This window comes from Streptomyces sp. NPDC050658, assembly GCF_044457025.1.
Classification (GTDB): Bacteria; Actinomycetota; Actinomycetes; order Streptomycetales; family Streptomycetaceae; genus Streptomyces.
In genome coordinates this window covers 115,344-476,139 of record NZ_JBITGM010000007.1, presented here as the reverse complement: position 1 = coordinate 476,139, position 360,796 = coordinate 115,344, and the positions used below count along the sequence as shown (strand labels likewise).

Sequence of the window (360,796 nt, the reverse complement as noted above, 5' to 3'; positions counted from 1 at the left end):
ACCGACACCACCGCCGGCAGCGACGCCTCCAACTGCTCCGAGGCCGAGTCACCGTCCCGACGGCCCGTCACCACACCGTCCGCCACCGCCACCTCCGACAGCAGCGTCACCTGCGGCACACCCAGACGCTCCGCCAGCAGCGCCGGCACCACACCCGCCGTGCCGTCCGTCGACGCCATACCCGAGATCACCAGGTCATAGCCGGCCTTCTCGATCGCCTTCGCCAACACCAGCGACGTACCGATGATGTCCGAACCATGCAGATCGTCGTCCTCGACATGGACCGCCTTGTCCGCACCCATCGACAACGCCTTGCGCAGCGCGTCCTTCGCGTCCTCCGGACCCACCGTCAACACGGTGATCTCCGCATCATCCGCCTCGTCCGCGATCTGCAACGCCTGCTCGACCGCGTACTCATCCAGCTCCGACAGCAGGCCATCGACGTCATCACGGTCGACGGTCAGGTCATCGGCGAAGTGCCGGTCGCCCGTGGCGTCGGGCACGTACTTCACGGTGACAACGATCCTCAAGCTCACGGCGGCTCTCCTACCTCGGTGCGGTCCGTGATGCGAGCATATGGCACTCAGTACCCTGCGTAAAGGTACGTAGTGCCAAGAGGGGCTCTCCGGTGCTACGTTTCCGGCATGACTGAGGTGCGCGGACCAGCCAAGAAGGCCCCCATGCGACAGGTGCTCGCCGAGACGGCCTTCGAGCTCTTCCTCGAGCGGGGCTTCGAGCGGACCACGGTCGACGACATCGTCGCCCGCGCGGGTGTGGGGCGGCGGTCGTTCTTCCGGTACTTCCCGTCGAAGGACGACGTGGTCTTCCCGGATCACGAGCGCTGCCTCGCGGACATGAAGGCGTTCCTGGAGGCGCACGAGGGCAGCGACGACCCGGTGGGCGCGGTGTGCGACGCGGCGCGCCTGGTGCTGGGGATGTACGCGGCGAACCCCGAGTTCTCGGTGCAGCGGTACCGCCTGACGCGGGAGGTGCCGGGACTGCGTACGTACGAACTGTCCGTGGTGCGGCGCTACGAGCGGACGATGGCCGGGTATCTGGAGCGGCGCGGCGCCGAGACCCCGGACGGCGCGCTGCGCGCCGAGGTGATCGCCGCTTCCGTGGTCGCCGCGCATAACAACGCCCTGCGTTCCTGGCTGCGGTCGGGGGGCGTCGGTGACGCGGAGGCCTCGGTGGACCACGCGCTGGGACTCGTACGCGAGATGTGGGGGAGTGGGGCGGCGGAGCGTTCCGCCGGGACTGATCCCGACGACGAGGTGATCGTGATGGTCGCTCCGAAGGGCGCCCCGATGTGGCGTGTGGTGCAGCGCATCGAGTCGGCCTTCGGCGACGGCAAGGCAGGTGTCGAGCGGGTCTGAGCGCGGTCAGGACCAGGGATTCGACACTCAGTACCTTTACTGCGCGGCACTCAGTGCCATATGGTGCGGGCGTCGCCGTGACGACGCGGCGAATTCGGGCCGAGCGCAGGGGGTCGAGACATGTCCATGGTGGGAACCGGCATGGCGCCGACAGTGCACGAGGAGGCCGGACCGCGGCATGACGCGGCGTCCGGCCTGGTCTATCAGCGCTGCCGCTGGTGCCAGACGGCCTCCTTCCGGAAGCTGCTGTGCCCGGTGTGCGCGTCGAGCGACCTGGAGTCGGAGCACAGCGAGGGTTACGGCGTCGTGGTGCGCTCCAGTGTGGTGAACCGCTACACGGGCGTGGCCCGGAACGAGTCCCTCGTCCGCTTCCCCGAGGGCTTCGTCTTCCGCTGCCGGGTCGTGGGCGCCGCCCCGAACCTGATCTGGGTCGGAGCCCGCGTCCGCCCGGTGCCGGGCACGGACCCCGAAGCCGGCGAAGTGGTCTTCGAACTCTGCGACACGGACAGCCGCACGGAGTGGTTCTGAGAACGGCGAGTGGTTCTCAGGACGCGGAGTGGTTCTGAGAACAGAAAGAGGCGGAGGTCCCGCCCGGGCAGTCCTGGGCGTTGCTCCGCCTCGACCGGATCAGGAACCGACTCCGGCATGATTGAACAGCTTCACGGCCAGCGCCCACAGGGCCCTGGCGCCGAGCGCGACGGCAAGTCGTGAAGCCGCCTCACGAAACCAGCCAGCACGCTTCTCCTGGTCAGGTCGCGTTGTGACCATCCTCGTACCTCATCTCTCAGACAGTGCTGCTCTCGGGACGTCCCGTGCCCCCCGTGCGTGGTGGCGGCTCGAAAGCGGTCGTGCTGTCTGAGATGACCTTCCAAAGGTAGGGCAGCGAGCCCGGGATCGCCACCAACTCGCGGATAGTGCGGAGGTGTTGGGGAGGTGGCCGCCGATCCGCGCCGGGCGGCGTCATCCTGATCGTTCCGGGTGGATCGCCGAGCTCCGCTAGAGTTTTCGTGCTCCCTCCCCACGCACTGCCCCTGTACGTCCGCGCCTTCTCAGGGCTGCCCGCACCCGCCCCCAGGAGTCCCCCCATGAGCACGCCCGCTCCCACGACCCCGGTGTTCGTCGGGCCGGAGGAGACCGCCGCCGCCGGTGCGGGGCAGATCACCGTCGTCTGGTCGCTCGGCGGTCATACGCGGGATCTGGACGCCAACGTCATCCGGCTGGCCCCCGGCGCGAGCATCGGGGAGCACACCGAGACGCAGCTCGGCGTGCTCGTCACCGTGCTGAACGGCGCGGGTGAAGTCCGTACGCCGGACGGGACGTGGCCGCTCGCGGGCGGCGCCCTCGTGTGGCTGCCCGCCGGGACCACCCGCTCCGTGTACGCGGGGGACGCGGGGCTCGTCTACACGACCGCCCACCGCCGCCGCCCGCCCCTCGGCATCAGCCCCGCCCCCGGCTCCGACGCGGGCGAACCGGCCTGCCTGCTCGACCGCGTCTGCCCCGACTGCGGCCGCCTCGCCACGGAACGCGACGCCCGCTTCTGCGCTCGCTGCGGAACCCCGCTGGCCGAGTAGCCGCCGGCTCACCCGCCGGGCTCACGCTGCTCGATCGCGCTGGCCTCCGGCGTTGCCCGGCCCGTCACGGTGTCAGCGGCCCCGCCAGCCGGGACCGTACGTCCACCGGACCCCGTATCCGTCGCCGGAGGCACAGGGCCGGTCAGTCCACCGGCGTCGGAAACGCGAACCGGACCTCCGTCAGCTCCTCCGACAGCTCCCACAGCCGCCGGCCGGTCCCCGGGTCGGTGGCCGCGGGCGCCGCCTCCACCAGCTTGGGCCTGCCCCGCAGCTCACCCATCCCGTCCGGACCGATGAACTGGCCGCCCGCCACCGCCGGTTCGGTCGCCGCGTACAGCTGTGACCACGCGCCGCGCGCCGGGGGCTGGGCGAACAGCGGGCCAAGGACGTGGCCGAACACCACGCGCACCAGGCCGACGGGACCGTTCAACTGCAGGTTGGTGGCGGTGTATCCGGGGTGCGCGAGCACGCTGCGGACCGGGCTGCCGGCCTCCGTCAGACGGCGGTGGAGCTCAAGTCCGAAGACGGTGTTGGCGAGCTTCGACTGGTTGTAGAAGGCCATGGGCTTGTAGGCGAACTCGCCCGCGATGTCGTCGAAGTGGATGCGCCCCTGCCGGTGGTTGACCGAACTCACCGTCACCACACGGGGATCGCGCCCCGCGGTCAGCGGGTCGAGCAGCAGCCCGGTGAGCGCGAAGTGCCCGAGGTGATTGCTCGCGAACTGCAGTTCGTGGCCCTGCTCGCTCACCGACCGGGGCGGCGCCATCACCCCGGCGTTGTTGATGAGCACGTCGATGTGCCGATGGTCGGCCCGCACATGACCGGCGAAGGCCCGGACCGAGTCGAGATCGGCCAGGTCGACGCGGTGTATCTCCAGGCTGGCGTCCGGCTGTTCGGCGGTGATTTCCGCGACGGCCCGTTCGCCCTTCGCCAGGTCGCGCACCGCGAGGATCACATGCGCCCCGTGGCGGGCCAGTTCACGGGTGGTCGCAAGCCCGAGACCGCTGTTGGCCCCGGTGACGACGAACACCCGGCCGGTCTGGTCCGGAATCCGCCCGGTGGTCCAGCGCTGCTTCGTCTGCTCGTCCGTCTGCTGCCGCTGTTCCGTCTGCCGCTTCGTCATGCGGCACATGCTGCCGCTGTTGGCACTCAGTGTCAATACGATCCTGGGTGCCACGCGAGGCATGCCGTGTACGATGGTCCGGTGAGTTCCCGCCCCGCAGTGACCATGGCCGAGCGCAAGCGCCGGCTCGTCTCGAACGAACTGACCGAAGCGGCGCTGCAGTTGCTGGCCCAGAAGGGCTTCGACGCGGTGACGATCGACGAGATCGTCACGGCCGCCGGGGTCTCCCGACGCACGTTCTTCCGGTACTTCGCGTCCAAGGAGGACGTGGTCGTGCAGTTCCTGGCCGACATGGGGACCGACATCCGCGCGGAGCTGGCGGCCCGCCCCGCCGGAGAGCGCCCCTCCGAGGCGCTGCTGCGCGCGGTCCGGGTCCCCGTCGACGCCTGCGGCGACCACGCCGACCGGGCGCTGAGCGTCGTCCAGCTGATCCTCGGCACGCCCGCCCTGCGCGCCCGTTTCCTGGAGCGCCAGGCGCAGTGGCGCGAGGACCTGACGGCCGAACTCGCGCTCCGCCTGGGGCTCGACGCCGAGGTCGAGCTCTATCCCCGGCTGGCGGCCGGAATGGCGCTGAGCGCCTTCGACGCCGTGCTGCAGCGGTGGAGCGACAGCGACGGCGCCGAGGACGCGACCGAGCTGACCGACCGTGCCTTCGCCGTGATCGCACCGGCGTTGGACGCCGTCTGATCCCGGCCCGGCGCCGCAGCGGCGAGCAGGTCCAGGCGTACGGAGTCGTCGTACGGCACCACCAGAGTGCGGCTGCTTCCGGGCACCCACTGGGCCGGGACCAGGAAGAGCCGGGACTGCGACTCGACCAGGAGGCGGAGCCCCTGGTAGCGGAAGCGGTAGGGATCCTTGCCCGCTGCGGGCAGTTTCGTCTGCTCGACGCCCGCGGGCAGATCGCGGATCGGCTGTCTGGCGTACAGGACGACCTCCGGGCGGCGGGCGAGCGCGTCCGCGTCGTCGAGGGCCCGGCCCCGGCCGTACGCGGCGGCGAAACTGTTGGCCGCCCAGAACGCTCCCGCCACGACGACGACGGCGATCCAGGCCAGGGCGTGCCGGCTGAGCTGCCGCATCGTGCGCGACTCCAGCCAGGCGGCGAGCCGACCGGGATCCGGGAGCCGCGCGGGGGAGCCGCCTGCGCCGTCGCCCGTACCGTTGGTCTCGTCGTCGCTGCCGCCGTCGGCCTCCCGCCGCCGGTCCCAGCGGATCGCGACCGTGCGCAGCAGCCAGATCCCGTACGCCAGTGCCGACGCCCCGCAGCCGAGGGACGCCGGTGTCGTCGCGATGGCTTCCGTGCGCGCGACGTGCGGGACGAGAAGACCGACGACCCCCCTGGCGAATGCGAGCAGCCCGGCGACCGCGACGAGCAGCCCCGTCCAGCCGGTGACCGCGTCCCGCTCGGGCGACGAGAGCAGCCAGCGCACCACGGTGTGTCCCGCGATGACGAGCAGACTGACGATCGCGAGCAGGATGAGCGGCGGATAGACCACCTCCACGCCCTTCAGGAGCATCTCCTGCAAGGAGAGGTCGACCATGTCGAGGTAGACCCCGAAGTAGCGGAAGCGCGCCGTCGTCGCGACGTACCCGAAGTAGAACAGCAGCGTGGTCAGCACGGTGGTCGGTGCGACGACATTGGCCGCCGCCCACAGGCGCTCCCGGACCTGGACCCCCAACTGCCCCGGTTCCGGGGTGGGTTCGGGTCCGGTGGTCACGCGCCGCTCTCGCTGGGCGTGGTCTGCACGGGGCCGGTCGGCGGTTCGGTGGTCACCGGGGGACTGGAGCTTTTGCCGGTCTCGGGGGAACTGGAGCTTCCGCCGGTCTCGGGGGAACTGGAGCCGCCGCTCGGCGGAGACACCGGCCCGCCGAACTCGAAGGTCCGGCTCGAGGTGACGCGCACCGTGACGGGATGCCCGGCGGACGGGCTGTACCGCGCGTCGAGCCGCGAGCAGGGGCGGGGCGAGCGGGAGACGCATTCGGCGGTGACGTCGACGTAGAGGGTCGCCGTCGCGGCGGCGAGATCCGGGTCCCGCTGGAAGCGGACACTGCAACCGTGGCGCGGCGACCGGGACTTGGGTTCGAGCACCGTTCCGGATCCGCAGCGGTTCACCGGGTCCGTCACGCCCTCACCGATGTTCCAGCTGGCCTCGGGGGACGCGGGGATTTTGCAGGGCGCGTCGGAGAGGCTGGCCTGCGCTCCCTGCACCGAGAGCGAGGAAACCGTCACCGATATGTCGGCGTAATTGTTGACCAGGACGAAACAGGCGTCCGCGCGATAACGACCTTCGGTGTCCGTCTGATCCAGCGGATATATGTTGTCCACGGTCGGCCCCGAGATACGCGCACTTCCCGATCCTCCGCCGCCGGTCCCGCCACCGGAGGAATTCCCGGAGGAACCGCCGGAACCCGAGGAACCGTCCGAACCGGAAGACCCCCCGGATCCACCGGACCCCCCGGATCCACCGGACCCGCCTGACCCGGAGGAACCGCTGGAGCCGTTGGAACCACCGGAATTCGAGGCCCCTTCGGTACCGCCGCCCCCACTGCCCCCATCGCCGCTCCCCACGGACCCCTGCGCCCCGGAACCCGAAGAGGAACCGGTCCCCACCGCCCTGAAGATCCCGAAGAGGCCGACGATGAGCAAGAGCGCGGCCAAGGCTGCGAATATGGCATGGGTCGATCGGTTTGCGGCCATGTAAATCCCCCTTGTTTTGCAGGGATGATACGAGTCAACCCATGCCTGGAGAAGCGGCGGGGAAAGGTCACCGGAAAGCTGATGAGGTAATTCCGCTAAGCAATCCGCCACCCCACTCATTCGCCCCGCCCATTGGCCCGTCCATTCACTCCGCCGAACCGCTCCCGGCATTCCGCCAGGCCGAATCCCGCAGCAGCCGCAGCCCGTTGAGCCCCACCAGCACTGTGGACCCCTCGTGCCCCAGTACGCCCAGCGGGAGCGGCAGCGTGCCGATGAGGTCCCAGGCGACCAGGACGGCGATGAACGCCCCGGCGATCACCAGGTTCTGCAGCACGAGACCGCGGGCGCGCCGGGAGAGTGCGATTACTTTCGGCACCGTGGCCAGCTCGTCGCGCACGATGACGGCGTCGGCGGTCTCCAGGGCGAGGTCGGATCCGGCGCGGCCCATCGCGATGCCGGTGTGGGCCGCCGCGAGGGCGGGCGCGTCATTGACGCCGTCGCCGATCACCATGACCCTGCGCCCGGCTTCCGCCGCCGCGCGGACCGCCGCGACCTTGTCCTGGGGGAGGAGTCCGGCGCGTACGTCGTCGATGCCGGCCTCGGAGGCGAGCCGCCCCGCCGCGAGGGCGTTGTCGCCGGTGAGCAGCATCGGGGGCGTACCCGTCAGGGTGCCCAACGCGGCAACGGTGGCGGCGGCGTCCGGGCGGAGCCGGTCGGCGATGCCGAGGACGCCGACGGGCGTACCGTCACGCAGTACGAGGACCGCGGTCTGCCCGTCCTCGCCCGCCTGCCGCGCCCAGATCTCCGCCTTGTCCCGGAGGTCCGCGAGGACTTCACCGGAGGCGGGAGTGCCGAGCAGCCGTGCCGGGGCCCCGACCTCGACGGCCGAACCGTCGACCGTGCCGCTCACGCCGACGCCGGGCACCGAGGCGAAGTCAGCGACTGGCGGCACGTCCAGGCCGCGGGCATGCGCCGCCGCCACCACCGCGCGGGCCAGCGGGTGTTCGCTGCGGTGCTCGGCGGCGGCCGCGAGCGCGAGGAGGGCGTCGTCGGTCAGATCACTGCCGGGCAGCGGGCGCACCGACGCCACCCGAGGTGTGCCCTCGGTCAGGGTGCCCGTCTTGTCCAGGGCGACCGCGTCGACCTCGCCGAGCCGCTCCATCACGACGGCGGACTTGACCAGGACGCCGTGCCGACCGGCGTTGGCGATGGCCGAGAGCAGCGGCGGCATCGTGGCGAGCACCACCGCGCACGGCGAAGCCACGATCATGAACGTCATGGCCCGCAGCAGCGCCCCGGTCAGATCGTCGCCGAGGGCCAGCGGCACCGCGAACACGGCGAGCGTGGCGACGACCATGCCGAGCGAGTACCGCTGCTCGACCTTCTCGATGAACAGCTGCGTCGGGGCCTTCGTCTCCGAGGCCTCCTCGACCATCGCGACGATCCGCGCGATCACCGAGTCGGACGCGTCGCGCCCCACCCGCACCCGCAGCGCACCGGCCCCGTTCAGCGTCCCCGCGAACACCTCGTCACCGGCCTGCTTGGTGACCGGCAGCGGCTCGCCGGTGATCGTGGCCTGATCGACGTCACTCACACCGTCGAGCACCTCGCCGTCCGCGCCGACCCGCTCACCGGGACGTACGAGAATCACGTCGCCGACCCTCAACTCCGCGCTGCCGACGGTCTCTTCGCCGCCGCCGTCGGTGAGCCGGGTCGCCGTGGCGGGCGCCAGGTCGAGCAGGCTGCGGACCGAGTCGGCGGTCCGCGCGGTGGCGAGCGCCTCCAGGGCGCCCGACGTGGCGAAGATGACGATCAGCAGCGCGCCGTCCATGACCTGCCCGATCGAGGCCGCGCCGAGCGCCGCGACGATCATCAGCAGGTCCACGTCCAGGGCCTTCTCGCGCAGTGCCCGCAGCCCTTCGAGCGCGGGCTCCCAGCCTCCCGTCACATACGCGACGGCGTACAGCGAACCCCAGAGCCAGGAGGGCGCCCCCGTCAGCTGGAGCGGCAGCGCCACCAGGAACGCGGCGGTGGCGGCCGCGGCCCAGCGGGCCTCGGCGAGCGCGAGGACACGGGTGCGGCGGCGCGGGGCCGCCGCAGGACCGGCGGGGGATGCCTGACCGGAGGGTGCGGTGAGGGTGCTGGGCATGACGAAGGAACCCTTCACGGGGCTGGGGAACGGCGACTCCATCACCGTACAGGAATGAATGAACACTTTTTCATGTGTCCATGTGTCATCGATAGGATGACGTCATGGGCCACGGAGTCGACGACAAGAGCAGTGCCACCACACGCGATCGCCTGGACACCGTGGGGGCCGCCGACGTCGCCGCCACCCTCCAGGCCCTGGCGACGCCCTCCCGGCTGCGGATCCTCGCCCGACTGCAGGAAGGCCCTTGCGCGGCCGGCGACCTGGCCGAAGCGGTCGGCATGGAACAGTCCGCCTGCTCCCACCAGTTGCGGCTGCTGCGCAACCTCGGCCTGATCACCGGGGAGCGGCAGGGCCGATCGGTCATCTACGCCCTCTACGACCACCACGTCGCCGAACTCCTCGACCAGGCCCTCTTCCACGTCGAGCACCTGCGCCTCGGCCTGCGGGACACTCCGCCCGGCGGTTAGCCTGAGCGCGGAAGTGATCTTCGATTGAGGGAGCGCGGTGTGTGGCCCGTGGTGGCGGCAGTGGCCGTCGGCGGCGCGATCGGCGCGTCGGCGCGCTACGGCGCGGGCCTGCTCTGGCCCACCGCCCCCGACGCCTTCCCCTGGACGACGCTCCTGGTGAACGTCGTCGGCTGCGCCGTCATGGGCGTCTTCATGGTGATACTGACCGAGGTACGGACCGCCCACCGCCTGCTCCGGCCCTTCTTCGGGACCGGAGTGCTCGGCGGCTTCACCACCTTCTCGACGTACGCCGTGGACATCGAGCGCCTGGTGAGCGGCGGCCACGCCCGCACGGGCCTCGCCTATCTCGCGCTGACGGTGTGCACTGCCCTCGCGGCGGTGTGGGTCGCGGCATCGGCGACGCGCCGCCTGACCCTGCGGAGGCGACCATGACCAGGCTGACAGGACGTGCCCTGCGCGTGACGGTCTTCATCGGCGAGACCGACCTGTGGAACCGCAGGCCGCTCTACGCGGAGATCGTCCACCGGGCCCGCGCGGCGGGACTCGCCGGCGCCAGCGTCTTCCGGGGCATCGAGGGATTCGGCGCCTCGTCGCTCATCCATACGCAGCGGCTGCTCTCGCTGAGCGAGGACCTGCCGGTCGCGGTGGTGATCGTGGACGACGAGGAGAAGATCCGCGCCTTCCTGCCCCAGCTCGACGAACTGGTCACCGAGGGCCTGGTGATCCTCGACGACTGCGAGGTCATCCGGTACGTCGGCCGGGGCGAGGCGGACGGGTGAACTGGCTCTGCGTGGTGGCGGGGGCGATGATCGGCGCGCCCCTGCGGTTCCTCACCGACCGTGCCGTGCAGGCCAGGCACGACACGGTCTTCCCGTGGGGAACGTTCGCGGTCAATGTGCTGGGCAGCCTCGTCCTCGGCGTGCTCACCGGAGCCGTCGTCGCGGGCGCGGCCTCCTCGCACCTCCAGCTGTTGCTCGGCACCGGCCTGTGCGGCGCCCTGACGACGTACTCGACCTTCTCGTACGAGACGCTGCGGCTGGCCGAGGGCGGTGCCCGCTTCTACGCGGCGGCGAATACGGTGGCCAGTGTCGTGGCCGCGCTCGGCGCGGTGTTCGTGGGGGTCGCGTTCGCCGAGGCGGTGTGGGGCTGAGGCCGCTCAGCCCGTCCGCCGGGCGGCCTTCAGCGCGGACGACACCTCGGCCGCCCACCGCCAGGGCTCCGCGACACCGCCCGGCTGCGAGTTGAAGTACTCCCAGCCCATGACGCCACCGAACCCGGAATGCTTCGAACGCAGCGCGCCGATCGTCGACTTGAGGGTCGACAGGTCGACATAGCCGCTGCCGCCGTTGGACGGATCGGTGAGCGTGCCGGCCACCACTTTCTCGGCCGGGATCAGACCGCGCGCGATGACCGCGTCGTAGCTCGACGTCGACCCCATGCCGCCCCAGCCGTTGTAGAACTGGGCGTTGAACCAGGCGATGTCGGCACCCCGGCTGCGGTAGAGGTCCTCGTAGTCGAACCCGGAGAGATTCCCGCCGCCGCTCAGCGCGCTGCCCACCGGCGCGAGGGTGATCAGGAAGCCCGCGCCGAAGTCCGCGCGCAGGCTGCTGATCACCCGCTCGATCCCGGCCAGGGACATGTCCTCCTCGACGTCGAGGTCGACGCCGTCGAGCCCGTACTGCCGGATGAAGTCCCGCAACAGCGGGTAGTACGTGTCGAATTCCGTGTCCAGCCGCGTGAAGCTGCCCGGCGCCGCACCCCCGACCATGGCCAGCACATGCACGCCCTGCCCTTGCAGCGTCTTGAGGTCGCGCCACATCTGCTCGAACTTGGCGGCGTTCGGCGGGTCGTCGTTCAAGTGCACCGGGGCGTAGGGCCCGTTGACGTCATTCAGGTGTACGGCGGCGACGAGGACGTCGGTCACGCCCGTGCCGTGCTCGGTGAGGGGGAGCGGCGAGACGTACGTACCGCCCGTGTACTGCGTCTGGTAGTAGACGACGACGCGCCCGGCAGCCTTCTTCCGCCCCGCCGCCATGGCCGAACCGCCCGCCGCTGTCGCCGAACCACCTGAAACGGCGGTAGCCGCCAGGGCCCCGAGCAGAACGGTGCGCCTCTTGATACTCATGCGTCTCCCCTGTTTCCCCTGTTTCTTCTGTACCGCGGTCGCGGTCATTCTGGCGGGGGTCGGGGCACACGGCTAGGGCGCCTGCGGCCATGGCCACAGGCGCCCGAAAACCGCCTCAGGTGCGGCGCAGTCGCGTCAGAGTTCGGCGAAGTCGCCCGCGAGCGCGGCGGCCATCCGCAGATGCGGGGCGGCGTCCGCGTCCCTGCCCTGCCGCTCGAGGGTGCGGCCGAGCAGCAGCCGGGCGTACTGCTCGACCGGGTCGAGTTCGACGATCGTGCGCAGCTCGGTCTCCGCGCGCCGCAGCTGCGCCGAGTGGTAGTAGGCGCGGGCAAGCAGCAGACGCGGGGCTACCTGCTCCGGCACCTCGTCGGCCAGGTCGGCCAGGATCCGCGCCGCCGTGGCGTACTCCTTGGCGTCGAAGAACTGCTGCGCGCGCTCCCAGCGCTCGGCGGCGGTTCCGTGGCCGTAATAGGTCATCTCCACTGTTGCCTCCTTCTGAGGCGCACAACTCGTTCGGCCGCCCGGAAATTCCACGGGGCGGCGGACACGGCGCGTGCCTGACGTCCGACGCCTCGCGGGACTAGGTTGTGCGGCATGAGCAATCTTGATCGCGAGGCGGTCCCGTCCCTGTGCGGCGGTCGCGGGTTCGTCGTCGCCGAACCGGTCCGGGAACTCCTCAGCCCCCGCAAGGTCAAGCTCGGCGAGTCCACGGAGGTCCGCCGCCTGCTGCCCAACCTGGGCCGCCGGATGGTCGGCGCCTGGTGCTTCGTCGACCACTACGGCCCGGACGACATCGCCGACGAGCCCGGCATGCAGGTGGGACCCCATCCGCACATGGGCCTGCAGACGGTCAGCTGGCTGCACGACGGCGAGGTCCTGCACCGCGACTCCACCGGCAGCCTCCAGACGATCCGCCCGCGCGAGCTGGGCCTGATGACCTCGGGCCGGGCGATCTCGCACTCCGAGGAGAGCCCCAGGTCGCACGCCCGCCTCCTGCACGGCGCCCAGCTGTGGGTGGCGCTGCCCGACACCCACCGGCACACCGACCCGAGCTTCGAGCACCACGCCGAGCTCCCGCTGGTCACGGCACCCGGCATCACGGCGACCCTCATCCTCGGCTCGCTCGACGGCTCGACCTCGCCGGGCACGACGTACACCCCGATCGTCGGCGCAGACCTCGCGCTGACCGGCGGCACGGAGACCCGGCTCCCGCTGAACCCCGACTTCGAGTACGCCGTACTCGCCATGTCCGGCGAGGCGCGGGTGGACGGCGTCCCCGTACTGCCCGGCTCGATGCTCTACCTGGGCTGCGGCCGCACCGAACTGCCGCTGCACGCCGTGTCGGGCGCGGGCCTGATGCTGCTCGGGGGTGAGCCGTTCGAGGAGGAGCTGATCATGTGGTGGAACTTCGTCGGCCGTACCCAGACGGACATCGAACAGGCCCGCGCGGACTGGATGGCCAGCTCACGCTTCGGCGAGGTGAAGGGCTATGACGGCGACCGCATCCCCGCCCCGGACTTGCCGCCTGTCCCGCTGAAGCCGCGGGGACGGGTGCGCTGACCAGGGCGGTTGCCGGCTTCGGCGGGCGTGCTCAGCGCGCCGGGCGGTAGGTCGCGATGATCACCCCGCTGCTGGTCGGCCGGGCGCTGACCAGCTGGAGCTTCTTCAACGCGGCGTCGTCGGCGAACAGCTTCTTGCGTCCCTCGCCCGCCACGACCGGGTGGATCAGCAGCACCAGTTCGTCCAGCAGGTCCAGTTCCAGCAGTGAGCGCACCAGCGTCGGGCTGCCCGCGACGGTGATGTCCTTGCCCTCGCCCGCCCTGAGTTCGTTGACCGCGGTCACGAGATCGCCCTTGATCAGCGTGCTGTTCGCCCAGTCCTCGACGCCGTCCAGCGTCGAGGAGACCACGTACTTGGGCGATTCGTTGATCCACTTGGCGAAACCGGCGTCCTCACCGCTGGTCACCGTCGGCCAGTAGCCGGCCCACTCGGTGAACGTCACCCGGCCCAGCAAAATTGTGTCGGCCGTCTCCAGGGTGTCGGCCAGCGCCGCACCCATCTCCTCGTCGAACGCGAACTGCCACTGGTCCGGCGACTGGACGACACCGTCGAGCGAGACGAACAGACCCGAGACGACCTTGCGCATGATTCCTCCATGACGACTACCGGGGGTTCTCCGTCCGCCCCGGCCGGGGCGAACCGACCCCGTCGGCTACGTCATGAACACTAGGCAGGCGCCAGGATCACGTCTTGTACAGAAGCGACAGCGGCTCCGCCGTGTCCGATGCGCTCAGCTGAGTGGCGGTCCGTCCGACGTACCGCTTCAAGGACCGCGCCAGATGCGGCTGGTCGAAGTACCCGAGCCGGTGCACGACCTCCTGAGCCGACACCCCCTCCTGGACCAGCACCGCGGCCTGCCGGGCGCGGTGGATCTGGCGGATGGCGCCCTGGGTCAGGCCGGTCGCCGCGACGAAACGCCGCTGCAGGGTGCGGTCGGAGACGTCCGGGCAGGCGCCGCCGAGCACAGCAGGCACGACCGGGTCCAGGTCCACGATGTCCTCGCGCACCATCCGCCGCACGAACGCCTCGGCGTTGTCGTAGTCCGGCACATGCCAGACGGACCCCTTCAGCCACAGCGAACGCCGCGTCACGTCCGGAATCGCCGCACTGCCGCCCACCAGCCGGCTGATCGGGATATGCGGCATCGACGTCCCCAGCGCGAAACTGATCCCGAAGAAGACGGCGTCCCCGGGGACCGGAGCCCGGGATGCCTTCGCCTCCGGGCCCAGCACAGCCGCCTCCACCTGGCCCTGGTGCTCCCAGAACACCAACTCCCAGTGCGACGTCGCGACCGACATCATCTGGCCGACGTCCTCGCTGCGACTGCGCCACACCCGCTCGACGTACGGCAGCTCCGACGGCCTGCTCTCGATCATCAAGCCCACCCCGGTCCCCCTCCCGGCCCGGCACCCTGCCTCGGACCGACAGTCTGACACCCCACCGGACGCCCTCGAAGAGATCCGCCGCTGCCGTCTCACCGCGTCCTTCGCGGCTCGGTCCTCGTGGCCCGGTGCGACCAGGAGAAGACCAGTGCCATGCAGAGACCGAAGACCGCCAGCGACAGCAGCGCGTTGTCCGCACCGGACGGCAGCTGCCAGCCGGCCCAGCGCGGCACCGCCGCCGAGAGCCCGACCAGGGATTCCCCGGTGATGATCCCCGAACTGAGCAGCAGGGCACGGTCGCGCGACGCCTCCTTCGCGCCGTCGGGACGGCCGCGGGCCGCGCGCTTGAGGAGATGCCCGAGCAGCCCGCCGAGGAACAGCGGGACCGAGAGGCTGAAGGGGAGGTACATCCCGATGGCGACCGGCATCACGAAGAGCCGGAACGAGCTGCCGTACCGCTTGAGCAGCGAGTCCACGACCACCAGAGCGATCCCGATGGCGACTCCCGTCCACAGCATGCGCTCCGGGAACCGCCCGGAGCCGTACAGCCCGTCCGCCAGGTTGGCGAAGATCGCCGCCTGCGGGGCCTTGAGCGCGTCGGGGTCCGCCGTGCCGATGCCGTAACCCCGCTGGAGCAGCACCACGATCGGGGCGACGACGAACGCGAAGGCGACGACGCCGAGGAGTTGGGCGATCTGCTGCCGTCTCGGGGTCGCGCCGAGCATCGTCCCGGTGGCCAGGTGCTGCGCGGTGTCGCCCGCCGTCGCCGTCGCCGTACAGATGAACACCGAGGCCAGCAGCGCGCACAGGGCGGGCTGTGCGCCGAGGTCGAGCCTGGTGGCCGCGAAGACCAGCGAGAAGAGGAAGAAGCCGCAGATGGCCATGCCCGAGATCGGGTTGTTGGAGCTGCCGAGGAGGCCGACGACGTAACCGGAGACCGCGGCGAAGGCGATGATCAGCGTCACCGTGATGAGGGTCGCGACCAGGGCGAGCAGCACGGAGCCCACCGCCCACCACAGGAACAGGAACGTGCCGGCCGTGGCGAGCGCGAGCCACCCGAGGACCGCGCCCGTCGACAGATCGGTGTCCTCGCGCTCAGCGGTGTCGAAGGTCCCCTGCGCCCGCCGCAGCCCCGCCGCGCTGGCCCTGACCCCGCGTACGATCGCCGACCTGGCCTGCACGATCGACCAGCACCCGCCGACGATCATCGCGCCGATGCCGACGAACCGGATGTCGGAGCTCCAGGTCTGCTTGGCGAGACCGACCAGCTCATGGCTCGGCAGCCCACCCGCGTCTGCCACCAGGGGTATCGCGACCAGCCAGGAGAGGGCGCCGCCGATGAGCATGAGCGAGGCGAACCGCAGCTTCACGATCAGGCCGACCCCGACCAGGGCAAGGGAGATGTCGACGCCGCCGTAGAACACCCGGCCGCCGATGCGGGTCGCCCCCTCCACCGTTCCGGAGATGACGCCCGCGAAGCTCTGCAGCGCCTTGAACAGCGCGGCGCCGATGACGGCCAGGAAGGCGGGGCGCAGGCTGTTCCTGCCCTCGTCACCGGCGCGGGTTACCTTGGCGCACGCCACGCTCTCCGGGAAGTCCAGCTCGGGCGAGTGCCGGGTGAGTGAGCGCCGCAGCGGAATCACGCACAGCACGCCGAACGCCCCGCCGAGGGCTGCCGCGAAACTCACTTCCCAGTAGTCGAGTTGCTGACGCGCGCCGCTGAGGACCAGCGCGGGAACGGTGAAGACCACCCCGACCGCGAGGGCTTCCCCCGACGAGGCGATGGTCTGCGCGAGGTTGTTCTCGAGGAGCGTCGTGCGCCGCCGCCGGGCGGCCCGCGCGCGGATGACACCGGTGCAGATCAGGGCGGCGGGGATCGCGGCGGAGACGGCGAGCCCCGAGTAGAGGGCGAGGTAGGTGATGGCCCCCGTCAGCGCCAGGCCGATGGCGAACCCGAGCGCGACGGCCCGGCCCGTCAGCTCCGCGGGGCCGCTTCCGCCACCTGTGATCACCCGACGCCTGGCCACTCGACGTTTGCTCACCCGACGCCCGCTCACTCGACCAGTAACCGCAGCAGACCGTGCACGGCCTCCGCGTCCCGGTCGAGTTGGCGGCGGTCCTCGTGGACGAGGCGGACAAGACCCCAGGTGGTGGTCAGGTCCCGGGTCTCGGGCCAGTCCATGCCCACCTTGGCGACAAGGCGGGTCCCGTCGTACGAGGGCAGTTCACGGACCTTGTCCGCGCCCGCGTAGCCGATCACGCGCCCCGGCCGGTCGTTGATGAGGCAGCAGACGCAGTAGTGCCGGTCGAATCGGTACTCGGGCGCTCTGACGTACGTCCCGAGGAAGATGCGGATGTTCTCCTGGAAGGTGTTCAGCCCCGAGCAGCGCTGGATCATCAGCGGCGTACTGGCCCCGGGGAGCCGGTTGTTGATCTCGATGACCCTGGGGCCGCGCGAGGTCATCTTGAACTCGGTGTCGTTGATCCCGTACCCCACCTCGATCACCTCGTTCGCGGACCGGATGTACGGCAGGACGTCCAGGGCCAGCGGATCGTCGAGCGGCATCGACTTGAAGTTCCGGTAGATGCTGGGGTGTCCGTCGCGCTGGATCTTCTCGTACCTGGCGACCGACACCAGGGCCGCGGGTCCGGTGCCGTCGTGCAGGAGGTTCATGAAGTACTCGTCGCCGTCGAGGTACTCCTCGGCCAGGACCGTGTTCGCCCTGTGGCCGTACAGGTCGGGTGAGTCGAGGATCGTACGGAAGGCGTCGGCCGCCTCCCGTTCGTCCGCACAGACATAGACGTGCGAAGCCCCCGACGAGGCACTGGGTTTGAGGACGACCGGATAGCCGGTCGACTTCGCCCAGGCCAGGATGGCCATGAGGTCGTCGGACTCCTTGAAGTCGGCGCAGGCCACGCCGCCCGCCGTCCAGTACTCCTTCATGACGCGTTTGTCGGAGCGTGCCCGGATACTGCGTGTGCGGTTGCCGAGGACGCCGAGCCCGTCGGCCACCAGGTCGGTGGCGTCGAGCGCCGACTGCGTCCCCGGCACGACGGCCGCCGCGCCGTGGTCCCGGAGGAAGGCGACGGTGTCGTCGAGCGACGTGTGGCGGTAGACCTCGCGGTAGTCGCCCGGGACGAACGTGTCGATGACGTACGGAGTGTGGAACTCCTGGGTCATGACGGCGATGGGCCGGTGTCCCATCGCCGCGGCCTCGGTGCCGTAGGGCGCGGCCACCCCCACCGGATCCACGATCGCGATGGTCTTTTCCTCTTCCGGCATCGCCGGATACCCCCTCGGTCGGGAAGTCGGTCGGGAAGTCGGTCGGGAGTCGGTCGTGAAGCCGTCAGGAGACGAACTCGAAGTAGCCGTTCGCCGAGTAGTCGAATCCCGGCCGCTTGAACCGCTCGTCAGGAGGCGGGAAGCCGGCGGCGAGGTACTGCTCAAGGAAGAAGGCACCCTCAGGTGTCAGCATGTCCGGGCCCGTACCGGAAGGCTTGCCGCCCACCCTGCGCGCGTACTCCACGAGGATGTTCTGCATCCCGCTGCCGTCCGGCATCCGCACCTTCGGGCGCTGCGCGACATACGCGGGCAGGCTGCCGGCGAACGCCTCCCGCAGCAGCCACTTCTCCCTGCCGTCCCGCAGCTTCAGGCTCATCGGCACGGAGTAGGCGAACTTGAGCAGTTCACGGTCCATGAACGGGACGCGGGTCTCGATCGAGCTCAGCATGCTGGAGCGGTCCACCCGCTGGAGATCCGTGCGATGCAGATTGCCGACGCGGTAGCGCATCAGCTCCCGGGGGTCCGGGTGCGTCCTGAACAGGTCGTACCCGGCCATCACCTCGTCGCTGCCCTCCCCGCACAGCGCCAGCTTGAAGCCGTGCTTCCTGGCGAGTACGTAGGCGAAGTGGCCGACACAGGTGTCCATCGCGTCGATCGGCTCGAAGAACTCCGCCCCGTACACGATGTCCGGAATGGAGTCGATCAGCGCATCGCGGTCCAACTCCTCGACGACATGCGGGACGTCGAACTCCTTGCAGTACCGCCGGGCGACCTCCACGTCGGCGGCTCCCGGGAAGCCGATGGTGACGGCGGTGACGTCCGGGTGGTACTTCATCGCCGTACGCAGCACGGCCGCACTGTCGATTCCCCCGCTGAACGTCACGGCCACCGGGAGATCCGTGTCGACCTGCTTGCGTACCGCCGCGTCGAACAACTCCCGGTAGCGGGCCACCGCTTCACGCGGGTCCATCGGTCCGTCGGCCGGCTCCCCGAGGTCGAAGTAGCGGGTGGTGCCGGTCGGTGTCAGATACGTGCCCGGCAGCAGGGTGCGGATGTCGGAGCCGTACCCGATCAGGCACTTCTGCTCGGAGGCGAAGTGGTACACGCCGCCTCGCACCACGTAGTAGAGCGGCTTGATGCCGACGTGGTCCCGCGCGGCGAGAAACCGGCGGTGGCGGCCGTCGTAGACGACGAAGGCGAACATCCCGTCCAGCCTGTCGACGCAGGCGTCGCCCCACTCCAGATAGGCACGCAGGACCACTTCGGTGTCCGATTCCGTCCTGAACTCATGCCCGAGAGCAGTCAGTTCATCGCGCAACGCGTGGAATCCGTACAACTCGCCGTTGTAGACGAGCTGTACCTGTCCTGTGGCATCGCTCTGCGGCTGGCCGGCGTGGGCGCGGTCCACGATCGCGAGCCGGTTGGTGCCCAGGGCGACGCCCGATGCGCTCCAGCGTTCCCCGAAGTTCTCGGGATCGCCGCGGTGCCTGATGCGGTCGAGCATCGACACCAGCGCGCTCTCGCGGGCGGCGACGCGCTCGGAACTCTCGTCTTCACAGCCGAGATCGATGATGGCCGCGATTCCGCACATGCTGTGTTCCCCCGTCCCTTCTCGTCGGCTGCTAGGCGGTGACCGTGGCGCCCAGACGCCGCAGGTCGTCGAAGAAATCGGGGTACGTCTGCGCGACGTACTGCGGATCCTTGATCGTCAGTCCCGACCTGCCGCGCAGTGCGATCACGCTCATCGCCATGATGACGGCGTGGTCGTAATGGCTCTCCACCACGACATCGCCCGGTGATCCCGCGGGTGACCCGTGCACGATGAGCGCGTCGCGCTCCTCGTCGACACGGACTCCCGCGCGCAGCAGCTCACGCCGGAAGTCGCTGATGCGGTCGCACTCCTTGTAGCGGAGGTGCTCTATGTTGGAGAAGCGGCTGGTGCCTTCGGCGTGCGCGACGAGGGCGGCCAGCGGCAGCACCGCGTCGGGAGCCAGCGAGCCGTCGAAGTCGGCGGCCCTGAGATCGCCGCCGCCGCGCACCCGCAGCGTGGTCGCCTCGGCGGTGACCGAGACGCCGATCCGCTCCAAGTACTCCAGTACGCCGCCGAGTTCGTGCAGGCCGTTGTGGCGCAGTTCGACGCTGGACTCGACGGCGGAGGCCACGGCGAGCAGCGCCGCGGTGCTCGCGGGGTCGCTGCCGACCGTGTAGTGCGCAGGCCGGTAGCGGGGCTCGGGGTAGGTGGTGTAGCGCATGAGGTCGGCGTCGGCCTCGACCCGTACGCCCGCCGTCTCCAGGACGCGCAGGGTCGTCAACACCATGGGACGGGCCTTGAGTTCGTCCGGGACCCGAACGGTGAGGGGCTCGTCGAGGAGCGGGCCGAGGAAGAGCAGTCCGCTGAGGAACTGCGAGCTGCGCCGCCCGGACACGCTCACCGGGCCACCGTGCGCGCCCGTGCCGTCCAGGGTGATGGGGAGCCTGCCGTCCTCGCCGTCCACGGTGCAGTGCACGCCGAGCGCGCGCAGCGCTTCGACCATCTCGCTGTTGGAGCGCCGCCCGAGCGACTCCACGTACGGGGTCATGAAGGTGGTCTTGCGCAGCCGTGCGGTCGCTCCCATGAGCAGCCGCAGGACGATGCCGGAGTTCCCCGGGCAGAGGGTGGCACCCTCGGTCAGCCGCTCGGGCCCGGTGAGGTCGATGCCGTCGACGCCGTCGGCGGAGGTCGCGACGGCCTCGGCGCCCAGGGCCTGGCAGCAGTCGATCATCGCCCGTACGTTGTGGCTGTTGGCGACGTTGTCGATACGACTGGTGCCGGGGGCCAGGGTCGCCGCGAGTACGGCCCTGGCCGAGTAGCTCTTGGACGCCGGCGGGATGAGGACACCGCTCAGCTTGTCCACGGGATCGATGTGCACGTTCTTGTACTGCAGGAAATCCACGGTCTTGCCCCCGTATACCTTTCGTTTCGTACGTGGTTGGAGTGGCCGTGCGTGGTCGGTGCGGCCGGTCACACACCGGCACGGCTGCTGCGGCTGTCGAGCCCCGGGTCGTCCCACTCCCAGCGGACACCGAGGTCTTCGAGCGACTGGAGATAGCCGGGATAACTCGCGTGGAGATATTCGGCTCCCTCGACGAGCGTCGCCCGCCTGGCACCGAGCGCCGCGGTGGCCAGGCTCATGAAGATGCGGTGATCGCCATGCCCGCTGAGGACGACGCCACCCCTCGGGGCCTGCCGCCCCGACGTACGGAATCCGTCGATCCGGCCCGCACGGTCGTACGTCGGGGAGATCGCGCACCCCATGCGGCGCAGCTCGTCGATCATCACCTCGACCCGGCGGCTCTTGTGGTTGTTCACATGCGCCGCGTTCCGCAGGGTCACCTCGGCGTCGACGAACGGCGCGACCGCGGCGAGGGTCGGCACGACCGTGGGGATGTCGCGGCCGTCGATCTCGACGTGGGCCCCCTCCGGACCGGTCCGCTCGATGCGCAGGGTCCGCTCGACCGGGTCGTGGTGAGTGGCGATGCCCAACCTGCGCAGCACCGTCAGGAATTCCGCCTCGGGCCCGAGGGCCGAGGGGTAGTAGTCGGCGAGCGTGACGGGGCCTTTGCCCGCGGTCAGCACGGAGCATGCCGGGTAGGACAGCGCGGTGAAGTCGGAGGCCATGTGGTAGATACGCGACTGGTAGGCGCCGGGACCGACGGTGTACGCCCCGTCGTCGTACCGGATGTCCGTCCCGTGCTCCCGCATCATCTCCACGGTGAGGTCCACATACCCGGCCCCCACGGTCTGCGCCGCGTCGCACCGGATGCGGACCTCGCGCTCGGCGAGCGGCGAGACGAGCAGGACCGAGGTCAGTACCTGGGAGCTGTGCCGGGTGTCGACGGTCGTCTCACCGCCGAGGTGCCGGCTGCCGGTCACCCGCACCCGTAGATGTGTGGCATCGCTGAGGTCGTCGAGCCGTCCGCCGAGGTCCCGGACGAAGCGCAGATGCTCCAGGACGGGCCGGTTGACCATGGACGCGTTGGCCTCGATCACCGTCTCGCCGGGGTGCAGGCAGGCGAGCGCCGCGATGGTGCGGAAGTTGAACGCCGAGCCGTCCACGGGGACGGGCTGCTTGGCCCCCTGTGAGGCGAGGGACTTCCCGACTCCCGACAGGACGAGCCGGTTGTCGTCGCGCTGGACGACGCCGAGGCCGAACCCCTGCGCCGCCTGGAGCATGCCCTCCGTCTCGGACGACCATGCGGGGTGCACCACGATGCTGGGCGCGTTCGCCAGGAGGCTGAACAGGATCGCGCGCTGCATATGGGGCTTGGAGTACGGCACGCGTGTCGTGCCCTGCACACCGCCGCGGGGCGGGTGGACGAGAAGAGTCGTCGTCACGGCCGGTCCGATACAACGGCCGTCGCCGTGATCTCGACGACGAGCTCCGGGCGGACCAGGGCGACCTGGACCGTTGTATTGACCGGAGTGATTTCGCCGAAGAACTCCTTGAACGCCCGGGAGTAGTCGTCGAAGTGCCGGAAATCGGAGAGGTGGGTTGCCGTGCTCACTACATCCGTCAGCTCCGCGCCCAACTCCCGCAGCGAGCGCTGGATCTTGCGAATGATGAATACGGTCTGGTCGTAGGCGTCGTCACCCTGGGCTTCTCCCTTGCCGTCCGCGGCGACGGTGCCGGCAATGAAGATCTGGTTTCCGCGGCGCACTCCCCGCGCATAGCCCATCTGTGTCTCCCAGATCGACTCACTGAAGACAATTTTCGTGCCAACAGGATCCGGTGAGACATCGGACGCCATTTCGTACAGGGTCACAGGTAACTCCTTGGCTCATCGCCAGTAATGTGCCACGGCCAATAGGGCAGCAAGGCAGGGATGACCGGCAGGAGGAATACACACTCCAGGCCAGAAAACGCCCCCGTGCCCACACAGTTGCCATTAATGTAAAGATCAAGAATTGATGATCGTGGCAGATCTGATGTGAGTGCGGCCATCCGCTTTTCATTAGCGGCCGCTTTAGCACGCACTACTGAAGCAAACTAGCAACATCGAGTCAATGCTTACCTGTTGACACTTCAACACGTGGATCTACTCAGGAAAACTGTCCGGCCAACGCCCTGCCGAGCGCCGTCGCGGCCACCGCGCAGACCACCACGACGACCAGCGGAGCGCGCAGCAGCAGAGCCACCGTCGCCGCGCCGAGGCCGATCAGCCGTGCGTCGAACCGGAGTTGGCGATCGACGCCGAACACCTGGACCGCGACCAGCGCGGCAATCACCGTGGGGGCCACAAGGGCCAGGACGCGCTGCGCGCGCTCGGCCGGAGCCCACCGCCCGAGCAGTGCCGGACCTGCGCCTTTGAGTAAAATGGTGATCACCCCGAGGGCGCTCACTACCACCCATTCCCAGCTCACTTGAACCACCCCATCAGGCAGACGCAGCTGGCGACCGCGATGGGCACCCCCGCGGGCGTGAACGGCGTGAGCCCGAGCGCCACGACCACCGCGCAGACCGCGGCCAGGCGGGTCCGGGGGGTGGTCAGTTGCTTCCACAGCAACCCGAAGAAGATCGCGGGACTCACCATGTCAAGCCCCCACCGCGAAAAGTCGCCAACGAATTGGAGGCTGCTCGCCCCGAGTGCGGTGCCGGAAAACCACACGACATAGACCGAGGCGCCGGAGAGAATCAACAGGCGTGCATCATGCTCCCCGTCGGGCTTCCGGGACAGGGCCCAGGTTTCGTCACCGAGAAGCTGGGCCAGCGCACCCCGTTGCCACCACGGCCCCGGATAGGACCCCGCCGCGGAGATCCCCATCGGCAGATACCTCAAATTGAGCAACGCCCCCGCCAATATCGCGCCGGCCACACCACCCCCGGTCCCGATCACACTGGCGGCACCGACCTGCGCGGCCCCGCCGAATGTCGTCGCAGACATGACCAAAGCGGCGGGTACGGAGAATCCGGCTGTGACGGCAACGACTCCGAACGTGACCCCGAATGCGAACACCGATGCCACCACCGAGACAATGGCCCCTGCCCCGACGTGAGCGGGGACTTGCGATGTCCCCTTCAAGGTTCCCTCGATGCGTCCCACAATGCATCCGAACGATAGACGTCCCCCCTCTGTCCAACAAGCGTTTTCCGCGTTCATCCCTGCTATATACAGCCATCGCGGCCGAAACTTTTCGTCTGCGGGGTTCGCTGAATGGCCGTAAAGCGACGCTGATGGAAAGCGGGGATTTACCGCGCTCCGCATCCCGCCGGCATCCGACGAGGCGCGCAGTCTGAGCCGGTCTCCGCCAACTCCTTCCAGGCCTACCGGGAGGACACGTCGATCTCGTGGGCCACGGCCCAGGTCCAGTACTCGGCGACTGTCCGCCCCGCGCTCGGCCCGCTGTGGGGTTCGGCAGGTGCGGTGAGGCGGGTGAAGCGGGCCGGGCTGGTCTCCAGGAGGACCGCGTGGCCTGCCTCTTGGGGGACCTGTCCGGTCGTGAAGACGTAGGAGGCACCTGGAGACAGTGGGTCTGCTCCCTGCTCGTGGCTGACGGTGACGGTGCCGTGGAGGTGTCCCTTGAAGGGCTGGGTGACGCGCACTTCGTACAGGTCGGAGAAGACGCCCGAGATGTCGCGCTGTCCGGTCTGGTCCACGACGGTGCCTGCGAACACGTCGTCGGCGGTCCCTGCGACCTGTCTGGCGTCCCGTGTGTCGTACAGGGTGACGGCCTCGCCGGGGCCTGCGGACTGAGCGGCGTCGGTGAGGCGGTACATGCCCCAGGCGGCACCGGCCAGGACCGCCATCCCCGCTGCCGCGAGCGCCAGTTGGCGGTGAGGTTCGCTCATTGGTCAGCCTTTCAGCCCCACAGCGCGTGGTAGTTCTTGCGGTCGCGTGGCGTCGGAGCGCCGTTGGACGGCATGTCGAAGGTGTTCGGGGCCATCAACGAGCGGTAGGCCGAAGGGTTTTTGTGGCAGAACCCCAGGGCGTGGCCGAGTTCGTGTGCGGCGATCATGTGCCGGGACCGCGTGTTCCCATATGGCTTTCCGGCACCCAGATAGCCCTTGTTCAGCTGGAGGTTGTCGGTGCCTTGCACCCCCCTCCAGCGTCCGAGGACGTTCTTCCACGGCGGCCGGGTCGTGTTGACGTCCGACCATTCCAGGTCGGCGATCCGCCCGGCGTCATCGGCGGGGAACTTCACCCGATTGAGGCCGCTGCGGGACCACACCCGGTGGGCGTGGCGACGGGCGTCGTCGAACTGCGATTCGTCCTCCCAGGCGATCTCGCCGCCGTCGACGGACGAACGCCCCCGCGAGTCCTGCTGTCCGTTCATGCACTTGGCCGGCGCGGCGACCTGGGCGACTGAGGTAGGGGCGCTGACCAAGGACCAGGCGAGCAGAGTGCACATCAGCAACGTCCTGCCGGGGCCGGGGCCGGGGCCGGGGCCGGGGCCGGGCCCGGGGTGCAGGTGCAGGGCCTGTGCATTGCCTGTCCATCGCTCGGTCCGGGATCGGCGGGGCGGGAGACTGTTGCCGGCAGGGAGCGGCCAAGTGCGCAAGGGGTTCCGTTCCAGATGGTTTGGGGGAATTCCCGTAGCGTGCCCGTCCCAGCTCATTGCCTCGCTGCACCAGGTGATCTCTCACCCGAATGGCAATCAGCCCCGGACGTACGTCGGCTGACGAGGTTGCGGTGTACCGGCGGGAGCCCCTCGAGGAGTCCGGGCCACGTGGTCTCCAGTACGTGAGCGGACGGCGTGAACAGTCGGCCGGGCAGGGCGGGGAGGTCGGACGGCCGGTGCCATTCCCATCGGTGGAACAGCTCGGGTTCGGTCACGGTGGGTGTGCCGTGGTGAGCCGTTACGCGGACGGCGGCGGTGAGGCGCGGGATGTCGTACGCGGTGTCCAACAGGAAGGCCAGCACCTGTGCGTCATCCGGTGAGGCTTCCAGGCCGGTCTCCTCCGCCAGCTCCCGTACGGCTGCCTGCTCGAAGGACTCACCAGGGGCGGGCTTGCCTCCGGGAAGTTCCCAGACCCCGCGGACCGATCGGCCGAGCAGCACACGGCCCTGCTCGTCGGTGACCACCACGCCGGCGCCGATGAGCCCATGCGGGGACGGGCGTTGCTTGTCGGCGAAGGACACCGGAGTTGTTGAAGGATCCCGGAGCAGCAGCATGGTCATGTCGTCGGCGTCGCACCGCTTCGTCTTCCACCCGGCTGTGGCCAGCGCGATTTCCTCCTCGTCGAGGGCGATGTCACGCCGCTCTTCGGGGACGGCGTCCGCAAGCGGGGTGATGACGCAGATCGTGCCGCCGGTGCGCAGACAGTCGCGCAGGCGGTTGAGGAGCCAGGTCCGGTTGCCCAGGAAGGCGTAGCTCAGACGGAAGGTGATCAGGTCGTACGAGGCATGGGGCAGCCCGGAGAGGTCGTCGTGTTCGATGTCGTGGCGCAGGAAGCGTACGTCCGAGCCGTCCGGAACCTGCGCGGCGGCGGACTCCACGGCTGACTCCGCGTAGTCCACGGCGTCGACCGTGTACCCCATCTCCGCCAAGTGGATGGCGAGTTCCCCCAGGCCGCAGCCGATGTCCAGGGCGACGGAGGGGCCCTTCGGGCGGAGGGCGGTATCCAGTACGGCGCGTTCGGAGTCGGTCAGGGCCCGGAACTTCTTGCCGCGGGCGTAGTGGTCGTGCCATTCGCTCTGCTGCGTGTATCCCATCGAGGCTCCCCTTGAGGCCGGGTGGTGATGACCTGCGGTCGTTGAGGGCGGATCGGCCTCCGTGGAACGGAGGCCGAGGATGCATCAGGCGCTTTCCGTGGTGGGGGAAGCAGAAGCAGGTGTGGCGGCCAAGGCGGCCAGGCCGGTCTCTCGCATGATGAGGTCGATGGTTTCGGTGAGGGTGCTGGCGGACCCGATCATCGTCTCGATGCCGTCAGGCAGGACGTCGCGTTCGCGGTACCAGTCACGCAGCTCCCGCTCCGTGTCCTGTGCCAGGTACTCGGCATCGCCTTTCGAGGCGTGCCGGGCGAGTGTTTCGGCGTAGGGGATGTCGAGGTAGTAGCAGCGGGTGACGCCGCGGTGGTCGTTGACCAGGCCGGCGAGCATGTCGCCGTAGCGGTCGGCCGGCAGGATTCCCTCGACGACGACGTGGTGGCCGGCGTCGAGCGCGTACCGGGCCACCATGTCGATCAGGCCGATGTTCGCGCCACCTGGGCGGTCCCGCTCGCGCAGCACGATCCGGCGGAGATCGTCCTGCCCGACGAGAGCCAGACTCCGGCCGAACCGGTCCCGGATTCCGGCTGCCACCGACGACTTCCCGGATGCCGGGTTTCCGCGAACGACGATGAGGCGGGTCTTCTCGCTTCCCACGGGCTTGCGGCCGGTCTGCTCGGCCTCGTGCGGAGTCCCGAGCGGGTGGATTCGCGATGCCGGTGTCCCCAGGGCTGGTTCGGAGAGCCCACGGAGTTCGGTGGGCGGATCGGCCGGCGTCTGGCTACTGCTCTGGGGCGGCAGGCGCAGCCGGTCCGGACCCTCTGGCGCGTGGGCGATCTCGTCGCCGTGCTGCTGGAAGTGGACGGCGAAGTGCCGTCCGGAGCGCAGCGCGTCCAGGCCGGCCCGGGGATAGGCGACCATGTCGGGCGGGAGACGGTCCAGGGCGTACCAGGCCATCTCGCTGCACAGGTGGGGCTCCCGGATGTACGGCTCGCCCACCCAGGAGTGGACGACGCCGAAGGCTCCGATACGGACGTTGCCGTTCGGGCTGCGGTGGTGGACGACGGACGCGATCTGGACGTCGCCAGGGGCGATCGCGACGCCGGTTTCCTCGGCGGCCTCGCGGATGAGGGCCTCGACGACGTCCTCGTGGCCGCCGTCGACGTGGCCGGAAGGCATGTGCCACAGCCCCGCGGCGTACACGTTCCCCGCACGGCGGGTGAGCAGGACCTCCCACCCGGTCGTGCCGGGGCGCACGAGGACGGCGTGCACGTCGATGGGCGCGGCGAAGCGCTCAGGAGGCTTGGGCGACACGGTGGCCGACGGGATGGCGTCGGGGGCGGACATGTCGTGGTGCTTGTTGATGACGGCGGCCGCGCCTGGGTCCAGCACGAGCCGTCGGGTCATCTCGGCCGTGAACCAGTGGCACATGACGCCCTCGGTGAGCGGCAGGGCGGCAGCGTCGCCGTCCCAGTGGCCGAGGAACACCTGGACCGCTTCCTGGGCCGTGCCGTCGGGCGCGGTGCGCGCGGAGACGGTGAACGGCGCCAGGTCCGGGACGGCCAGTCCGATCTCCTCGTCGAGCTCTCGGGTGATGGTCTCGTGCAGGGACTCGTCGCCTTCGCGTCGGCCACCGAACAGGGACCACATACCGGGGCAGGCGATGAGGCCGGGTTTGTTGTCGCGCAGCTGCAGCAGGTACTGGCCGGCGGAGTCGACGATCAACGCTGCCGCTTGGATGGGCTCGGGAAGGTGCGGGGTCATGACAGGTACCGCCTATACGGGGGAGAGGAGGAGAAGGATCGGAGGTGCGATCAGGAAGAGGGCGCCGACGAGGAGGGCCCACCACACGCCCCACAGGGAGCCGATCGCCCCGGCCGCGACGGCGGCGAGCGGCCGGGGCGGGGGCGGGGGCGTCACGTGCCGCCCCCGGATCCGGCACCGTCTCGCACATCCGGCTCGGGGGCGTCCGCAAGGTAGCCCGCGGCCTGGAGGGCGAACATGGAGGCGTACTCCCCGCCCAGCTCGACGAGTTCGCGGTGTGTGCCGGATTCGATGATCCGGCCTTGGTCGAAGACGTAGATCATGTGGCAGTCGACGACGGACGCCAGGCGGTGGGAGATGAGCACCGTGATGCGGTCGGTGCGGTGCTCGCCCCGCAGCACCGCCTGGTAGACCGCGTGCTCGGCCCGCGGGTCCATGCTGGCCGTCGGCTCGTCCAGGAGAAGTACGGGTGCCTCCTTGTACAGGCCGCGGCCGACCGCGACCTTCGCCCACTGGCCGGCCGACAGCTCCTGCCCGTCACGGAACCTCTTCGAGAGCACGGCCCGCCAGGTGCCCGGCAACGAGGCGATGACGGGCTCGGCGCCGGAGGCCCGTGCGGCGGCCAGGGCCCGCCGCGGGTCCGCCTCGGTCAGTGTCCCGCGGGAGATCGTGATGTTCGCCAGCGCGGGGAAGGGGAAGTGGACCGGATCCTGCAGCACGGTCGCGACGCGGGACTGCACGGACTCCTTGTCCATGTCCGTCAGGTCGAGGCCGTCCCAGGAGATGGACCCCTGGCTGGGGTCGTGCAGGCCCGCGATCAGGCGGGAGGCGGTGCTCTTGCCGGAGCCGTTGACGCCGACGAAGGCGACCGTGGTCCCCGTCCGCAGCGTCATCGACACCCCGTCCAGCGCGGGGGTGTCCGATCCCGGGTATGTGTAGGAGACGTCACGGAGTCGGATCTCCTTGACGGACGCCGGCGCGGTCACGCCCGTACGCCGGGGCAGCAGCTTGCGGCACTTGTCCTGGAAGCGCAGCAGGTCGTCGACCCACATGGCGTGCTCGTAGACGAGGTGGGCGACCTCCACGGCCTGGGTCATCGACGAGCGGCTGTTCTGGATGGCCAGCACCGCCCCGGCCCCGGCGGCGAGCGGCAGCCATTCGTTGAGGAGCATCGCGAACAGCGTGACGTAGGTGATGCCGGTGCCGATCCCGCCGACCGCCCGACCGATCAAGGACAGCCGGGCGGAGCCGAGACCGAGCCGGGTGTCCTCCGCCGCGATGTGCTCGGAAAGCCGGTGGTGCTCGGCAAGGAGCGCGCGCTGCGCGGTGTCCGAGCGCAGTTCCGCGGCCGAGTCCCGGTCCAGCAGCAGCCAGGAGAAGACGTTCACGCGGCGTTGCAGGGCGTTCCACCGTTTGAAGCTGTGGAAGCGGGCGCGGGCAGCGGAGACGGCGGCGGCACCCACCGGGAGTACGGACAGCGGCAGCAGCGCGATCAGCAGGGGGTGGAGGACGGTGAGCACGCCTGCCGTGCCCACCAGGCCCAGCAGCGAGGACGCCAGGGTGACGATCTGGCCGACGATCTGCCGGGCGTAGAACAGACCCCGGTCCCGGGCCCGGTACGCCTCGTCGTGCCAGTCGGCGTTGTCCACGACTTCCAGGCGGACGTGGGCGGTCAGCTCCAGGAACTCACGCTCCAGCGCGGTACGGATCTTGGGGGTGAGCCGGGATTGGGCCACCGAGACGCCGTACTCCAGGAGCGCCCGCATCGACAGCATCACGACCACGACCACGAGCTGTGGGGCGGCGGCCCAGAGCCGGTCCGGGGTGGGGCCGTCGGCCACGACATGGCGGACCACCCCCACCGTGGCCATCAGGCCGAAGGCCAGCATGGCCGCCGAGCCCAGCTGCATCACGATCAGCCGCACGGTCGCCCACCGGTCGGTCACCCAGGCGAGACGGCCGACTTGGCCCACGATCCGCGGCAGGCGGCCCAGGATCTGCCCGACGCCGGCGCTGGCCGCCGCACCGTCGTACACCGACCAGTACGCCTCCTTCAGCTCGTCCGTGATGTCGCCGTCGACGTCCGTCGTCAGGGCGGCGGGCGGCAGGCCGAGGGTGTGTTCGCGGGGGCGCGGTACTGCGGCGGGTGCCTCGCCGGCGGGGCTTGAGCCGAGCGGATCGCTCATGCGGGCTCCCCGGTCGCTGAGGGAGCGCTCGGGGTGACCATCCTCCGGCGGGCAGCGGCGACCTGGGCCTCCTTCGCGGGCGCAGGAAGGGGATGAGGCGTCCCGTCGTGGTGGTCGGCAGGTGCGGGCTGGTGCATGGCGGGCCTCCAAGAGGGCGGTCGGGCACGGCGGATGGGCGTAACGAGGGATGGAAGCAGTCGGTGGTCAGCGCTCCTTCGCGGTCCAAGGCGCAGTGCGGAACGCCGCGGACCGCACACGTGGCCGGCCGAGTTCGGTGTAGGCGTGGCCGGCGGAGACTCAGTCAAGCGCGGCTCTGGTGTACGGGACGATCGGGCCGGGCAGCGCGCTCTTCGGCCGTCAGGCCCAGGCGCTGTGCTTGTCCGGCTCCATGAGCTGCGGCTCGCCCGCCCAGTGCCTTGCCCGGAGGACCAGTCGGGCACCGACCAAGTTCGGGGTGACAGCCACCGATTCTCCTCCGCGGGCGAGGCCGGGCACGGGGATTCGCCGATGGATCACGTACCGCCCGGCTCAGTGGCGGCGGTCATGTGGATGTTGGCGCGCGGGTCGCCGGCGACGAAGTGCGTCAGCAGGGCGCGGGTGAAGGGGTGGGCGTCGAGCGGGGGTTCACCCGGTTCGGCCCAAACCAGCTCCGTGTGCCGGTCCGGCTCGGCGTTGAAGGGCTCGCCGCTCCAGGACTGCGTGGTGAACAACAAGGTGATGCGGCGCTCACCATCAGGGGAGAGCAAGTGCGCGGTACAGCAGAGCCACAGATCGTCCGGCTCGACACCCACCCCGACTTCCTCGCGTACCTCGCGGCACGCACCGTCCTCGAACCACTCGCCGCGGTCGAGATGTCCGCCCACAATGGTGAGTTGCTTCGCGTACGACGGCTCGGCCCGGCGGAGCAGGAGGACTCGGCCGTCCGGCCGGTGCAGCAGGACGAGAACGTCGACCGTGCTCTTGTAGCGCACCGGCACGGTGGGTCCGGGAGGGCGGAGGCGTTCGCTCTGTTCGAAGTTCCGCTGAGCGTCGGTGCGTTGCATGCCGTGGTGCACTGCGCCTCCTCGTTGACGTGAAGCTCGGACAGGTGCTCGGACTAACGGCCCCGGATGGAACACGTACGGGGGCGGTAAGAGCGAATTCTTCGAGCGGATGTGCGGATGTGGCGCCTCGGGCTTGCGCCGACTGGAGGCGGCAACTGTTCGATCACGCAGATGGGTGTCCGAGCGCCGACCGCACACGATTCGGTGATTGCGCGACCCACTGTGCGGTGCGCCGGGCAGCGGCCCAGGGTGCCGATGGGGACGGTGCGTGAACCGGGCCGGACCCGCCGTCAGTACCCCTGAGACCGCCGGGCCCGGTGTGATGAGGCACCCTGTCCCTCATGAGTCGTTGGGAAGAGCTGACCGGCGGGACGGCCGGGGAAGACTACGCGGCCCGCTTCGCCGACCTGGCCGAAACCGGCAAGGACATGCACGGCGAGGCGCGACTGTGTGCCGCGCTGGTGCCCGTGGGCGCGCGCGTGCTGGACGCCGGGTGCGGGACCGGCCGGGTCATGATCCGGCTGGCGGAACTCGGGTACGACTGTGTCGGCGTCGACCTTGACGCCTCCATGCTGGCCGTGGCGCGGCGGCAGGCGCCCGAACTGCCCTGGATCCAGGCGGACTTGGCTGCGCTCGATCCCGCCGAACCGCAGCTTGCCGAGGGCTTCGATCTCGTGGTCGCCGCCGGGAACATCTTCCCGCTCCTCGCCGCGGGCACCGAGGCAGCGGTGGTCGGCCGTCTGGCCTCGGTGCTGCGTCCGGGCGGCCTCCTGGTCGCGGGCTTCGGCCTGGACGAGGCGCACCTTCCGGTGCCGCCCACCATCACCCTGGCCGAGTACGACGCCTGCTGCGACGCGGCGGGCCTCGCCCTCGTCGACCGATTCGCCACGTGGGACGCCCATCCCTACGAGGGCGGCGGGTACGCCGTCAGCGTCCACCGGGAGCAGCGTGGCTGATCCGCCCCCGGCGACCCGCTACAGCCCGTACGTCTTGCCGATGATGTCGCGCTGGATCTCGCTCGTGCCGCCGTACACGGTGGATACGACGGTCTGGCGCAGCAGCGCCTCCATGCCGTACTCCGTGGCATAGCCGTAGCCGCCCAGCATCTGCATGCCCTCCAGGGTCACGTGCTTGGCGAGTTCCGTGCACTTGAGCTTCGCCATCGACGCCTCGCGGGCGAAGACGCGGTCCGGCTCGGCGTCGATCGCGGCGGCGACGTCGTCGAGCAGCAGCCGGGCGCACTCCAACTCGGTGGCCATGTCCGCGATGCGGTGCCTGAGCGCCTGGAAGGAGCCGATCGGCCGGCCGAATTGTTCGCGCTGCCTCACATACGTCACGGTGTCGTCGAACGCCCGCCGGGCCACCCCCAGCATCAGCGCGGCCAGGATCATCCGCTCCAGGTTCAGGCCCGCCATCAGCTGGGTCCACGCCTGGCCGGGCGTGCCGACGACCGCCGAGTCCGGCACGAAGCAGTCCGTGAAGTAGAGGTCGTTGACCTCCTTGCCGCCCATCGTGTCGATGCCCCGGATCCGCAGCCCCGCGGCGTCCGTCGGCACCATGAACTGGGTGAGCCCCTCGTGCTTGGAGGCACCGGATGAGCCGGACGTGCTGGACGTGCCGGCCGCACCAGACGTGCCGGCCGCACCAGACGTGCCCCGCCCCGTTCGCGCGATCAGCAGCACATGGTCCGCGAAATGCGCATTCGAGCACCACGTCTTCTGCCCGTTGACCACATAGCCGCCCGAGGTCCGCTCGGCCCGGCAGGCCAGCGCGCCCACGTCCGAGCCCGCGCCCGGCTCGGACATCGAGATGGCCTCGACCCGCCCCCTGGTCACGCCTTCGAGGACGGTGCGCCGCTGCTCCTCGGTGCCGAACCTCTCGTACGCCGCCGCGGCGATGATCGTGGTGCTGAAACCGCTGATGGGCGCCCGCCCGTAGGACGTCTCCTGGAGGAACAGGCAGAGGTCCACCATGCCGAGCCCCGCGCCGCCGTACTCCTCCGGGACGGCGATGCCCAGCCAGCCGAGCGCCGCCATCTTCTCGTACAGCCGCTGATTGTGGTGCTCCCGGCCGTCGGCCGTCAGCTTGTCCCGCTGTTCCTTGGTGCCGCACTCGCGGCGGCAGAAGCCGGCTATCGCCTTGACCAGGTCGCGGCGCTCGTCGGACAGGACTCGGGGCATGACGTTCCTCTTTCCTCGGGCGGGAGTCGGGACGTTCGGCTACACGGGTGTGGAGCGCGGCGGTTCGAGCATCGGGACCAGGAACTGGCGGGCCACCGCCCGTACTTGCTCGTCGTCGTCGAGGTCGATGACATGACTGGGGACGACCAGGAACGAGGCGGAGACACGGGCCATCATCTCCGCCACGACCGCCACGTCCACCTCGGCCGAGACATGGCCGGACTGCTGCTCACGGCGGAGCCGGTCCGCGACGAACTGCTGGACCACCGAGAGGGTGCGGCCCCCGTCGACGGTCATCGACGGCACGACGGCGTCCGGCTCCACCGCCAGCAGGCCGCCGATGAGCCGGTTGTGGCGGATGGCGCGCAGTGAGCCGACGAAGCCGAGGACGACCCGGTCGGCAACGGTCTCGGCCTCCTGGATCTCGACGACGAACCGGTCGAAGTACCGCCGGAACTCACGGCGTACGACCTGTTCGACGAGCGCCTCCTTCGTGGCGAACCGGCGGTAGACGGTGATCCGGGAGACCCCCGCGATCCGCGCCACGTCGGCCATGGTGGAGCGCTTGATCCCCATGCGGCAGAACTGCTCGTACGCGGCGTCGAGCAGCCGCACCGACACGTCGTCCTCGGGGTCGGCGCCTTCGACGGCGTCGCTGAAAGCGAGTTCAAGGACGGAGGGGGAGCCGGAGGGTCCCGTGAGGTCCGACAGGCCAGGTTCCACAACTGCCTCCCTGATTGCGTGAAGCCTCTGGCGTTCACGCCGGGTCTGTGCTCCCCTGGTGATACAGGGATGCTCAACGTGTTTCATCGTATCAAAGAGGCTGCAGGACCACAGGGCTACAGGACTCGAGGAGGAGTTCAGGGCAATGGACGGACTCAGCAGGCGCAAGATGTTGATGGCGGGTGGCGCCCTGGGGGCCTTCGGGGCGCTCGGTGCGGCGAGTCCGGCCGGCGCGCGGTCTCCGTGGACCTGGGCGCCCAGCGGATCGGTCGCCGGCAAGGGAGCCGGAGCCGACCCGGAATGGGTGTGGGACGAGGAGGCCGACCGGCTGATGGCCGCCGTCATCGACCGCGGCGACGTGCCCAAGGTCAACGAAGAGCTGCGCACCTGGACCCGCAACGACCAGGCACCGCCGGCCGGACTCCCGCGAGACGTACGCGAGTTCATGGAGCAGGCGCTGCAACTGCCGTCCTGGGCGGAGCGCGACAAGCTGGAGACCGCCGCGAAGTTCAACGAGTCCCGGGGCTTCTACCTCAATCTCCTCAACGGCGTCGGCGGCGGCATGCTGAGCACCGCCATCCCCAGGGAGGCACGGGCCGTCTACTACTCCAAGGGCGGCGCCGACATGGAGGACCGCGTCGCCAAGACGAGCCTGCTCGGCTTCGCCGTCGGCGACCTGAACGCGTACCGGCCCGACGGCGACGTCATCGTGCAGGCCGTCAAGACCCGGATGGTGCACGCGGCGGTGCGGCATCTGCTGCCCAAGTCCCCGGCCTGGTCCCAGACCAGCGGCGGCCAGAAGATCCCGATCAGCCAGGCCGACATCCTGGTCACCTGGCACAGCCTGCCCACCTACACCATGCAGAAGCTCCTGGAGTGGAAGGTCCCGATGCCGGCCGCCGACTCGGCGGCCTATCTGCATCTGTGGCAGGTCACCGCCCACATGCTCGGCGTCCGCGACGAGTACATCCCCGCGAGCTGGGAAGCGGCCAACTCCCAGTCCGAGCAGGTCCTCGACCCGATCCTCGCCTCCACCAGGGAAGGCGTGGAGCTGACGGACATCCTGCTCGGCCAGCTCGCCGAGCAGACCAGCCCCGGAGGCATCGGCCGCCCGCTGTGCAACGCGCTCGCCCGGTTCCTGGTCGGCGACCGCATCGCCGACATGGACGGCATCCCCGCCGAGCCGTTCTGGGAGCAGACGCTGGAGACGGTCTGGCCGAAACTCGTGGCCTTCCGCGAGAAGTTGATCCCGCTGCCGATGGTGCCGCCGCTCGCCTGGACGATCGACGAGGCGGCCCGCCAGTACATCCTCTTCTACCTCACCAAGGGCCGGGGCACCTGGATCGAGATTCCCGACACCAACAGGCCCGCATCCAACTGACGTTCCGCAGAAGGAGGCAGAGCAATGAACGGTTACGGCACGGACGGCTTCAGCAGGCGCAAGATGTTGTTGACGGGTGGCGCCCTGGGGGCCTTCGGGGCGCTCGGCGCGGCGAGTCCGGCCGGTGCGCGCGCCTTGTGGACCTGGGCACCCAGCGGATCGGTCGCGGGCAAGGGAGCCGGGGTCGACCCCGAATGGGTGTGGGACGAGGACGCCGACCCGGTCCTCGCCGCCGTCCTCGACCGGGGCGACGTACCCAAGGTGAACGAACTCCTCAAGCAGTGGACCCGCAACGACCAGCCCCTGCCCGACGGACTCCCGCGCGATCTGAGGGAGTTGATGGAGCACGCCCGCAGGCTGCCCACCTGGGCGGACAAGGCGAAGCTCGACCGGGGCGCACAGTTCAGCAAGACCAAAGGGCTCTACGTGGGAACCCTGTACGGCCTCGGCAGCGGTCTGATGAGCACCGCCATCCCCCGGGAGGCGCGCGCCGTCTACTACTCCAAGGGCGGCGCGGACATGAAGGACCGCATCGCCAAGACCGCGAGACTCGGTTACGACATCGGGGACCTGGACGCCTACCGGCCGCAGGGCTCGATGATCGTGACGGCGGTCAAGACGCGCCTCGTGCACGCGGCGGTACGCCACCTGCTGCCGCAGTCCCCGGCCTGGTCCCAGACCAGCGGCGGCCAGAAGATCCCGATCAGCCAGGCCGACATCCTGGTCACCTGGCACAGCCTGGCCACGTTCGTCATGCGCAAGCTCAAGGAGTGGGGCGTCGTCGTCAACTCCGCCGACTCGGCCGCGTATCTGCACGTCTGGCAGGTCAGCGCCGCCATGCTCGGAGTCAAGGACGAATACATCCCCGCCAGTTGGGAGGCGGCGAACGCCCAGTCGAAACAGGTCCTCGACCCGATCCTGGCCAGTACGCCGGAAGGCGAGGCGCTCACCGAGGTGCTGCTCGACATCGTGGCCGAACTCGACGGCGGTCTCACGAGCCCCCTGGTCAGCGCCTTCTCCCGGTACACGCTCGGCGACCGGGTCGGCGACATGATCGGCCTGTCCAAGGAGCCGATCCTGAAACCGCTGGTCGCGACCGCCTGGCCGCTCCTCGTGGCCTTCCGCGAGAAACTGATCCCGGTGCCCGCCGTTCCCGAGGTCGCCTGGACGCTGGAGGAGGGGCTGCGCAAGTTCGTCCTGGCCTTCCTCTCCGAGGGGCGGCCGATCGCCATCGACATCCCGGACATGAACCGTCCGTCGCGCGGTGCGCCCGATGAACGACGCTGAACCCCGGCCGCCTTCCGCCGAGGGCCGCCCGGGCCCGGGCAGGCGCCGCTTCCTCGGATACGTACTGGCGGCGCCGACCCTCGTGACCGCGGCGGAACTCGGATCCGCCCCACACGCCGGAGCCCACGTCCCCTCGGCCGACATCACGGAACTGGTCGACCTCAACGACGTGATGACCGCCGCCGCCCTGCCGACCTCCGCCCTGATCACCGTCCGGGTCGACCAGGACGGCACGGTGTCCTTCGCGCTGCCACGGGCCGAGGTGGGACAGGGCATCACCACCTCCACGGCGATGCTGATCGCCGAGGAGATGGACGTACCGCTCGACCGGGTGCGCGTCACCCTGGCCGACGCACGGCCGGAACTGGTCTTCAACCAGCTCACCGGCGGGTCCAACACGACCGTCGCGACCTACACCCCGGTACGGGTCGCCGCCGCCGTCGCACGCGGACGACTGCTCCGGGCGGCGTCGGCCGAACTCGGCGCGGCCGTCGCCGAACTCACCCTCAAGGACGGCGTCGTCACCGGCCCCTCAGGCAAGACCGTCGGCATCGGAGCGCTCGCCGAGAAGGCCGCGGCCGGCCACACCCGGCAGGTCGCCGCGGAACTCAAGCCCGCAGGACAGTTCACCGTCATCGGCACACCACGGGGCCGCGTCGACGCGCTCGACGCGGTCACCGGACGCAAGAAGTACGCGATGGACCTCGCCGTGCCGGACGCCGCGCCCACCATGGTGTGCCGGCCGCCGACAATCAACGGCAAGGTCGGATCGGTCGCCAACGCCGATGAGGTGCGCGCCATGCCGGGCGTCACCGACGTCGCCGTGATCTCGACGGGAGTGGCAGTCCGCGCGCGGACCTTCGGCCAGTGCATCGACGGCGTACGCGCACTGCGCGTGTCATGGCGGGCGGGCAGCGCGGAAAACAAGTCCGACGAGACCGTTCTGAAGCAGCTGGCGGACGCCGAACTGCCGCTCGGAATCCCGCCGTTGACGCCAAGCGTGGAGGGCGGATTCACCTTCCACTTCCGCAGCAACAGCGCGCTGGAGCCCAACTGCGCCATCGCCGACGTGCGGCCCGACCGCGCCGAGATCTGGTCCAGCCTGAAGGCGCCGATCGTCGCCCAGGAGACGATCGCCGCCAAACTGGGACTGCCGCTCGGCGCGGTCACCGTCCATGTCACCGAAGGCGGCGGCTCCTTCGGACGCAGGCTGTTCTTCGACGCCGCGCTGGAAGCCGTCGAGATCTCCCGGAAGATCGGCAAACCGGTCAAGCTGATGTGGCACCGGGCCGACGACTCCCGCCAGGGCCGCACCCATCCCATGGCCACGTCCCGAGTACGCATCACCTACCTCGGCAACACTGTCCTCAGCTACAAGCAGCGGCACACCAGCGTGGCCACCGACCTCAGCCACGGCTTCGGGGAGATCTTCACCGCCCTGGCCGCGAAGCTGCCGGTGGCCGGCCTCGGATTCTCCGAGACGTTCTTCCAGCTGTCCCAGTCGATGCCGTACGACTTCGGAGCCACCAGCAGACTCCTGAACGAGACCGACAAGAGCTTCAACACCGGCAGCATGCGGGGCGTCTACTCTCCCGACGCCACCTGCGCCAGAGAGCTGCTCATCGACCGACTGGCGTCGAAGATGGGCAAGGACCCCTACCGCTTCCGACGCGACTTCCTCAAGGACGAGCGAGCGACGGCGGTCCTGGAGAAGGTCGCGGAGGCCGGGCGCTGGGGCCGCGCCATGCCGGAGGGCATGGCGCAGGGCATCGCCTTCCACTCCGAATACCACTCGGTCAGCGCGGTCCTCGCGGAGATCGACTGCCGCCCCGAGACCGTCGACCGGCCGATCCGCGACGGGGTCGCCGGGCCGCGGGTCACCCGGATCGTGTGCGCCGTGGACGCCGGGTTCACCGTCAACCCCCGCGGCCTGGAGGCCCAGATGACGGGCTGCGCCATGGACGGCATCGCGCTCGCCCTGACCTCCAGCCTGCATCTGCGCGACGGGCACTTCCTGGAGGCCAGCTGGGACAACTACTTCTACACCCGGCAGTGGAACACACCGCCCGAGCTGGACGTCATCGTCATGCCGAATACCGGCGAAAAGCCGGGCGGGGCGGGGGAGTTGGGCGTCGCCGCGTCGATGGCGGCGGTCGCCTGCGCGTACGGTCGCGCGACGGGAACGATGCCCACCACCTTCCCGATCAACCACGGCACGCTCTCCTTCGAACCCAAGCCGACGGTCCCGCCGATCCCGCCGTCCCCGACGGACGGCCTGGACCACGCCCGCTGAGGCACCCCCGCCCGCTGAGGCACCCCCTGACCCGAGGAGCCCCCGTGCCCGAGCACACGTTCCGCCTCAACGGCGAGCAAATCACCGTCGAAGTCGCCAACGACGTACGGCTGTTGTGGGTCCTGCGCGACATCCTGGGCGTCACCGGACCCAAGTACGGCTGCGGCATCAACGTCTGCAAGGCGTGCACCAGCCACCTGAACGGCAAGGCGGTCAACCCCTGCGCGATCCCGGTGGGAGAGCTGAGGCCGTCCGACGAGGTCACCACGATCGAAGGACTCCCGGCGACGGTGCGCGCGGACCTGCACCCCATGCAGCGGGCATGGCTCGCCCACGACGTGGCCCAGTGCGGCTACTGCCAGCCGGGCCAGATCATGGCGGCCGTCGCCCTCGTGCGCCGGGCGGCGGAGGAGGGGCGAGAGATCGACGACACCGACCTCGACGGCATCCGCAACATCTGCCGCTGCGGCACGTACGCCCGCATCCGCGAGGCGATCAAGGCGGGCGCCGCGGAAATGTGACGCCGGTCCGTGGTCCGCGCCGGTCCGTGGTCCGCGCCCGGAGAGGGCGCGGGCCCGGCGCCTAAACTCACTGGCGGGCGCGCGCCCGCACCGACCACCATGGGGCGTATGAGTGATCACCCCGAGCGATGGACCAAGGCGACCGTCTACCCCGACATGTGGATGGACCCGGACGACGACCCCCGCGACAGCGACAGCACCAGTCCGGACGGTGAGCTCGCCACGCTGCAGGACTTCCTGGTGAACTACCGCCTGACCCTGCGGATGAAGTGCGAAGGACTGGACGCGGAGCAGCTGGCGCGCCGCTCGGTGCCGCCGTCGACCATGTCGCTGCTCGGCCTGGTGCGGCACCTCGCCGAGGTGGAGCGGGACTGGCGCAACTGGATCACCGACGCCGATCCGCTGCCCAAGCTGTACGGCAAGCGGGACGCGGACTTCGACGGGGCGGTCGCCGACCAGGCCGTGGTCGACGCCGCGTACGCGGACCTGGAGCGGGAACAGGCGGCGACGGACGCGGCCCTCGCCGAGCACCCGGACCTGGGCGTGCGGTTGGGCAAGGACGCGATCGCCGTACGAGAGCTGATGGTGCACCGGATCGACGAGTACGCCCGGCACTGCGGGCACGCGGATCTGTTGCGGGAGTGTGTGGACGGACGGGTCGGGCAGTAGAAACCGTGCCAGACGACAGACTTCAAGATCTGTCATCTGTCATCTGGCATCCGTCACCTGATCCGTCCATGGTCGGGCAACCGTCAAAGGACCGGCCCCTGCGCCCGACGGAAGACGTGGGCCAGTTTCGGGGCCACGATCGAGTCCGGCATCTCGGGGTCGAACCAGCGGTCGACGTGCGTCCAGTGATAGGGGTGGCGCAGATACGCGCCGTTCAGGCCCTCCACGTCCGCGTACTCCTGCTCCCACGCATGCGTCCAGGACGACGGGGACACCGTCTGGTCCACCTTGCTCAGCGCCCAGGAGCGGATCGTCGTGATGTGCTCGGGCATCGCGGCGAGGTCCGCCTCGAAGCGGGCGACGACCTCGGCCGGCGTACCCGGCCGGACGGTGAGCAGCAAGGTGCGTTTGACGCGTGGGCCGTCGAACAGGACGCGGCGGCAGGCGACGGGGAGCAGGGCCACGGCGTCGACGGCCGGAGCTGGGGGACCGGCCGTCGACGCGGTGAGTACGTCAGCGGGGGTGCGGTCGGACGTCAGGTCCCAGCTGAGGCCGAGCCCGCCGAACGAGCCCTCCAGGTCGGGCCCCGCGGAGGAGGCCCGGACGCCGGGCCGGGCGGCGGCATCCGTCAGGGTGTTTGCACCTCCGGCCGCGACCAAGGAGGTCCAGCGCGTCATACGATCCGCTCCCATGTCTCCGATTTCTCCGATGTCTCTGATAGTTCTGTTGCCTCCCACGTCTCCAACGGCTCCAGGACGCGGCGTTCGCGGGTGACGGCGAGGTCGTCGGTCCACGACCAGAAGGCGGCGGGCCGCGGATCCCGCGCCGTCATGCCGCGCATCGCGTAGAACGAGGGCACTCCCGGCAGCGACCACAGGATCTGGACGGCGACCGTGTCGCGACCGGTGTGCGAGCGCCACAGCCGGCTCACCGTCATGCCGCGCTCGCGGGCTCCGGGGAGGTAGCGGGCGCGGAACTCCGCCAGCCAGGGCTCGACCCGGTCTCCCGCCAGGACGACGCGGTCGAGGATGTGCACCTCGGTGCCCCGGCCGCTCACAGCTTCTCCAGTACGTCGGCGCGGAACCGGCCGATCTCGTCGCGCAGGGCGTCGAGACCGCGCGGGCCGAGCAGTCCGCCGGGCCCGTGCGTACGGGGGTGGAGGACGATCCGGGACGCTCCCGCGGCGACGTAGCCGCGCACCCAGTCGGGGTCCCACTGCCGCTCTGGATCGCAGGAGCCGGGCCACGCCGTGAACTCCACGGCGTCATCGCCCCGTCCTTCCCCGCGCGCGGACTCCCACAACAGCTCGGCGCTCCGGGCGAATTCCTCCGGACCGAGCGTGTACGGGAACCAGCCGTCGGCGATCCGGCCCGCGCGCCGCACCGCCGGCTCGCTGTTGCCGCCGAGCACCACGGGTACGGCACCGGACTCCGGCCGCGGCAGGCAGTGCAGCCGCTCGAAGGAGACGTACGAGCCGCGGTAGCTCGCGGGAGACTGCGACCACAGGGCGCGCATCGCGCCGACGCACTCCTCGAGGCGGGCGCCGCGCGCGCTGTACGGGGCGCCGACGGCCGCGTACTCCTCCTTCTGCCAGCCGATGCCGAGTCCCAGCATCAGCCGTCCGGCCGAGTGCCGGTCGATGGTCGCCGCGCGTTTGGCGAGGACCACGGGGCTGTGCAGCGGGGCGACGACCATCGCGGTGCCGAAGCGCAGGGTGCGGGATGCGCCGGCGAGGAACGCGATGGTCTCCAGCGGGTCGGGCATGGGGACCGTGCCGCTGGGGCCCGGCATCCGGCCGTTGTCCGAGTACGGGTACAGCGGTTCGTAGTCTTCCGCGACGGCCACGTGCTCGACGGTCCACACCGATTCGACCCCGCATTCCTCCAGGGTCCCGGCGAAGTCCCGGAGGAATCCGCCGTCGGTGACGAGCCCGTCGGCCATCGGGGCCATCAGTCCAAGTCGCACCATCACGCTGCCTCTCGACGCTAATGGAGTCGATTAATGAAGTGGATTAATGAGGTGGATTACTATCGCCCTGTGCGTGAGATGACAAGAGCGGCGACGGAACCGGACGCGACCGGGACACGCGAACTGCTGCTGCGCGCGGCGGAGCGGCTGTTCGCCGAGCGTGGCGTCGACGGGACCCGCATCAGGGAGATCACCGAAGGCGCGGGCCAGGCCAATTCCTCTGCCCTGCATTACCACTTCGGGTCGCGCGAAGGGCTGCTGCGTACGATCGTCACGCGGCACCGGCAGCGGGTCGACGCCGTCCTCGCGCCGGCCCTGGCGGCGCGGCAGCGCGACGGCCGCGACGATCTGCCGGCCCTGGTCGCCGCGTACGTCGAGGCCGAGGCGTCCGAACTCGCCCACGAGAGCGGCCTGTACTGCCTGCGTATCGTGTCCCAGCTCGCTCACGAGACGGGTTTCCGCGACGGTGTACCGCACGCGGCCCTGCAAGGCAGCACCCTGTGGCGGCTGTTCGGCCTCGTCGAGGACCAGATCGCCGACGCAACGGGACTGCCGGAGGCGCTGGCCAGGGAGCGGGTGGAGCTGATGGTGATGACGGTGGGCGCGGCGTTCGCCGACCGGGCCAGACAGGTGCAGTCCGGCCGCCCGCACCCTGTCGAAGTCCGCGCCCACCAGGCGGACTTGACCCTGATGGTCGCCGCGATGTTGAGCGCCGAGCGCGCCTAGCACGGGCTACCTGGGCGCCACCTGCTGGGGCTGGCCACAGGGCGGAAACGGGGGCTGGCCGGAGCGAGACGGAGGCTGCTCGCGGCCTACCGTGCGCGGTATGCGGATGAATTCATGCAGACGGGCAGCAGTGGTCGGTGCCGCGTTGGCGGCCGTGGGCGCGGCGACGCTGCCCTCGGCGACAGCTGACGACGATACGGCGCCTTCGGGGCTCGGCCGGTACTACGGGCAGAGCATCGACTGGCACGACTGCGCACGCGGACCCGACGACACCACCGGACGCAAGCTCGACGACGCCGGCGCGCGGTGCGCCGACCTGACCGTGCCCCTCGACTACACCGACCCCGGCGGCCGCACCCTCACCGTCGCCGTCTCCCGCCTCCGCGCCACCGACCGCGCCCACCGCGTCGGCCCCCTGCTCCTCAACAACGGCGGACCCGGCGGCCCCAGCCTCGACATGCCGCTCACCGTCGGCGAGACCATGGGAAAGGTCGCCGGGAAGTACGACCTGATCGGCATGGACCCGCGATTCGTGGGCCGATCCACGCCGCTGGACTGCGGCTGGGACGTCGGCTCGATGATCGTCTCCGCCGGTGACGACAAGGCCTCGTACCGGCGCACCGTCGCCCGGCAGCGCGACCTCGCCGAGCGGTGCCGCCGCACGAACGGCGACGTACTGCCCCACGTCTCCACCCGCAACACGGCCCGTGACATGGACGTCGTCCGGGCCGCGCTCGGCGCCGAGCGGATCTCCTACTTGGGCTATTCGTACGGCAGTTACCTCGGCGAGGTCTACACGAAGCTGTTCCCCGGGCGCACCGACCGCATGGTGCTCGACGGCGTCATCGACCCCGCCCGGTACAAGCAGACGCTGCTCGCCGACGCCACGGGTGCCAACGAGCGGGCGCTGCACGCCTGGGCGGCCTGGACGGCCGCCCGCGACAAGACCTACGGCCTCGGTGACACCACCAAGGAAGTGCTGGCCAGCGTGCGCCGTACTCAGTCGGCCGCCGCCGAAAAGCCCCTGAGCGTAGGGAAGTTCAGCGTCGACGAACACGTCGTGCCGCTCGTCTACTTCGCGGGCCTCGGCGGCGACCGCGACGACCGCCGCGCGGAGCTGGCCGCCGAGGCGCGGACGCTCGCCCGCGCCGCCGACCGCGAACCCGTGGAGCCGGGCGAGGTGCTCGCCGGGTTCCTGGAGGCCATGACGACCGGCGCCGGTTCGCAGCAGGGCAGCGTGCAGGCCGCCATCCTGTGCGGGGACGTCGCGACCCGCCGGGGCACCGACAGCTACTGGCGCGACATCGAAGCCGCCCGCGACACCGCACCCTTCGCGGCCCCGTTGACGCACGACATCAACGCCTGCGAGTTCTGGGACCGTCCGGCCGAGGCGCCGACCGTCATCGACAACGACGTACCGGCCCTGCTGGTCAACGCCACCGGCGACACCCGCACCACCTACGCCGGGGCCCGCCGGATGCGCGCCCAGTGGTCCAAGTCCCGCCTGATCACCCTGCCGGGCGCCCTGCAGCACGGCGTCTACTCCGACTACGGCAACGCCTGCACGGACCGCCGGGTCAACACCTACCTGGACACCGGCAAGCTGCCGGAACGCGATCTGACCTGCCGGCCGTAGCGGACGGCGGCGGCGTCAGACCGCAGGCGGCTCCATAATGTTCGAATGACTGTCGTCGTCGTGGGCGCGGGGCCCGCCGGGCTCACCGTCGCCAACATCCTGCGTGCCGCTTCCGTGGACTGCGTGGTGCTGGAGACGGAGAGCAGGGAGTTCATCGAACAGCGGCCCCGCGCGGGCTTCTTGGAGGAGTGGGCGGTGCGGGCCCTCGCCGAGCGCGGGCTCGCCGACCGGCTCCTGGAGCACGCGCAGGCGCACAGCGAGTGCGAGTTCCGCAGCGCGGGCGAACGTCATCGCTTCCGGTACGCCGAACTGTCGGGGCACCGCCATTTCGTCTATCCGCAGCCGCTGTTGGTGACCGACCTGGTGCGGGCGTACGCCGACCGCGCGGGCGGCGACATTCGTTTCGGCGTACGCGACGTCGTGCTCGACGGCATCGCGTCGGAGCGGCCCTCGGTGTCGTACACGGACCCGGAGACGGGCGCGCGGGTGCGGATCGAGTGCGCTGCCGTCGCGGGCTGCGACGGCGCGCGCGGCGTCACGCGCGCAAGCGTTCCCGCGGGGAGCGTGAGCGTCGCGCGGCACGACTACGGGATCGGCTGGCTCGCCCTGCTGGCCGAGGCGCCGCCGTCTTCGGACTGCGTCGTCTTCGGCCTGCACGCGCGCGGGTTCGCCGCCCATATGGCGCGCAGCCCCGAGATCACCCGCTACTACCTGGAGTGCCCGCCGGGCGACGACCCGGCGAACTGGCCCGACGAACGGGTCTGGGACGAGCTGCACGCCCGGCTCGCCGCCGCGGGCGCCCCGCCGCTCACCGAGGGGCGGCTCATCGAGAAGCGGGTCCTCGACATGCACAACTACGTGGTGGAGCCCATGGCGTACGGGCGGCTGTACCTGGCGGGCGACGCCGCCCACCTCGCGGCGCCGATCGCCGCCAAGGGCATGAACCTCGCGCTGCACGACGCCCTGCTCTTGGGCGACGCCCTCGTGGCGTACACCAGGGACGGCGACGACAGCGGGCTTCGCGGCTACTCGGCGGCGGCGCTGCCACGGGTGTGGCAGTACCAGGAGTTCTCCCAGTGGTTCGCCGACGTCCTGCACGGCGCCTCGTCCGGCGATCCCTTCAAGGCGGGCACCGCGGGCGCCCGCCTGCGCAGAACGCTCGGCTCACCGACCGCGGCGACCGCCTTCGCCGAGCTGTACATCGGGAAGGGCGCCGACGACTGACGTACAGGACAGGTCTGACCGGGGCGTGTCGTGCCGAGCTGACCGGTCAAGTGAAAACCAGGTGCGGCCGGTTGAGGCGATGGTGTGGGATGCGGGGCATGACGATCGTTTTGGACGAGCCCGGTGTCGACGGGCTGACCGGGGTTGTGGACGCGCTCCGCACATGGCAGGACGACCGGACGCCGCTGCAACTGCATCCGGGAGACCTCGGCTGGGCCTGGGCGCTGGGCGCGGAGAGGCTGGCCGCTGCCGTCCGTACCTGGAGTGTGGACGGGCGGATCATCGCCGTCGGTTACCTGGACGGTCCTGATGTGCTGCGGCTGACGACGGCGCCGGACCTGCGACAGGACGAGGCTCTGGCGCGTCAGATGCTGATGGACCTGGAGGATCCGGAGCGCGGGGTCCTGCCGCCCGGGAAGGTCGGTCTTGAGATCCCCGACGGTGCCCTGCTGCGCGAGACCCTCGTGGCGGCCGGCTGGCATCTGGACGAGCCGTGGACGCCGCTGCGCCGCGACCTGTCCGAGCCGGTGCAGGACTGCGGCCTGCGGATCGAGGTGGCCGGTCCACAGACGGCGGGGACGCGGACCGCGGTGCACCGCTCGGCGTTCGGCAGCCCGATGTTCACCGAGGAGGTCTGGCACGTCCTGGCGGCCGGGCCGCTCTACGCCGACGCCCGCTGCCTGATCGGCTACGACGACCAGGACAACGCGGTGGCCGCGGCGACGGTCTGGTCGGCCGGGCCCGGCAAGCCAGGCCTGCTGGAGCCGATGGGTGTGCACGCCGACCATCGCGGTCGCGGCCACGGCACGGCGATCAGCGTCGCCGCCGCGGCGGCGCTGCGCGAGATGGGCGCGTCCAGCGCACTCGTCGCCACCCCGAGCTCGAACGCCGCCGCCGTCGCCACCTACACGGCCGCTGGATACGACCCGGCGCCCGAACGGCTGGACGTCGTCCGACCCGCCTGAGAAGGTCCGGGCGCTGATGCCGGACACGGACCGGCTGCTGGACCGTCAGTCCTTGGCGGGGCCGTACCAGACCGTCGTCGGATTGCAGAACTCCCTGATGCCGTGGCCCGACAACTCCCGTCCGTACCCTGAGCGTTTGGCGCCGCCGAAGGGCAGGCCGGGGTGGGACGCCGTCATGCCGTTGAAGAAGACGCCGCCCGCCTGGATGTCCCGGGCGCACCGGGCCACCTCGTCCTCGTCCCGCGTCCACACATTGGAACTGAGGCCGAACGGTGTCGCGTTGGCGAGGAGTACCGCCTCGTCGAGGTTGGCCACGCGGTAGAGGGTGGCCACCGGGCCGAACGCCTCCTCCAGGTGGATGCGCATCTGCGGGGTGATGTCCGCGAGGACGGTGGGGGAGTAGTACCAGCCCCGCTCCTGCTCCTTGGGGCGCTGCCCGCCGCACAGGGCCGTGGCACCGTGGCCCAGCGCGTCGTCCACGAGTTCCTCCAAATCGGCGCGGCCCTTCTCGGTGGAGAGCGGGCCGACGTCGGTGTCCTCGTCCATCGGGTCGCCGACCGTCAACTCCCGCATACCGGCGACGAATCGCTCACGGAACGCGTCGTACACGTCGGCGTGCACGATGAAGCGCTTGGCCGCGATGCAGGACTGCCCGTTGTTCTGCACGCGGGCGGTCACCGCGACCTTGGCCGCGGCGTCGATGTCCGCGCTCGGCAGCACCAAGTAGGGGTCGCTGCCGCCCAGTTCGAGGACCGTCTTCTTGATCTCGTCGCCCGCGACGGAAGCCACCGAACGGCCCGCGGGCTCGCTTCCGGTGAGGGTCGCCGCCGCCACCCGAGAATCGCGCAGGATGCCCTCCACGGCGTCCGCGCCGACGAGCAGCGTCTGGAAGCAGCCCTCGGGGAAGCCGGCGCGCAGGAAGAGGTCCTCCAGGTAGAGGGCCGTGCGGGGCACGTTCGACGCATGCTTGAGCAGGCCGACGTTGCCCGCCATCAGCGCGGGTGCCGCGAACCGTACGACCTGCCAGAGCGGGAAGTTCCACGGCATGACCGCGAGCACGGGGCCGATCGGGCGGTAGCGGACGACCGCGCGGGCGGCGCCGGAGTCCGCGACGTCGGCCTGCGCGGGGTGCTCGTCGGCGAGCTGCTCCTGCGCGTGCTCCGCGTACCAGCGCATGGCCTTGACGCACTTGGCCGCCTCGGCCCGCGCCGCCTTGACCGGCTTGCCCATCTCCGTCGTCATGGTGCGGGCGATCGACGGGATGTCCTCCTCCAGGAGGTCCGCGGCCCGGTTCAGGAGCCGGGCGCGCTCCGCGAAGTCGGTCAGACGATGACGGGCGTACGCTGCGTCGGCCGCCGCGAGGCGGTGCTCGATCTCCGCCGGTGTGAGCGGCTCGAAGGTCTCGAGCGTCTCACCGGTGGCGGGGCTGACCGTGGCGATGGGCATGCCGTTCCTCCTCGGTGCCGTGCGTGGCGTCCGGTCGGTGCTCCCCCGCGTGTTTCAGCCTAGGGGGACGGGCGCGAGCGGGCACGTGCGCGGGACCGAATCGGGGAGAGGGACCAATCCCGGAGCCGAGCCTCATCGGGGAGGCGGGGCTTAGAGGCGGGGCCTAGGGAAGCGGCTCTCCGCGGGCCGTCACCCACAGGTCGTACCACTCCTCGTGTGTGAGGTCCGGCTCCCGGTGCATCGCGTCGCGGCAGGCGAGGATGCGTTCGGGGCGGCTGGTGCCGACGACGGGCGCGATCCGCGCGGGATGGCGCTGGAGCCACCACAGGAGGATCGTCTCCGGAGTCGTCTCCTTCCGCTCGGCGAGGTCGGCGACGAGGCGTGCTGCCGGTGAGTCGGCGCCGCCGCTGTAGCGGCCGCGCGCGAGCGCTCCCCAGGCCTGGAGCCGGAGCTTGTTGGCCGTGCAGTATTCGATCGTGCCGTGGGGGAAGCCGTTGCCCGCGGCGGCCGGGGTGTTCAGGAGCACGCCCGACTCCACCCAGTCCCGGCTCGCCAGGCTCATCTCCAGCTGGTCGACGACCAGCGGTACGTCGAGCCGCGTCTGGAGGGCGCCGATCTGCGCGGCGCTCATGTTGGACACGCCGAACTGCCGGACCAGGCCCTGCCCGTGCAGCGAGGCGAGCGCCTTCGCGATCTCTTCGGGGCCGGTCAGCGGGTCGGGGCGGTGCAGGAGGAGTACGTCGATGACGTCGGTGCGGAGCCGGGTGAGGCTCTGCTCGACGCGCTCGACGATGGTCGCCGCCCGCAGGTCGTACCGGCCGGGGCGGTCGGCGTCGGCGAGCCGGATGCCGCACTTGGTCTGCAGGACGATCCGCTCGCGCAGCCCCGGCGCCCTGGCGAGCACCTCGCCGAAGACGGCCTCGGACTTGCCGTGCCGGTAGATGTCGGCGTGGTCGAACGCCGTGATGCCGGCGGCGAGCGCGGCCTCGACCGCCGCCTCGGCGTGCGCGATGTCCTCGGTGGTGTGCGCCGTGGTGTCCCAGGAGCCGCCGAGGCCCATGCAGCCGTACAGGACTCTGCTCGTGCGGATGTCGGTCGTCACCGATGGCATGGCGTCTGCTCCTCCGTGTGGGCCCGGCCGTGGTCGTGCGGGTGCCGCCCCGCTCGGGGCGGCACCCGCACGACGCGCGCGGTCAGTCTGTCCGAGCCCCGGCGTGCAGGGCGAGGGCGCCGCGGGCGGGCAGCTTGGCCTCGACCTTGCCGTCGTCGCCGACGTTGACGGTGTTGCCGTCACAGCTGTCCGGGGATGCCTTGGCGACGTTGCAGTACGTGCCGCCGGGCAGGGACGTCGCGAAGGTCTGCGTCAGCTCGCCGTCGCCGTTGTTGAGGGCGACGAACCCCTTGTCGCCCCGGCCGAAGGCGATCGCGCTGCCTCCGTTGTCCCACCAGTCGGTCAGTTCGGCGGAGCCCACCGCGTTGCGGAAGCCGACCATGCCGGTGATCGCCTGCTGGGCGTGGGTGCCGGTCCAGCCGTCGGCGCCGCTCGGCGGGCCCGCGTCCTTGTCGGACCACTCGTAGCCGGAGTACACGTTGGGCGAGCCGTAGGGCGAGGCGAGCATGAAGACGTTGGCCAGGGTGTAGCTCGCGCCGTCCTTGTAGGTGAGCGTCGAGCCGTTGCGCTCGGTGTCCCAGTTGTCGACGAACGTACGGGCCGAGCCGCTGCCCAGCTTGCCGTCCGCGACGGACTTCAGCTGGGCGATGGAGCCGCCCTGGAAGGCGCTCTTGAGGTGACCGCCGTAGCGGAACTCGTCGACGTCCCCGATGCCGGTGTACTCGTCGGGCTGGACCGCCTCCCCGTTGCCGTGGATGACCTCCGTCACCCAGTAGCCGGGGTCGCTCATCTTGCCCTTGATGGCGGCGATGTCGTCGGCGGCCATGTGCTTGGCGGCGTCGATGCGGAAGCCGTCCACGCCCAGCGAGCGCAGATCGCTGAGGTAGTCGGCGATCTTGGTGCGGACCGTGTCGCTGCCGGTGTCGAGGTCGGCGAGGCCGACGAGTTCGCAGTTCTGTACGTTGTCGCGGTTGGTGTAGTCGTTGATGTTCGTCCGGCAGGTGTGGAAGTCCCCGTCCTGGAAGAGGCCGGGGTAGCCGTACTTCGTGTACGCCGTGCCGCCCGTGCCGGTGCCCGAACCGGCCGCCATGTGGTTGATGACGGCGTCCGCGATGACCTTGACGCCCGCCTTGTGGCAGGCCTCGACCATGCCGGCGAACGCGTCGCGGTCACCGAGCCGGCCGGCGATCTTGTAACTGACGGGCTGGTACGAGGTCCACCACTGGCCGCCCTGGATGTGCTCGGTGGCGGGTGACACCTCGACATAGCCGTAACCGGCCGGGCCGAGCTGGTCGGTGCAGGCCGTGGCCACGTCCTTGAACGGGCGCTCGAACATGGTGGCCGTGACGGTCTTCTCGCCGGGGGGTGTCGCCTGCGACTGCCAGGGCGCGAACGTGGCGAGGCCGGCCGCGGCGAGTATTCCGGCCGACGCCCCGCCCAACAGGCGGAATCGGTGGTGCATGGATGCGGCTCCTTCGGAGAACGGGCACGCCAGGTGCCCACGAAGACAGCCACGCGCCAGGCTGTCGTGGGGGGATTTCGCGGCAGAGCCTGCCTCCTGCGCAGGAACACGTCAAGATTTTCTGCAAGAGCCGTCATCGGCTTGCAGGGATGTGCCGGGCCGCAGACGGAGAGTGACGGTCCGTCACCGGCCGCCTCAGGAAGGGCGGTTGTCCTGCCGCCCCGACGCCGTGGAATCCCGCACGACCAGTTCCGGCATGAAGACGAACTCGCTGTGCGGGGCCGGTGTACCGCCGATCTCCTCCAGGAGCGTACGGACCGCGGCCTGGCCCATGGCCTGGACGGGCTGGCGGATCGTGGTCAGCGGGGGGTCCGTGAACGCTATGAGCGGCGAATCGTCGTACCCCACCACCGAGATGTCCCGTGGCACCGCCAAGTCCCGCTCTCTGGCGGCCCGGACGGCGCCGAGGGCCATCATGTCGCTGGCGCACACGATCGCCGTACACCCACGGCCGATCAAGGTGCCCGCCGCCGCCTGGCCGCCCTCCAGCGTGTAGAGGGAGTGCTCGATCAGCCGCTCCGAGTCCGCGGGCGACATCCCGAGGCGTTCGCGCATGCCGATCTGGAAGCCCTCGATCTTGCGCAGGACCGGCACGAAGCGCTTCGGGCCGACGGCAAGGCCGATGCGGGTGTGGCCGAGCGAGGCGAGGTGCGTGACGGCGAGCTTGGCCGCGGCGCGGTCGTCCGTGGAGATGAAGGGGGCCTGCACCTTGGGCGAGAAGCCGTTGACGAGGACGAATGGCACGCCCTTGCCCCGCAGCACCTCGTAGCGCTCCATGTCGGCGGTGGTGTCGGCGTGCAGCCCCGAGACGAAGATGATCCCGCAGACGCCCCGGTCCACCAGCATGTCGGTGAGCTCGTCCTCGGTGGAGCCGCCGGGCGTCTGGGTGGCGAGGACCGGGGTGTAGCCCTGGCGGGTCAGGGCCTGCGCGATGACCTGGGCGAGCGCGGGGAAGATCGGGTTGTCCAGCTCGGGTGTGATCAGGCCGATCAGGCCCGCGCTGCTGCGGTGGCGCAGTCGCGTGGGGCGCTCGAAGCCGAGTACGTCGAGCGCGGCCAGGACGGATTCACGGGTGGCCGCGGCGACTCCGGGCTTGCCGTTCAGTACCCGGCTCACGGTCGCTTCGCTGACCCCTGCCTGCGCTGCGATGTCGACGAGCCGTGCGGTCATGGACGGGACTGTACCGGTCGGCTGCCCGATTGCCCACAGCCTGCCGAATCTTGCAGAAAGTGCCGCTTCTGCAAGCCGCTTGCAGGGCCCTGTCCGCGGCCGGTGCGCGCCAAAGGGCCTGTCAAGCGGCGTGTCGGCAACCTTCAGGACACGCGGCGGTAACGATCACCAGGCCTTGCAGAAATTTCCCGCAAGGTCTTTCGGCGGCTTTTCAATCCTGTTACGTTCCGTGGCAACCCGGCGCCGCGTCCAGTGCGGCTCGTAGGAGACACCTCTCGTCGGGGTCCCGTCTCCCCTTGTCCTCGGGTTCAGTTGAAGGAGTTCACATGCGGCGTGGCATAGGAGCCACCGCGCTGGTCGCGGCCCTGACCTTGACGGCGGCGGCGTGCGGTGGCGACGACGGTGACAGCGGGAACAAGGGGTCGGGCAAGCTGTCCGGCACCGTCACCTTCTGGGACACCTCGAACGACGCGGAGAAGGGGACCTACGAGAAGCTCGCCAAGGGCTTCGAGGACCTGCACCCCGGCGTCAAGGTCAACTATGTGAGCGTCGCGTTCGGCGAGGCCAACGCCAAGTTCAAGAACGCCGCGGGCGGCAACTCCGGGGCCCCGGACGTGATGCGCACCGAGGTCGCCTGGGTCGCGGACTTCGCCAACCTCGGCTACCTCGCCCCGCTGGAGGGCACCCCCGCGCTGGACAACGCGGGCGACTACCTCCCGCAGGCCGCCGCGAGCACCAAGTTCAAGGGCAAGACGTACGCGGCCCCGCAGACCATCGACACCCTGGCGCTCTTCTACAACAAGAAGATGCTCAAGGAGGCCGGCGTCGAGGCGCCCAAGACCTTCGACGAGGTGAAGAGCGCCGCCAAGAAGATCAAGTCGAAGTCCGGCAAGACCGGTCTCTACCTGCGCGGCGACGACCCGTACTACTACCTCCCGTACCTCTACGGAGAGGGCGGCGACCTCCTCGACACCAAGAACAAGAAGGTCACCGTCGACGACCCGCAGGGCGCCGCGGCCTTCGAGGTCATGAAGGACCTGGTCGACTCCAAGGCGGCGACCACCGACGCGAGCGACGGCTACAACAACCAGCTCAACGCCTTCAAGGACGGCGACGTCGCGATGGCGCTCGACGGCCCCTGGTCCATCGAGGGCGCCCTGCAGGGCAAGGAGTTCAAGGGCGACAAGGACAACCTCGGCGTCGCGCCCGTCCCCGGCGGCAGCGACCGGCAGGCGGCCCCGCAGGGCGGCTGGAACCTCGCGGCCTACGCGGGCTCCAAGAACCTCGACGCGAGCTACGAGTTCATCAAGTACATGAGCTCCGCCAAGGTCCAGCAGCAGACGACCGAGAAGCTCAGCCTGCTGCCGACCCGCACCTCCGTCTACGACGTGAAGTCCGTCAAGGACAACCAGATGGTGCAGTTCTTCAAGCCGGCCGTGGACAAGTCGGTGGAGCGGCCGTGGATCCCCGAGGCCAACGCCCTCTTCGAGCCGATCCGGCTCCAGATGGGCAAGGTGCTCAGCGGCAAGACCTCGCCCGAGGACGGCGCCAAGGGCGTCGGTGACGCCTACCGCAAGCTCCTGAAGGACTACAAGTAAATGGCTGTTGGCAGCAGCCAGCCGGTGACCAAGGCCGCGGACGCCCGGAGCGTCCGCGGCCGCGGCCCCCGGACCGGCAAGAACGACCCGGCCGGCAAGAATCCCGGACGCCTGCGCAGGGCACTGTCCACGCACTGGTACGCGTGGGCCATGGTCGCCCCCGTGGTCGCCGTCATCGGCGTGATCATCGGCTATCCGCTGGTGCGCGGCCTGTATCTGTCCACGACCGACGCCAACGAGGCGAACGTCGAGCGCACCATCGGCGTCAACCACATCCCGGCGACGTACGAGTCGGTCGGCCTGGACAACTACACCGCCGTCCTCCAGGACGGCGTCTTCTGGGACCGGCTGACCTGGACCGTCGTCTGGACGGTCTCCTGCGTCGCGCTGTCCTTCGGGATCGGCCTGATCCTGGCGAACATGCTCAACCGCAAGCTCGCGGGGCGCTCCTTCTACCGGATGGCGCTGATCCTGCCGTGGGCGGTGCCGGCCTTCGTCTCCGTCTTCACCTGGCGGCTGATCTTCAACGAGAAGAGCGGCATCCTCAACAAGATCCTGGCCGGCGGCGGCATCGACGCGATCCCGTGGCTCAACGACCCCACCTGGGCCAAGATCTCGGTGATCACCGTCAACGTCTGGCTCGGCGTCCCGTTCATGCTGGTCGCCATGCTCGGCGGGCTGCAGTCCATTCCCGGCGAGCTGTACGAGGCCGCGGAGATGGACGGCGCGAACGCCTGGCAGCGCTTCCGGCACATCACGCTGCCCGGTCTGCGCTCCGTCAGCAGCACGGTCATCCTGATCAGCGGCATCTGGACCTTCAACATGTTCCCGGTGATCTTCCTGCTCACCCGGGGCGGTCCCGGCGACGCCACCGAGATCCTGGTGACGTACGCCTATCGGCTCTCGTTCGTCGTGAGCCCCCGTGACTTCGCGGGATCCGCGGCCTGGGGCGTGATCATCCTCGTGCTGCTCTCACTCTTCGCGGTGGTCTACCGCCGTGCGCTCCGCAAGCAGGGAGAGGTGTGGTGACCTCCATGTCCACTTCACGTACCACGAAAGTGAAGGTCAGGCCGCGCGGCGAGCGCGGGCCGCTGGCCTCCGTGGGCCTGCACGTGACCCTGCTGATCGCCTCCGCGGTGGCGATCCTGCCCCCGCTGTGGCTGCTCATCACCTCGTTCAAGCCGCAGAGCGAGGCCTTCTCCACCGACCTGGTGAAGGACTTCACGCTCGGCAACTACGACCACGTCGTCAACGACACCGAGTTCCTGAGCTGGGTCGGCAACTCCCTGCTCGTCGTCGGACTCACCACGGTGATCGGCGTCTTCATCTCCGCGACCACCGGATACGCGGTCAGCCGCTTCAAGTTCCCGGGCATGCGCCCGCTGATGTGGCTGCTCCTGATCACCCAGATGTTCCCCGTCGCGGTGCTCATCGTGCCGCTCTACAACCTCCTCGCCAACCTGGGCCTGCTCAATCAGCCGATGGGCCTGGTCGTCACGTATCTGACGATCGCCGTGCCGTTCTGCGCCTGGATGATGAAGGGGTACTTCGACACCATCCCGGTGGAGATCGACGAGGCGGGGCGCGTCGACGGGCTCAACCCGTTCGGCACGTTCTGGCGGCTCATCATGCCGCTGGCCAAGCCCGGTCTCGCCGTCACCGGCTTCTACAGCTTCATCACCGGCTGGGCCGAAGTCGCGTACGCCTCCGCCTTCATGACGGGCGAGGAGAACCTCACCCTCGCGGGCGGTCTGCAGACCTTCGTCAACCAGTACACCAGCGACTGGGGCTCGCTGACGGCATCGGCCGTGATCGTCGCGGTCCCCGCGGCGGTGATCTTCGGCTTCGTCCAGCGGCACCTCGTGTCCGGGCTGACGGCCGGCGCGACGAAGTCCTGAAGGCGACCCCCTCGCACTCTCTACGCCATCTCTCCCGAACTCTCGATCTCAGGGAAGACATGACCCAGCATCTCGCTGCCCCCGCAGCACCCGCCTCCGGCACCCACGCGGACTGGTGGCGCGGCGCGGTGATCTACCAGGTCTATCCGCGCAGTTTCGCCGACGGCAACGGCGACGGAATGGGCGACCTGGCAGGCATCCGGGCCCGCCTTCCCCACCTCAGGGACCTCGGCGTCGACGCCGTCTGGCTCAGCCCCTTCTACTCGTCGCCGCAGGCCGACGCCGGCTACGACGTCGCCGACTACCGCGCGATCGACCCGATGTTCGGCAGCCTCCTCGACGCCGACGGACTCGTGCGCGACGCCCATGACCTGGGCCTGCGCATCATCGTCGACCTGGTGCCCAACCACTCCTCCGACCAGCACGACTGGTTCCAGCGGGCCCTGCGCGAAGGCCCCGGCTCGCCGCTGCGGGAGCGCTATCACTTCCGGCCCGGAAAGGGCGCCGACGGCTCCGAGCCGCCCAACGACTGGGAGTCCATCTTCGGCGGCCCCGCGTGGACGCGGGTCCCGGACGGCGAGTGGTACCTCCATCTCTTCGCGCCCGAGCAGCCCGACTTCAACTGGGAACACCCCGCCGTCCACGACGAGTTCCGCTCGATCCTGCGCTTCTGGCTCGACATGGGCGTCGACGGATTCCGTGTCGACGTCGCCCACGGCCTGGTCAAGGCCGAGGGGCTGCCGGACATCGGCACGGGCGACCAGCTCAAGCTGCTGGGCAACGACGTCATGCCGTTCTTCGACCAGGACGGCGTGCACGAGATCTACCGCAGCTGGCGCAAGGTGCTCGGCGAGTACGCCGGTGAGCGGATCCTGGTGGCGGAGGCGTGGACACCCACCGTCGAGCGCGCCGCCGCCTACGTCCGCCCGGACGAGATGCACCAGGCCTTCAACTTCCAGTATCTGGGCACCCATTGGGACGCCGCCGAACTGCGCGAGGTCATCGACGCCTCGCTCGCCGCCGTACGACCCGTCGGCGCCCCGGCCACCTGGGTGCTCTCCAACCACGACGTGACCCGGCACGCGACGCGGTTCGCCAATCCGCCGGGGCTCGGCACCCAGCTCCGTACCGCCGGCGACCGCGAGCTCGGCCTGCGGCGCGCCCGCGCGGCGACACTCCTGATGCTGGCCCTTCCCGGTTCCGCGTACGTTTATCAGGGCGAGGAACTGGGACTGCCCGACGTCACGGATCTCCCGGACGAGGTGCGCCAGGACCCCTCCTTCGTGCGGGCCAGCGGGCAGGACGGGTTCCGTGACGGGTGCCGGGTGCCGATCCCGTGGACCGTCGAGGGTTCCAGCCACGGCTTCGGCACGGGCGGCAGCTGGCTTCCGCAGCCCGCGGGCTGGGGCGAGCTGAGCGTCGAGGCGCAGACCGGCGACCCCACGTCGACCCTGGAGCTGTACCGCCGCGCCCTCGACGTGCGGCGTACGGAGCCGGGGCTCGGCGCGGGCGACTCGCTGGAGTGGCTCGACGCCCCCGAGGGAGTGCTCGCCTTCGCCCGCGAGGGCTTCGTGTGCACCGCGAACACCACGGGCGCGGCGGTGCGGATCCCGGCTCCGGGCCGGCCGCTGCTCGCCAACGCCGAGGTGGAGCTTGCGGACGGCAAGGTGGAACTGCCCGCCGACACCACCGTCTGGTGGGCGGTGTGACGTTCTCCCCGCCGCGGGGCGCCGATCGTGGCGTCCCGCGGCTCGCGGACATCGCGGCCCAGGCCGGGGTCAGCGAGGCCACCGCGAGCCGGGTGCTCAACGGGAAACCGGGCGTGGCGACCGCCACCCGGCGCCGGGTCCTCGCCGCGCTCGACGTCCTCGGATACGAGCGTCCGGTGCGTCTGAAACGGCACAGCGCGGGCCTGGTCGGCCTCGTCGTCCCGGAGTTGAGCAACCCGATCTTCCCCGCGTTCGCCCAGGTCATCGAGCAGGTCCTGTCCGGGCACGGCTATACGCCGATGCTGTGCACCCAGATGCCGGACGGCGCCAGCGAGGACGAGCTGGTCGAGCAGCTGGTGGAGCGCAGGGTCAGCGGCATCGTCTTCCTCTCGGGGCTGCACGCGGACCTCACGGCCGATCCGTCCCGGTATCTCGAACTGGCGGGCCGCGGCGTGCCGTTCGTGCTGATCAACGGCTTCAACGAGCACATCCCGGTGTCCTTCGTCTCGCCCGACGACCGGGCGGCGGCGCGGATGGCGGTGCGGCACCTGGTCGACCTGGGCCATGAGCGGATCGGTCTCGCGATCGGCCCCACCCGGTACGTCCCCTCGCTGCGGAAGTCGGAGGGGTTCACGGCCGCGCTGCACGAGTTGCTCGGCCTGGCACAGGGGGAGGCCGAGCAGCTCGTGCAGCGCACGCTGTTCACCGTCGAGGGCGGTCACGCGGCGGCCAGCGCCCTGCTCGACCAGGGCTGTACGGCGATGGTGTGCGGCAGCGACATGATGGCGCTCGGTGCCGTCCGTGCCGCACGGCAGCGTGGCCTCTCGGTGCCGGGGGACATCTCGGTGGTCGGCTTCGACGACTCGCCGCTGATCGCGTTCACGGACCCGCCGCTGACGACCGTGCGGCAGCCGGTCCAGGCGATGGCGAGCGCCGCGGTGGGCGCGCTGTTGGAGGAGATGCACGGAAACCCCGTGCAGCAGACGGAGTTCGTCTTCCAGCCCGAGCTGGTGGTGCGCGGCTCGACCGCGCAGTCGCGCCGCTGAACGGCAGCGTCCCGGTCCGAACAGGCGGGCGCGTGGGGCCCGTTGTCCGGGTCCCCCGACTGCTCGGACCGGAGACGTGGTTGAACGTAACATCGCCGCAATGACTTGCGTAAGGTCTTGCGGTCCATGAACCCCAGATATGCCGGGCCTGTGGCGAGTGTGTGCCCAGAGGGTTGACCGGGGTCGATGGGGGTCGTACGGTCTCGACCGAAAACGGCGTTGAAATATTTCTGCAACATCCTTCAACGGCCTTATGGGCACGGCGCGTTGCCGGACAAGGTCACCCCCACTCCCGCAGGAGGCCCTTCATGGCTGTCCGGAAGACCCGAATACGCAGACCGGTCGTGGGCACGGCGCTCGCCCTGGTGGCCGGTGTCGTCGCCGGCCCCACCCCGGCGCAGGCCGCCCCGCCCGGCGACAAGGACGTCACCGCCGTCCTCTTCGAGTGGAAGTACACCTCGGTGGCCGAGGAGTGCACAGACCGGCTCGGCCCCGACGGCTACGGCTACGTGCAGGTGTCCCCGCCCCAGGAACGTATCCAGGGCGACGCCTGGTGGGCCGCGTACCAGCCCGTCAGCTACAAGATCGGCAGCCGGCTCGGGGACCGTGCCGCGTTCAAGAACATGGTCGACACCTGCCACAAGGCGGGCGTCAAGGTCGTCGCCGATGCCGTGATCAACCACATGACCAACGCCTCCGGCACCGGCTCGGCGGGATCCGCCTTCACCAAGTACGACTACCCCGGCACGTACTCGGTCTTCGACATGGACAACTGCCAGGCGGACATCAGCAATTACCAGGACCGGTGGAACGTCCAGAACTGCGAACTGGGCGGGCTCGCCGACCTCGACACCGGCGAGGAGTACGTCCGGGGACGGATCGCGACGTACCTGAACGACCTTCTCTCCCTCGGCGTCGACGGCTTCCGCGTCGACGCCGCCAAGCACATCCCCGTGGACGACCTGAAGAACATCAAGTCCCGGCTGACGAACCCCGGCGTCCACTGGAAGCAGGAGACGATCTACGGGGCGGGCGAGGCGGTCTCGCCGAGCGAGTACACCGCGACCGGCGACGCGCAGGAGTTCCGCTACGGCTGGGACCTCAAGCGCGTCTTCAACAGCGAGAAGCTCGCCTACCTGAAGAACTTCGGCGAGGGCTGGGGCTATCTGCCGAGCGGTTCGTCCTCGGTCTTCGTCGCCAACCACGACACCGAACGGCACGGCCAGACCCTCAGCTACAAGGACGGCGCGGACTACACCCTCGCCCACGTCTTCATGCTCGCCCTGCCCTACGGCGCTCCGGACGTGCACTCCGGTTACGAGTTCAGCAGCAATGACGCCGGATCGCCGGGCGGCGGCCAGGTGAACGCCTGTTACACCGACGGCTGGAAGTGCCAGCACGCCTGGCCGGAGATCCGCAGCATGGTCGGATTCCGCAACACCGCGCGCGGCACCGCGATGACCGACTGGTGGGACAACGGCAACAACGCCATCGCGTTCGGCCGCGGCGGCAAGGCCTACGTGGTCATCAACCACGAGGGCGCCCCGGTCAGCCGGACCTTCCAGACCGCCCTCGCCGCAGGCAGCTACTGCGACGTCCAGAGCGGCAGGAGCGTCACCGTCGACGGCTCGGGCCGCTTCACCGCCACCGTCGCGTCGAACACGGCACTCGCCCTGCACACCGGCGCCAAGAGCTGCTGAGTGCCGTACCCCCCATACCGGCCGCCCGGCTCCTCCCCGCCGCCGGGCGGCCATGCTCCACATCACCCCGCACCACCTTCGTACCCCGTCAACTCCCGTCGTCCGCAAGGAGAACCTCCCTTGACCGGCTCCCCGCGCCGCACCGTCGTCACCACGGCCCTCGCCCTGCTCGCCGCGGTCGCGCCCCTCACCGTCTCGGCCGCCGCGGTGCCCCGCGCCCCGGCCGCCGCAGCAGACGCCGCCGCCGATCTCGACCTGACCAAGTCGAAGGCGCAGTGGATCGACCGCACCACCCTCGCCTGGGACGTCCAAGGGGACGCGGCGGAGCAGCAGTTGGTGTACTCGGCCGACGGGTGGCTCGCCGTGGCGGACGGGAAGCTCACCGGTGAGGCGCGGCGCATCCGTCTGACCCCGGCCGAAGGCGGCCTCACCGACGCCCAGAAGAAGAAGTACCCGCACCTGAAGAGCTACGCCGCCTTCACCGTCGACCCGCGTGACCGCGACCGGATCCGGCGCGCGCTCACCGGCCAGCTCGTGGCCACCCGCGGCGCCGCCGACGGCACCCTGCTCGGCGCCACCGGCGTACAGACGCAGGGCATCCTCGACGACCTGTACGGGGCTGCCGCCACCAAGGCGACCCTCGGCCCGCAGTTCCGCGACGGCCGTACGAAGCTCGCCGTCTGGGCGCCCACCGCGCAGTCCGTCGCGCTGGAACTCGACGGCAGGACGGTGCCGATGCGGCGTGACGACGCGAGCGGAGTCTGGTCCGTCACGGGCGCCAAGGGCTGGGCGGGCAAGCCTTATCGGTACGTCGTGAAGGTGTGGGCGCCCAGCGTCCAGAAGATCGTCACCAACAAGGTCACCGACCCCTACTCCACCGCGCTCACCGCCGACTCCCAGCGCAGCCTCGCCGTCGACCTGGATGACCCGAAGCTCGCCCCCGAGGGCTGGGAGCGGCTGAGGAAGCCGAAGGCGACGCCGCTGCGGGACGCCCAGATCCAGGAGCTGCACATCCGTGACTTCTCCGTCGAGGACCGCACGGCGAAGCATCCGGGCCAGTACCTGGCCTTCACGGACACGCGGTCCGACGGCATGAAGCACCTGCGGAAACTGGCGGACGCGGGCACGTCGTACGTCCATCTGCTGCCCGCCTTCGACATCGGCACCATCCCGGAGCGCACTGCCGAACAGGCCGCGCCCGACTGTGACTTGACGTCCTACGCCCCCGACTCCGAAGAGCAGCAGGCCTGCGTCGCGAAGACGGCCGGCGAGGACGCGTACAACTGGGGCTACGACCCGCTGCACTACACCGTGCCCGAGGGCAGCTACGCGAGCGACCCGGACGGCACCCGGCGCACGGTCGAGTTCCGGCGGATGGTCCAGGGACTCAACGGCTCGGGCCTTCGCACCGTGATGGACGTCGTCTACAACCACACCGTCGCCGCCGGTCAGGACGGCAAGTCTGTACTCGACAAGATCGTGCCCGGCTACTACCAGCGGCTCCTCGCCGACGGCACCGTCGCCGACTCCACGTGCTGCGCCAACACGGCGCCCGAGAACGCCATGATGGGCAAGCTCGTGGTCGACTCGCTGGTCACCTGGGCCAGGGAGTACAAGGTCGACGGCTTCCGCTTCGACCTCATGGGACACCACCCCAAGGCGAACATCCTGGCCGTGCGCAAGGCCCTCGACGCGCTGACCCCGAAGAAGGACGGCGTCGACGGGAAGGAGATCGTCCTCTACGGGGAGGGCTGGAACTTCGGCGAGATCGCCGACGGCGCCCGCTTCGAGCAGGCCACCCAGAAGAACATGGCGGGCACGGGCATCGCGACCTTCTCCGACCGGGGCCGCGACGCGGTGCGCGGCGGCGGCCCCTTCGACGAGGACCCGGGCGTCCAGGGCTTCGCCAGCGGTCTCTACACCGACCCCAACTCCTCGAAGGCGAACGGTACTCCGGCCGAGCAGAAGGCCCGTCTGCTGCACTACCAGGACCTGATCAAGGTGGCCCTGAGCGGCAATCTCGCCGGATACACCTTCACGGACTCGTCAGGGCGCCGCGTCAAGGGCTCGGACGTCGACTACAACGGCGCTCCGGCCGGTTACGCGGCGGCTCCCGGCGACGCCCTGTCCTACGCCGACGCGCACGACAACGAGACGCTGTACGACGCCCTCGCCTTCAAGCTCCCCACGGACACCACGCCCGCCGAGCGCTCCCGCATGCAGGTCCTCGCCATGGCCACCGCGACCCTCGCCCAGGGCCCCTCGCTCTCCCAGGCCGGCAGCGACCTGCTGCGCTCCAAGTCCCTGGACCGCAACTCCTACGACAGCGGCGACTGGTTCAACGCCCTGCACTGGGACTGCCGGGACGGCAACGGCTTCGGGCGCGGCCTGCCCCCTGCCGCCGACAACAAGGACAAGTGGCCAGACGGAAAGCCCCTGTTGACCTCCCCGTCGCTGACTCCCGGCTGCGCGGAGATCAACGGCGCCTCGGCCGCGTACCAGGACCTGGTGAAGCTGCGCGCGACCGAGCCCGCCTTCTCCCTGGCCACCGAGGGCGAGGTCCAGTCCCGGCTCGCCTTCCCGCTCTCGGGGACCTCCGCCGAGACACCCGGCGTGATCACGATGGAGCTGGGTGACCTCGTCGTCGTCTTCAACGCGACCCCGGAGGCACAGACACAGCGCGTCGCGGCGCACGAGGACACCGCGTACGCACTGCACCCCGTACAGGCGAAGGGTGCCGACCCCGTGGTCAAGTCGGCGTCGTACGAGCGGAGTTCGGGCACCTTCAGCGTCCCCGCACGGACGGTCGCCGTCTTCGGGCGCGGCTGAACGAGAGCGGACGCCTACGCCCGGCCACAAGGTTGATGCGGTGTCAGCCGCTCCAGGACCAGTCGGCGACCTCCGGAAGATCGGTGCCGTGCGCGCGGATCCAGGCGTGGTGCCGGGTGCGCGCGTCGGCCATCGACTGGCGGAACGGTGCCGCGCGTACGGCGAGGCCCGGTACGCGGTCGACGACGTCCATGACGAGCCGGTAGCGGTCGAGGTCGTTGCGGACGACCATGTCGAAGGGCGTGGTCGTCGTACCCGCCTCCTTGTAGCCGCGTACGTGCACATTGCCGTGTCCGGCGCGGCGGTACGCGAGACGGTGGATCAGCCAGGGGTAGCCGTGATAGGCGAAGATCACCGGCTTGTCCCGGGTGAACAGCGCGTCGTACTCGAAGTCGGCCATCCCGTGCGGGTGTTCCTCGCGGGGGAGCAGCCGGGCGATGTCCACGACGTTGACGACGCGTACGGCGATGTCGGGCAGCTGCTCGCGCAACAGGCCTGCCGCCGCGAGGACTTCCTGGGTGGGGACGTCACCGGCGCAGGCAAGCACCACGTCCGGCTCGCGACCGTCGCTCTCCGACCCGGCCCACTCCCAGACGCCGGCCCCGCGTGCACAGTGCGCACGGGCCTGGTCGAGGGAGAGCCAGTCGAAGCAGGGCTGTTTGCCCGCCACGACGACGTTGACGTAGTCGCGGCTGTGCATGACGTGTTCGGCGACGGAGAGCAGGGTGTTGGCGTCCGGCGGGAGGTAGACGCGGACGACTTCGGGGCTCTTGTTGAGTACGTGGTCGACGAAGCCGGGGTCCTGGTGCGAGAAGCCGTTGTGGTCCTGGCGCCAGACGTGCGAGGTGAGCAGGTAGTTGAGGGACGGGACGGGCGTCCGCCAGGTGAGCGAGCGCGCGGTCTTGAGCCATTTGATGTGCTGGTTGACCATCGAGTCGACGATGTGGACGAACGCCTCGTAGCAGGAGAAGAGACCGTGCCGGCCGGTGAGGGTGTAGCCCTCCAGCCAGCCCTGGCAGGTGTGTTCGGAGAGGATCTCCATGACGCGTCCGTGGCCGGAGAGATGCTCGTCGGTGTCGAGGACTCCCGCCTGCCAGGCCTTGCCGGTGACGTCGAAGAGCGCGCCGAGCCGGTTGGACTCGGTCTCGTCGGGGCCCACGACGCGGAAGTCCCGCCGCTCGGCCGTCTCCGCCATGATCCGGGCGAGCAGACCGCCGAGGACCCGCGTCGGTTCGTGCAGGGTGGCGCCGGGTTTGTCGACGGGGACGGCGAAGTGTTCCAGGGGGACGGTCGGCAGCTTGCGGGTGAGCAGGCCGCCGTTGGTGTGCGGGTTCGCCCCGAGCCGGCGGCGGCCCGCGGGGACACAGTCCAGGACCTGCGGGGTGGGACGGCCGTGCTCGTCGAAGAGTTCGTGCGGGCGGTACGAGCGCAGCCAGGCCTCCAACTGGGCCAGGTGGTCCGGGTCTTCGCGTACGGCGGCGAGCGGCACCTGATGGGAACGCCAGGTCCCCTCCACCGGCTGCCCGTCCACGGCCGCGGGGCCGGTCCAGCCCTTCGGGGTGCGCAGCACGATGACCGGCCAGCGCGCCCGGCCGCGCGCGCCGCCGCCGCGGGCGGTGCGCTGGATGGCAGAGATGCGGTCGAGTGCCTGGTCCATGGCCTTGGCCATCGCCTGGTGCACCTTGCGGGGGTCGTCGCCGCTCACGTGCAGCGGTTCGTGGCCGTATCCCTGGAGCAGGGAGTCCAGTTCGGCCTCGGGCAGCCGGGCGAGGACGGTCGGGTTGGCGATCTTGTAGCCGTTGAGATGGAGGATCGGCAGGACCGCGCCGTCGTGCACCGGGTCGAGGAACTTGTCGGAGTGCCAGGAGGCGGCCAGCGGTCCCGTCTCCGCCTCGCCGTCGCCGACGACACAGGCGACGAGCAGGTCCGGGTTGTCGAAGGCGGCTCCGTAGGCGTGCGCGAGGGAGTAGCCGAGCTCGCCGCCCTCGTGGATCGAGCCGGGCGTCTCGGGCGCCACATGGCTGGGCACGCCGCCGGGGAACGAGAACTGGCGGAACAGCTTCGCCATGCCCTGCGCGTCCCGCGTGATGTCGGGATACGCCTGGGTGTACGAGCCCTCCAGCCAGGAGTTGGCGACCACGGCGGGCCCGCCGTGGCCCGGCCCCCACACGCACAGCGCGTCGAGATCGCGCTCCTTGACGACGCGGTTGAGGTGGGTGTGGACGAGGTTCAGGCCGGGTGAGGTGCCCCAGTGGCCGAGCAGCCGGGGCTTGATGTGCTCCGGCCGCAGCGGCTCGGTCAGGAGCGGGTTGTCGAGCAGATAGATCTGGCCGACGGCCAGATAGTTCGCCGCGCGCCAGTGGGCGTCCAGGGCCGCGGGGCGTACGTGTGCCACGGTGCCTCCTCGATGCGATGGCTGAGCTGCCGGCTGTGGCGCCCGAGCTGCTCGCTGTGGCGCCTATGCGATCGTCAGCACGACCCGCACCGGCTCGGCGGCGGCGCCCCGGCCGGGCGGACCGACCCGGACGGTGGCCACGGCCGTACCGGACGGCCCCATCAGGGGGTCCGCCCGGCACGTGAGGGTGTACGCGCCCGCGATGGGCGCGCCGAGGGAGAACCGCCCCTCGGTGTCCGTCACGGCGGCGATGTCCGGCAGCGGCGCGGGCCCGTCCGTGAACAGGACGTGTGCACCGGCCACCGGCGCGCCATCGGCGTCCTGGACGACGCCGGCGATCTGCACTGCCGAATCGCTGCCGCTCATGGGGTCTGGCTCACGCCTTCCACGCCACGTAGTTGTTGAAGACCGGGGTGGTGAACCTGGTGCCCGAGTTCACCCGCGAGCCGCCGTAGGCGTGGATGGCGAAGCCATAGCGGCCGGTGCTGTCGATGCGGTAGACGGAGCTGCCGCTCTGACCGCCGGCGGTGTCGATGTCGTAGTACACCTTGCGGGGTGCGACCGAGTCGATGCCGCGCGCCGCGTACCACTGCGTCCCGGACGGCTTGTCGCCCGGATAGCCGGAGATGTTGCCGGTGGTCTTGAGCAGGTCCGAGTCCGACCATACGCCGAAGCCGAACCAGCCCGTGGTGGAGCCGATGTTGGACGGTGTGATGATGGCGCCGTAGTCGAAGTTCTCGTCGCCGTTCTCCGTCCAGCCGACCACGGAGCGGAAGCTCGTGCAAGTGATGCTGCCGTACGGCAGGGAGGCGCCGTTGCGGCCCGGCATGACCTGGATGCTCTTCACCCAGCCGTCGCGGCCCGCGACTCCGCTGCCCTTGATGTAGACCACGTGCCCCGCGGTGGCCAGGGTGTGCGGACCGAGCAGCCAGCCGGTGCCCTGGTAGAGCGCGTTGTCGCGGGCGGTGATCAGCAGGTAGCAGTGGACGCGCCACGGGTACACGCTGGTGTTGGTGATCTGTACGCGGTCATCGGGGCCGTGCACTGTCTCCGGGGCCGCGGGCGGCGGGCCGAACGAGGCCTCGCCGATGTCGGGCAGCGTCGCGGTCGGGGCCGTCCAGGACTCCGGTGCGAAGTGTTCCGGGCGCCGGTAGCCCTCGACGTGCTCCTGGCCCTCGCCCGTCGAGTGCTGGACCTCGCCCTGCGTCCCCTCGGACGGGGCCTGCAGGACGGCTTCCTGCTCAGGGGCCAGGGATACCGCACCGTCTGCCGGTTCGTTCGTCACTGCGGTGTGTGGATCTTGCGCCATTCTGGATCACCCGGCCTCTCTCAGAGCTGCGATGTGATGCCTTTCCGGACGCCGCGGCCGCAACGTTTGGGGTAATGCCCCTTCTACTGCCGCCTGACAAGTGCCGCAATGAGCCTTTTGCGCCGACCAGTTGAGGGTGCCGGGAGGCGGGCCCGGAGCCCGGATCGACGGTGCCCCACCTCCCGTCCGGCACACGGCGCACGGCCGCCTCCGGGCCCCCACACGATCGGCCGCGACCGCACCCCCGAAGTCACCGCACCCCCGGCAACCCGGCGCACACCGCCCCGCCTCCCGCGTCCGCTCGCCCCACGCCCCGGCACCCACGCCCCGCGCGCCGTCGACAGAACCGGGCGTGATGCCCGAAATCACGCCGACCGGCTTGCTACGTTGACGCGTATGTACGCGACGCGGGTCTCCCGCCACGTGAATGCCCCGCGCCCCGCGGTCTACCGGGCACTGGTCGACGCGGAGGCGATCGCGCGCTGGCGGGTGCCGACCGGCATGACCGGCCACGTGCACGTGTTCGAGGCCCGCGAGGGAGGGGAGTTCCGCGTCTCGCTGACGTACGACGCGTCCGACGACGCGTCGTACGGCGCGGGAAAGTCGTCCTCGCACACCGACACGTACCAAGGCCGTTTCGCCCGTCTCGTGCCCGACCGCGAGGTGGTCGAGGTCTTCGCGTTCGAGACCGCGGATGCCGAGCTGCGCGGCACCATGACGATGACGACGACACTCACCGACGGCCCGGACGGCGGCACGGACGTATTGATCGTGCACGAGGGGCTTCCCGACGCCATCCCGGCGGCCGACAACGAGACGGGTACGCGGATGGCCCTCGCCCATCTCGCCCGGCTCGTCGAGGGCGGCGAACTTCCTTAGCCCGCCCCGCGAACTTCTTCAGCCCGTCCCGCGAGCCGAGCGTGCCGCCGCCAGTGCCGCCGCCAGCGCCACGGCGCAGAGCAGTGCCAGGGCGGGTGCCAGCGCGGCGGGGGTGCCATGGCGGAGCTGGAGCAGGGCGCCCGTCAGCGCTCCGGTGAACATCGCGAGGACGGACGCGGTTCTGCGCAGCGTCGCGGGGCCGGGGCGGTCGGCGGCCAGGCCGGTCAGGGTGCGGGTGAGGACGGTCGTGGTCAGGTCGGCGACGGCGAGCCGGTGGACCACGGCGTTCTGCAGGCCCATGCCGAGCGCCAGGAGCACGATCAGCACATGCCGGACGTCGTCGGCGAGGCCGGTCAGGAGCGCCGCCGCCACCAGCACGGCGTGCGCGGCGACGAGCAGCGCGAACAGCGGCTCACGGCGCGCGACCCGTGGCGCGATCCGCCCGCCCGCCCACGCGCCCGCCACGAACGCGCCGAGCGCGAGCAGCGACGCCGTGGCGGACAGCTGGGTGTCACCCGCCAGCGCGAAGCCCAGGAAGACCACGTTCCCGGTCATGTTGGCGACGAAGACGTGGTCGAGACCGAGGAAGCTGGCGGCGTCCACGAGCCCGGTGACGAACGTCAGCAGGAGGAGCAGCGCGGGCAGTTCGCCGTGCCGCTCCGGATCCTCGGGGAAGAGCCGGGCGGAGGCCCGGCCGAGCGGTGTTCCCCGACGGGGCGTCAGCGTTCCGTCCCCTGCCCGAGGGTGCCCGCGCGACGCTCCCAGCCGACCTTCCCGAGGGGTACCTCGCCGTGGCAGGAGGCCCACACCTCGTCGCCGTTGCGCAGGTGGACCTCGACCGTCCCGACGAACAGCTCCGGCAGATTCACCTCTGTGGTCACCGGGTCGCTCGCGTCGCGCAGCGTGCCGGCGGTGGCCGCGACCTGCTGCTGCCCGGAGGGGACGGTGACGGACACGTAGTACGTCGTGTTCCGGGTCGCGCTGTCGGCGGTGCCCCGCACCAGACAGCCGCCCGCGCCGGCCGAGTACGTCGTGTCGTCCGCGGCGGCGACCGCGGCCTGCGAGGGGGCGAGGGCGGCGAGGCCGCTGAGGGCGAGCGCGGCGCAGGCCGCGGCGAGGGGGCGGTGAGGTCGCACGGTGGTTCTCCTGTCGCAGTGATCGTGACCGGGACACCGTTACCGGACGTGCCCCCGAATCCCCGCGCTCCCGCGACCGTTCGCACCGACAACGACCCGAAAGGGCAGCCCTCACCCCCCTGAACGGAGGTCAGGCCGCCGTCACTTGGGCGACCTGAGGCGACGGGCGACGGCTCCCGGCGGGTGGTCCGGCCGGGAGCCGCCGTACTACGTCAGGGTGCGTTCGCCTGTCGGCCCTCCTTCGATGCCGCCGCGCTGCACACGAGGCCCAGCAGGACGGTGAGACCGCCGATGATCACGTTGGTGAGGATGACTCCGGTGTCGGGGCTGTCGCCGACGACCCACGGCGAGACGATCATCCACACGCCCATGGCGCACATGGCCCAGCTCAGGCTGTACATCCTGGCCGGAGTGACGGTGAAGCCGATCCCCAGCAGGCCGATCGCGATACCCATGATCAGGTTGTGCGTCGCGAGGGTGGGCTGGTTGGCGGCGAAGTGGACCGTCCAGGGGGATATGGCACAGAAGAGGCCCGTGAGGAACACGGGTCCGTCAACGAGCGCCACATCGTGACCGCCGAGAACGCGGGCGTACCGGTCCCGCATCTCGGATACATCGGGGTGAGAGGTGATGTCACCCCTGTGTGAGACGTCGGCCATGAGACTCGTCTCCTCTGATTCGAGCAGGCCTGACCAGATGGCGCGGCATAGGCGCCACGCATATCCATATTGCGCTTATTTTTTCTTTATGTGTAGTGGTGGCCCCGGGGAGGCCTCCTGCGCGGTGGTGGCTTCCGCGGCGCCCGTATGGGCCACCAGAACGCGCCGAGCCCCGGCCGCACCGCTGGAATGGACGAATGACCGCGCCCCCGGACGACTGCCTCGCGCGCAACGAGTGGATCTGCGGCCAATATCTGAGCACCCGCCGCCAGATCATCCTCGACGCGGTCGTCCAGCACCTTGAGCTGACGGCACTCTCCATCGCCATCGCGCTGGTCGTCGCCGTACCGCTCGCCGTCCTCGCCCGCCGCTGGTCGCTCACGGCGGGCCCGGTGCTCGCGCTCACCACGGTCCTCTACACGATTCCCTCGCTCGCGATGTTCTCGCTGCTGCTCCCCGTGTACGGCCTGTCCGCTTCCCTCGTCGTCGCCGGACTCGTCCTGTACTCGCTGACGCTGCTCGTCCGCAACATCCTCGCCGGCCTGCGCGCCGTCCCCGAGGACACCCGGCAGGCCGCCCGCGGCATGGGCTACGGACCGGTCCGGCTGCTGCTCACCGTCGAACTCCCGCTCGCCCTGCCCGCCGCGATGGCGGGACTGCGGATCGCCACCGTCTCGGCGGTCTCCCTCGTCACGGTCGGCGCGATCGTCGGCTTCGGCGGGCTCGGCAACCTCATCTACTCCGGCATGAACACGTACTTCAAGGCGCAGGTCCTCACCGCGTCCGTGCTGTGTGTGGTCATCGCCGTCGCCGCCGACCTGCTGCTGCTCGGCGTACAACGGATCCTCACTCCCTGGACACGGGCGGCCCGCTCATGAACACCCTCAGCGATGCCTGGCAGTGGCTCACCGACGCGGCGCACTGGTCCGGAGACGACGGCATCTGGCACCGCCTCACCCAGCATCTCGTCCTCACGGTCGTCTGCCTGCTGATCAGCTGTCTGATCGCGCTGCCCGTCGCCCTCGTCCTCGGCCACCTCGGCAAGGGCGGGGCGCTCGCGGTGAACATCTCCAACGTCGGCCGCGCCGTACCCACCTTCGCCGTCCTCGTCCTGCTGCTCCTGACCCCGCTTGGCCGCTGGGGCGAGGGACCCACTGTCGTGGCGCTCGTGCTGTTCGCCGTGCCGCCGCTGCTCACCAACGCGTACGTCGGCATGCGCGGCGTCGACCGCAGCGTCGTCCAGGCCGCGCGGGGCATGGGCATGACGGGACGGCAGATGCTGTGGCGCGTGGAGCTGCCGCTCGCGATGCCGCTGGTGCTCAGTGGCGTACGCATCGCCGCCGTGCAGCTCGTCGCCACCGCGACCATCGCGGCGCTCGCCGGAGGCGGAGGCCTCGGCCGGATCATCACGGCGGGCTTCAACCTCGCGAGCACACCGCAGGTGGTGGCGGGCGCCGTCCTCGTCGCCGTGTTCGCGCTCGTCGTCGAGGGACTCTTCGAGATCGGCGAACGGCTGGCGCCCGCATGGGCCCGGGGCAAGGGGCGAGCGGGATGAGGCGGCGCACGGCCTCGGGCCTCATGGCCGCCCTGGCGCTGCTCCTGTCCGGCTGCGTCTCGGGACCGTCCCTGGAGAACCAGGGCGAGGTCACCGCGCCGCCCGGCGACAGCCGCCACCTGGTCGTCGGCTCGGCGGGATTCACCGAGAGCGACCTGCTGGCCCAGATGTACTCCCTGCTCCTGAAGAAGGCCGGATACGGCGCCGAGATCCTCTCCGTGGCCAACCGCGAGCTCTATGAACCCGCCCTGGAATCCGGGCAGATCGACGTCGTCCCCGAGTACGCGGCGACGTTCGCGGACTGGCTCAACGCCAAGAAGAACGGCGCCGACGCGAAGCCCGTCGGCTCGCCCGACCTCGACACCACCATGCGGGCCCTGCGCGACCTCGCGACACCCCGCGGCCTCACCGTCCTGCCGCCCGGCCGGGCGGTCGACCAGAACGCCTTCGCGGTCACCGCCTCCTTCGCCCGGCAGCACGGCCTCAAGACCCTCAGCGACCTCGGCAGGTCCCGCCTTCCGGTGCGGCTCGCCGCGGGCGACGAATGCGTGCAACGCCCGTACTGCGAACCGGGACTGAAGAAGGTCTACGGCATCGACATCACCGGCGTCGACCCGAAGGGCGTCGGCACCACCCAGGCCAAGAAGGCCGTGCAGAGCGGCCAGGACCAGATGGTCCTGACGACATCGACGGACGCCACCCTCGACGACTTCGGCCTCGTCCTCCTGAAGGACGACAAGAACCTCCAGAACGCCGACTACATCGTCCCGGTCGTCAACCGCTCCCGCGCCGGCAGCGAGGGCGTCGCGAAGGCGCTCGGCCGGCTGAACTCCGTCCTGACGACGGCGGACCTGGCGTCCATGAACGAACAGGTGGACAGCTGGCGCAGACTCCCGCAGGACGTGGCGCGGACGTACCTGGAGGAGAAGGGCCTGCTGTGACCGCCGATCTCGCCGCCCCGGCTACGCGTCCGCCACCGAGTCGAACTCCACCTGGTCCCGCGGCACGCCCTGCGCGTCCGCGTCGACCGAGCGGCGCAGCGCCTCATGCAGCTTCGCCGGAGTCAGCACGCCGAGGAAGCGGGCCCCTTCGAGGACCGCCACCCAGCCCGCGTCGTGCTGCAGCATCACGCCGAAGGCCTGCTTCAGCGGGGCGCCGACCGGGACCCAGGCGTTCATCCGGTGGGCGAGGTCGCCGACCCTGCCGTCCTGCCCGGCCAGCGACACCTCGTCGACGCCGACCCAGCCGTGCAGATCACCGTGCTCGTCCAGGACGACGGCCCAGCGCTCGCCCTGGTCGCGCAGCCGCGCGGCGGCCTGCGCGGCGGGCTCGTCGAGCCGGGCCACCGACGGCTGCTCCAGGTCGTCGGCCTGGATCTCCGTGACCGAGAGCCGCTTCAGGCCCCGGTCGGCGCCCACGAACCCGGCGACGTACGGCGTGGCGGGAGTGCCGAGCACCGCCCCGGGGGTGTCGAACTGCTCGATGCGCCCCTGCCCGTACACCGCGATCCGGTCGCCGAGCCTGACCGCCTCCTCGATGTCGTGCGTGACCAGCAGGACCGTCTTGCGGACGGTCGCCTGCATCCGCAGGAACTCGTCCTGCAACTGCTCCCGCACCACCGGGTCGACCGCCCCGAACGGCTCGTCCATGAGGAGGACGGGCGGATCGGCCGCCAACGCCCTGGCCACGCCCACGCGCTGGCGCTGACCGCCCGACAGCTGCTCGGGATAGCGCGAGCCGTACGTCTTCGGGTCGAGGCCCACCAGGTCGAGCAGCTCCGCCGCCCGTGCCCTGGCCCGGCCCTTCTTCCAGCCGATCAGCGCGGGCACCGTCGCCGTGTTGTCGAGGATCGTGCGGTGCGGGAAGAGACCCACCTGCTGGATGACGTACCCGATGCGGCGGCGCAGCCGCACCGGGTCGACGTCCGCGATGTTCTCGTCGTTCACGAAGATGCGGCCCGCGGTCGGTTCGATGAGCCGGTTCACCATCATCATCGTGGTCGTCTTGCCGCAGCCGGACGGGCCGACGAGCGTGACCAGTTCGCCCTCGCCGACCTCGAAGGAGAGGTCGTCCACGGCCATCGTGCCGTCCGGATAGCGCTTGGACACCTGCTCGAACCGGATCATGCCCTCACGCTAACCGCGCCCCTCACACTCCGCTCACCAGCACCACCTCCAGGGTGCGCGGACCGTGCACGCCCTCCACCCGGTCCAGTTCGATGTCGCTGGTCGCGGACGGTCCGGAGATCCACGTCAGCGGGCGGGCGGGGTCGAGCCGTTCGAGTGCCAGCGGCACGGAGCCGACCACCTGGTCGGGGACGCGGATGACGCAGATGTGGTGGTCGGGTACGAGCGTGATGCGCCGTCGGCCCTGGTCCGGGCTGCCGTCGAGCACGATGGTCCCCGTCTCGGCGACGGCGACCGCGCAGCCGGTGACGACACTGTCCACCGCGCCGAGTTCCGCGGCGGTGTGCGCGGCCAGATCCCCGACGCGGTCCGGACCGCCGGAGGGCAGCCAGCCGGCCGGCAGCGCGGGCGGCACGAGCACGCTGCGCGAGCCGCGCTCGGCGAGCAGCCGCCCGAGCAGTTCCGGCAGCTCTTCGGCGTCCGCTCGGTGCACGATCGCCCGGTAGTCCGCGAGGTTCTCGGCGAGCAGGTCGACGGTCTGCCCGGTGGTGCGGTCGCCGTGCTCCCGCAGATACGGGCGCTCGATCGGACCGTCCTCCTTCGGTACGTCGGCGAGGGCGCGCCGCACCCGGCCCAGGACCAGATCCCTGCTGCTCACTTGCCGCTCCTCCGTGCCGTGCCGCCGTTCGTCCGCTGCCACCAGTCGCGGAAGGGCTCCGCCGGCACCTTCGGTACGTCCCGTGTCGCGCTCCACGCCCGTCCGGGGCCGGGCAGCGCGCGGGGGTGGACGCGGCGGGTGCGCGAGGCGAGCCGCTGGCCCGCGCGCAGGGCCCCCGGCCGGCCGAACGCCCAGCCCGCGGCGCGCATCGCGGCCCGCTCGGCGGCGTGTCCCTTCGCGGGCCGCAGGGTCACCTTGGTGCCGTTCCTGACCGCCTCGCCGCCCTGCACGACCCGCTCGCGGAGGTGGACGAGGACTTCGGGGATGTCGATGGCGACGGGGCACACTTCGTAGCAGGCGCCGCACAGGGACGAGGCGTAGGGCAGCGACGCGTCGATCTCGCTCTGGGTGCCGCGGAGTTGGGGGCTGAGGATGGCGCCGATGGGGCCGGGGTAGACCGAGCCGTAGGCGTGGCCCCCGGCGCGTTCGTAGACGGGGCAGACGTTGAGGCAGGCCGAGCAGCGGATGCAGCGCAGGGCCTGGCGGCCGACCTCGTCGGCGAGGGTGTCGGTGCGGCCGTTGTCGAGCAGGACGAGGTGGAAGGTCCGTGGGCCGTCGGCCGTCTCGGAGTCCGTCGTGCCGGTCCACATGGACGTGTACGGGTTCATCCGCTCGGCGGTGGAGGAGCGGGGCAGGGTCTGCAGGAAGACCTCCAGGTCCTGCCAGGCCGGGACGGTCTTCTCGATGCCGACGACCGAGATCAGCGTCTCGGGCAGGGTGAGGCACATGCGGCCGTTGCCCTCGGACTCGACGACGACGAGCGTGCCGGTCTCGGCGACCATGAAGTTCGCCCCGGAGATGCCGACCTTGGCGCGCAGGAATTTCTCCCGCAGGTGCAGCCGGGCGGCCTCGGCGAGTTCGGCGGGGGTGTCGGTCAGGCCGTCCGGCGCCGGGCGGCCCCACTCGCTCATCTCCTTGGCGAAGATGTCGCGGATCTCGCCGCGGTTGCGGTGGATGGCGGGGACGAGGATGTGGGAGGGGCGGTCCTTGCCGAGCTGCACGATGAGTTCGGCGAGGTCGGTCTCGTAGGCGTGGATCCCGGCCGCTTCGAGGGCTTCGTTGAGGCCGATCTCCTGGGTGGCCATGGACTTGACCTTGACGACCTCGGTTTCGCCGGTGGCCTTGACCAGTTCGGTGACGATGCGGTTCGCCTCGTCGGCATCCGCCGCCCAGTGCACGATGCCGCCCGCGGCGGTCACCGACTCCTCCAACTGGACCAGATACCGGTCGAGATGGCGCAGCGTGTGGTCCTTGATCCGCTTGCCCGCCTCGCGGAGCTCCGCCCAGTCGTCGAGCTCGGCGACGGCCTTGGCGCGCTTGTCGCGGATGGTGTGCGTGGCATGCCGCAGATTGGCGCGCAGGGTCTGATTGCCGACGGCCTCGCGCGCGGCCCGGGGGAAGGCGGGCATGCCCACGAACGTTCCGCTCATGCCAGGGGCTCCTCTTCGGTGCTCGCCAGGATCTCCGCGATATGGATCGGCCGCATGCCGCTTCTGAGGCGGGTCATCGTCCCCCCGATGTGCATCAGGCAGGAGTTGTCCGCCGCGCAGAGCACATCGGCGCCGGTCGACTCGGCGCTGCGGACCTTGTCCGTGCCCATCGCCGCCGAGACGTCGGAGTTCTTCATCGCGAAGGTGCCGCCGAAGCCGCAGCACTCCTCGGCGCCCGGCAGCTCCCGCAGCTCAAGCCCCTTCACCGACCTGAGCAGCCGGGCCGGCCGGTCACCGAGGCCGAGCGAGCGCAGGCCGTGGCAGGTCGGGTGGTACGTCACCGTGTGCGGGTAGTACGCCCCGACGTCCGTCACGCCGAGGACGTCCACCAGGAACTCCGTCAGCTCGTACGTCTTCGGCACGACGGGAGCCAGCGCCGTCGCGAGCCCGTCGCCCCGCCCCTCGGCCCGCGCCCGCTCTCCCATCCGGGGATACAGCTCACGGACCATCGCCCCGCACGAACCGGACGGCGTCACGATCGCGTCGTACCCACCGTCCCCATCGCCACCGAAGACATCGGAGAAATGACGGGCGAGCGGCTCCGCCTGATGGCGATAGCCGGTGTTGTAGTGCGCCTGCCCGCAGCAGGTCTGCGCCAGCGGGAAATCGACCTCAACTCCCAGCCTGGTCAGCAGTTTCACCACCGCACGGCCCGTGTCCGGATACAGCGTGTCGTTGACACACGTCAGGAACAGGGCGACACGCATCGCGGGTTCCTCCTCGTCGATCATCGGATGGATGCAGCGTATGCGCTCCGCTCGCGTTACGGGAGACAGTGCGGGGCCGCAGTGTTCACCCCGTCATGCCGCTCATGCCCCCCATCCGGCCTGCTCGCCGCCGACCCGGTCCTTGACGATCTGCTCCTGCCATCCTGACCGGTGATACGCCGCGACGGGATCAGGGGCGAGCCCCGACTCCGCCCTGACTTCCGCCAGTAGGGGGCGCACATCGGTGTTGTACGCGTCCATCAGCACCGCGTTGGCCGCCAGCACATCACCCGTGCGCTGTGCCTCGGCCAGCGCGTCCGCGTCGACGAGGAGCGCCTTCGCCGTGGCCTCCTGCACGTTCATCACCGAGCGGATGATCGCCGGGATCTTCGCCTCGATGTTGTGGCACTGGTCGAGCATGAAGGCGACGTCGGAGCCGAGGCCGCCGCCGCGGACGACCTCGTACATGATCCGGAAGAGCTGGAAGGGGTCCGCGGCGCCCACCATCAGGTCGTCGTCCGCGTAGAAGCGCGAGTTGAAGTCGAAGCCGCCGAGCTTCTGCTCCCGCAGCAGGGTGGCCACAATGAACTCGATGTTGGTGCCGGGGGCGTGGTGGCCGGTGTCGACGACGACCCGCGCCTTCGGGCCGAGCTTCAGGCAGTGCGCGTACGCCGTGCCCCAGTCGGGGATGTCGGTCGCATAGAAGGCCGGCTCGAAGAACTTGTACTCGATGAGCATGCGCTGGTCGTCGCCCAGCCGTTCATAGACGGTCCCCAGGGCCTGTGAAAGGCGGTCCTGGCGGGCGCGGATGTCGTCCTGGCCGGGGTAGTTGGTGCCGTCGGAGAACCACAGCTTGAGGTCGCGCGAGCCCGTGGCGTCCATGATGTCCACGCACTCCAGGAGGTGACCGACCGCCTTGCGGCGCACCGCCGGGTCGGGATTGGTGACCGAGCCAAGCCGGTAGTCGTCGTCCTGGAAGACGTTGGAGTTGATCGCGCCGAGCCCGAGGCCCCGCTCGGCGGCGTACGCGGCGAGGGCCGGGTAGTCGTCGACCCGGTCCCAGGGGATGTGCAGGGCCACCGTGGGGGCCACGCCCGTGTGGGCGTGGACGCGCGCGGCGTCGTCCAGTTTCTCGCGGGTCGTGCGGGGGACGCCTGGCTGCGCGAAGACCTTGAAGCGCGTGCCGGAGTTGCCGTACGCCCAGGACGGTGTCTCCAGGGCCTGGGTGGTGAGTGCCGCCTTGACGGCTTCCTTGCTGGTACCGGCGGTCATCGCGCAGCCTTCCGACTTCGGTCGAGATGTCGAGATATCGAGATGCAGAGATGTCGAGATGGGTGGTCAGCTGACTCAGTTGGGTCAGTTGGATCGGTTGGGTCAGCTGGAGAATCGGTGCGTCCCGGAGGGCGCGGCGAAGACGGCGCAGCCGTCCTCCATCCGCAGGAACTCCGCGGTCTCGTGGGTCACCTGAGATCGCCTGGCGGCCGGGATCCACACCTCCGCCGTGGTGTTGGCGGGGAGCGTGAGCGTGAGCCGGAAGCCCTCGGAGTCCGTCTTCCAGTGGGTGGCGATCGGGCCGTAGAGCGCGTCGAAGCGGCCCTCCGCCTCGGTCACCCCGGCGCCGGGACGCGGCCGGACCAAGACCTTCCGGAAGCCCGGCTCGGCCGGGGCGATGCCCGCGATGTTCGCGTACATCCACTCGCCCACCGAGCCGTAGGCGTAGTGGTTGAAGGAGTTCATGCCGGCGTCCTGGAAGCTGCCGTCCGGCTTGATGGAGTCCCAGCGCTCCCACATCGTGGTCGCGCCCTTGTCGATCTGGTAGCCCCAGCTGGGGAAGGAGCGCTGGGCGAGCAGCCGGTGGGCGACGTCCGCGTGGCCGGTGGCGGTGAGCACGGGGAGCAGGCGCGGCGTACCGAGGAAGCCCGTCGACAGGTGCCATCCCTTGGACTTGACGAGCTCCACGAGGCGGGCGGCCGCCGGTGCGCGGTCGCCGTCGGCGAGCAGGTCCATCGACAGGGCCAGGACGTACGCGGTCTGCGTGTCGCCCTTCACCCGGCCGCCGCCCGTCACGTACGCCGCGCGGAAGGCGTCCCGGACGCCGCCGAACAGCTTCGTGTACGGCGCCGGATCCTTGCCCAGCGCCTCGGCGACCCGCGCGACCAGGTCGGCGCTGTGCGCGAAGTAGGCGGTGCCGATGACGTCCTTGGGGGTCTCGTCCTGGATGTTGAGCCAGTCTCCGTAGCCCTCGGCGGGGCGCAGATAGCCGCTGCTGTGCTTCTCCAGGTAATCGAGCCACTTCAGCATCGACGACCAGGACTGTTCGAGTACGCGCTTGTCCCCGTAGGCCTGGTACAGCGCCCAAGGGACGGTGACCCCGGCGTCGCCCCAGCCCGCCACGCCCATGCCGACCGGGCCGATGTACGGAGCCACGTCCGTGAAGGCGCCGTCCGCGGACTGGCCGTCGCGCAGGTCGTCGAGCCACTTCGTGAGGAAGCGGGCCGACTCCATCGTGTAGGCGGCGGTCGGCGCGAAGACGTTGATGTCGCCGGTCCAGCCGAGGCGCTCGTCGCGCGCGGGGGTGTCGGTGGGGATGGAGAGGAAGTTGCCGCGCTGCCCCCAAGTGATGTTGCTGTGCAACTGGTTGAGCATGGGGATGTTCGTCTTGAAGTCCATCGTGAACGGCGCCGACGTGTGGATCACGCGGCCCACGACCGCCTCGCGCGGGGGCGTCCCCGGATAGCCCGTGACCTCTACGTAGCGGAAGCCGTGGAAGGTGAAGCGCGGCTCGTACGTCTCCGTGCCGGTGCCCTTGAGCGTGTAGGTGTCCGTGGCCCGCGCGGTGCGCAGATTCGCCGTGTAGAGGGTGCCGTCGGGGTTGAGGACCTCCGCGTGCCGCAGCCGGACCGTCGTACCGGCCTTCCCGGAGACGGTGAGCCGGGCCGCGCCGACCATGTTCTGGCCGAGGTCGAAGACGAAGACGCCGGGCTTCGGTTCGGTCACCTTCCGGGCGGACAGCTCGCTCTCCACGCGCGCGTGCCCGTCGATCTGCGCGACGACCGCGGCGGTCACCTTGTCGACGGCGTCGGCGGCGACCCAGTCCGAGTCGTCGAACCCGGCGCGCGTCCAGCCGTCGGTCTCAAGCCGGGCGTCGTAGTCCTCGCCCGACATGAGGTCCGCGCCCGTGACCGGTCCCGTGGCGGCGCGCCAGTCGGTGCCGGACACCACACTGTCCCGGGACCCGTCGGTGTACGTGACCTCCAACTGGGCCAGGAGCGCGGGCTGTTCGCCGTACTGGTGCGGCCCGAACCAGCCGATGCTGCCCGCGTACCAGCCCGCCGCCAGCGTCACGCCGAGGGCGTTGGCTCCGGACTTGAGCTGCCCGGTGACGTCGTACGTCTGGTACTGGACGCGCTTCTTGTAGTCGGTCCAGCCGGGTGCCAGGCGGTCGTCCCCGACGCGCTCGCCGTTGAGGTGGGCGTCGTAGAGGCCCAGGGCCGTCGCGTACAGGCGGGCCCTGGCGACGGTCTTGCCGCGCGGCAGGCGGAACTCGTGGCGCAGCTGGGCAGCGGGGGAGTGGCTCGGGGCGACCTTGCCCCACGGGCCGCCGCCCCAGGGGGCGAGGACCTTCGCCGCCGGCCAGGACCCGTCGTCGTAACCGGCCGACCGCCAGTCGCCCGAGGGCTCCTTGTCGGTGGTCTTCCACGTGCCGTCGGTGCTCACGACGCGCACGCCGTCGGCGGTCGTCAGCTCGAGGAGGCCCAGCAGACCGGCGGGCCCCGTGGTGGCGTTGGTGGCGGACACGGCGATGAGCGCCGTGCCGGTGCCGAGGTGGTCGGTCACGTCGACCAGTGCGGGGCGGCGCCAGTTGTCGGCTGCGCTGTCCGCCTCGGCGTGGGCCACGCGCGTGCCGTCGACGTACGCCGTGTAGCCGTCGTCGGCGGTCATGACGAGCCGCGCCCGTGTGACGCCTGCGGGGAGTTCGACCCGGCCGCGGAACCAGCGGGTGGCCGCCGGTGCGCTGCTCGCCGGGTCGCCCTCGGGGAACCAGACCCACGAGGCGTCGTCCAGGGCGGGCGCCCCGATGAGCGAGGCGGGCGCTCCGATCCACCGGGCCGACCAGTCGGACGTGGCGGAGAGCCCCGTCTCCCACCAGGAGGGCTCGCTCCAGGCGGAGGCCCTGCCCGCGGTGTCCCAGACCCGCACCGACCAGTGGTAGCGGGTGCGCGGCTTCAGTTCGGGCCCCGCGTACGGGACGAGGACCGAATCGCCCGAGGTGACCTTGCCGCTGTCCCAGACGTCGGGGTCGGCCAGGCGGCCCGGAGAGGTGGCGACACGGACCTGGTAGGCGCTCTGGGCCTGGCCCTCCTTGTCGGACGCCAGCGGCCAGCTCAGCCGGGGGCGCGGCACGTCCAGGCCGAGCGGGTGTCTCACGTACTCGACGGTCGGTCTCGTGACCCGCAGGGCGCGGGTCGAAGCGGACGGGGCGGCGACGGCGGACGGGACGGCCCCGGCGGTCACCGCCGTCCCCAGGGCGGCGGTGGCGGTGGTGCTGAGCAGTCGTCTTCTGCTGATCACAACTCGACTCCGTAACGACTCGACGATGAATCGTTTCACGTGTGGTGAAGCTAGGGATAGTGATCGGTGCTGTCAAGGGTCTTGGAGTTCTGAGGGCCTTGGCTGGTGCGGGTGGCGTTCCGTCCCTCGCGCCCGTGGTGACTCATGAGGTGGCAGGATTTTCAACTCCCGGCCATTGACGGCGCAGTTGGCGCGGGTCTAGCTTCCCTGGCAATTGATTGAAACCTTTCACGCCGGGTGTCCGGCGTGTGACTCCCGGCGTCCGACGTCCGGCGCCGGCCCCCTTGTCGCAAGCCCTCCGTGACCGATCGGTGCACAGTTATGAGAGAGCCCCCCGTCCTGGCCGTGCAGGGCCTGAGCAAGTCCTTCGGGGCCGTGCGCGCCCTGCACGACGTCTCCCTTGAGCTGTACGCCGGTGAGGCACATGCCCTCGCGGGCGAGAACGGCGCCGGGAAATCCACCCTCATCAAGACCCTCGCCGGGGTCCACCGGCCGGACGCGGGCGGTCTCTGGCTCGACGGCGCCCCGGTCGTCTTCCACGGGCCGGGCGACGCCCGTGACGCGGGCGTCGCCGTCATCTACCAGGAGCCGACGCTCTTCCCCGACCTGTCCGTCGCGGAGAACATCTTCATGGGGCGCCAGCCCCGCCGCTCGCTCGGACGCGTCGACCACAAGGCCGTGCACGCCGCCGCCGGTGCGCTCTTCGAGCGCCTGGCCGTCGACCTCGACCCCGAACAGCCCGCGCGCGGACTCTCCATCGCCGACCAGCAGATCGTCGAGATCGCCAAGGCGCTCTCCTTCGACGCCCGGGTCCTGATCCTGGACGAGCCGACCGCGGCACTCACCGGCAGCGAGGTGGCGCGCCTCTTCGGAGTCGTGCGCTCCCTGCGCGAACAGGGCGCCGCGGTCCTGTTCATCTCGCACCGCATCGAGGAGATCTTCGCGCTGTGCCGGCGCGTCACCACCCTGCGGGACGGCGCCCTGATCGCGAGCGAGCCCCTCGACGGCCTCACCGAGGACGATCTCGTACGCCGCATGGTGGGCCGCGACCTCGACGAGCTCTACCCCAAGCAGGAGGCACGGGTGGGTGAAGTCGCCCTCAGCGTCCGCCGTTTGACCCGCGAGGGCGTCTTCACCGACGTGTCGTTCGACGTGCGGCGCGGCGAGATCGTCGGCCTTGCCGGGCTCGTCGGAGCGGGCCGCAGCGAGGTCGCGCGCGCCGTGTTCGGCGTCGACCGCTGGGACGCCGGGAGCGTCCAGGTGCAGGGGCGCGAGCTGGTCAACGGGGCGCCGAGCACCGCCATGGCGGCAGGCCTCGCCCTCGTCCCCGAGGACCGGCGCGCCCAGGGCCTGGTGATGGACCTGTCCATCGAGCGCAACATCGGCCTCACCGGACTGCGTACGACGGTGCGTGCGGGCCTCATGGACCGGCGGGCCGAGCGCAGCCGCTCGCTCGACTGGGCGGTGCGGCTCCAGGTGAAGTACGCGCGGATCGCCGACGCCGTGGGCACCCTCTCCGGAGGCAACCAGCAGAAGGTCGTCCTCGCCAAGTGGCTGGCCACCCGCCCGCAGGTGCTCATCGTCGACGAGCCGACCCGCGGCATCGACGTCGGGACCAAGGCCGAAGTACACCGTCTGCTTTCCGAACTCGCCGCCGACGGAGTCGCGGTCCTGATGATCTCCTCCGATCTGCCGGAGATCCTCGGCATGGCCGACCGGGTGCTCGTCATGCACGAAGGGCGGCTCACCGCCGAGATCCCGCGCGCGCGTGCCACCGAGGAGTCCGTGCTGGCCGCGGCCACCGGGAGGGCGGCATGAGCGTGACCACACAGAGTCCGGCGCCCGCCGTCGACCCGGAGAAGGCCGCGGGCGCCCGCCTGGTGGACCGGGTCTTCAAGGTGCGCGAACTCGCCATCCTGCTGGTCTTCCTGGTGATGATCGGCATCACCCAGGCGGGCAACAGCGAGTTCCTCTCCGAACAGGGCATCAAGGACCTGCTCCTGAACGCGACGATCCTCGTCCTCGTCGCCACCGGGCAGGCCCTGGTCGTCATCACCCGCAACGTCGACCTGTCGGTCGGCTCCACCCTCGGCATCAGCGCCTTCGCCGCCGGCAACCACCTCCAGGGCGGCGGGAACCCGGCAGTCGCGATCCTGCTCGCCGTCGCCCTCGGCGTCGGCTGCGGCCTCCTCAACGGGGCGCTCGTCAGCCTCGGCCAGGTGCCCGCGCTCGTCGTCACGCTCGGCACGCTCTACGTCATCCGGGGCATCGACTCCATCTGGGTCGGCTCCCGCCAGATCACCGCGTCCGACCTGCCCGGCGGCTACATCGACTTCGGCTCCGGCGGGATCTCCGCCGTGCCGTACCTGGCGCTGATCGCGCTAGCCGTCCTGGTCGCGGTCGCCTACTACCTGCGGCACTTCGGCGGCGGACGCGAGCTCTACGCCCTCGGCTCCAACCCCGAGGCCGCCCGCCTGGCCGGAATCCCCGTGCGCAGGCGGATCCTCGCCGCCTACACCGCCTGCGGAGCGCTCGCCGGGCTCGCGGGCGCGCTCTACCTCGCCCGCTTCGGGAACGTCGACTCCGCCACCGGCAACGGCTACGAACTGACCGTCGTGAGCGCCGTCGTGGTCGGCGGCGTCGTCTTCACCGGCGGCTCGGGCAGCGTCTACGGAGCGGCACTCGGCGCGCTCCTGCTGACGTCGATCAACAGCGTGCTCCCCGCGCTCGGCGTCAGCTCCGTGTGGGTGCTCGCCATCAACGGCGTGCTGCTGGTCCTCGCCATCGCCGTCGACCGCGTCGTCGCCCTGCGCGTCGCCGCGGCCCTGAAGAAGCGGGCCGCATCCAACAGAAGGGCGGCCCGCCATGGCTGACTCCCCGCTCGCCCGAGCCGTCCGGTGGGACACCGTCGTCGGCGCACTCCTCGTCGTACTCCTGCTGCTGTCGTTCTCCTTTGTCGACGGTTTCGGGAACGCGCTCAACCTGTCGTTCCTCATCGGCAATACGCTGCCCATCGCGCTGACAGCGCTCCCGATGACGCTGCTCGTCGTCTCCGGAGAGATCGATCTTTCGGTGGCATCAACGGCAGGGCTCTCCGGAGCGGTGATGGGTGCCCTGTGGAACGCGGGCATGGCCATCGAGACGATCATTCCGCTCGTCCTCGTGACCGGAGCCGTCTGCGGCCTCGTCAACGGCCTCCTGGTGACCCGGCTCGGGCTGCCCTCGCTCGCCGTCACCATCGGCACGATGGCCGCCTACCGGGGCATCGCGCAGATCGTGCTCGGCTCGGACGCCGTCACCGACTTCCCCGCCCAGTACCTGGACTTCGCCGCGGGACGCGTCGGCGACACCTTCCTGCCGTACGCGTTCCTGCCGTTCCTCGCGCTCCTCGCGATCGCCGTCGTCATGCTGCACGCCACCCCCTTCGGCCGCTCGCTCTTCGCGATCGGCGCCAACGAGGAGGCCGCCCGCTTCGCGGGAGTGCGCGTCAAGCGGCACAAGCTGTGGCTGTTCGTCGCCACCGGCTTCATGGCCGCACTCACCGGCGTCTTCTGGGCCCTGCACTACGCGAGCGCCCGCTACGACAACGCCACCGGCCTCGAACTGTCCGTCGTCGCCGCCGTACTGCTCGGCGGCATCGACTTCGACGGCGGCAAGGGCACCCTCGGCGGCGCGATCGCCGGTGTCTTCCTGCTCGGCGCGCTGCAGAACGCGATGAGCCTCCTCAACGTCTCCGCGCAGTCGCAGATCGTCGTCACCGGCGTGCTGCTCGTGGTGTCCGTGCTCGGGCCGCGCGTCGCCCGGCAGATCGCCGCCGCCAGGGCGGGCCGCCGCGCCACCGTCCCCGCCCGCTGACCCCTCGTACCGCCGACCAGTCCGAAAGGGACCAACGATGCTCTCCCCACGCCGACCTGCCCGCCGATCCGCCCTCACCCGTGCCTGCGTGAGCCTCGCCGCCGTCACCTCGCTCGCGCTCACCGCCACCGCCTGCTCAGGCACCACCAAGGAGTCGTCGAAGAACGACGACGCGGGCCGGGTGTCGAACACGAAGGCAGACCCGGACGCCGTCACCAAGAAGGGCCTCACCGTCGCCTTCCTGCCCAAGCAGGTCAACAACCCTTACTTCACCGTCGCCGACAAGGGCGGCGAGAGGGCGCTGGAGAAACTGGGGTCGACGTACAAGGAGACGGGCCCCAACAGCGCCACCGACACCAGCGGGCAGGTCAGCTACGTCAACACGCTCACCCAGCAGCAGGTCGACGCGATGGCCGTCTCCGCGCAGGACCCCGGAGCCCTGTGCACCGCCCTCAAGCAGGCCATGCGCAACGGCATCAAGGTCGTCACCTACGACTCCGACACCAACGCCGGCTGCCGGGACGTCTTCGTGTCCCAGGCGAGCGCGGAGGCGCTCGGCCGCAGCCAGGTGCGGCTCCTCGGCGAACAGCTCGGCCACAAGGGCGAGATAGCGATCCTGTCCGCCGCGCAGACCGCGACGAACCAGAACACCTGGATCGGCTTCATGAAGGACGAGCTCAAGAAGCCCGAGTACAAGAACATGAAACTGGTCAAGACGGCCTACGGCAACGACGACGCCCAGCAGTCCTTCCAGCAGACCCAGGGGCTGCTCCAGGAGCACCCGAAGCTGGCCGGGATCATCTCGCCGACGACCGTCGGCATCAAGGCCGCCGCCCAGTACCTTTCGGGATCGAAATACAAGGGCAAGGTCCTCCTCACCGGCCTCGGCACCCCCAACGACATGCGCAAGTACGTCAAGAACGGCACCGTCGAGGGCTTCGAGCTGTGGGACCCCGCCAAGCTCGGCGCGCTCGCCGCGCACACCGCGGTCGCCCTGAAGTCCGGCCGGATCACCGGGAAGAAGGGCGAGACGTTCGAGGCGGGCGAACTCGGCAGCTTCACCATCGGCGACAACGGTGTCGTCGATCTTGGCGCGCCGACCGTCTTCGACAAGAACAACATCGACCAGTACAAATTCTGAGGGGACCGCACAGGAGGTCCCACCAGGGATCGCGCGGAGGGACCGCCGGACGGCGGTCCGCCTCCAGAACGGAGCACAGGGGACGCATGGTCGGCATCAAAGACGTGGCGCGGCACGCCGGGGTGTCGGTGGGCACCGTGTCGAATGTGATCAACCGCCCGGACATGGTCTCCGAAGAGACCCGGCACCGGGTGCAGTCCGTGATCGACCGGCTCGGCTACGTCCGCAGCGAGTCCGCGCGGCAGCTGCGCGCCGGCCAGAGCCGCATCATGGCGCTGCTCGTGCTCGACATGGGCAACCCCTTCTTCGTGGACGTCGCGCGCGGTGCCGAACGGGCCGCGCGCGACGCCGGGCTCCGCGTCATGATGTGCAACAGCGGACAGAGCCCCTCCGAAGAGGCCGAGTATCTGTCGCTCTTCGCCGAGCAGCGGGTACGCGGCGTCCTGCTCACCCCGGCCGACGCCACGGGCCGCAACATCGAGGTGTTCCGCAGGCACGCCATCCCCTTCGTCCTGGTCGACCGGGTCGCCGAGGGCGCCACGGAGTGCTCCGTCTCCGTGGACGACGTCCAGGGCGGCGCACTAGCCGTGCGGCACCTCCTGGACAGCGGGCACCGCAGCGTCGCCTACGTGAGCGGCCCGCCCGGTCTCAACCAGGTCAGGGACCGCAGGGAGGGAGCGCTGCAGGCGCTCGCCGAGGCGGACCTGCCCGCCTCGGCGCTGCGGGAACTGCCCACCGAACGCCTCGACGTTGCGGCGGGACGCGACGCGGGCGCCCGCTTCCTCGGCCTCGCCGAGCGGCCGACCGCCGTCTTCTGCGCCAACGACCTGCTCGCCCTCGGCGTGCTGCAGGCCATGTACGCGGCCGGCGTGCGGGTCCCCGAGGACATCGCCATCGTCGGCTACGACGACATCGAGTTCGCCGCCGCCGCGGTCGTCCCGCTCACCTCGGTGCGCCAGCCCGCCGTCACGATGGGCGCCATGGCCGCGGAACTCCTCCTGGAGGAGACCGAGGGGGCGACCCCCGGCCACGAGCACCGGCGCGTGGTGCTCCAGCCGGAACTGGTGGTACGCCGCTCCAGCCTGCCGCCCCGCTGACCCCGCCCTGCCCTTGCCCGCAGCCCCGCTGACCGCTCCCTGCCCTTGCCCGCAGCCCCGCCGACCGCTCCCGCCCCGCGTGTGCTGAACTGAGACGAACCGTCCCGTTCACCGCACGCCGCCCAGGAGCCCCCTTGACCGCCAGCGCCCCCTACCGCCAGCCCGGCGTCGTCCTCACCGACCACCGCTTCACCCTGCCGCTCGACCACGACGACCCGGCGGGCGAGCGGATCGAGGTCTTCGCGCGGGAGGCCGTGGCGAGCGCGCACGCAGACGCGCACCTGCCGTGGCTGGTGTACCTCCAGGGCGGCCCCGGCTGCGGGGCCAACCGCTTCGTCGGCCAGGAGGCGTGGCTCGGCCGGGCGCTGCGCGACTACCGCGTACTGCTCCTCGACCAGCGCGGCACCGGCAGCTCCACACCGGCCACCCGCCAGACGCTCCCGCTGCGCGGCGGCCCCCGCGAACAGGCCGACTACCTCGCCCACTTCCGCGCCGACTCCATCGTCCGCGACTGCGAGCTGATCCGCCGCGAACTCACGGGCGGCGCCCCCTGGACCGTACTCGGCCAGAGCTTCGGCGGCTTCTGCGCCACCCACTATCTGTCGGCGGCCCCCGAAGGCCTGCACACCGCGATCATCACCGGCGGCCTTCCGCCGCTCGGCGGACACGCGGACGACGTCTACCGCGCCACCTATCCGCGCATGGAGCGCAAGACCGCGGCCCACTACGCCCGTTACCCCCAGGACGTCGAACGCGCCCGCCGCATCGCCGCGTACGTCGCCGAGCACGAGCCCGTCCTGCCCGGCGGCTACCGCCTCACCGTCGAGGCGTTCCAGTCCCTCGGCATGCTGCTCGGCACCAAGGACGGCAGCCACCGTCTGCACTACCTCCTGGAGGACGCCTTCGTGCGGACCCCGGCCGGGACCGCGCTCTCCGACGCTTTCCAGGAGGACGTGGAGGCCGCCCTGTCGCTCCGTGGCCGACCGCTGTTCGCGCTCCTGCACGAGACGATCTACGGACAGGGCGAGCGGCCCACCGACTGGTCGGCGGAGCGGGTACGCGGCGCCTACCCGCAGTTCGACCCGGCCAAGGCGCTCTACGCAGACGCCCCGCTGCTCTTCACCGGCGAAGCCGTGCAGCGGTGGCAGTTCGACTGCGACCCGGCGCTGCGCCCGCTGCGCGAGACCGCGGACCTCCTCGCCGCACGCACCGACTGGGCGCCGCTGTACGACACGGCACGCCTCGCCGCCAACGAGGTGCCGGCCGCCGCAGCGATCTACCACGACGACATGTACGTCGACACCGAGCACTCCCTGCGCACCGCCCGCGCCATCCGCGGCCTGCGCACCTGGGTCACCGACGAGTACGAGCACGACGGACTGCGCACCGGCGCGCCCCGCGTCCTCGACCGGCTGTTGGCGCTCGCCAGGGGAGAGGCCTGAGGGCTCCTCGGCGCTCGCCCCGCACGGTTAGGCTGCGGCCATGACAGAGCAGTTGAACGACCAGCTCACCCCGATGCCCGACGACTGGCGGCGCGCCCTCGCCGTGGTCGCCCACCCCGACGACCTCGAGTACGGCTGCTCGGCGGCGATCGCGGGCTGGACCGACGGCGGCCGCGAGGTCGCCTATCTCCTCGCCAGCCGCGGCGAGGCGGGCATCGACACGCTGGACCCCGCCACCTGCGGTCCGCTGCGCGAGCGGGAGCAGCGGGCCAGCGCGGCCGTCGTCGGCGTGTCGACCGTCGAGTTCCTCGACCACAAGGACGGCGTGATCGAGTACGGCATCGGGCTGCGCCGGGACATCGCCGCCGCGATCCGCAGGCACCGGCCCGAGCTGGTCATCACGCTCAACCACCGCGACACCTGGGGCGGCGTCGCCTGGAACACCCCGGACCATGTCGCCGTCGGCCGCGCCACCCTCGACGCGGCGGCGGACGCGGGCAACCGCTGGATCTTCCCCGAACTGATCGAGGAGGACGGCCTCGAGCCCTGGAACGGCGTCCGCTGGGTCGCCGTGGCCGGTTCGTCGACGCCCACGCACGCGGCCGACGCGACGGCGGGCCTGGAGCGGTCCGTGCTCTCCCTGCTCGAACACCGCACCTACATCGAGGTGTTGACGGAGGAGGACCCGGAGAAGTACTGCCGCGAGTTCCTCACCGGCAACGCGGAGCGCCTCGCGCCGCGCTTCGGCGGAAAGCCCGCGGTGGCCTTCGAGGTCTTCAGCCGCTGAGCGGGCACCACTATCCTGCGGCTCTGACAGAGCGTCAGAAAAGCTGGCAGGAGCTGGTGCTGAATGATCGACACCATCGGCACGGACATCCCGGAGGGTGCCGAGCGGCTGCGCCTCGACATCGAGGACGGGCTCGGCATCCTCACCCTCTGCCATCCGGCCAAGCTGAACGCGTGGAGCTGGGAGTCCACGCGTCAGCTCGGCATCTTCGCCGACCGGATCCGCTTCGACGACTCGATCCGCGCCGTCCTGCTGCGGGCCGAGGGGCGGGCGTTCTGCGCGGGCATCGATCTCACCGCCTTCAACGGCGGTGCGATCGGCGGCGATTCGCATGCCCGGCGCGCCCACGACTACTACGAGGCGATGCGCTGGGTCCACGAGCGCTTCCGGGTCTTCGCGGGCCTTCCGCAGCCCGTCGTGGCCGCCGTGCAGGGGTACTGCCTGGGCTTCGGCTTCGAGCTGGCGCTGATGGCGGACGTCCGGATCGCCGCGGACGACGCGGTGTTCGCGCTGCCCGAGGCGCGGCTCGGCGTCGCCGTCGACGCGGGCGGTGACCTGAGGATCGCGCGCGAGGCGGGCGCCGGCTGGGCCAAGCTGCTCTCGCTCACCGGCCGGCGCATCGACGCGGCCACCGCGGAGCGGCTCCGACTCGTCCAAATCGTCGTACCGCCGGACGAGTTGGCGAAGTCGGCCCGTGACATCGCCGCGGAGATCGCGGCGAACGCCCCGCTCGCGGTGCAGGGCATCAAACGGGGCATCGACGCCTACGCGGACGCGGGCATGGCCGCCGCCCTCGACCGGGTGGCGATGAACGCGGCGATCACGCTCACGTCGGAGGACTCGCGGGTGGGGTACGCGTCGAAGGGGGAGGGCGGGACGGCCGTATTCGAGGGGAAATAGGAGGAAGCGGGAGAAAGCAGGAGGGCGGGGCGGCGGCGTTCGAGGGGAGTCGGCACGGTCGGCGCCGAGCCGACGCGTTGAACGCCTCACCCCGCAAACCGCCCCCGCCCCATCTGCTCCCGCACCGTCACCACCTCCGGACTCACCAGACCGCGCCGCTGCCAGTTCGCGCCGTCGACCACCAGCGTGTGTCCGGTGATGAAGCGGGCGTAGGGCGAGGCGAGGAAGGTCGCGGCCCAGGCCAGTTCGCGCGGGGCGCCGACGCGCAGGGCGGGCTGACGGTTGCTCAACTCGCCCGAGGTGCCGCCGGATTCAGCAGCCCGGTCCAGATTGCCGCGGATGTCGCCGGTCATGTCCCCGTGCGGCATCAGCCCCGGCACCAGACCATTGACCTGGATCCCGTACGGCCCCCACTCCACCGCCAGGGTCTCGACGAGGCTCTTCACGCCCGCCTTGGCCGCCGCGCTGTGTGCGAAACCGGGGCCGCCCGTCCAGGCGTACGACGCCCCGACATTGATGACCGAACCGGGCGTGCCCGCCGCGAGATGGCGGCGGGCGAACTCGCGCGTCATGAAGAACGTCCCGTTCAGCGTGATGTCCACGACCGAGCGCCAGGCGTTGGGCGACATGTCCTCGGCGGGCACGGGGAAGTTCGCCGCCGCGTTGTTCACCAGCACGTCCGGCGGACCGTGCGCCGCGTCCGCCGCGTCGAAGGCCGCGGCGACCCGCTCGGGGTCGCGGATGTCGCACGGCACGGCCGTCACCCGGCCGCCGAGCGCGGCGAGTTCGTCCCGCGCCGCCTTGAGGCGTTCCTCCTTGCGGCCCGCGACGACCAGATCGGCGCCGAGCCGCGCGAACTCCGCCGCGATCGCCTTGCCGAGCCCCGTCCCGCCGCCGGTCACCAGGACGACCGTCCCGTCGTAGGTCCCGTCGGGCAGTGCGCTCGCACCCGGCGGGGGAGGCGCGGGAAGTCCGGGCAGCGGCCCCTCAGTCTCGTCCGTCATGGCCGCATCGATACCGCGTACCGCGTCAAAGCTCCATGCCCGTAAGGAACTTGACGTCTCCCGTACGGAAAGTGATGTCCTCCGGCGGCGCGCCGCCCGCGCCCTGTGGCCGCTCAGCGCAGCCCGTGGCGGCTCGCGCCCAGGACGCGTTCGGTCACCTCGGCCTCCGCCTCCGGCGTGAAGACCCCCGCCCTGCGCCGGGCCGCCTCCTGCTCGATGTCCGCCATGACGAGTTCGTTGTTGATCATCACCCCGGCCTGGTAGCCCGCGGCGGCCGCCTGGATCACCTGTACCTTCGGGCCCGTCGCGTTGCCCACGGCCCAGACGCCGGGAACGCTCGTACGGCCGGTGGGGTCGACGGCCGGGTAGGGGCCGAACGGCGTGTCCTGCATGTCGACGCCGAGCGCGGCCAGCAGCTCGTGGCGCGGCGCCGGTCGCGCGTCGACGAAGAGCGCCGAGCGGGGAAACCCCCGGCCGTCCGCGAGCCGCACCCCCACCAGGCGGTCGTCCTCCACGTCGAGACCGGCCACCTCGCCCTCCACCACCGTGACCCCCGCGGCGGCCAGTTTCTCCCGGTCCGCGTCGGGCAGCTCCCGCACGGTGTGCAGGAAGAGCGTCACGTCCTTGGACCACTGGGTGACCAGGAGCGCCTGATGGATGCCCATGGTCTCCGACGCGATCACGCCGAAGGGCTCGTCGCGCACCTCCCAGCCGTGGCAGTACGGGCAGTGCAGTACGTCGCGGCCCCAGCGCTCGGCGATGCCGGTCAGCTCCGGCAGCTCGTCGACGAGTCCGGTGGCGACGACGATCCGCCGGGCGTGCACCGACCGGCCGCCCGCGAGCGTGACGTCGAACTCCCCGGCGCCGTCGGGTAGCACGGCCGTCACCCGGTCATCGGCCCGCTCCACTCCGTACGCCGCCAGCTCGCGCCGCCCCTCGGCGAGCAGCTCCGCGGGCGGCATCCCGTCGCGTGACAGATAGCCCTGCATGTGCGCGGCGGGCGCGTTGCGCGGCTCGCCCGCGTCGACGACGAGGACGCGGCGCCGCGAGCGGCCGAGGACGAGGCCCGCGCTGAGCCCGGCCGCGCCACCGCCGACGACGACCACCTCGTACGCGTCCCCGCTCTTGCCGTTCAGGCTCTCGTTGGCCTGGGTCATGGTGACCACCTCCACGCAGACCGTCGCACCGGCCGAGCGGGATTGACAAACAATGTTGCCGATACTGCAATGGATTCATGGTGAAGAGCAGCGCGGAAGACCGGCCGGACGGCGATGACGGCGACGCGAACGCCGACGTGAATGCCGAGGTGAATGCCGACGCGAACCTGGACGGCGTACTCGCCGAAGTCGGTCCGCGGCTGCGCCGGGTCCGCAAGGAGCGCGGCGCCACCCTGGCCGCCCTCTCCCGGTCCACCGGCATCTCCGTGAGCACGCTCTCCCGGCTGGAGTCCGGTCAGCGCAAGCCCAGCCTGGAGCTGCTGCTGCCCATCGCCCGCGCCCATCAGGTCCCGCTGGACGAGCTCGTCGGCGCCCCGCCCGTCGGCGACCCCCGCGTACGCGCCAAGGCGATCGTCCGGCACGGCCGCACCATGGTCCCGCTGACCCGGCAGCCCGGCGGCCTCCAGGCGTACAAGGTGGTGGAGCCCGCCCGTACCGTGGAGCCGGATCCGCAGACCCATGAGGGGTACGAGTGGCTGTACGTCCTGTCGGGGAAGCTGCGGCTCGTGCTCGCCGACCATGACGTGGTCCTCACGGCGGGCGAGGCCGCCGAGTTCGACACGCGCCTGCCGCACTGGTTCGGGTCGACGGGCGAGGGGCCCGCGGAGTTCCTCAGTCTGTTCGGCCCGCAGGGGGAGCGGATGCACGTCAGGGCGCGGCCCGCGCAGCGGCAGGCCAAGGAGGGTTGACGAGACCTTCCCCTGCCTGCAAGCGACCGCTTAGTATGCGACGGAGCCCGGTCTACGAAAGCCCCGTGGAGGCCCCGCATGCAGGCATGGCAAGTGCACCAGAACGGTGAGCCGGGCGCGGTGATGCGCCTTGAGGACGTGGACCGCCCGGTGCCGGGTGACGGACAGCTGCTCCTGAAGGTCCGCGCCGCCAACATCAACTTCCCGGACGCCCTGCTCTGCCGGGGGCAGTACCAGATCACGCCCCCGCTGCCGTTCACGCCCGGCGTGGAGATCTGCGGCGAGACCGAGGACGGGCGGCGCGTGATCGCCAACCCCGCGCTCCCGTACGGCGGTTTCGCGGAGTACGCGATCGCCGACGCGGCGGCCGTACTGCCCGCGCCCGACGCCCTGGACGACGCGGAGGCCGCCGCGCTGCACATCGGCTACCAGACGGGCTGGTTCGGCCTGCACCGCCGAGCGCACCTCCAGGAGGGCGAGACGCTCCTGGTGCACGCGGCCGCCGGCGGCGTCGGCAGCGCCGCCGTCCAGCTCGGCAAGGCCGCGGGCGCCAAGGTCATCGGTGTCGTCGGCGGCGCCGCGAAGGCCGAGGTCGCGCGCGAACTCGGCTGCGACGTCGTGATCGACCGGCGTACGGAGAACGTCATCGGCGCCGTCAAGGAGGCCACCGGCGGCCGTGGCGCCGACGTCGTCTACGATCCCGTCGGCGGCGACGCGTACACCCAGTCGGCGAAGTGCGTCGCCTTCGAGGGGCGGATCATCGTCGTGGGCTTCGCGAGCGGCGTGATCCCGACGCCCGCGCTCAACCACGCGTTGGTGAAGAACTACTCGGTGCTCGGCCTCCACTGGGGTCTCTACAACGCCAAGGACCCGCAGGCGATCCTCCGCTGCCACGAGGAACTCACCCAGCTCGCGGCCAAGGGCGCCATCAAGCCCCTGATCAGCGAGCGCGTGCCGCTGGGCGAGGCCGCGGCCGCCGTCCAGCGGGTCGCCGACGGCATCACGACGGGCCGTGTGGCCGTGGTGCCCGAGGGGGCGGCCGTATGACCGACGCCGCCGAACTGCGCCGCCGTACCCAGGAGTTCCTCGCCGCCAACCCGCCCGCGTCCACGGACCGCACCGACTTCCTCAAGGCCCGCTTCGACGCCGGATTCGCCTGGGTGCACTACCCGGAGGGGCTCGGCGGCCTCGGTGCGGCACGGTCTCTCCAGGCCGTCGTGGACGCCGAGTTGGAGGCCGCCGACGCACCCGACAACGATCCGCGCCGCATCGGCATCGGCCTCGGCATGGCGGCGCCGACCATCCTCGGCTTCGGCACCGACGAGCAGAAGCGGCGCTTTCTGCGCCCGCTGTGGATCGGCGAGGAGGTGTGGTGCCAGCTCTTCAGCGAGCCGGGCGCCGGATCCGACCTCGCCGCGCTCGGCACGCGCGCCGTCCGTGACGGGGACACCTGGGTGGTCGACGGGCAGAAGGTGTGGACGTCCGGCGCGCACGCCGCGCGCTGGGCCATCCTCATCGCCCGCACCGACCCGGACGTGCCCAAGCACCGCGGCATCACGTACTTCGTCTGCGACATGACCGATCCGGGTGTCGAGGTGCGGCCGCTGCGCCAGATCACCGGCGAGGCCGAGTTCAACGAGGTCTTCCTCACCGGCGTACGCATCCCGGACGCGCACCGGCTCGGCGCGGTCGGCGACGGCTGGAAGGTCGCGCAGACCACCCTGATGAACGAGCGCGTGTCCATCGGCGGCGCGCGCATCCCGCGCGAGGGCGGGCTGATCGGCCCCGTCGCCGCGACCTGGCGCGAGCGCCCCGAACTGCGCACGCACGACCTGCACCAGCGCCTCCTCAAGCTGTGGGTGGAGGCCGAGGTCGCCCGGATCACGGGCGAGCGGCTGCGCCAGCAGCTCGTCGCGGGGCAGCCGGGGCCCGAGGGCTCCGGGATGAAGCTCGGGTTCGCCCGCCTCAACCAGGAGATCAGCGGGCTGGAGGTGGAACTCCTCGGCGAGGAGGGCCTGTTGTACGGGGAGTGGACGATGCGGCGGCCCGAGACGGTCGACTTCGCCGGGCGGGACGCGGGCTACCGCTATCTGCGCACCAAGGGCAACAGCATCGAGGGCGGGACCAACGAGGTGCTGCTCAACATCGTCGCCGAGCGTGTCCTCGGCCTGCCCTCCGAACCGCGCACCGACAAGGACGTCGCATGGAAGGACCTCGCGCGATGAGCACCCAGAGCCCGCAGAGCCCGCCGGCCGTGCAGCGTGACCTGTTGTACTCCGAGGAGGAGGAGACGCTGCGCTCGGTGGTGCGCGGCCTGCTCGCCGACCACTGCGACGCCGCGGCCGTGCTCGCCCGCGTCGAGTCCGCAGAACCGCACGACCGCGAGCTGTGGAAGGCGCTCACGGACGGCATGGGTCTGGCCGGGCTGCTCGTGCCGGAGGAGCTCGGCGGCCAGGGCGCCACGCACCGGGAAGTCGCCGTGGTCCTGGAGGAGTTGGGCCGTGCGGTGGCGCCGGTTCCCTATCTCACCAGCGCCGTCGTCGCCACCGAGACGCTGCTGGCCTGCGACACCGACGCGGCCCGTGAGCTGTTGGGCCCGCTGGCGTCCGGCCGTACCGTCGGCGCGCTCGCCGTGCCGCTGGCCGCCGCACCGGGCGACGCCCTGCCCGACGTACGCGAAGAAGGCGGGGTGCTGCACGGCCGGGTCAGCGGTGTGGCCGACGCGGTCGCGGCGGATGTGCTGCTGGTGCCGACCGGCACGGGCCTGTTCGCCGTGGACCTCCCGGCGAACGGGGTCACCGTCGAGCCGCTCACCTCCCTCGACCTCACGCGACCGCTCGCCGCGGTCACGTTCGACGGGGCACGCGCGCGTGCGGTGAGTCCGGAATCCGGACCCGCCGTGCGGCAGGGGCTGCGGGCGGGGGCCGGGCTGCTGGCGTCCGAGCAACTGGGCGTCGCCGACTGGTGCTTGACGGAGACGGTCCGCTACACGAAGGAGCGGAACCAGTTCAATCGCCCGGTCGGCTCCTTCCAGGCGCTCAAGCACCGGCTCGCCCAGCTCTGGCTCGAGGTGGTCAACGCCCGCGCCGCCGCGCGCAACGCGGCCGACTCCCTCGCGGGCGCGAGTCCGGAGACCGATCTCGCGACGGCACTCGCGCAGGCCTACGCCTCGCCCGTCGCGGTGCATGTCGCGGAGGAGGCGCTCCAGCTGCACGGCGGCATCGGGATGACCTGGGAGCACCCGGTCCACCTCTACCTGAAGCGGGCCAAGGCCGACTCGATCGCCCTCGGCACGGCGGGACGGCACCGGGAGGAGCTGGCGGGGCTGGTGGATCTCCAGGCGCCCTGAGCCATCTCCAGGCGCCCTGAGCCATCTCCGGACACCCTGATCGATCTTCGGGCCCCCTGCCCGACGACCGCGGCACCGTGATCCACTCGGTACGGACCACACGTTTTACCCACCCATTACATGAGGCATAATTGCGACCCGTTCGCAATAACGTTTGATCTTCAGTAGGGGTGTGGAGCATGAGGGCCCGATCGATACGCGGCACGGGCGCGGTGGCGGCGGCTGCCTCTCTGGCGGTCGCCACCTCGGCCTGTTCGGCGCCGGGCGACGGCGACAGCGCGGGCGGCGCCAAGGACTCCGCGGTCGTCGGCATCGCGTACGAACCGGAGACCCTCAGCCCGCTCCTCGGCTACGGCAAGGACGGCAACTCCAAGATCTTCGACGGTCTGCTCACGCACGACGCCGACATGAAGCTGAAGCCCGCGCTCGCCGCCGAGCTGCCGAAGGTGGGCGACGACGGCAAGACGTACACCTTCAAGCTGCGCGATGGCGTCAAGTTCAGCGACGGGAAGCCCTTCACCTCGAAGGACGTCGTCTTCACCTACGAGACGATCCTCGACAAGAAGACCAACAACGCGGCCAAGACCGAACTGGACGCCGTCAAGAGCGTCGAGGCCAAGGGCGACGAAACGGTCGTCTTCCACCTCAAGTACCCCTACGCGCCGTTCGCCGAGCGCACCGTCCTGCCGATCGCCCCCGAGCACATCGCGGGCAAGCAGGACGTGAACACCGGCGACTTCACCACCCAGCCCGTCGGCACCGGCCCGTACAAGCTGGTGAAGTGGTCCAAGGGAGAGAAGCTCACCTTCAAGGCCAACGCCGGCTACTGGGGCGGCGCCCCCAAGGTCAAGAACTTCACCATGGCGATCATCAAGGACGACGACATCCGGGCCACCCGCCTGGACGCCGGTGAGCTCGACGGCGCGATCCTGCCGCCCAACCTCGCGAAGAAGTACACGAACGACGGCAACAAGAAGACGTACGCCGCCAAGACCTTCGACTACCGCGTCGTGACGCTGCCCACCGGCAACAAGGTCGCGGGCGACACCGACATCCGCCGCGCCCTCGACACCGGCGTGAACCGCAAGGCCATGGTCGACTCGATCCTGGACGGCGCCGGCAAGGAGGCCTACGGCCCCGTCCCGACCGACAGCCCCTGGTTCACCAAGGGCACCGAGCGGAAGTTCGACGCCGCCAAGGCGAAGAAGATCCTCGACGACGCGGGCTGGAAGCCCGGCAAGGACGGCGTCCGCGAGAAGGACGGCGTCCAGGCGAAGTTCCCGCTCTGGTACCTCACCGGTGACAAGCTCCGCCAGGAGCACGCCCTCGCCTACGCCTCCGACGCCAAGAAGCTCGGCATCAAGGTCGAGGTGCAGGCCGGCACGTGGGAGGTCATCGAGCCGCGGATGCCCAAGGACGCGGTCCTCGCGGGCGGCGGCTCCCCGGCCGACCCCGACTTCGACCAGTACACCCTCCTGAAGTCCTCGCTCGCCGGCGACGGCTTCAACAACATGGCCCACTACGACAACCCCAAGGTCGACAAGGCCCTCGACCAGGCCCGCGAGAGCGGCGACCACGCCAAGCGGCAGGCCGCCTACGACACCATCCAGCGCGAACTGGTGAAGAACCCCGGCTACACCTTCCTCACCCACATCGACCACGTCTACGTCGTCGACAAGCGCTTCGGCGGCCTGAGCACCCAGGTCGAGCCGCACGACCACGGCCTCGCCTCCGGCCCGTGGTGGAACGTCGAGGACTGGCAGCCGAAGCAGTGAGGTCCGCGCTCCACAAGCTCCCCTGGGGGCCGATGGCGCGCATGACGGGACGGCGGGCCCTGTTCGCCGTCCCGGTCCTGCTCGCCGTCACCTTCGGCGTCTTCGCGATCGCCGCCGCGTCCCCTTTCGACCCCGTCAAGGCGTACGCGGGCACGGCCGGACTCACCGCCTCCCAGGAGAACCTCGACCAGCTGCGGGCGAACCTCGGCGTCGACCAGCCCCTGGTGCAGCGCTGGTGGAACTGGCTCACCTCCGCCCTGACCGGCGACCTCGGCGACTCCAGCACCCTGCGCCAGCCCGTCTCCGACGCGATCGGCGAACGCATCGGCTGGTCCGTGCTGCTCGCCGCCACCGCGTTCCTCCTCGCGATCCTCGTCGGCACCGCGCTCGGCGTCCTCGCCGCGCGCCGCCCAGGCGGCTGGCTCGACCGCGCGGTGACCTCGCTCGCGTACACCCTGGAGGCGGCGCCGCCGTTCTGGATCGGGCTGCTCGCCGTGTGGCTGTTCGCCCTGAAGCTGGGCGTGCTGCCCTCGGGCGGGCTCACCGACACCGCCAGCTCCGTCGTCACGGCCGGACAGGTCGCGAGCCATCTCGTGCTGCCGGCGGCCGTCCTCGCGATCTCACAGCTTCCCTGGTTCGTCCTGTACGTGCGTCAAGGCGTCGGCGACGCGCTCGGCGACGACCCCGTCCGTGGTGCACGCGCGCGTGGCCTCGCCGACCGGACCGTCCTGCTGAAGCACGCCCTGCGCTCGGGGATGCTGCCCGTCCTCACCCTGATCGGCTCCCGGGTGCCCGAACTGATCACCGGGGCGCTCCTCGTGGAGACCGTCTTCAGCTGGCCCGGCATCGCGGCCGCCACCGTGCAGGCCGCGACCTCCGTGGACTTCCCGCTGCTCGCCGCGCTGACCGTGCTCGCCACGGCGGCCGTGCTCCTGGGCAACCTCCTCGCCGATCTCCTGTACGGCCTCGCCGATCCGAGGGTGGGCTTCGATGGCTGACACGATCTGGCGTGCCCACGGCGGCACCAAGCGCTCCACGCGCGCGTGGCGGGTGCGTTCCTCGGCGGTGGTCGTCGCGGCGGTCGTGCTCGCCGTGCTCGTCGTACCGCCGCTGGTGAACCTCGACCAGCAGGCCGTGGACCTCGCGGCCAAGCTCAACCCGCCGTCCTGGGAGCACCCCTTCGGCACCGACGACGTGGGACGCGACCTGCTCCTGCGCTGTGTCTACGGACTGCGCGTCTCGCTCCTCGTGGGCGTCGTGGCGGCGGTCGTCGCCACCGTCATCGGCACGGCCGTGGGCGCGCTCGCCGCCGCGTCCGGCGGCTGGGTGGACCGCGTCGTCATGCGGCTCGTGGACGTCTTCTCGTCCGTGCCGCATCTCCTGCTCGGCATCTTCATCGTGGCGATGTTCCGGCCCGGCGTCTGGCCCGTGGTCGTCTCCGTGGCGCTCACCCACTGGCTGTCCACGGCCCGCATCGTCCGCGCCGAAGTCCTCTCGCTGCGATCGCGGCCCTACGTCGACGCGGCGATCTCCGGAGGGGCGTCGCGGCTCCGCGTCACCGTGCGCCATCTGCTGCCCGGCGTGCTCCCGCAGGCCGGACTCGCCGCCGTCCTGATGGTGCCGCACGCCATCTGGCACGAGTCCGCGCTTTCCTTCCTCGGGCTCGGACTCCCCACCCACCAGGCCAGCCTCGGCACGCTCGTGCAGAGCGCGCGCGGCTCGCTGCTCGCCGGCGACTGGTGGCCGACGCTCTTCCCCGGCCTGTTCATCATCGTGCCCACCCTCGCGATCGCGGGCCTCGCGGGCGCCTGGCGGGAACGGATCAACCCCCGGCGCCGATCGGAGCTGATGCTGTGACTCCCGTGCTGTCCGTGCAGGGCCTTTCCGTACGTTTCCGCATGCGCGGCGGCAGCTTCGTCTCCGCCGTCACCGACGCCCGCTTCGACCTCGCGGCGGGGGAGTGCCTGGCCCTGGTCGGCGAGAGCGGCTGCGGCAAGTCCGTGCTCGCCTCCGCACTCCTCGGCCTGCTCCCGCAGAACGCGGAGACGGCCGGGTCCGCGCTCCTGGGCGACGTCGACCTCCTCACCGCCGACGAGCGCACCCTCGCCCGCACGGTACGCGGACGGCGCGTCGGCCTCGTACCCCAGAGCCCGGCGGCCCACCTCACGCCGGTCCGCACGGTCCGCGCCCAGCTGGAGGAGACCCTGCGGGAGCTGACCGGGGTGCGCGGGCCGAAGCTGCGGGGCGCCGCCGAGGCCGCGGCCGAGCGCGCCGCGTTCCCCGCCGGACACCTCGACCGCTACCCGCACGAGCTCTCGGGAGGCCTCGCCCAGCGCGCCGCCACCGCCCTCGCGCTCATCGGTGACGCGCCGCTGCTGCTCGCCGACGAACCGACCACTGGGCTCGACCGCGACCTCGTCGACCGCACGGTGGACGAACTGCGCCGGCACGTCGGCGAGGACCGGGCGCTGCTCCTGATCACCCACGATCTGGCCGCCGCCGAGCGGATCGCCGACCGCGTCGCCGTCATGTACGCGAGCCGCATCGTCGAAATCGCCGCCGCCGACGACTTCTTCGGCGAACCCGGGCCACGCCACCCGTACGCGCGCGGGCTTCTCGACGCCCTCCCGGAGCGGCAGTTCACGCCGATCCCCGGCATGCCGCCCGAGCTGTCCGCGCTGCCCCAGGGCTGCGCGTTCGCCGCGCGCTGCCCCGCGGCGGACGAGGCCTGCGGCACCCTGCCGGAGCCCGCGGACGGCGTCGCCTGCCACCACCCCCACCCGGCGGCCCTGCTGGAGGCACCCCGTGCTTGAACTGCGCTCCGTCACCGCCGGATACGACCGCCGCGCCCCCGTCGTACGCGGCGTCGACCTCACCGTCGCACCGGGCGCCTCCGTAGGCCTGCTCGGCCCCAGCGGCTGCGGCAAGTCGACCCTGGCCCGGGTCGCCGCGCTGCTCCACAAGCCCGACGCGGGCCAGGTCGTCATCGACGGCGAACCCGCACGCGGCTGGCGGCACCGCGCGCCCCGCGCCCAGCGCACCGCCTTCGGCGTCGTCTTCCAGCAGCCGCGACTCTCCGCCGACCCGCGGCTCACCCTGCTCGACCTGATTGCCGAGCCGCTGCGGGCCGTCGGGCGCGGCGCCGAAGCCGCCGAGCGCGTAAGGGAGTTGGCGGCCACCGTCGGCCTCGGCGACGACCTCCTCGGCCGCAGGCCGCACGAGGTGAGCGACGGCCAGCTGCAGCGCGCCTGCCTCGCCCGCGCCCTGGTGCTCCGCCCGCGCTGGCTCATCTGCGACGAGATGACCGCGATGCTCGACGCGTCGACGACGGCCGCGCTCGTGCACGCCGTGGAGGCCTACCGTGAGGACAGCGGCGCCGGACTGCTCGCCGTCGGGCACGACCGGGTGCTCCTGGAGCGCTGGTGCGACCGGACGGTGCACTGGAGCGAGCTGGCGGCCGTGTCCCGGTAGGCGGCACGGTCACGTGCCGTGAGGGGATGGTGAGCCGCCCGGCGTTTCCCGGCGCTCCCCGGCGTTTCCCGGCATGAACGAAGGGCGTCGATAGCGCCAACTCCGCGCCGCGGGAGGTTTCTTGACGCGGGCATGGCCTCATACTCACTGAGGCCCGCCCGTCGTCCTCGTCCCTCCGGGAGTCTCCATGGCCCTCTTCAGCCGTCGTAGAGCCCTCACCACCTTCGGCGCCGCCCTCGCCGGCACCGTCGCCGTCCCCGCGTACGCCCAGGCGACCGAGCGCGGCCACCACCCCCGCCCCCTCATCCGCGCCCACGCGCACAACGACTACGAACACCCCCGGCCCCTCTTCGACGCCCTGGACCACCGCTTCGGCAGCGTCGAGGCCGACATCTTCCTCGTCGACGGCCAACTCCTGGTCGCCCACGACCCGGTGGACCTCGACCCCACCCGCACCCTCGAATCCCTCTACCTGGACCCCCTCGCCGCCCGCGTCCGCGCCAACGGCGGCTCCGTGTACCCGGGTTACCACCGCACCCCGTTCCAGCTCCTGATCGACATCAAGACCGAGGGCGCGGCGACGTATCTGGAACTCGACCGCCATCTCCGGCGCTACCGGCACCTGTTCACCACGTACACGCACGGCAAGGTGCGCCGCGGCGCCGTGACCGCCGTGATCTCGGGCGACCGGGCGGCCCGCGCCCCCATGGAGGCCCAGCGGGTGCGCCGCGCCTTCTACGACGGCCGCCTCGCCGACCTCGGCAGCGCCGCACCGGCCTCCTTCATCCCGCTCATCAGCGACAACTGGACGCTCAACTTCAGCTGGCAGGGCGTCGGCGCGTTCCCCGCCGCCGAGCGGGACAAGCTGCACGGCATCGTCGCCACCGCCCACAAGCGCGGCCAGCGCGTCCGCTTCTGGGCTACGCCCGACCTGGCGGGACCGGCGCGCGAAGCGGTGTGGGGCGAACTCCTCGCCGCCGGCGTCGACCACCTGAACACCGACGACCTGGCGGGACTCGAGGCGTTCCTCGACGCGCACGGGAAGTAGCACCGGGGCACAGGCGAAGTAGCACCTGGGCACAAGCGAAGTAACACCTGGGCACATAACACCCGTTCGGAGGACATGCCGGTCGCCCGGACGGTCCCTCCGCTGCGTCACACTGACGGCCGAAAGCCACGGTGTTGACGTGGCGGAGGAGGTTGTCCCATGGCCATTTCAGTCTCTGTGGTGCTGCTGCTTCTGATCCTCGCGGTGGTGTTCCTGCGCAACGGCGCACTCAAGTTCTCGCACGCCCTGGTCTGCGCCCTGCTCGGCTTCTACCTGGCGAGTTCGAGCATGGCGCCGACCATCCACGACGGTCTGACCGCCACCGCGGACATCGTCAGCGGACTGCAGCCCTGACCGACCGGCGCCGCCGCCAGACGACTTCCGGCCGAGATCGTTTCTGGTATGTGAACAACCGTCAGCTTTCCATGGACACTTCAGAGCGGGCCGTCTAGCGTCACCGCATGTCCAGCAGACTGTGCCGCCTCAGTATCACCAGTGCGATGGCCCTGGCCACGGCGTCCCTCGCGTTTCCGGCCGCCCCCGCGCACGCCGACGACATCCCCAAGGCGCCCGGACACCGGCTCGTCGAGCAGTACGAGGGAGCACCCGCCGACGCGGCGCCGCTGCCCGGCGAACAGCCGCCCCAGCACCCCTATCTCGCGGCCAACGGCCGCAGCGGAATGCACGCGGACGCGGCGGGCAGCGGGACCTACCCCTGGAACGGCCCCCTGGGGAAGAAGCCGAAGGCCACCAGCGAGAAGATGGCGGCACTCGGCGGAGAGTGCGCCACCGTCACCTTCGACCGCGCCGGCCGCATCGTCACCGTGTGCGGCACCTTCACCGGCTTCCTGGTGAAGCTGCTCGACCCGGACACGATGGACACGCTCGCCGAGTACAAGCTGCCGCAGCGCCCCTCCACGATCGAGGCGATCACCCGCCTCCAGTTCTCGAAGATCTTCAAGGACACGTCGGGCGGCGCCTACTCCTACCTCGACGACGAGGACCGCCTCGTGCTCGCCGACTCCCGCCAGCACATCGTCCGGCTCGCGCACGAGCAGACGGCGGACGGCAGCTGGCGGTTCGTCGTCGACAAGGACTGGGACCTCACCGAGCACGTCCCGCACGACTGTGTGACCTGGTCAAATCTCTACCCCAGTGGCGAATGTGACCCGGTCACGTCCGTGATGCCCGACTGGGAGGGACGGATCTGGTGGGTGACCCGGCAGGGCCGCGTCGGCACCGTCGACCCCAAGTCCGGTGACATCCGCTCCATCCGCCTGAAGGGCGAGGAGATCCAGAACTCGTTCTCCGTCGCCGAGGACGGAGTGTCGATCGTCTCCGACCACGCGCTCTACAGCTTCCGCGCCGACAAGGACGGCACACCCAAGGCCGTCTGGCGCCAGACCTACGACCGGGGCACCGGCACCAAGCCCGGCTCGGTGAACCAGGGCTCGGGCACCACCCCCGACCTCTTCGGCGCGGGCGACGACTACGTGGCGATCACCGACAACGCCGACGACCGCATGAACGTCCTCGTCTACCGCCGAGGCGCCGACGTCCCGGACGAGGACCGCCTCGTCTGCAAGGTCCCCGTCTTCGGCTCCGGCGCCTCCACCACCGACAACTCGCTGATCAGCTGGGGCAACAGCCTCGTCGTCGAGAACAACTACGGCTACGAGAACATCACCTCGCTCACCTTCGGGCGCAGCGTCGTCGGCGGCGCCAGCAGGATCGACGTACGCGAGGACGGCAGCGGCTGCGACACCGTGTGGGAGAGCGACGTCCGCGCCCCGTCCAACGTGCCCAAACTGTCCACCACCGCAGGGCTGTTGTACTTCTACACGAAGGAGCCCAACAAGCTGGGCATCGACGCCTGGTATCTGACGGCCGTCGACTTCCGCACCGGCGACACCAAGTGGAAGCGCCTCGCCGGCACGGGCATCGCGTACGACAACAACTGGGCGCCCGTCACCCTCGGCCCGGACGGCACGGCGTACGTCGGTGTGTTCAACGGGCTCGTGGCGGTGCGGGACGAGGAGTGACGGGCGCCGCCCCGATCATCCCTCGGAGAACACCCCGATCCCGTTCGGCACCGGACGTTCCGCGCCACCACTGGGATTGTTGCGTACGGTGACCGATTCGGCGCCCGGTGCCCTGGCGACCAGGGTGCTGGAGGAGACCAGGGTGGACGAGCCACCGCCGTCCAGGCTGAAGCCGTCCTCCGCGCCCAACCCGGCCAGGGTGCCCGCCACTTCGGCGATCGTCAGGCCGGTGCGGAACTCGGGGGAGCCGTCCAGGGACAGCAGCAGCAGGCGGCGGCCGTCGTCGGAGATCCCGGCGGCGGTCCGCACCGCCGAGGTCAGCGGGTCGAGGCCGGGCAGCGGGGCGCCGCCGCGCAGCACCGGGTAGCCGCCGAGCGCGAAGCGGAACGGCACGGGGGACTCGGCCGCGACCAGGCGGTGCCGGACGAACACCGGGTCGCCGACCGACAGTTTGCGCAGCTGCTGCGCGCCCGCCTCGCGGCCCACCAGGACGGTGGTGCCGCGGGCGATGGGCCCGCCGCCGGGCGCGGCGGCCGACTCCACGACCCGCCCGTGACGCACCGTCACCTCATGGACGTCCGTGCTGCACGGCGCACCCCGGTTGGTGTCCGTGCCACAGGTGGAGCGCAGCCGCGACACGCTGCCCCAGTCGCTGGTGAACGCGCCGACGGAACCCACTGGCAGCGCGTACTGATTGAGCCCGCCGAGCGGCAACCGGGTCTCGGCGGTGCGTACTTCACCGTCCAGACGCAGGCTGTCGAGCCGGGCCCGGCGGTCGAAGCCCACGCCGAGCACGGCCTGCGTCGTCACGCCGGGCGGCATCGCGGGTCCGAAGCGCTGACCGTTCGGCACCGCGCCCTTGAGGGCGTGGCCGCGGGCGATCGCCGGGCCCACGGGCGCGCCGGTGGCCTCGACGCCCGGATGCTGGGTCTCGCTGATGTTGAAGAAGTCGCCGTTGATCCCGCCGACCGCGCCGGCCCCGTCGGCGAGCGCCGAGACCGCGGAACGGGCGCCCACCTTGCCCGGATAGAGCAGGTCGACGCCGGTGCGCGGATCGCTCAGGTCGACGTCGAGGAGATGCGCGCGGGCCATGCCGTGCGACGCCGCGATGTCGAACTGCCGGTATGTCACACCCGGCGCGACCTGCACGGGGTCCGTCCGCCCGGTGCCCGGGACGGCGCCGGCCGGTGCCGCTCCCAGCAGAGCCGCACCGGCCAGCGTGCCCAAAGCCGTCAGTAGCGAGAGCGCCGCTCTCGCCGTCCTGAACCGTCTCGTGAAGTGCCTGTGCCGTGTCGCCACTGCGCCCCCTGATGTCTCCGGCCTGGCCAACTGCCCCAGTGTGCGGGGCGGTTGGGGAGTTCACCAGATGGCGGTTGTGACCGGTTGCCGGGCCGGTGGCTAGCCGCCGACCAGCCGGGAACGGATGAGGAAACGCACGCCCTCAGGTGCTTCCAGGGAGAATCCGCTGCCCCTGCCGGGTACGACGTCGACGATGAGCCGGGTGTGGCTCCACACCTCGTGCTGGCTCCTCGACATCCAGAACGTCACCGGTTCGGCCACGCCGTCCACGTCCAGCGAGGCGAGGCGTATGTCGGAGTCGCCGGTGCGGAACTCGCCCTCGGGGTAGCACATGGGGGCGCTGCCGTCGCAGCAGCCGCCGGACTGATGGAACATCAGGGGGCCGTGCGCCGCCCGCAGTCGCCGCACCAGATCGGCGGCCGCCGGGGTCAGTTCCACGCGCGGGGGCTCGGTCATGGCTGCCGCCCTTCCTGGGTCGACGGGCCGCCGTCGAGGCGGTGCTCCAGTCAAGCACGGTCGAGGTTGCGAGGACGTTGCGAGCGCGGACCGGGGGCCGACCGGAGTGCCGCCGCGGGATGCCTCACCAGACCAGGACGGCCCGTACCGTCTTGCCGCGCCGCCCCGTGCCGACGACTTCGAGGCGCGCGGCGAGATGCCGCACCATCGCCAGACCGCGCCCGCCCTCGCGCTCGGCGTCCGCCGTGAGCAGGCGCGGCCGGACCGGGCTTGCGTCGTGCACTTCGACGGTCACCCGGTCGTCGGAGACGACCAGACGCAGCCGGCAGGGGCTGCGGCCGTGCTGGGTGGCGTTGGTGACGAGTTCCGACACGATCAGTGTGGCGTCGTCGACCCGCTCGGCGTCGACCTTCGTCACATGGCGGTGCGGCCGGGTGAGGAAGACGGACGTCAACTTGCGTGCCCGGCCCGCCGAAGCGGGTTCACGGGCCAGGGCGAACTCGGCGCGTGCGGTGTGCCGATGGGCGCGCGGGTGCGCACGCATGGCGACTCACTTCCCCTCCTGGGACATGCCGGTGTACTCGCGGATCCCCGCCCACCGGGGCCACAGCACGTCGTGTGCGGGCCGGTCCTGCCCCCCACTGATTCCCGCAGCGGGTGATCGCCAACCAGGTGGGTTCAGGGAATGCGCGCCACCGCCGCGTAGATCCCGCTGCCTTCCGGCTCCGGCCGGTCTGCGCCCTTGAACCACTCCGGGGCCGTCACCAGGCCGGGCTCGACGAGTTTGAGGCCGTCGAAGAAGCGGCCGACGCCGGCGCGAGTGCGGAATCCCAGCCGGATGCCGCCCTTGGCGTACTCGGCCGTCACCTGCTCGGCCAGCTCCGGGTAGATGTCGGAGGCCGCGTGCGAGAGGACCAGATGGCTGCCGGAGGGGAGCGCGTCCACCAGGGTGCGCACAATGCCGTACGGGTCCTGGTCGTCGGGCAGGAAGTGCATGAGCGCGATCAGCGAGAGGGCGACCGGGCGCTCGAAGTCGAGGAGTCCACGGGCGTGTTCGAGGATCTCCAGAGGATCGCGGACGTCGGCCTGGATGTAGTCGGTCATCCCCTCGGGCCTGCTGACCAGCAGGGCCTCCGCGTGGCGCAGCACGATGGGGTCGTTGTCGGTGTAGACGACCCGCGCGGACGGCACGATGCGCTGGACGATCTGGTGCAGGTTCGGCTCGGTGGGGATGCCGGTGCCGATGTCGAGGAACTGGTCCACGCCCTGGGCGGCGAGCCAGGCCGTCGCGCGGTGCATGAAGGCGCGGTTCTGCCGGGCGGCGTCCTTCGACTCGGGCGGCAGCTTCTCGCCGACCGCCTCGTCGACGGGGTAGTTGTCCTTGCCGCCGAGCAGCCAGTCGTAGACACGCGCGGGGTGCGGCTTGCTGGTGTCGATGATCGGCCTGGGCGCGTCTGCGGTCATGGCGTACTCCGTTGCGGCTGAATGACGCTGGTGGCCGCAGTCTGCCACAGCAACTCGACCATGGTCACAGGGACGTTGGGATCTCCAACCGTGCAGGTCCGGGCGGTGACAGAGGGGCGTCCCGGCCACCACGAAGCGTGGCGGACGGGACGCCAAAGGATCCGTGCGGTGCGTCGGATCAGCGGCCGAGGCCGATGCGGTGCACCTGGTCCTGGCCCTCGGGTCCGGTGCCCGACTTGTCGACCGCGTAGGCGGTGTCGCCGGTGATCTGGACGTGGTTGGGGTTGGCGCCGGTGGTCAGCGTCTCGACGACAGCGCCTGCGCGGGGGTCGACGACAGTGAGGGTGCCGGGGGTCCGGTTGGCGACCAGGACGTTGCCCGAGCGGCGGTCGGCGGCGACGGAGAGCGCGCCCGCGCCCGTCGGGACGCTCTTGGTGACAGCGCCCGCGCGCAGGTCGACGACGGAGAGGGCACCGGCGGCCTGGTCGGCGGTGTAGGCGGTGCGGCCGTCCTTGGACAGCGCCACGGAGATCGGCCCGTCGCCCACCGGGATGAACCGGGGAGTCCGGCTTTTCGCCGTGATCTCGATGAGGCGGTCGTTCTTCAGGTCGGTCGCGTACGCGGTGCCGGTCCGCTCGTTCACCGTGAGTCCTGCCGGGCTCGCGCCCTCGACCGTCACGCGCTTCTTCTCTTTGTACGTACGGGTGTCGAAGGCGACGACACTGCCGTCGCCGAAGCCGCTCGCCCAGGCCAGGTCGTGCTTCTCGTCGACGACGACCTCACGCGCGTGGTTCACGCCCGGCAGCGAGGCGAGGTGCTCGCCGGTGCGCTGGCTGTAGACGGCGACGGAGTTGTCGCGGGTGTTCGTCGTCCACACGGTGTTGTGCTCGTCGTCGACGGCGACTCCGTAGACGGCCTCCACGGCACCGGTCCCCGCGTCGGTGACCGGCGGCGTGTACGTCGCCTCGATCTTCAGGGTTCTCGGGTCGACCTTCACCAGGCTGGAGGTGGTGACCGGCGGCCGGCCCACCGCCGAGGTCGCCCACAGCACGTTGTTCCGCTCGGAGTACGCGGACTGGTACAGGCCCTTCACGAGCGGCGCGGAATCGACGGTCGAGCCGGCCGGGCGGGACGTGTCACCGGCGTCCGCTTTGGCGTTCGCGGTCGCGGGCAGCGCGAGCGCGCTGCCGGCGGCAAGGGCCACGGCTACCGCGGCGGTACGGCGGATACGGCGGGTGAGTGAGGTCATGCTGCGTCAATCTCCTTGACAGAGGCACCTCTGTGAGAGGCGATCGCTCATCAACTTAGCTTAGCCTCACCTAACTAAACTCGGCTTTCCGGTGTGGCGCGCGCCACAACTGCCGGGAGCGGCGGCCGTGTTGGTGCCAGGGGTGCCCGCCACGCCGACGGGGCGACGCCCGGAAACCAGTCACACGCCCCACAGGTGGGCCATGCCGATCGCGCCAATCGCCCCGTCGCCTCGACCGCCCCAGCCGCACAAAGCGCCTCGCGCGTCCACGGGCGAAGGTCGGCACGCTCTCCCGGAATGCCATTGTCCGCCGTACCCACGGCATTACCACAGAGGATTTTCGGAAATATGGAACAGAGAAGTCCGATCGCCGGGCGCGTGGCGCGTTCGTGACGGTTATTCGACACCATTGAGTCAAATGACGCTGGTGGTTGATTTTCAGATATGGCAGAGTCTTCAAGTAAGTGGCCGAGCGAGCCGATGGATTGAGATCCGGCTGGCCGTCCGGCCGCACAAGGGACCATCCGTGAGGCGCGGGGGAGAAGTCGGCTCATGAACTTGGTGGACCGTGATGAAGAATATTCGATCATGGACGGCATGCTCGCCGCCACGATGGCGGGGCATGGCGGAGTGCTATTGGTGAGTGGCGCGGTGGCAAGCGGGAAAACCGCGCTGCTGCGCGCGTTCGGCGCCCGAGCGAGCGCCGAAGGCGCACTGTTTCTGCAGGCCACGGCGTCCGACGCGGAGAGCGATCTGCCCCTGGGCGTGATGGGGCAGCTATTGCTCGGTGCCGGCCTCTCGGGCCCCGACGCCGAGCGCGCGGCCCGCCTCGTCGACATTGTGGCGGTGGCCGCGCAGATACGACGGGCCGAGGGAGTCCTGCCCGCCGTCGCCATGAATGAGATTCCCAAGCTCTGCGGGATAGTCCTGGAACAGGCCAGGGAAAGGCCGGTGGTCCTCAGTATCGACGACGTCCACCATGCCGACAGCCAGTCGATGGAATGTGTGCTCTACCTCGCCCGCCGACTCGACACCAGCCGCATTCTGGTGGTCCTCGGCGAGAACAGCGGATTTCTGGCCGGAAATACGCGATTACATGCCGACCTGCTCCGCCTGCCGGGCTGCCGCAATATCAGGCTCGGACCACTCGAGCGGCAAGGAGTGGCCGAAATGATCTCCGCGTCCGGCGCGGACGGGCGGGGAACGCGCAAACTCGCCGCCGCCCTGCACCGGACGGGCGGCGGCAATCCGCTGCTGACCCGAGCCCTGATCGACGACCACCGCGCCGCCGAAGCAGCCGACGGCGACGCCGATCCGGTCCCCGGCGAGGCGTTCGCCCAGGCCGTGGCCACCGGCCTCTACCGCAGCGCCCTCGCCACCCGGCGCATCGCATGGGCACTGGCGGTGGCCGGCCCCGACGTGCGCCTCGCCGAACTGGTGGAAGTCCTGGGGACCAGCCGCGAGGCGGTGCACGCCGGGCTGCGCGCCCTGAACGACGCCGGGCTCCTGGACGCGGGCTGGTTCCGGCACGAAGCGGGCCGCGCCGCGGTGCTGCGCAGCATGGAAGCCGACGACCGCGCCCGACTCGAGGCCCGCGTGGCCCAAGTGCTGCACGAGCACGGCGAGGCGGCGACCGTCGTCGTACGGCACCTGATCGCGGCCGAGCCCATCGACGCGCCCTGGGCCCTCGGCACCCTCCTCGAAGCCGCCGAACGTGCCCTCGCCGACGACGAGGTCGCACTCGCCCTCACCTGTCTGCGCACCGCCCGCGACACCTGCACCGACGCCCGGCAGTCGGTGCTCATCCAGGCCGCGCTGACCCGGGCAGGCTGGCGCGTCAACCCGTCCACCGTCGCCCGGCACCTGCCCGAACTCACCGTCGCCGCCGCCGAAGGACGCCTCGGCGACCGCGGCATCGTCGAACTCGTCGGCCACCTCCTCTGGTTCGGCCAGGCGGAACCGGCCCTCGACCTGCTCGGCGCCGCCGAACGGCACGGCACCGGCACCGCGGGCACCGCCGGCTCCCACGGCTCCGGGCAGCAGCCCGAGAGCCGGACACCCGGCCGCTTCGACTGCGTACGCCGATGGATGGCGTACGAATATCCGGGACTCAGCGGTCAGCGACAGCGCCGAGCCGGCACCCCGGACGTGACCGGGCCCGGAGCCGCGCAGGTCCGCAGCCCCCATCAACGCGCCTCGTCCCTGATGAAGGCGGTCGTCGACGGCTCCGGGGACGACGTGGTCGTCGGGGCGGAGCAGATCCTGCAGAGCACCCGCCTCGACGACGGCACACTGCCCGCCGTGATCGTCGCCCTGGACTCCCTGGTGCTCGCCGACCGGCTCGACATCGCCGCCCACTGGTGCGAGACCCTGTGCAAGGAGGCCACCGAACGCCGCGCCCCCATGTGGCAGGGCCTGCTCGCCGCGGCCAAGGCCCGCATCGAGCTGCGGCTCGGGGCGCTCGGTGCGGCGGAGGAGTCCGCGCGCCGCGCGATCACCCTCGTACCGCCCGAGGGCTGGGGCGTGGCCGTCGCATCGCCGATCGCCACGTCCGTCAGCACCAACACCGTCATGGGACGGCTCGACGCGGCCACCGCCCAACTGGGCATCCCCGTACCGGAAGCGGCGTTCCACACCCCCTACGGACTGCTCTACCTCCGGGCGCGCGGGCACTACTACCTCGCCGCCGGACGCCCCTACGCGGCACTCGACGACTTCCACACCTGCGGCGACCTCATGACCCGCTGGGGGCTCGACCTGCCCGCGCTCGTCCCCTGGCGGACCGACGCGGCCGAGGCGCAGCTGCGGCTCGGCGACGAGGCCCGCGCACGCACCCTCGCCAAGGAGCAACTGGCCCTGGCCGGACCCCGGTCCGCCGGGCACGCCTGGGCGCGCGGCATCTCGCTGCGGGTCCTCGCCAGCACCCTCCACCCCCGGCACCGGCCGCCGCTGCTCGTCGAGGCCATCGAACTGCTGCGGGAGCGCGGCCACCGCCTGGAGCTGGCCCGCGCCACGGACGAACTGGCCCGCGCCCACCGCGAGTTCGGCGACGGCACACAGGCGCGCACGCTGGCCCGCAAGGCACAGCAACTGGGCCGCGAGTGCGGCGTACCGCTGCCCAAGGCCCCGCCCGCCGACCCGGCGCACTCCGTTCCGCACGAGCGGCCCTGGACCGCCGGATCCGCCCGGCGCAAGACCGACGAACTCAGCGACGCGGAACTGCGCGTGGCGACGCTCGCCGCCCGCGGCCACACCAACCGGCAGATCGCCGACAAGCTCTACATCACCGTCAGCACCGTCGAACAGCATCTGACGCGCGCCTACCGCAAGCTCGCCGTCCAGCGCCGCGCGGACCTGGCGGCGAAACTCGGCCCGCTGCCGGTCCCCGTACCGGTACCCGGCGGCAACGGACACGAGGAACACAGCGGCCGAGCGGAACAGGAGGCGGGCACGGCGCGCGACCGGCTTCGCGTGGTGTAGGGGGCGGGGGAGACGCGGGGCGCGGCGCGGGACGGTGACCACGGCCGGCATCTCCTCTCCGAGGTCTCACGGGGCCGGTGCGGTGCCGGCGGATGCCTCCGTTTCTACGCGGCGGACGGTCACAGGACGGTCCGAAAGCCCGCGACCCGGCGGTACCCTCTGCGTACCCGGGGTGGGTGCCGAACGAGGAGCACCCGGGGTGGGTGTCGAGACCAGGAGCGCGTCGGCGGGGGGCCGTCACCGGAGCTGTGACCGGTGTGTGACGTGGGATCGGGCAACGTGGTGCCGCATGATCAGCACCAGCCGGGCCGTCCCGCGCCGCACCGCCCCCCACGCCGTCACGCGCCGTGCGAGGGGTGGGCGATGAGGGTACTGGTGGTCGAGGACCATGCCGAGCTCGCGCATTCGGTGGCGCGCGTGCTCCGCCGCGAGGGCATGGCCGTCGACGTCGTCTACGACGGCTCCGACGCACTGGAACGTACGACGGTCGTCGAGTACGACGTGGTCGTGCTCGACCGGGACCTGCCGGGAGTCCACGGCGACCAGGTCTGCACCGCGCTCGCCAACCAGCCGGTGCACGCCCGCGTCCTGATGCTCACCGCGTCGGGCACCATCGCGCACCGCGTGGAGGGCTTCAGCCTCGGCGCCGACGACTACCTCCCCAAGCCCTTCGCGTACGCCGAACTCGTCGCCCGCATCCGTGCGCTCGCCCGGCGCTCCCAACCCGCGCTGCCACCGGTCCTCGTCCAGGGCGACCTGCGGCTCGACCCGGCCCAGCGGATCGCGTCGCGCGCCGGGGTGCGCCTCGCGCTGACCCCCAAGGAATTCGCCGTACTGGAGTATCTGCTCGCCGCGCAGGGCCGGGTGGTGTCCGCCGAGGAACTCCTCGAACGGGTGTGGGACGAGGCCGCCGACCCGTTCACCACCACCGTCAAGGCGACCATCAACCGGCTGCGGCCCAAACTCGGCAACCCACCCGTGATCGAGACCGTTCCCCGGGGCGGCTACCGGATTTGAGGGTCCCATGCGTCTGCCCGCGCGCCTCGCCGGCTTCCCGGCACTCGTCCGCCGTCTGCTGCCCCGCCGGGTACGGGTCCGCCTGACGCTCCTGTACGGAGTGCTGTTCGTCGTGTCGGGCGTGGTCCTGCTCGCCATCACCAACCTGCTCGTCGCCCGCTCACCGGCCAACCTCGTCCTGGTCAAGGACCGGGGCGGCGAACCCGTCCTCTCGCCGGGCGCCGACGGGCGCCTCTACCTCGGCTACCCGGACGCCAGCGAGACCGTCCAGCTCAACGACATCACCCAGCAACTGCGGGACCAGGCACTGCGCCAGCACGAGGTCGAGATGGACCACCTCCTGGTCCAGTCCGGCATCGCCATGGCGATCATGGCGGTCATCGCGATAGCGCTCGGCTGGCTCGTCGCCGGACGGGTCCTCAGGCCGCTGCGCACGATGACCGGCAGCATCCAGCGCATCTCGGCCCGGAACATGCACGAGCGGCTCGCCGTCGTCGGGCCCGCCGACGAACTCAAGGACCTCGCCGACACCGTGGACGGACTGCTCGGCCGCCTGGAGACCGCACTCGACTCCCACAAACGCTTCGTCGCCAACGCCGCCCACGAACTGCGCACGCCCCTCACGCTGGAGCACGCACTCCTGGAGGAGTCCCTCATCGACCGGGACGCCACCAGGGAGTCGTTCCGCTCCAACTTCGAACGGCTCCTGGAGATCAGCAAACAGCAGGCACGCCTCCTGGAGTCGCTGCTCACCCTCTCCAGCAGCGAACGCGGCCTCGACCACCGCGAACCGCTCGACCTCGCGGAGATCGCCGAGGAGGTCGTGCACGGCTCACGCCCGGAGGCCGACCGGCGCGGGCTGCGCTTGCGGAGCACCTTCGGGCACGCCACGACATCGGGCGACTCGGCGCTCGTCCAGCGCCTGGTCGCCAACCTCCTCGACAACGCGATGGGTTACAACGTCGCCAAGGGCGGCCTCGTGGAGATCACCACCCGCACCGCCGACGGCCGCGCCGTCGTCTCCGTCACCAACACCGGCCCAGAAGTGCCCGCCGAGCAGGTGGAGCGGCTCTTCGAACCCTTCCAGCGGCTGGGCCGCACCGCAGGCGACGGCCACCACGGGCTCGGCCTCTCCATCGTCCGCGCCATCGCCACCGCCCACGGCGCCGAGATCGCCGCCCACGCCCGGCCGGGCGGCGGCCTCACCGTGGACGTCACCTTCCCGCCCCGCACCGACCAGCGACGACCGGTCCCGGAGCCGACCGGGGTATCCCATAGGGGTGAATAGGGGTTTTCAGCCCTAGATCAATTCTGCTAGTGAGGGGTACCCGCCCGGAAAGCCCGTTGTTAGGGTGAGCGTGTTCGGTCGCGGGATGCCGTTCCCATTCAGGACAAGAACGGAATCGGCCGAATATCTGAGCCAACTGGTCCCTGGAGCGCGCGTCGCAGTTCAGTCACGGCCACATTCCCTGGATACGACGCCGATCCTGACCGGCGTTCGTGCGCGCACAGGTGACAACTGAGCAGTAGGGGGAGTTGAGTTGGCAGTACCTGGGCACGCGCCGATCGACCGACTGATGGTCGTCGAGGTCGAGACGGGATCGCTTTCGACGGCCGATTCACCGCGCATCTCGGGAGTGGACCAGGAACACGTGGAATCCCTCGCGGTGGTGCAGAGCCCCTTGCCACCCATCACCGTGCACCGAGCGACCATGCGCGTCATCGACGGCCTGCACCGATTACGGGCGGCCGAACTCCGAGGACAACGAAAGATCGCGGTGCGGTTCTTCGACGGGGACGCGGCCGACGCGTTCGTCCTCGCCGTCGAATCCAATGTCACCCACGGACTTCCGCTGACGACGGCGGACCGGAAACGTGCCGCCGGACGCATCATCGCCTCCCACCCCCAGTGGTCGGACCGGATGATCGCCTCGGTCAGCGGAATCGCCCCCGGCACCGTCGCCGAGATCCGTAGACGGGCCCCGGCCGATCCGTCCGCCGACGGCGGCAGGATCGGCCACGACGGCCGGGTACGCCCGGTCAACGGCACGGAGGGACGCCGCGTCGCCAGCGAACTCATCGCCGAGAACCCCCAGTTGTCGCTGCGTCAGATCGCCCGCGTCGCGGCCATCTCCCCGGAGACCGTGCGCGACGTACGCAACCGGATGATGCGCGGCGAGGACCCGCTGTCCCGGCGCGGCAAACAGACGAAGCGCGAGACACTCATCGCCGCCCCACGCGCCGGCGGCCCCACCGCCGTGCCCGACCGGGACACCGGCCAGGACCGCGCGGCCGTGCTCAAGCGACTCAACGCCGACCCGGCCCTGAGGTTCAGCGAGACCGGCCGCACCCTGCTGCGGCTGCTCAACATCCACACCATCAGCGCGGAGGAATGGGACGAGATCATCGACAAGGCCCCGCCGCACTGCGGGCGCATCGTGGCCTACCTGGCGGGCGAATGCGCCGAGATGTGGGCCGACGTCGCACTCCGGGTCCAGCGCAAGGTCGCCGAGACGGCATAGACCGCCGGGCAGACACGGGCCGACACGGGCCGCCGATACGGCAGCCGATACGGCACAGGGCGTCCAAGTGAGCAGACTGCCTGGTTGGACGCCGTGCCCGCCCGCCCCGTAAACACCGAACAATTCCACCGGCGGAACCACCCTGCCCAATTGCAGGCCGGACGTTGACCAATTGCACGCCCGGCACTGCCACATTGCGGGCCTGTTTGACGGGAATTCCGAACGGTATCGTCCTGCGGGCGAGCCGATGACCAAAGACAATCGCCACACCCAAATGACCCTGCATTGAAGAGAGTTCTGCACCGAAATGCCGAGGCAGGAGGAATCCGTCGAGTGTTGATCACCCAAGGCCCAGGTGGACCCACCGTCGGAGGGCCGCAATCCGGATCCCAGAGGCAGCAGCTCCGGCCAGGAACAGTGCGCCGGGCCATGACCTATGTGAAATCACATAAGCCGGCCCTCGCCTTTCTGCTGATCACCACGGTGGTGGATTCCCTCATCATCGTGTCGACACCCCTGCTCCTCAAGAAGATCATCGACGACGGAATACTCAAGGACGACATGGGCGTCATCACCGCGATCGCCCTGATCGTCGCCGGACTCGCCGTCGTCGACGCCCTCACCCAACTCGTGCAGAGCTACTTCTCCGGACGCATCGGCCAGGGCATCAGCCACGACCTGCGCGTCGAGGCCTTCAAACACGTACAGCGCCAGCCCATGGCCTTCTTCACCCGAACCCAGACCGGACTCCTCGCCAGCCGCCTCAACGGCGACGTGATGCTGGCCCAACAAGCCCTCACCACACTCCTGATGTCCGCGACCAGCGTGCTCACCGTGCTCCTGGTGCTCGCCGAGATGTTCTACCTCTCCTGGATCATCAGTCTGATCGCCGTCGCCATGCTGCCGCTCTTCATCGTGCCCGGCATCTACGTGGGACGGCGCCTCCAGCACTACTCACGCGCCCAGATGCAGGCCAACGGCGAACTCGGCGGCATCATCAACGAACGCTTCAACGTCGGCGGAGCCATGCTCGCCAAGCTCTTCGGCCGACCCCGCGAAGAGGCCGAGGCCTTCGAGAACCGGGCAGGCGAAGTCCGCCAGGTCGGCGTCATCTGGACCGTCTACAGCAGGCTCTCCTTCATCTTCATGGCACTCCTCGCCTCCCTCGCGACCGCCCTCGTCTACGGCGTCGGCGGCGGCCTGGTCCTCCACGACGTCTTCCGCATCGGCACACTCGTCGCACTCGCCGCACTCCTCGGCCGGCTCTACGGACCCATCACCCAGCTGTCGAGCCTCCAGTCCAACGCACTGACCGCCATGGTCAGCTTCGACCGGATCTTCGAGGTGCTCGACCTCAAGCCGCTCATCGAGGAACACCCCGACGCGACAGCCCTCGCCGCACCGGGCGAAGGACCCGCCCCCGAGATCGAGTTCGACCAGGTGTCCTTCCGCTACCCGCGCGCCAGCGAGGTGTCCCTCGCCTCCCTGGAATCCAACTCCCTGTCCGCCGCCGAACGCGCCAAGGAGACACCACAGGTGCTGCACGGCATGAGCTTCCGCGTACCGTCCGGCAAGCTCACCGCACTGGTCGGCCCCTCGGGCGGCGGCAAGACCACCACCACCCACCTGGTCTCCCGCCTCTACGACCCCACCGCGGGCAGCGTCCGCATCGACGGCCACGACCTGCGCGACGTCACACTCGACTCCCTGCGCCAAGTGGTCGGCGTCGTCAGCCAGGACGCGCACTTCTACCACGACACCATTCGCGTGAACCTCTCCTACGCACGCCCCGACGCCACCCAGCACGACCTCCTCGAAGCCTGCGACGCGGCCCAGATCGGCGACCTGATCCGCTCCCTGCCCAGCGGCCTCGACACGGTCGTCGGCGACCGCGGCTACCGCCTCTCCGGCGGCGAGAAACAACGCCTCGCCCTCGCCCGGCTCCTCCTCAAGGCCCCCTCGATCGTGGTGCTCGACGAAGCCACCGCACACCTGGACTCCGAGTCCGAGGCGGCCATCCAGCGAGCACTCACCACGGCACTGCGCGACCGCACATCCCTGGTGATCGCCCACCGCCTGTCCACGATCCGCGAGGCGGACCAGATCCTCGTCATCGACGAAGGCCGCGTCCAGGAAAGCGGCACACACGAGGAACTCCTCCTGGCAGGAGGCCTCTACGCCGAGCTCTACCACACCCAGTTCAGCCGCCCCAGCACCAACGGAGCGGCCCCGGACCGCCACAAGGAACCGGAACCGGCACTGCACGGACCGATCCTCGGCGGCGGCCCAGGTCCGGGCGCCGGCCACGGTCCCGGTCCCGTTCTGGGGGGCGGCGGACCGGTCCTGGGCGGCGGACCTCCTCCACCCGCAGGAGGCGGCGCCGAGTACATCCTGCGCCGCGGCGGACCCGAACCGGACGAGCACTGAGCAACCGCGAGAAGCCTGAAGGGGGAAACGGTGGAGCCGTCGGTGACCGTGGAGCTGATCGCTGAGCGGGTGATGTCGACGCCGGACGCGACGGCGGTCGTCACCGCCGAACAGTCCATGTCGTACGCGGAGTTGTGGACGTCGGCCGGCCGCTGGGCGTCGCGCCTCGGTGAGGTCGGAATCAGTCGGGGCGATCGTGTCGCGGTGGTGATGGAGCGGTCCCCGGATCTGGTGGCGGTGCTGTTGGGCGTCTGGCGGGCGGGGGCCGCGTATGTGCCGGTGGACGTGGGCTGGCCGGCGGAGCGGGTCGGGTTCGTGCTCGAGGATGCGGGGCCGCGAGCGGTGGTGTGCGCCCCGGGGACCCGGCATGTGGTGCCACCGGACGTCTCGCTGACTGTTGTGTCGGCGGATTCACCGGTGGCTGCCGGTGGCGGGTCCCTGGTGCCGGTGGGTGCGGGTGATGTGGCGTATGTGATGTATACGTCGGGTTCGACGGGGGTGCCGAAGGGTGTTGCGGTGTCGCACGGGAGTGTGGCGGCGCTGGTGGGGGAGCGGGGCTGGGCCGTCGGCGCGGGCGACGCGGTGCTGATGCATGCCCCGCACGCCTTCGACGTATCGCTCTTCGAGCTGTGGGTGCCGCTCGCGGCGGGTGCTCGGGTGGTGATCGCCGAGCCGGGTGTCGTGGATGCTCAGCAGGTGCGCGAGCACGTCAAGAGCGGTGTGACGTCTGTGCACCTGACGGCTGGTTCGTTCCGTGTGCTGGCGGAGGAGTCCGCCGATTGCTTTGCCGGGCTGCGTGAGGTGCTGACGGGTGGCGATGTGGTCCCGGCCGCCTCGGTCGCCCGCGTCCGTGCGGCCTGCCCGGATGTCGCAGTCCGGCACATGTACGGGCCCACCGAAACCACCCTGTGCGCGACCTGGCACGTACTGCACCCCGGATCCCCGACCCGCAGCGTGCTCCCGATCGGCCGCCCCCTGCCCAACCGCGACACCTTCGTCCTCGACGCCGCTCTGCGGCCGCTCCCGGCGGACACCGTCGGGGAGCTGTACGTCGCGGGCACGAGCCTGGCCCAGGGCTACTGGGACCACGCCGCGCTGACCGCCGAGCGCTTCGTGGCGAGCCCGTTCGCGTCCGGCGAGCGCATGTACCGCACCGGCGACCTCGTCCGCAGCACCCCGGACGGCGAGCTGCTCTTCGTCGGGCGGGCCGACGGACAGGTCAAAGTCCGCGGATTCCGCGTCGAGTTGGGCGAGATCGAAGCCGCCCTGGCCACCAACCCCGCCGTCGCGCAGGCCGTCGTACTGGCGCGTGAGGACGGTCAGGGCGAACGCCGCCTCGTCGGTTACGTCGTACCCGAGCGTGCGCGGCGCGTAGATCCAGACGCCATCCGTGAGTACGTGGCCCAGTCGCTGCCCGACTACATGGTCCCGGCGGCCGTGCTCCCGCTGGACGCCCTGCCGCTCACTCGCCATGGCAAGGTCGACCGGGCCGCCCTGCCCGCCCCCGACTTCGCGGGCAAGGCAGCCACCGGACGGGCGCCCCGGACACCCGCCGAAGCGATCCTGTGCACGCTCATGGCCGAACTGCTCGGCCTGGAGCGCATCGGCCCCGACGACAGCTTCTTCGAACTCGGCGGCGACTCCATCATGTCGATGCAGCTCGCGGCGCGGGCGCGCAAGGCACGGCTGTTCTTCGGCGCCGAGGACGTCTTCGCGTACGCCACACCGGCCGCCCTGGCCTCGGTCGCGAGGACCGGGGAGGAACAACAGGGGCGGGGGCACCACCGTTTCGCCGGCTCGCTCGCCGCGGACCTCGGAGAGGCCGAGGCCGACAGGCTGCGGAGTGCGGTGCCCGGCATGGTGGACGTCTGGCCGCTCTCCCCGCTCCAGGAAGGGCTGCTCTTCCACGCGACCCACGCAGACCAGGGGCCCGACGTCTACACGAGCCAGCGGACACTGGCCCTGGACGGCGTCCTCGACGTGGACCGGCTGCGCGCCTCATGGGAGGCGCTGCTCGCGCGCCACGCGGTCCTGCGCGCCGGCTTCCACCAGCGCGAGTCCGGTCAGCCGGTACAAGTCATCGCGGCCAGTGCCGAGTTGCCGTGGCGCGAGGTGGATCTGACCGGAGTTCCGGAGGGCGAAGCCGACGACACCCTGGCGGCGCTCGCGCACGCCGAGCGAGCCGAGCGGTTCGACTTCGCGACACCGCCGCTGCTGCGGCTGCTGCTCGTGCGCCTCGGCGCGGACCGGCACCGGCAGGTCCTCACCGTCCACCACTCGCTCGTGGACGGCTGGTCCACCAATGTCCTCTTCGCCGAGCTGTCCGAGGTGTACGAAGCCGGCGGCGACGGCAGGAAGCTGCCCGCGACCACCTCGTACCGGACCTACCTGGCCTGGCTCGAGCAGCAGGACAAGGACGCGGCGCGCGAGGCGTGGCGCGCGGAATTCGCCGGAGCGGATGAACCGACCCTCCTCGCACCGCCCGAGAAGACGTCCGAGACGCTGGCCGTCCCGGATCAGATGGTCCCGGAGCCGATGGTCCCGAAGTCGATCGTCCCGGAGCCGCTCCCCTTCGAGCTGAGCGATGAACTCACCCGCCGCGTAGTGGAGTTGGCGCGCTCACACGCCCTGACCGTGAACACCGTCGTGCAAGGCGCCTGGGCCATGGTCCTCGCCGGACTCGCGGGCCGTACGGACGTGGTGTTCGGGACTCCGGTCGCGGGCAGGCCCGCCGAACTGCCGGGCGTCGAATCGGCGGTCGGCCTCTTCCTCAACACCGTGCCCGTACGCGTGTGCGCGGCGGCCGAGCAGACGGTCTCCGCCCTGCTGCGGGACCTGCGGGAGCGGCAGGTCGCCCTCATGGCCCGCCACCACCTCGGCCTGCGGGAGATCCGCCGGTCCGCCGGGCCGGGCGCGGACTTCGACACGCTCGTGGTGTTCGAGAACCTGCCCCCCGCCCGCGTCACCGCGGGGCACGGCCCCGACGACGTACTGAAGATCCGTGCCGTCGGGGATCCCGAGGAGAGGGGCCACTACGCGCTCGCCTTGATCGTGGTGCCCGACGACCGGCTCCGCGGCCTGCTCGTGCACCGGCCGGACGTCTTCCCGCAGGCCAGGGCCGAGGCCGTGCTCTCCGTACTCACACGGGTGCTCGAGCAGATGACCGCCGACCCCTCGGCACCGGTGGGGCGGCTCGACGCGCTCGCCGCGGCGGAGCGCGCGCTCGTCGTCGGGACATGGAACGCGGGGACCCCGGCCGAGCCCGGCGCGCCGGCCCCCGACCTGTTCGCCCGACAGGCCGTCGCCACGCCGTCCGCCGTGGCGCTGGTGGACGGCCACCGCTCGACCACCTACCGCGAACTGGCCGCCCAATCCGGCCGTCTGGCCCGGTACTTGACGGACAACGGCGTGGGCCCGGACACCCCCGTGGCCGTCACGATGGACCGCTCCACGGAACTCGTGGTCTCACTCCTCGCCGTGGCCATGGCGGGCGGAGTCTATGTGCCGGTGGACCCGGGGCATCCCCCGGCGCGGACCCGGCTCATCCTCGACGACGTGGCGCCGCCGGTCCTGCTCTGCACGGCGCGGACCCGGCACGCGGTCCCGCACGACTTCACCCAGACCGGTCAACTCGTCGTCGTGGACGATCCGTTGATCCTCCAGGACCTGAGCCACTACCCGGACGAAGGGTCGATGACAGACGCCGAACGGCGGGCGCCGCTCGCCCCGGCCGACGCGGCGTACGTCATCTACACATCCGGCTCGACCGGCACCCCCAAGGGCGCGATCGTCCCCCACGAGGGCCTGCGCAACCTGATCGCCGACCGCGTCGACCGCTACCGCATCGGCACCGACAGCGCGGTACTGCAACTGGTCTCGCCGAGCTTCGACGTCTCCATGTCGGACATCTGGCCGGTGCTCTGCGCGGGCGGCCGACTCGTCCTCGCACCACCCGTGAAGCGACGGCCGACCGGCCAGGAACTCGTCGACCTGATGCGCGCGCAGCGCGTGACGCACGTCGCGATGACACCGACCCAACTCGCCCAGCTGCCCCCGGAAGACCTGCCCGACCTGCGCGTCCTGGTCATCGGCGGCGAACGCGCCTCCGACGAACTGCGCGCCCGATGGTCGGCCGGCCGCGAGGTCTACAGCGAATACGGCGTCACCGAGGCGACGGTGGCGTCGACGGTCAGCAGGGCACTCGCCGCCCACGACACGCCGTCCATCGGCCGCCCCATCGCGGGCACCGGGACATACGTCCTCGACCCCTTCCTGCGCCCGGTACCACCGGGCACGGTCGGCGAGCTGTACGTGGCGGGAGCAGGACTGGCACGCGGCTACCTACGACGCACGACACTCACCGCGCGCCGCTTCGTGGCCAGCCCCTTCGCACGCGGCGAGCGGATGTACCGGACAGGGGACCTGGTCCACTGGACCGACGACGGCGAACTCGTCTACGCCGGACGGGCCGACGCCCAGGTGAAGGTCCGCGGCTTCCGCGTCGAACTGGGCGAGATCGAGACGACCCTCGCCGCGCACCCCGCCGTCGAGCGGGCCGTCGTGATCCTGCGGGAGGACGGACGGGGCGAACAGCGCCTCGTCGGCTATGTGACGGGCGCCGAGCTGCCCCGTCACTCCGAGGCTCCGGACGGTGATTCCCTTCGCGAGTACGCCGCCAAGGAGCTGCCCGAACACATGGTGCCCGCGGCGGTACTGACCCTCGACACGCTGCCGGTCAACCGGAACGGCAAAGTCGACGTCGCGGCCCTGCCCGCACCCGACTTCACCGGACAGGCCGCCGGCCGGGCCCCCGAAGGCGAGGCGGAAGCCGTCCTCTGCGCACTCTTCGCCGAGATCCTCGGCCTGGACCGGGTGGGCGCCGACGACAACTTCTTCCGGATGGGCGGAGACTCCATCACATCGATGCAACTGGTCAGCCGCGCCCGCCGGACCGGCGTCCTCTTCAGCACACAGGACGTCTTCGAGCACGGGACACCGGCCGCCCTCGCCCACGTGATCCGGCTCGGCGCGGGCTCCGCATCGGGACCGGACGTGGGCGAGGGCGAGATCATCCGGACACCGGTGATGCGGGAACTCGGCGACCGGGCCCTCGGCAGCGGCTTCGCACAGTGGGTCACGGTCGGCACGCCCGCCGAGCTCACCGGCGAAGCCCTCGCGGCGGGCGTCGACGTCGTACTCGACACCCACGACATGCTGCGCGCCCGCGCAGAGCAGCAGGACGGGGTCCGACCCGCCCTGGTGGTCGGTCCGCGCGGTGCGGTGCGGGGCGCGGACCTGATCACCCGGATCGACGCGACGACGCACACCGCACCCGGCCTCGACGTGACCGCGGCCCGCGGCACGCGCGAGGCGATCCGGCGCCTGGACCCGTTCGCCGGGGTGATGGCACAGGTGGTGTGGGTGGACGCGGGGCCCGCCAGGGTCGGCCGGCTGGTGTTCGTCGTCCACCACTTGGCGGTGGACGGCGTCTCCTGGCGGATCCTTGTTCCGGACCTGCGCGCGGCGTGTGAGGCGGTGAGGACGGGCCGTGAGCCGGGTCGTGAGTCGGGAGTCGAGTCGGGAGTCGAGCCGGGAGTCGAGCCGGGAGTCGAGCCGGGAGTCGAATCGGTCGTCGAGCCAGCTGTCGCTCCGGTCCCCGAACCGGTCATCGATCCGGTCGGGACGTCCTTCCGGCGCTGGTCCAGGCTGCTGGTCGAGGAGGCGAACGGACCGGCCCGTACCGCCGAACTCGACGACTGGACCGCCCTGCTCGCCCGCGCGGACGCACCGCTGGGCCACCGGGCCCTCGACCCGGCACGGGACACCGCGTCCGGCATGCGCGGGGCCTCATGGGTGGTCCCGGCGCACGAGGCGGCCACGCTCGCTGCCGTGACACCGGCACTGTTCCACTGCGGAGTGCACGAAGTGCTGCTGGCCACGCTGGCCGCGGCGGTCGTCGAGGGACGGGACGCCGGGACGGTCCCCGTGGACACCCACGGCACCGTCCTCATCGACGTCGAGGGGCACGGACGTAAACCGCTCGGCGGCGCGGATCTGCTGCGCACGGTCGGCTGGTTCACCAGCGTCCACCCGGTCCGCATCGACCTCGCCGCGCTCGACCTGCACCAGGCCCGCACGGGCGGCCCGGCGGCCGGAACACTCCTCAAGGCGGTCAAGGAACAGACCCGCGCAGTACCGGGCGACGGCCTCGGCCACGGCCTGCTCCGCCACCTCAACCCCGACACCGGCCGCGTACTCGCCGCCCTGCCGAGCCCCCAGATCAGCTTCAACTACATGGGCCGATTCCCGGCGGGCAGCGACCCGGACACGGTCGGACCCTGGCAGATGGCCGGCGACGAGGCGATCGGCAGCTCCACCGACCCCGCCATGCCCGCGACCCACACCCTCGAGGCCGGCGCCACCATCCGCGACACCGCACAAGGCCCCGAACTGACCCTCTCGCTCACCTGGCACACCGCGCTCCTCGACGAGGCCACGGCACGACGCGTCGGCCGGCTCTGGCTCGACACGCTCGCCGGCCTCGCCGCACACACCACCGACCCGACGGCGGGCGGCCACACACCGTCCGACTTCCCGCTCATCGAACTCGCCCAGGACGAGGTCGAGCAGTTCGAGGCGATAGCGGCAGAGCTCGAAGGAGGACGTTCGCTGTGAACCCCGCAACCTCGGCCAAAGAGGCCGCCGCACCGGCAGCCGCCCGGAAAGCACCGTCCCAGGGCTCGTCGCTCGCCGAGGTCTGGCCCCTCTCACCGCTCCAGGAAGGCCTCCTCTTCCACGCCGATTTCAACGGCCAGGGCCCCGACATCTACACCGTCCAGACCCTGCTCGCAGTCGGAGGCCCCATGGACGTCGTACGCTTCCGCGCCTCGTGGGACGCGCTCCTGACCCGGCACGCGGCCCTTAGGGCAAGCTTCCAGCGACGTAAATCGGGCGAGGCGGTCCAGCTCATCACCCGCGAAGTCGCACTGCCCTGGCGCGAGGCCGACGTCTCCGACCTCCCGGAGGCCGAGGCGACGGCTGAGCTGGACCGCCTGGCCCGCGACGAACGCGCCACCAGGATCGACCCGGCGACGGCCCCCCTCCTCCGCCTCCTCCTCATCCGCATCGACGACCACCACCACCGCCTCGTGGTGACCAGCCACCACATCCTCATGGACGGCTGGTCCGCCCCGCTCCTCCTGAAGGAACTCTCCGCCCTCTACGCGGCAGGCGGCGACGCCGACACCAACGCCGACGCCGACGCCAGCGCCCTCGAACCCGTCACCTCCTACCGGGAGTACCTGGCCTGGCTGGGCCGCCAGGACAAGGAGGCGGCGCGCGCCGCCTGGCGGACGGAACTCGCGGGCGCCGACGAGCCGACGCACGTAGCGGGAACGACGAACGCGGCACTGCCCGGCACGACACCCCCGCGCAAGAACTCCGTCCACCTCCCCGCATCGACCACCGCTCGCGTGGCGGAACTGGCCCGCGCCAACGGCCTGACGGTGAACACGGTCGTACAGGGCGCGTGGGCGTTGGTGCTGGCGCGGCTGGCCGGGCGCACGGACGTGGTCTTCGGCGCCACCGTCGCCGGACGCCCGCCGGAACTCGCGGGAGCCGGTTCCATGATCGGCCTCTTCATCAACACGCTGCCGGTACGGGTACGGCTCGACGGTGCGCAGCCGGTGTGGGAGATGCTCCGCGACCTCCAGGACCACCAGTCCGCGCTCCTCGCCCACCAGTACCTCGGCCTGTCCGAAATCCAGCAACTGGCAGGCCCCGGAGCCTCCTTCGACACCCTCCTCGTCTACGAGAACTACCCCCGTCCCCCCGAGACCGCCCCCACACCCGACGCCCTCACCTTCACCACCCTGGAATCCCTCCAGGCCACCCACTACCCGCTCTCCATCGGCATCGTCCCCGGCAACAGCCTCCGCGTTGACGTCACTTACCGCCCCGAACTGGTCGAAGAGACGGTTGGCGACGCCTTGGGCGGCCTGCTGGTACGGGTACTTGAGCGGATGGCTGCTGATGAGGGTGCGGTGGTGGGCCGCGTCGGGATCCTGGGGCGTGCTGGGGTGGGGGCCGCTGACGCTGCGGGGTGTGGGGTGATGCCGGTTCCGGTCCCGGATTCGGTCCCGGCCCCGGTTTCGGCCCCGGTTTCGGTTCCGGTTTCAGTTCCGGCCCCGGTGTCGGAGTTGATTGCTGGGCGGGTGGGGGCGTCCCCGGGGGCGGTGGCGGTTGTTGCCGCCGAACAGGCCGTTACGTACGGGGAGTTGTGGGCGTCGGCCGGCCGCTGGGCGTCGTATCTCGCTGAGGTCGGCGTCGGCCGGGGTGATCGTGTCGCGGTGGTGATGGAGCGGTCGTCGGATCTGGTGGCGGTGCTGCTGGGGGTCTGGCGGGCGGGTGCCGCGTATGTGCCGGTGGATGTGGGATGGCCGGTCGACCGGGTCGCGTACGTCCTTGAGGACGCGGCGCCGCGGGTCGTGGTGTGCGACCAGGGGGCTGCTCGTGGTGTGGTTCCGGAGGGTGTGGGCGGCGCACGCGTGGTCATTGCGGATGAGGTGCGGGGAGCGGCGGTTGCCGGTGGCGGGTCCCTGGTGCCGGTGGGTGCGGGTGATGTGGCGTATGTGATGTATACGTCGGGTTCGACGGGGGTGCCGAAGGGTGTTGCGGTGTCGCACGGGAGTGTGGCGGCGCTGGTGGGGGAGCGGGGCTGGCAGGTCGGTCCGGATGACGCGGTCCTGATGCATGCCCCGCACGCCTTCGATGTCTCGCTCTTCGAGCTGTGGGTGCCGTTGGCGGCGGGTGCTCGGGTGGTGATCGCCGAGCCGGGCGCGGTGGGCGCGCAGGAGATACGCGACCACATTCTTGGCGGGGTTACCGCACTTCATCTGACGGCGGGTTCGTTCCGTGTGCTGGCGGAGGAGTCTGCCGATTGCTTTGCCGGGTTGCGAGAGGTGTTGACGGGCGGGGATGTGGTTCCGGCTGCTGCGGTGGCGCGTGTGCGTGGTGCGTGCCCCGATGTTGTGGTCCGGCACATGTACGGGCCTACGGAGACGACCCTGTGCGCGACTTGGCATCTCCTGGGGGCGGGTGATCCCGTAGACACTGCTCTGCCGATCGGCCGCCCGTTGCCCAACCGGCAGGCCTACATCCTGGATGCCTTCCTGCAACCGGTCCCGCCCGGCATGACGGGCGAGCTCCACATCGCGGGGGCCGGCCTGGCGGTCGGCTACTGGGACCATGCCGCGCAGACCGCCGAGCGCTTTGTGGCGAGCCCGTTCGCGGCGGGCGAGCGCATGTACCGGACAGGGGACCTCGTCCGCCGCACTCCGGACGGTGAGCTGCTCTTCGTCGGCCGCGCCGACAGCCAGGTCAAAGTGCGGGGCTATCGGGTCGAGCTGGGCGAGATCGAAGCCGCCCTGGCGGCCCACCCCGCCGTCGCGCAGGCAGTCGTGGTCGCCCGTCAGGACGGTCCCGGAGAGCGGCGCCTGATCGGGTACGTAGTCCCGGCTGACGGCGGGGCGCCGACAGCCGACGCCGTACGCGAGCACGTCGCCGCCAGGCTCCCGGACTACATGGTCCCGTCGGCCGTACTGACCCTCGACACTCTCCCGCTCTCCCGCAACGGCAAGGTCGACCGCGACGCCCTGCCCGCGCCCGACTTCACCGGACGCGTCTCGGACCGCAAGCCGCAGACGGCTGCCGAGGAGACGCTCTGCCGGCTCTTCGCCGAAGTGCTCGGCCTGGAGCGGGTCGGACCCGACGACAGCTTCTTCGAACTCGGCGGCGACTCGATCATGTCGATGCAGCTCGCGGCGCGCGCCCGGCGGGAGCAGTTGCTGCTCAAGGCGCAGGACGTGTTCGAGAACGAGACGCCCGCCGGTCTCGCCGTCGTAGCGAGCGACGGCAGCGGCCAGGCGTCGGGAGCGACGTACTCGTCAGACGCGTCTGACGAGTCTGACTCGTCCGACTCGTCGGGCTCAGACTCATCGGGCTCAGGGGTCGGAGAGGCCGTTTGGACACCCGTGATGCGGCAGTTGGGGGAGCGGGCGGCGCGGGGGAGGTTCGCGCAGTGGACCATAGTCGGGGCTCCGGCCGCGCTCGGGCGTGACGAGCTGGTGGCTGGTCTGGCCGCGGTGGTGGACACCCATGACGTGCTGCGCTCCCGCGTCGTTCGCGGGGGAGCGGACGCGGAGCCGCGGCTGCTCATCCGGGAGCCGGGTTCGGTGGATGCGGGTGGGTTGGTCGTGCGGGTGAACGCGTTGTTCGCGGTGGACGGGACGTTGGACGGCATCGCGGACGAGGCGGCGCGGGAGGCTGTGGAGCGGCTTGATCCTGCTGCGGGTGTGATGGTTCAGGTGGTGTGGGTGGATGCCGGGCCCGAGCGGGTGGGGCGGTTGGTGTTGGTCGTACATCACTTGGTGGTGGACGGGGTCTCCTGGCGGATTCTTGTTCCGGATCTGCGGGTTGCCTGCGAGGCCGTGACGGCGGGGCGGCGGCCGGAGTTGGACGCGGTGGGGACGTCGTTCCGGCGTTGGTCGCGGTTCCTTGCCGAGCAGGCGCGAGATGAGTCCCGGACGGGCGAACTGGACGCCTGGATCACGCTCCTCGGCCGGCCTGAACCGCCCCTCGGTGCGCGCGGCACGTCCCCGGACCAAGCCGCGACGTCGTCCATGCGGCGCCGTACCTGGACAGTGCCCGCGCAGGACGCCGCTACCTTGCTGGGGCGGACGCCGGCCGTCTTCCACTGCGGGGTGCACGAGGTTCTGCTGGCGGCTCTGGCGGCGGGGGTCACGCACCACCGGCGGGGCGCGGACGTTCCGGGAGTGCTAGTGGATGTGGAGGGCCACGGTCGGGTGCCCGTCGAGGGCATGGATTTGTCCCGCACGGTGGGCTGGTTCGCAGGCGTCCATCCGGTACGGCTAGACGTCACGGGATTTGACATGGAGGACGTACGCGCTGGTGGTCCGGCGGCCGGTGCGCTGCTGAAGTCGGTGAAGGAGCAGGCGCGTGCGGTGCCCGGCGGCGACGGTCTGGGCTATGGCCTGTTACGTCATCTAAATCCCGAGACCGGGCCGGTTCTGGCGGATTTCCCGAGCCCTCAGATCGGCTTCAACTACCTGGGCCGTTTCACCTCCGAGGGCCCGGCGGACGGCTCCGTCACTCCCTGGCAACCGGTCGGGAGTGAAGCCATCGGCGGCACCGTCGACCCCGACATGCCCGCCCTGCATGCGCTTGAGGCAGGCGCGGTCGTCGTCGACACGGCCGACGGGCCCACGCTGACCGTGACGCTGAGCTGGGCCGCCGCGCTGATGGACGAGACCGAGGTGGAGGAAATCGCCGGGCTGTGGCTCGACATGCTCGCGGGTCTGGCCGTGCATACCGCCGATCCGAATGCGGGCGGGCACACGTCGTCTGATTTCCCGCTCCTTGACCTGGCGCAGGACGAAGTCGACGAACTCGAAGCGGGATTCACCGACGGGCTGACGTAATCCGAAATCTGATACCTGTCATCTGTTATCCGGCATCTGAAATCTGTCATCCGGCAACCGTGATCTCGCGGCCAACTCACAAGTCGATAAATCGATCACCCCCCATCCGCAACCACCCCACCCACCCCTCCCCGCCCGAGGAGAGAACCGATGACCCGTTCCCCAGTCGAGGACGTGTGGCCCCTGTCGCCGCTGCAGGAAGGCCTGCTCTTCCACGCCGCCTTCGACGACGAGGGTCCCGACGTCTACCAGGGGCAGCGGCTGCTCGACCTGACAGGACCCCTCGACGCCGACCGGCTGCGGACCTCATGGGAGGGGCTGCTCGCCCGGCATGCCGCGCTGCGGGCGAGTTTTCGGCGGCGCAAGTCCGGTGAGGCCGTGCAGGTCATCGCGCGGGAGGTGGCGCTGCCCTGGCGCGAGGCCGATCTCTCCGGGCTCGCGGCAGTGGACGCGTCGGCCGAGGCGGAGCGGCTGGCAGGGCGTGAGCGCGACGAGCGGTTCGACCTGGCCGCGGCCCCGCTGCTGCGCCTCCTGCTGATCCGCCTCGGTGAGGAACGGCACCGCCTCGTCGTCACCAGCCACCACGTCCTGATGGACGGCTGGTCCATGCCGGTCCTGCTCAATGAACTGTCCGCCGTGTACGCGGCCGGCGGCGACACCTCCGTACTCGAACCCGTCACCTCTCACCGGGAGTACCTGGCCTGGCTGGGCCGGCAGGACAAGGAGGCGGCGCGGGCCGCCTGGCGTGCGGAGCTTGCCGGGGCCGACGAGCCGACCCTGGTCGCACCCGCGGACTCCGGCCGCACGCCAAGCCCGCCGGAGAGCCTGGTCAGCGAAGTCCCCGAGGAACTGACCCGCGACCTCGTGCGGTTCGCCCGTGGCCACGGGCTGACCCTGAACACGGTGGTGCAGGGCGCCTGGGCGATGGTGCTCGCCCGCCTCGCCGGGCGCACCGACGTGGTGTTCGGTGCCACCGTCGCCGGGCGGCCCACGGAACTGCCGGGCGTCGAGTCGATGGTCGGTCTGTTCATCAACACCCTTCCGGTACGCGTCCGGCTCGACGCCGGGCAGCCCGTGGCCCGGATGCTGGCCGCGCTCCAGGAGCGGCAGTCCTCGCTGATGGCCCATCAACATCTCGGGCTGCCCGAGGTGCAGGGCCTCGCGGATTCCGGCGGCGCGGTGTTCGACACGCTCGTCGTGTACGAGAACTACCCGAGCCCTCCTGCCGAGCCGCCGTCCCCGGACTCCTTCGCCATGAGCCTCGCGCCTGGGCAGGAGACCGCCCACTACCCCTTCACGCTGGTGGCTGCCCCGGTCGGGGAACGGATGCTCTTCAAGCTCGACTACCGTCCGGACCTCTTCGACCGCGAGACGGCGGAGTCCGTGTCCGGGTGGCTGGTGCGGGTCCTCGAGCAGTTCGTCGCGCATCCGTCGGCGCCGGTGGGCCGCGTCGGTGTGCTCGCCGCCCCGGAGCACGGCCTGGTGATCGAGGGCTGGGGCGGCACGGTGGGCGAGGCGCCGGGCGGACTCGTCCCGGAGCTGATCGCGGGGAGGGCCGAGTCGGCGCCGGAGGCTGTGGCGGTCCTCGCCGCCGAACAGGCTCTTTCGTACGGGGAGTTGTGGGCGGAATCCGGGCGCTGGGCCCGGTATCTGGCCGACGTGGGTGTCGGGCGGGGTGACCGTGTAGCGGTCGTCTTGGAGCGGTCGCCGGAGCTGCTCGCGCTCTTGCTGGGCATCTGGCGGGCGGGTGCCGCGTATGTGCCCGTCGATGCCGGATCGCCGGTCGACCGCGTCGCGTTCGTGCTGAAGGACGCGGCTCCGGTGGCCGTGGTGTGCACGCAGGGGACACGGCGCACCGTGCCCGACGGTTCGTCGCATGTCGTCGTCCTGGATACGCCCGAGGCGCGGGCGGCGCTGGCTTCCGCCGACAGCCGCGAAGTCTCCGTGCCGGTGGGCGACGGCGATGTGGCGTACGTGATGTACACGTCCGGCTCGACCGGTGTACCCAAGGGCGTCGCGGTGTCGCACGGGAGTGTGGCGGCGCTGGTGGGGGAGCAGGGCTGGGGCGTCGGTCCGGATGACGCGGTGCTGATGCATGCCCCGCACGCCTTCGACGTCTCGCTCTTCGAGGTGTGGGTGCCGCTGGCGTCCGGCGGCCGGGTGGTCGTCGCGGAACCGGGCGCCGTGGACGCCCGGCAGGTGCGCGCGCACGTGAAGAACGGCGTGACCTCGGTCCATCTCACGGCCGGTGCCTTCCGCGTCCTTGCCGGCGAGGCGCCGGACTGCTTCTCCGGGTTGCGTGAGGTGCTGACCGGCGGTGACGTGGTGCCGGTCGGGGCCGTGGCACGGGTGCGTGCGGCCTGCCCCGACGTGGTCGTACGGCATCTGTACGGGCCGACCGAAGTCACGCTCTGCGCGACCTGGCGGGTCTGGGGTCCCGGTGACGCCGTGGGATCGGTGCTGCCCATCGGGCGCCCCCTGGGCAACCGGCGGGTGTTCGTCCTGGACGCTTTCCTGCAGCCCGTGCCTTCCGGTGTGACGGGAGAGCTGTATGTGGCGGGAGAGGGGCTCGCGCAGGGGTACTGGGGCCGATCGGAGCTGACGGGGGAGCGGTTCGTCGCCTGCCCGTTCGTGCCGGGCGGGCGGATGTACCGGACCGGTGACCTCGTCCGGTGGACCGACTCCGGCGAGCTTCTCTTCGTCGAACGCGCCGACAGCCAGGTGAAGGTACGCGGCTTCCGCGTCGAGCTGGGCGAGATCGAAGCCGCCCTCGCGGCCCACCCCGCCGTGGCGCAGGCCGTCGTGATCGCCCGCCAGGACGGTCCCGGAGAGCGCCGTCTCGTCGGCTACGTCGTACCCGAGGAGCCGGAGGGAGAGGCGCCGGAGGGAGAGGAGCCGGAGGGAACGGACTCCGACGCCCTGCTCGACCACGTGGCGAAGTACCTCCCCGACTACATGGTCCCCGCAGCCGTCATCGTCCTTGACGCGCTGCCCGTGACCCGCAACGGCAAGGTCGACCACAAGGCCCTGCCCGCCCCGGACTTCGCGGGGAAGGTCACCGAGCGCGCGCCGCGCACGGCGGCGGAGGCGACGCTGTGCGGGCTGTTCGCCGATGTACTCGGCCTGGAACGGGTGGGCGTCGGGGACAGCTTCTTCGAGCTCGGCGGCGACTCCATCATGTCGATGCAACTCGTCGCACGGGCCCGTCGCGCGGGCCTCGTCGTGACGCCCCGCCAGGTGTTCGACGAGAAGACCCCGGAGCGTCTCGCCCTCGCCGCGACCCCGGTCGGCGACGGCGCGCACGGCCCCGACACCGCAAGGGACACCGGCGTGGGCGAGCTGCCCTGGACGCCGGTGATGCGGGAACTTGGGGAGCGGGCGGCGCGGGGGAGCTTCGCGCAGTGGACGATCGTCGGCGCTCCGGCCGGGCTCGGCCATGACGCGCTGGTGGCCGGTGTGGCCGCGGTGATCGACACCCACGACATGCTGCGGGCGCGCGTCCTGCCCGGTGGTGCGGAGCCCAAGTTGGCGGTGGGGCAACGGGGTTCGGTGGCCGCGGACGGGCTGGTGACGCGGGTGAACGCGTCGCGCGCGGCCGACGAGCCCCTTGACGGCATCCCGGTTGAGCCGCTGGATGACGGCAACGCGGATGAGGCACTGGACCGTATCGCGGACGAGGCGGCGCGGGAGGCAGTGGAGCGGCTCGACCCTCTCGCGGGTGTGATGGTTCAGGTGGTGTGGGTGGACGCGGGGCCCGCCAAGGTCGGCCGGCTGGTGTTCGTGGTCCATCACTTGGTGGTGGACGGCGTCTCGTGGCGGATTCTGGTCCCGGATCTGCGGGCTGCCTGTGAGGCCGTCGCGGCGGGGCGGCAGCCGGAACTGGACCCCGTGGGGACGTCGTTCCGCCGCTGGTCGCACCACCTCACCGAGCAGGCGGAAGGAGAGCGGCGCCTCGGCGAACTGCACGCCTGGACGGAACTGCTCCGCGACGCCGATCTCCCCTTCATCGGGCGGGAGTTGGACCCGGCCAGGGACACGGCCGGGACCATGCGGCGCCGCTCCTGGACGCTCCCCGCGCAGCACGCCGCCACGCTGGTCGGCCGGACGCCGGCGGTCTTCCGTTGCGGAGTGCACGAGGTGCTGCTGGCATCCCTGGCGGGTGCGGTGGCCCAGCGACGGAACGCCACCCAGCTGCTCGTCGACGTCGAGGGACACGGCCGCGCGGCAGCCGAGGGAGGCGTGGATCTGTCGCGCACGGTGGGCTGGTTCACCAGCGTCCACCCGGTCCGGCTGGACGTCGCCGGAATCGACGTGACGGATGCGCGCAAGGGTGGTCCGGCGGCCGGTGCGCTGCTGAAGGCGGTCAAGGAACAGGCGCGAACCGTGCCGGGGGCCGACGGTCTGGGATACGGCTTGTTGCGTCACCTCAATCGGGCCGCCGCCACGGCTCTGGAGGCGCCGCCGGGCCCGCAGATCGGCTTCAACTACCTCGGCCGATTCGCCTCCGGAGGGCAGACGGGCCCCGTCGCCCCCTGGCAGCCCGCCGGGAGCGAGGCCATCGGCGGCTCGATCGACCCCGAGACGTCGGCCCAGCACATCCTGGAGGCGAGCGCCGCCGTACAGGACATGCCCGAGGGGCCGGAGCTGACCGTCACCCTGAGCTGGCCCGCCGCACTCCTGGACGCCGCGGAGGCGGCGGAGCTCGGCCAGGCCTGGGAGGCCATGCTGAACGGGCTGGCCGCGCACACCGCCGACCCCACCGCCGGTGGGCACACCCCCTCCGACTTCCCGCTCCTCGCCCGCTCCGTCACCCAGCAGAACGTGACCGAACTGGAGGCGGCAGTCCCCGGGTTGACCGACGCGTGGCCGCTCTCCCCGCTCCAAGAAGGGATGCTTTTCCACGCCACGTACGACGACGCGGGGCCGGACGTCTACCAGAGCCAGCGGCTGATGGCTCTCGACGGACCGCTCGACGTCCGTCGGCTGCGGGCGTCATGGGAGGCGCTGTTCGCCCGGCACGCGGCGCTGCGTGCGAGCTTCCACCGGCCCGCGTCGGGCGAAGCCGTCCAGGTCATCGCCGGGGAGGTACGACTGCCCTGGCGCGAAGCCGATGTGTCGGGCCTGCCGGAGAGCGAAGCGCAGGCCGAGGCGGAGCGCCTGGCCGAGAGCGAGATGGCGCGACGCTTCGACCTGACAGCAGCGCCGCTGCTGCGTCTGCTGCTCATCCGCTTCGGCGAGCACCGGCACCGGCTCGCCGTCACGAGCCACCACATTCTGGTGGACGGCTGGTCGATGCCGGTCCTGCTGAACGAACTGTCCGCCGTGTACGCGGCAGGGGCGGACGAGGTGGCAGGGGCGGGCGACTCGGCAGGGGCAGGCAACCCGGCAGCACTGAAGCCGACGGCCTCCTCCTACCGGGACTACCTCTCCTGGCTGGAACTCCAGGACAAGGACGCCGCACGCACCGCCTGGCAGGCCGAGCTGACCGGCGCGGACGAGCCGACACTCGTGGCCCCGGTGGATCCGGGCAGGCCGCCGGTCGTCCCCGAGGTGAGCACGGCGGAGCTCTCCCTCGCGCACACCGAGGCGCTGACGGAGACGGCCCGCGCCCACGGCCTGACCGTCAACACGGTCGTCCAGGGCGCCTGGGCGCTGGTCCTCGCCCGCCTGGCCGGACGCACCGACGTGGTGTTCGGCGGCACCGTCGCCGGACGGCCCCCGGAGCTGGCCGACGCGGAGTCCATGATCGGGCTCTTCATCAACACACTGCCCGTCCGCGTGCGCCTCGACGGCGAGCGGCCCCTCCTGGACGTGCTCACCGACCTCCAGGAGCACCAGTCCGCCCTCATCGCCCACCAGCACCTGGGCCTGTCGGAGATCCAGCAACTCGCGGGCCCCGGGGCGGTGTTCGACACCATGCTGATGTTCGAGAACTACCCGCGGAACGCCGCCACCCTCCCCGGATCAGCCGGCGCGGAGGAGGTCACGATCACCCAGCTGAGCACCCTGGCCGGGACGCACTACCCCGTGGCCATCGGCGCCGTCCCCGCCGACCGCCTCCGCATCCTCGTGACCTATCGCCCCGACCTCTTCGACCGGGCAAGCGCGCAGCGCATCGCACGCCAGGTCGTCCGAGTCCTGGAACAAGTGGTGGCTCGCCCGGCGGCGCTGGTGGCGCACGTGGACGTCCTGACGGAGCCGGAGCGCGCGTCCGTGGTGGAGGAGTGGGGTGCGGGCGAGGGAGCGGCTGAGCGCGGCCTTGTCCCGGAGCTGATCGCCGGGCGGGCCGAATCGGCGCCGGGGGCAGTGGCTGTCGTATCCGAACAGGCCGTTTCGTACGGGGAGTTGTGGGCGGAGTCGGGTCGCTGGGCCCGGTGCCTGGCCGATGCGGGTGTGGGTCGCGGTGATCGCGTCGCGGTGGTGATGGAGAGGTCGCCGGACTTGGTGGCGGTGCTGCTGGGTATCTGGCGGGCCGGTGCTGCCTACGTGCCCGTAGACGTGGGCTGGCCGGCGGAGCGAGTCGCGTTCGTGCTCGAGGACTCGGCGCCGCGAGCGGTGGTGTGCACGGAGGCGACCCGGCACGTGGTGCCGGACGGCGTGACGGCACGAGTCGTGACGGCACGAGTCGTGACAGCGGATTCCCTGGAGACGACGACCACTGCCGGCGGCTCGTCCCTGCCGGTGCGTCCGAGTGATGTGGCGTACGTGATGTACACCTCGGGTTCTACGGGGGTGCCGAAGGGTGTTGCGGTGTCGCACGGGAGTGTGGCGGCGCTGGTGGGGGAGCGGGGCTGGGCCGTCGGCGCGGACGACGCGGTGCTGATGCATGCCCCGCACGCCTTCGACGTATCGCTCTTCGAGCTGTGGGTGCCGCTCGCGGCCGGTGGCCGCGTCGTGGTCGCCGAGCCCGGAACCATGGACGCCGAGCAGTTGCGCGAGCACGTGAAGCGCGGGGTGACGGCCGTCCATGCCACGGCCGGACAGTTCCGTGCGCTGGCGGAGGAGTCTGCGAACTGCTTTACCGGGTTACGTGAGGTGCTGACCGGCGGGGACGTGGTTCCGGCCGCTTCGGTGGCCCGCGTCCGCGAGGCCTGCCCGGACGTCGCCGTCCGGCACATGTACGGGCCGACCGAGGTGACCCTCTGCGCGACCTGGCACGTACTGCACCCTGGGGCCCCGACCCGCAATGTGCTGCCGATCGGCCGCCCCCTGTCCGACCGTCAGACGTACATCCTGGACGCCTTCCTCCAGCCGGTCCCGCCCGGCGTGACGGGCGAGCTGTACATAGCAGGCGCCAGCCTCGCGCACGGCTACTGGGACCGCGCCGCGCTGACCGCCGAGCGCTTCGTGGCGAGCCCCTTCGCTCCCGGCGGGCGCATGTACCGCACCGGCGACCTGGCCCGCTGGACCGAGGACGGCGAGCTGCTCTTCGCGGGCCGCGTCGACAACCAGGTCAAGGTGCGCGGCTACCGCGTCGAACTGGGCGAGATCGAAGCCGCGCTGGCCGCGCACCCCGCCGTCGCGCAGGCCGTCGTACTGGCGCGTGAGGACGGTCAGGGCGAACGCCGCCTCGTCGGTTACGTCGTACCAGAGGGGCGCGACGCGACAGACCCGGACGCGATGGCCCCTGACGCGCTCGACCTTGACGCGCTCGACCCTGATGCCATCCGTGAGTACGTCGCCAAGTCACTGCCCGACTACATGGTTCCGTCAGCCGTGCTGCCCCTGGAGGCCCTGCCTCTGACCCGCAACGGCAAGGTCGACCACAAGGCTCTGCCCGCCCCGGACTTCGCGGGCAAGGCAGCGACCGGACGGGCGCCCCGGACACCCGCCGAAGCGATCCTGTGCACGCTCATGGCCGAACTGCTCGGCCTGGAGCGCATCGGCCCCGACGACAGCTTCTTCGAACTCGGCGGCGACTCCATCATGTCGATGCAACTGGTCGCACGGGCCCGCCGCGCCGATCTGCTGCTCAAGGCGCAGGACGTGTTCGAGCACGAGACGCCCGCCGCGCTCGCCGCCGTGGCCCAGCAGGTGGGCGAGGCTCAGCCCGCGCCGGAAGCGCCGGAAGCGGGCGTCGGCGAAGTCCCGTGGACTCCCGTGATGCGGGCACTCGGAGAGCGGGCGCTGCGCGGCAGGTTCGCGCAGTGGACGACCGTCGTCGCACCGGCGGGCCTCGGCCTCGACGTACTGGCGGCCGGGGTGGACGCACTGCTCGACACGCACGACATGCTGCGGGCACGCGCGACGGTGACCGACGACGGCCCCACATGGCATGTAGGGGAACGAGGTTCAGCAGAAGCTGCCGCGTCCCTCGTCACCCGAGTAGACGGGTCTGAAGTCGCCGACGACTCGCTGGACGCCCTCGCCGCCGACGCCGCGCGTGACGCCACGCGGCGCCTGGACCCTGCGGCGGGAACGCTGCTGCAGGCCGTGTGGCTGGACGCCGGTCCCGAGCGGCCGGGCCGACTGGCCCTGGTGGTGCACCACTTGGTGGTCGACGGACTCTCCTGGCGCATCCTCCTCCCGGACCTGCGCACCGCGTGCGAGGCGGCAGCGTCCGGGCGGACACCGGAACTCGACCCCGTGGGGACATCCTTCAAGCGCTGGGCGGAATCACTCGCCACGCAGGCCGCCGGACCGGACCGGTCGGGTGAGCTGGACGCGTGGACGGCCATGCTCGGTGACACACAAGCGCCCCTCGGCGGCCGGGAGCTGGACCCTGCGCAAGACACCGCTGCGACGATGCGCCGCCAATCGTGGACCGTACCCCCGCACCTCGCCGCGACGCTCGCCGGGCGAGTGCCCGCCCTCTTCCACTGCGGAGTGCGCGACGTGCTCCTGGCGACGTTCGCCGGTGCGGTCACGGAGTGGCGCGGTGCCGAATCCGTACTGCTCGACGTGGAGGGGCATGGGCGTGAGTCGGCCGACGGTGCCGAACTGTCGCGCACCGTGGGCTGGTTCACCAACACGCACCCCCTCCGCCTGGACGTCACGGGGGTCGACATCGATGACGTACGCACTGGTGGTCCGGCAGCCGGTGTGCTGCTGAAGGCGGTCAAGGAGCAGGCGCGCGCGATTCCCGGCGGTGACGGTCTTGGCCATGGCCTGTTACGTCACCTCAATCCCGAGACTGCACCCGTGCTTGCGGCCTTGCCGAGTCCGCAGATCGGCTTCAACTACCTGGGCCGTTTCGCCGCCGGCAGTCACGCGGACGGCCCCGCCACCGCCACTCCCTGGCAACCGGCCGCCGGCGCCGAGGCCATCGGCGGTTCCGTCGACCCCGGCATGCCCGCCCTGCACGCGGTGGAAGCGGGCGCCGTCATCCAGGACACCGCGGAAGGGTCCGAGCTGACCGTGACGCTGACCTGGGCGTCCGGCGTGGTGGACGAGGCCGACGCCGAGCGGCTCGCGCGGCTGTGGCTGGAGCTGCTCGCCGGTCTGTCCGCGCACGGCGGCGATCCGGCCGCCGGTGGACACAGCCCCTCCGACTTCCCGCTCCTCGACCTCGCGCAGGGTGAGATCGACGAACTCGAAGTCGCCGTGCCCGAGTTGACCGACGTATGGCCACTGTCGCCGCTGCAGGCAGGGCTGCTCTTCCACGCCGCCTTCGACGAGCAGGGGCCCGATCTCTATGAAGGGCTGCGCGTGCTCGACCTGGACGGGCCGCTCGATGTCGCGAGGCTGCGGGCCTCGTGGGAGGCGGTCCTGGTCCGGCACCCCATTCTCCGCGCCAGTTTTCACCGGCGTGCGTCGGGCGAGGCCGTGCAGGTCATTGCGCGGGAGGTCGAACTTCCCTGGCACGAGGTCGACTTGTCGGGGCTACCGGAAGCCGACGCGGTGGCGGAGATGGAGCGAATCGTCGAAGGCGAGCGGGCAGTGCGGCTAGACCCGGCCGCCGCACCGCTGCTCCGGCTGCTGCTGATCCGGCTCGGTGCGAACCGGCACGCGCAGGTCGTCGTCAACCATCACATCGTCACCGACGGCTGGTCGCTGCCGGTGCTCATCGCCGAGGTGTCCGCGATCTACACGGCGGGCGGCGACGGGCGCGCCCTGCCCGCCGCGACGTCGTACCGGGAGTACTTGGACTGGCTCTCCCGGCAGGACAAGGAGGCGGCGCGCGACGCGTGGCGGGCCGAGTTCGCCGGAGCGGACGAGCCGACCCTGACGGCACCCGAGGAAGCGGGCGCCGCGCCGGCCGTGCCGGACCGGGTGCCGTTCGAGTTCTCCGCGGAACTCACCCAGGGCATCGTGGAGTTGGCGCGCCGCCGGGGGCTCACGGTGAACACCGTCGTCCAAGGGGCCTGGGCGCTGGTCCTGGCCCGGCTCGTGGGGCGTACCGACGTGGTCTTCGGTGCGACTGCGGCGGGGCGGCCCGCCGAGCTGCCGCGTGTCGAGTCGATGGTCGGCCTCTTCATCAACACCCTGCCCGTGCGGGTCGATCTGGTGGCCGAGCAGTCCGTCGCGGACATGCTGGCCGGGCTCCAGGAGCGGCAGGTCGCGCTGATGGCGCACCAGCACATCGGGCTGCCCGAGGTGCGCAGGCTTGCGGGTCCCGGGGCGGACTTCGACACGCTCGTCGTGTACGAGAACTACCCCCGCCCCGCCCTCCGGGAGCCCGCGCCCGACACCCTGTCCATCCGCCCCGGAGGCACACCCCGGGACACCGGCCACTACCCGCTGACGCTGATCGCCGTGCCCGGTGAGCGCATGCACGGCGAGTTCATCTTCCGGCCGGGCGTGTTCACGCGCTCCTGGGCCGAGGAGACGGTGGCGTCGCTCGCCGCCGTCCTCGGGCAACTGGCGGCGGACCCCTCGGCGCCCGTGGCGAGCGTCGGCGTCCTGGACGGCGTACGCCGCGAGCGCGTCCTGAGCGCGGGCGCCGGCAGTCGGGAGCCGGTCGCCCCGGCCACGCTGCCGGAGCTGTTCCGGCGGCAGGCCGAGCGGTCACCGGACGCGCTCGCCCTGCTCTCCGGCGAGCGGGCACTGTCGTACGGAGAACTCGCGCTGGAGGCGGAGCGCTGGGCCCGGCAGCTGGGCGCCGCAGGCGTGCGGCCGGAGCGCCGGGTCGCCGTGCTGGCCCCGGCGTCGGCGACGACGGTGGTCTGCGTCCTCGCGGTGTCCATGGCGGGCGGGGTCTTCGTGCCGGTCGACCCGGGGTACCCGCCGGAGCGAGTGGCGTTCGTCCTCGCCGACGCGGACCCGGCGGTCGTCCTGTGCACGCGCGAGACGCGGGCGCTGGTGCCCGACGCCTTCTCCGGGCGCGTGGTCGTCGTCGACGACCCGGAGTTCGTCGAGGCCGTCGCCGGGAGCCCGGCCGATCCCGTGCGGCGTGGCGCCCGGCCCACCACCGGGAACGCCGCGTACATGATCTACACCTCGGGGTCGACCGGAAGTCCGAAGGGTGTCGTCGTGACCCACGAGGGCCTCGCCAATCTGGCGCGGGCGCAGATCGAGCGGTTCGCGGTGGGGCCGGACGCGCGCGTGCTGCAGTTCGCCTCGCCGAGCTTCGACGCCTCGGTGTCCGAGCTGTGCATGGCCTTCGTGTCGGGCGCCGCCCTCGTGGTGCCCGGACCGGCGGGGCTGCCGCCGCACGTGCCGCTCGGCAAGGCCGTACGCGACTGGGCGGCGACCCATGTCACCGTGCCGCCGAGCGTGCTCGCCGTGGCGGAGGAACTGCCCGCCGGGCTGCGGACGTTGGTGGTGGCGGGCGAGGCCTGCCCGCCCGCGCTGGTGGACCGGTGGTCGGCGGGGCGCAGGATGGTCAACGCGTACGGACCCACCGAGCTGACGGTGTGTGCCGCGATGAGCGCGCCGCTGGCACCGAGCGGATCCAGCGGCCACGGCCGTGAGGGTGACCGTGACGTGGTGCCGATCGGCCGCCCCATGGCCAACGTCGACGTCTACGTCCTCGACGGCTTCCTGCAACCGGTGCCGCACGGGACGGCGGGCGAGCTGTATGTCGCGGGACCCGGCGTGGCCCGCGGGTACTGGGCTCGGCCGGGACTGACGGCCGGCCGGTTCGTCGCGTGCCCGTACGGCCGAGGCGGTCGGATGTACCGGACCGGGGACGTGGTGCGCCGGACCGACGACGGTGAACTCGTCTTCGTGGGGCGTGCGGACGCGCAGGTCAAGGTGCGGGGATTCCGTGTCGAGCCGGGCGAGGTCGAGTCGGTCGTGGCCGCGCATCCCGAGGTCGCCCAAGCGGTGGTCGTGGCGCGCGAGGACCGGGGGCCGGGTGAGCGCAGGCTGGTCGCGTACGTCGTCCCCCGCGCACCGGAGGCGGCGCGGCTCGCCGACCTGAAGGAGTTCACCGCCGCACGCCTCCCCGACCACATGGTCCCGGCGGCCTTCGTGCCGCTCGGCCGGCTGCCGCTCACCGCCAACGGGAAGGTGGACCGCCGTGCGCTGCCCGCCCCCGACTTCGCGGCGCGGACGTCGGGACGGGCGCCGCGCACGGAGACCGAGACGGTGCTGTGCGAGCTGTTCGCCGAGGTGCTCGGCCTGGAACGGGTCGGCGTGGACGACGGCTTCTTCGAGCTGGGCGGCGACTCCATCTCCTCGATGCAGCTCGCCTCCCGCGCCCGCCGCGCCGGACTCGTCGTGACCCCGCGCCAGATCTTCGAGGAGAAGAGCCCCGAGCGCCTCGCGACCGTGGCGGAACACGCCGACGGAACCGGCCGGCCGGACGTCGAGGACATCGGCACCGGCGAGGTCCCCTGGACCCCGGTCATGCGGGAACTCGGTGCCACGGCCCGCCACCCGAAGTTCGCCCAGTGGACGGTCGTTGGCGCCCCGGCCGGTCTGGAACTCGACGTACTGGTCTCCGGAGTCGGCGCGTTGCTCGACGCCCACGACATGCTGCGGGCCCGCGTGGCCGACCCGGCGGACGGCGGCGACGAGCCGCGGCTGCTGGTCGGCGAGCGCGGCTCGGTCGACCCGGCGGCGCTGGTGACGCGGGTGAACGCCGCCGACGCGGCGGACGACGCGCTCGACGGCATCGCGGAACACGCGGCACGCGAGGCGTCGGAGCGCCTCGACCCGGCGGCGGGCGCGCTGCTGCACGCGGTGTGGGTGGACGCGGGGCCCGAGCGGGCCGGACGGCTCGTGCTGATGGTCCATCACCTCGCCGTGGACGGAATGTCCTGGCGGATCCTGGTACCGGACCTGGCCATGGCCTGCGAGGCAGCGGCGGCGGGACAGGAACCGGTCCTCGACCCCGTGGGCACGTCGTTCCGGCGCTGGGCGACGCTGCTGGCGAGGCAGGCGAGCGAGCCGGGGCGCCTGGCCGAACTCGAGGCCTGGAAAGCCGTGTTGGGCGGCGCGGCGGATCCCCTCCTGGGGCGGCGCGCGCTCGATCCTGCCGTCGACACGGCGGCGACGACCCGCCGAGCCTACTGGCGGGTCCCGGAGGAGGAAGCCGCCACGCTGGCCGGGCGCACACCGGCGCTGTTCCACTGCGGTGTGCACGAGGTGCTCCTCGCGACGCTCGCGGGCGCCGTCACCCGGTGGCGCGGCGACACGGCCGGGGTGCTGCTCGACATGGAGGGCCACGGACGCGAGCCGGTCGAAGGAACCGAACTCTCGCGCACGGTCGGCTGGTTCACCAACGCCTACCCCCTCCGCCTCGACGTCGCCGCGACGGACCTGGCCGAAGTGCCGTCGGGCGGCCCGGCCGCCGGAGCACTCCTGAAGGCCGTCAAGGAACAGGTGCGCGCGGTGCCCGGCGACGGCCTCGGCCACGGCCTGCTCCGCCACCTCAACCCGGACACGGGCCCGGTGCTCGCCGCCCTGCCGAGGCCGCAGATCGGCTTCAACTACCTGGGCCGGTTCACGGCGGGCGACACCTCCGAAAACCGTCCGGTCGCGGCCTGGCAGCCCGCAGGGGCGACCGCCATCGGCGGCTCCGCGGACCCGGGCACACCGTCCATGCGCGCGCTGGAAGCGGGCGCGGCCATCGTGGACACTGCTGACGGGCCCGAGCTGACTGTCTCGCTCAGCTGGGCGGGCCAGATCCTCGACGACGCCGAGACGGAACGTCTCGGCCGGATCTGGCTGGACATGCTCGGCGGCCTCGCCGCCCACACCACCGCCCCCGACGCCGGTGGGCACACCCCGTCCGACTTCCCGCTGCTCGGCCTTGCCCAGAGCCAGATCGAGGAACTCGAAGCAGGCCTGGCGGACGACATGACGTAGCCGGACGACATCACAGAAGCCGCTCGACGCAACTCGCTCTGAGGAGAGAAGCGATGACCCGATCCCTAGTCGAGGACGTGTGGCCGCTGTCGCCACTGCAGGAAGGGCTGCTCTTCCACGCCGCCTTCGACGACCAGGGTCCGGACGTGTACACCGTGCAGTCCGCGCTCGACATCGACGGCCCCGTGGACCCGGCCCGGCTGCGGGCGTCGTGGGAGGCCCTGATCGCCCGGCACGCCGCGCTGCGCGCCTGCTTCCGGCAGGTGAGCGGGGCGCAGATGGTGCAGGTCATCGCCCGGGACGTGGTGCTGCCATGGCGTACGGAGAGCATCGCGGGGATGGCGGAGGCCGACCGCCCCGCCGCCCTCGCGCGCCTGGCGGAGAGCGAGCGCGCGGAGCCGTTCGACCTGGCGGTGGCGCCGCTGCTGCGGCTGCTCCTGATCCGCGTGGCCCCCGACCGGCACCGCCTGGTCGTCACGAGCCACCACATCCTGATGGACGGCTGGTCGGCGCCGATCCTGATCGGCGAGCTCTCGGCGATCTACGAAGCCGGGGGCGACACCTCCACGCTGGCCCGCACGACGTCGTACGGCGCATACCTGAAGTGGCTGTCCCGGCAGGACAAGGACGCCGCACGGGACGCCTGGCGCGCCGAGCTGGCCGGCACGGACGAACCGACGCTGGTGGCACCGGCCGTCCCCGACCGCCTCCCCGTCTTCCCCGAGAACGTGAGCGCGGAGCTCCCCGAGACGACAACCGCTCGCGTGACGGAGCTGGCCCGCGCCAACGGCCTGACGGTGAACACGGTCGTACAGGGCGCCTGGGCGCTGGTCCTCGCCCGCCTCGCCGGGCGCACGGACGTGGTGTTCGGCGCGACGGTCGCGGGCCGCCCGCCCGAACTGCCGGGCGTCGAATCGATGGTGGGGCTGCTCATCAACACGCTGCCGGTACGGGTCCGCCTCGACGGCGCGCGACCGTTCCTGGAGATGCTGCGCGAGCTGCAGGACCACCAGGCGGCGCTGATGGCCCACCAGCACCTGGGACTGCCCCAGATCCAGAAGGCCGCGGGCCCCGGAGCGGGATTCGACACCCTCCTGGTGTACGAGAGCTTCCCGCAGCCCCCGGTCCGGCCAGAGGCGCCTCCGACCGGCGACCGGCTCTCCCTGCTCCCGGCGGGATTCACCCGCGAGGCGGCCCACTACCCGCTGACCCTGGTCGTCGGCCCCGCCGACCGCACGCACCTGAAGCTGGAATACCGGCCGGACCTGTTCGAACGCCCCATGGCCCAGGCGGCACTTGAGTCCCTCGTACGGATCCTGGAGCGGGTCTGCGCGAATCCGGCAGAGCTGGTGGGACGCGCCCTCGGCGGCACTGCGGCCACGGCGGCTCGCGGGACGAAGACTCCGCTGCCGCGTGCGGTGGTGCCGGAGCTGATCGCCGGGCGGGTGGTGTCGTCGCCGGGAGCGGTGGCGGTCGCCGACTCCGAACAGGCCGTTTCGTACGGGGAGTTGTGGGCGGAGTCGGGTCGCTGGGCCCAGTGCCTGGCCGATGCGGGTGTGGGTCGCGGTGATCGCGTCGCGGTGGTGATGGAGAGGTCGCCGGACTTGGTGGCGGTGCTGCTGGGTATCTGGCGGGCCGGTGCTGCCTACGTGCCCGTAGACGTGGGCTGGCCGGTCGATCGGGTCGCGTACGTCGTCGAGGACGCGGGGCCGCGAGCCGTGGTGTGCACGGAGTCGACCCGGCGGGTACTGCCGGACGACGTGTCGCATGTCGTGTCGTCTGTCGTCGTCGTGGACGAGGTTCGGGCGGCCGTGGCCGAGCGGGGTGAGGATCATCCTGTGCGGCCGGTGGGTGCCGGTGATATGGCGTACGTGATGTACACCTCGGGCTCTACCGGCGTACCCAAGGGTGTTGCGGTGTCGCACGGGAGTGTGGCGGCGCTGGTGGGGGAGCGGGGCTGGCAGGTCGGTCCGGACGACGCCGTGCTGATGCACGCCCCGCACGCCTTCGACGTCTCGCTCTTCGAGCTGTGGGTGCCGTTGGCCGCCGGAGGCCGCGCAGTGATCGCCGACCCCGGTGTCGTCGATGCACGGCAGGTGCGCGAGCACGTCAAGGACGGTGTGACGTCGGTGCATGTGACGGCCGGTTCGTTCCGGGTGCTGGCGGAGGAGTCCGCGGATTGCTTTACCGGGTTACGTGAAGTCCTGACCGGCGGCGATGTGGTCCCGGCCGCCTCGGTCGCCCGGGTCCGCGCGGCCTGCCCGGACGTCGCCGTCCGGCACATGTACGGGCCCACCGAAACCACCCTCTGCGCGACCTGGCACCTCCTGGGCACGGGCGACGCTGTCCCCACCGCCCTGCCGATCGGCCGCCCCCTGCCCAACCGCCGGGCCCACGTCCTGGACGCCTTCCTCCAGCCGGTCCCGCCCGGCGTCACAGGCGAGCTCTACCTGGCCGGCGCGAGCCTGGCCCAGAGCTACTGGAACCACGCCGCCCTGACCGCCGAGCGCTTCGTGGCGAGCCCCTTCGCTCCCGGCGAGCGCATGTACCGCACCGGCGACCTCGTCCGCGCAACGCCCGACGGCGAGCTGCACTTCGTCGGACGCGCCGACGGGCAGGTCAAAGTCCGGGGATTCCGCGTCGAGCTGGGCGAGATCGAAGCCGCACTCGCCGCGCATCCCGCCGTCGCCCAAGCTGTCGTCGCCGCCCGCCGGGACGGGCCCGGAGAGCGGCGTCTCGTCGGTTACGTCGTACCCGAGGGGACCGACGGGATCGACCCCGAAGCCGTGCGCGCGTACGTCGCCCGGTCGCTGCCCGACTACATGGTCCCGGCGGCCGTGCTGGCCCTGGGCGCGCTGCCGCTCACCCGGAACGGGAAGGTGGACCGCAAGGCGCTGCCCGCGCCCGACCTCAGTGAGCGGGTCTCGGACCGCAAACCGCAGACGGCGGCCGAGGAGACGCTCTGCCGGCTCTTCGCCGAAGTACTGGAGCTGGAGCGGGTCGGGCCCGACGACAGCTTCTTCGACCTCGGCGGCGACTCCGGACTCGCCATGCGGCTCGCGGGGCGGATCCGCGAGGAGTTCCGGGCGGAGCTCGGCATCCGGCAGTTCTTCGGCTCGCCGACACCGGTGGGTGTCGCCCGGCTCCTTGCGACCAAGGCGCGGCCGGTCCTCGAACCGGCCGGGCAGCGGGACCAAGTGCCGGTCACCGCAGGGCAGTTCCGCACCTGGCTGATGTCCGGGATCGGCGACGGGGCGGCGCCGGACCGCATCCCGGTGGCGTTGCGGCTCGGCGGCGCGCTGGACGAGGCGGCGCTGTATGCCGCGCTCGGCGATGTCGCCGCGCGGCACGAGATCCTGCGGACCGCCTTCGAACAGGCGGGACGCGGGGGAGCCGTACGGCAGCGTGTCCTCGGCGAGGCCGACGCGCGTCCCACGCGGGCGGTGCTGCCGGCCACCGAGGCGGAGCTGCCGGGGCTTCTGGCCGAGCATGCCGGGCGGGAGTTCGACCTGGGGGGAGCGGCGCCGTGGCGGCAGGCCCTCTTCGCGCTGTCGGACACCGAGCATGTGCTGCTGCTCGTCGTGCACCGGATCGTCGCCGACGAGGCCTCCGTGGACGTACTCGTCCGTGATCTGGCCACCGCCTACGGCGCGCGCCGCGAGGGCAGGGTCCCCGAACGGGCCCCGCTGCCCCTGCAGTTCGCCGACTACGCGCTCTGGGAGCGGAAGCTGCTCGACGGGGAACGGGAACCCGACAGCCTGGTCAACGATCAGCTCGCGTACTGGAAGGACGCCCTCGCCGGCATCGACGCGGAACTCGACCTGCCGAAGGACCGGCCGCGGCCGTCCGTCGCGTCCCGTCGCGCCGGTGCCGTGCCGCTGCGGCTCGACGCCGACGTGCACGACCGGATCGCCGATCTCACCGAGGACGACGGCACCACGACGTTCATGGTGCTCCAGGCCGCGCTCGTCGTGCTGCTCGCCCGGCTCGGCGCGGGCGGCGACATCACGGTCGGCACCCGTGTACCACGCCGGGACGAGGCCGGGCTCGAGGCGTTGGCCGGGCCGTTCGCCGGGGCGCTCGCCCTGCGCACGGACGCATCCGGGGACCCCACGTTCCAGGAGCTGCTCGGGCGGGTGCGGGCCGCGAACCAGGAGGCCCGCGCACACCGGGACGTGCCGTTCGAGCGCCTCGTGGACGCCCTCGACGTGCCGGCCTCGCTGGCCCGGCACCCCGTGTTCCAGGTGCTCCTCGAGGTCGACGACACCGTCGACGAGCCCTGGGACCCGTGGGAGCTGCCCGGGCTGCGCACGGCCCGCGTCGACCTGGGCCCCCCGGCCACCGAGCAGGACCTGTGGTTCAGCCTCACCGAGCGGTACGCGTCGGACGGCGAGCCGGCCGGTGTCGACGGTCAACTCCTGTATGCCGTCGAGCTGTTCGACCGGCGGTCGGCCGAGGAGATCGCGCACCGTCTCGTCCGCGTCGTCGAGCAGGTGACCGCCGACCCGGGGCAGCGCCTGAGCGCGGTCGACATCCTGCTGGACGCGGACGAACACCGCCGGCTCACCGAGCGGGGGCGCGAGAATGCCCTTGTGCTCGACGAGCACCTGAGGCCGGTTCCCGTGGGCGTCACCGGCGACCTGTATCTGGTGGGGGCGGCACCGGCGAACACCGGCGAGCGGCTCGTCGCCTGCCCGTTCGGTGCGCCCGGCGAGCAGATGGTCCGCACGGGGGAGCGCGCGAAGCGGACCCGGGAGGGCCTCGTCGTCGTACAGACGCCGGAGCGGGACCGTGAGCGTGAGCGGCGCGAGCGGAAGAGGGAGCGCCGCATGGGCGGGAGCCGCGGCGATTACGGCGTCCTGCTGCCCCTGCGCCCGGAAGGCACCCTCCCGCCCCTCTTCTGCGTCCACCCCGGCATGGGCCTGAGCTGGGGTTATGCGGCGCTGCTCCCGTACCTCCCGCAGGACAGGCCCGTTTACGGCGTGCAGGCGCGCGGGCTCGCCCGGCCGGAGCCGCTGCCGGGCAGCATCGAGGAGATGGCCGCCGACTACGCGGACGAGATCCGCACCGTCCAGCCCGCCGGCCCCTACCACCTCCTGGGCTGGTCGATCGGCGGCACGATCGCCCAGGCCGTCGCCGCCCGCCTCGCGGAACTCGGCGAGGAGGTCGCGCTCCTGGCTCTGCTCGACGCCTATCCCGGCAGCGGCGCCGCCAAGTCGCGGTACCTGGACGCGGCGGGCGGACCGGGCGCGGAGAGCGACGGATACGCCGCGCTGTGGCAGGAACAGGGTGCCCTGGCCGAGCTGTACCGATCCTCCGGGATGAGTGAACAGGCCCTGTCGAACCTGGAGTCGGTGCTGCGCAACATGTCGGGGTTCGCCCCGGACCACACGCCCCGCACCTTCGCCGGAGACCTGCTGCTCTTCGTCGCGACCGCCGAGCAGTCCGCCCGGCAGTCGGCTGCCGACGCCGCGGCGAGCTGGCGGCCGTACATCGAGGGCGTCATCGAACCGCACGAGATTCCCGTCGGCCATCACGACATGCTCCGGCCCGAACCCGTGGCGCGGATCGCCCGCGTGATCGCCGGGAAACTCGGCGGAGCGACGACCGGAAAGAACCCCGAAGCGAATCTCGAAGCGAATCCCGAAGCGAACACCGCAGCGAACACCGGAACCGGAAAGGAATGACCGATGACCAATCCGTTCGACAACGAGGACGGCACCTTCCTGGTGCTTGTCAACGACGAGGGCCAGCACTCCCTCTGGCCCGCCTTCGCGGAGATTCCGGAGGGCTGGACCACCGCGCATCCCGAGGGCACCCGCAAGGAATGCCTCGACTTCATCGAGAAGAACTGGACGGACATGCGCCCCAAGAGCCTCATCGCCGAGATGAACTCGGTGAAATGAGGCGTTGAACATGGACACCGAATCGCTGGTGACCGTGGCGATCGGGGACGTGGCCGTCATCGTCATCGTGTCGCGGCTCCTCGGCGCCGCCGCCCGGCGATGCGGCCAGCCGGTCGTCATCGGGCAGATCGTCGCGGGTATCGCGCTCGGTCCGACACTGCTCGGCCGGCTGCCCGGTGACCCCACCGCGCGGCTCTTCCCGGACGAGGTCCTGCCGTTCCTGACCGTGCTGTCCCAGATCGCCATCGTGATCTTCATGTTCGTGGTGGGGTACGAGATCGACGGACGGCAGCTGCGGCAGGGCGGCAGAGCCACGGCAGCGGTGGCGCTGTGCGCGTTCCTGGTCCCCGCGGGGCTCGGCGCGGGCGCGGCGGGGGTGTTCGACGGGGCGTTCTCCGCCGTGCAGCCCCACCAGGCGGACGGGCGCGCCTTCGTGCTCTTCATGGCGGTGGCGACCTCCGTCACGGCGCTGCCCGTGCTGGCCGCGATCGTCCGTGAGCGAGGGCTCGCGGGCACTCCCGCCGGCACGGTGGCGACCACCGCGGCCGGGCTGATGGACGTGGTGGCCTGGCTGGTCCTCGCCGCCGCGCTCACCGGCACCGGGCACGCCACCGGGCTGTCCTGGCCCGTCACACTGCTCCTGATCGCCCTGTTCACGGCCGCGATGTTCCTGCTCGTGCGGCCCCTCCTGACCCGCTGGCTCGACCGGTCGCAGGTCCTGCGGTCCAACCAGCTGACCCTCGCGCTCGGTCTCGCCCTGGGCAGCGCCTGGGTGACCGCCGAACTCGGCCTGCACCCCGTGTTCGGCGGACTCCTCGCGGGCATCACGATGCCCCGCAGGAACGGCGTACCGGACGCGGACGTGCTGCGCCCCATGGAACAGACCGCCGATCTGCTGCTCCCGCTGTTCTTCGTGACGACGGGCCTCTCCTTCAACATCGGCTCGCTGGACGGGAACGGCGGCGCCCTGCTCGCGCTGATCCTCGCCGTCGCGACGCTGGGCAAGCTCGGACCGGCGTACGCGGCGTCACGGATCAGCGGGCTGGACCCCCACCAGTCCGCCGTGGTCGCCGCCCTGGTGAATACGCGCGGACTGACCGAACTGATCGTCCTGAACGTCGCGTTGGACGCCGAAATCATCGGCCCGCAGCTCTTCACCGTCCTCGTTCTCATGGCATTGGTCACCACTTTTATGACGGGACCCTTGCTGTCACTCCTCACGCGCGGGCGCCGTATGGACACGCTTGACGCCCGGGCGGGGCGAATTCAGACTCGATTGAGCAATACGGCTTCCGGACCGGAGAATTGACATTTCCCGGCCGGGAGGAAAGGGGAGGAGTGATGACCTTGCCGAATTCCGAGGAATTCGACGTGGTGGTCGTCGGCGGAGGTCCCGCCGGATCGACACTGGCCGCTCTCGTGGCCATGCAGGGGCGGCGGGTGCTCGTCCTGGAGAAGGAATTCTTTCCCCGTCACCAGATAGGGGAGTCGCTGCTGCCGTCCACCGTGCACGGCGTGTGCCGGCTGACCGGTGTGGCGGACGAGCTCGCGAAGGCCGGCTTCCCGCGCAAGCGGGGCGGCACGTTCCGGTGGGGGGCGAGCCCCGACCCGTGGACGTTCTCCTTCTCGGTCTCCCCGAGGATGAGCGGACCGACGTCGTTCGCCTACCAGGTGGAGCGGTCCAAGTTCGACGACATCCTCCTCAAGCACGCCCGCAAGGTCGGCGCCGAGGTGCGTGAGGGCTGCGCGGTCCTCGACGTCATCGCCGACGACGAACGGGTACGGGGCGTGCGGTACACCGACGAGACCGGCGCGGAGCGCAGCGCGCTCGCCTCCTTCGTCGTGGACGCGTCGGGCAACAAGAGCCGCGTGTACCAGCACGTCGGCGGCAGGCGCGAGTACTCGGAGTTCTTCCGCAGCCTCGCCCTGTTCGGCTACTTCGAGGGCGGCAAGCGGCTGCCGGAACCGAACTCCGGGAACATCCTGTCGGTGGCGTTCCCCAGCGGCTGGTTCTGGTACATCCCGCTCAGCTCCACCCTGACCAGCGTCGGCGCCGTCGTACGCCGTGAGATGGCCGACAAGATCCGCGGCGACCAGGAGAAGGCGCTGATGGCGCTCGTCGACGAGTGCCCCCTGATCGGGGAGTACCTCGCCGACGCCAAGCGGGTCACCACGGGGCAGTACGGTCGGCTGCGGGTCCGCAAGGACTACTCGTACCACCAGACGACGTTCTCCCGGCCCGGCCTCGTCCTGATCGGCGACGCGGCGTGCTTCGTCGACCCGGTCTTCTCCTCCGGGGTCCACCTGGCGACCTACAGCGCGCTGCTGGCGGCGCGCTCCATCAACAGCGTGCTGTCCGGGACCGTCGACGAGGAGCGTGCGCTCGGCGAGTTCGAGGCGCGCTACCGCCGCGAATACGGCGTGTTCTACGAATTCCTGCTCTCCTTCTACGAGATGCACCACGACGAGAACTCCTACTTCTGGCAGGCCAAGAAGGTCACCAGGACCAACCGGCCCGAACTCCAGTCGTTCGTCGAGCTGATCGGCGGCGTCTCCTCCGGCGAGCGCGTCCTGACGGACGCCGACGTCCTCGCCAAACGCTTCACGTCCGACTCCGCGGAGTTCGCCGCCGCCGTCGATGAACTCGCCGGCAGCGAGGACGGCAGCATGGTGCCGCTGTTCAAGTCGTCCGTGGTGCGCGAAGTCATGCAGGAGGGCGGCCAGGTCCAGATGCGCGCCCTGCTCGGCGAGGACGCCGAGACGGAGGCACCGCTGTTCAGCGGCGGTCTGGTGCCGTCGGCCGACGGCATGTCCTGGCAACCGGCCGCCGTCGAGGGCGAGTAGAAGGAGGTCCGCGAATGGCGCGGCCGTCAGACCTCTCCATGCACAACCGCCGTGACCGTCTCGACCCGCTGCCCGAACTCGGCGAACTCGGCGCCCAGGCACCGCTGTCCGAGGTCGAGCTCGTCGACGGGCCCGTCACCTCCACGGGCTGGCTCGTCACGGGCCACGAAGAGGTGCGCGCGGTCCTCGGCGACGCGGAGCGGTTCAGCACGGCCCCGCCCGCGGGCGGCAGCCGACCGGTCCAGGCGGGCAACCTCATCCAGTACGACCCGCCCGACCACTCCCGGCTGCGGCTGCTGCTCACCCCGGAGTTCACCGTGCGGCGGATGCGCGGCCTGGAACCCGCCGTCGAATCCGTCGTCGCCGACTGCCTCGACTCACTGGAGAAGGCGGGCACCCCCGCCGACTTCATGCGGCACGTGGCCTGGCCGGTGCCCGGCCTCGTCATGTGCGAACTGTTCGGCGTGCCGCGCGACGACCGGGCCGAGCTGGCACGCCTGCTCAAGGTCAGCAGGCCCGCCTTCCGGGGCCGCCGGCTCCAGATGACCGCGGGTGCCACCTATCTCGCGTACGTCGAACAGCTCGTCGCCCGCAACCGCCGGGCGCCCGGCGATGACCTCCTCGGCCGCCTGGTGCGGGCGCACGGCGACACCATCGACGACGAGGAACTCGTCGGTCTCACCGCCTTCGTGATGGGCTCCGGCGTCGAGAACATGGCCAGCATGCTGGGCCTCGGCGTCCTGGCGCTCCTCGAACACCCCGACCAGCTCGCCCTGCTCCGGCAGTGCCCGCACCTGATCGACCGGGCCGTGGAGGAACTCACCCGCTACCTCTCGATCATCCCCACGGCCTCGCCGCGCACCGCCCGCGAGGACGTGCCGCTCGCGGGCAAGGTGATCAGGGCCGGGGACCAGGTGGCCTGTTCGCTCTTCGCGGCCAACCGCGTCCGGCCGCCCGGCGCGCCGCCGGACACCCTCGACATCACCCGCGAGGCCACCGCCCACGTCGGGCTCGGCCACGGCATCCACTACTGCATCGGCGCCTCCCTGGTCCGGATGGAACTCAGGAGCGCCTACCTCGCCGTCCTGCGGCGCTTTCCCGCACTGAGCTGCGCCGTGCCGCCGGCCGAGATCCGCTTCCGTCCGCAGGCGCCGTACGGCGTCGAAACGCTGCCGGTCGAGTGGTAGGGGGCCGTCACATGTCCGGCAGGAAACCCAGTGGCCTCGCACCCGTCCACACCCGCAGGGAACGCTTCGACCCGGCGGCCGAGCTGCGGCTCCTGACCGCCGGGCAGGCCGTCACGCGCGTCGACGTGGGGCCGGGGGCCGACGGGGTGCCCGTCTGGCTCGTCACGGGCCACGCCGAGGTGCGCCAAGTCCTCGGCGACCACCGGCGGTTCTCCACCCGCCGCCGCTTCGGACCCGGTACGCCGACGGGCGCTCGGCCCGATGAACTGGTCGGGCAGCTCATGGACTACGACCCGCCCGAGCACACCCGCCTCCGCCAGATCCTCACCCCGGAGTTCACCCTCCGCAGGACGCGGCGGCTCGAACCCCGCGTCGACGCCATCGTCACCGAGCACCTGGACGTGATGGAGCGGACGGGGCCACCGGCCGATCTCGTGGGGGCGTTCGCTTCCCCCGTCCCCGGCGCGGCCCTCTGCGAGTTGATCGGCGTCCCCAGGGACGACCGCGGTGACTTCCTGCGCCGCTGCCACGCCTTCCTGGCACCGGACAGCCGGCGACAGCGCAAGGCGACGGCGGGGGAGCAGCTCTCCCGTTACATCGCAGGGATGGTCGCACGGCGTCGCTCGCAGCCCGACGACGGCTTCCTCGGCATGCTGATCCGCGAGCACGGCAGCGAGGTCACGGACAAGGAACTGCGGGGCGTGTGCGTCCTGTTGGTGCTCGCGGGCCTCGACAACATCTCGGGCATGCTGGGCCTCGGCACCCTGCTGCTGCTCGGGCACCCAGGCCAGCTCGCCGCCGTACGGGATGATCCCGGAGCCGTGGACGGCGCGGTCGACGAACTGCTGCGCTACCTCTCGGTGCCGCACGCCCCGACCCCGCGCACCGCCCTGGAGGACGTCACCGTGGGCGGGCAGCTCGTCAGGGCGGGGGAGCACGTGCTGTGCTCGCTGCCGCTGGCGAACCGTGACGCCGCGCTGCTGGACGAGCCCGACCGCTTCGACATCACGCGTGAGCCGTCGGCCCATGTCGCCTTCGGGCACGGCATCCACCACTGCCTGGGCGCGGCCCTGGCCCGGATGGAACTCCGGCTGGCCTTCCCCGCCCTGCTGCGCCGCTTCCCCGCGCTGAGCCTCGCCGTACCCGAGTCCGACGTGCCGTTCCGCGTCCACGCGCTGGCCCACGGCGTGGAGCGCCTGCCGGTGACTTGGTGAAGCGGCCCGTGAAAGTGATCCGGTGAAGGAGGAGCACGTGCAGGACGAGAAGACCGAGATACGGGTCGACCGGGAGCGCTGCGCGGGATCGGGGCTGTGCCTGGCCCAACTCCCCGCGGTCTTCGACCAGTCGGACGACGACGGAAAGGTGCTGCTGCGCACGGCCGTGCCGGCACCGGAGGAGGTCAGGGCGGTACGGGCGGCGGCGGCACGGTGCCCGTCCGGGGCGATCACGTTGCACGGGGGCGGGAGCGGGAACGGTGGAGGCGGCGAGGGCGGCGCGGTCCGCTGAGGTCCGCGCCGCCCCGGCTCACCCGCCCCGCACCACCCGCAGCTCCCGCGCGTCGGTGACGCCCGTGCACCCCGCGAGCCCCAGCGCGTCACGCAGCTCGGCCGCGAGCAGGTCGAGCACCTGCCGGACCCCCGCCTCGCCGCCCGCCGCAAGGCCCCAGATGGCGGGGCGGCCCAGCAGGACGCCGGAAGCGCCCAGCGCCAGTGCCTTGAGGATGTCCGTGCCGCCACGCACTCCGCCGTCGACCAGGACCTCGCAGGTCCCGTCGACCGCCGCCACCACCTCCGGCAGCGCGTCGATGCCCGGTAGCGCGGCGTCGAGCTGGCGGCCCCCGTGGTTCGACACCACCACCGCGTCGGCGCCCAGTTCGGCGGCGTGGACCGCGTCCTCGGCGGCCAGTACGCCCTTCACCAGGAGCGGCAGCCGTGTCGCGGCCCGCAGCTCCGACAGGCACGACCAGGTCACCGCCGAAGAGAACGCCTCTGCGGTGTGTGCCGCGACCGCCGAGCCCCCGTCGGCCGTCGAGCGGTGCGCGGACGAGGGTGCCCCGGCGCCGAGATGCGCCGCGCGCACATCGTCGGGGAGTGCGAAGCCGTTGCGTACGTCCCGCAGCCTGCGGCCCATCCAGGGGACGTCCACGGTCAGCATCAACGCCTCGCAGCCCGCGTCCTCCGCCCGGCGCGCCAGGTCCAGGGTGCGGCCGCGCTCCCGCAGCCAGTACAGCTGGAACCAGACCGAGCCGCCCACCGCCGTGACCTTCTCCACCGCGACGCTGCTCAACGTGGCCACCGTGAACGGGACCCCGGCGGCGTGCGCCGCCCGCCCGGCAGCCAACTCGCCCTCCGGGTGGGCCAGTCGCTGGTAGGCGACCGGGGCGAGGGACAGCGGCATCCGGACCGGCCGGCCCAGGAGCGTCGCATCCGTCGTACAACCGGAGACGTCCCGGAGGACCCGGGGTGCGACGAAGAGACGGTCGAACGCCTCCCGGTTCGCCGCAAGGGCGCGCTCACGGCCGCTGCCGCCCGCGATGAAGTCCCACACCGTGGGCGGCAGCGCCGCGGCCGCGGCCCGCTCGACGTCACTCACGTCGAGCGGGACCGCGTCCTCACCGAGCCGCACGCTGCCCCGTCCGCTCCAGCTCCACGGCCTCGTACAGCGCCCGGATGTTGGAACTGCCGAAGGTCTGCGCCCCCTGCCGCTCGATGACCTCGAAGAAGATCGTGCCGCGCGGGTGCGTCGACGCGGTGAAGATCTGGAACAGCTGGCCGTCGTGGTCCTCGTCGACGAGGAGGTTCGTCGAGCGCAGCTCGCCCAGCGTGTGCGACTTGAGCCCGATCCGCTCCGCGAGCAGTTCGTAGTACGTCGCAGGGGTACGCAGGAAGCCGACGCCGCGCGCGCCGAGCGTCCGCACCGAACGGACGGCGTCCTTGCTGGAGAACGCGAGATGCTGCACGCCCGGGCCGTGATGGCTCTTGAGGAACTCGTCGATCTGCCCCGGCTGCGCCTTCGGATCGGGCTCGATGAGCGTCAGCGTCACCGCCCCGGCCCCCGCGCTCTGCACCACCTTGGACTCCATGGCCTGCGCGCCGACCACGATGTGTTCCGTGAATATCTCCCGGAAGCCCAGGGCCTGTTCGTAGAAGCGGGCCGTCGCGTCGAGGTCGCCCGCGTTCAGGCACACCGCGACGTGGTCGATGTCGAGCAGCCCCGCCTCACCGGCACCCGCCTCGGGCGAGCCCGTCGCCGGCTCGAAGCCGGGCGGCAGTCCGGGACCCTCGCCGGGCGCCCGCTCCACCAGCGTGTGCACCACGTCGCCGAAGCCCGCGACGGCCGCCGTGACCGCGGGCCCCTCGCCCGTGTGGCGCGTCGGCCGGCGCACGGGACGCGCCCCGGCCGCCACCGCGGCCGCGAACGCCGCCGACACGTCGGCGGTGCGCAGCGCGATGTCGGCGACACCGTCGCCGTGCGTGGAGACATACGCGGCGGCCGGGTGCCGCCCGGACGTCGCCTCGGTGAGCACGAGGGTCATGCCGCCCTGGCGCAGCGCGGTGCTGCGGTGCTCGGCGGAGCCGCCGGTGCCGACGACCGTGAAGGCGTACCGGTCGACCCAGGAGAACACCGCCGCCTCCAGGTCCTCGACGTACAACTCGACATGGTCGATCGCGAGGTCGTCGGGAGCAGCGGTGGCGGGGTCGGTGACAGGAGCCGTTGCGGGTAAATCCGTCATCAGAGTCCTCGTCGGAAGAAGAATGCGGATTCATGCCTGCGCGCTGAACGCGAAATGCGGGATCACGTTATGGCGCGAATCCCGTTTCGAATCGTCGGGCCGCGCGGCAGAATTGTCTTTGCGGCCCCGATGGTACGGGCGCCGCCACCGTTCTCGCACCTGTCAAGGCATTGCTGTCGATCTGTTGTCAGGGGACGCTGAAGTGATGGAAATCCTGCAAACGGAAAACGCCGTCGCCGAGTTGAAATCCGATACGCTGCACGCGTCGCTCGCCGATGTGTCGATGGAGTCCATGAACCTCCTCAACCAAGTCGCCGACACCTACCCGGACGCCGTCTCGTTCGCGGCCGGGCGCCCCTACGAGGGCTTCTACGACGTGGACCGCATCCACACCTATCTGAAGACGTTCACGGACCATCTGCGCAGCGGCCTCGGCATGAGCGAGGCGGAGACCGCGCGCACCCTGTTCCAGTACGGCGCGACGAAGGGGATCATCTGCGATCTCGTCGCGCGCTCCCTGGCCGTCGACGAGGGCATCGACGCCGACCCCGCGTCCGTGGTCGTCACGGTCGGCTGCCAGGAGGCGATGTTCCTGCTGCTGCGCACCCTGCGCGCCGACGACCGCGACGCGGTGCTCGCCCCCAGCCCCACCTACGTCGGCCTCACCGGCGCCGCGCTGCTCGCCGACATGCCCGTGATCCCGGTGCGTACGGGGGAGGACGGCATCGACCTCGACGACCTCCTCGTCCAACTGCGCCGGGCGCGCGCGGAAGGGCGCCGGGTCCGCGCCTGCTACGTGACCCCCGACTTCGCCAACCCGGTCGGCGTGAGCCTCCCGCTCGCCGACCGGCACCGCCTCCTGGAGATCGCCGCCGCCGAGGACCTGCTGCTCCTGGAGGACAACGCGTACGGACTCCTGAACAGCGCAGCCGACCGCCCGCCCACGCTGAAGTCCCTCGACCGCGGCCAACGGGTCGTCTATCTCGGCTCGTTCGCCAAGACGGGCATGCCGGGCGCACGCGTGGGATACGTGGTCGCGGACCAGCGCGTGACCGGAGGCACCAGCGGCACCAGTGGCGACGGACTGCTCGCCGACGAACTCTCCAAGCTCAAGAGCATGCTCACCGTCAATACGTCACCGATCGCGCAGGCGGTGATCGGCGGCAAGCTCCTCACCCACGACTGCAGCCTCGTCGACGCCAACCGCCGCGAGACGGAGGTCTACCGGCGCAATCTGCGCCAGGTGCTCGACGGGCTCGACCAGCGCCTGGGGGACCACACGGAAGTCACCTGGAACGCGCCGACCGGCGGGTTCTTCATCGTGCTCACCGTGCCGTTCACCGTCGACGACGACCTCCTGAAGCACGCGGCACACCACCACGGAGTGCTGTTCACCCCCATGCACCACTTCTACGGAGCCACCGACGGCTTCCGCCAACTGCGGCTCTCCGTCAGTACGTTGACGCCCGACCGGATCGAGAAGGGCCTCGACCGGCTCGCCGAGCTGATCCGGGAGCAACTCGACGCACGGCCCGAGCCCGGCGAGTCGTACGCCGGTGATGTCGCATGACCATCCGCACCATGGCCGTCGTCGGCACCGGCCTGATCGGCACCTCCGTGGCGCTCGCGGCGACCCTGCGCGGTGTGACCGTGCATCTGGCGGACCAGGACGAGTCCGCCGTCCGCACCGCCGCGGCCCTCGGCGCCGGAACGCCCGCGCCGCCACCGGAGCCCGTGGACCTCGCCGTGCTCGCCGTGCCGCCCAGCAAGATCGCACCGGTCCTCGCCGAACTCCAGGCGCGGGGCCTCGCGTCGAGCTACACCGACGTGGCGAGCGTGAAGGCCCGCGCCGAGCGGGAGATCCTCGCCACCGCCCCCGCGCCGTCCCGCTACATCGGCGGGCACCCGCTCGCCGGCCGCGAGCGCTCGGGCCCCCTGGCCGCCCGCGCGGAACTCTTCCGGGGCCGCCCCTGGGTGCTCACCCCCAACCGACTGACGTCCAGGGCCGCCTTCGTACGCGCCCTCGACCTGATCGCGCTGTGCGGCGCGGTGCCCCGCGTGATGCGGGCCCGCGCCCACGACGACGCGGTGGCGCTCACCTCCCACGCGCCGCACCTGGTGGCCAGCCTGATGGCGGCCCGGCTGCGCGAGGGACCGCCGGAGGCGGCGCATCTGGCGGGGCAGGGGCTGCGCGACGCGACCCGGATCGCCCGCGGGGACTCCGGGCTGTGGAGCGACATCGTGGAGTCCAACGCCGGTGCGGTCGCCGAGATCCTCACCCAGCTCCAGGAGGACCTCGCCAGCGTCCGTGCCGCGCTGTACGACCTCGCCGACCCGGAGCGCGGCCGCGAACTGTCCGGGAAGAGCAGACACACGCTGGTGGACCTCCTGGACCGGGGCGTCGCCGGCGTGGGGGAGCTGGACGAGCCCGCCCCCGCACCGGCTGTCGGCTGCGGCCCCGGGTGACCGTCAAGCCCGAACGGCCGTGACGGTCAAGCCTGTACGGCTGACAGCGCTTGTATCCGCCGTGTGACCGGTGCCCGCGTAGAACTTGGCCCCATGTCCACCACACAGAAGCGAACTGTCCAGACGCTGCTCGCGGCGTCGGCGCTCGTCGCGGGGGTCTTCCTCAGTGGCTGCTCCGGCGATTCGTCGGCGGCGTCCTCCGACGACCCGAAGAAGGCGGACGCCTCACCGACCAGCCCCTTCGACCAGGCCCTCGCGTTCTCCCAGTGCATGCGGGACAACGGCGTGTCCGGCTTCCCCGACCCGCAGAAGGACGCGGGCGGCGGCATCGCGCTCACCCCCGGCGGCGACGTCGACCCGAACTCCCAGGAATTCCAGGCCGCCACGGAAGCCTGCCGCGACAAGATGCCGCAGGGCGGCCAGCTCGGCGGTGGCGGCGGCGGAGGCGAACCGCTCGACTCGGCCAAGGTGTCCGCCTGGGCCAAGTGCATGCGCGAGAACGGACTGCCCAAGCTGCCCGACCCGGAGATCAACGGCGGCAACATGGCCCTCGACTTCGGCGCCAGCGGCATCGACCCCGGCAGCGACGAGTTCCAGAAGGCCAGGATCGCCTGCCAGGACAAGTGGCCCGGCGGCGGCCTCACCGGATCGGGCGCCTGATGACCGCGCCGGACGAGACCCGTGAGAGGGAACGGGAAGAAGAGACGGAAGAGACAGGGGAGTTCGAGCCGACCGCGGCCACCACCACCGGCTTCAAGGGCAACGGGAAGGCGGAGCGGACCGGAGCACTGGAACTGCACACCCCCGGCGAGGTGTCCCAGGTGGGCGCGGACGGCCTCGACCCCCGGAACGAGAACGCCGACACCGAGACCGCGGGCGACGGCGGCAACGGCGGCGACGGAGCAGGAACCACCCCCGCGACCGCGAGCCGCCGCAGGCGGCGCCCCCTGCGGATGTCGCTCGTCGTGGTCGTCGCGATCGGCGTGGCCGCCGCGGCGGCGGCCGCCACCACCGGAGTCTTCGGCGACGACGGCAACGGACCGTCCGGCGACGCCCCCTCGGCACCCCCCAGGACGGCGAAGGTGGAACGGACCACCCTGACCCGCACCGAGACCGTCGACGGGAACCTCGGCTACGGCGACGCGACGGCCGTACCCGCACCGGCCGCGGCCAAGGGCGGCAGCGGGATCATCACCTGGGTGCCCGGCGACGGCGACACCCTCGAGCGCGGCGACACCGTCTACCGCGTCGCCGAACAGAAGGTCCCGCTCCTCTACGGCTCCACGCCCTTCTACCGCCCGATGAAGGCGGGCACCGAGGGCACGGACGTGAAGATCCTCGAGAAGAACCTCGCCGCGCTCGGCTACACCGGCTTCACCGTCGACGACGAGTACACCGCCGACACCGCCGACGCCGTACGCGACTGGCAGGACGACCTGGGCCGCGAGGAGACCGGCACCGTGCAGCCGACCGACGCCGTGGTCGCCGACGGGGCGCGGCGCGTCGCCGAGGTGAAGGCCACCGCGGGCGCCCCGGCGAGCGGCCCCGTCCTCACCTGGACCGGCACCGAACGGACCGTCACCGTCGATCTCGACGTGCAGTACGAGGACATGGTGGAGAAGGGCACCAAGGCGACCGTCACGCTCCCCGACGACACCACGGTCCAGGCCGAGGTCACCGACGTCGGCACCCCCTCCACCGCCAAGGGCGGCGACAGCGAGGGCTCCGGGGCCGGCGGTTCGGGCGGCACCGGCGACGACAAGGCCACGCTGCCCGTGGAGCTGAAGGTCGAGAAGCAGCGGGGCCTCGGGCGCTACCAGGCCGCCGCCGTCGAGATCTCCCTTAAGGCGGAGACCCGCAAGGACGTCCTCGTCGTACCCGTCAGCGCGCTGGTGGCCAAGCAGGGCGGTGGGTACGCGGTGGAGGTCGTCGGCGCGGACGGCGAGGTGCGGCAGCGGACGGTGAAGGTCGGCATGTTCGCGGACAGCATGGTGGAAGTCTCCGGAGCGGGCATCAGCGACGGCCTGACCGTGGGGGTCCCCAAGTGACGACGACGTCCCACCCGGTGGTCGAACTGTCCGGAGTCTCCAAGACGTACGGCGAGGTCACCGCGCTCAAGGGCGCCGACCTCGTCATCCGGCGCGGCGAACTCCTCGCCGTCGTCGGCCCGTCCGGCTCGGGCAAGTCCACGATGCTCAACATCATGGGCACCCTCGACCGCCCCACCACCGGCACCGTGCGCATCGACGGCCACGACGTCGAGCGGCTCAGCGACCGGGAGCTGTCCGCGCTGCGCGCCGGGACGATCGGCTTCGTCTTCCAGCAGTTCCATCTCGCCCCCGGCGTCCCGGCCCTGGACAGTGTCGCGGGCGGACTGCTCTACAGCGGCAGGCCGCGCGGCGAGCGGCGCAGGCTCGCCGAGCGCGCCCTGCGCCGGGTCGGCCTCGGCCACCGGCTCTACCACGAGCCGCACCAGCTCTCCGGCGGCGAGAAACAGCGCGTGGCCATCGCCCGCGCGGTGCTCGGCGATCCGCCGCTGCTGCTCGCCGACGAACCGACCGGCGCCCTCGACTCCCGGTCCGGTGCCGTCGTGATCCGGCTCCTGCACGAATTGCACCGGGCCGGGACCACGGTCGTCGTCATCACCCACGACCGGGACATCGCGGGCTCGCTGCCGCGCGAGGTACGGATCAAGGACGGCCGTATCGAGTACGACTCGCGTGCCGCCGCCGGCTCCACCCTCGTCCCGGCACCCGCCGCACCGCTCCCCGAGGAGGCCGTGCGATGAGCCTGACAACGGAGCCCGGCACGGCGGAGCGGAACGGCCACGCAGTGCCGCCGGCGCCGCCCGCCCGGCCCAAACCGGCCCGGATGAGCCCCGCCGACGTCCTGCGGGTCGGCGGCTCGGGCCTGCGCTCACGGCCCATGCGGGTCTTCCTGTCGGCGCTCGGCATCGCCATCGGCATCGCCGCCATGGTCGGCGTCGTGGGCATCTCCACGTCCAGCAGCGAGGACCTGAACCGGCGGCTCGCCGCGCTCGGCACCAATCTGCTGACCGTCTCGCCCGGCCAGTCCTTCGCCGGGGACGCCGCCCATCTGCCCGAAGAATCCGTCGACATGATCGGCAACATCAAGGACGTCGAGTCGGTCTCCGCCATCGGCAAGGCGGACGCCAAGGTCTACCGCAACGACCACATCAAGAAGGAGGAGACCGGCGGTCTCAACGTCTACGCGGCCCGCACCGACCTGCCGAAGACCGCCGGCGCGGAGATCGTCGACGGCCGCTGGCTGAACGCCGCCAACCAGCGCTACCCGGCGGTCGTCCTCGGTCCCAAGGCCGCCGAGCAGCTGGGCGTCTTCCGGGCCGGACCCGACACGAAGGTATGGCTCGGCGGGCAGTGGTTCACCGTGGTCGGCCTGCTCGCGCCCAACGAACTGGTCCCCGACCTGGACTCCGCCGCACTGGTCGGCTGGCCCGTGGCGGAGCAGGAGCTGGACTTCGACGGCTACCCGACGACCGTCTACACCCGCGCCGACGAATCGGCCGTCACCGACGTCCAGTCCGTGCTCGGCGCCACCGCCAACCCTCAGAACCCCAGCGAGGCCAACGTCTCCCGGCCGTCCGACGCCCTGGAGGCGAAGGAGGCCACCGACGACACGCTCAGCGGCCTGCTGCTCGGACTCGGCGCGGTCGCCCTGCTGGTGGGCGGGGTCGGAGTCGCCAACACCATGGTGATCTCCGTCCTGGAGCGCCGCTCGGAGATCGGCCTGCGCCGCTCGCTCGGCGCGACGCGCGGCCAGATCCGTACGCAGTTCCTGTGCGAGGCGCTGCTGCTCTCCGCACTCGGCGGCATCGGCGGGGTCCTCCTCGGCATCGCCGTCACCTCCGGCTACTCCGCCTACCAGGGCTGGCCCTCCGTGGTGCCGGTCTGGGCGATGGCGGGCGGCGTCGGCGCGACCCTCGTCATCGGCGGACTCGCCGGCTTCTATCCCGCTGTCCGCGCGGCGCGGCTGCCTCCCACGGAGGCGCTCGCCACGACGTGACGGCGACCGGTCGCGGTGCCTTCGTCAGCCCAAATCCCCCGCGGGCGACGAGGGCATCGCTTTTTGGTGCGTCCACTTTTGGTGCGTCCACATATCCGCCCGGCGGGCGAAAGGCCTATGCGGGGTGCGCGCGGCGGCCGTCCACCCTGTTCGGACAGCCTTTCACCGCCGTACTCTCGCCGCATGACTGAGCATTTAGGGAAAGCCGACGAAAGCGCCCTGCTCGACCTGCTCCAGGAACAGCGCATCGGCACGCTCGTCACCCTGAAACGTGACGGCCGCCCCCAGCTCTCCAACGTCGGCTACGCCTATGATCCCGTGGCCCGCCTCATCCGCCTCATGGTCACCGAAAGTCGCGCCAAGACCCGTAATCTGCGCCGCGATCCACGGGCCAGTTTCTTCGTCTCCGACAGCGCCGGATTCTCGTACATGGTCGCCGAGGGCGACGCCGAACTGACCCCGGTCGCGAAAGACCCGAAGGACGCCGTCTGCGACGAACTCGCCGTGGTCTTCCGGGGGTTCCAGGGCGAGCACCCCGACTGGGAGGGCTTCCGCCGCGCGATGGTGGCCGAGCGCCGCCTGGCGATCCGGCTGCACATCAAGCAGGTGTACGGGGCGGCGGGCAAGCGGATCCTCGCGGGCCCCGGCCCGCAGGACGGCCCCCGCACCGTTTCCGGCCCCGGCCTGAGCCTCGGCACCGATGGCCCGCCGCCCGGCCTGAGCCTCGGCACCGATGGCCCACCGCCCGGCCTGACCATCGGCACCGAAGGACCGCCCCCGGGCCTCGGCCTCGGCACCTGAGGGCCGTCGGCCACGGGTCCTCACGCCCGGTAGAGATCCGTCAGGAGCGCGACGGCGGCGTGCGTCACCGGATGCGGGTCGTGGCGCCGCCAGATCAGCCGGACCGTGACCGGCTCGGCGTCCCGCAGCGGACGGAAGACGACGCCGTCGCGCCGGTACTGGTTCCCGGTGCTCTCGGGCGTCAGGCCGACGCAGCGGCCCGAGGCGATGACGGCGAGCCAGTCGTCGATGTCCCGCGTGTACTCCACGGTCGGCCGCGTCTCCTCGGGCCACAGCTCGGCCGTGGTGGTGCCGGTGCGGCGGTCGATGAGGAGCGTCCGCTCCCGTATGTCGGCCAGCGTCACGGAGCGGCGCCTGGCCCACGGGTCGTCCGCGGCCATCGCGCAGTACCGCCGCTCCCGGCCCACGACCGCACCGGCGAAACGGGCCTCGTCGAACGAGGTCCGTACGACGGCGAGATCGCACAGCCCCTCGGCGAGGCCGCCCGTCGCCGAGTTCGTGCGGATCAAGTACAGCTCGGTGTCCGGGTGTTCGGCGGCCCAGCGGCGCTGGAACTCCGCCGTGTGCCGGCCCATCGCCGACCAGGCGTGGCCGATGCGCAGCCGGGTGTGCCCGGTGGTCGCCTCGCGGATCAGCTCCTCGGCCTCCGCGAGGACGTGCCGGGCCCGCGCGAGGACCTGCACACCGGCCGTGGTCGGCGTGATGCTCCGGCTGGTGCGGTGCAGCAGTCGTACCCCGAGCACCTCCTCCAGGCCGCCGAGCGTGCGCGAGACGGCCGCCTGGGAGACACCCAGCTCGGCGGCGGCATCGGTGAAGCTGCCGCTGTCGACGATGGCCACCAGACAGCGCAGATGCCGGAGTTCGAGATCCATGAGCCCAGCGTATCCATGACTCCAGCGTATGGATGAGCACTCACATGCATTTTGCGTATGCACGCGGGGAGCGCAAGCTGCGGTGCATGCGAAGGTCTCAAGGGTCGGGTACGGCGATGATGCTGGGCAGCGGTCTGTCCAACCAGGTCGGTGCGGCCACCGGCGCGCTGGCGTTCGACGCCATCGGCCCCGCCGGTGTGGTGGCCGTGCGGCAGTGGGTCGCGGGCGCGGTCCTGATGACGGTGGGCCGGCCCAAGATACGTACGTTCACCTGGCGGCAGTGGTGGCCGCTGCTCTGCCTGGCGGCGGTCTTCGCCACCATGAACCTGTCGCTCTACACGGCGATCGACCGCGTGGGCCTCGGCCTGGCGGTGACCCTGGAGTTCCTCGGCCCGCTGACCGTCGCCCTCGCCGCCTCGCGCCGGGCCGTGGACCTGGGGTGCGCGGTCGTCGCGGGGGCCGCGGTGGTCGCGCTGGCCCGCCCGCAGCCGACCACGGACTACGCGGGCATCGCGCTCGGCCTGCTCGCCGCGGCCTGCTGGGCCTCGTACATCCTGCTCAACCGCACGGTCGGCGCGCGGCTGCCCGGCGTCGAGGGCTCGGCGACGGCCGCTGGCATCTCCGCCCTGCTGTATCTGCCGGTCGGTGTCGCGGTCCTCGCCCACCGGCCGCCCACCCCGACCGCGCTGGCCTGCGCGGCCGCGGCGGGAGTGCTGTCTTCGGCGGTGCCGTTCCTGGCCGATCTGCTCGCCCTGCGCCGCGTCGACGCCCGCTTCTTCGGGATCTTCATGAGCGTCAATCCGGTGCTCGCGGCGCTGGTCGGGCTCGTCGTGCTCGGCCAGGCGCTCGGCTGGGTCGAGTGGCTCGCGATCGCCGCCATCGTGGCCGCCAACGCGGTGAGCATCCTCGTGCCGGGACGGGGCGCGCGGCGCACGCCCGCGCCGGCGCCCTCGCCGCGGGCGACGGTGTCGCGCGAGCCGAGCCGCCGCTAGGACGCGGGGCGGCTACTCGAAGCGCGAGGTGTCGCCCGCGCCGCGGCGCACGATCTCGGCCTCGCCGTCGGAGAAGTCGATGACCGTGGTCGGCTGGGTGCCGCAGTCGCCCGAGTCGACGACGGCGTCGACCACATGGTCGAGCCGGTCCTTGATCTCCCAGCCCTGCGTCATCGGCTCCTCCTCGTCGGGCAGCAGCAGGGTGCTGGAGAGCAGCGGCTCGCCGAGCTCGGCGAGCAGGGCCTGCGTCACGACGTGGTCGGGGATCCGCACGCCGACCGTCTTCTTCTTGGCGTGCAGGAGCTGGCGCGGCACCTCCTTCGTCGCGGGCAGGATGAAGGTGTAGCTGCCCGGCGTGGCCGCCTTGATCGCGCGGAACACGTCGTTGTCGACGTGCACGAACTGCCCCAGCTGCGCGAAGTTCTGGCAGACCAGCGTGAAGTGGTGGCGGTCGTCGAGGTTCCGGATCGTCCGGATCCGGTCGAGTCCGTCACGGTTGCCGATCTGACAGCCCAGCGCGAAGCAGGAATCCGTCGGATACGCGACGAGCGCGCCGTCACGGATGCTGTCCACCACCTTGCCGATGGTGCGCGGCTGCGGGTTGTCGGGGTGCACGTCGAAGTACTTCGCCATCCGCCGAGAGTACGTGATCGGGGTTCCGTTTCCGGCGCGGCGGCCGGGCGCTCAGCGCGCGCGTGACGGCGAATGTAGCTCTGCTTAATGATCGTGCAGAACTGTTTGCTTGTCCTTTCAGATGGTCGGCGGCATCGTTCCAGGAGCAGAGACCACGGCGCGGACGGACGGGCAAGGAGAAGCAGCGTGAACGGCATCCCCGGAAGAACCTGCGCAGGGCTGCGGGTAGGCGTACTCGCGCTCCTCTGGGGATCGACCTTCCTCTGGATCAAACTGGCCCTCGACGGGTTCACGCCCGTCCAAGTCACGCTCATCCGCTGTGCGTTGGGCGCCCTCACCCTCGCCGTGCTGCTGCTGGCCGCGCGCCGCAGGCTGCCCGGCGGCCGGGCCACCTGGGGGCACATCGCCGTCGCCGCCTTCTTCTGCAACGCCCTGCCGTTCTGCCTCTTCAGCGTGGGAGAGCAGACGGTCGAATCCGGGGTCGCGGGCGTGCTGAACGCGACGACTCCGCTGTGGTCGGTGCTCATCGGACTCGCCATCGGCACCGAACGGGGCCTGCCTCCCGTCCGCCTCGCGGGGCTCCTGCTCGGATTCGCGGGTACGACGCTGATCTTCGCGCCCTGGCAGCAGTCGGGCCTCGCGAGCTGGGGCGCGCTCGCCATCGTCGGCGCGGCGGCCAGCTACGCGACCGGATTCGCTTACATGGGGCACCATTTGGTGGGGAAGGGAATCCCCACGATCGCCCTCTCCACGGCCCAACTCCTCGCCGCCACGGGGCTGACCGCGCTGACGCTGCCGGCCGGTGGCCTGGACACGGTCCACTTCGACGCCAAGGCGCTGATCGCGGTCGTCGTCCTCGGGATCTTCGCCACCGGGATCACCTTCCACCTCACCTACCGGATCATCGCCGACGAGGGCGCCACCAACGCCGCGACGGTCGGCTATCTGCTGCCGGTGGTGTCCGTGGGGCTCGGGGCGGTCGTGCTCGACGAGGCCTTCAGTCTCCGGGTGGCCGCGGGAATGGTCGTCGTACTCGTCGGAGTGGGCATGACGCGCCGCCGGAAACGGGCGGCGCCGGTGACGGAACGGCATGGGACAGCTGAGCGGCAGACCCGGTACGCAGAACAGGACGCGATGAAATGACCGAAGTGACGGTGACGACGTCTCTGATGGCAGCGATGCCCGCCGACGCCCTCGTGATCGGCGTCGGCCAGGGCGCCAAGCGCCCCATACCGACGCCCGAGGCCGAAGCGGTCGCCGAAGTGCTCGGCGGCCCCTCGGCCGAACTCCTCGGCACCCTCGGCATGACCGGCGCCGCGGGCGAGGCGGTCAGGATCCCCGCGCCGGCCGGGTCCGGGGCCGGACTCGTGCTCGCGGTCGGGCTCGGCACGGCGGACGCCGACGGCGCGTACGACGCCGAGGCGCTGCGCCGCGCCGCGGGTGTCGCGGCACGGAAACTGGCGGGTGAGGGAAAGGTGGTGCTCGCGCTTCCGGCCGGTACGGCGCAGGCCGCGCAAGCGGTGGCGCTCGGCGGACTGCTCGGCGCGTACGCCTTCACCACGTACCGGACGAACAGTCAGGACAAGCCTCCCGTACGGGAGTTGGCGGTTCTCACCCGCCACGACGGCGCCGGGGCCGCGCTGCACCGCGCCACGGTCGTCGGCCAGGAGCTGAACCGCGCCCGCGACCTCATCAACACCCCGGCGAACGACCTGCACCCCGAGAGCTTCGCCGAAACCGTGCGGACGGTCGGCAGGGAGCATGGACTCACCGTCGAGGTGCTGGACGAACTTGCCCTCGCAGAGCGCTCGTTCGGCGGCATCCTCGGCGTCGGCCAGGGCTCGGTGAATCCGCCGCGGCTGGTGCGGATCGGCCACACACACCCTGAGGCGCGGGCGAGCATCGCCTTCGTGGGCAAGGGCATCACGTACGACTCGGGCGGCATCTCCCTCAAGCCCGTCGGCTTCAACGAGATCATGAAGCGCGACATGTCCGGCGCCGCCACCGTGTTCGCCGCCGTGACGGCCGTCGCCCGGCTCGGACTCCCGGTGGATGTCACCGGGTGGCTCGCGCTCGCGGAGAACATGCCGTCCGGGTCCGCCGTCCGCCCCGGCGACGTGCTGCGGATGTACGGCGGGAAGACCGTCGAGGTGCGCAACACCGACGCCGAGGGCCGGCTGGTCCTCGCGGACGCCCTGGTGCGGGCCGGTGAGGAGCGGCCGGACGCCGTCGTGGACGTGGCGACGCTGACCGGCGCCATGCGGATGGGGCTCGGGAACCGGCTCTTCGGGGTGATGTCGCCCGACGACGCCTTCCGCGAGCGGATCGTGGCCGCCGCCGTGCGAACCGGCGAACCGGCCTGGCCGATGCCGCTGCCGGCGGATCTGCGGGACGGCCTCGACTCGACCGTGGCCGACATCGCCAACCAGGGGGAGCGGATGGGCGGCGGGCTCGTCGCGGGCCTTTTCCTGAAGGAGTTCGTGCCGGACGGCGTCCGCTGGGCGCATCTGGACATCGCGGGACCGGCCTTCCACGAGGGTGCCCCCTACGGCTACACGCCGCAGGGCGGCACGGGGACCGCGGTCCGTACGCTCGTCGGGCTGGCGGAGGAGTTCGCCGATGGCCGCGCGTGAGCGGATCCTCCACCAGGTCGACTCCTTCACCCGGACCCCGTTCACGGGCAACCCGGCCGGAGTCGTGCTCGACGCGGAGGGCATGACGGAGGACCGGATGCTCGCGGTCGCGCGGGAGCTGAACAACTCCGAGACGGCCTTCGTGCTGCCCCCTGACGGCGCCGATCACGACGTACGCGTCCGCTTCTTCACCCCGACGACGGAGGTCCCCACCTGCGGGCACGCCACCGTGGGGGCGCACTTCGCGCGCGCCGTCGAGTACGGGCTGCCGTCGGGCCCGCTGGTCCAGAAGACCGGCACCGGGCTGCTCCAGCGGGTGGAGATCATCCGTGACGGGGAGCGGGTGCGGATCGGCATGCGCCAAGGGGAGGCGGAGTTCGGGCCCGCGCTCGACGGCAAGCAGGTGGATCTGTTGCTGCGGGCGCTGGGTGCGCGTACGGAAGATCTCGTGGACGAAGACGCTCCCGTCCAGGTCGTCTCGACCGGCCACTCCAAGGTCGTCGTGCAGGTGCGCGACCGTGCGGCGGTGGACGGCCTGCGGCCCGACCCGGCGGCGCTGACGGCGCTGAGCCGAGAGGTGGGCAGCAACGGCTTCTTCGTGTTCACGCGCGCCACCGGCGAGTCCGAACTCCTCACCTGGGCGCGGATGTTCGCCCCCGCGATCGGAATCACCGAGGACCCGGTCACCGGCAACGGGCACGGCCCGCTCGGCGCCTACCTGGTCCACCACGGCATCGTGCCCGCGCCCGCCGGACGGCTCGACTTCACCGGCAGGCAGGGCGTGGCGATGGGGCGGCCGGGCGAGGTCGACGTACGGGTCGAGGCGGGGCCCGGCGGTGCGCTCATGGTCTCGATCACGGGCGACGCGACGACGGTGTTCCGCGCGCGGCTCACCGTGTGAGGGGTCGCCGCGTGGGGGGATCGGCGCGTGGAGATCGCCGTGTGAGGGACCGCCCCCTCGCTGATCGCGATGTCCGAATCCCGCCAGCAAGAGTGCCCGCGGAGGTCCAGAGTCGAAGGTGAACCCACACCCCGAAGGACCCGCACCATGACGACCGCCAAGCCTGTGACCGCCAAGCGCACGACCGTCAAGCGCACGCCCCTCGCGACCGCCGTCGCCGACCGCGTCGCGGCCTGGGACTGGGGCGCGCTCACCGCAGAGCTCGACGAGTACGGCCACACGCTCACCGGCCCGCTGCTCACCCCCGGCGAATGCGCCGAGACCGCAGGCCTCTACGACGACACCGACCGCTTCCGCACCACCGTCGACATGACCCGGCACCGCTTCGGCTCCGGGCAGTACCGCTACTTCAGCCACGAACTTCCCGACCTGGTCCGGGAGTTGCGCGAGGCCTTCTACCCCCGGCTGCTGCCGGTGGCCCGCGACTGGGCCCAGAAGCTCGGCAAGGACGCGCCCTGGCCGGACGGCCTGGCCCAGTGGGTGGCGAGGTGCCATGCGGCCGGACAGGCCAAGTCCGCGCAGATCCTGCTCCGTTACGGACCGGGGGACTGGAACGCCCTGCACCGCGATGTCTTCGGCGACATGCTCTTCCCGCTCCAGGTCGTCGTCGGACTCGACGCCCCCGGCACCGACTTCACGGGCGGCGAGTTCCTCATGACCGAACAGCGGCCCCGCGCCCAGTCGCGCGGATACGCGAGGACCCTGCCGCAGGGGCACGGCCTGATCTTCACCACCCGCGACCGGCCCGTCGCCTCCCGCCGCGGCTGGTCGACCGCACCCATGCGGCACGGCGTGAGCACCGTCCGCTCCGGACGGCGCCGCACCCTCGGCCTGGTCTTCCACGACGCGGCATGACACGGCAGGACGCCGCATGCCACGGCCTGACGCAGGTCAACCGCGGGTTCCGTCCCAACGGTTGGCCTGTACGCTCGGATGATCCGCACCGGGCAGGCACGCAGGGGAGCCGCAGATGACCGCAGAAGACGCCGACCTCCTCATCGACACCAGCAAGCCCCACCCGGCGCGCGTCTACGACTGGCTGCTCGGCGGCAAGGACAACTACCTGGTCGACCAGCAGATGGGCGAGAAACTGCCGCCAGAGGCGCGGGCCAACGCCGCCCGCAACAGGGCCTTCATGCACCGCGCCGCCGCCTGGCTCGCGCACAGCGGCATCCGGCAGTACCTCGACATCGGCACCGGCATCCCCACCGAGCCGAACCTGCACCAGATCGTCCAGAAGATCGCCCCCGAATCCCGTGTCGTGTACGCGGACAACGACCCCATCGTGCTGCGGCACGCCGAAGCGCTGCTGGTCAGCACTCCGGAAGGGGCGACGGACTACATCCAGGCGGACGTCCGCAGCCCCGAGGCCATCCTCGACCACGCCCGCGACTTCCTGGACTTCAGCCGGCCCGTGGCCCTGTCCCTCATCGCCCTGCTGCACTTCATCACCGACGACGAGGACCCCTACGCCCTCACCCGCACCCTCGTCGACGCGCTGCCCTCCGGCAGCCTTCTTGTCCTCTCGCACGGCACCACCGACGAGCACCCCGAGCTGGTGGACTCCGTCAAGAACACCTACAAGGAGGGGCAGGTTCCGCTCAGGATGCGCCGCCGGGCGGAGATCGAGCCGTTCTTCGAGGGGCTGGAGCTCGTCGAGCCGGGCCTGGTGACCGCGACCCGCTGGTACCAGGAGCCGCTCGCCCCGAAGGACGAGCGCAGCGGCTTCTACGTGGGCGTCGCCCGCGTCCCCTAGCAGGCGCCCTGCCCCGCGCTCCGCCCTGCCCCGCGCCCCGCCCTGCGCCGCGCCTCGACCTGCCCCGCGCCCCGCCCTTCCTTACGCTGGAAGCAGAGGTGAGGAGGGCCGCATGTCCGCCGTCGCCGTGCACGAGGCCGTGCTGCGCGAGGGCCTCGCCCTGCCCTACGCGGAGGTGGGCGGCCCCTCGGGCACCCCGGTCGTCCTGGTCCACGGTTATGTGGACTCCTGGTGGACGTTCGAGCCGCTGCTGCGCCGCATGCCCTCCTCGCTGCACGTCTACGCGCCCACGCAGCGGGGCCACGGCGACGCCGACAAACCCCCGGACGGCTATCTCCCCGAGGACTTCGCCGCCGACCTCGTCGCCTTCATGGACACCGTGGGGATCGAGCGCGCCGTGCTCGTCGGCGGATCGAGCGGAGGAGTGCAGGCCCGGATCGTCGCCGGGCGCTATCCCGACCGGGTGGCCGGACTCGTGCTCCTGGGCGTTCCGGTCACGCTCGCCGACAAGCCCGCAGCCGCCGAACTCTGGGAGACCGTACGGAAGTTGACCGACCCGGTGGACCGGGCGTTCGTCGAGCGGTTCACGCTCGGCATGACGGCGGAGCCGGTCGGGCGCGGCTTCCTGGAGACCGTCGTCGAGGAGAACCTGAAGGCACCCGCCCACGTGTGGCGCCAGACACTGCGCGGCCTCCTCGAAACCGATCTGCGGGCGACCCTGGCCGGAATCCTCGTCCCCACGCTGGTCGTCTGGGGCGACCGCGACCCGATCCTGACGCGCGAGGACCAGCAGACGATCCTCGACACCGTCATCGGCGCCCGGCTGACCGTCTACGAAGGCGCGGGACACGTCGTCTACTGGGAGAGACCGGAGCGAGTGGCGCGGGACATCGCCGACTTCGCGGCCGGCGTCGGCTGACCGGCCGGACTCCGGCACACCACTCCGGCACACCACTCCGGCACGCCACGCGGCGAATCCGCGGAACGTGTGCGGGGGCCACCGGCCGCTCCGCGTGCTTCGCTGGTCGTGGGGCGGGAGCCGCCACGGGGGACGGCCTGCCACGCCCCCATGGCATCCCTCATCACTCAAGGAGCAACCGCCATGGCGATCTTCATGCATGCGTCCCTGCCGGGCGTCACCACCGACCAGTACGACGCGCTCAACGCGAAACTGCAGCAGTCGCCCGAGATCTTCGAGGGCTGTATCGCCCACGTCTGCGTCCCGAGCGATGCCGGCCTGGACATCTACGACGTCTGGGAGTCCGAGCAGCACATGCAGGCCTTCGGGGAGAAGATGATGCCCATCGCCGAATCGGTCGGCCTGTCCGGTCCCGGCGGTCAGCCCACGGTGTTCGCCGTGCACAACCACTGGGTCGCCGGAACCTGACCCCGCGCGCAGCCCCCTCCCGTGCGGGCCCGGCCCGCACGGGTCACCATGGAGACATGGAGCGGACATCCCTCGACGATGTCAGCACACCGGGACGCGTCGCCGCCGCCGACGAAGGCATCAGCGAGGAGGAGCTGGCCCTCGCCGCCCGCAACCACGGGCTGCCGCTGGAGGCCCTGCGGTACGACGTCACACCGCTGGGGCTGCACTACGTCCTGGTCCACTACGACATCCCCGCCGTCGCCACCGACACCTGGCGGCTGTCCGTCGGCGGCCGGGTCCGTACGCCCTTGGAGCTGGACCTCGACGAACTGCGGTCGCTGCCGGCCGTCACCCACCGCGTCACGATGGAGTGCGCGGGCAACGGCCGCGCCCGGCTGAGCCCGCGCCCGGTCAGCCAGCCCTGGCTCGTGGAGGCGGTGGGGACCGCCGACTGGACGGGCGTACCGCTGCGGACGGTGCTCGCGCGGGCGGGCGTCGAGGACGGCGCGGTCGAGGCCGTCTTCACGGGCGCCGACCACGGCGTCGAGCGCGGGGTCGAGCAGGACTACCGCCGCAGCCTGCCGCTCCCCGTGGAAGGCGACGTACTGCTCGCGTACGCGATGAACGGCGGCCCGCTGCCGCCCCAGCACGGCCACCCGCTGCGCCTCGTCGTCCCCGGCTGGTACGGCATGGCGCACGTGAAGTGGCTCCGCTCCGTCGAAGTCGTCGACACCCCGTTCACCGGCTTCCAGCAGGCCGTGGCGTACCGCTTCCGGCAGTCGCCCGACGACCCCGGCGAGCCCGTCACCCGCATCGCTCCGCGCGCCCTGCTGATCCCGCCGGGCTTCCCCGACTTCATGTCACGCGTACGGGTCGTGCGCCCCGGAGCCGTCCTGCTGGAGGGGCGCGCCTGGTCCGGGCACGGTCAGGTCACCCGCGTCGAGTTCAGCGCCGACGACGGCCGCACCTGGACCGACGCCGAGGTCGCCCTGCCCGGCCCGCACCCCTGGGCGTGGCAGTCCTGGCACACCACCTGGGCGGCGGCCGAAGGCCGCCACACCCTCACCGTCCGCGCCACCGACGCCGAAGGCCGCACCCAGCCCGTCGAACAGCCCTGGAACCGGGGTGGGTTCGGGAACAACCTCGTGCAGCGCGTGCCGGTCGTATGCCGCTGAAGAGCGCGCCCGGACCGCCCGCGGATCAGTCGTCCACGGCGTCCAGTACGTCACCGAGGTCCACGAACTTGAAGTTGGTGGAAGGGCGTTCGCCGTCACCGGGCGCGTCATGGCCGTCCTGCACGACGAGCAGCCCGTCCGGGTACTTCGGGCCGAGCGGGGCGGCGAGCGCGGCGGCGCCGTCGCACTCCTCCGAGCCGTCGACGCCGGAGGAGCCGGTGGAGGCGGTGGAGACGCGGAACCCGCCCTCGTACTCGTTGCCGTCCGAGGCCTCGCGGTCGTAGGCGGCGAACGTGTCGTCGCCCTGGCTCGACGCCAGGAGCAGGCCGTCGCCGTCCTTCTCGGTCACCAGCGTCAGGCCTTCGACGTCGGCGGAGACACGGGTGCCGCCGTAGCCGGGATCGACGCCCGGCGTGCACTCCTCGGTCTCCTCGTCGTATGTTCCGGGGACGCCGAACTCACGGACTTTGTCGACGAGTTGGGGCTTTCCGGTGAGGTCGGCGCGCAGCCGCCAGATGCCGACGTCCTCCTGACCGGCGTACAACGTCCCGGTCGCCGGATCGACCACCATGCCCTCGACCTGCGGGAGTTCACCGGGCTCACCGCACGGCGACCACGAAGTGCCGTTCGGCAGGCGGAAGTCGGCGGGCAGGACCAGGGTGCGGATCTTGCGGTAGCCGACCGTGCCGCCGGCGCCCGGAGTGAGTTCGAGCAGCGCGATGCCGGTGCGCTCGCGGCGGCTGACCAGGGCGTAGGAACGGCCGGTCGCCTCGTCGGTCCAGGTGGCGAGGCCGTACGCGGTGCGCTGCTCGTCGATCTCGGCCTGCGAGGAGGAGAAGACCGGCTGCGCCGCCGGGTCCGTGACGTCGGTGAGCGGGCCGCCGGGGCGGTCGCGGTCGATGCGGTAGAAGCGCAGCCGGTCGTTGCCGCGGTCGCTGGTGACGGCTAGGTCGGCGCGGCCGGTGGACAGGCGCAGGCCGTGCACGAGGTCCACGTTGTTGAACCGGCCGGGGGCGTGGTCCGGGCCCGGTGCCGCGGGCGCGGGCAGCGACTGCACCTCGCGCGCGTCCAGGTCGTACACGCGCAGGCCGCCCTGCTTGGCGGTGGCGACCACCAGGCTGTGCTCCGGGGCGGCTGCGTCGCGCCAGATCGCCGGATCGTCGGCGTCCGCGTCGCCGCCCGCCTCGTCGTCGTGCAGGACGGGGGTCTCGGCGAGCGGCGTGACGGCGGGCAGCGGGTCGGCGGCGACGGCGGGGAACGGCGCGGCGGTGGTGGCGGCGAGCGCCGCGACCGCCGTGGCGAGGGCGAGCCGGGCGCTGCGGGACGTGACCACGTGGGGGGCTCCTTCGTGTGGCGGGCAGAGAGGCACGGGGAGTGTGTGGCCCGTGCGTGAGTCCTGCCCGGCAGCGACGCGTCCTGAGCATGTGTGGGACGTGAACAGACGGAGTCACGGGGGCAGTTGACCGCCTGCCGCCTGCCGCCTGCCGCCTGCCGCCTGCCGCCTCCCACCCGTCCGCCCCCGCTGGCCGTCACCTCACAGCCGCGGCTCCAGGTGCGCCCACGGCGCCGCCTCCTCCAACTGCGCGGCCAGCGCGAGCAGCGGACCCTCGCCGCCCAGCGGGCCCACGAACTGCACGCCCAGCGGCAGGCCTTGGGGCGTGCGGTAGAGCGGCACCGACATGGCGGGGCGGCCGGTGATGTTGGCGAGCTGCGTGAACGGGTTCGGCGCCAGGTTCTCCACGACCGCCCGCCGCCACAGCCGGGTCTTGCTGAGCCGCCCCGCCATGCCCGCCTTGAGCAGCCCCGCACCGACCTTGCGGGTGAGCCACGGCGTGTCCAGCTCGCCGACCCGGACCGGCGGGCGGGCCAGCGTCGGCGTGAGCAGCACGTCGTACCGCTCGTGGAAGGCGGCCAGCCGGCGGTTGTAGGTGTTCCAGCGGGCGTGCCTGATGGTGTACTCGGTCGCGCCCATCGCGTTGCCCGCCGTGGCGATGAGCCGGGTGTCCAGCTCGAACCGGTCGTCCTCGGCGCCGGTGCGATGCCGGATCTCCGCCATGGTCGCGGCCTCCGCCACCGCGTACATCGCCATGAAGTCGTCGGCGAGCCGCACCCCGTCGATGTGCGGCTCGGCCTCCTCCACGTCATGACCGAGCCCGGTGAGCAGCTTGACGGCCAGGTCGACCGCCTCCACCGCCTCGCGCGCCACGGGGGTGCCGATGGGGGAGCGGGTGCTGACCCCGACGCGGAGCCTGCCGGGCGTGCGGCGCGCCAGTTCCGCGTACGACGTGTCGGGGCGCTCGGCGAGGAACGGGCCGCCGGGGTCGGGGCGGGTGGTCAGCGTGTCGAGCAGGGCCGCGCTGTCGCGCACCGTACGCGAGACGACACCGTGACAGGCGGCGCCGAGCAGCAGTTCGGCGTGGCCGGGACCCGCGGGCACGACGCCACGCCCCGGCTTGAGCCCGAACAGGCCGCAGCACGCGGCGGGGATGCGGATGGAGCCGCCGCCGTCGTTCGCCCCGGCCGCCGGGACGATGCCCGCGGCGACCGCGGCCGCCGAGCCGCCGGACGAACCGCCCGGCGTGTGGGCGAGGTTCCAGGGATTGCGGGTCGCGCCGTTGGCCTCGGGCTCGGTGATGCTCTTGATGCCGAACTCGGGCACATTGGTCTGGCCGAAGATCACCAGGCCCGCCTCGAGCCAGCGCCGGACCACCTCGCTGTGCTCGTCGGCGACATCGGCCTGCGTGGCGCGCGAGCCGCGTCCCGTGGGGCGTCCGGCGTACTCCTGCATCAAGTCCTTGACGAGGAACGGGACTCCGGCGAGCGGCCCGGAGAGTTCCTGCCCCGCGCGCTCGCGGGCGATGGCGTGCATCGGCCGTATGATCGCGTTGATCTTCCCGTTGACGGCCTCGGAGCGGCTGACCGCCGCTTCGAGCAGCTCGGCCGGCGTCACCTCGCCGCGGGCCACCAACTCGGCCAGACCGACCGCGTCGTACGCCCTGTAGTCGCCGTAGTCCACCGCGTACCCCCTGAGACTCGTGCAGCCATGGTCCCGTGGAGCGTAGATCGTGGACGGCCCGCCGAGGAACGGTTCGGCCGACGTGATCCGCACATCCGCGACGATCACTCCCTAGGCTGCGACCCGGCCCGGATTCCGCCGGGCCCCGATCCCGACCTCAGGAGCACACCCCGTGACCGACGCAGCACCCCGCCACCCCTACCCCGACGCCCACACCCCGGACGAGACACCCGCCCCGCACCCCCTCCTCGCGCCCGTCCTCGGCCTCCTGGGGACCTGGCGCGGCCGGGGCGAGGGGGAGTACCCGACGCTCGCCGAGAACTTCGCCTATGCGCAGGAGGTCACCTTCAGCCACGACGGCCGCCCCTTCCTGCACTACGAGGCCCGTGCCTGGCTGCTCGACGCCGACGGCGCCCCGCTGCGCCCCTCCGCGCGCGAGAGCGGCTGGTGGCGGCTGCAGCCCGACGGGCGCGTGGAGGCGCTGATCACCCAGCCCACCGGCATCGCGGAGATCTCCGTCGGCCACGCGGCCGGCAACGCCGTCGACCTCGCGACCCAGGAAGTGGCCCGCACCCCCACCGCCAAGGTGGTCGATGCCACACGCCGCCGCTACACCCTCGCCGAGGACGGCACGCTCCGCTTCCTGCACGACCTCGCGGCGGTGGGCCAGCCGCTCCAGCACCACCTCTCGGCACGGCTGCGACCGGCCCCCATTGGATGATCAAAGTGACTAGGGGTTAGCATATGAGCGCCGCCTAGCTCGAAAGATAAACCTGTGACTGTCAATGACGACTCGTTCACCAACTGGAAGCACCGCGAGGAGATCGCGGAGTCGATGATCCCGATCATCGGGAAGCTGCACCGCGAGCGGGATGTGACAATCCTGCTGCACAGCCGCTCCTTGGTGAACAAGTCGGTGGTCAGCATCCTGAAGACGCACCGATTCGCCCGGCAGATCGCCGGTGAGGAACTTTCGATCACCGAGACCCTGCCGTTCCTGCAGGCGCTCACCACGCTCGACCTGGGCCCGTCCCAGATCGACATCGGCATCCTCGCCGAGAAGCACCGCAAGGACGACCGCGGACTCTCGGTGCAGGAGTTCACCGCCGAGGCCGTCGCCGGTGCCACGGGCGCCAACAAGATCGAGTGCCGCGAGGGACGCGACGTCGTCCTCTACGGCTTCGGCCGCATCGGCCGCCTCGTCGCCCGCCTCCTCATCGAGAAGGCCGGCTCCGGCAACGGTCTGCGCCTGCGCGCGATCGTCGTCCGCGGCGGGGGCGACCGGGCCGCCGAGGACATCGTGAAGCGTGCCTCGCTGCTGCGCCGCGACTCGATCCACGGCCAGTTCCAGGGCACCATCACCGTGGACGAGGCGAACAGCACGATCGTCGCCAACGGCAACGCGATCAAGGTGATCTACGCCAACGACCCCTCCGAGGTCGACTACACGGCGTACGGCATCAAGGACGCCATCCTGATCGACAACACCGGCAAGTGGCGCGACCGCGAGGGCCTGTCCAAGCACCTGCGCCCCGGTATCGACAAGGTCGTCCTGACGGCTCCCGGCAAGGGCGACGTCCCGAACATCGTGCACGGCGTCAACCACGACACGATCAAGCCGGACGAGCAGATCCTGTCCTGCGCCTCCTGCACCACCAACGCGATCGTCCCGCCGCTGAAGGCGATGGCCGACGAGTACGGCGTGCTGCGCGGCCACGTGGAGACCGTCCACTCGTTCACGAACGACCAGAACCTCCTGGACAACTACCACAAGGCCGACCGCCGCGGCCGTTCCGCGCCGCTCAACATGGTCATCACCGAGACCGGTGCCGCCTCGGCCGTCGCCAAGGCGCTGCCCGACCTCAAGGCGCCGATCACCGGCAGCTCGATCCGCGTGCCCGTGCCGGACGTCTCGATCGCGATCCTGAGCCTGCGCCTGGGCCGTGAGACCAACCGCGACGAGGTCCTCGAGTACCTCCGCGACGTCTCGCTGCACTCGCCGCTGAAGCGCCAGATCGACTTCACCACCGCGCCCGACGCCGTCTCCATGGACTTCGTCGGCTCGCGCCACTCCTCGATCGTCGACGCGGGCGCCACCAAGGTCGACGGCGACAACGCGATCCTCTACCTCTGGTACGACAACGAGTTCGGCTACTCGTGCCAGGTGATCCGGGTCGTCCAGCACGTCTCCGGCGTGGAGTACCCGACCTACCCGGCGACGGCGGTCTGATCTCCCCGAAGCACCATCCGATCCGGTGTCCCGCGCTGCTGCGGGGCACCGGATCGGTCGTTTCCCGGACGTCCGGCCCGCGCCGCGCCTAGGGTCGCTGGCAGTGCAAGCGCTTTCTAGGGCGCTCTCCAAGGCCGAGGAGACCGGATGTCCGCCACCCCCGCCCACCTGCGTGCCGCCGTCGTCGGTACCGGCGGCATCGTCACCGGCGCCCATCTGCCCGCCCTGCGCGCCCACGCCGCCCGGATCGAGCTGAGAGCCGCCGTCGATGTCGACCCCGCCCGGCTCGACGTGTTCCGCGCCCGGGCGCGCGCCCTGGACATGCACGTCGAGGGGTACGCCGACCTCGACGCGATGCTCGACGCCGTCCGCCCCGACCTGGTCCTGATCGGTACGCCGCCGGCCCTGCACCGGGCGCAGACCGTGGCCGCCCTGAAGGCGGGCGCCTGGGTGCTGTGCGAGAAGCCGCTGTGCCTCTCGCTCGCCGAGTACGACGAGATCGCCGCCGCCGAGGAGGCATCGGGGGCGTACGCCTCGGTGGTCTTCCAGCACCGCTACGGCTCCGGCGCCGTGCACGCCCGCCGGCTGATCGCGGGCGGTGAACTCGGTACGCCGCGCGTCGCCCACTGCCAGACCACCTGGCACCGTGACAGCGACTACTACGCGGTCCCGTGGCGCGGCCGCTGGGCGAGCGAGGGCGGCGGGCCCACCATGGGGCACGGCATCCACCAGTTCGACCTGCTGCTCCATCTGCTCGGCGACTGGACCGAGATACGCGCCATGGCCGCCCGTCTCGTCCATGACACGGAGAGCGAGGACGTCTCGACGGCCCTGGTGCGCTTCGAGAGCGGCGCGCTCGCCACCGTCGTCAACAGTGTGCTCTCCCCGGACGAGGTCAGCCGCATCCGCGTCGACTGCGCCGACGCAACGGTCGAACTCACCCATCTCTACGGGTACTCCGACGACGACTGGGTCTACACCCCGGCCCCGCACGTCGACGCCGCGCGCGCCGCCGCCTGGCGCACCCCGGCCGCCGACGTGCCCAGCTCGCACGCCGCGCAGCTCGGCGCGCTCCTCGACGCGTACGGGCGGGGAGTGCGGCCACCGGGCAGCGGCCCCGACGCCCGCCGCACCCTCGAATTCGCCGCCGCGCTCTACAAGTCGGCGTTCACCGGCCGCCCGGTGTGCGCGGGCGAGATCACCGACGGCGACCCCTACCACTCGGCCATGCACGGCGGCCACCCCGACTGGAGCCCCCGCCGATGACGCTCCAGGTCACCCACACCCACGGCGAGCGGATCACGGTCGGCTCGGGCGGCGTCGAACTGCTCGGCTACGTCTACAAGCCCGACCCGGACCCCTTCGAGGCCCGCAAGCCCTACCTCCACCCGATGCGCACCCTCGCCGGACACCGGGTCTCCGGCTACCGCCCCAGCGACCACCGCTGGCACAAGGGCCTCCAGATGACCGCGAGCCATCTGTCGGGGCAGAACTTCTGGGGCGGCAACTCCTATGTCCACGGCGAGGGTTACCGGCGCCTGCCGGACCGGGTCGGCTCCATGCGGCACGACGGCTTCCCCGCGCTCGACGTCCAGGAGGACCGCCTCACCCTCGCCGAAGACCTCACCTGGACCGGGAACGGGGGAGAGGAGTGGGCCTGGGAGCGGCGCGGCATCACCGTCCACTCGGTCGACGAAGAAGCCGGCTCCTACGCCCTCGACTGGTCGATCGAGCTGACCAACACCCGTGGTGAAGCCCTGCGCTTCGGCTCGCCGACCACGGCGGGCCGCGCCATGGCCGGATACACGGGACTGCACTGGCGCGGACCGCGCGACTTCACGGGCGGTGCTGTGTTCGGTCCCGAGGGAGCCGAGGGAGCCGCCGAGCTGATGGGCACTCAGGGACCCTGGCTCGCCTTCACCTCTGAGCACGACGGCGTCGACGCGCACTCCACGCTCGTCTTCGCGCACGCCCCCGAGAACCTCGACCCGGCGCACGCGATCCACGCGTCGCACTGGTTCGTACGCTCCGAACCCATCCCCACCGTCGCGTTCTCCTGGGCGTTCCACGAGGAGTTCGAGCTGGCGCCCGGCGCGTCCTTCGGCTACCGCTACCGCGTCCTGGTCGCGGACGGAGCCTGGGACCGCGACCGCGTCGGCACCCATCTGAAGGGACTGTCATGGTGAGCCTCCCGCATCCGCTGCCCGGCGCCGTCGGCCTCTCGCACCTGACCGCCTACGCATGGGAGGCCGCCGACGGGGTCTGCGGCGGCAGCCCCCATCTGCACCTGGTGTGCACGGAGGCATACGTCGTCACCGGCGGCCGTGGTGCCGTCCAGACCCTCGGCCCCGACGGCTACCGCGAAGTACCCCTGGCGGCGGGCTCGGTGGCCTGGTTCACACCCGGCACCGTGCACCGGATGGTGCAGGGCGGCGATCTGCGGATCACCGTGCTGATGCAGAACAGCGGACTGCCCGAGGCGGGCGACGCCGTCTTCACCTTCCCGCCCGACGTGCTCGCCGATCCCGAGCGGTACGCCGCCGCGGCGCGGCTCCCCGCGAAGACGGGCCCGGAGGCGGAGGCCGCCGCCCGCAGACGCCGCGACCTGGCCGTCGAGGGATACCTGCCGCTGCGCGAAGCGCTCCGGGCCGGGGACAACGGCCCCTACCTGGAGTTCCAGCGGGCCGCCGCCCGCCTGGTCCGGGACAAGGTCGCCCGCTGGCGGGACCTGTGGCGGGCGGGCGCGCTGGCCACCGCCGAGCGCACCGGCGCCCAGCTGGACGCCCTGGAGACGGGCCGCCCCGACTACCTCGCCGAAGCGGCCTCGTACGACACCACGCCCTCACGGCACGGTGGATACGGCATGTGCGGCCGCCGTGACGAGTACGAACTGCCGGGCACCACGCTGCCGTACGGAGGTGAGTAGCCGCAGCGCCCGACGAACCGGCGCGGGGCGGTGCGTCAGAAGCCGCCGACCGGTGCGGCGGCGTGGCTGACGGGCACGGTGTGCGTGACCCAGGAGTCGCCGGTGTCGAGGTGGAGGAGGAACGCGGTCGGTTCCGGGAGGTAGTTGGGGACGCCGTCGCGCAGTGCCAGGCCGCTCTGGAGATGGGTGCTGGGGGCGACGGCCAGGGTGCTGCCGGCGAAGGCGGCGACGACGGGCCGGTGCACGTGGCCCGCGAGGACGCGGGCCACGTGGCCGTGCCGGGCGAGCACCCGGCCCAGCTCCTTGCCGTCCTCGAGGCGCATCCCGTCCAGGAAGGGGATGCCGACGGCGATCGGCGGATGGTGCAGACAGACGATTGCCGGGACCGCCGGGCGGCGGGACAGGACGTCGTCGAGCCACGCCAACTGCGCCGCCCCGAGGCGGCCGCCGCCAAAGCGGGGCACCTTCGAGTCCAGGACGACGAGGGTGAACGCGGGGAAGTCCACGGTGTAGTGGGTCTCCTTGCCGCCGTCACCCCCGCCGTCACCCCCGCCGTCAGCGCCGCGGCTGTCGCCGCCGAGGAAGCGGGTTCCGGCGAACTCGGCCAGGAGCGCGTCGGGTTCGTCGTGGTTGCCCGCCACCAGCTTCAGGGGCAGCGGGAAGCGGCGGATCACCTCGTGCAGGGCGCGATACTCCTGTGGATGGCCCTGATCCACCAGATCGCCGGTGATCACCACACAGTCGGGCCGGGGGTCGAGCGCGAGCACCCGGCCGAGTGCCCGGTGCAGCCCGGTGGCGGGATCGCCGGACAGGGGGCCGGTCGTGAGGTGCGGGTCGCTGAGGTGTGCGATGGCTGCGGTCATGCCCGAACGGTAGAGGCCTGTCGAGCTAGCCGAGTACGGCCGGCCTGAGCACCTCCTCGCACCACTGCCGGAATCCCGTGGGCGCGGTCTCGGGGGTGCTGGGAGCCGCGGCACCGTAATAGCCCCGGTCGTCGAGGGAGTCCGTCATGTCGGCGAGACCCCGCGCCCAGGCCTCGCTCGCCCCGAAGCGCACCATCGTCGCCCGGTACTCCTCGCTGGTCGTACGCCGGAGCCGCACCGGACGGTCGAGCACCTCGGACAGGACGCCCGCCATGCCCTCGGGGGAGAGGGCGTCGGGGCCGATCAGCGGGACGTCCGCCTGGCCGGTCCAGGAGCCGTCGAGCAGCAGGCGGGCGGCCTCGGCGGCGATGTCGGCGGTGGCGCAGGTGCGCAGGACGCGGTCCGGTGCCAGGGCGAGGGAGAGGGTGCCCGCCTCGCGGAGCGACGCGGCCTGGCCCAGCAGGTTCTCCATCAGGAACGGCGGACACAGCGCCCGGAAGTGCACGCCCGTGGCGGTGATCGCCTCGTCCACGGCGAGGGACGCCGAGATCGGCCCGGCGTTCCGGGCGACGCCGCGGCCCAGGGTCGAGACGTGGACCACCCGCTGCACGCCCTGGCCCGCGATCACCTCGCACACAGGATCGGTGAACGCTCGGAAGTGACCTTCGACGCTGTCCGCCCCCGGCGTCGGGGGCACAAGCCAGAACAGCCGGTCGGCGCCCGCGCACGCCTCCTTCAGGACGGCGGGGTCGGCGTGCGAACCCCGGATCACCTCCACGCGTTCGCGTATCCGCGCGGAGAGGCGCGCCGGGTCACGGGCGATCACCCGGATTGACGTGGGAGCGGCGGCGTCGAGGAGCCGGTCCAGCAGCTGTCGGCCGATCTGGCCGGTGGGCGTCGTGACGACGATCATGCACAACTCCAGGGGAGAGGAAGGCATCGGGCGATGCCCCGGTGTCGGTGGATGCCGTCGAGCCTGCCGCCGGGCGCGGCGGAACTGAAGGATCGATCGGCTCCCGGTTGTTACCCTCAGGGCAATACCGAACGGGTGATCGTGCGGTACGGGGCGTTCCGGGGGGCGTACCGGTTTGTGACGGACGAGGACGTACCAGGGGGAAGCACATGGAATCCCGTTCGCTGCGCTATTTCGTGGCCGTCGCCGAAGAGCTCAACTTCGCCCGCGCCGCCGAGCGCCTCGGTATCTCCCCGCCGCCCCTGTCCCGGGCGATCCGGCAGCTGGAGCGGGAGCTGGGCGTCACCCTCTTCGAGCGCACCACGCACAGCGTGACGCTGACGCACGCGGGGACGGTGCTTCTTGCGGAGGCCAGGATCGCCCTGGACGCCCTGCTGGCCGCGGGGCGGCGGACCCAGCGCGCGGCCTCTGCCGAGCCGAAGCTGGTCCTCGCCGTGAAGGCGGACGGGGACGCCGGCCTCCTGGAGCCGATCCTGGCCCGCCACGCCGCCGAACCGGACGCGCCGCCGGTCGTCGTCCGGCTCTGCGGCTGGAGCGAACTGCCGCGGCTGCTGAGGCAGGGCGAGGCCGACGTCGCCCTGGCTTACGAGCCCTTCGACCGCACTGGCCTGGACACCGAGACGCTGCTCGCCGAGCCCCGCGTGGTGGCCCTCGCCGCCGCGCACCCGCTCGCCGCCAAGGACTCACCGGCCCTCGCCGACCTCGGGCTGCGCCCCGGCGACGTACACCGATTCCTCGAAGAGACGCGCGGCGCGGGCCGCGACCTCGCCCAACTCCTCACGCTCGTCGCCCTCGGCGAGGTGACCCCCTTGCTGCCCGCATCCGTCGCCGCCCGCTACCCCCGGCCCGGAGTCGTCTACCGGCCGGTCAACGACGCGCCACCCGCCGCCCTCGTCGTCGCATGGCCCCAGCGGTCCCGCTCGACGGCCACCGGGGCCCTCGTCCGCACCGCCGTTTCTGTTGCCACTCCGTTAACATGATCGAACTTATGACGACTGCCCTGATCACCCGCCGTTCACCGGGAAACCCCGATATTCGGCACGAACAGCCAGCCAACTGACTAACGACTAACAAATCGGCCAAACAATTGATACCTATATCAAAGCGGTTGTTTTCGCGAAAGAACGGCGGAATTGACTTCACAGTGCTGCGTAAGCCACGGGTGATCCTGTGGGCCACGGCGAGTGTCGTGGCCCTCGGATTCCTCGTCGCGCTGGAGATCACCGTGCGCCACTACGGCGTCGCGGGGCCGCTCACCAACCAGGCGCGCGAGGTGATCTTCGCCCCCAAGTCGGGGCCGCTGCTCTACGCCAGCATGGCGCTGATGATGGTGGTGCTCACCTGGCGGGAGCGCTTTATCGCGATCGGCTTCGCGGTCGGCATCGACATCGTCTTCTTCCTCGTACGGTGGGCCGTCGACGCCAAGATGATGTTCGGCAACGGCGCGCTGTGGGTGATTCTGGGCTGTGCCGTCATAGCCGTCACGCGCCGCACCGGGGCCGAACGCGTCCTGCTCCTGAAGGGCGTCGGGCTCGGCCTGCTGCTCGTCGCGGGACGCAAGACCGGTGACGCCTGGCTGCTCATCACGTGGAAGACCCGCCCGACCGTGCTCGACCAGTACGTGGCGACGGCCGATCACGCGCTGGGCAACCCGTCGTGGGTCGTCGGAAAGGTGGTCGAGGCCACCGGCCCGATCGGCAACCACCTCCTGGACTGGGTCTACATCCAGCTCGCGGTGGCCGCGGTCGCCGTCGCCGTGTACCAGCTGCGCAACGTGGCCCGAGACCGCCGCTTCCCGGGCCACCACCTGGTGCGGACCTTCCTGGTCATCGGCCTGCTCGGCCCGGCCATCTACATGATCTACCCGGTGGTGGGCCCGATCTTCGCCTACGGTCCCGGAGCCTCCGGCACCGGCGGTCTGCAGTGGGCGGTGGCCGACCTGTGGCCGCACACGCCACCGCAGATCGGCAGCCCGCAGTCGATGCCGTACGACGACCTCACGCCCCGCAACTGCATGCCCAGCCTGCACACGGCATGGGCGACGACGATCTTCATCCACTCCCGCAAGGGCCCGCGCGGTCTGCGGATCGCGGGCGCGCTGTGGCTGCTCGCCACGCTCGGCGCGACGCTGGGCTTCGGCTACCACTACGGCGTGGACATCATCGCCGGTGTGGTGTTCGCGGTGACGATCGACGCCGCGCTGCGCGCGATGGACCGCGGCTGGGACACGTCGCATGTCCGCCTGGTCGTCTACGGCACCGTGGTCTTCGCCGCGTTCCTGCTGTCGTCCCGCTATCTGTCGGTGGAAATGGCCACGTACCCGTGGGTGTTCGGTCCGCTGCTCATTCTGGCGACGGCCTCGGTGGTCTACGGCTATATGCGGAGCACCAAGAACGAGGACGGCGAGAAGTTCGTGCCGGGCCAGCGGCAGCCGGAGCCGGCGGCCGAACTCGTGTGAGGACGGCCGTTCCGGGCTACCGCGCCAGCAGGTCCCGCAGCGCCTTCGTGACGTCGGCGGGCGCCTCCTCCGCCATGAAATGGCCGTACGGGACGGTCACATGCCGGAGGTCGCCCGCCCACGCGCCCCACAGGGCCGCCGCGTCGAAGCCGAGCGCGGCGCCCCAGTCCTGCTGAAGGACGGTCACGGGCATGGCGAGCCGGTTGTCCCCGGCCCGATCGTGCCGGTCATGTTCTACGTCGATGCCCGCCGACGCCCGGAAGTCCGCGACGACGGAGGGCACGGCCTCCCGGCAGGCGCGCAGATAGGCGGCGCGGATGCCGGCGGGGACGGCCCCGGGGTCCTTGGCCCACACGTCGAGGAAGTGCCCGAAGAACGCGTCCGGGCTCGCGGCGATCAGCTGCTCGGGCAGTCCGGGCGGCTGCGCCATCAGATACAGGTGGAAGCCGACGGCCGCCGTCGTGCCGTGCATCGCCTCCCACATGTCCAGGGTGGGCAGGACGTCGAGACAGGCCAGGTGGCTGATCGCCGCGGGGTGGTCGAGGCCCGCGCGGAAGGCCACCAGCGCGCCCCGGTCGTGCCCGGCCAGCGCGAAACGTTCGTGTCCGAGCCGCCCGGCGAGGGCGACGACGTCGCGTGCCATGGTCCGCTTGGAATAGGTGCCGGGGCCGTCCGCCGCGGGCTTGTCGCTGTCTCCGTAGCCGCGCAGGTCGGGGCAGATGACGGTGTGGTCGGCCGCGAGACCGGCGGCGACATGGCGCCACATGAGGTGCGTCTGCGGGAAGCCGTGCAGCAGGACGACCGGCGGTCCCGAGCCGCCGACGGCAGCGGCGAGAGTGACGCCCTCGGCCACCGGGACGCGGTGGTACTCGAAGCCTTCGACGGCGGGACGCGGGGCGGGGTGCATGGGAGGGCTCGTTTCGCTGGGGTGACTCGACGGGTCCAGCCTGCGGGGCCTGAATGAGCGGCCGATTAACGCGCTGTACGTTGAGGCCGAGAGTGAGGCCGGGGCGGCGGTACGGAGAGGACGGGCGGCGACGTGCGCGTGGACTTTGGGGTCCTGGGCCCCGTCGTCGCCTGGGACGGGTCGGGGACCGACGTCGCCCTCAAGGGGCCCCGGCACCGGGCGGTCCTCGCCCGGCTCGTCGTGGCGCGGCGGCACGTCGTTCCGGTGTCCCGGCTCGTGGACGACCTGTGGGAGGAGCCGCCCGCGGACGCGGTCGGCACCATCAGGACGTTCGTCGCCGGTCTGCGCCGCGCCCTCGAACCCGACCGGCCCCCCAGGGCGCCGGCCCGGCTCCTCGTCACCGAAGGTCCGGGCTACGCGCTGCGGGCGGCGCCGGACGGCGTGGACGCCTGGCGGTTCGAGCAGGCCGTCGAATCCGCCGCCGAACTGCCGCCGGCGCGGCTCGTCGCGCGGCTCACCGACGCGCTCGCGGCATGGCGCGGCCCCGCCTACGCCGACTTCGCCGACGCGCCCTGGGCCCGCGCGGAACGCACCCGCCTGACCGGGCTCCGGCTGCACGCCGTCGAGCGCCGCGCCGAGGCCCGGATCGCCCTCGGCGCCGCGGCCGAGGCGGTGCCGGACCTCGATGCGCATGTCGCGGACCACCCGTGGCGCGAGGACGCCTGGCAGCTGCTCGCGACGGCGCTCTACCGCTCGGGACGCCAGGCGGACGCGCTGTCCGTGCTCCGGCGCGCACGGCAACTCCTCGGCGAGCACCTGGGCGTGGAGCCGGGGCCGCGGCTGCACCGCCTGGAGGCGGACATGCTGCGGCACGCCGCCCATCTGGATCCGGGGCCCGGCGGTACGGCGGACCAGGTCTGGGCGCAGGCGACGGCGGCGTACGAGAAGACGGTCCCGGCACGGGCACGGACCCGTCTGGAGTCCACGGCCGGACTGATGCGCGACCTGGCCGTGACCGGCGGCGGCGGACTCGAGGCCGCCCGACGCCACCGCGTGGCCGCCGTCGCGGCAGCCGAGCAGCTGGGCGATCCGGAGCTCACGGCGCGCGTCATCGGCATCTACGACGTACCGGCGATCTGGACGCGCTCGGACGACCCGGAACAGGCCGCGTGGCTGGTGGGCGCGGCGGAACGGACGCTGCGGCTGCTGCCCGCCGGACGCCACGACCCGGCGCGCGCACGGCTGCTCGCCACCGTCGCCGTGGAGTCCCGCGGTCCGCTGCCGGGCGGCGCGGCACGGGCGTACCAGGCGGCCCGGCAGGCGGAGGCGATCGCACGGGAGCTGAACGACGCGTCGCTCCTTGCCTTCGCGTCGAACGGCGTGTTCATGCAGTCCTTCCGGCGGGCCGGGCTGGCGGCGGAGCGCGACGCGATCGGCGCCGAGGTGGTGTCCCTGGCCGCCCCCAACGACCTCGTGACCTACGAGGTGCTCGGCCATCTGATCCGCCTCCAGGCACGGTCCGCCCTGGCCGACTTCCCCGGAGCCGACGGGCACGCGGCGGCGGCGGACCACCTCGCCGCACGGCACGAACTCCCGCTCGTGTCCGTGTTCACCACGTGGTTCCGGGCGCTGCGCACCGCCGTGACCCGGCCGCCGGGGGCGGCGGAATCCGCGTACGAAGAGGCCGTTGCGGCACTGGAAGGCTGCGGAATGCCCGGACTGACGCACGGTCTGCCGCCGTTGGCCCGGCTGAGCCTGTATGTACGGAACGGTGAGCGGGACCTCGTCGGGGGCATGGACCCGGCGACCGACTGGGGTCCCTACGAACCCTGGGTGCGGCCCCTCCTGCTCGCCTCCCGAGGTGACGTCGAGGCCGCCCGCGCCGCGCTCGCGGACGTCGCGCCGCCGCCGCGCGACCTGCTGTCCGAGGGGCTCTGGAGCCTCCTCGCGCAGGCCGCGATCCTGGTGGACGACAGGGCGCTGATGCGGCGCGCGTACGCGCAGTTGGAGCCCGCGTCCGGTGAACTGGCGGGCGCGGGAAGCGGTTTGGTCGACTTCGGTCCAGTGGTGCGGCACCTGGACGCGCTGAGCGGGGCGCTGGGGACGCGCTGAGCGGGGCGCTCGGGGCGAGGTAGGGGGCGTCAGGCGTGGGTGATCTCGGCCATCTCGAAGTCGGCCTTGGCCGCGCCGCAGTCCGGACAGGACCAGTCGTCGGGGATGTCCTCCCAGCGGGTGCCGGGCGGGAAGCCCTCCTCGGGCCAGCCCTCGGCCTCGTCGTACACGAAGCCGCACACCAGGCACAGCCACTTCCTCGCGGGACGCTCCGCGGTGCTCACAGGCTCTCCAGGCGGTCGAAGTCGATCTTCTCGCGGACGCCGCAGTCGGGGCAGCACCAGTCGTCGGGTACGCCGCTCCAGGGCGTACCGGCGGGGAAGCCCTCCCGGGGGTGGCCGGCGGTCTCGTCGTACACGTAGTCGCACGAAGGGCAGCGGTAGCGGCTCACGCGGCGGCTCCGGAGGCGCCGTCGGGCCGGTCGGTCGCGCCGTAACGGGCAAGCAGCGCCTGCCTCTTGGCGGGCTGGATGTTGGCGTGCGTGACGTCGCCGCCGTAGTGGGCGAGCACGCGGTGGTCCATGACGCGGCGCCACAGCGGCGGGAAGTAGGCGAGGACGATCATCCCCGCGTAGCCGGTGGGCAGTTCGGGGGCGTCGTCGAAATGGCGCAGGGCCTGGTAGCGGCGGGTGGGGTTGGCGTGATGGTCGCTGTGCCGCTGGAGGTGGTAGAGGAAGATGTTCGTGGCGACGTTGTCGCTGTTCCAGCTGTGCCGCGGGGTGCACCGCTCGTACCGGCCGCTCGCGGTGCGCTGCCGCAACAGGCCGTAGTGCTCGGTGTAGTTGATGACCTCGAGCAGGCAGAAGCCGAACACGGCCTGGCCGATCAGATACGGCAGGACGCCCGGCCCGAAGGCGAGCGCGAGGGCGCCGAAGAGGGCGACCGACATCGCCCAGGCGTTGAGGATGTCGTTGCGCGGGGTCCACGGCGACTTCCCCGAGCGGCCCAGCCGCCGCTTCTCGAGCCGCCAGGCCGAGGCGAGACTGCCGCTGACGGTGCGCGGCAGGAACCGCCAGAAGCTCTCGCCGAGCCGGGCGCTCGCCGGGTCGTCGGGGGTGGCCACGCGGACGTGGTGGCCGCGGTTGTGCTCGATGTAGAAGTGCCCGTAGCAGGTCTGCGCGAGTGCCGCCCGGGAGAGCCAGCGCTCCACCGACTCCTTCTTGTGCCCCAGTTCGTGCGCGGTGTTGATGCCGATGCCCGCGACGCCGCCGAGCGTGACCGTCAGGCCGATCCTGCCCGCCAGTGACAGACCGCCGTCCGTGAGCAGCCAGCAGCCGAGGACGAGACCGGCGTACTGCACGGGCAGATAGGCGTAGGTGCACCAGCGGTAGTAGCGGTCCTGCTCCAGCCAGGCCAGCGCGCTGTCCGGCGGGTTGACCGAGTCCTTGCCGATGAGCTGGTCGACGACCGGGAAGATCACATAGAGCAGGATCACGCCCGTCCACCAGAACGCGCCGATCCCGGTGGCCTCCACCAACCCCCAGGAAATGAACGGGAAGGAGGGCACGATCAGGCCGAGCAGCCAGAGATGGCGCTTGGGGTCCCGCCAGGGTGGTGCGTCCGCCGCCGCGGGATCGCTGTGCACGGCCATGACACGGCCTCCTCGCCGTCATGTGGATGGACACTTATCGCGGTTACTGTCCAGCAAGTTGACAGCAGCTAGACGGACCGTCAATACGGTGAGCGGCGATCGATCAAATCGGGCCGGGGCCGGGTGGCTAGAGTGGGGACACGATGAGTCGCTTCCGTGAAAACGTTCGATCCCTGCTGCGCGAACAGGTACTCGACGCCGCCTACGCGCTCGTGGCCGCGGACGGCTGGGGCGTGCTGAGCATGGCCGGAATCGCCCGCGCGGCCGGAGTCAGCCGGCAGACGCTCTACAACGAGTTCGGGGCGAAGGACGCCATCGGGAAGGCCCTCGTACAACGCGAGTTGGAGGGATTCCTGCTCGGCATCCAGCGCGAACTCGACGCCCATCCGGGCGATCTGGAGGGCGCCGCGCGGGCCGGCGTCGGCTACACCCTTCAGCAGGCCGTCGACAACCCGCTGATCAAGGCGATCCTGCTGGCGGCGCGCGGCGGCGAGGACGATCTGCTCGCCTATCTCACCACCCGCCCCGAGCCCGTCTTCGACACGGCGATGGCGATGCTCGACGCGTACGCGATCGACGCCTGGCCCGAGGTCGACGACGCGTCGCGCAGCCTCGCGGTGGAGACGATCGTCCGCCTGACGGTCAGTCATATCGTGCAGCCCGCGCTCTCGCCGGAGGAGTCCGCCGTCCGGATCGCGCGCATCACGACCCGCATCGCCTATCCGGAGGGGCGGGGCTGAGTTCTCCCCGTTCTCCCCGTTCTCGTCGTCGTTCTGGTCGTCGTTCTGGTCCTGCTGGCCGTGCTCGTTGTTCTCGTTGTTCTCGTTGTTTTTGTTCGGACCGGGCGGATTGACGGCGTCCGCGTTTCTGTCCGCCCTACCATCGCCCGCATGCTGCTTCAGAGAATGTCGCGCACAGTCGTGGTCTTCGTCGTGGCGCTCGCCGCCGCCCTCGTCGGAACGGTCGGGGGCGGCACGAGCACGGCGCGGGCCGAGGAAGGCAAACCGCCGGGCGGCCGGCAGCTCCTCTTCTACAACCACGCGTACGGCGTGCTCGACCGGGAGACCGCCGACGCCATCGAACACTCCGACTACCTGAGGGAGTTCGCGAACTTCCAGGTGCGCACCACGACCGGGTCCGACGGACAGACCTGGACCGGGCGCTATCTGATGGGCCGCGAGACCTACCTGGAACTCTTCGGCGTGGGCGATGTGCCCGGCCAGTCCGGTACTCTCGGCTCCACCGGTATGGGCGTCTCCACCGAGCGCGCGGGCGACCGGCCTACCGTCCTGGAACGGCTGAAGGAGCTCGGCGTCACCGAGCCGATCGAATTCCGCCAGACGCGCGACTTCGGCGACGGCGTGCCCGTGCCGTGGTTCGATGCGGTGTTCACCACCGATCAGTACGACGCCTTCAGCGCCTGGGCGATGGAGTACCGCCCGGAGTACTTCGCCGACCCGCGCAGCAACACCGAACCGGCCGACTTCCCTGGTGACGTGGGTCGGGAGCGCTATCTGCCCGATGCCTACCAGGACCACCTGATGCGTGACGTGACCGGCGTCCGGCTCGCCGTCACCGCACGCGACATCGACAACCAGGTGCCGCTGCTGCGGGCCGGCGGTTTCGTCGTCCGCGAGACGGGCAAGGGCGTCGTGGCGACCCGCGGCGGAACGAGGATCCAGCTCGACGCGGTTCCCCGCGAGCGGGCGGGTCTGCGACAGGTCACCTTCGCGCTCAACAAGTCCGTGGACTACCGGCACGAGGAGCGGATCGGCCGCTCCACCCTGGTGGTCGGCAAGGGCGCCGGAGCCGTCTGGACCTTCGACGCCCCGCAGTAGCGGAGCGGCGGCCGGCGCGGGCGCGGGGGGAGCGGCAGGGCATGTTGCGGGTGCACTTCACGTCCGAGGATCTCGCGCGGGTGCGGGTCGCCGCGGGTCCCGACCATCTGTGGGAGATCAGCAACAGCGTACAGACGCTGCAACGACGCGACGGCGCACGGGAGTTCGGCGAGTGGCGGCGATGGGCGCGGCCACGTCTCTCGGAGAGCTGCCGGCTCCTGTCGCCGCTGCTGCCGCCGCACGGGAACTCACCGGACTTCCTGACGCCCGCGCACGGCGACCGCGACACGCTCCAGGCGGCCGTCGACACCCTCGTACGCACACCCCGCAGACGGCTGCGCGCCGATCTGGCCCTGGTGGCCGCGTCGCGCCGACTGCCGCGCTGGACCGAGTCGTTGGCGGTCGGTGACGGCGCGGCGCTGCGCCGCCTGGGGCACGCCCTGCACACGTACCACCTGGAGGCGCTCGCGCCCTTCTGGCGGCGCATCCACGCCCAGGTCGACGCCGACCGCATGCGCAGGCTGCACAGCCTCCTCGGCGGCGGGACCGAGGGACTCCTGGCCGGTCTCGGGCCGCAACTCCGTTGGAAGCCACCGGTATTGGAGGTCGACTATCCGGTGGACCAGGAGCTGCACCTGGACGGCCGCGGGCTCACGCTGCAGCCGTCGTTCTTCTGCTGGCCCACTCCCGTCACCCTCGCCGACGGCGAACTGCCGCCGGTCCTGGTGTATCCGATCGACCACGCGACGGGCTGGACCCACCCCGCCCCCGCCGACCGGCCCGGCGACGACGCCCTGGGGGCGCTCATCGGGCATACCCGCGCCGCCGTGCTCGCCGCCGTCCGCACCGGCTCCTCGACGGTCGAACTCGCCCGGCTCCTGTCGGTCACCCACCCCGCGATCAGCCAGCACATGAAGGTGCTGCGCGCCGCGGGCCTGGTGACCACCGTCCGCAGGGGCGGGCGTTCCTTCCACGTGGCGACGGCCGAAGGGCGTGCGCTGCTGCGCGGCTGCGGGCGCGGCGGGCCGTAAGCCTGAACTTCCATGCGTTGCGCCTGGCATGGCCCTGCCGGGAAGCTGGCCGCGTTGCCGCACCCGCGTCCCCCCTCCGTGTCGTGCGTCAACACACGGCCCCGCGCAGGGAGTTGCCCCGTCGAACGCGACTGCGCGGGGCGGGCGGACGGCCGCGTGGGCGGCGGGGGACGCAACGGCGACCCAGTACCGGTACCGTCCCCCCACCTCAGGAGCCCTCATGCGCAAGAGACTTGCGGCCGGCGCCATGGCCGTCGCGGCGGTCGGCGCCCTCGTCACCCCGGCCGCCGCCCTGCCAGAGCCCGGGGACCCCCGGCCGGTGTCGGTGCTCGACCACGGCTCGCGGGCCGGCACGGCGGTCGTCAGCGGCCAGAACGAGCCCGGAACCCGGATCAGCGTCGACGGCGTACGCACGGCCGGCGTGCACACCCTGCCGGTCGACTACCAGGTCCAGGAGACCGGCTACTGGTGCGGGCCCGCCGCGACCCGCATCGCGCTCTCCGCCCGCATCGCCCCGCCCAGCCAGGGCGCACTGGCCGCCCAGCTCGGTACCACCGAGGCGGGCACGGACCACATCAGCCAGGTGACCGGCGTACTCAACGCGAACCTCGGCACGGGCTGGTACGAGACCAAGGAGATGCCGGACGACCCGCCCAACCAGGCCCAGAAGGACCTGCTGTGGCGCGACATCGTCCTGGACATCGACAACAACTACCCGCTCGTCGCCAACATCGTCGCCCCGCCCGGCAACCAGCCGCCCGGCTACCCGCCGGACCAGACGATCTACCACTACTTCACGGTCATCGGTTACGACGACGCGAACCGTACGGTCCTCATCGCCGACCCGGCGTCCTTCGGCGGCAACCAGATCTACTGGCTCTCCTTCGACCAACTCGCCTCCCTGATCCCGCCGAAGGGTTACGCGGCATAACCGGTGAAGGCCTACGGGGCCGTGGAAGTGTGGCTAGGGTGCCGGGCATGAGCGACGCCGTGCCCGGCCGAGGCCGGAGCGGAGGACCCGAGTGAGCCGCCCGGCGAGGGAGGCCGCCGTCCGCGTCGAGGACGCCTTCGCCGCGCTGCCCGCGGGGCCGCGGACCGTCACCATGCTCGACGGCTGCCTCCGCTCGGTGGGCCGACTCGACTACCAGGTCTGCCATCCCTGCCGGCTCGGCTACATCGGCAACATCGCCGTCGCCGCCCACTGGCAGGGCCAGGGCCTGGCCCGCCGGGCCCTGCACATCGCCCTCACCGGTCGCACGGGCTACAGCTGGTCCACCTCACGGCAGTCGTCCGACGGGCGGCGCTTCTTCGCCGCCATGACGGACGAGACGGAGCTGGCCTTCCCGCCGACCGGTGTGCGGTGCCCGCACATGGCGGATCACGGCGCCTCGTCGTAGCGGGCACGGGCGGGGAGCACATCGGCGTCGCCCGCCGCGAGCACCTCGCGGGCCAGGGCGAGCAGGTCCGCTGCGGCCGAATGCCCCGGGCCCTCGCGCCAGGCGCAGAGGACGGGGACGGCCGGAGCGTCCGCCAGCGGCCGGTGCACCAGCGAGGGGTGCACGTGGTTGCTCGGGGTGGCCGAGGTGGAGACCCCCACCGGCGGCTCGGCCTTCGCAGCTCTGCTGTTCCCCCGGGCCGGAGCGCTCGGGACGGTCGCGCTGCGGGTGACGTTCGCCGCGCTGCCGCTGCTCGTGATCACCCGGCCCCGGCCGCGCGGGTACTCGCGCGGCGACTGGGCGGTGGTCGCCGGGTTCGGGGCGGCGCTCGGCGGCATGAACATCCTCTCCCGCCAGGCGATCGACCGGATCGCGCTCGGCCCGGCGGTCACCCTCGAAGTGCTGGGACCGCTGCTGCTCTCCGTCGTCGCCTCGCGTCGCGCCGCCCGCCTGCTGTGGGCCGGGCTCGCGCCGGCCGGGGTCGCTCTCCTCGGCCGGGGCGGGCTCGGCGACCTGAACGCGTCCGGCGTGGCCTTCGCCCTCGGCGCCGGCGCGATGTGGGCGGCGTACATCCTGCTCAACGCCCGTGCGGGGGCCCGCTGTCCCCGGCTCGACGGGCCGGCCATCGCGATGACCTTCGCCACTCTGGTCAGCCTCCCGCCCGGCATCGGCTCTTCCGGCGGGACGCTTCTCGAACCGGGAGTGCTCGGGCCGGGGCTCGCGATCGCCGTGATGAGCTCGGGAGTGCCGTACGCCCTGGAACTGCTCGCCCGGCGCAGGCCGCCCGCGGCGACCTTCGCCGTCCTGACGAGCCTCGCCCCGGCGGTCGCCGCGCTCGCCGGCCATCTGGTGCTCGGCCAAGGGCTCTCGGCGACGCAGTACGGCGCGATCGCGATGGTCGTCGCGGCGGGCGCGGGAGCGGTACGGATGAGCAGCCGCTGACGGTGTCGGTCAGGGCCGCGGCAGCCCCGTGAGGCCCAGCCCGTCCGCCAGGTGGTGCCGGGCGAAGGCGGACGCGTCCTCGGCGTCCAGCGTCCCCGCGTCCACGGTCAGCACCCGCCACGGCGTCCCCGCGAGCAGCCGACGGGTGAGGTCCGCCTCGAAGCGCAGGTGCGCGGCGGCCGAATCGAGGTCACGGACCGTCCGGGTACCGGGCGACGCGGCGAGCTTCCCCACGTACCAGTCCGCCCAGTCGGCGCCCTCCCGTTCGACCGCGCGCCGCAGGGCCGCCGCCGGATCGTCGTGCACATAGACCACCGTGACCTCGGCGGGCTCCACGGCGGCGGCCAGCTCGGCGACGATGCCGACGAGGGCCGGTTCTTCGTGGCCCCACGCGACCAGCGACGGGACGAACGGCAGCAGCGCGTCCGTCACCAGATAGTCCCGCCCCGCCGCGAGCGACTCGTCGACGTACGCACGCGTGCAGTCGACCAGCGTCGCGGGCCGCACGGACGCCGCCCCGCCCGCGAACTCCTCGGCCACGGGCCGGAACGCCGGACGCGTGAGGATCTCCGGCTCCTCGAAGTGGTCGACCGACGCACCGGCGCGACCGAGCCACTCGGCCAGCGCACGGCACAGGGTCGACTTGCCGACACCCGGGCTGCTCCCGATGACGGAGACGAGACGCAGAGTCATGACGGCAGTCTCGCATCCGCTGTGCGGGGGCAGTTGAGTCTCCCCCGGGGGGAGAGGAGAGGCTGGGGCCATGGACGGCGACACCTGCTACTCGATCGGCGAACTCGCCCGGCGCACCGGGCTCACGGTCAAGGCCATCCGCTTCTACGCGGACTCCGGGATCGTGCCGCCGACGTACCGCACACCGGCGGGCTACCGGCGCTTCGGGATCGACGCCGTGGCCCGCCTCGACCTCGTACGCACCCTGCGGGAACTCGGTCTCGACCTGCCCACCGTCCGCAAGGTCGTGGACCGGGAGGCCCCGCTCCCCGACGTCGCGGCGGCGCACGCCGAAGCACTGGACGTGCAGATCCGGACGCTGCGGCTGCGCCGGGCCGTGCTGACCGCCGTCGCCCGACGGGGTTCCACACCTGAGGAGTTGGATCTGATGCACCGTCTCGCCAAGCTCTCCGAGGACGAACGCCGCCGACTGGTCGACGACTTCCTCGGCGCCGTCTTCGAGGGCCTGCACGCCCACCCCCAGTTCCTGGCGGTCATCCGCAATCTGACCCCCGAACTGCCCGACGACCCCGACGCGGAGCAGGTCGTGGCCTGGGTGGAGCTCGCCGAACTGCTCCAGGACCCCGGATTCCGCCGGAGCATGCAGGTGATGGCCGAGGACCAGGCGGCCGATCGTGCCCCGGACGACGGCTCGGGGCTGCCGCGCCTCCTCGCGGAAGCGGCGCGTCCCTTGGTGGAACAGGCCCTGTCCCAGGGCGTCGACCCGTCCGCACGCGCCGCGGACCCGATCGTCGCGGCGCTCATGGACCACTACGCGCGCATCACCGGCCGCCCCGACGACGAGGCGTCGCGCCGACACCTCGTGCACCGTCTGGAGAGCATGAACGATCCGCGCAGGGACCGGTATCTGCGGCTCCTCGCGGTGGTCAACGGCTGGCCCGCCCCTCAGAGCCTGGCGCCGGTGCTCGACTGGGCGGTGCGGGCCCTGCGCACGAGGGGCGGGGCGGCGGCCGGCTGACCGGTCAATCCCCCTGGCGGGGGAGCCGGTTCACCCGTGCCGGGGTTCTGGGGGGTCCGCTCCCGTGGCTTCACTGGTCGCATGACCCACACTCACCGCACCCGTACCGGCGTGACCCTCGCCGTCCTCGGCCTGCTGACCCTTCCCTTGGCCGCCGATCCCCTGCCGGGCGGCGCGGCCCCGGCAGCGGCGGCCACCGCGGGGCAGCCGCAGGCCGCGGACATCCGCGACCGCATCGAGGCCGTCCCCGGAATGCGGGTCACGGCCGAGAAGCCCGCGGCGTCCGGCGAACGCCACTTCGAGCTGAGCTACCGGCAGCCCGTGGACCACCGGCACCCCTCGCGCGGGACGTTCCGGCAGCGGCTGCGGCTCGTGCACAAGTCCACCGACCGGCCCATGGTGCTGTACACCTCCGGATACGGCCTCGTCACCGACCCCGGCTTCCGGTCCGAGCCCACGACGCTGGTGGACGGCAACGAGATCGTCACCGAGCAGCGGTTCTTCGGCGAGTCGAGGCCGCGGCCCGAGGACTGGTCGAAGCTGGACATCTGGCAGGCGGCGAGCGACCACCACCGCCTGATCCGGGCGCTCAAGCCGCTGTACGACGCCCGCTGGATCTCCACGGGCGGCAGCAAGGGCGGCATGGCCTCCGTCTACCACCGGCGCTTCTACCCCGGGGACGTGGACGGCACGGTCGTCTACGCGGCCCCCAACAACGTGGACGACCGTGACGACAGCGCGTACGACGCGTTCATGGAGCGCGTCGGGACACCCGCCTGCCGCGACGCCGTGAAGGCCGTGCAGCGTACGGCACTGGAACGGCGGGACGAGCTGGTCGACCGCTATACGCAGTGGGCGGCCGACAAGGGGCACACCTTCGAGATCATCGGCAGCGCCGACAAGGCGTACGAGCTGGCCGTGATCCGCGCCGGGTCCATGTACTGGCAGTACGGGGACGGCACCTGCGCCGGCGTACCGGCGCCCACGGCCCCGTCACCCGAGCTGTACGCCTGGCTCGACAAGACGTCCGGCCTCGCGAACTACACGGACACGACGCTCAGACCCCTGACGCCCTACTTCCATCAGCTGGGCACCGAGCTCGGATACCCGCAGTACGGCACCCCGCACCTCGCCGGCCTGCTGCGCCATCCCGGCATCCAGGCCGTGCGGACCTATGTGCCCCGCGACATCCCGCTCCGCTTCCGGCCGCACGCCATGGCCGACATCGACCGCTGGGTGCGCGAGGACGGCGGCCGCATCCTCTTCGTGTACGGCGAGAACGACGTGGCGACCGCCGAACGGTTCCGGCTCGGCGCGGGCAGCCGGGACGCGTACGTCTATGTCGCGCCGGACACGAACCACCGGGCACGCATCGCGTCACTCGGGGCGAAGGACGCGAACCGGGCGAAGGCGACGGTGTCCCGGTGGGCCGGGCGGTGACCCCGGTCCGCAGCACGTCACCCACAGCGCGTAAGGTCGCGGATCGGCCGTCCGAGGCCGAACCGACAGAACCGAAACACACCGTCCCCGAGCAAGGAGCCGCTGGTCATGCCAGCCAATGACGCTGTTCAGGCGCCGATCTACCACACCCTCGTCCAGGAGCACGGCGATGTCGTCGCGACGGCCCGCCAGGCCGCCGAGGAGATCCAGCAGAGAGCCGAGGACGTCCTGGACTTCAGGGGCCCCATCTCGGGCGCGCCCATCGGTGGACCCGCGTCGTAGGGATGCGTGGGGAGGGGCACGCTTATGGGCGCGTGCGTGCCCTCCCTGCATGTGTGGCTGCTCCGGGGCGGCCATGAAGACGTCTTCGCTCACGGAATTGCCCTTCTCCCGGATGGCGGTTACATGGAGGTGTACGGGTAAATCCGGCTTTTCGGGTTGAACGTACGTCCGGCACCGAGCAGCCGCACCCGGATCGTCAGGGGAAGACATGACCGTGCGCCGCCTGACCACCGAAGAGTCGTACTGGACGGCGAGCGCGCCCGGCAGCCGCCTTCCGGCGCTCGACGAGGACCTCACCGCCGACGTCGTGGTCATCGGCGGCGGCATCGCCGGACTCTGCACCGCCTGGGAGCTGGTCCGCTCCGGCCTGGACGTCGTCGTCCTGGAGGCCGACCGGATCGCCGCGGGAGTCAGCGGCTCCACCACCGCCAAGCTGACCGCCGCGCACGGACTTCTGTACGCGCATGTGGAGGCGCGGCAGGGCGCCGACGCGGCCGGGCTGTACGCGCTCGCCCAACAGGACGCCGTGGACCGCACCGCCGCCCTGTGCGCGGAGCTGTCCGTCGACGCGGACCTGGAACGCGCCGACGCCTTCACCTACGTACAGGACCCGACTCGCGTCGACGAGATCAAGGAGGAGGCGGCGGCAGCGCGGCGCGCCGGGCTCGACGCGTCCTTCGTGACCGACACGGAACTCCCCTTCGACATCGCAGGCGCGGTCCGCGTCGCGGGTCAACTCCAGTTCCACCCGCGGAAGTTCCTGCTCGCGCTGGCCGAGCACATCACCAGGGGCGGCGGCCGGATCTACGAGCGTTCCCGTGTCACCGGGCTGCACGACGGCCACCGCTGCCGTGTGACCGCCGAGAGCGGCGCGACCGTCCAGTCGGACGACGCGGTCATCGCCACGCACTACCCCGTCTTCGACCACAGCACGCTCTTCACCCTGCTCACACCCCGGCGCGAGCTGGTGATCGCCGCGCCGGTACCGGCGGACGCGGCACCCGCGGGCATGTACCTCACTCCGGAACACCGGATCCGCTCGCTGCGCAGCGCCCCGTACGACGAAGGGCGACGGCTGCTCATCGTCACGGGCGAGGCCTTCGCACCGGGCGCGGGCGACGTCCAAGGGCGCTTCGGCCGGCTCGACGCCTGGGCGCGGGAGCACCTGCCGCACTTCGCGGAGGCGGACACCGGCTACCGCTGGGCGGCGCAGGACAACGACTCGGCCGACCGGCTCCCGTACGTCGGCCACGCGCACCCCGGCACCCAGCACGTCTACGTCGCCACCGGCTTCGGCGGCTGGGGCATGAGCAACGGCGTCATGGCGGGGCGGCTGCTCGCCGCGCACATCGTCGGCGGGCCGCGGCCCGCCTGGACCGAGCTGTTCGACCCGCGCCGGCTGCCGCCGGTCCGCGACACGGGGCACATCGCCGCCCACCAGGCAGCTGTGGCCAAGCGCTTCGTCGGCGACCGGCTGCACACCAGCCACGTCGACGCGGTGACCGACATCCCGCCGGGCAGCGGGGCCGTCGTACGCCTGGACGGCGGGCGGTACGCGGTCTACCGCGACGAGGACGGGCACGTCAGCGCGGTCTCCGCGCGCTGCACCCACCTCGGCTGCCTGGTGCACTTCGACAACGCCGAGCGGGTCTGGGAGTGCCCCTGCCACGGCTCCCGTTTCGCGACGGACGGCTCGGTGCTCGAGGGCCCGGCGACGCGCCCGCTGGAGCGGCGGGAGGCTCCGGAGCCGGGCTAGGAGTCAGCGCAGGTCGAGCCGCATCAGGACCCGGGGATGACCGGACAGCACCGAGGTGGTGTCGGCGGCGTACGTGAAGCCGGCGCGCTCGAAGTTCTTCCGGAGCCCCGGATACGCCATCGTCAGGTCGACCTTGGCACCGTCGTTGTCGAGGGGGTACGCCTCGATCGCCGGTGCGCCCTGGGAGCGGGCGAACTCCACTGCGCCCGCGATGAGGGCGTGCGAGATCCCCTGCTTGCGGTGACCGGGCCGCACCCGGATGCACCACAGCGACCAGACCGGCAGGTCGTCGACGTGCGGGATCTTCCGGTTGCGGGCGAAGGACGTGTCCGAGCGCGGGGCCACGGCGGCCCATCCGACCGGCTCGTCGCCGTCGTAGGCCAGCACCCCGAGCGGCGGACCCGTGCGGCACAGCTCGGCGACGTACTCGCCGCGGGCGGGGCCGCGAAGCTCGTTGTTGAGCTTGGACGGGATCCGGTGGCTCAGACACCAACAGACGCTGGCGTCGGGCGACTTCGGGCCGACCAGGGCGCGGATGTCCGCGAAGACGGCGGCGGGGCGAACGTCGATGGGCATGGCGTCACGATGCCATGGCGCGCCGCTGGAGCGCGGCTCGTGCGGGTCCCTGCGGGCCGTGGCGTACGGCGGCCCGCGGACCGACGCCCGGTGACGCCCGGTGACGCCCGCGATGATTTGACCCTGACGCAGGGGCAGGCTCCCAGCATGGCGGCATGACTACGACAACCAGTGCGATCGAGGCCGCCGGAGTGCGCAAGGCGTACGGCGACCATGAGGTGGTCGCGGGACTCGACCTCACCGTCCCCGCGGGCACCGTCTACGCCCTGCTCGGGCCCAACGGGGCGGGCAAGACCACCACGGTCCGGATCCTGTCCACCCTGCTGCCCGCGGACGCCGGTGACATCCGGGTCGCCGGGTACGACGTACGCCGCGAGGCCGACCTGGTGCGCGCGTCGATCGGGGTGACCGGACAGTTCTCCGCCGTGGACGCGCTCCTGACCGGGCGGGAGAATCTGCGGATGATGGCCGACCTCGGCCATCTCGACCCCGCCCACGCGCGCGCCGTGGTCGGACGGCTCCTCGAACGGTTCGGTCTGTCGGATGCCGCCGACCGGCGCGCGGCGACGTACTCCGGCGGCATGAAGCGGCGCCTCGACCTGGCGATGACCCTCGTGGCCGGGCCCCGGCTGATCTTCCTCGACGAACCGACCACCGGCCTCGATCCGCGCAGCCGCCGTGACCTGTGGGAGACCGTGCGGGGCCTGGTGGCGGACGGGGTCACCGTCTTCCTCACCACCCAGTACCTGGAGGAGGCCGACCAGCTCGCCGACCGGATCGGTGTGCTCGACGGCGGCCGGCTTGTCGCCGAGGGCACCGCGGCCGAGCTGAAGCGGCTGGTGCCCGGCGGTCATGTCGAGCTTCAGGTCGCCGACGGCGAGCGGGTGGCCGAGCTGGCGCGCCGGCTGCCCGACGCGAGCGCGAACGCCGAGGCGCTGACCGTGACGGTGCCGCACGACGGCAGCCTCGCCGCGCTGCGCCGGCTCCTCGACGCGCTGGACGGGGCGGACGGGACAGGAGGCGGGATCGAGGACGGTGCCGTCACCGGACTCACCGTGCACACCCCGGACCTGGACGACGTGTTCCTCGCCCTCACCGGCCACGCCTCCGCCGCCGCATCCAAGGCGGTGACCGCATGAGCACCGCCCGGCCGGGCCAGGCCGCGTACGCCCTTCGCGACTCGGCGACCATGCTGCGCCGCAACCTGAAGCACATGGCCCGCTACCCGTCGCTGACACTGATCCTCATCGGCCAGCCACTGCTGTTCCTGCTGCTGTTCGGCCATGTCTTCGGCGGCACCATGGGTGCCGGTCTGCCGGGGGCACCGGGCGGGGACCGCGGCGACTACCTGACCTTCATCACCCCGGGGATCCTGATGATGGCGGTGGCGAGTGTGTCCGTCTCCACGGCCGTCTCCGTCGCGACCGACATGACGGAGGGGATCATCGACCGGTTCCGGACCATGGACATCGCCAAGGTCTCCGTGCTCACCGGCCATGTGCTCGGGGCGATGATCCAGACCGCGCTCGCGCTCGTCGTGGTCGTCGGGGCGGCGTTCCCGCTCGGCCTGGAGACCGGGGCCTCGGCGACGCAGTGGCTGGGGCTCGCCGGTCTGCTGGGGCTGCTCGCCTTCGCCATGACGTGGTTCACCGTGGCGCTGGGGCTCGCGAGTCCGAACCCGGAGGTCGCGAGCAACTGGCCGATGATCTTCATCTTGCTGCCGTTCGTGGGCAGCGGGTTCGTGCCGGTCGAGACGATGCCGGGCGGGCTCCGGTGGTTCGCCGGGCACCAGCCGTTCACCCCGGTCATGGACACCTTCCGCGGTCTCCTGGCGGGATCGCCGGACGGTACGGACGCGCTCTGGGCCATCGGCTGGTGTGCGGTGATCGGATGGGCCGGCCACCTCTGGTCGCGGCGCCTCTACCGGACCCGTGCCGCGAACTAGGAGACTGATCCGATGCTGACCATCGGCGAACTCGCGTCGTACTCCGGGGTGACCGTCCGCGCCGTGCGGCACTACCACGCCAAGGGGCTGCTTCCGGAGCCGGAGCGCGACCACTCCGGCTACCGGCGGTACGGCGCCGACGCCGTGGTCGAACTGATCAGGATCCGGACGCTCGCGGACGCCGGGGTTCCGCTGGCGCGTGTGCGGGAGCTGCTGCGGGCCGACGAGGCGGAGTTCGCCTCGGCGGTCGCGGACATCGACCGGCGGCTGCGGGCGGAGATCCGGGAGCGGCAGCGGCACCGCGAACGGATCGCCCGCCTCGCCGCGGGGGACGGCCTGGCGCTGCCCGCCGATGTGGTCGGCTTCCTGGACCGGCTGCGGGCGCTCGGCGTCGACGAGCGGATCGTCCGGGTGGAGCGGGACGGCTGGATCCCGCTGGCCGCGCACTCGCCCGAGCGCGTCCCGGAGTGGCTGGCACGCAAGCGCGAACAGCTCGCCGATCCGCAGCTCGTCGCCTTCTACCGCACCCTGGGCGAGGCCCTGGACCGGGCCGACGACGACCCGCGCCTGGTGGAGCTGGCCGACGAACTGGCCGCCTACATCACGCGGATGGCCGACGAGCAGGGCGAGGACTACGTCGACGACGCCGACATCGAGCCGCCGTTCGCCCGGCTGATGGACGCGCTGGCATTCGACGCGGCGCCGCCGGCACGGCGCCTGATCGACTTGCTGAGGCAGCGGGGGTGGGCGGGCTGGACCAAGCTCGAACGCGTCGACCCGGCGCCCGCTCACCGGGCCGGAGGCTGAAGCGGCTCCCTGGGATTCTGTCGCGGCGGCTCGTCAGGGGCCGGGAACCGGAAGGCGGGGAAGGCGGGCGGGAAGAGTTCGGCGGCGGTGCGCCCGAGGACGTCCCGTTCGCCGTAGGCCGCCCGCATCTTCTCGAACAGTGCCTGGGCCTGGTGGCGCAGGCGCTCCGTGTCGATGCCGGGCAGCCGTCCGTCGACCAGCACGGGGCGGCCGTCCACCACGGAGTGCGTGGCGTTGCGGGCGCTGCCGTTGAGGAGCAGCGTACGTACGGGATCGTCGCGTACGCCGTCGCGGATGTCGTCCAGGCGGAACGCGACGAGGTCGGCACGGGCGCCGGGGGCGAGCCGTCCGAGGTCGGCGCGGCCCAGCGCCCGCGCGCCGCCGAGGGTGGCGGCCTCCACATAGGCCTCGGCGGGCGCCGCGTCGGCCCGGCCGTCCACGACCTTGGCGAGGTGCACGCCGACGTCCATGCCGCGGATCAGGTCCGGCGGGAACGAGTCGGTGCCGAGGCAGAGATTGATCCCGGCGCGGCGGTAGGCGCCGAAGGAGTGCAGCACGCTGCCGTAGCGCAGCGAGGTCTGAGGGCAGTGCACGACCGAGACCCCGGCGTCGGCGAGTACGGCCAGATCGCCGTGGTCCGCGCCGTGCACGGACGGATGGCGGTCGACGACGATGCCGTGCGGGACGAGGAGCCGGGTGCCGGACTCCAACAGGCCGGTGCGGCCGAGGAGTTCGATCGGTGTGCAGTCGTGGAGCCGGCGCACGAGTTCGCGCTCGGTGCCGCCCTGGAGGCAGTGCAGCCGGACCGGCACGTCACGGCGTCGGGCCAGTTCGGCGGTGGCGCGCAGCAGTTCGGGCGTGAGGGTCTCGATGCGACAGGGCAGGAGCGCGCCGTGCACGAGGGGATCGCCGAGTTCTCGTACGTGGTCCAGGAACCGCTCGGCGTCGCGCAGCCCGGCGCGGCCGCGCTCCTCGTCGAAGGCGACGTCCCGGCGGCCGTCGGGGCGGACGACGTTGACGCCGGAGCGATAGCTGGGCCCGAGGTAGCCGCGCAGTCCGATCCGGCGGGAGACCTCGGCCATGTCGACGAACTCGTCGAAGCTCTCGGCCCAGGCGCTGTGCGCCTCGGAGGCGATCGGCAGATAGGTGGTGATGCCGTGCAGGGCGAGCTGGACCAGCGCGTACGTACGGATCAGCGAGCGCTCGTCGGGGGTGAACACGTCCCGGCTGCGCCCGGCGTAGGCATGGGACCACTGGAGGCCCGGGGCGTGCTCGGGGGAGGCCCAGGAGTCGAGCACGAGGTGGTCGACGTCGGCGAGCGCATCGAGGTCGACGAGGCCCGGCAGGACGATCCGGTCGCCGAGGTCGACGTCCCGGTCGACGTGCCCGGTCCAGCCCCGGCCCACGTGCACGATGGTGTCGTCGTCCCAGACCACCTCCCCGTCGCGCAGCAGCGCGTGGCGGCCGCTCTGGTGGGCGAGGACGTGGGCGGCACGCCAACGGGTGCGCACGAAGGGACTCCTGACGGTCGGGGCCGAAGGTGACCGAGACCCTAACAGTTGGCATACCAAAGTGGAGCGGGGTGTCGCAGTGGGCGGCAGCGTGGGCCGGGCGGTCGCCGCCGCGATCTCCGATGCGAAAATGGCGGCATGACAGGCGTTGAGGAATTCACACCCGAGTCGGAGCGGGTCATGCGCACCCTGCGCGATGAGATCATCGACGGGACGCGGGCACCCGGCAGCAAGCTGGTGGAGCGCGAGATCGCCACCGAGCTGGGTGTGAGCAGGCTGCCCGTCCGCGATGCGCTGCGGGACCTGGTCAACGAGGGGCTCGTCACGCCGCGCCCGCGCACCTGGGCAGTGGTCCGCGAGTTCACCGCTTCCGACATCTCGGACCTGGACGAGGTCAGGTCCGCCCTGGAGACCCTCGGCTTCCGGCTCGCGGCCCAGCGGCGTACGCGGGCGGGGCTGGCCAAGCTCCGGGCCGACCTCGACGCGGAGCTGGCCGCCGCGGCGAAGGGTGACGGGGCGGCGGCCCGGCGGGCGGCGGCCGACTTCCACGAGACGGTCACCGAACTGGCCGACAACGCACTGCTGAGCGAGCTCCAGGCGACCTTGCGCAGCCGGATGCGCTGGCTGTTCGGGCAGCACGACGACTTCGCCGTGGTCGCCGCGGAGCACGAGGACCTGTACGGGGCGATCGAGGCGCGCGACGTCGAGGGCATCGGCGAGCTGGCCGTGCAGCACCTGGCGACCAGCCAGGCCGAGGCCGCGGCCCATCAGCGCAGGACGGCGCGATAGGGGCATAGGAGCCCGCCTGCCTCGCCCGCCCCCGTGAAGGGGGCGTCCGGGCGCGGCTTCGGAGGCCGCGCCCGGCGGATGGTATACCGAACAAGCCGCTGAAGCGGCCCGCCCTCGGCGTCAGGCGCCGACGAAGACGATGCCCTCCGGCACGTCGGCCCTGATCTCCGTGCCGACCCGCCGCGCAAGCAGGTCGTCCAGGCGCTCCAGGGGGCCGATGAGGGTGCGGCCGCCGGCCTCCGCGACGCGCACCGCCGCGTCGACCTTCGGCTTCATCGAGCCCTCGGCGAAGGCCATCTGGGCCAGGCCCTCCGGCGACGCGGTGAGGATGTCGCGCTGCTGGGGCGTGCCCCAGTTCTCACTGACGAAGTCGCCGTCGGTGAGCATGATCAGCATGTCCGCCTTGAGGTCGGCGGCCAGTGTGGCGCTGGCCGCGTCCTTGTCGACCACCGCCTGCATGCCGATCTGCCGGCCCTTGCTGTCGGTGCGCACCGGCACCCCGCCGCCGCCGACGCACACCACGAGCGTGCCGTTGTCCAGCAGCGTGCTGACCAGCGGCGCCTGCATGATCCGCAGCGGTTCGGGGGAGGGCACCACGCGGCGGAACGCGCCGCCGTCACGGGCGATGGTCCAGCGGTACTCGGCGGCGGCCTCCGCCGCGTCCTGCGCCGAATAGGTCGGGCCGATCAGTTTGGTCGGCCGTTCGAAGGCGGGGTCGGCCTCGTCGACCTCGGTCGTGGTGATGACCGCCGCCACCTCGCGCTCGCCGGCCAGCGCGTTGGAGAGCTCCTGCTGGATGACGTAACCGATCATGCCCTGGGTCTCCGCGCCGAGGATGTCCAGCGGATAGGCCGCCACGTCCTGGTAGGCGAGGTTCTGCAGTGCCAGCAGGCCGACCTGGGGCCCGTTGCCGTGGGTGATGACGACCTCGTGCTCGCGGGCCAGGCCGGCCAGGGCCTGACAGGCGCCCCGGACGTTGGCGCGCAGGTGGTCGGCCGTCATCGGTTCCCCGCGGCGGGCGAGTGCGTTTCCTCCGAGAGCGACGACGATGCGCATGTGTTTTCCCTTGCTGGTACTTGTGTTCGCTTATGGGATGCAGAATGGTATACCAATATTGGCGAACCGGAGGGGGAGCTTTCAGGCATGTACGAGCAGGGTCACGAGCAGGGTGAGGAGGGCGCGACGATGGTCCGCGGCGAGTCGGTCGAGGTGCAGGTGGACTCCGGTGACGCGCAGCTCCTGGACCGGCTGCGCACGCTCACCGGCCCCGGCTGCGTCCACTCCGTCTTCGCCCGCGTGGTCAACCTCCTGACCCCGCGCGGCGCGCTCATCGCGCTGGCCGCCCGCGACGGCGGCGACGCCCCCAGGACGCTCGTCACCGACGTCAGCGACTGGACGCAGCGGGGTCTCGCGGCCGACCAGGCCGTGACGTTCGCGCCCGGCAGCATCAGTCTCGAAACCCCGCACCGCCCCCTGCTCCTGACGACGGCGGGCGCCCGCCCCTGGGACGCCGCCGCACCCTCCCTCGCCCACCTCACCCCCGGCGGATACGCCGCCGCGGCCACCCTGATCGACCGCCTGAACCGCACCTACGGCTCCCGCGGCGGCATGCTCGGCGCCCGCCCCTACGCCGGGCCGATGGAGACCGCCGTGGTCCGTGCCCTGCACGAAGGGCGCGCGGTCCTGCTCGCCGCGCTGCGCACCGGGGACGACGCCGGGATGCGCCGGGGCGTCCTCGCGCTCCTCGGCCTCGGCCCCGGACTGACCCCGGCGGGCGACGACTTCCTGACCGGCGTCACCCTGCTCGCCGCCCTCCCCGGCAGCGCGCTCGGCGGCTTCGTGCCGGTGCTGCGTGGCGTCCTCGCCGAGCACGCCGGGCGCACCACGGACCTCTCCGCTGCGACGCTCCACGAAGCCGCCGACGGCCGGGCCCGCTCCGAACTCCTCGACGTCCTGAGGCTGTTGGCCACCGGCAGCCCGTCGCGGGATCTGCACGCTCCTGTCCACAAGGTGCTGGCCATCGGCCACACCTCGGGCAGCGACACCCTGTCCGGCCTCGTGGCCGGACTCCACCTGGAAGAAGAACTGCGAGGTCCGCTGTGAGTACCACCACAGCCGTCGTACGTAAGAACACGTACTTCGACTCCGTGTCCCTGATGTCCGTCTCGACCAAGGCCAACGCCCTGGACGGGGTGGAGCAGGCGTTCACCGCCATGGGCACCGAGATGAACAAGGGGGTCCTGGACAACCTGGGCCTGCTCACCGACGAGCTGCGGGGCGCCGAGAGCGGCGACCTCATGATCGTCCTGGTGGCCGAGGGCGGCGCCGACACCGAGGCGCTGCTCGCCGAGATCGAGGACCTCCTCACCCGCAAGGCCCCCGCATCCGCCGACGCGGGCCAGGTCACCTACCGGACCATCACCTCCGCCGCCGAGGGCATCGACGGCGCGAACCTCGCCGTGATCGCCGTCAACGGCGCCTACGCCGCCCGCGAGGCCCGCAAGGCCCTGGAGAGCGGCCTGCACGTGATGATGTTCAGCGACAACGTCGCCGTCGAGGACGAGATCGCACTCAAGGAACTCGCCCACGACAAGGGCCTGTTCATGATGGGGCCGGACTGCGGCACCGCCATCATCAACAATGTCGCGCTCTGCTTCGGCAACAAGGTCCGCCCCGGCAACGTAGGCATCGTCGCCGCGTCCGGCACCGGCTCGCAGGAGGTCTCCGTCCGCGTCCACGCGCTCGGCGGCGGCATCTCGCAGCTCATCGGCACCGGCGGCCGCGACCTGTCCGAGCAGGTCGGCGGCATCATGATGGTCGACGGCATCCGGGCGCTCGCCGCCGACCCGGCCACCGACGTGATCGTCCTCGTCTCCAAGCCGCCGGCCCCCTCCGTCGAGAAGAAGGTCCTCGCCGAGGTCGCCGCCGCGGGCAAGCCCGTCGTCGTCTGGTTCATCGACGGCTCCGAGGAGGCGGTCACCGCCGCCGGCGGCCACTTCGCCGCGGGCAGCCTCCAGGCCGCGGGCAAGGCCGTCGAACTCGCCGGTGCCGAGATGCCCGCCGGTGACACGTCGGACACCGCAGCCGCCGCCGAAGCCGTCGTCGCCCGTCTCGCCGAGGGCCAGAAGTACGTACGCGGCCTGTTCTGCGGCGGCACCCTGTGCGACGAGACCATGTATGCCGTGCGCGACGCCGGACTCGACGTCTGGTCCAACATCCAGAAGGACGCCGGCTTCCGGCTCCCGGCGGGCTCCGCCTCGCGCGGCCACACCTTCCTCGACTTCGGCGACGACGACTTCACCAACGGCCGCCCGCACCCGATGATCGACCCGGCCCTGCGCATCGAGCGCATCGTCGAGGAGGCCAGGGACCCCGAAGTCGCCGCCCTCGTCCTGGACTTCGTCCTCGGCTTCGGCGCCCACGAGGACCCGGTCGGCACCACGCTGCCCGCCGTCGAGGAGGCCCAGCGCATCGCGCGGGAGGCCGGCCGCCACCTGGAGGTCGTCGCCTACGTCCTCGGCACCGACCTGGACACCCCCTCCGTCGCCGCCCAGACCGCAGCCCTGCGCGCGGCCGGCGTCACCGTCACCCTCAGCTCCACCGAGACGGGCCAGTTCGCCCGCGAGATCGCGAAGAAGGCACAGGCATGACCACCGCGCAGAACCCCGAACTCACTCCCGCAGCCGCCCTGTTCGGCGGCGACCTGAGCGTCGTCAACGTCGGCCTCGCCATGTTCGACGCGGACATCAGGGCACAGGACGCCCAGGTCTCCACCCTCGACTGGACCCCGCCCGGCGGCGGCAACCCCGACGCCGCCCGCGCCCTCGACGCCCTGGAGCGGCCCGAACTCGCCGCGAAGATCGACGCCGCCAACGCCGAGGCCGTCGAGCGCATCATGGCCGCACGCCCGATGCTCGTCGGTTTCGGCCGCGCCCTGGACGTGGTCCCCGGCATGACGCCGACCACCATCCTGCACTCGGGCCCGCCCATCACCTGGGACCGGATGAACGGCCCGATGAAGGGCGCCGTCACCGGAGCCATCGTCTTCGAGGGCCTGGCGAAGGACCTGGACGAGGCCGCCGAGGTCGCCGCGTCCGGCCGGATCACCTTCAAGCCCTGTCACGAGGCGGACTCGGTCGGCTCGATGGCCGGTGTCACCTCCGCGTCGATGTACGTACACATCGTCAGGAACGAGACGCACGGCAACATCGCCTACACCAACCTGTCCGAGCAGATGGCGAAGATCCTGCGGATGGGCGCCAACGACCAGAGCGTCGTCGACCGCCTGATCTGGATGCGTGACGTCTTCGGCCCGATGCTCAAGGAAGCCGTCGAGTTCACCGGCCCGGTCGACCTGCGCCTGCTGCTCTCCCAGGCGATCCACATGGGCGACGAGTGCCACAACCGCAACGGCGCCGGCACCCTGCTCCTCTTCCAGGCGCTCGCCCCCGGCCTGCTCCAGTCGTCCTTCACGACCGAGCAGAAGAAGGAGGTCTTCGACTTCGTCGCGTCCTCCGACTACTTCTCCGGGCCCACCTGGATGGCGATGGCCAAGGCAGCGCTCGACGCCGCCCACGGCATCGAGAACTCCACGATCGTCACGACCATGGCGCGCAACGGCGTCGAGTTCGGCATCCGCGTCAGCGGGCTGCCCGGCCAGTGGTTCACCGGCCCCGCGCAGCAGGTCATCGGCCCGATGTTCGCCGGGTACAAGCCGGAGGACTCCGGCCTCGACATCGGCGACAGCGCGATCACCGAGACGTACGGCTTCGGCGGGTTCGCGATGTCCGCGGCCCCCGCCATCGTCGCCCTGGTCGGCGGCACCGTGCAGGAGGCCATGGGCTACACGCGCGACATGGGCGAGATCACCACCGCGCACAACCCCAACGTGACCATCCCCGCCCTGGACTTCCTCGGCCTGCCCACCGGCATCGACGTACGCAAGGTCCTGGACACCGGGATCCTGCCGGTCATCAACACGGCCATCGCCCACAAGGAAGCCGGCATCGGCATGATCGGCGCCGGCATCACCCACCCGCCCGCGGAGGCCTTCGTGAAGGCAGCCACCGTCCTCGCCGACGCCCTCGCCTGACGCGCGAGCGCCCACCCGGAAGCCCACACACACGATGAACACACACCACTCCGCCGCGGAGCAGGACGCCTCCGCGAGCCGGGAGCTAGACCCCGAGTACGAGCACAGCCCGGTCCCGCCGGACAGCCGCAAATCGCTGCTGACCGTCTCGGCCGTCTGGTTCGGGTTCCCGATGATCCTGACCAATGCCGTCCCCGGCGGCGTGGTCGTCGCCCTGCTGGGCTTCTGGCGCGGCCTCGCGGCCATCGCGGTGGCCAATCTCGTCATGCTCCTGTACGTCGGGATCCTCAGCCACCGCGCGGGCTCCACCGGCGAGAGCTTCTCGCTGCAGGCCTCGCGGACCTTCGGGCGCGGCGGCTACATCGTCGCCTCCGCGTTCCTCGCCACCATCGTGGTCGGCTGGTTCGCCTTCAACACCGGGGCCACCGGGGCCACCCTGCACCAGGCCTTCGGCTGGCACGAGCAACTCGTCGCCGTCCTGGCCGGGCTGGGGTTCATAGCCCTGACCTACCTCGGCATCAAGGCACTGTCCTGGCTGGGCGCGGTGGCCGCCCCGCTGTTCCTGGTCGCGGGCGTCGCCGCCCTGGTGATCGTCGCCCGCGACCACGACCTGGGCGCCGTCTTCTCGTACGACGGTGTGGGCGGCAACGCCACGCTGACCTTCGGCGCCGCGGTCTCGATGATGATGGCGACCTTCGCCGACTCCGGCACCATGACCGCCGACTTCACCCGCTGGTCGAAGAACGGCCGGCAGGCGGTGCTCGCCACGATCAGCGCCTTCCCCGTGGCCAGCGTCGTCGCCCAGGTCACCGGCGGACTCGTGGTCGCGGCGGGCGCGGTCGCCGCACCCGCCACCGCGGGCGGCGACTTCCTGCCGATCCTCACCGGCCAGGACTCCGCGACGCTGAACGTCCTTGCCGCGGTCTTCGTCTTCGTCAACCTCGGCTCCGTGTGCAGCCACTGTCTCTACAACGGCGCCCTGGGCTGGTCGCATCTGACGGGCAAGAAGATGCGCCTGATGACGGTCGTCCTCGGCCTCATCGGCACGCTCGCCGCGCTCGCCGGGGTCTGGGACCACTTCCTGGACTGGCTGGTCATCCTCAGTGTCTTCGTCCCGCCGCTCGGCGGAGTCCTCATCGCCGACCAGTTCTTCGCGCGCGGCGGCCGCGGCGCCATGGACGTCCGGCCGACGGCGACGGTGCGTCCGACCGCCTTCGCGGCCTGGGCGATCGGCGCGGCGGCGGCGGGAGTGGCCCACTGGTGGGCCCCGCAGCTCTCCGACGCGGTCACCGGTCTGGTGGTGGCGGTCCTGGCGTACGCGGTCCTGGAACGGGTCGTGGCCGCGCCCGCTCCGCAGGCCGCGTCCTAGGAGAGGGGGGCTACGACCCGCCGACGGCGGAACCGGACGGTGTGTGCCTGCGTTCGCGGCATGCCTTGCAGAACTCCAGGCACACCCAGACGCCCACGGCGGCGACGGCGAGCAGCACGGTGACGCCGACCAGGAACGGGATCATCATGGCCTGAGCCTAACCCGGCGTGGGTTCACCCACGCCGGGCCCCCGGTTCCGCGGACCGTCAGCCCGCCGCGAGGCTCGCGAGCAGCTCGGCGGCCGGCTTCGGGTGGACGAGCCAGCGCAGGTGCGCCGACTGGAGCGTCCGTACGTCGAAGGGGTTGTCCGGCGTGAGCTTGTCGGCCTCGGCGATCAGCCGGTCCTGCATGGCGGGCGTAATGCTGGCGTCGTCCGCGAGCCGTACGTAGGTCTTGGGAATCCGCCCCCACGTCGCGGCCTTTGCCCGGTCGTCGGACGTGCCGACGTCGAGGTTCTCGTCGGGCTGGAAGGTGTTCAGGAACGTACGGAACTCGTCGTCCGTGAGATCGGCGGCGAAGGCCTGCCGCATCCCGGCGAGCGCGCCGGGGTGGGCGGTCCGGAAGTTGGTGCGGATCAGACCGAGTTCGGCCGGGTTCCCGGCTATCGCCGGAGCGAACGCCGTCGGATCGACGTCGGCCATCTCAGGCTCGGCGTAGTAGTCGTTGACGTCCAGATCGACCGGGCACCATGCGGACACGTAGGCGATCCGGTCGATCAGATCCGGGCGGGCGTTGCCGGCCGCGGTGATCGTGACGCCGCCCCGGCTGTGGCCGACGAGGACGGTCGGTCCGTTCCGCTTGGCCCGCTCCAGTACCTCGATCACGCGGGCGGCGTTGTCGGCGAGGGTGACTCCGTTGATGGCTCCCGGTGCGGCGGCGAGCGCCTCGAGGTCCTGCGGGGCCTGATAGGCGGCGGGGTACGTCGCCTCGAACCCGTGCCCCGGAAGGTCGACCGCGACCGAACGGTGCCCGAGCAGGGCGAGTTCGGCCTGGAGCGGCGCGAACGAGAAGGAGTTCGCGAAGGCCCCGTGGACAAGGACGAATGTCGGCTGATTCTGCATTCCCGCAGCTTCTAACGGAACGATCTTCGGAACAAGCGGGTTGTCCCGGCTTCGCGGCGATGACGAATGTCATGCCGACCCATGACAGACCGCACTGCCGACCGGTCCGGACGGCCGGAAGTGTGGAGGGCATGGAAACAGTCATCGAAGCCGCCGACCTGAAGCGGCGATACCGGGGGTTCGAGGCAGTCCGGGGCGTCGACTTCACCGTGGCCCGCGGTGAGCTCTTCGCCCTCCTCGGCACCAACGGCGCGGGCAAGACCTCCACGCTCGAACTCCTGGAGGGCCAGGCAGCCCCGGCGTCCGGCACCGTCCGGGTGCTCGGCCACGACCCGTACCGCGAGCGCGCCGCCGTCCGCCCCCGCACCGGAGTCATGCTCCAGGAGGGCGGCTTCCCGACCGAGCTGACCGTCCTGGAGACCGTACGGATGTGGGCGGGCTGCACCAGCGGCGCCCGGCCCGCGGGCGAGGCCCTTGAACTGACCCGGATGTCCGAGCGGCGGGGCGTGCGCGTCAAGCAGCTCTCCGGCGGCGAGCGACGCCGGCTCGACCTCACGCTGGCCCTGCTCGGGAAGCCCGAGGTGCTCTTCCTCGACGAGCCCACGACCGGCCTCGACGCGCAGTCCCGCAGGGACACCTGGGAACTGGTCCGCGAACTGAAGGAGCAGGGCACGACGGTGGTGCTCACCACGCACTACCTGGAGGAGGCGGAGCACCTCGCCGACCGTCTCGCGATCATGCACGAGGGGACCATCGCCGCCTCGGGGCGAGTCTGCGACGTCGTCGCGGACCGCCCGTCACGCATCACCTTCGAACTGCCCGCCGACCGGTTCCTCGGCGAGCTGCCGCCGCTCGCACCGCTGGGCGTGACCGGACAGGAGACGACCGGTCAGCGGGTCCGCCTGGAGACCTTCGACCTGCAGCGCACCGCGACCGAGCTGCTGCTGTGGGCCCGTGACGAGGGCGTGGAACTGCGGGGCCTCGACGCCCGCTCGGCCACGCTGGAAGAGGCGTTCATGGCCATCGCCAAGGGCCTGGAGAGCGAGGAAGCACGATGACGACGTCAACGGCCCCCACGACGAACAGGCCCGCCGCCCCCGATGCGGCGAGGAGCGGCAGGCGCACCGCCGCCGACCGCATGGCCGCCCTCGGCCGCGCCGAACTGACGCTGCTCGTGCGCAGCAAGGCGTCCCTGGTCACCGCGGTCGTCCTGCCCAGCACGATGGCCTTCGCGATGCGCGGCATGGTCGAGGAACTGGACCTGGGCGGCACCGGCATGTCGGTGGCCACCGTCATGGTCCCGGCATCGCTGGCGACGGCACTGCTCTTCTCTGTCTACACCTATCTCGTCGGCGTGTACGTCCTGCGCCGCGAGGGCCTCGTGCTCAAGCGGCTGCGCACCGGCGAGGTACGCGACGCGGAGATCATCGCGGGCAGCGCGCTCCCTGCGCTGCTGCTCGCGGTCGTACAGTCCCTGCTCCTCGCGGTGGGCATGACCGCGTTCCTGGACGCGGCCGCCCCGGCCGCCCCGCACCTGGCCGTCGTCGGCCTGCTGCTCGGCTTCGCGATGCTGGTCGCGGGCGCGGCGCTGACCGCGGCGTTCACCCGGACGGCAGAGAGCGCACAGCTGACGTTCCTGCCGTTCCTGCTGGTGACCATGGCGGGCTCCGGCGTCTTCGCGCCGCGCGAGGTGATGCCCGACGCGATGGCCGACGCGGCGTCCTGGCTGCCGTTCTCGCCGGTGATGGATCTGCTGCGGGGCGGCTGGACGGGCGATCTGTCCGGTGCGGACCAACTCCGGGCGACGGTCCTCGCACTGGCCTGGACGGGCCTGGCGGTGTTTGCTGTGCGTCGGTGGTTCCGCTGGGGTCCGCGGGGCTGAGGACGGTGCAGGTCAGGCGACGGGGTCGGGAAGCATGAGCGTGGAGACATGGGTGGAGCGGCTCGGGGGTCCCGACGGCCCCGAGCGCTACCGCCGCTACACCCTGTCCACCATCGGCTTCCTCGCCGCCGCCGAGGCCGCGATGTGGGTGTTCTGGGTCGCGACGTGCGGCGTCGGGGCGTTCGGCTCGGCCCTGGTGGCGGTGCTCGGCGCGGCGCACGTCGGCGTCCAGGTGCTGCTCGGGCGCGCCGCCCTGAGCCACTACCTCGGCGCCGGACCGCGCCCGGACCGCCTCGTCGCGCTGTTCGCCGCCGTCACCCTGGCCATGGCGGCCCTCGGCTGCGCGCTCCTGTCCACCGGCCGCATCGGGGGCCGGGACCTGGTGCCGTATCTGATCTGGCTGCTGATGTTCTACGCCGGGCCGCCGATGCTGGCGCTGCCGCCGCGCGCCGGGGTGCTGGTGGTCGGTGCGGTGCCGGCGGCGGCACTCGCCGCGGCCGCGGCGAGCGGGCTCTCCGGCGAGAGCCTGGCCCTCGTGGTCGGGGCCACGCTGTTCATGGTGCCGTTCATGGCCACGGCGATGCGGGTCTCCGGCTGGAGCGTGCGGCTCATCGAGGAACTGGCCAAGGCACAGGCGACACAGTCCCGGCTGGCCGTGGCGGAGGAGCGGCTGCGCTTCGGCCGCGACCTGCACGACGTGCTGGGCCGCAACCTCGCGGTGGTCGCGCTCAAGAGCGAGCTGGCGGTGCAGCTGGCACGGCGCGGCTCGGACCAGGCACAGGAGCAGATGCTGGAGGTACAGCGCATCGCGCAGGAGTCGCAGCGGGAGATCCGAGCGGTCGTACGCGGCTACCGCACCGCCGACCTGCACAGCGAACTGGCCGGTGCCCGCTCGGTCCTGGAGGCGGCGGGCATCGACTGCCGCATCGAGAACGGCCCTGCCGCGCGGCTGCCCGAACAGACGCAGACGGCGCTCGGCTGGGTGGTCCGCGAGGGGACGACGAACATCCTCCGCCACGCGCCGGGCGCATCGCGCTGCGAGGTGTCGGTGCGCGCCAGGATGCCGGGCGCGGTGGAACTCGTGATGGAGAACGACGGCGCGAAGAGCGGTGGCAGGACCGGCGGTTCGGGCCTGCCCGGTCTGCGCGAGCGCCTGGCCGGTCTCGGCGGCAGGCTCTCCGCGGAACCGCGCGATGACGGCGTCTTCCGCCTGACGGCCCAGATCCCGTGGGCCGATTCGGAGCCGGACCGATGAAGTTGGGGACAGAGCCCTGGAGCGCCCGATGAAGCCGCTGGTCCGCAATGCCGCCCTGAGCAGCTACGTAGAGCTCGGTCAGTCCCTCGGTGTCGACCCGCGCGCGCTGATGAAGCGGGTGGGTCTCGATCCGGTCGGTCTCGCCGTGCAAGACCGCTGGGTCTCCGGCGTCGCGGTCACCGAACTCCTGGAGCTGTCCGCCGCGGCCGCGGGCCGGGAGGAGTTCGGGCTGCTCCTCGCCGAGCGCCGCCGCTTCTCCAACCTCGGGCCCATCAGCCTGGTCCTGCGCGAGGAACCCGACGTACGCAGCGCGCTCGCCCTGCTCGTACGCCATGAACGCATGTACAACGAAATGCTCCGCAGCCGGCTGACCGAGGGCAACGGGCTCGCGACCGTCAGGCTGAGCCTCGAACTCGGGGAGGTGCGTGCGGCCCGGCAGGCCGTCGAGCTGGCCACGGGCACCTTCATCGGATTCCTCCGCGTGTTCCTCGGCGCCCGCTGGCAGCCGGTCTCCGTGTGCTTCACCCATGGCGCGCCCCGCGACATCACCGCGCACCGGCGCTACTTCGGACCCGTCGTGGAATTCGACCGGGAATTCAACGGAATCGTCTTCTACGCCACCGAACTCGACACGCCCAACAAGATGGCCGACCCGCTGCTGCGCGACTACGCCCGCCGGTACTTCGAGTCACTCGCGGTACCGGCCGAGTCCACCGAGCTCGACCGGGTGCGCGAGCTGATCGAGGTCCTGCTGCCGACCGGGCGCTGCTCGATCGAGCAGGTCGCGGGGAGCCTAGGCGTCGACCGCAGGACCGTGCACCGGCATCTGGCCGCGTCGGGCGAGACGTTCTCCGGGCTCGTCAACGCCACGCGCGCCCAGCTCGCCGAGCAGCTGGTGGCCAACCCGCGGCGCTCCCTCACGGAGATCTCCGGACTGCTCGGCTTCTCCGCGCCCAGCGCCTTCTCCCGCTGGTTCCGCGACCAGTTCGGCACGAGCGCCCGCGAATGGCGCGCCCGCCGTGTCCCCAAGTGACAAGTCTCCTGTCACCTCCGGTGAAGCGCGGCGCGTGACCCGCTCTTAACGTGGCGGTACGGCAAGGGGAACGGCACCCCCGCCGAACAGTAACTCCCTTGTGAGCAACCAGAGTTGGGCCCTGCGGGGGCACCGATCTGCCCGCTGTCCGCCCCATCCGCGTACAGGAGACGACCCATGCACTTCCTCGATGACTCCTTGCTGCCCGAGAACCAGCAGAAGCTGGTGATCCAGGCCGCGCCCTACGGCCCCGAGTGGCTGCCGGGCGACGCCGACGACCTCCCGCTGACCATGGACGAGCACGTCCAGGCCGCCGTGGACTGCCACAACGCGGGCGCCACCGTGCTGCACATCCACGTACGCGAACTGGACGGGCACGGCTCCAAGCGCATGTCCATGTTCAACGAACTGCTCGGACGGCTGCGCGAGGCCGTGCCGGACATGGTCCTGCAGATCGGCGGCTCCATCTCCTTCGCCCCCGAGGACGAGGGCTCCGAGGCGAAGTGGCTGAGCTACGACACCCGCCACATGCTGGCCGAACTCACCCCACGCCCCGACCAGGTGACGATCGCGATCAACACCAGCCAGATGAACATCGTCGAGATCATGAACGACGGCGACCTCGCCGGCACCTCCATCGCCAAGCCCGACTACTACAAGGCCTACCGCGACATGGTCGTCGAGGCCGGACCCGACTTCTACCTCGAACACCTCGGGCGGCTGCGCGCGAACGGCATCCAGCCGCACTTCCAACTCGCCACCCTGGCCCAGCTGGAGACCGTCGAACGGCTGATCCGCAGCGGTGAGTACAGCGGCCCCCTGGTACTCAACTACGTGGCGATCGGCGGCGGGTTCGCCGGGCGGCACCCCGCCGATCTCGTCGAGTTCGTGCGCCGCGTACCCGACGGCGCCGTCCTCACCGTCGAGTCCTCGATGCGCGCCGTCGCCCCGATGAACGCCATCGGCATCGCCCTCGGCGTACACGTCCGCGTGGGCAACGAGGACAACCTGTGGGCCCGCAAGGGCGAGCGCATGAGCTCCGTGCGGCAGGTCGAGCAGATGGTGCGGATCGCCGACGCCCTCGGCCGCGATGTCGCGGGCGGCGCGGAGGCCAAGGAGATCTACCAGATCGGTGAGTACTACGACGACACCGAGCAGACCCTGGCCCGGCTCGGCATGGTGCCCAACCGGCGCCCCGGACAGCGCGGCTTCATGCTCCGCGACACCGCCCGCTGACCGGCACACCGAACCACGAGGCCAGGAGAACGAGGAGACCGGGAGAACCACGTGGCGCATGCCATTCGATTCCATGAGACCGGCGGGCCCGAGGTCCTGCGCCGGGAGGCCGTGACCGTCGGCGATCCGGGCCCCGGTGAGGTCCGTGTCCGGCACGAGGCCGTCGGGCTCAACTTCGCCGACACCTATTTCCGTACGGGCCTTTACCCGGCCCCGCTGCCCGCCGGGCTCGGGGTGGAGGCCGCGGGGGTCGTCGAGGCCGTCGGCGCGGGTGTCACTCATGTCACCGAGGGGGACCGGGTCACGTACACGGGCAGCCCGCTCGGCGCGTACAGCACCGAACGCGTCATGCCCGCGGGCTCGTTGATCCGGCTGCCCGACGGCATCGACTGCGAGACCGCCGCCGCGATGACCATGCGCGGCCTCACCGCCGCGTACCTGCTGCGTCGTCTCCACCCGCTGGCGGCAGGCGACGTGATCCTGCTGCACGCGGCCGCCGGCGGCGTCGGCCTCATCGTCTGCCAGTGGGCGAAGCTGCTCGGGCTCACCGTGATCGGCACGGTCTCCACCGAGGAGAAGGCGGAACTCGCCCGCGCCCACGGCTGCGACCACACCGTCCTGTACCGCGAGGAGGACGTCGCCGGGCGGGTGCGGGAGCTGACCGACGGGTCCGGAGTCCCGCTCGTCCTCGACAGCGTCGGCAAGGACACCGTCGCCGGGTCCATGGCCTCGCTGCGCCGCCGGGGACTGCTCGTCTGCTTCGGTACGTCGTCCGGGGTGCCGCCGCTGGACGCGATGCAACTGGCCGTCCATGGCTCGCTGTTCGTGACCCGGCCCGCGCTCGCGGACTACATCGCCGACCCGGCCGAGCGTGACGCGCTGGCCGGCGAGTTGTTCGGGCATGTCGCCGAGGGCCGGATCGCCGTCCGCGTCAACCAGCGGTTCGCCCTCGACGACGCCGTGACGGCGCACCGCGCGCTGGAGTCCGGCCGTACCACCGGATCGTCCGTCCTCATCCCCTGATCCACGCCCCCGCCCGCACAGGAGAGTACTCATGACGCAGACCTCCACCCGCACCCGGATCGACGTCGAACGGCTGACCTGCACCCTCGGTGCCGAACTGCACGGCGTCCAGCTCAGCCGCGCCGTCCACGACGACACCCTGTTCGCCGAGATCAGGGAACTCCTGCTCCGCCACAAGGTGTTGTTCCTGCGCGACCAGGACATGACCCGCGCCGACCACGTCGCCTTCGCCTCCCGCCTCGGCCCGCTCGAGGACCACCCGGTCCTCGGCAGCGACCCCGACCACGCCGGTCTCGTCCGCATCTACAAGGATCTCGACAGCCCGCCCGAGCACTACGAGAACGCCCTGCACTGCGACGCGACCTGGCGCGAGTGTCCGCCCATGGGTGCCGTGCTGCGCTGCGTCGAGACCCCGGCCGTGGGCGGCGACACGATCTGGGTCGACATGGCCGAGGCCCACCGCAGGCTCCCCGAGCACATCCGTACGCAGATCGCGGATCTGCGCGCCCGGCACAGCATCGAGGCGAGCTTCGGCGCCGTCATGCCGACGCAGCAGCGTCACGAGCTCAAGGAGCGCTATCCGGACCCCGAGCACCCGGTGGTCCGCACCCACCCCGAGACCGGCGAGAAGATCCTCTTCGTCAACGCCTTCACCACCCACTTCGTCAACCATCACACGCCGCAGAACGTGCGGTTCGGCCAGGACCACGCTCCCGGCGCGAACCTCCTGCTCAACTATCTGATCAGCCAGGCGGCCGTCCCCGAGTACCAGGTCCGCTGGCGCTGGACGGACAACAGCGTCGCCATCTGGGACAACCGCTCCACCCAGCACTACGCGGTCCAGGACTACTGGCCGGCCGTCCGCAAGATGGAGCGCGCCGGGATCGCCGGTGACCGGCCCTGCTGAGGCCCCGTGGATGAGCCGCGGTTACGCATGGGTGGTCTTCGCCCTCAGTTTCGGACTGCTCCTGTCCGACTACATGTCACGGCAGGTCCTCAACGCCGTCTTTCCGCTCCTGAAGGCCGAATGGCTGCTCTCCGACGCCCAGTTGGGTTCCCTCAGCGGCATCGTCGCCCTGATGGTCGGCGTGCTGACCTTCCCGCTCTCGCTGCTCGCGGACCGCTGGGGCCGGGTCAGGAGCCTGGTCCTCGCGGCGGTGGTGTGGAGCCTGGCGACCCTGGGCTGCGCGATCTCCGCGAGCTACGGCCAGATGTTCTGGGCCCGCTTCATGGTCGGGGTGGGGGAGGCGGCGTACGGCAGTGTCGGCATCGCCGTGGTCCTGAGCGTGTTCCCCGCGACCCTGCGGGCCACCCTCTCCGGGGCGTTCATCGCGGGCGGCGCCTTCGGCTCCGTGCTCGGCGTGTCCATCGGCGGGGTCATCGCCCAACACCTCGGCTGGCGCTGGACGTTCGGCGTCATGGGGATCTTCGGACTCGTCCTCGCCGCGGTGTACGGCGTCGTGGTGAGCGAGCGGAAGCTGGCCGCCGCCGGTGCCGGACCCGGCGCCGCACCGGGCGCGGGAGGCTCGGTGCGGACGCTGCTCCCGCGGCTGTTCTCCTCTGTGTCCGTGCTCTGCGCCTATGCCGGCAGCGGGCTGCAGATGTTCCTCGCGATGGCGCTGCTGGCCTGGATGCCGAGTTACCTCGACCGCTACTACGGCCTGCCCACCGACAAGGCGGGGCTCGTCGCCGGGGTCTTCGCGCTCATCACCGGGATCGGCATGATCGGCGGCGGGCTGGTCAGTGACCGGCTCGGCCGCGGGAACCCCCACCTCAAGTGGTCCGTCGCCGCCTGCTGCAGCGCGGGCTCGCTGCTCCTGCTCGCGGGAGGCTTCCAACTCCCGCCCGGTGCCCCGCAATTGATCCTCGTCGGCCTCGGTACCCTGCTGTGCAACGCCACGGCGGGGCCCGCGGCCGCCATGGTGGTCAGCCTGACGCCCGCCGCCGTCGGTGCGACGGCCATGGCCACGCTCACCCTCGCCAACAGCCTGCTGGGCCTGGCCCCCGGCCCCGCGGTGACCGGCATGCTCGCCGACCGCATGGGCCTGCACGCCGCGCTCCGCGTGATCCCGCTAGTCGCCCTCGTCGCGGGCCTCGCCTTCGCCCTGGGCCGACGCCACTACGCCAAGGGCCTCGGCTCGCTCCCTGCCGTCGGGCCCGCGGCTTTATTCGCTGCGCGGCGCAGTGATTCCTTGTAGTCTTCTGCGTAACGCAGTGAATGCGTCATGCAGGAGACTGCGGAAGAACACAGAAGAGCGCAGATGAACGCAGAAGAACTACCCCTCTGGAGAACCATGCTCACCGTCGCCGTCACCGGAGCCACCGGCGCCCAGGGCGGAGCCACCGCCCGTGCCCTGCTGGCCGCCGGTCATCGGGTCCGCGCCCTCACCCGGCACCCCGACGCCGCGTCCGCCGACACCCTGCGGGGACTCGGGGCGGACATACGCCTCGCCGACTTCGACGACCGGGCCTCGCTCGACGCGGCCCTGACCGGCGCCGACGCGCTGTTCGCGGTCACCACCCCGTTCGGCACCGACACGGCCACCGAGACCCGGCAGGGCAAGGCCCTCGTCGACGCCGCGGTGACCGCCCGCCTCGGGCATGTCGTCCTGACCTCCGCCGCCCACGCCGACCGCGGCACCGGCATCCCGCACTACGAGAGCAAGCACGCGGTCGAGCGGTATCTGCGGGCGGCCGGTGTGCCCTGGACCGTCATCGCCCCGGCCGCGTTCATGGACAACTACGCCACCGGCTGGACCCTCGACGGACTGCGCGAGGACGCCTTCGCCTGGCCCATGCCCGCGGACACCCCCTTCGCTCTCATCTCCGCCGCCGACATCGGCGCCTTCGCGGCGGCGGCCTTCGGGCGCCGCGACGAGTTCGTCGGCCGCCGCCTCGACATCGCGTCCGACGTACGCACTCCGGCACAGATCGCGGACGCGCTCGCCGCCGCCACGGGCCGGCCGGTCGTTCACCGGGAGGTGCCGCTGCACTACGTCCGTACGCGCTCCGACGATCTGGCCGCCATGTTCGCGTACTTCACCACGGTCGGCCTCGACGTCGACGTGGCCGGGCTGCGGAGCGACCATCCCGAGATCGGCTGGCAGGGCTTCGGCGACTGGGCCGCCGCCCAGGACTGGGCCGGGCTCCTCTCTCCGGCGCCCGCGCGGCGGTGACCGGGGGCCGGGGAAGGATCGGCCCATGAACCACGCGGACGACGCCGGCGGCCTCGCCGCCGCCCAGCAGGACCACTGGCAGCACACCTACGCCGACCACCCCGGCATGTACGGCGCACAGCCCTCCGCCCCCGCACGGCACGCTGCCGGGACCTTCCGCGACGCCGGGGCGCACGACGTGCTCGAGCTGGGAGCGGGGCACGGCCGTGACGCGCTGTACTTCGCCCGCGAGGGCTTCACCGTGCGGGCCACCGACTTCAGCGCCACGGGCCTGGAGCAACTGCGGGCGGCGGCCCGGCGGCAGGGATCGGCCGATCGGCTGCGGACCGAACTCCACGACGTACGCGAACCGCTGCCCCTCGGCGACGGCTCGGTCGACGCGGTCTTCGCGCACATGCTGCTGTGCATGGCGCTGTCGACGGAGGAACTCCACGCGCTGGTCGCGGAGGTGCGTCGCGTACTGCGGCCCGGCGGCACCTTCGTCTACACCGTCCGGCACACCGGCGACGCGTTTCCCCAAGCTCTCGGCTCCGCTCGAGCAGGGGAGACCCCATCCGGCGCGGGCGTCGCCCACGGAGACGGCATCTTCGAGCACGGCGGCTTCGCGGTGCACTTCTTCGGCCGGGAACTGGTCGACGCACTCGCCGACGGCTGGACACTGCGCGAGGTGCACGCCTTCGAGGAGGGGGAGCTGCCGCGCCGCCTGTGGCGCGTGACGCAGACGCTCCCCCCGGCCGCCTAGCGGTCGGCCCCCGGCCCGTTCGCCCGCGCCCGCTCCCGCACGGTGCCGGGGGGCAGTCCGAGCCGGGACTCGGCGGTCTCGATCACCAGGTCCCCGAGGCTCAGGCCGTCCGGGAGCGGGTCGTCGCCGTCGCCGTCCGCATTGCTGTACGCGCCCATGCCGTCGACGGCGACGAGGATGTGCAGCGCCGCCCTGAGCGCGCCACCGGCCGCGTCGAGACCGCCCTCCTCGATCAGCTCGACCAGCGCGCCGCGCGTCACCGCCTCCTGCGCGCCGACCGCACGCCGCAGCGGTGTCTTGAACCGGCTGAGGTGACGGGCGTTCAGCCACAGCCGGCTGAGGTCGGTGTAGTCCCCGCCCGTGATCCGCACCAGGAAGAGCGCGAGCCGGTCGACCGGCTCCAGCCCCTGCTCCGCCTCCGGCAGCAGCGAGTCCCGCTCGGCCGTCGCCGCGTGCGTGAACGCCTCGGCGACCAGGTCGTCGGCCGCCGGGAAGTAGTGGCCGATCAGTGACGGCCGTACCCCCAGCTCGTCCGCGACACGGCGCAGCGTGATCAGTTCGAGCCCCTCCGCCAGCGCGACGCGGGCCGCCGTCCGCACGATCTCCGCGCGGCGCTCCTGCGGCGGCTTCCGGGTCTGCTTGGGCCGGTCCTTGCTTTCGGGTTGCCGAGGTCTTGACGCCATACCCCGAACCCTATTGGATTGGCGCCCAACAGTTAACTGGGCAACCACCCAATAAGGTGGTGCACCTTCGTCCGAGAGGTCACCGATGACCACGCAGCAGACAGAACGTGCAGGTCAACCAGAGGTCAGAGGCATCGACCTGGTCACCGACGCGGAGCGCTCCGGGCGCCCCCGACAGCTCTTCGCCGTCTGGGCGGCCCCGAACGTCAGCTATCTGAGCTTCGCCGTCGGCGCCTCGCTGGTCCTCATGGGACTCACCCTCGGCCAGGCGATCGGCGTGATCCTCGCCGGGAACCTCCTGTGGATCTGCACCGGCGTGGTCGCCGCGAGCGGCCCCGCCGCCGGGACGAGCGGCTCGGTGGTCTCCCGAGCGTTCTACGGCGTGGTCGGCAACAAGTTCGTCCTCATCGTCACCGGCTGGCTCATCGCCTCCGCCTACCTCGCCCTGAACTGGTCGGCCGCGTCGGTCGCCGGCATCGGCCTGGCCGGGCAGTGGGGGCTGCCGGACTCCTCGGCCCTGGACGGGCTGATCATCTGCCTGATCGCGGCCGTCACCCTCCTCGTCGCGATCTACGGCTACGCCACGATCGTCCGCCTCTACGCCGCGCTCAGCATCCTGCTCACCGCCGTCTTCGTCGTGGTCACCGGGTACGTGCTCGCCTCGGCGGACTGGACGCACACCCCCGCCGAGCCGCTGCACGGCGCCGCCCTGGCGGCCGCGCTCGGCACCGGCTTCACGATCATCGGGTCGACCGCGCTGTCGTACAGCAACAGCCCCGACCTGGCCCGCTATCTGCCGCGCGGCAGCTCGATCACCGCCATCGCGGGCTGGACGGCGTTCGGCGCCTATCTGCCCAGCGTCGTCTTCACGTCGGTCGGCGCGCTGGCCGCGACCAGCCTCGACATGAGCGACCCGCAGGCGGCCCTGGAGTCGATCCTGCCCGGCTGGTTCGTGCCGGTCTTCGTGATCGCCGTCGTCTTCAACACCGTCGCGAACAACGGGATGACCGCGTACAGCGCCAGCCTCTCCGTCCAGTCGGTGGGAGTACGGCTCGCCCGCATCCCCGCGGTCCTGGTGATCGGCGCCATCGGCACGGCGATGACGCTCTACGCGATCCTCGTCTTCGACTTCCTCACCAGCGTCAACACGATGCTCCAGCTGGTCGTCGTCATCACGGGCCCGGCCATGGCGGTGGCCGTCACGGACCTCGCCCTGCGCCGCAACCGGTACCACGGCGAGGAACTGCTCAAGCAGGAGCGCGGCGGCCCGTTCTGGTACCGCGGCGGCGTCCACTGGCCCGGCATCCTCGCGCTGTTCCTCGGCGGCCTCGCCTCGCTGATGTGCGCGAGCACCACCTTCTGGGTCGGCCCCCTCGCCACCGCGATGGGCGGCACGGACCTGGCCATCCCGTCCGGCATGGGCGTCGCCGCACTCGTGTACTGGGGCCTGGCCCGCATCCTGCGCACCATCGGCCACACCGACCCTGTCAGCCCTGTCAGCTCCGTCAATCCCCATGAGAAGGACACCACCCCGTGCACGCCGACGTCATAGTGACGGCCCACCACATCGAGACGCTGGAAGGCGAGACGCTGGAAGGCCAGACGACGGAAGGCGACGGCCGCGCCGCTGACGCCCTCGCCGTCAAGGACGGCCGGATCATCGCCGTCGGAACCGCCGACGAGATCGCCGCACTGCGCGGCGCCGACACCGTCGTCCACGCCTTCCCCGGCGCCACCGTCCTGCCCGGACTCGTCGACGTCCACGCCCACCCCGTGTGGGGCTCGATCGAGATCGGGCGGGGCGTGGACCTCTCCACGGCCGGCACGCTCGACGCGGTCCTCGACCACATCGGCGAGGCGGCCGAACAGTTGCCGGCCGACGCCTGGATCACCGGGTACGACCTCGACGTCAACGTCTTCGACGGCTCCGGGGCCCGCGACGGCGAACCGACCGGTTCCGTCCTCGCCGAACGCTTCCCAGGCCGCCCCGTCTCCCTGATGACGCGGGACGCCCACGCGCTCGTGATCAGCCCCCGGGCCGTGGAACTCGCGGGCCTGACCGGGCGCGAGACCTTCACCGACGCCTCGTCCGTCGTCACCGGTCCCGACGGCCGCCCGATCGGACACATCCTCGAACTCCAGGCCATGGACCTGGTCTTCGCCCACTATCCCGAAGTCCCGGTCGCCACCGCCGCGGACTACGTCCGCACCCAGCTCGACACCCTCGCCCGCCACGGCCTCACCGGCCTGCACGCCCTGGACTTCACCGAGCCCTCCCTCGACGTCTACCGGCACATCGAGGCCCATGGCGAGCTGCCCCTGCGCATCCGCTGCTCACCCCTCGTCCCCGCCGACTCGGCCCCCGAGGCCTGGCGGACGATCGCCGACCAGCAGTCCCTGCGCGGCCGCCGCTGGCACGTCGAGGGCGCCAAGTTCATGCTCGACGGCACCGCCGACAACGGAACCGCCTGGTTCGACCGCCCCGACTGCCACGGCGAGAACCGCGAACCCCTCTGGCGCGACCTCGGCGCCTACCGCGCCGCCGTCCGATACTTCACCGAGCGCGGCATCCCCACCGCCACCCACGCCATCGGCGACCAGGCCGTACGCCACGCCCTCGACGTCCTCGAGGAGGCGGGACCTGCGGGCCGCGCCCCGCACCGTATCGAGCACATCGAGTCCCTGCCGGACGACCTCCTGGACCGGTTCGCGCGGCTCGGCGTCGTGGCGAGCCTGCAGCCCGTGCACGGCACCCGGCACACCCGCGCCGACGGCACCGACAACTGGTCCCGCCGGATCGGCCCCGACCGCGCCGCACGCGGCTGGCGCACCCGAGACCTGCTCGACCACGGCGCGGTCGTCGCCCTCGGCTCGGACTGGCCGATCGGCCCCGGTGACCCGCGCACCGGCCTGGCCGACTGCCAGCTGCGCCGCCCGGTCGAGCGGCCCGACACCGAGCCCGTGCAGCCAGCCCAGGCCATCACCGCACGCGAGGCCTACACCGGCATGACCCGCGCCGCCGCCCAAGCGGCAGGCACGGAACACGAATCGGGCCGCATGGCCCCCGGCTGCCTCGCCGATCTGACCGTCTTCGCCACCAACCCGCTGGACCTCACGCCCGAGGACCAGGCACACAACCCCGTCCTCGCCACCTTCGTCGGCGGCGACATCCAGCACCACCACGCGAGGAACAACTGATGACGACCACCACCCCCGGCCCCGCCGAGCGCCTCCACATCGCTGTCTCCGCCGCCGACCCGTACGCACGCGGGGCGGCCCGCGGCGAGCGGCTGCGCGACGGGATCCCCGCCGCCCTGGACGTCTACGCCCGCCTCTTCGCCCTAGGCGGCATCACGATGCAGAGCGCGCGGGACGACGCCGAACGCGCCCTCGACGCCATCGGCGACTTCCGCCCCGCGGCCCGCGCCGAGATCGCGGGCATCGCGCACGGCGCCGGCGTCGAGGAGTGGCAGGCCGGCGTCCTCAACGCGCGCACCGAGATCCTGGCCCGCTCCGCCGCCGTCCCGCCGGGGGAGTGCACCACACTCGTACGCCGCACCCCCGAGGGCCGCACCTTCGGCACCCAGACCTGGGACTGGCACGTCGAACTGGCCGACCACTGGCACACGCTGGAAGCACGCGGGGGCCGCCACACGGTCACGGGCCTCACCGAACACGGCATCCTCGGCAAGATCGGCATCAACAGCGCTGGTCTCGCCCTGCACTTCAACATCCTCGGCCACGTCAGGGACGCCGTCGGCGGCGTCCCGATGCACGTCCTCGCCGCCGTCGTCCTGTCCGAGGCGGGCGGCGTCGCCGAGGCCGTCGACCTCGTGCGCTCCGCCCCGCTGGCCTCCTCCGGTTCCTTCGCCCTCTTCGACGCCGCGGGGGACGCGGTGCTGCTGGACATCAGCCCCGTCGGCGTACACGAGATCCCCTTGGACCACCGGGGCATGCTCCTGCGCACCAACCACTTCCTCACGCCGTCCCTGACCCGCGACGAGAAGTCCTGGCTCTACCAGCCCGACTCCTGCGACCGCCGCGACTTCGTGTCCGCACGGCTGGAGAAGATGGGTGAACTCCCCGCCGACTCCGACGCGTTGGCGTCCCTCCTGATCACGGGAGAAGGCGAACCCCCGGTCACCTGTCTCCCCGACCCCGCGAAGCCGCTGGGCCAGCGCTGGGCGAGCCTCGCCACGGTCACCCTGGACCCGGCCACGCGCACGGCCCGGATCCTCGACGGGACACCGGCGGATATCGGCACCAGGGGCTGGCGGGTCCTTACCGCCGGTCGCTGAGGCCGGGGATCAGCCAGGGTCCACGTCGCTGTGCACCAAGTCGTGGTCGGAGTACGGCGTGCGATGCACGCCGTGTTCCTTCGCCGCCATGTTCCGGAGGAAGACGTAGTCGAACTTGGTCTGCCAGTCGGTGGTCGTCTCGCACTCCCCGGTGGGAGAGGGTCGGCAGCCGGGGTCCGTGTCCGTGGCCAGGGCCCACATGGGGGACAGTTCGGCGGCTTCCGGAACGGCGTTGAAGTCGCCCAGCGCGATCGCCCGGTCGTGCCGGGCGACCTGCTCGGCGAGCACGCGGATCTGGGCCGCGCGGACCGGCGCCTGCTCCCGCTGGGCGAGGTGGGTGTTGAAGACCCGGACGGACCGGCCGGCCACCGTGGTCGTGACCGCCATGTAGCCGCGGTCCTCGGACCCGCCCTCCGGGTACTCCACGTTCACGTGGTCCTTCATCGGCGCGACGGAGAGAATGGCCTGGCCGAAGGCGCCCGGCCGCCACGGCCAGCCTCCGCAGCGGCCCCACTTGCGCAGGACCGACCCGTATTCGACGTGGTAGACGAGCCCGTGCAGGTTCTCCAGATAGTCCCGGATGCGCTCGACGTCCCGTACGCACGCCTCCTGCAGGCCGATGACCTGGGGCGCGTATCTGGCGATCTCCGCCGCCCTGCCGACGTTGTTCTCCTCGCAGGGGTTGCAGATGTTCCACGTCATGACCCGGTTCGGCACGATGTCCTTGACGGGCTCGGGGGGCGGCGAACCGGCGCCGGGCAGGCCGCTCGGCATGCTGGGGCCGATGAGCACTATGCAGGCCAGGGTCATGGCGCCGACGAGCGACCGCGTACTCCGTCCGAGCACCATCGCCTCCTCCTCAGTGGCTACACAGGGCATCTGACCACATCAGGCATGAGGCTATGGGACGGGGCTGTCGGCCATATGTCCGGCCGATGACGTGTGTCGCGTTTCAGTACGGCTCTGCGCCCAACGCCCGGCTGCCCGGGGCGCAGCACTCACTCAGCTCGTCGTATTCGGCGGCCGTCAGCTGCTTCCGGGCCGCGCCGCGGCGGCTGCCGTCGAGCAGGGCGGAGGCGTCGTCCAGCCACTGCGGGGACGGGGCGACGCCGATGAACGCGGCGAGGCGGGCGAGTTCCTCGTGCGGGTTGTCGATGAGGTCCTCGTACGCGAGTGTCATGCGCTGACCGGCGGGCAGGCCGTCGAGGAAACGTGTGCCCTGGACGACCAGTTCGGACCACAGGTCGGCGAACCTGCGCACGGGAAGGTCCCGGTCCCGCACGAGTGCCGCGTCGAATCTTTCGCTGAGCAGGGGCGCCAAGTCCGGTGGCAGGGCGCTCACCTGTTCCTCCGTCAGATCGGCGAAGCTGTCGACGCCCGTCCGCTCTCTGATCTCGCGCATCAGGGTGATCGTGCGGTACCCGGTGTGGCGGCTCATCGACAGGGCGCAGTCCGGCCCGTCCCGGAAGAGGTGCACGAACTTGGCGTACGGGAAGGCGGCGCGCAGCCCCGGCGCCCAGCCCGTCGAGTAGCCGGACCGTTCGACGACCGCGGTGCGGCCGAAGCGGGCACCGAGCAACTCGAAGAGCGCTTCGTGGTGTTCGGCGGCGGCACGGTCGGGCCAGTCGAGGACCGCGGCGCGGATCTCGTCGAGCAGTCCGTCGGGGTCGTCGGTGAGATGCGGAAGCACCATCAGGGAGAGCGCGGGGATGCCGGTGGTCTCCACCGCGTACCGCCCGGGGCGGCGGGTGTAGAGGAACTCCGGCATCTGGAGCCCGTTGCGGAGCATGGCCGCGAAGTACGGGGTCGGCCGGAACAGGGCCTCCCAGAACTCCGCCCCCGACAACTGGCCCTCGGGGAAGGCCACGTCACCGACCGAGGCCAGGTACTCGTTGAGGCTGAGGACGTCGGGATGTGTGTTGAGGATGCGGGACAGAGCGGTGGAGCCGCTGCGGCCGGTGCCGATCACGAAGGTCAGGTTGCGCGAGGTCACTTCGGCGGCCCCTCCTTTTCGAAGTAGGCGGCGCTCTCGGCGTCCGCCGGGTAGTACGACTCGATCGCCACCTCGTCCAGTGTGATGTCCATCGGCGTACCGAACGTGGTGATCGTCGAGAACAAGGCGAGTTCTTGTCCGTCGAGGCGGAGAATCATCGGGATCACGACATCGGACCCGGCTGAAAGGCTCGACGTGGCCTCGGCGTCGGGCTCCAGGAGTTCCGCGTAGAGCGCGGAGAGCTCCGCGTCGGGTGCGACGGCGAGCTGGCGTCTGATGCGGGAGCGGAACATCGACCGTACATCGGCCAGGTTGACGACCAGACGGGCGAATCCCCGCGGGTCCAGGCCGAGGCGCACCAGGTTGACCGGTGGCCGCAGCAGCTCCGGATCGGCGTACGCGAAGAACGGCTCGACCGCGCGGTTGGCCAGCACGATGTTCCACCGGCGGTCGAAGGCGATCGCCGGGTAGGGCTCATGGGCGCGGAGCACTCGCTCGACGGCGTCGCGGGCCGCCGTCAGCGCGCCGTCGGCGAGGGGGCGCTCGGCGTACCGGGGAGCGAATCCGGCCGCGAGCAGCAGCCGGTTGCGGTCGCGCAGGGGCACGTCGAGCTGGTCCGCGAGCCGCAGGACCATGGCGGCGCTGGGACGGGACTTGCCCGTCTCGACGAGGCTGACGTGCCGGGCCGAGACGTCGGCCGCGATCGCCAGATCGAGTTGGCTGAGCCGACGGCGGTGCCGCCACTGCCGCAGGAGCTGCCCGACCGTGTGCATGGTCGCCGAGCGTACTCAGCGCGGTGCGGCGCACGCCATGACATGGGATTTCATCGACAGCCGTCGCGACCACGGAAACACTGCGGCCATGACCACGGACGGCATGACGACAGACGGCACGACGGCAGACAACAAGAGCATGGTTCAGCGGGCGCTCGTGGGGCTGGTCGAGACGGGCGGCGTCGACGGCCTCGCACCCCTGCTGCGCGAGGACTTCGTCCACCACCGGCCCGACTCGACCGTCTCGACCAAGGCGGAGTGGCTCGCGGCCGTGGAGGCGGCTCTGACCCCGCTCGCCGGGATGCGGGTCGAGATCCACCATCTGCTGGCCGACGGCGATCACGTCGTCGTGCACTCGCGGCGGCGACTCCCCGACGGCGGGCCGGAGATCGCCGTCGTCGACATCTGGCGGATCGACGACGGGCTGATCGCCGAGGGATGGGAGCTCATCGAGCCGGTGGCCCGGGCGGCCGCCCACCTGGTGTGGTGGGAGCCGACCGGGCCCTGAGCCACCGTCAGGTCCGGCGCAGAACCGTGGCCTCCGCGCCCCAGCCGAGCGCGATCGTCCGCTCCACGTGCCGGCCCGAGCGCCGCGCGAGGTCCGCGATGGCGGCGGAGTCACGCAGCGGGCTGCCCGTCGCGGCGTACGCGCGCAGCGCCGCCTCGCCGGCGTGCGGGCTCAGTCCGTCGGGGCGGGAGGCCTCGACGAGGACCGCCGTGCCGGTCAGCGGGGCGAGCCCGGTGAGGAACCGTGTCGCCTCGTCGTCGGTGCGGTGGGCGAGGGCCTTCGCGGCGACGGCGACATCGGCGGGACCGGCCGTCCAGTCGACGCGTTCCGGCGCCGGGACGTGCCCGCGCAGCACCCGGGCCGGAGTCTCGTCTTCCGCGACCCGGAGCCGCGGCCGCCGTCCGGCGTCGTCGAGGGCGGCGACGACCGACGCGCTGCCCGGCCCTGCCAGGAGGCACGTCTCGACGTCCGCGGGCGGTGCGTGTCACGGTCGTACGCACTCCTCGATGATCGAGGTCACCTGCCTCGCTGCGGGGGAGTGGCCGTGGGCCCGGCGGCCCAGGACGAGGTCCACGGTCTCCGGCTCGGCGAGGGGTACGTACGTGACACCGTCGAGCCGCAGGCTCTGCACCGACTCCGGTACGAGGGCGACGCCGTGCCCGGCCGCCACGAGCACGACGAGGGTGGCGGTCTCGCCGACCTCGACGAGGGACGCGGGCCGGAAGCCCGACCGGCGGCAGGCCGACAGGACGTGGTCGTACATCACGGAGCGTGACTGTGCCGGGTGGACGACGAAGGCCTCGCCCGCGAGGGACGCGAGCGGGATCCGCGGGGCGGCGGCCATCGGGTGGTGGGCCGGGAGCACGGCCACCAGGGGCTCGGTGCGCAGGGGTGTGCTGCTCACCCCCTCGGTCTCGGGTCCGGAACGCAGGACCGCGAGGTCGAAGGTGCCGTCGAGCAGTCCGTCCACGAGCTGCGGGGTGAGCAGCTCGCCGCGCAGGTCCAGGGTGATGTGCGGGAGCCGCGCGCGTACGGTGCGGGCGACGTGCGGCAGGACGTCGTAGGTGGCGGTGCCGATGAAGCCCACGGAGACCCGCCCCGCGTGGCCGTCGGCGAGCTCGGCCATGTGCGCCCGCGCGCGTTCGGACTCGGCCAGCAGCGAGCGGGCGTATCCGGTCAACTGCCGTCCTGCCTCGGTGAGTTCGACGCGCCGGGTGGAGCGGTGGAAGAGGGCGACCCCCAGCTCCTGCTCCAGCTGCTTGATCTGCTGGGACAGGGCGGGCTGGGCGATGTGCAGCCGGGTCGCCGCCCGCCCGAAGTGGCACTCTTCCGCGAGCGCGAGGAAGTACCGGACCTGACGAAGCTCCATGGCTCCGAGTTTATAAGTCAGTCTTATCAATGGAGAAGAACTGAGTCTTGGACGTGATGAACCCCTCGCTCCTACGGTGACGGCGTGACCGAAAGCTACGTGTACGCAGCAGCAAGGACGCCCTTCGGCCGGTTCTCCGGAGCCCTCGCCGGTGTCCGGCCGGACGATCTCGCGGCGCTGGCCGTGCGGGGCGTCCTGGACAAGGCGCCCGCGCTCGATCCGGGCGCCATCGGGGATGTCGTGTGGGGCAACGCGAACGGCGCCGGCGAGGACAACCGCAACGTCGGCCGCATGGCCGTGCTCCTCGCCGGGCTGCCCACCTCGGTGCCCGCCACGACAGTGAACCGGCTGTGCGGGTCCTCCCTCGACGCGGCGATGATCGGCTCGCGGGCCGTCGAGTCCGGCGACGCGGACATCGTGCTGACCGGCGGCGTGGAGTCGATGAGCCGGGCCCCCTGGGTGCTGCCCAAGCCCGATCGGGCCTATCCCGCACAGGACATGACCGCCGTCTCCACCACGCTGGGGTGGCGGCTCGTCAACGAGCGGATGCCGCGCGAGTGGACGGTCTCGCTGGGCGAGGCCAACGAGCGGCTCGCCGAGCGGTTCGCCGTGCCGAGGGAGCGGCAGGACGAGTTCGCCGTCCGGTCCCACACCCTGGCGGACGCGGCCTGGAGTGCGGGCTTCTACGACGGCCTGGTGCTGCCGGTCACGGTGGACGGCAAGGGGAACACCCTCACGCGGGACGAGGGCATCAGGCCGGGGTCCACGGTCGGCAAGCTCGCCGGGCTCAAGCCGTCGTTCCGCCCCGACGGCACGATCACGGCGGGCAACGCCTCGCCGCTGAGCGACGGGGCGTCGGCCGTGCTCCTGGGCTCGGCGGCCGCGGCGGCACGCATCGGTACCGACCCGCTGGCCCGGGTCGCGGGGCGCGGGGTCTTCGCGCTGGACCCGCACATGTTCGGCTTCGCGCCCGTGGAGGCGGCGAACCGGGCGCTGAAGAGCGCGGGCATCGGCTGGCGGGACGTGTCCGCCGTCGAACTGAACGAGGCCTTCGCCGTGCAGGCGCTCGCCTGTGTGGACGCGTGGCAGGTCGACCCGGCGATCGTCAACGCCAAGGGCGGCGCGATCGCGCTCGGCCATCCGCTCGGCGCATCCGGCGGCAGGCTCCTGGGGACGCTGGCCCACCGGCTGCGCGAGTCCGGCGGGCGCTGGGGTCTCGCCGCGATCTGCATCGGGGTCGGCCAGGCGCTGGCCGTGGTCCTGGAGAACGTGAAGGGTGGCGGTCCGCTTTCGGACAACTGACCTGAACCGGCGGGTAGTTGGACCCTGATGTCCGGAGGGAGCAAGCACCCTCCGGACATCGGCGTGTCATTGATCGCCCCGCTTGTGACCAGCTGTTGTCACAGGTCACGCGGGGTGGTGTGGCGCCGAGGTGCCCCCGGATGGTCACCGGCTCTGGCGGCAATCTTCAAATCTTGAGCACGAATTCCACACATCCCTCTCTCCAGGGGCGCGCCCATGCTCTAGATTGACCCTGCTTCAAATGGTGTGACACGAAGCGACAAATGATGATCTATCGAACCTCGGATGCGGGGAGCATCCGAGGCTTCGGCGAGCGCTGAAACGGCCGGCGACGGCCATGTGCGGGAGGTGGGGACCTCCCGGGGGAAGAACAGTGCGGCGCGGGAGGCGGGGGAGCCTCCCGGGGGAGAAGCAGTGTTGGGCGCGTACCACTGGTGACCTGGGGGGTCCTGTGCAGCAGGGGGAATTAGTCGACCCGTTTTCGTCGGCGCGCGGGCGTCTGGGGAACGGGACGATCGGCCGGCCCGCGATCGACTGGGAACAGCGCTATCGCCGTACGGTGATCACCGGCGACACGGTGGCCACCGCGATGGTAGTGGCGTCGATCGGCATCTTTTTCGGGGCCAGGGACGCGGCCAACTGGCATGAGAAGTGGGGAATCCTGGCCTTCGGCACCGAACTCCTGGTGCTCGGAGCCCTCGCGGTGAACCGGTCGTGGGCCCCGGCCGTACTCGGCCAGGGCGCCGAGGAGTTCCGGCGGCTCGGACGCTCGCTGTTCACCGCGGTCGTCGTGCTCTCGCTCGGCGGGATCGCCCTCACCTCGCGCAACATCAAGCTCTGGATCTTCGTCGCGATCCCCGCGATCGCGCTGCTCACCATGACCGAGCGGTATCTGTTCCGCCTCTGGCTGCACAGGCAGCGCAAGGAGGGGCGGTGCTTGAGACCGGTGCTCGCCGCCGGGAGCCCGGCCACCGTGCGCGATCTGATCACCCGGGCCCGGAAGTTCCCGCACCTCGGCTGGCGGGTGGACGGGGTGTGCATGGCGGACGGCCTCGAACTCGACGGTGACCAGCTGGACGGGGTGCCCGTCGTGGGACGCCTCGCGGAGGTGGCCACGCACGTACGCCGCGACGGCTACCGCGTCGTCGCGGTGACACCCGACCCGCACTGGTCACCGGACCGGCTGCAGCGCCTCGCCTGGAACCTCGAGGGCAGCGACGCCGAGATGGTCGTGGCCCCCGTCCTGATGGAAGTGGCGGGACCGCGGCTGCACGTCGACGCGGTGCTCGGGATTCCGCTGCTCCGGGTCAGCATGCCGACGTTCACCGGGGGCCGCCGGGCGGTCAAGGGAGTCGTGGACCGGATGGGGGCGGCGATCCTGCTGATCCTGTTCGCGCCGCTGATGGTGCTCGTCGGGCTGCTCGTCCTCGCGGACAGCCGGGGCGGCGCGTTCTACCGCCAGCGCAGGGTCGGCAAGGACGGCCGCGAGTTCACCATCTACAAGTTCCGCACGATGGTCGCCGGGGCCGAGCGCGCACGCGCCCAGCTGGCCCATCGCAACGAAGGCGCGGGGCTGCTGTTCAAGCTCCGCAGGGATCCCCGGGTGACCCGATTGGGGGCGGTGCTCCGCCGGTACTCGATCGACGAACTCCCGCAGCTCTTCAACGTGTTGGCCGGGTCCATGTCGCTCGTCGGCCCGCGGCCTCCGCTGCCGGAGGAGTCCGCGGCGTACGGACCGGACATCCGACGGCGGCTCCTGGTCAAGCCCGGGCTCACCGGCCTGTGGCAGATCAGTGGACGCAGCGACCTGTCGTGGGAGGAGGCGGTCCGCCTCGACCTGCGGTACGTCGAGGACTGGTCGCTCGCCCTGGACACGGTGATCTTGTGGAAGACGCTGCGCGCGGTGCTCCAGGGCCAGGGGGCCTACTGATGGGTGGGGGTCTTCGGTTCAACAGTCCGACCGGCGTACGGAAGGCAGGCCGGAAGGGCATGCCTGGGGGGAGGAACGGATCATGAGGGTAAGCGTCTTGGGGCTCGGCTACGTGGGCTGTGTGTCGGCCGCGTGCCTGGCGAGCCTGGGGCACGAGGTCATCGGCGTGGACGTGAACCAGGTGAAGGTCGACCTGGTCAACGACGGCAAGGCGCCGGTGGTCGAGGAGCGGATCGGCGACCTGGTCGCCGAGGCCGTGCGAACCGGCGCGTTACGCGCCACCGGCGACGTCCGCGAGGCGATCCTGGGCAGCGACGTGTCCCTGGTCTGCGTGGGGACGCCGTCGGAGCCCAACGGCAGCCTGTGCACCACCTACTTGGAGCGGGTCACCGAACAGATCGGCGCCGCGCTCGCCGAGCGGAACGGGCGGCACACCGTCGTCTTCCGCAGCACCATGCTGCCGGGCACCTGTCTGAACCTGCTCGTCCCGATCCTGGAGAAGTACGTCGGCGGCACAGCCGGCGTGGACTTCGGGGTCGCGGTCAACCCGGAGTTCCTGCGCGAGGGCACAAGCGTGCGGGACTTCTTCGACCCGCCCAAGACCGTCGTCGGCGAGCTCGACCCGGCCAGCGGCGACGCGGTGATGAAGCTGTACGACGGACTGCCCGGCGAGGTGTTCCGGGTGCCCGTCCCCACGGCCGAGGCGATCAAGTACGCGGACAACGCGTTCCACGGCCTCAAGATCGGCTTCGCGAACGAGCTGGGCGCGGTGTGCCAGGCGCTCGGCGTCGACTCGCACCAGGTGATCGACGTGTTCCTGGCCGACCGCAAGCTGAACATCAGCCCCGCCTATCTGCGGCCGGGCTTCGCCTTCGGCGGCTCCTGCCTGCCCAAGGACCTGCGCAGCCTGATCCACGCGGCGCAGCGCGCCGACGTGTCGGTACCGATCCTGTCCCATGTGCTGCCCTCCAACTCCGCACATCTGCAGCGCGCGGTGGAGCTGGTCGAGCGCACCGGGAAGCGCCGGGCGGGCCTGCTCGGGCTCTCCTTCAAGCCCGGCACCGACGACCTCCGCGAGAGCCCGCTCGTCGAGCTGGCGGAGAGACTCTTCGGCAAGGGCTACGACCTGAAGATCTACGACGCCAATGTGAACGTCTCCCGGCTGCTCGGCGCCAACCGCGAGTACATCGAGACCCGCCTCCCGCACCTCGCCCAGCTGCTCGCCGACTCCGTCGAGGAAGTGCTCGACCATGCCGAGGTGTGCCTGGTCGGGACCAGGGACCCGGCGGTCGTCGCGGCGCTGCCGCATGGCGCGGGCCCGGTGATCGTCGATCTAGTCCACCTTCCCGACGCCGAGACGCGCCGGACCGAACCGGGGTACATGGGCCTTGCTTGGTAACGCAAAGAGCGGCGCCGGGTCGAACCGGCGCGCATTGATCATGGTGGAGAACCTGTCGGTGCCGTTCGACCGGCGGGTGTGGCAGGAATGCACGACCCTGCGCGACGCGGGCTGGACGGTGCACGTCATCTGTCCGCGCGGGGAGAAGCGGGACACGGAGCCGGAGGCGGAGATCGACGGGGTGCGGATCCACCGCTACCCGTTGCGCGCGGCCACCGGAGGGCCCGCCGGCTATCTGCGGGAGTACGGTTCGGCGCTCTGGCACACGGCACGGCTCGCCCGCAAGGTCGGCCCGGTCGACGTGGTCCACGCCTGCAATCCGCCCGACCTGTTGTTCCTGCCCGCGCTGTGGCTCAAGCGGCGCGGCGCACGGTTCGTCTTCGACCAGCACGATCTGGTCCCCGAGCTGTACCTCTCCCGGTTCGACCGCGGCGAGGACCTGCTCTACCGCGGCGTGTGCGCCCTGGAACGGCTCACCTACCGTGCCGCCGACATCGTGCTCGCCACGAACGAGAGCTACCGCGACGTGGCGGTGAGCCGTGGCGGGCAGCGCCCCGAGGACGTGTTCGTGGTGCGCAGCGCACCCCAGACCGAACGCTTCCAACCGGTGCCGCCCGAACCGGAGTTGAAGAACGGAAAGCCCCATCTGCTCTGCTACCTAGGCGTCATGGGCCCCCAGGACGGCGTTGACTACGCCCTGCGGGCGCTCGCGAAGCTGCGCGACGAGCTCGGACGTACCGACTGGCACGCGGTGTTCGTCGGCTCCGGCGACGCCTTCGACGCGATGGTCGAACTGTCCCGGCGGCTCGGGCTCGACGAGCAGGTGCGGTTCACCGGACGCATCCCGGACGCCGACCTGGTGCGGTACCTGTCCACCGCGGACGTGTGCCTCTCGCCCGACCCGCGCAATCCGCTCAACGACGTGTCGACCATGAACAAGGTCCTGGAGTACATGGCGATGGGCCGGCCCATCGTCTCGTTCGACCTGAAGGAGGCGCGGGTCTCCGCCGGTGACGCCGCCGTCTACGCGCCCGCCAACGACGAGGCCGGATTCGCCAAGCTCGTCGCCCTGCTCCTCGACGACCCGGAGAAGCGGGCCCGGATGGGCGAGACCGGCCGGGATCGGATCGGCGGGCAGCTCTCCTGGCGCAACTCGCAGGCGTCGCTGCTCGCCGCCTACGAGGCCGCCTGCGACGACCGCACCCGGATCACGCCGGGCAGGCCGGTCCGGGCGCGTAGGGGGCGGCGGCGTTGAACGACGACACGATACGACTGGCCACGATCGGGCGGATCTTCCGCCGGCGGTGGCGGCTGCTCGCCGCGCTCGCCCTGGTGGGCGCGCTCGTCGGGTACGGCGTCTCGATGGTGTTCCCGCCGCGGTACACGACGTCGGCGTCGGTGCTGCTGCCGGGCCAGTGGGAGGAACGCGAGCTGCTGACCCAGGTGGACATCGCGACGAGTTCGTCGGTGGTCGACCGGGCGGCCGACGCGCTCGGCTGGTCCGGCGTCGGCGGCGGTGAGCTGCGCGACCAGGTGAGCGCCAAGGCCGCCGACGGGAACATCATCAAGATCTCCGGTACGGCCGAAACCCCGGAGCGCGCGCAACGCCTCACCGACCAGGTGGCCAAGGAGTTCGTCGCCTTCGCCGCGCGGATCGCGGGCGGCGGCACCGACCCGGCGAAGGCCAAGGGGCCCGAGGCGCTGCGCAAGAAGGTGGAGGAGACCGACCGCCGCATCACCGAACTGGCCGAGGCGGCCGATCCGGGGCGGTCCGTGGAGAGCGTGCAGGCCCGCACCGAACTGGAGAAGCTGCGCACCTCGCTGCACGAAGCCATGAAGAAGCTGGAGGAGGCCGACCCGGCGTCGGACAAGGCCGGACTGGTCGTCATGGGCCCTGCCGCCCGCCCGACGGGCGAGTCGCCGCCGACGCGGACCCAGCTCGTCGGCGGCGGAGCCCTGCTGTTCTTCCTGTCCGCGGTGGTCGGCCATCTCACCGCCGCGCGGGGCAACCGCCGGCTGCGCTCCGAGCCGGAGATCGCCGCGGCGCTCGGCTCGAAGCTCATCGGCACCGTCGACGTACCCGGCCAACCGCCCGCGCACCGGCCCGAGGGCAGCGCCTCGCGCACCCGGATCCGCCGGCTGCTCGGTGCCGACACCCAGTGGGACGTACCGACCCCGCAGCGGTCCGTCGACGAGGCCGGCCGGCGGATCCGCTACCGGCGGGTGTGCGCCCGCCTCCGGGAGCAAGTACCCGCCCCCCGGCGGCTGTTGGTCGTCGTACCGCACGGCGACGAGATCGCCCGCCGGGCCGCGGCGCAGCTGGTCGCCGAGGCCAGGAGCGAGCTGCTGCCGCGGGTCGTGGAGGTGTCGGCGGACCGGCCGATGGTGCCGGACCGCGACACCGAGTCCGGCGCGCTCGTCGTGCTCGGCGCGGGCAACTGGACCGCGGAGGAGCTGACCGGCATCGCCGGGGCCTGCGCGGACGCCAGGCATGAGCTCGTGGGCGTCGTCGTCGCGGGCACGGTCCGGGACCGCCCGGGCGCGAAGGGTTCCGCAGGCCATTCTCCGGACGAGGCCACCCCGGCGCTCGCGGCGCGCGGCCACGCGACGGGAGGTCCGGCGTGACGACGAGCACGACCACACAGACGCCGGCGGCCGCTCCGCTGTTCGATCTGCAGGCACTGGTGGTGGCGGTGCGCAGGCGCCGCCGCCTCTGGTGCGCGATGGCACTGCTCGGCCTGCTGGCCGGTGCGGCGCTGGCCGTCCTGAAGCCGCCCCCGCCGAGCGCGGTGACCAAGGTGCTCGTCGCACACGCGGAGGACCAGCCGAACGACACCGGAACGCTGATCCGCACCGACGTCGAGGTCCTCGGCACCACGAGGATCGCCGAGAAGGCCCTGAAGTCCCTCAACTCCTCGGAGAACCCCGAGGACTTCATGGCGGACTACCGGGGCACCGGCCTGACCAACAACCTGCTGCAGATCGAAGTGACGGGGGAGAGCGACGCGGACGCGGTCGCGCGGGCCAAGGCCTTGGCCGACGCGTTCGTCGCGGACCATGTGCGGCGGATGCGGGCGACCGCCGAGGCCGAGGCTCAGGCGCTGCTCGACCAGCGCGAGCGGATGCGGGACGAACTCGCCGAGGTCAACGAGGAGATCGGCGGCCGATCGCCGGAGGGCGACTCGGAGGAGTCGGCGAGCATCGAGACGCTCTTCGCCCGCAGGGCCGAACTCACCTCGCGGATCGCCGACTTCGCCCAGCGCGCCGAGGAGGCCCGCGTCGGCACGCCCAAAGTGATCTCCGGCACGGAGATCGTGGACGCGCCGCGCGCGGTGCGGCACTCGCTGCCCAAGTCGGCCGCCACCAACGCCGGGATCGGGCTCGCCCTCGGACTCGTCATAGGGCTCGCGCTGGCCGCGGTCCGTGCCGTGGTGGCGGACCGCCCCGTGCTGCGCCGGGACATCGCCGCGAACCTGGGCGCCTCGGTCATCGCGGAACTGCCCCACCGGTCGGGCAGGTTGTGGCAGCGCCGACGGACACGCGTGACGCGCGAACGGCTCACCGCGATCCTGGCCCGCGCCGCACGCGGCTCCACGGAACCGCTGTCGCTTCTCGAACTGGGCTGTGCGCGCGGCACCAGCACGATCGCCGTGGACCTCGCCGGGGTACTCGCGGCGGACGGGCCGGTGGTGATCGTCGACGGTCTGCCGGGCCCGCAGCTCGCGGGCCGCCGCCAGCGGCCGGGAGATCCCGCCGTGGTCAGCGGCGAGCGCGCCGCCGCCGTGTCCCGGCAGGACCGCAGGCTCGGCGTCGGCTCGGTCGCGCCCGGCACCGCGTGGACCGACCTCCAGTACCTCGGCACCCAGACCGTGCTCGTCGTACGGGCCGGGCACGGCAGCGCCGCCTGGCTGCACACCGTGGCACGCCAGCTCGCGGACCAGCGCATTGCGGTGGTCGGCGTGGTGCTGATCGACCCCGATCCGCGTGACCGGACCGACGGCACGCTGTGGGACGGGGCGCATGAGCCGCGCGGCCACGGCGAGCGGCAGGCCCGGCAGAACGGGAAGGGCCCGCGGCCGACCGAGCGGCAGCCGATGTGGGCCGCACGAGGTGCGGACAACGACCAGGAAGGGCGGTAGGCCATGTGTGGCATCGCGGGCACTTACCGCTGGCCGGACGGGAAGGCGGTGACCGACCGGCTCACCGAAACCCTCGCCCACCGCGGCCCGGACGGGGCGGGCCGGTACGGGCATCCCGTCGGCGACGGCGAGGTGCAGCTGGGGCACCGCCGCCTGGCGATCATCGACCTGTCCGAGACCGGCGCCCAGCCGATGGTCAAGGACGGCCTCGCCCTGACGTACAACGGCGAGCTGTACAACGCGCCCGAGCTCCGCGCCGAGCTGGCCTCCGCCGGCGTGCGCTTCCGCGGCACCTCCGACACGGAGGTGGTGCTTGAGGCGTGGCGGCGCTGGGGCACGGACTGCCTGCCGAGGTTACGGGGCATGTTCGCGTTCGGGATCTTCGACGAGCGGACCGGCGAACTCGTCTTGGTACGCGACCAGTTGGGCATCAAGCCGCTCTTTCTGCTGCGGCGCGGCGAGGGCCTGGCCTTCGCCTCCGAGCTCAAGGCGCTCGCCACCGCGACCGGCGGCACGCTGGAGGTGGACCACGCGGCCCTTGTGGCCTCGCTGCTCTACTACTGGGTGCCGGACTCGCGGTGCGCGTTCCGCGAGGCGGAGAAGCTGCCGCCGGGGAGCTGGCTGCGCTGCCGCCCCGACGGCCGGGTGGAGCGCGGCCGGTTCTGGAGGCTGAAGGACGTCGCGGCCGAGGGCCAGGAGCGGGCCCGCAACGGAGAGCGGCCGGACCTCGCCGCCATCGTGGAGGAGTCGACCCGGCGGCATCTGCTCTCCGACGTACCCGTGGCGACCTTCCTCTCCGGCGGGCTCGACTCCAGCTATCTGACCGCGCTCGCGGCCCGCCACCAGCCCGGCATCTCCGCCTACACGATCGGATTCCGCGCCGAGGACGCCAAGTTCGAGGCGATGCCCGACGACCTGCGCTACGCCCGGCAGGTGGCCGAGCGGTTCGGCGTCGATCTGCACGAGATCGAGATCGCCCCGAACGTGCTCGACCTGCTGCCGCACATGACGTACCACCTGGACGAGCCGATCGGCGACCCCGCCGCGATCAACACCTTCCTGATCTGCGAGGCCGCACGCGAGGCCGGGGTCAAGGTGATGCTCTCGGGGATGGGCGCCGACGAATTGTTCGCCGGGTACCGCAAGCACCTGGCCAACCTGATCGCCCTGCGCTACCAGCGCGTCCCGCGGCCCCTGCGGCGCGGGGTGTCCGCGGCCGTGGACCGGCTGCCGGTCGCGTCGGCCCGCCGGGGCTACCGGTCGGTGCGCTTCGCGAAACGGTTCCTCTCCTTCGCGGAGCTGCCGGAGGAGACCGCGTTCCGGCGCAGCTACACCATGTACGACCAGGAGGAACTGCTCGCCCTGATCGACCCGGACCTGGCCGGGACCGTCGACGACGTACTGACCGAACACGCGGACACGTACGAGGACAACGACCTCGACGACTTCGTCAACCGCATGTGCCTGGGCGATGCCCGGATGTTCCTGCCGGGGCTGAACCTCACGTACACGGACCGCTCCAGCATGGCCGCGTCGACCGAGGTGCGGGTGCCGTACGTGGACGTCGAGGTGGTGAAGGCGGCCTTCGCCTTCCCCGGCGATCGCAAGATCGCCGGGCGGCAGGGCAAGGCCGTCCTCAAGGAGGCGGCCACCTCGGTACTGCCCCGGGAGATCGTCTACCGGCCCAAGGGACTGTTCAGCGCCCCGCTGCGGGCCTGGATGAGCCGGGATCTCGCGCCGCTGGTGCGCGAGGTGATCAACGACGGCGAACTCGTCCGCTCCGGGTTCCTGCGCCGCGACGCGCTGCGCCGGCTCGTCGCCGAGGACGCCGCCGGGCAGCGGGACTTCTCCAAGCATCTGTGGCATGTGCTGACCCTCGAGTACTGGTATCGCGGCGCGACCTCCGGCTCCGGCCGGAGCGCTCGCACATCGGCTTAGGAACAACAGGAGTTCGGGTGAAACAAGTTGTGCAGAACTACAAGAGCGGCGAGCTGGCGGTGCTCGACGTGCCGGAGCCGGCGTGCAAGCCGGGAGGCGTGCTGGTCCGCAGCGCCTACTCGCTGATTTCCACCGGTACCGAGCTCATGAAGGTGTCCGAGGCCGGCATGTCGATGGTGGGCAAGGCCCGCTCCCGCCCCGACCAGGTGGCCAAGGTCATGCAGAGCGTCGCCACCAACGGGGTGCCCGCCACCTACCGCAAGGTGATGGGCAAGCTGGACTCCTATACGCCGCTGGGCTATTCGCTGTGCGGCGTCGTCGAACAGGTCGGCGCCGGCATCGACGACGTGAAGGTCGGCGACCTCGTGGCCTGCGCGGGCAACGAGCACGCGCTGCACGCCGAGCTGAACTGGGTGCCGAAGAACCTCTACACCCCCGTGCCGGACGGCCTCGCACCGAGGCACGCCGCCTTCGGCACCGTCGGGTCGATCGCGCTCCAGGGCGTGCGCCGCGGCGAGCCGCAGCTCGGCGACGTGGCGCTGGTCATCGGCCTCGGGCTGATCGGCCAGTTGGTGGTGCAGCTCCTCACCGCGTCGGGAGTCCGTGTCGTGGGGATGGACCCGGACCCGGTGCGCTGTGAACTCGCCGAGCGGCTCGGCGCCGCGGCCTGCGGCGACCCCGTGTCCGCCGCCGTGGAGGCGGCCGTCGAGGAGCTCACCGACGGCCACGGCGTCGACCAGGTGTACCTGGCCGCGGGCGGCGGCAGCAATCAGCCGGTCGAACTGGCGGCCCAGCTCTGCCGGGACCGCGGCCGGGTCGTCGACATCGGCAAATGCCGACTCGACCTGCCGTGGAACGCGTACTACGAGAAGGAACTCGACGTCCGCTTCTCCCGCTCGTACGGGCCGGGACGGTACGACCCAGAGTACGAGATCGAGGGCCGGGACTATCCGATCGGCTACGTGCGCTGGACCGAGCGCCGCAACCTCGCGTGCTTCCTCGACCTGGTCGCCCGCGGCCGCGTCGACGTGGAGCCCCTGGTCTCCCGCGTCGCCGACTTCGACGACGCCGTCGAGACGTACCAGAGCCTGAAGGACGGCGAACTCAAGGCCGTGGCCGTGCTGTTCCGCTACCCCGAACACGCGGGGAATCCTGGGGACTTGGTCGTGTCCGTGCCCGAGGTGAGCCTGCGGCGGTGCCCGGTGGCCGGGGCAGTCAAGTCGCCGGTGCGCCTGGCGTTCGTCGGCGCGGGCAACTACGCGACGTCGATGCTGCTTCCGCACCTGACCCAGCGCGAGGGCGTCGAGCTGTCCACGGTCGTCACCACGACGGCGCTGTCCGCGGCCAACGCCAAGCGGAAGTTCGGCTTCGCCGCTGCGACCACCGATCTCGACGCCGTGCTCGGCGACAAGTCCGTCGACGCGGTGTTCGTGGTCACCCGGCACAGCTCGCATGCCGAACTGACCCGCAGAGCGCTGCTCGCCGGCAAGGCCGTGTTCGTGGAGAAGCCCCTCGCCCTCACCGAGGACGAGCTGGCCTCCGTACTCGCGGCGGTCGAGGAGTCCGGCAACGACCGGCTGCAGATCGGCTTCAACCGCCGGTTCTCGCCGCTGCTGCGGGAGGCCCGGCAGCGGTTCGGCGCCCTGACCGGCCCGGCCAGCCTGCGCTACCTGGTCAACGCGGGCCGGCTGCAGCACGGCAGCTGGTACCTCCGGCAGAGCACCGAGGGCACGCGGTTCGCCGGCGAGGGCGGGCACTTCATCGACACGGCGAGCTGGCTGCTCGGCTCCGACCCGGTCTCGGCGTACGCGGTCGCCACCCCCGGCAGCGAAGACCTCCAGGTGGTGCTCCGCTACCCGGACGGGTCCACGGCCACCATCAGTTACGTCACCACGGGCGCCCCCGGCTTCCCCAAGGAGACCCTGGATCTCGTCGCGGACGGCAAGGTGCTGCGGCTCGACGACTTCGTCCGTGCCTCCGTGTACGACGGCCGCCGCAAGCGGTGGGTCAGTTCCCGGCTGCCCAAGGCCCGCGACAAGGGCCAGGAGGCCGAGCTGGCCGCGTTCGTCAGGGCCGTGCGGACCGGCGGGCCGATGCCGGTGCCGCTGGAGTCGCTCGTCGCCACCACGGCGGCCACCCTCGCCGTGCGGACCGGTGTGGCCGGCGGCGTGCCCGTGACGCTGGCGAGGCCCGAATGACCATGACTCCCGGCTGGTACGTGCGCCGGCTGTCCCGGATGGGGCCGCGCGAGGTCGGCGGCCGGGTGGGCGACGCCGTGCGCAGACGGCGCTGGCGGGCGGCGCGGCCGCACTGCCCGAGCGTCACCGGAGCCCGGTTCACCGCGGTGCTGCCCGCCGGGACGCTCGCCGCGGTGCCGCCGGACGCCGCGAAGCGGCTCATCGCCGAGGCCGACCGGCTGCTGGCCGGGCACGTCGAGTACTTCGGCGTCGACCGCGACGACCTGGCCGACCCGGACTGGTGGTACGACCCGAAGACCGGGCGCAGGGCCCCGTGGGGCCACGCCTTCGACGTGCCGTACCGCAACGAGGAGGCGGTCGGGGACATCAAGCAGATCTGGGAGCTGTCCCGGCACCAGTACCTCACCGTGCTCGCCGCCGCCTACGCGATCACCGGGAACGAGCGGTACGCCGAGCGCGTGGCCGATCATCTGCGGCTGTGGTGGGCGGCCAACCCGCCGCTGCGCGGCGTGCACTGGATCAGCGGCATCGAGCTGGGCATCCGGCTGCTCTCCTGGGTATGGGTCCGCCGTCTGCTCGACGGCTGGCCGGGTGCCGCCGCCCTCTTCGAGGACAACCCGGTGGCGCTGAACCAGATCTGGCACCACCAGCGCTGGCTCGCCGCCTTCCCCAGCCGGGGCACCTCGGCGAACAACCACGTCATCGCGGAGGCCGCCGGGCAGTTCGCCGCTGCCTGCGCCTTCGGCTGGTTCCCCTCGTCGGCGCGCTGGCGGACCGGTGCGCTGCGCTCCCTGGAACGGCAGCTGCGCGCCAACACCTTCGAATCCGGCCTCAACCGCGAGCTGGCCACCGAGTACCACGGACTCGTCCTCGAACTCGGCCTGGCCGCGGTGGCCGAGGCGGACGCCGCCGGGGTGCCGGTCCCCGCGTCGGTCCGGCTGGTGCTGCTGCGGATGACCGACGCGCTCGCGGCCGTCGTGGACAACCGATTACGGCCGCCGCGCCAGGGCGACGCCGACGACGGACACGGCCTCGTCGTGGACGGCGCGGGCACCGACCGCTGGGGCTCGCTCCTGACCACCGGGGACGCCGTGTTCGGGCGGCTCGCCTGGTGGCCCGCGGTGACCGGCACCGATGTGCGCACCCCGCTCCTCGCCGCGCTCATCAAGCCCGCCGAACTCTCCGTGGCCCGCCCCGCGAGCCGACCGGACCACTTCGCCGACGCGGGCCTGACCATCCTGCGCGGCCCCGAGGAGATCTGGTGCCGCTGCGACGGCGGCCCGCACGGATTCCTCGCCATCGCCGCGCACGCCCACGCGGACGCGCTGTCCGTGGAGGTCCGGCACGACGGGGTCGACGTGCTCGCCGATCCGGGGACGTACTGCTACCACGGGCAGCCCGAGTGGCGGCAGTACTTCCGGTCCACCCTCGGCCACAACACCCTGCAACTGGACGGCGGCGACCAGTCCGCTTCCGGCGGCCCGTTCCTGTGGACCCGGCACGCCCGCAGCCGCGTCCTGGACGCGGACACCTCCGAGGCCGGAGTGGCCCGCTGGTGCGCCGAGCACGACGGCTACCAGCGCTCCGTGCACCGCCGCCGGGTCGAACTGACCGCCCAGACACAGGAGTTGCGCGTCGTCGACGAGGTGCGCGGCCCGGGCGGGGCCGTGTGCCTGGCGTTCCACCTCGGCCCGGCCATCGCCGCGGACCTGGTGGGCAACTGGGCGCTGCTCACCTGGACGCGGGACGGCGAGGACCGCTCCGCGGTGCTCGACCTGCCCGGCCAGCTGTCCTGGCGGGCGCACCGCGGCGAGACCGAACCGCCGCTGGGCTGGTACTCCGCGGGCTTCGGGCGCAAGGAACCCACCACGACGCTGGTCGGCACGGGCTTCGCCGACGGCGTCGAGGGGTTCACGACCGTACTCAGGTTCCGCGGCTAGGGGGGAGACGCGTGGGGAACAAGTGGCGGCACTGGGCAGTGCCGGCGGCACCGCTGGTGCTGATCCTGCTGGCGGCGACCGGCTGTACGAGCACGTCCGACGCCGGGTCCGAGCCGACCGGCGGGCCCGCCGCGTCCAAGGCGCCCGCCGCACCCGTGGCCCGCGTGTGCGCCAAGCCCGCGGCCGGACCCGCGAAGGCGCCGAAGGGCGCGGTCACCGTCGACCCCAAGGTGGTCGGCGACCTGGCGGAGAAGACCAAGAGCAGCCCGCCGGGCACCACGTTCTGGCTGCGACCGGGCAAGCACCGGCTAGAGCCGGACCGCTACGCCCAGGTCGTCGCCAAGAAGGGAAACCGCTACCTCGGCGCGCCGGGCGCGGTGTTCGACGGCGGCAAGAAGAACAACTACGCGTTCAGCGGCAGCGCCCCCGACGTCACCATCCGCCATCTGACCGTGCAGCGCTTCGCCGCGCCGCCGGACGAGGGCGTCGTCAACCACGACATGGCCGACGGCTGGGTGATCGAGCACTCGAAGATCCAGTACAACTCCGGTGCCGGACTGATGGCCGGTGTCCGCCAGCAGGTCCGCGCCAACTGCCTGCGCGACAACGGGCAGTACGGAATGAACGCGTACAAGACCGGCGACACCATCCGAGGTCTTGTGGTCGAGGACAACGAGATCGTCGGCAACAACACCGACGACTGGGAGCGGCGCAAGCCGGGCTGCGGCTGCACCGGAGGCGTCAAGTTCTGGTCCGTCAACGGCGCCGAGGTACGCGGCAATTGGGTGCACGACAACCGCGGCGTCGGCCTGTGGGCGGACAACAACAACAACGACTTCCTGATCGAGGGCAACCTCCTCGAAGCCAACGACGGCGCCGCGCTGATGTATGAGACCAGCTACAACGCGGTCATCCGGAAGAACACGATCCGGCGGAACAACTGGGTCGAGGGCCGCAAGTCCGCCAAGCGCGGCGACAACTTCCCGTACGCCACCGTCTATGTGTCCGAGTCCGGCGGCGAACCACGGATCAAGGCCCGCACCGACAAGATCGAGATCTACCGGAACGTCCTCGAGGACAACTGGAACGGCATCACCCTGTGGGAGAACGCCGACCGGTTCTGCAACAGCCCGGCCAACACCTCCACCGGATACTGCACCCTGCTGGTGAAGGACCTCGACCGCTGCGCGAAGCCGCGCATCGCCTCGGCGCCGCTCTACGCCGACTGCCGGTGGAAGACCCAGCGGGTCGACATCCACGACAACCGCTTCCTGCTGGACCCCTCCGTCGTCAAATGCACCACGCGGTGCGGACGCATGGCGCTGCTCTCCAACTACGGCACCTACCCGAAGTGGTCGCCGTACAAGGGCAAGCGGGTGGCCGAGGCGATCACCCACAAGCAGCGCAACCGCTGGCACGACAACGAGTACCGCGGACCGTGGAGCTTCGTCGCCGTCGACACGGAACAGAGCCTGGACCGCGGGCAGTGGCAGGACGCGCCATACCGGCAGGACAAGGGCAGCACCTTCCGGCCACGGGACGGTGGTTGAGATGGGTACGGAACACACGCCGAAGGCCGTCGGGATCGTCTGGGCGCTCCTCGCCCTCAACACCCTCGGCTCCGCCGGGGCGAAGACGATCATCCCGCTGCCCCGCTCCCTCATCCAGATGGTCACCATGGGCGCTCTGGTCGCCGCGTTCGCGCTGGCGCTCGCGCTCAATCCGCGGCCCCGCATCCGGGCCAGCGCCTTCCTGTTCCTGCTCACGCTGCTGCTCGTGCCGAGCGTGATCTCCAGCGCGAACCTGGAGGTCGGGTTCGGCGCGCTGTTCCGGTGCGCCCGGCTCGCGCTCTTCGTGGGCACGCTGTGGCTGCTCAGCCGCTGGTGGGACGGGAGCCTGACGTTCGTCCGGCACCACATCCGGATCTACTTCGTGGCGCTCGGCACCGCCGCCGCCGGCCTGGCCGTCTCGCCGGGCGCCGCCCTGCCCGAGACATACGGCGGCCGGCTCGTCGGCGCGCTGTGGCCGCTCACCCCGCCGCAGATCGGACAGTACGCCGCGGTGATCATCGGGCTCACCGTGCTGCTCCTCCTGGGCCGCAGGACCACCAAGGGCAGCGCGGCGCTGATCATCGTGCCGTCGCTCGTCCTGCTCGCCCTGACCCACACCAGGACGGCCACCGTCGGCATGCTCATCGGCCTGGTCCTCGCGATCGGTTCGCTCGTCCTGACCAGCGCCGCCGCCCGCCGGTTCTTCGCCTGGGCGGTCCTGGTGACCCTGGTGGCCGCGGTGGGGTTCGCCTCCGCGCTGCAGTCGTGGTTCCTGCGGGGACAGAGCAAGGAGTACTTCACCAGCCTCACCGGCCGCGCCAAGGTCTGGGACGCGCTGCTCGCCGCGCCCCGCAGCACCGCGGAGGAACTGTTCGGCATGGGCCTGGGCGACAAGTCGTTCGGCGGGCTGCCGATCGACAACAGCTGGCTCGCCGTCTACAACGAGCAGGGCCGGATCGGCGTGACCCTCGTGGCGGCCATGGTCATCGTCCTCGCCGGGGTCGCGCTGCTGCGGCCGCCGTCGCTGCCGAGGGCCTGCGCTCTCTTCCTGATCAGCTACGTCGCGATCTCCTCGTACACCGAGGCGGGCCTCGGCGACGCCTCGCCGTATCTCCTGCACCTGGCCCTGGCCGCCTCGCTGCTCGCGACGCCCGCCGCGGTCCCCGCCCTCTCGACGGCCACGCCCGTCCCGACGCCCGCCACCCCCCGACGACGTGTCCCGCGATGGGCCAGGAGGTGATCCCGAGCATGCATGTCCTCGTGGTGCACAACCGCTACTCCTCGTCGCAGCCGAGCGGAGAGAACGTGGTCGTCGACCAGGAGGCCGGGCTGCTGCGCGCGGCCGGCCACCGGGTCGAGATGTTCGAGCGGCGCAGCGACGACATCGCGGGGCGGTCTCTGCCCCGCAAGGCCGCCGTGCCGCTCCTCGTGCCGTGGAACCCGGCCGTCCGCAAGGAGCTCGCCGCGCGGCTGCGGGCCGACCGGCCGGACGTGGTGCACATCCACAACGTCTTCCCGCTCCTGTCGCCCGCGGTCCTCGCCGCCTGCGCCGACGAGGGCGTACCCGCCGTCGCCACGCTGCACAACTACACCCAGGTCTGCCCGCCCGGCACGCTGCACCGGGACGGCAGGGCGTGCACCGAATGCGTCGGCTCGAAGGCGTCGCTGCCAGCCGTCCGGCACGGCTGCTACCGGAACTCCCGTCTTGCGACCGTGCCGCTCGCGGTCAGCCAGACGGTCAACCGGCGGCGCTGGTGGTCCGGGGTGGAGCGGTTCTTCTGCATCTCCGGGGCGCAGCGCGACGTCCTGGTGCGGTCCGGCATGCCGCCCGAGCGGCTGGTGGTGAAGCACAACTTCGTGCCCGAGCCGGGGGTTGCTCGCGTCGGCACCGGGGAGCAGCTGCTGTTCCTCGGCCGGCTCGCGGAGGCCAAGGGGCTGCGGCTGCTCATGGCCGCGTGGGACGTGGTCGCCGCGGACGGCGGCTTGGGCGTGCCGCTCGTGCTCGCCGGGGCGGGGCCGCTGGAGTCGGAGGTGGCCGCCTGGGCCGCGGGCCGCGACGACGTGCGCCACGTCGGCCTGCTCGATCCGGCCGAGGTCCGGCAGGCGGTGGCGCGGTCGGTCGCCGTGGTGGCTCCGTCGATGGCCTTGGAGACGTTCGGGCTGGTGGTCGCGGAGGCGATGGCGGCGGGCGTCCCGTCCGTCGCAGCGGGGCACGGCGCCTTCGTCGAACTCGTCGAGGACGAGGTGACGGGGCTGCTGCACCGGCCCGGCGACCACGCCTCGCTCGCCTCGTGCCTGCGCCGGATCACGACCGATCCGGCCCGCAACGCGGAGCTGGGCCGTGCGGCCCGACGCCGCTACGAGCAGAACTTCAGCCCGGTCGTCGGGCTGCGGCGCCTGGAGGACGAGTACCGCAGGGTGATCGCGGACCGGGCGGAATCAACGGAATCAATGGGGGGCAGTAGATGACACGATGCCGACTCTGCGGCTCGGCGGCGCTGGCGAGCGTCGTCGATCTGGGGGCGACGCCGCCGTGCGAGAGCTTTCTCGCCGCGGACCAACTGGACAAGCCGGAGCCTGCCTACCCGCTGCACCTGCGGGTCTGCACCGACTGCTGGCTGGCCCAGATCCCGCCGCTGATCACGCCGGAGGAGACGTTCACGCAGTACGCGTACTTCTCGTCGTACTCGACCTCCTGGGTGGAGCACGCGCGGACGTTCGTCGCCGACGCCGTGCAGCGGGCGGGGCTCGACCGTAAGGACAGAGAAGCCTTCGTGGTGGAGGTCGCGAGCAACGACGGGTACCTGCTGAAGCACGTGGTGGACCGGGGGATCCGCTGCCTGGGCATCGAACCGTCGGTGAACGTCGGCGCCGCGGCGCGCGACGCGGGCGTGCCCACGCTCACGGAGTTCCTCGACCCGGCCACCGGCATCGACGTCCGCGCCGAACACGGCCCGGCGGACCTGGTCGTGGCCAACAACGTGTACGCGCACATCCCGGACGTGGTCGGCTTCACGCAGGGGCTGCGCGCCCTGGTCGCCGACGACGGCTGGGTCTCCATCGAGGTGCAGCACCTGCTGACCCTGATCGAGGAGAACCAGTACGACACGATCTACCACGAGCACTTCCAGTACTACACGGTAGCCTCCGCGATCCGGGCGCTCGAAAGCGGCGGACTCGCCCTCGTGGACGTCGAGTTGCTGCCCACGCACGGCGGCTCCATCCGGCTCTGGGCCAGGCCCGCCGAGGTGGCCGGCGAACCGTCCCGGCAGGTGGCCGACGTACTGGAACGGGAAAAGGCCGCAGGTCTCGGCGAGTTGACCGGGTACGCCGAGTTCTCCGCCCGTGTCGCCAAGGTGCGCAGGGACCTCCTCACGTTCCTGATCGGGGCGGCCGAGCGCGGCGAGACGGTCGTCGGCTACGGAGCGCCGGGCAAGGGCAACACCCTGCTCAACCACTGCGGCATCCGGCCCGACCTGCTCGCGTACACCGTCGACCGCAACCCCTACAAGCACGGCCGGTACACGCCGGGCACCCGCATCCCGATCCTGCCGCCCGAGCAGATCGCCGCCGACCGGCCGGACTACGTCCTCGTCCTGCCGTGGAACCTGCGGGACGAGCTGGTCGAGCAGCTGTCCTTCGTCCACGAATGGGGCGGCCGGCTGGTCTTCCCCATCCCGGAACTGAGCATCGTCGAGGTCGCGTCGAGAAAGGTCACAGCATGAAGGTCGTCCTGTTCTGCGGCGGCTACGGGATGCGCATGCGCAGCGGAGCCGCAGACGATGTGCCCAAGCCGATGGCGATGGTCGGACCCCGGCCGCTGATCTGGCACGTCATGCGCTACTACGCGCACTACGGGCACACGGAGTTCATCCTCTGCCTCGGCTACGGGGCCCACCACATCAAGGACTTCTTCCTCCACTACGAGGAGACGACGTCCAACGACTTCGTGCTGCGCGGCGGCCGGACCGAGCTGCTCTCCACCGACATCTCGGACTGGACGATCACCTTCGCGCAGACCGGCATCGAGTCGCCGATCGGGGAACGCCTGCGCCGGGTGCGGCACCACCTGGACGGCGACGAGATGTTCCTCGCCAACTACGCCGACGTGCTCACCGACGCCCCGCTGCCGGAGATGATCGACCGGTTCGCAGGGCGCGATGCCGGCGCGTCGATGATGGTGGTGCCGCCGCAGTCCTCCTTCCACTGTGTGGACCTTGGTGAGGACGGCCTGGTGGGCGGCATCACCGCGGTCAGCGACATGCCGCTGTGGGAGAACGGCGGCTACTTCGTGCTCCGCCAGGAGGTCTTCGACCACATCCCGGAGAACGGGGACCTGGTCGCCGACGGATGCGCCCAACTGGCCAAGCAGGGACGCCTGGTGGCGCACCAGCACCGCGGTTTCTGGAAGCCGACCGACACCGTGAAGGAACGGGCCGCGCTGGACGCCGCCTACGCCAGGGGCGAGCGGCCGTGGGCCGTATGGGAACGGGACGCCGCCGGAGCGAGGGCGTGATCCGCCTCGGGGCCGGACCCCCGGACCGGATCGCCGGGATCGTCGCGGTGGGCGCGCACTGCGACGACATCGCCATCGGTGCGGGCGGCACGCTCCTCACGCTGTGCCGCGCGCGGCCCGGTCTCCGGGTCGACGCGCTGGTGCTCTCCGGCGGCGGCACGGAGCGCGAGCAGGAGGAGCAGGCGGCGCTCGCCGCCTGCTGCCCGGACGCCGATCTGCGCCTCACCGTGCTCAAGCTGCCGGACGGCCGGATGCCCGTGCACTGGGACGAGGCCAAGGCGGCCGTCGAGGAACTGCGCGGGCGGACCGAGCCGGATCTCGTCCTCGCCCCGCGCACCGACGACGCGCACCAGGACCACCGGAGCCTGGCGCGGCTGATGCCCACCGCGTTCCGCGACCACATGGTCCTCGGCTACGAGATCGTCAAATGGGACGGCGACCTCGGCCGCCCGGCGGCGTACCAGCCGTTGTCGTCCGAGATCGCCGAGGACAAGATCCGGCTGCTCCAGGAGCACTACCCGTCGCAGCGGCACCGGCCCTGGTACGACCGGGAGGCCTTCCTCGGCCTCGCCCGCATCCGCGGCATCGAATGCCACGCGCGCTACGCCGAGGCGTTCGCCGTCACCAAACTCACGCTCGATCTGGGCACCTTCAACCAGGGGGAATGAACCTTGCGCGTACTGCTCACCGGACACCAGGGCTACCTGGGCACCGTCATGGCCCCGGTCCTGGCGGCCGCCGGACACGAGGTCGTCGGCCTCGACTCCGGCCTGTTCGCCGACTGCGTCCTCGGCCCGGCACCCGCGGACCCGCCGGGGCAGCGGGTCGACCTGCGCGACATCACGGCCGACCACGTGGCCGGGGTGGACGCCGTGATCCACCTGGCGGCCCTCTCCAACGACCCGCTCGGATCGCTGGCGCCGGAACTGACCTACGACATCAACCACCACGCGTCCGTGCGTCTGGCCAAGCTGGCCCGCGACGCCGGAGTGCAGCGTTTCCTGTACGCGTCGACCTGCTCCGTCTACGGCGCCGCGGGCGGCGACGAACTCGTCGGCGAGGACGCCCCGCTGCGCCCCGTGACGCCGTACGCGGAGTCCAAGGTGCGGGTGGAGGACGACCTGCACCAGCTGGCCGACACCGACTTCACCCCGGTGTTCATGCGCAACGCCACCGCGTTCGGCTACTCGCCCCGGCTGCGCGCCGACATCGTCCTGAACAACCTCGTGGGCCACGCGCTGCTGTCCGGTGAGGTCCTCGTCCTCTCCGACGGCACTCCGTGGCGCCCGCTGGTGCACGCCGCCGACATCGCACGGGCGTTCACCGCCGCGCTGACGGCACCTCAAGAAGCCGTGCACGACCGGGCGTTCAACATCGGCAGCGAGACCAACAACGTCACGGTCGCCGAGATCGCCGAGCAGGTCGCCGAGGCGGTGTCCGGGGCGAAGGTGGTGATCACGGGGGAGACCGGGGCCGACCCGCGGTCGTACCGCGTGGACTTCTCCCGCTTCCGCGCCGCGATCCCCGGCTTCGACTGCGAGTGGACGGTGAAGCGCGGCGCACTCGAACTCGCCGAGGCCTACAGGAAGTTCGGCCTGACCAGGGAGGGCTTCGAGAGCCGCTTCACGCGCCTCGCCGTGCTGCGCGCGGCGTCCGACGCCGGCACCGTCGACGACACCCTGCGGCGGCGCTGATGAGCGCGGTCGGCGACGAGATGCACGCCCTGGTGGAGCGGCTGTACCCGCTCTGCCGGAGCATCACCGGCGACGGTGTGCGCGCGACCCTGGACATCGTCGGGGAGTACGTCCCGTTGCAGGTGCACGAGGTGGCGACCGGGACGCAGGTGCTCGACTGGACGGTGCCGCAGGAGTGGAACATCCGCGACGCGTACATCGCCGATGCCAGCGGCCGCCGGGTCGTCGACTTCGCCGCGTCCAGCCTGCACGTGCTCGGCTACAGCGTGCCGGTGGCGCGGACCATGCCGCTGTCCGAGCTCCGCGCGCATCTGCACACGCTGCCGGACCAGCCGAAGTGGGTTCCGTACCGCACGAGTTACTACAAGCCGGAATGGGGGTTCTGTCTGGCGCAGGAGACCCTGGACGCGCTGCCGGACGGCGACTATGAGGTGTGTGTGGACTCCACCCTCGCGGACGGCCACCTCACCTACGCCGAGCATGTGATCCCCGGTCAGATCCCGGACGAGGTGATCGTCTCCTGCCATGTCTGCCACCCGTCGCTGGCCAACGACAACCTGGCCGGCATCGCGGTCGCGGCGTTCCTGGCCCGGTCGCTGGCACAGCGGAACCCGTACTACACCTACCGGTTCATCTTCGCGCCCGGCACGATCGGGGCGATCACCTGGCTGGCCCGCAACAAGGAACGCATCGACCGGGTGAAACACGGCCTGGTGCTCGCCTGCGCCGGGGACCGGGGTCAACTGACGTACAAACAGAGCAGACGCGGCGACGCCGAGATCGACCGTGTGTTGCGGCACGTCCTCACCACGTCCGAACGCCCGCACCACGTCAAGGAGTTCACCCCGTACGGCTACGACGAGCGGCAGTACTGCTCGCCCGGCTTCGACCTGGGAGTGGGCTCGCTCACCCGGACCCCCTACGCGGGCTACCCCGAGTACCACACCTCGGCGGACAACCCGGACTTCGTCTCCCCGGAGGCGATGGCGGACACCCTCGCCGTCTGCCGCGAGGCCTTCGCCGTGCTCGACCGCAACCGGCGCTACCTCAACCTCAGCCCTTACGGCGAACCGCAGTTGGGCCGCCGCGGTCTTTACGACGCGCTCGGCGGGCGCAGCGACACCAAACAGGCCCAGATGGCCATGCTCTGGGTGCTCAACCTCTCCGACGGCGTGCACACGCTGCTGGACGTCGCCGAGCGGTCCGGGCTGCCGTTCGACACCGTCGCCGCCGCGGCCGACGCCCTGCGCGGCGCCGGACTGATCAAGGCATGACGCCGATGACCACCGAGGGGGAGCGGACGACGACACCGGCCGGATCCGCCAGACGCGGCATCGCGGGCCGGCTGTCCTGGGGCCTCGCCGACCAGGCGGCCTCCAGCATGTCCAACTTCGCGGTGGGGATCTACGTCGCCCGCTCACTGGGACTGACCGCGTTCGGTGTGTTCAGCCTGGCCTGGGTGACCTACGGCGTGGTGCTCAACGTCTCCCGCGGACTTGCCACCGACCCGCTGATGGTGCGCTTCAGCGGTGTGCCCGCCGCGTCCTGGCGGGCGGCGGTGACGCGGTCGTCCGGAACCGCGCTCGGCGTCGGCGCCGCGCTCGGCGCCGGATGTCTGGCCGTCGGCCTGGCCGCAGGCGGCCGGGTCGGGACCGCGTTCGCCTGCCTCGGCGTCGTGCTGCCGGGGCTGCTGCTGCAGGACGCCTGGCGGTTCGCGTTCTTCGCCGCGGGCACCGGCCGGAAGGCGTTCGTCAACGACCTCGTGTGGTGCCTCGCGCTGATCCCGGCCATGGTGGTCGCGGCCCGCGTCGGCAGCGTGGCCGCCTTCGTGCTCGCCTGGGGCGGATCCGCCGCGGTGGCCGCGGTGTACGGCTGCTTCCAGTCCGGTATCCGGCCCCGGACGACCGGCGCGCGCGAGTGGCTGCGCGAACACCGCGACCTCGGCTCCAGGTACCTGATCGAGAACGTCACGAACAGCGGCGGCGGCCAACTGCGGGCGTACGGGCTCGGCGCGATCGTCGGCGTCGGCGCGGTCGGCGTCATCCGGGGCGCGGAACTCCTGCTCGGACCCTTCATGGCCGTACTCATGGGCCTGTCCCTCGTCACCGTCGCGGAGGCGGCCCGCGTCCTGCGGCAGGCCCCGCACCGCCTCGGCCGGTTCTGCCTGCTCCTCGGCGGTGGACAGGCCGCCGCCGCGCTGCTCTGGGGCGGGGCGCTGCTCCTCGTCCCGGACCGGTACGGCGAACTCGCGCTCGGCGGCGTCTGGCACGCCGCGTCGGAACTCGTCGTGCCGGTCACGCTCGGCGTCGCGGGCGCCGGACTCGGCACGGGCGCGGCGGCCGGCCTCCGCGCGCTCGGCGCCGCCCGGCGCAGCCTGCGCAGCCAGCTCTTCGCCTCCGCCTGCTACGTCGGCGGCGGGCTCGGCGGCGCGGCCGCGGCCGGCACGTCCGGCTCGGCATGGGGCGTCGCCGCCGCGACCCTCTGCGGCTCGGCCGTGTGGTGGCTGCAACTGCGCTCCGCCCTGCGCGAGCGCGACGGCGGCCACGAGAACCCCATCCCCGAAGTGAGGACACCATGACCGCGCAACCCCGGCTGAGCATCGGCCTGCCCGTGTACAACGGCGAGGAGTACCTCGCCGAGTCGCTCGACGCGCTGCTCGGCCAGACCTACGAGGACTTCGAACTGGTCATCTCCGACAACGCGTCGACCGACGGCACCGAGGCCATCTGCCGCAAGTACGCCGCCCAGGACGCCCGCATCCGCTACATCCGGCTGACCCGGAACATCGGCGCCGCGCCGAACCACAACTATGTGTTCACCGAGTGCCGCGGCGAACTGTTCAAGTGGGCGTCCCACGACGATCTGTACGCCCGTGACCTGCTGCGGCGCTGCGTCGACGCACTCGACGAGCGGCCCGACGTGATCCTCGCGCACGCCGACCAGGCGGTCATCGACGGCTCCGGGCGCGTGAAGGTCCCGTACGAGTACACGCTCGCCACTGCCTCGCCGCGCGCGCCCGAACGCTTCCGCAGCATGCTGTTCGAGCCCGGCGGCGACGACTTCTACGGGGTGATGCGGGCCGACGTGCTGCGCCGCGTGAAGCCGCACAACAGCTACCACCACGCGGACCGCACCTTCGTCGCCGAGATCGGCCTGCACGGACGGTTCCACCAGGTGCCGGAGCTGCTGTACTTCCGCCGCGACCACCCGACCCGCGCCGAGCGGGCGAACCCGTCCAAGCGCTCCCGGTGCGTCAACCTCGACCCGCGCCGGGCCGGCCTGCTGCACCCGACGCCGCGACTGCTCGCCGAGTACGTCTGGGGCTTTGTCGCGGCGATCCGGCGGGCGCCGCTCTCCGCCGCCGACCGGCGCGCCTGCTACCGCCACCTGATCGAGTGGGCGGCGAGCCGGGCCAGGCCGGGCGCGGGGGAGCGGGTCGAGGACCGGGCCCCGGTCGACCCGGCCCGCCTCACCGTCTCCGTCGACGCGCTGGTCGCCGGACGCGAGGGGCGGCAGGCGTGACACCTCCGGTGAGGGTAGGGGTGTTCGGCCTGCTCGGCTCCGGCAACCTCGGCAACGACGGTTCTCTGGAAGCCGTGCTCGGTCACCTCCGCGCCGAGCACCCGGAGGCGGTCGTGGACGCGCTGTGCGGCGGACCCGAGGCCGTCACGGCCCGCTACGGCATCCCCGCGACGCGGCTGCACTGGTACCGGGGCGAGTACCGGACCGCGTCCCGCGCGGGCGCGATCGCGGGCAAGGGCCTGGGCAAGCTCGTCGACGTGCCGCGCACCGCCGCCTGGGTGCGCAGGCACGACGTGGTGATCGTGCCGGGCATGGGCGTCCTGGAGGCCACGCTGCCGCTGCGGCCCTGGGGCTTCCCGTACTCGCTGTTCCTGCTCTGCGCGAGCGGACGGCTGCTGCGGACCAAGGTCGCGCTGGTCGGGGTCGGCGCCGCGGCGATCGGCGACCGCCCGACCCGGACCCTGGTGCGCTGGTCGGCACGGCTCGCCGCGTACCGCTCGTACCGGGACACCTTGTCCCGCGACGCGATGCGGGCGATGGGCGTCGACACCGGGCACGACGAGGTCTACCCGGACCTGGCGTTCGCCCTGCCGACGCCGCCCCCGGGCACGTCCCCGGCGGGCACGGTCTGCGTCGGCGTCATGGACTTCCACGGCGGCAACGACGACCGCGCGCAGGCCGCGGAGATCCACCGGCGCTACGTCGACGGCGTCATCCGCTTCGTCCGCGCGCTGGCCGACGACGGCAGGCCGGTCCGGCTGCTCACCGGCGACGCGTGCGACGCGCCGGTGGTCGCCGCGATCCGCGCCGCGGTGGACTCGCCGCTGGTCACCGCCGCAGAGGCGGCCTCGCTCGCCGACCTGATGAGGGAGACGGCGGCCGCCGAGACCGTGGTGGCGACCCGCTACCACAACCTGGTCTGCGCGCTGAAGTCCGGCACGCCCACGCTCGCGCTCAGCTACGCGGCGAAGAGCGACGCGCTCATGGAGCGGATGGGACTCGGCGCCTACCGCCACTCGGCCCGCGAGGTCGACGCCGACCAACTTCTTGACCAGTTCCGGTCGTTGGAGAAGCGATCGGTGGAGCTGAGGCGGACCATCGCCGAGCGAAACCGCATCGCCACGAGTCAACTCAAGAAGCAATTCGCCGAGGTGACCGCAAGCGTGTTCCCCGCGACAGGCGCCACCCGAGCCCGCACCCCGCAGGAGACCCCATGAAAGCGACCGAAGTACCGGAGATCGCGGGCGCGTACCTCTTCGAGCCGACGCAGCACGCCGACGAACGCGGCTTCTTCTGCCGCACCTTCGACGCCGACGTGGTCCGCTCGGTGGGCATCGACCCGAACGCGTTCATCCAGGACAGCGTGTCCCGATCGGTCCGGGGCGTGCTGCGCGGACTGCATCTGCGCTCCGGCGCGGGCGAGGCGAAGCTGGTGCGGTGCTCGTACGGGCGGATCTTCGACGTCGTCCTCGACCTGCGCCCGGACTCGCCGACGTACCGCGCCTGGACCTCCTTCGCGCTGTCCGGAGAGACACAGCGGACGCTCTACATACCGGCGGGCTGTGCGCACGGCTTCCAGGCGCTGACCGAGTCCGCCGACACGTCGTACCGCATCGACCGCCCGCACGATCCGGCCGAGGACGTGACGATCGCCTACGACGACCCGGAGCTGGCCATTCCCTGGCCGCTTCCCGCCACATCGATGTCCCAGCGGGACCGGGAGGCGCCGAGCCTCGCCAAGGTCCTTCAGCAGATAGAGAGTTGAGGTCGGCGTGACCACCGAAGAGTTCCGGCTGCCCCGGTCGCGGGCGGCCAACGAACGGCTGCACACCCTGGTACCCGGAGGTGCCCACACCTACGCCAAGGGCGACGACCAGTACCCCGAGCACCTGGCCCCGGTCATCAGCCACGGTCGCGGCGCCCATGTGTGGGACGTCGACGGCAACCGCTACGTCGAGTACGGCTCCGGCCTGCGCTCGGTCAGCCTCGGCCACGCCCACCCGCGCGTACTCGAGGCGGTGCGGCGCGAGTTGGACCGCGGCAGCAACTTCGTCCGCCCGTCGATCGTGGAGGTCGAGGCCGCGGAACGCTTCCTGGCCACGGTGCCGACCGCCGAGATGGTGAAGTTCGCGAAGAACGGCTCCGACGTCACCACGGCGGCCGTGCGCCTCGCCCGCGCCGTCACCGGGCGCTCGCGGGTCGCCATCTGCGGCGACCATCCGTTCTTCTCCGTCGACGACTGGTTCATCGGTACGACACCGATGTCGGCCGGAATTCCGTCGGCGACGACCGCGCTGACCGTGGCGTTCCCGTACGGAGACCTGGCGGCGACGGAGGAGTTGCTGACCCGCCACCGGGACGAGGTGGCCTGCCTGATCCTCGAACCCGCAGGCCACACCGAACCGCCCGCCGGATACCTTGCGGGCCTGCGCGAACTGGCCGACCGGCACGGCTGCCTGCTGATCTTCGACGAGATGATCACGGGCCTGCGCTGGTCGGAGGCGGGCGCGCAGGGCCTGTACGGAGTGACCCCCGACCTCTCCACGTTCGGCAAGGCACTGGGCAACGGCTTCGCGGTCTCCGCCCTCGCCGGCCGCCGCGACGTGATGGAGCGGGGCGGCCTGCGCGACCCCCACGACCGAGTGTTCCTGCTCTCCACCACACACGGCGCGGAAACACACTCCCTGGCAGCCGCGATGGCGGTACAGACGGCCTACGTCGAGGAGGGCATCACGGCCCGACTGCACGCCCTGGGCGAGCGGTTGGCCGCCGGTGTCCACGAGGCCGCGGCCGGCATGGGAGTCGGCGCGCACCTGGTGGTCCGGGGCCGGGCCAGCAACCTGGTCTTCGCCACGCTCGACGAGTACGGCCAGCCGTCGCAGCAGTACCGCACCCTGTTCCTGCGCCGCCTCCTCGCGGGCGGGGTACTGGCCCCGTCGTTCGTGGTGAGCAGCGCGCTCGACGACACCGACATCGACCACACCGTCGACGTGGTGGCCGAGGCATGCGCGGTGTACCGGAAGGCACTGGACGCCGGGGACCCCACTCCTTGGCTGGGGGGACGTCCGGTGAAGCCGGTGTTCCGGCGGTTGGCGTGAGGCGAGGGGGGCTCCGACGCGTCGTGTGGTGTCGTGAGGCAAGGTCGGCGCTGCTTCCGACGCATGCTGTGACGCGACGTCAGAACTGCTTCCGGCGCCGGTGATTGGCTGTCACGTCGACCAGCCACGCGGTCGCGGGCACCACCGCGAGCGCCGTGCACCAGCCGCCGAGTACGTCGGTCGGGTAGTGCGCGCTGAGGGCGACCTGCGCCCAGCCCATGGCGGCACCGGCCACCAGCGCGGCGGCGAGCACGAGCAGTGTCCCGGCCGCCCTGCCGAGACCGAGCAGCCCGGCCGCGAGCAGCGCCACCACGATGGCGAGCGCGGTGGCGAAGGCGGTGTGCCCGCTCGGGTACGACAGATTGCCTTCCCCGTGAATGGTGCGCCCCACAAGGGACTTGAGCACGGTGGTCGTCACGAGTGTGACGCCGACCCCGACCACGACGAGCACCGCCGCGCGGGTACGCCGAAGCAGCAGACACCCCGCCACGGCGGCCATGACCAGCAGCGCCGCGCCGACGGGCTCCCCGAAGAAGTCCGTCGCCAGCGCGACGCGCCGCCACGGCGGCCCCACACTGTCCGCCGTCGGATCGACGAACCACCGGTCCACCTTGCCGGGCGCGCTGTGGCCGGCGTACAGGACACCGACCACGACGACCTCCAGCGCGGCGAGCGCCGCGATCACTCCGAGGGGTGCGCGCACCGCTCCGGCCAGGCGATCCAACGCGAGCCCCCCGTGATGTCTCTTCGTCTGTTGCTGGTTCACCGCTGACCCTACTTCCGACCTGCGACGACGAGTGAAAACTTCTGGTACGTGGCTGAGTCGGTCCGCACATGGTCCGGAACTTGTGGGAAGTCCGCGGCGACAGCGAGGGGGCCTCGCGGCACCAGGCAGGGGTGGGGTGTCCGCAGCCGGGCAGGGAAAAGGGGCTGCGGAAGCGGGGTGGGCCCGGTAACGTCCCCGCCGTGCATTGATCTTCAGGGCGGCGGTTCTGAGTCCGCCGCAGACGGAGTGACGGCTCTCCCGTCGGCATGGCGGCGAGGGCTGACAGGCGTGTGCAGTCCGTCGAACTCACCGGAGATCACCGACATGCTTCCCCAACTGACCTATGCGGCTTTGCTCACCCGCGTCGCCGGCGACCCGGCCGTCGTCGGGTTGGTCCTCAAGGGCTCCCATGCGCACGACGGCATGGCCACCAAGTATTCGGACCGCGACGTGTACGTCGTCGTTGCGGAGGGTGTGGACGGCGCGGAGACCGGTCTTTCGTGCCTCCACGGACATCGTTCTGCTGAGCTCGATGTCCTCGTGACCACCGTCGCCCAGTTCCGTCAGCTCGACGGGCACGAGCGCTACGCCCTTTCCCGTGCCCGGGTTGTGATCGACCGGCTTGACGGTGAGATCGCCGAGATCGTCGCCGGCAAGGGGCGACGAGACCGTGCCGAGGCGTTTGCGGCCGCGGCCAGTTGGCTGGATGCCTATGCCAACTCTCTGTACCGATCCGTCAAGAACGCCCGGGACGGCAAACTGCTGGCCGCCCGTCTCGACGCGGCCGACAGCGTGGGCTTCCTGCTGGAGCTGCTGTTCGCTCTGGATCGTCGTCCGCGTCCCTATAACAAGTACCTGGAGTGGGAGCTGGAGAGGTTTCCCCTGCCAGGGTGGGAAACGGGCCCGCTCCTGGACAAGATCGGACGGATCGCAGGGACGGGTGACGTGGACGTCCAACGGGGCCTCTTCTCCCAGGTGGAGGCCGCGGCACGCGAGGGCGGCCACGATCCCACGCTCGATGCCTGGGGCGAAGACCTGCTGCTGATGCGGCCAGGGACGCGCTGAACACAACCCCGGACAAGGTCTCCGGGCCGGGACGGCTGCGCCCTTGGGGTTGCCGGCGACGCGTGCAACGCTTCGACATGCCCCGGGAGTTGAGACGTGATGCCCTGGGAGTTGAGACGTGGCGCACGACGGGTCTTCCCAGGCCAACCCCTTCCTCAAATCGAGCCGCTGGGCAGGGGCGCGGCTGCGCGGGATGCTGGGTGAATTCAGCCCGTCCCCGCGAATGGGAGGCTTCTGCCGTGAAAGCCATCGTGCAGGACGTCTACGGCCCCGCGGACGTTCTGCGACTGCGGGACATTGACCGCCCCACGCCCGCCGCCGGTGAAGTACTCGTACGCGTGCACGCAGCCGGTGTCGGCCCGGACGTCTGGCACCTGATGACGGGCCTGCCGTATCCAGCCCGCCTTGCCTTCGGTCCTCGCAAGCCCAGGAACCCCGTTCCGGGCTGGGACGCGGCCGGACGAGTGGAGGAGGTCGGCGCCGACGTGACCGGCCTCGAACCCGGCGACGAGGTCTACGGATGCTGCGTCGGCTCCTTCGCCCAGTACGCGCGCGCCAAGGCCGGAAAACTCGCCGCCAAACCCGACAACCTCACCTTCGAACAGGCCGCCGCCGTCCCGGTATCCGGCGTCACCGCCCTGCAGGCTCTCCACGCCAAGGCGCGTCTGCGACCGGGCCAGAAAGTCCTCGTGATCGGCGCCTCCGGCGGGGTCGGCAGCTTCGCGGTCCAGCTCGCCACCGCACACGGGGCCGAGGTCACCGCGGTCTGCGGGGCCGGCGCCGCGGACTTCGTCCGGTCCCTGGGCGCCACCGATGTCATCGACTACAGCCGCGAAGAGATCACCGACCGGCCCCAGCGCTACGACGTCATCGTCGACGGCGGCGGCCATCGTGCCCTGTCACTCGTGCGCCGCGCGCTCACCCCGCGCGGCACCTTCGTCCATGTCAGAGGCGACGGCGGAAGCCAGTGGTCGGTCGGCGCGGGCCGGCAACTCGCGATGGCGCTGCTGTCGCCGTTCCTCGGCCAGAATCTCCGCGGCCTTCTCGCGATCGTGCGGCAGGCGGACCTCCTGACCCTCAAGGACCTCATCGAGAAGGGCGCCATCACGCCGGTCGTCGACAGCACCTATCCGTTGTCCGAGGCGCCCGCCGCCGTCCGTCACCTGGAGAAGGGCCACCCACGGGGCAAGATCGTCCTGACCGTCCCCTGAGCCCACCCGGCCGGCCTCGGCGAGCCGCGAGACGTACGGTACGCAGGCACAAGTACCGGAGGGGAGATCATGGGCGACTGGTTCCAGACGATCGTCGACACCGAGGCGACGCCGGGGGAGGCGCAGGGGCTCGCGGCGAGCATGCTCGACTGGCTGATTGCGGACGGCGTCATCTCGGCGGAACGTACCGACTGCGTCCTCGGCGCTGACGCCGGGCACCCGCCAGGGACGCGTTACGCCGAAGCCGTCGAGGACCCGGATCCCGAGCTGGTCAATCTGTGGAGCAACGGCCTGCACGTCACCGTAGGGCGTACGGTCTTCGACGCCGGGCAGGGGGAGCCCTCGGCCGTCACCTGTCCGCACTGCGCAGCGGAGGTGCCCCTCGTCGACGAGTACTGGTCGCCCATCGAGGAGGGGTGGGACCGGTTCGCGGAGGCGGTGGGCTCCTGGGCCGAGGGTCATGATGAGCCCGTCGCGTGCCCGTCCTGCGGCCGGACGGCTCCCGTGCACACGTGGCTCTGGGCCGACGACTACTTCGCGTTCGGTCATCTCGGCTTCACGTTCTGGAACTGGCCCACCCTGCGCCCCGAGTTCGTCGTGGACTTCTCACGCCGTCTCGGTGGCCACCGGACGGTACTGCTCGAAGGCAAGCTCTGACAGGGCATGAAGGGGGTGAGGGTCTCATTTGCCGGTGTGTGACCAACAAAACCGAGACCCTCACCACTGCTCATCCGCTGGGCGCCGGCGCTCAGCGGCCGAGCGGGCGCACGGCAGCCCTTGACCTGCGAGGGCCCCAGCAACTAACTTCCGGTAATCGCCCGACCCACGACCCGCGATAAGGAGGCGACCAGCAGATGTACACCAGCTCTGATCTCGGTCGCCTCGCCCAGTGCACTGCCTGGGTTCCGGGTCGGATCGCGCACGGCTGCTGAGCACGCCGTACTGAAGCGGCCGTTCGCGGCCTGATGTGCTCGTTCGCGGCACATCCCGGGTTTCCCTTCACCATTTTCCGGTACGTCGCTCTCGCGTGCCGTGACGCGCCCGCTCGTCCCACGTGGCGCCTCTGAACACAGAAAGTTGCCTGAAATTGCGGATCACGGTCAACGGGGAAGAAACTCCGATCTCACCCGCCGCACCCCACACCACAGCGCTGGACTTCCTGCGCGAGCGCGGCCTCACCGGCACCAAGGAGGGCTGCGCGGAGGGTGAATGCGGCGCCTGCTCGGTCCTGGTGGCCCGCCCCGGGGTGCACAAGCCCACCGACTGGGTGGCGGTCAACGCCTGCCTCGTCCCGGCCGCGGCGCTGGACGGCCAGGAGGTCATCACCTCCGAGGGCCTCGCCACCGCCGGTGAGCCCGGCACACCGCCCGCCCTGCACCCGGTGCAGGAGGAGATGGCGGTCCGCGGCGGCTCCCAGTGCGGTTACTGCACACCGGGGTTCGTCTGCAGCATGGCCTCCGAGTACTACCGGCCCGACCGCTGTGCGCACACGGAAGCGACGGAAGCGGGGGAGGGCGCGGATCTCGCCGACGGCACCGAGGGCGCCGACGCCGAGCACGGTCCGAACGGCTTCGATCTGCACGCGCTGAGCGGAAACCTGTGCCGCTGCACCGGCTACCGCCCCATCCGCGACGCCGCGTTCGCCGTCGGCGTGCCCACCGACGACGACCCCCTCGCCCGGCGCCGCGAGCAGGCGCCGCCTGCACCGGTTGCCACCGAATACGCCCAGGACGGCCACGAGTTCGTGCGCAGGAGCAGCCTGGCCGAAACGCTGCGGCTGCTGCGCGAGCGGCCCGAAGCGGTGGTGGTCGCCGGGTCCACCGACTGGGGCGTGGAGGTCAACATCCGCTCCCGCAGGGCGGATTGCGTCGTCGCCGTCGACCGTCTTCCCGAACTGCGGGAGCTGCGCGTGGCATCCGACCACATCGAGATCGGGGCGGCGCTGACCCTCACCGAGATCGAACGCCGCCTCGACGGTGAAGTCCCGCTCCTGGCCCAGCTGTTCCCACAGTTCGCGTCCCGGCTCATCCGCAACGGCGCGACCCTCGGCGGCAACCTCGGCACCGGATCGCCCATCGGCGACAGCCCGCCGGTGCTGCTCGCCCTTGAGGCGTCGGTGGTGCTCGCCGACGCCGAAGGGGAGCGTGAGGTCCCGCTCGCCGACTACTTCACCGGCTACCGGCAGAGCGTGCGCCGCCCCGGCGAGCTGATCCGCGCGGTGCGCCTGCCGCTGCCGCTGTCGCCTGTCACGGCCTTCCACAAGATCGCCAAGCGGCGCTTCGACGACATCTCCAGCGTCGCGGCCGCCTTCGCCCTCGACATCGACGACGGCATCGTCCGCAAGGCACGCATCGGCCTCGGCGGCGTCGCCGCGACACCGATCCGCTCCCTCGCCACCGAAGCGGCCCTGGAGGGCAAACCGTGGACGGCGGAGAATGCGGAGACCGCGGCCCGCGTGCTGCGGGGCGAGGGCACACCGATGGACGATCACCGTGCCAGTTCCCTCTACCGTTCCGCGATGCTCGGCCAGAGCCTGTTGAAGCTGTACGCGCAGACCACCGAGGCGGTTTCCTCATGAGCCAGTTGTCCCAGCGCCCCGAGAAGCCCGTCGTCGGCGTCCCGATGCCGCACGAGAGCGCCGTCCAGCACGTCACCGGCGCCGCGCTCTACACCGACGACCTGGTCCAGCGCACCAAGGACGTCCTGCACGCCTACCCGGTCCAGGTCATGAAGGCCCACGGCAGGATCACCGCGCTGCGCACCGCGCCCGCGCTCGCCGTCCCCGGCGTGGTCCGCGTCCTGACCGGCGCCGACGTGCCCGGCGTCAACGACGCCGGGATGAAGCACGACGAGCCGCTCTTCCCCGACACGGTCATGTTCCACGGCCACGCCGTCGCCTGGGTGCTCGGCGAGACCCTGGAGGCGGCCAGGATCGGCGCGGCGGCCGTCGAGGTGGAGCTCGACGAACTGCCCTCCGTGGTCACGCTGCAGGAGGCCATCGCGGCCGACAGCTTCCACGGCGCCCGGCCCGTGATGCTGACCGGCGACGTCGATTCCGGTTTCGCCGACTCCGCGCACGTGTTCACCGGCGAGTTCCAGTTCTCCGACCAGGAGCACTTCTACCTGGAGACACACGCGGCCCTCGCCCACATCGACGAGGCCGACCAGGTGTTCGTGCAGAGCAGCACCCAACACCCCTCGGAGACACAGGAGATCGTCGCGCACGTGCTGGGTCTGCACAGTCACGAGGTGACCGTGCAGTGTCTGCGGATGGGCGGCGGCTTCGGCGGCAAGGAGATGCAGCCGCACGGGTTCGCGGCCGTCGCCGCGCTCGGCGCCAAGCTGACCGGAAGGCCGGTCCGGCTGCGGCTCAACCGGACGCAGGACCTGACCATGTCGGGCAAGCGGCACGGCTTCCGCGCCGACTGGAGGATCGGCTTCGACGCCGATGGCCGTATCCGGGCCCTCGACGCCACCCTGACCGCGGACGGCGGCTGGAGCCTGGACCTGTCCGAGCCGGTGGTGGCCCGCGCGCTGTGTCACATCGACAACACGTACTGGATCCCCAACGCGCGCATCGCGGGCCGCATCGCCAAGACCAACAAGGTCTCCAACACGGCCTTCCGCGGCTTCGGCGGACCTCAGGGCATGCTGGTGATCGAGGACATCATGGGGCGGGTCGCGCCGCTTCTGGGCCTGGATCCGGCGGAGTTGAGGGAGCGCAACTTCTACCGGAAGGGTCAGTCGACACCGTACGGACAAGAGGTCACCCAGCCCGAGCGGATCTCCGCCGTGTGGAACAAGGTCCGGGAGAACGGCGGCATCGCCGACCGCAGGCGCGAGATCGCCGCCTTCAACGCCGCGCATCCGCACACCAAGCGGGCCCTCGCGCTCACCGGCATCAAGTTCGGCATCTCGTTCAACCTCACCGCCTTCAACCAGGGCGGCGCGCTGGTCCTCATCTACAAGGACGGCTCCGTCCTGATCAACCACGGCGGCACCGAGATGGGCCAGGGCCTGCACACCAAGATGCTCCAGGTGGCCGCGACCACCCTGGGCATCCCGCTGCACAAGGTGCGCCTCGCCCCGACGCGCACCGACAAGGTGCCCAACACCTCGGCCACCGCCGCGAGCGCGGGGTCCGACCTCAACGGCGGGGCGATCAAGAACGCCTGCGAGCAACTGCGCGAGCGACTGCTCCAGGTGGCCGCCACTCAACTGGGTTCGAGCGCGTCGGACGTACGCATCGTCGAGGGTGTCGCCCGCGCCCTGGGCGGCGACAAGGAGCTGGCCTGGGACGACCTGGTGCGCACGGCGTACTTCCAGCGGGTGCAGCTGTCGGCGGCCGGTTTCTACCGGACCGAGGGGCTGCACTGGGACGCGAAGACGTTCCGGGGTACGCCGTTCAAGTACTTCTCGCACGGCGCCGCCGCCGCGGAAGTGGAGGTGGACGGCTTCACCGGTGCGTACCGCATCCGCCGGGTGGACATCGTGCACGACGTCGGCGACAGCCTGTCCCCGATGATCGACATCGGTCAGGTCGAGGGCGGCTTCGTGCAGGGCGCGGGCTGGCTGACACTGGAGGACATGCGCTGGGACGCCACGGACGGGCCGCAGCGCGGCCGGCTCCTCACCCAGGCCGCGAGCACCTACAAGCTGCCGAGCTTCTCGGAGATGCCCGAGGAGTTCAACGTGACGCTCCTCGAGAACGCCACCGAGGAAGGCGCGGTCTACGGGTCGAAGGCGGTCGGTGAGCCTCCGCTGATGCTGGCGTTCTCGGTGCGCGAGGCGCTGCGGCAGGCCGCCGCCGCGTTCGGGCCGAACGGGGTCAGTGTCGAACTGGCATCGCCCGCGACGCCGGAGGCGGTGTTCTGGGCGATCGAGGCGGCTCGTCAGGGCGGTACGTCCCCGCTCGCTGCGGACAGCGAGGCCCGGACCGGCGCGGCAGCGTTGAGCGGTGCCTGACATGACGTGGATCGCCGCGGTCGCGCGGTTGCGGGCACGCCGGGAGTCCGGCGTCCTGGTGACCGTCGCGACCGTGCGCGGCCACGCCCCGCGCGACGCCGGAGCGAAGCTCGTCGTGGGGCGGAACGAGACATGGGGATCGATCGGCGGCGGCAATGTCGAGGCCGTCGCGATCGACCGGGCCCGGGAGATGATCGCCGCGTCCAAGCCGGAGCCGGAGCCGGAGCTGATCGATTTCGCCCTGAACGACAAGGTGACCAATCAGCACGGCGTCCAGTGCTGCGGAGGCACCGTCTCCGTACTGCTCGAACCGCTGCCGGTGGTAAGGGCGGTGGCGGTCTTCGGCGTCGGGCACGTCGGCCTCGAACTGGCGCGCATCCTGGCCCGTCAGGACCTCGACCTCCATCTGGTCGACAGCCGCTCGGACATGCTCACCGAGGAGCGGCTCGACGTCCTGGCGGACGCGGTGGCGCAGGTGCATGTCCATCACACGCCGCTGCTGCCCGAGGAAGTCCTGGAGGAGCTGCCGCGGGGCACCCACACCTTGATCATGACCCATGACCACGCCGAGGACGCCGCGCTGTGCGACGCAGCCCTGCGCACGAGCCATCTCGGCTCCATCGGCCTGATCGGGTCGGCGGCCAAGTGGGTGCGGTTCCGCAAACGCCTCGCCACCGAGGGCGGCCACGACGAGACCACCATCGCCCGCATCAAGACCCCGATCGGCCTGACCGAGATCACCGGCAAGGAACCGGCGACGATCGCCCTGAGCGTCGCCGCCGATCTGCTGCGCGCCTTCGAGGAGGAGGGCGGCTGACGGGCTCTTCCGGGTAAGCACAGTCGCACTTTCAGCCTGCGGCACACAACCCCCGTCTCACGGCCTTGAGCATGCACTCAAAGGGCCGGAGGCGGGGGCTTCTTGGTGGTCCCGGCGGTCTTCGAGGCAAGTAGAGGAATTCCCTCTCCAGTCGATGCTCAGGACCGTGCAGTGAACCAGCGGAAACCTTGCCGTATATGGCGAGGCGCGGCGGTAGTTGTTGGCCAGACGGGCGCCGTAGACGGCCACGCATGTGGTTGCGAGACCGACAATAAGTGTGGCTACGGCGGTGATGGTCGCCGGGACGAGCAGCGTTGCTCCCATATTCGTCTTCTGTACCCGCGACGACGTCCGACGGCCAGTACCACGCTCCGTAGACCGCTGGTGCGGCGTCCGACCGACCGCGTTTACGGGTGTGTGTCCGTGATCGCGATGACCTCGTCGAGGCGGTCCAGGGCAGCCTGCAAGTCGTCGACCTTGGCCTGGATGCGGTCGCGCTCGGCGCGCAGCATGGCTCGCTGCTCGGCGTCGGTGTGCCCGGAGTCCCAGCACGGAAGGAGTTCCGTGATCCTTCGGCTGGTCAGGCCGGCGGCGAACATTTGCTGGAAGAAGCGGACCAGGGAGATGGCGTCCTGCCGGTAGAGGCGCTGGCCGGATGGGCTGCGCTCCGGGATGAGCAGCCCTTGCTGCTCGTAGTAGCGCACGGCGCGTACCGAGACGCCGGCCCCCCGCGCCACCTCACCGATGCGGATCAGCCGCTCGGCCGCGGCGTTTGTGACGGTCATGGTGATTCCTCTCACCCCCTGGCCCTGATGACCAGCACTTGCCTCTGACGTCAACGTCAGGTTTTAGCGTACCGGGCATGGACATCAAGAACTCAGTCGCCCTTGTCACCGGAGCCAACCGCGGCCTGGGCCGTGCCTTCGCCCAGCGCCTGCTCGAACGGGGCGCCCGCAAGGTCTACGCGACGGCCCGACGGCCCGAGACCGTGGACCTGCCCGGCGTCGATGTGCTGGCCCTCGACATCGCCGATCCCGCATCCGTGAGGGCCGCAGCCGAGGCCGCCCCGGACGTATCGCTGCTCGTCAACAACGCGGGGATCCAGACAGGCACCGACCTGGTGACCGGTTCGCTGGACGCGGTGCGGCAGGAGCTGGAGACCAATCTGTTCGGCCACCTGGGAATGGTCCGGGAGTTCGCGCCGGCGCTCGCCAGGGACGGCGGGGGAGCGATCGTCAACGTCCTCTCCGCCATGTCGTGGTTCGGGGGTAAGGGCGCCAATGCCTACCACCTGAGCAAGGCCGCTGCCTGGGCCATGACCAACGGCGTCCGCCTGGAGCTCGCCGAACAGGGCACGCTCGTCACAGCGGTACACCTGGGCCTGGCCGACACCGACATGGCGGCGGGCTGGCCCGTGGACAAGATCGCTCCGTCGGACCTGGCCGACGCGGCACTCGACGGTGTCGAAGCGGGCTGCGCCGAGGTTCTCGCCGATCAGTGGAGTCGGGACGTCAAGTCCCGTCTGCCGCTGACGCCGGAAGAGTTCAACGCCGCGATGGACCGCGCCCTGGCGGCGCTGACGGCGGCCTGAGGAGCCCCTCGGGCGGCACAGACTTCGGTCGGCTGCTTCCGAGGGCGGTCAGTCAGTACGCCATCCGCAGTTGTGGATCCTCAGGTTGTGGCCTTGCAGGCTGCCTTCCGATCGACGTACTGCCTTCCGCAGGCCAGCACCATGGCTGCGGGCAGGAACGAGCCCACCTGGACCAACTGGGTGTGGCCACCTCGGAGCAGTTACTGGATCAGGCCGGTGTATGCGTGGTCCGGCACTTCGGGGCAGGTGTAGAGCTGCAGGACATAGCCTCCACGGAGCTCGACCAGAGGCGGGTTCGCCGGGTCGAGGCCGTCCACGTACGGCGTGATGTGGGCTTGGTCCTCGTGGGGAACCCAACTGCGCGTGTCGTCGCTCCATTCGGCTGAGGCGATGGTCAGGAGCGGGTCCATCTGGGTGTCGCACACGGGGCAGAACTGGGGGTCGGGGTCGGTGAGGCCCCATTGCGTCCAGCCGCCGGTCTTCCAGCCGGGGGAGATGGACAGCGTGTCTCTGTAGAACGCCTTCGGGGTGTGCTCGCTGGAGCTGTCCCATTCGATGCCTGCCGACTCCCAGGAGCGCGGGTCCCGCAACCGCTTCTGCAGGGCCTCACTCAACTCCAGGTGGTGGGGGTACTCGGTGATCTGTTCTGGGGAGAGCAGGCAGGGTTGGGGCACATAGTCCCCTGACTGGACTGCGGCCGGTTCCGGGGGCGCGGTGAGGAGGTCGGTGACTTCGGCGGCGGACCGCCAGAACAGCGCGGTTCGGGGCTGGGGCATCGGGGGGTGGTCGAAGGGGCACCACAGCACCTGGAGCAGATCGGCCTGCTCGGGCGGGCGCAGCAGAGGGACATCGCGCACGTACAGCTGGGCCACGGGCAGCATGGCGAGGGGGCCTTCGGGCCATGGACAGCCGACGTCGATCCGTTTGTCGATCGCCATCTCCTCGCGCGTGAACTGCGGGTCGCCCTCTGTTCGGCCCGCTGCCTCGGCCTGGATGTGCCGCCAGAGGCGCACGTCCTCCGGCGAAGTGGCCGGATTGACTCCGTCCGGCACGTGCGGGCCATCGCAGTACGGCCATGGCTCGTCGGCGGGCCACAGCAGCGGCCCGCCGACGGAACTCTCGTGCGGCGACGGCGACCCGGCGCGAGGGTGCAACCGGGTCGCCGTGCGTGCCAGGGGAGCCAGCTGAGGAAAGACCGCGGCAACATCGACCGGCCGTGGCGGGGTGGTGCGGGTCATCCTGGCTCCCGGAGGGTCGGGTCAGTTTCCGAGGTTGAGGTTCTTACCGGTCTTGGTCTCGGTGTTCGTGACCGTCTTGTCCGTGAAGAGCGGCTCCTTGTCCCCGTTCGCACGCTGAACCGTGGCGCTCATGGTGACGGACGTGGGGATCGTGCTGGTCAAGAAGTACCGGTAGTTGGGCGTCACCTGGTACATGACCGCGTCGTTGTCCCCCAGACTCTTGCCCTGCACCACCTTCCTGACGATGAGTTCGTACGTCGCCATGCTGGGCGTTCCGGTGTTCAACCCCACCTGCCAGCACGGGACGAGGTTGGCGGCGTCCTTCTGAGCAGTGCCCCTTCCGCCCAATTTTCTGGCGATGAGGTGGCAACGAGAGACGCTGGGGGCCCCCGCGTTCTTCTCGCGGAACTCTTTCGCGTCCCGCCAGCCGGTGATGTCGAGATCCGCGCCAGTGCCCTCGGGCGGCTTCTTCCCCAGGCAAGCCGTGGCCTGGCCTCCCCGAAGCCCGGGGCCGTCCGGCGGGTTCGTGGTCTTGTTGCGCCACGGGACCCATTGGGTGGTGTTGCGGATCCATCCCTTGCCGACGCGGCGGGCCCCGTCCGGTGTGGACTCCAGGCAATCGGCCTTCGGCTCGCTGAGGTGCTCCGCTTCGGTGGGCCCGCCGCTGAAGCAGATGTCTCCGATCCAGAGGACTGCGAAGGACCCCCGGGGGGAGACCTCGGCGGTGTAGTCCCCTGCCGCCTGGTTCTGGTCGCTGTCGTGCCGGCCGTCCCAGCTGGTCCGGTAAGCCAGCGTGCCGGCGCTGTCGTAGTCGTAGGAGTATCCGGGCCCGCTGATGCCGGCGCTCCACTTGTAGGACGTGGCCGGTGACTTCACGTCGAAACCCGTGCGCATGGAGACGGGGTGACGGTTGGGCTTCTTGGTGAGCGTGATGTAGGAACGTCCGCAGTCGCTCTCCACCTCGTCCTTGGGGCGAGGATTCTTGGCTTCCTCGGCGGCGCGGCGCATCACGCGGTTCTTGTCGGCTGCCGGGATCGAAATGGTCTTCCCGTTCTCCAGCCGCACCTTGACGTTGCCCGCACGGTCCGGGGTGCGGGTGAGGAGCTTCGTCACCCGCACCCGGGTCATCTTGGCCGCGACGGTGCGCTCCGAGGAGCCCTTCGTGGCGGTGCTGCGGACGGTCTGATCGGCGGGCCCGGCGGCAGCCGCCGAGGTGGCACCGATTGCGACGGCGATCGCCGTCGCAATTCCCGTCACCCCCGCAGGGCCACGGCGCCATCTGTGCGCTTTCGCGTCGGGCCCATCGCCGTCACGGCGTAAACCTGCGCTGTCCATGGTCCTCCCTCTGGGCACATCCGGTCGATGGAGGCTGTACCTCCGCTTCGGTTGTGCTCGAGCCGTTCACGCCTCAACAGCGTGATCTGACCGGTTCGGTAGACGCCCACTCCCCTCCGAGTGGGCGTCCATGGGGCGTTTGCGGCGTTGCCCCCAACTGATTTCAGTGGCCGGCAGGTTGTCTCACAGCCCCTGTTTGTGCTGGTAGACAAAAGTCCGGCGGCCAGTCCGGGGCCGAGTGTCGGCCTGCGGGGCCTTGTTGCTGCCGTGGCGCGTGTGTTGGGCTGGGCGGTGGGACGTCGAGGGGAGGGGCTCGATCCGCGTGGGGCGTCGTGAGAAGCCGATCGATCCGGCGGCGGGGCCGGTGCAGGCGCTGGCCTTCGAGTTGCGCAAGTTGCGCCGGGAGGCGGGGAGTCCGACGTATCGGGTGATGGCCGACGGGGCGGGGTACTCGGTTGCTGCCCTCGCGCGTGCGGCGGCGGGGGAGGCGCTGCCGTCCCTGTCACTGACGCTTGCCTATGTGACGTCCTGCGGTGGGGACCGGGCGCAGTGGGAGCAACGCTGGCACGCGGTACGTGATGAAGAGTCCGCTCTGGCCGTGGCCGACGAGTCGGCGGATTCGCCGTATCGGGGGCTGGCACGGTTCGAGCCGGGTGATGCGGAGTTGTTCTTCGGCCGACAGGAACTGACGGCCGAGGTGGAAGGCAGGGCCCGTCGCCATCGCGTCAGTGCGCTGGTGGGGGCCTCGGGCAGCGGGAAGTCCTCGCTGCTGCGAGCTGGGCTCGTTCCCTGCCTCCGCCGGCCCGGTGGCGATGGGGGAGGGGAAGCGCCGCGGGCGGTGCGTATCCTCACTCCCGGTGTCCACCCGCTGGACCACCGCGAGCGTTTGAAGCCGGCCCCGGGGCCCGGCGACACCTGGGTGCTGGTGGATCAGTTCGAGGAACTCTTCACGCTGTGCCCTGACGCCCGGGAGCGGGACGCCTTCTTGGAACTGGTGCTCGCCGCACGATCCGAGGACTCCCGGTTGCGGGTGGTGCTGGCTGTGCGCGCCGACTTCTTCGGCCGCTGCGCCGAACACAGCGCCCTGGCCGCCGCGCTCAAGGACGCGACGTTGCTGGTGGGGCCGATGGATCGACGGCAGTGCCGGGAAGCTGTCGTCGGGCCCGCCTCGGCCCGTGGGCTCACCGTCGAGAGGGAACTGACGGCCCGCATAGTCGAGGAGGTCGCCGAGGAGCCCGGCGGGCTGCCGCTGATGTCCCATGCCCTGCTGGAAACCTGGCGGCGGCGCCGCGGACGGATGCTCACGCTGCAGGCCTATGAATCAGCGGGCGGCCTGCACGGTGCCATCGCCCGCACCGCAGAGGACACCTACCACCAGCTCACCGAGGCGCAGGCCGCCCTGGCCCGCCGCATACTGCTGCGCATGATCGCCCCCGGCGACGGCACGCAGCACACTCATCATCCCGCGCCCCGCACCGAGTTCACGGCCGCCGACCCCGGAACCACCGCCGACACCCGGGCAGTACTGGATCTTCTGGCCCGCCGCCGTCTGCTCACCCTCGACGAGCATGAGGTGTCCCTCGCCCACGAGAAGCTGATCACCGCGTGGCCCCGGCTGCAGGGATGGATCAATGACGAATGCGACCGTATCCGTTTGCACCGACGGCTCACTCACGCCGCCGTCACCTGGCAGGCCCTGGACCGCGACAGAGGGGGCCTCTACCGCGGCATCCGACTCGTCCAGGCCAGAAGCATGTTCACCGGTGCCGGGTACGCCGCCCTCAACCCGCTGGAGGCCGCCTTCCTCGATGCCTCGATCGCGGCCGACCGCCGCCGGGAGCAGCGCACCCGCCGCACCATGGCCGCCCTCGCCACCCTCTTGTGCCTGGCCCTGATCACCACCGCCCTGGCCGTTCAGCAGAGCATCGAGGCAACACAGAAGAGCCGCCTGGCCACTTCTCGTGAGCTGGCCGCCACCGCACTGGGCCTGTTGGAGGAACACCCCGGGCGTGCGCATGCCCTGGCCCGGCGGGCTTATGGCCAGGCCCCCACCACCGAGGCGCGCAGCAGCCTGCTGAGCACCTACACGGCTGCCCGGGCCGGCCAACTGGGCGGGCACACCCGGACGATCACCAGCACGGCTTTCTCCCCTTCCGCCGGGACCCTGGCGACAGCGGGGGAGGACCACACCGTCAAGCTGTGGAATCCGGAGCACGGCTGGCTGCTGGGAACCCTCATGGGGCACTCGGGGTCCGTGGTCGCTCTGGCCTTCAGTCCCGACGGCCGGATGCTGGCCAGCGTCGACGCGGACGGGAGCGCACGGCTGTGGGATGTCCGCACCCGCCGGGCAAAGGCGGTCCTGACAGGCCCTGTCAGTGCCCTGACCAGCGTGGCGTTCAGCCCCGACGGCCGTACTCTGGCCGCTGGATCCGAGGATGGGACCACGCACCTGTGGAACGTGAAGGAGCCTCACGCCCGGGCCGTACTCAACCAGTCCGGCACGGTCTGGGGCGTTGCGTTCAGCCCCGACGGTCGGACGATCGCGACCAGCGGCGACGATCGCAGGGTCCGGTTGTGGAGCGCGGCCACCGGGAAGCAGAGCGCCAGCCTCGATCCCGAGGGCGAAGGGACCGACGCGCTGGCCTTCAGCCCCGATGGACGCACCCTGGCCGCGAGCTCCCGAGGCGCCGGCATCACGCTCTGGCGCACCTCCGACCTCCGGGCCCGCGCCCATCTGCGGAAGGCCGGTCAGAACGTCAGATCGCTTGCCTTCACACCGGACGGGCGTTCCCTGCTGGCACTGGACTACCACGCGGGTATACGCGTGTGGTCCCCGGAAGCCAAGAGGATCACCGCCACGCTCGGTAAGGGCACGGAGTTGGTGTCGACGATGGCCATCAGCCCGGACGGGAAGTACGTTGCCGCGGCCGACCTCAATCAGGTGACTCGGGTATGGAACGCCGACACCCACCGGGTTTCGCGGCAGTGGCCCCTGCAGGGCTATCCGCTCGCCCCTGCCTTCAGCCCCGGCGGGCGCGAACTGGCCATACCCGATTCCGCCGGCGCGGTTGCCCGCTGGGGTACGGCGGCTCGTCGCGTGCACGCCGAACTGCCCCGCCACGGTGGTCCGGTGCGCAGCGTTGCCTATGCGCCCAATGGGGAGATCATGGCCGTGGGCGGACCTGATGGGATCGTCGAGTTGTGGAAGCTGACGAGCCGGGGCGGGCGCCGGCTGGCCGTTCTGGGACGCCTCGACAAGATGGTGTTGGCGGTGGCGTTCTCCCCCGACGGGCGTACCGTGGCAACCGGTGGACCTGATCGCACGGTACGCCTGTGGGACGTTGCCTCGCGCAAACCGATCGCCGTACTGCGCGGCCATGAGGCAATGGTGCAGGCCGTGCACTTCAGTCCGGATGGGCGCACACTGGTCAGCGCCGGCGCCGATCACACCGCGCGCCTGTGGGATGTGGCATCGCGCCGGGCAGCGGGCGTCTTGAAGGGACACCGCAGAGAGCTGAGGGACGCGGGATTCAGCCCCGACGGCAAGACCGTGGCCACCGCCTCACCCGATGGCACGGCCCGGCTGTGGGACCGCCGTACTCGCAAAGTCACTGCCACGCTCAAAGGCCACAGCGGCCCTGTCTACGGCGTCGCATTCAGTCCCGACGGCCGGACCATCGCGACGGTCGGCGCCGATCGCACCGTCCGGCTGTGGGACGCACACTCACACCGCACCACGGCCGTGCTGGAAGGCCACACCGACCAGGTGTCATTTGTTGCGTTCAGCCCGGACGGACACACCTTGGCGACCACGGGAGCCGACCAGAGCGTTCGGCTTTGGGAAACCGACCCCGAACGAGCCATCGGAACGGAAGACGGTCACTGACGCCCGCGCAGAGCGGATGCGACGGCGCGGGGCGGCCGTTCATGAAACCTTGTACAGGGTTCAACAGCGAGATCGCCGTGCGTGCGGATGCCGCCAACGGACCGGTGCTGGTCAAGGGGCTGCGTGCGGAGCACCCCCAAGGGGCGCGGGTCCTTCCCGCTGGGCGGCCCGGCGGCTCCCGCATCACCCCTTGGGGGAGTTTCACGGCGAAATCCCAGTCGGGCGAGGCGCCCTGCGGGAACCTGCGCCTATGGCCTCGGGGCGTCGTACAGGGAGAGACTCGTGAAGCTACGTAAGCGACTCGTCGTACTCGCGGCGGTGCTGGCGGCCACTGTCGCCGTGGCCGCTCCGGGCGTCGGAGCGGCCGAGCCACGGACTCGCACGGAGTCGGCACCGGCAGCCTCGGCCCCGCACGCGGTCGGCCCGTTCCAGATCAGGAACCACGGCACAGGCCGCTGCATGGGCTTCCCGTACGGCGATGACCGTGTGCGGCTGTGGGACTGCTACAACGAGGCGTTCCTGCTCTGGGACCTGGTCGCCGACGGCAATGGCCGCTATCACGTGGTGAGCCGCAGGAACGGCGACTGCCTCGCGGGCTGGGCGCAGGGTCCGAACGGCTGGTCGACCTGGCTTTCGCCCTGCGACACCAGCTTCACCAATCCCGACCAACTCTGGTACGTCGACCCGGCGCACGAGTCCGATCCGGCACGCATCGCGAACCTCTTCGGCCGCGCCCTGGAACCTCAGCGCGACTCCGGGGGCGGTCAGGAGGGCGCCCGGGTCGAGATCTGGGACTACCAGGGCCTGCCGAACCAGAGGTGGACGCTCAAGTACGTCATGTGAGTTCAGACGACCGCCGCCTGCCGACCCCGATCAACAGCACCACCGAGCACATCGCGGCGAACGCGCACCACGTCGGGATGTACTCCTGCCGCCACAGCACGAAGGACACCGCGGCCCGACGGCGACCAGGACGCCGAATAGGACGAGCCCCGGTCGCCGGAGAGGAGCAGGGAGCCGATGGTGGCGAGGAGGTAGCCGACGACGATCAGCTACGTCTGCGAAGGCCGAGGGAGTATCCGACGGTGTGCCACGCGGATCTCGGCCGTCACGGGCCGGATCGCCAGTGTGTACGCGAGCGCCGCCACCGCGCAGTCCGTCGCTTGGCGGCCATGCTCCACGCCTGGCACGGCGGCGAGGCGATCAGCCCGCGCGTCCTGCCGAGGAAAGGCCACGCCGGATGCACCGCCACGCCGGACGCACCTCCACGTCGGTCCGTACCGTCAACTGCCCTGAGGCAGAACGGGTCCTGCACGCCCACTCGTCCCCGTCCAGGCCGACGTCGCGCACGCCGAGGACACCCAGAGCTCTGCTCCAGCCACCCGGCCCCGCGAAGAGGCTCACGTTCTTCGGCCTCGTCCGCACCGACGCGTTCCGAGGTCCCGCGGGGTTGGGCCGGCGTTCCTCAGGGGCCCGAGGCTCATGACGGTGCTCTTCCACACCCCGCTGTCCGGGGCGGCGCACTCGGCGGTCTGCTCGCGGGCCGCCCGTCGGGACGGATCGGGGGCCGGAGCGCATTGACCGTGGCGGCGATCGGCTCCGCCGCTGTGCTGATCGCTTGCCCTCTCTCCGGTGAGCCGACTACGTGGCGGGCCGGCGGGCGCTTCGGCAAGCGGTGCGGGCTCATCGGCAAGGCGGTACAACTCGCTTGGCCCGCAAGTGTGTTGGTTCCGCCGATGAGGTCATGAGGCGCGTGATGTGATCGTTTCATGACTTTGTCGACGCCACCGGACTGGCCGCACTGCGGACATGGGGCCGACCCTGACATCGACATCGTGGGCTGCCGTGGCATCCACGTACCCGGACACACGGCATGTCTCGCCCACCTCGAACCCGCGGATCGCGCCACCTACTTCGGCGGGCTGCGGCCGGGCGCCGATGTCGACCACAGGGGGACGACCTTCGACGGGACCGTGCTGCGCGGCCTGCTCGAGGCCCTGCGCGATCAGGGGACCAACGCCGCCCGGTTAGGGGGCGCACGGTTCGACGAGGCGACCTTCACCGGTGACGCCTGGTTCAACAGGGTGACCTTCACCGGGCGCGCCGGGTTCAAGGGGGCGACCTTCGCAAGGTACGCCCGGTTCGGCGGGGCGATCTTCGCTCAGGATGCCCGGTTCAACGGGGCGACCTTCGCGCAGGAAGCCTGGTTCGGCAGGGCGGCCTTCGCTGCGGACGCCTGGTTCGATGAGGCGACGTTCACTCAGGACGCCCGGTTCAACGGGACGGCCTTCGCCGGGGACGCCCGGTTCAAAGGGGCAACATTTACGCAGAACGCCCGATTCAACGCCGCCACCTTCACCGGGGCTGCCCGGTTCAATGAGGCGGCCTTCGCCGGGACCGCGGAGTTCGACGGGGCGACCTTCGCCATGGAGGCGGTCTTCCTCGGGGCGGCCTTCGCCGACGAGGCCCTGTTCAAGGGTGTGGCCTTCTCCGGTGACGCGGTGTTCGGGGCGAACTTCGCCAGGGACGCCCGATTCAGCGAGGCGGTCTTCACCGCGGATGCCCGATTCGGGTCATCGAAGTTCACCGGGCTCGCCTGGTTCGACGGGGTGACCTTCGCCGCCGACGCCGAATTCGAGCGGGTGGCCTTCAAGGGTGCCGTATTCGACGGGGCGACGTTCACCGGGACCGTCGACTTCGACGGCGCGATCATCGCAGGGGACGCCTCGTTCGATCGGGCTGCCTTCCAGGGCGCCCAGTCACTGGGGCCTCTCGCGTGCCAGGGCAAGCTGAGCCTGTCCCGGGCCGTGTTCGCCGGACCGGTGACCGTCGAAGCCGCCGCCGGTCACGTCCGATGCGTACGCACCCAATGGGGATCCACCGCGACCCTGCGCCTCCGGCACGCCGTTCTCGACCTCACCGACGCCGTACTGACACTCCCCATCGCCGTCACCGCACACCCCGTTCCGTTCGAGTACGGCGTTCCGCTCGACTTCGACGTCCCCTTCGACTACAGAGTCCCCCTCGACGAGTCCGGGCTGAACCGGAGCCAGTCGGGGCTCAGGGTCACGTCCCTACGCGGGGTCGACTGCGCCATGCTGTCCCTCTCCGACGTCGACCTCACCCTGTGCCGATTCGCGGGAGCCTTCCATCTCGATCAGCTCCGTCTCGAGGGCCGCTACACCCTGTGCCGCCCGCCCGCCGGAGTGCGTTGGCGCGGCCGGCTGCCCGTGCGCTGGACGCCGCGCCGGATTCTGGCCGAGGAACAGCACTGGCGCGCCGCCCGCGGTGTCGCCGCCGACGGCTGGTCGCCCGCGCCCGAGGGCGTGGATGTGCTCGAGCCGGTCGCATTGGCGCCGGTGTACCGGCAGTTGAGGAAGGCGTTCGAGGACGGAAAACACGAGCCCGGAGCCGCCGACTTCTACTACGGCGAGATGGAGATGCGCCGCCACGCCGACGACATCCCCCCGTCCGAGCGCGCCCTGCTCACCGCGTACTGGATACTCTCCGGCTACGGCCTCCGTGCAGCCCGCGCCATCGGCTGGCTCACCATCGCCATGGCCACTACCGTCGTCCTCATGATGGGCTTCGGCCTGCCCGACGAGTCCCCGCGGCAGGAGATCGTGCGGGAGGAGGTCGACGGCGAGTGGAAGACCGTGGTCGACAAGCCTGATCCGAAGAACCCGACCGGCGACCGCTTCACCACGAAACGCTTCGAGCAGGCCCTCAACGTCAACCTGAACTCAGTGGTGTTCCGCTCCAGCGGTCAAGACCTGACGACGGCCGGCGGGTACATCGAGATGGCGTCGCGGTTCGCCGAGCCGGTACTCCTCGGCTTCGCCGCACTCGCCGTCCGCGGCAGAGTCAAGCGCGGCAGCTGAATGGGGCGCCAGTCAGCCGCTCATCCGCCGCCAGGTCAGGCCCATCGACGTCGAGGCTGGCCGACATGCCGGGATCTCGTCTGGCTGTATTCCGGTGTGGACCCAGCCGAATGCGCTCGCCGCGCAGGAGGAACTGGGAGTTACCACGTAAACCGGCCCGCGCCGTGAGCGGGCCGAGCGGAAGGCGCCTGGCGGGCAAGATCCCACATCGGGCGCCTTCCTCCTTGCCCCTAGAAGAAGCCGAGCTTCTTCGGCGAGTACGACACCAGCAGGTTCTTCGTCTGCTGGTAGTGCTCCAGCATCATCTTGTGCGTCTCGCGGCCGATCCCGGACTGCTTGTACCCGCCGAAGGCGGCATGCGCGGGATACGCGTGGTAGCAGTTCGTCCAGACGCGGCCGGCCTGGATCGCGCGGCCCGCACGGTAGGCCGTGTTCATGTCGCGCGTCCAGACGCCCGCGCCCAGACCGTACAGCGTGTCGTTGGCCGTCTTGATGGCGTCGTCGAAGTCGTTGAACGACGCGACCGAGACGACCGGACCGAAGATCTCCTCCTGGAAGATCCGCATCCGGTTGTCGCCCTCGAAGATCGTCGGCTGGACGTAGTAGCCGCCCGCCAACTCGCCGTCGTACTCGATGCGGTGACCGCCCGTCAGGACCTTCGCCCCTTCCTGCTGGCCGATGTCCAGGTAGGAGAGGATCTTCTCCAGCTGGTCGTTGGAGGCCTGGGCGCCGATCATCGTGTCGGTGTCCAGCGGGTGGCCCGGCACGATCTGCTCGGTGCGGGCGACCGCCGCCTCCATGAACTCGCTGTAGTGGCCGCGCTGCACGAGGGCCCGCGACGGGCAGGTGCAGACCTCGCCGTTGTTGAGGGCGAACATGGTGAAGCCCTCGAGCGCCTTGTCGCGGAAGTCGTCGTTGGCGGCCCACACGTCGTCGAAGAAGATGTTCGGCGACTTGCCGCCGAGCTCCAGCGTCACCGGCTTGATGTTCTCCGAGGCGTACTGCATGATCAGCCGCCCCGTCGTGGTCTCACCCGTGAACGCGACCTTCGCCACGCGCGGGCTGGACGCCAGCGGCTTGCCCGCCTCGACGCCGAAACCGTTGACTACGTTGACGACGCCCTGCGGCAGCAGATCGGCGACCAGGCTCAGCCAGACGTGGATGGAGGCCGGGGTCTGCTCGGCGGGCTTGAGCACCACCGCGTTGCCCGCCGCCAGCGCCGGGGCGAGCTTCCAGGTCGCCATCAGGATCGGGAAGTTCCACGGGATGATCTGCGCGACCACGCCCAGCGGCTCGTGGAAGTGATAGGCGACGGTGTCGTCGTCGAGCTCGCTGAGCGAGCCCTCCTGGGCGCGGATCACGCCCGCGAAGTAGCGGAAGTGGTCGATGGCGAGCGGGATGTCGGCGGCCAGCGTCTCGCGGACCGGCTTGCCGTTCTCCCAGCTCTCGGCCACCGCGAGCTTCTCGAGGTTCGCCTCCATCCGGTCGGCGATTTTCCGCAGGATGTCGGCGCGCTCGTTGACGGAGGTGCGGCCCCAGGCGGGTGCGGCGGCGTGCGCCGCGTCCAGGGCGCGTTCGACGTCCTCGGCCGTACCGCGGGCGATCTCGGTGAACGGCTGTCCGTTGACCGGGCTCGGGTTCTCGAAGTACTGGCCTCGGGCGGGCGGTACGTACTCACCGCCGATGAAGTGGTCGTAGCGGGCCTGGTACGAGACGACTGCGCCCTCGGTGCCGGGCGCTGCGTAACGGGTCATCTTGGCTGGCCTCCCGGGGAAGGCTGCCCGCCGTTGGGCAGCTCTCGCCCGGAGGGTAGGAGGCGGGACGTTGCAGGTACGTTGCGGCCGGTGCCGGTGCCGGTGGCGGTGGCGTTGTGGTCGGGGCCTCGGGGCCTCGGGGCCTCGGGGCCTCGGGGCGTCGGGTGGACCGTTACGTCCCCGCCGCCAGCTCCGCGTTCAACGCGGCGAGGCGGGCGAGTACCGGCGGGGTCGCCCTGACCTCGGCCAGCGCGCGCCACACCGCCAGATCGTCCTCGCCCCAGGGAGCGTGCGCCCAGTCGGACAGGAGGTCCGGATCGCCGCGCGCGATGAGCGCGGCCCGCAGCTGGTCAGCGAGCCGGCGCCGCAGCCGGGCCACGGCAGGCGCCTGCGAGGCGGGAAGCAGCGGCCCCGCGTACGCGGCGGCGGCCGCGGTGACCGCGCCCGTCCCGAGGCGTCGCTCCACGGCCTCGACGTCGAAGTCGACCCGAGCCGCGAGGCGGTAGGGGCGAGACCTCAGCAGCTCCGGCCCGAGCACGTGCCGCAGCCGGGCCAGCTCCGCCCGCAACGTCACCGGCGTCACCGACTCGTCCTCGTACAGCGCGCACAGCAGCTCGTCTCCCGTCAGCCCGTCGGGATGACGGGCCAGCAGGACGACGATCTCGCTGTGCCGCCGGCTCAGCCGTATCTTGCGACCACCGGCCACGAGCAGCGCCTCGTCCCGCCCGAGCGCGGTGAGCCCCACGGCATCGCCCGTGTCCACCGGCGGTGCGAGCAGCGCCAGCTGGGACTCCGCGGCCCGCGCCACGGCCTGCACGAAGGCCAGGCTGTGCGGATGCGCGAGCCGGTCGCCCCCGGTGATGTCGACCGCACCGAGCAGCCGCCCGGTGCGCGGATCGTGCACCGGAGCCGCCGCGCACGTCCACGGCTGGACGCGTCGGATGAAGTGCTCGGCGGCGAACACCTGCACCGGTCGGTCCACGGCCACCGCCGTACCGGGCGCGTTCGTGCCCATCGCCGACTCCGACCAGCGCGCCCCCGGAACGAAGTTCATCCGCCCCGCCTGCTGCCGGGTCGCCGCATGCCCCTCGACCCAGAGCAGCCTGCCGTGCGCGTCGCACACCGCCAGCAGATGCTCGCCATCCGCCGCGAACGTGCCCATCAGCTCCCGGAACAGCGGCATCACCCCGGCCAGCGGATGCTCCGCCCGATACGAGCCGAGATCCCCGCCGGTGAGCTCCACCGCCGCACCGGTGTCCTCCGGGCAGACCCTGGCCCTGGCCGACCGCCGCCACGAGTCGGCCACCACGGAACGCACCGGCCGCGCGACGGTCCCGCCCTCGGTGAACCTCTCATGGGCCCGGCGCAGCACCCGCACCCGCTCGGCGGGATCGGCACCGGCCTCCAGAGCCACCCATGGATCGGTCAACTCGGCCTCCCGGGACGGCGATGCGGTTCAGCCATCGTCGCCCCGCGAGCCGGTGCCGACAAGCACCGCAACCGGAGTCCAGGGCGCGTCAGGCCGAATTGATCAGGTCCATGTAGCGCGGCCAGTCCCAGTACTGACCCGGATCGGTGTGGTCGCTTCCGGGCACCTCCACATGCCCGATCACGTGGTCCCGGTTCTTGGGGATTCCGTACTTGTCGCAGATGGCCGCGGTCAGCAGCGCCGACTGCTCGTACATCGCGTCCGTGAAGTACTCGGGCTGATCCACCCACCCTTCGTGTTCGACGCCGATGCTTCGGGTGTTGTAGTCCCAGTTGCCCGCGTGCCAGGCCACGTTGCGCTCGCGAACGCACTGGGCGATGTGTCCGTCCTCGGAACGCACCACATAGTGGGCCGAGACCTTCTTGGCCGAATTCTGGAAGATGGCCAGGGTGTCGGCGTACGTCTCCTGGGTGACGTGCACGATCACGTAGTCGACCGGATAGGTGCTGGGCCGGTTGGCCGCCGTGTAGTTGGACGTACTGGCCGGAACCCACTCGGCGAGCGGGTAGTCGACCGCCCGCGGCCGGGCGGTGGCGCGGGTGGCGGGGAGGAGCGCGGTGGGCACGGCGGCGAGGGCCGCGCCCTGCAGCAGCCGGCGCCTGCTGGGATGACGTCTTGCTCGATCCATGGCTGACCTACCTCTCGGTGGGGGGAACAGCTGGACTGGACTCTCTGGACTGGTCAGCGGGGGAGCGCCGCGGCCGTCTCGCGCAGCCGTGCGTGCAGCCCCCGGTGAGTTTCGCGTGCGGGCAGCCACTCCTTGCGGATCTTGGCCACGCACGTGTAGTTGGTGTCGCAGACGTTGGCGAGCGGCGACTCGACGGTCTGCGTCGCGAACTGGTACGCGTCGAGCTCGCTGAAGCCGTAGTCACGCACCAGCCACTGCACGAGGTCGAGTTGGGATATTCGGAACGCGTCCTCGAGCGGTCGTGCCGAACCGGTGGAAATGATGTGGGTGTCGGACTCCAGGCGCGGCCAGGGCGTCGCGATCCCCTTCAGGAGTTCGACGATCACCACGGTGTTCATGGCGCACTCGACGGCGACACCACAGGTCTCTCCCTCGCCCTGGCGGGCGTGCCCGTCGCCCAGGCTCAGGAGCGCGCCCTCGACATTCACGCCGAGATAGCAGGTGACTCCGGCCCGCATCTCCGGGGTGTCCATGTTGCCGCCGTGCGCGTCGGGCACGAGCGCCGAGCGCACCTCCAGGTTGGCGGGCGCGACACCGACCGTGCCGTGCATCGGGTCCATCGGCAGCCCGATCTCGAAGTCGCCGTCGTGCGCACGGAAGTGGGCCGTACGCCGTTCATTGTCGAGTTGCCAGATCCACACGGTCTCGGGCAGCGGAGGCTGGAGCGAGGCGGTCGTGTGGGTGGACGTGAGCGCCCCGAAGAGCGGCACTGTCGTGGAAGCCGCCCAGTCGCGGGCGGGCTCGATGGACACGAAGTGCACGGCCACCGTGTCTCCGGGCTCCGCGCCCTCCACGTGGAAAGGGCCGGTCTGCGGATTCAGGAACGGGAACTCGCAGACTTCGGAGACCAGGTCCTTCTCGGAACGCACCTTCCCCGCGAAGCAGTCCTCCGTGAAGAGGTCGAGGACCGTGCCCGGAGCGATGCGCGCCACCGGCGGGGCACCGCCGAACGTCCAGGCGTATTCACCCGGTTCGGGGCGCACGGTCAGGATACGGGGCTCGCTCATCTCGGGACTGCTCCGCTCTGTGAGGGGTCGGGCTTGGTGTCGTCGTCGAAGTTGTCGAGGTCGTCGAGGTCGTCGAAATGGACATGTGCCGTCTCGGCTATGTGCTCCGGATGGCGGCGTATCAGTACCCCGAGCACAACGACACCGATGAGCATCCAGACACCGACGACCGGGCCCGCGTACGAGACAGGGGCGGTCAGCTCGGACACGAAGTCGAAGACGGGCAGTCCCGCCGCAGTCAGCAGTACGGGCACGAAGGCGGCGATGCCGAGCAGCGGGAACAGCAGATGCCGCACCGGGCTGAACAGTTCGCGCCTGCGCCTGAGGAAGTAGCCGGCGCAGGCGAGGTTCGCCAGGATGTAGACGCCGATGATGACCGTCACGATCACCGTGGCGAGCAGGAGGAACGCCGTCACCGGGTCATAGGCGAAACCGAGCCCCAGCACGGTGGCGACCGCGACGGCGAATTGCACGGCCACCCCGGCGACGGGGGAGTGGCGCGTGGGGTGGACCCGCGCGAAGGGGCGCGGGAACACCCCGATGCGGCCGAGTGCGAACGCCGTACGGGTCGACACATTCGCGCACGCGTTGGCGTTGGCGATCGTGGAGTTCACGACGGCCAGGAAGACGAGCACCCAGAAAAGGCCGAACGAGGCGCGCGCCACGCCCTCCCAGGAGGCCGCGCCGGACGCCCCGAACTCTGTGAAGCGGTCAGGGCCGAAGTACACCGACATTGCGTACGTCGTGATCACGTACACCAGGCCGATCGTGAGCGCCGCGCCGAGAACCGCGCGGTGCATCGTGCGCCGCGGATTCTTCGTCTCCTCGGCGAGTGGGGCCGCCGCCTCGAAACCGGCGAACGCGAGAACGGTGTAGACCGAACCGGCGAAGACGCCGCTGAGCCCGTCGTATCCCTCAGCCGTATGCGAAGTGCCGAACACCGACCAGGTGTTGTGGCCGCCCGCCTGCGCGATCAGGAGTACGGCGAAGACCAGGAAGACCAGAACCTCGAACGCACCGAGGACCGTGCCGAAGCGGGCCGACGCCCGCACTCCCAGATATCCGGCGACCGCGATGATCACGGCCCCCGCGAGGGACCACGGCCACCACAGGTCCGCCGGATAGGACGACCACTCGTTGTGCAACGTGCCCGCTGTGGTGAAGCCCAGCTGGAGCAGCAGCAGGGCGGGGATGAGTGCTTCCACGAAGACGTATCCCCACCCGACCAGGAATCCGACCGCGGGGTGCAGGCTCTGGGCCGTATACGTGGCCATCGACCCCGCGGCAGGCAGGTGCCGGGCCAGTTCGGCTACGCACGACGCGGTGAACAGACACGCCACCAGCGCGACGAGAACCGACAGTGGCAGGCTGCCGCCGGCGAACGCGGTGCCCGCCGGAATGGACGCGGCCACCGCTGCGGCGGGCGCCATCGCCGTAATGCTCTGGAAGAGGACTTCGCGTAACCCGATGGCTCCGCGACGCAGTCCTGGATTGGTTTCCCCCGACACCTGAATCCCCCGATCCACGTGGTCACGACCCGCCACCGGGACGAACGTGCCTCGCCTGAATTACGGTACGGCGGCGGCTGGTTGGGGCGGAAGAGCGCGAGCCACATCTGTGTACAGCACCGTGATTGTGGATATCGCGGTCACCCGTGAGGGGGACAAGCGGTGGCGGGGGAGGGGCCGAAGCAGGGTTCCGTCATCCCAGAGCGGCGGCTCCCACGGCGGCCTGCTGCTCGGCCCGGGTGCGGGCGGCAGCGGCATCGGCCGGATCGCCGGTCCGGTCGGCGAGCCGGGCCCGGGCCTGCCAGTTGTAGGGGCAGATGGGGCGCAGGTTGATGCGCTCGCTGAGCAGGGTGCGCGCCAGGTCGTGACGTCCTGCGCGGATGGCGGCCTCCACCAGCGTGCGCTGCACGGCGTCCCGCTGCGCGTGGCTGCCGCCGAAGAAGTTGAGCCGGCGGCGGATCGGCGTGAGCAACTCGACGACACGGGCGTACTGCCCCTGTCGGTACGCGATGAGGGCCCGACACACCGGCAGTCCGATCTCCTGCGTCATGGCGTGGTTGGAGACGGCCGGGTCGGTCCGGGCGAGCCACAGCTCACGGTCCTTGACCAGCTGCTCGGCGTCCGTCAGCCGACCGGCGCCGACGTATGCCATGACGGCGTGGACGTCGTTGAACGCGTAATAGGCGCCGTCCTCGCGCCCCGCCCAGGCCTCGGCGAGCGCCGCCCAGCGTGCGCCGACGTCGGTATCGGTCAGGAGCAGCCGCCACAACAGGGCGGAGGCGTCCAGGAGTTCCATCGCGATGCCTTGCGACGCCTCGTGGTGGAGGGTGTTGTCGTAGACCGCGAGGACCCGGTCGATGCTCCCTGACTCCAGCGCGTACAGGGCGTAGTGCCAGGAGTTGTGGACGGAGAGGAAGTTGCCGTCGGCCCAGTCGTCCGTCCGGGCGTCCAGATAACGGATCCCGTCCGCGAACATCCCCCGCATCTCGTATGTGTGCACGACCGCGTGGATGCCCCACACATCGCGTGGATGCCGCTCGACCGCCCGCAGCCCGGTCTCCTCGGCGCGGCTGTAGTGCCCCGACTCCTCGAGCCCGAAGGCGTACATGCCCAGCAGGGGGCCGAAGTGCGGGTCTTCGCTGTCCCACGAGGCGAGCGCGCCGCCGATCCGGTCGCGCAGGCGCTGGGCGTCGCCCGTGAAGAAGTCGATCTGGTGACCGACGGCCAGGGCAAGCGCGTCGCGGGGATAGGCGCTGCTCAGCTCGCCGAGGACGGCACCCGCACCGAACATGTCCCCGTCCAGCCAGGCTTCGGCGGCGGCCGTGTGCATCCGCTCGCGCGGCGAGAGCCCGGTGAGGTCGACCGCGCCGAGGAAGGACTTGAACGACTGCCGGGCGGCAGCGGCGTCCTTCTCCTCGGTGCCGAGCAGCCCGAGATAGCTGCCGAAGACGTGAGCCATGGCCGATCCGGGAGATGCCTCGGCCATCGCCTGGGCCTCGTCGGCCACCTCCCCGCGGAAGAACAACAGCGCGTCCAGCGCCCGTTCGTAGTGCCTCGCGGCCTCATCGCTCGTGCCACTCATGGCGTGGTCATGCCGGTCCATTTCCATCGCTGCCCCTGATCCCGTCGACTCTGTCGCAGTCTCGCGAATCTGCCCGGGGGATGCGAGGACGACGCACGCCTGCGGGTCAGGTGGCTAGACCGCGCCCACCGGATCGTCCAGCACTGCCCGTACGACAGAGTGCGCCGCGCCCAGCAACGGCCCGTCGGAACCCAGGCGGGACACCGTGACGGCGCAGGCCGTGCCGGCTGTGCGACGGTCCAACTCCGCCTCCAGGGGAGGCAGCAGCCACGGGGCGAGCCGGGAGAGCGCGCCGCCGAGCACCACCGACCGGGGGTCGAGGAGATTCACCGCACCGGTGAGCGCGATGCCCAGGGCCGCCCCGGCGTCCTTCAGCGCGCGCCGCACGTCCGTGTCGCCCTGCGCGGCCCGCTCCGCGAGCAGACCGAGCCGGTCCGTGCCCGGATCGAGCCCGGCCGCGCGCAGCACCGCTACCTCGCCCGCGTACTGCTCCAGGCAGCCCCGCCCGCCGCACGGACACGAAGGGCCGTCGGGCCACACCGGCACATGCCCCAGCTCACCCGCGAAGCCGCGCGTCCCGCGCAGCAGACCTCCGTCGACGACCAGGGCCGCACCGATGCCGATCTCGGCGGAGACGTGCAGGAAGTCCTGAGGCACCTCCTCGCCGAGCCACAGCTCGGCCAGTGCGCCGAAGTTGGCCTCGTTGTCGACGGTGAGCGGCGGCTCGGCGGGGAGCAGCGCGGCGAGGTCGACGTCGCGCCAGTCGAGGTTGGGGGCGCGGACCACCGTCCCCGTGCCGCGGGCCACCAGTCCGGGGACGGCGACGGCGAGGCCCGCCGGGCGCAGTCCCTCCCGGCGGGCCTCGGCGCTCACCTGCCGGATCAGCGTGACGAGTTCCTTGACGACCGGTTCGGCTGCGCGCCCCCGGTTGCTGCTCTGCCGCACGGCACGCGCGCGTACCTCTCCGCGCAGATCGACCGCGCACACCGCGAGATGGTCGACGCCCACCTCCGCGCCGATGCCCGCGGGACCGCTCCCGCTGATCGCGAGTGCCGAGCCGGGACGGCCGACCCTGCCCGGCCGCTCAGGTCCCAGCTCCGCCAGGAGCCCGGACCGGATCAGCTCGTCCACCAGCGTGGAGACGGCGGCCCGCGTCAGGCCGATCCGGGTGGCCACGGCGGCACGGGACAGCGGCCCGTGCGCCGCGACGGCGTGCATGACACGGGAGAGATTGCGGCGGCGCATGGCCTGCTGGGTGTCAGGCAGCCGGCCGCCGGACGTGCCCTGGCGCGTGCCATGCGGTGGTGCGGTCATGCCCCCGTCAGCCCCTGCTCTCCGTGGTCCTCGCCGTCACTGCTCATGCGCCGCCTTGTCCAGCAGCGGCGTCGCGTCGGAGAGTACCCCGGTGATCCGAGCGAGCGCCGACTCGTCCCGCGCCACCGGGTCGAGCACGGGTCCGGCGGCCGTGCCCCAACGGCGCGCGACCGCCGCCGGGTCCTCGCCCGTCAGGATCCCCGCGGCCTGTGCGGCGGCCCCGAGCGCGACCAGCTCCTTGGCCTCGGGTACCTGGACGGGCCGCCCGGACAGCCGCCGCACGGTGTCCTGCCAGGCCGTGCCCCGTGCACCGCCGCCGATCAGCAGCAGCGGCGCCGAGCGGTCCGCGTCGGCGTCCAGGACCCGGTCGAGGGCGCCGAGCAGGGAGTGCACCGCCCCGTCGTACGCGGCCTGCAACAGCTGTCCTGGAGTCGTGTCGTGCCGCAGCCCGTGCAGCAGCCCCGAGGCGTGCGGCAGATCAGGGGTCCGCTCGCCGTCCAGGTAGGGCAGCAGCGTGACCTCGCCGCCCGCCTCGACGGCCTCGCGGTCCAGGCTCAGGAGCGCCGCCACCCGGTCCACGGCCAGCGTGCAGTTGAGGGTGCAGGCCAGCGGCAGCCAGTCACCCCGCGCGTCGGCGAAACCGGCCACCGTCCCCGTGGGGTCCGTGGGGCGCCTTCCGGAGACCGCGTACACCGTGCCGGACGTGCCGAGGCTCAGCACCGGAATGCCGGGGCGCAGACCGAGGCCGAGTGCCGCCGCCGCGTTGTCGCCGGTGCCGGGGGCCACCAGGGTGCCCTTGGAGAAGGGCAGTTCGCCGTGTCCGCGCACGGTGCCGACGATCTCTCCAGGGCGCACGACACGGGGCAGCAGCGCCGGGTCGAGGCCGACCATGCCGAGGATCTCCTCGTCGTACGCCTCGGTCGCGGACGCCCACCAGCCCGTTCCGGAGACATCGCCCCGGTCGGTCGTGCCGCTGCCCGTGAGCCGCTCGGTGAGGTAGTCGTGGGGCAGCCGGACGGTCGCGGTGGCAGCGGCCGCGGCCGGTTCGTGCTCGCTGAGCCAGGCCCACTTGGTCACCGTGAACGACGGCCCCGGCACACTGCCGACGCGCTCGGCCCAGGCCTTCGGGCCGCCGAGACGGTCCACCAGGGAGCGGGCCTGTGCCGCCGAGCGGACGTCGTTCCACAGCAGCGCGGGCCGTACGGGCCTGCCGTGCGCGTCGAGCGTGACGAGGCCGTGCTGCTGTCCGGCGACCGACACCGCGGCGGCCTCCCGCGCCGCATCGCCGCACTGGTGCAGCGCCTCGACCAGGGCGTTCCACCAGCTTTCGGGGTCGCTCTCGCGGGCCGAGCCCGAGCTGACGCCGTGGGGCGCCTGACCGCTCGCCACGACTCTGCCCGTCGCGGCGTCGACGACCAGGACCTTGGTGGACTGCGTGGAGCTGTCCACGCCGACGACGAGCGGACCGTCGGCTGCTGGCGCTGATGACATCGGGGGTCTCCGTTCCCGCGGCTCTTTCCGGGTGTGTCCGGACTTCTCTCCGTCCGACCTTCCCAGGGATGCCTCCGGATACTAATTTGTTAAGGGCCATGACGAAATAGTCGTGGCGCCCACGTCCGGGTACACGGAACAGCCGTGCCCGGGCGGCCCGCCGCCGCGCATCAGCCACCCTGGGAGCCGCACATGACGTACCAGCCCACTCCAGAGGACAAGTTCACCTTCGGTCTGTGGACCGTCGGCTGGCAGGGCAGGGACCCGTTCGGCGACGCGACCCGCGCCCCGCTCGAACCGGCCGACTCCGTACGGCACCTGGCCGAACTGGGTGCCTACGGAGTGACCTTCCACGACGATGACCTGATCCCCTTCGGCGCCACGGACAGTGAGCGCGAGTCGCACGTCAAGCGGTTCCGGCAGGCACTCGACGCGACGGGCCTCGTCGTGCCGATGGCGACCACGAACCTGTTCACGCACCCGGTCTTCAAGGACGGTGCGTTCACCGCCAACGACCGCGACGTACGCCGCTACGCCCTGCGCAAGACGATCCGCAACATCGACCTCGCGGTGGAGCTCGGCGCCCGCACCTACGTCGCCTGGGGCGGCAGGGAAGGCGCGGAGTCCGGCGCGGCCAAGGACGTACGCGACGCCCTCGACCGCATGAAGGAGGCCTTCGACCTGCTCGCCGAGTACGTGACGGAACAGGGCTACGACATGCGCTTCGCGATCGAGCCCAAGCCGAACGAGCCGCGCGGCGACATCCTGCTGCCGACCGTCGGGCACGCCCTGGCCTTCATCGAGCGCCTGGAGCGTCCGGAACTGTTCGGCGTCAACCCCGAAGTGGGCCACGAGCAGATGGCCGGGCTCAACTTCCCGCACTCCATCGCGCAGGCCCTGTGGGCGGGCAAGCTCTTCCACATCGACCTGAACGGTCAGACCGGCATCAAGTACGACCAGGACCTGCGTTTCGGAGCCGGCGATCTACGGAGTGCCTTCTGGTTGGTCGACCTCCTGGAGAGGGGCGGTTACGAGGGGCCGCGGCACTTCGACTTCAAGCCGCCGCGTACGGAGGACTACGCGGGCGTGTGGGACTCGGCGGCGGGGTGCATGCGCAACTACCTGATCCTGCGGGAGCGTTCCGCCGCGTTCCGCGCCGATCCGGAGGTCCAGGAGGCGCTGCGGGCCGCCCGTCTCGACGAACTGTCGCTGCCGACCGCGGAGGACGGCCTTGCGGGGCTGCTCGCCGACCGCGGTGCCTTCGAGGACTTCGACGTCGCGGGCGCCGCCGCGCGGGGCATGGCCTTCGAACGGCTCGACCAGCTGGCGATGGACCACCTCCTGGGGGCGCGTGGCTGACCCTGGACTGCAACTACGGGGCGGTGCGCCCCGTAAGCACCACTACGGAGGCGCCAACTTCTGCACGGGGGTCGCGTCTTGACCGGTGCGAGGCGACTCTTGACGGTATGGCCATGCCACCCGTACCGCCGCAGCCGCCTCCTCCGCCGGGCGACGCGCCCCCTCCGGGTGACGGCGGATTCGGACCACCAGGAGGCGCCTACGGACCTCCTCCGGGCGGTGGGGGCCTGCCGCCCGAAGGCGGCGGGATGCCTCCGGGCGGTGGCGCGTGGCCGCCGTCCCAGCCGCCCGGAGGGCCGTCGGGACGGCGGGGCGGGCTGTTCATCCTGCTGGCCGCGATCGTGGCCGTGGCCGTGGTCGTCGCGGTGGTTCTCGTGGCCACCGGCGGGGATGACTCGCCGGGCGAGAAGGGCCCTTCCGAGAGCGGCAAGCCCACGCCGTCACTCAGCATCCCCTCGCAGATCCCCTCGGAACTGCCCACGGAAATCCCCTCCAACCTGCCGAGCGAGCTGCCGTCGGGCCTCCCCAGCGACCTGCCGACCGATCCTGAGGACCTGGAGTCGCTGATTCCGTCAGCTGTGGGGAACGAAGCGCCCTGAGGGGTCCGCACCCGCGGAACTTTCGTCCAAGACAGGAGCGTCGAAGTCGGCGACCGTAGAGGCATGCGCAACGACGAAGTGTGGTCCGCCCCGGCGGATCACGAGACCGAGAACGGCTGGGAGGTCGCGGGCCTCGTCGGCGGCACAACTGTCGACGGCGTCCAGATGGCCGGATTCCGCGACCGTGCGGCCGCCGGTCTCGACATGCTGGTGCTCCCACAGCCTGCCGTGATCGTCGTCATCGGGCTCGGGGATGCCTCGTTCACGGTGGAGGGCGCCACGGGGCGCCGTTCCCTGCGGAGCATGGTCGCGTCGTTGTCGCCCGGTCCGGCGCGGATCCGGGCCGAGCGGGTCGCGTGCGTCGAGGTGCGCCTGTCGCCTCGGGCCGCGCATGCGCTGCTCGGGGTCTCCCCGCGTGAACTGGAGGGATCGCTGACCGGCCTCGAGGACCTCTGGGGGCGGCACGAGCAACGGCTTCGCGAGCAGCTGACCGAGGCCACGGCATGGCAGCAACGCCTCACCCTGGTGGATGAGTTCCTCGCGAAACGGGCGGCGCGGGCACCCTCGATGTGGCCCGAGGTGGCCGCCGTGTGGGACGACATCGTGGCCCGTCGAGGCCGGGTCCGGATCAGCGACCTCGCCGCGTCCTGCGGATGGAGCCGCAAGCGGCTGTGGTCCAGGTTCAGTGCGCAGATCGGCGTCAGCCCCAAGCGCGCCGCGATGCTGGTCCGCTTCGACCACGCCGCCCGAGCGCTCTGCGCCGGTGCCGATGCCACCGATGTGGCTCTGGAGTGCGGATACGTCGATCAGCCCCACCTGCACCGCGACGTACAGGCCTTCGCGGGCTGCACGCCGGGCGCGCTGGCGGCCAGGGCGACGTCTGTCGACTAGCGATCCGCCCTACAAGGCGATCCGCCCTACAAGGCGATCCGCCCTACAAGGCGATCCGCCCTACAAGGCGATCCGCCCTACAAGGCGATCCGCCCCGCCCCACAAGGCAATTCGCCTCACTAAGCAATCCGAAAGACGCTGGAAGGAATACACCTGTGACGAACACCGATGGTTCCGCGCCGGACATGACCGGCCCCGCCCTGATCGCCCGGCTCGCGTTCGGGAGCATGGCCGCGCAGACCCTGCGCGCGGCAGTCCGGTTGAGGGTGGTCGAGCTGATCGGCGACAAGGAGCGCGGGGCCGCGGAAGTGGCGGCCGATGCCGGAGCCGAGCCCCAGCCCATGAACCGCCTGCTCCGAGCCCTGACGGCGCTCGGCCTGCTGAAGGAACACGCACCCGGTTCCTACTCGGTGACCCCGGCCGGGACGTTCCTCGATCCGGGCCACCCCGAGTCGCTCACGTCGTTCGTGCGGATGTTCACGGACCCGACGATGCTCCGGCCCTGGGAGCACCTGGACGCCAGTGTCCGCACCGGCGACATAGCCTTCGACGCCGTGTTCGGCACGGACTTCTTCAGCTACCTCGCCCAGCACCCCGAACTCTCCACGGAGTTCAACGCGGCGATGAGCCAAGCCGTGGGCGGAACCGCCGCAGTGCTCCCGCATGCCTACGACTTCGGCCGGTTCTCCAGGATCACGGACGTCGGAGGAGGCGACGGAACCCTCCTGGCCGGCGTTCTGGAGGCGCACACGGACCTCACCGGCGTCGTCTTCGACACGAAGGACGGCCTCGCCGAGGTCCCGACCACACTGCGACGGCACGGACTCACGGAACGCTGTTCGTCGGTCTCCGGAGACTTCTTCCATTCGGTGCCGAAAGGCTCGGACCTCTACCTGATGAAGAGCATCCTGCACGACTGGACGGACGAACAGGCGGTCACGATCCTGCGCCACTGCCGCGAGGTGCTGCCGGCCGGCGGCCGCGTCCTGATCGTGGAGCCCGTGCTCCCTGAAGTCGTCGACGCCGAAGCCGACACCGCCGACGGCGGAATCACCTATCTGAGCGACCTCAACATGCTGGTGAACGTGGGCGGCCGAGAGCGCACGCGCCAGGACTTCGAGGACGTGTGCCGTCGAGCGGGCCTGTCGCTCACCTCGGTCACCCCGCTTCCCGAGGCCGCCCCGTTCTCTCTCATCGAGGCAGAGGCCGAGGCAGAGGTCGCCACCGACTGACGGCCGGGCGCGGGCCCTTACGGGCCCGCCCACCGCTTCGTATGCGCCTCAGATCCCCTTCGGCAGCCGTACGTACAGCACCGTGCTCTCGACACCGCTGTCCACCAGACGGCCGTTCTCGTCGAACGCCTCCGGACCGTCCGTCATCCCGAAGTCGTTGTCGTTGATCAAGGCGAGCGTGCGGCTGTTCACCAGGGCCACCCCCTCGATCTTGTCGGGGACGCCCTGCACGCGGCCGAGATCGACCACGAGCCGCTTCTTCAAGACGGGCACTCCGGAGTCCGCGGGATCGTCGAGCTGCTCCAGGGACGGCTGCGTGGCGGTGTCGTCCCACCGGTCGCCGAGGATGTCGGCGCGGCGGTCCAGCTTCACCGTCTGCAGCCGCGCCGCCTTGTCGGTGCGCTCCTCTACCAGGAGCCGGTCACGGCCCACGGCCACTACGGAGGAGATCTTCAGTTCGGACGTGTCGTCCTCGCCGGGGTCGACGACACCCACCGGGTCGAAGCGGTAGGCGTACTCGGCGGTGACTGTCTGCTTCTTCGGGGAGAAGCGCAGCAGCCGCGCCGTCCGCGACCCCTCACCGGCCTCCTCGTCGGGCAGCGACAGCGGGCTCTGCACCGCCATCACCAGGTCGCCGCCCGGCAGTTGGGCGAGTCCTTCGAAGCCGCGATTCACCTTGCGGTTCAGCAGGATGCCGGGGAGCGCCTCGACGACCGGGTAGTCGGCGCCCGAGAGGTTCAGCCCCTCGGGCACGTAGCGCTTGAGCACCTTCCCGCGCGCGGAGACATGGACGAGGGAGGGCCCGTACTCGTCGACCAGCCAGAAGCTCCCGTCGTGTGCCCGCACGATGCCCTCGGTGTCGAGGCCGTTCGGGTCGTACGTCAGCGGGGTCTTCGCGTCATAGGTGAACGGCGCCTCATCGCGTCCCTCCTGGTTGGGCAGCCCGGTGACGGGCTTCCCGGAGGACGTGGTGAGCGGCCGTGCGTCGATGACCTTCACGGTGTCTCCGGAGACGCGGATCTTCACGATCGCCGGGTCGAAGCCGGGGACGGGAAAGGTGCGGCGCTTCTTGCCGTCGACCTTGATCTGGCCGTTGGGCCCCCGGTCGGTCACCGTCCAGAACTCGCCCTTGCGGCCCGCCGGATAGATGTCGCTGCCGATGCCGCCGAGCCGCACACCACGGTCGTCGTCCACCGTTCCGGGCAGCAGCGCATTGCTGAACGCGCCCAGGGGAACGTCGCCGAGCGTCGCCGACGAAGTGATCCGAGGCGCGTCCTCCTTGACGTCGGTCTGCGCGCCCGTGGCCGTTCCGGTCACCGCGACGGCCGCGAGCACGGCGAGCGGCGCACCCACGGCGACGGAACGGCGGACGCGACGCTGACGAGCGGCGTGCGGGGACATGGGTGCCTCCTGGGGCGCGTGTTCGGTGACAGCGGCCAGACTTCGCCGTCGCCACGAACGTCGGGAGGCCGAGAGGTGAACGCGAGGAGACGTGCCGACGGCGCCTCCCGCGAGGGGCGGGAGGCGCCGTCATCATGGTGGGCCGGTCGGCGGTGGGTCGGGCCCGTAGCCTCTGTCGCCCCCCTCCAAGTAGCTCACGCCGACGCGTTCAGGCGGCTCGCGCTCATGAATCCGATGCCTCCTGAACCGATGTGTTCCACGCTCCCGGATGGTCCGCCCACGCTCAATCGCCGGTCAGGGGGAGTGCGCGCGCCGGTGTTCCCGGCGCGCGCCAGCGCGGCGCGGACGCGCCGGTGGCCGCCGCTTCCTGGGCGCCGCTTCCCGTGCCGCGTGCCTCACTCGGCGACGGTCACCACGGCGAGCGCCGTCGCCGGGTCGTGGGTCGCCGGGCCCGCCGGGGTCCAGCGGCCGCGCTCCTTGCGGTAGGGCCACCAGCGGCCGTCCTGCCCGTGCCGCAGCTGGGCGTCGCCGCCGACCACGGTCCAGCGGTTGCGGGCGGCTCGCAGCAGGGGCCGCTCGTCCTCGTCCCATGCGGCGTCGAGGGCTGCACGCGCGCGTGCGAGCGCCTCGGCGCCGGGCGTCCACTCCTCCTCGAGGACGGACAGCGCGGCCGGACCTCCGTACTCCCACGCCCGCATGGCCAGCGCGAGCCCGTCCTTGCCCCGGTCGCCCGCCGACGCGAGCCGTGCGGCCGCCGGTGTGTCGGGCGCCGAGGCCGCGAGCCGCACGGCGTCCTCGCCCACCGTCAACTCCCGCTCGACCGGCTGTCGTTCATGGCCCGGTGCGAGCGCCTCGGCCAGCAGCCGGTGCGCCTCGGCCGCCGCCCGCGCCGCGAGGAACTCGAGCGCCGTCGCGTCGACACCCGGTGCGGGCGCCTCCTCGGTGTCCAGCGAAGGCGGCAGGCCCGGCTCTGACGGCAGTGGAGGCAGTTCGGGCAGCGGAGGCAGGATGGCGCCCTCGGCGTACGTCACATCGGCGTACACGCCCTCCTGAGGCTCTTCCTGCTCCTCCTCGGGGGTCGCTTCGCTCTCCGCCCCCGCCACGCTGCGCACTTGCAGCTCGTCGAGCAGCTCGCGCTCCGCACGGCCCCGCATCAGGAGCAGGACGAACGGATCCTGGTCGAGCAGCCGTGCCACCTGGTAGCAGAGCGCGGCCGTGTGCCCGCAGTGGTCCCACGCGTCGCAGTCGCACTCGGGCTCCAGATCGCCGATGCCCGGCAGGAGTTCGACGCCCGCGGCCGCCGCGTCCTCCACCAGATGCGGCGGCATCTCGCGGTCGAGCAGCGCCGCGATATGTCCGGCCCGCTCCACGGCCATGCCGAGGAAGTGGTCCCACTCGGCCCCGGTCAACTGCTGCAGCAGTACGTCGGAGCGGTGCGGAGTGCCGTGCCGGTCCTTGACGACCGCGGTGATGCGTCCCGGGCGCACCGACACCGCGCCCACCGCGCCCGCGCGGGCGAGCCTGCGGCCCGCCTTCAACTGCTGGGTGTCCAGCGCCGTGTCCTCCAGCGCCTTCAGCCAGGCCTGGCCCCACCAGGTCTCCGCGAATCTCCGTCCGTGGGCGGGCGGGAGCGCGGCGAAGGTCCGCTCGTGACGGCTTCCCCGCCCATCGCCGGACTCTTCGGATGTGTCGTCAAACGCCTCGTCGTACATGTCGCTCATCGCGTCCCCCCTCGCAGCTCCACCAGATCCGACAGCTCGGCGTCGGTGAGTTCCGTCAGCGCCGCCTCGCCGGAGCCCAGCACCGCGTCCGCCAACTCCCGTTTCCGCAGCAGCATGTCGGCGATGCGGTCCTCGATCGTCCCCTCCGCGATCAAGCGGTGCACCTGCACGGGCTGTGTCTGCCCGATGCGGTACGCGCGGTCCGTGGCCTGCGCCTCGACGGCCGGGTTCCACCAGCGGTCGTAGTGCACGACATGCTCCGCCCGCGTCAGGTTCAGCCCGGTCCCGGCGGCCTTCAACGACAGCAGGAAGACGGGGATCTCGCCGTCCTGGAAGCGCTGCACCATCTCCTCGCGCGCCGCGATGGGAGTGCCGCCGTGCAGGAACTGCGAGGGGATGCCGCGGGCCGCCAGATGCCGCTCGATGAGCCGCGCCATCTGCACGTACTGCGTGAAGACCAGGACGCCGGCTTCCTCGGCGAGGATCGTGTCGAGCAGTTCGTCCAGCAGCTCCAGCTTTCCGGAGCGCCCCTCGATCCGCGGCTTGTCCTCCTTGAGGTACTGCGCGGGGTGGTTGCAGATCTGCTTGAGCCCGGTGAGCAGTTTGACGATCAGTCCGCGGCGGGCGAACCCGTCGGCTCCCGAGATCTCCGCGAGCGTCTCGCGGACGACGGCTTCGTAGAGACCCGTCTGCTCCGTGGTGAGGGAGACGGCGCGGTCGGTCTCCGTCTTGGGCGGCAGCTCGGGCGCGATGCCGGGGTCGGACTTGCGGCGACGCAGCAGGAAGGGACGGACGAGCTGGGCGAGACGCTCGGCTGCGGCCGGATCCTTGCCGCCCTCGACGGCCTGCGCATAGCGGGTGCGGAAGGTGCCGAGCTTGCCGAGCAGCCCCGGTGTCGTCCAGTCGAGGATCGCCCACAGCTCGGAGAGATTGTTCTCCACGGGGGTGCCGGTGAGCGCCACGCGCGCGCGTGCGCCGATGGTGCGCAGCTGCTTGGCGGTCGCCGAGTACGGGTTCTTGACGTGCTGCGCCTCGTCGGCGACGACCATGCCCCACGGAGCCTGCGCCAGGCTTTCGGCGTCGAGGCGCATCGTTCCGTAGGTGGTGAGCACGAACTCGCCGTCGGACAGGTCGTCCAGACTGCGCCGGGCGCCGTGGAAGCGTCGTACCGGGGTGCCGGGCGCGAACTTCTCGATCTCGCGCTGCCAGTTGCCCATCAGGGAGGTGGGACAGACCACGAGGGTGGGGCCGGCGGTCTCGCGCTCCGTCTGCCGGTGCAGATGCAGCGAGATCAGCGTGATGGTCTTGCCGAGGCCCATGTCGTCGGCGAGACAGCCGCCGAGGCCCAGGGAGGCCATCCGGGCCAGCCAGTTCAGGCCGCGCAGCTGGTAGTCGCGCAGCTCCGCTGCGAGTGCCTTCGGCTGGCCGACGGGCTCCATGCCCTCCGGATCGGCGAGGCGCTCACGGAGCGTCTGCAGCCAGCCCGTCGGCTGGACGTCCACTCGGCGCCCGGCCACTTCGGTGGTGCCCGTGAGGACGGCGCTCAGCGCGTCGATCGGGGTGACCTTGTGGTCCTGTTGCTCGCGGACCCGTCGCGCTTCCTCGGGGTCGATGAGCACCCACTGGTCGCGTAGCCGCACCACGGGACGGTTGGCCTCGGCGAGCCGGTCGAGCTCCTCGCGCGTCAGCTGCTGGTCGCCCAGCGCGTACCGCCAGTTGAAGGTCAGCAGCGCGTCGGCGGAGAGGAAGGACGGGGTGTCCGCCGACGGCTTGTCAGGTTCCCGTTCGTCGTCGTAGTGGTCGGGCGGGCCGATGACCGCGCGGGCGGTCAGATTGCGCGCCAGCTCCTTGGGCCAGTGCACGTCGACACCGGCCGCGGCCAGCAGCCGTGAACCCTCGCCCAGGAGCGCGGTCACCTCCTCGTCGGCGAGCTCGACGGCGTCGGGGACACCGGCGGAGAGCAGCGGGGCGAGCGGCGGCCACGCGCGCGTGGCGCGGCGCAGCGCCAGCAGGGCGTCCATGCGTGAGCGCGACCCGAACGACTGCGCCGCGGAGCCTGATCCGGCCCACACCTCGGCGGCGTCGGCGACGAGGGAGGGGTCGCTGACGCTGTGCATCTGCAGCACGGCGCGGAACGGCAGCCGCGTCTCCTCCGAGGTGTGCGACATCAGGCCGGGGACCTCGACGCGCAGCGAGATGCGTACGCCGGCGTCATGGCCCGCGGCGACATCGGTGGCCCAGAGGCGCTGTTCGGGGATGTGCTGCGGCTGCGGGGCCGCGAAGGCGGGGGCGCCGGCGGCCAGGTCGGCGGCAGGGGAGCGCGGCAGCGTGTCGGCCACCGCGTCGAGGAACCGCCGCAGCAGGCGCTCCGGTTCGGGCAGAAGCAGCGGCTCGGTGTCGGCCAGCGGCAGGGCGTGCGCGGCCGGAGGCATCGCCGCCGCGAGGTCGCGCAGCCGCCGCAGGTCGTCCGTGCCCAGCGGGCCCGAGCGCCACGCGTCGTGGTCGGTGGGAGTCAGCCCGGGCAACAGCAGGCCACGTGCGGCCAGTTGCAGGGCGAGCACGCCCGCCGTTCCCCAGAACGTGGCCGTGGGATGGGCCTCGGCGGTGGCGCGCGCGCGTGTCAGGACCGGCAGCGCCGTGCGCACCGGCAGCAGGAGCGCGGAGACCGCGGCGAGCCGGACACCGTCGTCACCGGGCGCGGCGACGGCCAGCTCCTCGACGACACCTCCGGTGCAGGTGGGCGGCGCGCCGCCCTCCGGATGCCAGAAGGCGACCCGACCGGCGCGCGCCGGGTCGTCGGGCACGAACAGCACAGAACAACGGGAGAGTTCGGAGATCTCGGAAGGTGACACGGCGGGGAGTCTGTGCTCAGCGATGACGCATTCCTCAAACTTGACTACTGAAACCGGAGCGGCCGAGGATACAACACGCCCGGGAGAAGACGGGAGCGCCCTGGTGGTGATCCCGATCACGCCACTCCGAGGGTGTAGCTAACCCCCCTGCGACGCGGTGCTGGCCCCCTCCAGAAGACGGGTGAAGGCGCCATGGTTGCCCAAGGTCACCGGCTCATACGTTGAGTGAAGTCCAGCCGATCACGTCACAGACCGGAGACCTCGCCATGTCCCAGACCGCCGCAGCAGTCGCGGAACGCCCTCCAGGCACCACCGAAAGGCAGGCCGCCGGAAGCGATTTCGCACCCCTCCTGCGCGCCGTCAAGGGACAGGGCCTGCTGGCCCGCAGGACCGGCTGGTACGCGTACACGATCGCCGTCAACGCCCTCGCGCTGACCGCCATAGGGGCGGGCCTCTTCCTGATCGGCGGCTCCTGGTGGGTGCTGCTCCTCGCGCCGGTGCTCTCCGTGCTGTGCGCGCGCACCGCGTTCATCGGGCATGACGCCGGGCACTCCCAGATCACCGGCAACCGAGGTGTGAGCCGCGCGCTCGGACTCATCCACGGGAACCTTCTCCTCGGCATGAGCTCGGCCTGGTGGAACGACAAGCACAACCGTCACCACGCCAACCCCAACCACATTGAGAAGGACCCCGACGTCGCCGCCGACGTCCTGGTGTGGACCAGCAAGCAGGCCAGGGTCCGGGTCGGCTTCCGGCGCTGGCTCACCCGCAACCAGGCCTGGCTCTTCTTCCCCCTGACGCTGCTCCAGGGCATCGCCATGAAGATCTACGGATTCCAGGACCTGCGCCGCCAGAGCCCGCGCGAGCGTGTCGTGGAGGGGCTCCTGCTGGTCGCCCACCTCGTCGGCTACGTGACCCTGCTGCTCGTCACCATGCCTGTGGGGCACGCCATCGCCTTCGCCGCCATTCACCAGGCACTCTTCGGCCTCCACCTGGGACTGGCCTTCGCGCCCAACCACAAGGGCATGGAAATGCCCGACCCCGACGGCGAGCGCTGGGGCCACCTGAGCCGCCAGGTCCTCACCTCCCGCAACATTCGCGGCGGCGTCCTGACCGACTGGTTCCTGGGCGGGCTCAACTACCAGATCGAGCACCACCTCTTCCCGAGCATGCCCCGCCCCAGCCTGCGGCGCGCCCAGCCGCTGGTCCGTGCCCACTGTGCCGAGCTGGGCATGCCGTACACGGAGGCGGGATTCGTCGACTCCTACCGGCAGGTCCTGCGTCACATGTACGAGGTCGGCGAGCCGCTGCGGGTCGAATAGCGGCTCCGGCAGCCTCCCAGCGGCTGCTCGCCACCGGTGCCCGGACGGAAGCGACTCAGGGTCCTGTCAGGGTCGCTCCTCAGGGGTCTATCAGGGGAGCAGACTGGAACCGTGGGCGGCGAGATCCCGTTTCTCAAGACAGAGAGCGGCAGCAGCCGCGAAGGAGGCGACGCACATGTCGAAGAACGCGAAGATCGCCGCAGGAGGTGTGGCGGCCGGCATCATCCTGTTGATCTGGCTGCCCTGGTGGGCCGCCCTCCTGATCGTGCTCGGAGTCCCGGCAGCGGCCTATCTGACGCTCGACCCCGGGCAGCGGCGCAGGCTGCGCCGTGTCACGCGCAAGGAGATCGGGCACTGACGGCCGCTCCCGAGGCCACGTCCCACGGGCCGGCGCGCACCTGACGCACGGCCGTCGACGACCTCCCCGCTCGCGGACCCGCCCGGCGCGGCTCCGCGAGCGGAAAACCCGTTGCGGCGCCGCCGGTTGTCCGGCAACCATGATCCGCATGACTTCCCGAGAGGAGGCCGCTCAGCGATCCCACGGTGATCGCTGATGGCCGCACACGAGGCGTCGCAGACGCCGTCCCGCCAACCTCAGCCCACTCCCGCGCCGCTGACACCGGCCTGGCTGAAGTCCCACTTCGACCCCCTGCCCTTCCCGGCCCGGACGAGCGCCCTGGCCCGCTACGCCCGAGCACTCACCCCAGAGGCGTACGCAACCCTGCGTGACGCCCTCGCCGCGGGTGACCCCGACGAACGGCACACCGCGCTCTTCCTCGCCGTCACCCGGCGCGATCTGACCGTCGTCACCGAAGCCCTGAACGATCCGCTCCTGCGCCGCCGTGCGCTCGCGGCCGCCATCCGCCTCCCGGTGCCGGACGCGGCCCTGGAACAACTCGTCCTGAGCGACATCCCCGTGGTGCGGCACGAGACCTACCGCGTGCTGCGGCTCAGCCGTCGGCAGACCCTCGCCGGACGCCTGCTGCCGCAGGTGCACGAACGGTACGGGCCGCGCGACGCCTCCCGGCTCCTGCCCGCATGCCCCGCAGAGACGGTCTCCGCCTGGATCGCCCGGCTCGACCCGCCTCCGGGCGTGCTGAACACGCTGGCGCGTACCGCACCGCACGCGGTGGCCGAACTGCTCATAGCCCAGGGCGAGAGCCGAGCGAACCGCGACCGCCACCGCTTCACGAGCCGCCACCGTGCGGCCGCGAGCCTGGCCGCGGGACGAGAACCCGCCGCCGGACTGCTGCTCCTCGAACGGAGTCCCGACCTCCTGACACCACGGGCGGCCCGCGCCCTGCTGCGCCACCCCGCCCGTGTCCTCGCCATCCTCCGCGCGGCGCCACCGGAAGAGGACGGATCCCCACGGGAAGTGCGGCTCACCGCAGGCGCCCTGCCGCCCGCCACACGGCGTGCGCTGCGCGAACTCCCGCCGGAAGACCTGCTGGAGCTGGCCCGCCGCTGCCCGATGAGACAACCGCGCCATCGTGGCCCCGGACGGCACGACACCGAACCGGACGGCCTGCTCGCGCTGCTGCCCGGCCCCGAACGCCGCCGCCTCGTCGAGGAACGCACACGGGGCGCCCGCTCCTCCATGCGGAGCATTCCCATGGCCACGCTCACGGCGCTGCGGCCGAGCGACCGGGCGGAAATCGTCGCCCCCTGGGTCGAGCGATGGGCGAACCGGGAGTGGACGTCGAGCCGCCTCGCCGTCGCCCTCCCGCTCGCCCTGGGCGAGCCGGTGCTGCGGGACATGGCCGACCAACACCGCCTGCACCACCGGCTCCTCGCCTGGCCCGCACTGCTGGCCTGCGCGGAACTGGAGGGCGACCTGGAGCAGTTCGCCCGGATCGCCGCCGACTGCGAGCGTGCCTGGCACGATCAGGAGGAGGTGCGCAGGGCGGCACTGCGGCAACTCGCGGGAACACCGCGGCGCCTGCTGGCCGCATTGCCCGAGCAGGTGCTGCGCGATGCGGCGATCACCACGGTCCAGTCCCGCGACTCGACCGCCCGGACATTGGCCGCGGCCGCGCGGCTGCTGCGCCGCGCGGTGGAAAGCGCCGCGTCCACCGGTGAGCCGAGCCGTGCCGCGTACGCGACGGAGCTGCTCTGCCAGGTCGTCTCCGACCCGCGCTCCACGGGACCGGTCGCCGTACTGCGCGTAGACGAGGCGGCGGCGCGAGCCCTTTGGACCGCCTGGTGTGCGACGTCCGCCGGCACCGGGGCCCGCCCCGACCTCCACACGGCCGTCGCGGAACTCCTCGCACCGCACTTGACCGCACTGCCCGATCTCGACTCCCTGGTCCGGCGTATCGCGCTGGAATGCGACGACCCGGATCTCGCCGGCCGCGCGGCGGCCGCCTGGGTGGCACCCGCGCAGCTGCGCGAGCGGCGCTGCGCCGAACTGATCGGCCTCGACGCCTCGTTCGTCGCGGTACCGGTGATCCTGCGGACCATCGCGACCCGGCGAACCGACCTTCTGGACACCGTGCTGGCTGCCGCCCGGAACGGGCTCACGGGGCGTGTGCGTCCCCGGACGGGAGCCTGGTCCGGATCCCTGCGACTTGGCGTCACCGGCCGCTGGCTGCCCGCGCAGCGCCAGGCATGGGACGAGCACCACGCGCGTGTGGCCGTCGACGACATGGTGCCGCTGCGCACACGGGCCGACGCGGCGGCACAACTGCGCCACCCCGAGACTCTCGTAGCCCTCGCGGATGCGGCTCCACAGCCCGTCGCCGCGGCGGCGCTGGGGGTGTTGGGCGAGGTGCCGGGCGTGGCGCACGACGGCGCGGCGCCCGCCATGGAACCGCTGCTGGACATCCTTTCGCGACACACCGGGACGGGCGGTGTGCGAGGGCGTGCCGCCATGGCATCCGTGCGCCGAGTCCTGGAGTCCATGCCGGAACCGGACGCCGTCGCCCTGCTCGGCCCCGTCGCCCGCGCGTCCGACGCCCCCGTCGGCACCAGGAAGGAAGCCGTCCGGTCCCTCGGCACGCTCACCGGTGACGAGGCGTTCGACGCGCTGGTCAAGGCCTGGGACGAACCGGGCCAGCACCGCGACGTACGAGCCGTCATCGCCCGGCTCTTCGTGGCAGCGGTCGACCGCCCTGCCGTCGCCGACCGACTCGTCCGGGCGGCGGACGAACCGGCCGTCCGGGAAGTGGTCATCCACGCACGGGTGGGCGCCGTCGGTGAATCGCTGGGCGCGGCCTACAGGGCCTTCCTGACGCGTCTGGTGAGAGAGGGAGACAAGGAGACCGTCGTCGCCGCGTGCAGGGGCCTGGCGGCGTGGTTCACGCCGGAAACGGACGACGCCGTGCGCACCGTGGCCGAGGTCATCACGGACCAGCGGCGCTCCAAGCGGGAATGGGAGGCGGCAGCACGCCTGTTGCCGTGGTTTCCCGCCGGGCCGGTGGGAGCTGCCGTCCTCCAGGACACGGCCCGCCGGCTCCAGGAACGCGCGGCCGCGACCGACCCGCAGGCGAAGGCCGACGCCCTCCGACGGCTCTCCGGCATCGGTGACGCCTTGCAGGTGCGGCGGGGCTCTCCCCGGACACTCCTTGCCGCCGATGCGGTGGTGCTCTGGCTGCGGGCCGCGGGCCTGTGCCGCGAGGCGGCAGCGCTCACCTGGGAGACGTCACTGGCCGCCATACGGCACGGCGAACACGACACGCAGCGCTGGGAGCGACTCCTGCAGCTGATCGAGGAACGTCCCGAGCGTCTGCCCTCTTCGGGCGGCGTCTCGCTCGACGCGCGGGGACCACGTGCGCGTGCGGCGCTGCTCGCCGCTGTCCGGCTGCTGCGCGAACGCGGCACACCGGCCGCCGGTGTGCTGGCCCTCGCGCTGGTCCGCGTCGGAGGGCCGGCCACCTCGTGGGAAGAGGCGTGGCGCGGCGAACTGGCGGCCCTTCGGGAGCACGGCGACCAGGACACGGCCGTCGCGGCGCTGCTGATCGATCCGGGGCCGCCCCGCTGAACCCCGCGAGGGGTCAGACGGGACGTACAGCCATCTTGTCGAGCGCGTCGAGCAGACCCGGCAGCTCGGGCCCGCGCCCCACCGGCAGCACCTCGCCCGGCTCCTCGTCAAGGAGGACGAACGCGATGTCGTCGGTCCTGGCCACCAAGGACCAGCCAGGACCGTCGGCACGCAGTATGCGCGCGTCTCCGGAGGCGAACGACGACCGCACGCGTCCCAGCGGCGGCGGCGTGCTCACGTACGCCCGTGCCTCGGCCATGACCCGAGGTACGCCCGTGAGCGCCCCCGGATCGGCATCGGTGTCGTCGCTCTCCGAAGAGACCTCCTGAACGGAGTCCTCCCGCTGGGACCCGGCACCGTCGTCGGCATCGTCCGAGAGGAAGTCGGCGTCGTCGATCTGCTCCCGCCAGGCCGCCCACTGCAGCGCGATCTCATCGGCCCCGAGCCGTCGTTGGGCGGGCCCCCAGATGTCGGCCTGCGGAGGCGTGAGAGGCGTGAGGTCCGGTTCGTCCGGGCCGGGCTCGGGGTCGTGCGGAGCGGGCACACCGGGCGCGGCGACGGCCACCGCGAGCGGCCAGCCGGGCAGTGCCGCGACCACCGTCCGCTCGTCGGGCGACAGGTCGTACTCCATGCCGCAGTCCCAGGAGGCGATCGCCACGGCGACGAGGGACACGTCGTCTACGACGACCGTCCACCGGGCGCCGTCGCCGTCCTGGCCGAGCACAAGCCCGTACCCGTCGGCCAGCGGCGCGAGCCCCAGGGCCGCACACGCCTCCGGATAGTCGTCGCCGAGCACGCTCGGGAACTTCGCGGGTGTCAGGAGCACCGCCGTCAGCACGTACAGCGCGTCGTCCTCGGCGGCGACTGCGTCGTCCGTCCCGGCCATGCCAGCCTCCCCATCGCTTCATTCGTCGGCGCACCATAACCACTGGTCGCCTTGATCGTCGAGGGGTGGATGACCAGGAAACCCGCTCGTCGGCTCCCGCGCCGGACACCTATGCTGCTTGTCATGCCCCCAGCCAGTTCGCACTTCGTGTGTCTGCCGTGCCGCGCTTCCTACAAGAAGCCGGCCGACTACGGACGCGTACGCGTCGACATCTGCCCCCAGTGCGGCGGGCAGTTGCTGAACGCGGGTTCCGCGCTCGCCGTCCCGAAGCGACGCGACAAGGCCGCCTGGCGTGCGCTGGGCGCCGTCCTGACGGCCGGGCTGCGCTTCCGGCAGGGCTGCTGCGGGGGCCCCGGCCACCGCCCTCGCACCCCGCGCGAGGTACGCGAACGCCTCGCCCACGCGGCCGAGCACGGGATCCCCGTGAGTGAAGCCCTGGAGTGCCCCGACCCGACGCACGCGGACGTCAGGCGGCAGGCAGGCCGAGGAGGCTTCGCGCCACGTCCTTCGGCGACTCGTCGCGCTCCCGGGCGAGGGCGATGACCGCGCGGCACGCGAGTTCGCTGACGCCGAAGGACAGGGCCTCGGGCGACACCCAGCCGGTGGCCTCGTCCATCCGCTCCTCGTCGTCCTCGGCGCAGGCCGCCACATAGACCGCCGCGGCCTCGAAGATGTTGTGGGCGCGCTCCTTCTCGCCCTGGACGGCCCCCTCGGTGCGCCACAACTTGCGGAACTTGTCGAACATGTGAGCCACCTTCCCCCTGGCGCTGGCGGCGCCGTTGATCATTCATCTTACGTACCCCAAAGTAGAGTTGGAGCTTCGGCGACTGAAGGGGGACCGTGCGGTGAAGCGCTACGAGCGGCTCGAGGAGATCCGGCGTCTGGACCCGGAGAAGGACGCCCTGGCGATCTACCGGCTCTCCGCGACGTACGAGTTCCCCTGGGACTTCACGCGCGCCCTTGAGCTGGCGCTCTACCGCACCTACGCCGTCCCCAGCATCGGCCGACTCCTCGCGGAGACGGCGGAACTGACGGACCGTACGCAGAAGAGGTACGACGACACGGCGCTGCTTCTCGACACCGTCGTCGAGCACGGCTTCGGCACGGACGAGGGCCGCACGGCGATCCGCCGCATCAACCAGATGCACCGCAGCTACGACATCAGCAATGAAGACATGCGGTACGTGCTGTGCACGTTCGTGGTGATGCCCAAGCGGTGGATCGACACCTACGCATGGCGCCGACTGTCACGCCACGAGACGGTCGCCGCCGCCGTCTACTACCGCACCCTCGGCCGGCACATGGGGATCCAGGACGTCCCCGAGTCCTACGAAGAGTTCGCACAGTGTCTTGACGCCTACGAAGAGGCCCACTTCGCCTGGGACGAGGGCGCGCGGAAGGTCTCGGACGCCACCCTCGACCTGATGGCCTCCTGGTATCCGCGCTCCCTGGCGCCGCTGCTGCGCACGTCGACGCTCGCCCTGCTCGACGAACCGCTGCTGCGCGCCTTCCGCTACGAACCGCCGGGCGCCGTCACGCGCACGCTCGTCCGGGGCGCGGTGCGGCTGCGCGGACGAGCCGTGCGGCTGATGCCGCCGCGCACCGCGCCGCACTACGCCCGGCAGAACTGGGAGATCAAGGGCTACCCGAACGGATATCGCGTGGGCGAGCTCGGCACCTTTCCGGTGCCGGGAGTGCGGGGCTGCCCCGTGCCGCACGGTGACCCGTCCGCGGCCGCCTCAGCCGAGTGAATCCAGCGTCGCCCGCAGCCAGTTGAGCTCGGCCCGGCTGGTCGCCCGGGCGATGGTGAGGATCCCGCGCCGGAACGGATCCTCCAGTTCCTCGGCGCGCAGCGGGCGGTCGCCGTCGTAGAAGAAGCTGGCGGGTTCCTCCAAGAAGGCCAGACGGCGCCGCAGGACCGCGGCCTGTGCCGCCTTGTCGTCCAGGTGGCGGAGGAAGGCGAGGACGGTGAACCAGCGGTTCTCGTCCGTGACGTCCGCCCGCGCCGGTTCCGCCAGCCTGCGCCGCAGCTCGCGCCTGCCCTCCGCGGTGAGACTCAGGACGTGCCTGGGTGCCGCGACCGATCCGGGCTGCGTCTCGCGCGCCAGCAGGCCGGCCTTCTCGAGCCGCTTGATGGCGGGGTAGAGCGTGCTCTCCGCGACCGGGCGCACGTGCCCGGTCAGCGCTGTGATGCGTTTGCGCAGTTCATAGCCGTGCAGCGGTGAGTCATACAGGAATCCGAGGATCGCCATCTCCAGCATGCGGTGCATTCTGCCGTACGGCAGTTGTACATCGCTTATGGGGTACATCGCCTGTGGCTTACATCGCCCGTGGCTTACATCGGCTATGGCTTACATCGATCACGGTATACATCGGCACCGATGTATTCTCTCTCATGCGAGCAGGACGGTCGAGTGGGAGTGAAGGAGTGGCGATGCGCCAGGCACGGTTCGACGCACAGGGGAGCTGTATCCGCTGGACAGAGGTCGACGGATCCGGTCCGGGCCGGGTGTACGTCCACGGGCTCGGCGCGGCGTCGGTCGTCTATCACGCGCATATCGCGGCGCGGCCCGAACTGGCCGGACGCCGGTCGCTCTTCGTCGATCTGCCGGGCCACGGCATCAGTGACCGCCCGGCCGACTTCGGCTACACGCTGGAAGACCACGCGGACGCCCTGGCCGCGGCGCTGGACCATGCTGAGGTGTCCGGGGCAGAGGTCATCGCGCACAGCATGGGAGGCTCCGTCGCCATCGTGCTCGCGCACCGCCGCCCAGACCTGGTGTCACGCCTCGTCCTCACAGAGGCCAACCTCGACCCCAATCCACCCGTGACGGCGGGCAGCAGCGGAATCGCCACCTACGGAGAGGAGGAGTTCGTCGCCGGCGGCTACGCGCGCGTGCTGGACGGTGTCGGCCCCCTCTGGGCGGCGACCATGCGGCTCGCCGATCCCCGCGCCCTGCACCGCAGCGCGGTGGGGCTCGTGCGGGGGACCCGGCCGACGATGCGCGGGATGCTCATGGACCTGCCCGTGGAGCGGGTCTTCGTACAAGGCGAGCTGAGCGGTGAGGTCACCGACCAGGACGGACTGGTGGCGTCCGGGGTCCGGGTCGTCACCGTTCCACGGGCGGGGCACAACGTCATGTTCGACAACCCTGAGGCGTTCGCGTCGGTGATCGCCGATGGCCACTGAGGTCATCGGACGCTCTCCGGGCGAGCCCGTCTAGGCCTTGCCCAACTTCCCCTCGATCCACCTGACACCGAAGTCCACCACCTCGCTGGCCTCGAACAGGTGGCTCTCGGCCGCGCCGACCAAACCCGTACCGCCGATCCCCGCCGCGAGCATGTCCCGTGCGACGGCGTCGAAGGGGTCCTGCCCCTCCGGCACCACCGGGGAGTAGTCGAAGGCTCCCTCCGAGGAGTCGATGTCGTGGAACCTCCGCCACACCCGCTCCCCGTCCACGAGGACCGGCTGCTCGTGCTCCACGAATCGCTTGCCGGGAGCCTCGGCGAGCGCCTCGGAGTGGTGCAGCAGCGTGAGCGAGTCCAGCGGGGCGCCCAGCAGGAGCACCCGCCCGCCCATGGCGGCCAGTCGGGCCAACGGGCTGGCCGGGCCGTGCGGGGCGTCCCAGGGGTGGTCTGCCATCAGCGCAGCCGCCGACGCGCCGAGCGCGGCAAAACTCGCATCGGGGTGACGGCTCCGCACAGCGCCGGGCCAGGTCCGGAGCGCTTCGGGAAGTCGTCCGTAACTGTGGTCCGCCTCGCTGCGCAGCGGGTCGTACGCCGGATGCTCCGCGCGGATGGCGTCCTGCCAGGCGCGCGGCCAGTCCGGGAACTCGTAGGGCAGCGCGTCGTTCCAGCCGCACGTCACCATCAAGGTGCCCGGTACGCCGACGACGTCACGGAGGGCTTCGATGAGCGTCTGAGAGCCCCCGGCGACGTATCCGAGAGCGGACAACCGCGTATGGAACATCACGATGTCGCCCTCGGCGAGGCCGAGGGCGGTCAGATCACGGCGGAGGCGAGCGCGGGTCACCGGGCCGTCCGAGCGCTTGAGCAGGGCCACTTCGTCCATGCGGTCGACCGTATCCGCCGCCCACGGGCGCAGGACAACCGATTTCGACGCTCCAGGGTGGCCGGTGTCCGGACCGGGTGGTCATGGTGTGATGGCCGCGTGAGCCGCGCCGCAGAACAGACCAATCGCCGCATGCTTCGGGCACGGGACGCGATGGACCGCGCCTACGCACAACCCCTGGACGTCCCGGCCCTGGCCCGGATCGCCCATGTGTCGCAGGCGCACTTCGCCCGCACCTTCCGGGACACCTTCGGCGAGACACCGCACCGCTATCTGCAGCGCCGCCGGGTCGAGCGTGCGATGTTCCTGCTGCGGGAGACCGATCACAGCGTGACGGACATCTGCTTCCAGGTCGGCTTCGGGAGTCCGGGCACGTTCAGCCGCACATTCCGCGACATCGTGGGCAGCTCACCGCGGACGTACCGCAAGGAAGCGACGTCGGTGGGGGTGCCGACGTGCTTCGCGAAGGCGTGGATGCGGCCGAGCGCCTGAGGACGAACGGCAACCGTCGACAGAGCAGTTTTGGATAAGTTTCCGTCCGCCCCGGCCAGTAGCGTGAAGCACATGTTCAACGCCATCACGCACTCACAGATCTACGTCCTCGACCAGGACGAAGCCCTCGACTTCTATGTCGGAAAGCTGGGCCTCGAAGTCAACGCCGACGTCGACATGGGCTTCATGCGCTGGCTGACCGTCAACGTGCCCGGTCACCCGGATCGCCAGATCCTGCTGGAGAAGCCGGGGCCTCCGGCCATGTCCGAGGAGACGGCACAGCAGGTCCGCGACCTGGTGACCAAGGGCGCGTCGGGCGGCCACCTGATCTTCAGCACGGACGACTGCCGCAAGACGTACGAGAAGCTCCTCGCCCTGGGCGTCGAGTTCACCGAGGAGCCCACCGACCGCCCGTACGGCATCGACTGCGGTCTGCGGGACCCCTTCGGCAACTCCATCCGCTTCACTCAGCTGAAGGGCTGATCACTCGGAAGCAGGCCGGATCACTTGGAGGCAGGCCGGATCACTTGGAAGCAGGCCGGATCACTCGGTTGCAGGGCTGAGAGCGTCACTGTTCCTGGCGCACCGCCAGCGCCAGGAACCGCGCGTCCTCGTCGACGTACGAAGTCATCCGCCAGCCCGAAGCGGCAAGCAGCGGGCGGAGGTTGCCCTCCGCCCGCAGGTCGTCCGGGGTGATCTGACGGCCTTGCCGCGCCGCGAGTGCCGCACGGCCGATGGGGTGGAACAGCGCCAGGAGACCGCCGGGGCGCACGACGCGCCTCAGCTCCCGCAAGTTCCCCGCGGGATCGGGGAGGTGGGCGATCAGCCCTGCCCCGAACACCGCGTCGAGACTCCCGCTCCGCAGCGGGAGCCGGGTCACGTCCGCGAGCAGAAGTCGCCCGTCGCGGTCTCTGCCCGCCGCCACGGCGGCCTCCAGCATGGCGGGCGTCAGGTCGACGCCCAGGACGGTTCCCGAGGGCCCCACGGCGTCCCTGAGCGCCGGCAGCGCACGTCCGGTGCCGCATCCGGCGTCGAGGACCCGGCCGCCCGGCCGCAGTCCGAGTTCGGCGGCCGCCGCCCGGTAGGCGGGCCCGTCGTCGGGGAACCGCTTGTCCCAGTCGGCCGCCCTGGCGGAGAAGAACTCGCGGACACGTGTGTGGTCATCGCTCATGTGGTCATGATTGCTCAACGACTCGCCTGCGCGTTGGGGGCACACGTTCGAGCGTGACGCGATCGTTCAGGATCCTCTCTCTGTCATATTCCAACACCTTTCGAACTGCGCCCCCGTTGTGCGCCCCTGCCCGGACTAGCGTCCCGGAGCCATGGGACACCTGGACCACGCCACCTTCGGCTGGCTGACCCCCGTGCTGTCGTACGCGATGGCCTGTATCGGCGCCGCCCTCGGGCTGCGCTGCACCGTCCGCGCGCTGGCCGCCACAGGCCGGTCGCGCCGCAACTGGCTGATCACCGCCGCGTCCGCCATCGGCACGGGCATCTGGACGATGCACTTCGTGGCGATGCTCGGCTTCGGCGTCAGCGGCACGGAGATTCACTACAACGTGCCGCTCACCATCCTGAGCCTGGTCGTCGCGATGGCCGTCGTCGGAGCGGGCGTCTTCGCCGTCGGCTACGGCCGTGACCGCGGGCGTGCGCTCGCGGTCGGCGGGCTCACCACCGGACTCGGCGTCGCCAGCATGCACTACCTCGGCATGGCCGCACTGCGGCTGCACGGTGAGGTGCGCTACGACCCGGTCCTTGTCGGCCTCTCCGTAGTCATCGCCGTCGTCGCCGCGACAGCGGCCCTGTGGGCGGCGCTCAACATCAAGTCACCCGTCGCCGTCGCGGTCGCCTCCCTGGTCATGGGCGGGGCGGTGAGCAGCATGCACTACACCGGAATGATGGCGGTGAGCGTGCGGGTCAGCGGGTCGGGCGGGGCGCTCCCCGGTGCCACGACGATGCAGTTCATCTTCCCCCTCGCCGTCGGCCTCGGGTCTTACCTCTTCCTGACCTCGGCGTTCGTCGCGCTGTCGCCGACCGCGAGGGAACGCGAGGCCTCCGTGTCGGCCCAACGGCCGGTGGAGAGCGCCGTCCGATAGCGGCGCACCCGGACCGGCCGCGGCCGGTCGGGCACCCGCCCCGGAGCCTCTCCGCCGTCCCGAAATCTCTCCGATCGAGGAGGCCATGCGTACACCCCGTAGGACCCCTGACAGCGCCGACGGCGCCACGCCGCCGCAGCCCGCGCCCCCGGCACGGGGCCGCCGCGCGCACGCGGGACCGCCCGCCGACGAACGCCCGGACACCGAAGGCCCCTTGGAGCCCGCACCGCGTACGGCCCTCGTGCGCAAGGGACGCCGGTGGCCGCGCCCCCGCACCGTACGCGCCAAGATCGTGTGCCTGCTGATGGTGCCGGTCGTGTCGCTGCTCGCCCTGTGGGGGTACGCGACGGTCAGCACGGCCCAGGACGTGGCCCGGCTGCGGCAGTCGCAGCGTGTGGACGCTGAGGTGCGCGGCCCGGTCGACGCCGCGATCGCCGCGCTGCAGGCCGAGCGGGTGGCCGCCGTACGCCACGCGACCAAACCCGCGCCCGACCGTGCCGGTGAACTCAAGCGGCAGGTGGAACGCACCGACCGCGCGGTGGCGAAACTGCGCCGCGGCGACGACCGGACGGTCGCCGACGGCGCGGACCTGCCCGCCGGAGTCGCCACCCGCCTCGAAACCTTCGTCTCCGGAGCGGAAGAACTGGGCGCGCTGCGCACCCAGGTACTCGACGGCGCTACCGGCTGGGACGCGACGTACGGGCAGTACACGAAGACCATTTCGGCCGCCTTCGGAGTCGGCGGCGCGCTCACCGGCATCCAGGACGCCGAACTCGGCTCCGACGCGCGCGTGCTGCTCGAGTTCTCCAGGGCGGGCGAGATGCTGGCCCGCGAACACGTGCTGCTGTCCAGCGCCCGGCTCACCGGTGCGCTCGACGGCGAGCGGCTGCGCCGGTTCACCGGCGCCGTCGAGACCCGGCGGACCCTGACGGAGTCGGCCGTGGCGGATCTGCGCGGACCCGAGCGGGCGGCGTGGCACGGCCTCGAGGAGGGGAGCGCATACGCCGATGTGCGCGCCGTCGAGGACAAGGTGCTCGTCGCGACGCCGGGCCGTGCGGCGGCCGAAGCGGCGGCGGCCGGCAAGTGGGACCCCGCCCATGCCACCGTGCGGGACGGACTCCGCGCCATCGAGGTGGGCGCCGGCCGCAGCGCCGCCGACCGCGCGGATCCGTTCGCCCGCGGGGTGCTCACCGCTGCGGGTGCCGCCGTGCTCCTGGGGCTCGCGGCCGTCGCCGCCTCGCTGGTCATCTCCGTACGCATCGGGCGTGGTCTCGTGGTCGAGCTGGTGAGCCTGCGCAACGGCGCACTGGAGATCGCACGCCACAAACTCCCGCAGGCCATGCGCAGGCTCCGGGCCGGCGAAGAACTCGACGTCCGCGCCGAAGCACCGCCCGGACCGCCCGCGGAGGACGAGACGGGGCAGGTCTACGAAGCGCTCGGCACGGTCCACAGGGCCGCCCTGCGCGCCGCCATCGAGCGGGCGGAACTGGCCAGCGGCATCTCCGGCGTCTTCGTCAACCTCGCCCGCAGGAGCCAGGTGCTCGTCCACCGTCAACTCAGCCTCCTGGACAGCATGGAGCGCAGGGCCGACGACCCGAACGAACTCAGCGACCTCTTCCGGCTCGACCACCTCACCACGCGGATGCGGCGGCACGCGGAGAGCCTGATCATCCTCTCCGGAGCCGCACCCGGACGAGCCTGGCGCATGCCCGTCTCACTGACCAACGTCGTGCGGGCCGCCGTCTCCGAAGTCGAGGACTACGCGCGCGTGGAGGTGCGACAGCTCCCCGGGGCCTCGATCGTCGGAACAGCCGTCGCCGACCTCACCCACCTGCTGGCCGAACTCGTCGAGAACGCCGCCCAGTTCTCCCCGCCCCACACCAAGGTGCGGGTCACCGGCGAACCGGTGGGCAACGGCTACGCGGTGGAGATCGAGGACCGGGGCCTCGGCATGGGAGGCGAGACCCTCGCCGAGGCCAACCGCCGCATCGAGCAGTCCGAGGCACTCGACCTGTTCGACAGCGACCAGTTGGGCCTCTTCGTCGTCAGCCGGCTCGCCGCCCGGCACGGCATCAAGGTACATCTGCGTACGTCCCCCTACGGCGGAACCACAGCCGTCGTCCTGCTGCCCACCGCCCTGCTGCAGAGCAGCACGCCAGAGAGTCCTCAGACCCACACCATGGAACGCGAACCCGAGCAGCACGAGCACGCGCGCGTGCCGGGTCCGGCGGCACCGGTGAACGGCAACTCCGTTCCCGCAGCCGCCGCACGCCCCGCACTCGCCCCGTCGGCCGAGGCCCCGGAGACGGCATCGGCACCTCCCGGAGTCACCACGCTCCGCCTGCACAAGCCGCGGGACCCGGACGCCGACGTCGGCAAGGATGGCTCGGACGACCTGCCGCGCCGCGTACGCCAGGCGAACCTCGCCCCCCAACTGCGCGAACAGCGCCCCGAAGAACCGGCAGACGCCCCCGGCAGCCGGAAGGACACCGAACGCAGCCCCGAACTGGTCCGTGACCGCATGGCCGCCTACCGCGACGGCTGGGCCCGCGGCGGCGGCCGCCGTCCGGGCGTCGTCGGGGCGGTCCGCGACACCGCAGGGCCCGAACCGGCCGGCGACAGCACCGAAGGAGACCACGCATGATCCAGGACCAGAGCATCAGCGCCGGCCGGTCCGGCGAACTCGACTGGCTGCTTGACGACTTGGTCCTGCGTGTCGGCGAGGTGCGCCATGCCGTGGTGCTGTCCAACGACGGCCTCGCCGTGGGCGCGTCGACGGCCCTCACCCGCGAGGACGCCGAGCATCTCGCCGCCGTCGCCTCCGGATTCCACAGTCTCGCCAAGGGGGCGGGCCGGCACTTCGGGGCCGGGGGAGTGCGCCAGACCATGGTCGAGATGGACGACGCGTTCCTGTTCGTGGCCGCGGCGGGCGACGGCTCCTGCCTCGCCGTCCTCAGCTCGGTGGCCGCCGACATCGGCCTCGTCGCGTACGAGATGGCACGCCTGGTGAGGCGGGTGGGCGAACACCTCTACACGCCGCCGCGCTTCGCCGCTCAGCCACCGGCCGTCGGATGAGACGGGACGGTCGACGCAGATGACAGAGGACAAGGGCGGCGCCCCGCGCGACGCCGGAAGCCAGTGGTACGACAACGAGGCCGGCCCTCTGGTCCGTCCCTACGCGATGACGGGCGGACGGACCCGACCGGGCCCCTCCGGAGTGCGCTTCGACCTGATCGCGCTCGTCACGCTGGACGACAACGCGCCGGGCCCCGGAGACGACACCGCGCTCGGGCCGGAACACCGTGCCCTCATCGAACTGTGCCGTACCGAGACCCAGTCCGTCGCCGAACTGGCGGCCGGCGCCGATCTGCCCGTGGGCGTCGTCCGGGTACTGCTCGGCGACCTGCTCGAGATGAGCTGCGTGAAGGTGAGCCGACCGGTGCCGCCCGCCCAGCTACCTGACGAAAAGATTCTGCGAGAGGTGATCGATGGGCTCCGAGCGCTCTGACGCCACGGGCGGCGAGACGACCGCCATGGCGCTGAAGATTCTGGTCGCGGGCGGCTTCGGGGTGGGCAAGACCACCCTGGTCGGCGCGGTCAGCGAGATCCGCCCGCTGCGCACCGAGGAACTCCTCAGCGAGGCGGGGCAGTTGGTGGACGACACGGGCGGTGTCGACCGCAAGACCACGACGACCGTCGCCATGGACTTCGGTCGCATCACCATCCGGTCGGGTCTGTCGCTGTACCTGTTCGGCACGCCGGGACAGGACCGGTTCTGGTTCCTGTGGGACGAGTTGTCGCAGGGCGCGCTCGGCGCCGTCGTCCTCGCGGACACCCGACGGCTCGAGGACTGTTTCCCCGCCGTCGACTACTTCGAGCACCGGCACATCCCGTTCGTGGTCGCCGTCAACTGCTTCGCGAACGCCCGTACTTACGGTGCGCACGAAGTGTCCCGGGCCCTCGACCTCAACCGCGGAACCCCCGTGGTGCTGTGTGACGCACGGGACCGCGACTCGGGAAAGGAGGTGCTGATCAGGCTCGTCGAGTACGCCGGGCGGATGCACACCGCCCGGCTGCTCGACACGGTCGGTTGACGCGTCAGTCGGAGACGCCGCCCTGCGCGATCACCTTGTCGATCTTCACGCGCACGAGGAGTTCACCGGGAACGCCGTTGCGCGCACCGAACTCCTCGGCGCGGTCCTCGCCCATATAGCGGGCGCCAATCCGGGCCGCCCAGTGCCGTACCTCGTCGAGGTCACTGATCAGTTCGGCGCGGCCCTCTATCACCACGAACGCAAACGGGGGCCGGTCGTCGTCCACACACAGGGCGACACGCCCGTCCCGTGCCAGATTCCGCCCCTTGACGGTTTTCTCCCCGGTGTTGAAGACCAGCTCCTCCCCGTCCAACACGAACCAGATCGGTGCGATATGGGGGCTGCCGTCCGCTCGGACGGTCGAGAGTTTGCCGGTTCGGGTGCCGTGCGAGACAAATCCACGCCATTGGTCATCGGTCATCTTCTGTGCCATGTCCCCATCATGCTTGCCGGGGCGCCGATGGTGGGGAAGGCTGGCAGGTCAGTTCCTTCAGCCAGGGGGAACAGGACGCGGGGAGACGGGAACATGGGGCAGCAGAACTCCGGGCTCGGCTGGTTGCTCGACGATCTGACCAAGAGAATGGAACCGGTGCGGCACGCGCTGGTGCTGTCGAACGACGGCCTGGTGACGGGGGCGAGTTCGGATCTGGCGAGGGAGGACGCGGAGCACCTGGCCGCGGTCTCGTCGGGTCTGCACAGCCTGGCCAAGGGGTCGGGGCGGCATTTCCACGCCGGCAACGTGCGCCAGACGATGATCGAGTTCGATGACGCGGTGCTCTTCGTCACCGCGGCGGGCGACGGCAGTTGCCTGTGCGTGCTCAGCTCTGCCGAGGCCGACATCGGCCAGGTCGCGTACGAGATGACGCTCCTCGTCAACCGAGTCGGCGAGCACCTCGGCGTGGGCGCCCGGCAACCGGAGCGGACACCGGTCGTAGACCTCTGACCTGGTAAGACTCTGGCAGATTCAGAGTTATCCACAGGCTCAGCGAGAATCGCGGTGATCGCGCTACGGTTTTTCCCGAGAGCAAAGACGTCTCACGGGGGAGACCACCATGACAGGTGACACGATCACGCAATCCGCCGGCACGGCCGCCACCGCCGCCGTCCGCACATCAGTCGCGCAGAGCCGCGCCGCACGGGAGTTGGGACTGAGGCGCGGGGAGTTCGAGCTCGCCGTGATGCTGGGGCGCATCCGCACCGTCAGCGACACGGTGGGCGGACGCCGCCGCGTCACGACCGAGGAGATCGAGCGCGTCCGCGCCACACCGGGCTTTCCGGCGGTGTGGCTGGAGAGCATCCGCGCGGTGGGTACCACCGAAGGCGCGGAGCTGATGGGCATCACCACATCACGCTTCACGCGCCTCACGCGAGCGGGCTTCGTGACGCCCGTGAAGTTCTACGTGAACCGCTATCGGGCAGTCGTCTGGCTCTATCTCGCCGAAGAGCTGAGGCGGTTCGCCAAGTCCGAGGCCAACGCCGCCCTGCTCACCGGGCGGGCGCCCGCCGCGCTCCGCGCGCAGCTCGACACGGGGGCGGACCTGCGGGCGCGCAACTGGCGGGGCCGCCACGCCGGTTCACTGCTGCGGCAGTCCGACGATCCCTGGGAGCGCGCGGCGGCCGTGGCCTCGCTGCTCGATCCGGTGCAGGTCGCGGAGATCATCAAGGATCCGTACGAACGGGCCTATGTGAACAGGCTCAGGCCCGATCCCTTCATCCGGGGCGCGGCCGAATCGCCTTCGGCACGGATCATCAAGAAGATCACGACCGCCGAGGCCCCCGACGAGATCCGCTGGCTGCGGGCGAACCTCACCATCAGCGTCTCCCAGGCCCGAGGCGAGCGCCCCGCGCCACGTCCGGCGCCGGGACGAGGACCCGGACCCGGACCTGTCGCCGAATCGGAGACAGAAGCCCGGTCCGAATCCTGCCCAGAGGCGGTGCCGGAGCCAGAGCCGGAGTACGCGACACCGCCGGCCGAGCGGCCCGAGGACGGCGTCGCGGCAGCGGTGCCGGAGCGCCGAGGTCTGCTCAAGTGGCTGCGGCGCAGCGCAGGTTGAGCGAGGCGGCGCGGGGTCGGGTCCGCGGGCGGGGCTACATCGTGGCGTCGAGATCCTTGGCGTAATGCTCGATCGCGGGCCGGTAGGCGGAGACGTCCGGGTCCCTGGACGTGGCGGCCAGCAGCGTCAGGAGCAGTTCCATCGCGTCGTGCGTCCGGCCGGTGTTGTAGAGCGCCATGGCCAGGAACGTCCGGAGCGCGCCGTCGTCGGGGAACTCCTCGGCCGCGTCCCGCAACGTGGTGACCGCTTCCGCGTACCGACCGAGGACACGGTAGGTGCTGCCGAGGCCCAGCAGGGCGCCCCGGCGGTCATCGGCCGACAGCCCCGGCTGCTCGACGGCACGGACGTAGTGCGGCACCGCCTCGGCCTCCAGGCCGAGCGTGTCGTGCACCCACGCCGTCTGATACGCCACGTCCGCGTCCAGCGGGAACTGCTCGCACAGGGCTAGCAGCCGCTCCCGCGCCTCCTCGCGGCGACCGTCCTCGCGCAGCCGCACGGCCTCGGCGAGCAGGCGGTCACGCTGCCCCGTCATGTCCTCGAACCTGGTCACTGCCCCATCCCCTTCACTGCCCCATCCCTTCCACTGCCTCATCCCTTCCAGCGCCTCACCCCAAGCGATCGGAGGCACCGATGTCCTGCCCCGCCATACGGACCCGTCCCCAGAGCACTCTCGCAAACGCCACCCGTTTCCCCACCCCCTGGGTGCCGAGAGCGCCGCCGTTGCGTTGAATCCGAAGTGACCTATGCCTACGGGAGCGAACATGCCAGTTCCACAGGGGCCGCGTGAGACACGGCCGAGCGAGGCACCGCCCCAGCGAGGCGTGCTCCGGCGGCTCGGGCAGTGGTGCGCACGCCACTGCGTGATCGTCATCGTGGTGTGGCTGGCCGCTCTGGTCGGGCTGCAGGTCCTGAACCACGCGTACGGGGGTGAGTACTCCGACGACTTCTCCCTCCCCGGCACCCAGTCGCAGGAGGGTCTCGACGTCCTCAAGGCACATGAGCCCGCGGCCGGCGGGTACAGCGCCCAGGTCGTCCTGCACGACGCGGACAAGCCCCTCACCGACGAGAGCGACCAGGTCGGCTCGGCCGTCAGCAGCCTGCAGAAGCTCCCTCACGTGCTGTCCGCGCAGAGCCCGCTGCCCCCGCCGCAGCAGCCCGCGGGCACGCCGAACGTCGGACCGCTGTCCTCCGACGGCAAGACCGGCTACATCACGGTCCGCTTCGACGTACAGCCCTCCACCCTGGGCGACGACTATCTGGACGGCGTCGACAAGGCGGTGCAGCCGTTGCGGTCCGCCGGCGTGGAGGTGGAGTACGGCGGTCCGCTGGGCGAGCTGGCCCGGCCGGAGGCGGACGACCGCGCCAGCGAGGCCATCGGGTTCGGTGTGGCGATCGTGGTCCTCCTGATCGGGTTCGGGAGTGTGCTCGCGGCGCTGCTGCCGCTGGTGACGGCGCTGATCGGCGCGGTCTGCGGCCTGGCCTGTCTGGGCCTGCTGGCGGCGGCGTTCACCTTCGCCACGGTGTCGCCGACGCTGGCCACCATGATCGGGATCGGCGTCGGGATCGACTACGCCCTCTTCCTGGTCACCCGGCACCGCCAGAACCTCCTGGGCCAGGACCCGTTCACGGCGGCGGGGCAGGCGACGGCGACCAGCGGCCGGGCGGTGCTGGTCTCGGGCTGCACGGTGATCATCGCGCTGTCCGGCCTCTGGGTCTCCGGGATCTCGTTCATCGGCAAGCTGGGCCTGGCCGCCGCGGTCACCGTCATCACGGCGGTGCTCGGCGCGCTGACGCTGGTGCCGGCGCTCCTCGGGCTGATCGGGCGGCGGATCGACAAGCTCCGGGTGCGTACCCCCATCGCCGAGACGAATCCCGATGCGGGCGCGGTCTCCGAGGGCGGCTGGCACCGCTACGCGCAGCGCGTGGAGCGCAGGCCCTGGTGGTTTCTCGCCGGGGGCACCGTCGTGCTCGCCGTCCTGTCGATCCCGGTCTTCTTCATCCAGCTCGGGCACATCGGCGACGGGGCGGACCCGAAGTCCTTCACCGACCGGCGTGCCTACGACCTGATGTCCTCCGCCTTCGGACCCGGCTCCAACGGTCCGTTGACCCTCGTCATCGACCAGAGCGACGTACCCCAGTCGGACCGGGCGGCACTGGCCACCCAGGCGCAGAAAGCCCTCACCGACGTACCCGACGCTGCCGTGATCACCCCGCTCAAGGCAACGTCGGACGGCGACGTCCTGATCTCCACGGCCTACTCCGTGGCCGCCCCGCAGGACGAGCGGACCACGCGGCTGCACGAGCACCTGAGTGACGACGTGCTGCCGCAGGCGGTGGCCGGGACGAAGGCCAGTACGTACGTCACGGGGACGACCGCCGCGCAGGCCGACTTCCTGGAGATCGTCTCCAAGAAGCTGCCACTGATCATCGCGGTGGTCGTGGCCCTGGCCTTCCTCGTCATCCTCGTCGTCTTCCGCGGGCTGCTCGTCGCGGTCAAGGCCGCGGTGCTCAACGTGCTGTCGATCGCGGCCTCGTACGGGTTCGTGGTGGCCGTCTTCCAATGGGGATGGGGCGGGCCGGCGCTCGGCGTCTCGGGAAAGGTGCCGATCGAGAGCTACGTACCGATGATGATGTTCGCCATCGTCTTCGGGCTGAGCATGGACTACGAGATCTTCCTGCTGTCCCGGGTCCACGAGGCGTGGCTGCGCACGCGGGACGCGAAGGCGAGCGTCGCCCACGCCCTGGAGATCACCGCACGGGTCATCACCTGCGCCGCTCTGATCATGGTGAGCGTCTTCGCCGCGTTCATCGTCAGCGACAACATCGTGGTGAAGATGCTGGGGCTGGGCCTGGCGGCGAGTGTGCTGATCGACGCCACCGTGGTCCGGCTGTTGCTGGTGCCCGCGGTCATGACGCTGCTCGGCAAGAGCGCCTGGTGGGCGCCTCGTTGGCTGGACCGGCTGCTCCCGCACATCGACGCCGAGGGCGAAGGCGAGAGCCAGACCGCGGAACGGGGCAAGAGACCGGGCTGACGCGACCGGCTACGAACCCGTCGACGGGCGGCCGTCCATGCGCCGCTCCCCGTAGGGCCGGAAGAGGCCTTCCTGGACGACGGAGACCAGCAGCCTGCCCTCCAGGTCGTAGATGCGGCCCCGGGCGAGACCGCGGCCTCCCGTCGCGATGGGGGACTCCTGGTCGTACAGGAACCACTCGTCGGCGCGGAAGGGGCGGTGGAACCACATGGCGTGGTCGAGGGAGGCCATGTCGAAGCCACGCGGGCCCCAGAGCGGCTCGACCGGGATGCGGACGGCGTCCAGGAGCGTCATGTCGCTCGCGTAGGTCAGCGCGCAGGTGTGGACGAGCGGATCGTCGCCCAGCGGGCCGACCGCCCGCATCCACACGGCGCTGCGCGGCTCGGCGTCCTTGACCTCCTCGGGAGTCCAGCGCAGCCGGTCGACGTAGCGGATGTCGAAGGGCTGACGCCGGGCCATGCGCTCCCACTGCTCCGGAAGCGCACCCAGATGTTCCTTGATCTCTTCGGCGACCGTCGGCAGCGACTCCGGGTCCGGAGCCGCGATGCGCGGCGGCAGCTGATGCTCGAAGGCGCCCTCCTCGGGCTGATGGAAGGAAGCGGTGAGATTGAAGATGGTGCGGCCCTGCTGGATCGCGGTGACGCGGCGCGTCGTGAAGGAGCGCCCGTCCCGCACCCGCTCGACCTGGTACACGATCGGCACGCCGGGGCGGCCCGGCCGCAGGAAGTACGCGTGCAGCGAGTGCACCGGACGCTCGCCCTCCGTCGTGCGCCCCGCGGCGACCAGCGCCTGCCCGGCGACCTGCCCGCCGAACACCCGCTGGAGGGATTCCTGCGGGCTGCGGCCACGGAAGATGTCGAGCTCGATCTGCTCCAGGTCGAGCAGGTCGACCAGCCGGTCGGCGGGATTGTTCATGACGGTTCCTCGACTCCTGTCTGAGGGTTGCTCGGAGTGGTCAGAGCTGACCGACGTCCGTCACCCGGACGACGGCACGGCCCTCCTCGTCGGACGCCGCGAGATCGACCTCCGCGCTGATGCCCCAGTCATGGTCGCCGTTCGGGTCGGCGAACGTCTGGCGGACGCGCCACAGACCGTGCTCCGGATCCTCCTCGATCAGCAACAGCTTCGGCCCGCGGGCGTCGGGACCGGTGCCGAGATCTTCGTACTCGTCCCAGTACTTGTCCATGGCCTCGCCCCAGGCGTCCGCGTCCCAGCCGGATTCGCCGTCGAGCTCGCCCAGCTCCTCGACGTGGTCGAGGGCGGCCAGCTCGACCCTGCGGAACAGCGCGTTGCGCACCAGGACGCGGAAGGCGCGGGCGTTGGCGGTGACCGGCTTGACCTGGTCGGCCTTCTCCTGGGCCTCCTCGGCCGTCATCACCTCGGGGTTGGCCAGCTGCTCCCACTCGTCGAGGAGGCTGGAGTCGACCTGGCGGACCATCTCGCCCAGCCAGGCGATCAGATCCTCCAGGTCCTCGGACTTCAGGTCGTCCGGGATGGTGTGCTCGAGGGCCTTGTACGCGCTCGCGAGGTAGCGAAGCACGATGCCCTCGGTGCGGGCCAGTTCGTAGAAGGACGTGAACTCCGTGAAGGACAGCGCCCGTTCGTACATGTCACGGATGACGGACTTCGGGGAGAGCGGGTGGTCGCCGACCCACGGGTGGCTCGTCCGGTAGGTGTTGTAGGCGTGGAAGAGGAGCTCTTCCAGAGGCTTCGGGTAGGTGATGTCCTGGAGCCGCTCCATACGGTCCTCGTACTCGACGCCGTCCGCCTTCATCAGGGCCACGGCCTCGCCGCGCGCCTTGTTCTGCTGGGCGGCGAGGATCTGGCGCGGATCGTCGAGCGTGGACTCGACGACGGACACCATGTCCAGGGCGTACGAGGGGGACTCCTGGTCCAGCAGGTCGAATGCGGCCAGGGCGAACGTCGACAGCGGCTGGTTGAGCGCGAAGTCCTGCTGCAGATCGACCGTCAGGCGCACGATGCGGCCCGTGGCGTCCGGCTCGTCGAGCTTCTCGACGACACCGCCGTCGAGGAGCGAGCGGTAGATGGCGATCGCCCGGCGGATGTGCCGCAGCTGCTGCTTGCGCGGCTCGTGGTTGTCCTCAAGAAGACGGCGCATCGCCTCGAAGGCGTTGCCGGGGCGGGCGATCACCGCGAGGAGCATGGTGTGCGTGACCCGGAAGCGGGAGGTCAGCGGCTCCGGCTCGGAGGCGATCAGCTTCTCGAAGGTGCTCTCGGTCCAGCCCACGAAGCCCTCGGGGGCCTTCTTGCGCACGACCTTGCGGCGCTTCTTCGGGTCGTCGCCCGCCTTGTTGAGCGCCTTCTCGTTCTCGATGACGTGCTCGGGCGCCTGTGCCACGACCAGACCCGCGGTGTCGAAGCCCGCACGGCCCGCGCGGCCGGCGATCTGGTGGAACTCCCGGGCCCGCAGTGTCCGCACGCGCGTCCCGTCGTACTTGGTCAGCGCGGTGAACAGCACCGTGCGGATCGGGACGTTGACGCCGACGCCCAGCGTGTCCGTACCGCAGATGACCTTCAGGAGGCCGGCCTGCGCCAGCTTCTCCACGAGCCGTCGGTACTTGGGGAGCATGCCCGCGTGGTGCACGCCGATCCCATGACGGACGTACCGCGACAGGTTGCGGCCGAACTTGGTGGTGAAGCGGAAATTGCCGATCAGGTCGGCGATCCGGTCCTTCTCCTCGCGGGTGCACATGTTGATGCTCATCAGCGACTGCGCGCGCTCGACGGCCTGCGCCTGCGTGAAGTGCACGATGTAGACCGGCGCCTGCTTGGTCTCCAGGAGCTCGGTGAGCGTCTCCGTGATGGGCGTGAGGCGGTACTCGTACGACAGCGGCACGGGGCGCGTCGCGGAGCGGACCACGGAGGTGGGGCGGCCCGTACGACGGGTGAGGTCCTTCTCGAACATCGCGACGTCGCCGAGCGTCGCGGACATCAGGATGAACTGGGCCTGCGGCAGCTCCAGGATCGGGATCTGCCACGCCCAGCCGCGGTCCGCCTCCGCGTAGAAGTGGAACTCGTCCATCACGACCTGGCCGATGTCGGCGTCCTTGCCGTCGCGCAACGCGATCGACGCGAGGACCTCCGCGGTGCAGCAGATGACGGGGGCGTCCGCGTTGACCGACGCGTCGCCGGTCAGCATGCCCACGTTCTCGGTACCGAAGAGCTTGCAGAGGTCGAAGAACTTCTCCGACACCAGCGCCTTGATCGGCGCCGTGTAGAAGGTGACCTTGTCCTGGGCCAGTGCCGTGAAGTGCGCACCCGCCGCGACCAGGCTCTTTCCCGAGCCGGTGGGGGTCGACAAGATCACGTTGGCTCCGGAGACCACCTCGATCAGCGCCTCCTCCTGAGCCGGATAGAGAGTGATCCCCTGGTCCTCGGCCCACGAGGAGAAGGCTTCGAAGAGGGCATCGGGGTCGGCGTCCGGCGGCAGCTGATCAATAAGGGTCACACCCCCATCTTGCCTTCCTTCTCACTCGATCAGGGAACCGGAGGTCGGTACGAAGATCACAAACGCTACGCTGTGTCGCCAACGGGGCGTCAGCACAACGGAAATGGGGCGGGCAACAGCCATGATGGGACCGGCACACTCACTGTCGGGGGCGGCGGCCTGGCTCGGCGTCGGCGCGGCCGCGGCGGCCGCGGGGCACACGATGCCCTGGCCGGTCCTTCTCGTCGGGGCGCTGATCTGCGCCGGCGCGGCGCTCGCGCCCGACCTCGACCACAAGTCGGCGACCATCTCGCGGGCCTTCGGGCCGGTCTCCAAAGGCCTCTGCGAGATCGTCGACAAGCTCTCGGCGGCCGTCTACAAGGCGACCCGCAAGCAGGGCGACCCGCGCCGCTCGGGCGGGCACCGCACCCTCACCCACACCTGGCTGTGGGCGGTACTGATCGGCGCGGGCGCGTCGGCGCTCGCCATCTTCGGCGGACGCTGGGCGGTCCTCGCGATCCTCTTCGTGCACATGGTGCTCGCCATCGAGGGCCTGCTGTGGCGGGCCGCCCGCGGGTCCAGCAGCGATGTGCTGGTGTGGCTCCTCGCCGCGACGAGCGCCTGGATCCTCGCCGGAGTCCTCGACAAGCCGGGCAACGGTTCGGACTGGCTGTTCACGGCTCCCGGTCAGGAGTATCTGTGGCTCGGCCTGCCGATCGTGCTCGGCGCGCTGGTGCACGACATCGGCGACGCCCTGACGGTCTCGGGCTGCCCGATCCTGTGGCCCATCCCCATCGGCCGCAAGCGCTGGTACCCGATCGGCCCGCCGAAGGCGATGCGGTTCCGGGCCGGCAGCTGGATCGAGCTGAAGGTGCTGATGCCGGTGTTCATGCTGCTCGGGGGAGTGGGCGGCGCGGCCGCGCTGAACTTCATCTGAGGTCCGGGGCGGGGGCCGGAGCAGCCCGGCGCCCGCCCCGGCTCCCCTCAGCCGTGCCACGACCTCCACAGCGCCGCGTACGCGCCGTCCGCCGCGACCAGTTCGTCATGGCTGCCCAGTTCGCTGATCCGGCCGTTCTCGACCACGGCGATGACGTCCGCGTCGTGCGCGGTGTGCAGCCGGTGGGCGATCGCGACGACCGTGCGGCCGTCCAGGACGCGGGCCAGCGAGCGCTCCAGATGGCGTGCCGCGCGCGGGTCGAGGAGGGACGTCGCCTCGTCGAGGACCAGCGTGTGCGGGTCGGCGAGGACAAGCCGGGCCAGCGCGATCTGCTGGGCCTGCGCCGGGGTCAGCGCGAAGCCGCCCGAGCCGACCTCGGTGTCCAGGCCCTCGTCCAGGCCGCGCGCCCAGCCGTCCGCGTCGACGGCGCCGAGCGCCGCCCACAGCTCGGCGTCCCGCGCCCCGGTCCTGGCGAGGAGGAGGTTGTCGCGCAGGGAGCCCACGAAGACGTGGTGTTCCTGGTTGACCAGGGCCACATGCGCGCGCACGTCCTCGGCGGGCATGTGCGACAGCTCGGCGCCGCCCAGCGTCACCCGGCCGTCCCGCGGCGCGTAGATCCCGGCGAGCAGCCTGCCCAGCGTCGACTTCCCGGCGCCGGACGGACCGACCAGCGCGACCCGCGACCCCGGCTCGACGGCGAGCGACACCTCCCGCAGCACGTCGACGCCCGCGCGGTAGCCGAAGTGCACGTCGTCCGCGAGGACGGCGCGCCCTTCCGGAGCCACCGAGGCGTCGCCCGTGTCCGGTTCGATGTCCCGTACGCCGACCAGGCGGGCCAGCGACACCTGGGCGACCTGCAGCTCGTCGTACCAGCGCAGAATGATCCCCAGCGGATCGACGAGCATCTGCGCGATCAGCGCTCCTGTGGCGAGCTGTCCGACACTGATCCAGCCCTGGAGGGTGAAGGCGCCGCCGATCATCAGCACCGAGCACAGCACGGTGGTGTGCGTGAAGGTGATGACGGGGAAGAGGACGGACCGCAGGTAAAGGGTGTGCCTTTCCCATGCCGTCCATTCCTTGATCCGGCGTTCCGACAGATCGACGCGGCGCTGCCCGAGCCGGTGTGCCTCGACCGTGCGGCCCGCGTCGATGGTCTCGGCGAGCGCGGCGGCGACGGCGGCGTACCCGGCGGCCTCCGATCGGTAGGCGGACGGCGCCCGCTTGAAGTACCAGCGGCAGCCGACCACGAGCAGCGGCACCGCGATCAGGACGGCGGGCGCCAGCGGCGGCGCGGTGACGGCGAGGCCGGCGATCAGCAGCCCGGCCCACACCACGCCGATGGCGAGCTGCGGCACGGCCTCCCGCATGGCGTTCGCGAGGCGGTCGATGTCCGTGGTGATCCGGGAGAGCAGATCGCCCGTCCCGGCCCGTTCGAGCACGCCGGGCGGCAGCCCGACCGACCGCACGAGGAAGTCCTCGCGCAGGTCGGCCAGCATCCGCTCACCGAGCATCGCGCCGCGCAGCCGCACCTGATGCACGAAGAAGGCCTGCACGACCAGGGCGAGTGCGAACAGGCCGATGGTGCGCTCCAGATGGAGGTCGCGCGCACCGTCCGAGACGCTCTCGACGAGTCCGCCGAGGACATACGGGCCGACCAGGGACGCCACCACGGCCAGGGTGTTGACGGTGACGAGGGCGACGAAGGCCCGGCGGTGCCGTCGCAGCAGCTCGCGGACGTACGCCGCCACGGTCGAGGGCGCACCGACGGGCAGGGTCTCCGCGGTCGTCGGTGCCGCCGGGTCGTACGCCGGTGGCGCCAGGCCGATCATGCCGTCTCCTCGATGTCGTACTCGGTCAGGGAAGTCGGGGGTGCCGGGGGAGCCGGGGCCAGCTCGTCCTCCGTCTCGCGCGTGACGACCGCGCGGTACCGGGGCTCGCTGTGCACCAGCTCGCGGTGCTCGCCCACCGCCACGACCTCGCCCTCGTACAGGAAGACGACGCGCTCGGCGCGGTCGAGGATCAGCGGCGACGAGGTGAGGACCACCGTCGTGCGGCCCCCGCGGAGCGACTTGATGCCGTCCGCGACCCGTGCCTCGGTGTGCGAGTCGACGGCGGACGTCGGCTCGTCGAGGACGAGGACGTCCGGGTCGGCGACCAACGAACGGGCCAGCGCGAGCCGTTGCCGCTGGCCGCCGGAGAGGGAGCGGCCGCGCTCCGTGACATGGGCGTCCATCGGCGTCTGGGCCACCGACGCCTGGGCCAGTGCGTCCAGCACGTCGGCGCACTGCGCGGCGTCCAGGGCGTCGGCGGCGCTCACCGCACCCGAGGCGGGGACGTCGAGCAGCCCGCGCAGGGTGCCGGAGAGCAGCACCGGGTCCTTGTCCTGCACGAGGACGGCGGTACGGGCGGCGGACAGCGGCACCTCGTCGAGCGCGACACCACCGAGCAGCACCGACGGCAGCTTCTCCGCGCCGTCGAACGCGGCATGACCGCCGAGCCGTTCCGCGAGCCGCCCGGCCTCGTCCGGGTCTCCGCACACCACGGCGGTGAGGCGGCCCTCGGGCGCGAGCAGTCCGGTCGCCGGGTCGTAGAGGTCACCGGTCGGCGGCTCCGCGTCGGCGTCGAGCCCGCCGGGGTGCGTCACGCGCTCCAGGGAGAGCACGCGCGCGGCCCGCTTGGCGGAGGGACGCGAGAAGCTGTAGGCCATCGCGATCTCCTCGAAGTGCCGCAAGGGGTAGGCCATCATCGTGATCGCGCTGTAGACGGTGACCAGTTCACCGATGGTGATCCGGCCCTCGCGGGCGAGATTCACGCCGTGCCAGACGACACCGACGAGCAGCAGCCCCGGCAGCAGCACCTGCACCGCCGAGATGGTCGCCCACATGCGGGCGCTGCGCACGGCGGCCGTACGCACCTCCTGCGAGGCACGGCGGTAGCGGTCGAGGAAGAGTTCCTCGCCGCCGATGCCGCGCAGCACGCGCAGGCCCGCCACCGTGTCCGAGGCGAGCTCGGTGGCCCGTCCGGCCTTCTCCCGCTGGTGGTCGGCGCGCCGGGTGGCGGGCGGCAGCAGCGGAAGCACGGCGAGCGCGAGCACCGGGACGCCCACGGCGACGACGACGCCGAGCGCGGGCTGGTACACGACGAGCCCGGCGCAGGCGAAGACGACAGTGAGCGCGGCGGCCGCGAACCGCGAGCCCGCCTCCACGAACCAGCCGATCTTCTCGACGTCCCCGGTGGACACGGCGACCACCTCACCTGCGGCGACGCGCCGCGTGAGCGCGGAGCCGAGCTGCGCGGTCCGGCGGGCGAGGAGCTGCTGGACCCGCGCGGCCGCGGTGATCCAGTTGGTGACCGCCGTGCGGTGCAGCATGGTGTCGCCGAGCGCGATGCCGATGCCGGACAGCAGCATCACCGCGCCCGACAGGGCCAGCCGTCCGCCGTCGCGGTCGACCACGGCCTGCACGGCCACGCCGACCATGTACGGGATGACCGCGATGGAGCCGAAGTGCAGCAGTCCCCAGGCGAGCGACTTGGCCTGCCCGCCCAGCTGGTTCCGCCCGAGCCAGAGCAGGAAGCGCGGGCCCGAGCGGGCGTCAGGGGTGCCCGGGTCGGCGTACGGAAGATCGCGAATCTGCATGACGTCCCAGAGCTAGAGCGGGGGATGCGGCGGTAACAGGCCGTGAAAGGTTCGCCTCGTACGGTGCGCCGAGGCAAACGGTTTTCTGCCCCGGAGTAAAGATTCGGCCCGTTCTTCCGCCCGACCAGGCGCTCGGGGCAGGTTCGTCGCGCCGGGTGCGACCATGGACGGATGCGTGGATCCGGTGCGGTACGAGTGGCGGTCGCGGTCGTGGCCTGCGGTGTTCTCCTGACGTCCTGCGGTGACGCGGACGACGGGCCCGCCGGGACCAAGGGCGCCGCCGAGCGGGGCGACGCGGGAGCGGGGCGGGCGAAGCGGGCTCCGGCGACCGAGGACCTCAAGCGCATCCCCGACGTCGGCGACCGTCTTCAGGCCAAGATCCCGGCGAACTCCCGTCAGGTGGTGGCGGTCTACGGAGCCGGTGAGGACTCGGCGAAGTCCACCGTCGTGCTCTACACGAAGTCCGGCTCGACCTGGGACAAGACCCGTGGCTGGCCCGCCCACAACGGCAAGAGGGGCTGGACGACGGACCACCGCGAGAACGACAAGCGCAGCCCCGTGGGCGTCTTCACGCTGACCGACGCGGGCGGTGTGCTCGCCGATCCGGGTGCCAAGTTCCCGTACACGCAGAGCGCTTCGATGCAGGCGCCGCACTACTGGCCCAAGACGCATTGGCACGACTTCGACTACGTCATCGCGATCGACTACAACCGCGCCAAGGGCACCCCGCCCAACGACCCGACCCGCCCCCAGGGCCAGTCCAAGGGCGGCAGCATCTGGCTGCACATGGACCACGGCAGCGGTACGTCGGGGTGCGTGAGCCTGTCGAAGCCGGGCATGGAGTACCTCCTGAAGAACCTCGACCCGAAGCGGCACCCGGTCGTGGTGATGGGCGACAAGGCGAACCTGAAGGGCTAGCTCCGCCGGGCCCGTCGGGCGTAGAAAGCCCCCATGAGAAGACGCGTCATGTCCATGCTCGCCGGAGCCACCCTCGTGGCGAGCACACTCCTCAGCGCGGGACCGGCCCCGGCCGCCACACCGGATCGGGCCGCGGCCGGCACGCCCCCGCCGGAATTCGGCAACGACTGGCACGACCCGGTCACGGCCGCGCCGCCCGTCGGGAAACCGCACACGAAGTCCTGCGAAGTGACCGTGGCCGAGGCCCAGTTCAAGGACTTCACGCCCTACAAGGGTGACTACGCCCCGCCGGAAGACTGCGGCAAGGGCCGCTGGGGCAAGGTGGTCCTGCGCCTCGACGGCAAGGTGAAGGGGCGGCAGTACGACCGGCTGGGCTACCTCCGCATCGGCGGCGTCGAGGTTTTCCGCACCTCGACCCCGGAACCGTCGGTGGACGGCATCAAGTGGTCCGTGGAGAAGGACGTCACGCGCTACCGCGAGACCCTGGGCCGCGACCAGCAGGTCGAGATGCTCATCGGGAACGTCGTCAACGAGACGTACACCGGAATCATCGACGTCAAGGCGACCCTCACGTTCTACGCGCCGGAGAAGGGACACGCGGCCAAGGAGGAGCAGGCACCCCCGGACCGCGTCCTGCCCCTCGGCGACGGCACCACCCTCACCACCCCGCGCAACAGCGAACGCATCGTCGCCGAGGTCTACGCCACCGGCTCGGGCGGCGGCTGCGAGGAGTACTGGTACCTGACGGTGCCCGACGCGGCGCCGTACTCCTGCAAGGCCGAGGACGGTCCCTACCGCGAAGTGCAGGTCACGGTGGACGGACGACTCGCGGGAATCGCGACGCCGTTCCCGACCGTGTGGACCGGCGGCTGGTCCAACCCCTTCCTCTGGTACGTGATTCCGGGGCCCCGAGCCTTCGACATCAAGCCCATCGAGTACGACCTGACGCCGTTCGCGGGCCTGCTCAACGACGGCCGCCCGCACGAGGTGAAGGTCTCCGTCGCGGGCAGGCCCGAGGCGACGACCGGCTGGAGCACCCCGACCAACGTCCTCGTCTGGCAGGACGAGAAGAGCGAGCGCGTCACCGGGAAGCTGACCGGCCACCAGGCGGGCGACCTCGCCAACAAGGCGACGTACACGCCCGGTTCGCCCGACCGTCAGCACCGCCTCGACACCAAGGGCAGCCACCGGCTGAGCGTCTCGGGGTACGTCGACACCTCCCACGGCCGCGTCAAGACGACCGTGACCCGAGCGCTCGCCAACACCTCCGTGCACCGGTGGACCGACGGCGAGACGACCGACGCGCTCGAGTCCACCTGGACCGACCGCGAGACGGTCACCACCAACGGCCGGTCGGTGCGCACCGACCGGACGTACACGATGGACGGCACGACGACGCTCGGCGCGGGCGACCGGCTGCGGACCGCGATCTCCCTGGGCGACCGCGCGGAGACGGTCACCTTCCAGGACGGGCGCCGCACCGCGCGGTCGGTCACCGACGACCGCTACGAGGGCGACGCGACGTACACCGCCAACGTCCCGCGCGAGGAACGGCACGCAGTGGGCACATCGCGCGAGCGCTATCGCGTGTACGGCGACGGGGACTGCCACGACCACACGCTGGCCACCGTGCAGGGGACCCTGACGGAGGATCGGCGGCGCTGCTGAGCGGCCCCGACCCGCGGCTGACGGCACGGGACTTGGAGCAAGATCCAAGATTTACGCCGATGTGATCTGGAGGTCTTCTGCGGAAGCGGGCACTCCGCCATAGTGACGCCTCGCGGAAACATTTTTCCGTATGTCAGAAGTCACTGGAAGCCCCACTACAGGAGTGCCCGTGCCGCAGTCCGTACCGTCCATGTCGCGACGCGTAGCACGCACATTGCGTACCTCACTCTTCGCGCAGGTCGCCTGCGCGTTGGTGATCGGAGTCGTCGTCGGACGGCTGTGGCCCCATGCGGGCACGGCCGTCCAACCGCTCGGCGACGGCTTCGTCCGTCTCATCAAGGCGATGATCGCCCCGCTCGTGTTCTGCGTGGTCGTCGCCGGAATCACCAAGGCCGGAGACCTCAAGGCCTTCGGCCGTATCGGGCTCAAGGCGCTCATCTGGTTCGAGGTGGCGACCACGGTCGCCCTGGTCGTCGGCCTGCTCGCCGGCAACATCGTGCGCCCCGGCAGCGGCATGAACGTCGACCCCTCCCAGCTCGACGCCTCGGCCGTCGACGAGAAGACCGGCGGCGGCGAACTGCCCTCCACCAGCGAGTTCATCCTGCACTCCCTGCCGGACAGCGCCGTCGGCGCCTTCGCGGAGAACTCGCTGCTCCAAGTCCTCGTGCTGTCCTGCCTGGTGGGCGCCGCCCTGCTGCACCTGGGCAACACGAAGGTCCCCGCGATCCTGCCCGCCATCGAACAGGGTCAGGAGATCGTCTTCGCGATCGTCGGCTTCATCATGAAGCTGGCGCCGCTCGCCGTCTTCGGCGCGACCGCCCATCTGGTGGGGGAGTACGGCCTGGGCGCCCTGTCGACGTACGGCAAACTCATCGGAGTCTGCTACGCGGTGGCCCTGATCTTCCTGCTGCTCCTCGGCCTCGCCCTGAAGGCGCTGACCGGCCTGAGCCTGTGGAAGTTCGTCCGCTACACCCGCGAGGAACTGCTGCTCGCCCTCGGCACGGCCTCCAGCGAGACCGTCATGCCCCGCATGATGCAGAAGCTGCGCCAGGCCGGCTGCCGCGACGACGCGGTGGGCCTGGTCCTGCCGACGGGCTACTCCTTCAACCTCGACGGCGCCTCGATCTACCTCTCCATCGGTACGTTGTTCATCGCGCAGGCCGTGGGCGTGGACCTCACGCTGGGCCAGCAGATCACCGTCGTCCTCGTGCTGATGCTGACCAGCAAGGGGATGGCGGGCGTGCCCGGTTCGGCGTTCCTCGCGCTGTCCGCGACGGCCTCCGCGCTCGGCGTCATCCCGGCCGGCGCGGTCGCCCTGCTGCTCGGCGTGGACCGGATCATGGACGCGATGCGCGTCGCCACGAACCTGCTCGGCAACTGCGTCGCCGTCTTCGTGGTCTCGCGCTGGGAGGGCGCGCTGGACCTGGTGCGGGCGAAGAAGGTGCTGGGCGGCGAGATCGCCTTCGTACCGGAGCAGGCGGAGCAGGCGGGGCAGGCTAAGGCGGCGGAGCAGGCGGAGCAGGCGGAGAAGGCGGACGAGCCCGGTGGCGCCGATGAAGGCACCGCCGGGCCCAAGTCCCTTGCGCCGGCTACGCCTGCGGCTTCTCCGAGTCCACTCCCGGACGCGCCTTCTTCCACAGCCCGCGAGTGAAGTCGGGGATCGCCTGCGGCGCGCCCTTCGCCTTGATGGAGAGGTGGCTCAGGGGCACGGGCGAGGTCCAGGTCGCGGCGTCGTAGACGTCGAAGTCCGGCACCAGGCCGAGCTGCATGGTCTGCATCAGACGGAAGATCATGATGTAGTCCATGCCGCCGTGCCCGCCGGGCGGGTTGGAGTGCTCCTTCCAGAGCCAGTGGTCGAACTCCTCGGCGTACTTGGAGAAGTCGCCCCACTGGTCGTTCGTGTGGTCCGGCTCGATGTAGATGCGCGAGGGGTAGTCCTCGAAGACGCCCTTCGTGCCGCCGAGGCTGTTGATGCGGCTGTAGGGGTGGGGGGTCGAGACGTCGTGCTCCAGACGGATCACCCGCCCCTTCGCCGTCTGGACGAGGCTGATGGTGCGGTCGCTCTCGATGTACGTCTCCTTCCAGCTCGGGTCGCCCGCCGGCATGTGCGCCTTGCGGTACTCGGCGAGGCCGAGGGCGGGCGTGCCGAAGCTGGAGATGTGGGTGACGCGGTCGCCGCGGTTGATGTCCATGTAGTTGGAGACCGGGCCGAAGCCGTGGTTGGGGTACAGGTCGCCGCGCAGCCGGGTGTGCCACAGGCGGCGCCACGGCCCCTCGTAGTAGTCGGGGTCGAACATCAGGCCGCGCAGATCGTGGTTGTACGCGCCCGCGCCGTGCAGCAGATCGCCGAACTTGCCCGCGTGGGCCATCCGCAGGACCCGCATCTCGTTCTTGCCGTAGCAGCAGTTCTCCAGCTGCATACAGTGTCTGCGGGTGCGCTCGGAGAGGTCGACGAGTTCCCAGAGCTGGTCGAGCTGCAGGGCGATGGGACACTCCACGCCGACGTGCTTGCCGTTCAGCATCGCCGTCTTGGCCATGTCGAAGTGCCAGTCCCAGGGCGTCGCGACGTACACGAAGTCGACGTCGCCGCGCTTGCAGAGGTTCTCGTAGTCGTGATCGCCCTTGGTGTACGTCGCCGGGGCGGGCTGGCCCGCGTCGGTGACCTTCTTAGCGGCCTTCGCGGTCTTGTCCTTGACCGGGTCGCACAGCGCGACGACCTTCACCCCGGGGATCGCCAGGAAGAGGTCGATCATGCTGCCGCCGCGGTTGCCGAGCCCGACGATGGCAACGCGTACGGTCGAGCGCTTCTCGAAGGGTACGCCGACCATGGTCTCGCCCTGCCGGGCGGGCGCCTCGGCGGTGGAAGCGGCCACGGCGTCCGTGCCCTGCGGGGAGTCGGCGTGGGCGGCGGTGCCGCTGAAGGCGCCGAGGCCGAGCCCGGCTCCGGCGAGGCCGGCGGTGCGCAGGACGGCACGGCGGGAGTGACCGTCGCAGGACGAGGTGCCGTCCGTGGACTCGTCAGGGGCCGGTGTCGCGTTCTCGTCGTGCATCGGGACCTCCGTAGCTGAAAGGCAGCTGGTCTCTACCACTGGGGCGAAAGCCACCCTGATAGCGGTGTGACGGAGGCACAAGGGGCCGAAGTGGCCAGAGAGTTGGACTTCTGTGCGCGAGTTCATGGACTCGTCGCCGTCCTGAAATGGGAGGGTGCGTGAGCGCAGCGCTCAATGCGACCGAGAGGCCGAGGCCGGCATGGCTTGAAGAGGCCCTTCGACGGCTGTCTGGTTGTGCGTCGCCTACGGACGCGTCGCGCGCTCCAACTCCAGCAGCACGGAGTAGTACTGACGCCCCGTCGCATGGTCCATGCCGACCTCGCACATGCGGTTCGCCGAGAGATGCGCGTCGAACGCGCGGGAGGTGACCTCGGCCGCCTCCTTGTGGGTCGCCGACTCCGTCAACTCCCTGTGCAGCATGCCGCGGTCGCCCGCGAAGGCGCAGCAGCCCGCGTCGTCGGGGACGACCACCTCGTCGGCGCAGGCCTCGGCCACGGTGCGCAGCTGTGCCTCGTCGCCGAGGTGGCTCATGGAGCAGGTGGGGTGCAGGACGGCCGAGCCGACCGTGCGGTAGACGGTCAGGTTGGGGAGCAGCTCGTCGGCGGCCCAGACGAGGGAGTCGACGACGTTCAGCTCGTCGTGCAACTGCCGGTTGTCCGCGGTGAGATACGGCACCACCTCGTGCGCGATGCCGAGCGTGCAGGACGAGGCGTCCACGACCAGGGGCAGCCGCCCGCCCGCCGTCCAGCCCCAGGCGGCCTCGACGATGCGGTTGGCCATGACCTTGTTGCCCGCCTCGTATCCCTTCGAGTGCCAGATCGTCGCGCAGCACGTCCCCACGACATCGTTGGGAATCCAAACTGGCCGCCCCGCGCGCGTGGAGAGCGCGACGACCGCCTCCGGGAGCGAGCGGTCACCGGGGCTGCCGAAGATGCGGTTGACGCACGCCGGGTAGTAGACGGCGCTCGCGCCGACCCGTGTGGTGTACGGCAGTTTGCGGGCGGCCGCTCCGGGGATGTCCGGCAGCCACTCGGGGACCAGGTCGGGACGGACGGCCTTGCGGGCGGCGCGGGTCACCGTGGTCAGGAGCCGGTCGCCGATCCGGTCACTGATCCGGTCGGCGGCGGCCACGGCCAGGCGTGCGGAGGTCTCGACGGCCTTGAAGTTCTTGGCGGCCATGGCGGCGGCGCGCTCCTCGCGCGCGGAGTGCCGCGCGTGCCGGAAGTCCTTCATCAGGGCGCCCGTGTCGATGCCGACCGGACAGGCCAGCTTGCAGGTCGAGTCGCCGGCGCAGGTGTCCACGGCGTCGTATCCGTACGCCTCGACCAGGCCCTCCTCCACCGGTGAACCGGCGGCCTGGCGCATCATCTCGCGGCGCAGCACGATCCGCTGGCGCGGTGTCGTCGTCAAGTCCTCGCTGGGGCAGGTCGGTTCGCAGAAGCCGCACTCGATGCACGGGTCGGCGATCAGCTCCACCTTGGGGATCGTCTTCAGGCCCCGCAGGTGCGCCTTCGGGTCGCGGTCCAGGACGATGCGCGGCGCGAGCACGCAGTCCGGGTCGATGACCTGCTTGGTGCGCCACATCAACTCCGTGGCCTTGGCGCCCCATTCGAGTTCGAGGAAGGGCGCGATGTTGCGTCCCGTGGCGTGCTCGGCCTTGAGCGATCCGTCGAAGCGCTCCACGGTCAGCCGGCAGAAGTCGTCCATGAACGCGGCATAGCGCTCCACGTCCGCCGTCCTGCCCGCGTCGAAGGCGAGCAGGAAGTGCAGATTGCCGTGCGCGGCGTGGCCCGCGACGGCCGCGTCGAAGCCGTGCCGAGTCTGGAGTTCGAGGAGCGCCTCGCAGGCGTCCGCGAGCCGCGACGGCGGCACCGCGAAGTCCTCGGTGATCAGCGTCGTACCGGAGGGCCGCGAACCGCCGACCGCCGTCACGAACGCCTTGCGGGCCTTCCAGTAGCCCCCGATCTTCTTCGGGTCCCGCGTGAACGCGTTGCTCACCGAGGCTACCGGCGCGACCAGTTCGAGCCCTTCGACGACCTTGGCGGCAGCCGCCTCGTACGCCTCCTGACGTGCCTCGTCCGGCGCCCGGAACTCGACCAGGAGCGCGGCCGTGGACTTCGGCAGCCGCCCCCAGTCGGCGGGCACCCCCGCGACGCTGGTCGACGCGCGCAGCGTGTTGCCGTCCATCAGCTCCACGGCCAGCGCCCCCGCCTCGTTGAAGAGCGGGACGGCCGCGGCCGCCGCAGGGAGCGAGGGGAAGAACAGCAGCCCCGTGGTGACCCGGCGGTCCAGCGGCAGCGTGTCGAAGACGACCTCGGAGATGAAGCCGAAGGTCCCCTCGGAGCCCACCATCAGACCGCGCAGGATCTCGACGGGCGTCGCCCCGTCCAGGAACGCGTCAAGGCGGTAGCCGTTCGTGTTCTTGATCTCGTACTTGGCGCGGATGCGGGCGGTGAGATCCGGGTCCGCCTCGATCTCGCGCTTGATCGCCAACAGGCCCTCGCACAGGGCCGGTTCGGCGTGCGCCAGCTGTTCGTCGGCGTCCGGCTCCGCCGTGTCGACGACCGTGCCCGTCGGAAGGACGAAGGTGAGCGAGGCGACCGTGCGGTACGAGTTGCGGGTGGTGCCCGCCGTCATGCCCGACGCGTTGTTCGCGACGACCCCGCCGATCGTGCAGGCGATCGCGCTCGCCGGGTCGGGGCCGAGGACGCGGCCGTGCCGCGCGAGGGTCGCGTTGGCCCTGACGACGGTCGTGCCGGGGCCGAGCCGCACCCGCTCGCCGTCGCCGATGACCTCGACGCCCGCCCAGTGCTTGCGCACGTCGACCAGGATGTCCTCGCCCTGCGCCTGGCCGTTGAGCGAGGTGCCCGCCGCGCGGAAGACGACCTCGCGGCTCCTGCCGTGCGCGTACGACAGGACGGCGGAGACGTCGTCGATGTCCTCCGGGACGACCACCACCTGCGGCACGAAGCGGTAGGGGCTCGCGTCCGACGCGTACCGGACCAGGTCCGAGACCTTGGTGAGGACCTTGTCCGCGCCGAGCAGCGCGGTCAGCTCCGAGCGCAGCGGCTCAGGAGTGCCGCCGGCCTGCCGGTCCCGCACCCGGTCGGGCGCGGGCCCCTCCGTCCGCGACGTGGGGCGCAGGGCTTCCGGCTTGGGCTCCAGCAGCGGCATGGGCTCTCCTCGGCGGTGTCGGCGGTGGTGCCCGCGACGCCCTCCGCAAGGTCAGCGGCGGTGGACGTCCGGCACATCGAACAGCGCGTTCAGCAGGCCGCCGAGCTGTGCGCGCTGCTCGGCGTCCAATGGAGCAAGGATGTCCTCTGCGGCGGCCCGGCGCGCGCTGCGCAGCTCCCTGAGTGCCCCGCGTCCCGCGTCGGTGAGCTCGATGCGGATCACCCGGCGGTTGGTCGGGTCGGGTACGCGGCGGACGAGGTCGCCGCCCTCCAGGCCGTCGACCAGCGTCGTCACGGCGCGCGGCACCACTTCGAGGCGCTGGGCGAGGTCGGCCATGCGGGGCGGCGTCTCGCAGTGGGCCAGCGTGCGCAGCAGGCGGGACTGGGCCGGGGTGATGCCGATCGGCACCAGATGGCGCTTCTGGATGCGGTGCAGCCTGCGGGACAGCCGCAGCAGCTGTTCGGCGAGCAGGCCGTCGGCGTCCGGGGTGTTCATGCGGGAACATTAGCAGGACTCTGTGCATTGTGAGTATAGGTAACAGTGAGCTACGCTCTCTGAGTCATCGTCGACGCTCCCGCGCCGACGGCCGCCCCATCACCCGTAGGAGCCCATGCGTCACGACGAACCCCGGTGGACACCGGAGCCACCGGCCCCCGGCCAGGAGGAGCAGCCGCGGCAGATCCGCCGCATCCTGCGCCTCTTCCGCCCCTATCGCGGCCGTCTCGCGGTCGTCGGCCTGCTGGTCGGCGCCGCATCCCTGGTCTCGGTCGCCACCCCCTTCCTGCTGAAGGAGATCCTCGACACCGCGATCCCGCAGGGACGGACGGGCCTGCTGAGCCTGCTCGCCCTCGGCATGATCCTGAGCGCCGTCGTCACGAGCGTCTTCGGTGTCCTGCAGACCCTGATCAGCACGACGGTCGGCCAGCGCGTCATGCACGACCTGCGCACGGCGGTCTACGGCCGCCTGCAGAGCATGTCCCTCGCCTTCTTCACCAGGACCCGCACCGGTGAGGTCCAGTCCCGCATCGCCAGCGACATCGGCGGCATGCAGGCGACGGTCACCTCCACCGCCACGTCCCTGGTCTCCAACCTCACCAGCGTCGTCGCCACGATCGTCGCGATGCTCGCCCTGGACTGGCGGCTGACCGTCGTCTCGCTGCTCCTGCTGCCCGTGTTCGTGTGGATCAGCCGCCGGGTCGGCCGCGAGCGCAAGAAGATAGCCACGCAGCGCCAGAAGCAGATGGCCGCGATGGCCGCGACGGTCACCGAATCGCTCTCCGTCAGCGGCATCCTGCTCGGCCGCACGATGGGCCGCGCGGACTCCCTCACCCGGTCCTTCGCCGACGAGTCCGAGCGGCTCGTCGACCTGGAGGTCCGGTCGAACATGGCGGGGCGCTGGCGGATGGCCGTCATCACCATCGTCATGGCCGCCATGCCCGCCGTCATCTACTGGACCGCGGGCCTCGCCTTCCAGCTCGGCGGCCCGACGGTCTCGATCGGCACGCTCGTCGCCTTTGTCTCGCTCCAGCAGGGCCTGTTCCGGCCCACGGTCAGCCTGCTCTCTACCGGCGTGCAGATCCAGACCTCGCTCGCGCTCTTCCAGCGCATCTTCGAGTACCTGGACCTGCCCATCGACATCACCGAGCCCGAGCGGCCGGTGCGTCTGGACACGATCAAGGGCGAGGTCCGCTTCGAGGACGTCGAGTTCCGGTACGACGGAGACGGCGAGGCCGTGGTCGACGGCGACGGCGGCCGGCCGATCCTCACCGGCATCGACATCACCGTCCCCGCGGGCGGCAGCCTGGCCGTCGTCGGCCCCACGGGCTCCGGAAAGTCGACCCTCAGCTACCTCGTGCCCCGGTTGTACGACGTCACGGGCGGCCGCGTCACCATCGACGGGGTCGACGTCCGGGACCTGGACTTCGACACCCTGGCCCGCGCGGTCGGCATCGTCTCCCAGGAGACGTACCTCTTCCACGCCTCGGTCGCCGAGAACCTGCGCTTCGCCAAGCCGGACGCCACGGACGACGAACTGATCGCCGCCGCCCGCGCCGCCCAGATCCATGACCACATCGCGTCCCTGCCCGACAGGTACGACACGGTCGTCGGTGAGCGCGGCCACCGCTTCTCCGGCGGTGAGAAGCAGCGCCTCGCCATCGCCCGCACCATCCTGCGCGACCCGCCCGTGCTGATCCTGGACGAGGCCACCAGCGCCCTGGACACCCACACCGAGCACGCCGTACAGGAAGCCATCGACGCCCTGTCCGCCGATCGGACGACGCTCACGATCGCCCACCGGCTCTCCACGGTCCGGGGCGCCGACCAGATCGTCGTCCTGGACGCGGGCCGGACCGCCGAGCGCGGCACCCACGAAGAGCTTCTGGAGCGGGACGGGCATTACGCCGCCCTGGTCCGCAGAGACGCCCAACTGGAGCCAGCGACATGAAGATATGCACGGAATGTCACGAATTGCGGGATACCGTGCCCGCATGCTGCAGACCAAGACCCCGCGCCGGGGCACGATTCGACTGACGCGTCGGGGCCGGATCGCCCTGATCGCGACCGGAGCCGTCGCGGCCGCCACCGCGGTGGCCGTGCCACTGCTGCTCCCGGACGACGACACCGCACGCCCCGAGTCGCTGACCATCCCCGAGGGCTGGCGCTCGGGCCAGGTGTACGGAGCCATCGACAAGGCCCTCGGCGTGCCCGAGGGCACCACGAAGAAGGCCATCCCGAAGGCCGACCTCAAGCTCCCCAGTGACGCGGGCGGCAACCCCGAGGGGTATCTCTTCCCGGCGACCTATCCGATCGGTTCCCAGTCGACTCCGGCATCCGTCCTGTCGTACATGGTGAACACGGCGAACAAGAAGCTCAGTGGCGACCAGGTCACGGCCGGCGCCGACCGGAACGCGGTGAACGTCTACCAGACCGTCACCATCGCGAGCATGATCGAGGCCGAGGCAGGGTCCAAGGCGGACATGGGGAAGGTGGCCCGGGTCATCTACAACCGCCTCGACCAGGGCATGCCGCTGCAGATGGACTCAACGATCAACTACGCGCTGAACCGGTCGACGCTGCACACCCGCGACAGCGACACAAAGATCAACAGCCCTTACAACACCTATGCGCGCATGGGCCTGCCGCCGACCCCCATCGGGAATCCGGGCGAGGAGGCGGTGCGCGCGGCGACCAGCCCGACCCAGGGCGACTGGCTGTACTTCGTGACGGTGAAGCCGGGCGACACGCGCTTCACGTCGAGCTTCGAGGAGCAGCAGAGGAACGTGGCGGAGTTCAACAAGATCAACGAGAGCAACAAGGGCAGTGCGGGCAAGGAGTCCGCGGGTTGAGCCGGAGGGGATCGCTCCGTGCGGGCGGCGATCCCCTCTCCTTGACCAGAATCCCTGCGACCTCGGCCCCTCGCTCGCCCCAACTCTCCTTGACCTCAAGCGCGGTTGAGGCATGAGGCTTTGCGGCAACCGTTCCGCAGGCTCCAGGAGGAACCGACCATGTCCGCACCGATCGCCGCAGCCTTCCCCGACGTCCGTCGCGCCGACGCCGGCACGATCCTCGTCAGCTCGTGGATCGTCCCGTCCCCGGACGTGCAGAGCCGCGCCGCCGACCTCGTCATCGGGGAGTGGGAACGCCAGGAGCGCCCGGACGCGATGCTCTCGCTCACCACGTTCCTGAGCGTCGACGGCGGCGAAGTCCTCAACTACGCGCAGTGGACCGACGACGACGCCCACAAGGAATGGGTGCGCACGCGGCGCCCCGCCGCCATCGGCAGGGTCGACGAGGCGGTCCCCGGAATCGAGCGCCCAGGCGTCGTGCGCTACGCACTGCACGGCAGCTACGCACCGGGGGAGTACACGGCCCTGAGCCCCGGCGCCCTCGTGACCCCCGCCTTCGAAACGGAGGGCCCGCAGGCCCAGCGCGCACTGAGCGACGCGGTCATCGCCCTGCTGGAGCGGATCCGTCCGGCAGGGCTGCTCGGGGCGCACTGGCATCTGAGCAAGGACGGCCGAAAGGTCCTCAACTACGCGGAGTGGCAGGACATGGCGGCCTGGCAGCGCTTCGCCGACGGCGGCGGCACGCACGAGTTGCGCGCCCTCATCGACACCCTGGAAGGCGTCACCCCGGTCCACGCCCGGCTCGGCGTGCCGCGCTATCTCCCGTACAAGAGCCTGGAGAACGTTCCGGTGCCTTGAGGCGAGTGGCGCCGGGGGGGGCCGTCACACCGTGACGGCCACCTCGTCCAGCAGTCGCTTGATGTCCCGCACCGCCGCCCGCCCGGCACGATTCGCGCCGATCGTGCTGGCCGACGGCCCGTACCCGACCAGATGGACACGGGGGTCGGCGGCGGCCCTGGTCCCCTCCATCCGGATGCCGCCGCCCGCCTCGCGCAGCCGCAGCGGCGCCAGGTGCTCGATCGCCGCCCGGAATCCGGTGGCCCAGAGGATGACGTCGGCATCCACGTGCCGCCCGTCGTCCCACTCGACACCGCTCGGCGTGATGCGGTCGAACATCGGCAGCCGGTCGAGGACCCCGTCGGCCCGCGCCTGCCGGATCGCTTCGTTGACGGGCAGCCCGGTCACGGAGACCACGCTCCGCGGCGCGAGCCCCTGCCGCACCCGCTCCTCGACCATGGCGACGGCCGACCGCCCCCAGTTCTCGTCGAACGGCCCCTCGCGGAAGACGGGCGGCCGCCGGGTGACCCAGGTGGTCCCGGCGGCGTACGGAGCGATCTCCATCAGATGCTGGGTGCCGGACGCCCCGCCACCCACGACGACCACCCGCTGCCCCTTGAACGCCTCGGGCCCCGGATAGACCGCCGTGTGCAACTGCCGCCCACGGAAGGTGTCCTGCCCCGGATAGCGCGGCCAGAACGGCCGGTCCCAGGTACCGGTGGCGTTGATCAGCGCGCGGGTTGCCCAGGTCCCGGCCGACGTCTCGACGAGCAGCCGCCCGTCTTCCCCCTCCCGCACCGTGTGTACGTCGACGGGGCGCCGCACGCGCAGGCCGAAGCGCCGCTCGTACGCGTCGAAGTACTCCCGGATGACCTCGGATGAGGGCCGGGCGGGGTCGGCGTCCGTCAGCTCCATGCCCGGAAGGGAGTGCATCCCGTGCACCTTCCCGTACGTCAGGGAAGGCCAGCGGAACTGCCAGGCGCCGCCCGGCCGGGGCGCGTGGTCCAGGACGACGAAGTCCCGGTCCGGCTCGTAGCCGACCCTGCGCAGGTGATAGGCGCTGGACAGACCCGCCTGCCCGGCGCCTATGACGACCACGTCCACCTTGTGTGCCGCCTCTGCTGCGGCCGCGTCCCGTACCCCGATGTCGTTCACGTTTCTACTAACTCCATCGGGGCCCGAGATCTTCCCGGCCTGCCCGACCCGCCGGGTCAGCGGCCACTGGCGACCAGCAGTGGGGCGCCGCCCGGCGCGGAGGCCGGACGCCCGTTCGCCGCGGGCACCCCGGCGAGCTGCGACGCCGGAATACGCGGCAGCAGTCCACGCGCCGCCAGATCGGGGATCACGCCCTCCCCGAACCAGTACGCCTCCTCCAGATGCGGATAGCCCGACAGGACGAAGTGCTCGACCCCGAGCGCGTGATACTCCTCGATCCGGTCGGCGACATCGGCGTGGCTCCCGACCAGCGCGGTTCCCGCACCGCCCCGGACCAGCCCGACACCGGCCCAGAGATTCGGCGAGATCTCCAGGTCGTCGCGGGAGCCGCCGTGCAGCGCAAGCATCCGCTGCTGGCCCACGGACTCGCTGCGGCCGAGCGCCTGCTGCGCGGCGGCGACGGTGTCCGGGTCGAGGTCGTCCAGGAGCCGGTTCGCCGTGGCCCACGCCTCGGCGGCGGAGTCTCGGGAGATCGTGTGCAGCCGGATCCCGAAGCGGACCGTGCGCCCCTCCTCCTCGGCGAGCCCGCGAATCCAGTCGATCTTCTGCTTGACCTGCTCCGGCGGCTCGCCCCACGTCAGATACACATCCGTGTGCCGCGCCGCCACCGGACCGGCCGCCGCCGACGAACCGCCGAAGAAGATCTCGGGCAGCGGATCCGGCGGCAGCGCGGTCAGCCCGCCCTCCACCTGATAGTGCTCGCCGTCGAAGTCGTAGGGCCGCCCGCTCCACACTCCCCGCACGATCGAGAGGAACTCATCGGTACGCGCGTACCGGCGATCGTGGTCGAGATGGTCGCCGAACCGCCGCTGCTCGGTCGAGTCGCCGCCCGTGACGACGTTCAGGAGCAGCCGCCCCCGCGTGATGCGCTGATAGGTGGCCGCCATCTGCGCCGCGAGGACCGGCGAGATGACACCGGGCCGGAACGCCACCAGGAACTTCAGCCGTTCGGTGTGCTGGGCGAGCGCGACCGTCGTCAGCCAGGCGTCCTCGCACCATGTGCCGGTCGGCGTCAGCACCGCCTCGAAGCCCAACTGCTCGGCCGCCTTGGCGATCTGGATCAGATAGTCGATGTCGGGGGCCCGCACCCCGCTCACCGGTGTGACGCGGGAGCGCTTGATGCCGCCGTCGGTGTAGGCGTGCCGGTCCACGAGGGTGCGGCCATCGCCGCCGGTCGGCAGGAACCAGTTGAGGTGGACGGTCATGGTCAGGACTCCTTGCCGTAGGTGCGCGGCTTGCTGGTGGAGGGCGGCAGGTCGCCGTTGAAACGGGTGTCGACGAAGTCGCCGAAGTCGATGCGGCGCGGGATCAGCTTCAGGCCGGCGAAGGTGTCCGCGATCTTCTGCTCGGACGTGATCACGTTCTGGTCCACGGCCACCGGGACGCGGGTGCCGTTGCTGCGCTTCACCGCGTCGAGCGCGACCTCGTACGGCAGTCCGGTGTCCTTCGCCCAGACCTTCGCCCAGGCCTCCGGGTGTTCGTGGACCCAGTCCTGCGCCTTGCGCAGCCGCTTCAGATAGTCGGCGATCGCCGCCGACTTCTTCTTGTCCCGGAGCGCGCCGGGCGCGGCCACCTGGAAGTTGAGGCCGTTCACGACCCCGTCGCCGTCGGTCAGGACGCGGCCCTTCTTCCCTTGCAGGACCTGCGAGGTGTACGGGTCCCAGACGGCCCAGGCGTCCACCTTGCCGGCGGTGAACGCGGCCAGCGCGTCGGCCGGCTGAAGGTACTTGACCTTGACGTCCTTGATGTCGAGGCCCGCCTTCTCCAGGGACGCGATCAGCTGGTAGTTCGCCGACGAACCCTGGGCCACGGCAACGGACTTGCCCTTCAGGTCCCCCGGCTTCCTCAGCGGCGAGTCGTTGGGGACGAGGACCGCCTCGCCCGCCGCCGTGCCGTGCGTCGCGGCCACCACGGAGATCTTCGAGCCCGCTCCGGCGGCGAAGACCGGCGGCGTGTTGCCGACCGCGCCGATGTCGACGGCCTTGGCGTTGACGGCCTCCAGGAGCGGCGGCCCGGAGGTGAAGGTCGACCAGCGGATCTTGTACTTCAGGTCGTCGAGTTCCCCGGCCGCGCGCAGCACGGCCTCCGAACCCCCCTTCTGGTCACCGACGTTGAGAGTGAGCGAGCCCTGCCCGTCGGTGCCGCCGGCGGAGGTGTTCGCGGAGGAGGCGCCGGAGCAGGCGGCGAGCAGCAGGGCCAGAGGGAGCAGCAGGGCGGGGGCGGCGAGATGTCGTCGCATGGTGATTCCGTTCGGGGGAGTGGGGCTGTCAGGAAGTGGGGCGCGCTGTCAGGCGGCGTCGGACGCGGCGGGCGCGTCGACGCCGAGCCGCTGCAGAAGCTCGGCACGCAGTTCGCCGAAGCGCGGATCGGAGATGCCGCGCGGCCGGTCCAGATCGATCTCCGTCTCGTACGCGATGACCCCCGCGTCCATGACGAGCACCCGGTCGGCGAGGAGTACCGCCTCCTCCACGTCGTGGGTGACGAGCAGCACCGCGCAGCCGCGCCGCTGCCACAGTTCGTCGACGAGGCGCTGGGCCTTGATGCGGGTGAGTGCGTCGAGCGCACCGAACGGCTCGTCGAGCAGCAGCAGATCGGGTTCGCGCACCAGGGCGCGGGCGAGCGAGGCGCGCTGGGCCTCGCCGCCGGAGAGCGTCTTGGGCCAGGCGTTGGTCCGGTGCTTCAGGCCGACCTCCTCCAACGCCCGCTCGGCGACGGCCCGTTCGGGCTTGCCCTTGAGGCCGAGCAGGACGTTGCGCCACACGCGCTTCCACGGCATGAGGCGCGGTGCCTGGAAGGCGACGGCCTTGCGGCGGGGCACGAGCACCGTCCCCTCGATGTCCCGGTCAAGCCCGGCGAGGATGCGCAACAGGGTCGACTTGCCGCAGCCGCTGCGGCCGAGCAGCGCCACGAACTCGCCCGGCCGAACGTCGAGTTCGAGCTGATCGATGACGGCACGGCCGTCGAAGGTGCGGGTCAGCCCAGAGACGCGTACGGCCGAAGTGGTGGGCGCCGCAGGGGTGGTGGGGGTCACCGGCCGGTGAACGTCGGTCGCCATTGCAGCAGCAGCCTTTCGAGGGTGCGGACGATGAAGTCGGCGGCGAGGCCGAGGAAGGCGTAGACGATCAGACAGACCACGATCACGTCGGTCCGCAGGAAGTCACGCGCCTGCACCATCAGGAAGCCGATCCCCGAGTCCGCGTTGATCTGCTCGGCGAAGACGAGGGCGAGCCAGGCGATGCCCAGCGAGTACCGCAGCCCGGTCATCGCTCCCGGCAGCGCGCCGGGCAGGATGACATGCCGCACGAGCCCCCACCGCGAGAGCCCCAGCGACTCCCCGGCCTCGATGAGCTGGGAGTCGACGCCGCGGATACCGGCGTACACGTTCAGATAGAGCGGGAAGGAGACACCCAGCGTGATGATGGCGATCTTGGGCGCCTCACCGATGCCGAACCAGATGATGAACAGCGGGATGAGCCCGACGAACGGCACGGTGCGCAGCATCTGCACGCTGGCGTCGACGAGGTCCTCGCCGATGCGGAAGAGCCCCGAGACGAGCGCGAGCGCGGTGCCGACAACGGTGCCGAACAGCAGCCCCAGGGCGACGCGTTGCAGCGAGACCCCCATGGCGGAGGTCAGCGACCCGTCCCCGATGAGGTCACCGGCGACGCCGGCGATGGTGCCGGGCGACGCGAGGACGTCTTCCGTCAACACCCCGGTGGAGCTGAGGAGTTGCCACAGGGCGAGCAGCGTGATGGGGCCGGAGGTGCGGCGGAGCCAGCGGGGGACGCGGGCGCTGCGGCTGGAGCCGGGAATGACGGGGACGAGCCCGGTATCGCCGACACCAGATTTTGATATTCCCGAAATATCGGTCGGTGCGGCGCCCGGCGGGGCATGGCTGATGGTCATGGATGCTCCACGGCAGGGGAGAGACCTCAGGAACTCAGAGCACTCGCGGACTTGAGGGCGCGGGGACTAGTGGCGCCAGGAGCCCTGAGTGAAATGAGAGAACTGAAGAGAAAGAGAAAGAGGGAGAAGAAGAGAAGAGCTGAGAAGGCGTCAGTGGCCGCGGCGACACGCGGCAGACGTCACCCGCAGCAGGTCGATGTGACCGCGCGTGGTGAGCAGAACTGAACGCAACATGCGGCAGAACGTAGCGAGATCAACCACGGACGGTCAATGCCGTCTCGAAAGGCGGACGCCGCGTATCAGTGATCGGAAGGATCGGGCGGACGGTGCGCGAGGATGGACCCATGCCTGAGGCCTTCACCACCCGTGTCCTGAACATCACCACCGGCTCGTCCGAGACCGTCCACGACCTCACCCACGACTGCGAGAGCTTCCTGCGTGAGGCGGCGGACGGCCGCGACGGCCTCCTCAACGTCTTCGTCCCGCACGCCACCGCGGGCATCGCCGTCCTGGAGACAGGCGCGGGCAGCGACGACGACCTGCTGGCGACGCTGCACACGCTCCTCCCCGCCGACAACCGCTGGCAGCACCGCCACGGCACTCCGGGCCACGGCCGCGACCACGTCCTCCCGGCGCTGGTGCCGCCGCACGCGACGCTGCCGGTGCTGGAAGGGCGGCTCGAACTGGGGACATGGCAGTCGGTGTGCCTGGTGGACACGAACAAGGACAACCCCCGGCGGAAGGTGCGGCTCACCTTCCTCGCGGGCTCCTGACCGGGGCCACCCCTTTCTCGTACGCTCCTGACCTCATCCCCGAAGTCATGTACGGCGGGCCCGAGTTGGCTATACGAATGATGCTGTGCACTCACTGCGTCGGCAGGACAACCGGTGGTCGCGGACGGTCCGGCTGCTGATTCACCTGTTGCCCGGCGCGGCGGCCGCGATCGGGGCCCTGCTCGGTCTGGTCTCCGCCGACCGGGTGACTCCGGCCATGGCCGTCCTCACCGCTCTGCTCGTGGTGACCGCGATCCTGTTTCCGCCGATCGTCGACCGGCTCCGGGAACGTGCCGCGCGTCAGGCCGAGCACCAACGCGGCCTCGCGCAAAGGCTGGAGGGCGCGGCCGCCGAGCGGGCGGAGCAACTGCGCGGGCACTTCCGTCCGAGAGGGCGCGGTGTCCTGCCGTCCAGTCTCCGGGAGGGCTCCTACTTCGCGGGCCGGGTCCGGGTCCTGAGCGAGCTGACCGCATGGATCAACGGCGGGGGCTCGGACGTCGCGCGATCCCGTGTGGTGACCGGGGCTCCCGGATCGGGCAAGTCGGCCGTTCTCGGCCGGCTGGTGAGCCTGGCCGATGCCGGTCTGCGCGGCGAGACGCCCGCCGCACCGGGCCAGGATCTACCGGAGATCGGCGCCCTCTGCACCGCCGTACATGTCCGAGGGCGCACCGTCGACGAGGTCGCCGCCGAGATGTCACGGGCGCTGACCATCGACGAGACGACGGCCGGCGGTCTGCTCGCCCACCTCCGAGAAGCGCGGGAACAGCGGACGACCGTGGCCGTCGTGGACGGCGTCGACGAGGCCGCCGACCCCCAACGACTCGTCGTCGACCTGCTGGAACCCCTCGCGGCGGCGTCGGGCAGGACGGGCGTACGCCTCCTCGTCGGCACCCGGCGAGGAGGCGCGGACAGCCTGTTGCGGCTGTTCGGAGGCTCGGCACGCGTGATCGACCTGGACGAGGACCGCTACCTGGACCAGCGTGACATCGCCGACTACGTACGCCTCACGCTGCTGGCCCAGAGCGACCCGCGGATCTCCACGCCCTACCGGTCCCGCCCCGAACTCGCGGCGTCGGTCGGCGCGGCCGTGGCGGTCCGCTCCGGCCGCAGCTTCCTGGTGGCACAGCTCACCGCACTGTCTCTCATGGCGGCGGGCGAACCCGTCGACACCGACGGCGCGGGATGGCAGGAGACGTTTCCCACCACCGTCGGTGCCGCCATGGAGCGGTACCTCCACGACGTGCAGCCGGGCGGACCGTGGCTGCGCGACCTGTTGATGGCGCTGGCCTGGTCCCAGGGGGACGGCTTCGGCGACCCGCGCACCTGGGCGGCGGCGGCCACGGCCCTGGGCACCGACACCTACGCGGAACAGGACGTCACCCGGCTGCTCCTGGACACCACGGCGATCGACCTGCTGCACCGCACCGAACGCGGACCGGACGTCCGGTTCCGGCTCTTCCACGAAGCGCTCGGCGAACACCTGCGGCGGCTCAGCGTCCGGCAGCGTCCGCCCGCCGAGATCCACCGGCGCCTCAGCGAGGTTCTCCTCCGGCGCCTGCCGACGACGCCGTCCGGCGGGCCCCGCTGGGCGGATGCCGACGCGTACACGCGCACCTACCTCCCCTTCCACGCGGGCAAGGGCGGGGTACTCGACGGTCTGCTGCGTGATGCGACGTTCCTGGCCGCGGTGGAGCCCGCCCGTCTGCTGGCGGCCCTGCCGGAGGCACGCACACCCTCGGGCCGGAGAGCGGCCCGCACCATCGAGCGCGTGGGCCAGCAACTGCTCGTGGCGTCCGAGGAGGAGCGGGTCTGCTACCTCGAGATGGCGGCGCGCATGGCCGGCGACGAGGAACTGGCGGCCTCGCTGTGCGCCGCGTTTCCCGACCGCCCCTGGGCGGTGCGCTGGGCACACTGGGACGACCTCGTCGCGAGCCGGATGCTCGGTCACCACGACGACTACGTCATCGCGCTCGCCACCGTCGAGCACCCACGGGGAGCGGTGGTGCTCTCGGCGAGCGAGTGGGCGGTGCAGGCCTGGTTCCTGCGGGACGGCGCACCGCTTCCGTCCGGGGTGCGCGAACCCGCCTCGGCCATCGTCGACATGGCCGCGGTCACGAGCAGGGACGGCATCGCCGTCGTCACCCTGCACCGGGACGGACGTCTGCTGCGTACGAAGCCGGACGCGACCGAGGGGCAGCACGTTCTCGCGAACCGGCGTGCCCTGCACGGCGTTTGGCCCGTGGTCATCGGGGGCGACGCGGCGGTCGCGACCGTCAGTGAGGAGGGGGTCCTCGAAATCCGGTCCGTCGAGGACGGCCGGTTGAGGGACCTTCCCCGCATGGTGCTCGGAGAAGAGGAGCGAGTACTCACGGTGGGCGATGCGGGCGGGCGATGTCTGGCCGTGGTCACCACGGACGAGGCCGAGGTCAGCACCTGGGACGTCGAGTCCGCCCGGCCGATCGGGGAACCGTTCAAGGCCCTGGCGGAGATCCCCGACTGGCGGGCGGGCCTACGTGTCTGGGCCGCGTCGATCGCGGAGCACGAGGGCGGACCGGTGCTGATCCTCGGGACACAGACCGGCGTGATGGTGGCGTGGGATCCGGTGCGGGCGACGCGAATCGGGGAGCTGTACAGCGGTGGAGCAGGCGTGTTCTCCACTCTCGCCGTCGGCCGGCAGAACGAGCTGTGGTGCTGGGGCGACTGGAACGGGGATCTGTTCATGCGCTCGTCGAGTCACGGTGCGACACGGCGGATCGCCATGCACGACGGCGGAGTGGAGTCCGTGGCGCAGTGCGAACAGGACGGCTCCTGCTGGGTCATCACCGGCGGACGCGACGGCGCCGTCCGCGTCTGGGACAGCCGAGCGGAGAGCCCGGCAGCACCGGCCAACGAATTCCATGGCCTTGTCGCGGGTGGGGCAGGTGACGCAAGTGCCCGGGAATCGGAGGAGAACTGCGTCGCGGCGCTCGGCGCCGACGGAAGGCTCGTGATCTTCGACGTGGAGACGGGTGACATCCGCGCGGAGACCGGCGGGCCGGACGAGCGTCGTTGCCGGAGCGTGGCAGCGCTACGGGGCGATCCGGCGTCCTTCGTCACCTTGGACGCGGAAGGGCGTTTCGCCCTCCGGCGATTCCCGTACGGAGAGGTGTCGTACGACGTCCGGCTCCCGGAGGACGAAGAGTGGATCCGCATCGCGGTCCTCGGGCGTGAGCGGCCCCTGCTGCTCGCGACCGCCGTCAGCGGCCGGCTCGGCTTCTTCGGCCTGGCGTCGGGCGAGCCCCCGCGGCCGTCCCTGCGCTGCCACGCCGGGAGGTTCTGGGTGGCCCCGCTTCCCGAGCAGCCGGACGACGCCCTGCGATTCGTCACATGGGACTGGGAGCAGAACGAAACACGATTGTGGTCCGTCGGCGGCGATGAGGCGAGCTTCGAGGATCTGGTCCCTCCCGCACGAACGGACGCCCAATTCCCGCTGCGGATCACGGGAATCTCCTTCGGGCGCGTGGGCCACGTACCCGTCGTCGTGGGAGTCGGCTCCTTTTCCCAGCTGGTCGTCTGGAACGCCGAAGACGGTTCACTGATGGCCCAGGCGCAACTCGAGCGCGGGCACTACATGGAATTGACGGACGTCGACATGGCTCAGTACGGCCGACGGTCGATCGCCGTCACTGGAGGCCATACGTGTTCCGTGGGCCTATGGTCCCTGGAAGGCGGACAGGAGCACCATGTGCGAGTCGGATCACCCCTGTGGCGCACCAGGGTCCTTCCCGCACATCGGGTGGTCATGATCGGACCACGCGGCATCATGGCCGTGGAACTGCGTCCCCGGGCATTCGACCGGCTTCTCGGACCGTAGCGATTCAAGTGACTCAAGGCTGAGCGGCGTACTTCAAGGGCGACGTGTCGGCCCTCACGGCGAAGTGGCACCCCTCAAGGCGAAGTGGCGTACCGAGTCCCGACGTTCCCCGCATGCCACTCATGGTTTCCGCTCAGCCAGTTCCAGAGGCCGGCCATGAAGCGGGCGACGAGGGGGTCCGTCGCCGCGAGGGCCATCGCCTGCTCCTCGAAGGAGTGGACCAGGTCGTTGTGGACCTCGATCGACTTCTGGAAGGCATCCTCTATGGAGCAGTCCTCCTCGGCGGCGATCGCCGTCGGCAGACTGTAGTGGAAGCGCCCGCTCTGCTGCTCCTTGCGCAGGGAGTACAGGTCGTTGCAGATGGTCGAGGCATTGGCGGACAGGGCCACCGCGCGCTGCACCGAGGAGTCCGCGAAGAAGTGGGCCGGCAGCTCATAGCCGCCGATGGCGTCCGTGAGCGTCAGACAGGGGCGGAAGCTGTTGAACTGCCGCTGCACCAAGTACTCCCACACGGCGGGCGTGCGGTGTTGGGTGATGCAGTCGCCCTCGGCGTTGTAGCCGAGGTAGAGGTTGGCGATGTCGTGCCGGAAGCGGTGCGCCTGCGCCGGGGTGGCGAGCGCCCGGAAGTAGTCCATCGCCGACCGCATCGAGCGCAGCGCCGGATGGGAGTCCAGTGCCTCCCGCGTCTCGGACTCGTACCGGGAGGTGGTGTGGACCGGGTCGATCGCGGCCTGGGCGATCGCGAGGGCCGCGCCCCTGCGGTCCGCGCGGCCGCCGTACTCCTCCTCGCAGAAGTAGTCGTCCACGGCGTTCTCGCCGACCAGGAGGCGGGCGGCGGCCATGAGATGGTCGATGCCGGGCGCGTCCGGATGGCACAGGACCACGGAACGCCCCGGGTCGAAGCCGACGAGCGCGGACCGCAGATCGGTGTCCGGGTACAGGCCCACCTCGTTCTCGGCCCAGTCGACGAGCCGTTCATTGATCTCGTCGGCCAGCCGGCGGTCGTCCCGTACGGCAGGCGGGCAGTAGAGGCCCTCGATGCGCTGCGCCCCGGATAACGGGGGCTCCGGGTCCGGCTCGGCCGACGTCTCCGGTTCCGGGTCGGTGGTCTGCGCGATGCGCAGGGAGGCGGTGCCGAGACCGGATGG

291 protein-coding genes and 4 pseudogenes (1 of these 295 running past the window's edge) are annotated in these 360,796 nt (G+C 71.3%); 181 read left to right on the top strand and 114 right to left on the bottom strand.

What is annotated here, in order from left to right; genetic code table 11:
* Window positions 1–536 (bottom strand): electron transfer flavoprotein subunit beta/FixA family protein (locus tag ACIBKX_RS26030; RefSeq protein WP_399376146.1); only part of this gene is annotated, 536 nt, incomplete at its 3' end.
* Window positions 537–644: 108 nt separating this feature from the next.
* On the opposite strand from ACIBKX_RS26030, the gene ACIBKX_RS26025 reads away from it, so the two are divergent.
* From ACIBKX_RS26025 to ACIBKX_RS26015, 3 genes are all read left to right on the top strand, one after another.
* Window positions 645–1,376 (top strand): TetR family transcriptional regulator, encoded by a 732-nt coding sequence (locus ACIBKX_RS26025; protein WP_363276420.1) that lies wholly within the window; start codon window positions 645–647, stop codon window positions 1,374–1,376.
* Between the two features lie 120 nt (window positions 1,377–1,496).
* The gene (locus ACIBKX_RS26020; RefSeq protein WP_399376143.1) at window positions 1,497–1,904 is read left to right on the top strand and encodes a zinc ribbon domain-containing protein; all 408 of its coding nucleotides are present in this window, start codon (window positions 1,497–1,499) and stop codon (window positions 1,902–1,904) included.
* 557 nt (window positions 1,905–2,461) lie between these two features.
* Window positions 2,462–2,947, top strand: a complete 486-nt coding sequence (locus ACIBKX_RS26015; protein ID WP_363276421.1) for a hypothetical protein — start codon at window positions 2,462–2,464, stop codon at window positions 2,945–2,947.
* 142 nt (window positions 2,948–3,089) lie between these two features.
* Here ACIBKX_RS26015 and ACIBKX_RS26010 read toward each other — a convergent pair whose 3' ends face one another.
* Window positions 3,090–4,070: an oxidoreductase gene (locus ACIBKX_RS26010; RefSeq protein WP_363276422.1), complete on the bottom strand. Its 981-nt coding sequence runs from the start codon at window positions 4,068–4,070 to the stop codon at window positions 3,090–3,092.
* 105 nt (window positions 4,071–4,175) lie between these two features.
* Here ACIBKX_RS26010 and ACIBKX_RS26005 point away from each other — a divergent pair, with 105 nt between their 5' ends.
* Window positions 4,176–4,757 (top strand): TetR family transcriptional regulator, encoded by a 582-nt coding sequence (locus ACIBKX_RS26005; protein WP_363276491.1) that lies wholly within the window; start codon window positions 4,176–4,178, stop codon window positions 4,755–4,757.
* Window positions 4,758–5,781: 1,024 nt separating this feature from the next.
* Here ACIBKX_RS26005 and ACIBKX_RS26000 read toward each other — a convergent pair.
* Both ACIBKX_RS26000 and ACIBKX_RS25995 read right to left on the bottom strand, forming a co-directional pair.
* The gene (locus ACIBKX_RS26000) at window positions 5,782–6,393 is read right to left on the bottom strand and encodes a hypothetical protein (RefSeq protein ID WP_363276423.1); all 612 of its coding nucleotides are present in this window, start codon (window positions 6,391–6,393) and stop codon (window positions 5,782–5,784) included.
* Between the two features lie 517 nt (window positions 6,394–6,910).
* Window positions 6,911–8,914: a heavy metal translocating P-type ATPase gene (locus ACIBKX_RS25995; RefSeq protein ID WP_363276424.1), complete on the bottom strand. Its 2,004-nt coding sequence runs from the start codon at window positions 8,912–8,914 to the stop codon at window positions 6,911–6,913.
* Window positions 8,915–9,018: 104 nt separating this feature from the next.
* Here ACIBKX_RS25995 and ACIBKX_RS25990 point away from each other — a divergent pair, with 104 nt between their 5' ends.
* From ACIBKX_RS25990 to crcB (ACIBKX_RS25975), 4 genes are read left to right on the top strand one after another with little or no spacing between them, the layout of a single operon-like run.
* Window positions 9,019–9,384 (top strand): metalloregulator ArsR/SmtB family transcription factor, encoded by a 366-nt coding sequence (locus tag ACIBKX_RS25990; RefSeq protein ID WP_363276425.1) that lies wholly within the window; start codon window positions 9,019–9,021, stop codon window positions 9,382–9,384.
* A 24-nt stretch (window positions 9,385–9,408) separates the two neighbouring features.
* Window positions 9,409–9,816, top strand: a complete 408-nt coding sequence (gene crcB, locus ACIBKX_RS25985; protein ID WP_363276426.1) for a fluoride efflux transporter CrcB — start codon at window positions 9,409–9,411, stop codon at window positions 9,814–9,816.
* Window positions 9,813–10,163 carry a DUF190 domain-containing protein gene (locus ACIBKX_RS25980; protein WP_363276427.1) on the top strand — a complete coding sequence of 117 codons (351 nt, stop codon included), beginning with the start codon at window positions 9,813–9,815 and terminating at the stop codon, window positions 10,161–10,163. Before crcB (ACIBKX_RS25985) ends, ACIBKX_RS25980 begins: the two co-directional genes overlap by 4 nt.
* Complete coding sequence (gene crcB, locus ACIBKX_RS25975) at window positions 10,160–10,534, top strand: fluoride efflux transporter CrcB (RefSeq protein WP_363276428.1); 375 nt, start codon at window positions 10,160–10,162, stop codon at window positions 10,532–10,534. The genes ACIBKX_RS25980 and crcB (ACIBKX_RS25975) overlap by 4 nt, the downstream gene beginning before the upstream one ends.
* A gap of 6 nt (window positions 10,535–10,540) precedes the next feature.
* Here the strand turns inward: crcB (ACIBKX_RS25975) and ACIBKX_RS25970 are convergent, their stop codons facing one another.
* Both ACIBKX_RS25970 and ACIBKX_RS25965 read right to left on the bottom strand, forming a co-directional pair.
* Window positions 10,541–11,509, bottom strand: a complete 969-nt coding sequence (locus ACIBKX_RS25970; protein ID WP_363276429.1) for a glycosyl hydrolase family 18 protein — start codon at window positions 11,507–11,509, stop codon at window positions 10,541–10,543.
* Window positions 11,510–11,644: 135 nt separating this feature from the next.
* The gene (locus tag ACIBKX_RS25965; RefSeq protein ID WP_363276430.1) at window positions 11,645–11,992 is read right to left on the bottom strand and encodes a tetratricopeptide repeat protein; all 348 of its coding nucleotides are present in this window, start codon (window positions 11,990–11,992) and stop codon (window positions 11,645–11,647) included.
* 111 nt (window positions 11,993–12,103) lie between these two features.
* On the opposite strand from ACIBKX_RS25965, the gene ACIBKX_RS25960 reads away from it, so the two are divergent.
* Window positions 12,104–13,069 (top strand): pirin family protein, encoded by a 966-nt coding sequence (locus ACIBKX_RS25960; protein WP_363276431.1) that lies wholly within the window; start codon window positions 12,104–12,106, stop codon window positions 13,067–13,069.
* Window positions 13,070–13,100: 31 nt separating this feature from the next.
* Here ACIBKX_RS25960 and ACIBKX_RS25955 read toward each other — a convergent pair whose 3' ends face one another.
* From ACIBKX_RS25955 to ACIBKX_RS25870, 18 genes and pseudogenes are all read right to left on the bottom strand, one after another.
* Window positions 13,101–13,655, bottom strand: a complete 555-nt coding sequence (locus ACIBKX_RS25955; RefSeq protein WP_363276432.1) for a dihydrofolate reductase family protein — start codon at window positions 13,653–13,655, stop codon at window positions 13,101–13,103.
* Between the two features lie 97 nt (window positions 13,656–13,752).
* The gene (locus ACIBKX_RS25950; protein WP_363276433.1) at window positions 13,753–14,445 is read right to left on the bottom strand and encodes a helix-turn-helix domain-containing protein; all 693 of its coding nucleotides are present in this window, start codon (window positions 14,443–14,445) and stop codon (window positions 13,753–13,755) included.
* 98 nt (window positions 14,446–14,543) lie between these two features.
* Complete coding sequence (locus tag ACIBKX_RS25945; protein ID WP_363276434.1) at window positions 14,544–16,478, bottom strand: OPT family oligopeptide transporter; 1,935 nt, start codon at window positions 16,476–16,478, stop codon at window positions 14,544–14,546.
* Between the two features lie 26 nt (window positions 16,479–16,504).
* Window positions 16,505–17,734, bottom strand: a complete 1,230-nt coding sequence (locus tag ACIBKX_RS25940; RefSeq protein WP_363276435.1) for an ATP-grasp domain-containing protein — start codon at window positions 17,732–17,734, stop codon at window positions 16,505–16,507.
* Between the two features lie 64 nt (window positions 17,735–17,798).
* Complete coding sequence (locus tag ACIBKX_RS25935; protein WP_363276436.1) at window positions 17,799–19,325, bottom strand: asparagine synthase-related protein; 1,527 nt, start codon at window positions 19,323–19,325, stop codon at window positions 17,799–17,801.
* A 31-nt stretch (window positions 19,326–19,356) separates the two neighbouring features.
* Window positions 19,357–20,667, bottom strand: coding sequence for a 3-phosphoshikimate 1-carboxyvinyltransferase (gene aroA / locus ACIBKX_RS25930; RefSeq protein WP_363276437.1), 1,311 nt, complete (start codon window positions 20,665–20,667; stop codon window positions 19,357–19,359).
* A gap of 68 nt (window positions 20,668–20,735) precedes the next feature.
* The gene (locus tag ACIBKX_RS25925; protein WP_363276438.1) at window positions 20,736–22,109 is read right to left on the bottom strand and encodes a hypothetical protein; all 1,374 of its coding nucleotides are present in this window, start codon (window positions 22,107–22,109) and stop codon (window positions 20,736–20,738) included.
* Window positions 22,106–22,537: a RidA family protein gene (locus ACIBKX_RS25920; RefSeq protein ID WP_363276439.1), complete on the bottom strand. Its 432-nt coding sequence runs from the start codon at window positions 22,535–22,537 to the stop codon at window positions 22,106–22,108. The genes ACIBKX_RS25925 and ACIBKX_RS25920 overlap by 4 nt, the downstream gene beginning before the upstream one ends.
* Window positions 22,538–22,814: 277 nt before the next feature.
* A complete protein-coding gene (locus ACIBKX_RS25915; protein WP_363276440.1) occupies window positions 22,815–23,135 on the bottom strand; it encodes an AzlD domain-containing protein in 321 nt (106 codons plus the stop codon).
* Window positions 23,132–23,737 carry an AzlC family ABC transporter permease gene (locus tag ACIBKX_RS25910; protein ID WP_363276441.1) on the bottom strand — a complete coding sequence of 202 codons (606 nt, stop codon included), beginning with the start codon at window positions 23,735–23,737 and terminating at the stop codon, window positions 23,132–23,134. The genes ACIBKX_RS25915 and ACIBKX_RS25910 overlap by 4 nt, the downstream gene beginning before the upstream one ends.
* Window positions 23,738–24,036: 299 nt before the next feature.
* Complete coding sequence (locus ACIBKX_RS25905; RefSeq protein WP_363276442.1) at window positions 24,037–24,561, bottom strand: hypothetical protein; 525 nt, start codon at window positions 24,559–24,561, stop codon at window positions 24,037–24,039.
* Window positions 24,562–24,572: 11 nt separating this feature from the next.
* On the bottom strand, window positions 24,573–25,121 hold the full coding sequence (locus tag ACIBKX_RS25900; protein ID WP_363276443.1) for a hypothetical protein: 549 nt from the start codon (window positions 25,119–25,121) through the stop codon (window positions 24,573–24,575).
* 203 nt (window positions 25,122–25,324) lie between these two features.
* A complete protein-coding gene (locus ACIBKX_RS25895; RefSeq protein ID WP_363276444.1) occupies window positions 25,325–26,425 on the bottom strand; it encodes a bifunctional class I SAM-dependent methyltransferase/NUDIX hydrolase in 1,101 nt (366 codons plus the stop codon).
* Window positions 26,426–26,509: 84 nt separating this feature from the next.
* Window positions 26,510–27,076: an AAA family ATPase gene (locus tag ACIBKX_RS25890; protein ID WP_363276492.1), complete on the bottom strand. Its 567-nt coding sequence runs from the start codon at window positions 27,074–27,076 to the stop codon at window positions 26,510–26,512.
* A gap of 270 nt (window positions 27,077–27,346) precedes the next feature.
* A pseudogene (locus ACIBKX_RS25885) lies at window positions 27,347–28,183 on the bottom strand (NUDIX domain-containing protein); the annotation flags it as partial.
* A 12-nt stretch (window positions 28,184–28,195) separates the two neighbouring features.
* Complete coding sequence (locus ACIBKX_RS25880; protein WP_363276445.1) at window positions 28,196–28,339, bottom strand: hypothetical protein; 144 nt, start codon at window positions 28,337–28,339, stop codon at window positions 28,196–28,198.
* On the bottom strand, window positions 28,336–30,369 hold the full coding sequence (locus ACIBKX_RS25875) for an ABC transporter ATP-binding protein (RefSeq protein WP_363276446.1): 2,034 nt from the start codon (window positions 30,367–30,369) through the stop codon (window positions 28,336–28,338). Before ACIBKX_RS25875 ends, ACIBKX_RS25880 begins: the two co-directional genes overlap by 4 nt.
* Window positions 30,370–30,881: 512 nt before the next feature.
* Window positions 30,882–31,424, bottom strand: coding sequence for an NUDIX domain-containing protein (locus ACIBKX_RS25870; RefSeq protein ID WP_399376134.1), 543 nt, complete (start codon window positions 31,422–31,424; stop codon window positions 30,882–30,884).
* A 329-nt stretch (window positions 31,425–31,753) separates the two neighbouring features.
* Here ACIBKX_RS25870 and ACIBKX_RS25865 point away from each other — a divergent pair, with 329 nt between their 5' ends.
* Window positions 31,754–32,368, top strand: a complete 615-nt coding sequence (locus ACIBKX_RS25865; protein WP_363276448.1) for a class I SAM-dependent methyltransferase — start codon at window positions 31,754–31,756, stop codon at window positions 32,366–32,368.
* 18 nt (window positions 32,369–32,386) lie between these two features.
* On the opposite strand, the gene ACIBKX_RS25860 is transcribed toward ACIBKX_RS25865, so the two are convergent.
* Window positions 32,387–33,592, bottom strand: a complete 1,206-nt coding sequence (locus ACIBKX_RS25860; protein WP_363276449.1) for an acyl-CoA dehydrogenase family protein — start codon at window positions 33,590–33,592, stop codon at window positions 32,387–32,389.
* Window positions 33,593–33,631: 39 nt separating this feature from the next.
* Window positions 33,632–34,315 carry a TetR/AcrR family transcriptional regulator gene (locus ACIBKX_RS25855; RefSeq protein WP_363276450.1) on the bottom strand — a complete coding sequence of 228 codons (684 nt, stop codon included), beginning with the start codon at window positions 34,313–34,315 and terminating at the stop codon, window positions 33,632–33,634.
* Window positions 34,316–34,460: 145 nt separating this feature from the next.
* On the opposite strand from ACIBKX_RS25855, the gene ACIBKX_RS25850 reads away from it, so the two are divergent.
* The 5 genes from ACIBKX_RS25850 to ACIBKX_RS25830 all read left to right on the top strand — a co-directional run bounded on the left by ACIBKX_RS25850 (window position 34,461) and on the right by ACIBKX_RS25830 (window position 40,466).
* Complete coding sequence (locus ACIBKX_RS25850) at window positions 34,461–35,696, top strand: oxygenase MpaB family protein (protein ID WP_363276451.1); 1,236 nt, start codon at window positions 34,461–34,463, stop codon at window positions 35,694–35,696.
* A gap of 24 nt (window positions 35,697–35,720) precedes the next feature.
* Complete coding sequence (locus ACIBKX_RS25845; RefSeq protein WP_363276452.1) at window positions 35,721–36,983, top strand: oxygenase MpaB family protein; 1,263 nt, start codon at window positions 35,721–35,723, stop codon at window positions 36,981–36,983.
* Window positions 36,970–39,276, top strand: a complete 2,307-nt coding sequence (locus tag ACIBKX_RS25840; protein WP_363276453.1) for a molybdopterin cofactor-binding domain-containing protein — start codon at window positions 36,970–36,972, stop codon at window positions 39,274–39,276. The genes ACIBKX_RS25845 and ACIBKX_RS25840 overlap by 14 nt, the downstream gene beginning before the upstream one ends.
* A 44-nt stretch (window positions 39,277–39,320) precedes the next feature.
* The gene (locus ACIBKX_RS25835) at window positions 39,321–39,797 is read left to right on the top strand and encodes a (2Fe-2S)-binding protein (RefSeq protein ID WP_363276454.1); all 477 of its coding nucleotides are present in this window, start codon (window positions 39,321–39,323) and stop codon (window positions 39,795–39,797) included.
* Between the two features lie 99 nt (window positions 39,798–39,896).
* The gene (locus ACIBKX_RS25830) at window positions 39,897–40,466 is read left to right on the top strand and encodes a DinB family protein (protein ID WP_363276455.1); all 570 of its coding nucleotides are present in this window, start codon (window positions 39,897–39,899) and stop codon (window positions 40,464–40,466) included.
* An 83-nt stretch (window positions 40,467–40,549) separates the two neighbouring features.
* Here ACIBKX_RS25830 and ACIBKX_RS25825 read toward each other — a convergent pair whose 3' ends face one another.
* Genes ACIBKX_RS25825 through ACIBKX_RS25815 form a run of 3 tightly spaced genes read right to left on the bottom strand, consistent with a single transcriptional unit; the run spans window position 40,550 to window position 42,434 of the window.
* Entirely contained in the window at window positions 40,550–41,143 is a 594-nt protein-coding gene (locus ACIBKX_RS25825) for a Dabb family protein (protein WP_363276456.1), read from the bottom strand.
* A complete protein-coding gene (locus ACIBKX_RS25820) occupies window positions 41,140–41,523 on the bottom strand; it encodes a hypothetical protein (protein WP_363276457.1) in 384 nt (127 codons plus the stop codon). The genes ACIBKX_RS25825 and ACIBKX_RS25820 overlap by 4 nt, the downstream gene beginning before the upstream one ends.
* Window positions 41,520–42,434, bottom strand: coding sequence for an LLM class F420-dependent oxidoreductase (locus ACIBKX_RS25815; RefSeq protein ID WP_363276458.1), 915 nt, complete (start codon window positions 42,432–42,434; stop codon window positions 41,520–41,522). Before ACIBKX_RS25815 ends, ACIBKX_RS25820 begins: the two co-directional genes overlap by 4 nt.
* A 78-nt stretch (window positions 42,435–42,512) precedes the next feature.
* On the opposite strand from ACIBKX_RS25815, the gene ACIBKX_RS25810 reads away from it, so the two are divergent.
* The 4 genes from ACIBKX_RS25810 (at window position 42,513) to ACIBKX_RS25795 (ending at window position 46,985) form a co-directional block, all read left to right on the top strand.
* Window positions 42,513–43,160 (top strand): helix-turn-helix domain-containing protein, encoded by a 648-nt coding sequence (locus ACIBKX_RS25810; protein WP_363276493.1) that lies wholly within the window; start codon window positions 42,513–42,515, stop codon window positions 43,158–43,160.
* Between the two features lie 106 nt (window positions 43,161–43,266).
* The gene (locus ACIBKX_RS25805) at window positions 43,267–44,796 is read left to right on the top strand and encodes an alpha/beta fold hydrolase (protein ID WP_399376129.1); all 1,530 of its coding nucleotides are present in this window, start codon (window positions 43,267–43,269) and stop codon (window positions 44,794–44,796) included.
* 45 nt (window positions 44,797–44,841) lie between these two features.
* Entirely contained in the window at window positions 44,842–46,020 is a 1,179-nt protein-coding gene (locus ACIBKX_RS25800; RefSeq protein WP_363276460.1) for a 4-hydroxybenzoate 3-monooxygenase, read from the top strand.
* A 98-nt stretch (window positions 46,021–46,118) separates the two neighbouring features.
* Window positions 46,119–46,985: a GNAT family N-acetyltransferase gene (locus tag ACIBKX_RS25795; protein ID WP_363276461.1), complete on the top strand. Its 867-nt coding sequence runs from the start codon at window positions 46,119–46,121 to the stop codon at window positions 46,983–46,985.
* Window positions 46,986–47,030: 45 nt separating this feature from the next.
* Here ACIBKX_RS25795 and ACIBKX_RS25790 read toward each other — a convergent pair whose 3' ends face one another.
* From ACIBKX_RS25790 to ACIBKX_RS25775, 4 genes are all read right to left on the bottom strand, one after another.
* Window positions 47,031–48,431: an NADP-dependent succinic semialdehyde dehydrogenase gene (locus ACIBKX_RS25790; RefSeq protein ID WP_363276462.1), complete on the bottom strand. Its 1,401-nt coding sequence runs from the start codon at window positions 48,429–48,431 to the stop codon at window positions 47,031–47,033.
* 163 nt (window positions 48,432–48,594) lie between these two features.
* The gene (locus tag ACIBKX_RS25785; RefSeq protein ID WP_363276463.1) at window positions 48,595–49,542 is read right to left on the bottom strand and encodes an aldo/keto reductase; all 948 of its coding nucleotides are present in this window, start codon (window positions 49,540–49,542) and stop codon (window positions 48,595–48,597) included.
* Window positions 49,543–49,624: 82 nt separating this feature from the next.
* Window positions 49,625–51,004, bottom strand: a complete 1,380-nt coding sequence (locus tag ACIBKX_RS25780; RefSeq protein ID WP_363276464.1) for an alpha-amylase family protein — start codon at window positions 51,002–51,004, stop codon at window positions 49,625–49,627.
* A 195-nt stretch (window positions 51,005–51,199) separates the two neighbouring features.
* Window positions 51,200–52,234 (bottom strand): LacI family DNA-binding transcriptional regulator, encoded by a 1,035-nt coding sequence (locus ACIBKX_RS25775; protein WP_363276465.1) that lies wholly within the window; start codon window positions 52,232–52,234, stop codon window positions 51,200–51,202.
* A gap of 326 nt (window positions 52,235–52,560) precedes the next feature.
* Between ACIBKX_RS25775 and ACIBKX_RS25770 the strand changes: the two genes are divergently transcribed.
* The 7 genes and pseudogenes from ACIBKX_RS25770 to pulA all read left to right on the top strand — a co-directional run bounded on the left by ACIBKX_RS25770 (window position 52,561) and on the right by pulA (window position 63,014).
* Window positions 52,561–53,832: an extracellular solute-binding protein gene (locus ACIBKX_RS25770; protein ID WP_363276466.1), complete on the top strand. Its 1,272-nt coding sequence runs from the start codon at window positions 52,561–52,563 to the stop codon at window positions 53,830–53,832.
* Complete coding sequence (locus ACIBKX_RS25765) at window positions 53,833–54,861, top strand: sugar ABC transporter permease (RefSeq protein ID WP_363276467.1); 1,029 nt, start codon at window positions 53,833–53,835, stop codon at window positions 54,859–54,861. It begins immediately after the preceding gene.
* A gap of 5 nt (window positions 54,862–54,866) precedes the next feature.
* Window positions 54,867–55,730, top strand: a complete 864-nt coding sequence (locus ACIBKX_RS25760; protein ID WP_363276468.1) for a carbohydrate ABC transporter permease — start codon at window positions 54,867–54,869, stop codon at window positions 55,728–55,730.
* Between the two features lie 59 nt (window positions 55,731–55,789).
* Window positions 55,790–57,439 carry a glycoside hydrolase family 13 protein gene (locus ACIBKX_RS25755; RefSeq protein ID WP_363276469.1) on the top strand — a complete coding sequence of 550 codons (1,650 nt, stop codon included), beginning with the start codon at window positions 55,790–55,792 and terminating at the stop codon, window positions 57,437–57,439.
* Window positions 57,427–58,485 (top strand): LacI family DNA-binding transcriptional regulator, encoded by a 1,059-nt coding sequence (locus ACIBKX_RS25750; protein ID WP_363276470.1) that lies wholly within the window; start codon window positions 57,427–57,429, stop codon window positions 58,483–58,485. Before ACIBKX_RS25755 ends, ACIBKX_RS25750 begins: the two co-directional genes overlap by 13 nt.
* Before the next feature lie 308 nt (window positions 58,486–58,793).
* Window positions 58,794–60,182, top strand: a pseudogene (locus ACIBKX_RS25745) (alpha-amylase family protein); the annotation flags it as partial.
* A 123-nt stretch (window positions 60,183–60,305) separates the two neighbouring features.
* Entirely contained in the window at window positions 60,306–63,014 is a 2,709-nt protein-coding gene (gene pulA / locus ACIBKX_RS25740) for a pullulanase-type alpha-1,6-glucosidase (protein WP_363276471.1), read from the top strand.
* Between the two features lie 43 nt (window positions 63,015–63,057).
* Here pulA and ACIBKX_RS25735 read toward each other — a convergent pair whose 3' ends face one another.
* The 3 genes from ACIBKX_RS25735 to ACIBKX_RS25725 all read right to left on the bottom strand — a co-directional run bounded on the left by ACIBKX_RS25735 (window position 63,058) and on the right by ACIBKX_RS25725 (window position 66,718).
* Window positions 63,058–65,409: a phosphoketolase family protein gene (locus ACIBKX_RS25735; protein ID WP_363276472.1), complete on the bottom strand. Its 2,352-nt coding sequence runs from the start codon at window positions 65,407–65,409 to the stop codon at window positions 63,058–63,060.
* Window positions 65,410–65,472: 63 nt separating this feature from the next.
* The gene (locus ACIBKX_RS25730) at window positions 65,473–65,775 is read right to left on the bottom strand and encodes a carboxypeptidase-like regulatory domain-containing protein (RefSeq protein ID WP_363276473.1); all 303 of its coding nucleotides are present in this window, start codon (window positions 65,773–65,775) and stop codon (window positions 65,473–65,475) included.
* Between the two features lie 10 nt (window positions 65,776–65,785).
* A complete protein-coding gene (locus tag ACIBKX_RS25725) occupies window positions 65,786–66,718 on the bottom strand; it encodes an endopeptidase (RefSeq protein WP_363276474.1) in 933 nt (310 codons plus the stop codon).
* A gap of 396 nt (window positions 66,719–67,114) precedes the next feature.
* On the opposite strand from ACIBKX_RS25725, the gene ACIBKX_RS25720 reads away from it, so the two are divergent.
* Window positions 67,115–67,597 (top strand): SRPBCC domain-containing protein, encoded by a 483-nt coding sequence (locus tag ACIBKX_RS25720; protein WP_363276475.1) that lies wholly within the window; start codon window positions 67,115–67,117, stop codon window positions 67,595–67,597.
* An 18-nt stretch (window positions 67,598–67,615) separates the two neighbouring features.
* Here the strand turns inward: ACIBKX_RS25720 and ACIBKX_RS25715 are convergent, their stop codons facing one another.
* From ACIBKX_RS25715 to ACIBKX_RS25705, 3 genes are all read right to left on the bottom strand, one after another.
* Window positions 67,616–68,242, bottom strand: a complete 627-nt coding sequence (locus ACIBKX_RS25715) for a YoaK family protein (RefSeq protein WP_399376155.1) — start codon at window positions 68,240–68,242, stop codon at window positions 67,616–67,618.
* 74 nt (window positions 68,243–68,316) lie between these two features.
* Window positions 68,317–68,733 carry a hypothetical protein gene (locus ACIBKX_RS25710; RefSeq protein WP_363276476.1) on the bottom strand — a complete coding sequence of 139 codons (417 nt, stop codon included), beginning with the start codon at window positions 68,731–68,733 and terminating at the stop codon, window positions 68,317–68,319.
* A gap of 212 nt (window positions 68,734–68,945) precedes the next feature.
* Window positions 68,946–69,392, bottom strand: a complete 447-nt coding sequence (locus ACIBKX_RS25705) for an SPW repeat protein (RefSeq protein WP_363276477.1) — start codon at window positions 69,390–69,392, stop codon at window positions 68,946–68,948.
* Window positions 69,393–69,589: 197 nt separating this feature from the next.
* Between ACIBKX_RS25705 and ACIBKX_RS25700 the strand changes: the two genes are divergently transcribed.
* From ACIBKX_RS25700 to ACIBKX_RS25690, 3 genes are read left to right on the top strand one after another with little or no spacing between them, the layout of a single operon-like run.
* A complete protein-coding gene (locus tag ACIBKX_RS25700) occupies window positions 69,590–70,270 on the top strand; it encodes an ABC transporter permease (RefSeq protein WP_363276478.1) in 681 nt (226 codons plus the stop codon).
* A complete protein-coding gene (locus ACIBKX_RS25695; RefSeq protein ID WP_363276479.1) occupies window positions 70,267–70,947 on the top strand; it encodes an ABC transporter permease in 681 nt (226 codons plus the stop codon). The genes ACIBKX_RS25700 and ACIBKX_RS25695 overlap by 4 nt, the downstream gene beginning before the upstream one ends.
* Entirely contained in the window at window positions 70,944–71,888 is a 945-nt protein-coding gene (locus ACIBKX_RS25690; protein ID WP_399376120.1) for an ABC transporter substrate-binding protein, read from the top strand. The genes ACIBKX_RS25695 and ACIBKX_RS25690 overlap by 4 nt, the downstream gene beginning before the upstream one ends.
* A gap of 21 nt (window positions 71,889–71,909) precedes the next feature.
* On the opposite strand, the gene ACIBKX_RS25685 is transcribed toward ACIBKX_RS25690, so the two are convergent.
* The 6 genes from ACIBKX_RS25685 to ACIBKX_RS25660 form a co-directional block, all read right to left on the bottom strand.
* Entirely contained in the window at window positions 71,910–73,073 is a 1,164-nt protein-coding gene (locus ACIBKX_RS25685) for a betaine/proline/choline family ABC transporter ATP-binding protein (protein WP_363276480.1), read from the bottom strand.
* A 22-nt stretch (window positions 73,074–73,095) separates the two neighbouring features.
* On the bottom strand, window positions 73,096–73,731 hold the full coding sequence (locus ACIBKX_RS25680) for a lactate utilization protein C (RefSeq protein ID WP_363276481.1): 636 nt from the start codon (window positions 73,729–73,731) through the stop codon (window positions 73,096–73,098).
* Window positions 73,728–75,221, bottom strand: coding sequence for a LutB/LldF family L-lactate oxidation iron-sulfur protein (locus ACIBKX_RS25675; protein ID WP_363276482.1), 1,494 nt, complete (start codon window positions 75,219–75,221; stop codon window positions 73,728–73,730). The genes ACIBKX_RS25680 and ACIBKX_RS25675 overlap by 4 nt, the downstream gene beginning before the upstream one ends.
* On the bottom strand, window positions 75,218–75,988 hold the full coding sequence (locus ACIBKX_RS25670; protein ID WP_363276496.1) for a (Fe-S)-binding protein: 771 nt from the start codon (window positions 75,986–75,988) through the stop codon (window positions 75,218–75,220). The genes ACIBKX_RS25675 and ACIBKX_RS25670 overlap by 4 nt, the downstream gene beginning before the upstream one ends.
* Before the next feature lie 102 nt (window positions 75,989–76,090).
* Complete coding sequence (gene rhaI / locus ACIBKX_RS25665; RefSeq protein WP_363276483.1) at window positions 76,091–77,260, bottom strand: L-rhamnose isomerase; 1,170 nt, start codon at window positions 77,258–77,260, stop codon at window positions 76,091–76,093.
* A 102-nt stretch (window positions 77,261–77,362) separates the two neighbouring features.
* Window positions 77,363–80,560 (bottom strand): alpha-L-rhamnosidase, encoded by a 3,198-nt coding sequence (locus ACIBKX_RS25660; protein ID WP_363276484.1) that lies wholly within the window; start codon window positions 80,558–80,560, stop codon window positions 77,363–77,365.
* A 321-nt stretch (window positions 80,561–80,881) separates the two neighbouring features.
* Here ACIBKX_RS25660 and ACIBKX_RS25655 point away from each other — a divergent pair, with 321 nt between their 5' ends.
* From ACIBKX_RS25655 to ACIBKX_RS25620, 8 genes are all read left to right on the top strand, one after another.
* Complete coding sequence (locus tag ACIBKX_RS25655; protein WP_363276485.1) at window positions 80,882–82,378, top strand: sugar ABC transporter ATP-binding protein; 1,497 nt, start codon at window positions 80,882–80,884, stop codon at window positions 82,376–82,378.
* On the top strand, window positions 82,375–83,433 hold the full coding sequence (locus tag ACIBKX_RS25650; protein ID WP_363276486.1) for an ABC transporter permease: 1,059 nt from the start codon (window positions 82,375–82,377) through the stop codon (window positions 83,431–83,433). The genes ACIBKX_RS25655 and ACIBKX_RS25650 overlap by 4 nt, the downstream gene beginning before the upstream one ends.
* A complete protein-coding gene (locus tag ACIBKX_RS25645) occupies window positions 83,426–84,415 on the top strand; it encodes an ABC transporter permease (protein ID WP_363276487.1) in 990 nt (329 codons plus the stop codon). Before ACIBKX_RS25650 ends, ACIBKX_RS25645 begins: the two co-directional genes overlap by 8 nt.
* Before the next feature lie 37 nt (window positions 84,416–84,452).
* Window positions 84,453–85,556, top strand: a complete 1,104-nt coding sequence (rhaS, locus tag ACIBKX_RS25640) for a rhamnose ABC transporter substrate-binding protein (protein WP_363276488.1) — start codon at window positions 84,453–84,455, stop codon at window positions 85,554–85,556.
* 86 nt (window positions 85,557–85,642) lie between these two features.
* Window positions 85,643–86,653, top strand: coding sequence for a LacI family DNA-binding transcriptional regulator (locus ACIBKX_RS25635; protein WP_399376115.1), 1,011 nt, complete (start codon window positions 85,643–85,645; stop codon window positions 86,651–86,653).
* A gap of 134 nt (window positions 86,654–86,787) precedes the next feature.
* Window positions 86,788–88,095, top strand: a complete 1,308-nt coding sequence (locus tag ACIBKX_RS25630) for an alpha/beta fold hydrolase (protein ID WP_363273248.1) — start codon at window positions 86,788–86,790, stop codon at window positions 88,093–88,095.
* Between the two features lie 40 nt (window positions 88,096–88,135).
* Window positions 88,136–88,882 carry a PIG-L family deacetylase gene (locus ACIBKX_RS25625; RefSeq protein WP_363273247.1) on the top strand — a complete coding sequence of 249 codons (747 nt, stop codon included), beginning with the start codon at window positions 88,136–88,138 and terminating at the stop codon, window positions 88,880–88,882.
* A 63-nt stretch (window positions 88,883–88,945) separates the two neighbouring features.
* Window positions 88,946–89,782, top strand: coding sequence for an enoyl-CoA hydratase/isomerase family protein (locus ACIBKX_RS25620; protein WP_363273246.1), 837 nt, complete (start codon window positions 88,946–88,948; stop codon window positions 89,780–89,782).
* Between the two features lie 86 nt (window positions 89,783–89,868).
* Here ACIBKX_RS25620 and ACIBKX_RS25615 read toward each other — a convergent pair whose 3' ends face one another.
* Complete coding sequence (locus tag ACIBKX_RS25615; protein ID WP_363273245.1) at window positions 89,869–90,786, bottom strand: SDR family oxidoreductase; 918 nt, start codon at window positions 90,784–90,786, stop codon at window positions 89,869–89,871.
* 113 nt (window positions 90,787–90,899) lie between these two features.
* Window positions 90,900–91,943 (bottom strand): NAD(P)/FAD-dependent oxidoreductase, encoded by a 1,044-nt coding sequence (locus ACIBKX_RS25610; RefSeq protein WP_363273243.1) that lies wholly within the window; start codon window positions 91,941–91,943, stop codon window positions 90,900–90,902.
* A 77-nt stretch (window positions 91,944–92,020) separates the two neighbouring features.
* Between ACIBKX_RS25610 and ACIBKX_RS25605 the strand changes: the two genes are divergently transcribed.
* The 12 genes from ACIBKX_RS25605 to ACIBKX_RS25550 all read left to right on the top strand — a co-directional run bounded on the left by ACIBKX_RS25605 (window position 92,021) and on the right by ACIBKX_RS25550 (window position 104,377).
* The gene (locus ACIBKX_RS25605; protein WP_363273241.1) at window positions 92,021–92,692 is read left to right on the top strand and encodes an XRE family transcriptional regulator; all 672 of its coding nucleotides are present in this window, start codon (window positions 92,021–92,023) and stop codon (window positions 92,690–92,692) included.
* Window positions 92,693–92,770: 78 nt separating this feature from the next.
* On the top strand, window positions 92,771–93,739 hold the full coding sequence (locus tag ACIBKX_RS25600) for an NADPH:quinone oxidoreductase family protein (RefSeq protein ID WP_363273240.1): 969 nt from the start codon (window positions 92,771–92,773) through the stop codon (window positions 93,737–93,739).
* On the top strand, window positions 93,736–94,917 hold the full coding sequence (locus ACIBKX_RS25595; RefSeq protein ID WP_363273239.1) for an acyl-CoA dehydrogenase family protein: 1,182 nt from the start codon (window positions 93,736–93,738) through the stop codon (window positions 94,915–94,917). Before ACIBKX_RS25600 ends, ACIBKX_RS25595 begins: the two co-directional genes overlap by 4 nt.
* Window positions 94,896–96,041, top strand: coding sequence for an acyl-CoA dehydrogenase family protein (locus ACIBKX_RS25590; protein ID WP_363273238.1), 1,146 nt, complete (start codon window positions 94,896–94,898; stop codon window positions 96,039–96,041). The genes ACIBKX_RS25595 and ACIBKX_RS25590 overlap by 22 nt, the downstream gene beginning before the upstream one ends.
* Before the next feature lie 179 nt (window positions 96,042–96,220).
* Window positions 96,221–97,816: an ABC transporter substrate-binding protein gene (locus ACIBKX_RS25585; protein ID WP_363273237.1), complete on the top strand. Its 1,596-nt coding sequence runs from the start codon at window positions 96,221–96,223 to the stop codon at window positions 97,814–97,816.
* 32 nt (window positions 97,817–97,848) lie between these two features.
* Window positions 97,849–98,814 carry an ABC transporter permease gene (locus ACIBKX_RS25580; RefSeq protein WP_363273236.1) on the top strand — a complete coding sequence of 322 codons (966 nt, stop codon included), beginning with the start codon at window positions 97,849–97,851 and terminating at the stop codon, window positions 98,812–98,814.
* Window positions 98,807–99,673, top strand: a complete 867-nt coding sequence (locus tag ACIBKX_RS25575; protein WP_363273235.1) for an ABC transporter permease — start codon at window positions 98,807–98,809, stop codon at window positions 99,671–99,673. Before ACIBKX_RS25580 ends, ACIBKX_RS25575 begins: the two co-directional genes overlap by 8 nt.
* A gap of 41 nt (window positions 99,674–99,714) precedes the next feature.
* Entirely contained in the window at window positions 99,715–100,629 is a 915-nt protein-coding gene (locus ACIBKX_RS25570; RefSeq protein WP_363273255.1) for an ABC transporter ATP-binding protein, read from the top strand.
* The gene (locus ACIBKX_RS25565; protein WP_363273234.1) at window positions 100,622–101,287 is read left to right on the top strand and encodes an ATP-binding cassette domain-containing protein; all 666 of its coding nucleotides are present in this window, start codon (window positions 100,622–100,624) and stop codon (window positions 101,285–101,287) included. The genes ACIBKX_RS25570 and ACIBKX_RS25565 overlap by 8 nt, the downstream gene beginning before the upstream one ends.
* A 187-nt stretch (window positions 101,288–101,474) precedes the next feature.
* Window positions 101,475–102,335 carry a phosphatidylinositol-specific phospholipase C/glycerophosphodiester phosphodiesterase family protein gene (locus tag ACIBKX_RS25560; RefSeq protein ID WP_363273233.1) on the top strand — a complete coding sequence of 287 codons (861 nt, stop codon included), beginning with the start codon at window positions 101,475–101,477 and terminating at the stop codon, window positions 102,333–102,335.
* Window positions 102,336–102,494: 159 nt separating this feature from the next.
* Window positions 102,495–102,689: a hypothetical protein gene (locus ACIBKX_RS25555; protein ID WP_363273232.1), complete on the top strand. Its 195-nt coding sequence runs from the start codon at window positions 102,495–102,497 to the stop codon at window positions 102,687–102,689.
* Window positions 102,690–102,835: 146 nt separating this feature from the next.
* A complete protein-coding gene (locus ACIBKX_RS25550; protein ID WP_363273254.1) occupies window positions 102,836–104,377 on the top strand; it encodes a hypothetical protein in 1,542 nt (513 codons plus the stop codon).
* A gap of 15 nt (window positions 104,378–104,392) precedes the next feature.
* Here ACIBKX_RS25550 and ACIBKX_RS25545 read toward each other — a convergent pair whose 3' ends face one another.
* The 5 genes from ACIBKX_RS25545 to ACIBKX_RS25525 form a co-directional block, all read right to left on the bottom strand.
* Entirely contained in the window at window positions 104,393–105,604 is a 1,212-nt protein-coding gene (locus tag ACIBKX_RS25545) for a phosphodiester glycosidase family protein (RefSeq protein ID WP_363273230.1), read from the bottom strand.
* Between the two features lie 171 nt (window positions 105,605–105,775).
* Window positions 105,776–106,132 carry a DUF779 domain-containing protein gene (locus ACIBKX_RS25540; protein ID WP_363273228.1) on the bottom strand — a complete coding sequence of 119 codons (357 nt, stop codon included), beginning with the start codon at window positions 106,130–106,132 and terminating at the stop codon, window positions 105,776–105,778.
* 124 nt (window positions 106,133–106,256) lie between these two features.
* On the bottom strand, window positions 106,257–106,676 hold the full coding sequence (locus ACIBKX_RS25535; protein WP_363273227.1) for an ATP-binding protein: 420 nt from the start codon (window positions 106,674–106,676) through the stop codon (window positions 106,257–106,259).
* 134 nt (window positions 106,677–106,810) lie between these two features.
* Window positions 106,811–107,596, bottom strand: coding sequence for an SAM-dependent methyltransferase (locus ACIBKX_RS25530; RefSeq protein WP_363273226.1), 786 nt, complete (start codon window positions 107,594–107,596; stop codon window positions 106,811–106,813).
* A 178-nt stretch (window positions 107,597–107,774) separates the two neighbouring features.
* Entirely contained in the window at window positions 107,775–108,845 is a 1,071-nt protein-coding gene (locus tag ACIBKX_RS25525; protein WP_363273225.1) for a YncE family protein, read from the bottom strand.
* A 552-nt stretch (window positions 108,846–109,397) separates the two neighbouring features.
* On the opposite strand from ACIBKX_RS25525, the gene ACIBKX_RS25520 reads away from it, so the two are divergent.
* From ACIBKX_RS25520 to ACIBKX_RS25450, 15 genes are all read left to right on the top strand, one after another.
* On the top strand, window positions 109,398–112,325 hold the full coding sequence (locus tag ACIBKX_RS25520) for an AAA family ATPase (RefSeq protein ID WP_363273224.1): 2,928 nt from the start codon (window positions 109,398–109,400) through the stop codon (window positions 112,323–112,325).
* A 363-nt stretch (window positions 112,326–112,688) separates the two neighbouring features.
* Window positions 112,689–113,342 carry a response regulator transcription factor gene (locus tag ACIBKX_RS25515; protein ID WP_363273223.1) on the top strand — a complete coding sequence of 218 codons (654 nt, stop codon included), beginning with the start codon at window positions 112,689–112,691 and terminating at the stop codon, window positions 113,340–113,342.
* A 7-nt stretch (window positions 113,343–113,349) separates the two neighbouring features.
* Complete coding sequence (locus tag ACIBKX_RS25510; RefSeq protein ID WP_363273222.1) at window positions 113,350–114,630, top strand: ATP-binding protein; 1,281 nt, start codon at window positions 113,350–113,352, stop codon at window positions 114,628–114,630.
* Between the two features lie 253 nt (window positions 114,631–114,883).
* Window positions 114,884–115,864 carry a ParB/RepB/Spo0J family partition protein gene (locus tag ACIBKX_RS25505; RefSeq protein ID WP_363273221.1) on the top strand — a complete coding sequence of 327 codons (981 nt, stop codon included), beginning with the start codon at window positions 114,884–114,886 and terminating at the stop codon, window positions 115,862–115,864.
* Window positions 115,865–116,293: 429 nt separating this feature from the next.
* Window positions 116,294–118,291, top strand: coding sequence for an ABC transporter ATP-binding protein (locus tag ACIBKX_RS25500; protein ID WP_363273220.1), 1,998 nt, complete (start codon window positions 116,294–116,296; stop codon window positions 118,289–118,291).
* Window positions 118,292–118,321: 30 nt separating this feature from the next.
* The gene (locus ACIBKX_RS25495; protein ID WP_363273219.1) at window positions 118,322–124,966 is read left to right on the top strand and encodes an amino acid adenylation domain-containing protein; all 6,645 of its coding nucleotides are present in this window, start codon (window positions 118,322–118,324) and stop codon (window positions 124,964–124,966) included.
* Complete coding sequence (locus ACIBKX_RS25490) at window positions 124,963–129,789, top strand: amino acid adenylation domain-containing protein (protein WP_363273218.1); 4,827 nt, start codon at window positions 124,963–124,965, stop codon at window positions 129,787–129,789. The genes ACIBKX_RS25495 and ACIBKX_RS25490 overlap by 4 nt, the downstream gene beginning before the upstream one ends.
* Before the next feature lie 150 nt (window positions 129,790–129,939).
* Window positions 129,940–143,985, top strand: a complete 14,046-nt coding sequence (locus ACIBKX_RS25485; protein WP_363273217.1) for an amino acid adenylation domain-containing protein — start codon at window positions 129,940–129,942, stop codon at window positions 143,983–143,985.
* A 53-nt stretch (window positions 143,986–144,038) separates the two neighbouring features.
* A complete protein-coding gene (locus ACIBKX_RS25480) occupies window positions 144,039–149,672 on the top strand; it encodes an amino acid adenylation domain-containing protein (protein WP_363273216.1) in 5,634 nt (1,877 codons plus the stop codon).
* Window positions 149,673–149,675: 3 nt separating this feature from the next.
* Entirely contained in the window at window positions 149,676–149,891 is a 216-nt protein-coding gene (locus ACIBKX_RS25475) for an MbtH family protein (RefSeq protein WP_363273215.1), read from the top strand.
* A gap of 10 nt (window positions 149,892–149,901) precedes the next feature.
* Entirely contained in the window at window positions 149,902–151,200 is a 1,299-nt protein-coding gene (locus tag ACIBKX_RS25470; protein WP_363273214.1) for a cation:proton antiporter, read from the top strand.
* A 32-nt stretch (window positions 151,201–151,232) separates the two neighbouring features.
* Window positions 151,233–152,735: a tryptophan 7-halogenase gene (locus ACIBKX_RS25465; RefSeq protein WP_363273213.1), complete on the top strand. Its 1,503-nt coding sequence runs from the start codon at window positions 151,233–151,235 to the stop codon at window positions 152,733–152,735.
* 14 nt (window positions 152,736–152,749) lie between these two features.
* On the top strand, window positions 152,750–153,922 hold the full coding sequence (locus ACIBKX_RS25460; protein WP_363273212.1) for a cytochrome P450: 1,173 nt from the start codon (window positions 152,750–152,752) through the stop codon (window positions 153,920–153,922).
* A gap of 11 nt (window positions 153,923–153,933) precedes the next feature.
* Window positions 153,934–155,136 (top strand): cytochrome P450, encoded by a 1,203-nt coding sequence (locus ACIBKX_RS25455; protein WP_363273211.1) that lies wholly within the window; start codon window positions 153,934–153,936, stop codon window positions 155,134–155,136.
* Between the two features lie 37 nt (window positions 155,137–155,173).
* Window positions 155,174–155,428, top strand: coding sequence for a ferredoxin (locus ACIBKX_RS25450; protein WP_363273210.1), 255 nt, complete (start codon window positions 155,174–155,176; stop codon window positions 155,426–155,428).
* Between the two features lie 18 nt (window positions 155,429–155,446).
* Here the strand turns inward: ACIBKX_RS25450 and ACIBKX_RS25445 are convergent, their stop codons facing one another.
* Both ACIBKX_RS25445 and hppD read right to left on the bottom strand, forming a co-directional pair.
* Entirely contained in the window at window positions 155,447–156,547 is a 1,101-nt protein-coding gene (locus ACIBKX_RS25445; RefSeq protein ID WP_363273209.1) for an alpha-hydroxy acid oxidase, read from the bottom strand.
* A complete protein-coding gene (gene hppD, locus ACIBKX_RS25440; RefSeq protein ID WP_363273208.1) occupies window positions 156,534–157,655 on the bottom strand; it encodes a 4-hydroxyphenylpyruvate dioxygenase in 1,122 nt (373 codons plus the stop codon). The genes ACIBKX_RS25445 and hppD overlap by 14 nt, the downstream gene beginning before the upstream one ends.
* A 205-nt stretch (window positions 157,656–157,860) precedes the next feature.
* Here hppD and ACIBKX_RS25435 point away from each other — a divergent pair, with 205 nt between their 5' ends.
* The 7 genes and pseudogenes from ACIBKX_RS25435 to ACIBKX_RS25405 form a co-directional block, all read left to right on the top strand.
* Window positions 157,861–159,225 carry a PLP-dependent aminotransferase family protein gene (locus tag ACIBKX_RS25435; RefSeq protein ID WP_363273207.1) on the top strand — a complete coding sequence of 455 codons (1,365 nt, stop codon included), beginning with the start codon at window positions 157,861–157,863 and terminating at the stop codon, window positions 159,223–159,225.
* The gene (locus tag ACIBKX_RS25430; RefSeq protein ID WP_363273206.1) at window positions 159,222–160,121 is read left to right on the top strand and encodes a prephenate dehydrogenase; all 900 of its coding nucleotides are present in this window, start codon (window positions 159,222–159,224) and stop codon (window positions 160,119–160,121) included. Before ACIBKX_RS25435 ends, ACIBKX_RS25430 begins: the two co-directional genes overlap by 4 nt.
* A 93-nt stretch (window positions 160,122–160,214) precedes the next feature.
* Window positions 160,215–160,781, top strand: coding sequence for a hypothetical protein (locus ACIBKX_RS25425; protein ID WP_363273205.1), 567 nt, complete (start codon window positions 160,215–160,217; stop codon window positions 160,779–160,781).
* Window positions 160,781–162,169 (top strand): peptidoglycan-binding protein, encoded by a 1,389-nt coding sequence (locus ACIBKX_RS25420; RefSeq protein ID WP_363273203.1) that lies wholly within the window; start codon window positions 160,781–160,783, stop codon window positions 162,167–162,169. The genes ACIBKX_RS25425 and ACIBKX_RS25420 overlap by 1 nt, the downstream gene beginning before the upstream one ends.
* The gene (locus tag ACIBKX_RS25415; RefSeq protein ID WP_363273201.1) at window positions 162,166–162,909 is read left to right on the top strand and encodes an ABC transporter ATP-binding protein; all 744 of its coding nucleotides are present in this window, start codon (window positions 162,166–162,168) and stop codon (window positions 162,907–162,909) included. Before ACIBKX_RS25420 ends, ACIBKX_RS25415 begins: the two co-directional genes overlap by 4 nt.
* Window positions 162,910–162,992: 83 nt before the next feature.
* Complete coding sequence (locus ACIBKX_RS25410; RefSeq protein WP_363273253.1) at window positions 162,993–164,165, top strand: ABC transporter permease; 1,173 nt, start codon at window positions 162,993–162,995, stop codon at window positions 164,163–164,165.
* A 183-nt stretch (window positions 164,166–164,348) separates the two neighbouring features.
* A pseudogene (locus tag ACIBKX_RS25405) lies at window positions 164,349–164,780 on the top strand (PPOX class F420-dependent oxidoreductase); the annotation flags it as partial.
* A 206-nt stretch (window positions 164,781–164,986) separates the two neighbouring features.
* Here the strand turns inward: ACIBKX_RS25405 and ACIBKX_RS25400 are convergent.
* Window positions 164,987–165,838: a LysR family transcriptional regulator gene (locus ACIBKX_RS25400; RefSeq protein ID WP_363273200.1), complete on the bottom strand. Its 852-nt coding sequence runs from the start codon at window positions 165,836–165,838 to the stop codon at window positions 164,987–164,989.
* An 86-nt stretch (window positions 165,839–165,924) separates the two neighbouring features.
* Between ACIBKX_RS25400 and ACIBKX_RS25395 the strand changes: the two genes are divergently transcribed.
* Window positions 165,925–166,830: an EamA family transporter gene (locus ACIBKX_RS25395; RefSeq protein ID WP_363273199.1), complete on the top strand. Its 906-nt coding sequence runs from the start codon at window positions 165,925–165,927 to the stop codon at window positions 166,828–166,830.
* Between the two features lie 12 nt (window positions 166,831–166,842).
* Here ACIBKX_RS25395 and ACIBKX_RS25390 read toward each other — a convergent pair whose 3' ends face one another.
* Entirely contained in the window at window positions 166,843–167,463 is a 621-nt protein-coding gene (locus tag ACIBKX_RS25390) for an L-threonylcarbamoyladenylate synthase (RefSeq protein WP_363273198.1), read from the bottom strand.
* Window positions 167,464–167,649: 186 nt separating this feature from the next.
* On the opposite strand from ACIBKX_RS25390, the gene ACIBKX_RS25385 reads away from it, so the two are divergent.
* From ACIBKX_RS25385 to ACIBKX_RS25350, 8 genes are all read left to right on the top strand, one after another.
* Window positions 167,650–168,606: a DMT family transporter gene (locus ACIBKX_RS25385; protein WP_363273197.1), complete on the top strand. Its 957-nt coding sequence runs from the start codon at window positions 167,650–167,652 to the stop codon at window positions 168,604–168,606.
* Window positions 168,603–170,096: a leucyl aminopeptidase gene (locus tag ACIBKX_RS25380; protein WP_363273196.1), complete on the top strand. Its 1,494-nt coding sequence runs from the start codon at window positions 168,603–168,605 to the stop codon at window positions 170,094–170,096. Before ACIBKX_RS25385 ends, ACIBKX_RS25380 begins: the two co-directional genes overlap by 4 nt.
* Complete coding sequence (locus ACIBKX_RS25375; protein ID WP_363273195.1) at window positions 170,083–170,997, top strand: PhzF family phenazine biosynthesis isomerase; 915 nt, start codon at window positions 170,083–170,085, stop codon at window positions 170,995–170,997. The genes ACIBKX_RS25380 and ACIBKX_RS25375 overlap by 14 nt, the downstream gene beginning before the upstream one ends.
* A 147-nt stretch (window positions 170,998–171,144) precedes the next feature.
* Window positions 171,145–171,912, top strand: coding sequence for a 2OG-Fe(II) oxygenase (locus ACIBKX_RS25370; RefSeq protein WP_363273193.1), 768 nt, complete (start codon window positions 171,145–171,147; stop codon window positions 171,910–171,912).
* A gap of 115 nt (window positions 171,913–172,027) precedes the next feature.
* Window positions 172,028–172,813, top strand: coding sequence for an SAM-dependent methyltransferase (locus tag ACIBKX_RS25365; RefSeq protein ID WP_363273192.1), 786 nt, complete (start codon window positions 172,028–172,030; stop codon window positions 172,811–172,813).
* A gap of 112 nt (window positions 172,814–172,925) precedes the next feature.
* Window positions 172,926–173,732, top strand: a complete 807-nt coding sequence (locus tag ACIBKX_RS25360) for an alpha/beta hydrolase (protein WP_363273191.1) — start codon at window positions 172,926–172,928, stop codon at window positions 173,730–173,732.
* A 183-nt stretch (window positions 173,733–173,915) separates the two neighbouring features.
* Window positions 173,916–174,200 carry a hypothetical protein gene (locus ACIBKX_RS25355; RefSeq protein ID WP_363273190.1) on the top strand — a complete coding sequence of 95 codons (285 nt, stop codon included), beginning with the start codon at window positions 173,916–173,918 and terminating at the stop codon, window positions 174,198–174,200.
* A 56-nt stretch (window positions 174,201–174,256) separates the two neighbouring features.
* Window positions 174,257–175,357, top strand: coding sequence for a sulfite oxidase (locus ACIBKX_RS25350; protein WP_363273189.1), 1,101 nt, complete (start codon window positions 174,257–174,259; stop codon window positions 175,355–175,357).
* Between the two features lie 25 nt (window positions 175,358–175,382).
* On the opposite strand, the gene ACIBKX_RS25345 is transcribed toward ACIBKX_RS25350, so the two are convergent.
* Window positions 175,383–176,690 carry a phytase gene (locus tag ACIBKX_RS25345; RefSeq protein ID WP_363273188.1) on the bottom strand — a complete coding sequence of 436 codons (1,308 nt, stop codon included), beginning with the start codon at window positions 176,688–176,690 and terminating at the stop codon, window positions 175,383–175,385.
* A gap of 201 nt (window positions 176,691–176,891) precedes the next feature.
* A complete protein-coding gene (locus tag ACIBKX_RS25340; RefSeq protein WP_363273187.1) occupies window positions 176,892–178,466 on the bottom strand; it encodes an amidase family protein in 1,575 nt (524 codons plus the stop codon).
* Between the two features lie 79 nt (window positions 178,467–178,545).
* Here ACIBKX_RS25340 and ACIBKX_RS25335 point away from each other — a divergent pair, with 79 nt between their 5' ends.
* The 5 genes from ACIBKX_RS25335 (at window position 178,546) to ACIBKX_RS25315 (ending at window position 183,529) form a co-directional block, all read left to right on the top strand.
* Window positions 178,546–179,094, top strand: a complete 549-nt coding sequence (locus tag ACIBKX_RS25335; protein ID WP_363273186.1) for an FABP family protein — start codon at window positions 178,546–178,548, stop codon at window positions 179,092–179,094.
* 54 nt (window positions 179,095–179,148) lie between these two features.
* Window positions 179,149–180,603 carry a glyceraldehyde-3-phosphate dehydrogenase gene (locus tag ACIBKX_RS25330; RefSeq protein WP_363273184.1) on the top strand — a complete coding sequence of 485 codons (1,455 nt, stop codon included), beginning with the start codon at window positions 179,149–179,151 and terminating at the stop codon, window positions 180,601–180,603.
* A gap of 147 nt (window positions 180,604–180,750) precedes the next feature.
* A complete protein-coding gene (locus tag ACIBKX_RS25325) occupies window positions 180,751–181,869 on the top strand; it encodes a Gfo/Idh/MocA family oxidoreductase (RefSeq protein ID WP_363273183.1) in 1,119 nt (372 codons plus the stop codon).
* Window positions 181,866–182,789 carry a PmoA family protein gene (locus ACIBKX_RS25320; protein WP_363273182.1) on the top strand — a complete coding sequence of 308 codons (924 nt, stop codon included), beginning with the start codon at window positions 181,866–181,868 and terminating at the stop codon, window positions 182,787–182,789. The genes ACIBKX_RS25325 and ACIBKX_RS25320 overlap by 4 nt, the downstream gene beginning before the upstream one ends.
* The gene (locus tag ACIBKX_RS25315; protein ID WP_363273181.1) at window positions 182,783–183,529 is read left to right on the top strand and encodes a cupin; all 747 of its coding nucleotides are present in this window, start codon (window positions 182,783–182,785) and stop codon (window positions 183,527–183,529) included. Before ACIBKX_RS25320 ends, ACIBKX_RS25315 begins: the two co-directional genes overlap by 7 nt.
* A 35-nt stretch (window positions 183,530–183,564) precedes the next feature.
* Here the strand turns inward: ACIBKX_RS25315 and ACIBKX_RS25310 are convergent, their stop codons facing one another.
* Window positions 183,565–184,392: a metallophosphoesterase gene (locus ACIBKX_RS25310; RefSeq protein ID WP_363273180.1), complete on the bottom strand. Its 828-nt coding sequence runs from the start codon at window positions 184,390–184,392 to the stop codon at window positions 183,565–183,567.
* Between the two features lie 25 nt (window positions 184,393–184,417).
* The gene (locus tag ACIBKX_RS25305; RefSeq protein WP_363273179.1) at window positions 184,418–185,305 is read right to left on the bottom strand and encodes an NAD(P)H-binding protein; all 888 of its coding nucleotides are present in this window, start codon (window positions 185,303–185,305) and stop codon (window positions 184,418–184,420) included.
* A gap of 209 nt (window positions 185,306–185,514) precedes the next feature.
* Between ACIBKX_RS25305 and ACIBKX_RS25300 the strand changes: the two genes are divergently transcribed.
* Both ACIBKX_RS25300 and ACIBKX_RS25295 read left to right on the top strand, forming a co-directional pair.
* Complete coding sequence (locus tag ACIBKX_RS25300) at window positions 185,515–186,345, top strand: LysR family transcriptional regulator (RefSeq protein WP_363273178.1); 831 nt, start codon at window positions 185,515–185,517, stop codon at window positions 186,343–186,345.
* Between the two features lie 164 nt (window positions 186,346–186,509).
* Entirely contained in the window at window positions 186,510–187,823 is a 1,314-nt protein-coding gene (locus tag ACIBKX_RS25295; RefSeq protein ID WP_363273177.1) for a phosphatase PAP2 family protein, read from the top strand.
* Between the two features lie 16 nt (window positions 187,824–187,839).
* On the opposite strand, the gene ACIBKX_RS25290 is transcribed toward ACIBKX_RS25295, so the two are convergent.
* Window positions 187,840–188,730 carry an alpha/beta hydrolase gene (locus ACIBKX_RS25290; RefSeq protein WP_363273175.1) on the bottom strand — a complete coding sequence of 297 codons (891 nt, stop codon included), beginning with the start codon at window positions 188,728–188,730 and terminating at the stop codon, window positions 187,840–187,842.
* A gap of 132 nt (window positions 188,731–188,862) precedes the next feature.
* Here ACIBKX_RS25290 and ACIBKX_RS25285 point away from each other — a divergent pair, with 132 nt between their 5' ends.
* A complete protein-coding gene (locus tag ACIBKX_RS25285) occupies window positions 188,863–190,842 on the top strand; it encodes a BTAD domain-containing putative transcriptional regulator (RefSeq protein WP_363273174.1) in 1,980 nt (659 codons plus the stop codon).
* Between the two features lie 29 nt (window positions 190,843–190,871).
* On the opposite strand, the gene ACIBKX_RS25280 is transcribed toward ACIBKX_RS25285, so the two are convergent.
* From ACIBKX_RS25280 to ACIBKX_RS25270, 3 genes are read right to left on the bottom strand one after another with little or no spacing between them, the layout of a single operon-like run.
* Window positions 190,872–191,066, bottom strand: a complete 195-nt coding sequence (locus ACIBKX_RS25280; RefSeq protein WP_363273173.1) for a rubredoxin — start codon at window positions 191,064–191,066, stop codon at window positions 190,872–190,874.
* Window positions 191,063–191,233 carry a rubredoxin gene (locus ACIBKX_RS25275; protein WP_363273172.1) on the bottom strand — a complete coding sequence of 57 codons (171 nt, stop codon included), beginning with the start codon at window positions 191,231–191,233 and terminating at the stop codon, window positions 191,063–191,065. Before ACIBKX_RS25275 ends, ACIBKX_RS25280 begins: the two co-directional genes overlap by 4 nt.
* On the bottom strand, window positions 191,230–192,432 hold the full coding sequence (locus ACIBKX_RS25270; RefSeq protein ID WP_363273171.1) for an alkane 1-monooxygenase: 1,203 nt from the start codon (window positions 192,430–192,432) through the stop codon (window positions 191,230–191,232). Before ACIBKX_RS25270 ends, ACIBKX_RS25275 begins: the two co-directional genes overlap by 4 nt.
* 143 nt (window positions 192,433–192,575) lie before the next feature.
* Here ACIBKX_RS25270 and ACIBKX_RS25265 point away from each other — a divergent pair, with 143 nt between their 5' ends.
* The 5 genes from ACIBKX_RS25265 to ACIBKX_RS25245 all read left to right on the top strand — a co-directional run bounded on the left by ACIBKX_RS25265 (window position 192,576) and on the right by ACIBKX_RS25245 (window position 196,698).
* On the top strand, window positions 192,576–193,172 hold the full coding sequence (locus ACIBKX_RS25265) for a TetR family transcriptional regulator (RefSeq protein ID WP_363273170.1): 597 nt from the start codon (window positions 192,576–192,578) through the stop codon (window positions 193,170–193,172).
* Window positions 193,173–193,322: 150 nt separating this feature from the next.
* Window positions 193,323–194,270 (top strand): DUF5829 family protein, encoded by a 948-nt coding sequence (locus tag ACIBKX_RS25260; protein WP_363273169.1) that lies wholly within the window; start codon window positions 193,323–193,325, stop codon window positions 194,268–194,270.
* Between the two features lie 41 nt (window positions 194,271–194,311).
* Window positions 194,312–195,301: a helix-turn-helix domain-containing protein gene (locus ACIBKX_RS25255; RefSeq protein ID WP_363273168.1), complete on the top strand. Its 990-nt coding sequence runs from the start codon at window positions 194,312–194,314 to the stop codon at window positions 195,299–195,301.
* 220 nt (window positions 195,302–195,521) lie between these two features.
* The gene (locus ACIBKX_RS25250; protein ID WP_363273167.1) at window positions 195,522–196,232 is read left to right on the top strand and encodes a C39 family peptidase; all 711 of its coding nucleotides are present in this window, start codon (window positions 195,522–195,524) and stop codon (window positions 196,230–196,232) included.
* A 91-nt stretch (window positions 196,233–196,323) separates the two neighbouring features.
* Window positions 196,324–196,698, top strand: coding sequence for an N-acetyltransferase (locus tag ACIBKX_RS25245; RefSeq protein WP_363273166.1), 375 nt, complete (start codon window positions 196,324–196,326; stop codon window positions 196,696–196,698).
* On the opposite strand, the gene ACIBKX_RS25240 is transcribed toward ACIBKX_RS25245, so the two are convergent.
* Window positions 196,680–196,898 (bottom strand): hypothetical protein, encoded by a 219-nt coding sequence (locus ACIBKX_RS25240; RefSeq protein ID WP_363273164.1) that lies wholly within the window; start codon window positions 196,896–196,898, stop codon window positions 196,680–196,682. The genes ACIBKX_RS25245 and ACIBKX_RS25240 overlap by 19 nt on opposite strands.
* Here ACIBKX_RS25240 and ACIBKX_RS25235 point away from each other — a divergent pair.
* On the top strand, window positions 196,885–197,679 hold the full coding sequence (locus ACIBKX_RS25235) for an EamA family transporter (RefSeq protein WP_363273162.1): 795 nt from the start codon (window positions 196,885–196,887) through the stop codon (window positions 197,677–197,679). The two genes, ACIBKX_RS25240 and ACIBKX_RS25235, sit on opposite strands and share 14 nt — an antisense overlap.
* Before the next feature lie 9 nt (window positions 197,680–197,688).
* On the opposite strand, the gene ACIBKX_RS25230 is transcribed toward ACIBKX_RS25235, so the two are convergent.
* The gene (locus ACIBKX_RS25230; protein ID WP_363273161.1) at window positions 197,689–198,372 is read right to left on the bottom strand and encodes a hypothetical protein; all 684 of its coding nucleotides are present in this window, start codon (window positions 198,370–198,372) and stop codon (window positions 197,689–197,691) included.
* Between the two features lie 70 nt (window positions 198,373–198,442).
* On the opposite strand from ACIBKX_RS25230, the gene ACIBKX_RS25225 reads away from it, so the two are divergent.
* From ACIBKX_RS25225 to ACIBKX_RS25210, 4 genes are all read left to right on the top strand, one after another.
* Window positions 198,443–199,390, top strand: a complete 948-nt coding sequence (locus tag ACIBKX_RS25225) for a MerR family transcriptional regulator (RefSeq protein ID WP_363273160.1) — start codon at window positions 198,443–198,445, stop codon at window positions 199,388–199,390.
* An 81-nt stretch (window positions 199,391–199,471) separates the two neighbouring features.
* On the top strand, window positions 199,472–200,830 hold the full coding sequence (locus ACIBKX_RS25220; protein WP_363273159.1) for a S28 family serine protease: 1,359 nt from the start codon (window positions 199,472–199,474) through the stop codon (window positions 200,828–200,830).
* Window positions 200,831–200,938: 108 nt separating this feature from the next.
* Complete coding sequence (locus tag ACIBKX_RS25215) at window positions 200,939–201,112, top strand: hypothetical protein (protein ID WP_363273157.1); 174 nt, start codon at window positions 200,939–200,941, stop codon at window positions 201,110–201,112.
* Window positions 201,113–201,320: 208 nt separating this feature from the next.
* Complete coding sequence (locus tag ACIBKX_RS25210) at window positions 201,321–202,868, top strand: FAD-dependent oxidoreductase (protein ID WP_363273156.1); 1,548 nt, start codon at window positions 201,321–201,323, stop codon at window positions 202,866–202,868.
* Window positions 202,869–202,871: 3 nt separating this feature from the next.
* On the opposite strand, the gene ACIBKX_RS25205 is transcribed toward ACIBKX_RS25210, so the two are convergent.
* The gene (locus tag ACIBKX_RS25205) at window positions 202,872–203,444 is read right to left on the bottom strand and encodes a GNAT family N-acetyltransferase (RefSeq protein ID WP_363273155.1); all 573 of its coding nucleotides are present in this window, start codon (window positions 203,442–203,444) and stop codon (window positions 202,872–202,874) included.
* A 155-nt stretch (window positions 203,445–203,599) separates the two neighbouring features.
* Here ACIBKX_RS25205 and ACIBKX_RS25200 point away from each other — a divergent pair, with 155 nt between their 5' ends.
* From ACIBKX_RS25200 to ACIBKX_RS25190, 3 genes are read left to right on the top strand one after another with little or no spacing between them, the layout of a single operon-like run.
* Window positions 203,600–204,583 (top strand): ATP-binding cassette domain-containing protein, encoded by a 984-nt coding sequence (locus tag ACIBKX_RS25200; protein WP_363273154.1) that lies wholly within the window; start codon window positions 203,600–203,602, stop codon window positions 204,581–204,583.
* A complete protein-coding gene (locus ACIBKX_RS25195) occupies window positions 204,580–205,389 on the top strand; it encodes an ABC transporter permease (protein WP_363273152.1) in 810 nt (269 codons plus the stop codon). Before ACIBKX_RS25200 ends, ACIBKX_RS25195 begins: the two co-directional genes overlap by 4 nt.
* Window positions 205,390–205,401: 12 nt before the next feature.
* Window positions 205,402–206,196, top strand: a complete 795-nt coding sequence (locus ACIBKX_RS25190) for a MerR family transcriptional regulator (RefSeq protein ID WP_363273151.1) — start codon at window positions 205,402–205,404, stop codon at window positions 206,194–206,196.
* Here the strand turns inward: ACIBKX_RS25190 and ACIBKX_RS25185 are convergent.
* Window positions 206,178–207,707, bottom strand: coding sequence for a chlorohydrolase family protein (locus ACIBKX_RS25185; RefSeq protein WP_363273150.1), 1,530 nt, complete (start codon window positions 207,705–207,707; stop codon window positions 206,178–206,180). The two genes, ACIBKX_RS25190 and ACIBKX_RS25185, sit on opposite strands and share 19 nt — an antisense overlap.
* Window positions 207,708–207,845: 138 nt before the next feature.
* Between ACIBKX_RS25185 and ACIBKX_RS25180 the strand changes: the two genes are divergently transcribed.
* A complete protein-coding gene (locus tag ACIBKX_RS25180) occupies window positions 207,846–208,496 on the top strand; it encodes a GntR family transcriptional regulator (protein ID WP_363273148.1) in 651 nt (216 codons plus the stop codon).
* 120 nt (window positions 208,497–208,616) lie between these two features.
* Here ACIBKX_RS25180 and ACIBKX_RS25175 read toward each other — a convergent pair whose 3' ends face one another.
* Window positions 208,617–209,552: a carbamate kinase gene (locus tag ACIBKX_RS25175; protein ID WP_363273146.1), complete on the bottom strand. Its 936-nt coding sequence runs from the start codon at window positions 209,550–209,552 to the stop codon at window positions 208,617–208,619.
* 87 nt (window positions 209,553–209,639) lie between these two features.
* Here ACIBKX_RS25175 and ACIBKX_RS25170 point away from each other — a divergent pair, with 87 nt between their 5' ends.
* From ACIBKX_RS25170 to ACIBKX_RS25155, 4 genes are read left to right on the top strand one after another with little or no spacing between them, the layout of a single operon-like run.
* Window positions 209,640–210,599: a DUF2877 domain-containing protein gene (locus tag ACIBKX_RS25170; RefSeq protein ID WP_363273144.1), complete on the top strand. Its 960-nt coding sequence runs from the start codon at window positions 209,640–209,642 to the stop codon at window positions 210,597–210,599.
* Window positions 210,596–212,146, top strand: a complete 1,551-nt coding sequence (gene fdrA / locus ACIBKX_RS25165) for an acyl-CoA synthetase FdrA (RefSeq protein WP_363273143.1) — start codon at window positions 210,596–210,598, stop codon at window positions 212,144–212,146. Before ACIBKX_RS25170 ends, fdrA begins: the two co-directional genes overlap by 4 nt.
* Window positions 212,143–213,588, top strand: a complete 1,446-nt coding sequence (locus ACIBKX_RS25160) for a DUF1116 domain-containing protein (protein WP_363273142.1) — start codon at window positions 212,143–212,145, stop codon at window positions 213,586–213,588. Before fdrA ends, ACIBKX_RS25160 begins: the two co-directional genes overlap by 4 nt.
* Window positions 213,589–213,622: 34 nt before the next feature.
* A complete protein-coding gene (locus tag ACIBKX_RS25155) occupies window positions 213,623–214,957 on the top strand; it encodes a cytosine permease (protein ID WP_363273141.1) in 1,335 nt (444 codons plus the stop codon).
* 10 nt (window positions 214,958–214,967) lie between these two features.
* On the opposite strand, the gene ACIBKX_RS25150 is transcribed toward ACIBKX_RS25155, so the two are convergent.
* Both ACIBKX_RS25150 and ACIBKX_RS25145 read right to left on the bottom strand, forming a co-directional pair.
* The gene (locus tag ACIBKX_RS25150) at window positions 214,968–215,105 is read right to left on the bottom strand and encodes a hypothetical protein (protein ID WP_363273139.1); all 138 of its coding nucleotides are present in this window, start codon (window positions 215,103–215,105) and stop codon (window positions 214,968–214,970) included.
* A gap of 58 nt (window positions 215,106–215,163) precedes the next feature.
* Window positions 215,164–216,018 (bottom strand): alpha/beta fold hydrolase, encoded by an 855-nt coding sequence (locus tag ACIBKX_RS25145; protein WP_363273138.1) that lies wholly within the window; start codon window positions 216,016–216,018, stop codon window positions 215,164–215,166.
* 131 nt (window positions 216,019–216,149) lie between these two features.
* Between ACIBKX_RS25145 and ACIBKX_RS25140 the strand changes: the two genes are divergently transcribed.
* From ACIBKX_RS25140 to ACIBKX_RS25095, 10 genes are all read left to right on the top strand, one after another.
* Window positions 216,150–217,076 (top strand): ABC transporter ATP-binding protein, encoded by a 927-nt coding sequence (locus ACIBKX_RS25140; RefSeq protein WP_363273137.1) that lies wholly within the window; start codon window positions 216,150–216,152, stop codon window positions 217,074–217,076.
* Complete coding sequence (locus ACIBKX_RS25135) at window positions 217,073–217,900, top strand: ABC transporter permease (RefSeq protein WP_363273136.1); 828 nt, start codon at window positions 217,073–217,075, stop codon at window positions 217,898–217,900. Before ACIBKX_RS25140 ends, ACIBKX_RS25135 begins: the two co-directional genes overlap by 4 nt.
* Window positions 217,901–217,934: 34 nt before the next feature.
* Window positions 217,935–219,155, top strand: coding sequence for a histidine kinase (locus ACIBKX_RS25130; protein ID WP_363273135.1), 1,221 nt, complete (start codon window positions 217,935–217,937; stop codon window positions 219,153–219,155).
* Window positions 219,156–219,183: 28 nt separating this feature from the next.
* Window positions 219,184–220,188: an AraC family transcriptional regulator gene (locus tag ACIBKX_RS25125; RefSeq protein ID WP_363273134.1), complete on the top strand. Its 1,005-nt coding sequence runs from the start codon at window positions 219,184–219,186 to the stop codon at window positions 220,186–220,188.
* A gap of 177 nt (window positions 220,189–220,365) precedes the next feature.
* Window positions 220,366–221,424: a 3-keto-5-aminohexanoate cleavage protein gene (locus ACIBKX_RS25120; RefSeq protein WP_363273132.1), complete on the top strand. Its 1,059-nt coding sequence runs from the start codon at window positions 220,366–220,368 to the stop codon at window positions 221,422–221,424.
* Between the two features lie 51 nt (window positions 221,425–221,475).
* A complete protein-coding gene (locus ACIBKX_RS25115; RefSeq protein ID WP_363273131.1) occupies window positions 221,476–222,447 on the top strand; it encodes a quinone oxidoreductase in 972 nt (323 codons plus the stop codon).
* 31 nt (window positions 222,448–222,478) lie between these two features.
* Window positions 222,479–223,354 carry a TauD/TfdA family dioxygenase gene (locus tag ACIBKX_RS25110; RefSeq protein ID WP_363273130.1) on the top strand — a complete coding sequence of 292 codons (876 nt, stop codon included), beginning with the start codon at window positions 222,479–222,481 and terminating at the stop codon, window positions 223,352–223,354.
* Complete coding sequence (locus ACIBKX_RS25105; protein ID WP_399376080.1) at window positions 223,338–224,645, top strand: MFS transporter; 1,308 nt, start codon at window positions 223,338–223,340, stop codon at window positions 224,643–224,645. Before ACIBKX_RS25110 ends, ACIBKX_RS25105 begins: the two co-directional genes overlap by 17 nt.
* Window positions 224,646–224,741: 96 nt before the next feature.
* The gene (locus ACIBKX_RS25100; protein ID WP_363273128.1) at window positions 224,742–225,623 is read left to right on the top strand and encodes an NmrA/HSCARG family protein; all 882 of its coding nucleotides are present in this window, start codon (window positions 224,742–224,744) and stop codon (window positions 225,621–225,623) included.
* 25 nt (window positions 225,624–225,648) lie between these two features.
* The gene (locus ACIBKX_RS25095; RefSeq protein WP_363273127.1) at window positions 225,649–226,365 is read left to right on the top strand and encodes a class I SAM-dependent methyltransferase; all 717 of its coding nucleotides are present in this window, start codon (window positions 225,649–225,651) and stop codon (window positions 226,363–226,365) included.
* Here ACIBKX_RS25095 and ACIBKX_RS25090 read toward each other — a convergent pair.
* Window positions 226,362–227,048 carry a TetR family transcriptional regulator gene (locus ACIBKX_RS25090; protein ID WP_363273125.1) on the bottom strand — a complete coding sequence of 229 codons (687 nt, stop codon included), beginning with the start codon at window positions 227,046–227,048 and terminating at the stop codon, window positions 226,362–226,364. The two genes, ACIBKX_RS25095 and ACIBKX_RS25090, sit on opposite strands and share 4 nt — an antisense overlap.
* 85 nt (window positions 227,049–227,133) lie before the next feature.
* Between ACIBKX_RS25090 and ACIBKX_RS25085 the strand changes: the two genes are divergently transcribed.
* The 3 genes from ACIBKX_RS25085 to ACIBKX_RS25075 are packed head-to-tail and all read left to right on the top strand — an operon-like array spanning window position 227,134 to window position 231,346.
* The gene (locus ACIBKX_RS25085) at window positions 227,134–228,600 is read left to right on the top strand and encodes a cytosine permease (protein ID WP_363273124.1); all 1,467 of its coding nucleotides are present in this window, start codon (window positions 227,134–227,136) and stop codon (window positions 228,598–228,600) included.
* Complete coding sequence (locus ACIBKX_RS25080) at window positions 228,582–230,246, top strand: amidohydrolase (RefSeq protein WP_363273122.1); 1,665 nt, start codon at window positions 228,582–228,584, stop codon at window positions 230,244–230,246. The genes ACIBKX_RS25085 and ACIBKX_RS25080 overlap by 19 nt, the downstream gene beginning before the upstream one ends.
* Window positions 230,246–231,346 carry a C45 family peptidase gene (locus tag ACIBKX_RS25075; protein WP_363273121.1) on the top strand — a complete coding sequence of 367 codons (1,101 nt, stop codon included), beginning with the start codon at window positions 230,246–230,248 and terminating at the stop codon, window positions 231,344–231,346. The genes ACIBKX_RS25080 and ACIBKX_RS25075 overlap by 1 nt, the downstream gene beginning before the upstream one ends.
* A gap of 9 nt (window positions 231,347–231,355) precedes the next feature.
* On the opposite strand, the gene ACIBKX_RS25070 is transcribed toward ACIBKX_RS25075, so the two are convergent.
* From ACIBKX_RS25070 to ACIBKX_RS25060, 3 genes are all read right to left on the bottom strand, one after another.
* Window positions 231,356–232,195 (bottom strand): endonuclease/exonuclease/phosphatase family protein, encoded by an 840-nt coding sequence (locus tag ACIBKX_RS25070; protein ID WP_363273120.1) that lies wholly within the window; start codon window positions 232,193–232,195, stop codon window positions 231,356–231,358.
* 103 nt (window positions 232,196–232,298) lie between these two features.
* Window positions 232,299–233,339 (bottom strand): sulfotransferase, encoded by a 1,041-nt coding sequence (locus tag ACIBKX_RS25065; protein ID WP_363273119.1) that lies wholly within the window; start codon window positions 233,337–233,339, stop codon window positions 232,299–232,301.
* Entirely contained in the window at window positions 233,336–234,112 is a 777-nt protein-coding gene (locus ACIBKX_RS25060) for a helix-turn-helix transcriptional regulator (protein ID WP_363273118.1), read from the bottom strand. Before ACIBKX_RS25060 ends, ACIBKX_RS25065 begins: the two co-directional genes overlap by 4 nt.
* An 88-nt stretch (window positions 234,113–234,200) precedes the next feature.
* Here ACIBKX_RS25060 and ACIBKX_RS25055 point away from each other — a divergent pair, with 88 nt between their 5' ends.
* A complete protein-coding gene (locus tag ACIBKX_RS25055) occupies window positions 234,201–234,620 on the top strand; it encodes a nuclear transport factor 2 family protein (RefSeq protein WP_363273117.1) in 420 nt (139 codons plus the stop codon).
* Window positions 234,621–234,627: 7 nt separating this feature from the next.
* On the opposite strand, the pseudogene ACIBKX_RS25050 reads toward ACIBKX_RS25055, so the two are convergent.
* Both ACIBKX_RS25050 and ACIBKX_RS25045 read right to left on the bottom strand, forming a co-directional pair.
* Window positions 234,628–235,089: pseudogene (locus ACIBKX_RS25050) on the bottom strand (siderophore-interacting protein); the annotation flags it as partial.
* A 15-nt stretch (window positions 235,090–235,104) separates the two neighbouring features.
* Window positions 235,105–235,989: a LysR family transcriptional regulator gene (locus ACIBKX_RS25045; protein ID WP_363273116.1), complete on the bottom strand. Its 885-nt coding sequence runs from the start codon at window positions 235,987–235,989 to the stop codon at window positions 235,105–235,107.
* Window positions 235,990–236,073: 84 nt separating this feature from the next.
* Here ACIBKX_RS25045 and ACIBKX_RS25040 point away from each other — a divergent pair, with 84 nt between their 5' ends.
* The 22 genes from ACIBKX_RS25040 to ACIBKX_RS24935 all read left to right on the top strand — a co-directional run bounded on the left by ACIBKX_RS25040 (window position 236,074) and on the right by ACIBKX_RS24935 (window position 265,215).
* Window positions 236,074–237,291, top strand: a complete 1,218-nt coding sequence (locus ACIBKX_RS25040; RefSeq protein WP_363273115.1) for a thiolase family protein — start codon at window positions 236,074–236,076, stop codon at window positions 237,289–237,291.
* Window positions 237,292–237,742: 451 nt separating this feature from the next.
* A complete protein-coding gene (locus ACIBKX_RS25035) occupies window positions 237,743–239,221 on the top strand; it encodes a sugar transferase (protein WP_363273114.1) in 1,479 nt (492 codons plus the stop codon).
* 82 nt (window positions 239,222–239,303) lie between these two features.
* A complete protein-coding gene (locus tag ACIBKX_RS25030) occupies window positions 239,304–240,620 on the top strand; it encodes a nucleotide sugar dehydrogenase (protein ID WP_363273113.1) in 1,317 nt (438 codons plus the stop codon).
* A 40-nt stretch (window positions 240,621–240,660) separates the two neighbouring features.
* The gene (locus tag ACIBKX_RS25025; RefSeq protein WP_363273112.1) at window positions 240,661–241,875 is read left to right on the top strand and encodes a glycosyltransferase family 4 protein; all 1,215 of its coding nucleotides are present in this window, start codon (window positions 240,661–240,663) and stop codon (window positions 241,873–241,875) included.
* Window positions 241,872–243,245, top strand: coding sequence for a Wzz/FepE/Etk N-terminal domain-containing protein (locus tag ACIBKX_RS25020; RefSeq protein WP_363273111.1), 1,374 nt, complete (start codon window positions 241,872–241,874; stop codon window positions 243,243–243,245). The genes ACIBKX_RS25025 and ACIBKX_RS25020 overlap by 4 nt, the downstream gene beginning before the upstream one ends.
* On the top strand, window positions 243,242–244,759 hold the full coding sequence (locus ACIBKX_RS25015) for a Wzz/FepE/Etk N-terminal domain-containing protein (RefSeq protein WP_363273109.1): 1,518 nt from the start codon (window positions 243,242–243,244) through the stop codon (window positions 244,757–244,759). The genes ACIBKX_RS25020 and ACIBKX_RS25015 overlap by 4 nt, the downstream gene beginning before the upstream one ends.
* A 3-nt stretch (window positions 244,760–244,762) precedes the next feature.
* Window positions 244,763–246,697 carry an asparagine synthase (glutamine-hydrolyzing) gene (gene asnB / locus ACIBKX_RS25010; RefSeq protein WP_363273107.1) on the top strand — a complete coding sequence of 645 codons (1,935 nt, stop codon included), beginning with the start codon at window positions 244,763–244,765 and terminating at the stop codon, window positions 246,695–246,697.
* A 17-nt stretch (window positions 246,698–246,714) separates the two neighbouring features.
* On the top strand, window positions 246,715–248,895 hold the full coding sequence (locus ACIBKX_RS25005) for a bi-domain-containing oxidoreductase (protein ID WP_363273105.1): 2,181 nt from the start codon (window positions 246,715–246,717) through the stop codon (window positions 248,893–248,895).
* Complete coding sequence (locus ACIBKX_RS25000) at window positions 248,892–250,835, top strand: alginate lyase family protein (protein ID WP_363273104.1); 1,944 nt, start codon at window positions 248,892–248,894, stop codon at window positions 250,833–250,835. Before ACIBKX_RS25005 ends, ACIBKX_RS25000 begins: the two co-directional genes overlap by 4 nt.
* Before the next feature lie 11 nt (window positions 250,836–250,846).
* Window positions 250,847–252,385: a right-handed parallel beta-helix repeat-containing protein gene (locus ACIBKX_RS24995; RefSeq protein ID WP_363273103.1), complete on the top strand. Its 1,539-nt coding sequence runs from the start codon at window positions 250,847–250,849 to the stop codon at window positions 252,383–252,385.
* 1 nt (window position 252,386) lies between these two features.
* Window positions 252,387–253,625, top strand: coding sequence for an O-antigen ligase domain-containing protein (locus tag ACIBKX_RS24990; RefSeq protein ID WP_363273102.1), 1,239 nt, complete (start codon window positions 252,387–252,389; stop codon window positions 253,623–253,625).
* 8 nt (window positions 253,626–253,633) lie between these two features.
* Window positions 253,634–254,854, top strand: coding sequence for a glycosyltransferase family 4 protein (locus tag ACIBKX_RS24985; protein WP_363273100.1), 1,221 nt, complete (start codon window positions 253,634–253,636; stop codon window positions 254,852–254,854).
* Window positions 254,851–256,110, top strand: a complete 1,260-nt coding sequence (locus tag ACIBKX_RS24980; RefSeq protein WP_363273099.1) for a class I SAM-dependent methyltransferase — start codon at window positions 254,851–254,853, stop codon at window positions 256,108–256,110. The genes ACIBKX_RS24985 and ACIBKX_RS24980 overlap by 4 nt, the downstream gene beginning before the upstream one ends.
* Complete coding sequence (locus ACIBKX_RS24975) at window positions 256,107–256,901, top strand: glucose-1-phosphate cytidylyltransferase (protein WP_363273098.1); 795 nt, start codon at window positions 256,107–256,109, stop codon at window positions 256,899–256,901. The genes ACIBKX_RS24980 and ACIBKX_RS24975 overlap by 4 nt, the downstream gene beginning before the upstream one ends.
* Window positions 256,898–257,569, top strand: coding sequence for a PIG-L deacetylase family protein (locus ACIBKX_RS24970; protein ID WP_363273096.1), 672 nt, complete (start codon window positions 256,898–256,900; stop codon window positions 257,567–257,569). Before ACIBKX_RS24975 ends, ACIBKX_RS24970 begins: the two co-directional genes overlap by 4 nt.
* Before the next feature lie 3 nt (window positions 257,570–257,572).
* The gene (locus ACIBKX_RS24965) at window positions 257,573–258,595 is read left to right on the top strand and encodes an SDR family oxidoreductase (protein WP_363273095.1); all 1,023 of its coding nucleotides are present in this window, start codon (window positions 257,573–257,575) and stop codon (window positions 258,593–258,595) included.
* On the top strand, window positions 258,595–259,869 hold the full coding sequence (locus ACIBKX_RS24960) for a DUF4910 domain-containing protein (protein ID WP_363273094.1): 1,275 nt from the start codon (window positions 258,595–258,597) through the stop codon (window positions 259,867–259,869). Before ACIBKX_RS24965 ends, ACIBKX_RS24960 begins: the two co-directional genes overlap by 1 nt.
* Entirely contained in the window at window positions 259,866–261,173 is a 1,308-nt protein-coding gene (locus ACIBKX_RS24955) for a hypothetical protein (protein WP_363273093.1), read from the top strand. Before ACIBKX_RS24960 ends, ACIBKX_RS24955 begins: the two co-directional genes overlap by 4 nt.
* On the top strand, window positions 261,170–262,117 hold the full coding sequence (locus tag ACIBKX_RS24950) for a glycosyltransferase family 2 protein (RefSeq protein ID WP_363273092.1): 948 nt from the start codon (window positions 261,170–261,172) through the stop codon (window positions 262,115–262,117). The genes ACIBKX_RS24955 and ACIBKX_RS24950 overlap by 4 nt, the downstream gene beginning before the upstream one ends.
* Complete coding sequence (locus ACIBKX_RS24945; RefSeq protein ID WP_363273091.1) at window positions 262,114–263,334, top strand: polysaccharide pyruvyl transferase family protein; 1,221 nt, start codon at window positions 262,114–262,116, stop codon at window positions 263,332–263,334. Before ACIBKX_RS24950 ends, ACIBKX_RS24945 begins: the two co-directional genes overlap by 4 nt.
* The gene (gene rfbC, locus ACIBKX_RS24940) at window positions 263,331–263,882 is read left to right on the top strand and encodes a dTDP-4-dehydrorhamnose 3,5-epimerase (protein ID WP_363273089.1); all 552 of its coding nucleotides are present in this window, start codon (window positions 263,331–263,333) and stop codon (window positions 263,880–263,882) included. Before ACIBKX_RS24945 ends, rfbC begins: the two co-directional genes overlap by 4 nt.
* Window positions 263,883–263,889: 7 nt before the next feature.
* A complete protein-coding gene (locus tag ACIBKX_RS24935; RefSeq protein ID WP_363273087.1) occupies window positions 263,890–265,215 on the top strand; it encodes a glutamate-1-semialdehyde 2,1-aminomutase in 1,326 nt (441 codons plus the stop codon).
* Window positions 265,216–265,294: 79 nt separating this feature from the next.
* On the opposite strand, the gene ACIBKX_RS24930 is transcribed toward ACIBKX_RS24935, so the two are convergent.
* Window positions 265,295–265,918, bottom strand: a complete 624-nt coding sequence (locus ACIBKX_RS24930; RefSeq protein WP_363273086.1) for a phosphatase PAP2 family protein — start codon at window positions 265,916–265,918, stop codon at window positions 265,295–265,297.
* A gap of 387 nt (window positions 265,919–266,305) precedes the next feature.
* On the opposite strand from ACIBKX_RS24930, the gene ACIBKX_RS24925 reads away from it, so the two are divergent.
* The 6 genes from ACIBKX_RS24925 to xdhC all read left to right on the top strand — a co-directional run bounded on the left by ACIBKX_RS24925 (window position 266,306) and on the right by xdhC (window position 274,039).
* Window positions 266,306–267,046: a hypothetical protein gene (locus ACIBKX_RS24925; protein WP_363273085.1), complete on the top strand. Its 741-nt coding sequence runs from the start codon at window positions 266,306–266,308 to the stop codon at window positions 267,044–267,046.
* Window positions 267,047–267,285: 239 nt separating this feature from the next.
* The gene (locus ACIBKX_RS24920; RefSeq protein WP_363273084.1) at window positions 267,286–268,257 is read left to right on the top strand and encodes an NAD(P)-dependent alcohol dehydrogenase; all 972 of its coding nucleotides are present in this window, start codon (window positions 267,286–267,288) and stop codon (window positions 268,255–268,257) included.
* A gap of 69 nt (window positions 268,258–268,326) precedes the next feature.
* Window positions 268,327–268,914: a hypothetical protein gene (locus ACIBKX_RS24915; protein ID WP_363273083.1), complete on the top strand. Its 588-nt coding sequence runs from the start codon at window positions 268,327–268,329 to the stop codon at window positions 268,912–268,914.
* Between the two features lie 430 nt (window positions 268,915–269,344).
* Complete coding sequence (locus ACIBKX_RS24910) at window positions 269,345–270,835, top strand: FAD binding domain-containing protein (RefSeq protein ID WP_363273082.1); 1,491 nt, start codon at window positions 269,345–269,347, stop codon at window positions 270,833–270,835.
* Window positions 270,832–273,222, top strand: a complete 2,391-nt coding sequence (gene xdhB, locus ACIBKX_RS24905) for a xanthine dehydrogenase molybdopterin binding subunit (RefSeq protein ID WP_363273080.1) — start codon at window positions 270,832–270,834, stop codon at window positions 273,220–273,222. The genes ACIBKX_RS24910 and xdhB overlap by 4 nt, the downstream gene beginning before the upstream one ends.
* A gap of 1 nt (window position 273,223) precedes the next feature.
* A complete protein-coding gene (gene xdhC / locus ACIBKX_RS24900) occupies window positions 273,224–274,039 on the top strand; it encodes a xanthine dehydrogenase accessory protein XdhC (protein ID WP_363273251.1) in 816 nt (271 codons plus the stop codon).
* 407 nt (window positions 274,040–274,446) lie between these two features.
* On the opposite strand, the gene ACIBKX_RS24895 is transcribed toward xdhC, so the two are convergent.
* On the bottom strand, window positions 274,447–274,824 hold the full coding sequence (locus tag ACIBKX_RS24895; protein WP_363273078.1) for a MerR family transcriptional regulator: 378 nt from the start codon (window positions 274,822–274,824) through the stop codon (window positions 274,447–274,449).
* Window positions 274,825–274,901: 77 nt separating this feature from the next.
* Here ACIBKX_RS24895 and ACIBKX_RS24890 point away from each other — a divergent pair, with 77 nt between their 5' ends.
* Entirely contained in the window at window positions 274,902–275,630 is a 729-nt protein-coding gene (locus ACIBKX_RS24890) for an SDR family oxidoreductase (RefSeq protein WP_363273077.1), read from the top strand.
* Window positions 275,631–275,830: 200 nt separating this feature from the next.
* On the opposite strand, the gene ACIBKX_RS24885 is transcribed toward ACIBKX_RS24890, so the two are convergent.
* On the bottom strand, window positions 275,831–276,868 hold the full coding sequence (locus tag ACIBKX_RS24885; RefSeq protein ID WP_363273076.1) for a hypothetical protein: 1,038 nt from the start codon (window positions 276,866–276,868) through the stop codon (window positions 275,831–275,833).
* 21 nt (window positions 276,869–276,889) lie between these two features.
* Window positions 276,890–278,125, bottom strand: a complete 1,236-nt coding sequence (locus ACIBKX_RS24880) for a DNA/RNA non-specific endonuclease (protein WP_363273075.1) — start codon at window positions 278,123–278,125, stop codon at window positions 276,890–276,892.
* A 400-nt stretch (window positions 278,126–278,525) separates the two neighbouring features.
* On the opposite strand from ACIBKX_RS24880, the gene ACIBKX_RS24875 reads away from it, so the two are divergent.
* Together ACIBKX_RS24875 and ACIBKX_RS24870 are read left to right on the top strand one after the other, a co-directional pair.
* The gene (locus ACIBKX_RS24875; RefSeq protein WP_363273073.1) at window positions 278,526–282,089 is read left to right on the top strand and encodes a hypothetical protein; all 3,564 of its coding nucleotides are present in this window, start codon (window positions 278,526–278,528) and stop codon (window positions 282,087–282,089) included.
* Between the two features lie 282 nt (window positions 282,090–282,371).
* Window positions 282,372–282,932, top strand: a complete 561-nt coding sequence (locus tag ACIBKX_RS24870) for an RICIN domain-containing protein (RefSeq protein WP_363273072.1) — start codon at window positions 282,372–282,374, stop codon at window positions 282,930–282,932.
* Here the strand turns inward: ACIBKX_RS24870 and ACIBKX_RS24865 are convergent.
* Window positions 282,925–283,032: a DUF6629 family protein gene (locus tag ACIBKX_RS24865; RefSeq protein WP_363273070.1), complete on the bottom strand. Its 108-nt coding sequence runs from the start codon at window positions 283,030–283,032 to the stop codon at window positions 282,925–282,927. The genes ACIBKX_RS24870 and ACIBKX_RS24865 overlap by 8 nt on opposite strands.
* An 826-nt stretch (window positions 283,033–283,858) precedes the next feature.
* Between ACIBKX_RS24865 and ACIBKX_RS24860 the strand changes: the two genes are divergently transcribed.
* Complete coding sequence (locus tag ACIBKX_RS24860) at window positions 283,859–285,970, top strand: pentapeptide repeat-containing protein (RefSeq protein WP_363273069.1); 2,112 nt, start codon at window positions 283,859–283,861, stop codon at window positions 285,968–285,970.
* 230 nt (window positions 285,971–286,200) lie between these two features.
* Here the strand turns inward: ACIBKX_RS24860 and ACIBKX_RS24855 are convergent, their stop codons facing one another.
* The 8 genes from ACIBKX_RS24855 to xylB form a co-directional block, all read right to left on the bottom strand.
* A complete protein-coding gene (locus ACIBKX_RS24855) occupies window positions 286,201–287,724 on the bottom strand; it encodes an aldehyde dehydrogenase family protein (protein ID WP_363273068.1) in 1,524 nt (507 codons plus the stop codon).
* Window positions 287,725–287,896: 172 nt separating this feature from the next.
* A complete protein-coding gene (locus ACIBKX_RS24850) occupies window positions 287,897–289,153 on the bottom strand; it encodes a GAF domain-containing protein (RefSeq protein ID WP_363273067.1) in 1,257 nt (418 codons plus the stop codon).
* 88 nt (window positions 289,154–289,241) lie between these two features.
* On the bottom strand, window positions 289,242–289,841 hold the full coding sequence (locus ACIBKX_RS24845) for a peptidoglycan recognition family protein (protein WP_363273065.1): 600 nt from the start codon (window positions 289,839–289,841) through the stop codon (window positions 289,242–289,244).
* A gap of 53 nt (window positions 289,842–289,894) precedes the next feature.
* Window positions 289,895–290,908 carry an acetamidase/formamidase family protein gene (locus tag ACIBKX_RS24840; RefSeq protein WP_363273064.1) on the bottom strand — a complete coding sequence of 338 codons (1,014 nt, stop codon included), beginning with the start codon at window positions 290,906–290,908 and terminating at the stop codon, window positions 289,895–289,897.
* Window positions 290,905–292,416: an APC family permease gene (locus ACIBKX_RS24835; RefSeq protein ID WP_363273063.1), complete on the bottom strand. Its 1,512-nt coding sequence runs from the start codon at window positions 292,414–292,416 to the stop codon at window positions 290,905–290,907. The genes ACIBKX_RS24840 and ACIBKX_RS24835 overlap by 4 nt, the downstream gene beginning before the upstream one ends.
* A 193-nt stretch (window positions 292,417–292,609) precedes the next feature.
* Window positions 292,610–294,025, bottom strand: coding sequence for a tetratricopeptide repeat protein (locus ACIBKX_RS24830; protein ID WP_363273062.1), 1,416 nt, complete (start codon window positions 294,023–294,025; stop codon window positions 292,610–292,612).
* A gap of 87 nt (window positions 294,026–294,112) precedes the next feature.
* A complete protein-coding gene (locus ACIBKX_RS24825) occupies window positions 294,113–295,312 on the bottom strand; it encodes an ROK family transcriptional regulator (protein ID WP_363273059.1) in 1,200 nt (399 codons plus the stop codon).
* Between the two features lie 36 nt (window positions 295,313–295,348).
* Complete coding sequence (gene xylB, locus ACIBKX_RS24820; protein WP_363273058.1) at window positions 295,349–296,803, bottom strand: xylulokinase; 1,455 nt, start codon at window positions 296,801–296,803, stop codon at window positions 295,349–295,351.
* A 192-nt stretch (window positions 296,804–296,995) separates the two neighbouring features.
* Between xylB and xylA the strand changes: the two genes are divergently transcribed.
* The 4 genes from xylA to ACIBKX_RS24800 all read left to right on the top strand — a co-directional run bounded on the left by xylA (window position 296,996) and on the right by ACIBKX_RS24800 (window position 300,884).
* Window positions 296,996–298,162, top strand: coding sequence for a xylose isomerase (gene xylA / locus ACIBKX_RS24815; protein WP_363273057.1), 1,167 nt, complete (start codon window positions 296,996–296,998; stop codon window positions 298,160–298,162).
* 113 nt (window positions 298,163–298,275) lie between these two features.
* Complete coding sequence (locus tag ACIBKX_RS24810) at window positions 298,276–298,761, top strand: hypothetical protein (RefSeq protein WP_363273056.1); 486 nt, start codon at window positions 298,276–298,278, stop codon at window positions 298,759–298,761.
* Window positions 298,762–298,824: 63 nt separating this feature from the next.
* The gene (locus ACIBKX_RS24805; protein ID WP_363273054.1) at window positions 298,825–299,652 is read left to right on the top strand and encodes a helix-turn-helix domain-containing protein; all 828 of its coding nucleotides are present in this window, start codon (window positions 298,825–298,827) and stop codon (window positions 299,650–299,652) included.
* A 185-nt stretch (window positions 299,653–299,837) separates the two neighbouring features.
* Window positions 299,838–300,884, top strand: a complete 1,047-nt coding sequence (locus tag ACIBKX_RS24800) for a methyltransferase (protein ID WP_363273250.1) — start codon at window positions 299,838–299,840, stop codon at window positions 300,882–300,884.
* A 48-nt stretch (window positions 300,885–300,932) separates the two neighbouring features.
* On the opposite strand, the gene ACIBKX_RS24795 is transcribed toward ACIBKX_RS24800, so the two are convergent.
* From ACIBKX_RS24795 to ACIBKX_RS24785, 3 genes are all read right to left on the bottom strand, one after another.
* The gene (locus ACIBKX_RS24795; protein WP_363273053.1) at window positions 300,933–302,285 is read right to left on the bottom strand and encodes an esterase-like activity of phytase family protein; all 1,353 of its coding nucleotides are present in this window, start codon (window positions 302,283–302,285) and stop codon (window positions 300,933–300,935) included.
* A 395-nt stretch (window positions 302,286–302,680) separates the two neighbouring features.
* Window positions 302,681–304,006, bottom strand: a complete 1,326-nt coding sequence (locus ACIBKX_RS24790) for an SWF or SNF family helicase (RefSeq protein WP_363276954.1) — start codon at window positions 304,004–304,006, stop codon at window positions 302,681–302,683.
* Complete coding sequence (locus ACIBKX_RS24785; protein ID WP_363276953.1) at window positions 304,003–306,858, bottom strand: DEAD/DEAH box helicase; 2,856 nt, start codon at window positions 306,856–306,858, stop codon at window positions 304,003–304,005. Before ACIBKX_RS24785 ends, ACIBKX_RS24790 begins: the two co-directional genes overlap by 4 nt.
* Window positions 306,859–307,124: 266 nt before the next feature.
* Here ACIBKX_RS24785 and ACIBKX_RS24780 point away from each other — a divergent pair, with 266 nt between their 5' ends.
* The 3 genes from ACIBKX_RS24780 (at window position 307,125) to ACIBKX_RS24770 (ending at window position 312,159) form a co-directional block, all read left to right on the top strand.
* Window positions 307,125–308,180, top strand: coding sequence for an acyl-CoA desaturase (locus ACIBKX_RS24780; protein WP_363276952.1), 1,056 nt, complete (start codon window positions 307,125–307,127; stop codon window positions 308,178–308,180).
* Between the two features lie 175 nt (window positions 308,181–308,355).
* Window positions 308,356–308,538, top strand: coding sequence for a hypothetical protein (locus ACIBKX_RS24775; protein WP_363276950.1), 183 nt, complete (start codon window positions 308,356–308,358; stop codon window positions 308,536–308,538).
* Between the two features lie 195 nt (window positions 308,539–308,733).
* Window positions 308,734–312,159, top strand: a complete 3,426-nt coding sequence (locus ACIBKX_RS24770; RefSeq protein WP_363276949.1) for a hypothetical protein — start codon at window positions 308,734–308,736, stop codon at window positions 312,157–312,159.
* 13 nt (window positions 312,160–312,172) lie between these two features.
* Here the strand turns inward: ACIBKX_RS24770 and ACIBKX_RS24765 are convergent, their stop codons facing one another.
* Both ACIBKX_RS24765 and ACIBKX_RS24760 read right to left on the bottom strand, forming a co-directional pair.
* Window positions 312,173–313,045, bottom strand: coding sequence for a hypothetical protein (locus tag ACIBKX_RS24765; protein ID WP_363276948.1), 873 nt, complete (start codon window positions 313,043–313,045; stop codon window positions 312,173–312,175).
* A gap of 466 nt (window positions 313,046–313,511) precedes the next feature.
* On the bottom strand, window positions 313,512–313,790 hold the full coding sequence (locus ACIBKX_RS24760) for a hypothetical protein (protein ID WP_363276946.1): 279 nt from the start codon (window positions 313,788–313,790) through the stop codon (window positions 313,512–313,514).
* A gap of 100 nt (window positions 313,791–313,890) precedes the next feature.
* Here ACIBKX_RS24760 and ACIBKX_RS24755 point away from each other — a divergent pair, with 100 nt between their 5' ends.
* Window positions 313,891–314,796, top strand: coding sequence for an oxygenase MpaB family protein (locus tag ACIBKX_RS24755; RefSeq protein WP_363276945.1), 906 nt, complete (start codon window positions 313,891–313,893; stop codon window positions 314,794–314,796).
* Here the strand turns inward: ACIBKX_RS24755 and ACIBKX_RS24750 are convergent.
* Entirely contained in the window at window positions 314,785–315,306 is a 522-nt protein-coding gene (locus ACIBKX_RS24750) for a PadR family transcriptional regulator (RefSeq protein ID WP_363276943.1), read from the bottom strand. The two genes, ACIBKX_RS24755 and ACIBKX_RS24750, sit on opposite strands and share 12 nt — an antisense overlap.
* 173 nt (window positions 315,307–315,479) lie before the next feature.
* Here ACIBKX_RS24750 and ACIBKX_RS24745 point away from each other — a divergent pair, with 173 nt between their 5' ends.
* A complete protein-coding gene (locus ACIBKX_RS24745; protein WP_363276942.1) occupies window positions 315,480–316,235 on the top strand; it encodes an alpha/beta hydrolase in 756 nt (251 codons plus the stop codon).
* 30 nt (window positions 316,236–316,265) lie between these two features.
* On the opposite strand, the gene aac(3) is transcribed toward ACIBKX_RS24745, so the two are convergent.
* Window positions 316,266–317,117 carry an aminoglycoside 3-N-acetyltransferase gene (gene aac(3) / locus ACIBKX_RS24740; RefSeq protein ID WP_363276941.1) on the bottom strand — a complete coding sequence of 284 codons (852 nt, stop codon included), beginning with the start codon at window positions 317,115–317,117 and terminating at the stop codon, window positions 316,266–316,268.
* 132 nt (window positions 317,118–317,249) lie between these two features.
* On the opposite strand from aac(3), the gene ACIBKX_RS24735 reads away from it, so the two are divergent.
* Both ACIBKX_RS24735 and ACIBKX_RS24730 read left to right on the top strand, forming a co-directional pair.
* Window positions 317,250–317,609: a helix-turn-helix transcriptional regulator gene (locus ACIBKX_RS24735; protein ID WP_363276940.1), complete on the top strand. Its 360-nt coding sequence runs from the start codon at window positions 317,250–317,252 to the stop codon at window positions 317,607–317,609.
* Between the two features lie 72 nt (window positions 317,610–317,681).
* On the top strand, window positions 317,682–318,092 hold the full coding sequence (locus ACIBKX_RS24730) for a VOC family protein (RefSeq protein ID WP_363276939.1): 411 nt from the start codon (window positions 317,682–317,684) through the stop codon (window positions 318,090–318,092).
* A gap of 85 nt (window positions 318,093–318,177) precedes the next feature.
* On the opposite strand, the gene ACIBKX_RS24725 is transcribed toward ACIBKX_RS24730, so the two are convergent.
* Window positions 318,178–318,780 (bottom strand): class I SAM-dependent methyltransferase, encoded by a 603-nt coding sequence (locus ACIBKX_RS24725; RefSeq protein ID WP_363276938.1) that lies wholly within the window; start codon window positions 318,778–318,780, stop codon window positions 318,178–318,180.
* A 151-nt stretch (window positions 318,781–318,931) separates the two neighbouring features.
* On the opposite strand from ACIBKX_RS24725, the gene ACIBKX_RS24720 reads away from it, so the two are divergent.
* The 5 genes from ACIBKX_RS24720 to ACIBKX_RS24700 all read left to right on the top strand — a co-directional run bounded on the left by ACIBKX_RS24720 (window position 318,932) and on the right by ACIBKX_RS24700 (window position 323,799).
* Complete coding sequence (locus ACIBKX_RS24720; protein WP_363276937.1) at window positions 318,932–319,705, top strand: MHYT domain-containing protein; 774 nt, start codon at window positions 318,932–318,934, stop codon at window positions 319,703–319,705.
* Between the two features lie 85 nt (window positions 319,706–319,790).
* Window positions 319,791–322,349, top strand: coding sequence for a nitrate- and nitrite sensing domain-containing protein (locus ACIBKX_RS24715; RefSeq protein WP_363276936.1), 2,559 nt, complete (start codon window positions 319,791–319,793; stop codon window positions 322,347–322,349).
* On the top strand, window positions 322,346–322,780 hold the full coding sequence (locus ACIBKX_RS24710) for a roadblock/LC7 domain-containing protein (protein WP_363276935.1): 435 nt from the start codon (window positions 322,346–322,348) through the stop codon (window positions 322,778–322,780). Before ACIBKX_RS24715 ends, ACIBKX_RS24710 begins: the two co-directional genes overlap by 4 nt.
* Before the next feature lie 19 nt (window positions 322,781–322,799).
* Window positions 322,800–323,213 carry a DUF742 domain-containing protein gene (locus tag ACIBKX_RS24705; protein WP_363276934.1) on the top strand — a complete coding sequence of 138 codons (414 nt, stop codon included), beginning with the start codon at window positions 322,800–322,802 and terminating at the stop codon, window positions 323,211–323,213.
* Window positions 323,194–323,799, top strand: a complete 606-nt coding sequence (locus ACIBKX_RS24700) for an ATP/GTP-binding protein (protein WP_363276933.1) — start codon at window positions 323,194–323,196, stop codon at window positions 323,797–323,799. Before ACIBKX_RS24705 ends, ACIBKX_RS24700 begins: the two co-directional genes overlap by 20 nt.
* A gap of 4 nt (window positions 323,800–323,803) precedes the next feature.
* Here the strand turns inward: ACIBKX_RS24700 and ACIBKX_RS24695 are convergent, their stop codons facing one another.
* Entirely contained in the window at window positions 323,804–324,232 is a 429-nt protein-coding gene (locus tag ACIBKX_RS24695) for a PPOX class F420-dependent oxidoreductase (protein ID WP_363276932.1), read from the bottom strand.
* 93 nt (window positions 324,233–324,325) lie between these two features.
* On the opposite strand from ACIBKX_RS24695, the gene ACIBKX_RS24690 reads away from it, so the two are divergent.
* Window positions 324,326–324,742, top strand: a complete 417-nt coding sequence (locus ACIBKX_RS24690) for a roadblock/LC7 domain-containing protein (protein WP_363276931.1) — start codon at window positions 324,326–324,328, stop codon at window positions 324,740–324,742.
* Window positions 324,743–324,851: 109 nt separating this feature from the next.
* Entirely contained in the window at window positions 324,852–325,853 is a 1,002-nt protein-coding gene (locus tag ACIBKX_RS24685) for a DUF6397 family protein (protein ID WP_363276930.1), read from the top strand.
* 34 nt (window positions 325,854–325,887) lie between these two features.
* Here ACIBKX_RS24685 and ACIBKX_RS24680 read toward each other — a convergent pair whose 3' ends face one another.
* Window positions 325,888–326,385 (bottom strand): tetratricopeptide repeat protein, encoded by a 498-nt coding sequence (locus ACIBKX_RS24680; RefSeq protein ID WP_363276956.1) that lies wholly within the window; start codon window positions 326,383–326,385, stop codon window positions 325,888–325,890.
* A 229-nt stretch (window positions 326,386–326,614) separates the two neighbouring features.
* On the opposite strand from ACIBKX_RS24680, the gene ACIBKX_RS24675 reads away from it, so the two are divergent.
* Window positions 326,615–328,885, top strand: coding sequence for an MMPL family transporter (locus tag ACIBKX_RS24675; protein ID WP_363276929.1), 2,271 nt, complete (start codon window positions 326,615–326,617; stop codon window positions 328,883–328,885).
* Window positions 328,886–328,894: 9 nt separating this feature from the next.
* Here the strand turns inward: ACIBKX_RS24675 and ACIBKX_RS24670 are convergent, their stop codons facing one another.
* Both ACIBKX_RS24670 and ACIBKX_RS24665 read right to left on the bottom strand, forming a co-directional pair.
* Window positions 328,895–329,800: an acyl-CoA thioesterase II gene (locus ACIBKX_RS24670; protein ID WP_363276928.1), complete on the bottom strand. Its 906-nt coding sequence runs from the start codon at window positions 329,798–329,800 to the stop codon at window positions 328,895–328,897.
* A gap of 40 nt (window positions 329,801–329,840) precedes the next feature.
* Window positions 329,841–332,354 (bottom strand): DUF3516 domain-containing protein, encoded by a 2,514-nt coding sequence (locus ACIBKX_RS24665; protein ID WP_363276927.1) that lies wholly within the window; start codon window positions 332,352–332,354, stop codon window positions 329,841–329,843.
* Window positions 332,355–332,475: 121 nt separating this feature from the next.
* On the opposite strand from ACIBKX_RS24665, the gene ACIBKX_RS24660 reads away from it, so the two are divergent.
* Window positions 332,476–333,270: a metal-dependent hydrolase gene (locus ACIBKX_RS24660; RefSeq protein ID WP_363276926.1), complete on the top strand. Its 795-nt coding sequence runs from the start codon at window positions 332,476–332,478 to the stop codon at window positions 333,268–333,270.
* 47 nt (window positions 333,271–333,317) lie between these two features.
* On the opposite strand, the gene ACIBKX_RS24655 is transcribed toward ACIBKX_RS24660, so the two are convergent.
* Both ACIBKX_RS24655 and ACIBKX_RS24650 read right to left on the bottom strand, forming a co-directional pair.
* On the bottom strand, window positions 333,318–335,099 hold the full coding sequence (locus tag ACIBKX_RS24655; RefSeq protein ID WP_363276925.1) for an ABC transporter ATP-binding protein: 1,782 nt from the start codon (window positions 335,097–335,099) through the stop codon (window positions 333,318–333,320).
* Window positions 335,096–336,907, bottom strand: a complete 1,812-nt coding sequence (locus ACIBKX_RS24650; RefSeq protein WP_363276924.1) for an ABC transporter ATP-binding protein — start codon at window positions 336,905–336,907, stop codon at window positions 335,096–335,098. The genes ACIBKX_RS24655 and ACIBKX_RS24650 overlap by 4 nt, the downstream gene beginning before the upstream one ends.
* Before the next feature lie 171 nt (window positions 336,908–337,078).
* Between ACIBKX_RS24650 and ACIBKX_RS24645 the strand changes: the two genes are divergently transcribed.
* The 3 genes from ACIBKX_RS24645 to ACIBKX_RS24635 all read left to right on the top strand — a co-directional run bounded on the left by ACIBKX_RS24645 (window position 337,079) and on the right by ACIBKX_RS24635 (window position 341,144).
* The gene (locus ACIBKX_RS24645) at window positions 337,079–337,825 is read left to right on the top strand and encodes a L,D-transpeptidase family protein (RefSeq protein WP_363276923.1); all 747 of its coding nucleotides are present in this window, start codon (window positions 337,079–337,081) and stop codon (window positions 337,823–337,825) included.
* 33 nt (window positions 337,826–337,858) lie between these two features.
* Complete coding sequence (locus ACIBKX_RS24640) at window positions 337,859–339,493, top strand: peptide-N4-asparagine amidase (protein ID WP_363276922.1); 1,635 nt, start codon at window positions 337,859–337,861, stop codon at window positions 339,491–339,493.
* 190 nt (window positions 339,494–339,683) lie between these two features.
* Window positions 339,684–341,144 (top strand): cation:dicarboxylate symporter family transporter, encoded by a 1,461-nt coding sequence (locus ACIBKX_RS24635; protein WP_399376052.1) that lies wholly within the window; start codon window positions 339,684–339,686, stop codon window positions 341,142–341,144.
* On the opposite strand, the gene ACIBKX_RS24630 is transcribed toward ACIBKX_RS24635, so the two are convergent.
* The 3 genes from ACIBKX_RS24630 to ACIBKX_RS24620 all read right to left on the bottom strand — a co-directional run bounded on the left by ACIBKX_RS24630 (window position 341,083) and on the right by ACIBKX_RS24620 (window position 346,212).
* Entirely contained in the window at window positions 341,083–342,543 is a 1,461-nt protein-coding gene (locus tag ACIBKX_RS24630) for a Gfo/Idh/MocA family oxidoreductase (RefSeq protein WP_363276920.1), read from the bottom strand. The two genes, ACIBKX_RS24635 and ACIBKX_RS24630, sit on opposite strands and share 62 nt — an antisense overlap.
* 243 nt (window positions 342,544–342,786) lie before the next feature.
* Window positions 342,787–345,717 (bottom strand): FAD-binding and (Fe-S)-binding domain-containing protein, encoded by a 2,931-nt coding sequence (locus ACIBKX_RS24625; RefSeq protein WP_363276919.1) that lies wholly within the window; start codon window positions 345,715–345,717, stop codon window positions 342,787–342,789.
* Window positions 345,718–345,768: 51 nt separating this feature from the next.
* Window positions 345,769–346,212: a MarR family transcriptional regulator gene (locus ACIBKX_RS24620; RefSeq protein ID WP_363276918.1), complete on the bottom strand. Its 444-nt coding sequence runs from the start codon at window positions 346,210–346,212 to the stop codon at window positions 345,769–345,771.
* 115 nt (window positions 346,213–346,327) lie between these two features.
* Here ACIBKX_RS24620 and ACIBKX_RS24615 point away from each other — a divergent pair, with 115 nt between their 5' ends.
* From ACIBKX_RS24615 to ACIBKX_RS24605, 3 genes are all read left to right on the top strand, one after another.
* Window positions 346,328–348,163 carry an ABC transporter ATP-binding protein gene (locus tag ACIBKX_RS24615; RefSeq protein WP_363276917.1) on the top strand — a complete coding sequence of 612 codons (1,836 nt, stop codon included), beginning with the start codon at window positions 346,328–346,330 and terminating at the stop codon, window positions 348,161–348,163.
* 46 nt (window positions 348,164–348,209) lie between these two features.
* Complete coding sequence (gene mltG, locus ACIBKX_RS24610; protein WP_363276955.1) at window positions 348,210–349,064, top strand: endolytic transglycosylase MltG; 855 nt, start codon at window positions 348,210–348,212, stop codon at window positions 349,062–349,064.
* 159 nt (window positions 349,065–349,223) lie between these two features.
* Entirely contained in the window at window positions 349,224–349,922 is a 699-nt protein-coding gene (locus ACIBKX_RS24605) for an antibiotic biosynthesis monooxygenase (RefSeq protein WP_363276916.1), read from the top strand.
* 24 nt (window positions 349,923–349,946) lie between these two features.
* Here the strand turns inward: ACIBKX_RS24605 and ACIBKX_RS24600 are convergent, their stop codons facing one another.
* From ACIBKX_RS24600 to ACIBKX_RS24575, 6 genes are all read right to left on the bottom strand, one after another.
* Window positions 349,947–351,056: an NAD(P)-binding domain-containing protein gene (locus ACIBKX_RS24600; RefSeq protein WP_363276915.1), complete on the bottom strand. Its 1,110-nt coding sequence runs from the start codon at window positions 351,054–351,056 to the stop codon at window positions 349,947–349,949.
* A 56-nt stretch (window positions 351,057–351,112) separates the two neighbouring features.
* Window positions 351,113–352,321, bottom strand: coding sequence for an LLM class flavin-dependent oxidoreductase (locus tag ACIBKX_RS24595; RefSeq protein ID WP_363276914.1), 1,209 nt, complete (start codon window positions 352,319–352,321; stop codon window positions 351,113–351,115).
* A 2-nt stretch (window positions 352,322–352,323) separates the two neighbouring features.
* On the bottom strand, window positions 352,324–353,355 hold the full coding sequence (locus tag ACIBKX_RS24590; RefSeq protein WP_363276913.1) for an ABC transporter substrate-binding protein: 1,032 nt from the start codon (window positions 353,353–353,355) through the stop codon (window positions 352,324–352,326).
* Window positions 353,356–353,403: 48 nt separating this feature from the next.
* Window positions 353,404–354,171 (bottom strand): ABC transporter ATP-binding protein, encoded by a 768-nt coding sequence (locus ACIBKX_RS24585; RefSeq protein WP_363276912.1) that lies wholly within the window; start codon window positions 354,169–354,171, stop codon window positions 353,404–353,406.
* Window positions 354,144–355,022, bottom strand: coding sequence for an ABC transporter permease (locus tag ACIBKX_RS24580; protein WP_363276911.1), 879 nt, complete (start codon window positions 355,020–355,022; stop codon window positions 354,144–354,146). The genes ACIBKX_RS24585 and ACIBKX_RS24580 overlap by 28 nt, the downstream gene beginning before the upstream one ends.
* A 150-nt stretch (window positions 355,023–355,172) precedes the next feature.
* The gene (locus tag ACIBKX_RS24575; protein ID WP_363194564.1) at window positions 355,173–355,256 is read right to left on the bottom strand and encodes a putative leader peptide; all 84 of its coding nucleotides are present in this window, start codon (window positions 355,254–355,256) and stop codon (window positions 355,173–355,175) included.
* Window positions 355,257–355,366: 110 nt separating this feature from the next.
* On the opposite strand from ACIBKX_RS24575, the gene ACIBKX_RS24570 reads away from it, so the two are divergent.
* On the top strand, window positions 355,367–355,795 hold the full coding sequence (locus ACIBKX_RS24570) for a secondary thiamine-phosphate synthase enzyme YjbQ (RefSeq protein WP_363276910.1): 429 nt from the start codon (window positions 355,367–355,369) through the stop codon (window positions 355,793–355,795).
* Window positions 355,796–355,880: 85 nt separating this feature from the next.
* The gene (locus ACIBKX_RS24565; protein WP_363276909.1) at window positions 355,881–359,648 is read left to right on the top strand and encodes a WD40 repeat domain-containing protein; all 3,768 of its coding nucleotides are present in this window, start codon (window positions 355,881–355,883) and stop codon (window positions 359,646–359,648) included.
* 74 nt (window positions 359,649–359,722) lie between these two features.
* On the opposite strand, the gene ACIBKX_RS24560 is transcribed toward ACIBKX_RS24565, so the two are convergent.
* Window positions 359,723–360,796 carry the 3' portion of a family 2 encapsulin nanocompartment cargo protein terpene cyclase gene (locus ACIBKX_RS24560; protein ID WP_363276908.1) on the bottom strand. It continues 39 nt past the right edge of the window, so only the last 1,074 of its 1,113 coding nucleotides appear in the window; its start codon lies beyond the right edge, outside the window; the stop codon is at window positions 359,723–359,725.

What these genes read in the sequence shown, in the direction of transcription:
- ACIBKX_RS26025 (WP_363276420.1), top strand. Translation starts at nt 645, where the DNA reads ATGACTGAGGTGCGCGGACCAGCCAAGAAGGCCCCCATGCGACAGGTG.
- ACIBKX_RS26020 (WP_399376143.1), top strand. Translation starts at nt 1,497, where the DNA reads ATGTCCATGGTGGGAACCGGCATGGCGCCGACAGTGCACGAGGAGGCC.
- ACIBKX_RS26015 (WP_363276421.1), top strand. Translation starts at nt 2,462, where the DNA reads ATGAGCACGCCCGCTCCCACGACCCCGGTGTTCGTCGGGCCGGAGGAG.
- ACIBKX_RS26010 (WP_363276422.1), bottom strand. Translation starts at nt 4,070, where the DNA reads ATGACGAAGCGGCAGACGGAACAGCGGCAGCAGACGGACGAGCAGACG.
- ACIBKX_RS26005 (WP_363276491.1), top strand. Translation starts at nt 4,176, where the DNA reads ATGGCCGAGCGCAAGCGCCGGCTCGTCTCGAACGAACTGACCGAAGCG.
- ACIBKX_RS25995 (WP_363276424.1), bottom strand. Translation starts at nt 8,914, where the DNA reads ATGCCCAGCACCCTCACCGCACCCTCCGGTCAGGCATCCCCCGCCGGT.
- ACIBKX_RS25990 (WP_363276425.1), top strand. Translation starts at nt 9,019, where the DNA reads ATGGGCCACGGAGTCGACGACAAGAGCAGTGCCACCACACGCGATCGC.
- ACIBKX_RS25980 (WP_363276427.1), top strand. Translation starts at nt 9,813, where the DNA reads ATGACCAGGCTGACAGGACGTGCCCTGCGCGTGACGGTCTTCATCGGC.
- ACIBKX_RS25970 (WP_363276429.1), bottom strand. Translation starts at nt 11,509, where the DNA reads ATGAGTATCAAGAGGCGCACCGTTCTGCTCGGGGCCCTGGCGGCTACC.
- ACIBKX_RS25960 (WP_363276431.1), top strand. Translation starts at nt 12,104, where the DNA reads ATGAGCAATCTTGATCGCGAGGCGGTCCCGTCCCTGTGCGGCGGTCGC.
- ACIBKX_RS25955 (WP_363276432.1), bottom strand. Translation starts at nt 13,655, where the DNA reads ATGCGCAAGGTCGTCTCGGGTCTGTTCGTCTCGCTCGACGGTGTCGTC.
- ACIBKX_RS25950 (WP_363276433.1), bottom strand. Translation starts at nt 14,445, where the DNA reads ATGATCGAGAGCAGGCCGTCGGAGCTGCCGTACGTCGAGCGGGTGTGG.
- ACIBKX_RS25940 (WP_363276435.1), bottom strand. Translation starts at nt 17,734, where the DNA reads ATGCCGGAAGAGGAAAAGACCATCGCGATCGTGGATCCGGTGGGGGTG.
- ACIBKX_RS25935 (WP_363276436.1), bottom strand. Translation starts at nt 19,325, where the DNA reads ATGTGCGGAATCGCGGCCATCATCGATCTCGGCTGTGAAGACGAGAGT.
- ACIBKX_RS25905 (WP_363276442.1), bottom strand. Translation starts at nt 24,561, where the DNA reads ATGAGCGAACCTCACCGCCAACTGGCGCTCGCGGCAGCGGGGATGGCG.
- ACIBKX_RS25900 (WP_363276443.1), bottom strand. Translation starts at nt 25,121, where the DNA reads ATGTGCACTCTGCTCGCCTGGTCCTTGGTCAGCGCCCCTACCTCAGTC.
- ACIBKX_RS25895 (WP_363276444.1), bottom strand. Translation starts at nt 26,425, where the DNA reads ATGGGATACACGCAGCAGAGCGAATGGCACGACCACTACGCCCGCGGC.
- ACIBKX_RS25875 (WP_363276446.1), bottom strand. Translation starts at nt 30,369, where the DNA reads ATGAGCGATCCGCTCGGCTCAAGCCCCGCCGGCGAGGCACCCGCCGCA.
- ACIBKX_RS25865 (WP_363276448.1), top strand. Translation starts at nt 31,754, where the DNA reads ATGAGTCGTTGGGAAGAGCTGACCGGCGGGACGGCCGGGGAAGACTAC.
- ACIBKX_RS25860 (WP_363276449.1), bottom strand. Translation starts at nt 33,592, where the DNA reads ATGCCCCGAGTCCTGTCCGACGAGCGCCGCGACCTGGTCAAGGCGATA.
- ACIBKX_RS25850 (WP_363276451.1), top strand. Translation starts at nt 34,461, where the DNA reads ATGGACGGACTCAGCAGGCGCAAGATGTTGATGGCGGGTGGCGCCCTG.
- ACIBKX_RS25845 (WP_363276452.1), top strand. Translation starts at nt 35,721, where the DNA reads ATGAACGGTTACGGCACGGACGGCTTCAGCAGGCGCAAGATGTTGTTG.
- ACIBKX_RS25840 (WP_363276453.1), top strand. Translation starts at nt 36,970, where the DNA reads ATGAACGACGCTGAACCCCGGCCGCCTTCCGCCGAGGGCCGCCCGGGC.
- ACIBKX_RS25830 (WP_363276455.1), top strand. Translation starts at nt 39,897, where the DNA reads ATGGGGCGTATGAGTGATCACCCCGAGCGATGGACCAAGGCGACCGTC.
- ACIBKX_RS25825 (WP_363276456.1), bottom strand. Translation starts at nt 41,143, where the DNA reads ATGACGCGCTGGACCTCCTTGGTCGCGGCCGGAGGTGCAAACACCCTG.
- ACIBKX_RS25815 (WP_363276458.1), bottom strand. Translation starts at nt 42,434, where the DNA reads ATGGTGCGACTTGGACTGATGGCCCCGATGGCCGACGGGCTCGTCACC.
- ACIBKX_RS25810 (WP_363276493.1), top strand. Translation starts at nt 42,513, where the DNA reads ATGACAAGAGCGGCGACGGAACCGGACGCGACCGGGACACGCGAACTG.
- ACIBKX_RS25805 (WP_399376129.1), top strand. Translation starts at nt 43,267, where the DNA reads ATGAATTCATGCAGACGGGCAGCAGTGGTCGGTGCCGCGTTGGCGGCC.
- ACIBKX_RS25800 (WP_363276460.1), top strand. Translation starts at nt 44,842, where the DNA reads ATGACTGTCGTCGTCGTGGGCGCGGGGCCCGCCGGGCTCACCGTCGCC.
- ACIBKX_RS25795 (WP_363276461.1), top strand. Translation starts at nt 46,119, where the DNA reads ATGACGATCGTTTTGGACGAGCCCGGTGTCGACGGGCTGACCGGGGTT.
- ACIBKX_RS25790 (WP_363276462.1), bottom strand. Translation starts at nt 48,431, where the DNA reads ATGCCCATCGCCACGGTCAGCCCCGCCACCGGTGAGACGCTCGAGACC.
- ACIBKX_RS25785 (WP_363276463.1), bottom strand. Translation starts at nt 49,542, where the DNA reads ATGCCATCGGTGACGACCGACATCCGCACGAGCAGAGTCCTGTACGGC.
- ACIBKX_RS25780 (WP_363276464.1), bottom strand. Translation starts at nt 51,004, where the DNA reads ATGCACCACCGATTCCGCCTGTTGGGCGGGGCGTCGGCCGGAATACTC.
- ACIBKX_RS25775 (WP_363276465.1), bottom strand. Translation starts at nt 52,234, where the DNA reads ATGACCGCACGGCTCGTCGACATCGCAGCGCAGGCAGGGGTCAGCGAA.
- ACIBKX_RS25770 (WP_363276466.1), top strand. Translation starts at nt 52,561, where the DNA reads ATGCGGCGTGGCATAGGAGCCACCGCGCTGGTCGCGGCCCTGACCTTG.
- ACIBKX_RS25765 (WP_363276467.1), top strand. Translation starts at nt 53,833, where the DNA reads ATGGCTGTTGGCAGCAGCCAGCCGGTGACCAAGGCCGCGGACGCCCGG.
- ACIBKX_RS25760 (WP_363276468.1), top strand. Translation starts at nt 54,867, where the DNA reads ATGTCCACTTCACGTACCACGAAAGTGAAGGTCAGGCCGCGCGGCGAG.
- ACIBKX_RS25755 (WP_363276469.1), top strand. Translation starts at nt 55,790, where the DNA reads ATGACCCAGCATCTCGCTGCCCCCGCAGCACCCGCCTCCGGCACCCAC.
- ACIBKX_RS25730 (WP_363276473.1), bottom strand. Translation starts at nt 65,775, where the DNA reads ATGAGCGGCAGCGATTCGGCAGTGCAGATCGCCGGCGTCGTCCAGGAC.
- ACIBKX_RS25725 (WP_363276474.1), bottom strand. Translation starts at nt 66,718, where the DNA reads ATGGCGCAAGATCCACACACCGCAGTGACGAACGAACCGGCAGACGGT.
- ACIBKX_RS25720 (WP_363276475.1), top strand. Translation starts at nt 67,115, where the DNA reads ATGTACGCGACGCGGGTCTCCCGCCACGTGAATGCCCCGCGCCCCGCG.
- ACIBKX_RS25705 (WP_363276477.1), bottom strand. Translation starts at nt 69,392, where the DNA reads ATGGCCGACGTCTCACACAGGGGTGACATCACCTCTCACCCCGATGTA.
- ACIBKX_RS25700 (WP_363276478.1), top strand. Translation starts at nt 69,590, where the DNA reads ATGACCGCGCCCCCGGACGACTGCCTCGCGCGCAACGAGTGGATCTGC.
- ACIBKX_RS25695 (WP_363276479.1), top strand. Translation starts at nt 70,267, where the DNA reads ATGAACACCCTCAGCGATGCCTGGCAGTGGCTCACCGACGCGGCGCAC.
- ACIBKX_RS25690 (WP_399376120.1), top strand. Translation starts at nt 70,944, where the DNA reads ATGAGGCGGCGCACGGCCTCGGGCCTCATGGCCGCCCTGGCGCTGCTC.
- ACIBKX_RS25685 (WP_363276480.1), bottom strand. Translation starts at nt 73,073, where the DNA reads ATGATCCGGTTCGAGCAGGTGTCCAAGCGCTATCCGGACGGCACGATG.
- ACIBKX_RS25675 (WP_363276482.1), bottom strand. Translation starts at nt 75,221, where the DNA reads ATGAGCGGAACGTTCGTGGGCATGCCCGCCTTCCCCCGGGCCGCGCGC.
- ACIBKX_RS25670 (WP_363276496.1), bottom strand. Translation starts at nt 75,988, where the DNA reads ATGCGTGTCGCCCTGTTCCTGACGTGTGTCAACGACACGCTGTATCCG.
- rhaI (WP_363276483.1), bottom strand. Translation starts at nt 77,260, where the DNA reads ATGACCGCCGGTACCAGCAAGGAAGCCGTCAAGGCGGCACTCACCACC.
- ACIBKX_RS25655 (WP_363276485.1), top strand. Translation starts at nt 80,882, where the DNA reads ATGAGAGAGCCCCCCGTCCTGGCCGTGCAGGGCCTGAGCAAGTCCTTC.
- ACIBKX_RS25650 (WP_363276486.1), top strand. Translation starts at nt 82,375, where the DNA reads ATGAGCGTGACCACACAGAGTCCGGCGCCCGCCGTCGACCCGGAGAAG.
- ACIBKX_RS25645 (WP_363276487.1), top strand. Translation starts at nt 83,426, where the DNA reads ATGGCTGACTCCCCGCTCGCCCGAGCCGTCCGGTGGGACACCGTCGTC.
- rhaS (WP_363276488.1), top strand. Translation starts at nt 84,453, where the DNA reads ATGCTCTCCCCACGCCGACCTGCCCGCCGATCCGCCCTCACCCGTGCC.
- ACIBKX_RS25635 (WP_399376115.1), top strand. Translation starts at nt 85,643, where the DNA reads ATGGTCGGCATCAAAGACGTGGCGCGGCACGCCGGGGTGTCGGTGGGC.
- ACIBKX_RS25625 (WP_363273247.1), top strand. Translation starts at nt 88,136, where the DNA reads ATGACAGAGCAGTTGAACGACCAGCTCACCCCGATGCCCGACGACTGG.
- ACIBKX_RS25620 (WP_363273246.1), top strand. Translation starts at nt 88,946, where the DNA reads ATGATCGACACCATCGGCACGGACATCCCGGAGGGTGCCGAGCGGCTG.
- ACIBKX_RS25615 (WP_363273245.1), bottom strand. Translation starts at nt 90,786, where the DNA reads ATGACGGACGAGACTGAGGGGCCGCTGCCCGGACTTCCCGCGCCTCCC.
- ACIBKX_RS25610 (WP_363273243.1), bottom strand. Translation starts at nt 91,943, where the DNA reads ATGACCCAGGCCAACGAGAGCCTGAACGGCAAGAGCGGGGACGCGTAC.
- ACIBKX_RS25605 (WP_363273241.1), top strand. Translation starts at nt 92,021, where the DNA reads ATGGTGAAGAGCAGCGCGGAAGACCGGCCGGACGGCGATGACGGCGAC.
- ACIBKX_RS25600 (WP_363273240.1), top strand. Translation starts at nt 92,771, where the DNA reads ATGCAGGCATGGCAAGTGCACCAGAACGGTGAGCCGGGCGCGGTGATG.
- ACIBKX_RS25595 (WP_363273239.1), top strand. Translation starts at nt 93,736, where the DNA reads ATGACCGACGCCGCCGAACTGCGCCGCCGTACCCAGGAGTTCCTCGCC.
- ACIBKX_RS25590 (WP_363273238.1), top strand. Translation starts at nt 94,896, where the DNA reads ATGGAAGGACCTCGCGCGATGAGCACCCAGAGCCCGCAGAGCCCGCCG.
- ACIBKX_RS25585 (WP_363273237.1), top strand. Translation starts at nt 96,221, where the DNA reads ATGAGGGCCCGATCGATACGCGGCACGGGCGCGGTGGCGGCGGCTGCC.
- ACIBKX_RS25580 (WP_363273236.1), top strand. Translation starts at nt 97,849, where the DNA reads ATGGCGCGCATGACGGGACGGCGGGCCCTGTTCGCCGTCCCGGTCCTG.
- ACIBKX_RS25575 (WP_363273235.1), top strand. Translation starts at nt 98,807, where the DNA reads ATGGCTGACACGATCTGGCGTGCCCACGGCGGCACCAAGCGCTCCACG.
- ACIBKX_RS25570 (WP_363273255.1), top strand. Translation starts at nt 99,715, where the DNA reads ATGCGCGGCGGCAGCTTCGTCTCCGCCGTCACCGACGCCCGCTTCGAC.
- ACIBKX_RS25560 (WP_363273233.1), top strand. Translation starts at nt 101,475, where the DNA reads ATGGCCCTCTTCAGCCGTCGTAGAGCCCTCACCACCTTCGGCGCCGCC.
- ACIBKX_RS25555 (WP_363273232.1), top strand. Translation starts at nt 102,495, where the DNA reads ATGGCCATTTCAGTCTCTGTGGTGCTGCTGCTTCTGATCCTCGCGGTG.
- ACIBKX_RS25550 (WP_363273254.1), top strand. Translation starts at nt 102,836, where the DNA reads ATGGCCCTGGCCACGGCGTCCCTCGCGTTTCCGGCCGCCCCCGCGCAC.
- ACIBKX_RS25540 (WP_363273228.1), bottom strand. Translation starts at nt 106,132, where the DNA reads ATGACCGAGCCCCCGCGCGTGGAACTGACCCCGGCGGCCGCCGATCTG.
- ACIBKX_RS25535 (WP_363273227.1), bottom strand. Translation starts at nt 106,676, where the DNA reads ATGCGTGCGCACCCGCGCGCCCATCGGCACACCGCACGCGCCGAGTTC.
- ACIBKX_RS25530 (WP_363273226.1), bottom strand. Translation starts at nt 107,596, where the DNA reads ATGACCGCAGACGCGCCCAGGCCGATCATCGACACCAGCAAGCCGCAC.
- ACIBKX_RS25525 (WP_363273225.1), bottom strand. Translation starts at nt 108,845, where the DNA reads ATGACCTCACTCACCCGCCGTATCCGCCGTACCGCCGCGGTAGCCGTG.
- ACIBKX_RS25520 (WP_363273224.1), top strand. Translation starts at nt 109,398, where the DNA reads ATGAACTTGGTGGACCGTGATGAAGAATATTCGATCATGGACGGCATG.
- ACIBKX_RS25515 (WP_363273223.1), top strand. Translation starts at nt 112,689, where the DNA reads ATGAGGGTACTGGTGGTCGAGGACCATGCCGAGCTCGCGCATTCGGTG.
- ACIBKX_RS25510 (WP_363273222.1), top strand. Translation starts at nt 113,350, where the DNA reads ATGCGTCTGCCCGCGCGCCTCGCCGGCTTCCCGGCACTCGTCCGCCGT.
- ACIBKX_RS25500 (WP_363273220.1), top strand. Translation starts at nt 116,294, where the DNA reads ATGACCTATGTGAAATCACATAAGCCGGCCCTCGCCTTTCTGCTGATC.
- ACIBKX_RS25485 (WP_363273217.1), top strand. Translation starts at nt 129,940, where the DNA reads ATGACCCGTTCCCCAGTCGAGGACGTGTGGCCCCTGTCGCCGCTGCAG.
- ACIBKX_RS25480 (WP_363273216.1), top strand. Translation starts at nt 144,039, where the DNA reads ATGACCCGATCCCTAGTCGAGGACGTGTGGCCGCTGTCGCCACTGCAG.
- ACIBKX_RS25475 (WP_363273215.1), top strand. Translation starts at nt 149,676, where the DNA reads ATGACCAATCCGTTCGACAACGAGGACGGCACCTTCCTGGTGCTTGTC.
- ACIBKX_RS25470 (WP_363273214.1), top strand. Translation starts at nt 149,902, where the DNA reads ATGGACACCGAATCGCTGGTGACCGTGGCGATCGGGGACGTGGCCGTC.
- ACIBKX_RS25465 (WP_363273213.1), top strand. Translation starts at nt 151,233, where the DNA reads ATGACCTTGCCGAATTCCGAGGAATTCGACGTGGTGGTCGTCGGCGGA.
- ACIBKX_RS25460 (WP_363273212.1), top strand. Translation starts at nt 152,750, where the DNA reads ATGGCGCGGCCGTCAGACCTCTCCATGCACAACCGCCGTGACCGTCTC.
- ACIBKX_RS25455 (WP_363273211.1), top strand. Translation starts at nt 153,934, where the DNA reads ATGTCCGGCAGGAAACCCAGTGGCCTCGCACCCGTCCACACCCGCAGG.
- hppD (WP_363273208.1), bottom strand. Translation starts at nt 157,655, where the DNA reads ATGACGGATTTACCCGCAACGGCTCCTGTCACCGACCCCGCCACCGCT.
- ACIBKX_RS25435 (WP_363273207.1), top strand. Translation starts at nt 157,861, where the DNA reads ATGGAAATCCTGCAAACGGAAAACGCCGTCGCCGAGTTGAAATCCGAT.
- ACIBKX_RS25430 (WP_363273206.1), top strand. Translation starts at nt 159,222, where the DNA reads ATGACCATCCGCACCATGGCCGTCGTCGGCACCGGCCTGATCGGCACC.
- ACIBKX_RS25425 (WP_363273205.1), top strand. Translation starts at nt 160,215, where the DNA reads ATGTCCACCACACAGAAGCGAACTGTCCAGACGCTGCTCGCGGCGTCG.
- ACIBKX_RS25420 (WP_363273203.1), top strand. Translation starts at nt 160,781, where the DNA reads ATGACCGCGCCGGACGAGACCCGTGAGAGGGAACGGGAAGAAGAGACG.
- ACIBKX_RS25410 (WP_363273253.1), top strand. Translation starts at nt 162,993, where the DNA reads ATGAGCCCCGCCGACGTCCTGCGGGTCGGCGGCTCGGGCCTGCGCTCA.
- ACIBKX_RS25400 (WP_363273200.1), bottom strand. Translation starts at nt 165,838, where the DNA reads ATGGATCTCGAACTCCGGCATCTGCGCTGTCTGGTGGCCATCGTCGAC.
- ACIBKX_RS25395 (WP_363273199.1), top strand. Translation starts at nt 165,925, where the DNA reads ATGCGAAGGTCTCAAGGGTCGGGTACGGCGATGATGCTGGGCAGCGGT.
- ACIBKX_RS25390 (WP_363273198.1), bottom strand. Translation starts at nt 167,463, where the DNA reads ATGGCGAAGTACTTCGACGTGCACCCCGACAACCCGCAGCCGCGCACC.
- ACIBKX_RS25380 (WP_363273196.1), top strand. Translation starts at nt 168,603, where the DNA reads ATGACCGAAGTGACGGTGACGACGTCTCTGATGGCAGCGATGCCCGCC.
- ACIBKX_RS25375 (WP_363273195.1), top strand. Translation starts at nt 170,083, where the DNA reads ATGGCCGCGCGTGAGCGGATCCTCCACCAGGTCGACTCCTTCACCCGG.
- ACIBKX_RS25370 (WP_363273193.1), top strand. Translation starts at nt 171,145, where the DNA reads ATGACGACCGCCAAGCCTGTGACCGCCAAGCGCACGACCGTCAAGCGC.
- ACIBKX_RS25365 (WP_363273192.1), top strand. Translation starts at nt 172,028, where the DNA reads ATGACCGCAGAAGACGCCGACCTCCTCATCGACACCAGCAAGCCCCAC.
- ACIBKX_RS25360 (WP_363273191.1), top strand. Translation starts at nt 172,926, where the DNA reads ATGTCCGCCGTCGCCGTGCACGAGGCCGTGCTGCGCGAGGGCCTCGCC.
- ACIBKX_RS25355 (WP_363273190.1), top strand. Translation starts at nt 173,916, where the DNA reads ATGGCGATCTTCATGCATGCGTCCCTGCCGGGCGTCACCACCGACCAG.
- ACIBKX_RS25350 (WP_363273189.1), top strand. Translation starts at nt 174,257, where the DNA reads ATGGAGCGGACATCCCTCGACGATGTCAGCACACCGGGACGCGTCGCC.
- ACIBKX_RS25325 (WP_363273183.1), top strand. Translation starts at nt 180,751, where the DNA reads ATGTCCGCCACCCCCGCCCACCTGCGTGCCGCCGTCGTCGGTACCGGC.
- ACIBKX_RS25320 (WP_363273182.1), top strand. Translation starts at nt 181,866, where the DNA reads ATGACGCTCCAGGTCACCCACACCCACGGCGAGCGGATCACGGTCGGC.
- ACIBKX_RS25315 (WP_363273181.1), top strand. Translation starts at nt 182,783, where the DNA reads ATGGTGAGCCTCCCGCATCCGCTGCCCGGCGCCGTCGGCCTCTCGCAC.
- ACIBKX_RS25310 (WP_363273180.1), bottom strand. Translation starts at nt 184,392, where the DNA reads ATGACCGCAGCCATCGCACACCTCAGCGACCCGCACCTCACGACCGGC.
- ACIBKX_RS25305 (WP_363273179.1), bottom strand. Translation starts at nt 185,305, where the DNA reads ATGATCGTCGTCACGACGCCCACCGGCCAGATCGGCCGACAGCTGCTG.
- ACIBKX_RS25300 (WP_363273178.1), top strand. Translation starts at nt 185,515, where the DNA reads ATGGAATCCCGTTCGCTGCGCTATTTCGTGGCCGTCGCCGAAGAGCTC.
- ACIBKX_RS25290 (WP_363273175.1), bottom strand. Translation starts at nt 188,730, where the DNA reads ATGCACCCCGCCCCGCGTCCCGCCGTCGAAGGCTTCGAGTACCACCGC.
- ACIBKX_RS25270 (WP_363273171.1), bottom strand. Translation starts at nt 192,432, where the DNA reads ATGGCCGTGCACAGCGATCCCGCGGCGGCGGACGCACCACCCTGGCGG.
- ACIBKX_RS25265 (WP_363273170.1), top strand. Translation starts at nt 192,576, where the DNA reads ATGAGTCGCTTCCGTGAAAACGTTCGATCCCTGCTGCGCGAACAGGTA.
- ACIBKX_RS25260 (WP_363273169.1), top strand. Translation starts at nt 193,323, where the DNA reads ATGCTGCTTCAGAGAATGTCGCGCACAGTCGTGGTCTTCGTCGTGGCG.
- ACIBKX_RS25255 (WP_363273168.1), top strand. Translation starts at nt 194,312, where the DNA reads ATGTTGCGGGTGCACTTCACGTCCGAGGATCTCGCGCGGGTGCGGGTC.
- ACIBKX_RS25250 (WP_363273167.1), top strand. Translation starts at nt 195,522, where the DNA reads ATGCGCAAGAGACTTGCGGCCGGCGCCATGGCCGTCGCGGCGGTCGGC.
- ACIBKX_RS25230 (WP_363273161.1), bottom strand. Translation starts at nt 198,372, where the DNA reads ATGACTCTGCGTCTCGTCTCCGTCATCGGGAGCAGCCCGGGTGTCGGC.
- ACIBKX_RS25225 (WP_363273160.1), top strand. Translation starts at nt 198,443, where the DNA reads ATGGACGGCGACACCTGCTACTCGATCGGCGAACTCGCCCGGCGCACC.
- ACIBKX_RS25220 (WP_363273159.1), top strand. Translation starts at nt 199,472, where the DNA reads ATGACCCACACTCACCGCACCCGTACCGGCGTGACCCTCGCCGTCCTC.
- ACIBKX_RS25215 (WP_363273157.1), top strand. Translation starts at nt 200,939, where the DNA reads ATGCCAGCCAATGACGCTGTTCAGGCGCCGATCTACCACACCCTCGTC.
- ACIBKX_RS25210 (WP_363273156.1), top strand. Translation starts at nt 201,321, where the DNA reads ATGACCGTGCGCCGCCTGACCACCGAAGAGTCGTACTGGACGGCGAGC.
- ACIBKX_RS25205 (WP_363273155.1), bottom strand. Translation starts at nt 203,444, where the DNA reads ATGCCCATCGACGTTCGCCCCGCCGCCGTCTTCGCGGACATCCGCGCC.
- ACIBKX_RS25200 (WP_363273154.1), top strand. Translation starts at nt 203,600, where the DNA reads ATGACTACGACAACCAGTGCGATCGAGGCCGCCGGAGTGCGCAAGGCG.
- ACIBKX_RS25195 (WP_363273152.1), top strand. Translation starts at nt 204,580, where the DNA reads ATGAGCACCGCCCGGCCGGGCCAGGCCGCGTACGCCCTTCGCGACTCG.
- ACIBKX_RS25190 (WP_363273151.1), top strand. Translation starts at nt 205,402, where the DNA reads ATGCTGACCATCGGCGAACTCGCGTCGTACTCCGGGGTGACCGTCCGC.
- ACIBKX_RS25180 (WP_363273148.1), top strand. Translation starts at nt 207,846, where the DNA reads ATGACAGGCGTTGAGGAATTCACACCCGAGTCGGAGCGGGTCATGCGC.
- ACIBKX_RS25175 (WP_363273146.1), bottom strand. Translation starts at nt 209,552, where the DNA reads ATGCGCATCGTCGTCGCTCTCGGAGGAAACGCACTCGCCCGCCGCGGG.
- ACIBKX_RS25170 (WP_363273144.1), top strand. Translation starts at nt 209,640, where the DNA reads ATGTACGAGCAGGGTCACGAGCAGGGTGAGGAGGGCGCGACGATGGTC.
- ACIBKX_RS25160 (WP_363273142.1), top strand. Translation starts at nt 212,143, where the DNA reads ATGACCACCGCGCAGAACCCCGAACTCACTCCCGCAGCCGCCCTGTTC.
- ACIBKX_RS25155 (WP_363273141.1), top strand. Translation starts at nt 213,623, where the DNA reads ATGAACACACACCACTCCGCCGCGGAGCAGGACGCCTCCGCGAGCCGG.
- ACIBKX_RS25150 (WP_363273139.1), bottom strand. Translation starts at nt 215,105, where the DNA reads ATGATGATCCCGTTCCTGGTCGGCGTCACCGTGCTGCTCGCCGTCGCC.
- ACIBKX_RS25145 (WP_363273138.1), bottom strand. Translation starts at nt 216,018, where the DNA reads ATGCAGAATCAGCCGACATTCGTCCTTGTCCACGGGGCCTTCGCGAAC.
- ACIBKX_RS25140 (WP_363273137.1), top strand. Translation starts at nt 216,150, where the DNA reads ATGGAAACAGTCATCGAAGCCGCCGACCTGAAGCGGCGATACCGGGGG.
- ACIBKX_RS25135 (WP_363273136.1), top strand. Translation starts at nt 217,073, where the DNA reads ATGACGACGTCAACGGCCCCCACGACGAACAGGCCCGCCGCCCCCGAT.
- ACIBKX_RS25130 (WP_363273135.1), top strand. Translation starts at nt 217,935, where the DNA reads ATGAGCGTGGAGACATGGGTGGAGCGGCTCGGGGGTCCCGACGGCCCC.
- ACIBKX_RS25125 (WP_363273134.1), top strand. Translation starts at nt 219,184, where the DNA reads ATGAAGCCGCTGGTCCGCAATGCCGCCCTGAGCAGCTACGTAGAGCTC.
- ACIBKX_RS25120 (WP_363273132.1), top strand. Translation starts at nt 220,366, where the DNA reads ATGCACTTCCTCGATGACTCCTTGCTGCCCGAGAACCAGCAGAAGCTG.
- ACIBKX_RS25110 (WP_363273130.1), top strand. Translation starts at nt 222,479, where the DNA reads ATGACGCAGACCTCCACCCGCACCCGGATCGACGTCGAACGGCTGACC.
- ACIBKX_RS25100 (WP_363273128.1), top strand. Translation starts at nt 224,742, where the DNA reads ATGCTCACCGTCGCCGTCACCGGAGCCACCGGCGCCCAGGGCGGAGCC.
- ACIBKX_RS25095 (WP_363273127.1), top strand. Translation starts at nt 225,649, where the DNA reads ATGAACCACGCGGACGACGCCGGCGGCCTCGCCGCCGCCCAGCAGGAC.
- ACIBKX_RS25090 (WP_363273125.1), bottom strand. Translation starts at nt 227,048, where the DNA reads ATGGCGTCAAGACCTCGGCAACCCGAAAGCAAGGACCGGCCCAAGCAG.
- ACIBKX_RS25085 (WP_363273124.1), top strand. Translation starts at nt 227,134, where the DNA reads ATGACCACGCAGCAGACAGAACGTGCAGGTCAACCAGAGGTCAGAGGC.
- ACIBKX_RS25075 (WP_363273121.1), top strand. Translation starts at nt 230,246, where the DNA reads ATGACGACCACCACCCCCGGCCCCGCCGAGCGCCTCCACATCGCTGTC.
- ACIBKX_RS25070 (WP_363273120.1), bottom strand. Translation starts at nt 232,195, where the DNA reads ATGGTGCTCGGACGGAGTACGCGGTCGCTCGTCGGCGCCATGACCCTG.
- ACIBKX_RS25060 (WP_363273118.1), bottom strand. Translation starts at nt 234,112, where the DNA reads ATGCACACGGTCGGGCAGCTCCTGCGGCAGTGGCGGCACCGCCGTCGG.
- ACIBKX_RS25055 (WP_363273117.1), top strand. Translation starts at nt 234,201, where the DNA reads ATGACCACGGACGGCATGACGACAGACGGCACGACGGCAGACAACAAG.
- ACIBKX_RS25045 (WP_363273116.1), bottom strand. Translation starts at nt 235,989, where the DNA reads ATGGAGCTTCGTCAGGTCCGGTACTTCCTCGCGCTCGCGGAAGAGTGC.
- ACIBKX_RS25030 (WP_363273113.1), top strand. Translation starts at nt 239,304, where the DNA reads ATGAGGGTAAGCGTCTTGGGGCTCGGCTACGTGGGCTGTGTGTCGGCC.
- ACIBKX_RS25025 (WP_363273112.1), top strand. Translation starts at nt 240,661, where the DNA reads ATGGTGGAGAACCTGTCGGTGCCGTTCGACCGGCGGGTGTGGCAGGAA.
- asnB (WP_363273107.1), top strand. Translation starts at nt 244,763, where the DNA reads ATGTGTGGCATCGCGGGCACTTACCGCTGGCCGGACGGGAAGGCGGTG.
- ACIBKX_RS25000 (WP_363273104.1), top strand. Translation starts at nt 248,892, where the DNA reads ATGACCATGACTCCCGGCTGGTACGTGCGCCGGCTGTCCCGGATGGGG.
- ACIBKX_RS24990 (WP_363273102.1), top strand. Translation starts at nt 252,387, where the DNA reads ATGGGTACGGAACACACGCCGAAGGCCGTCGGGATCGTCTGGGCGCTC.
- ACIBKX_RS24985 (WP_363273100.1), top strand. Translation starts at nt 253,634, where the DNA reads ATGCATGTCCTCGTGGTGCACAACCGCTACTCCTCGTCGCAGCCGAGC.
- ACIBKX_RS24980 (WP_363273099.1), top strand. Translation starts at nt 254,851, where the DNA reads ATGACACGATGCCGACTCTGCGGCTCGGCGGCGCTGGCGAGCGTCGTC.
- ACIBKX_RS24975 (WP_363273098.1), top strand. Translation starts at nt 256,107, where the DNA reads ATGAAGGTCGTCCTGTTCTGCGGCGGCTACGGGATGCGCATGCGCAGC.
- ACIBKX_RS24960 (WP_363273094.1), top strand. Translation starts at nt 258,595, where the DNA reads ATGAGCGCGGTCGGCGACGAGATGCACGCCCTGGTGGAGCGGCTGTAC.
- ACIBKX_RS24955 (WP_363273093.1), top strand. Translation starts at nt 259,866, where the DNA reads ATGACGCCGATGACCACCGAGGGGGAGCGGACGACGACACCGGCCGGA.
- ACIBKX_RS24950 (WP_363273092.1), top strand. Translation starts at nt 261,170, where the DNA reads ATGACCGCGCAACCCCGGCTGAGCATCGGCCTGCCCGTGTACAACGGC.
- rfbC (WP_363273089.1), top strand. Translation starts at nt 263,331, where the DNA reads ATGAAAGCGACCGAAGTACCGGAGATCGCGGGCGCGTACCTCTTCGAG.
- ACIBKX_RS24925 (WP_363273085.1), top strand. Translation starts at nt 266,306, where the DNA reads ATGCTTCCCCAACTGACCTATGCGGCTTTGCTCACCCGCGTCGCCGGC.
- ACIBKX_RS24915 (WP_363273083.1), top strand. Translation starts at nt 268,327, where the DNA reads ATGGGCGACTGGTTCCAGACGATCGTCGACACCGAGGCGACGCCGGGG.
- xdhB (WP_363273080.1), top strand. Translation starts at nt 270,832, where the DNA reads ATGAGCCAGTTGTCCCAGCGCCCCGAGAAGCCCGTCGTCGGCGTCCCG.
- xdhC (WP_363273251.1), top strand. Translation starts at nt 273,224, where the DNA reads ATGACGTGGATCGCCGCGGTCGCGCGGTTGCGGGCACGCCGGGAGTCC.
- ACIBKX_RS24895 (WP_363273078.1), bottom strand. Translation starts at nt 274,824, where the DNA reads ATGACCGTCACAAACGCCGCGGCCGAGCGGCTGATCCGCATCGGTGAG.
- ACIBKX_RS24890 (WP_363273077.1), top strand. Translation starts at nt 274,902, where the DNA reads ATGGACATCAAGAACTCAGTCGCCCTTGTCACCGGAGCCAACCGCGGC.
- ACIBKX_RS24885 (WP_363273076.1), bottom strand. Translation starts at nt 276,868, where the DNA reads ATGACCCGCACCACCCCGCCACGGCCGGTCGATGTTGCCGCGGTCTTT.
- ACIBKX_RS24860 (WP_363273069.1), top strand. Translation starts at nt 283,859, where the DNA reads ATGACTTTGTCGACGCCACCGGACTGGCCGCACTGCGGACATGGGGCC.
- ACIBKX_RS24855 (WP_363273068.1), bottom strand. Translation starts at nt 287,724, where the DNA reads ATGACCCGTTACGCAGCGCCCGGCACCGAGGGCGCAGTCGTCTCGTAC.
- ACIBKX_RS24845 (WP_363273065.1), bottom strand. Translation starts at nt 289,841, where the DNA reads ATGGATCGAGCAAGACGTCATCCCAGCAGGCGCCGGCTGCTGCAGGGC.
- ACIBKX_RS24840 (WP_363273064.1), bottom strand. Translation starts at nt 290,908, where the DNA reads ATGAGCGAGCCCCGTATCCTGACCGTGCGCCCCGAACCGGGTGAATAC.
- ACIBKX_RS24830 (WP_363273062.1), bottom strand. Translation starts at nt 294,025, where the DNA reads ATGGAAATGGACCGGCATGACCACGCCATGAGTGGCACGAGCGATGAG.
- ACIBKX_RS24825 (WP_363273059.1), bottom strand. Translation starts at nt 295,312, where the DNA reads ATGACCGCACCACCGCATGGCACGCGCCAGGGCACGTCCGGCGGCCGG.
- xylB (WP_363273058.1), bottom strand. Translation starts at nt 296,803, where the DNA reads ATGTCATCAGCGCCAGCAGCCGACGGTCCGCTCGTCGTCGGCGTGGAC.
- xylA (WP_363273057.1), top strand. Translation starts at nt 296,996, where the DNA reads ATGACGTACCAGCCCACTCCAGAGGACAAGTTCACCTTCGGTCTGTGG.
- ACIBKX_RS24810 (WP_363273056.1), top strand. Translation starts at nt 298,276, where the DNA reads ATGCCACCCGTACCGCCGCAGCCGCCTCCTCCGCCGGGCGACGCGCCC.
- ACIBKX_RS24805 (WP_363273054.1), top strand. Translation starts at nt 298,825, where the DNA reads ATGCGCAACGACGAAGTGTGGTCCGCCCCGGCGGATCACGAGACCGAG.
- ACIBKX_RS24800 (WP_363273250.1), top strand. Translation starts at nt 299,838, where the DNA reads ATGACCGGCCCCGCCCTGATCGCCCGGCTCGCGTTCGGGAGCATGGCC.
- ACIBKX_RS24795 (WP_363273053.1), bottom strand. Translation starts at nt 302,285, where the DNA reads ATGTCCCCGCACGCCGCTCGTCAGCGTCGCGTCCGCCGTTCCGTCGCC.
- ACIBKX_RS24790 (WP_363276954.1), bottom strand. Translation starts at nt 304,006, where the DNA reads ATGAGCGACATGTACGACGAGGCGTTTGACGACACATCCGAAGAGTCC.
- ACIBKX_RS24780 (WP_363276952.1), top strand. Translation starts at nt 307,125, where the DNA reads ATGTCCCAGACCGCCGCAGCAGTCGCGGAACGCCCTCCAGGCACCACC.
- ACIBKX_RS24775 (WP_363276950.1), top strand. Translation starts at nt 308,356, where the DNA reads ATGTCGAAGAACGCGAAGATCGCCGCAGGAGGTGTGGCGGCCGGCATC.
- ACIBKX_RS24770 (WP_363276949.1), top strand. Translation starts at nt 308,734, where the DNA reads ATGGCCGCACACGAGGCGTCGCAGACGCCGTCCCGCCAACCTCAGCCC.
- ACIBKX_RS24765 (WP_363276948.1), bottom strand. Translation starts at nt 313,045, where the DNA reads ATGGCCGGGACGGACGACGCAGTCGCCGCCGAGGACGACGCGCTGTAC.
- ACIBKX_RS24760 (WP_363276946.1), bottom strand. Translation starts at nt 313,790, where the DNA reads ATGTTCGACAAGTTCCGCAAGTTGTGGCGCACCGAGGGGGCCGTCCAG.
- ACIBKX_RS24750 (WP_363276943.1), bottom strand. Translation starts at nt 315,306, where the DNA reads ATGCTGGAGATGGCGATCCTCGGATTCCTGTATGACTCACCGCTGCAC.
- ACIBKX_RS24745 (WP_363276942.1), top strand. Translation starts at nt 315,480, where the DNA reads ATGCGCCAGGCACGGTTCGACGCACAGGGGAGCTGTATCCGCTGGACA.
- ACIBKX_RS24735 (WP_363276940.1), top strand. Translation starts at nt 317,250, where the DNA reads ATGCTTCGGGCACGGGACGCGATGGACCGCGCCTACGCACAACCCCTG.
- ACIBKX_RS24730 (WP_363276939.1), top strand. Translation starts at nt 317,682, where the DNA reads ATGTTCAACGCCATCACGCACTCACAGATCTACGTCCTCGACCAGGAC.
- ACIBKX_RS24725 (WP_363276938.1), bottom strand. Translation starts at nt 318,780, where the DNA reads ATGAGCGATGACCACACACGTGTCCGCGAGTTCTTCTCCGCCAGGGCG.
- ACIBKX_RS24720 (WP_363276937.1), top strand. Translation starts at nt 318,932, where the DNA reads ATGGGACACCTGGACCACGCCACCTTCGGCTGGCTGACCCCCGTGCTG.
- ACIBKX_RS24715 (WP_363276936.1), top strand. Translation starts at nt 319,791, where the DNA reads ATGCGTACACCCCGTAGGACCCCTGACAGCGCCGACGGCGCCACGCCG.
- ACIBKX_RS24710 (WP_363276935.1), top strand. Translation starts at nt 322,346, where the DNA reads ATGATCCAGGACCAGAGCATCAGCGCCGGCCGGTCCGGCGAACTCGAC.
- ACIBKX_RS24705 (WP_363276934.1), top strand. Translation starts at nt 322,800, where the DNA reads ATGACAGAGGACAAGGGCGGCGCCCCGCGCGACGCCGGAAGCCAGTGG.
- ACIBKX_RS24700 (WP_363276933.1), top strand. Translation starts at nt 323,194, where the DNA reads ATGGGCTCCGAGCGCTCTGACGCCACGGGCGGCGAGACGACCGCCATG.
- ACIBKX_RS24695 (WP_363276932.1), bottom strand. Translation starts at nt 324,232, where the DNA reads ATGGCACAGAAGATGACCGATGACCAATGGCGTGGATTTGTCTCGCAC.
- ACIBKX_RS24690 (WP_363276931.1), top strand. Translation starts at nt 324,326, where the DNA reads ATGGGGCAGCAGAACTCCGGGCTCGGCTGGTTGCTCGACGATCTGACC.
- ACIBKX_RS24685 (WP_363276930.1), top strand. Translation starts at nt 324,852, where the DNA reads ATGACAGGTGACACGATCACGCAATCCGCCGGCACGGCCGCCACCGCC.
- ACIBKX_RS24680 (WP_363276956.1), bottom strand. Translation starts at nt 326,385, where the DNA reads ATGACGGGGCAGCGTGACCGCCTGCTCGCCGAGGCCGTGCGGCTGCGC.
- ACIBKX_RS24675 (WP_363276929.1), top strand. Translation starts at nt 326,615, where the DNA reads ATGCCAGTTCCACAGGGGCCGCGTGAGACACGGCCGAGCGAGGCACCG.
- ACIBKX_RS24670 (WP_363276928.1), bottom strand. Translation starts at nt 329,800, where the DNA reads ATGAACAATCCCGCCGACCGGCTGGTCGACCTGCTCGACCTGGAGCAG.
- ACIBKX_RS24660 (WP_363276926.1), top strand. Translation starts at nt 332,476, where the DNA reads ATGATGGGACCGGCACACTCACTGTCGGGGGCGGCGGCCTGGCTCGGC.
- ACIBKX_RS24655 (WP_363276925.1), bottom strand. Translation starts at nt 335,099, where the DNA reads ATGATCGGCCTGGCGCCACCGGCGTACGACCCGGCGGCACCGACGACC.
- ACIBKX_RS24650 (WP_363276924.1), bottom strand. Translation starts at nt 336,907, where the DNA reads ATGCAGATTCGCGATCTTCCGTACGCCGACCCGGGCACCCCTGACGCC.
- ACIBKX_RS24645 (WP_363276923.1), top strand. Translation starts at nt 337,079, where the DNA reads ATGCGTGGATCCGGTGCGGTACGAGTGGCGGTCGCGGTCGTGGCCTGC.
- ACIBKX_RS24640 (WP_363276922.1), top strand. Translation starts at nt 337,859, where the DNA reads ATGAGAAGACGCGTCATGTCCATGCTCGCCGGAGCCACCCTCGTGGCG.
- ACIBKX_RS24635 (WP_399376052.1), top strand. Translation starts at nt 339,684, where the DNA reads ATGTCGCGACGCGTAGCACGCACATTGCGTACCTCACTCTTCGCGCAG.
- ACIBKX_RS24630 (WP_363276920.1), bottom strand. Translation starts at nt 342,543, where the DNA reads ATGCACGACGAGAACGCGACACCGGCCCCTGACGAGTCCACGGACGGC.
- ACIBKX_RS24625 (WP_363276919.1), bottom strand. Translation starts at nt 345,717, where the DNA reads ATGCCGCTGCTGGAGCCCAAGCCGGAAGCCCTGCGCCCCACGTCGCGG.
- ACIBKX_RS24620 (WP_363276918.1), bottom strand. Translation starts at nt 346,212, where the DNA reads ATGAACACCCCGGACGCCGACGGCCTGCTCGCCGAACAGCTGCTGCGG.
- ACIBKX_RS24615 (WP_363276917.1), top strand. Translation starts at nt 346,328, where the DNA reads ATGCGTCACGACGAACCCCGGTGGACACCGGAGCCACCGGCCCCCGGC.
- ACIBKX_RS24605 (WP_363276916.1), top strand. Translation starts at nt 349,224, where the DNA reads ATGTCCGCACCGATCGCCGCAGCCTTCCCCGACGTCCGTCGCGCCGAC.
- ACIBKX_RS24595 (WP_363276914.1), bottom strand. Translation starts at nt 352,321, where the DNA reads ATGACCGTCCACCTCAACTGGTTCCTGCCGACCGGCGGCGATGGCCGC.
- ACIBKX_RS24590 (WP_363276913.1), bottom strand. Translation starts at nt 353,355, where the DNA reads ATGCGACGACATCTCGCCGCCCCCGCCCTGCTGCTCCCTCTGGCCCTG.
- ACIBKX_RS24585 (WP_363276912.1), bottom strand. Translation starts at nt 354,171, where the DNA reads ATGGCGACCGACGTTCACCGGCCGGTGACCCCCACCACCCCTGCGGCG.
- ACIBKX_RS24580 (WP_363276911.1), bottom strand. Translation starts at nt 355,022, where the DNA reads ATGACCATCAGCCATGCCCCGCCGGGCGCCGCACCGACCGATATTTCG.
- ACIBKX_RS24575 (WP_363194564.1), bottom strand. Translation starts at nt 355,256, where the DNA reads ATGTTGCGTTCAGTTCTGCTCACCACGCGCGGTCACATCGACCTGCTG.
- ACIBKX_RS24570 (WP_363276910.1), top strand. Translation starts at nt 355,367, where the DNA reads ATGCCTGAGGCCTTCACCACCCGTGTCCTGAACATCACCACCGGCTCG.